The following is a 342194-nucleotide window of genomic DNA, read 5'->3' as shown; positions in this document are numbered from 1 at the left end:
GCGGGTATGCGTACCTCAGCCCAGAAAGTGGATGGGGGCTGGAAGATCAACGGGGCCAAGGTATTTATTACCAATGGCATCCTCGCAGACATGGTCATCGTCTGTGCCAAGACCGATCCGGGCGCCGGGGCTCGTGGTGTGTCGCTGTTTCTGGTCGACACCACCTTGCCGGGTTTTGCCCGTGGCAAGTCGATCCGCAAGATTGGCCAGCATGCCAGCGATACCGCTGAGCTTTTCTTCGATGACCTGGTCGTTCCTGACGATGCCCTGCTGGGTGAGGCAGGCAAAGGGTTTGGTTACCTGATGCAGGAGTTGCCCCGTGAACGTCTGGGCGTCGCAGCCCAGGCCCTGGGAGCCATCGAGGGTGCGCTGAAACTGACCCTGGACTACGTGCAGGACCGCCGGGCGTTTGGCCAGCGTATTGCGGATTTCCAGAATACCCGGTTTACCCTTGCCCAGGTGCGGGCGGACCTGGATATGGGGCGCGGGTATTACAACCAGTGCCTGCAACGCTATCTGGCGGGTGAAATGACAGCGGTGGACGCGGCTGTCATCAAGCTGCAGCTCACCGAGATGCAGTGTAGCTGTATTGATCGCTGTATGCAGCTGTTTGGCGGTTACGGTTATACCCTCGAATATCCTATCTCCCGGTTCTATGTGGATTCCCGGGTGCAGACAGTCTATGCCGGTACTTCTGAAATCATGAAGGAAGTCATTGCCCGCGACATGCTGGGCCGTACGCAATAACCGGGGGTGATACCTATGGACTGGCAGGCATATATCGATACCGAAAAACTCGGCACATGGATGGCCGGACAGGGGCTTGGCGACGGCGAGGTCACCGGTGCGCACTTGCTCGGCGGCGGTACCCAGAACCTTCTCCTGCGTTTTGACTACAACGGGCGAAGTCTGGTGCTTCGGCGGCCGCCGCCTCATCTTCGCGCTAATTCCAATGAAACCATGCGCCGGGAAATGCGCATGCTCGAGGCGCTGGCGGAGTCTGACGTGCCCCATCCCCGCCTGGTTGCTGGCTGCCCTGACGAAACGGTGCTTGGAGCCGCTTTCTATCTGATGGAGCCAGTGGAGGGCTTTGCCCCGGTGAATGGCCTGCCTGCATTCCACGCCTCGGATGTCGCCGTTCGCCACCGCATGGGGCTGTCGCTGGTGGAAGGCATCACAGCCCTGGGGGCGGTGGATTACGAAGCTGTCGGCCTTGCCGGATTCGGCAAGCCGGAAAACTACCTTGAGCGCCAGGTGAATCGGTGGCGCCAGCAGCTCAAGGGTTACGGGGACTTCCCCGGCTGGTCCGGTCCGCAGGCAATTCCCGGTGTGGAGACGGTCGCTGGCTGGCTGGAACGTCACCGGCCTTCGTCGTTTGAGCCGGGTATCATCCACGGCGACTATCACCTTGGTAACGTCATGTACCGTCACGACAGCGGCGAACTGGCGGCCATTGTCGACTGGGAGCTGACCACCATCGGTGACCCGCTGCTGGACCTGGGCTGGCTGCTGGCCACCTGGCCCGGGGAGACACCGGCCGACGACACCATCGAAGGTTTCCGTGTGCAACCCTGGGAAGGATTCCCGGCGGCCGGGGAACTCGTGGAGCATTACCGCTCCCGGACCCATCGGGATACGTCCAGTATCGAGTGGTATGCGGTACTGGCCTGTTACAAGCTCGGCATTATCCTGGAGGGAACCCACGCCCGAGCCTGCGCAGGGAAGGCGCCGAAGGCCACCGGTGACCAGCTACATGCTAGCACCGTGGCGCTGTTTGAGCGGGCTCTTGGGTGGGTGCGCTGATCCGGGCGATGACCCGAAACCTGTAGCTTCAGGGTTATACCCCCCTCCTGGTACAGGTTCCGGTCACCCTGAGCTTGACGAAGGGTGTTTCCGCCAGGTACTGCCACCCTCCTCTCCCGCTCAGCCGTAGTCAGGCGCCCTTCGACAAGCTCCCTTTGACAAGCTCCCTTCGACAAGCTCAGGGTGAACGGGGCTTGGGAGTGCGAACCTCGCATTGCCCCCCGTTGTTCCAGGCGCAGGGCAAGCAGGGGCGGGTGTCCTGTAGCTGGTCGCTCCTGCATTACTCTGCTCGGTATCACCGGTATCGTTCACCCTGAGCTTGTCGAAGGGTGCTTCTCGCCAGCGCCGAGACCCTATCCCAGTCACCAGCGATCATTGCTTCTTTCTTTTTCCGGCTCCAGCCCTTTATCTGCCGTTCAGACGTCAAGGCCTCCGCCCGGGTAGGGAATGGCTGGCTGAACACCAACTTAACGGGCAGTCGGCTGGCGGTATAGCAGGTGGCGAAAGTGCGGCACTTGTGTTGCTCAATACGTTGATCGAGATTATCAGTGTGGCCAGTGTAGTAGCTGTTGTCTGCACACTGAAGAATGTAGACCCAGAACGTCACGAACTCCTCGTTGGTTTTCCTTGTTATAGGCCCTTCGACAGGCTCCCTTCGACAGGCTCCCTTCGACAGGCTCCCTTCGACAGGCTCAGGGCGAGCGAGGTTTGGTAGTACGAATCTCGTTTCGGCCCCCTTTGTTCCGGGCTCCGTTCACCCTGAGCTTGTTGAAGGGCGAACGGGAATCAAAGAGCCGGCTGGTGATCGGAAGAATAGGCTATATGCCCGGCGTCTGAAACGCCGCAAGATCACACATATTGCGCGGTGCCATTTTCCAGCTCTCTACACCAAGCCCTGAGGGCATGGCGGCACCCTTTCAGGTGGTTTTGTGAGAGGAAGGAATCGCGTAGGTCACTACTGCATGGGCGACGGGCTTTTCCAGGTGGCCTTCGGAGTAGATGTTCACCTCGGTAAGCACAGAGCGGCGGCCCAGATGGAGCAGGGTGCCCTTTGCCAGCAGGGCCTTGCCGGATTCCGGTTTGCGCAGGAAGTTGATGTTCAGGTTGCTGGTGACCGCAAGGGGCACGATGCCGATATGGGACAGTACCACCACGTAGGCGGCGGTATCCGCTGTTGCCATCATGGTGGGACCGGACACGGTGCCGCCGGGGCGCAGGTGGGATTCATCCACTGGCTGGCGCACCCAGGCTTCGCTTTCATCCACGCTTTCCACGGTGATGGTGGCCTGGGGAAATTCGCCGCTCATGAATGCCTGTAGCTCGTCAGCACTGGCCTGGATTGCCATCGGTTGATTCCTTGTTGATTGGTTGGTTACTTCGCCGGTCCGGTCTCGCCGGCCTGTTCCAGTGCCCGCTGCATGGCCAGTTCCAGGGCAGGTAGCTGTTGGGCGGCCTCGCTGACGGCCCGGATGTCCATTTGCTCTGCCCGGGCATGTTCCCCGAGAGCAGTCCATGCATCGGCGCTGCGCTGGCAGGCGTCTGCGGCGGTCGCGAAGTCAGGGTCGCCGGTGGCCTGCGCCACATCCCGGCAGAAGCTGGCTTGCAGCCGGCGGAAGAAGCCGCCACCAGTGCCGGCTTTTTCCACAAACACCGGTATGCTTCTCACGGCAGCGGTCAGTTCTTCGGGATCCAGGCGGTAGGGCCAGGTGATGATGTCATCGGCGAATGCCTGGACGCCCTCGACGCCGGATGCGACCAGGCTGCCCTCCGGCAGGGTCGATACATCGAACAACAGGGCGTCTTCGCCACCAAGTACCCGCGCAGCCGATGCCGCCGCCTCACGGGCGCAGGTCAGCAGGTCGGGTAATCGGGCCGGAAAACGCATGGGATAGGTCGCAAAGTGGTTGGGCCCCGGGAAGCCATTGGAGCCATGGGCGCTTCGGAAAGCGTCCATGGGGACTTCCTGCACGTCTTCCCGATCGTTGTCCACGATAAAGACTGTGTTTTGGTCGTCGTCATAACCGATGATGACCACATCATGGCGGGTATTGGAAAGCCTGACCCGCAGGTAGGGCAACTCAGCGATATCGCACCAGACCATGACCGGGTGGCCAGCGTCGATCTCCGCCTTTACCCAGTGCCACGCCTCATCCGGATCCTCGGTTTGCTGACGGCGGGTATCAATGTTCAGGCGCTGGCAGAAATCCAGCTCCATATCGGCGTTACGACCCACCAGGTACATGGGCGGCGTCAGGCCGGGATAGCGGGTGTACATGAACGACAGGCCGCCCCCCAGGCCGAAGACCAAACCTTCACCCGGCAACCGGCCAGGCAGCTCTTCCCAGCCGAGGTCAGCCCAGTGCAGCAGGTCCCGCAGGGCACCTGAGCCGCAGTGGCCACCAAGCTGGTGCGGGTAGGGGTCGATGATGACTCGGCTCATTTGGGTTCACTCCAATGCTGACGAAGGACTTTCTTGTCGAGTTTGCCATAGGCCGTTACCGGAAGGCTGTCCACCAGGTGAATGGCCTTGGGGACCTTGTATTTCGATAGGGTTGCCTTGCAGTGAGCCAGCAGCTCGGCTGTATCCGGTGATGCGCCGGGCTGGGGTACCACAAAGGCAGTTACCGCCTCACCCCAATCCGGATCTGGCAGTCCAACCACAGCCACCTGGGCGACACCCTCGCAGGGCTGTAGCGCGTTCTCCACTTCGGAGGTGTACACATTCATGCCGCCACTGATGATCATGTCATTTTTGCGGTCGAGCAGATAAAGATACCCATCGCCGTCCAGCCGTCCGATGTCCCCGGTATGCACCCAGCCGTCCACCAGCGTGGAAGCGGTTTTCTCCGGCAACCGATGATACCCCAGCATGTTATAGGGGGTGAGGGTTGTGACTTCGCCGCTTGCGCCCTCGGGAACGTCATTGCCCTGGTCATCAACGATCCGCACCCTCGACATGGTCGCCGGCTGGCCGCAGCTGAGCAGTCGTTCGGGGTTTCCGGGGTCGTGGTCTTCCCGGCGCAGCCGGGTGATGAAATTGGGCGCCTCCGTCTGGCCATAGAGTTGCATGAATACAGGGCCGAAGGTGGCCAGGCCCTGTTGCAGACGATCCACGGTTATTGGTGCGGCACCGTACAGCATGGTGCGCAGGGCTCTCAGGTCCGGTGCCGGTCCGGACTGCTCATCGAGCCAGTCCAGCAACCGGTAGATCATGGTGGGTACCATGAAGGTGAGGGTTACCCGGTCGTCGCTGATTCGCCGGATCACAGTGGCCGGGTCGAATCCAGGCTCGATAAAGTGGGTGGCGCCCTTGAGCAGGCCTGTGAGCAACAGCATGCCGGCAGCATGGGGCAGGGGAGAAGTCAGCAAGAGTCGCTCATCGTCCTGCAGGCCCAGCTCTGTCAGGTGAGAGAGCAGGTTCAGGTACACGTTCTGCTGACTGTGCATAACGCCCTTGGGTTTGCCGGTGGTGCCACCGGTATAGCCAATAAAGGCAAGCTGGTCCGGAGTGATGTCTACCTGGGTGTATTCCGGGCGTGCGCCGGCGAGGAAGCCTCGCCAGGGGACCATTCCATTCGGGCACGGTGCGCTGTCGCCGACGACAATAACGGTTTCCAGGTCTGGCAGTTGCGAGCGCCTTGCTTCCAGCAGCGACACCCGGCGTGCATCCACAATGGCTACCCGCACGCCGGCATCTGCCAATATGTAGAGGACCTCATCATCGCTGAGCATATCGTTCAGGGGAACCTTAATGGCTCCAGCCTGGATCACACCCTGATCGGCAACGGCAAATCCCAGGCAGTTGGCCATGGCAATGGCCACTGGTGTGCCGGGGCGAACGCCCAGGTCAATCAGGCCATTGCCAGCGCGAATGGATTGCTCCAGTAACTGCCGATAGGTCAGCTTAAATCCGTGCATGGTCAGGGCGCAGCGGTCGCCAAAACGGCCCAGGGCGCCGGTATAAAGGGATTTGAGCGTAAGCAGGTCTGAGGGCATGGAGGGAGGCATCATGGCGCGACAAGGGTCCTTTTATTGTTGTTGATTTTCACCTTAACGGGCGCCGTTTGCCCGAGCATCGTCGGATCGGACGATGCTCTGCCTCGAAACGCTGATTACCGTGGATCGTTATACCCACGACCCATCACGGCAGGAGAAAACAACAATGAACGATCTGGACTACACCGGGAAAACGGTACTGGTAGTGGGAGGCTCCAGTGGTATCGGTAATGGTATCGCCCAAGCCTTCCGTGCCCGGGGCGCCGAGGTGCATGTATGGGGCACGCGGGCGTCGGCAGGTGATTATGACGCTTCTGAGGGTTCGGATCTTGGCGGTCTGCACTATACCCAGGTGGATGTGGGTGATATCGATGCGATTGAGCGTGTCCAGCCTGCCTTCGACAAACTCGATGTGCTGATCCTGTGTCAGGGCGTGGTGGTCTACAAGCGCGGCGAGTTCGAGCGTGCCGGGTGGGACCATGTCATCAACGTAAACCTCAACAGCCTGCGGGCCTGTGCCATGAAGTTCCATGACCAGCTAGCCGAAAGCCAGGGTTCGCTGATCATTGTGAGTTCCACGGCGGCGTTCCACTCCACCAAGGGTAACCCGGCCTACAACGCCTCCAAGGCAGGGGCGGTGGCACTGGTGCGTACCCTTGGCGAGGCCTGGGCACCGGAGGGTATCGCGGTAAACGGCATTGCGCCCGGGTTTGTCGCCACCAAGATGACGAAAGTGACCACCGACAACCCGAAACGAAAGCAGATGGCCGAGGCAGCCATTCCGGTAGGGCGGATGGGCGAGCCCCACGAAATGGCGGGACCTGCCTTGTTCCTGGCCTCACCGCTGGCTTCCTACATGCGGGGGCAGACGCTGATTGTGGATGGGGGGCTCACACTTTCCTGACGAAGGTTTTTGCCACGGAATCCTTGGCCCTTCGACAGGCTCAGGGCGGACGGATAAATACAAAGAGGTTTTTAGCCACGAAAAACACGAAAAACACGAAAAAAAAGTGACGATCTAGACCTTATCAATCACTTAATTTTCGTGGATTTCTTGGCGAGGCAGCTTTCCCTTAATTGTCCCGTTCGCCCTGAGCCTGTCGAAGGGCGATAAACTCCGCAGCAAATTCAGGCATTACGAGCCATCAGGCCACCATCCACCGGAATCACTGCCCCTGTAAGGTATGAAGACGCGGGCAGGCAAAGGCTGACCGTAATGTGGGCGACTTCCTCCGGGGTGCCATAGCGTCTCAGCGCCGTGCGCCGTTTCGCGAAGATGACCTTGTGTTCCGGTGGCACGAATTCGGTCATTGCGGTGTCGATGGGCCCCGGGCAGATGCAGTTAACGGTAATGCCTTCCGGGCCCAGTTCCACGGCAAGGGCCCGGGTCAGTCCGGTAACACCGGCCTTGGCTGCTGCATAGGGGCTATTCTCTGCCGTGGCTCCCAGGGCCTCGGTGGATGCAATGTTTACGATACGTGGGTGGGATGACTGCCGCAGGGCGGGCAGGGCGGCCCGGACCAGTTGCTGCTGGGCGGTTAGCAGCACGGACAGGCAACGGCCCCAGACCGTGTCGTATTGGTCGTCGTCGATCGCTGCAAAACCCGAAATCCCGGCGTTGTTGACCAGGATATCGAGCCCGCCGAAAGTATCTGCTACGTCATTAACAACGCTGCGAATGGCTTCGGGGTCGCCGACATCCAGGTGCCAGGCCTGGGCCTGACAGCCGGCACTGGTTAGCTGCTCCGCCACCGACCGGGCGCCATCGGAGTCGTAATCCGTTACGGCTACCCGGGCACCCTCACTGGCAAAAACCGCCGCCGTCGCTCGTCCCATGCCGCTGGCCGCGCCGGTTACCAGTACGCGGCTGCCTTTGAGGGAGCGGCTCAGCTCAGTGATTCCGGTCATGGCTCACTCCTCTCCTTTCAGCCCGAATTTTTCCCGGGCGCGGCGGGTCTGTTCCGATTTCAGGTAATCCGGGAACGGACCCTTGGCCGGTTGTACTTCTTTGAGTACTTCCCGAGCGACCGTGACCTTGTGTACCTCGGTGGGACCATCGGCGAGGCCGACGTGGAAGGAGTTGATGATCCACTCCGCGAAGGGCATGTCGTGTGAAATGCCCAGAGAGCCATGGATCTGCAGGGCGCGGGCGGCAATGTCATTGAGGATGCGGGGCATGACGGTTTTGACCGCCGCGATGTTCTTGCGGGTGGCCTTGTAGTCATGTCCCTGGTCCAGCAGCCAGGCGGTTTCCAGGATCAGCAGGCGGAACTGACGCAGCTCCACCCAGGAATCGGCAATTTTCTCCTGTACCATCTGTTTCTTTGCCAGCTGCTCACCCTTGGTGAAGCGGGATACCGCCCGTTCACACATCATGTCGAAGGCCCGGGTGGCCTGGGCCAGTGTGCGCATGGCGTGGTGCATGCGGCCGCCACCCAGGCGAACCTGTGCCACGACAAAGGCGTCACCCTGTTCCCCCAGCATGTTCTCGGCCGGTACCCGCACATTGGTCCAGCGCAGGTGGGCGTGGGTGTCCTCCGGCTCGCCATAGAAACCGTAGTTGCGAACAATCTCGATGCCAGGGGTGTCCGCCGGCACGATGAACATGGACATGCGCCGGTAGGGCGATGCGTCCGGGTCGGTGACCGCCATGATGATGAAAAAGCTGGCGAAACGGGCATTGGAGGCAAACCACTTCTCGCCGTTGATCACCCATTCGTCGCCTTCCCGGACCGCCGAGGCTTCCAGCACCAGGGGATCCGCACCGCCCTGGGGCTCGGTCATGGTAAAGCAGGAAACAATCTCGTTATCCAGCAGCGGGTCGAGGAACCGTTTTTTCTGCTCCGGGGTGCCGTAATGGGCGAGGATTTCGGCGTTGCCGGTGTCGGGGGCCTGAGAGCCAAATACGATCGGACCGAAGCGGGATCGGCCGAATTTTTCGTTCATCAGGGCCAGTTTGAGCTGGCCGTAGCCCTTGCCGCCCAGCTCCGGTCCCAGGTGGCAGGCCCACAGGCCTCGCTCCTGCACCTGCTTCTGCAGCGGTCTTACCAGGCGCTGGAACTCCGGGTCATGGATGTTCCACTGGCTACCCAGTACATGGTCCAGGGGTTCCACTTCGTTACGGACGAACTGGTCGATCCAGTCCAGTTCCTGCTGGAAATCCGGGTCTGTCTCAAAGCTCCACATGGCGTGCCTCGCTCCGTGGCCCCGTCCGTTAAAGGTTTGCCGGATGGGGCTCGGTTATTGGGAAGGTAGACGGTGTCTGACCCAGGGGTCAGAATTTCGGATCCCGCTTCTCGAGGAAGGCGCGAACACCTTCCTGGAAGGTCGGGCTGTCGATCAGTTCCTGCTGGCGCTCTGCTTCATAGGACAATTGTTCGGCAAGGGTGGCCGTGTCAGCCCGGTCGAACGCTTCCCGCAGTTCCGGCGCCGCATGGTTTGGTCCGGCCGCCAGCCGGCGTGCGGTCGCAACCGCCTCACTTTGGAGGTCTTCATCCGCCACGCACTTCCAGATCAGACCCTCGCGGACTGCATCTTCGCCGTACATGCGTTCACCCAGCAGGCTGACGGCCATGGCCTTCGCTCGACCGATCAGCCGCGGCAGGATCCAGGTGGCACCGAGGTCCGGCAGGATGCCCAGCTTGGGAATGAAGGGGAACAGGAAGTAGGCAGACTTGCCCGCCAAAACCACATCCCCGGCCAGGGCAATGCTGGCACCGGCACCGGCTGCGGCGCCATTGACGGCGGAGACCACTGGGAAGGGCAGCTCCCGCAGTTTAAGGGCCATCGGATTGGACAGTTCTTCCATCAGGTTTTTCACCTGGGTGCCCAGGCTGGGTCCGTCCGAGTCCGGGCTCATGGAACCCAGGTCGGCGCCGGAGCAGAACGCCTTGCCGGTGCCGGTGATGACCAGGGCCTTGATGTCGGAATTCCCGGCAATCTCGTCCAGGGCGGCCATCACCTCCTGCTGCAGTGGCACTGACATGGCGTTCATGGTCTTGGGCTGGTCCAGGGTCAGGGTGGCAATGCCATCCTCAATGGCCAGGTGGATGCGTTCGTAGCTCATGGCCGGATCTCCTGTCAGTTACCCGCCGGGAATTCGTCGTAGAAGCTGCCACCGGTTTCGGCCAGCTTGCGGATGGTGGCCGTGGGCTCGTACTGGGTGCCCAGGTGACGGTATTGCTCACACTGTTCCAGGATGGCCTTTGCGCCCAGGCTGTCGGCGTAGCGGATGGCGCCGCCCTTGTCCCGGGGGAAGCCCACGCCCATCAGCAGGGCGGTGTCCAGCTCCTCGGCGGAGTTGACCACCTTGTCTTCCAGGCAGTGCACCGCTTCGGTGATCATCGCCAGCATCATGCGTTGCTGGATTTCCTCGACGCTGACGTCTTTCTGGCCATTGGGCTGGATCGCCTTCAGCAATTCATGGACCTCGGCGCTGGAATGCTTCTGGGGCCGGCCGCTGTCGTCCGGCGTGTATTCGTAGAACCCCTTGCCGTTCTTCTGGCCGAGGCGATCCTTTGACTTCATCAGGCGGAAAGCGTCGTTCTCGATGTGGGGCATGCGCTCGGGGTAGCCGGCGGAAATAACGTCAGAGACGTGGCTGCCGGTGTCGATGCCGATCACGTCTTCCAGGTAGGCCGGGCCCATGGGCCAGCCGAAGGCCTCCATGGATTTGTCCACGTGCTCGAAGTCGGCGCCTTCTTCAATCAGCTGCAGGAAGGCACGGGTGTAGGCGGTGAGGATACGGTTCACCAGGAAGCCAGGGCAGTCCTGTACCACGATCGGTGTCTTGCCCATTTTCAGGGCCCAGGTGACGGCGGTGGAGACGGACTCATCCGAGGTGCGTGTGCCCTGGATGATTTCCACCAGGGGCATGACGGGCACCGGGTTGAAGAAGTGCATGCCCACAAAGCGCTCCGGGTGCTTCATGTGCTGGCCAATATCATCGATGCGCAGGCTGGAGGTGTTGGTGGCAATCAGGGTGTCCTTACGAACCACCGCTTCCAGCTGGTCCAGTACCTTGTGCTTGAGGCCGAGGTTTTCCACCACCGCTTCGATGACGCCATCAACCTTGTCGAAGCCCTCGTACTCCAGGGTTGGCTCGATAGTGGCCAGCACCTGGTTGGCCTGTTCCTGCGTCATCTGCTCTTTCTTGACCAGCCGATTCACCTGGCTGGTGGCTGTCTTCATGCCCAGGTCCAGCTGCTCCTGGGCGATATCCTTCATGATCACCGGTACGCCGTGAGCGGCGCTGGTGATGGTGATACCACCACCCATGATGCCGGCGCCGAGTACCGCTGCCTGCTTCACCGGGCGAGCTTTGTCACCGTGTTCCTTGAAAACCTGTTTGAGTTCGGCGGAAAGTCCGGACATGTGTTTGCCTCCTGTTGTCTGAAGTCTATTGGAACAAATAACGTGGCGGGGCCCTGCTGTCGTCGTCCGAACCGACGAAGCAGGGGCGCTGCTGGACAGGGCTGTTGGCTCAGATACCCCGGAAGCTGGCGAAGTCTTCCAGGGCGGCACGGCGGGTGCGGAGCTCGTTGACCGGGTCTTCCTCATCCATGTAGCCGATGGACATACCGGTGAACAGCATGAGGTCGTCTGGGGGATTCAGGAAATCCTGTAACGACCTGTGATAGAGGCTCCAGCACTCCTGGGCGCAGGAGTCCAGGCCTTCCTCGCGAAGCAGTAGCATCACCGTCTGCAGGAACATGCCCAGGTCGGACCACTGGGGCGGGCCCATCTGCCGATCCACGTAGCAGAACAGGGCCAGAGGCGCGTTGAAGAACTGATAGTTCCTGGCAAACCAGCCCATACGGCCGGCCTTGTCATCCCGGGGAATGCCCAGCAAGCCGTACATGTCTTCCCCGACCTGGAAACGGTAATCCCGGTAAGGGGACTTGAGGCTCGGCGGATAGACACTGTATTCCGGGTCTTCCCCGGTAGGTGCCTCTTTTACCCGTGTGGCCATGATCTCCTTGAATGCCCTGAGGTCATCGCCACCAACGACATACAGTTGCCAGGGCTGCAGGTTGCCGCCCGAAGGTGAGCGCGCGGCCTTTTCCAGCACTCGCCGGATGACGGCGCCGTCCACCGGCTGGTCGGTGAAGCCGCGCACCGACATGCGTGTGTCGACGGCTTCGGAAACGGTACTGGCCTTGCTTCTCATGGGACATCTCCCTGCTGGTCTTGTTGTCTGGAAAACGGGTTATTGCCACTCATCTTGGCGTTCAGGTAAACCGCTGGCAATCGTCGCTTACGACGAAGTAGCTTGCGATGCCGGCGTGGAAAATGGATCCTAGAAGGTTCATCACTTGCAGGAAAATCGTCTCACCATGAATGCAGAATCCCCATCCGGCGCCGTCTTTCGCGGTGCCCTGACACCCCGCTACACCGACCAGGACACCTGGCGCCATGTGAATAACTCCCGCGCCTACCAGCTGCACATCGAGGCCCGGATGCAGGCCCTGGTTAACCGCTTTGGCCCCGACGCGTGGTTCTCCGACGCCGAGCGCCTGCGTCCATTGCGGGCCATCACCCAGTTCCGGGAAATGAGCTTTTACGGCAGCGATATCCATTTCGTGGTCACCCTCATGGGCGCCAGTCACGACCAGGTACAGCTGCGCACCGAGCTGCACCAGAATGACCAGCTCGTAGGCATTCAGGATGCCTGGCTGGGCGCTTTCCTGAACCATGAGCGGGTGGCTTTGCCGCAGGCTATGTTCAGCAGCTTCCGGAATGATGTGGATGCCGATCCGGCGGCCATGCCGGATGACGGCTACCGCCAGTTTGCCGAAGATTTCGCACACTTCCCGGTCCACCGGGAACTGACGCCCCGCTATGCCGACATGGACGCGGACAGCCAGCGCAGCGAGGCCGCCCTTGCGCGCTACATGGAGCAGGCGCGTTTCGGCACCCTGCAGAACGTGGATATCGGCAACCTGGGCCTGCTGATTGCTGCCATGGACATTACCTACCTCCATTTCCGTCCCAGTTCGACCCCCGTGGAACTGGTAACCGGTGTCAGTCATATCGGAAACACCTCCTTCCACCTGACCGGCGGTGCAAAGAGTCGCCACGGCGTCCATGCCATTGCCAACAGCGTTATGGTCGTTGTGGACCTGGACACCAACCGGCCTGCACCCATCACCGATAACATCCGGACACAGCTGGAAAAACTTCGCCTGTAACCACTCATCACCATCGTCGGACCCCAGCTGAAAACCACGAACAGTTCGTCGGTTTCGACGATGGTGACCCCCTGTGCGGCTACCTACACTGATCTCCACACTACGTTGCCCCGATATCGGTACAACAATAAAAAAGATCAGGAGATCCACATGTTTTCACGCAAATCCCTGCTTTCCCTCGGCGGCCTGTCCGCATCCGTTCTCACCGCTGCAATGCTCGCCGCGCCTGCCCAGGCCCGTACCCTGTCCTACGCGTCGGTCTATCCGGCCGGGTCGGAAGCTGACAAGGCTGTCCACGAGTGGGCAGACAAACTGGAGGAATACTCCGGTGGTGACCTCAAGGCCAAGGTGTTCGCCATGTCACTGCTGAGCGCCTCCGAAGTATCCGCGGGTGTGCGGGATGGTATGGCGGATGTGGGCTACCTGCTGACCGTGTACTTCCCGGCCCAGTTCCCCCATATCAACCTGCTTAATGAGTCCGCCATGCAGGTCAACCTGATAGACCGTGACCGGCTCAACGGGCTGGGCACCTACGCGTTTGAAGGCGCCATCACCGAGTTCATTTTCTTCAAGTGCCCGGAGTGTCTGCAGGAACTGGCGGAACAGAACCATGTGTATACCGGCAACGTAGCCAGTAGTGGCTATGGCATGATCTGTAATGAACCGGTGGTTAACCCGGAAGATATGGAAGGCCTGCGGATGCGGGTTGCAGGGTCGCACTGGTCCCGCTGGGTATCGGAGTTTGACGGTTCCTCGGTGTCCATGACTATCAGCGAAATTCGTGAGGGTCTCAGCCAGGGCGTACTGGATTGCACCATCTCCTCGCTGCCGGAAATCACCAACCTGAACCTGACCGAAGTCGTTACAGATGTCACCGTAGATCTGCCGGGCGGTATCTATGCCGGCTCCAGTGGCGCCAGTGTCAACAAGGACGTCTGGGCGTCACTGTCCGAGGACCAGCGCAGTGCCATGCTCAAGGCCGGTGCCTATCTGACCGCCATCACGCCATGGCGTTATGAGCAGACCCAGGATGAGGCCCTCGAGGCTGTGCGCCAGAACGGTGGCAACATCCACAACGCGTCGAAGGAGTTCCACGAGGCGACAGAAGCCTTCGTCAAGAAGGATCTCGAGACGATCGTCGAGTATTACAAGGAGCGTCACGGTGTAGAGCGTGGCGGCGAGATGCTGGATGAGTTCGCGGTCCTGCTGGACAAGTGGGTTGACCTGGTTCAGGGCGTCGAAAGCGCTGATGAACTGGCCGAGATCTACTACGACGAAATCTTCGCCAAGGTGGATGTGTCAAAGCACGGGCTCTGAGCAATACCCGACATCCGTTATCAACCGGGTCGCCACGCGACCCGGGTTATTGAATACCCAATGTGATCCGGGGGAACAATGGCAGGTCCACTGACAGGTAAACGCGTTATAGAAATGGTCGGGTTGGGCCCGGCTCCCTTCTGCGGAATGATGCTGGCGGACATGGGAGCGGAGGTGATCCGCATTGACCGTCCCGGTGCTGGCAAGGATGGTGCCTGGAAATACGACATCCTCTCCCGCAACCGCACCACCATCTGCATTGACCTTAAAAAGCAGGAAGGCGTAGAGGCCGTCCTGAAGCTGGTGGAGAAGGCGGATGCGCTCATCGAGGGCTTCCGGCCCGGCGTGATGGAGAAGATCGGGCTGGGCCCTGACCAATGCCTGGCACGCAACCCGGCGCTGGTTTTCGGTCGGATGACCGGCTGGGGGCAACACGGTCCGCTGTCCCATGCCGCTGGCCACGATATGAATTACATCGCCATCAGCGGCGCCTTGCACGCTATCGGCCGCGCGGATGAGCCACCGGTGGTTCCCCTGAACCTGGTGGGTGATTTTGGCGGGGGCGGTATGCTGCTGACGGTAGGGGTCCTTGCGGCCATGCTGGAAGCCGCCGGTTCCGGCAAGGGCCAGGTAATCGATGCTGCCATGACCGATGGTGCCGCGCTGCTGTCTTCCATGATGTACGGCTTCAAGGCCGCCGGGCAGTGGAGCAATAACCGGGGTGAGAACCTACTCGATGGTGGCGCCCACTTCTACGATGTCTACACCTGCGCCGACGGTAAGTACGTGGCGGTCGGGGCGATCGAGCCGAAGTTCTATGCTGAACTGCTCGAACGCTGCGGTCTGGAACAGCAGGCCTTCGAGCCCCAGATGGACCCTCGTCGCTGGCCCATGCTCAAACTCAAGCTGGCGGATGTGTTCCGGACCCGTACCAGGGATGAATGGTGCGAGATCCTGGAGGGCACCGACGCCTGCTTTGCGCCGGTACTGGACTGGGACGAAGCGCCCCTGCACCCCCACAACAAGGCCAGGAATACCTTCGTGGAGTCCGGAGGCTACACCCAGCCGGCGCCCGCGCCCCGTTTCAGCAGAACACCTTCGGATACGCCTGCCGCACCCACTGCGCCGGTGGAGAATCCCGCGGATGTGCTTTCCAGTTGGGGCCTTCCGGATGACCTGATCCGCGCCCTTTAAACCGATTGATGAACCGAGGACTGAATTATGTCGATTGATCTGACGCCGAGCTGGCAAGACGAAGAGCTGTCCATGTTCCGTGACAGCGTGAGTCGCTTCCTGGAAGCCGAAGTGGCGCCCCATGATGCAGAGGCCCGCAAACAGGGTAACGTGGGCCACGGGCTGTGGCGTAAGGCCGGTGAGATGGGCCTGCTGTGTACGGACATTCCCGAAGAGTTCGGCGGTGCCGGCGGCGACTTCCGTCACGAGGCGGTTGTGGCCGAGGAAATGGGCAAGCGCGCCCTGACCGGTCTCAACCATTCGGTTCACAGCATTGTGGCCCACTATTTCCTCAACCACGGTACCGACGAGCAGAAAGAAAAGTACCTGCCCCGCATGGCCCGTGGCGAGCTGGTGGGCGCCATCGCCATGACTGAGCCGGGCACCGGGTCGGACTTGCAGGGTGTGCGCACCCACGCCAAGAAGGACGGCGATCACTATGTGATCAACGGATCAAAGACCTTTATTTCCAACGGTTTCCTGGCCGGCGTGGTACTGGTTGTGGTCAAGACGGACACCAGCCAGGGCGCCAAGGGCATGTCCATCATGATCGTGGAGACCGAGAACCAGCCGGGCTACAAGGTGGGTCGCGTACTGGACAAGATTGGTCTGAAGGCTCAGGACACCTCCGAGCTGTTCTTCGAGGACGTCCGTGTCCACGAAAGCCAGTTGCTCGGCGGCGTAGAAGGCCGTGGTTTCTTCCAGCTGATGGGTGACCTGCCCTATGAGCGTCTGTTCATCGGCGTTGGTGCTCAAGCTGCGATGGAAGGTGCCTACCACGCCACCCTGGACTATGTGCGTGAGCGTACCGCTTTCGGTCAGCCCATCGCTGAGTTCCAGAATACCAAGTTCAAGCTGGCGGAGATTGCCACCACCATTAAGGTGGGGCGTGCGTTTGTGGATGAGTGTGTGCGGGACATGCTGGAAGGCAAGCTGGACACCACCAAGGCGTCCATGGCCAAGCTCTGGGGCAGTGAGAACCAGTGCCGGGTGATTGATGAGTGCCTGCAGCTGTTTGGTGGCTACGGCTACATGAATGAGTACATGATCGGTCGGATGTATACCGATGCCCGTATTCAGCGGATTTACGGTGGTACCAACGAAATCATGAAAGAGGTGATTTCCCGGTCTCTCTGAAGCTTGCTTTGCTGGGTTCAGCTCCCAGACTGGAAAGCTTGGGGGCTGGCTCCGGGGTGGTGGTCCTTTCGCCGCTGCAATTCACGGCCCATCCATGGGCCGACCTTGCACCGCGCCATCCCTGGCGCTGCTCTGCAAGGACCACCACCCCGGATCCGTCAGACTGAGTTGCTGATCGCATTATTGATTGGGCTCGTGTCTGTAAGGGACGAAACTACCGAGGGAAGTCTGGTTTTGTTTAAGCGTTTTCCCGCCAAGGTCTGACGGAGGTGTGGTGGGGGGTGTTTCCGCAGCAGCGCCAGGGATGGCGCGGTGCAAGGTCGGTCCAGGACGGACCGTGAATTGCAGCGGAGGAAACACCCCCCCCCACCATGCCTCCAGCCCCCGGGGCCCAAACAAACCGCCACCCCAGAAATTCGATAGAAATACGCCCTTAGTGCGAAACCTCAGACAATACCGAGACGCCGCGCAATAGCCACAGCCTGGGTCCGGCTACTGGCATTCAGCTTGGAGTTAATATTCCTCAGATGGGTCCGCACAGTACTGTCAGAGACAAAAAGCTTCTCCGCCATGGCACTGTTGGAATACCCCTCCGACAATAACTGCAGAACCCGGATTTCCTTGCGGGTGAGGGGGTCCAGCAGAGTGTTTTCAGGCTCGGAGGAAGGGGCCTGCTCCTGGATTTCCGGGCCGAAGGCATCCAGCAGTGACTGGATATAGCCAGCCAGGATCGGATCTGTGCGTTCCCCCTGTTCCTTCAGGCTCTGCGAATAGAGCAGCACGAGTGTACCCGCTGCCGCCCCCTCATCGACGATCAGTCGCAGGTAGCCCTCCGAAGACGCCACGTGCAGGACGTCCGCCATAACCTCCAGTGCGTCTCGCAAGCGGGCGCACCGGTGCAGTGCGATGGCCTTGAGCAGTTTCAGTTTCAGGGCCCGGCGAAAGCGCTGTTCGTCATTGGCGTAGGTCAGTTCCCGCTCCAGTTCGGCCAGTGCCTTGTCCGGATCACCATTGGCGATTTCCATCCGGATCTCGGCCAGCTCCCGGTACTCCAGGTCATTAGCCGGTAGCCGCAGGGTCTGGACCCGTTGCCAGAGATCCTTGTCTCCGGCCCGCTCCAGCTCCTGGCGGGCCGCGTCATAACGCTGTTGCAGTAGAAGTAGGCGGGAGCGTTCAAGCCGTGTTGTTGCGACTACGCGGCTCAGGTTGCGAATGTGGCCCAGGTGTTCCAGTTCGGTCAGGATGCGGAATGCCTGGTCAATTTCACCCTTGGAGAAGGCGATTCGTGCCAGCATGATATCGCTCAGCAGCATATGGTCCGGCAGGCCCACGTCCCGGGCCAGGGGGCCGTAGACGTGCAGCAGGCGGGCGGCCAGGTCCAGCTGGTTCTGTTCGTATATGGCACCGGCATGGAGCACGCCAGCCCAGGCGTTGCCGTTGGCCTGGCTGAAGGATGAGGCCTGGCGGGTGGCGCCTACGGCCAGGCGGAAGCGGGCGGCAGCCTGGCGCTGGCGCCCTTCCTGCATATCGATGATGCCTTCCACGGTTTCCGAATACATCACATTGAACGAGCTGGCATAGGTGCCCTGGGCATCCCGGGCACCGTCCAGAAGCTGCCTGGCCTTGTTGTAAAGGCCCATGACCGAGTAGCTGCTTGCCATGGAGTTGATCAGCGCCATGTCGGCAAAGGGCTGACAGGTCGGCAACTCTGGCAGGCCGCGCTCACCGATTTCGATGGCCTCTTCCTGGCGGTCCATCATGGACAGGGTCAGCGGCCTTATCGCCAGGACATGGGGGCGGATATGCGGGTTGGTGGACTGCTCCAGCCCGGTTTCCTCAAGCATCTCCAGGGCTTCCGTCGGGCCGCGCGTAAAGCACAGGGCCCATACCCAGGTCATCTGAAGTTCTTCATCCTGTTTCAGCTGTTCTGGCGGAATGGTGCTGAACCACTTTGACAGCAGCCGCATGCGACCCTGGGATAGCAGGTTTGACGCATGGATTCGCAACAGACCCAGGGCCCGGTCGTAATCGCCGCCTTCCAGGGCATGGTCAATCGCTGGTACCGGCCGGTTCTCGTTCTCGTACCACTGGGATGCAGCGCGATGCAGGGTGGGAATCTCTTCCGGGTGCTCGGCATTCAGCTGGGCCTTGAGGAATTCCGCAAACAGGCTGTGGTATCGATAGGTGTTTTCTTCGTTATCCAGTGGCGTCAGGAAGGTATGGCTGCTTGCCAGGTGTGACAGCATGGCCTCGGCGTCGGTCTCCGGCAGCAGGGCCTGGCAGATGGATGCGTTCAGGTGGCGCAGTATGCTGGTTCGCAGCAGGAAGTCTCGCACTGCCGGCGGTTGCAGGGCCAGTACGTCATAGGCCAGGTAGTCAGAGATGGTCTGGTCGGCGCCGGAGAAGCGTTCTATGAACGCCTCGGGGGAGTCGTGGCTCTCAAGCGCCAGAGAGGCCAGCCACAGGGCGGTCACCCAGCCTTCAGTGCGGTCATGGATGCGGATCAGGTCTTCCTGGGTCAGTGCCAGGTGCCTGCGGGAAATCAGGAAATCGGTGGTTTCCTCCACAGTGAACCGCAACTGGCGGGCGTCGATCTCCAGGAGTTGGCCCCGGGCCCGCAACCGTCCAAGGCCCAGCTCCGGTAAATTGCGGGTACCGATGACGAACTGGCCACGTCTGGGTAGGTGTTCAACGATCTCCCGTATCAGGCCCAGAACCGCGGTATCCTGCACCCGTTCAAAGTCATCCAGAAAGAGCGCGAAAGCGGACTGGTGTTCTGACAGTCGCGCCACGATATCCAGCGCAGCATCACCGGTAGAGGTAAAGGTGCGGTCTTCGGGAGACCCGGTGTCCTTGCCATCTTCGGTCAGTCTCGAGACGGCGGCATTGAGGTACCACAGGAAACGGGATACGTCGTTGTCGGCATCATCAAGGGTCAGCCAGGCCGTGACCATGCCCTGCTCTTCCATGCGATTCATGCACTGGCTCATGACGGTGGTCTTGCCAAATCCGGCGGGCGCACGAACGAGTACCAGGCGTGCAGCGGAGGCGCCCAGTATCTTGTCCACCACATCGGTACGGGGCACCTGTACTGCCCGTGATGTTGGCGGGTTGAGTTTGCTGGTCATCAGGACCCGATTGGGGGAAGCGGCTGCCATCGGCTATTTGTCCTTATTCTGGGTCGTGGTCGCACTCTGTTGTTGGGAGAATGATATGCGTACCACAGGTCCGACAGTCTATGCCGACTGGCGAGTGCCCCGCAAGTGCTGAGCAAGGTCAATAATTGCTTGTAAATCAATCCTGTGCAAATGGCATCTTTTTGTGCCCCCGGGTTTCCTCCGGCAATTCGTCGGATACGACGATGCTGGCTCCGGGGGGAGTACCTAATCTGTGCCCAAGGTTCGCGCCCTGCCTCCGGGGCAAAACCAGTGTGTATTCCCTCACATAGCTGAACAAACCAGATATCAGGATAAAAAGGAAACGCTATGAAGCTCGACTCTTCTATCAGTGCGGTGGTAACCGGCGGTGCATCCGGTATTGGTGAGGCCGTGGCCCGCCGGCTGGCGGCATCCGGCGTCAAGGTGGCGATTTTTGACTTCAATGAGGAGCGCGGTGAAGCCATCGCTGCCGAGCTGGGCGGCGTGTTCTGCAAGGTGGATGTGACCTCTGAAGAAGCGGTTGACGCAGGCCTGGAGAAGGCCCGCGCTGCCATCGGCCAGGAGCGTATCCTGGTTAACTGTGCCGGTACCGGTAATGCCCACAAGACAGCCAGCCGCGCCAAGCAGACTGGTGAAATCAAGCACTTTCCCTTGTCTGAGTTCGAGAAGATCATCCAGATCAACCTGATTGGCAGTTTCCGCTGTGCCGCCAAGAGTGCCGCCGGGATGCTGAGCCTTGAGGGAATGGAAGACGGTGAGCGTGGTGTTATCGTCAATATCTCGTCCGTCGCCGCCCAGGATGGCCAGATTGGCCAGGCCGCCTATTCCGCCTCCAAGGCCGGTGTGGTAGGCATGACCCTGCCCATGGCCCGGGATCTGATGAATGAAGGCGTGCGGGTCAACACCATCATGCCGGGACTGATCAACACGCCGCTGATGAACGGCCTGCCGGACAATGTGAAAGAAGCGCTGGCCGCTTCCGTGCCATTCCCCAAGCGGCTGGGTGAACCGGACGAGATCGCCTCCGTTGTAGAGCTGATGGTCACCAACGGCTACTTCAACGGTGAAAGCGTTCGCCTGGACGGCGCCATCCGTATGGCGCCCCGTTAAGACAGTCAGGCTCGCATTTCGTCGCTTTCGACGACGCCGGGGCAGTGTGTGAACGCAAGAATGGCGCCACACGTTCCGGCACAATCCGGCCCAGAGCTGGCCGGACCGTAGCTGAATCAAATGCGCCGCAGGGCGGCCAAAACGAGGATAGTAAAATGGCAGAAGCATATATTGTAGCCGCATCACGTACCGCTGGCGGCCGCCGTGGTGGCCGTCTTTCAGGCTGGCATTCCACCGACCTGGCCGGTCTTGTGCTGAATGACCTGGTGGACCGTGTCGATGCAGACCCCAAGCTGATCGACGACGTTATCATGGGCTGTGTCATGCAGGTTGGCGAGCAGTCCACCAATATTGCCCGTAACGCGGTGCTGGCTTCCAAGTTGCCGGAATCTGTACCTGGCACCTCTGTTGACCGTCAGTGTGGCAGCTCACAGCAGGCCCTTCACTTTGCGGCTCAGGCCGTAATGTCCGGCAGCCAGGACGTTGTGATCGCAGCTGGTGTGGAAAGCATGACCCGTACCCCCATGGGTTCCGCCCTGTTCCTGGCCCAGAAAGCCAACATGGCAGACCATTACATGGGCCCGGCGATCCGCGAGCGTTACCCGGACGTGCCTGAGTTCAGCCAGTTCATGGGCGCCGAAATGATGGCCAAGAAATATGGTTTCAGCCGGGAAGACCTTCACAAGTTCTCCCTGGAAAGCCACAAGCGCGCCATTGCAGCCACTGAAGCCGGAAAGTTCAAGAACGAGATCCTGCCGGTGCAGGTCAATACCGCTGAAGGTGGACTGCAGAATGAAATGCACCTGGTGGACGAGGGCATCCGCTTCGACGCGACCCTGGAAGGCATTGCGTCAGTGAAGCCCATTCAGGAGGGCGGCTTTATCAGTGCTTCCGTGGCCAGCCAGATCTGTGATGGCGCCACCGGCGTCATGGTGGTCAGTGAGAAAGGCCTGAAAGCACTGGGCGTTGAGCCGTTGGCCCGTATCCATCATATGAGCGTGATTGGTCATGACCCCGTAATCATGCTGGAAGCCCCGGTACCTGCTACCCAGGCTGCACTGAAAAAGACAGGCCTGAGCATCAATGACATTGACCTGTTTGAGGTCAACGAGGCCTTTGCTCCTGTGCCCATGGCCTGGCTTCAGGTAACCGGCGCGGATCCGGAGCGTCTTAACGTGAATGGTGGCGCTATCGCGCTGGGTCATCCGCTGGGTGCATCCGGCACCAAGCTGATGACTACACTGGTCAACGCCCTGCACGACCGAGGCGGTCGCTATGGTCTGCAGACCATGTGTGAAGGTGGCGGCATGGCCAACGTGACCATCATCGAGCGGCTCTGACGGTCTGAGGGTGGCTGCTTCGGGCCACCCTCATTTCCTCCGCCCGCAGCCATACAATAACAATCAGCCCCCATGGGCAAGGAGGTTGCACTATGTTTGCAATCGGTCGGTTCCTGTCGAAGATAACCAACGTGATATCCATTATCGGCGGTCTGGCGATCGCACTGATGATGTTCCACATCACCGCTGATGTGGTCGGGCGTTACTTCTTCAACGCGCCCATCCCGGGCACCATCACCATCGTTTCCTACTACTACATGTCCATCGCGGCCTTTATTCCGCTGGCGTTTGCGGAGCAAAAGGATGCGCACATCTCTGTTGAGGTGATTACCGAACACATGCCGGCCTGGTTACGCCACAACCTGGAGCGCTTCGCCATGCTGTGTTCGCTGGTGGTGTTCAGCTTCCTGGCGGTCCGTACCTTTGGCGAGGCCCAGAAAAAGTACTCCATGGGTGCTTCCATCGTTCAGGGCAACTCGGATATTTCCATCTGGGTGACCTATTACATGTTACCCCTGGGCGCCGGTCTGATGACGCTGGTGGTGCTGTATAAGCTGATCAACAGCTTCCTGCCCCATGAGAGCGGCCTGGACACGGAACGTGCTGAAGCCGACGAACTCGACCCGGACTGACGAGAGATAACAACAATGAGTGACGTACAGATTGGCCTCACCGGTCTTGGCCTGATTATCTTCCTGATTGCGCTGCGCATTCCTATTGGTGTCACGCTGATTGGCGTGTCCTTCGGTGGCCTGTGGTATCTGATGGGCTTCAATGTGGCCTGGGGCTCCATTGGCATCATTCCCTACCAGTTTGCCGCCAACTGGGTGCTCAGCTCGGTGCCCATGTTCCTCTTGCTGGGCTTTATCTGCTATCACACCCAGCTCACCCAGGGCATGTTCCGGGCAGCGCGGATGTGGCTGTCCGGTATCCCCGGGGGGCTGGCGATTGCGGCTATTTTCGGTTCCGCCGGCTTTGCGGCGGTGTCCGGTTCCTCGGTGGCCTGCTCGGCGGCCATGGGCCGGATCGCAGTGCCGGAGATGGTGAAGTATCGCTATAACCCGGAACTGGCCACCGGTACCGTGGCGGTAGCGGGTACGATCGGGGCGTTGATTCCGCCGTCCATCATCATGATCCTGTACGGCATCATCGCCCAGGAGTCCATCACCGGGCTGTTCCTTGGTGGTATCTCCGCCGGTATCCTCACCGCCATCGGCTATATCGCCGTGGTACTGATACGGGTGAAACTGAACCCGGAACTGGCGCCGGACACCAACGAACATATTCCGTTCGCAGACAAGGTCTGGGCCCTGAAGGACACCTGGCCGGTGATCCTGATCATGATCGGTATCTTCGGGGGCCTGTTTGGCGGTATCTTCACGCCGACCGAGGCCGGTGCCGTCGGCGCCTTCCTGTCGCTGGTGGTGGCTGCCATCAAACGCAGCCTGACCTGGCAGCGGTTCCGGGATGCCATCCTGGAGACCCTGCTGACCACCAGTGCGCTGATCATCATCGCGGTGGGTGCCAGCCTGCTGACCCGCTTCCTGGCGCTCTCCGGTGCCGGTGACTTCCTGTCTGACTGGATCATCGGCCTGGACGCTTCCACCGTGGTCATCCTGCTGGCCATCGTGCTGATCTACGTACTGCTGGGGATGTTCCTGGAGCCCATCGGCGCCATGCTGCTGACCCTGCCCATTGTGTTGCCGATCATCGACAACCTGGGCCTGAGCCTGCTGTGGTTCGGTGTGGTGCTGACCAAGCTGCTGGAGATCGGCATGATCACGCCACCGATTGGCATGAACGTGTTCGTCATCAAGAGTGTGGTGGGCAAGCTGGTCACCACGGCGCAGGTGTTCCGGGGGATCTTCTGGTTCCTCATCATGGACCTGTTCGTGCTGTTCCTGCTGATGACCTTCCCGGATATCATTCTGTTCCTGCCGGGACTTGGGTAGTCGCTGATTAGCTAGCCCTGTAATGTGAAAAACGAAGGCCAGGCCGGGATATCCGGTCTGGCTTTTTTGCTTTGGCGCAAGAGGCCCGTCTGCAGAGTTCGGGCTCCGGGGTGGGGGTGGTCTTTCAGAGCAGGGGCAGGGAAGCCCCGGAAGCGTTGGGGTGGCAGGACGCCCCTCCGACGCGGCGGCGAAAGACCACCCCCGGCGCGGAGCTTCATCCCAAGCCTGAGGGCCTGGTGTTATCGACCAACAAATTCGCTAATCAAATTGTAGGTATCCGAACAGGTCTCAGGCACAAGGTCTTCAAGGTTAAGGTAGGCATGGATCATGTCGGCGTAGTCTTTTAGCTGACACGCCACACCGGCACCCTCGAGCTTGCGGGCATAGGCCACACCTTCATCGTGCAGGGGGCAGTAGCCGGCGGTGATGACCAGTGTGGCAGGCATGCCGTCAGGTACCGGCATATGCAGCGGCGAGGCCGCCCTGCGGTCTTCGCCATCGGCAAAGTAATGGTCGAAGTACCAGCGAATACGGGGTTCCTCCAGCAGGTAACCGTCACCATGCCCGGTAATGGATGGGTGGTCCATGGTGTAGTCCAGGCTCGGATAGATGAGTACCTGATGGGAGAGGTTCAGCTCCGTGTTGCCTGCCAGTTGCCGGCTGACGGTGGCCGCATAGGTGGCCCCACCGGAATCGCCGGCAAGTACCAGCCGCCGCTCGAAGGGAACTTGCGCCTGTTCCAGGAACGCCCATACCTGACGGGTAACATTGAGGCAGTCAGTAAGTCCGCCCGGATAAGGCGTTTCCGGCGCGAGCCGGTAATCCACCGAAAGCACCAGCATGCCCGTGGCCTCGGCCAGCTTCCGGGCTATGGGGTCGTAGACAGCGACGCTGCCTGCCATATGGCCGCCACCATGGAAGAACACCATAACGGGCCTGGCGGTATCCGGTTGGGGGTGATAGAGCCGCACCGGTACTGGACCGTCCGGGGTTTCTGCCAGCAGGTCCCGGACCAGAGGCAGTTCTGGTGCCCTGGTGACAAAGGTGGTCGTCAGACCGGCCAGGCTGTCCCGGACCATCTGGGGGGTGGCTTCCACGCCGCGGGCTTTTTGTTCGGCGACCATGGGGTTGAGCTGGTCAAGCCAGGCGCGCAGGTTGGGATGTACGTCGGTCATCAGGTTGCTCCGGTGCGGGCGGGGTCAGTGCTGGAACAGGACCAGCGCTTCGCCGTCACAGATCAGGCGGCCATCGCGGCCGGTACAGACGGTTGTCAGGTTCACCAGCGCTTTGTCCCGCCGCAGGCGGCTGATAGTCACGCTGGCCTGCAGGGCTTCACTGGTGTCGGCGGCGGTGTGAAAGGTCATGGCCTGTTTCAGGTAATTGGTGCCGTGGCCAGGCAGGTCTTCTCCAAGCAGGCAGGAGAACAGGCCGGCGATCAGCGGTTCGGGAACCCCCGGCCAGTCCTGGTCAAGCTGGCAAAGCTCGCACCATTCGCGGACATCTTCTGCGGTGAAGGTCCGGTTCAGCTTGGCTGACTGTCCTTCTTTCAGGGCATCAAAGCGGTCCAGGTTCATGATGCCTCCTTTTCAGGCACAGTCAGTTCGCACTCGCCGGTCAGGCAGGTTTCTCCGTCCGGTCGGGTGATGGTGGTTTTCAGAACCAGGCGGTCTCCTTCCGCTTTTTGTTGCTCCACCACCAACGCCAGGGTGTCGCCGGCGTAGGCAGGGGAGGGGAACATCAGGCTCTGGCGGTTGAGTGTCGACCCCGGCCATGTCTGGGCCAGCAGGCTGCGAACCACGCTGAATAGCAACATGCCGTGGGATACCGTGCGGCCGAAGCTGGTGCGGGCGGAGAACTCCGGGTCTACATGGATCGGATTGTGGTCGCCGCTGAGCCTGGCGAACCGGTCAAAGTCTTCCTGGGTAAGCATGAAATTCTGCTCACAGGGGATATTGGCATCACTCATTGTTCAGTCCTGTCTGAGTACCTGCTTGGTAACCTTGCCCAGCGCATTGCGCGGCAGTTCATCCACCACCTGGAAATATTTGGGCACCTTGTAACCGGCCAGGCGTTCCCGGCACCAGGCGTTGAGGGTGGCAGGATCCGGCTCCTGGCTGTGGGGTCTGAGGCACAGGAAAGCCTTGCCTACCTCGCCCCATTTTTCGTCCGGAACGCCCACCACAGCCACTTCGCTGACCTCCGGGTGCTCCACCAGGACCCGCTCTACCTCGGCGGGATAGACGTTCTCGCCGCCGGAAATGAACATGTCCTTCCAGCGGTCAACGATGTAGTAGCAGCCGTCTTCATCGCAGCGGGCCACGTCACCGCTGTGGAGCCAGCCGCCCGGTTCGATGGCATCGGCGGTGGCGTCCGGGCGGTTCCAGTAGCCGGGGGTGACGTTGGGTCCGCGAATCAGCAATTCGCCGGATTCTCCGGGGCCTGCGTCCCTGCCGTCAGTGCCGACGATGCGTACTTCGGTGAGCAGTTGCGGGCGGCCCACCGAGCCGATCTTGTCCAGCACATCCGACTCGTCCAGCAGGAAGACGGTGGGGCCGGTTTCGGTCATCCCCATGCCGGTACGTACGCGGATGCCCTGTTCGACGAACCGGCGGGCTACCGGCAAGGCCAGCGGCGCGCCGCCGCAGCCCCAGGAACGAACGTTGCGTAACCGGTCTCCGCTGAATGCGGGGTGTTCCAGGATGGCCTGGTATACCGCCGGTACCCCGAAGAAGATGGTGGCGCGGTTCTCCAGCACGTCCATGGCCTGGTCGGGTTCGAAGGCCCGAGCCACCAGCACCGTGCCTCCGGCAAGGAATACGGCGGACGAGTAAAGGTTGATGCCGGCGGTATGGAACAGGGGCAGTACATTGAGCAGCGTGTCCTGGCCCGTCAGGTCCACCGCCAGGCCAATGTTCAGGTAGTTGCTCATCATCATGCGGAAGGTCTGGATCACCCCCTTGGGGCGGCCAGTGGTTCCGGAGGTGTACAGCAGGTACCAGGGTGTGTCCGGGTCCCGGTCGGAGTGTGGCGTGAGCTCCGGGGTGGTGTCCGCAAGGTCCGCGTCGTAATGGCGGCAAGCTTCCGCATTGCCATCAAGGTCTACCAGTGTCTCGACGTGGCCGGAGGTCCTGAGTTTCTGAGCGGCGTCAGTGAATTCCTCGCCAAAGACCAGCGCTTTCGGCGTACAGTCCTCCATCAGCTGCTCAAGCTCAGGCTGGGCCAGGCGCCAGTTCAGGGGTACCAGGACAAGGCCGGCCTTGGCACACCCAAAGAGCATCACAAAGAACTCTGCCCGGCTGTGGCCCAGGAAGGCAATGCGGTCGCCTTCACCCAGGCCCCAGGTGCCACGGGCGGCCGCCGCAAACCGCGCAGCCTGTTCGTTGAGCTGCCGGTAGTTATACGAGGATCCTGACGCCAGGTCTTCCAGGGCCAGGCGGTCGGGGGTCACGCGGGCCCGGTGGCCCGCCAGGTCAAACCAGTTCATGCACTCCTCCCGAGAAAGGCGGCCATACCGCGATCGGCCTCATCGGTTGTGATCTGTTCCAGGAATTCCTGTCGCTCCCGCTCCAGTGCGACAGCTGTATGTTGCGGATCGGGCCGGTTCAGCCGCAGGGTGCGGGCAATGCTTCCTGTCTTATGACCGCTCAGGGTGGTTGCGAGAGATAGCGCCGTGGCCAGTTGTTCCCCGGCTGCGGTCCCGTATTGGGCCAGCCCCCAGCTCAGGGCATCGTCTCGGGTAATGGTGCGGTTGGTGAGTTGCACGTCCAGGGCGCGACCCCGGCCTATACGTTCCGGGAGCAGGGCGGTCCAGCCGCCGTCCGGACTGTACCCTACGACGGTGTACCAGGGTGCGAAGCTGGCTTTAGGCCCGGCCACCACGATGTCACTGGCCAGCACCAGCCCGATGGAGCCCCCGGTGACCATGCCGTGCACTGCGGTGATGGTAGGAACTGGCAGCTCCAGCAGCTGGCAGATCACCTTGTTAAGGGTGCCTACCACGGTACTGGCGTAGGTGTGCCGCTCCGCTCTCGGCGTGTCGTAGAAACCGGCCACGTCGCCACCGGTGGAGAAGGATTTGCCGGCCGCATCAATCACCAGCACATCCGGCAAATCCTGTCGGCACTGGTTGAGCGCGCGTTCAAGGTCTTCGAGCAGTTCAGGTACCAGGGCGTTGTGCCGTTCAGGACGGTTCAGGGTCAGCCTGCCAATACCGTTTTCTACCCGGTAGATAACGTGGCGGTAGCGATTCTCACTCATCCCTTGTCCCTCCCGTTCAGCGCCAGGCCGTTACGGAACAGGTCCGAGATGGTTTCCACGATGGGGTCGAAGGCGCCGTCACCCTGTTTCGCGCGCTGATCCCACAGGGCGTACTTCAGCCCGAGGAAATGGGACAGGCCCATCAGGGCCCAGGCCCGGTGCTGGTTGTTGCCTGCGCGGATCTCGCCCTTGCGGGCGGCAGCATTGAGCATGTCGGTGTAACCCCGGGCAAAGGTTTCGTAGTACTCCTGGTAGATGGCTTCGTCTACGAACTGGGCCTCCTGCAGAACCCGGTAGAGGGAAGGGTGGTCAGCCAGGTACTGTAGGAAGGCTCGCAGTCCCTGTTCTTCCGCTTCCAGCCGGTCACCGGAGCTGATTACCTGGGCCGCCAGGTGCGCGCGCAGCTTGTGGCCCAGGTCCATCACCAGCTCCCGCAGGATTTCTTCCTTGCTGGTGAAGTAGGTGTAGAAGGTGCCCTGGGCGACCCCGGCGGCCCTGGTGATGTCAGTGACCCCGGCGCGGTGATAGCCAAGGCTGCCGAATGTCTCTTCCGCGGCTACCAGTATCTTTGCCCGGGTGCGCGCGCCCCGGGCGGTTTTTGGTGCGCCCGGAGACTGCGGGGCTTGTGTTGTTGTACTCATCAGCCTGTTCCTTTCGCGTCGGTGGCAGGGCGGAATAGTGTCCGCTCCCCGGGTAGAGGGGGTGACTTTTCTGATGATTTATCATCACGAAACATGAATCGGTCGTCAACTAATTTAGAAAGGTGCGGTAAGCCTGTCAAGGCGGATAGTCCCATTATTAGTGGTCTTACAGGCTAATTGCTAGTTAATTTCTATCGATAGTTGAGTGATTGATAGGCAAAAACCTGCACTTTTTTCTTGATAAAACCTGAATCAGTTGTCATATTTTATCCCGAACAACGACAAAAGGTGTGGTGTCCGACAGGTTCACCGCTCGCCTAACAGTAACGCCCGACAACAAGAACAGGGGATAGTGTTATGAAGCGCATCATGCTTGCAGCCGCCATTTCCATGGGGGCGGTTTCCGTCCAGGCAGCCGACTCCATCCGCATTGCCCATGTCACCGGTTTTACCGGCCCGCTGGCGCCCTACGCCGAGCAGCTGGATATTGGTCTGAACATGGGTTTTGAGTACGCCACCGACGGCACCATGAAAATCGAGGGCCGTCAGATCGAGATCTCCCGCAAGGACACCCAGCTGGACCCGGCCCGGGCCCGCGCGCTGGTAGAGGAAGCCTATGCAGAGGATGACGCGCACATCGTGGTGGGACCGGTGTCTTCCGGTGTCGCCCTGGCGACCTTGCCGCTGGCCCAGGACTACGAGCGCATCATCATGCCGGAAGGGGTGGCGGATGCCATCACCGGTGCCGAGTGGAACCGCTACGTGTTCCGGGTAGGCCGTAACTCCTCACAGGATGCCGTCTCCAATGCGGTTGCCCTGGGTGAGCCGGGTGTATGCGTATCCACCATTGCCCAGGACTACGCCTTTGGCCGTGACGGTGTCGCCGCCTATAAGGAAGCGATGGAAGCCCAGGGCGGCAAGATTGTCCACGAGGAATACCTGCCCACCGATGCTACCGACTTTACCGCCGCGGCACAGCGCCTGTTTGACTCCCTGAAGGATCGCAGTGACTGTGAGAAAGGCAAGTACATCTTTGCTATCTGGGCAGGCTCCTCCAACCCGCTGGGCCGTATCCAGGACCTGGACCCGAGCCGTTTCGGCATAAAGCTGGCTACCGGGGGTAATATCCTGGCAGCACTGGTTGGATACTCGGACTTCCCGGGCATGCAGGGTGCCGGCTTCTATTATTTCGAATCGCCGGATAACGAGATCAACGACTGGCTTGTGGAGCAGCACTTTGATCGCCACAACGCGGCCCCGGATTTCTTCACCGCCCAGGGCTTTGCCCAGGCGATGGCGATTACTGAAGCCATTCGCAAGGCCGGTGGCTCCACAGACACCGAGGATCTGATCGCCGCCTTTGAGGGCCTCACCTTCCAGACCCCGAAAGGTGAAATGGAGATCCGTGCCGAGGACCACCAGGCCATGCAGGACATGTATCACTTCGAGATTGAAGTGGAAGAGCGTGATGACTGGTTTGCAGGTCGCACTGTCGAAGCGGGCGTGCCCAAGCTGATCCGTATTATTGATCGCAGTGAAATGGACATCCCGGTCCGTAACTGAACGATTCCCTCCTGGAAGGCCCCCGGATCCCCGGGGGCCACACAATGAAGAGCAGACAGCCGGAGTTGTTCATGTCATCCGAACAAGCGGTGCTTGAAACCCGTGATCTCACCATCAATTTTGGTGGGCACGTGGCGGTCAACCGGGTCTCCTGCCAGTTCCACAAGGGGACCCTGACCTCCATTGTCGGCCCCAATGGTGCCGGCAAGACCACCTGGTTCAACCTGATTTCCGGGCAGTTGAAGGCCACCGCAGGCCAGGTCCTTCTCAATGGCGAGGACCTGACCGGGCTGACGGCAGCACGTCGGGCCGACAAGGGCCTGGGGCGCGCGTTTCAGCTGACCAACCTGTTTCCCAACCTGACGGCGCTGGAAAATGTGCGCCTGGCCGTCGCCGCCCGTCACCATATCGGTCATGTGTTCTGGCAGATGGCCAGCCACCGCCGGGACCTGACGGACCGGGCCATGGAGTACCTGACCCGGGTCAACCTGGCTAACCGTGCAGGCTACCTGGTATCGGGCCTGCCCCACGGTGATCAGCGCAAGCTGGAAGTAGCCCTGATGCTCGCCCTGGAGCCGGAAGTGTTCATGTTCGACGAACCAACAGCGGGTATGAGCGTCGACGAAGTGCCGGTCATTCTCGACCTGATCGCCGATATCAAGAAACAGCAGGACAAGGTCATCCTGCTGGTAGAACACAAAATGGACGTGGTGCGGTCGCTCTCCGATCGCATCGTTGTCCTGCATAACGGTGAGTTGGTCGCCGATGGCGAGCCGGCGGAGGTGATTGCCTCTCCCGTCGTGCAGGAAGCCTACCTCGGTGCCTCACCGGATCAGCAGCCGGAGGTGGCCCATGGCTGAACCCATACTGAAACTGTCCGGCGTGAAGGCGGACATTGACCAGTACCATATTCTCCACGGTGTCGACCTGGTGGTGCCAAAAGGTGAGCTCACGGTTCTGTTGGGCCGCAATGGCGCCGGCAAGAGCACCACTTTGCGGACCATTATGGGTCTGACCACCCTGACCGGTGGCACCGTGACCTACCAGGGCCAGGACATCAGCCGCTGGCCAACCCCGAAAATTGCTCGGGCGGGTATCGCTTTCGTGCCGGAGAGCATGGGCATTTTCGGCCTGCTGACCGTGCGGGAGAACCTGGTTCTTGCTGCCGTCAGCGGCCCCATGGATGAGGCACGGCTGCAATGGATATTCGACCTGTTCCCGCCCTTGAAGAAGTTCTGGGACAAGCCGGCCGGTACCCTTTCCGGCGGCCAGAAGCAGATGCTGGCCATCGCCCGGGCGGTGATCGAACCGCGGGACCTGTTGCTGGTGGACGAGCCCACCAAGGGCTTGGCGCCGGCGATTATCAATGACCTGGCGGATGCCTTTGATCAGCTCAAAGAGCAGCAGGTGAGCATCCTGCTGGTGGAGCAGAATTTCAACTTCTCTCGCCGCCTGGGCCAGACCGTGGCCGTGATGAACGATGGTGCGGTGGTGCATGCCGGCACCATGGCCGAGCTGGCGGAGAATGAAGAGCTCCAGCAGGACCTGCTGGGCCTTGGACTGGGAGCACACCAATGACTGAGGAGACCACTGCCATGCCGCTGTCCGAAACCGGTTCCGGTAGCGAGCGGGAACGCCGCAGTCCCATTGAGTGGCTGAGGGACCAGCGAGAGCACCGGGCCCACCTGTTCCTGCTGGCCATCATGTTGCTCGCATCGATAGCCGTTATCGACTTTCGCACCTGGCTGGTGCTGACCATCAGCGGTGTAGCCATGGGTGCCGTGCTGTTCCTGATGGCGTCTGGTATGACCCTGACGTTTGGCCTGATGAGCGTACTGAACCTTGCCCACGGTGCCTTTATATCGCTTGGCGCCTTCGCCGGCGGCACCGTGCTGGCCTTCTGGCTGGATGGATTCGCCAGTTCGCCCTCGTTCCTCACCAACCTGGTGGCAATAATACCCGCGCTCCTCTTTGCCGCGTTCATTGCCGGTGTGGTGGGCCTGGTGTTTGAGAAGCTGGTCATCAAACCGGTCTACGGTGACCACCTGAAACAGATCCTCGTGACGGTTGGCGGCTCCATCATCCTGATGCAGCTGATCGAGGTGATCTGGGGGCCCAACGAGATCCCGGTTACCCGCCCGGAAGCCCTGCAGGGCGCGTTCCTTGTGCCAGAGGCCCTGCCGCTGATTGGCGGTATTGTGCTGGAGAAATATCGCCTGGTGGCCGTGGTACTGGGGCTGGCGATTTACGCCGGCATGTTGTGGATTATCGACCGCACTCGTATCGGCATCCTGATCCGGGCTGGCGTGGAAAGCCGGGAGATGGTGGAAATCCAGGGCTACCGGATTCACCTGCTGTTCCTGGGTGTGTTTATTGCGGGTTCGGCGCTGGCGGGACTCGGCGGCGTCATGTGGGGTATGTACAAGGAGCTGCTCACGCCCCATATGGGGGATGAAATGATGATCTCGGTGATTGTGGTGATCATCCTCGGCGGTCTCGGTTCCATCCGTGGCTGTTTCTATGGCGCCCTGCTGGTGGGGCTGATCAACCTCTACATCGGCTTTGTCGAGCCCCGGCTGGCGGCCGTGGCCACGGTGGGGCTGATGGTAGGCGTACTTATGTGGCGGCCCCAGGGGCTGATCCCGGTGATCAAGGTTTAGGGAGAAGCAAAGATGTTAAGTCGAATTCTGTCGGAAGACTTCCCCCGCAGCAAAACCCTGACGGCGCTGCTGCTGGTCATCGTGGTGAGCCTGGCGCTCGGGCCCTTCCTGTTTGACGGTATCCGGGCGTTTACCACCCTGGGTATGATCTGCGTGTTCATCATGGTGGTGGCGGCCTATGACCTGATGCTGGGATACACCCACATCGTATCTTTTGCGCACACCATGTTCTTTGGCATCGGTGCCTATGGTGTCGCCATGGCGGTAGACGGCATGGGTAATTCGTTCGGGGCTGTACTGGTGGGCATTATTGGCGCCCTGGCGGTCAGCTTTGTGCTGTCTCTGTTGCTGGGGCTGTTGTCCCTACGGGTAAAGGCCATCTTCTTTGCCCTGGTGACGCTGGCGGTGGCCTTTGCCTTCCTCAGCCTGGTTACCCAGTTGTATAACATCACCGGCGGTGAGGATGGTATGCGGGTACGGGTGCCCCGTGAGCTGGGCCCTGCGTTCCGGCCCTTTGAGAATTCGTTGCCAGGTATCGATGTTCCCACCTTGCTGAAGGGACTGCTGACCCAGCCCTGGAATATCGGGCAGGTGTGGCAGGAAGCCACGTTCGAGGTGCGCTTTAATGGTCGCAACGTGATGTACTACGTGCTGGTGGCCATGGCAACCGGGGTGTTCCTGTTCCTGCTGCGGCTGGTGAATTCGCCGTTTGGCCGGGTATTGCAGGCGATCCGGGAGAACGAGTTCCGGGCGGAGGCGCTGGGCTATCGTACGGTGGTTTATCGTACCGCGGTGGTTATCCTGTCTGCCCTGGTGGCGACGCTGGCGGGTGCGGGGTTTGCGCTGATCAACCGGTATGTGAACCCGGAGAACACCCTGAACTTCGAGCTGATGGTGTTCATCCTGCTGATGTGCGTTATCGGGGGCATGGGTACGCTGTATGGCGCCATTGTGGGGAGCACGCTGTTCATCCTGGCCCAGAACTACCTGCAGGACCTGCTGGGCTGGGTCGGTCAGTACACCGCCGGGATTCCGCTGGTGGAGAACCTGCTGGGTGAGGACCACTGGCTGCTCTGGTTCGGCGTGCTCTTTGTGCTCAGTGTGTACTTCTTCCCCGCCGGGGTGGTGGGGCAGTTGCGGATCTGGGCTTTGCAGCGGCGTAACCGGAAGTCGCCACCGCCGTCCGGGCCGGAGGCGGAGCCTGTGGCTCAGACCTAAGTGACAAACGGCCTGGCGTCTTGCCTGGGTGCAAGACGTCCCGGCGCTGGGGAGGTCTTTCGCCGCCGCGTTGGAGGGGCGTCCTGCCACCCCAACGCTTCCGGGGCGTCCCTGCCCCTGCTCTGAAAGACCTCCCCAACACCGTGACGCCCCGGACCTCCGGGGCAGTCTCGACTTTTTTCGTTCTCGAACTGAGTGGGGCCAGATTCGTCGTAACGGACGATGTCCGGATAGTGCATAGGGCGCAAACTGTTATCACATACAAGAACAACAGGATGCTCCCATGACCGAGAAGCGTCAGAACCAGCGTTGGGTGCTGCGCAAGCGCCCGGAAGCGGACATTACCGCTGAGCATCTGGAACTGGTTACCCAACCGGTTCCGGATCTTGAGGACGGCCAGGTCCTTATTCGTAATATCTATCTGTCACTGGATCCCACCCACCGACTGTGGATGAGCGACCGCGAGCAATACCTGCCGCCGGTCCAGGTGGGTGACGTTATGCGCGGCGGTACCCTGGGCGTGGTGGAGGAATCCCGTTCCGACCGCTTCAAGGCCGGGGATATCGTCAAACCCGTCGTTGGAGGCTGGGAAGCTTTCACTGTTGCCGATGGCAAGATGGTGCGGCCGGTGGACCGGCATCCGGATATTCCCCTGTCGGCCTATATGTCGGTGCTGGGTTCGACCGGGATCACCGCCTATTTTGGCCTGCTGGATATCGGTAATCCCCAGCCGGGTGACACCCTGGTGGTGTCCGCCGCTGCCGGTGCCGTGGGCTCCATTGTTGGTCAGATTGGCAAGCTGAAAGGTTGTCGGGTCGTCGGTATTGCCGGTGGTCCTGAAAAATGCCGCTGGCTGACCGACGAGCTGGGTTTTGACGGTGCCATTGATTATCGCAATGACGACGTGCCGGCGTCGCTGGACCGCCTGTGTCCGGACGGTGTGGATATCCAGTTCGAGAATGTGGGCGGCGACATCATGGACGCCATCTACAATCGCCTGAATCTCAATGGCCGGCTGTCCCTGTGTGGCATGATTTCCCGCTATAACGATGAGGGCGTGATGCCCGGTCCGAAGGACTTTGGCCGCGTGCTGATGAAGCGCCTGACGGTGAAGGGCTTTATCGTGATCGACTATCAGAAGCGGTTCCCCGAGGCCCTGGAGGCACTGACCGAGTGGGTCAGCAAGGATCAGCTGAAGTGGAAGAACCATGTGGTCGAGGGCCTGGACAATGCCCTGGATGGTCTTTCACTGCTGTTCACCGGCGGTAACGACGGCAAGCTGATGGTCAGGGTGTCAGAAGAGCCATAAGTTACATGCCATGAGTCTTCTCCTGTAAAGCGAGCGAACCTCGAGCGGAGGCGATAGACAGCCACCATACTGTCACCGGAGACCTTTAGTGGGTACTCCGGTTTTTTTGCTTAGGGAGTTGGCATGATCTGTCGGGAGGTTAGCTCTGGAAGCACACCCAGGGTCTGGGGCGATCCGGGGTGGGGAGGTCTTTCAGAGCAGGGGCATGGATGCCCCGGAAGCGTTGGGGTGGCAGGACGCCCCTCCGACGCGGCGGCGAAAGACCTCCCCGCCTCGGAGCGGCTTGCACCGGAGTCCAATCACCGAAACTCCGGCTCCCCCTGCCAGTCAAAAAACGCCGGCATGTCGGTGGACACCTTGTTGGGATATTCCGCTGGCCGCTTCTCCAGGAACGACGCCACACCCTCCTTGGCATCCGCTGACGCACCACGGGCCTGGACCGCGCGGCTATCCAGCTGGTGGGCTTCCATGGGATGGCTGGCGCCGGCCATGCGCCACAGCATCTGGCGGGTCATGGCGACGGACACCGGGGCGGTGTTGTCGGCGATTTCACGGGCGATGGCGACGGCGGCGGGGTAGAGGTCTTCCGGCGCATGGACGGATTCCACCAGGCCGCGTCTTTCCAGCTCATCGGCGTTGATCAGTCGTCCGCTCATGCACCAGTTCAGCGCAGTGGACAGCCCGACGGCCCGGGAGATAAACCAGGACGAAGCTGCTTCCGGTACGATACCCCGGCGAGCGAAGACGAAGCCATAGCGGGCCTTTTCGGAGGCCAGGCGAATGTCCATGGCCAGGGACATGGTGGCCCCCACACCGACGGCAGCGCCGTTAATGGCTCCAATCACCGGTTTCAGGCTACGGAAAATGCGCAGCGACACCATGCCGCCGCCGTCGCGATTGACGCCGTTGGCCAGCGGGTCCGGTGCATTACCTTTCTGCTCCTCGTAGTTGAAGGTGTCGGCGCCACCAGACAGGTCCGCCCCGGCGCAGAACGCCTTGCCGGCACCGGTGACGATTACCGCACGCACGTTGTCGTCGGCATCGGTCTGGTCGAAGGCCGCAATGAGCTCATCCATCATCTGCAGGGTGAAGGCGTTCATCCGGTCCGGCCGGTTGAGGGTGATGGTGGCAATGCCGTCCTCGACGCCAAGGGTAATGGTTTCAAACTGACTCATGGAAACTCCTTATCCGGCGATCATGGCGGAACAGCCGCCGTCGATGTAGAGAACCTGGCCGGTGGTGTGCTTGCCGGCGTCGGAGGCGAACATGACGGTGGCGCCCTTGAGGGCCTCGTCGTCGCCGGTCTGGCGAAGGGGGACGTTGCGGATCAGGCCTTCGTCGCCGTGCTGGTCCTTCAGGCCCTTCGACATCTTGCTGGGGAAATAGCCCGGGCCGATGGCGTTGACGGTAATGCCGTGAATGCCCCATTCCGCGGCCAGCGCACGGGTGAAGGTCACTACCGCACCCTTGCTGGTGTTGTAGCCGATGGCGGTCATCAGGTCCCGGTTGCCGCCAATGGCGGCGTTGGACGCGATATTGATGACGCGGCCATACTTGCGGGGAATCATGCTCTTTTTCGCCACTTCACGGGTCAGCAGGAACAGGTTGCGCACGTTAAGGGTCATCACCTTGTCCCAGCCGTCCATGGGGTAGTCTTCGGCGGGCGCGCCCCAGGTGGCTCCGGCGTTGTTCACCAGTACATCTATATGGCCCAGGGTGGCAATGGCCTGGTCGGCCAGGGCGATAACATCGTCCTCGTTGGCCAGGTTGGCGACGATGGGAGTGACATCGTGGCCGGCGGCCCGCAGTTCCTCAGCGGCTTCCTTGAGGTCGGCTTCCTTGCGGGAGCTGATCACCAGTTTTGCACCGGCCTCACCCAGGGCATGGGCCATCTGCAGGCCAAGCCCGCGGGAGCCGCCGGTCACCAGTGCGGTGCGGCCTTTCAGGTCGAACAGTTGCTGCACGTTACGTGCGGGGGAATCGCTCATGATGCCAATCCTCTTGTGGTTTTTGTGATCGTGCCACCGTGACGCAGCCAGCGCCCGGAGACATCGTCCTTTGCGACGAAAACACTCCCACCCGACCGGATTCGTCGGTTCAGACGATGCTCCGAAAGCGCTTCGGGCCGAGGATGGAGAAAAACAAGGAGAATGCCCCATGAGCAACTACACCGCCGTCGAATACCAGGCCCGTGATGCCGTCGCCTGGATTCACATGAATCGCCCGGACTCCCTCAATGCCTTTAACGAAGATCTGCGCCGTGACCTGGCTGCTGCCCTGCGTCAGGCCGCCGATGACGACGCCATCAAGGTAGTGGTACTGGCCGCCAATGGTCGTGCTTTCTGCGCCGGTGCTGACCTGCTGGAGGACAACTCTCCGGACAAGTCCGATGTCACCCAGCAGTTGCTGGAGTCTTACAAACCCATCCTGGATACCATCCAGAACATGCCCAAGCCGGTGATCGGCGTGGCCCCGGGCGTTGCTGCCGGCGTTGGCGCCTCAGTGCTGATGAGCTGCGACCAGGTGGTCATGGCGGAAGAGTCGCGCATCTACATGGCCTTCAGCCATATCGGGCTAGTGCCGGATGGCGGCGCCACCTGGCTACTGTTCCAGACGCTGGGTTACCACCGCGCCTTTGCCCTGATTACCGAGGGTGGCAGCATCAGTGCCCAGGAATGCCTGGCGCTGGGCCTGGCCCGAACCGTGGTGCCCCAGGACCAGACCGAGCAGGCTGCCGCGGACATTGCCGCGACCCTGTGCGAGCGCTCAGCCATCGCGACGGCCGAAGCGAAGGCGCTACTGCGCCAGGCGGCCACCGCATCCTACGATGAGATCTTCCAGGCGGAAGCGATCGTGCAGAAACGTTGCCTGCAGAGCGACGAATCCCGTGAGGCTATTGCCCGCTTCAAGAACAAGGGTAAGTGACCGGTTACCGGATCCGACGACCTGTTTACCATCGTAACCACGGGGAGTAACCAAGCCATGGCCGAACCCGCACATGATCTGCAAGGCCCCGCCAACGGGGAGGATATGGCTCAGAAGCTGACCCGGGTGGTGCAACGCCTGCACCCTGGTGCCCGCGTCGAGAACCTGAGTCGTCTCACCGGTGGTGCCAATCAGCAGATGTGGTCCTTCGATGTGGTAACGGATACGGATCGGTTGTCCATGATCCTGCGCCAGGCGAGTAGCTGGAACCAGGATGCTGAAAACGTCATGCAGCTGGACGACGAGGCGCGCCTGGTCATACGGGCCGGGGAGGGTGGTGTGCCGGTGCCCCGGGTCCACGAGATACTGCAGCCAGGTGACAGGCTGGGCAGTGGCTACCTGATGGCCCGGGTGGAGGGTGAAACCCTGCCGCCGAAGATTCTTAAAGGCGAACAGTACGCAGCAGCCCGGGACATACTGGCGCGCCAGTGCGGCGAGGTCCTGGCCGAGATCCATCGCTTGCCGGTGGATGACTTCATCTTCCTCAACTCCCTGACTCCCGGAGACATGGTGGAAAGCCTTTATCGGGAATATCAGGGGTACGGTGAGTCACGGCCGATCTTCGAACTGGCCTTTCGCTGGCTGAGGGACAACCTGCCTGAAACACCGAAGGCACTGACCCTGGTTCATGGCGATTTCCGCCACGGCAACCTGATGGTGGATGAGCGCGGCCTGGCCTCTGTGCTGGACTGGGAGCTGGCCTTCCTTGGCGACCCCATGGCCGACCTTGGCTGGCTGTGTGTGAACTCCTGGCGTTTCGGCAACATCGATCAGCCGGTCGGTGGCTTCGGCACCCGCGAGCAACTGTTTGATGGCTACGAAGCCGCCAGTGGGCAGCGGCCTGATCCGCAGCGTGTTCGTTTCTGGGAAATCCTGGGAACCCTGCGCTGGGGCATCATGTGCCAGAGCATGGCTGCGTCGTTCGTGGCCGGCCATGACACTTCCCCGGAGCGGGGTGCCATCGGACGCCGGGCGTCAGAAACCGAGGTGGACCTGCTCCGTGAACTGGTACCCCTGAATTCCTGATCCCCTGACCCCTGAACGGCCTGAACCCCTGACAGGCCTGAACCCTGGAAAGAGTGAACCCATGCAGGATCTACCGGACAACACCGCCTTGCTGGCCTCCGTGGAGGCCTTCCTGAAAGACGAAGTCATGCCACAACTGGACGCTGCCGGGGCCTTTCGTGCACGGGTATCCACCAATGTGCTGGGCATGGTCCGTCGGCACCTGGAACAGGCCGGCAGGGATGGCGTTCACGATGAACGTGAACTGCTAACCCAACTGATCGGCAAGAAGGGCACCCTGGCTGGCCAGACGGCCGAGCTGTGTCAGCTGATTGCCTCAGGCAACCTGACGCCGGACGACCCCCGCCTTCGGGATTACCTGTGGCTCACTACCCTGGCAAAGGTGGGAGTAGACCAGCCGAAATATTCCGGATACCGGCGTGCCCGCGAGGAATGGGCCGCGTTCCGGGCGGCGACACCCGCACAGCACCCTCATTTGTAAAAGCTTTTTCTAACATTCCTGGAGAGCTCTGATGGATTTTAACCTGCCAAAAGAACTGACTGACTACCTGGCGGAACTGGACCAGTTTATCGAACAGAAGATCAAGCCACTGGAACAGAAAGACGACAATATCCGTTTCTTCGATCACCGTCGTGAATGGGCCCGTACCGATTTCGAGGGCGGTGGCCTGCCTCGTAAAGAATGGGAGGACCTGCTCAAGGAAGCGCGGCGCGTGGCAGACGAAGCGGGTCACCTGCGCTTCCCGCTGCCATCGGATTTCGGGGGCAAGGACGGTTCCAACCTGGCAATGACGGTGATCCGAGAGCACCTCGCCGCAAAGGGTCTCGGCCTGCATAACGACCTGCAGAACGAGCACTCCATCGTGGCCAATAACCCCTTCGTTCTGCTATTCCGCGATTTTGGTACAAAGGAGCAGTACGCCGAGTTCGTCGACAAGATGCTTAATGAAGAGTATCAGCTGGCCTTCGGCCTCACCGAACCGGAGCATGGTTCGGACGCCACCCATATGGAAACCCGCGCGGTACCCGAAAAGCGGGACGGGGTTGATGGCTGGCTGATCAACGGCGAAAAAATGTGGACCACCGGCATGCACACCGCCACCCACTGTGTCACCTTCGTGCGCACCAGTGGCAAGGATGGCGATGCGAAGGGGATCACCGCCCTGATCGTGCCGTCTGATGCCGACGGGGTAAAGGTGGAAGAGTATCTGTGGACTTTCAATATGCCCACCGACCATCCCCGGGTCAGCTTTACCAACGTCTGGGTGCCGGAAGCCGCCGTGTTCGGCCCCATGGACGGTGGCCTGGCCATTGCCCAGCACTTTGTCCATGAGAACCGTATCCGCCAGGCAGCCTCCAGCCTTGGCGCGGCGGACTATTGCATCCGCGAGAGCGTGAAATACGCTCGCGAACGTAAACCTTTCGGCCAGGAGCTTGCCCGCAACCAGGGTATCCAGTTCCCCATGGTGGAACTGGCCACCCAGGTGGAGATGCTCCGTCTGCTGATCCGCAAGACTGCCTGGGAAATGGATCAGATGTCCAAGCCGGAAGTGGCCAAGCAGATCTCAGACAAGGTGGCCATGTGTAACTTCTGGTCCAACCGACTGTGCTGCCAGGCAGCCGACCAGGCCATGCAGGTCCATGGTGGCATTGGCTATTCCCGCCACAAGCCGTTCGAGCACATCTACCGGCACCACCGCCGTTACCGCATTACCGAAGGCTCTGAGGAAATCCAGAAGCGCAAGGTGGGGGCCTTCCTGTTTGGTTACCTGGGGCCGAACAAGCACTAGTACCCATCCGAAGTCGGGTAATGAAAACGATGCCGGTTCGCCGGCATCGTTTTTTTTATCTGTTCAATAATTCGTCGTATCCGACGGGGGATGGTTCAGGATGTCAGTAATAAGCTGAAGCAGGCTGTTCGAAAAACAACAAACAGGCGCCGTAACCAAAACGCGCCGAAGATGAACCCGGAGGTTCCCATGACATTACGCAAGGCCATTCAGCAATTCGCAGCGCCACTGGCGCTTGGCAGCATGATGCTTACCGCTGGTGCCAACGCCACCACCATCTCCCACGCAACGGGCTATCCCCCCAACTCTATTGGTGCCAACTCTGCCGAGGTCTACGCCAAGGCCCTGGAAGAAATTTCCGGTGGTGACCTGAAAGCGAAGGTCTACGCCGGCTCGCTGCTCAGCTTCCTGGAAACTTCGCCAGGTATCCGGGATGGCATGGCGGATTCCGGGTTTATCCTGCTGTCCTATTATCCAAGCGAGTTCCCGGTTACCAACCTCGTTGGTGAGCTGAGCATGCTGACCGAACTGGTGGACGTGGCGCCCAGTCACGCCGGCCTTGCCTATGTAGGGGCCATGTCTGAATTCATCATGAACGACTGTCCGGAATGCATCGAGGAATTTGCTGCCCAGAACCAGGTATTTACCGGTGGCTCGGCCAGTACGGCCTATTTCCTGCTGTGCAACCAGCCGGTAACCAACATGGAGCAGGTCAAGGGCAAGCGTTTCCGTACGGCTGGCGCCCACTGGGCGAGGTGGGCGGGAAAGGTCGGCGCCACACCGGTTTCCATGTCCATTGCCGAAACCTACGAAGCCCTCAACCAGGGTGTGCTTGACTGCACCCTGAGCTCCCCGACGGAGCTGGACATCTTCAAGCTGAAGGAAGTGACTTCCGACATTACCGTGAAGGTTCCTGGTGGTGTCTACGGGGCAACCGCGGTCAACAATGTCAGCCAGGATGTGTGGAACAGCCTGACGGAAGAGCAGCGTCGCCATGTCCTCAAGGCCACGGCGGTTCTGGGGGCCGACATCAGCTGGGAATATCAGCTCAGTGCCACCCGTGAGATGGAAAATGCGGGTGACAGCGGCATTACCGTACATCAGCCCTCCGAAGAGCTGGTTCAGGTGACAGAGGAGTTCATCCGCAATGACCTGGACACGATCGTAGAGCGCTATGAAGAGCGGTACGGCGTTGTGGGCGCAGACCTGGTTATCGACAGTTTCCGCTCCCTGCTGACCAAGTGGGCAGGCCTGGTGGAAGGCATCGATAACGCCGATGACCTGGCGGACCTGTACTGGAACGAGATTTATTCGAAAGTGGATGTGAGTCAGTACAGCCAGTAATACCGGCCCCATCGCGTTTGCTTCCCCTTCTCTGGCAGAAGGGGAAGCCTCACTCTCCAACCTCTTTTGCCTGCCCTTCCCTTATTTCCGGTCCAATTTCGTCTGTACCGACGACGCCGATTTGCGTTCCCCCTTGGCACTATCACTCCCAACCGTTCCAGCACTTTACAAAAACAGCAAGAGACCTCACCCATGTACCTGACGCAATTTCTCCATAAGGCCGTTCGTGAATACCCCAATGACGAGGCGGTGGTATTCGGAAACCGCCGCCAGACCTGGGCCCAGCTCACCGACCGCGTTGCTCGCCTCGCGGGTGTGTTGCAGAAGCTCGGCATGGGCGAGGGTGACCGGGTAGGTATCCTTGGCCTGAATTCAGACCGCTATATGGAGACGGTTTTCGCCTCACTCTGGGGTGGCGGCGTGTTCAATACCGTCAACATCCGCTGGAGCGCCCCGGAGATTGCCTACTCCCTGGATGACTGCGACACGCAGATTCTGTTCGTGGATGACGAGTTCGCGCCGTTAATCGAGACGGTAAAGGCGAAATCCTCTGCCCTCAAGACCGTAGTCTATATGGGAGAGGGCACAGCGCCGGAGGGTTGTGAAGACCTGGAAAGCCTGATGGCTGGTGCCAGCCCGGTGCCGGATGCCGGTCGTCGTGACAAGGACCTGGCCGGCATCCTCTATACCGGTGGCACCACGGGCAAGCCCAAGGGTGTCATGCTCAGCCACGGCAATCTTTACCTGAGCGCCCTGAGCACGGTCATCCCCGCCTGCCGCCGTGACCGCATTGTGGGGCTGCAAGCAGCACCTTTCTTCCATGTGGCAGGCATAGGCCTTATCGTTCAGCTTTCCATTCGTGGTGGCACCCACGTTATCCTGCCTCGCTTCGAGCCGCTTCCGGTGATCGAGGCTATCGAACGGGAAACGGTAGTGGAGACCTTCCTGGTGCCCACCATGCTGCGGGCGGTGCTGGACCATCCGGACTTTGACAAGCACGACACCAGTTCCCTGCGCTGCCTGATCTACGGCGCCTCGCCCATGGACAGCGCCCTGCTCAAGCGAGCCATGGCCAAGCTGCCCAATGCGGATTTCCTGCAGATGTACGGCATGACCGAGCTTTCGCCCACGGTCACCATGCTGCTTCCGGAAGTGCACGCCGACCCGGCCCAGCACGACAAGCTGATGTCTGCCGGTAACCCCACTCACATCGCCGAGATTCGCATTGTCGATCCAATGGATAATGAGGTGGAGCGGGGACAGGTTGGTGAAATCTGCGCCCGCGGGCCCATGGTCATGCAGGGCTACTGGAACAAGGAAGAGCAGACCCGTGACGCGATCCGCGACGGCTGGATGCACACCGGCGATGCCGGGTACATGAGTGATGACGGCTACCTGTTCCTGGTGGACCGGATCAAGGACATGATTGTTACCGGTGGCGAGAACGTCTATTCCGTGGAAGTGGAAGATGTCCTGCTGCAACACCCTGCCGTATCCCAGTGCGCCGTCATCGGCGTGCCCGACGAGAAGTGGGGTGAACGGGTGCATGCGGCCATTGTCCTGCGGGACGGTCACGAGCTGGATGAGGCTGATGTTATTGCCTTCTGCAAGGAACACATTGCCGGCTACAAGTGCCCCCGCAGCTTTGAGGTACGGACCGAGATGCCCATGTCCGGCGCCGGCAAGCTGCTGAAATTCAAGATCAAGGAAGAGCACTGGAAAGGCAAGGGCCGAAATATTGGCTGACCAGCCAGCATGGGTAGCCAAATCGTCCTTAAAGACGATGGTTCCTTTCGGTCATCGTTCTACATTGCCCCCCACAATCCTATCCACAAGAACTTTACCGGTGGCGCGCCGCAGCGGTCGCGCCCCGGTTCGGAGATAAGCACCATGAAAACACTGATCAAAACCGGTCTCACGTCCGTCGCGGCTGCAGGCATCCTGGTGGCCGGTACGGCCACCGCAGAGACCATTTCCCACGCGACCGGATATCCGCCCAATTCCATTGGCGCCGACGCAGCAAACAGTTTTGCCGAAGCCCTGAAGGAAATCTCCGGTGGCGACATGACGGCCAAGGTCTATGCAGGCTCGTTGCTGAGCTTCTCGGAGACCTCGCCGGGTATCCGGGATGGCATGGCCGATTCAGGTTTTGTACTGCTGTCCTACTACCCCAGTGAATTTCCTGCGGCCAACCTGGCCGGTGAGCTGAGTATGCTGGTGGATCTTGAGGATGTTCCGCCCAGTCATTCGGGCCTGGCCTATGTGGGCGCCCTGGCGGAGTTTGTTTTCAACCATTGCGATACCTGCGTCGATGAATTTGCCGGCCAGAACCAGGTCTTCACCGGCGCATCGGCCAGCTCTGACTATATGCTGCTGTGCAATAAAGAGGTATCCACCCTCGATCAGCTGCAGGGCAAGCGCATCCGCAGTGCCGGCCCCCAGTGGGCTCGCTGGGCAGAGTCCCTGGGTGCCACGCCGGTTACCCTTTCGGTCAGTGACTCCTATGAGGCCCTGAACCAGGGTGTGCTGGACTGCAGCATCAGTTCCAGTGTTGACCTCGACATCTTCAAGTTGAAGGAAGTGGTGACAGACATCACTCCCGAGGTCCCCGGGGGTGTCTATGGCGGTACCGCGGTCAACAACGTCAACCGGGATGTCTGGGCCGGTCTGAGTGAACAGCAGCGCCGCGACGTGCTCAAGGCGACCGCTGTTCTGGGCGCTGTGATCAGCTGGGATTACCAGGTAGGTGCGGCCAAAGAACTCGAGGCTGCCGAAGGTAATGGCATCACTGTGCATGAAGCTTCCGAAGAGCTGCAGCAGGCTTCCAGTGAATTTGTCCGCAGCGATATCGGAAAGATTGCCGCTAACTACGAGGAGCGTCACGGCATTGAAAACGCTGAAGAACTGGCTGCCACCTTCCGTGAATTGCTGGGCAAGTGGGTAGAGCTGACCCGCGACATCGACAATGTGGATGACCTTGCCGATCTGTACTGGGATGAGCTTTACTCCAAAGTGGATGTGAGCAGCTACGCTCTATAACCCAAAGCTCTCGGTGAGCTACTCCCCTCTCCCCTATGCGGGAGAGGGGCCGGGGGTGAGGGGAAGCTCCAACTCCGCAGTTCGCCGCCGTTCACCCTCACCCTGACCCTCTCCCATCAACGGAGAGGGAATTAATGTCTCTCAGGTTGTGCAATTGCGCGACCGCCTTAGATGGACCCCGAGGCCGCCATGAACACCGAACTCAACACCTTCCGTCACCAGATCCGCGAGTTCATCGAACAGCACGCGGATGATGAGATCCTGGAAGCTGGCCGCAAGACCACCAGCTTTTTCCCGCCCTTCGACCAGGTGATGAAGTGGCACCGTATCCTCCATAGTCAGGGCTGGTCCGCCATCCGCTGGCCAGAGGAATACGGCGGTACTGGCTGGGATGTGCCGCGGCAGCTGATCTTCGAGGAAGAGTGCCGGCGTGCTGGCGTGCCCCTGCTGTTGCCCCAGAGCATTTCCATGGTGGGCCCTGCCATCATCCATTACGGCACCGATGAGCAGAAACGCAAGCACTTGCCGGGCATCCTTTCCGGTGAGAATTTCTGGGCCCAGGGGTACTCCGAACCCAATGCCGGTTCCGACCTGGCGTCCCTGAAATGCCGGGCTGAGCGGGACGGGGATCACTACGTGATCAATGGTTCCAAGACCTGGACAACCTACGCCCACCACGCCAATCGCCTGTTCCTGCTGGTGCGTACCGGTGGTGCTGGCAAACCGCAGCAGGGCATCAGCTTTTTCCTGATCGAGGACCTGACCGACCCGGGCATCGAGATCCGGCCCATCATCGGCCTTGATGGTGTACCGGAGCAGTGCGACGTGTTCTTTACCAACGTCCGGGTTCCGGTGGATTGCTGTCTCGGGGAGGAGAATGACGGCTGGTCCGTGGCCAAGTACCTGCTGGAGCACGAACGGGGTGGGGGAACCTCCTTCGCCACCACCTTCCGCCATGAACTGGCCACCATCCGTCGGCTGGCTGGCCGCACCGGTGACGGCTTCGGTGGCTTCCTGGCGGATGACCCGGTATTCCAGGACCGCTACGTCCGGTTGCACCTGGAGGTGGACACCCTGGAGGCCACCGAAGAAGTGTTTGCAGCCATGGAGAAAGGCTCGCCGGAATCCGGCCCCATGAGCTCCATGATCAAGATTACCTCCATGGAGACCATCCAGCGCATCACCGAGCTGGCCATCGATGTGGCGGGAACCCCGTCACTGGCACTGCAACTGGCCGCCCTGACCGTGGCCAGTGGCGTGGAACCCATCGGTGACGACGATGCTGTAACCCTGATGCCCAAGTACCTGAACAACCGTGCCGCCTCTATCTTTGGTGGCAGTAACGAAATTCAGCGCAATATCATCGCCAAGACCCTGTTGCGGTAAGGAGACGGACCATGAGTACCCTCAGCCAGGAAACCCGCTCCATGCTGGAGGACAGCGTTAACCGGTTCGTACAGGGCGAGTACACCTTCGACGACCGCAAACGCAATCTGAAGGAGCATCAGGGGCAATCCCCGAGTCATTGGCAGACCTTTGCCGAGATGGGATGGCTGGCTATTCCGTTTGCTGAAGAACAGGGTGGCCTGGGCGGCGACAACACCGACACCCTGGGTGTGATGAAAGGCTTTGGCAGAGGCCTGGTGACTGAACCCTACCTGGGCGTGCTGGCGGCGGCACGCCTGCTGGCGCTTGCTGAAGCGAAAGGTGAGGGTGCTGAGTTATTGGCAGGCATTATCTCTGGCGCCCGCCAGGCAGTGTTCGCCTGCGAAGAACCTCAGAGCCGGGGCAACCCCCTGGCAGTGGCAACCCGTGCCGAACCTGATGGTAGCGGTTATCGCCTCAGCGGTGAAAAAATCGCCGTCATGCACAGTCTGACAGCCAGCCATGTGCTCGTGTCCGCCCGCAGCGAAGGCGATTATACCGACCATGGGGGTATCGACCTGTTCCTGGTGGAGCTGGACTCGCCGGGTGTGGACGTCACCGGGTATCCGATGATCGATGGCCATCAGGGTGCCAACATGCGATTTGACGGGGTGGCGGTCAGTGCTGCCCAGCGCCTGACCGACGAGGGCGAAGCTGCCACCATTATCCTGCAGGTGCACAGTGAAAGCCTGCTGATGCTGGCGGCGGAAGCGGTGGGCATCATGGAAACCCTGGTGAAGAAAACCGTCGCCTACACCCGCACCCGCAAACAGTTTGGCGTCGCCCTGGCGGAGTTCCAGGTGCTGCAGCACCGTATGGCCGAGATGTACATCGAAACCACCAGCCTCGCCAACCTGCTGACCCAGACCGCCCATCGCTGGACAGGGGCCGACGTCCACCAGCAGGCCATCCTCGCCTCAAAACTCAAGGCCCGCCTGGGCCAGGCCGCCCGCTATGTGGGCCAGCAGGCCATTCAGCTACATGGCGGTATCGGTATGACCGACGAGCTGGATATCGGTCACTATTTCAAGCGACTGACGTCTATAGAGCTGCAACTGGGTAATGCCGAGTGGCACCGGAAGCGGTTGTGGCGGGAGCATGCGGCCTGAGCAGAACGCAATCTTGTCGTCTGGCGAGGTCTGTCCCCTTGTTATGAAAGTCCGGGCCGGATATCCCCTTCCGAACCAGTCAGAGAACAGGGTTCTCGTTTCGGAAGGGGATATCCGGCCCGGGCGTTTGCAGCAAACAGGACAATAAGTCCGGATCAATCTTCGATAAGAATCAGGTCATGCTCCGGTGTCGGGTACCAGGGCGGTCAGGTCAAAGTGGTCACATTAATCCTTCAAAAGTCTCCTTAAGAGCTTTCCGGCACCCGTAGCCGGCAGGGAGTCCCGAAACTCGATGATGCGAGGGTACTTGTAGGCCGCCATATTCTCCCGGGCCCAGTCGATTAACTCCTGTTCGGTCACCTGTCCCTTATGGTCGGGATGGAGCACCGCAACGAGCTTTACCGTTTCTCCTCGCTTTTCATCAGGGACCCCAATGGCTGCGCATTGGGTGACCGTGGGGTGACGAAGCATCAGTGCCTCGACATCTTCCGGGAACACGCTATACCCGGAACATTTGATCATTTCCTTGATTCGGCCCGTGAAGAACAGGTAGCCGTCTTCGTCAAAATAGCCAACGTCCCCGGTATGGACCCAGCCATCGCGCAGCGTTTCGGCCGTCGCATCCGGTCGTTTCCAATAGCCTTTGAAAACACCTTTGTTACGAATTACGATCTGACCGCTCTGTCCCTTGGGTAAAGGCTCTTCCGACTCGAGGTCCAGGATACGGATCTCGTTCTCTGGCATCGGTATACCGCAACTGCCCCACTTGATTCTTTCTTTTGGCATGAAAGTGTCAGATGTATGGGTTTCGCTCAGACCAAAGGCAGCTTCATGGATCTGGGCACCGGTTAGTGCTTTCCATTCTTCGGCCAACTTCTCTGTTACCGGAATGCCAAAGCTTGTTGCCGGGTTATTGCGGATGCATCGCAGGTTCCGTTGTTCGATACCGGGCATATCGAGAATTGCACGCAGCATTGGGGCAATGCTGTACCACATGTCGCAACGGTAAACCTCAAACGCCCGCACCACCGTTTCCGGATCGAACCGGGGCAGAATAACCGTTGTCCTGCGTGTGTAGACCGGCATGTAAACGCCGGAATTCATGCCAGCAATGTGACAGAACGGCGCCACGGCTAACGAGCACCCGTCAGGTTCGACCTTGTTTGCCATCATGGAGGCGGCGGTCTTGTAGAGAGCGCTTCCGAAACTCAGCATGGCACCTTTTGGCCGGCCGGTTGTGCCGGATGTAAATGTCATCAGAGAAATGTCATTCCAAAGGTCGACTGGCTCCGGTTCTTCCAGAGGTTGGTACTCGGCCAGTATCTGCGATAGATCGACCGCGCCATTAGCGACCGAGGGTCGCTCTTTCAGAAAAGCGGGCACGTCCAGGGTCGGGCTCTCTGGAAGGTAGTCCGCATAGGCTGTACATACGACGACTTCAAGGCTGGGCACACTTGACTGAACCCGCTGGACGGTGGCAAGCAAGTCAGCGCCAGCGATGACAGCACGGGCTTCAGCATTGCCAAGCTGATACTCGACTTCCGCATCCTTGTATTGGGGGTTCAGTGGGGAAACGATGGAACCGATCATCTGAATCGCATAGTGCGCAATGGGATACTGGGGGCAGTTCTGCATATACAGGCCGACCCGGTCTCCTTTGCTAACCCCTTTTTCCTTGAGGAAAGCTGCCAGTTTTCGCGTTGACTGACCTAACTCTTTCCAGGTCACCGCCCTGCCGTAAAAGATATACGCTGGTCTATCCGGAATATCCCGCTCGTTATCGAACAGATATTCATGAATGGGCTTCTCGCCATTGAGATAGGAAACCTCCCGGGGAAGCCCGGGGGGCCAGTAATCCGTGTTCTTGGTGTTCATAGCGGGTCCTTTATTCATCTTTAAGCAGACGTCGCAGCACCTTACCGGCACCTGTGGCGGGCAGAGAATCACGGAATTCGACGTATCTGGGGTATTTGTAGGCTGCCATGTTGTCTTTGGCCCAATCGATGATGTCGTGCTCCGAGACCTTGCCGTCATAGTCGGGCTTGAGGACCACGAAGAGCTTCACGGTTTCACCCCGGTTCTCATCAGGCACTCCGATCGCGGCAGACTGGGCAATGGCCGGGTGGTTCAACATCAGGGCTTCAACGTCTTCCGGAAAAACGCTGTACCCGGAGCATTTGATCATCTCCTTGATCCGACCGGTGAAGAACAGGTAACCGTTTTGATCGAAGTGACCCACATCGCCGGTGAAGACCCATCCGTTTTTCAGGGTTTCATTGGTCGCATCGGGGCGCTGCCAATAGCCCTTGAATACGTAGGGGTTGCCGACTGCAATTTCGCCAGACTGGCCTGGTGGCTGTTCTTTTCCGGTTTCAATGTCGACAATGCGGATGTCATTTCCCGGCATAGGCCGACCACAGCTACCCCAGACGATAGCGTCACGGGGCATGTAGGTGTCCATGGTGTGAGTTTCGCTCAAACCGTATGACGCTTCGTGCATCTGGCAACCGGTGAGTGCTTTCCATTCCTCGGCGAGGCTTTCGGTAACGGGAATGCCGAAGCTCGTGGCCGGGTTAAATCGCAGGGAGCTCAGATCGCGGGACTGAACGTTCGGCAAGCTGAGGATCGCCCGGTTCATCGGGGCGATGCTGTACCACATATCGACTTTATACTTCTCGAGGGCCTGGACGGTGGTCTCCGGATCGAATCTTGGCAAGATAATGGTTGTCCAGCGGCCATAGACGCCCGCATAGACACCTAGACACATACCGGCTATGTGGCAGAAAGGGGCGATTGCGAGAGAAGTGCTACCCTGCTCCAGCCCATTGGACTGGAATAGCGCAGCTGTTTTGAACGTCGCGGCACCAACCGGCAACATGGCGCCTTTAGGGCGGCCGGTGGTGCCAGAGGTAAACGTCATCAGGGCAATGTCATTGTCGAAATCGACAGGTTCGGGCTCATTGATCGGCTGAGTTTCATCAATGGCGGACACCAGGTCAAATGTGTTCTCAGGGGTCGCAGGCGCCTGTGTCAGGTCATCAGGAACCGAAAGAGTCGGCAAGCCGGGCAGGTAATCTGCATAGCGGGTAGTGATGACCAGTTTCAGCTGAGACAGCTTGTCTCTGACAGCCTCAACCATGGGATACAGGTCAGTTCCGCAAATAACAGCCTTGGCCTCGGCGTTATCAAGCTGGTATTCGACTTCGGCAGTTTTGTACTGGGGATTAAGGGGTGTAATGACCGCCCCCAGCATCTGAATGGCGTAATGAGCGATCACGTATTGTGGACAGTTCTGGAGATAGAGTCCGACATGATCTCCCTTGCCAATGCCCTTCTCTCGCAGGAATCCGGCAAGCCTCCTGGTTGAGTCTGCCAATTCCCTCCAGGGGACTTCGCGGCCATAGAAAATATACGCGGCCTGGTCTGGTGCCTCTTTCGCATTCAGAAGCAGGTAATCGTGCATCGGCCGGGCACCGTTGCGATAGGTAATTTCATTGGCAGCGTCGGCAAAGTGGGCGTTCGGGAGACTCATCGTTTTTGCTCCTTGTTATTGTGGGATTTATTCAGGATCAAAGGCCTTTCATGGTTGGATCGAGTGCTACCCTCAGGGATTCTCCCAGCGTATTGAAGGTCAGCGCGGTGATCATGATCATCAAGCCCGGGGCGTACATCTGTTCAGGCGTGATTTCCATATACATATAGGCGCGGGCAAGCATCTGGCCCCAGCTTGGATCGGGGGGCTGGACACCGAGGCCCAGGAAGCTGAGGCTGGCTTCGGCGAGAAGGGCGACCGCCAGGAGTAGCGTGCACTGAACAATCACCGGCTGAATGGCGTTTGGCGTCACATGTTTGACCAATAGACGGGTGGTCGACGCACCAAAGCATCTGGCTGCATCTACATACAGTTCTTCACGGATGACCAGTGTCCTCGCCCTTATCAGTCGGGCCAGGTGAGGTGAGAATACGATGCCCACCGAGATCATCGCGTTCGTCAGGCCTATACCCATGGCCCCGGTGACAGCCACAGCCAAGACAATAGCCGGGAACGAAAGCAAGGTATCGATGACACGGCTGATACCGACATCGACCCAGCCGCCGAGAAAGCCGGCCAGCAGGCCAATAGGTACGCCAATCAGCAAGGCTACCCCCACGGCCAGAAACGCGGCATACACTGATTTGGATGTGCCATGGATAAGACGGCTGAGTACGTCACGCCCCAGATCATCAGTGCCAAGCCAATGCTCTGCGCTGGGCGCCATCAGCATTTTGCTGAAGTCCTGCTCTGTCGGGGAGTACGGAGCAATCCAGGGTGCGAAGATTGCGATCCCAATGATGATCGTCAGTACCAGCAGGCTAACCACTCCCCGCTTGTCCCGCCGGCACCACTGGCCAAACTTGCTGAACAGAGAATCTTCTCTGATTGACATTTCAAGGGCTTGTGTCGTCATACCTGTTGAATCCTTGGGTCCAGAACCGTGTAGAGCAGGTCAGTCACGAGGTTTACCAGGATGACGGTGATGACCATGGCCAGCACCGCACCCTGAACCACAGGGAAGTCGCCTTCCAGCACCGCTTTTACGATGGTGTTTCCCATTCCGGGAATGGCAAATACGGTTTCAACGACCACTGTCGCTGCCAGGGCTTTGTTAAATAGCAGGCTGATAACGGTCAGCAGGTTTACGCTGACGTTCTTGAGACCGTGTTTCCAGAGAATGGCGCCAGGCGATAAGCCCTTGGCGTGTAACGTACGGACATGCTGCGAGCTATGAATCTCAACCAGGGAGCTCCGCAGTTGGCGGGCAACTTCGGCAATACCGTTGGTGCAAAGTGCGATAGCAGGCAAGGTGGCAAACCAGATGGCGGAGGTAAAACTCTCGCCTGGGCTTGTAAAACCTGTTGCGGGGAACCAGTTCCAGGTCAGCGCGAACAGGGAAACCAGGACCATACCCAGCCAGAAGTTGGGGACGGCCACACCAAGGGAAGACGCGCCCATAATGGCGCCATCCAGCTTCGAGTTCGGACGACTTGACGCCATAATGCCAAGGGGTACACCAATAACAACTGAGAGAAGTACGGCATAAGCCACTATGAACAGTGTGTTGGGAAATACCCGCGATATGGTTTCGAGCACGGGTTCGCCGCTAAGCAGCGACTCACCGAAATCGCCTTGTACTGCGTTAACCAACCAGTTTCCATATTGGACAAGAAACGGCTGATTCAGGCCGTAAAGCTCACGAATTTCCTGAATTCGCTTCTCACTGGCATTTTCGCCAGCGATGGTGATCGCAACGTCACCTGGTACCAGTTGCAATAACGAAAACACCAGGAAGGTGGCGAGAATCATGATGGGAATCGCCTGTACCAAGCGATTCAGCAGCATAAGCTGTTTGGTCCGAGACATCATAATCAGTCCGACGTGAAAAAGAGTAGATAGCGGTCAGAGTAAGGGGGGCAATGCCGCTTACCCTGACCGATCACACTTGTTAGCTTTCCAGATAAACGTGTTCGAACTTGGGCTTACCAAGCAAATTGGTCTGCAGGTTATTGACCTTGTCCGTGTGCGCCATGATGTCCTGGCGGAAGGCGAGGGGAACAACCAGCGCGTTCTCCATGACGATGCGCTGTACGGTAGAGAAGGCTTTCTTCCGTTCCTCAATATCATTGGTGCTGCGGGAGGCACGGATAGCATCCATCAACCCTTCTGGCGGTTCTACCTTGCCAGCATTGAAGTACGAATCACCGGCATACAGCAGCGCATAGGTCAATGAGGGGTCCGGACGACCGGTCCAGGCGGAGACCAGGAAGTCACCTTCACCCCGGGCAAAGTACGCGGCAGACATATCCGAGATAGTTCCGGTCTTGAAGCGGCCTCGGATTCCCACGTCCTTGAGCATGGCCATAAGGATTTCCTGTCGTTGAACCGATCCCTGATCGTTGTAACCGCGCATATCCAGGTCGATTCCGTCGGGGTACCCGGCCTCAGTCAGCAACTGGCGGGCTTTATCGGGATCGTAGGGATAGAGTTTCGCCACGTCGGCATCATAGGCCCAATGCGAAGATGGCAGGTTCATATAAGCTGGCTCGCCTGCACCATGCATTGAGGCCCTGACCAGGGCTTCTCGGTCAATAGCGTAGTTGAGCGCCTGGCGTACCTTCACGTTGCTCAGCGGACCTTTGGAATGGTTCAGGTAGATCTGGAAACAATAAACCGTCGAGCCTGATACGCCTTCGACGGATCCGCCACGCTCAATCAATGGCTTTTGGCGCCCCTCAAGCTGGTACGCCAGGTCGTTTTGCCCGGACATGACCGATCGCAGGCGCGTAGAGCTGTCTGTGATGATCCGGAAAGTAATGCCGTCTACCAGGGGGCGCTCGTTTTTCCAGTAATCAGGGTTGCGCTCAAGGGTAATGCTGTCCCCATCGTTCCATTCGACGAATTTCATCGGACCGGCACCGACAGGGTTGCGATCAGAGTCTTCGCCAAATTTCTTAATGGCGCTCGGTGAGACCATCATTCCGGCCCGGTCCGAAAGAACCAGCGGCAGTGAGGTGTCGGGTGCCTTGAGGTTCAGTTTGACCTGGTAAGGCGCACTGACTTCGACACTTTCTACGGAGGCCAGGTCTGCGCGAATATTGGAACGGGGATCGGTGCGGTTGCGATCAAGGTTGAACTTCACCGCTTCGGCGTCGAGGGTTGTACCGTCATGGAAGGTGACCCCCTCGCGGATGTTCAGGACGAGCGTTTGTGGGTCCGGATACTCCCAGCTTTTTGCGAGGCCGGGAATCGCCTTGAGAGTGTCGTACTCCCAATCGACCAGCGTGGCAAAGACCGGGAACAAAAAGACGTGATCGGACCCGGACCCGCCGGTAGCGGGATCCATGCTGGAAGGATTGGCCGCGGCGCCGACACGGAGCGTCCCCCCATTGTCTTTAACTTTCGCGAGCAAGGCCGAGGGGCCCGCCATGCTGGCAACGGCAGCGGTTCCCGCCATCAGCCCCAGGAATTCCCGGCGCCCAAGTGTAAAACCATTACCTTTTGCAACTACGGATTTGTCTTTACTTCGCATAGGGGTACTCCCTTTTTGTGATTGTTCTGTGGGTTCTGTGAACTGCTTTCGTTGTCACACTTCTTGCTCAAGGCCTTCCAGTTTGGCGTAGTGGCACGCGACCCAATGTTCGGGAGCGATTTCACGCCATTCAGGAACGTCTGTCTGGCACCTGTCGGTGGCGAACGGACAACGGGTACGGAAGCGGCAGCCGCTGGGTGGGGAGACCGGGCTTGGTATTTCTCCCTGCAAATGGATGCGCCTGTCTTCTCGCATATCGCTGGGTACCGGGCGGGGCTCAGCCGACAACAATGCCTGGGTGTAAGGGTGTAGCGGCTTTTCGATGACGGTGTCAGTGGGCCCCAGCTCCATCATGTTGCCAAGGTACATGACTCCCACCCGTTGGCTGACATGGGCGACCACTGAGATGTCGTGGGTAATAAACGCGTAGGTCAGGCCCAGCTCTTCTTGCAGATCCGCAAAAAGGTTTAGTATCGAGCCGCGTACTGACACGTCCAACGCTGCCACTACTTCGTCACAAACGATGAACTGGGGGTGGACGGTCAGCGCTCGCGCAATATTAATGCGTTGCTTTTGTCCCCCGGACAGCTCGTGGGGATAACGAAGGGCTATTTCAGGAGCCAGGCCCGCCCGCTCAAGTGAGGCCAGCGCCGTTTTGCGCCGGGATTCACGGGTGCCTTCGTTCTGGATCTCCATGGGCTCAACCAGGCTCTGCAGAATGGTCATGCGGGGGTTCAGAGCTGCATGGGGGTCCTGGAAGATGATCTGGTAGTTTTTGCGAAGTCGCTTGTACTCGTTGGCCGATAACTCGGAAATATCGGTCTCCCCATAGCGTAGGGTGCCGTCTGTGGGCTTCAAAAGACCAACGAGCGCTCGACCCACCGTGGATTTTCCCGAACCGGACTCTCCGATAATCCCCAGCGTTTCACCGGAGCGTATCTGGAAGCTCACTCCATCCACCGCTTTAACGGTTTGTCCGCCCTTGAGCGGAAAATGAATCTTCAGGTTGTCGACCGTCACGATATTGTCGGTGTTCGGCCCCGTGGACTGACTGACAGTGACACCCATTAGACCGCCCCCTCGAGTTTCAGCTGCGTTGCCTTGTGACATCGGGCGTGTCGTTGCCGATCGATTTCCGTCATGGTCTGGTATCGCTCACAACCCTCACTGGCGTGCGGGCATCGAGCCTGAAAGCGGCACCCCTCAGGCATGGCGTTCGGTGAGGGGACCCGACCGGGGATGAACGGAAGTCTTCCGCCACGGTCGCTGAGCCGGGGGAGTGAACGCAAGAGGCCGGACGTGTAAGGGTGGCCCGGGCGCCGGAGTACGTCGTCCACGGGGGAGGTCTCGACGACCTCGCCGGCATACATGGTGATCATCCGGCTGCAGGTTTCAGCCACAACACCGAGGTCGTGTGTAATGAACAGCAAGGCGGCGCCGGTGTTTTCGCTCAGTTCCGTCAGCAGATCGATGATCTGCGCCTGTACCGTAACGTCCAGCGCCGTGGTGGGCTCATCCGCGATAATCAGTTTTGGCTTGCAGATCAGCGCCATCGCGATCATGACTCGCTGGCGCATCCCGCCGGAGAACTGGTGGGGGTACTCGTCCACCCGGGTTTCGGGCGAAGGTATCCCGACATCCTTCAGTGCCTGGATGGCACGCTCCCTGGCTTCTGCCGGGGGTACCGGGTAGTGCGTGCGAAGCGTCTCGACAAGTTGCTGCCCAACAGTGAATACAGGATCCAGCGCAGTCATCGGCTCCTGGAATATCATGCTGATGTCGCGACCCCGGATGGCACGGACTTCTTTGGGGCGCATGGACATAAGGTCACGGCCATCAAACCGGATTTCTCCGTCGATGATCGCTGTGCGCTCGGGTAACAGGCGGAGTAGGGAAAGGCCGGTAACCGACTTGCCGCAGCCGCTCTCTCCGACGACGCCGACCCGCTCGCCGGGGGCGACAGTAAAGGAGACGTCGCGGGTCACATGGGTGATTCCGTCACGGCCCCGGAAAGAAATGCTCAAACCACGCACATCGAGAATGGGCGTCACACTAGCATTGGTGGATTGCCCGGCCTCCGCCGGCGATCCCGCAGGCCGGGCATCGAAGCCCGAAGCCTGCTCGTTCGATGCAACTAACATGTTTCCTCCACGCACCCGAATCCAGTCCGGGCTGTTTGTTCTTGTTTCGTAGAGTAGTGTCGAGTGAGCGGTCAGATCACTCAGGCACCGTAGGCAGCCTTTATCGTTCTCTTCGTCGCTGCGTAGTGGTTTTTCAGTCTTTTGATTCCCGAGAACTGGGTAATCGGTGAACCGAAATACCATAGTGGGGTAATCATCAGAACCACATCCTTTACCGGGGTGTCGGTTCGGTACTCGCCGGCACCAATGGCAATCTTTACGCCGTGTGTCACGCATTCTTCAAAGAAGCGGGACATTTCACCGATACCTTCAACCACTTCCGTGTCCACCGAGCTGAAATCAAATCGAGCACGGGAGGAAAGGCTCCAGGGAGTTCGTTCGTCACCTGGTTGATTGAACTCGTGAAACCGATCCCGGGCGTCTTCGAATAAAAGGTCAATCCGGTCCTCCAGTGAGAGCCCGGGCTTCAGCCAAATGCCTTCGAGCTTTTGGCGTACTTCCTCAAAGGTGTCTGCAAATACCTCCTTGACCAGTTCGGCCTTATTGCCGAAGTGGTAATGCAGGTTTGCGCGGGTTGAACCGACTTCCTTTGCAATATCGCCGTAACTGACTGCATCGACCCCCCGGGTGATGAACAGGCGCCTGGCGACCTCCAGGATGCGTGCCCGGGTGTCGCTCGCTTTAGCGCGTGATGGTGCAGGGGACGTGACAGTTGCTGGCATGAATTCTCCGTTAGCGGTTCTCGGCATCCCTTATCATTGCCAATTACTGACTTGCTTGCAAGTCAGTTTTTTTTGGATAAAACTGACTGACGTGTAAGTAAGTGAGAGTGGTAGCTGTTCCGCTGGGCGTCAAGTGAATCACCTCAATAATACCAGCGAAGCGGGGAGAGGCGCCTGGTTTGCCTGGCCTTGGCTGCCGATCTGATAACAAAGCCAATAATCGGAAGAGGTCATCCTGTGAAGTTCAAAAAACTGCTGATTGCCAATCGTGGTGAAATTGCTATCCGAATTGCCCGGGCCGCCTCTGAGATGGGGCTGGAAACCGTGGCCATCTATTCCGAGGATGACCGGGATTCCCTCCACCTTGCCCATGCGGACTACACAGTATGCTTGCCCGGAAAAGGCGCTCGCGCTTATCTGGATATCGACGCGATTATTCAGGCCGCGAGGGAGATATCGGCGGATGCCCTGCACCCGGGTTATGGCTTCCTCAGTGAGAATGCCGAACTGGCAAGACAGTGTGGCCGACACAACATCACCTTTATTGGACCTGATCCCGCTACGCTGGAAGAGCTGGGTGACAAGGCGGCTGCGCGAGCGCTTGCAGAGCACTGTGACGTGCCCGTCGTCCCTGGTACCAAGGGCCGTACTTCATTAAACGATACTCGCGAGTTTGCAGCGAGCCTTGGCAGTGATGTGGCGGTGGTTATCAAGGCCATTTCCGGTGGTGGCGGTCGTGGTATGCGGATTGTGTTGCCAGGCGAAAACCTGGAAGAGGCCTACCGGGCATGTGCCCGCGAAGCCAAAGCTGCATTCGGGAACGAGGGGCTTTACGTTGAGCGCCTGGTCCGAACGGCCAGGCATATTGAAGTTCAGGTACTCGGAGATGGACGCGGTAACGCGGTTCACCTGTGGGAAAGGGAGTGCAGCCTGCAGCGTCGTAACCAGAAACTCGTCGAAGTCGCCCCAAGCCCGACGTTGGCAGCTGCAACCCGAGACAGGCTGTTGGATGCGGCACTGCGAATGGCGCGACATGTTAACTATGCCGGATTGGGTACCTTTGAATTCCTGGTGGACGAAAATGGCCGGGATTTTTTCTTTATAGAAGCGAATCCCCGGCTTCAGGTGGAGCATACGGTCACCGAAGAAATTACTGGTGTTGACCTTGTCCAGTCACAGATCGCGGTCCTGGGTGGTGCAAGCCTGGCAGGACTTAATCTTTCGCAGACTGAGATACCTGATCCGAAAGGCTACGCGATTCAGTGCCGGGTAAACATGGAATCCATGGACGCTGATGGCTCCACCCACCCCAGTGGAGGCACCCTTGAGACGTTCGAGCCGCCTTCCGGGCCAGGTATTCGTGTCGACACCTTCGGGTACCGGGGGTACACCACCAGCCCGCACTTTGACTCACTGTTAGCAAAGCTGATCGTTCACACGGGAGCACGGCAATACGGGCAAGCCGTTCGTAAGGCCTACCGGGCCCTTTGTCAGTTCCGGGTTGAGGGCGTCAAGACGAATGCCTCTTTTCTGCAGGCGCTCCTGAGTCGCGAGGACGTTGCTGAAAACCGTATATATACACGGTTCGTTGATGATCATATGGCGGACCTTGTCGCCGAGGCAGGGCAGAGCCATCCACAGTTGTTCCGTACTTCCGATGTCGCCAAAGACACGAACAAACCCGCTGTTCAACAACAAGCTCCGGAAGGGAGCGAACCTGCCTCCGCTCCCATGCAGGGCCAGCTGGTAACCACGTTGGTGGCTGAAGGTGATCTCGTGGCCAAAGGGCAGACCCTGGCGATCCTTGAAGCAATGAAGATGGAGCATGAAATAAAGTCGCCGACAGCAGGCCTTATCCGGCGGCTGCCCTTGGGTGAGGGTGACTACGTCAATGAAGGGCAGGCCATCGCCTTTATTGAGCCTGGCGAAACGGACGTGGACGAAGAGAAAACTGAGCAGAAAATCGACCTTGATTACATTCGTCCGGATCTGGCTGAAGCCATGGAGCGTCACGACCTGACACTGGACAAGGCGCGACCGGATGCGGTTGCCAAGCGTCACAAGCTGGGCATGCTCACGGCGCGCGAAAACATCGGCAATATCTGCGACCCAGGCAGCTTCATGGAGTACGGGGCCCTGACCTTTGCTGCTCAGCGGCGCCGGCGCTCCGTCGAGGACCTGGTTCGCTCGACCCCGGCTGACGGCCTGGTGGCCGGTGTGGGTGCAGTGAATGGTGAAATGTTCGATGAAGACCAGGCCCGGTGTGCTGTATTGGCCTACGATTACACCGTGCTGGCTGGCACTCAGGGGACCATGAACCACAAGAAAACGGACCGTGTGTTACAGGTGGCCGAAGAGCAGCAGCTGCCGGTCATATTTTTTGCCGAAGGGGGTGGCGGGCGACCAGGCGATACGGATAACGGCACCAAGGTGGCTGGCCTCGATCAGCCCAGCTTCCTTCAGTACGCAAGGTTAACCGCACTGGCACCTCGTATCGGGATTGTTTCTGGTCGTTGTTTCGCAGGGAACGCGGTGTTTGCTGGCTCCAGTGACCTGTTGATCGCCACCAGGAACGCCAGCCTGGGGATGGCCGGTCCGGCCATGATCGAGGGCGGCGGGCTCGGCGTCTATTCGGCAGAAGAGGTCGGCCCCATGTCGGTACAGGTTGCCAATGGCGTCGTGGATTGCCTGGTCGAGGACGAGCGGGAAGCCGCTCAGGTCGCCCGCCAGATCATGTCTTACTTCCAGGGCAAGCTGCCGGAGTGGACCTGTGCAGATCAGAGGCTGCTTCGATCCAGTATTCCGGAGAACAGGTTGCGCTCCTATGACATTCGGTCATTGATTCGTACGTTGGTCGATACCGACAGCTACCTTGAACTCCGGCCGGAGTTTACACCAGGTATGGTAACGGCCTTCGCTCGTATCGAGGGGCGCCCGGTTGGTTTGATTGCCAACGATCCGCGCCATCTGGGCGGAGCAATTTGTGCGAATGGAGCTGATAAGGCGTCCCGCTTCATGCAGCTTTGTGATGCCTATGATGTGCCGCTGGTCAGTCTGTGTGATACACCGGGGTTCATGGTCGGTCCCGAGGCTGAGAAAACCGGCCTGGTTCGTCATACCACCCGGATGTTCGTAACCGCTGCCAGCCTACAGGTTCCCGTGCTTTCCATTGTTCTTCGCAAAGGTTATGGCCTGGGTGCCATGGGCATGACGGCAGGTTCTTTCCATGCGCCGTTCTTCAACGTGGCCTGGCCCACTGGTGAATTTGGCGGAATGGGGCTCGAAGGTGCCGTTCGCCTTGGCTATCGCAATGAAATTGCCAATGCCGGTGATGAGGCCGCGCAGAAAGCCATGTTCGAGAAGCTGGTGGCGGAACAGTACGAGAAGGGGAAGGCCCTGAGTATGGCGGTCTCCCTGGAGATTGATGCGGTTATTGATCCGGCCGAGACCCGTAACTGGATCCTTCGTGGCCTCAAATCGGTCAGGAAACCTGGTCCACGCATTGGACGCCGACGCCCGATGGTAGACACCTGGTAACGTCTTCAGAAACGCTGAGAGTAACAAAAACAAAAGGAAGACCAGCATGAAACAGCCACAAGAAATCTTTGATCAGATGGTATCGGAAGGGGATGTGCCGCTCTATCAGTTGAAACGGCATGCCTCTGAAAACGGCGACAAGGTATTTATCCACTACGGGGAAACGGGCGAAAAGCTGACGTTCAGGGAGATGCATGACCGGAGCGAGGAGATCGCCCGTGGACTGGCTTCCCTGGGCATCGGACGGGGTCAGCCGGTAAGTGTACTCACCAGTAATTCATTACTCGCCGCGATTTCAATGTTTGCCTGTTGGCAGGTCGGGGCCATCTATGCGCCGATCAACTTCAACCTCAGGGGCAAGCTGCTCAGCTATCAGATAAATGATACCGCGGCTCCTGTTCTGATTACTGACCCGTCCTTTGGGCCGGAACTGGACAAAATCGGTCCAGACATTACGCCAGACCATGTCGTAATCGGTCCGGACACCTCCGGTGAGACCAGTGAGTCTGGCGTTGAGTTGCCAAAGTCGACGGTACATCGGCTTGATACCCTGACGACGTCCGGCATCTCACTGGCTGATCCTGAGCTTGGTCCGTTTGACCCGGCGACCATTATCTATACCTCCGGAACGACCGGGCCCGCCAAGGGCGTTTTGCTGCCTTTCCGCTGGATCAATCAGTACGCCTTTGCGGGACGCAGCCAATGGACATCGGAGGATGTGGTGTATTGCGATTTACCGATGTATCACGTTGGTGGCGCCTACGCGCTTCTGGTAAAAGCGGTCTGGAAGGGTAACACCGTGGGCCTGTGGAACCGGTTCAGTCCCTCCGAGTTCTGGTCCCGGATCCGCGAGTGCGGTGCAAGCGCCGGAATTCTCCTGGATGTCATGATCCCATGGCTCATGTCCGCACCGCCCTCGGAAGGTGATCGTAACAACACCCTTAATAAGGTGCACATGCAGCCGCTCCCGGCGAACCACCACGAGGTCGCCAAACGGTTCGGGTTTGACTTTGTTACCTGTGGGTTCGGTCAGACTGAGTCGGGGGCCGGCTTTATGGCCATTATCGACCAGTTTGGTGACCAGACAGGTACACCACCTGAACTGTATAAAGGCTTGTCGAAGGCCGAGCTCAGGGCGTCTGCCGAAGCATCAGGACGTCTGGTTGTCAGCGGTAAAACCGCCCTGCCGCCCGGCTTTATGGGCAGGCCGTCGCCGCTGGTGGATGTCGCCATTCTGGATGAGGATGACAATCGCCTCCCTCCTGGCCAGGTTGGCCAGTTGGCGTTCCGACCAAGATTCCCCGGGCTGCTGCTTCAACAGTATCTGAACAAACCTGAGGCCACCCTCAAAGCCTGGCGAAATCTCTGGTTTCACACCGGCGATGCAGTAGTCGAAGAGGGCGACGGCACCTTCCGGTTTGTCGACCGGATGGGGGGCTATTTCCGGGTGCGAGGTGAAAATGTTTCTTCCTATGAGGTGGAGTCCCTGCTTGTGGATCATCCGGACGTTCGGGCCGTAGCGGCCGTTCCGATACCGGCCCAGGAGGGTAATGAAGATGATATAGCGGTGTTCATTGAGCTCAAGGAGGCCGGCACCTGTACAGAGAGCGATATTGCTGCATTTGCCACTGAGAATATGCCGAAATATATGAGACCTCGCCACGTCCGGATTGTGGATGCGCTACCAGTGACGCCTACGAACAAAATAGAGAAGTACAAGCTGAAGCAGATGCTTACTGAATCTCAGGCTCGTTGAGAACCGGGCCAGCTCAGCCGGCTGCCGGGAGACCGATAACAAGATTAAGGTGAACCAAGTAATGGAGAAGATCCTCATCGCCAATCGTGGCGAGATCGCTATCCGGATCATTCGGGCGGCTCGTCAGTTGGGATTTCAGACACTCGCAGTGTATGCGCCTGATGATTCCGAAGCCCTGCATGTCAGCTACGCTGATGATGCCTGCGAACTGCCCGGGGAGGGCGCGGCTGCTTATCTCGATATCGGGGCCATGGTTTCTGCTGCCCGGGATAATGAATGCTGGGCCATCCATCCTGGTTATGGGTTCCTCAGTGAGAACGGTGACTTTGCCAGACGTTGTGAGGATGGTGGCATCCGCTTCATTGGTCCGCGGCCAGAAACCCTGGATCTGTTCGGCAGTAAGGTGCAGGCGCTGAAGCTGGCCTCTGAGCTGGGAGTTCCGGTTATGCCGGGCACTTCAGAGCCGACTTCTCTGGAGCAGGCCAGGGCGTTTGCCCGGGAAAATGGTGGCGCAGTAATGCTGAAAGCGCTGGCTGGGGGTGGTGGCCGGGGCATGAGAGTCGTGAGGTCAGTGGATGATCTCGATGAGGCCTACCAGCGTTGTCGGTCCGAGGCAGAGCAAGCCTTTGGTAATGGTGAGCTCTATGTTGAAAGGCTGCTCCATAACGCACGCCATATAGAGGTGCAGATTGTCGGTGACGGGTCTGGAAAGGTTACCCACCTCTGGGAGCGAGACTGTACGGTGCAAAGGCGTCACCAGAAATTGTTGGAAATCGCGCCAAGCCCGGTGCTGCCTCAATCGATGCGCGAACAGATACTGGACGCCGCACAGACAATGGCGTCGCATGCGCGTTACGAAAACATCGGCACCTTTGAATTTTTGGTGTCCGACGAAGGCTTCTGGTTTATGGAGGCAAACCCCCGTCTGCAGGTTGAGCATACAGTGACGGAGGAGATCACCGGGGTCGACCTGGTTCAGACGCAAATCAGAATTGCTACTGGGAGGTCCCTTTCAGACCTTGATTTGGTATCGGCGCCGCAAGCCAAGGGCTTTGCCATCCAGGCCCGGGTCAACCTGGAAGAGTTCATGGAAGATGGAACAAGTCTGCCCAGGTCCGGGTTGATTACCGGGTTTATTCCGCCGTCAGGGCCGGGTGTACGTGTCGACACTTTTGGTTATTCGGGTTACAACACCAGTCACCGATATGATTCGTTGATCGCTAAGGTGATTGCGCGTGGCGAGAGCTTCCTATCTGCTACCGGAACCCTCACCGGTGCCCTGCGCGAATTCCACATCACTGGCTTGCCTACGAATATTCCGCTTCTCGGGGCAATTCTGGGTCATCCAACGTTTCTTCAGGGTGAGTACAACACATCCTTTATTGAAACCCATCAGTCGGACATACAGGCAGCAATTGGTACCTTTTCACCGCTAGCACCCCCTGCAGCAGAAGACGCGGGTTACGACAAGTCCCATAGTAGTCCGCCGCCCTCATCCCTCCCGATGGGGTACGATCCTGATGAAGCGCTCCATGCCCCTATGGAGGGTATGGTCGTAACAGTCGATGTGGAGGTCGGTGACCTTGTCCAACAGGGACAGCCGCTCGTGGTGATCGAGGCCATGAAGATGGAGCAGTCTGTTCGGGCGGATTACAGCGGCCGGGTTAATGCAGTAACGGCCAAGGTTGGTGATGTCATCAAGGAAAACGACATACTCGCCATTATTGAGCCCGATGACGCCGACTCATCAACTGGCGACAGAATTAAAACTGCCGCTTTACCATTTGGCGAAAAAGACGCAGGCTGGGGTGTCGAAGTTGAAGAAATCCAGCAGCGCCTCACCATGGCGCAACAGATGGGCGGCAAGGACAAAGTCAGTAAGCAAAAAGCTAAAGGCAAGCTCACCGCCCGTGAACGAGTACAGGCATTGGTCGACGAGGGCTCATTTTCGGAGGTCGGTGCACTGACAGGGTTTGCTGAATACGATGAGCAGGGCAATCTGATCAACGTACAACCCGCTAACTTTATCGGTGGCACAGCTCGCCTTGACGGAAGAAAGGTAACCCTCGGAATTGATGACTTCACCTTGCGGGCGAGTTCAGGGGATGCAGCGATTCATGGCAAGCAGATATTCCTGGAAAACTATGCCAGGGATATGCGTCTGCCAGTTGTCCGTTTGCTTGATGGCGCCTCCGGCGGTGGCAGCGTCAAGATGGCGCTGAAGCATGGCTTTCACTACGTTCCCATCAACCCTGGCTGGGATGCCGTAGTCGACAACCTTTCCCTGGTACCAGTGGTTGCTGCAGCCGTCGGACCAACCGTGGGGCTTGGCGCCGCCAGGCTTGCCATGTCGCACCTTGCTGTGATGGTGCGGGGCATCGGCCAGGCGTTTACTGCAGGTCCACCCGTAGTAAAAGGTAGCACTGGTGAAGACCTCTCCCTGGAAGAGCTTGGTGGGGTTGGAATCCATGCTGAGAGCGGAGTGGTTGAACGTCTTGTACAAACAGAGCAGGAAGCCTTCGACGTTATTCGGAAGTTTCTCTCCTACCTGCCACGCAACGTGGACGAACTGCCCCCCAGGCAGGCGTGCAGTGATCCGATAGGGCGGCGCGAAGAGCAGCTGCTCAACGCCATACCCCGGAATTCCAGAAAGCCCTATGACATCCATGGGATTATGGAAGCCATCTTCGATCAGGGATCTGTATTCACCTACTCGGAATATGGAGGCTCGACGGTTACCGCTCTGGCCCGGCTGAACGGTTATCCGGTGGGTGTGCTGGCAACGAACCCGCTCAAGGGTGTCACGATGACCGTAGAGGGGGCTCAGGCTGTTACTCGCCTGGTGGATCTCTGTGACACGTTCCACTTGCCTATTGTCAGCCTGACGGATCAGGGTGGCGTTTCCATCGGTTCTGCGGCGGAGCGCAGAGGCACGATACGCCACGGAGTGAGGGCTATATCTGCCATCTACCAGGCTCGCGTGCCCCAGGCAGAACTGATTCTGCGCAGAATATTCGGTGTGGGCGGTGCGGGTATGGTAAACCGCCATCGGGCCTCGCCCAGTTGGTCCTGGCCGTCGGGCACCTGGGGTTCATTGCCGTCACGGGGCGGTATTGAAGCAGCCTTCAGTGCACAGTTGAATCAGGCGGAGAATCGAGAGCAGGAACTGGAGCGCATCAGTCAGGAAATGGAAAAGATTGCCTCGCCGTTCCGTACAGCCGAGAGCTTTGGCGTGCAGAATATGATCGATCCCAGGGAGAGTCGCACACTGCTCTGCGAGTGGGTCGAGGACGCTTATCGCACGTTACCAAAACAGCTGGGGAAGCCAGCATTCGGGTTGCGTCCTTAAAACGAAGTGCGCACCAGATCTCTGGTTTGAGGTTTTGAAGGCACCCGGGCAATGAGTTAATTGCCCGTGTGCCTTCAGTTGATCCGATGTCAGGCTCTAAAGAACGAGCTCGGTGGGGTTATTTGTCGATTAAAACCAGATCATGCTCTGGAGTTGGCCGCTGGCCTGCTACGGGTACCAGGGCGGCCAGGTCGCTGCCAAACAGTTCTCCGATACGTACCGTTCCTACACGCTCGCCTGCACGCCAGGTAATGGGCTGTCCGTTAGGGGCGCGAACCAGGGTGCCTGGCTCGTGAATGGCCAGTTCGTCACCGGCTTCGAGGCCATTGGCGCGACCGGCCGAGAGGTAAAGGCGGCCATCATCCGCACGGAAGGCTTTCATGGCCCAGGGCGCGATATCAGCGCGCTGGGAGACCAGTTCCAGCAGTTCTTCACCCTGCTTGCCAGAGGTCAGCTCTGTGGCGCTCCAGCGGGCATTGCTGGCGGCGTCGGTAATGGTGACCGCGTTGCCCCCTTCAATGGTGACCACCAGGCGAGCACCCGGGTAAGCGGCCAGGGCTTCGGCGCAGGCCTCAGAGGTGGTGTCTTCGCAGGCCGGGGTGTGGGTCAAGGCGTCGCTCAGTTCTGAGCGAGGAATCAGGCGATAGCCATAGTCGGCAGCCATATTGTCCAGCTCACGATAAAGCGAGTCAGGTGCGCCAATGATGGCGAGATTAGTAGCCAGAGAAGATGGAAACTCAATAATTCGACCGGGCTTTCTACTGTTATCAACGCTCTGGTTCCGCTGTTTGGCGTTGCTTTGATTCTCGTTTCCGCCCTCGGTCCACCGCTCCCAGAATGGCGTGCTCCACTCGGGTTCTTCGTGTCCAAGTGCCTCACTGGCGATTTCTACCTGTTCCTGGGACTGTTGCTGTGAAGCGCAAGCTGAGAGCAATAGAGCGGAGGACAGAGCGGCCAATTTTTTGAGCGAAAAGTGATAAAACATGTTAACTGGGGTCCTTGAAAAACAAAAAGGGCAGCATGGAATTTACCATGCTGCCCGAGTGTCGCTAAAACCAGGTTAACTCGCCAGGTTAGAAGTTAACTGCGAGGTTTGCAGTAACGGCCATGGCGTCATTCTCATCCCAGTCGCCAGCGATGTTGGCCAGAGAGTTGCCAGACAGACCGCCGACTTCATTGTCGGACAGCATACCAGCGGTCAGCCAAGTCTTCACGGCATCGTTCACCTGGTAATGGGCTTGCAGGTCGTAAACCATGGAGCTGTCGTCATCATCACCGTTATCCACGGTCAGGTGGCCAACAGAAGCCTGCAGCTTGAACTGAGGGGTCAGGTTCAGGCCAACACGACCTACGATGAACTGCTCATCATAGTCTTCCAGACCAAGTGTTCCGCCCATCCGGTAGAGGCTAGCGGCGCTTGCGGTAGACTCAGGGTTGGTGTTTACGACACTGGCATAGCTGTCAAAGCCTGAGGAGATCAGGCCGCCATCCTGAGAGCCGATGTACTGGAAATCCAAGTCTGCCATACCGACAGAAGTGCCGAGACGAACATACTGAGACAGGCTGTTATCGGTGAAATACTGGCCATTTTCAGTCGCTGCGGCATCAACACCACCATTTGTAGTGTAGTTAAAGCCAGCTGCGAAGGTTACTGCGTCACCGAGGTTACCGCTTACGTAAGGTGAAAACAGGTGTACATCTTGCAGTGCATAGCTTGCACCACCATAAGGAGTGCCCGCGCCCTCGATTGCCGGAGTGGCAATATTGCCTTCATAATTCTTGAGCCAGTGAACCCAGAGCAAGCCGATGTTCATGTCGGCAGCCTTGGTAATAAGGCCAGCAGCAACCATGTCACCATCATCTTCGTTTTGCAGAGGATTCGTGTCCTGACGACGGTCGTAAAGGGCGACGACAGTACCGACCTGGGTCGGGAAGATGCCGCTGATACGGTCACGGCGGTCGTCACAAACCAGGAAGCAGTTGTTCCAGTTAGCTGCCTGACGACCTACGCGGAGCAGGTTGCCACCCATGGGAATCTGAACGTAACCGAGGTCGAGTCGTACGTTGTCACCCTTGTTGCCGGTGTTGAAGGCGCCGTTGTTGTTGTTACCAACTGGGGTGTTACGGCCGCCGTCACCTGTCCAGCGGTCGCCAGCGAGTTCAATGCTGGTTACCAGTGACACGCCAGATTCGTGCTTGAAGTTACCCTTCAAGCGGATCAGATGGGCGAAACCATCATCAGTGTCACTCTGGTTCGCCAAGGGGTTCTCAGCTTCGTTCTCAACGGCAAATGCAGTTGCCTTGTACTCGACGCCAAAATCAGTTTCGAGAGCATTCGCCATATTGGCGCCGGCGATTGCCATGCCCAGGATGGAAGCGGTTCCCAGTGCCTTGGTCAGCGGGCGGGAAGTGATCTTGCTTTGTTGTGCCATGGTTTTAAACCCTTTTTTTATGTCTAATCGACTCGATTGTTGGACTCAGTGACGCTATTACTGCTTGTTTTTGCTTGTGATTATTCCTTGCTGCCTGATCAAACCTCCGGTTGTTATCCCTGTGGCCAGTTGATGCCAGGCCGTATAAAGCCTGCAGTTATTCTGGTCGACTGCCACCCTGGCTGAATGCATTTTGCAATTCTATCAAGGCGGTTATGGGCGAATGATCAAGTACAGTCTTAGCAGAGAATCCAACAAAGGCAAGGGCCTTGATGGGACAGGATCACACTTTTTGTCGTGTGTCTGATGAGAATCACACTTCCATGGTGCTTTTTTTGTTCTCTGCTCCGACCGCAGCCTGTCACCAGCCACTCAGTCAGGACGCCTTCCATTTAGCAGTCTCCCGGATAGTAGGAATAAATTTTTTGTCATGCAATAGCCTCGGTGACTTTTTTACAGGATTTGTAATGATTTTGTGCTGCACAGTGAAATGGCTGGATTGCCGTGCGTTGCCGTGCGTTGCCGGCAATGGCTCCGGGCTGGAGTCGCCAATCGGTGCGTGGTTCCCCTTCATGTCTGGTGATGGCGGGGTCCTCATGGGAGGGTCGGTGCCAGGCCAGGTCAATTCTGGTTGGCAACTTGTTACGGAATTGACTAAGCTGTTCCGCAAAGCAGAACTCTATACCGAAAAAATATTTTTCTTGTGGGCGGCGTTCCGCATCTGGTCATTATTGGCAGGGTGATGGCACTGGTTTCGCAACGCCGTTCCGGTTTGGCAGGTTTTTTGAAACAAATTCGGAACAGGCCATGGTCGGGACGAAAACGCACAAGTAAAATGCGCGGGTTTCTGACTTTTTCATCTATTTCTGAGTTGCCCTGTGGGCATTGCCACAACCCGGTGCGTGCCGGTGGCTGTCACGGGGCTTTTTGAGGCACCGGAAACTATGACCTTAAGCACTAAAACAAAAGCAGATCTGGTCGAAGCGTCCGCGGATTCCCCGGACAAGCCCGAGAAAGACCGCAAGTTTGTCGAAGCCCTGTCCCGGGGCCTGGATGTACTGCGGGCTTTCAGTCAGGGTTCCGTGATTCTGGGCAACCAGGACATCGCACGGCTGACCGGGCTCCCCAAGCCCACCGTCTCCCGTATGACCTATACCCTCACCAAGCTTGGCTATCTGAGCTACAACCCGGTGCTGGAGAAGTACCAGCTCAGCTCCGGCGTGCTGGCCCTGGGCTATGCCTACGTCTCCAACCTCAAGGTGCGACAGCTGGCCAAGCCTTATATGGACGAGTTCGCGCGCCGCAATAATATGTCCGTGGGACTGACCTGCCGTGACCGTCTACACATGATCTATGTCGAGAACCGCATGCCCCCGGAGGCGTCCCTGCTGCGCATGGAAATCGGTCTGAAGCTGCCCATGGCGACGACCGCCGCGGGGCGGGCCTACTGTTCCTCATTGACCGAAGACGGCCGCAAGATCCTGATGGAAGCCCTGGCCGAGAAGTACGGCCCGGAGGGCTGGCCGGAAAAGAAGAAGGGCCTTGACCAGGCGCTGGAGGACTACCGGGAGCATGGCTTCTGCCTGTCCCTCGGCGAGTGGGACCGCAACATCAATGCCGCCGGTGTGCCCGTGCGCCTGCAGGATGGCACCACCATGGCCCTGACCTGTGCGGCGCCGTCTTACCTGGTGTCCGGTGACAAGCTGCGCAGTTCCATTGCCCATCAGCTCGCAATGCTGGCGAGTGATATCGAGTCGCTCGGGGTTTAATTGTCCTCTGTATAAGCTGACTTCTCCCTGTGGCCGGTCTGGGTTCCCTCTCCCTTGATGGGAGAGGGACAGGGAGAGGGTGGGGGGCGACCCCAGCATTTTGGTTGGCACCCTTCGGGTGCGCCCCCTCTCCCCGGCCCTCTCCCGCGAGGGGAGAGGGTGAAGGTGGCCTGCCCTTGGTCTGGCCTGCGAATAGTCGGCTTTCTGCGAATTTTCCCCTCCCGCTCCATCAGGCGTACAATCGTTGTCCCCAAACACCAACTGGTCGATGTTCAGCCAGCCCAAGGTTGAAACATTCCGCAAATTTGTATTAAATCACCGGTCTGTTTCGCTGAATAAAACTCCATTCCATGTTTTGCGCAAGGAGGATCTATGTCCGACGTCGTAACCTATAACCGGGAAGGCGCCATCGGCGTTATCACCGTCAACTACCCGCCGGTGAACGCCCTGGGGCACGCGGTTCGCTCCGGTATTCAGAACGCCGTACAACAGGGTCAGGATGATGCGGACGCCAAGGCTCTCCTGATCATGGCCGAAGGTCGTACCTTCATGGCCGGCGCTGATATCCGCGAATTCGGCAAGCCCATGCAGGAGCCCGGGCTGCCGGAAGTGGTCAACTTTATTGAAGCCTCTGACAAGCCGGTTGTTGCCGCCATTCATGGCACTGCCCTGGGCGGTGGCCTGGAAGTAGCCCTGGGCTGTCATTACCGCGTAGCGGTACCGAGTGCCAAGGTGGGTCTGCCGGAAGTGAAGCTGGGCCTGCTGCCTGGTGCCGGTGGTACCCAGCGCCTGCCGCGCCTGACTGGTGCCCAGAAGGCCCTTGAAATGATCACCACCGGTGACTTCGTCGCGGCGAAAGATGCCCAGGCGGCCGGTATTATTGATGAAGTGGCCGGCAGCGAGGACGTGAAGGCCGCTGGCCTGGCATTTGCCCAGAAAGTGATTGATGAAGGCAAGCCGGTACGTCGCGTGAGCGAGCTGACCGACAAGCTGGAAGCGGAGAAGGGCAGCGATGTCTTCGACAAGTTCCGTGAAGGCCTGAAGAAGAAGGCCCGTGGCCTGCTGGCACCGTTCAAGTGCACCGACGCGGTTGAAGCAGCGTTTACTTCCTCCTCTTTCGAGGAAGGCATGAAGCGCGAACGTGAACTGTTCGGTGAGCTGATGGAATCCGACCAGCGCGCCGGGCTGATCCACGCCTTCTTTGCCGAGCGTGAAGTTTCCAAGGTTCCGGGCCTGCCGAAAGACACCCCGATCCGTGACATCAAGAAGGTCGGTGTTATCGGTGCTGGCACCATGGGCGGTGGTATCGCCATGAACTTCGCCAACGTCGGCATTCCCGTCACCATCGCGGAAGTGAAGCAGGAAGCCCTGGACAAGGGCCTGGCCATCATCCGCAAGAACTATGAGAACACCGCCAAGAAAGGCCGCCTGACCATGGAACAGGTGGAAGAGCGCATGAGCCTGATCAACGGCACCCTCACCTATGACAACTTTGCAGACGTCGACCTGGTGATCGAAGCCGTGTTCGAGCGCATGGATATCAAGAAGAGCATCTTCAGTCAGCTGGATGAGAAGTGTAAGCCGGGCGCTATCCTGGCCTCTAACACCTCTACCCTGGACATTGACGAGATTGCCTCTGCCACCAAGCGTCCGGAAGACGTGATCGGCCTGCACTTCTTCAGCCCGGCCAACGTTATGAAGCTGTTGGAAATCGTCCGTGGTGAGAAAACCGCTGACGACGTCAAGGCCACGGCCATGAACCTGGCCAAGCGCATCAAGAAGGTGGGCGTACTGGTTGGCAACTGCCACGGCTTCGTGGGCAACCGCATGCTGCACAAGCGTGGTGCCGAAGCCATGGCCCTGGTGAACGATGGTGCCACCCCGCAGCAGGTGGACAAGGTACTGACTGACCTTGGCTTCCCCATGGGTCAGTTTGCCATGGGTGACCTGGCCGGTATCGACATCGGCTACAGCATCCGTGAAGAGCGTCGCAAGGCTGGCGAGGATGTCCCGCCGAGCTGGATGGACAAGCTGGCCGAGCAGGGCCGTCTGGGCCAGAAGACCGGCGCCGGTACCTACAAGTACGAAGAAGGCAACCGCAAGCCGATTCCGGATCCGGAAACCGACAAGCTCATCGCCGAGTTCCGCAAGGAACAGGGCATCACGCCCCGTGAGGTGTCTGACCAGGAAATCCTGGAGCGCTGCATGTATGTGATGATCAACGAAGGCGCCAAGATCCTGGACGAGGGCATTGCCGATCGCTCCCTGGATATCGACATTACCTGGATCTACGGCTACGGCTTCCCGGCCTACCGTGGTGGCCCCATGTTCTGGGCTGACCAGATCGGCCTGGACAAGATCCTGGATGCCATCAAGAAGTACCAAAAGGAAGTTGGCGGCAAGCAGTGGGAGCCGTCTCCGCTTCTGGAAAAGCTGGTTGCTGAAGGCAAGAAGTTCGGCGACCTGTAAACCTTTATCGCTCCGCTGCGGCGTTACCTCCCCTCTCCCCTGGCGGGAGAGGGGTTGGGGGTGAGGGGAAGCAGGCAAACGCCTGGACTTGAATTCCGGCACCCTTCGGGTGCTCCCCCTCACCCTGGCCCTCTCCCTCGTTGGGGAGAGGGAATGCAGGGCGCTGGATCTGGTATTCGCCCTCCAGCTCCCGTGAAGAGCCTCGTCCGCAGCCAACTCAAGTTCAAGAGGACACTCGAATGTCTGATGCAGTTATCGTCTCCACCGCCCGTACCGGTCTGGGCAAGTCCTACCGGGGCGCCCTGAACAACACCCACAGCGTTGATATCGCTGGTCACGTGATCAAGCACGCCGTCGAGCGCGCGGGTATTGATCCGAACATCGTTGAGGACGTGATCCTCGGCGCCACCTTCCACGAAGGTGCCCAGGGCAAGAACATGGCCCGCCTGGCAGCTATCCGTGCCGGCCTGCCGGTGACCACCGCTGGCCTGTCCATCAACCGCTTCTGCTCCTCCGGCCTGCAGTCCATCGCCATTGCTTCCCAGCGCGTTGTGTCCGAGAAGGTTCCGGCGATCGTCGCGGGTGGTGTGGAGTCCATCTCCCTGGTGCAGAACGACAAGTTGAACCAGTTCCACGCCACCAACGAGTGGCTGATGAAGAACAAGCCGGAGCTGTACCTGTCCATGATCGAGACCGCTGACATCGTAGCCCAGCGCTACAACGTCAGCCGTGAAGCCCAGGACGAGTACTCCCTGATCTCCCAGCAGCGCACCGCTGCGGGTCAGGAAGCCGGCAAGTTTGCTGACGAGATCGTTCCCTACGACGCCACCATGCTGGTGAAAAACAAGGAAACCGGAGAGGTCAGCGAAAAGCAGGTCACCCTGGACAAGGACGAGTGCAACCGTCCGAACACGACCATTGAAGGTCTGCAGGGCCTGGACCCGGTACGTGGTGAAGGCAACTTCGTCACCGCCGGCAACGCCTCCCAGCTGTCTGACGGCGCCTCTGTGTGCACCGTGATGAACAGCACCTACGCCGAGAAGAACAACATCGAACCGATGGGCATCTTCCGTGGCTTCGCCGTTGCCGGTTGCGAGCCTGACGAGATGGGTATCGGCCCGGTCTTCGCCATCCCGCGCCTGCTGGAGCGTAACGGCCTGACCATGGACGACATCGACCTGTGGGAACTGAACGAAGCCTTCGCCTCCCAGGTTGTGTACTGTCGCGACCGTCTGGGCATCCCCATGGAGAAGCTCAACGTGAACGGCGGCTCCATCGCCGTGGGTCACCCCTACGGTGTGACCGGCTCACGCCTGACCGGCCATGCCCTCATTGAGGGTAAGCGCCGTGGCGCCAAGTACGTGGTGGTCACCATGTGCATCGGCGGCGGCCAGGGCGCAGCCGGCCTGTTTGAAGTGGTATAAACAGGCGGAATCAGGAGGGGGCGGGCGAGAGTTCGCCCCCTTTTTGGTTTTAGCCACGGAATCCACGGCCCTTCGACAAGCACCCTTCGACGGGCACCCTTCGACAGGCTCAGGGTGAACGGGAAACGGCCGGTAACGCATTTTCTTTCAGTGCTCTTCCGTTCGCCCTGAGCTTGTCGAAGGGCAGTAGGCTCTGTGTTATATCAGGTATTTCAGAAAGGCATACCAGCGTGCAACAAAACATCATCAACATCCGCGATCTCGAATTCCAGCTCTTTGAACTCCACCGGGTCGACGACTTCCTCAAATACGACCGCTACGCTGACCACAACCGCGAAACCCTGCAGGCGGCGTTGGATCTCGCCCTGAAGGTGGCGGAGGAGGAGTTTGCCCCCCACACGCGACTGGTGGACGAGGAAGAGCCCATTTTCGAGAACGGGCGGGTGGTGATGCGTCCGGAAGTGAAGAAAGCCCTGGACGTACTGCGGGAAACCGGCCTGCTGGCGGCGAGCCAGGATTATGAGCGGGGTGGCATGCAACTGCCCAGCGCTGTGGGCCAGATGTGTGTGGGCTTGCTCAAGGGCGCCAATGTGGGCACCCAGGCCTACGCGGGCCTGACCATCGCGGCCGCCAACCTGATCCTGACGCAGGGCAGTGAGGAGCAGAAGACCCGCTACGCCGAACCCATGCTCAGCGGACGCTTTTTTGGCACCATGTGCCTGACCGAGCCCCATTCCGGCTCCTCCCTGGGGGATTTGCGCACCCGGGCCGAGCCGGCCGGTGATGGCAGCTATCGCCTCAAGGGCAACAAGATCTTTATTTCCGCCGGTGACCATGAGCTGAGCGATAACATTGTTCATATGGTACTGGCACGTCTGCCAGATGCGCCCCCGGGCGTAAAAGGTATCTCCCTGTTTATCGTGCCGAAGTTCCTGGTGAACGACGACGGCTCCCTGGGCGAGCGCAACGACGTGGCCCTGGCCGGCCTGATTCACAAGATGGGTTACCGGGGCACCACCTCCACCATGCTCAACTTTGGTGAGAAAGAGGGTGCGGTTGGCTACCTGGTGGGCGAGCCCCATAACGGCCTGGCCGCCATGTTCCACATGATGAACGAGGCCCGCATTGGCGTTGGCCTGGGCTCAGTCATGCTGGGCTACACCGGTTACCTCCACGCCCTGGAATACGCAAGGGAACGTCGCCAGGGCCGCCCGGTGGGCAACAAGGACCCGCAGTCACCCCAGGTGCCACTGATTGAGCACGCGGACATCCGCCGCATGCTGCTGACCATGAAGGCCTACGTGGAAGGCGGCCTGTCCCTGGCCCTGCAGGGCGCCCGCCTGGTGGACGAAAAGAAGGTGGCGCAGACTGGCGAAGAACAGGAAATGGCCGCAGGGTTGCTCGACCTGCTGACGCCGCTGATCAAGTCCTGGCCGTCCCAGTTCTGCCTGGAAGCCAACAGTCTCGCCATCCAGGTGCACGGTGGCTACGGCTATACCCGTGAGTATCCGGTGGAGCAGTTCTATCGTGACAACCGCCTGAACCCCATTCACGAGGGTACCCACGGCATCCAGGGTATGGACTTGCTGGGGCGCAAGGTTTCCATGGCCGGCGGCCGATATTATCAGGAGTTGCTGCGTCGTATCGCCGCAACGGTGGATGAAGCAAGTAGTGATCCGAAGCTGGCGGACAACGCCCGTCGCCTGGCAGCCACCGTGGAATCCCTGAAAGAGGCCACCGACTGTATCCAGGCGGTAAAGCAGGAAGGTCAGGTAGAGCGTGCGCTGGCCAATGCCTCGTTGTATCTTGAGGCCTTCGGGCACACCGTAGTGGGCTGGCTGTGGCTCCGCCAGGCGCTGGCGGCGACAAAGGGCCTCGACGAGGGCGGCCCCCAGCCCGCTGCTTTCTACGAGGGCAAGCTGAAAGCCTGTGACTTCTTCAGCCGCTATGAACTGCCCCGGGTACAGGGGCTGACGCAATTACTCAGGGAGGTCGACGCCACCGCCCTGGAGATGGAAGCCGAGGGCTTCTGATAAACCGCTCGAGACCGAAACTACACAACAATCGATACCAGGAGAGATACACCATGAGCCGTCAGGCAAAAGCAGTGGTCTGCCGTGAATGGGGCAAACCTGTTCAGGTGGAAACCATCACCGTAGATGGCCCCAAGCGGGGCGAAGTCACCATCAAGGTTGCAGCCTGTGGCGTCTGCCACAGTGACCATTCCGCCACCACCGGCAAGATCCAGTACCCGCCACCCCTGGTGGTCGGTCATGAAGGTGCGGGCGTTGTCGTTGAAGTTGGCGAGGGCGTAACCGGTCTCAAGGAAGGTGACTACGTGGTGACCACCTTCATCACCATGTGCGGCAAGTGCCGCAACTGTGTGCGCGGCCGCCCGGTGCTTTGTGAGAATGCGAAGAAGTCCATGGTGACCCTGCCGGACGGTACGGTTCGCACCCATGGCAAGGACGGCGAAGACCTGTATGTGTTCGGCGCCTGCGGCGTGATGGCGGAATACGCCACCCTGCACGAGGACAACTGCGTCAAGATCGACGAAGGTGTGCCCCTGCCCAGTGCTGCGCTGGTGGGCTGCGCCGTCATTACCGGCGTGGGTTCGGTGTTCAATACCGCCCAACTGGAGCCAGGCTCCCGTGCTGCGGTATTCGGTATTGGTGGTGTCGGTCTGAATGCCATTCAGGGCTGTGTGACTGCCGGTGCTGAAATGGTCATCGCCGTGGACACCAACGAGGCCAAGCTGGAGATGGCGAAGGAATTCGGCGCGACGCACACCATCAACATCAACGAAGTGGAAGACGTCAGCAAGGCCATCAAGAAAATGACCGCCGGTGGCGTAGACTATGCCTTCGAGTGCGTCGGCAACGGCAAGGTGGTCGAGCAGGCCTACAAGGCTCTGGGCCGGGCCGGTACCGTGGTAGTGGTCGGTGTTGCCGATATGAAGGACAAGACGTCCATCAGCACCTTTGCCCTGCCGGCGGATGAGCGCACACTCAAGGGCAGCTGGCTGGGTTCCGCACGGCCCCAGTACGACTTCCCGAAGATCCTGAACCTGTACAAGGCCAATCGCCTGAAGCTGGATGAGCTGATCACCCAGACCTACAGCATTGACGAGGCGCCGCAGGCCTTCGAAGACATGATTGCCGGCAAGAACGCCCGTGGCGTGATCGTTTTCGAATAATGTCTGAGGCCAGGGAATCCAACAAATCGACTCCCGAAAGGAGCATTACCATGAACAATCTGAGCAAGAACTACATCAACGGACAATGGGTTGACTGGTCCGGCGACACCATCGACGTACACGAAGGTACCAACGGCGACGTTATTGCCAAGGTGCCTTCTTCCGATCGTGCCGCCATGGAGCAGGCCATCGACGCCGCCGACGCCGCCTTCGACAGCTGGAGTGAAACCCCGCTGGAGAAGCGCATTGACGTCATCAAACAGCTGCATGCCGGCCTGAAAGAACGTGCCCCGGAAATTGCCCAGGTCGTAGCCCGGGAAGTGGGCATGCCCATCAAGCTGGCTGGCATCATCCAGGCTGGTATGCCCATCAAGGTCACCGAGACCTACCTGGACATGCTGCCGGACTACCCGTTAACCGAGCAGTCCGGTAACTCCGAGGTTCAGTACGCGCCGGTGGGCGTGGTGGGCTGCATCACCCCGTGGAACTATCCGCTGCACCAGGTCATCCTGAAAGTGGTCCCGGCCCTGGCCGCTGGCTGCACCATCGTACTCAAGCCCAGTGAAGTGTCCCCGCAAAGTGCCTTTATCCTGGCGGAAATCCTGGACGGTACCGACCTGCCCAAGGGCGTGTTCAACATGGTCTGTGGCCTGGGCCAGGAAGTGGGCGATACCCTGATCAAGCACCCGAAAGTGCGCATGGTGTCCTTCACCGGCTCGACCCGCACGGGTCACCTGATCGCCCACGCGGCGGCGGACGACTTCAAGCGCATCGCCCTGGAAATGGGTGGCAAGTCCGCATCCATCGTCCTGCCGGATGCCGACCTGGAGGCTTCCGTGAAGGGCTCCTTCATGAACTGCCTGCAGAACAGCGGCCAGACCTGTACCGCGCTGACCCGCCTGCTGGTGCACAAGGATCAGCACGACCAGGCCTGTGAAATCGCTGGTGCCATTGCCAACGGCGTCAAGCTGGGTGATCCCCTGGACGAGAATACCCGCCTCGGCCCGCTGGCCTCCGCGGATCAGCGTGACAAGGTGCGTGGGTACATCAAGCTGGGTATCGAAGAAGGCGCCACCCTGGTGGCCGGCGGTGCCGAGGCCCCTGAAGGGCTGGAGAACGGCTACTTCGTCAAGCCAACCGTGTTCGGCAATGTGGATCCGAACAGCCGCATCGCCCAGGAAGAAATCTTCGGGCCGGTACTGTGTGTGATCCCCTACGAGACCGAGGAAGAAGCCATCCGCATCGCCAATGGCACAGCCTATGGTCTGTCCGGTGCGGTCTTCTCCGGCGACCAGGAAAAGGCGAAGAAAGTCGCCGGCAAGATGCGCACCGGCCAGGTGTTTGTTAACGGCGGTGCTTTCAACCCGCTGGCGCCCTTCGGCGGCTTCGGTCACTCCGGCATCGGCCGCGAGTTTGGCAAGTGGGGCCTGGAAGAGTTCCTCGAGGTTCGCGCATTGCAGTTGTAATGGCTGATACCGATAAGGTAAATATAGAAGGCTAACGAAAGCGGGCATATCCCACAGGGAATGCCCGCTTTTGGTTTACAGGACTGAAGAGGAACCATTCGTGAGCAGTATCTGGACAATTACCCCAACCATCGAAGGCATGCAGGAGCGGGTAAAGAACACCGCTGTGGACAACATGGGTATCGAGTTCACCGGGGTGGGTGACGACTACATCAGCGCCCGGATGCCGGTGGACACCCGCACTGTGCAGCCCTATGGCATCCTGCATGGTGGCGCTTCGGTGGTACTGGCCGAAACCCTGGGCAGCGTCGCCACCAACCACTGCCTGAAGAAAGAGGGCACCGCCGGTGTCGGCCTGGAAATCAACGCCAACCACATCCGCTCGGTAAAGTCGGGCTGGGTTCACGGCACCGCGCGGCCACTGCACACCGGCGGATCCACCCAGGTGTGGGAAATCCGTATCGAGACCGAGGATGGTAAGCTGGTGTGTGTATCCCGCATCACCATGGCGGTTATTAATCTTTAAGGGTTAGCCACGGCCCTTCGACAGGCTCAGGGCGAGCGGGGGGCACGGAAAGAAAAGATGAAAAGATTTTCAGCCACGAAATCCACGAAACCCACGAAAGAAGACGGAAAGAGAAGATAACTTAGTCACTAAGCCATAGAAAAAAAGGAAAAATGGTTACTGGAGAGACTGTCTTTGGCTTTAAGTTTCGTGGTTTTCGTGGTTTTCGTGGCCAATAGTGTCTTTATCTTTTGTTTTGTCCGTGTTTTTGCGTTCGCCCTGAGCCTGTCGAAGGGCCGTGGATTCCGTGGCAAATAAATACAATAAAGGAGCTATCCCCATGCAACTTGGACTGAAAGGCAAAAACGCCGTCGTAACCGGCGGCAGCAAAGGTATCGGCCGCTCTATCGCCCTGGCGCTGGCTGCCGAGGGCGTCAACGTGGCCATCTGCGCCCGCAGTGAGGGACCGCTGGATGAAACCCTGAAGGAAATCCAGGCGCTGGGCGTAAAAGGCTATCGCGAAGCCTGCGATGTGGGTGACAAGGCCAGTCTTGACGGGTTCCTGGATAATGCCCGCCAAGCGTTGGGCAGCGTGGATATCCTGGTCAGCAACGTCTCCGCGCTTGGCGCCGGTAACGACCTGAAAGCCTGGGACGCGAACGTGACCCTGGACCTGATGTCCACCGTACGCGCCGTGGACAAGGTGCTGCCCTGGATGAAAGAAGCCGGCAGCGGCAACATCATCATCCTCTCCTCCATCTCCGGCATCGAAGTGGGTACCACCCAGCCCTACGCTGCCACCAAGGCCGCGCTGATCAGCTATGCCAAGTCCCTGGCGGTAGACCACGGCCCGGACGGCATCCGCGTCAACAGCATTGCCCCCGGTTCCATCAAGTTTCCCGGCGGCGTCTGGGACAAGGCCGAGAAAGCCAATTCACCCCGCTACCAAAGCACCCTGGATCGTATCCCCTGGGGCCGTTTCGGCAAACCGGAAGAAGTGGCCAATGTCGCTGTCTTCCTGGCCTCTGACGCGGCCAGCTGGGTGACCGGCGCGTGTATCCCCGTGGATGGTGCTCAACACCGGTCAAATATGTGATGGCTCAATAGCCAGTTATCCAGACACCCGGCGTTGACTCATAACTCTTCAATGCACTCCGGGTCGACAGCCCTTCGACAGGCTCAGGGCGAACGGTAAAGTTCTTCTTTTCGTTTTCTTCCGTTTGCTCTGAGCCCGGGAGATTTGGCACGGTATTGAAGAAATCGAGCATCACTGAAAGGTTGGGGCACCCGTGGGCCGAGATGGCTTTCCGGGACCTTCAAAAACAGGGACGTTTTTGAAGAGCCTACATGGATGTATCCACGGCGTGTCCCGGAAAGCCATCTCGGCCTGCGGGTGCATGCTCCCAAAGCCAGTAGGCCCGGCATTGAGAGGGTATCTCGGATATTCCGGAACGTCACATTAAGTCGGGCTGGCCAAGGCTGCAGAGTCTGGAAAGAGATTATCGAAGAGAGCGCTTCAGCGGCGTTGTCCAGGGCAAGTCTAGGGCTTACCCCCAAGCAAAATCTTAACCGCCAGGCACGCCTCCTCCACCTCCTCGATGTTGGGCTCCCGCCCGATAATCACATCGGAATACAGGCAGGACTCCGCCAACCGCACCATAAAGTACGACAGACTCTCCACCCGCATAGGCGGCTTCTTCAGGTATCCCTTGTCAATCTGGTCCTGGATCATCAACGTGTTCGCCTCCACCACCCGGCTGTGCATGGTAGAGGCGGAAGAGGTCAGCACCCGCAACGCATGCTCCGGGTCCTGCTTGATAAAGTCCCGCAGAGGCTTGGCACTCACTAGTTCGATGGTAATCCGCCGGTACACCTCAACAACGAAATCCACCCCGGTGCCGGGGGTAGATGCCACCACCGAAGCCCTGATCGGGGCATACAGGGACCAGAGAATATCCCCCAGTAACAGATCCTTGTTGCCTACCCAGCGAAAGAGGGTGGCTCGCCCGATCCCGAGATCCTCTGCCAGGTCAGCCAGGTGCAGGCGATCGCCCTTCAGCCAGATGCGGCGGGCGCGACTGAAAGCGTCAGCAGGCGTTGCCCCGGAGGAGCGTTTACGGGTTTTCTGCAGTTCACGCTGCAATGGAGAATGGGTAACTGCCACAGGGGTCTCACTTCTGGAACTAAAAAGGTACTAAAAGCATCCTTGTCGCTACCTTTTTTGACATTGTTTTTGTTTCATAGACTACGTGAGTCTGTTGGAATAGAGCCAGCGCTCTATAAATGGACGATACCTTCCCCGGTAACGTCTCGGGAATGGGTACGACTTTCCAACATATTGGCGATAAAAACAATAACCAATTTAGCAAACTGAAATCCGGAGCCCGTTGATGCTGTTTATTGCGGCGCTGTTCGTCTCCTGCCTGGTCACGCTTTTGCTTGCTCGCTACGCCTGGGTACGGCGGGATGCGCCGACGGCCAGGGCTGTTGCGGTGATGATGGCAGGCGTCAGTTGGTGGACCCTGTGCTATGCCCTGGAACTGCTCCATTCTTCCGCCCCCGGGCTAGCTCCGGAGCCGGGCGCCTTGCCACTGTTCTGGTTTCGTCTGATGTTTATCGGCGTTGTGCTCTTGCCGGCATCTTTCCTGGTGTTCGTATTGCTGTACACCGGCGTAAAAGAGCGTATCAGTGCCAAGCTGATAACCTTGCTCGCAGTGGAACCTGTTCTGGTCGTCCTGGTTGCCCTGACGGACGGCACCTTCCATGACTGGTTCCTGGCAGGCTTTACCTCAGACAGCGGTCAGCCCTTCAGGGGTGGGCCGGCTTTCTGGTTGCATGCCCTCTATTCCTACGTGGTCACCCTTGCAGCCTATGTGCTGCTGATCCGCTTTATCATCCAGTCCCGGTCATACCGTAAACAGGCCGCGTTGTTGCTGTTCGGGGGGATGGTTTCTTCCCTCGCCAATATCCTGACCATATTGCGCGCCCTTCCCGAGCCTCTGCAGGGGCTGGATATCAGCCCCTTCGGGTTCCTGGTGACGGCGGTGTTGATGCTGCTGAACATCCGCAAGCAGGGCTTCCTGGATGTCATGCCCATTGCTCGCTCGCTGGTGTTTGAACATATGGCCGATGGTGTGCTGGTTGCTGATGCCCGCGGCCGCCTGGTGGACCGAAACCCCGCTGCCCGGCAGTTCTTTGAGTCAGATGGCCGCCGGCTGCTCAGGGGCGAGATGGTCGGTGAGCTGGTTCCCGGTTTACTGCAGGGGCATCAGTTCACCCCCGAACTTGAGGCCAACGGCCGCATCCTCAGCGTCCAGCGCAACCTTTTTCGCACTGGAACCGGAAAGCTGCGGGGTATTGTCTATGTCTTCCGGGACGTAACCGAACTCAAGCGGACCGAAGCCGATCTGCGGGAAAAACTTGAACGCATCGAGGAGTTGCGTAGCGCTCTCAAAGAAGAGTCCATCCGCGATCCGCTGACAGGGCTCTACAACCGACGCTGGCTGGATGAGGTGCTGGAGCGCGAAATTCCCCGGGCCTTACGGGAGCAGCGACCACTCACTTTCTGCATCATGGACCTGGACCACTTCAAGCGGGTGAACGATGACTGGGGGCACGATGTGGGCGATCGCATCCTCGTGGCCCTGGCGAAGTTGCTGCAGGACGGAAGCCGCAAGCAGGATGTAGCGGCCCGTTTCGGTGGTGAGGAATTTGTGCTCGTATTGCCGGGGATCGATCCGCAAAGTGCCCTGGAGGTGGTAGGGCGCCTCAGGAGTGCGTTCTCGGACATGGACTTCAGTCCGGGAGGGCCAGTGCGGCTGACATTCTCCGCAGGACTCGCCTGCGTCCCGGACCACGCGTCAGACCGGGAAACCCTGTTCAGGATGGCCGACCGGGCACTCTACCAGGCCAAGGAGCAAGGTCGGGACCGGGTCGTTATTGCAACTGCGGACGACGGCAACCTGGAGAGCGGGGAGTCTGCCTGAGTGCTTGCCGCGCAGACTCCCCACAGTACCGGTTAAAAAGCCGGGAACCTATACCCTGAACTGAGAGACCAGCTCCCTTAACCGCTCGCCCAGGCGTGCCAGCTCCTGGCTGGCTTCGTTGGTCTGGGTAACACCGGTGTCGCTGTTCTGGGCTGCTTCCACTATGCGTACCACGTTCTGGTTGATCTCTTCGGCCACCTGGCTTTGCTGCTCGGCGGCCGTGGCGATCTGGGTTACCTGGTCGTGGATATGTTCCACGGATTGCTCGATGGTATTGAGGGCCGAGCTGGCATGGTTGATCCGCTCTACGGTCTCCTCGGACAGTCCCTGGGATGAACGCATCCGCTCTACCGCGCTGCGGGATTCGTTAATGAAGCCCTCAATCATCTCGCGGATCTGGCCTGCGGACTCACCGCTGCGCTTGGCCAGCTGGCGCACCTCGTCGGCCACCACCGCAAAGCCACGGCCATGCTCACCGGCGCGGGCAGCTTCGATAGCGGCGTTCAGGGCCAGCAGGTTGGTCTGGTCGGTGACCTCGTGGATCACGTCCAGTACCTTCTGGATTTCATCGCTGCGGGAGGCCAGTGCTTCGATGGCTTCGGCGCTTTGCAGGATGTTCCGTGACAGCTCGTTGACCGACTGCTGGGAGCCAGCCATGGTCTGGCCACCGTCCTTCGCCAGCCGGTCTGCGTCTGCCCCGGCACTCTGGACCTCGTTAGCGTTCCTGGAGATCTGGTGGATGGTGGCTGCCATTTCGTTGATGGCCGAGGCTATCTGGTCGGTCTCGGAGCCCTGTGTCTGCACCGAGGCGCGGGTTTCTTCCGCCACCCGGCTCAGCTCTTCCGCCGCTGAGGCCACCTGGTCGGTGGTGTCTCCCACCTCGCGAATGGTGGTATGAATCTTGGCGACAAAGGCATTGAACTGGCTCCCCAGGTCGGCCAGCTCATCGTTGCCCTCGGCCGGAAGTCGGCGGGTGAGGTCACCTTCGCCCCTGGCAATATCTTCCATGGTGCGAGTGACACGATTGAGTGGAACGGTGACGCTGCGGCCCATGAATACCCCGAAAGTTACCGCCAGAATGACAATAACCAGGGTGATGGCAAAAATGCTCAGCAAAGCCCTGTCGATCTGTGCTTCGATTTCGGCGTGGGCGGCAGCAATGGTCTGGTCGACACTGGTTACATAGATGCCCGAGCCGATGACCCAGTTCCATTTCTCAAGGTGAACCGAGTAGGAAAGCTTCGGCTCAACATTGCCGCTTGCGGGATTCTTCCATTCGTAGGCATGAAAACCATCTCCGGACTTGCCGGCATCAAAGAGGTTGCGCAGCAGGGCCTTGGTTTCCGGTGTACTGTCTTTTACGTACCCCTCCGCCGACGGCTTGGGCCTGAAGGCCAGGTTGAAGGAGTCGTGGGTGTAGGCAAAGATGTAGTTGTTGTTGCCGTAGCCTATGGAACGGATGGTGTTCCGGACGCGCGTCTTGGCTTCCTCTTCACTCAGGGACGGGTTGGAGTAATCTGCTTCAATAGCGTTCCTGGCGGCCTGCACGATGTGTTTGAGGCCTTCCTTGTGGGCTTCGATCAGGTTTTCCCTGAGTCGTTCCACCTCCTGTTCGCCACTCTGTTTAAGCTGGCTCGCGGTAATCCAGGCGATCACGCCGGCGGTAACCAGCACCGGTACCAGCACCGCAATCAGCAGACGTGAACGGATGCGCAGTCGCTCCATCAGTTTCATGGTAAAACTCCAGACAATCGGAAAAGACATCGGGTCAAGACAGGTTGGTTGCGAATTATCCGGATGTGCGGAAGGAATGCCGTTCCGAAATGTAACCGGGCTTTCGTCATGCCCTTATTAACGGCTGCTGTGGTCACAGCTTGAGGGCACCGTCGGGGAGCGCCTGGTACCTGAAGCAGAAATGTAAAAAACCGTTAAATCAGTGTGACCTTTCACCAAAGATTGAGTGGCCATTCACGACCTGCCGGTCCCGGGGTGGCAAGCTCCCGGTAAATAGTAAAGAATGAGACGAAATTCCATAATGCCCAGAAGATCCACGCGGCAGGCATTCCGACTTCCGGAGTCTTGCCAGGCAGTCAAAACAATAAGATGGTCGGCCCCGATGTACGAGACTATGCAAAAAAAACTGATCCCCGCCCTGTGTATTTCACTGCTGGTCCTCACCAGTGCGTCATTCACCCAGGCTGCCGTATCCCAGGCCGAGGCGAACCGGCTGGGCAATAGCCTGACGCCGTTCGGTGCAGTTCGTTCCGGTAACTCGGCAGGTACCATTCCTCGCTGGACGGGTGGCGACACCACCAGGCCGGATGGTTACGAGGGCACGGGGGACCACCACGTTAACCCTTATCCTGACGATAAGCCCCGGTACGAAGTGACCGCCGGAAATATGGCTGAATATCGTGACGTGCTGGCGGATGGTGTCGTGGCAATGATGAAAGCCTATCCGGAAACTTTCCGGCTCAGGGTCTTCCCCACCCGGCGTACCCATACAGCGCCGGACCACATCGCAGAAAACACCCGCAAGAACGCCGTGAGAGCAAGCCTGATCGATGGCGGTAACGGCGTGCAGAATGCCTTTGGCGGACATCCATTCCCGATACTTCACGGTACCAGCGAAGAGAAGGCCATGCAGGCCATGTGGAATCACCTTACCCGTTGGCGGGGGCGCTGGGCCGAGCGTGAGTACACCGAAGTCGTCGTGGTGAACGGTCAGTACCGTGGCGTCACCATGCGCCAGGAGGTCTTCTTCAACTGGAACATGGAAGGCGGCTCTCCGGAAGACCTGGACAACATCGTCAACTACTACCTGTCCACGGTTATTGCACCCGAGCAGTATGCCGGCGGCGGTATCCTGGTGCATGAGACGCTCGACCAGGTAAAAGAACCCCGTAAGGCCTGGGGATTCAGCGCTGGTGAAGTCCGCCGTGCCCCCAGCCTTGGTTACGATGCCCCCATCGCCTCCGCGGGCAATCTGCGCACGGTGGATGACACGGATACCTTCAATGGCGCCCTCGACCGGTATAACTGGGAATACAAGGGGCTGCAGGAAATGCTGATCCCCTACAACAATTTCGAGATCACCAGCGACAAGTACACCTACGATGATGTGCTGGACAAGCAACACCTTAACTCTGACCTGATGCGTTGGGAGTTGCACCGTGTTCACGTGGTGGAAGCAAATCTGCGGGAGGATGCCCGCCACCTATACCACAAGCGGGTGTTCTACATTGACGAGGACAGCTGGAACATAGCGTTGGTTGACCAGTACGACGATCAGGGCAACCTGTATCGGGTTACCATGGCGATGCTTAAGAACTTCTATGATATGCCGGGCGTGTGGGCAGACCTTGAGGTTTACCATGACCTGTCGAAAGGCATCTACCATGCCACTGGCCTGATCAATGAGTCGGAAGGTACCCGTACCTTCAAGAACGAATTCCCCGGCAAACGCTACTTCTCACCCTTTACCCTGCGACGTCGTCTTTCCGACTACTGAGACGATTCGTGAAAGTGTGTCACATGGAAGTGACACGACACACCTTTCTTTGCCATAGTTCTTCCCCGGGGCGCCAGACAGGTATCCCCAGCTGCCCTTAATCTGTGTACAGGTTTTCGACGGGTTGGTCCTTGGACCTGCCTTGCCGAAAACGCCTCTGGCGTCCCGCTATGAAGCCCGCCGGATAACGACAACAACAGACAAGGCAGAACAACCATGAATGTCCTTCCGCATCACCACTTCTGGCGCATGTCGATGACAACCGTGCTGGCGGCCACCCTGCTGGCTGGCTGTGGCGGCTCGTCCTCGGACTCTGACGATGATGCCAGCGCTGAATTGCCGTCCAATCTGCGCCAGACCCAGCTGGGCCAGGTAGAGGGCACTGAGCTGGACGGCGTGCTTGCATTCAGGGGTATCCCTTACGCGAAACCACCGGTAGGAGAGCTGCGATTTGCACCACCCAGGCCAGCCGAGGGCTGGGAAGGGGTGCTTGATGCCAGTGAGTTCGGTAACAGTTGCCCCCAGGGCGGCAGCGTATTTAATGGTTTTACCGACAGCCTGGAAGAGGACTGTCTCTTCCTGAACGTGTACACACCCACCGAGGGAGAGGATCATCCGGTCATGGTCTGGATCCATGGTGGTGCCTTTATCACCGGCTCCGGAGGAGCATCCTATGAACCGTCCCGGCTGGTGGAGCAGGGTGTCGTCGTGGTAACCATGAACTACCGGCTGGGTGTGCTGGGTTTCCTGCCGGCGGCGGGGTTGCCGGAAGGTAACGGCCAGTTCGGCTTGCTGGATCAGCAGCTGGCATTAAAGTGGGTTCAGGATAATGTTGATGCCTTCGGTGGTGATGCCGGTAACGTCACCATCTTCGGTGAGTCAGCCGGTGGTCACAGCGTGTTGTCACAACTGGTTTCAGCAGGGGCTGGTACTGGTTCTGAAGGACTGTTTCACAAGGCCATTGTGCAAAGTGGGGCCTACCAGCCTACCCAGATCCCTCAGGAGTATGGCGAGGCCTTCATCGGTGCGCCGGTCGTTGCAGTGCTGGGCTGCACTGATGCCGCCGACGTCGCCGCGTGTCTGCGTGACGAATCAGTGACCACTGCCGGGATCCTCGAAGTGCAGGGGGACATGTGGTTCAACCCAACCTGGGGGCAGGGGATGCTGCCTTACTCCATTCAGTCAGCATTGAGCCAGGTCGGGGGCGCGTCCTTCCCGCAAGGCGTCCCCGTAATGACCGGAAACAACCTCAATGAGGGACGGTTGTTCCTGGCGCTGGACGAAATTTCAGCGGTACTGGCGGGCGCACCGGACCCGGTGGATACACCGGAAGAGTACGAGGCTGAAGTCGGCATTCTGCTCGCGTCTGATCCCAGGGAAATCGATGCTGGCCAGGTTGCGGCTGACTACCTGGTTGCCGATGGCAGTGGGCCTCTCAGCACACCGGTAGTCACTGATCCCGATGATCCCGACCGGTTCAGCCTGGCGCTGGCGTCCATCCAGACATCCTGGCGCTTTGCCTGCAATCAGTTGGACCAGGCCGAAAGCCTGGCGGACCAGGACGTTCCAACCTATGGCTACTGGTTCACCGATCAAGAGGCACCCAGCCTGTTTGGTCCTGAACTAACGCCGATGCTGAGCTTTGACCTGGGCGCCGCCCATGCGCTGGAAATCCAGTATGTGCTCAACAGTGAAGCGACAATGCAAGCCCGTGGCGCCAACGATCAGCAGCTTGCGCTGTCGGAGCGGATGATCGACCACTGGGTGCAGTTTGCTCGCTATGGCGACCCCAGCTCTGCGGATGGCACCGCAGCCTGGCCGGACTTCGGCACCGGAAAACAGCTCATGGAGCTGTCGCCAAATACGCCGGCATCGGAAGCCCTGATAGCTGTAGACGTGGCGGCGGATGTCCACAACTGTGCCTATTGGGCGGATCCTCCTCTGGCAACGGACGGGACCTGATAACAGGTCAGCCAGGGGTGTGGCAGGGTGGCGTCTCATGGGTTCCTGCACTGAATCGCCACCGCCTTTGTAAATCCCTTTTCCCTGATGAATAATGGAACGCCATTTCGATAAACAACACTGATATTCATCAGGGGAGTTCCATGAAGACAAGAATCACTGAACTGTTTGGTATCGAGCACCCGATCATCCAGGGTGGTATGCACTGGGTTGGTTATGCAGAGCTGGCAGCCGCCGTTTCCAACGCGGGCGGCCTGGGCATTATCACTGCGCTGACCCAGCCCACCCCGGAAGACCTGGCGAAGGAAATCGCCCGCTGCAAGGAGATGACCGACAAGCCCTTCGGCGTGAACCTAACCTTCCTGCCGTCGTTCCAGGAACCCCCCTATCCCGAGTACATCCAGGCGATTATCGACGGTGGTGTAAAGGTCGTTGAAACCGCCGGTCGCAGCCCGGAGAAGTACATGCCGGCCCTCAAGGAAGCCGGTATCAAGGTGATTCACAAGTGCACCTCGGTGCGCCATGCCCTCAAGGCCCAGAAGATCGGTTGCGACGCTGTCAGCGTCGATGGCTTTGAATGTGGCGGTCACCCGGGTGAGGATGACGTTCCCAACTTCATCCTGCTGCCCCGGGCGGCCGAGGAGCTGGATATCCCGTTTGTGGCATCCGGTGGTATGGCTGACGGACGTAGCCTGGTGGCGGCCATGGCCCTGGGCGCGGACGGCATGAATATGGGTACCCGCTTCCTGGCTACCAAGGATGCCCCGGTCCATGACACGGTAAAGCAGACCATCGTGGAAGCCGACGAGCTCCAGACCCGGCTGGTGATGCGCCCGCTGCGCAATACCGAACGGGTGATGAAGAACGCCGCGGTGGATGAGATCCTGCGGATCGAGAAAGAGAAGGGCGCAGACACCCAGATCGACGACATCCGTCACCTGGTCACCGGTGCCAAGGGCAAGATGGTGCTGCACGAGGGCAAGATGGACGAGGCCGCCTGGAGTTGCGGCATGGTGGCCGGACTGATCCACGATGTGCCATCCTGTGAAGAGCTGATCAACCGCATCATGGGCGAGGCGGAAAGCATCATTCGTGATCGCCTGATGGGCGCTCTCTGAGGAGACACAACCATGGCAGAACTGAACCTTCTTACTGATGGTGGCAGTTTCTTCGAAGGCCCCCGCTGGCGAGATGACCGCTGGTGGGTGTCCGACTTCTACCGCCACGGTGTTTACACGGTTACCACCGACGGCCTGGTGGAAAAGGTACTGGATGCGCCGGAGCAGTCATCCGGTCTGGGTTGGTTGCCGGACGGTTCCCTGGTCTACGTGTCGATGGTGGATCGCAAGGTCATGCGTCGTTCACCCGAGGGTGAGACCAGCGTGTATGCTGACCTGTCAGGCTACGCAACAGGGCATGTAAATGACCTGGTGGCAGCCAATGACGGCAATGTCTGGGTGGGCAATTTCGGCTTCGACCTGATGGAAGGGGCCGACCTGCAGCCGGCCAAGCTCATGCGTATTGACCCGGAAGGCAAGCTCAGTGTCGCGGCGGAAGACCTGTACTTCCCCAACGGCATGGTGATTACACCGGACCAGAAAACCCTGGTGGTGGGCGAAACCTTCGGCAACCGCATGACCGCTTTCACCATCGCGGACGACGGCGAACTCTATGACCGCCGGGACTGGGCCGAGTTCGGCCCGAGGCCAGCGCCCGGCCCCCGTGCCGATATGCTGAAACAGCTCAGCATCGGCCCCGACGGCTGCTGTCTGGACGCTGAAGGGCAGATCTGGATTGCCGATGCCTTCAACCAGCGCTGTATCCGCGTGGCTGAAGGCGGCGAGATCACCGACGAGATCAAGGCCCCGGAAGGCCAGGGCGTGTTCGCCTGCATGCTGGGTGATACCGATGGCCGCACCTTGCTGATGTGCTGTGCGCCGGACTCCTCCGCGAAACGTCGCAAACAGGCCAACGAGGCCACCCTGTACACCGCCCGGGTGGCGGTTCCTCACGCTGGAAACCCCTGACCTGTCATTCAGGTGCCAGGTTCCCGGGCTGCAACGGCCCGGGAGCCGGTTTTCGGCCTTCCCCTATGCACTATCCAGTGCGCTCGTTCGTATACCTTCCCAGACTTCTCCACGCCAGCCGGCGTGGCATTCACTCGAGGGGAACCCATTGGGCCGTTACCCCTCAAAGCCTGAAAGGCCGCTTGAATCCCCTGGTGCTGCCAGGGCACGGCGGTTTGTTGACCGATGTGGCAAAGGGGATAGTGTTTTGAAAAAACGAACAGGATGGATGGCGCTGTTAATCACAGGTGCGTTGGGCCTGTGGGCAGTGGCCGTCGCCCAGAATGAGCCCGAGCAGTCCGCCTACGCACCGGAAAACCCGGGTCTCGCCGTAGCGACCTTTGCCGGCGGCTGCTTCTGGTGTGTGGAAGCAGGGTTCGAAAAGATTCCAGGTGTGGTCGAAGCTGTCTCCGGGTACGCCGGGGGGGATGAGCCTTCACCCACCTATGAGCAGGTGTCCTCAGGCCGTACCGGTCATACCGAGGCAGTCCAGGTGTATTACGATCCGGAAGAGATCACCTACGAGGGCCTGGTGGAAGGTTTCTGGCGCTTTATGGATCCAACGGATGCCAACGGCCAGTTCGTGGACCGGGGGCAGCAGTACCGCCCGGCGATTTTCTATCATGACGACGCGCAAAGGGAAATCGCCGAAGCCTCAAGGCAGGCGCTGGCGGATTCCGGCCGCTACGACGGCCCGGTTGTGATCGAAATCGTGCCCCTGGACAAGTTCTGGGACGCCGAGGGATACCACCAGGACTACTACGAGAAGAACCCCATCCGCTACAAGGTCTACACCTTCAACAGCGGCCGTTTCCAGTTTATTGACAAGGTCTGGGGTGAAGACCAGGAGCTGGATTTCTCACAGTTCCGGCCGGATCGCCAGGGCCAGGCGGCTGGCACCACCAGTTCGGTGACTGACCGCATCGTGGCTGGCCCCGGCTTCGATCCGGAGAGTTTCCGGATGCCGGATGAGGCGACGCTGCGGGCTGAACTCACCGACCTCCAGTACGAGGTGGCCCGGGAAGACGGTACCGAAAGGGCGTTCAATAATGAGTACTGGGATAACAAGGAGCCAGGTCTCTATGTGGATATCGTCTCGGGTGAGCCCCTGTTTTCGTCACGGGATATGTACAAATCAGGCACCGGCTGGCCCAGCTTTACCCGTCCCATCAACCCGGAGGCGGTGGTGGAGCGGGAAGACAACAAGCTGTGGATGACCCGCACCGAGATTCGCAGCCGCTATGCCGACTCGCACCTGGGGCACGTATTCAACGATGGTCCGGAGCCCACGGGCCTGCGCTACTGCATGAATTCGGCGGCCATGGCGTTTATCCCCCTGGACCAGATGGAAGCAGCCGGCTACGGGGATTACATTGAAAAGGTCCGGGAGGACTGATTTACAGCCAGAGATCCCGAATCGGCGTATCCGGGCCAAAATGATGGCGAATCTGTGCCTGCAGCAGCTCCGCCGTGCCGATGGCATCAATCAGCGCATTATGGCCCGGGTAGTGGGGCAGGTTATAGCGCAGCCGGCTGTCCGCCAGGCGGATGGACACCGGCTTCTTGCCCCATAACCGCTGCCAGCGGGTGGGGTTACGGTCCGGGTGAAGGTGGGCTTCGATGGCCATGGTGTCGATCACCGGGAAGTCTATCCCTTCCTTCAGACGCCACCGCAATGCCACATCAAGGAACGGCCGCTCTATGGCCCGGTAGTGAACGACCGGAATACGGCCGGCCAGGGCCGGCAATAACTCATCCAGGATATCCCCCAAATCTGGTGCCTCCTGGATATCGGTATGGGTGATGCCATGGATGGTGACCGACGTCTGGTGCAGTGGCAACTGCGGACGCACTACCCAATGACGGGCCTCGGCCAGGCGAATTCGTCGGAACGTGAAGGGCACCAGGCCGATACTGACGATGGAGTGCTGGTTCGGGTCCAGCCCGGTGGTTTCGAAGTCCATGGCGACCATCGGGACCTCTTCCACGGTGGTGTCGGGCGTGATGGAGAAGGCCTCATAGAAGGTCCTCAGGCGCGGGTCACTGGTTTCCCTTGCCAGTGACGACATTCTATCTGGCCAGTCGCCGGTTGGCCGATGGCCGTAACCGGATGCTCTACGTCTGGTGCTCATGGCTCTCCTGTGTACAACGTTGTTATCACGGGGACTACCGGGGAATCTGGGCGTTGTAACGATAGCGCAGGAACTTCTGGGCCTGGCTGACGACCTGGAAGGCGTCTTTCAGGTGGCTGCGCTCGAAGGGGGACAGATCTTCCGGGCGCACGTTGTTGTCCGGTTCGCGCCCGTCTTCCATGGCCAGGGCCTGGTGGCGGATACGGACGATAGCGATAAACTCCATGGCATCCCTCAGGTTGCCCACGCCGTCTTCCGGCAGTAAGCGGGTCTTGCCAATGTCCCGCAGCCGGTCAAAGGAATTCTGGGCCCGGGATCCACAGGCCAATGCATGCACCCGAATCAGGTCGGATACCGGCGCCGTACCCCGACGCTTCAGGTTGAAGGTTTTCTGCTGTTTGCCATCTTCCTCCATCACAAACTGGCGGAAGAAGCCCAGGGGTGGCGTTCGATTGAGGGCATTGCGGGCCAGCATGGCCAGGAATCGCTGACTGTTCTGTGCTTTTTCTGCGATCAGCTCCTTGAGGGCTTCGGCGTAGCGCTCCTCACCGTACACCCCGTCCAGGTCAAAGAAGATATTACTGTTGAGCAGGGCTTCCGCCTTGGGATTATCGATCCAGTCGGTGAAATAGTCCTTCCAGACTTTCAGGGGCTGCCGCCACTTGGGGTTGGTCGCCATGATATCGCCGGTGCAGTAGGCATAGCCGCATTCGGCCAGGCCATCGCTGACGAACTTTGCCAGGGCGAGGAAGTAGGCGTCGTGCTCAGCCGGGTCGAAACTGTCATCCAGTACCATGGCGTTATCCTGGTCGGTGACAATAAGCTGCTCATCCCGGGCCATGGACCCCAGGGCGAGGAAACAGTAGGGCACCGGTGGCGGGCCAAGTTTCTCCTCTCCAAGCTCCAGAAGTCGCTGGGTAAAGCTGCGGCCGATACCGGCCATGGCACTGCCGATCATGTGGGAATTGGCGTCTTCGTTTACCATCCGGATAAAGCTGTTGCGGACTTCCTGGCTGATGGCCTTGAGGCCTTTCACATCGGGCTGGCGGTGAATGTTGCTGACCACGTACAGGCTGTTCTGGGATTCATACTTGACGATATCGGACAGGGCCACCACACCCCGGGGCTTGCCCTTTTCGATGACCGGCAGGTGATGCACATTGTTGTGCAGCATTTGCAACATGGCTTCGAACACCAGCGCATCGGGACGGATGGTGATCAGATCCGGTGACATGATATCGGCCACCGGGGTTTCCGACGGCAGGGCGTCGGCCACGGCCCGGGTGCGCAGATCACGATCGGTGATGATACCCACCAGGTTGCCCTCGTCGTCCCCGCTGCCCTCAACCAGCAGCAGGGACGATACCCGATTCTCGGTCATGATGCGGGCGGCCTCCTGCAGGCGCACGGTGGAGGGGGCGGTTACCGGTTGGCGAGAGATCAGCCGGGAGACCTTCGCCGTCATCGAGTCGTTGACCTGGTCCGATCGGGTGACGGCCTGGCGCAGGCGGCTCTTGTCCTCTACCTCCACGAAGTCGGCAAAGACATCATGGTTATCGAACAGGTCCTGAAACACCGGGTACGGGATCAGGTAGATGAGGGTGTCCTCCAGGGCTGTGGCAGGAAAGCGCACCTGGCGACCCATCAACAGACCGATCTGGCCGAAGATTTCGCCCTCGCCGAGCCGGTTGTACAGCTCCCCGGAGCGTCGGTAGAGTTCTGCCGCACCGCTGCGGATATAATGCAGGTCGGTATTCTTCTGGCCCAGCTCCAGGATTTTTTCCCCGCCCTGGAAATAGGCAATCTCGATACTGCCGGCCACCCGGTCCAGCGCCTCATCCGGCAGTTCATCGAAGGGTGCGTGCTGCTGTAAGTGGTTACGGATGTCGATCAGTTCCGCTTGCATGGGCCGCCCTGTTGCTATGGTGTCATTGAGGGTAACCACTGCAATATAGCAGGGCAGCAAGGCGGTTCGCGAACGGGTGGCCTGCAACACTTGATGAATTACATTGACCACCACAAGGGGTGTTGCTAGCCTTGCGCCCTGTTTTCAGGTGTCCTGCTGCCAGTATGGCGCGGGATGAAACGGGAAGTCGGTGCGCCTTCGGGCCAGTCCGACGCTGCCCCCGCAACGGTAATTGAGATAAGGGTAACCAATCCGCCACTGCGCATTGTCGTGGGAAGGCGGTTGCCCGTAACCGCACCGCGGTTCGCTCAAAAGCCCGGAGACCGGCCTGGGAACACACCCGGAGTTGCGGAGGGCGGCTCGGGTAGGCGACTCCCGGCATCTTTCCGCTCTCCGTCCTGCCTGCCCCGCTGACTACTCCGTAATGCATGTCTTGAACCCGTGCGGGTGCGCGCGGTTTGTGGAGTAGTATGATGCTCAAGGTTCCCGTTTTCGTAGCAGGCGCGTCCCTGCTCGCCCCTTCCCTGAATGCCTTTGCCCAGTCAGAGACCGATACCGAGCCAATGGACCCTATCGTGGTGACCGCCACCCTGGGTCCGAAAACGGTTGGTGAAAGTCTTTCGTCCGTTACCACGATCGAAGAAGCCGAAATACGCCAGCAGCAACCTAAAGACTTCCAGGATGTCATTGTTTCGCGCCCCGGCATAGCCATCTCTGCAAACGGCTCTCTCGGCAAAAATGCGACGGTACTTATTCGTGGGCACGAGTCTGACGGGACGGTTTTGCTGGTTAACGGTATTCGTATTCGTTCAGTAACATCTGGCTCGCCAGCCTGGCACTACCTGCCACCTCAACTGATCAACCGGGTGGAAATCGTCAGGGGTAGTCGGAGCAGTCTTTACGGTGCAGATGCAATGGGTGGGGTAGTTCAGGCATATACCGCACCAGAGGGTGAGGGTTCCAAAGGGTGGGTTGAGGTCGGCGCCGGGAACCTGGACACCCAGAACTACACCCTTGGACTCTCCTCCGTCGAGGAAAACAGTTCTCTTGGTGTCGGTATTAACCGGTTCCGGACAGATGGCGCCCCGGTGGTGGAGAATGGAGACGACAAGTCCTACGACAATACCTCCGGTAGCTTCAATGCAAGTCACGAGTTTTCCAATGGCGTTCGCGCTTATATGACCTATCTTGGCGCCGAAGGTCGCTCAGAGTATGAAGGAGGGTACAACGATTATTTGTTCCAGGTGGCAGGCGTGGGCGTCGACTTTCCGCTTACCGACCACTGGCGGGCAAGCCTGCAGTTCTCTGATGCGAGGGATGAACTGGATGATGTGAGTGCCTTCCCGGGTGAATACAATACCAACACCCGTACATCTCGCCTGGAAAACTGGTTTACGGTTGGCACGCATGAGTTTGTGCTTGGCGCAGAAACCATGACCGATCAGCTGGATTCGACCCAGTCTTTCACCGAAGACAAACGCGGCAACGATGCCTATTTTGGTCAGGCCCTGTTCAATTTCGGCCCATCAGAGCTTCATCTGAGTGCTCGCAGTGACGACAATGATGCGTTTGGCACCCATGAGACATGGGGCGCATCCTACGGCTACCGGATTGATTCCAGCCATCGGCTACGGGCCAGTGTTGGCACAGCTTTCAAGGTACCAACCTTTCTGGATCTGTACGCTCCACCAGCCTGGGGCGGTAATCCGGACCTGGAGCCAGAAGAGTCAACCAGCTACGAAATCGGTATGGAAGGTAACTATGGAAACTGGTTCTGGGATGTCGCCCTTTACCAGAGTGATGTAGATCAGCTTATCATCTTCGACAATACCCAGTTTCGTTCTCTGAATGTCAAGGAGGCGCGGCTTCGGGGTATTGAAGTTTCAGCGGGCTGGCAGAATAGCGATTGGACTGTGCGCGCTGGTGCCAGTGCTGGAGATTATGAAGACAGGGAAGACGGCAGCACACTGATCCGGCGACCGGAGCAGACCGTCAGGCTTGATGTCGACCGTCATTTCGACGATTGGTACGTCGGCACGACCCTTCGGGCGGAGAGTCACCGGTACAGTTACGAGCGTAAGCGTATCCCGGGGTATGGCAACTGGGATCTTCGTACTGGAGTCAATCTGGCAGATCAATGGTCGGTCAAGTTGACCGTGGATAATGTACTCGATGAGGAGCATCGTCTGGCACAGTATAGTGGTGATCAATATTTCATCAGCGCCGGCAGGACCGCAATGCTGTCAGTACGTTATGATTTCCTTCAGTAAGTCCCGGTCCAGACAGGTGACCCGGTAATGCTATCGTGGCGCTTAAGCTCGATAGTTGGTTTTCTGTTACTGCTCATGCTGGCCGCAGGCAGCAAGGCGGGTGGACTATGTGCGGTTGATGCCCTTGGACGGGAGGTCTGCCTGTCGGAGCGGGCCGTCCGGATTGTATCCCTGTCGCCCGGCGCCACCGAACTGGTCTACTCGGCTGGCGCTGGCAACCAACTGGTGGGTGCCGGCGCCTGGAGCGACTATCCGCCTGAAGCGAGGGAGCTGCCCCGGGTAGGCGACAGTAACCGGGTAGACCTGGAAGCCATCCTGACCCTCGAGCCAGATCTGGTGATTGGCTGGACCGACGGAAACTCCAGGGTTCAGCTGGACCGCCTGGCAGAGCTGGGTATCCCCGTGTTCTGGCTGGCGCCCAGAACGTTCGAGGATATCGCCGCCACTGTGAAGGCGCTGAGTCTGCTTACCGGCCACCAGCCGCTGGCAGAACAGCGTGCCGGGGAATTTCTGGCAGGTATCAGGGCCATCGAATCGCAGTATGAAACGGCCAGGCCCGTGCGGGTGTTCTACCAGGTGTGGGACCAGCCGCTGATGACCATTAATGGCGATGAACTGATCAGCAGGGCCATACAGCTTTGTGGTGGCACCAACGTGTTCGGTGACCTGCCCCGCCTCGTCCCCCGCATATCGGTGGAGACGCTGCTGATGGTGGACCCGGAAGTAATCGTTACCGCCGGCCGTGGCGATACCGAACAGGGCTGGCTACAACGCTGGCGGGACTATCCCTCGCTGACGGCAGTGGCCAGTGACAATCTCTTCCAGGTTTCCCCGGACCTGCTGCAGCGAGCCACCTTCCGCATGCTGGATGGCACCCGTGAGTTGTGCGACCTGTTGGAGCAGGCCCGTGCCCGCCTTTGACGCCTTTCGCCCCCTGGCACTGCTGGCCCTGGCAGGGCTGGGCGCCATGGTGTTATCGGTCAGCGTGGGCAGCGCCGGCCTGTCGCTGGCGGATACCCTGGCGGCTCTCACGGGTAGCGGCAGCGAACTGAATCGGACGCTGGTACTGGAACTGCGCCTGCCCCGAACCCTTGCCGCCTTCGCTACCGGCGGCCTGCTTGCGGTTGCCGGCGCGCTGATGCAGGTATTGCTGCGTAACCCGCTGGCAGATCCCTATGTGCTGGGGCTGTCCGGCGGCGCAGCGGTGGGTGCCTTGCTGAGTATGCTCGCGGGGGTGGCCGGCGTTATTGTCACCGCTTCCGCCTTTGGTGGCGCCCTGTTGTCAACGCTAATGGTTTTCGGCCTGGCCCACGGTACCGGAAGCTGGACGCCCACCCGGCTGTTACTGACCGGCGTGGTTGTGGCGGCGGGCTGGGGCGCAATTATTACCCTGTTGCTGGCGCTCGCTCCGACCCGTGAGCTGCCGGGCATGCTCTACTGGCTGATGGGAGACGTGGCTTATGCGGGGTCCCCCTGGCCGGCCTTTGTGCTTCTGGTACTCGCCTGCCTTCTGGTTATACCTGCGGGCCGCAGTCTGAATGTGCTCGCCCGGGGGCCTTTGCAGGCCGCTGCCCTGGGGGTAAACGTGCGCCCCATGGAATGGACCATCTACATTGGCGCCAGCCTGCTGACCGCTACTGCGGTTACCACCGCTGGCAGCATCGGCTTCGTCGGGCTGGTGGTGCCCCATATGCTCCGATTGGTGCTGGGCAATGATCAGCGCATTATCCTGCCTGCCTGCGCCCTGGGCGGCGGCGCCCTGCTGGTACTGGCAGATACCCTGGCCCGGGTGGTGATTTCCCCCGAACAACTGCCAGTCGGTGTCATTACGGCGTTGCTGGGCGTGCCCACGTTCCTCTATCTGCTGTACCGGAGTCGCTGATGGACACCTTGCAGGCTCGTCAGCTGGTGATCGACATTCCGGGGCGGACGGGTGGTTCCCCGCTGAACCTGACGGTTGAAGCGGGCCAGGTGTGGGGTGTGCTGGGGCCGAATGGTGCCGGCAAAACCACCTTGCTGCATACGCTGGCGGGCCTGCGGCTGCCGCGGGAGGGTGAGGTTCGCCTGGGTGAGTACCCGCTTACGGAGGTGCGTCGGCGCAGCGTGGCCCAACAGCTGGGCCTGGTGTTCCAGGACCGGCAGGATGGCTTTCCGGCCACCGTACTGGAAACCGCCCTGATCGGACGCCATCCGTGGCTGTCCCTCTGGCAGATGGAAAGCGGCGATGACCTGAACCGCGCTGAGGCAGCGCTAAAGGCCCTGGATGTGGTTCACCTGAAGGATCGGCTGGTCAGCACGCTTTCAGGAGGTGAGCGCCAGCGGGTAGCCATCGCCACGGTACTGACCCAGAACCCGGATACCTGGTTGCTGGATGAACCCACCAACCACCTGGATCTTCACCACCAGGTTGCCGTCATGCAGTTGCTGAAGCAGCAGGCCGAGGCCGGCCGGGCCATTTTCATGTGCCTGCATGACCTGAACCTGGCCGCCCGCTGGTGCGACCACCTTCTGTTACTCTTTCCGAATGGTGAGGCCTGCTGGGGCCATGCCAGCCAGATGCTGGTCCCGTCTGCCCTGGAGAGCCTGTATAACCAGAAACTGATCACCGTGGAAGCCGACGGTGCGCCGGTTTTTGTGCCGGCAAAGGGGTAGTTCAGGGAGGCAACCCACAGTCCCCAGGCACCCATGTGGGGTGTGCCCCCCATTGAGTTGTCTCCATACGCTATAATGCCCGCCCCTTGAAGTGTTGGGTACTGAGTGGCCAGGCGTCTAGTGTCCCGTCTGTCTCATCCAGCGCTTGTGACCTTCCACAGAGCGAGGCTTATCGTGAGCACTTTACCGAGTTGTCCTGAATGCCAGTCCGAATTCACCTATGAAGATGGTGAGTTCCTTGTCTGCCCGGAGTGTGGGCATGAATGGAAAGCCGGTGGCGAGCCGTCCGAAGTATCTGGCGGGCTTTCCGTCAGCGACGCCAACGGCAACCCACTGGCGGATGGTGATACGGTGACCGTTATCAAGGACCTGAAGGTGAAGGGTTCCTCGCTGGTGGTCAAGGTTGGTACCAAGGTCAAGAACATCCGCCTGGTAGACGGCGACCATGATATCGATTGCAAGATCGACGGCATCGGCCCGATGAAGCTGAAGTCCGAGTTCGTCAAGAAGGCCTGATATCAGGCCATTGTGGCAATACTCTTGCGGAAACGCCGCAACGACAGGGCAAAGAACACCCCGCCGATCACCAACAGGGCAAGCAGGGATGGCCAGATGATGGCCAGCCCCGCCCCCCGGAAGAGGATGGCCTGGGCCAGGCTGATGAAGTGGGTGGTGGGTGCCAGCTGCATGATGACCTGGATGAAGGCAGGCATGTTTTCGAAAGGCGTCGCGCCGCCGGAAAGCAGTTGCAGGGGGATCAGCACCAGAATGATCAGCATCCCCAGCTGTGGCATGGACCGGGCCACCGTTGCCAGGAAGATTCCCATGGAGGTGGTGGCAAACAGATGCAGGGCCGCCACCAGAACGAAGAGCAGTGTTGACCCCTCAACAGGCACCTGCATCCATCCTTTTACCACCAGTGCCAGGGAGGTACTGGAAGCGAGCAGTACCACCAGCCCCATAGCCACCACCTTGGCTACCATGATCTCCACCGGCCGCAGCGGCATCACCAGCAGGTGTTCGATGGTGCCGTGTTCCCGTTCCCGGATCAGGGCCGCGCCGGTGAGGATGATCGACAACATGGTGATGTTGTCGATCAGTTCGATCACCGCACCAAACCAGCTCTGGCTAAGGGCCGGGTTGAAGCGGTTGCGGATCTCCAGTTCCACGGGAGACGTGACGCTGCGGTCTCCCTGTACAAACGCCCGGGTTTCATCAGAGAGAATCGCCTGGATATAGCCTGCTCCGAGAAATGCCTGGGTCAGCTTGGTGGCATCCACGTTGAGTTGCACAGTGGGCTGGTTGCCGGCGAGCAGATCCCGCTGCATGCCGGGAGGGATATCCAGTACAAACGTATAGTCGCCGGCGTCCATCAACGGATCGATCTGGCGCTGCTCGATACTGGCCGGGGGAAGGAACCAGGGTGGGTAGAAAGCCCCCGTCATGCGAATCGACAGGGGGGAGCGGTCCTCATCGACGATGGCAATCGGTGCCATGTGCAGGGTTTCGGGGATGCTGGCACTGCTGATGTAGATGTTGACGCTGAAAGCGAACAGGATCAGCGCGAGCATGATCCGGTCCCGGCCCAGGCTGCGCCATTCCTTGATGGTCAGGTGAAAGATGTTGCCCAGTTGTTCCACGGTCAGTGCTCCTGCTTCTTCAGGGCTATCAGGCTGAGACCCAGGATGACGGGAACGGACAACGCCAGCGGCCAGAACGAGCCGGACAGGTCGGCAAACCCCAGCGCCTTGGAAAAAGTGCCACTGCTGATGGTCAGGAAGTGGGAGGTGGGATAGATCTCACCAATTACCCGGGGAATACCCTCCAGCGCCGATACAGGTGTCGTCATACCGGAAAAGGTCACAGCAGGTATCAGGGTGATTATGGTGGTGCCGAAGATGGCTGCCGTCTGACTGCGCATAAAGCTGGACACCAGCAGCCCCAGGCCGGTGGCGGCCATTACATAGAGCAGGGCGGCGGTTACATAGGCGAGGTAACTGCCCTTGAAGGGAACGCCAAAGGCGAAAACCGCCAGTGCGGTGAGCAGCAGGAAGTTCGCCATGGCCAGTGCGATGTAGGGGATCTGCTTGCCCAACAGGAACTCCAGCTGCGTCACCGGTGTAACGTAGAAGTTGATAATGGAGCCCAGCTCTTTTTCCCGTACTACGCTCAGGGCCGTCAGCATGGCGGGAATCATCATCAGCAACAGCGGGATGACCGTGGGCACGATGGCCACCAGGCTGGCGACGTCAGGGTTGTAGCGGTAACGGGTTTCGACATTGATGGAGAGAGACTGACTGACGGGTGTGGACTGGAAACGCATTTGCTCCTGCAACCAGCCGCCATGCAGCGCCTGCAGATAGCCGGCTACGGTTTCTGCCCGGCTGGGCATGGCGCCGTCCACCCAGGCACCCATGGCAACCGGGCGGCCATGTTGCAGGTCACGGGCGAATCCCGGCGGTATCTCCAGAGCGAGTTCCAGTTCACCGCTGCGCATGCGCCGGTCCAGTTCACCGTAGTCGGTAATCGGGGGGCGCTCGATAAAGTAGTTTGAGCCACTGAGGTTCAGCAGGTACTGGCGACTGGTGCTGGTCTGGTCCCGGTCCAGCACGGCAAAGCGGATGTCTTCCACATCCATGCTGATGCCGTAACCCATGATCACCAACAGGATTACCGATCCCAGTAAGGCCAGGGTTGCGCGGATCGGATCACGCTGCAGTTCCAGGCTTTCCCGGCGGCTGTAGCTGAACAGGCGCAGCAGGCTGAAGCGTCCGGGTGTCCTGCCGTTTTCATTGCCCCTGGCCACTGGCGGAGCCACGCTTTCATCAGCCTTGCCGGCGGCCTCTTCCAGCCAGGCAACGAAGGCATCGTTGAGGGTTTCTGCGCCCCTGGTTTCCCTGAGGGCGGTGGGTGTGTCGCTGGCCAGGACCTGGCCGGCATGCATCAGCGAGACCCGGTCACAGCGCTCCGCTTCGTTCATGAAATGGGTGGAGATAAAGATGGTTACCCTGTCTTCCCGGGACAGGTCGATCAGCAGTTGCCAGAACTGGTCGCGGGCGATGGGGTCCACCCCGGAGGTGGGTTCATCCAGTATCAGCAGCTCGGGGCGATGGATCACTGCCACCGCCAGGGACAGCCTCTGCCGGACCCCCAGGGGCAGGGCGGAGGGAAGTTCGTCCTCTACAGCCTCGAGGCCAAAACGCTCCAGCATTTCCGCAACACGTGGGGGAATGCTGTGTGGTGGCAGGTGAAACAGCCTGGCGTGTAACTCCAGGTTCTGGCGTACGGTCAGCTCCGAGTACAGGGAAAAGGACTGGGACATATAGCCCACCCGGCGGCGGGTATCCAGGTCCGTGGCATCCACCGGGTGCCCGAACAGTCGGGCATTGCCTTCCGACGCTGGCAACAGGCCCGTCAGCATTTTCATGGTGGTGGTCTTGCCGCAACCGTTGGAGCCCAGGAAGCCGAAGATCTCGCCCCGCTCCACCCGCAGGTTAACGCCCTGCACCGCCACAAAGTCGCCAAATCGCATGGTCAGCCCTTCGGCCTCGATGGCGATATCGGGTTGTCCGTCCGCTCCATTGGTGCGTGGCGGGATGGTGACTGCCTGGTGTTTGCGGCTTTTCTCTTCCGGCAGCAGGCGGATAAATGCCGCTTCCAGCGTGTCTGTATCGGTGCGCTCCCGCAGTGCCTCTGCGGTCCCTGTGGCCAGTACCCGGCCTTCGTCCATGGCGACCAGCCAGTCAAAGCGCTCGGCCTCTTCCATGTAGGCAGTGGCAATGACCACGCTCATGCCCGGGCGGCGGCTTCGCACCCGTTCCACCAGTGCCCAGAACTGGGAGCGGGAGAGCGGGTCGACCCCGGTGGTGGGCTCGTCCAGTATCAGAAGGTCCGGGTCATGGATCAATGCACAGCACAGCCCCAGCTTCTGCTTCATGCCGCCGGACAGCTTGCCGGCGGGCCGGTCACGGAATTCCAGCAGGCCGGTGGCAGCAAGGAGTTCATTGACGCGCTGGTCGCGCTCCTGCCGCTCATGGCCGAACAACCGGGCAAAGAAATCCAGGTTCTCCTGAACCGACAGGGTGGCGTAGAGGTTTTTGCCAAGCCCCTGGGGCATGTAGGCGATCCGCGGACCCGTGAGCCTGCGGTGGCGGGCGTCCGCCATCTCACCGCCAAGCACATGGATCGAGCCCTGCTGGATCGCGCGGGCGCCGGCAATCAGGGACAGCAGACTGGACTTTCCGACACCATCCGGCCCGATCAGCCCCACCATGCAGCCGCCTGGGACCTCAAGGGTGATGTCCTGCAGGGCAGGGTGCTTGCGGTAGTGGAGGGTGACTCCGTCAAGCCGGATCACTGGAGCGGGTCGGGCGTCCGTGCGGCCATTCATGGGGCTCACCGGTTATTGCACTTGTGGCATCTGGAGCTCCGCTGGCCAGTCCCGGGACTCATCCAGCCGCAGGTAAGCCATGCCGGGCAGCCCGGTCTTCACCTGACGGGCGTATTTTTTGAGAAGTGCCGGATCAATGCTGGCCTTCACCCGGAACATCAACTTGAGCCGCTCGCTCTGGGTCTCGACAGTCTTTGGTGTGAATTGGGCCTCGCTCGCCACAAAGGAAATCCTGGCCGGTACGATGACATCCTGTGCGGCATCCAGTACCAGCCGCACCTCTGTGCCCAGGGCCACCCGCCCGACAGCGGTGGTCGGCAGGTAGAAGGTCATGAACACCTCGCTGATGTCGATCATGTTCAGCACGCGGCCCCCGGGGGCCAGCACCTCACCGGGTTCCGCAACCCGGTACTGTACGCGGCCGGCACGGGGTGCCTTGAGGTCCGCGTCGTCGATCTCTACCTGCAGTCTTTCCACGGTCGCTTCGGTTGCCCTGATCAGGGACTGCGCCTGGACTACCTGTGCCTTGGCTGCGGCGATCGCGGCATCCATGGAGGAGACCTGGGCCTTTGCCGCATTCAGGGCGGCTGTAGCGCCGGCTACGGCGGCCTGGTCATCCTCCAGCTGTTGGGTGGAGATGGAGCCGCGGTCAGCGAGGGCTTGGGAGCGCTTCAGGCGATTGCGGGCGGAGTTCAGCTCAGTCTGGCGCTGCGCCACCACGGACAGGCTGGCCGCTTTTTCACTTTCCCTTTGTGACACCAGGGCTTCGGCGGCCATTTCGGAATGCCGGGCTTGCTGGACCTGGGCCTGCGCTTCCGCCAGTGAGGCCTGCAGGCTTTCGGTATCGACTCGCGCAAGTAACTGTCCGGCATCAACAAAGTCACCTTCCCGGACCATCACCTCCAGCAATCGTCCACCGGACCGGGTGGCAATGTCGATTTCCGTAGCTTCAATGCGGCCATTGCCACTGACGACGTAGTCCGGCAATTCGCCGGGACGGTATTGGTTCCAGGCCCAGGTTGCGGCAATTGCCAGTAATGCCACCAGGATCCAGGGGAGCCATTTCTTTGCCGACATAACGCAGTCCGTGTGTGATTGGTCGAGGGTTCGAAAACCATTATGCCAAGCTTAAGGGCGCTATACCCTGTAATGCCAGCGGAACCCGCCAGGTTTCTGTCCGGGATCATTTGTTTACCGGCGCAACTATCGCCGCTGGCCTGCGACGTTCTGCCTCATTCCCGGGGCCGGCGAAGGTTATATACTGACCCGGTAATGGCGGTTGTCCGTATCCACAGAGCGGGCATAACCGATTCAGCCCTGCGCGGATTTTCCGTTCAGGGCTTTTTTTATGATGCGGGTCAAGGTGCCCCTGTCCTCCATTAAAGCCCGCTGACCTATACTGTGCAGTTCGTAATAGGCACCGGGTACCTGTCTCCTGGTGCAATCGCTTTTCCAACGAGTGCCTGTCCATGATCAGACGCCTGATCCCCCTGTTTATCATCATTGCCGGTATCGCCATTTTCCAGTTGCTCAAGCTGACTCGTCCGGAGCCTGAGCCCGCGGGTCAGACCGAACGCTCCTGGCCTGTGCAGGTGATGGAAGCCGAATTTGGCGCCTGGCAGCCGGCGCTACCGGTCTATGGCGAGGTGGTGGCGCCCGACCTGATGACCGTTACTGCACCGGTTTCGGGCCGGATAGCGGAACGACCGGTCAGTGAGGGAAGCCGTGTTGCCAGTGGCGACCTGCTTGTGGCCCTGGATCCCGCCGACGTGCAGCCCGCATTGCAACAGGCGGAGGCCGAAGTAGCTGACCTGCGGGCCCAGATACGCAGTGAGCAGATCCGGGTGGAAACCGACCGCAAGGCGCTGGCCCGGGAACAGGCCATTCGTGAAAACGCCCGCCGGCAACTTGAACGTACTCGGTCGCTGCAGGGTAGCAACCTGGCTTCCCAGCGGGATTTGGACACTGCCCGGGACGCCATGGAGCAAGCAGAGCTGGCGGTTACCCTGCGGGAGCAGAACCTGGCAGAGCACCCGGCCCGGCTGGACAGCCTGGAAGCCAGGTTGCAACGTGCCGAGGCAGCCCTGACAGCGGCCCGGCGGGATGCTGAGCGGGCCACCGCAACGGCCCTTTTCGATGGCGTGGTAGCACGGGTTGAAGTGGCTGTGGGTGACCGGGTGACCGCCAATTCGTCGCTGTTGTCCCTCTACCAACCCCGGGCCCTGGAAGTGCGTGCCCGTATACCTGCCCGGTTTGCGCAGGCGCTGGAGAAAGCATTGGAGGACGATCAGCCAGTGCAGGCAACGTCAGAAGATCAGCGGTTCCGGTTGACACTGACCGGCTTTGCGGGTGAGAGCGATACCCGGGGGCCGTTGGGTCTTTTCCGGCTCCGGGAAGACCAGGCTGGCCTTCGACCTGGCGACATGGTGCCCCTGGTGGTGCTTCGTCCGGCGGTGGATTCGGTGGTGGCTGTGCCCTACAGCGCCCTGTACGGGAGCGACAGTCTGTATGTGATGACCGAAGAGGGGCGGATGCACCGGGTGCCGGTCGAGCAGGTGGGGGAAGTTCTCAGGGAAGGTGGCTATTACGACGCCCTGGTGCGTAGCGAGCGGTTGCAGCAGGGTGACCTCATCATCACCACCCACCTGCCCAATGCCATTGAAGGCCTGAAAGTCGCCGTGGCGGAAGCATCGGGAGCAGAGACTGAATGAGCCGTCGCCGCAAGGGAATTATCGGCTTCTTTGTGCACCACCGGGTTGCCGCCAACCTGGTGATGATCCTCATGCTGCTGGCCGGTGCCCTGGGCCTGATGCGCATGAACATCCAGTTCTTTCCCACCTTTGCCCTGGATATCGTCAATGTCCAGGTGGTCTGGAGCGGGGCTGCGGCGGAAGACATAGAGCAGGGCATTACTGATCCACTGGAGCAGCGCTTCCGGAGTATCAATGGCCTGAAAAAAATGACGTCTACCTCTGCCCAGGGGGTGGCCAGTATCACCCTGGAGTTCGAGGAAGGCACCGAGCCCATCCAGGCAGTGGATGATGTACGCCAGCAGGTAGAGGAGTTCAGTAACCTGCCGGCAGATGCCGAGACACCCCGGGTCAGCCGGGTTGGCCGCTATGAGCCGGTGGCCCGTCTGCTGATGCATGGCGACCTGGCGCCGGAAGAACTCCGTCGCCTGGCCTATCGCTATGAGGACGAGCTGTTACGGGCCGGTATTGACCGTATCGAAATCACCGGGCTGCCGGAAGTGCAGATGAGCATCGATGTGCCGGTGGAGCGGTTGCAGGCCCTGGGGTTGTCGCTGGATGACATTGCCGACCGGGTCCAGGCCCAGTCACGGGACCTGCCCGCCGGGCTGATGGGGCAGCAGGATGCCACCCGGGAGCTGCGGGCTACCAGCCAGGGGCGTTCCCCGGAGGACTTTGCCGACCTTTCGGTCATTGCAGACAACCGGGAACGGATCCGCCTGGGGGATATTGCCATTATCCGGCAGGAGGCCCGGGACCAACAGGTTACTTTAACCCAGGATGGCAAACCCGCCGTGGAGCTGCGCCTGTTGAGGGCCGAGCAGGGGCATTCCCTGCGTGCGGCTGAGATACTGGAAAAGTGGATGGACGAAACCCGGCCACAGCTGCCCTCGACGGTGTCGCTGGAAGTCTATGACCAGACCTGGGAGCTGATTGATCAGCGGATCTCGCTGCTGACCAGTAACGGCCTGGGCGGGTTGGTATTGGTGCTGATATTACTGTACCTGTTCCTGCCGGGGCGGGTTGCCCTGTGGGTGGCAGTGGGTATTCCCACGGCTTTCATGGCCGCACTGGGTGCGCTCTGGCTGTACGGCGGTTCCATCAATATGATGTCGCTATTCGCCCTGATCATGGCCCTGGGTGTCATCGTCGATGACGCCATCGTGGTGGGGGAAGATGCCGATGCCCATGCCCGGATGGGGGAGCAGTCCGCCTATGCGTCCGAGGGGGCTGCCAAGCGCATGGTGTGGCCGGTGCTGGCCTCTTCACTGACCACCGTGGCGGCGTTCATGCCGTTACTGGTGGTCAGCGGCGTCATCGGTAACATCCTGGGGGATATCCCCGTTGTCATGATTTGTGTACTGGTAGCCTCGCTGCTTGAGTGCTTTATCGTGTTGCCGGCCCACCTCCGCCATGCCTTTACCCCGGGTAAACCAGGTGCCCGCGTTGGCCGGCTGGAACGAATTCGACAGGGCTTCGACCGGCGTTTTGAGGCGTTCCGCCAGGGGCCCTGCCGGAGGCTTTCCCGCTGGACACTGGCGCACCGTTCCATCGTGTTGGCGAGCCTGTTCACACTGACCGCAGGCACCTTCGGCCTGTGGGCGGGTGACCGTATCGGCTTCAGTTTCTTTCCGACGCCCGAACCAAGCGTGCTCTATGCCAATGCCAATTTTGTCGCCGGTACCGACCGGGAGACCGTGGACCGCTTCCTGGTACACCTGGAAGAAACCCTCAATGAAACCGAGGAAGCCCTGGGGGGTAACCTGATCCTCCACGCAGTCACCACCCACGGCAGCGCCCAGTCCGGTGACGGTTCGGCTCGTTCCGGTGATGATGTGGGTTCCATGATGCTGGAGCTTGTCGATCCTGACGATCGCACCGTGCGCAATGCCCGGTTTGTGCGGGCATGGCGAGAGCGGATCCAGCTGCCCCCGGGCATGGAGAACCTGACGATTACGGAACGGCAAGCGGGTCCGCCGGGCCGGGATGTGAATGTCCGCCTTACCGGGGCAGATACCATTAGTCTGAAGCGGGCCGCAGAGTCTCTCTCCGCAGCGATGCGCTCCCTGCCGGGTGTGCTTGATTCCGAGGATGACCTGCCCTGGGGGCGGCAGCAGCTGATCTACGAAGTCTCGCCCCGGGGTGAGAGTCTCGGGCTGACCACCCTGGATGTTGGGCGACAGTTGCGGGCGGCCTTTGATGGCCGGGTGGTGCAGATCTACCAGGATGACCGGGACGAGATCGAGGTCCGGGTCCAGTTACCCCGGGAGCAGCGCGAGCGGGTCAGCACCCTGTCACGGCTGACCATCCGCCTCCCTGATGGTCGCTTCGTGCCGCTGGAACAGGTGATCACCCTCAGCCCCCGCCAGGGCTTTGATGCGCTGCGCCATGCCGACGGCCAGCTGGCGGTGGAAGTGACGGCCCAACTGGACCCGGCGGAAACCACCGCCGGCCAGGTGTTGGAGTCCCTGCGTACCCACACCTTGCCGGAACTGGCGGACACCTGGGGCGTCCGGTACAGCTTTGAGGGGCGCTCGGCGGACCAGCGACAGACCCTGAATGACATGAAAGTTGGCGCTATTGCAGGCCTGGCGCTGATGTACGTGGTGCTGGTGTGGGTATTCGCCTCCTGGACCACGCCGCTGATTGTCATGGCGATTATTCCCTTTGCCCTGATTGGTGCAATGCTGGGGCACTGGCTGATGGGGCTGAAGCTGACGGTGCTGTCCCTGTTCGGCCTGTTCGGCCTGTCCGGTATCGTGGTGAACAATGCCATTATCCTGGTGTCTTTCTACCAGGCAGAGCGACGGAAGGGGCTTGCGGTTAATGAAGCACTGAACGAAGCGGTGGTACAAAGGGTAAGGGCCGTTATACTGACCTCTCTTACTACCATCGGCGGTCTGTTGCCGCTGATGTTCGAGACGTCCCTGCAGGCCCAGTTCCTGATACCCATGGCGGCGTCGATCACCTTCGGTCTCGCATTGGCAACCGTGCTGGTGCTGGTTGTTATTCCCGCCCTTCTGTCACTGCTGGAGCAGTTTCACGAGTGGCGAGCCCCAACCAGGCAGGTCGAAGGGCCAGAAACCTGAACGGACGAGGCTCGGTCAGTGAAGATCATTGCGTTTCATAATCTCAAGGGTGGTGTCGGTAAAACAGCCGCTGCCTCCAACATTGCCGCCCTGGCTGCGGAGTCCGGAATTCCCACCCTGCTCTGGGACCTGGACCCCCAGGGAGCGGTCAGCTGGTATTTCGGTAACACCGGTGACGGCGACGCCCGTGTGCCCAAGGCGGGCAAGCTGGTGAAGGGCAAGACGCCGATCGGCAAGACCATTGTGCCGACCGGGATTGATAACCTGGACCTGATCCCCGCGGACGTCAGTTTCCGCAATATTGACCTGCAACTGGAAAAGCACGGCGACCGCAACACCCTGGCGGACTGGCTGGAGCCCCTGGGGGAGGATTACGGCCTGGTCGTCCTGGACTGCCCGCCTTCCCTGTCGCGGCTGGCGGAACAGGTATTCCGGGTCTCGGACCGGGTGCTGGTTCCACTGGTGCCCACCTGGCTGTCACTCAACAGCTGGCACCAGATGCAGGCTTTCATTGCCGACAAGAAGGTCGATCGACGCAAGTTCTATCCGTTCTGGACCATGGTCGACCGCCGTAAAAGGCTTCACCGGCAACTGCTGGAGCAGCCCCCCAAAGAACTGGAACAACTGATGCCGGGTTACATTCCCTATGCCAGTGACGTGGAACGCATGGGTGAACTGCGCCAGCCCGTCCACTGGTTTGCGCCCCGCTCACCGGCGGCGCTGGCGTACCGGCTCCTGTGGCGTAGTTTCAGCAAGGGAAAACGGTCCCTCAACCTTTGAGCCGGTATTTGCACGGCACCGTCTACCATGCGAGATGCTACTATCGGGTAGGCCAGTACCGCTGCATTTCCATGTAGAGGAAAGAGGCGCTCCAGGTGATTAGTACCAGCCCGGCCAATGCTTCGATCCCGGTGAGATACCTCAGTGCCCCCAGCGGCTCGATGTCGCCAAAGCCCAACGTGGTAAAGGTGGTGTAGGAGAAGTACACGGCATCGATAAATGCTCCGGAGAAGTTTCCGGCAAGTTCGCCCCATCCCTTTGCGTGGTGCATGAAGTAGTACACACTCGCGAACAGCCAGACCTGGACCGTGTGGGCAATCAGTATTCCGAACACCGCCACTATGAGCCGGAAGTGTCGTGTGCGGGTGTGGTGAAGGCTTTCCAGTATCCCGCTGAGCCGGACCAGGCTCTCATGATGAATAAGCACTACGGCGACCACAATCAAGCTGTTTAACAGCGTCACGTTGATCAGGCTGGCGTGGTCAGCAAGCTCCATCCGCAGGCACTATCTCTGTTTATGAATTGAGGGCAATACCAATAGGGGTAATGTTAGCTGGTCACGGTGCTGGTGTCTGCCTGTCCGGGTGGATTGTCGGCACCAACCGAGGCCTTCCGGTCAGCGATCAGACTGAGATGATGCTGCTGCCCGGCTGGTCACTGGTGGGGGCACTACCCGGTTACGCCCCTGTTCCTTGGCCTGGTAAAGGCGGCTGTCGCCAACCGCCAGCAGGTCCTGGAGAGTTTCACCATCCACCCCCAGTTCGGCAACGCCGACGCTCAGTGATAAGGGTATGGCTTCACCGGAGTGTTCGATATTGGCTGTGGCCAGGGCCTGCCGAAGTTCTTCTGCCACCTGGCTGGCCGTGACCGTGGCGGTGTTAACCAGGATGACGCCAAACTCCTCACCGCCCAGCCGGCCTGCCAGGTCGGTGGTCCGCAGGCGACGGCGAAGCAGGTCGGCAAAGAAGATCAGGGCGCGGTCACCCGCCTCATGGCCATGGTGGTCATTCACCTGCTTGAAGTGGTCCAGGTCGATGACCAGCAGTGACAATGGCTGCCCCTCACGCACCGCACGGCTTTTTTCCCGTTCGAAGAACATCTTGATACGGGACCGGTTGGGCAACCCGGTGAGGAAGTCGGTCTGCGCCATATGCAGCAACTGGGTCTCACTGCGCTCACGGCTGACTTCGTAAACATGCGAAAACACCGTGATGCAGGCCGTCAGGACAATCATGTTGGCAACCGAGCGAGCATCCATGACGGCCGTGTCATCCATGAACCTCCACAGGAAGATAATGGCGGCGACGACGATAAACAGCAGGGAGATGGCCAGGCCTGCACGGCGACCCAGCAGAAGGTGACTCACCAGCGGGATCAGTAGTACCCAGCCGAATATGGTCACGCTGGCCGTTGGTGTGGCGAGGGCGATCATCATGGCAGTGAAGAAGGGGAAGATATACGCCAGTATCCACCGCTCCAGGTGCCGGGTCCGGTGGGCGTAGTACAGCAGGACAGCTGAGTAGAGACCCATACCCCATTCCACGCCGGCCAGGGCCCAGGTGCCTTTCATGGCATTGAGGAAGCCGAAAAGAATGCCCCCGCTGATGGTGATCCAGAGCAGGGCGACCAGTACTGCCTTGCGGTGGGGGCGGGCCAGCTGTGTGAGAGTATCCGGGTGGGCGTCCATGGGCTCTGCGATCCGGTAATTTTTGTGCATGAATTTGATCACATATTACCTGTCGTTAGAATACTCTCACCGGTTATTTTCCGAGCAACTCCCCCAGCCCCTGCAGATTCTTCACATGGTCGCACAGTGTCTTGGTCATCATCAGGATCGGCGTGGCCAGAATCAGCCCCACGGGGCCCCACAGCCAGCCCCAGAACAGAAGGCCGATGAAGATGACTACGGCGTTGAGACTGGATACCTGGCTGGTGAGCCATGGCGTCAGCAGGTAGCCCTGGATACTGGTAATCACCAGTGATGCCCCTGACACGGCAATCGCCATATCCATGGAACCGAACTGGATAAAGGCTGCTGCACCGGAACCGATAAAGACCAGAAACGGACCCAGATAGGGGATGGCACTGGCAATACCTGCCAGGACACCCCACAGAAGGGACTGTTCAACGCCAATGAACATGAATGCCAGCCAGGTGAGAACACCAACGAACACCGCGCCCAGGAACATGACGAAGATGAACCGGCGCATCTGGTAGTGGAACTCATTGAGCATGCGAGCAACCTTGCGCATGCTGTGAAAATCCGGACCGGACATGCGTACGATCTTGCGCTTGTAGAGCTTGCCGATAGCGAGTACGAAGTAGACGAGGAACAGCACGGAGAACAGCTGGGTAACCATCATGGTTCCGCCCGCCGCGCGCTCCATAAGGTAGTCCCTGAGGTTAAAGGGCTCTTCAACGACACGCACGGCTGTCGCCTGTACACGGCTGCGTTGCTCCTCCCTGGATTTGGACGCTGATTCCTCGATCTCCTTGGCTGCCTCCTGGGCTTTCTCCATCAACCCTTCAGATTTGGGCTGGCGGCTGCTCTCCCGCTCGAATTGCTGAACGGCGGCCGGGATGCGCTCCAGCATTTTCATGGCTTCGCTCTGCAAGGGCATGGCCGCCAGGGCGAGGATCGCCAGCAGGCTACTGAGTACCAGTGCGGCGCTGATCGGGCGGGGAATACGCAGACGGTCCAGTGACGAGACCACCGGGTCCAGGGCATAGCTGATCATGATGCCTGCTACCAGTGGCAACAGTACGTCCTGCGCCCAGTCGAGGAAAACGATCAAGCCCATGCCGGCAATAAGCACGGGGGCGATGTGGGCGAAGTTGATGGCATTGGCCGCAACGGACCTGCCTTTCTGATCGTCGCCGGATGGCGGGGTGTTTCCTGGATGACTCTGCATTCCATCCCTGCTCTGGTGGGTGATCCGTCCCTACATGATGGCAACGGGTTGCCCGGGGGTACAGAAAAGAGCGGAGGGATTAATGGTTTCGTAAGGTTGATGGGGAGGATTCCGGCCACGAGAGCGTGGCCGGAATGGTTTACAGCGGGTTGACCACGTGGCCGCCATCCACTGTGACCACAGAGCCAGTCATGAACTGACCGGCATCACTGGCGAGCAACAGCATGGCGCCGTTAAGCTCGTCGAGCTGGCCGAGACGGCGCATGGGTACGCCTTTCTGAATAAACTCCTGACCCTGGTCGGTGTCGAAGAAGTCTTCGTTGATCTCGGTGCGGAAGTAACCCGGTGCGATAGCATTGACCCGGATTTTGTAGCGGGCCAGTTCCATACCGAGAGACTTGGTGAGCTGCACCACGGCCGCCTTGGAGGTGGCATAGTGGCTCAGCCCCTTGCCCACACGGAGGCCAAGAATCGACGCGATATTGACGATGCTGCCGGACTTGCCGGCCTTCGCCATGCGCTGGCCGGCGCACTGTGCGACACGCCAGACGCCATCCAGGTTGGTGCCCAGCATGAAACGCCAGTCCTCTTCGCTGATTTCCAGCGCCCGGGCGGCACCGCCGACACCGGCGTTGTTGAGTACCACGTCCACCACGCCGAAGGCTTCCTCGGCGGCGTCGAAGGCGGCTTCGACGCTGTCGCGGGAGGTAACATCCATGGCAACGGCGAGGACATCGCCACCATTGCCACGAATGTCGTCAGCGAGCTGATTGAGTTTTTCTACCCTGCGAGCGCCGATGACAACACGGGCGCCTACCTGGCTGCAGATACGGGCAAAGTGTGCGCCAAGGCCACTGGAAGCACCAGTGACCATGACGGTTTTGCCCTTGAGCGAGAATGCATCAAGGGGATGGCTCATTACAGCACCTCGAACAGACCAGCTGCGCCCATACCGCCGCCGACACACATGGTAACGACCACGTATTTGACGCCACGACGCTTACCTTCCAGCAGCGCGTGACCTACCATCCGGGCACCACTCATGCCGTAGGGATGACCGATGGAGATGGCGCCACCGTTGACGTTCAGGCGCTCATCGGGGATACCCAGCTTGTCGCGGCAGTACAGCACCTGTACGGCGAAGGCTTCGTTCAGCTCCCACAGGCCGATATCGTCCACTTTCAGGCCATGTTGCTTGAGCAGCTTGGGTACGGCGTAGACCGGGCCGATACCCATTTCTTCGGGCTTGAGGCCCGCGACGGCCATGCCACGGTAGGCACCCAGGGGCTGCAGGCCACGCTGTTCGGCCAGCTTGGAGTCCATCAGCACGCAGGCGCTGGCGCCATCGGAGAGCTGGCTGGCGTTGCCGGCAGTGATGCAGCCGCCTTCGATGACCGGGTTGAGGCCTGCCAGGCCTTCCAGCTGTGTGGACGGACGGTTGCCTTCGTCCTTGTCGAGGGTGGCTTCTTCGTAGGTGACTTCCTTGGTTTCCTTGTTCATCACCGCCTTTGTGGTGGTGACCGGTACAATTTCGTCATCGTACAGGCCCTTTTCCTGGGCGACAGCGGTGCGCTGCTGGGACTGAAGCGCATATTCGTCCTGGGCCTCACGGCTGATGCCGTAGACCTTGGCCACGTTCTCCGCGGTTTCCAGCATTGGCATGTAGGCGTGAGCCGCATGTTTGATGACGGTCTCGTCACGCTCGCTGGCCATCCACTCGAAGTTCTTCTGCTGAACCAGGGAAATGTTCTCGTGTCCGGCGCCAATGGCGACGTCCTGGCCGTCATACATGATCTGCTTGGCGGCGGTCGCGATTGCCATCAGGCCAGAGGCGCACTGACGATCGATGGTCATGCCGCTGACGGTCAGGGGCAGCCCTGAGGCCAATGCTGCCAGGCGTCCCAGGTTCATACCGGCAGTGCCGCCTTGCATGGCGGTACCCATCACCAGGTCTTCGATTTCTGCCGGATCGACCTTGGCGCGCTCAACGGCAGCCTTGATGGCGAAGGAGGCCATGGTGGGCGATTTGGTGTTGTTGAACAGACCCCGGAAGGCTTTGCCAATGGGGGTACGTGCGGTGGATACGATGACTGCTTCTCTCATGATCTCTTCCTCTTGGTGTTTATCAGGTATCACGCCCGGACGACATTAAACCGGGTTGAATTTGTTAGCGTTCACGGAGCAAGCCCGGGTCCTGCACGGAGTCGATCGACCGGCGGGACAGGCTTTCGCAGCAGCGCCATGGATGGCGCGGAGCAAGGCGGGTGCCATGGATGGCCCCTGAATTGCGGCGGAGAAAGCATGTCCCGGCGGGCGAGCGACGGTTTAGCTGGTTACTCCTTTAATCAGGTCTACCCGCGTGCCTTTGAGCTGTTCCGCAGGCCGATGCCCCAGCCTGTTAATTGCGGTGCCTGGCCTCCCGGTGGGGGTACTTCCTCCGCTGCAATTCACGGCCCGTCCTGGACCGACCTTGCACCGGGCTGGTCCGGCCCACCATCACAGATGGCGGTCGTTCGCCTGCGCATGAAGCTGCGCTTCATAAACGCTTGTCTCACCCATGGCCCTGCTGCGGAAGTACCCCCACCGGAAGTCCGTGTGAACTCCGTGCTGTCCGCCTTTAAAACTTTTTTGGTTACCCTGCCAGATCGTTTTTCAGCTTCAGACTTTTTCGATCTTTGTCTTGCCTTCCGCAACCAGCTTTTCCAACAGCGGCGCCGGCTCAAACCACATTGTGCCGTAATCACCCAGGGTATCGCGATAGTGACGGATGGTATCGAGGATCTTCTCCAACCCGATCTGCTCGGCGTAATGCATGGGACCACCCAGCCAGGCCGGAAAGCCGTAACCGTTGATCCACACCAGGTCGATATCACCACTGCGCAGGGCAATGCCCTCGTCCAGAATCTGGATACCCTCGTTGATCAGCATGTACAGACAGCGATCATGGATTTCCTCGTTGCTGATTTCCCGGCGCTCGATGCCCAGGTCAGTGGCGATCTTCTGGGCCAGCTCGAGGACCTCGGGATCTTCTTTCTTTTCCCGGTCTTCATAGATATAGAACCCGCGACCGGTCTTCTGACCGTAACGGCCCAGGTGATAGAGCTCGTCCGCCAGTTTGCAGTAGCCCGGGTCCTGGCTGATTTCATCCCGGCGGGATTCCCGTACCAGGTAGCCCACGTCGATACCGGCCAGGTCGTACATGGACAGTACACCCATGGCCAGGCCGGTGGAGGTCATCACGCCGTCCACCTGGGCCGGGGTGGCGCCTTCCAGTATCAGGCGGTGGGCTTCACGGGCGTAAGGCTCGAGCATGCGGTTGCCGATAAAGCCGAAGCATACCCCGGAAACCACCGCTACCTTTTTGATGGTCTTTGCCATATCCAGGCAGGTGGCCAGCACATCGTCAGCGGTTTTCTCGCCCCGAACGATTTCCAGCAACCGCATCACGTTAGCCGGGCTGAAGAAGTGCAGGCCGATCACGTCCTGGGGGCGGTTGGTGGATGCGGCGATCTCGTCCACGTCCAGGGTGGAGGTGTTGGAGGCCAGGATGGCGCCGGGCTTGCACACCTTGTCGAGGGTGCCGAACACCTGTTTCTTGACGTTCATGCTCTCGAAGACGGCTTCGATCACCAGGTCGACATCACCCAGGTCGTCGTAGCTGAGGGTGCCGGAGAGCAGGGCCATGCGCTGGTCCATTTCCTCTTGGCTCAGTTTGCCCTTACTGACGGTGCGCTGGTAGTTCTTGCGGATGATGTCCAGGCCCTTGTCCAGGGCTTCCTGCTTGAGCTCCAGCATTACTACCGGGATGCCGGCATTGGCATAGTTCATGGCAATGCCGCCGCCCATGGTACCGGCGCCGATAACGGCCACTTTCCTGATGGGGCGCAACTGGATATCCGGGCTGATGCCGGGGATGTCGCTCGCGACTTTCTCGGCCTGTTTTACATGGTCCAGGGCTTGCTGTTGTTCCGGGGTGTAGTGGTCTTGGGGGCTTGTCATTGCTTACTGCTCCAGTGGCGTAGTTTGGAGTTTGAATATCGGGATTTCGGGGAAGGCAAGCCGGCGGGCATGGCTTTCCGGGACACGCCGTGAATACATCCATGTAGGCTCTTCAAAAACGTCCATGTTTTTGAAGGTCCCGGAAAGCCACACCCGCCACCTTGCTTCAGGCTTTCGGGTAACCGCCTTGGGGCATGATCAGGCTCCGGAAGGCAAACTCAAAACCTGGCGAACATCAGAACCAGTCGTTCTGCATATCCAGGTTGTCGCGGTTACCGTTAGCCAGTAGCCGGGCGTAGCCGTCGAGCGGAGCCAGTTCCCAGTTCATGAAATAGCGGGCCGCATGGACCTTGCCCTGGTAGAACTGCTCCTCCGAACCGGATGCGCCGGCAGCGAGGGCCTTCTCGGCCGCCATGGCCTGCTTGAGCCAGATCCAGCCCACCAGTACCTTGCCAAACATGTCCAGGTACATGGTGGCGTTGGACAGGCCGTGGTCCGGGTCGGCCGCCAGTTGCTTCTGAAGGTCAGAGGTTACCGATTTCAGGGTGTCCAGTGCTTGTGTCAGCTGGCTGGCCAGTGGCCCGCAGGTGTCCAGGTTGGCGGCTTCATCCAGCGTTGCCTGGATGCGACGCTGGAATTCGGCGTAGCCGTCACCGCCCTTCGGTCCCAGTTTGCGACCCAGCAGGTCGATGCCCTGGATGCCTTCCGTACCCTCGTGGATGGGGTTCAGGCGGTTGTCCCGGTAAAGCTGCTCAAGCGGGTATTCCCGGGTATAGCCGGCGCCACCGAGAACCTGGATGCCGAGGTCCGAGGCGATGACTCCGTACTTGGACGGCCAGGTCTTGACCATGGGGGTGATCAGGTCAAGCAGTTCAGCGGCAGCTTTGCGTTCGCTTTCATCTTTTGCGGTGTGGGCGTCTTCCACCAGTGTGCTGGCGTAGAGGCAAAGGGCCAGGCTGCCTTCGGCGTAGGCCTTCTGCATCAGCAGCATGCGGCGCACGTCCGCGTGTTCGACGATCTTGACCTGGGGTGCGTCCGGGTTCTTGTTGCCGGGCAGGCGGCCCTGTGGACGGTCGCGGGCGTAGTCCAGGGCTTCCAGGTAGCTCTGGTAACCCATGGCGGCAGCGCCCAGCCCGACACCAATGCGGGCTTCGTTCATCATCTGGAACATGTAGCCCAGGCCCTTGTTGGGCTCGCCCACCAGGTAGCCGACGGCACCGTCTTTCTCGCCAAAGTTCAGTACGGTGGACGTGGTGTTCCGGTAGCCCATCTTGTGCAGCAGGCCAGCAAGTGCGACATCGTTGCGGTCGCCCCGGGTGCCGTCGTCGTTGACGTGGAACTTGGGTACCAGGAACAGGGAGATGCCGCGAACACCGGCTGGTGCGCCCTCGATGCGGGCCAGCACCATGTGGACGATGTTGTCGGTCAGCTCATGGTCGCCACCGGAGATGTACATCTTGTTGCCGAACAGTCGATAGCTGCCGTCATCGGCCGGCTTCGCCATGGTTCGCAGATCGCCGAGGGCAGAGCCCTGGCCTGGCTCGGTCAGTGCCATGGTGCCGCTGTAACGGCCATCGAGCATGGACGGCAGGTACTTGCCTTTCAGCTCGTCGCTGCCAAAGCTCTTGAGCAGGTTGGCGGCGCCGATGGTGAGAAACGAATAGGCGGTGCTGGAGACGTTGGCGGCGTTGAAATAGGCCATGCTGGCCCGCAGCACCACTTCCGGCAGCTGTGAGCCGCCGTCGTCGAAGTCGTGGTGGGATGCCAGGAAACCGGCTTCGGCGAAGGCATTCCAGGCCGGCTGGGTTTCCGGAATCAGGGTAACCTTTTCGCCGTCGAACGTGGGTTCGTTGGCATCACCCTTTTGATTGTGGGGCGCGAAATACTCGGCAGCGATATCCCGTGCGGTGTTGAGCGTGGCATCGAAAATGGCACGGTCATGCTCCGCGTAGCGGGGCCGTTGCAGCAGGGATTCGGTGTCGAGGACTTCGTAGAGTTGGAATTCGAGATCGCGATCGTTAAGCAGTTTTGCCATTGACAGTTTCCGGGGCGGCCCACCCGGGGCAAGTTGCTCCGGGTGGGCTGCTTCCTAGACCTCCAGCCATTCTTTGCGGATTTCGGGGTTGTTTTTCAGCTCTTCAGGTGTGCCTTCGTAGACAATATTCCCGTCACCCATGATGTAGATGCGGTCAGCGATGTCCAGGGCGATGGAGAGCTTCTGCTCTACCAGAAGTACCGCCAGGCCATCTTCTGCCATCTGTTTGAGGATGGCAGCTACATCGGCGACGACCTTGGGTGCGAGGCCCTCGGTGGGTTCGTCCACAAGTATGCACTGGGGGTCGCCCATCAGGGCGCGGAACATGCTGAGCATCTGCTGCTCACCACCGGACAGCACCTCTGCCGGGGTATGCTCGCGCTCCTTCAGGCGGGGGAACCACTCGTAGACCTTGTCGAGGGTCCACTTCTCACCGGTCTGGCCCTTTTTCTTCATGCCAAGTTCGAGGTTCTGTACCACCGAGAGGCCCGGGAAAATCGCCCGGTCTTCGGGGACATAGCCAATGCCGGCGTGGGCAATCTCATGGGATTGCTTGCCACTGATGGTCTTGCCATCGAACTCGATATGTCCCACCGGCGGTACCAGGCCCATAACGGCCTTGCACAGGGTTGAGCGCCCGACCCCGTTACGGCCCAGCAGGCTGACAATTTCCCCACGGTTAACGGTCATGTTGGCGCCACGAAGCACGTGGCTCTTGCCATAGTAGGCGTGTAAATCCTGGATCTTGAGCATCAGTGGACCTCCGTACCGAGATAGGCTTCCTGAACGGCCGCGTTGTTGCGGATTTCTTCCGGGGTGCCGGTGGCGATGATTTCGCCATACACCAGTACGGAAATGCGGTCTGCCAGTTCGAAGACCACGCTCAGGTCGTGCTCTACCACCACCAGGGTGTTTTCGCCGGTCATACGCTGGATCAGCTGAATGACGTCGTTGGCTTCGGTACGGCTCATGCCCGCCGTGGGCTCGTCCAGCAGGATCACCTTGGCACCAGAAGCAACGGTACAGCCGATCTCCAGTGACCGTTGCTGGGCGTAGGTGAGCAGGGACGCCGGAATCTCGGCCTGCTCGGTCAGGTTCAGGCGCTCGGCCAGTTCGTAGGCCCGATCCGTCACCGCCTGCTGGCCCATGACGCTCTTCCAGAAGGCGTATTTATGACCTTCCGACCAGAGCAGCGAGCAACGCAGGTTCTCCATAACCGTCATGTTCTGGAACAGGTTGGTTACCTGGAAGCTGCGGCTCAGGCCCATGCGGTTGACCTTGTGGGCCGGCAGGTTGTGAATATCGTTACCGAACAGCTTGATAGAGCCGTCGGAAACCTTCATCCGTCCACTGATCAGGTTGAACATGGTGGACTTGCCGGCACCATTGGGGCCGATGATCACGTGGCGTTCGTGTTCATGAACCTCGAGGTTCAGACCGCGGATGATCTCGGCGCGCCCGAAGTTCTTCTTTACGCCCTTGAGTTCGAGTGCGTTACGGGTAGTCATGCCTTACCTCCGTCTGACTTGGCGCCGAGTTTACGCTTGAGCATCGGGTTGCCGTGGAACAGCATCAGCCCGAAACCGATGATGGCGATACCAAAGGACACCAGCCAGGGCAGGGCGTTGGTTGCATCAACGGTGACACCCATCAGGGCGAAGGGAGCGCTCGGATCCCAGCTACGGAAGTAGTGGTAGGCCAGCTCGATCACGCAGACCAGTCCAAATATGCCTACCAGGCCGGTCAGCAGGATATACAGCCGGGCACCGGTGTTGCCTTTCCAGCCGCCCGCTTTCCAGTTGAGGTACTGGGTATGGACGATACCCACAAGGCCCATGGGGGCAAACATGACGATGGCGATGAACATCAGGCCGAAATACAGCACCCAGGCCTCGGTGTAGGCGGAGAGGGAGCTCTCAAGGAAAGTCACCAGCGTTCCACCCACGATCGGGCCGATGAAGTAGCCGATGCCACCGATATAGGTGCCCAGCAATACAGCACCTGACGTGAGTGCGTTCACAGCTTCGTCGTTGACGATCTCGTCGGTGATCACGAAAAGGCCACCGGCAAGGCCGGCAAACATCGCTGACAAGGCAAACTGGATGAAGCGCACGATGGTGGGGTCATAACCCACGAACTGGGCCCGTTCCGGGTTATCCCGGACGGCGTTCGCCATCCAGCCCAGCGGCGTCTTCTTGAGCAGGTAGATCAGGATGGCTGCAATCATTGCCCAGGCCACCACCAGGAAGTACACGTTACGGCTGGGGGCGTAGTCCACGCCAAACAGCGACGGCGCTTCGTCCCGGTAGCCGAACAGGCCTGCCTCGCCACCGAAGAAATCGGTGAACATCAGCGAGCTGGAGTGCACCAGGGCGCCCAGGCCCAGGGTGATCATCGCAAAGACGACGCCGGCCCGGCGAACCGAGAAGGTGCCGAAGATAATGCCGAAAAACAGGCCGGCACCGGCGCCCACCAGGGGAAGCAGTTCAATGGGCAGGCCTTCGCCGCCGGCATCATTGATGCTGCGTAGCAGGTGCATGGCCACGTAGGCGCCGAGGCCATAGTAGACCGCGTGCCCGAAGGACAGCAGGCCGGTATTGCCCAGCAGCATGTTATAGGACAGGGCAAAGATAATCGCCACGCCCATATGGCTGAGCAGGTTGATGGCATGACCCGAATCAAAGAGGAAGGGCAGCACGATCGCCACAAGCGGTACGACCACCCAGGGCCATAACTTCAGCAGGTTAGTGCTTCCTGCTGCGGTATTGGTAGCCATAGATTTGGTTTCCTGTTGCGTTGTTGTTGTGGTTGTCATGCTTCACGCTTCCCGAACAGGCCACGGGGTCTGAAGATCAGGGTCAGTACCAGCAGCAGGAACGGAAGTACGGGGGCAATACGGGTAGCTTCCATATGCCAGAGCACACCGAAGAAGCCGGAATTCTCGATGCCCAGCGTGCCAATGCTGTCGGCCAGGGAGAAGTTCACTGACAGGAAGAAGGTCTGCAGGATGCCGATGATCAGGGAGGCGACCAGTGCCCCGGGAACCGAGCCCAGGCCCCCAAGCACCACCACAACGAAGACAATCGGGCCCATCATGAACGCCATGCCGGGGTCGGTGACAAAGTGAATGCCGCCGACGACGCCGCCAAGGCCAGCCAGGGCACAGCCAAAGGCGAATACGAGGGTAAAGACCATGGGTACGTTATGACCCAGTGCGCCAACCATATCCGGACGGGACAGGGCGCCCTGGATAATCAGGCCGGCACGGGTTTTCTTGATCAGGGCCCAGAGCCCGACAAACATGGCGACGGCAACCAGCAGGATAAAGACCTTGAACCAGGAATAATCCAGGCCGAACATGGTGAATGCGGTGGTGTTCAGGGCGGCAGGGGCCTTGTAGGCAACCGGCACGGTACCCCAGAACAGGGCAACCAGTTCCTCGATCACATAGGCCAGGCCAAAGGTGAAGAGCAGTTCCGGTACATGACCATACTGGTGAACCCGGCGCAGGCCATAGCGTTCAACCAGGGCGCCCATGGCGCCGACGGCAATCGGGGCGAGGAACAGTGCCACCCAGAAGCCGGTTCCCAGGCCAAAGGTATAGGCGAAATAGGCACCCAGCATATAGAAGCTGGCATGAGCAAAGTTCAAGACACCCATCATCCCGAAGATCAGGGTCAGGCCGCTGGACATCATGAACAGCAGCGTACCGTAGAGCACGCCATTGAAAATCGAATAAGCGATGGTTTCGAGCATGGTGAGACGAATCCTGGTTTATTTTTCTGAAAAGCTCCGGTGGCATTGCGCCACCGGAGTATGGCTGGGGCTTACGGACGTCTCATGTCGCAGGTGGTATCAACCGTAGCCTGTTCAACAGGGATGTTGGCCACGGTACGGAAGCCGACACCAGAGTTGTCAGCATCGTACTTGGCGTTGGTGTCCATCACGGACATGTACATGGGCTGCAGGATCTGGTGATCCTGGGCACGCATGGTGATGGTGCCAGTCTGGGACTCGAATTCCATGCCTTCCAGCGCCCGGGCGATGGCGTCGATATCCTCGGCGTTGCCCACTTCCTCGATGGCTGCTTTCAGCATGTGCATCTGATTGTAGATGCGGTGATAGTACCAGTCGATTTCCGGGTAGCGTTCCTTGAACTCCTGGAACCACTTCTCGTACTCGGTGAGGCCCTCGTCGACGTTCACGTCTGCATGCCATTCGGTGATCTGGTAAAGGATACCTTCACCACGGGGGCCAACGGCTGCCGGAGTACCCAGGCCACCGCCATAGTATGTGTAGATGTTCACGTCCAGGCCGGCGCTGTCGATGGCGCGTACCAGCAGGGACAGATCGTTACCCCAGTTGCCGGATACCACGGTATCGGCACCGGATTGCTGGATGCGGGAGATGTACGGGGAGAAGTCCCGAACCTGGGCGATCGGGTGCAGTACGTCGCCGACGATTTCAGCCTCGATGCCCTTCTCGTCCACCAGCTCCTTCATGCGCTTGGAGATGAACTGCCCGTGAGAGTAGTCCTGGTTGATCAGGAAGATCTTGTCGATTTCATCATCGCGAGACTTCATGTAGTTGGACAGTGCTTCGAGCTTGATGTCGGAAGCGGCATCAAAACGGAAGTGGTAGAAGCTGCAGCGCTCATTGGTGAGGGCCGGGTCCACTGCGGCGTAGTTCAGGTAAAGTACCTTGTTGTCTTCGTTACGGCGGTTGTTGCGATCCACCGCCTCGACCATGGCGCCGGCCACGTTGGAGCCGTTGCCCTGGGTGACAAAGTTGATGCCTTCATCGATGGAGCGTTGAACCAGCTGTACTGACTCAGAGGGGCTCTGCTTGTTGTCCATGGCGACGATTTCGATATCGCGGCCGAGGATGCCACCCTGCTCGTTCATTTTTTCAGCGGCAAAGCGGAAATGCTTGAGGCCGGCGTCACCCACGTTGGCGAAGGGGCCGGAGAGCGGTTCAATGTAGGAGATCCGGATCGGACCTTCCTGGGCGTAGGTGATGGATGAAATGGCCATGGAAAGGCCGATCATGGTGCCGGTGAACAGTCCGGTCTTCTTGTTTCGTAGCATGATTTTCTCCTGATATTCGCTGCCAACACGGCAGCTGTCTTCTTGTATTTGTTTCTGAGTGGTTCAGACTGTATAGCGAGCGCTTGTTCTATTCAATCTGGACTTTCATTATTTTTTACTATGAAAATACCTCCTGAAATTGGTGAACGATTCAGGCAGTTGCGTTTTGCCCCTCGAATCAAAGGTATAGTTGATTTACTCAATCAGTTCAACCGGTAAATTCGCGTTTACCGGATTTTTACTGTAGCCGGCGACGCCAGAAAATCACAGTGAGATGAAAGCAACCTGTGCCCCGGGCAAGCTCACGATAACCAACAACAATGGAGATAGCCATGACAGACCAGACCCCCGAATGCCTCTGGCAACCCGACCAGGCCCGTATCGAACGTAGCCGCATGCATGATTTTATGCAGTGGCTGACGGACAACAAGGGCCTGACCTTCGATAACTATAATTCGCTCTGGCAGTGGTCAGTGGATCACCTGGAAGAGTTCTGGGCTGCCTTCTGGGACTATTTCGATATCCGCCATTCCGCGCCCTACTCCAGCGTGCTCAGCGACTACAGGATGCCGGGCGCTACCTGGTTTGACGGCGCACGAATGAACATGATCGAGCAGGCCTTCCGTTACCATGAAGATGAACCCGGGCGCCCCGCGATCATTTCCCGCTCCGAGATCCGTGAGCTGCAGGAGCTATCCTGGGGTGATCTCAAGAAACAGGTCGCTTCCTTCGCCCATGCCCTGCGCCAGATGGGTGTAAAGTCCGGCGATCGCGTGGTGGCCTATCTGCCGAATATTCCTGAAACGGTTGTCGCCTTCTATGCGTGTGCCAGCATCGGTGCCATCTGGTCGAGCTGCTCGCCGGATATGGGCACCCGTAGCGTGATTGACCGGTTCCGTCAGATCGATCCCAAGGTCATGATTGCGGTAGACGGCTATCGCTATGGCGGCAAGGATTTCAGTCGCATGGATGTTGTGAAGCAGCTGCGGGAGGAATTGCCCACCCTGGAGCAGGTGGTGCTGTTGCCTTACCTGGACGCCGGGGCGGCCCTGGAAAACAGTGTGGCCTGGTCAGATATGCTGGCCCATGACGAGCCCATGAGCTTCGAGCAGCTGCCCTTTGACCATCCCCTGTGGGTGGTTTATTCCTCCGGCACCACCGGCATGCCCAAGCCCATTGTGCACAGCCATGGCGGCGCCCTGCTGGAAGGGCTGCAGGGCCAGGGCCTGCACATGGACCTGCAGCCGGATGACCGGTACCTGTGGTTCACCACGACGGGCTGGATCATGTGGAATGCCCAGATCGGCGGCTTGCTGCTGGGATCCACCATCTGCATCTACGACGGCAATCCCGGCTATCCGGATCTGGGTACCCTGTGGCGATTTGCCGGGGAGGCGGGCGTAACCTTCTTCGGCGCCGGTGCTGCGTACTTCCTCAACTGCAAGAAGGCAGAGATTCACCCGCGGGAGTATGCGGATCTCAGTGGAATTCACTCTGTCGGCTCCACCGGCTCGCCGCTGCCGGATGAAGGTTACAAGTGGATCATGAACGAGATCGGTAACAACGTGCTGGTGGCACCCATCAGCGGTGGTACCGACGTCGCCGCTTTCTATGTCGGCTGTAACCCCATCATGCCGGTGTACGCCGGTGAGATGCAGTGTCGCACCCTGGGTACAGCCGTGTATGCCTTTGATGAAGACGGTAAGCCGCTGGAAGACGAGGTGGGTGAGCTGGTTGTCACCAAGCCCATGCCTTCCATGCCCCTCTACTTCTGGGGTGATGAAGGTGGCCATCGCTATCATGACAGCTACTTCGATACCTATCCGGGGATCTGGCGTCACGGTGACTGGATTCGCATTACGCCACGGGGTGGCGCCATCATCTATGGCCGTTCGGACACCACCATCAACCGCCAGGGCGTGCGTATGGGCACCGGTGAAATCTACCGGGTGGTGGAAGAGATTCCGGAAGTGATGGATTCGCTGATTGTTGACCTGGAATACCTGGGTCGGGAGTCCTACATGCCACTGTTTGTGGTGTTACGTGAAGGTGTCACCCTGGACGATGACCTGAAAGGGCGAATCCGCGCGGCCATCCGGGACAACCTGTCAGCCCGTCACGTGCCCAATGAGATCATCCCGACAGCGGAGATTCCCTACACGCTGACCGGCAAGAAAATGGAGCTGCCCATCCGCAAGCTGTTGCTCGGCAAGCCCCTGTCCCAGGTGGCGAGTCCGGATGCCATGGCTAACCCGGGCAGCCTGGATTTCTACATCCGCTTTGCCGAGGAAAGGGGAACAGCGCCAGCAGAGTGAGGCTGACTGGCAGCGATCCCCTGACAGGGCATCAGAGGCTCAGCGGAGGTTGTAGTAAGCCGCCGTTGAGCCCCGGTGCTCCTTGGCCTTCTCGATTTCAGCCCGGGCCACGGTACGCAGGTGCACCTCATCCGGGCCGTCGAGGAAGCGCAGGGCCCTTCCCCAGGTCCACAGGTAGGCGAGGGGAGTGTCTGGTGTCAGGCCCATGGCACCGAACACCTGCATCGCCCGGTCCACGACACGGGTCTGAAGGCGCGCGGCCACCAGTTTGATGGCGGATACGTCCACTCTCGCTGCCTGGTTGCCGTACTGATCCATCTTCCAGGCCGCCTGTAACACCAGCAGGCGGGCCTGGTCGATTTCCAGTCGTGACTCCGCAATCCAGTCCCGCACGTTTTCGAACTCACTGAGGAACTTGCCGAAGGTGCGGCGCTCCAGCGCTCGCTCAGTCATCATTTCCAGTGCCAGTTCACACTGCCCGATGGTACGCATGCAGTGATGCACCCGGCCGGGTCCCAGGCGTGCCTGGGCCATGGCAAAGCCTTCGCCGGGTTTGCCCAGCAGGTTCTTCGCCGGGACCCGCACGTTGCGGAAGGCGATCTCGCAATGTCCCTCTGGGGAGTGGTGCTGCATGATGGGAATGTTGCGGACAACCTCAAGGCCGGGGGCGTCCATGGGCACGATGACCATGGAGTGCTCGTGGTGGCGGCTGTCACCGGGGCCGTCATCGCAACGGCCCAGTACGATTGCAAAGCGGCAGTTGGGGTGATTGGCGCCGGTAATGAACCATTTACGGCCATCCACCACATACTCGTCACCGTCGCGCCGGATGGTCGTGCTGATATTGGTGGCGTCGGAGGAGGCCGTGTCCGGCTCGCTCATGGCGAAACAGGAGCGAATGGTGCCGTCAAGCTGGGGTTTCAGCCAGGTCTCGTACTGCTCATCGGTCGCGAACCGATGCAGCAGTTCCATATTGCCGGTGTCCGGGGCGCTGCAGTTGAATAGTTCGGCGGCCCATGGCAGCCGGCCCATGATTTCGGCCAGTGGGGCGTAGTCGAGGTTGGACATGGGGGTGCCCGGTTCGTGTTCTTTCAGCTCTGGCAGAAACAGGTTCCAGAGGCCGTCTTCCCGGGCCTGGGCCTTGATGGGCTCGATAATATCCAGCGGATAGACGCCGTCCTCGGCGCTGCGCAACCAGTCGCTGTTGCGGGGCAGTACGTGTTTTTTCATGAATCGCCGCATCAGGTCCTGGACCTGGCGGGCGTCTTCCGAATAATCAAAATCCATGGCGGGCCCTGATAATTGTTGGACGATGGCTGACACTGATGTGCGTTCACCCTACGCCATGGCGCCGGTCAGGACGTTGATGCACATCAAACCGGCTTTCAGGCGCGGGCAGCCGCCTCGGCGTCCAACTCCTTCCAGGCAGCGTAGCGGTGCAGGTCCGATTCCACCATTTTCAGGCACAGGGCCACCACGCCGGCATCGTCCAGCAGCCCAAAGCCGATCAGCACATCGGGAATCAGGTCAAGGGGGTTCAGTACATAGAGCAGGGCGCCGGCTATGGCCGCCACGCTTTTCCAGGGAATCTGTCTGTACCGGCCGTTCCAGTAATCCCGTAGCAGCGAAAACATCAGGCGGATATCCGTGGAAAACCGCTCAAGCTTGCCCCCGGCCTGCACCTTGGCCTCGATCTTTTTCTGCCGTTCCAGCAGGGCTTCGATGTCGTCCCGGTTTACCTTGCTGCTTTCCCGGTCAAGTTCCTCCCGGGCGCGCTCCTGGCTGATGGCTGCCATGGCATCCTCGTGTTTGCTGGAATTCATGTCGGTTGCCCCCCACCGCTCAGCCTTGCTGGTCGGTCAGGGGGCTGTCCGATGATTCTAGCACCTGGCTGCCACAGGGGAATACGACCGCTGGCCCCGTCAGTGACGGGCGCGCAGCAGATAGCTCAGGGGATGGAACACCAACAGGGCAAAAATGGCGACGCCGATAATCGCGGCGATCATCACGACCCAGTCAAAGGTCGTGGCAACGTAGGCCAGTTGCGAGTGGGTAAATGCGGGTATCCAGGCCAGACCTGACAGGCCGGCAACGAGGGCGAGCCCGTTGGCGACGGCACTTTTGTGTCGAAGGTAACGATAGCCGCCCAGACGGGCGATCAGCTGGGCCCCCAGCAGTACCACAGCGGCCAGGACGATCAGCCACAGGTAGGGGGCAAGGGCATACTGAACAATGGTGAGAATGCTGGCAATGGTCATGATGTCACTCCTCAGGCCTGGCCTTCCAGAACGGCGTAGTAGGCCGGCTGCAGCATTTTGTCCTTGAAGGTCCAGGTCACCCAGGACTCTTCCTTCGGGTCAATGAAGGGAAACGACGGCAGGAACTCCAGGTCGTAGCCGAACTCCACCAACATGGCCTTGCCGATACTGGTGATCAGCGGGCACGAGGTGTAGCCATTGTGCTTGCGGGGCAGGGGTTTGCCCTGCATGGCCGCTAACAGGTTCTCGGTCACGATGGGTGCCTGGGCCTTCACGCTGGCGGCCGTCTTGTTGAGCGGGGCGCCAATAACATCGCCGATGCCGAACACTTCCGGGTAACGGTTGTGCTGGAGCGTGTAGATATCAACGTCGAGCCAGTTGCCGGTGAACTTGCCCTCCTTGGCAATCAGGTCACTGTTGCGCACTGCATCCGGCGCGCTCATGGGCGGCACCACATGGATGAAGTCGTAATCCCGGGTGATGCTGCTGCCATCCTGCTGGGTGAATGTGGCCTGCTGATCCTGCGGGCTGATAGCGGTCAGGGTATGGAAGTGATGCCGCTGGACGCCCTGCTCATCAAAGCGCTGCTTGACGAAATCGTTGACCCACGGCTGGCTGAACAGGCCGCCACCTGGAGCAAAGAAGTCCACGTCGAAGCTGTCCCGCTTACCGGAGGCTTCCAGTCGCGACAGGGTGGTGAAGGTCATTTTCAGGGGGGCGCCGGCGCACTTCACCGGGGTCGGGGCGTGGGTGAAAATGCCCTGGCCGCCGCCGGTGGCGATCCACTGGTCAATCACATCGCGGGTGCGGGTGGCCCCCTCCAGGCTGGCATAGACACTACCGATACCGTGTTGCCCCACCAGGTCGGCGGACATGCCCTCGATCTGTTCGTAGTTAAGCTGGATGCCAGTGGCCACCACCAGGTAGTCGTAGCTGAGCCGGTCACCATTGGCCAGGTCGACGGTGCGGTTATCCGGGTCGAAGGCGGCTGCGCTGGAGCGAATCCAGTCAACGTTGGGCGGCATGAACTGGCTGTTGGGGCGGGTGGTCTTGTCCGGGCTCCATACCCCGGATGCCACCAGGGTCCAGCCGGGCTGATAGTGGTGGACCTCACGGGCTTCCACCACGGTAATCCTGCCACCGCGCAGACGGTCAGACAGACGGTTGGCGACGGCCATACCACCGGCACCGGCGCCGATGATCACCACATGGGCGCGGGTATTGACGGTTTGCCCTTGCAGGCCGGTAGACGTCAGCAGGGCTGCAGTGCCAGCGCCGGCACCAAGTTGGAGGAAGCGGCGTCGGCTGAGGTCGTGGGATGAATCCTGGTTTCGGGACATGGCAAGTCCTCCTTAGGGGAGATTCTTTTGTAATTTTTAGTTATATGCTTATAAGTTTAATTTTATGGGTATGACCTCCTTGCGTACAGGCTTATCCTGCCCTGTGCGACACTATGCCGCGGGCTGGTGTGCTGATTTTCGGGATTGTCATGTGGGCTACGGACGGTTTCCCGCCGGCACTGGTATGATGGCGTTTTCGAAAGGGCGGCCCGGGCCGCAGACTCAGGAGGGATAGCAAACATGAAAGGAATGAGCGTAGCTGGCCGGATTATCGTGCTCGGTTGCCTGGCGGTGCTGGCTGCCTGTGCTTCCGGACCCGGATCACAGCAGGGCGGGCCAGTGCCTACAGCGCCCCTGACCAATACCTACTGGAAGCTTGTGGAGCTTCGGGGCAACGCGGTGAACGTCCCGCAGGGGCAACAGGGCGAGCCCCACATGATTTTCCGGGATGATGGCAGGGTTAACGGCTTCAGCGGCTGCAACCGTTTTGTGGGTGAGTACACAGTAACCGGTGCCAACCTGCTGTTCGATTCCATGGCCAGCACCCGCATGGCTTGCCCGGATGATAACTATGAGTCTGTTCTGTACGACGTATTTGCCGATACAGCCGGGGTGTTCCTGGAAGGCAAGGTGCTCAAGTTGCTGGATGAGCAGGGCCATGGGCTGGCCCGTTTCGAGGCGGTTGCGTTGCCTTGAGGGCTGTGGGCGTTACCACCGCGCCTTGTCCCACATTTCCGGATTGGCCCAGTATTTCGGGTTGTTCCAGTCCCGCTTGTGGTTGTAGGTGTCGATATTGTAGGTGTACAGGCTATGACTGCTTCGCCCATCGCCACCAGCCTGGCGGGTAAAACCCAGGGCAACGAGATCGGTCAATCTCCATTCGCTGGTATTCGACACAAGCACAGCAATCTGACGGTTACCCAGGTTGCGTAGCTGGCCCAGTAACTGCGTTCCCGTAGTCCGGTCCATGGACTCCAGCGTATCGGCTACCAGGGCGAGGTCGTGGGGTTCTGCACCGGGGCCGGCCAACTCACCCTGGCCCGTGTCCAGAACATGAATTCGCACGTCGCTGGCCGACGACTGCCATCCCCTGGCAGCCGCTTCAGCGGCACCGCCAGTGACCAGCAGCGTCGAGGGCCGGGCGTCCCGGATGACAGACTCGAAGATGGCCTGTGTATTCATGTCAGTGTCCTCCCCGGTGGCTGTGATCTGTCATCATACGCCCCCGGACCGGGTTCAGCCTCCCCTGGGCCAGGCGCCCCGGTCATCATTGAATCCCGTTATAGCCTGAGTCCAACCGCCAGGGGGCTCCAGTACCCGCTTGAAGGAGTGGATTGTGAAGGCGATTGAGGTAACAGATCTCCACAAGTCGTACCGGACAGCTGCAGGCCGGGTGCCGGTTTTCGAGGGACTGACTTTTACCGTGGAGCAGGGTGGTTCGCTTGCCCTGACCGGTCCGTCGGGTTCAGGCAAGAGCACCCTGCTGAACATCCTGTGCGGGCTCGATTCAGCGGATGCTGGGCAGCTTGCATTGCTGGGTGAGCCCGCCGGCCTCCTAGGCCCGGATGACTGGGCGGACCTGCGCCGGAGCAGGATCGGAGTGGTGTTCCAGGACAGCAACCTGATGCCGGCCCTTACCCTGGAAGAGAATGTACGCCTGCGTGCCGACCTGGCCGGCCAGTCCTTTGGTCCGGTACGCGACTGGCTGGAGCGACTGGGGCTGCAAGGGCTGGGGCAGCGGTATCCGGACCAGGTCTCCGGTGGGCAGCGGCAACGCGCGGCGCTGGCGATGGTGTTTGCCATGGCGCCGGACCTGATCCTGGCAGATGAGCCCACAGGAAGCCTGGACCGTCATACAGCCAGTGCCGTGGCCGATGAGTTGTTCCGGTGGCAGCGGCACAGCGGCTGCACCCTGGTGCTTGCCACCCATGACCTCTCGCTGGCAGCGTGCTGTGACCAGCACCTGGACCTGGCGAGCGGGGCCTGAGCCATGTTGCTGCGGGCCATGCTCAGTCATTACCGTCGCCATCCCCTGCAGTTATTGGCGTTGTTGGCGATTCTCACCCTTGCCACAGCCCTTTGGTCTGGCGTCTGGACGCTGACAAGCCAGGCTCGGGACAGCATGGCAGCGGGAGATCGCCAGCTGGCCGGGCAGCAAGTGCTGGTGCGGCAGGATGGTAAAGCCGTATCGGTACAGGACTTCGCCGACTTGCGCCGGAACGGCCTCTGCGTGGTGCCCTGGCTCGAAGTCGCCTCCGATAGTGGTGGTGCCCGCGTGATAGGGTTGGATCCGCTGGCCATGAGCTGCGCTGAAGCTGCCCCATCAGGGTCCGGTCCTGTGCTGGACGGTAAACCCTTCGTGGATATCTCAGAGGCTGCCCGACTGGCAAAGGACCGTCCTTCGGTATTGCGGCTGTACCTGGCCACAGAGATCGGTCACCTCCCCGAAGGCTGGCAGCGTCAGGTCGATCCTGCAGCACTGGATACGGGTGAACTGGCGGACAGCTTCCTGCTGAACCTGAACGCCCTGGCGGTGCTGGTCGTACTGGTTTCGGCATTGTTGATTCGCAGTGTCTACACGCTGGGCCTCGACCAGCGCCGGCACGGTTTGCAGCTGCTGGAGCGATACGGTGTGCAGCGCCGCCGGTTGCGTCGTTACCTGTTACTGGAGCTCAGTATCCTCGCCGTACTGGGGGCGGTGCCCGGTTACGGACTGGGGCTGTTGCTGGCCGAGGTCCTGGGTTCCGGGTTTGGTTCCGCCATGGCCAACCTTTTCGATACCGCACTGTTGGCAACCCCCCACTCAGTGACCGGCTTTCTGGTTACGGTGGCGGTGATGGCCCTGGTGGTGTTCTGGTGCGGTCTTGACCTGTTCAAGGGAGGGCGTGGCCAGACCGGCATGGTCCGTTTTCAGGTGCCCCTGGCGCTTGGTGCACTGATCGCCGGCGCCGTCACAGTACTGGTGGCCGGCTCCCTGGTGTCAGCGTTTTTGGCCACGGCATTGTTGTTGCTCGGGGCGGGGCTGGTCACTCCCCGGTTGTTGCAACGACTGGCGGCTCCGCATCGTGACATGGCCCCCCTGCGCCTCTGGCGGCGCCGTGAACTGGGTGTGCTCATCCGGCGCCTGGCGCTGCCGCTGGTCGCATTACAGCTGGCTGCCGGCACTGTGATTGCCGTTCATGCCCTGGTGCATACGTTCGAGGGCACCTTCAACCAGTGGCTTGACCAGCGCCTGTCCGGGGATCTGTTTGTGGAAGTCCCCGACGGCAAAGCGATCGTGGACGTTGTCCCGGTATTGTCGCAACGGGAGCTGGCCGCAAACTGGCATCCTGTCCTACGCGGGCAGGTGATCCTGGCCGGAGCTGATACGAGCAGCAGCCTTGACCTGATGGCCACTGACAGTCGTTCCTCACTCGTGCAGAACTGGTCCCTGATTGAGGGCGTGAACTCGCCCTGGCTGGCAGTAGGCAGGGGAGCTGTACTGGTGAACGAGCAACTCGCCCGGCGCAAGGGCCTCACACCTGGCAGCCGGCTGATCCTGGGGTTCGGCGAACAAACCCGGGAGGTCAGCGTGGCCGGGATCTACGCCGATTATGGTCGCCCGGCGGGTGAGGTAATGATGGATGTGGAGCACCTTCCGCAGGACTTCGCGCCCGCCTTCCGATCACTCACGGTGACCCTTCCAGAAGGAAGCGCCAACAGCCGTCGGGAGGAACTGCTGGCCTCGCTGCAACATGCCTGGCAGGTGGACACCCTGCAGGTGCGTGACAATGAAACCGTACATCAGCTCGCCAACCGGATCTTCCGCCAGACCTTTGCCTTAACCCGTGCCATCAGTTACCTGACCCTCGGGCTTGCGGCGGTGGCCCTGCTGCTGACCGGCTGGGTGGTGCTGGGGTCACGGCAATGGTATTACCAGTTGCTTGTTGTCTGGGGACTGGCTGGCAAATCGTGGTTCCGGGTAATCCTGACCCTGGCTGCCGAGCTTATGGTTTCGATCTGGGCCGCCGCCGTCCCGGTGGGTATCGCGCTGACCTGGGTGTTGGTACAGCGCATTAACCCGTTGGCGTTTGGCTGGTCGTTGCCCATGGCGATTTATCCCGGTTTCTGGCTGGAGTTGATGGCTTTGCTGGCGCTGGCTGCGTTGATGATTGCAGGTGCATTCTGGCTTCGGCGGCCGGCGACCGGTATTGCACCAGCCCTGGGCAACGGGGAGGAGCGATGAAAGCCGTCCATCTGTTTATTGGTTTATTGGCCTTGCTGGCCATTGCCGGCTGTTCTGATGAACCGTCTGACGCCGGTTTCGCCGGCCTGGCGGATGAAGGGCAGGAACACGGGTTCCGTCAGCCCGCCCCGGGGGGCCACATTAGCCTGCCGGAAGACTGGGGTGCTCACCCCGACTACCGCATTGAATGGTGGTACCTGACCGCCAACCTGGAAACCGCCGAGGGCCAGCCGCTGGGACTGCAGTGGACCCAGTTCCGGCAAGGCCTGGAACCCCGCCCGCCAGGCGCACCAGCCCCCGATGCCACGCTTTGGCCGCTGCAGTCAGCCTGGATGGCCCACGGTGCCGTTTCATTTGATGGACAACACTGGTTTGATGAGCGGTTTGCACGTGGCGACATTGGCCAGGCAGGCGCCACGACGGCGCCCCTGCAGGTCTGGCTGGACCATTGGCAGCTGAGCGAAATGGCAGCAGGGAGATGGCAACTATCCGCTTCGGGTGACGGTTGGTCCTATGACCTTGTCTTGATCCCGGGGCAGCAGGTCGTGCGCCATGGTGAACAGGGCTTCAGTGCCAAGACCCCGGACGGTCAGGGCTCCATGTACTTCAGCCTGACGGATATCGCCATCCAGGGTGAAGTGGTCCTGGATGGGCACAGTTACAAAGTCGCCGGTCTGGGCTGGCTGGACCGGGAGTGGAGCAGTCAGTTCCTGCGGTCAGACCAGCGGGGCTGGGACTGGTTTGCCCTGCGCCTGGACGACGGCAGCCGACTGATGGTGTTCCAGGTGGGTGACGGTGACGGCGCCTTCCGCTCTGGTACCTGGGTCGATCCACAGGGAGAGGCTCACTCCCTGGGCACGGATGAGATCGAGCTCGCTGCACTGGATTACCGGGATATAAAACCGGGCCGCGTGCCCGTGGCCTGGCAGCTGGATATCCCGGCCATGGGCTTATCCCTCAGGGTAAGCGCACCCCCGGGGACCTATTGGAACGACGGCCTGTACCCATACTGGGAGAGCCCGGTATCGGTTTCAGGCTCCGTTGACGGCAGTGGCTACATGGAACTGACCGGCTATGGCGAGTCGGCAGAATGACTGCATTGATGGATGAAACCGGGATGGTGAGGTAGGATTCCTGTATAGCAAGACCAAAAGTTGCTGATCTCATAAAAAGGGAAGCCTATGGAAATCAAGACGTTTGAAGACCTGGTCGACTGGGTTCGTGATATGCACAGTTTTCTCTCCCGCAGCCTGCGGGAGAGTGCTGCCGGTAATGCCAATGATCAGGCAAGCGCGCTGCTGACCTACCTGGCCGACCACGAGCAGGAGCTTGTGCGGATTACTGAAGAATTTGAACGTCAGGCAGACCCCAAGGCCCTGAAAACCCGTTTATACGATTACATGAAACATAAGCCGGTCAAGGTAACGGATCCGGCCGATACCCACTTTGCTTCCCTGTCTTTCGATGAAATTGCCCGTGAAATCTTCGCGTTCCATGACCAGGTGATCGACCTGTATGACAGCCTGGCGGGCAAGGCGGAAATCGCAGAAGCCAAGGAACTGATGGATTCCCTCAAGGAGATGGAAGAGCACGAGGCCATGCGCCTGGCCCGCCAGGTTTCCAACAGCCAGGATATCTGAGGGCCGGCCAGGCGGGGTGGCGGTACGTGTTTGCTTTGCATATTGTCCGGGCAACAACCTTTTGCCTGCTGGTTCTGCTGATTACCCTGATCGGCATTGGCCCCATGCTGGTCATGGGTCTGATCAAGGCCCTGCTGCCTTTAAAGCCGCTGCAGCGGGTTTGTTCCCTGGGGGTGATGTGGATTGCAGAAACCTGGGCGGAAGGACTGAAATGGCTGTTCCGCCTGCTGACGCCGACCGTCTGGGATATTCGCAGTGATGTAGCCCTGGGCCGGGATCAGCCCTACCTGGTGATCTGCAATCACCAGTCGTGGGTGGATATACCGGCACTGGTAGAGGCATTCAACCGCCAGACACCTTTTTTCAAGTTTTTCCTCAAGAAGGAACTGATCTGGGTTCCGCTGATCGGACTGGCTTTCTGGGCCCTGGATTACCCCTTCATGAAGCGCTACAGCAAGGCGCACCTGGCACGGCACCCGGAGGATCGGGGCAAGGACCTGGAAATCACCCGCCAGGCCTGCGAGAAATTCCATAACCTGCCGGTTACGGTAGTGAACTTCCTGGAAGGCACCCGGTTCACCCCCGCCAAGCACAAACAACAGGGATCACCTTACCGGCACCTGCTCAAGCCAAAATCCGGCGGCGTCGCTTTCGTGATGGCTGCACTGGGGGACCAGATGCACGCCCTTCTTGACGTCACCATCATGTATCCGGAGGGGCGCATCCCCGGTTTCTGGCATCTGATCAGTGGCCAGGTATCGCGGGTGGTGGTGGATATCCGGCGACGTACTGTACCCGCCGACCTGTTTGTCGGCGACTACGCCAATGACCCGGCCTTCCGGGAGACCTTCCAGGCCTGGGTCAGCCAGCTCTGGGCCGAGAAAGACGAGCGTATCGAGCAGCTGCGCCGGGAAGAAACCACCCGCTGACACCATTAGCCGAGGTTCAGGTTGATCAGTCCCCGTATAATCGCGGCCAGTCCGGCAATGGCCGCGACGCCCAGGATAATGGGCCGCAGGGCCTCGAAGGGCAGTCGGTTAACCAGGCCAGCGGACAGCCAGAAGCCGATGAAAACGCCCGGCATGGTGGCCACGAACAGCCACAACTCAGTCATCCCCAGGTAGCCGGAAACGATCAGGGTGGCCAGCACAAACACATTGGCAAACAGGAAGAAGGCGGACAGGTTGGCCCGCACCATCGGTCCCTTCTCGTTCTGGTAGATCATCGCGATCGGTGGCCCGCCTACGGCGGTGATGGTGCCCATATAGGTGGAAGCCAGGCCGGCAATAATGCTGTTGCGGGGATTAAGCCGGGGTTTCAGCCCGGCTACGCTGAGAACCACGGCCAGCAGGATCAGGGTGCCAAAAATCAGTTCAAAGCCCTGGGCGGTGATCACCAGCAGGGTGCCACCGGCCAGTGCTGCGCCGGCCAGGCCGCCGCCGATGGCGTAGCGCACCTCCCGCAATTGCAGGGCGGTGCGGTTGCGCATCAGCATCAGGATCGTGAGTATGCCGGCATTGAGCGTCAGTGGTGCGGGTATGAAGGCCGGCGAAATCAGGAACAGCAGTGGTGCCGCCAGTGTGCCGATACCGTACCCGGCCACTCCTTGCAGACAGGAACCGGCCAGGATCACCAGGTTGGCCAGGAGGATATGGTAGATCGTGATATCGGCTGGCACGGCAGGGCCTGTCCTTGCGACGGTTAGCATGAGAAAGCAGGCAGTTATAACACACGGCAAAATAGGTAGCTATTGGCCCATCACGACAACCGTCAGCGGATAGGCCTGTGACCGGAGGAAGAGGAGCTCTTTATGCCTGAGACGCCAGAATGCCCCTGTGGTAGCGGCCGCCCCTATCGGGACTGCTGCCGGCGATACCATCAGGGCGAAGCGGCTCCCACGCCGGAGGCGCTGATGCGCTCCCGTTATAGCGCCTTCGTCCTGAAGCTCACGAACTATCTGCTGACCACCTGGCATCCGGATACCCGGCCCGCGTCTTTGCCGCTGGACGATTCGCCGGACTGGACAAGCCTCCAGGTCTTGTCCTCCGGTGAGCAGCGGGACAGCGGGCAGGTGCATTTCCGGGCGGTCTACCGGCTACCGGATGGTTTCGGATATCTGGAGGAAGCGTCAGACTTTGTTCGCGAGGATGGCCGTTGGCTTTACGTCAGCGGTGAGACCCGTGAGGGTCGCCTCGACCCCGGCCGCAATGACCGCTGCCCCTGTGGCAGTGGTCGCAAGTTCAAGGCCTGTTGTCTGAACAGGTAAGGTTGCCTGACAGCCTGTGGTGACAGACCAGAGCGCATCTGGGAGGGGGCTTTGATGAAACAGCCGATTACCGGTTATCACTGTGATGAGGAGGGGCACTGGGTGGCCCAGCTGGCTTGCGGCCACAATCAGCATGTGCGCCATCAACCCCCCTGGGTGAACCGGCCCTGGGTGGTCACCGAGGAAGGGCGACGGGGGATGCTGGGGTTCAGGCTGAACTGCGTGAAGTGCGAGGAGGGCGCGCCAGCGGACGAGCGCCCCCCTGCAGAAAGCCCGTCAGACTGATCAGTCTGCCAGGGCCTGGAGTACGGCCTTGGCCGCGCCCTCGGAGGAGGCCGGGTTCTGGCCGGTGATCAGGTTGCCATCCACTACGATATGGGGCGTCCAGTCGTCACCGCGGCTGTAGTGGCCGCCCTTTTCCTTGAGCATGTCTTCTACGAGGAAGGGCACCACACTGGTCAGACCAACGGCGTCCTCTTCGCTGTTGCTGAAGCCGGTCACGCCCCGCCCACGGACAAACCAGTCGCCGTTGGGGGATTCCGGGTGCCGGAAGATGGCCGGCGCATGGCATACCGCGCCGATGACCTTGCCGGCCTTGTTGGCTTCTTCCAGCAGGCGGATGGAGTTACCATCTTCAGCCAGGTCCCACAGTGGGCCGTGGCCGCCCGGGTAGAATACGGCGTCAAATTCATGCACGTTGACGTCGCTGAGCTTTTTGGTGCTTGCCAGGGCCTGGCGCCCCTGTTCGTCCTCGCTGAACCGGCGGGTGCTGTCAGTGAGTGCGTCTTCTGCCTCGCTGTTGGGGTCCACCGGGGGCTGTCCTCCCTTGGGTGAGGCGAGGGTGATGTCGGCCCCGGCGTCACGGAACACATAGTAGGGCGCGGTGAATTCCTCCAGCCAGAAGCCGGTCTTGTGCCCGGTGTCTCCCATTGCGCTGTGGGATGTTAATACCATCAGAACCTTCATGTGCTTGCCTCCCGTGTGAGAGTGAAATGTGGTGACGCTCCGGTTTTCCTGGCGTCGCCGTCATCCGTTACTGCGTCTTATTAAGGGTTGGTATGCCGGTGCCGGATTACAACCCCGGTTGCTCCGTTGTAACCGTCTCGGTCGTCGTGTCGTTGCAGCGGTCGCAGGCATACCGTTGTTCATAGCGTCTGTCTGCCCACCGCTCATAGAGGCGCCGGGCCAGGGGACGGATCAGGGGCCAGGCCAGCGGGCGGAAGAGCCAGCCTACGGGAGTGTGGGACCAGGCCCGCACGGTCGCGTCCAGCCCGGTGAACCACTGGCCCTGGCTGCTTACCAGATGCAGGCGTCGAAGCAGCGCCTCTTTTCCGGGGGCCAGGGGGCCATCATCCGGTTGGTGGTGGATGTCGACAAAACCCAGGCCACCCTGCTCCAGTCGCTTCAGGGTTTCAATTTCCTTTCGGCATAACGGGCATTGGCCGTCGTAGAACAGGATATCCATGGTGGCGGTTTGCCCTCGTTCGGATGTGCGGTGTAATGGATGTCTTCTGCAGAAACCTACGCTCGCTGTGGCCGTCAGATCACCTTGCTGTGCGCTGGTTCCTTGCCAGCCGTTGGTGCCGGCACGCGCATACCGGTAAGCTGTCGAGCCAGTCTTGATAGCCGGTTTTCAGGGAGAGCTTTATGAAGCATAAGGAAAAGGAGTGCACCTGGGCACCAGGTATGCAGGATACGGATGTCACCTTTGCCGGTGACCATACATGGGCGACGATCTTGCGGGCCCGCAGTAATGAAGGTGACGACAGCCCGGGGAGGGGCCCCTGGTTGCTGTTGGCTGCCGGGCTGGTTGCCTTCGGGGCTATGCTCTGGTGGTATCTGGCGTGAGCCGCGCTGGCGGCGTTCAGGCCAGCTTCAGTTCTGGCGGGTGGGCAAGGATGGTTGCCCGGGTATCCTGCTTGTCCAGGTCCAGCTCTGCCGCCATTTCTGCCAGCGCCGGCGGCAGCTGATGGCCCTTGCGATTGTCAGCGAGGTTGTCTAACAGGCTTAGCTGGACATGGCGATCCTGGAATCGCCCGTAGAGTTTCTGTTGCTCCCTGAGCTCGTCAAGCAGGCTCCGGTAGCTCTGTGTATCCAGTTCTGCCAGGTACCGAAGCCGTTTCAGGGCCTTGCGTAGCTCGTGGAAGGGTTCGTCCGGCGATTCAGGGGCCAGGCGGGCGAATAGCTGGTGGCAGAGTGCGGCCCGTTCACTGACTGTGTCGTGAATGGCCCTGGTTGTCAGTTTTTTCAGTGGGCGTGACAGAGTCTTTCCGTTAATAGCCGTTTCCCAGGCTGCGAGTGCTTTGCGCCAGTCCTTTCCCTCGAGCTGCTCGCAAAGTTGCCGCTGACATTCGGCTTGCCACTGCCTGAAAAAAGCCCCTGCGCCGGATGCCCGCAGGGACTGGCGTAATCGCCGATCTCCCTTGGAGCGTACTTCAAGCTCCATCAGGAACACGTCCAGGTCCCGCAAGGTGCTGGTCTGGCGGGCCATGCTCTTTAAAGGATGCAGCGCTTTTTCCAGGTGTTCATCACCGGTGATGGTGCAGAGCGCTTCGGTGATCGCCCGGCTTCTTCGCAGGGCGATACGGAACTGGTGCAGGAACTCCGGGTCGACGCCTGTCACAACTCCCGGTTGCGTAGCCCGCAATCGCTCCAGTAAATGGTGCAACATTGCGGGTATCTGCTTTCGCAGATCCCGGCCCTTGTCCGGGGGTGGCGAGGCCTTGCGCTGGAACAGCTCATAGCTGGCCAGTTTCGGAGGCAGGTAGGCCACAACCCTGGACTGCCCTTTCCCGACCTTTGCCCAGCTGTCAATGGGCAGCTCCAGGTGCAGGACGGACCCGGTGGCCATATCCGGTGCCTGGTGCCCCGTGAGTCGGGTTGCCAGGTCTGAAAGGGCCGGGTTGTGTCCGATGATGGCCAGGTTTTCCGGGTCTCCGGGCAGGTGCCGGATCCATCGTAATAGCCGTTTATAGCGAAAAGTGTAGAGATCCGGGTCAAAGTGGATCCGGCCAACCAGTTGCGGCTCGGCCAACAGGTCCAGCAGGCCCTCGATGGTCTGTCGGGCCCGACAGGCCTGGCTGACATACACTTCCCCGTCCAGCGCACCCATGGCCCTGAGGGGGCGTGCCATGGCAGTCAGCTGGCGCTGGCCCCGTTTATTGAGTGGGCGATCCAGGTCGCTGAGCGATGCATCGCTCCAGCTGGATTTGCCATGTCGGATCAGGAACAGCTGTTTCATGGACATCCTCCATGTGCATTGAACGGCCCGGGAGGCTATCATTATCCGGTCATACTGGTCTGCCATGGCTTTTGGCCATCGGACCGGTAGCTCAATCAACCTATAATAAAATCACTGCTGGAAGTAACTATTATGACATTACGCTCCAAGCTGACGGCAGCAGCGCTGCTTCTGGGCCTCTCCTTTGCTGGAAGCCAGGCTGTCGCCGAAGAAACCTATACGCTCAAACTGGCGGAAACCTGGGGACCCAACTATCCGATTCTGGGGGATACCAACCGTAGCCTGAAGGCCATGGTTGAAAAGATGTCCGAGGGTCGCATCAAGATCCGCATCGATTCCTCCAACAAGCACAAGGCGCCTTTTGGTATCTTCGACATGGTGAAGGCGGGTCAATACGACATCGGCCACACCGCGTCCTACTACTACAAGGGCAAGATTCCCAACAGCATGTTCTTCACCACCGTACCCTTCGGCATGACCGCACCGGAACAGTACGCCTGGTTCTACTACGGTGAAGGTTTCGACCTGGCCCAGGAAGTCTACGGCCAGCACAATATGCTGTCCTTCCCCGGCGGTAATACCGGTGTCCAGATGGGCGGCTGGTTCCGTGAAGAGATCAAGTCCCTGGAGGACCTGCAGGGCCTGAAAATGCGCACACCTGGCTTTGCCGGTGAAGTCATGTCCGATATCGGCGTTGCCGTCACCAACATCCCGCCGGGTGAGCTGTTCACCGCCCTGGAGCGTGGCACCATCGACGCGCTGGAGTGGGTCGGCCCGGCACTGGACCTGCCCATGGGCTTCCACCAGATTGCTGACTACTATTACGGTGGCTGGCAGGAGCCGTCTGCAGAACTGCAGTGGCTCATCAACAAGGACACCTGGAACAAGCTGCCGGAAGACCTGCAGGAAGTGCTCCGGGTCGCCATGCGCACCGCCGCCTATGACATGTACATCCAGACCATGCACGAAAGCGGCAAGGCCTGGAGCAGCATCCAGGAAGAGTACCCGAACGTGAAGTTCCGTACCTTCCCGGATGAAGTCATGGAAGCGCTGCGTGCGTCTACCAAGAAGCTGCTGGCCGAAATGGCCGAGAAAGACCCGCTCACCAAGAAGATCGTTGATTCCCAGCGTGAGTACCTGGAGCAGATTCGCCCCTGGACCAACATCTCTGACCGGGCGTACCTGAACAACTCGGACGTCGAGTAAGTCTGGGTGACTTTCGGGGAGCCGGCCAGCTGACCGGTTCCCTGAAACAACAAACCCCGCCTTGAGCGGGGTTTGTTGTTTCTACAGGTTGCTAATGCGGATCAGGCAGCCTTGCTGCGCTGACGGGCAAACCTCAGGCCGATCAGGCCAAGTCCGAGAAGGGCCAGTGAGCCGGGCTCGGGTACAGGTACCTCTGCCATTCTCACGAACAATGAAAGGTGTGAAAGGTCCGGAGTCTGTCCACCATTGTTGGTGAAGTTGATGTCAAAGCTGCCGCTACCCGAAGTGTCAGCATTGGAAAAGGTAATGCCCTCGAAAAGATATGAGGCGTATCTGTCCGAGCCCTTGAGGATGGCAACAAAATCCAGCGTGATCGGCAGTCCCGGTGAGCCAACTTCTGTCCAGCTAAGACCCCAGTTGCCTGAATCGGTGTTGAGGTCTGCGTCAAGCGTGAACTGTACTCCGCCCACAGTACCTGTCGTATTCCCACCGTCCTTAACCAGATAGTCGAAAATGCCCCAGTCATTCGAGAATATTGCGCCGGCGTTGTAGTCAGGGTTTCCGGAAACGACTCCATAGCAATCACTGGCGGTTCCGCCCTCCCAAGTCATATCACTGGTGGACAGTCCGTCGGGGTTTGGATCAGAGGCAGAACAATACGTTGGCGCAGCGCTGGCCGCTCCCACGAAAGACATACCTGCTAGCACCGCTGAAGCGAGAAACGATGTTGTTAACAGTATTCTATTCATTGAATTTGCACTCCCTTGAGCATTAACACCGCTCAGCATGGGACCCATTATGTGACGAGTCAGGGCTGGGCGTTATGAGCCATTGTTGTAAACAAACACTACTCGCTGACGGTACAACAAAGGTTCCTTTTTTGGGTTTAAGCAAATATAGGGCCAATGTTTTGTTTGTTGATTAATGTCTTAAAAAACAGTTGCATGACGGCCTGTCAAAATGCCGCCCTAATGTTATGTGTAAATATTTCCGACGGTACAATGGTCTGTCGACCGGCTGTTGTGATGCGGTGCTCTGAGGTGTTCCGTCGGAGGAATAAAACCGGCTGACGGCGGCGGTTCAGCGGTGTTTTCTTGGTGGGACGCGGGTTATGCTGCCCAACCAACAAACACAATCATCAGGAGAACAGGTATGAGTAAAAGATTGGACGATAAAGTCGCTATCATCACCGGTGGTACCAGCGGTATCGGAGAGGCGACGGCCCGCCGATTTGTGGAAGAGGGTGCACGGGTTGTGATTGCGGGTCGCAGCGTTGAGAAAGGTGAGAAACTGGCCGATGCGCTGGGCGGAAACGCGGTTTTTATGAAAGCTGACGTCATGATTGAGGGCGATATCGAGGCGCTGGTTGACGGTACCGTAAAGCAGTTCGGTCGGCTGGATTGCCTGTTCAACAATGCCGGCGCCGGTGATCGGACAACACTGGACTCAGTCACCGAGGATGAGTTCAGCCATAGCATGCGCCTTCTCACTGGCAGCGTGGTTTTCGGCATCAAACATGCCGCCCGGGTGATGCGGGGGCAGGGCTCCGGCTGCATTATCAACAACTCCAGTATTGCAGCCCATCGTCTCGGTCAGGGTGGCTACCTGTACTCCGGCGCCAAGGCGGCGGTCAGTCACCTGACGCGGCTGGCTGGCGTAGAGTTGGGGCCTGAAGGCATCCGGGTGAACGCGATTTCTCCCGGCGCGGTGGCAACGCCGATCTTCTGGGGCGGTTCGGAAAGGGCTAACACGCTGAGTGACGAGGAAAACCAGGCCAAGATGGAAAAGCTTGAAAAGAACCTGGCGAAGGCAACGCCGCTGCCCCGGGCGGGGCTGGCGCTGGATATTGCCAATGCCGCGGTATTCCTGGCCAGCGACGAGGGCTCGTTTATTAACAGCCACGACCTGGTGGTAGACGGCGGCCGGATTTCCATGTTCAACGAAAAATCCGGCTGACCGTTTCTGGCATCGTAAGGGAGGGACGGAGCCCTCCTGAAGAGAGTGTAAAGAAAGCCGACACGACTGCGCGGGGCAAGGTCAGGAAGTCGTCAGCCAGATTCCGTAATTGGAAACAGGCAATACCTCCTGGTGCCAGCTCGTTTCGACCTCCCGATCAGTCCCGGTTTTCCAGGTTCGCCCGCATCCTCAGGGTGACCAGCACGGTATTCAGGTGAGGCACCGGTATGCCGTGGCGCTCTGCAATGGCCACTACGTTGCCCAGCACCGCATCCCGTTCGATGGGGCGGCCGTTGAGGTAGTCCAGGGCCATGCTGTTCTTGTAGGGTGGCATCTTACGGGTGCCTTCGATGTTCTGTTCGATCACGCTGTCATCCATGGGGTAGCCTTCGGCTTCGGCGACAGTCATGACTTCCCGGATCATGTTTCGGATCAGCTGTTCGCCACCCTCGGTGTCCAGGATGGTCCGGGTATCCGCACCGTTGGCGATGACGGAGAGCGGGTTGAAGGGGGTGTTCCACAGGCATTTGCGCCAGCGTTCTCCCACCACCTGCTCGGTCAGGTCGATGTTGATACCGCCGTCGGTAAACAACTGGGACAGCTCGCGGCAGTTTTCGTCGATGCCTTCCGGGTAGCGGCCCATCACCAGCTTGCCATAGGCCTTGTGCTCGACCACCCCGGGCTCGGTGCGGCTGGCGGCGATAAACGCCAGGCAGCTGATAATGGGGCTGTCCGGGTAGGCGTCCGCCAGTTCCCGCTCGATATCCAGGCCGTTTTCGATCAGTACCAGGCGGGTATTGGCGCCCATCCAGGGACGGACCAGCGCCGCGCGATCCACACCGGGCAGCACCTTCACACAGAGAATCAGGTAATCGGGAGTTTCTTCCGGCCTGTCGCCGTCACGATAAACGTGATCCGGCCGGTAGGACAGGTCCCCCAGGGGGCTGGAGATGCGGATGCCGTTGGCCTTCACGGCGTCGTATTCCGACCGCAGGACCGTGCTGACCTTGCAGCCGGCCTTCTTGAGGATGGCACCGTAAAAACTGCCAATAGCGCCGGCGCCAACGATCAGGATGCTGGGTTTGTCACTCATGGAATTGCTTGCTCCCTGGTTTTATCGACGGACCGGGGCTGCACCCAGGTGCGCGCCGCCGTCGATCAGAATGGTTTCGCCTGTGGTCAGGTCACCGCCGATGATCAGACCCAGGCAGACGTCCGCCACGGTTTCCGGTGAGGCGGCGTCGTGCAGGGGCGCGGCGCCCTTTGTTTTCTCCAGCAGGGCGTTGTATTTATCCTCGCCAAGACCCTTTTTCAGCCACTCACCCTGAACAAAGCCCGGGCATACGGCGTTTACCCTGACTTCCGGTCCCATCACCCGGGCCAGGGAACGGGTCATGGTGACCAGCGCGCCCTTGGAAGCAGCGTAGGCAATGGAGCTGCCGATGCCTGCCAGGCCGGCGATGGAAGCCATGTTGATGATGTGGCCGGAACCATTGGCGCGCAGCGCTTTTTCCGCGGCCCGGGTCATCTGATAGGCGCCCACGGTGTTAACAGCGTAAAGATCGAGGAAGTCCTGCTTGTCCAGGCCGTCCAGGTTGTTGTGGTCGCAGAACTTGGTGGTGCCGGCGTTGTTGATGAGGATATCCACCCGGCCGAACTTCTCCAGGGTGGCATCCACCAGGGTCCTGCAATCGGCATCTTCGGCCACATTGGCCTTGCAGACGAGGGTTTGTACGCCGTGCTGTTCACAGTCAGAGGCAACGGCACGGGCGCCGTCCTCGTTATTGCTGTAGTTGATCACCACATGGCAGCCGTGCTCCGCAAACAGGCGGGCAATGGCAGCGCCGATGCCGGACGATGAGCCGGTTACGATGGCGACGGAATCTTTGAGTTTCATGGCATGTCCCTTTTTGTGTTTGTTGGTTTGAATAGAGGGGCAGCAGGGTTCATCCGTGAATGCTGAAAACGGTATCTTCTCTCGTTCTGCGGAACACATCAATCATTGCGAAGGTTGGATAGGGTTGCAGGCAAAAAAAAGGGGCCGGCATGTGCCGACCCCTTGAACGCACATTGATCAGTATCCGGAGGTCGCGCTCAGCCCGAACCATTCGGGCAACACCAACAGCGTAATGACCACTGCGATCTGGATCAGGATGAACGGCACCACGCCCCGGTAGATCTGGGTAGTGGCTACCCCTGGTGGTGCCACGCCCTTCAGGTAGAACAGGCTGAACCCGAACGGAGGCGTCAGGAAGCTGGTCTGCAGGTTCATGGCGATCAGGATGGCGAACCACAGCATGTTGATGCCAAGCAGTTCCGCAATCGGCGCCAGGATAGGCACCACGATAAACGAGATTTCCACGAAGTCGATGAAGAAGCCCAGGAACAGGATGATCAGCATCGACAGGATCAGGAAGCCCCATTTTTCGCCGGGGAGCGCCAGCATCCATTCTTCCAGCAGGTAGTCGCCGCCGGTGTAGCTGAACACCATGGAGAAGGCCGTGGCGCCCACCAGGATGGCGAACACCATGGCGGTGACCTTGACCGTATCCTTCGCCGAATCCCAGATAATCTGCCAGGAGAACTGGCGGTACAGCAGTGCCAGGATAACCGCACCCACGCCCCCAAGGGCAGAAGATTCGGTTGGCGTGGCCACCCCGGCAAAGATGGAGCCCAGTACCACGATGATCAGGGCCAGGGGCGGGATAACCGCCAGCAGAGCTTTACGCACCTCCTGGGCCCTGGACTGGTTTTCATCCCGGGGCATGGCCGGGGCGATTTCCGGTTTGAGGAAGGACATGATCAGAATGTAGGCCACGTAGAGACCGATCAGTATCAGCCCGGGCACCACGGCGGCCTTGAACAGGTCGCCTACCGGCAGCCCCATCACATCCCCGAGGATAATCAGGATGATTGAGGGGGGGATAATCTGTCCCAGGGTGCCGGAGGCGCAGATGGTGCCGGTGGCCAGCTCGGTCTTGTAGCCGTGGTGAAGCATGACCGGCAGGGAGATCAGCCCCATGGCTACCACGCTCGCGCCGACCACGCCGGTAGAGGCGGCAAGCAATGCACCGACCAGGATGGTTGAAATGGCAAGGCCGCCGCGTACACCGCCAAACAACTTGCCCATGGACTCCAGCAACTGCTCTGCCAGCTTGGTCCGTTGCAGCACCAGGCCCATGAAGATAAACAGGGGGACCGCCATGAGCGTGGTGTTGGTCATGATGCTCATGATGCGGTAGGGCATGAACGCGAACAGGCTGGGGCCCTCGGCGATCAGGCCAAACAGCAGTGCTACACCGCCAAAGGTGAACGCTACCGGGAAACCCCACAGCAGCATCAGCAAGCACACGCCGAACATAATAATACCGATCATGCGAGACCTCCGGCGCTGTGTTCGCTGTTCTCATAGTGGGCATCGCGTTTCAGCACGCGAATGGCGTAGGTCACCATGTTGATACCCGCGATGGCGGTAAAGAAGGATGAAAAGGAAATCAGGCTCTTGATGATCCATCGGTGGGGCAGGCCTCCGGGATCACCACTGCTTTCGCCCAGGTTGTAGGACTCGACGGCGAAGTCGATACCCAGCCAGGCTATAAAGGCCGCGAAAGGGATGACCAGCAGGAGCGCGCCCACCAGGTTGACCCAGGCCTTGAAGGTTTCGCTCCACTTGGTGTACAGCACATCCACGCGGACGTGGCCGTCGGTGCGCAGGGCATAGGGAATACCCATCAGAAATACCACCGAATACAGGTGCCATTCCATCTCCTGCATACCAATGGAGACATTGTTGAAGGCGTAGCGCGCGACCACGTCGTAGAAAACGTTCAATGTCAGCAGAATGAACGCCACACTGGCAATCCAGCCACACATGTAAGCTATGCGTCCTAGCCCGTTATCAATCAGTCTGAGCCATCGCATGATGAATCCTCGTGCTCCGGGAATACGGCCACCCGGCTTCAGGTTCCGGTTTTGGGGCAGGCCTGTGGAAAAAACGCCGGTAGTTTACGCGAACGCGGTGTCTTTTTCACAAACTTCCCCCACAGATAACAACGCCGGAGTCTCGCTGGGAGACTCCGGCGTCGGGCATGACAACCTGTGCCTGCCTTATCGGTCTGTTTACTCGACTTCAGCCATGTTGTTCAGGTAGGCACGGTCGGCGATGTCGATGTAGGCGCGGGCGTCCTTCAGATACTTCTCCTGGGACTCGATGATTTTCGCGGCCAGCTCGTCACCCTCTGCGGCTTCGCGCAGGAGCTTCTTGTTGGCTTCGACCATGGCCTGGAACACCTCATCCGGGAAGTTCTTCACCTTCACGTTCGGGTGTTCCTCCTGGATAGAGGCCCAGGCCTTGGCATTTTCGTGCACGGACTGAATCATCATGTCGTAGGCCGCGGTGCGCATGGCCACCCGGAGAATCTGCTGGAGGTCTTTGGGCAGTTTTTCCCAGACGTCCTTGTTGACCAGGAACTGCAGCTCGGTGGCTGGTTCATGCCAGCCGGTGTAGTAGTAGTCAGCAATTTGCTGGAACCCGAGACGCAGGTCCAGGGCCGGTCCGACCCACTCCACCGCGTCGATGGTGCCACGTTCCAGGGCGGTGTACAGCTCGCCCGGCGGAATGTTGGTGGGGTTGACGCCCACTTCCGCGAACACTTCACCCGCAAAGCCGGGAATGCGCATTTTCAGGCCTTCCAGGTCTTCCAGGGAGTTGATCTCGTTACGGAACCAGCCACCCATCTGGATGCCGGTGTTACCGCCGGGGAAGGACAGCATATTGTGGGGCTCGTAGACTTCCTGCATCAGCTCCATGCCGTCACCGTAGTAGAACCAGGCGTACTGTTCCTGGGCGGTCATGCCGAAGGGCATGCTGGTGAAGAACAGGGTATTGGGTACCTTGCCTTTCCAGTAGTAGGAGGCAGAGTGGCCCATGTCGTACTGGCCGGCCTTGACCATATCAAAGACGCCCAGCGGGGCCTTGTGCTTGTTGGCGGAATCGATACGGATCCGCAGGCGCCCGTCTGACATTTCCTCGGCCATCTTGGCCATACTCTTGGTGGCTTCACCGAAGATGGGAAAGTTCGGGCCCCAGGTTTCAGCGAGGCGGAGGGTGAATTTTTCCTGGGCGCTGGCCAGCGGAGAGGCCATGAGAGCAGACAGCGCTACCGCCGCGGCGGCGCGTTTGAACAATGAACGACGTTTCATGATGCGCGTTCCTCTGTTTGTTGTTGTTCAGGATGGCGAACGTTTGGTCCCGGCGACAGGGTCGGGACCTGCATTCTTACGCGGTAAACGTAGCATGGATTAGGTGAAGGGTGAATTAATTCAATATGCTACCTAGACTTTGGTCGTAGACGTGGACGTTCTGAATTGCTTGGCTGACCACACGGCAACCCCCTGGGTATTGAGGGTGATATCCATGCCCAGGGCCTGCTCGAGTCCCTCGTCATCAAGGTTGCAGCCGTGTTCGGCCAGCCTGCGGGCAAACAGTGCCTTGAGGTCGGCGCGGATGCCCTGGATGTCCGGCTCCTCGGCCCGGTACTTGCGTCCGATGGCCGCATAGGCATCCAGATCGCCATGGAGCTGGGCGGCCAGGTCGTCAATGGCAGTCACCTCACTGAAGTGGGTGAGGTAAATGGCACGGGGTTTGAGGGCACACAGCCGGTCCACGGATTCGTGGGCCTTGTCCGGGTCGAACTGCACCGGCGTGGCCGCCGGAAACATGAAGGGACCTTTGTCTGTATCCAGTGACCGGTAGGAGATGCCGAAGGTATCCCCGGAAAACACGGCGCCGGCTTCACTGTCGTGGATGCAGTAGTGATGCAGGGCATGGCCCGGGGTGTCGAGGAAGGTCAGGGTGCGCTGGCCCAGTGGCAGGGTGTCGCCGTCGTGGACTTCCAGGATGCGCTCAGCAGGAACCGGTATCAGTTCACCGTAGTGTTTTTTCATGGTTTCGGTGCCATAGACCTGGCGCGCCCCTTCGTACAGGGCGCTGGGATCAATCATGTGCCTGGCACCCCGGGGATGGACCACCAGGGTGGCCCCCGGCAGGTCCCGCATGATTTGCCCGGCACCGCCGGCATGGTCCAGGTGGACGTGGGTAATACAGACGTAGCGCACCTGGTTCCGGGCAATATTCAGTTTGTCGAGGGCGGCCAGCAGGATGGGAATGGAAAAGTTGCTGCCCACGTCCACAAACGCGGCTTCGCCGCTGTCGACGATCAGATGACTGGCATCCATCATCTGGCTGCCGGCAAATTCGGTATCAATGGCGTAGATGCCATGGCTAAAGGGGATAATCGTAGGGGCTTCAGCGCTCATGGGAATCCGCTTCTTGTTCTTTATTATTGAACCCCGGCCTTTTGGTGGCCGGGGTGGTGTCGTTACGGTTTAATCGATCTCCACCTGTTCCGCAACCTGCTCTCGCAGGGATTTCTTCAGGATCTTGCCAACACCGTTGCGGGGCATGGCCTCCATGAAGACCACCTTGCGGGGCGTTTTGTACTTGGCCAGTCGCTCCTGGCAGAAGGCGAGCAGTTCCTCCTCGGTGATGTCGGTGTCCGGATTGCGAACGACTACGGCCACGACTTCCTCACCCATACGCTCCGACGGAACACCTACGACTGCCACTTCGGCCACGGCGGGATGACGGGAAATCAGCTCTTCCAGGTCCCGGGGGTAGATGTTGAAACCGCCCCGAAGAATCAGGTCCTTCTTGCGATCGACAATGTAAAGGTAGCCGTCTTCGTCCAGCCGGGCTACGTCACCGGTATGCAGCCAGCCATCTTTCAGGGCAGCCCGGGTGGCTTCCTCGTTGTTGTAATAGCCGGGGGTAATATTCTCGCCCCGCACCAGCAGTTCACCCACTTCACCGACGGCCAGCGGGTTGCCCAGTTCGTCAGCAATGCGCAGTTCCACACCGGGGAAGGCGCGGCCGACCGAGCCGGCCTTGACGGGCTCGCCCTTGCGGTGGGCGGAAACGGTGGGCGCGGCTTCGGACAGGCCATAGCCTTCATAGATCTCGGCGTTAAAGCGCTTGCGGAATGCTTCGATCAGCGACACCGGCAGGGGCGCGGACCCGGAACCGACCGATTCCAGCGAGGTGAGGTCGTATTCCTCGGCTTCCGGAGCGGTTGTCAGGGCGTAGATCATGGCCGGAACCGCACTGAATGCCGTTACCTTGTGTTTCTGGACAGCCTCGAACACTTCCCGCACGTCGAATTTGGGCAGGATAACCACGCTGCTACCACGCAGGAACAGGGTGTTGGCCATGGTAAAACCATAGATGTGCGCCAGTGGCAGCACGCCAATGGTGGTACCGGGTTCGTCGCCGGCTTCCTCTGCCAGTTGCACGGCGGAAGCTGCATTGCTGTAGAGGTTACGGTGGGTGAGCATCACCCCCTTGGGCTGCCCGGTAGTGCCGGAGGTAAACAGGATAACGGCGACGTCGTCTTCCTTGATCGGCGGTAGCTCGATTTCCGGGTCGGCAGCGGCCATCAGTGAGCACAGGCTGTTACAGGGTATGCCGGCGTTGGGACTCGGTTGGTTCTGGGCGATGCCCGCCACCACCAGTTTCGGTGGTGTCTCCATGCCGGAAGTTGCCTGCTCGATAGACGGCAGAATGGCCTGGCTGGTGATCACGGCGCTGGCGCCGGAGGCCTGCAGGATAAAGCCGATCTCCCGCGGATGAAGCACAAACATCACTGGCAGTACGATGGCGCCAGCGCGGAGTACTGCCTGGTAGGCGATGAAGACCTCCGGGCTGTTGGGCATGCACACCACCACCCGGTCACCGGGTTTGACGCCCAGGTTATGCAGGCCATTGGCCAGCCGGTTGGCACTGTCCTGGAGTTCCAGGTTGGTGACTTCCCGCTCGCCGGCGTACAGCATGGTGTATTCGCCAAAGCGTTCGAGGCTCTGTTCCGGCAAATCAGTGAGGATCATTATTATTGTTCCTTCGTTATTGATGAGACGAATTGTCGAGGCGTTTCTCTTGGAGCGTAGGGTCACCTTACAACAAAGTCTCACGGGGACGGAACCTTTCCTGACATCTGTCAGGCAGGTTGCGGCCGTTTGCGGTCCTCTGCCGGTGGTGATTGCATCCGGGCCATGGGGTAGAGCCCGATCAGATAGAGCAGCGCCATGAGGGCGAAGGCATCCTGGTAGCCGGGGAAGGCTTCGGGTACGCCGAGCGAAGCCGTCCACAGCGTATTTTCCTGCAGCAGTATGGCGGACAGGCTGACCCCCAGTGAGCCGCCGAACTGACGGGCAAAGCTGATCAGGCCGGTGGCCTGGTTGATCATGTTCTGGGGCACGATGCTCACCGCACCGATCACCACCGGGGGCATGGTCATGGCCAGCCCGACCCGGCCCAGTGCGGCCATCATCGCAATCAGTACCAGTGACATATCGGCCCGTGCCTCGCTCAGCACGATGCTGGACAGGGCAAACAGCACCAGGCCGACTGCCACCAGCAGCTTGGGCAGTACCCGGTCAGTGAGCCGGCCAATAATCGGAAAGGAGAAAGCCATCGCCAGGCCGGCGGGCATCAGCAACATGCCAGCCGCTGAGGCGGACTCCCCCATAGCCGTCTGCACCAGCATGGGCAGCAGATACACCGAGCCAAAGAGGCCGGCACCGGTCAGCATGGCGACCAGGAAGGCGGGCGTAAAGCCAGTATGACGGAAGATGCGCAGGGCCAGCAGGGGTGACCGGCTGCGTAACTGGTGCAGCGTGAACCCTGCAAACAGGGCAGCGGCAGCAAGCAATCCCAGGGTGACCGGCAGGCTGCCCCAGCCCAGGTGAGGGCCTTCCGACAGTCCCCACAACAGCGCTACCATCCAACCGGTGAGCAACAGCAGACCAACGCCGTCAAGGCGACGGTGCACCGGGGGGGCACTGGACGGCCGCGACAGGAAGGTGCTGCCAAGCCAGAAGGCGGCGATACAGAAGGGCAGTACCACCAGGAATACCGCACGCCAGGACCACCAGTCCACCAGCACGCCACCCACCACCGGGCCGACGGTGGGCCCGAGTACCACGCCCATGGCATACAGCCCCATGGCCTGGCCCCGCTGGTTAACGGGGAATACCGCATAGAGCATCAACATAGCCAGGGGCTGTACCATACCGGCGATAAGGCCCTGCAGTACCCTCACCACGACCAACATGCCGAAATTCATGGCCAGGCCGCCAGCTATGGCGGCTACCACGAACACGACCAGTGCGCCCATATAGGTGGTACGGGGACCAAACCGGTCCACCATCCACACATTGAGCAGCATGCCAATGGCCATGCTGGCAAGGAAGGCAGTGACCAGCCACTGCCCCATCGTGTGGCTGACCGAGAAGGTTGCCATGATGTCCGGCAAGGCTACGTTTACGATGGTAGATGACAACGACATGGTCATGGTGCCGGTCATGACCGTGATCATCACCCACCATTTATAGCGCTGTCCGTAGCGCTCCTGAAGCTGTTCCATAGAGGTCGGCATGGGCCACGTTACCCCTTGCGGGCGCGGCCACGTTCCATCACAGCCAGGCGGCGACGTTCGATATCGTCCGGGGTGACCTTGTCGTTCTCGATGGAGGAGAACAGGGTTTCGTAGTTAAGGGCGTCGTCCATGGACAGGTTGGCACCATGTTCAATCAGGTGGCGGTACTTGGCCAGGAAAGGCGGCTCTACTACGGTAATGTCATCCGCCAGCGCCAGGGCCTCATCCATCAGCTTGTCCGCCGCGACCACCCGGTTCACCAGGCCCCATTGGCAGGCCGTCTCAGCATTCAGGAAACGTCCGGTGAAAGACAGTTCCTTGGCCCGGGACTGGCCGATGATGCGTTGCAGTTTCTGGGACAGTCCCCAGCCCGGCATGATGCCGACCAGGGCGTGGGTGTCGGCAAAGCGGGCGTTTTCAGAGGCGATCAGGATGTCGCAGGCCAGGGCAACCTCGAAGCCCCCGGTGATGGCAACGCCGTTGATGGCGCCGACCACCGGCTTGCCGCAGCTGCGGATGGCGGTCACCGGGTTGGATCGGGGGTTCTGGTCGGTAGCCGCGTTCATGCCACTGGTGTCAGAGCCCAGCTCTTTCAGGTCGAGTCCGGCGGTAAAGGCTCTCTGCCCGGCGCCGGTGAGCACTACGGCGCGGATGCTGTCGTCGCCCCGTACTTCCTGCATGACATCGTACAGGCGCTCGCGCAGCTCTCCGGACAGGGCGTTCATGGCATCCGGACGGTTGAGGGTCACCACGGCGACGCCGTTATCGTGTTTTTCCAGAAGCACGGAATTACTCATCGTGTCGTTCCTTGTGTGGTTTGTTATTGGGTTGTTGCGTATTCGTTACGATGCTAAGCGGATCAGTTTGCCACTTGTGGGGCCGTTCGCAAAGTCAGGAATGCGACTGCGGAACGGTTTCCCGGTTTACGGCGCCCCCGGGAAGTAATGTCGTAATTCGTGACCTGTATCCGTGATTACCCGGTTTAACCCGCCCGGGACTCTGATAAATTGAGACACTCAGTGAAAAGGTCCCGAAATAACGACAAGTGCAGTAAGGGGGCAGTATGCAGGAACGTCGGAGCCGGCAGCGTTTACCATCGATCCGGGTCAGCGCCCGGGTGGGCATCAAGCGAGGGCTATTTGGCCGTGACTGGCTGACGGTACGGGTGCTGGACGTCACTGAGCGGGGCGTTGCTTTTACCGGTGATGTGCCGCTGGCCCAGGGAGAAAGTTTCCAGATGAGCCTGCGACTGACCACCGAAACCGGTGACTTTGTCGTGGAAAAGGCCTCTGCCTCTGTGGCCAATGTGCGTGACCTCTCGGAACGACGTATCTACGGTGCCCGCTTCAGCGACGACAACCCGGATGCCACCCGCCGAAGCCTTGATCAGATTGAAGGCATCGTAAAGCGCTACAAGGAGCTGAGTACCCGCATCTTCCGCCACCGTGAGGATCGCAGGGCAGTGTGACGGGCGCAGGCCCTTTCCCGCACCCGGCAGTGAACGGTCAGTGCCAGATGTTGCTGTCGATCTTCTCGTGCAGTTCCGGGTAATCCCTTGACTTGAAATGTGGGACTTCTCCGGCTTTGCGCTGGGCGAGGTAATCCTTCGTCAACTTCACCACCGTGCCCGACAGCAACACGATGGCAACCAGGTTTATGGCGGCCATCAGCCCCATGGAGGCGTCGGCGGTGTTGAATACCGTCACCACAGCCTCGTAACCACCCCAAACCACCATGGCCAGTGCTGCTATCCTCAACAGGCCGATACCCAGGTTGTTTCCTCCCCCAAGGTAAACCACTGCGTTTTCTGCATAGGTATAGTTGGCCACGATGGAGGTGAAGGCGAAGAACAGGATGGCGATGGCGATGAAGTAACCCCCGGCTTCGCCGATGTGAGCTTCCATGGCGGCCTGGGTGAGCCGGGTTCCGGTCAGCTCCGAATCTGGCCCCATGACACCTGACAGCAGGATCATCACCGCCGTCGCGGTACAAATCACAATGGTATCGATGAACACGCCAAAGGCCTGTACCAGTCCCTGGGATGAGGGATGATGCGGGGCGGGTGTGGCAGTTGCCGCGATATTGGGAGCGCTGCCCATACCTGCCTCGTTAGAGAAAAGGCCCCGTTTTATGCCGTTGAGCATGGCTGCGGTAATGGAGCCGGTCGCACCACCGACGGCCTCTTCAAGGCCGAAGGCGCTTTTTACGATGGCCACCAGGACGCCCGGCACTTCGGTGATATTCCAGGCCATGATGCCCAGGGCGACCAGAACATAGGCCCCGGCCATGAAGGGCACCACGAATTCGGCAAACCGGACAATGGACCGAAGCCCGCCAAAAATGACAATGCCTGCGAAGATGGCCACTGCAATACCCATCCACAGTTTCGGGATACCAAAGGCGCCCTGCATGGCGTCTGCGATGGAATTGGCCTGCACGGCGTTGAATACAAGCCCGAAAGACAGGATCAGGCAGATGGCAAAGATAACCGCTGCCCAGGGTGCGTTCAGGCCCTTACTGATATACACGGAAGGTCCACCACGGTACTGCCCCTTGCCGTCCCGGACCTTGTAGAGTTGGGCAAGGGTGCTTTCCGCATAACCGGTGGCCATACCCACCAGCGCCACCATCCACATCCAGAAGATGGCACCGGCGCCCCCCAGGTAGAGGGCCACCGCCACACCGGCGAGGTTGCCGGTGCCCACCCGGGAGGCCAGGCTGGTGCACAGTGCCTGGAAGGGTGAAATGCCGTGCACATCGCTTTCCCGGGAGCCCCGGATCGCCCGGATCATCTCGTTGAAGTTGATGAACTGCAGAAAGCCCAGGCGAATGGTATAGAACACGCCTACAGCCAGCAGGCCGTAGACCAGAACGTAGCCCCAGAGGATGTTGTTCAGGAAGTCCACAATGGCGGTCATAGCGCGGATGCTCCGGAAAGAAAACAGTGAGTCGGGAGCAAGTGTAGCAGCTGTTATCGGGCTGGTGCCCGATACCACTGAACCACAAATGTGACGTTCAGGACAGGTTGGGCAAGGCGATGGGGCAATAGAGTGACTGCCCCGGCGCAGGTGCTGATGCCGGGGCAGTGAGGTCCGTTGTGGTAAGGAAATGCCGGGTTCTTCAGACCCGGAAGCGGCCCACCTGGTCTGTCAATTGGCGGGCGTAGCCGGCCATGGACTCACTGAGTGAATTAAGGTCCGCTGAGCGGGTATCACTCTCATTGGCCAGGTCATTGATGTCGGTGATGTTCCGGTTGATCTCGTCAATGACCTGGGTCTGCTCCTCGGTGGCAGAGGCCACGCTGGAGTTGACGTCGGTAATATCGCTCATGGCCTGGAGGATCGAGGCCAGCTCGGTTTCGGCGTCGGCGGCCAGCTTTTCAGTAGCTTGCGCCTGGTCACTGCCGGTTTCCATCACCGAGACGATGTCGGATACCCCTGACTGGAGAGCCGTGATCATACCCTGGATGTTTTCAGTGGACTGCTGCGTGCGCTGGGCCAGGGTCCTCACTTCGTCGGCAACCACCGCAAAACCGCGCCCCTGCTCGCCGGCCCTGGCCGCTTCGATGGCCGCGTTCAGCGCCAACAGGTTGGTCTGTTCCGCAATACCCCGGATCACGTCCAGTACCGATGTGATGTTATCGGAATCCGCCGACAGCTTGCGAATGACCTCCACCGCTTTACTGATTTGCTGGGCAAGCCGGCGAACCTGCTGAGCCGACTGCTCAACAATTTCACCACCCTTGCTTGCGTTGCCCTGAGCGGTACGGGTGACTTCGGCCGCACGGGAGGCGTTACCAGCTACCTCTTCGACCGCACTCTGCATTTCATTGATGGCAGTGGCCACCATATTGATCGACTCGGTCTGCCGGGAGACGCCATCCCGGTTATCCGCCGCTGATTGCTCAAGCTGGTTGGCGCCACTGGAGAGTTGCTCTGACAGCTGCTGGATATTGCTGACCATGCCTTGCAGATTGGCCAGCACGGCATTGAAGGATTCCGCCAGCTGGCCCAGGTCATCGTTGTTTTCCACCGGCACCCGCTGGGTCAGGTCGCCTTCGCCCTGGGCGATATTGTCCAGTTGTGCACGCAGGGTGCGGATGGAGGCAATAATCAGTTTCATGACTGCGAGGAAAACCACTACGGCAATTATCAGCGCTGCCAGGGTGACAACGATGGTGATGACAACCGCCTGGTTCGCCTCTCCAGAGGCTTCAGCGGCGCGCGTCTTGGCCAGCTCGTCGGCCAGTTGGCCGGTGCGGTCGAAGTAACCCCGGACCGCTTCGAACAGTTCACCAGTTTCTTCGCGGATCAGCTCGCGTCCACCGTAGGTATCGCCGATCCTTGCGCGCTCGAGGGCGGTTTCCGCTGAGGTTCGCCATTGCTCGAAGGTAGCGTCAAAACCTTCCATTTCGGCATCGATTCCCGTGCCTGTAAGCCGTTCCTGGGCAGCATGGATACGATCCCGTGCCTGATCGGCATTTTCATGGAACGCTGCCAGCAGGTCTTCAGCGGCCGCGTTGCTTTCCCGGGCGCGGATATAGCCATTCTGGGCCACCAGGGCCTGGTACAGGTCCCGGTCGCCGTTAAGGACCTCACTGGACGCGGGTAGCAGGTTCTCCGCCAGGAAATCGGTATCCGATACCAGGTTGCGGGCGGTGATAACACTGAGAACGCCGAGAACAATGACGGCGATGGCAGTTATGACAAAGGGGAGGGCAATCTTGGTACGAAAACCCAGTGCGTTACCGATAGCCATTGGCTTACTCCGGTTCTGTATATTTTTTAATAATTGTTCGAGAAGTATAACCGGAAGAGTTGTTTTGGAAACTGTTCAGGGGTTGATCTATGTCTGTTTTTGTATCAGAAGGTTAAGGGACGTTGCCCGAAGGTTTCCGATCACTGTGCCCGAGTGAGCGTTCCGGGGAGACCTGGTCTCGTACCAGTTGTTTAAGCCGGGTAATTTCGGGGAAGCCGCCCATTTCTTTACGGGACCAGATGCGGGCGTCGTCCACCCATACCTCGAAGATACCACCGGAGCCCGGGTGAAGGGTCAGTTCGTTGATCTCATCCTCGAAGGTGGTCAGCAGTTCCTGGGCCATCCACGCGGAGCGCAGCAGCCAGCGGCAGCCGGTGCAGTAGTGGATATCGACGCGATGACGGCTTTCTTCTGACATGGTTTCACCCCCGGTGGTCAGAAACGAACGGGTTGGTCTCGCGCTCGTGGCCGAAGGTGGACATGGGGCCGTGCCCGGGGACAAATTTCACCTCATCTCCAAGGGGAAACAGCTTGTCCCGGATCGAATGGATCAACTGCTGGTAATCCCCTTTCGGGAAGTCGGTGCGGCCGATGGAACCGTTGAACAGTACGTCTCCTACCTGGGCAAAGCCGGTAGGCCGGTGGAAGAAAACCACGTGGCCGGGTGTGTGTCCAGGGCAGTGCAGCACTTCCAGCTCCTGGTCGCCAAAGGTGACCCGGTCGCCGTCCTCCAGCCAGCGGGTCGGCGTAAAGCGGTCGGCGTGGGCGAAGCCAAAGCGCTGGCTCTGCATGGGCAGGCCTTCAATCCAGAACTCGTCATCCCTGTGGGGGCCTTCAACCGGCAAGCCGGTCTGTGCCATCAAAGCCGCCACGCCGCCGGCATGGTCGATATGGCCATGGGTGACCAGGATTTTCTCAAGCCCGATGCCTTCCTCGTTAACCACCGCCATGATCTGGTCCATGTCGCCACCTGGATCAATGACCACACCCTTGCCGGAATCTTCACACCAGAGCAGGGTGCAGTTTTGCTGGAAGGGAGTAACGGGAATAACGCGGACTTTCATGGGCTGGCCCCGGATCAGATTTGACGAGTGTGGCTTGGTTGGCAGGAGTATATCGGCTTGTGGAAGGGTGGTAAAAGCTCGCTCTCAGCAGCGGCTGTCGACACGGTTCCGGCCGGCTTCCTTGGCCCTGAAAAGTGCTTTGTCTGCTTGCCGGAGCAGGTCATCAAGGGTGATTTCCCGGGCCGTGGAGGCCGCAATTCCGAAACTCGCCGTGCAGCGGACCGTGCCGTCAGCGACAGGGAAAATCTGGCTGCTGAACGCCTGTTGCAGACGCTGGGCCAGGTAGCGTGCCTTGGGCAGGTCCGTGGCGGGTAACAGAATGGCAAACTCCTCACCACCGAGCCTGGCCAGGATGTCCGAGTCCCGCACTGTCCGTTGGGCAGTGGCTGCCATGCCACGAAGGACGGTGTCACCAGCAGCATGGCCCCAGCGATCATTCACTTGCTTGAAGTGGTCCAGGTCAAACATGATGACAGCGACCGGCTCCCCCGTTCGCAGTGCCTGGCTTATGACCTGGTTGCTCAGGTTGAAGAAGGCCCGGCGGTTGTTCAGGCCGGTAAGCTCGTCGGTATCCGCGAGCTTTTCCGCCTCTGCCTTGGCTGCCTTCAGGGCCTGCTCCATTTCCTTGCGGTCAGTAATGTCGGTGGCGATTTCCATGCGGACCAGGCGCCCGTCGATCCATCGAATGGCCTGGTCCCGGCACTGATACCAGTGTTTGTTGGCGGTGTTCTGGAACTCCCAGACCAGCGGTCCGGTCGGGTTGCCATCGTCGTCTACCAGCTGCGGGTTAGTGCAGAAACTGCAAGGCCCGGTCTGACCTTTCTGCAGTACCTGCCAACACTTCCTGCCCCCCGGAGCACCCCAGTAGTTCCTGCCGTAGTCATTAAAGAAAATCAGGTCATGGGTTTGCATGTCCGCCACGTACACGAGGGCGTCGAGACTGTTGAGCACAGTGGCTATGGCCTGGTAGCTGATATCTTCGGGGCGCGCTGCATCAGCAGGGTCTGGTGTTGGCAGGGTCATGGCAAAGGATTCGTCGGTAATATTGATAGTGCGGGACGAAGTGTACCATTTTTGATCAGGCCGATATGTATGTTTTATGTCTATAACAGGGTTTTTCAGCGGGGCGCCTGGATCAGCCTGCCGCTATCGGGAGGCGGGCAGGCCCAACCTGGCCGGACAGTTGAAACAGGCGCTCCATGACCAGTAAGCCGACCAGGTCCTCAATACCCCGGTCCCTGAAGCGGGCCACGTGTCGCTGGGCGTTGGCAATGATGGCCTCGGCCTCGTCCGGGTGGCGATAATAGTAATCGATCTTGTCCGGGAGGTCGGAGTGATCGTCACGGAGTTCCACATAGTGATAGCCGGGGACCAGGGTGCCCTCCATGAACCAGGTTTCGTAGCGTGGCCGGCGCATCAGACACAGGGAGTTGGATGCCATGATCCACTTGAGGTTGGTTGCGACATCAATGCCTTCCACGCTGACGATAAACTGGTAACCCAGTTGCTCGGGTATCGACATGAACGGCTTGTGCCAGGGTTGGGGCGCGGGCTCCTTGTGTCGCGTGCAGCCTATGTTGCATCGGGGGTGATCCATGAACCGCCGGGCAAAGTCGATGCGGTGCTCCCGGTTGGACTTGCCACGCCAGACTGCCCTGGGTTGCTTGTCCCGGAAGGCGATCGGGTCCTTACAGAAACGATAGTGGCGGACAGAATTCAGCTTCAGCAGCAGACTGTTTTCGTTGAGCCTGGGTGAGGTCACCGGCCGGCTTTTGACCAGGGTGGGTTCTTGCTGAAACTCGGTGATATCACCAAACCGGTAGTTGACCAGGAGGTGGCCAGGGAAGTGGCGTATCAGGTGCTGAAAGTCGGCACAGTAGGCGCTGCTCTTGTTCCTGCTGCTGAAGCGGTTGATTGCTTCCCACTGGCCTGACGGGAAGACCGGGCGCTCAAGGCGATTGTAATAGCTGACACGTGCGTCAATGTCGGCCCGTTTTTGCGGGTCCATACGGCTGTACCAGGCAAGCAATGCCCGGCGACGTGCCTGCCAGATTTCCCGTGGTACCAGCGATCGAAGCTGGTTGCGGCTATAAAAGCTGGCCTTGTGGAGCTGCTTTGACAGTTTGCTGAACATCGTCGTGTCCCATGGGTTGCCCCGATAGGTGCCTATTGCACACGACGAACGTTACAGGCCTGTGTCTCAGCTGACTGTCATCAAAAGTTCAGGAAAGACCCAACAGGTGCGACTGCTCAACCTTACTCGCTAACCACTGCTGAATGACTGGCGCCGCGCAACATGGCGTGCAGCAGCTCTTCCGCATCAAACTTGGTGAGTGCTTCATTGGCGCCGACCTGCTGCGCGTAGCTGACGCTCATCTCACTGTTCAGTGATGTGTGAAGGATGATGTAGGGCTGATGCATGGAGCGGTCATCACGCAGGTGGAAGGTGAGTTCATAGCCGTCCATGCCCGGCATCTCGATATCGCTGACCAGGATGGTGACCGGGTTCTGGTCCCGGTTGCCCTCGGTGATTCGGTCCAGAGCGGTCTGGCCGTTACCGGTGACTTCGTAGGGGATGTTTTCCCGGTCCAGGGCGTCGGCGAGCTGGCGCCGTGCCACCTGGGAATCGTCCACCACCAGGATGCGCTGCTCCCGGAGGGTTTCCCGTTCCAGGTCGGTGAGCTGGGTGGGGTTGGCGCGCATGGATTCCGGGTATACCCGGGCCAGCAGCAACTCCACGTCCATCAGCTGTACCAGGTCGTTGTCGATCTGCAGCAGGCCGGTGATAAACGCCTGGTCGCCCAGGGCCCGCGGTGGCGCCTGAACCTGCTTCCAGTTGGCCTCGACAATGCGGTCCACGCTGCGCACCAGGAAGCCGATTTCCTGGCGCTGGATATCGGTGACGATGATCGAGGCGGTCTTGCGGGCCTCGGCATCCAGGGCCGGGTAGCCCACGGCAGCGGCCATGTCGATCACCGGCACCGCGGAACCCCGGAAGTTCATGGTGCCCATAACCGCCGGATGACTGTGGGGGATCTGGGTCAGCCGCTGGATCGGCATGATCTCCCGGATCTTCAGGGTGCCAAGGGCCGACAGGCGGTTACCGGCGAGTCGGAACAGCAGGAGTTTCTGGGGTACGGCGCTGGCTTCAGTCATGGCACTTCCGGTGGTTTCAGCCATCTTTTGGACGTAACAGGGTAGCTGATTGCGGTGTAACACTGCAGGCTACCTTTGTTTCCGTTTGTACGTCCTCAGGTTGTCGGTCCCGGACCGGGAATCTTTAGCCGGTACCGAAAATATCCTGGTGGTAGCGGCCGTTCTGCATCAGGTCCTGCAGCCACCGGGAGGCTTCCTCCCGGGATCGGCTGCCGCAGGCTTCGGCAATACGGATCAGGCAGTCCCGAACCGCAGGCGCCATTCGGGCGCCGTCGCCGCAGACATACACCGGGGCGCCGCTTTCCAGCAATTGCCAGACTTCTTCCCGTTGCGCCCAGAGGGCGTCCTGCACGTGGCGGTGCGGGTAGTTCGCGAGCGCCGAGTATGCCGGGTAGATTGTGACGACCCCCTGATCCTGCCAGTGGTCCATTTCGTCGGCATACAGGCGGTCGTGGTCCGGGTGGCGGCAGCCCGGAAACAGGCGGTTGCTGGCCACGCCCTGTCCCTGTTGACGTTGCAGGTTCCGTTCCTCAAGGAAGGCCCGGAAGGGGGCAAGACCGGTGCCGGCGCCGACCAGGATCATGGGTTGCGCCGGATCGGCCACCGGAGAGAAGGGCGGGGTTGGCGTGCGGATCTCCGCCAGAACCTCATCGCCGGGGTCCAGGTCTTTCAGCAGGCTGGTGGCCACGCCCCGGTATTCTCCGCGGCCGGACCAGGCTGGCGCGGCGACGGTGCCTACCGTCAGGCGTATTTGCCCCGGGTGGGTCAGGGCGCTGGAAGAAATGGAATAGAGTCGGGGCCGCAGCGGCGGGCACAGGGCGGCGAAGACCTCCAGCGGCAGCTCCACCGCCGGATAGTGTTCCAGCAGGTCCAGAACCGACTGGCGCTGGTCATGGATCTGCTGGTGATAGCGATCGTTGTTCTCGGCCAATTGCGTCAGTGATTCCCGGGTATGGGGGCAGGGGCTGTGAGCGGCCAGCACCCGAAGATCCCTGCGGCTGGCGGGCTCCTGCAGCTCCAGGAACTGGCCGAGTAATTGGCCGACGCTCAGGGTGGTGCCTGTGGGCAGGTGAGCGGGGCAGTGCTGGTTGTCGGTCTGGACCAGCTCCGAGGGCGTTACGTGGAGGCGTCGGCAGGCCCGGTTGACCAGGTCCTCCCGGTTGGTGGGGTAGACAGCGAGGTGGTCCCCGGTCTGGTAGTCCATGCCCTCCGGCAGCTCCAGCAGGATGTCCCTGGTCGAAGCCCGGGTCCGGGTGCCGGTGAAGTCCGGGAGTGCATCCGCGTCTTTTACCAGTTCACGGTTATGGATGACAGTCAGCCATTGCGCCCGCGCGGGTAGCACTTGAGCACGGGTATTGCGGCTGTCCACCAAGGTGATGGGCCGGGCAATGCTGGCCGGATCGCGCTGTGACGACTCTCCCAGTGTCTGCCAGAAGTCGCCGAGCCAGTCCTCGACCGCCCCGTCAAAGTCGCCGTTACCGTCAGCAGCACCCCGTTCCAGCAGGCGGGTGGCGCCCGTGGTTGCCAGGGCATCATCCACCCGACGGGGGAAGGCCTGGTAGTTGACCCACTGGGTGTTACCACAACCCAGGACCGCAAAGCGCAGCCCCGGGCGTTTTATCCCGGAAAGGCCCTTTTCATCCAGCAGGGCCTCGAAGGCCCTGGCACTGTCCGGTGCATACCCGTTGTAGGTGGCGGTGACCACCACCAGTATTCCGCTTTCTGGGAGGTTCTCCGACAGCTCGTCCAGGGGCACGCTGCGGGCGTCGAAGTCCAGGTCACCGGCCCGGTTGGCCAGCTCCTCGGCGATGTCCCGGGCGGTGCCCAGGGCGGAACCCCAGGCAACGGTGAAGGGCTCGCCTTCGCCGCTGACCCCGTGGTGTTCCGGTGTAGTGGCTTCGCTCACTGCGAAACTGGCGGTATGGGTCACCAGCCGGTCATGTTCCTTGCGGCGGCGCAACCGCAGATAGAAGTGATCGGGCTTGAGGGTCAGGGTTTCCTTGATATCCAGCCGGTAATCGTGGGGATCATAGAGGGCAAAGCGCTGCAGGATCATGGCCAGGGCCAGCTTGGCCTCGGTCAGGGCAAACTGCCGCCCGATGCAGGCCCGCTGGCCATTGCCGAAGGGCTTGTAGCCGTGGGGGTGGATCTTCGCCTCGTTTTCCGGCAGGAAGCGGTCGATATCGAACACATCCGGGTTGTCCCACACCTTCGGGTCCCGGTGCAGGGACGGCAGGTGAATGGAGATGCCCTGGTTGCGGGGCAGCCGGTATCGGCCGCCGATCACTTCATCCTCGTAGGACGCCACCATGAAGGCCGGCGCGGTGGGCCACATGCGCAGGGACTCTTTGAGCACCCGTTCAATCACGTCCAGTTGTGCCAGGTGGCGGTACTCCGGAGCCGTGTCGCCGGGCAGTACCCGGTCCACTTCGGCATAGGCCCGGGCCAGCACATGGGGGTTGCGCAGCAGGAAGTAGAGCGTAAAGGTCAGCAGCCCGCTGGTGGTTTCATGGCCGGCGACCAGGAAGGTGAGCACCTGGTGGCGGATGTTCAGGTCGTCCAGGGGCTCGCCGGTCTCCGGGTCTTCCGCCGTCAGCATCAGGTTGAGCAGGTCATTGCTGTCGGTGGGGTTTTCACGGCGCTGGCGGATCACCTCGTCCACCAGTTCGTTCATGGTATCGATATCGGCCAGGTAGTCCGGCGGGTCCTTGCGGAAGCGCTCGAGCATCGGCAAACGGGTCAGCTTGGCCATATTGGCGGCGAGTACCCGCACCATGGACCCCAGGAACGGATGCAGGTCCCGGGACTGGAAGGAGTCGAAGCGATAGTTGAAGCCAGCCAGGGAGATGGTATCCAGGGTCAGCCGGGTCATATCATCCGCCACCAGCAGGTCTTCGCCCTCATGGGCCTGCCAGTGATTGCACAGTTGCTCGGCCACTTCCCGCATGGCCTCGAAATAGCCCTTCATGGACCGCTGGCTGAAGGCCGGCATCAGGATGCGATGGGCCTTGCCCCAGGCGGCCTCGTCACTTTTGGCGGTGAACAGGCCATCGCCAACGATATCCCGTAGCAGTGACAGTGGCGGGCGGATCACCTTGCGGAAGCGGGTCTCGTCGCAGAGTTCCTCAACCAGGTCCGCCGAGAAGGCGAAGGGAATTTTGGTGCCGGCAAAATCCATCTCGAAAATGCCATCGAAATCCCGGGAGACCTCCAGGAAGTACTGGGCCATATGGTCTTTGGGGATCTGCAGCAGGTTACCCAGCAACGGCAGTCGTGGCGGGTGGGGGAAAGGCTGCAGGTTCTGTTCTGGCTGGGTCTGGCTGGAGGCGCCCGGGTTATGGCTCATGGTCGTTATTGTTGCCTTACAGTGTAGGGTTGATAAAAATCTACCCTACACTGTAAGGCTGGTCAATCACCGACGATCCGGGCATCATTGAACCGATCAATATGTAGCAAGGAAACCTGTGATGCCACGCACCAGCCCCCGGCAACGACGACAACCCCTGAGCCCGGAGCGAATCTATCGCGCAGCCCTGGCGCTGATTGAGGAAAACGGCGCCGATGACCTGAGCATGCGCAAGCTGGCTGGGGCGCTGGGGGTGGACGCCATGTCTCTCTATCATCACGTGGAGAACAAGCAGGCGCTGTTGCAGGGGGTGTTCCAGACGGTCCAGGAAGAACTGGTTTTGCCGGAGCCGATGCCGGCGGACTGGAAGGAAGCCTTGCGGCAGTTGGGGCAGGGATTTCATCAGCTGGCCCAGCGCTATCCACGGGTGTTTCCACCCATGATCACCAGCCCCTGGGGGACCGAACGGGAGCGGGAGATTTTTCACTATATCCAGCGGGCACTGCACAAGGCCGGCGTGGCGGAACAGGATATGCCTCGAGCTACCAGCGCGCTCTATACGTTCGGTATTGGTATGGCCAATGTGGCGGCCAATGGCCTGCGGTTACGCCCCCTGTACGGTGAACCGGAACCCGTAAACGAAGCGTCGGCCCATGGCACGAGTGACACGGATGCACAGTTCAGTATCGAGATGATGCTGGCGGGGATTGAAAGCCTGGTTTCGGAAGGACGCCACTGACCAGGAATCCCTGATCAGTAACGTGTGTGGTCAGCCTTTCTGCTGGCTGGCAATCAGGTTGCTGATCTCCTGCTGGCCCTGGGCGCTGCCCATGCCAGGCACCTGGTCGCCGGTGCGGTCAGAGATTTGCGCGAAGTGGGCCGCGATCTGATCGGCGGCATCCTCATCGTCACCAATGTAGACACCCTTGGTCAGGGTGATATGGGCGGTCTCGAAGGAGCCGGCCCCAGCGGCCAGGATAGTGCGGCTGGGGGCGTCCTCGGAGCACAGGAAGACCACGCCCGGAGAGACGGTCTCCGGCTTCAGCTTTTCCAGCACTTCCGCAGGCATCAGACCTTCGGTCATCTGGGTAGCCGCTGTGGGTGCCAGGGAGTTCACCCGGATGTTGTACTTGTGGCCTTCCAGGCTCAGGGTCTGCATCAGGCCCACCAGCGCCAGCTTGGCGGCACCATAGTTGGACTGGCCAAAGTTGCCGAACAGTCCGGAAGACGACGTAGTCATTACAATACGGCCGTACTGCTGGTTACGCATGATTTCCCACACCGCCTTGGTGCAGTTCACCGACCCCATCAGGTGGACGTCCAGCACCGTTGTGAAATCGTCCAGTTCCATCTTGGCGAAAGTCTTGTCCCGCAGGATGCCGGCGTTGTTCACCAGGATGTCCACCCGGCCCCACTGGTCCATGACCTTGCTGACCATGGCTTCCACCGCATCGTAATCGGACACGGAACAGGCGTGGCTGACGGCTTCGCCCCCGGCCGCCCGGATTTCTTCGGCAACCGCCTCGGCCGGCTCGGCACCGAGGTCGTTAACAACAACCTTCGCACCACGGGCTGCCAGCGCCAGCGCATGGCAACGGCCCAGCCCGCCGCCGGCACCGGTAACAATGGCAACCTGGTCGTTCAGTCGGATGGTCATATCGGAGTCTCCTGCATCTTTATAGGGTTCGGGTTCTCGAGAGAGCAGTGAGTATACAGGGGTTGTTTCGTTGCTGCCCTTTTCCGTGATGCCCGTGGCAATGGAACAAAATGGTGCACTTTTACAGGGCGGTGCCAATTTGCGCCATAAAGGTGCGTATGGCGAGGTAAAGGCATGCATTGTGTTGCGCTCTGGCCCCCGCTGCAGTGGCGTTCCCGGGGCAGCACCGGGAATGGCGCACTTCCTGCTTAGCAACCTGACGGTTAAGGAAGTACCGACCAGGGATGGCTAAACCTTCGTCGATTGGTAGTGGTCGGTGACCTTGCCGTCATGGATCAGCACCGACGGCTAAAGAGAAAAACATGAGTGAGAAGTCCCTGTTTGATGTGCTCTGGCTGGTGGTATGCGCTGCCCTGGTGTTCAACATGCAGCTGGGTTTCCTGTGCCTGGAATCCGGACTGATCCGCAGCAAGAACGCCATCAATGTTGCCATGAAGAACATGACCGACTTTGCCCTGGCCGTCATGCTGTACTGGTTGTTTGGGTTCGGTGTCATGTTCGGGCTCAGCCACGGCGGCTGGGCCGGTACCACCCACTTTCTGCCTCCCGTGGGCCAGCAAGAGGCCTGGCTGTCCGCGTTTTTCCTGTTCCAGGCCATGTTCTGTGCTACCGCAGTCACCGTCATCTCTGGTGCTACCGCCGAGCGTTTGCGGTTTGCGGCCTATGTGATGGTGGGGGCGCTTGTGGCAGGGCTGATTTATCCGGTATTTGGTCACTGGGCCTGGGCAGGCGTCCTGGGAACGGGTGCCGGTTGGCTGGCCGGGCAGGGGTTTGTGGATTTCGCCGGTGCCACGGTGGTGCACAGTGTGGGGGGCTGGGTTGCGCTTGCGGTGCTGTTGCTGATCGGACCACGCATCGGGCGCTTCGAGGGGACAGGAAAATATGGCCATGCCATTCCCGGCTCCAACCTGCCACTGGCCATGTTGGGTGCACTGCTGCTGTTCTTTGGCTGGTTCGGCTTTAACGGTGGTAGCACCCTTGGCGCAGACGACACCGTTCCGGGCATTGTCGTTAATACGTTGCTGGGAGGCATCTCAGGCGTTTTGGCGGTGCTGCTGGTGAGCTGGGCGCTGCGGGGCAACACGGACGTGGTCCTGCCAATGAACGGATTGTTGGCGGGGTTGGTGGCGGTAACGGCATCGGCCCACGTCATTTCCGCCCTGGACGCTCTGGTCATCGGCGCTGTGGGCGGAGTGGTAATGCTGTTGGCGGGAGACCTGTTACTAAGGTTGCGGATTGATGATGCCGTGGCCGCGATCCCGGTTCACCTGGCGGCCGGAATATGGGGCACGCTGGCGGTCGCGCTGTTTGGTGATCCCGGGCGGTTGGGTACCGGCCTGGGTTTTGGTGAGCAATTGCTGGTTCAGGTCGAAGGCGTTGTGGTCTGTGGCCTCTGGAGTTTTGGCGTTGCCTGGGTTTTCCTGCGGCTCATTAACCGGTGGTGGCCACTGCGGGTAGAGGCTGAGGCAGAGCGACTGGGCCTGAATATCTCCGAGCATGGCACCCGTACCGAGCTGATCGAATTGCTGGAAGCCATGGAGGGGGATGTTCAGGCTGGCGGGTTCAAGGGTGAGGTGCCGGTGGAGCCTTTTACCGAGGTGGGCCAGATCGCCAGCCAGTACAACCGAGTGATCCGCGCCCTGGGGGCGGCGGTCGAAAAGACCCAATCCATCGTGCGGGAGATCCGTGACGGTATTGTGACCTTTGACGGACAGGGGCTGCTGACCAGTTATAACCCCGGTTCACAGCGCCTGTTTGCCCTGCCGTCGGAGTCGGCCCCGGTGCATTTTTCCCGCCTGCTGGACCCGGGTCACTGGGACCCGGCGGCCATGCTGCCTGTGCCTGGTGGTGAGGTCCGTCGAGAGGTGGTGTGTCGACGCTGGGACGGCTCCCATTTCCTGGCGGAACTGACGGTCAGCCGCGACGCCGAGGAGGCCCGGGTGCTCTACACAGGGATGATCCGGGATATTACCGAGCGTAAGCGGGTGGAAGAGCAACTGCATCGGGAGAAGACTCTGGCCCAGGTCACCCTTGCGTCCATTGGCGATGGCGTCATTACCACTGACCGTACCGGTCTGGTGACCTATATGAACCCGGTAGCCCAGCAATTGACCGGTCTCTCGGTGTCCGAGGGCGTGGGGCACCCGGTCAGCGATGTTTTCCGGCTGGAGGATGAAGCCAGCGGGGAGCGTTTGCCAGACCCGGTTCGCGCGGTGTTACGCAAACCCTGGCGTCAGCCGTCCAGTGCCGGTGCCCGCCATCGGGCCCTGCGTCGTGCGGATGGGGTGCTGGTGCCCGTTCAGGAATCGGCGGCGCCGATCCGTGATGAGGAGGGGGTACTGATGGGGGTGGTGCTGACCTTTATCGATATCTCGGTCACCCGGGAGCTGGCCCGCGAACTCCAGCACCAGGCGGCCCACGATGCCCTAACCGGCCTGATCAACCGGGCCGAGTTCGAGCGGCGTCTCTCCAACTCCCTGCGGGATACGGACGAGCACGGCAGTTGCCATGTTCTTTGTTACCTCGATCTCGACCAGTTCAAGGTGGTCAATGATACCTGCGGGCATATCGCCGGCGATGAACTTTTGCGACAGTTGGCGGCCCTGTTTCGGGTCCGGGTTCGTGATACCGATGTGCTGGCCCGGCTGGGCGGTGACGAGTTCGGCATTATCTTGATGAACTGCGGTATCCAGGAAGCCCAGGCCATGGCGGACAGTGTGCGGGAACTGGTGGAAAACTTCCGGTTTTCTTGGGAAGACCGTACCTTCGCCGTGGGTGTCAGTATCGGTCTGGTGCCTATTGATGGCCAGGGCTACGGTCTTACCGAATTGCTCAGGGCGTCAGACGCTGCCTGCTATGCCGCCAAGGAGAGCGGCCGCAATCGGGTGCATGTCTTCCAGACCGATGATAAGGCGCTTCTGGAACGCCAGGGTGAGATGCAGTGGGTTAACCGCATAAGGCAGGCCCTGGACGATGACCGGTTACGTTTGTTCGTACAGCCCATCCAGTCACTGAACTCGCCACCGGAAAGCCAGAAACGATTCGAGGTGCTGGTGAGGATGCTCGATGAACAGGGTCGGATCGTGCCCCCGGGGGCCTTCATGCCGGCAGCCGAACGCTACAACGTGGCCTGTGCCATCGACCGGTGGGTGGTCGCCAATACCCTTGCCTGGATCGGTGACCATGCCCGCCGGTGTGGTGGCAATCCCGGCCACTACAGCATCAATTTAACCGCCGATTCGCTAACCGACGAGGATTTTCTGGGATTCGTCCACGAACGGATAAAACGGGAGCGGGTGCCGCCTCAGTCTTTGTGTTTCGAGATTACCGAAACCAACGCTATCGCCATCTCAGCCGGGCGCTTGAGTTTATGCGCAGCCTCAAGGCCATTGGGTGTGCCTTTGCTCTGGATGATTTCGGCTCAGGCGTCTCCTCCTTCGGCTACCTGAAAAATCTGCCGGTGGATTATGTAAAGGTGGACGGCAGCTTTGTCCGCGATATCTGCGTCGATTCCACCGCCCGGGTCATGGTGGCATCGATTAACAACATTGCCCAGGAAATGGGCCTGAAAACCGTGGCGGAGTTCGTCGAAAACCAGGCCATCGTCGACGAGCTCAGGCAGCTGGGAGTGGACTACGCCCAGGGCTTCCACCTTGGTAAGCCCAGACCCCTTAGCGAGCAGGTTGAAGTGCGCATGATGCCCCGGTAGGCAGCTATGGGCCCGGGAAGTCAAAGTATTGATGCGGTTAGGACCGCTGGTATGGTTCTCACAGTTATCCTCTGCAGGGGATAAAGCCGCGTTTACCCCCTGCAGAGGGTAAAGCCGTCCAGTTCAGCACCACAGTCTCTCCGCCAGCCCCGAAGCCCGCACCACCTGTTGCGCCACACTCTCCAGCAGCACCGTTTCGTCTCCGGCGATCAGACTGAACCAGTTGCGGGCGCGGGTGATGCCGGTGTAGACCAGCTCCCGGGTCATTACCGGGCTGAGGCGGTCTGGCAGGATCAGGCACGTGTGGTTGAACTCCGAGCCCTGTGACTTGTGGACGGTCATGGCAAACACGGTTTCCAGGTGCTGAAGACGGCTGGGGGAGATCCAGCGGATGTCGTTACTGCCATCGCTGGCAGGGAAGGCGACCCGGAGTGTCTCGCAGGGCTGACCGTTTTCGTGCTGGCCCCAGGGCAGGCTGAAGGTGATGCCGATGTCGCCGTTCATCAGGCCCAGGTTGTAGTCGTTGCCGGTCACCAACACAGGTCGTCCCCGGTACCAGCCCTCGGCTTTCGGAATCAGGCCGCGTGCGGTCAGTTCGCGGGCGATCAGGTCATTCAGGCCTTCCACACCCCAGGGGCCCTGACGCAGGGCGCAGAGCACCTGGAAGTCGCCGAAAGCCGACAGTACCTGCCGGGCGAGCTGGTCCCAGTCCTCCCGGAGGCTGTCGGCGTCCAGGTCGTGGTCCTGCATCAGGTTGAGATAGTGCTGGTAGCCCACTGGCGGTGGCAGTGCCTGACCGTTCAGGGTGCGACCGAGTCCCTGGTTGCTGAAGGCTTCCGGGCTACCGGTGAGCGCGTGCCGGCAGATCAGTGCCCGGGTATCTTCCGGGGTCGGGCCGCAGGGCAGCATGGTCACGTCGTTGAATTCACCCCGACCCAGGCCGGCCAGGGTGTTTCTGTGCAGTGTGTTGGAGTTGACCGCCTGGGCCAGTTGGCGGATGCCGCTGTCCTCGGTGAACCGGTAGCTCTTGCGGAGCATGGCCACGGCCTGGTCCATGGGCTGGCCGGCATTGTCCACCAGCGTTTCCGGTACGCGGTCGCCGGTCAGGGCGGCCAACCATTCCGCCGTCTCAGGGGTGTAGTGAGCGGCCAGGGCGCGTCGGCAGAGTTCCCCCAGAACCGCACCGGCGTCTACTGACGCCAGTTGATCCTTGTCCCCCAGCAGGATGAGATGGGCGCTGGCGGGCAGGGCATCCATCACCGAGGCCATCAGGTCCACATCTACCATGGAGGCTTCGTCTATGACCAGTATATCCACCAGTAGCGGATTGTCCCGGTGATGGCGGAACTGCCGGGAGTCCGGGCGGCTGCCCAGCAGCCGGTGCAGGGTGGTGACCCGGGTGGGAATATCGGCCTGTTGCACATTGCCTGGTAACGCTGCCAGCGGCAGGCGACTGACCGCACCGCCGATGGATTCGTTCAGTCGTGCAGCGGCCTTGCCGGTGGGTGCGGCGAGGCGTATACGGTATTTTCGGGCCTGACGCTGTGGGCTGGTGCCGGCGACAGCTTGCAGTGCGGCCAGCAGGTTCACCACGGTGGTGGTCTTGCCTGTGCCCGGTCCGCCGGTGATGACCGCAAAGCGGTTGCGGGCGGCCAGGGCGCAGGCCAGCTTCTGGTAGTCCACTTCGGGCTGGGGCCGGAACAGTTCGCCCAGAGCCTGGCGAAGCGTCTCGCCCTGCGGTAAGGCGGGGTCGTCCAGGTCTGACGGCTGCTCCAGGCGTTGGCGGATGCTTTCGGCAATACGTTGTTCATAGCGCCAGAACCGACGCAGGTAGAGGCGGCCGCTGTCCAGCACCAGCGGCGTGGACTGGCTGCCGTCGCTGACGGCAAGGGAGTTCTCCAGTACCTGGTAACAATCCTCTGGGGCAAAACGGGCCATCAGGTCCGCGGGGGTGGGCAAGGGCGTTGGCTCTGGCCCGGTGCCGGCGGCCTCCTCCGGGGGCAGGGCCAGGGTGCGGGCGGGCTCTTCCAGCAGGGTGTTCAGATGGACACACACATGGCCGCGGCCCACCTGGTGTGACGCAAGGGCCGCCAGCAGGATCAGCAAGGGTTCCGGCTGCTCCCCCTGCTCCTGGCAAAGGGTGCGAATCAGCCTGGCGAATTCCCGGTCCAGGGGGCGGACCCAGCCGGCTTCCTGCCACTGTGTCAGCAGCTCTTCCATCTGAGCGAGCCCCGAGAAGGGCGTTGCCGCATCCACTGGTGCCGGCGACACATCAGCGGCTCGCGAAGCCTGTTGTACTTCGCTGGCAGGCGCTTCGTTCAGGTCCAGCGAGAACTGCTGGTCGTGGTTCTGTTTGCGGCTCATGCTGCTACCTCCCGGCTGAGGTCGCCGTCGAACAGGGCGTCCAGGGTCTCGACCAGGTCCTTCGGTGGCTTGTCGGCGAAGGCACCGCTGGCGGGGCCGTCGATACCCCGCAGAAACAGGTAGACCGCGCCGCCCATATGGATGTCATAGTCGTAGCCCGGCAGCCGGGCCTTGAGCAGTCGGTGCAGGGCCAGCAGGTAGAGCACATATTGCAGGTCGTAGCGCTTCTCCAGGATGGCTTCCCCCATGGCCTGGCGGGTGTAGGCCAGGTCGTCGTCACCCAGGGTGTTGGACTTGTAGTCCAGCACGTAATAGCGCCCCTGATGCTCGAATACCAGGTCAATAAAACCCTTGATCATGCCATTGAACTGTTGCTTCTCCACCCGGGGGCGATCAGCGCCGTTCAGGGTCTGGTTGGTGACCAGGTCATCCAGTCGGCCGGTCGGGACGTTGCGGCTCTCGAACCAGAACTCCAGCTCAGGGCGAGGATTTGTGAGTTCGGCGAGGGTGGCGGTCTGCTCGCCATCACGGTCCAGGGGGAGGGGCGTCGTCAGCACCTTCACCAGCCAGTCGGTGAGCGGCTCCACCCAGTCACCCCAGCCCCTCACCCGGCAGCGGCGGGCAAGCTGGTCCCGTAGCCGGTCCGGGTTGGCGGCAACGGTAGCCATACCCTGGCCGGTGCACCACTCCAGAACCTCGTGCAGGAAGGTGCCGGGCCCGGCGCCCCTGGGGAACTGGTGGGGCCCGGTGGCGGCCGGGCGATAGGTGTCTTCGCCTTCCTGCTGGCGACTTTCTTCCATCAGGTTCTGGGCCTCGGCGTCCTCCGCCTCGTCCACAAAGGCGATACCCGTGCCGGAGAGCGCGGTGTACTCGATGGAGGAGTAACTGGCGATCCACCAGTCCTCCCGGGCCTGCCGGTGGGAGACCAGTGCCGGGCCCAGGCTTTCCGGTGCCGGTTCCTGGTATTCCAGGGCCTCGGCTGCCGGGAGTGGAGTGACGGTGATAGCGGCTTCGTCCCCGGCCAGGGCCTGCAGGCAGCGGGTCAGTTCGCCGTCGGCTTCGCCCACACCGTCAAGCAGGTATCCCAGCCCGCTCTTGTGCCAGTCCGGAATGGCCGCAGCACCCACCCAGGTGGCGTGGCGGGCGCGGGTCAGGGCCACGTAAAGCTTGCGGATATCCTCTCCCAGCCGTTCCCGGTCAGCCCGGGCGACATCCTCTGGCTCCGGATCGAAGATGGTGACCAGGCGCCCCTGATTGTCGTGGTAGCGTACGAAGGCCTGTTTCTCGTTCTCGGCCCGGAAGGCGGTGCCGAAAGGCAGGAACACCAGTGGGTATTCCAGACCCTTGGACTTGTGCACGGTGATCACCTTCACCAGCCCCGCATCGCTTTCCAGGCGCAGTGTGCGGTGTTCGTCCTCCTCATCGGCGGCCCGCAGGACCTGGGTGTAGTGGTGCACCAGGGCGTGCTCGCCATCCAGTTGCAGGCTGTCCTGCTGCAGCAGCTCGGCAATGTGCAGGATATCGGTGAGGCGTCGCTCCCCGTCGGGCCGTTGCAGCAGCCGGCCAGGCACCTCGAAATCCATCAGGAAGCGGCGCAGGGTGGGCAGTATGCCCTGGCTTTGCCACTGCTGGTGATAGCCAATAAAGCGGTCGATTTCCCGCTCAAGGGCAATCTCGTCGGTCAGTAGCTGGTCGAGGTAGTGCCAGGGCAGGGCCAGGGTTGGCGTCGACAGGGCCGTGCGGGCCAGGGGCAGTTGCCGGGGTTCGGCAAAGGCCTTGAGCCAGCACAGGATTTCCGCCGCTTCCGGGGAAGTGAGTACCGAGTCCCGGTCCGACAGGTACACGCTGCGGATCCGGCGTTGGCGCAGGGCATCCCGTACGGCGGCGGCCTCGTTGCGATTGTTCACCAGGATGGCGATGTCTCCCGGCTGCACCGGCTGCACGTCCGCCGGGTCTTCCACTTTGGCGAACCCGGCCTGGCCCTGCTGACCGGCCGTCAGCAGTTTTGCCACCTCGCTGGCGCAGGTGTCGGCCACCTGTTCGGTGGCGCGGCCCTTGGCGAGGGTGATCGCCTCACCCTGTTTGTTTTCTTCGTCGCTCTCCAGGGTCCAGAGGGTGAGACTGGGCCGAGCCTGACCGTTAACCGTCCACTGGCGTTTGGTGCCGTTGGCCGCCACCGGCTGGAAGGGCAGTGGCGTGTTGTCACCCTTGCCGAACAGGAAGGCACCGTCCCGGGCCTGCTGGTCGCCGTGCTGGAACACCCGGTTCACCGCCGCCACCATGGCGTCGGAGGAGCGAAAGTTGCGGCCCAGGGTCCAGGTGCGGTCCTGAACGCCCTGGCGGGCCTCCAGGTAGGTGTAGATATCCGCCCCCCGGAAGCCATAGATGGCCTGCTTGGGGTCACCGATCATCAGCAGGCAGGTGGCCGGGTCGTTGTCGGCAACCCGGTAGATACGGTCGAAGATGCGGTACTGCACCGGGTCTGTGTCCTGGAATTCGTCGATCAGCGCGACCGGGAACTGGCGACGGATGGTGGCCGCCAGTTGCGGACCACGGGGGCCGTTGAGCGCCTCATCCAGGCGGGTCAGCAGATCATCGAAGCCCATCTCGGCCCGTTGCTGTTTTTCCGCTTCCAGTCGGGTACCGATCCAGCCGCTGGCGTGGCGCAGGATGTCAGCTCGGGCATTGGGCAGGTTGGTGCTGAAGTCCATCAGTTCGGCAATGGCGTCAAAGGCCGGGTGGTGGGGTACCTCGCCTTTTACCTTGCTGGCAAGGCCCTCCGGAGTCTGGTTCTGAAACCCCGCCTTCTCCAGTCCTTCCGGCAGCAGGGTGTCGTCCCCGGCCCATTGCAGCAGGTTAGGCCAGGCCCTGAGCATGGCGTTGCGGCTGTTGCCATTGAGGTTCTTGCCCAGACCCTTGAGCAGGTCTTCCACTTCGGTTTGCCACTGGCTCCATGGCAGGGACTTGAGGGCGTCCGCTCCCTCCTTCCGTTCGCGGACGGCGGCGTCGATGGCATTATGGATGTTGCCGGAGGGCGCGGGTGGTTTTTCAGACAGCAGGTTGCGCACGGCCTTGCGGAGGTCCGACGGGGTCTTCCAGTGATCCAGCAGTTCCTCCATCAGCTCTGCAGGGAGCGGATAGGCGAAGGTTCGCCAGTAGTCCCGTACCACCTCATCCAGCAGTTCGCTCTGATCCGTCTCCAGGCTGATCCGGAACAGGCTGCCGCTGTCGAAGGCATGCTCGCTGAGCATGCGGTTACACCAGCCGTGGATGGTGGACACGGCGGCCTCGTCCATCCATTCCGCCGCCAGCAACAGACGCTTGCGGCATTCAGGCCAGGTGGCCGGATCCGGGTAATCCTGGTCCCGCAATTGGTAGATCAGGGCGGTCTCGGCGGGCGGGTTGGGGTCATCCGGGTTGTCGGAAAACACCTCTGCCGCCTGGGTCAGCCGCGCACGGATCCGGTCCCGCAATTCCTTGGTGGCGGCCTCGGTGAAGGTGACCACCAGCAGGTTGGGGGGATCAATCCCCTTGCCGAGGGGGCTGCCCTCCGGCTGACCATGGCCCAGCACCAGGCGCACATAGAGAATGGCAATGGTAAAGGTCTTGCCGGTGCCGGCGCTGGCCTCGATCAGGGTGCTGCCGTTCAGGGGCAGGGCAAGGGGGTTAAGGGTGGCGCTACGGGTCATGACTGGCCCTCGATCTGTTCACTGGCGGACTTGCCCTGCTCGGCTTCCCACAGGGGCAGGTAGAGCTGGTGCAGCAGGCCTTCAAAGGCCTCGTTGACCAGTGCTTCCGGGGCGTCAAAGGCCCGGCGAAGATAACCCGGGTCCCGTCCGAGGGCGGTGTCGAAAGCGGTACTGGCGTCTTCGATGGCCTTGTCGTGGTCGCCCCGGTATTTCTTGCTCTGGTAGAAGCTGTAGATCCAGGCGAAGGCCGCTTCGCAATGCAGCGGCAGCGCGCGGGTGGTGGCCTGCATCCAGCCGGCAAGGATAGCGTCCAGGTGCTGGCGGGCCTGTTCCGCGGGCAGGGGTGCGAAGGTAAAGCCTCGGCCTTCCTCCTTGCCCAGTATCAGGGTCTGGAAGGGTTGGTCCGTGAGCTGGCCGGCCAGGTGGACCACCCAGTCCGCCATCAGGTTGGCGTAGCGGACTTTCTTCTGGCTACCGGAACCGGATAGCAGGCTGGAACGGGAGACCACCAGCCGGCATAGCTGGCCTTCCGGGTTGCGGCGCAAACCGTCGATCAGATCGAGCACTTCCACCGAGCCCGTGGCATTGCTGAAACCGTGCTGGAAGGTGACCGGCTCCGGCAGCGCTTCCGGCCATTCCAGCAAGGCGTGCTGGTAGCGCTGGTGGAGGTCCGGCAGTCGTTCTGCCAGGTCTTCCCGCAAGCGGTGTTCGGTCAGCCCCATGCCCAGGTCGCCACGACGGGCCATGCGGTCCAGGGTGGTTTGGATGCGCTGGTGCAGTTCCTGCTCATCGCCGGACTTGAGGACGGCCTCGCTGATCAGTTCCTGGTCCAGACGCCAGCGATCCAGGCCGTCCAGGTCGAAATTCTCGTTGTCGGTATCGTCGTCTTCGACGCCTTCAAAGCGCACCTGCAACCGGCGCTGGAAGAAGGTTTCCACCGGCCGCTTGAGGAAGTTGGCCAGTTCCGCGAAGGTCAGGGGTTCCTCCGGTGGCTGCCAGGACAGGGCGCTGTCATCCGTAGTGTCGGTGGCTTCGATGCCATGGGCGCTGCGCCACTCCTGCTCGTAGGTGAACAGGTTCCGCTCCCGCAGGATCTCGGCCAGCGGGCGGGGCGGGCTGTCCGGTTCCGGTTGCTGGCCGTTGGCCTGTGGGAAATAGGACCGGCTGAATGGCTGTAGCGGATGGCAGGTGGTGAGGGCAGCCGTCACTGGTTTGTCCAGCTTACCTTCGACCCGCCAGAGACTGTCCAGGTGGTCCTGCAGCTGGCTGACAAGTACCGATGGTGGCCGCTCGGAGTCGTCCCGGATACTGCGGCCCACCCAGCTGATGTAGAGTTGCTCCCGGGCGGACAGCAGGGCCTCCAGGAACAGGTAGCGGTCGTCTTCCCGCCGGGAGCGATCCCCCGGGCGGTAGTCGTTGGCCATCAGGTCGAAATCCACCGGAGGCCGGGAACGGGGGTAGTCACCGTCGTTCATGCCCAGCAGGCACACCACCCGGAAGGGAATGGCCCGCATGGGCATCAGGGTGGCAAAGTTGACCTTGCCAGCCAGGAAACGCTGGTTCAGGCCACTTTCGTCAAGGCCTTCCAGCAGCACGTCCTTGACGATATTGAGGGGTAGCTGTGTCTCGGCGAGGCCGGCGGCCAGGGCGTCGTCCAGCCACTGTTCCAGGTGCCGCCGGAAGCGGTTGAGCAACAACAGGTCGTGGCCTTCGAGGTCCTGGAAGAAATGTCCCAGCATATCGGAGAACAGGGCTTCCCACTGTTCCGGGGTGCGGGGCGTCAGCAGTTCCTGCCAGAGATTCTCCAGCTGCCCCACAAAGTCGGACAGCCGCCCGGCCAGGTCTGCCTGAAGGCCGCCGACCTCGGCGTAGGGCTCCACACCGGACCAGGGTTCGTCGTCCCCCATGCCGTAACCCAGCAGCATGGCGCGAAGCCCGGACTGCCAGGTGTTGCGGGCCAGGTCTCCGGGCAGCTCCAGGCTTTCACGCTGCTGGCGATGCAGGCCCCAGCGGATGTTGGCGCCTTCCACCCAGCGCCGGGCCAGGGGGATGTCCTCTTCGGTGATGCCAAAGCGCTGGCGGATGCCGGGCACTTCCAGCAGGCTGAGGATCTCGCTGACGGCAAAGCGGCTGCGGGGCAGTCCCATCAGCGTTTCCAGGGCAATCAGCACCGGCTCATGGTGACGCTGGCCCTGGTCGGAAATGGTAAAGGGAATGTGCCGGGTGTTGCCGGGGGCATGGCGGCCAAACACCGCCTGGATATGGGGCGCGTAGACGTTGATGTCCGGCACCATCACGATCACGTCGCGGGGGCGCAGGGACGTATCGGCGTTGAAGGCGGCCAGCAGCTGGTCGTGGAGGATCTCCACCTCCCGCTGGGGGCTGTGGGCATCGTGGAAGGCCAGGGAGCGGTCCGTGGCCGGGTTCAGGGTCCGCTGCTGTGCACGGATTTCCTGCAGCGGTGTCAGGTTGTAGATGTCGTTCTGCAACTGATGCAGTAGTTGAGGAGCTTCCGGGGCGCCGTGGTCGGAGAAGATGTCGATCCGGTTATCCGGGGTGCGGAAGCGCTCGCCATACTCCTCCGGGTTATCGAACTCGTCCAGCAGCCGGATATAGTCCCGGCCCTGCTTTCCCCAGGCGGCCAGCAACGGGTTGGCGTGCTGATGCAACTGGTCCGGGTCGGCCGCGGACAGGGTGGGGTGCAGGCGGCCCCGGCGGCGCTGGGCGTTGAGCAGGTCGCGGTCGCTGATAATGTCCGCCCAGTAGTACTGGCTGGGGTTGTGAACACACAGCACCACCTGGCTGAAGCGGCTGAGCACATGGAGCGCTTCCAGCGCCTGGCGGGGCAGGGATGAGACCCCGAACACCACGATGCGCTTCGGTAGACGATGCGGATTCGACAGCTCGGACGACTGCTGGCCCAGATCCATAAAGCGGGTGTGAATACGGGAGCGGCTGGTGTGGGACAGCGCGTCCACATCCTGCACCAGGGCCTGCCAGAGTCGTGGCTGCCATAGGGTTTCCGCATCCAGCGGCTTTTCTTCTCCGCGGGCGGTGATCATGATTTCCCGGCCCTGCTCCCAGGCGCTGAGCCAGTCGGCCCGGAATACCTGGTACTGGTCGAACAGATCCGCCACCTTCTCCGCCAGCTGGAACGCCCGCAGGTCCGGGTCGCTGCCTTCCAGGAACCGGCCCAGGGGCAGGAAGGCGTCATCGTCGCTGACCAGTTCCGGCAGCAGCCGGTAGAGGCGCCAGACCAGCCGGCGCTTGTCGAAGGGCGAGGTTTCCGGTACCTCGCCCTCCGGCAACACGGCCCGGTAGGCCTGCCAGATAAAACGGGCCGGGAACAGGAAGTCCATGCCGGCCGCAATGCCGAGGCCGCCGTCGGTGCCGTCCTTGGTGGCCTTCTCCGCCAGTGCCAGCTTCAGCCACTGGGCGATGCCGTTACTCTGGACCAGGAAGGTTTCGTTCTCCAGCGGCGGCATGGGAGTCTGCCGACACAGGTAAACCACGGCCCGGCGCAGGTCTTCCAGGTGGTTGGCGTGAATGGCATGGAAGCCTGGCTGGATGCTGGCGTGATCGGTCATGGTACTCCCAGGCGGGTGGTTCGGAATGCTGCCACAAAGGTTACCGCAACTGGCAGCGGATTGCCGATGTGATTGTCCATGGCCCGCGCGACAACCCCGGTCGCATACGACGGTAAGTTCCGGTCTATAATTGGTCAAAAAGTGTTCATTCTTGCCATCCGGTCAGGGGCACTGCGCGTACATCCGTAAACGATCCAAAGCGGAGGGTCACCTGATGGACAAACGACAGCGCGCGCGGGTTGGACTGCCAGTCCTGTTGGTGTTGACCGGGCTACTGGCGGTGATCTCCGTGTCACCCCTGGCCGATGAAGCGGACGATGCCATCCAGGATGTGATCCTCACCCAGATCGAAGCCTTTGCCAACGATGATGAGCTTGCCGCCTGGGAACAGGCATCTGAGGGCATACAGCGCCGCTTCCGCTCGCCGGAAACCTTCCTGCGGATGGTGCGGCTGGTCTACCCCCCGGTCCACCGTGCGACCGCGATCCGCTTTCGGCAGCGGGTGCCCCATGATCACTTCGATATCCAGGTCGTTCGCCTGCAGGGCCCCGAGGGTCGCCTTTGGGACGCCTATTACCGGATGGTGCCTGTGGAACAAGGCTGGAAAGTGGGCGGTGTCCGGCTGCTGCCGGTCGATATGGGTATCTGAAGTATTACAGGCCCGGTGTTCAGCTTGAGGCGGGCCTCCGTCCGTCGTAGAGTTGTTGATTGATGCCATTCCCTACAGGTCGTTCCCGTCATCGATGAGCCCCTCTGAATCTCCCGGTCAGCGCCTGCGGGCAGCGGACCTGGATAATCCCCTGTACTACCTGGAAAACATGGAAACCGTGGTGAACTGGGTACGCCATCACCATGGCGACCTGCTGACCGCTGAAGAACGCGGGCGCCTGGACGGATTCGGCCGGCTTTCGGTGTCGGCCCGGGCCTTGCTGACCCGCATGGTGATGCGTACGGGCGAGCTTTTCCGGGCTGGCAAATTGCGTTATCCCGAGCTGCCGGAACCGGAGTCGGTGGGCCTGGCCGAGCTGCTGTCAACGGGCTGGGTGAAATCAGTAGAGTGGGTCACCATCGATGAGTTGTTTCGCCTGTTCACCCTGGCGGAGTTGCGCCCGGCCCTGGCAGACCGGCTGACGGATCTCGGCCATTCCCCTGCCATGCCCAAGGGGCGTATGAAGGCGTTACTGGCGGACCACCTGGACGAGATTGACCTCGCCGACTGGCTGCCGGAGCAGGGCAACGACCTGGTGCGGCTGGGGCATATGGCCCTGTTTGACCGCATCCGCCTGATGTTCTTTGGCAACCTGCGTCAGAGCTGGTCGGACTTTGTACTGGTTGAGTTGGGCTACCAGCAATACGAAGAGGTGCCCTTCACACCGGAATCCCGGGCATTCCAGCGGCGGGAAGACGTGGATTGCTACCTCACCATGCATCACTGCCGTGAGTGGCTGGATGAGGGCCGGGCCGCTGAGGATGTGTGGCTGCAGGTGCCTGCAGCCACGGAAAACTCCTGGCTCACCAGTCGCCGGGACCGGCTGTTGCTGGAGCTTGGCCGCCAGGCGGAGCGCCAGGGCAACCGGGAGCTGGCCCTGGCAGCGCTGACACAAAGCGGTCACCGGGAAGCCCGGCTCAAGCAGTTACGTCTGCTGGAGCGAATGAAACGGTTTGAGGAAGCCTGGACCATCGCTGACCAGTGGCAAACCGGGGAACTCAGCGACGCCGAAGTCCAGGGCCTGGCGCGAATCCTGAAACGGCTGGCCCGCAAGGTGGGCGAGCCGATGCCAACCATGGCGCAAGCGCCGGCCCCTGACGAGTTCCTTATAACAGTACCCTTCACCGGCGCCCCGGTAGAGCTGGCCGTACAGCAGCATCTTTGGCAGGATCACCAGCCGGTATTCTATGTAGAAAATACCCTGATCAATGCCCTGTTCGGGTTGCTGTGCTGGGATGTGATCTTCGCGCCGGTGCCCGGAGCCTTCTTTCACCCTTTCCATGTGGGGCCGGCGGACCTGACCCGGGAGGATTTCGTGCCCCGGCGCCGGGAGTTGCTTGATACGGCCCTGGCAAACCTTGAGGGCGATGGCTACAGGCGGATGATTGTCGATACCTACCAACGCAAGCAGGGCCTGGCCAATCCCTTCGTGAACTGGCACGTGGTGACCGGCGACCTGCTGGAACTGGCCCTTGACTGCATGCCGGCCCGTCATCTGCAAGCGCTGTTCCGCCGCCTTCTGAATAACCTGAAGGAACATCGCAGTGGCTTCCCGGACCTGATCCGCTTTATGCCGCACGAGAAAGACCCTGGTCAGCGCTACGAGATGATTGAAGTTAAAGGTCCCGGCGACCGGCTACAGGATCATCAGCGCCGGTGGCTGGCCTTCTTCGCGCAGCAGGGCATTGCCGCACGGGTTTGCTACGTGCGCTGGCAGGACGCCTCTGAGTCTGTCCTCGATCCCTCCCTATGAAAGTCGCCGTACGTACTCTTTGTGAATTTGCGGCCCGCAAGGGCGACCTGGATTTCCGCTATACACCGGCCCCCACGGCGGAGGAGGGTATCGCCGGTCATCAGTCAGTGCAGGCCCGGCGAGGGTATGGCTACGAGAGTGAGTACCTGCTGACCGGTGAGTGCCAGGGTTTGCAACTCTCCGGTCGCGCGGACCTCTACAACCTGCACAAGGGGTTGCTGGAGGAGATCAAGACCCACCGGGGTGACCTGTCGCGCATTCGGGAGCACCAGCGTGCCCTTCACCGGGCGCAGTTGCGGGCTTATGGGGCGTTACTTTGTCGCCAGGAGGGCCGCCAAAAGCTCGAGCTGTCACTGGTCTATTACGATACGGTCCGGGACAAGGAGTCGGCAGTTACGGAAACCGCCACGGCAGAGGAACTCTGGCAGGAGCTGGAAGCCCTGTGCAACGCCTTCAGGGACTGGGCCGAGCAGGAGGAGCGTCACCGCGAGCAACGGGACGAGCACCTGGCCAGCCTGCGCTTTCCCTTCCCGGATTTCCGCGCCGGGCAGCGGCAGCTGGCGGAGACCGTCTACCGCAATGCCGTGCAATCCCGTCGCCTGTTGCTGGAAGCACCCACCGGACTGGGCAAGACCCTGGGGACCCTGTTCCCGGCGCTGATGGCCCTGCCAACGGCAAAGCAGGACCGGCTGTTCTACCTCACCTGTCGCAATACCGCCCGGCAGCTGGCGGTGTCCGCCGTGAAAGCCTTGCGGGCGGCCCAGCAGGAACCGGGTCACTGGCCCCTGCGTACCCTGGAGCTCGTCTCGAAAGACGATGCCTGCGAACACCCGGACAAGGCCTGCCACGGCGATTCCTGCCCCCTGGCAAGGGGCTTTTTCGACCGTCTGCCGGAGGCCCGTGCAGAGGCAGTACAGGTGCGCGAACCCCTGACCCGGGAACGACTGGCCACCATCGCGGCTGGCCATGATATCTGCCCGTATTTCCTGGCCCAGGAAATGGCCCGCTGGTGCGATGTGGTTGTTGCCGACGTTAACCGGATGTTTGACCAGTCAGCCCTGCTCCATGCCCTGGTGCAGCAGAATCAGTGGCGGGCCAGCCTGCTGGTGGATGAGGCCCATAACCTGGTGGACCGGGCCCGGGGCATGTATTCGGTGCGGCTGGACCAGCAGCGGCTGTTACGGGTGAAGCGAGGGGCCCCGAAGGTTCTGAAAGGTCCGCTGAACCGCGTCGCCCGGGCCTGGCAGGAGCTGGTGCGGGAGCAGGAGGGTGCCGGTGCCCAGCCGGTTTTCCTGGAGCAGTTACCGATCCGTCTTCTCCCGGCCCTGCAGGGCTTGATATCGGGGCTTACCGACTACCTGGCGGACAACCCACCGGACCTGTCGCTGCAGGAACTGTTGTTTGAAAGCGTGGCCTTCCTGAAACTGGCGGAGCAGTTTGGCGACCACTCCCTGTGCGAATTCCACCGGTCGGGCAGGGGGCGCGCCAGTGTCACCATCCAGAACCTGGTGCCGGCAGATTACCTCGCCCCGCGGTTTGCCAGCCTGGCGTCCGTGCTGCTGTTCTCCGCCACCCTCACGCCGGGTGTCTACCATCGGGACCTGCTGGGCCTGCCGGAGGATACCCGTTTCACGTCCCTGCCAAGTCCGTTCCGGGCGGATCAGTTACAGGTGCAATTCACGCCCCATATCAGCACCCGCAAGCCGGACCGGCAGGCATCCCTTTCCCCCATTGCAGCGCTGATTGCCCGGCAGTTCCGCGAGCGTCCTGGACACTACCTGGCGTTCTTCAGCAGCTTTGATTACCTCAAGCAGGTGGCGGATGCCCTGGCCACCGAGGCGCCAGACGTGCCCCAGCGCCGGCAGTTGCCCGGAATGGACCAGCATGCGCGGCAGGACTTCCTGGCGGGTTTCCAGTCGCCCCGGCCAGCGGTCGCCTTTGCGGTACTCGGTGGGGTGTTCAGCGAGGGCATCGACCTGCCCGGGGATCAGTTGATCGGCGCTTTCGTGGCGACCCTGGGGCTGCCACCGTTCGATCCGTGGCACGACATCCTGAAGGACCGGCTGGAGCAGCGCTTCGGCGCCGGGTACGACTACACCTATCGCATCCCGGGCTTGCAGAAGGTGGCCCAGGCGGCGGGGCGGGTAATACGCACACCGGAGGACCAGGGTGTGATCTGGCTGATCGATGACCGCTTCCTGCAGCCGGCCAACCGGGCCATGCTTCCGGGTTGGTGGTTTGAAACCTGATACAGAATGCGTTCGGTAAGGTGACGACTGGCGAACACGTCCGTAGAATGCCCGCCAGGATGAGGGCTGCCCTCCGCTAGCCCTCCGAATTACCTGTTGTATCTGGGAACTCCATGGTTTCAGTTCGTTGTCGAAGCCTGGTGGCGGTATTCCTGTTGGGGCTGATCCCGGCAGCGGATGCAGTCGCCACCATCAAGCAGTCCTCCTCGGGCCTGTGTCATCCCCCACACAGCCCGTGGTACGAACGCACCAGGGACTTCACCCCATACCCGGATGTCGACGCCTGCCTGGCGGCGGGTGGCCGTTTGCCCGATGGCATCAGCCGGTCGGGGAACGAGCCGGTCAGCAAGGGTTACCAGCGCAGTGAGTTCGGCCATGGCTGGGACGACCGGGACGGCGACTGCCAGGACAGCCGGGCCGAGGCGTTGATTGCCACCTCCGCCACCCGGGTGCGGTTTGCTGACGAACGCCGTTGCCGGGTGGTCACCGGCCGCTGGATTTCACCGTTCACCGGTAATGTGCTGCAGAACGCGGGTGACGTGGATATCGATCACGTGGTGCCGCTGGCCTGGGCCTGGGAGCGGGGTGCCAGTGACTGGTCCCGGGATCGCCGTGAAGCCTTTGCCAATGATCCGGTGAACCTGATGCCGGTGGAGGCCAGCCTCAATCGCAGCAAGGGCGCCCGGGGCCCGGACCAGTGGGTGCCACCTGCGGGCCGCTGCCAGTACGTGGCCAGGTTCCTGCGGATCGTAAAGGTTTACAAGCTTGCGCCGTCCAGCCGCGAAATGGATAACCTGCGTCGTCAGGTTGCGCAGTGTGGAATCCGGGCCTCACGCTGAGGCCCGATTCGAAAGAGTCCTATCCTTCCTCAATACAGATCTCGCGCCGTGCCACTGCCATGCCGGTGCGATACAGCAGTACCGCGATCAGCAGCGACAGCAACCCAAGCAGAACCATGGCCAGGCCGCGGAAGAATGGCAGCTGCAGCTGCGCATACATCAGCAGTGTGGCGATGGTGATAGCGGCCATAGGGAACGAATAGGCCCACCAGGACAGGAAGAATTCCAGCTTCAGGAACCGTTGTACCTGGGTCAGCAGCATCAGCGTCAGGAAGGCCGCGGTGTAGTAGAGAATCCTTGCGAAGCTGTCCAGGGCCCCGGTGAGCTGGACCCAGGAAATGAAACCCACCGCCGGCGGTGCGATCAGGATAAACAGTGTTGGCAGCAGCTTTCCGGGCAGCGGGTTATGGAAAAACATCCGATAGAAGATGATGGTCAGTAACACCAGCCAGAACACCAGGCCGATACTGAAGAAGAACCAGGAGATCTCCGGCGAGGCATGGTGTACTCCCGCAATGGGCACCAGGATGTTGCCTACGATGGGAATGAACCACGCCGGGTTCATATGGTTGATTTCAAAATGGGTGTGGTGAACCCAGGCCGACAGCACATAGAGGGTGAATGCCAGGTGCAGGACGGTGCCCAGGGCCCAGACCATCAGCGATACCGACGCGTTGTAGGGCAACAGCGCGATACTGACCAGGATCAGCCCGATGGAAATGGTGGGGAAGAAGTTCAGCTTGATGGGGTGGCCGAACTCGCCCCGGACCTGCGGCCAGTAGCGCAACGCCTTGGCCAGGTAGCAAAGACCCAGCAGGGCGAAGATCCCGATGGTGACGACCAGCAGCACAGGGCTGATTCCCCAGGGCAGTTCCAGGCTGGTTTCGGCCCGGTGCCAGGCGATGGTGAAACCACTGAGGCCCATCACCATGGCAAACCACGAGATGGGAAAGTTCTGTAACCTGGATGGGTGCACCTGTTCCATACGACGCTTACCTCTGTTCGAAATGTTTACCTTCCTCAAAGATAGCCGCTCTGGTACGGGCACACAGTGACAAAGTCACCTTGCCAGCCTGGATGTTGGCCAAAAGTTCATCAATGGCTGAGAAAATCAATTATCCGGGTTGCCTCCATCCAATCCACCGCTATATCGTATCCGTACCGATAACAACAGCCCGTAATAACATTCACCCTCAGAGCACAAGAATAAAGGAGAAAAGCCATGCACGGCTTGATGATGAATCGCCCCCTGCTCATTTCCCAGATCCTGGAGTTTGCTGCCGGTAACTACCCGGACCAGGAAATTGTTTCCCGTACCACCGAGGGAGGCATCCATCGCTACACCTATCCGGAGATGGCCCAGCGCACCCGCCAGCTGGCCAACGCCCTCAAAAAGCTGGGTGCCAGCGAGGAAGACCGGATTGGCACCATCGCCTGGAACAACTACCGGCACCTGGAGGTGTATTACGCCAGCTCCGGTATGGGCGCCATTTGCCACACCATGAACCCGCGCCTGCCGGCAGACCAGCTGATCTACATCGTCAACCACGCGAAAGACAAGTTCATCTTCGTGGACCTGACCTTCCTGCCGCTGCTGGAAAAGCTCTACGAGCACTTCCCGGATGTGGAGGGCTTTGTGGTGATGACCGATGAAGCCAACATGCCGGAAACCAGCCTGCCGCGGGTTTACTGCTACGAGACCCTGATCAAGGGCGAGTCCGATCAGTTCGAGTGGCCGGAGTTTGACGAGAACACCGCCTCGTCCCTGTGCTACACCTCCGGCACCACAGGCAACCCCAAAGGCGTACTCTACAGCCATCGCTCCAACGTGCTCCACGCCCTTTTTGTGCTGAGCATTTCCGGGGTGCCCATCGACGAGAACTCCACCATCCTGCCGGTGGTACCGATGTTCCACGTCAACGCCTGGGGCACACCCTACTTTGGCCTGATCGCCGGCGTGAAGCTGGTGTTCCCGGGGCCGGCACTGGACGGTGAGAACCTGTCCAACCTGATCGAGGACGAGAAGGTCACTGACGCCTGGGGCGTACCCACCGTATGGCTGGGGCTGCTGGCCCACAAGCGCCAGAAGGGCGAGACCTTCAGCACCCTTAAACGCACCCTGATCGGTGGTTCGGCCCTGCCCAAGGCCATGATCCAGGAGTTCAAGGAGAAGCATAACGTCGAGGCTATCCAGGGCTGGGGCATGACCGAGATGAGTCCGCTGGGCACCGTGGCCACGCCGCGGCCGAGCCAGCGTGGTGGCGACTGGGAGAAGGAACTGAAACTCCGTGGTACCCAGGGCCGTCTGATGTTCGGTGTGGAAATGAAGATTGTTGACGCCGAAGGCAACGACCTGCCCCATGACGGCGAGTCCCAGGGTGAGCTGCTGGTTCGCGGTAACGCCGTGATCAGTGGTTACTACGAAAACGAGGAAGCCACGAAGAAGGCCATCGATGCGGACGGCTGGTTCCATACCGGCGACGTGTCGGTTATCTCGCCGGATGGCTTTATGGAAATCGTGGATCGGGTGAAAGATGTGATCAAGTCCGGTGGCGAGTGGATCAGCTCCATCGACTTGGAAAACGAAGCCATCGCCCATCCCAAGCTGGCAGAGGCGGCTGTGATCGGTATCCGCCACGAGAAGTGGCAGGAGCGCCCGCTGCTGGTGGCAGTGAAAGAACCCGACGCGGAAGTCACCAAGGAAGAGGTGCTCCAGTTCCTCGAGGAACGGGTGGCCAAGTGGTGGTTGCCGGACGACGTGGTGTTCGTGGACGAACTGCCCCACGGTGCCACCGGCAAGCTGCAGAAGGCCAAGCTGCGGGAGAACTTCAAGGACTATAAACTGCCCACCGAGTAAGGCGGGATGGCGGGGCCCGAGGTCTCGCCAGGGCCTTGAACACAAAAAGAGCCGTCGGGTCACCCCGGCGGCTCTTTTTTGTTGGCGGTGAACGCCGGCTTACTTCAGTTCAAAGCCCCGCTTGACCAGGAATTCCCGCATGTGTGGGCGCAGCTTGGCATTGAACAACGGGCTCAGTTGCTCGGACCAGTTGGTGTCCTTGGTGCCGCCGGTGCGTGCGCCATAGTAGGTGCGCATCACATCATCGAAACCGTCCACCGAGGCGGCGTCTTCACGGTATTCGTCTTCCATCAGGATACTTTCCACCGGCAGCCGGGGTTTCACCTCCGGGTCCTGGTCCGGGTAGCCCAGGCACAGACCGAACACCGGGTAGACGTGCTCAGGCAGTTTCAGCAGATCGCTGATTTCGGCGGGGTTGTTACGGATGCCGCCAATGTAGCAGATGCCCAGGCCTTCGGATTCTGCGGCCACTACGACATTCTGGGCCATCAGGGCGGTATCCACACTGGCCACCAGGAACTGCTCGGTCATGCCGCGGATGACCTCGGCGCCGGCCCGCTCGGCGGAGTCCGTGGGGCGCTTCATATCGGCGCAGAACACCAGGAAGTGGGAACAGGTTTCCACGTATTTCTGGCCGCCGGCCAGCTCGGCAATCTTCGCCCGCTTCTCCGGACTGGTCACGTGGATGATGGAATAGGCCTGCACGTGGTTGGACGTGGCTGCACTCTGACCGGCACGGATCAGCTCCAGGAACGTCTCCTGCGGAATCTTCTGCTCGGTGAACTTGCGGATCGAGCGGTGTGATTTCAGTAAATCGATAACCTCGTTCATGGTATCTCTCTGGTTTCAGATCGTGAGTGTACGGGTGTACGTCCTGTCACCGAAAAGAGAGCATTCTACACAATTTTCCCGGTCAGGATTCCGGGAACGCGGTCCAGCCCTCCAGCCAACTGCCGGGGTTCTTCGGGTTGATGGCGCCAGAGAAGGTGGCCGACTCATCGAAGAACTCGCTCTTGGGCGGTGCAGTGGCGGGCATGTCCCGGCTGGGAATACGGGGCCGGAAGTCCGGTGCGGTCAGGTGCCGAGCCGCCGGATGCAGGGCGCTGCTGATGCTGAGGTGGTTGCGGTTCTCCGGGCTCCTGAGCCAGGCCTCTTCGTCAAAGCCGTAATCATCGTCGTCTGCTCCCTGTTCCGCTTGACGGCTGCCCATAGTGCCGGTGGCGGCAATGATGTTATCGCTGAAAACGAGCTGTTTTCCGGCGGCAAGGGCGCGGACTTCATCCCGGGTGTCCACGGCTTCCATGGCATAGCTGTCGATGATCATGTTGTGGAAGTGGCCGCCGGTGCCTTCCCGCAGCACCATGCCGCGATGGGCTTTCGCACCATGTCCGGTACCGGCAAGGGTGACGTTGTAGAATACCGGTTCTGAACGGGGCGTGGTCTCGTGCTGGTCGCCGTTATTGTCCCCTTCAAAGGCGTTGTCGCCCACATCGGCGTGCTGCTGGATAACCGCGAACTGCACCCGGCCCCGCCAGCCCCAGTCCCAGTCAATGCTGTCGTCTGCAGCGCCGGACACCAGGATGTGCTTCAGGTCCACGGTGCCGCCAAACATCTCGATACCGTCATCCAGCGCACGGTGAACCTGCACATGGCGCACGATGGTATTGCTGCCGCAGCCACCCAGGGTCAGGCCGTTGAGTTCATTGTTCTGGTAGACCTCGAAGCCTGCGAACTCGATGCGGGTGTATTCCACCACCCCGCAGCTATCGGTTGCGTCGGGACCACCGAAACTTCCCCGCTGATCGCTGGCGGGTATACCCTCGATCTGGGCGGAGGGCTGGTTGACCGGGGCATTACCCAGCAGAACCACGCCGCCCCAGTCACCGCGGCTACGTGCACCTTCTGGCCGGGCACTGGTGAACACCACTGGCTGGCCTGGCCGGCCCCGGGAAAACAGCTGGCTGTCCCGGGTTACGATCAGCGCGGAGCCGTTTTCACCCAGGATGGTGGCGCCGGCTTCGATGGTCAGGGTGGTGTTATCCACGAACACTATGTCTTCGAGTACGTAGGTCTTGCCGCCTTCCCAGGTGGCCGGGGCGGTGATGTTTTCGCTGATCCGGATGGTTTGTGGTTCCAGTGCGGTAAACCCGACCGATACCGCAGCACCAGCAGCCACCAGCGGCGCCAGCCATATCAGGTGACGGCGTTTGCGTGGTGTTGACTTGACCGCCTCCGGTATGTACTGCGGGCCGGTATTGGCCATCAGGGGCATCCCGGAGTCCTGGTCGCGGATGGATCCGACCAGTTTACGGACTTTCTCGGAGCCGGAGGCCTCCGCCCGGCGCAGCACGTCGGCGCGATAGTTGGGTTCCCGCAACAGGTTGTTCAGGTGAACAAACTGAATGTCGGCGCACTCGCCCCGGTCCACCAGGCGTTTGAGTTGCCAGAGTTGTTCAACAAGCAGGGAAGCGTTGGCGGACATTACTGCATCTCCGGAGAAATAAATGTGGCCGCATTTATAACTCCGGGCGATTACAGCTTGATGACAAGCCCGGACGACCGCCTTCCGTAATTATCCGTTTTTATAATGACTTGCGAAGGTTTACCAGCACCGGGGTGCCGTCCGCCGGGTCCTGCAGGATGTCGCAGTGGACCCCATACAGGTGGTGGATCAGGGCCGGGTCGAGGATGTCAGAGGGCGCACCCCGGGCCAGGATTTGACCATCGGCCATGGCCACCAGGTGATCGGCGTAGCGACAGGCGCTCACCAGGTCGTGGACCACCATGGCAATGGTCTTGCCCTGGCCGGCGAGTTGGCGGATCAGTTCGAAAACTTCGATCTGGTGGCCCAGGTCCAGGGCGGAGGTGGGTTCGTCCAGCAACAGCAACGGTGTTTGCTGGGCGATACTCATGGCAATCCAGGCTCGCTGGCGCTGCCCGCCGGAGAGGGTATCCAGCGGACGGTCGGCCAGGTCGTCCAGATCTGCTGCAGCCAGTGCCTGGTCAAGGATCGCCTGGTCCTGTTCCGTCCATCGCCTGAGAAAGCCCTGGTGGGGCTGGCGGCCGAAGCGGATCAGGTCAGTAACAGTGAGGCCCTCCGGCGCGGTATTGTCCTGGGGTAACAGGGCCAGTTGGCGCGCCACCTCCCGGCTGGGCAGGGTGTGGATATCCCTGCCATCCAGCAGCACCGCACCCCCGGCGGGAGCGTGCACCCGGGCGAGGCCGTTGAGCAGGGTGGACTTGCCGCAACCGTTGGGGCCGACGATGGCGGTGACCTTTCCCGGTGGCAGTTCCAGGTCCAGGGCATCGATCACCGGGTGGCGTCCGTGGGCAAGGGATAGCGCCTGTACTGCCAGGCCTGGCTGCTCGGAATGGTCGTTAGCCGGGAGGGCATGGGGCTGGCTCATGTCAGGCTCCGTGAGGACGGTTTTACAAGTATCCAGATCAGGTAGGGTGCGCCCACGATAGCGGTAATCAGGCCTACAGGCAGTTCCAGGGGCGCCAGCAGCAACCTGCCGGCCAGGTCAGCGGTGACCATGAAACCGGCACCGGCCAGGGCCGAGGCGGTCAGCGGCACCCTGCCGGGACGGGACAGGGCCCGGGCCAGCTCCGGTGCCAGCAGGGCTATCATACCCACCGGGCCGGCTACGGCCACTGCCAGCCCGGTGAGCAGCACCGCACAGGCCAGGCTCAGGGTGCGCACCCGCTTCAGTTGCGTGCCCAGGTTAATGGCTACCGGGTCAGAGAACTGTAGGGTATTCAGCGACGGGCCCAGCAACAGGGCCGCAATCCAGCCCGTTACCAGGCCAACAGCGAGCACAGATACCGCTGTCGCCGATCGGGCGTTCAGGCTACCCACGGTCCAGGGGAAGGCGGCGTTGGCCGCATCAATGGCCACCCGGCTGAGCATCACCTGGGTAGTGGCGCCCGCAATGGCGCCGATACCAAGACCGGCGATAATAAACCGATAACCCCGGGTGCCGTTGGCCCCCGCCAGGCCAAAGGCCAGTGCGGTAGCGGTTGCTGCCCCGCCAAGGGCCATGGCGGAAGGGGCGAGGCTGATACCGGTGCCCACCACGGAAGCAACGGCGAATGCAGTGGCGGCGTTATCAATGCCGATAATGCCGGGGGTGGCCAGCCGGTTGCGGGCCACGGTCTGCATCAGGCAGCCGGCCAGGGCAAACGCGGCGCCGGTCAGGGCACCGGCAAGCACCCGTGGCAGGCGCAGTTCCTGAACCACGAACCGGTGCATGGCGTTGCCTTGTCCGAGCAATGCATCCCACAGACCGTCCAGGGGAACGCTGACCGTTCCCAGCGCCAGGGCCATGGCCATGGCCAGTGAAAGAGTGGCGGCCAGGACCAGGTTGGCAGCAATGTTCCGGTGCTGTATCAGCAGTTCTGACATAACAGCCTCACAGGGTGGGTATGCGCCCGGAGCGCACGATGATCAGCAGTACCGGGGCGCCCAGCATGGCGGTAATGACCCCGAGGGGGAGCTCCGCCGGCGCACCGATGACCCGGGCCAGGGTATCGGCCACCAGGATCATGCCCGGGCCAATGGGCAGGCACAGCCTCAGGGTTTTGCGAATATCCGGCCCGGCCAAGGCGCGGGCAATGAACGGTACCACCAGCCCGGCAAAGACCAGCGGTCCTGCCAGGGCGGTGGCCCCTCCCACCAGTAATGCCACTGAAACGACGACCAGCGCGCGGATCCGCCCGGGGCGGTGCCCCAGCCCCATGGCGGCACGCTCGCCCAGTGACAGGGCCGCCAGCGGCGATGCCACGATCACGACGAGAACACCCGCTAGCGCCATGGACGGCAGAACGGCAACCAGGTCGGCTAACGAGGTGCCGGCGATACTGCCGGTAATCCAGAAGCGGATTTCGTCGGCGGCCCGCTGGTCGGCCAGCATCATCACTGAGGTCAGTGATAACAGCAGGCCGGTTACCGTGGCCCCGGCCAGCACCAGGCGCACCGGGTCAGCTGCCAGCCCGCGGGACCGGGTAGCCAGCATCACCAGGGAGCACCCGGCCAGGGCGCCGGCCTGGGCAACAAGGGTGGTCATGGTGGCGGAACTGGCCCCTAGCAAAATGGCGAGGGTGACCGCAAAGGCGCTTCCGCCACTGACCCCAAGCAGCCCTGGCTCAGCCAGCGGATTCCGGGTCAGGGCCTGTAGCAGGGCGCCGGCCACTGCCAGGGCCAGGCCGGTTGCCATCGCCGTGGCCATCCTGGGCAGTCGGAGTTCCATGACCACGAAGCGGGCTTCGTCACCGCCGCTCCCCGTGAGTACCTGCCAGGCTTCCAGCGGGCCAACTGGGCCGGCGCCCCACAACAGGCTGGCCATTGCCGCGGCAAGAGCGAAAAAAACCGCCACAGGCAGTGGCGGCACAAGGGCACGGGATTCAGGCGTGCGCTGACAGGCGTAATCGGTCATCAGGGTTGCTGCGACAGCGCGTTCTCTATGTCATCAAGAATGGCCAGGGCGGCCAGCGGGCCGGACGCACTGGTCCATAGGTGGCCGTCCACCGGTACCACCCGGTCATCGCTGTGGGCCTTCAGGCGCTTGAAGGCGGGTGACTGGCGGGCGGCGTCCAGGGCTTCGCGACCGTCGTCATTAATGGTGGCCAGGAAGATCCACTCCTGGTCCATGAGCGACAGGTTTTCCTGGCTCAGGGGCTGGCTGTGGGGGCGACCTTCCTTGACGATATCACCATCCTCGACCTCGAACCCTGCCGAGGCCAGCACGGTGGCGGAGAAGAGGTTTTCTGACATCACCAGCGGACCCTGGGGCATCCAGCGGACCAGGGCGGTATCGCGCTGTTGCTCCGGTATGCTGCCGGTCACCTTTTTGCGGACTTCTTTCGCACGTTGCCCAACCCGGGCAATGACGTCGTTAGCCTGGCCCTCCCGGCCAAGGGCTCGGGCGAAGCCGGCCAATTCCTGCTTCCAGGTGTCCTGCCGGAACATTGGCACATCCAGCACGATGGTGGGTGCCATCTGCGACAGCAGTTCGTACTGGTCCCTGCTGGTCTGTCGGGTGGCCAGGATCAGGTCCGGCTGCAAGGCCAGGACGGCTTCCAGGTTGGTCTCCCCCGGTGCACCCACGATTGCGATATCGCCGGCCGCTTCCCGGATATAGCCCGCCACATGCTGGCCGCCCCGGGTAATGATGGCACCCACGGGCTGCACGCCAACGGCAATGGCCGAGTCCAGCGCGCCTTCGTAGAGGGTTACCACGCGCTCCGGCTGGCCTTCAACAATGACGTCTCCGTAGAGGGTTTCGATGGTGCGGGTCTCGGCCAGGGCGTTCTGGCTGATCGCCAGCATGGCCAGGCCAGCCGCCAGCCCCTGACGGACGCGATGAATAAGGGATGTCTGCATGGTTTCTCCGTAGTGGCCACGACGGGTGGCCTGCGATGCGCTCAAGAGTATATAGCAAGCAACTCTTTTAATGATAATGATTCACATTAAATATTGAAAGGTGCTAGATTGGCACGACCTGTTGCACAAAATGGAACGATTGCGAAATGTACGACCTCAGGGAACTGGAGGCTTTCGCCTCTGTTGTCCGCACCGGCAGCCTGACCGCCAGTTGTCGGGAGCTTGACCTGCCCAAGTCGACGCTCAGTCGCCGCATCCGCCAGCTCGAGGAAGCGGTCGGTCAGCCGCTGCTGCTTCGCCAGTCCCGGCGAATCTACCCCAATGACGCCGGCCGGCTGTTCTACCGGTACAGCCACGAGATCCTGGCACTGGTATCCCAGGGGCATGAGGCGCTGGACGAGCTGAGGGAAGGGGTGACCGGCGTGCTGGAGCTACGCTGCCATGAAGCCTTCGTGCGGGGATGGTTCGCCGGGGTTGTGGACAGGTTTATGGGAGAGCATGAGGGCCTGGAGGTCAGTATCCGGACCCAGCAGCAACCACCGGAGGCGATGACGGACGCTGTGTGTGTCTGGCTGGGTTCGGTACCGGAAGGTAATTTCCGCTGTGACGTGCTCGGGCACCTGACGCAGGGTGTCTATGGGAGTCCGTCTTACTTCACCAGCCGGGGTTGCCCTCAATCGCCGTCCGAGCTGGACCAGCACACCTGGATTGATATGTTGGGGGGCGATGAGCAGGGCGTCGAGTTGAATCATCCGGTCAATGGTCCCTGGACAATACGTTGCCGGACAGGTCGGTTCAGCGTGGACCAGTATTGTGTGCAGGGCGATGCCATTGCTGCAGGCAGAGGCGTCGGGCTGATGCCCCACTGGCTTGCGGATCGTCGGCTGGACGCGCACCCGCGTCAGTTCGAACTGTGCATGCCCGAATGGCATGGGCCGGTCCTGCCGGTATCATTGCTTTACCCCCACGGCATCCTGCCCCGCCGTAGCCGGATGTTTATCCAGCACCTGAGGGCGTCGGTTCCACCGGAATGGCGCCTGGCCAGCGGAACCTCCCGGATCGTTCCGGAATCCGGAACATATCATTCCGCGCAATAAATATTGCCTTTGTGTTAATGTCCGTCGCAAATGATATTTATTCGCATTAAATGCGAGTTTTTTGCTGCACTCTTGAACACAAAGGAGAATTACATGCGTCGTCCCGTGACCCTCCTGGCGTCCTCAGTTGCCCTGGCAACCTGGGGTTCGCCGTTGCTGGCCCAGTCCTCACCCCTGGAACTTGGGGAAATCGTTGTTACTGCTTCTGGCTTTGAGCAGAACATTTCCGACGCGCCGGCCAGTATCTCGGTGATTCCCGGTGAGGAGCTGCGTAAGCGGTCATACTCGGATATCACCGATGCGGTAAAGAACATTCCAGGTGTTTTCGTGAACGGTGGTGGCAATGCGCAGGATATAACCATCCGGGGCATGACCGAGGGCTACACACTCTACCTGGTGGACGGTCGCCCGGTTTCTGCAGGCCGCAACATCAACACCAATGGCCAGGACGGGGGGAAGCAGATCGCGTTGCCACCGGTATCCGCTATCGAGCGCATTGAGGTGATTCGTGGCCCCATGTCGTCCCTCTACGGATCAGAGGCCATGGGCGGTGTCATCAACATCATCACCAAAAAGGCGACGGACGATTGGAGTGGGTCTATCACTACCGAATACACCAAGTCCCTGAATGATATAAACGAGGATGCCCGGCAGGTCAGCCTGTACAGCAGCGGCGGATTGATTCCGGGATTGCTCGGACTCCAGGTGAATGGCTCCTGGCAGGGAACCGATGAAAGTCACTACATCGGTGGTGACGACAACGCAGAAAGTACGCCGGACAGCGACCGGCGCCAGGGCGGCGCCACGCTGATTTTCACGCCGGATGACAACAACGAAATCGAGCTGGGCTATAACCGGGCGGAACTGGAGTTCACCCATAACCCGGGCGTGAGTATCGCAGAGGCGGATAGCAGCGGTAACCCCAACGAGGCCAGTACCTATGAATACCAGAAGGAGGTGTATGTGCTGGGTCACCGTGGAACCTACGGTAACCTGACCCTGGACAGTTACCTGCAGAGGGATGAGTCCGAGCGTGTGCAGGATCTGGAGAAAAAGGAGGAAATCACCACGCTCAACAGCCAGGGTACCTGGCTGATGGGCCGCCACATCGTCACCTTTGGCGGCCAGTACAAATACGAAGACCTGACCGATGAAACCAACGGTCTGCTGGGAACGGGTATTCCAACCGCCACCCGCAGCGTTGACCGCTGGATTGCCGCCCTGTTCGCCGAGGTGGAGTGGGGTGTGCTGGATGACCTGAGCATTACCACCGGCGTTCGCTATAACGACGACGAGCTCTTTGGTGGGCACTGGACGCCCCGGGTCTACGCGAACTATCGGCTGACACCGGAGTGGACCTTCAAGGGCGGCGTTTCCACAGGCTACAAGCAGCCCAGCCTGCCGGAGGCTACGGAAGGCTTTGGGCGGGGTACCGGGGGCGGTGGTTCACCCGCGCCGCACCCCCGGGCACTGATTATTGGCAACGAGGACCTGGAGCCGGAAACCAGCGTCAGCTATGAAGCCGGCTTTGTGTTTAACAGCCTGGCGACTGACCTTGATGCCAGCGCCATGGTGTTCTACACCGAGTTCGACGACAAGATTGCGGAGGACCGTTTCTGTAATCCCGGCGGGGATCGCGATGACCCATCCACCTGGCAGTGCGCCTACGAGGGTAACAACTATCTTTTCCTGAGCACCCGGGACAATATCGACGAAGCGTCCATGCAGGGGATCGAGCTATCCCTGGACTACGGCATTACACCAACCCTGACGTTCAGTTCCAGCTATACCTACACAGACTCAGAGCAGAAGTCGGGTGACTTCGAGGGTGAGCCCCTTAACAAGATTCCCAAACACATGGCGAACGCCGGACTGGACTGGCAGACGACTGAGCGCCTGAACCTCTGGCTGGATGGGAACTACCGGGGCGAAACCACGGATTACCTGAGCCGGACCAGCATGGCCGACGGCACCCCCGACTACACCTTCGTCGATGTGGGCATGGTCTACGCCCTTAACGACTGCGCCCGGGTAAAGGCTGGCCTGTACAACGTGGTGGACAAGGGAGTGACCAATGACACCTACGGCGTCGTACTGGACGGCCGTCGCCTTAATGTCGGCCTGACCGTCGACTTCTGACTGGGAAGTATGGATTGGAGAGCATGGATATGACAATGAAATCGTTGGTTACGGCTGCCCTGGGCATCGCCATTCTCACGGGCTGCGCCTCATTGAGCCAGGAACCCGCCGGGCCGGACGTGATCAGCTTTGACCACGGCGCCACGGATACCCTGGTGGCCCTGGGGCTCGGCCAGAAAATCGTGGCGATTCCGAAAACCGGGTTGCCCGAGTACCTGAGCGGCCTTTCGGTCGGTCGACCGGATGCGGGTAACCTCAAAACGCCGGACCTGGCTGTGGTCCGTGAGTTGGCCCCGGATATGGTACTGGTCACCGGCCGTCAGGCGGAGAGCCTGGAGGAGTTGCAGGCCGTTACCCAGGTACAGGACGTCTCCCTGTTGGGGGATGACTACCGCGAAGCGGTGCAGATCCGGGTGCTGGGGCTGGCGACCCTCTATGGCCAACTGGATGAAGCCGGTGAGAAGCTGGATCAGTTGTGGCGGTTCGTGGAGGAACAGCGGGATGGGCTGGCCGGTAGTGACCCCGTCGCTGTTGTAACCCACAACCAGGGCAAGTTCTCCTTGCGGGACGAGCCGGTGGTGTTCCAGTTGCTGAACCTGGAAGCTCCCCGGGTTCCCGAAGGCGTGGAAAGTGTGACCCGGGGTACGCGGGTGTTCACACCGCTCACGCCGGCAGACATTGCCGCCATGGCGCCCTCTCATCTGTTGGTGGTCGACCGCAGTGCGGCTATTGGGGACCCGCCGCTGGATGTCGACCAGCTGCGCGGGGACCTGGGCGCTGCCGGTGGTGGGGCGATTGACGTGACTGTGCTGTCACCGGAACTGTGGTACCTCTCCGGTGGCGGGCTGCAGAGTGTGCGTCTGCAGGTCGAGGAAGTCGTCGACGCGCTCCGTTAGCATCTGTGGCTGGCCGGCAAGGTAACGCCCGGGCAGTCAATCCGCTTTCCTTTTACTACATGGCCCTGGCAAAAAGCCGGAACGGCATGGCCTTTAGCAGGTAGCTCAACGGTGTCCATGGCCACCAGGGCACGTACGCCCGGCGTTTCTCGCTGTCGATAGCCTTCACCAGTGCCCGCACACCAGTCTCCAGGTCCACCCGGAAGGGGGCGTTCTTCACCTCCCGGTTGATATCGGTAAGGATGTACCCGGGCAAGATGCAGGTGACGTTGATGGGTGTACCCTCGGTATCCAGCTGCAACCCTTCCGCCAGTGACGCCACGGCAGCCTTGGTGGCCGCATAGACATTGAACGGCCCACGGAAACCCCGCACGCCACTGACCGAGGACATCAGCACCAGGTGTCCGCTGTTCTGTTCACGGAAGATTTCCATGGCGGCTTCGCACTGGGCGATGGCGGCAACGAAGTTGGTCTCCGCCGCCTGCCGGTTGGAGGCGAAATCACCATGGCCGATGGCGGCTTTGCTGCCCATACCTGCGTTCACGATTACCCGGTCCAGGGTGCCCAGCTCGTCCCGAAAGTCTCTGAAAACCTCGAATACCCGGTCGTAATCGCAGACATCCAGTGGGCGCACGGTTACCTGTATGCCCGGGTGCTTTTCCAGTAACTCGGCCTGCAACTGCTCCAGCCTGTCTGTCCGGCGGGCGCACAGGGCCAGGTTGCAGCCCTGTGCCGCCCAGGCCCTCGCCATGCCCTCACCCAGGCCGGTGCTGGCGCCGGTAATCAGAATGTTCTTGCGCATTGAAACCTTCCTTTATCAAAGACCTGTCACGTGAATGACATGCAGCTTGCGTAGTCTTGCCACTCGGCGTCAATGTTCCAACGCCGGAACGGGATTATGGCCATTGGAGGGTGTGTTGTGTTTTCTCCAGCCTGGTTTTCAGTGAGACAAGAGTCATGGCCCCAATCCAGCCGCCGCCTACGAACCATGTTCGCTACGCTACCATTCTTCTGGGTGTCCTGATTGTCGGCTTTATCTGGTCGTCGTTCCTTTATCAGGTGCTCAGTCTTCGCCAGGACCCTGCCTACATTGAGCTGACTACCCGTGATATACCGGGAATCGTTGCACCGTTGCAGGCGTTGCAGTTCCGTCAGCTGATTCTCAATTTGCTTATGACCCTGCTGGTCACCGCCATCACCTTCTGGCTCAAGCGATCCCTGAGCAGTCAACAGGCGGCGTTCCAGGCCCTGCAGGCCTCCCAGAAAGCCAATGCGGAACTGATCGAACGGCTGGAAACCGAGCATGCCCGCAGCAGCCGGGCAGCGGCCATCGACCACCTCAGCGGCCTGCTTAACCGGCGCCAGTTTATCGATCTGGCGAACAGCCTGCTGACGGAGCAACGGCGTCAACGGAGGCTGAGTGCACTGATCTTTATCGACCTGGACCGTTTCAAGGCTATCAACGACTCACTGGGTCACCAGGTCGGGGACCAGTTGCTGCAGGCCGTGGCCGGCAGGATACAGCGGTCACTGGGCAAGGAAGACCTGGCCGCCCGGTTCGGCGGCGACGAGTTCGTGGTCATGCTGGCGGGGGATCAGACGGAGGGTTCCATAGAAAGCTGGGTCGTCGGCCTCAGCCAGAAGCTGTCCTCCACCTACGAGCTGGATGGCGTGGAGATCAACAACAGTCCCAGTATTGGTATCGCAATCTGTCCGAGGGATGGCCAGTCCCTGGAAGACCTGATCCAGGGCGCTGACGCAGCCATGTATTCGGCCAAGCAGGCCGGACGGGGCCAATACCGTTTCTTTGATCAGTCCCTGAACCGCAAGGACGTGGAAAGCTTTCTGTTGGAGCAGTCCTTTGCTGACGGACTCGGCAACCGGGAGTTCGTTCTCCACTACCAGCCCCAGGTGGACCTGGAAACCATGCGGGTGACCAGCGTGGAAGCCCTGGTCCGGTGGCAGCACCCGGAGTTTGGCCTGCTGTATCCGGACCGGTTTATTGGCCTGGCGGAAAGCAGCGGGTTTGTGATACCGCTGGGGCTGGAGGTGATTCGCCTGGCTTGCGAACAAGTGGGCCAGTGGCGGAAAGCAGGCCTGGAGCCGGTGCCAGTGGCTGTGAATGTATCGCCCCATCAGCTGGCCCGGCCGGAATTCCCGGGGCAGGTCGCGGAGATCCTGGAAGCCTGCCAGGTCTCGCCCGGTATGCTGGAGATGGAAATCACCGAAACCGCCATGCTGGACAAACAAGCGGTCGTCCATCTGCACGAGCTCAGCAAGGCCGGTATTCGCCTGGCGCTGGACGATTTCGGTACCGGATACGCGGGGTTTGCCCACCTGGAAGCCGTACCGGTGGACAAGCTGAAGATTGACCGCAGCCTGATCTCCACGATCTGCAACAGCCACGACGACAGCCCGATCGTGTCATCCACCATTATCCTGGCCAAGCGCATGGCGCTGAAAGTGGTGGCGGAGGGTGTGGAGACGCGGGACCAGGTGGTGCATCTCAAGGTTGCGGGATGCGACATGGTACAGGGTTACCACCTTGGTCGCCCCATGCCTGCGGAAGATCTGCCGGGGTTCCTTGAACATTTCCACCGGCTGGAGTCGGTTGCCTGAGCGGCGCGGGTCTCGGGTTCTTCTAATCGCCATATCAGGGTTTTGACAGAGACCAGTAATCAACGCATGGTTAACGGATCCCGGAATCTGCAGGAGTCAGGCCATGTCCCAGGAACGCATTCCCTTTGATGAACTGGTGTCCTTGCTGACCCAGGTCTTTCGCCGACACGGCACCTCTGAAACCGCTGCCGATGTGCTTGCCCGAAATTGCGCCAGCGCCCAGCGGGACGGCTCAGACAGCCACGGTGTTTTCCGGATGCCGGGCTATCTGTCGACACTGGCTAGCGGTTGGGTGGATGGCAATGCACAGCCGGTTGTCGAGGATTGCGCGCCGGGGTTTGTCGCGGTGGACGCTGGCAATGGCTTTGCCCAGCCCGCCCTTGAGGCGGGACGGGAGCTGTTGCTGGAAAAGGTGCGGCAAAACGGCATCGCGCTGATGGCGATCCGTAACTCCCACCATTTTGCGGCGCTCTGGCCCGATGTGGAACCCTTCGCCCGACAGGGCCTGGTGGCGCTGGCACTGGTCAACAGCATGGCCTGTGTGGTGCCTGCCGGTGGCCGCAAGCCGTTGTTCGGCACCAACCCCATCAGCTTCGCCGCCCCCCGCACCGGCCATGACCCGCTGGTGTTCGACCTGGCTACCTGTGCCATTGCCCACGGCGATGTGCAGATTGCGGCGAAGGAGGGTAAGACCCTGCCTGAAGGCTACGGGGTGGACGCCGACGGTCAGCCTACCTGCGACCCCGAAAAGATCCTTGATGGGGGCGCCCTGCTACCGTTCGGTGGCTACAAGGGCTCAGCCCTGTCCATGATGGTGGAACTGATGGCAGCCGCGCTCACCGGGGGCAACTTTTCCTTTGAGTTCGACTGGTCTGGCCACCCGGGTGCCAAAACCCCCTGGACAGGGGAGTTGCTGATCGTTATTGATCCGGCCCGTGGTGCAGGCAGCAACTTCGCCGACAGGACGGAGACCCTGGTACAGGCAATGGTAGGTGTCGGTCAGACGCGCCAGCCCGGAGACCGGCGTTACCGGCAGCGGGCCGAGTCACAACGACTGGGTGTGGCCATCACCGCTGCTGACCTGGCGTACCTGAAAGGGTTGCTCGACTGAGGAGGAGGCTCCTCAGTCATTGTCAGCGGAAGCCCGGGCTGCCTTGCGTTGCTCCACAAAATGGTGGATCTCACCAATAATGCCCCTGCGGAACACCAGCACCACCACCACGAAAATGGTCCCCAGTATCACCTGGACCCATGAGCCGAAGGAGCCCAGCTCATGGGTGAGGGTAGCGACGGTGATGGCGCCAAGCACCGGTCCGAATACCGTGCCCATGCCGCCTACCAGGGTCATCAGAACCACCTCGCCGGAGGTCTGCCAATGGGCCGACGTCAGCGAGGCAAACTGGAACACCAGTGCCTTGGTGGAACCTGCCAGGCCTGCCATGGTGGCCGACAGCACGAAGGCCAGCAGCTTGAAGCGGTCCACGTCGTAGCCCAGGGAGAGGGCGCGGGACTCGTTCTCCCGGATGGCCTGCAGTACCTCACCGAAGGGCGAATGGATGGCCCGATAGATAATGCCGAAACCGACCAGGAAGATGGCGAACACCAGGTAATACATGGTTATCTCGTTCCCCAGGTCGATAAACCCGAGCAGCTCGCCCCGGGGAATGCCCTGCAGTCCGTTCTCGCCACCCGTGAAGGGCAGCTGCAGGCACAGGAAGTAGATGATCTGGGCGAGGGCCAGGGTGACCATGGCGAAGTAGATGCCCTGGCGGCGGATCGCCAGGAAGCCGAAAACGGTTCCGATCAGGAAGGCAAAGCCGGTACCGGCGAGAATACCCAGCAAGGGCGGGAATCCCCATACCTTCAGGGCATGACCGGCAATATAGGCAGCACCACCGAAGAAGGCCGCATGTCCGAACGACAGCAGCCCGGCATAGCCCAGCAGCAGGTTAAAGGCGCAGGCGAACAGGGCGAAGCACAGCAGGTCCATGACGAACACCGGGTAGGCCAGGAAGGGCGCAACCAGGCCCGCGACCAGCATGATGGCAAACAGGACTTTATTCATCATGGGGTTACTTCTCCTTGCCAAACAGACCGGCCGGGCGGAACAGCAGCACCAGCACCATCAGGAAGAAAATCACGGTGTTGGCCGCCGGCGGGTAGAACACCTTGGTCAGGCCCTCCACCAGCCCCAGGGCCAGGCCGGAGAGTATGGCCCCCATAATCGAGCCCATCCCGCCGATCACCACCACCGCGAACACCACGATGATCAGGTCAGCGCCCATCAGTGGGCTGACCGAGTAGATGGGTGCCGCCAGCACCCCTGCCAGCCCTGCCAGGGCGGCGCCAAAGCCAAACGTCAGCGTTACCATCAGAGGCACGTTGAGGCCGAAGGCCTGGGTCAGTTGTGGGTTTTCCACGCCGGCCCGCAGTCTCGACCCCAGGCGGGTGTGTTCAATCACATACCAGGTGGCAAAGCACACCACCAGGGAAAAGACGATGGCGAACATGCGGTAGGTGGGGAAGAACATGAACCCCAGGTTGAGCACGCCGCCCAGCACTTCCGGCTGGCCCGGATAGGGGGTGCCGGAAACATTGAAATAATTCGCGAAAAGCCCTTGCAGAATCAGGGTGATACCAAAGGTCAGCAGCAGCCCGTAGATATGGTCAAGGTCGGCCAGGCGTTTGAGCATGGTGCGCTCGATGATAATGCCCAGCAGGCCGACCACCAGGGGCGCCACGATCAGCGACCCCCAGAAGCCGATCTGCAGGCTGATGCCGAACCATTGTTCCAGGTAGGAATAACCGATCAGTGCGATGAACGCCCCCAGCATGTACATGGCGCCGTGGGCGAAGTTGATGATATTCAGCAGCCCGAATATCACCGCCAGGCCAAGGCTCAGCATGGCGTAGAACACACCTACGTTCAGCCCAAGCAGTGCCTGGGCCAGGATGACCTGCATCGACACGTCGGTTATCCCCTTTTCTTGTTATTGGCGAATGATGCGTATGGTTATTTGTTAACCAGGCTGCACTTGGTGTCTTCCATGGAAATGTAGGCCTGGTCTGCCGGAATGCGGGAAACCACGTTCAGCAAGTCCCATTCGCTTTCGGACTCGTCCGGTGACTTCACCTCCACCAGGTACATGTCGTGCAGCATGGAGCCGTTGGGTGCAATCTTGCCGCCCTTTACGAAGAAGTCGTTCAGTTCCATCTCACCCAGTTTCGCCCGCACTGCGTCACTGTCGTCGGAGCCGACCTCATCCACGGCTTTCAGGTAGTTGCTGACGGCGGAGTAGACCCCGGCCTGCACCATGGTGGGCATGGCGCCGTGGCGCTCGTAGAAGCGGTTGGACCATTCCAGGGCCTCTTCGTCCTGGTTCCATACGAAGGCGGTGGTGAACTGCAGGCCCTGGGCAATGTCCAGGCCCATGCTGTGCACGTCGGTGATAAACACCAGCATGCCGGCCAGCTTCTGCCCGCCCTGTACGATCTGGAACTGGTTGGCCTGCTTGATGGCATTGACGGTGTCCTGGCCGGCGTTGGCCAGGCCAATCACCTGGGCGCCGGACGACTGTGCCTGTAACAGGTAGGACGAGAAGTCATTGGTGGACAGTGGGTGCTGGATGCTGCCGACGACTTCGCCGCCCAGGTTCTCCACCACGGCGCCGGTGTTGTCCCGCAGGGAATGGCCGAAGGCATAGTCGGCGGTAAGGAAGAACCATTTCTCACCGCCGTTCTTGACCATGGCGGTGGCCGTGCCCACCGGCAGGGCGTGGGTGTCATAGACATAGTGGATGCCGTAGGGTGTGCACTGTTCCTCGGTGAGGGCAGTGGTGCCGGCGCCGGTGTTCAGGGTGATCACCTTGCGCTCGGCCGCCAGGCCCTGTACCGCCAGGGCGACGGAGGAGTTATCCAGTGCGGTGAGCATGTCCACGTTGTCGGCATCAATCCACTCGCGGGCCGTGCTGGCTGCAATGTCTGCCTTGTTCTGGTGGTCCGCGGAGACAATCTCGATGGGTTTGCCCATGATGGAGCCGCCGAAATCCTCGACAGCCATTTCCGCCGCGATGACCGCGCCGGGACCTTCCAGTGTCTTGTAGACACCGGACATGTCACTGAGGACGCCGATCTTCAGCACATCGTCGGACAGCTCCGCGCTGGCGGCCATGGGTAGTGAAACCGCAGCGGCAGCCGCTACGGTGGTGATACCTGTCTTCCAGTTCTTGAGCATGTTGTTTCCCCTTCTTGTTGTATTTGGTGGGGAGGTGTCCCGGGCGGGACACCGGTCCTCACCCTTGATCAGACACTCAGGTGCCTGTTCAACTGGTCCTGTTTGGCTTCCAGCTCCTCGGCGGCGATCTGCTCGACCACGCGACCGTGCTCGATGACGTAGTGGCGGTCCGCCAGGGGCGCGGCAAAGCGGAAATTCTGCTCCACCAGGATGATGGTAAAACCCTTGGCCCGCAGCTTGCGGATGACATCGTCCAGGGCCTTCAGGATGACCGGCGCCAGCCCCTCGGTGATCTCGTCCAGTAATAGCAGGGTGGCCCCGGTGCGCAGGATGCGGGCGATAGCCAGCATCTGCTGTTCGCCCCCGGAGAGCTTGGAGCCCTGGCTTTTACGACGTTCCTCCAGGTTGGGGAACATCTGGTAGATCTCGTCGACGGACAGGCCGCCCTCGGCAATCACCGGTGGCAGAACAAGGTTTTCGTCCACGTTGAGGGAGGCATAGATACCCCGCTCCTCGGGGCAGTAACCGAGTTTGCCCACCCGGGCAATCTGGTGGGTGGGCAGGTTGATCAGTTCTGTACCATTGACCCGGATAGAGCCGGTGCGCTTGCCCACCAGCCCGAGAATGGCCTTGAGGGTGGTGCTGCGGCCGGAGCCGTTGCGTCCCAGTAGCGTGATGACTTCACCCTCGTGCACGGTGAGGTCCAGGCCGTGGAGGATGTGGGACTCGCCATACCAGGCGTGGAGGTTCTCGATCTTCAGCAGTTCGCGGGCGTTCTCAGGCGGCATCGGTGGTCCCCATATAGGCTTCCATCACGGCAGGGTTGGTGGAGACGGTGTCGTAATCCCCTTCGGCCAGCACCCGGCCCCGGTTGAGCACGGTGATACGGTCCGCCAGGGTAGAGACCACGTTGAGGTTGTGCTCGACCATCACGATGGTGCGGTCCTTGACCACCTCCCGGATCAGGTCGGTAACGGTGTGTACATCCTCTGCGCTCATGCCCTGGGTAGGCTCGTCCAGCAGCATTAGTCGGGGCTTCAGGGCGATGGTGGTGGCGATCTCCAGCGCCCGTTTACGTCCATAGGCCAGCTCCACGGCCTTGGTGTCGCCGAACGCTCCAAGGTCCACCTGCTCGAGCAGGTGCTGCGCTTCCTCGTTAAGTTGGTCAAGCACCCTGATAGAGCGCCAGAACTGGTAGGAGATGCCCAGCTTGCGCTGGAGGGCGATGCGGACGTTCTCCCGGGCAGACAGGTGCGGGAACACTGCCGAGATCTGGAACGAGCGGATAAGGCCATGCTGGGCAATATCCGCCGGGCGATGGTTGGTAATGTCATCGCCGTCGTAGAGGATCTTGCCCGAGGTCGGCTTGAGGAACTTGGTCAGCAGATTGAAGAACGTCGTCTTGCCCGCACCATTGGGACCGATCAGGGCATGGATGTGCCCGGTCTGCACCTTGACATTGACGTCCTCGATCGCCTTGAAACCCCTGAAGTCCTTGGTCAGGCCCCGGGTTTCCAGAATCACGGATGAGGTAGGCTGGTTTTCGCTCACGGATCGTCACCCTGTCTCGCCCGCCGGTGTGACGACGGGTTCTTGTTATTATCTGGCCACTGCTTTGAATCACTGCAGTTTGTGACGGCCGGCTTTGAACCTGTTCTAGTAAAGATGGAACCTGACTGGGTTGTCAAGTTGATGACCTGAAGTTTTCATTCAGCGGAAAAGTGTCTTTTAAGGTGTCAGCGGGGCAGGACGTGCAGGGTGCGGGGGCCACCGCCGGGGGCTGGCCCTGGCGGCGGACGTGTTCCGGAGACTTACTTGTAGGCGCGATTGAGCTTCTTCATGCCGCCGATCCAGCGGTCATAGTTCTCCGCCTTGTTGCGGAAGTAGTTCAGTACCTGCGGGTGGGGCAGTACCAGGAAGGTCTCCTCCTCGATAGCCTTGAGGCAGGCGTCGGCCACCGGTTCCGGTTCCAGCATGCCATCAATGCTGGCAACGCCTTCCTCGTGCCCCTTGGTCATGGCAGACCGGACCGCCTGGGGGCAGAGTACCGATACCTTGATGCCATCGTCGCCGTAGGTAAAGGCCAGCCATTCGGCCAGTGCCACGGCGGCGTGCTTGGTTACCGCATAGGGCGCGGAACCCACCTGGGAAAGCAGACCGGCGGCGGAGGCAGTGTTCAGGAAGTAGCCGAAACCACGCTGTTTCATGCGGGGTGCCAGGTGGCGGGCGGCAAAGACGTGGGACATCACGTTCACATCCCAGATCTTCTGCCAGTCTTCATTCGAGGCTTCCGGGCCACCCGGTACCATGATGCCGGCATTGGAGCAGAACAGGTCAATGGGGCCGTGCTCCGTTTCCACCTCATCGATCAGGGCTTTGATCTCCTCTTCCGAGGCGACATTGACCTTCCGGGCCACGCCGTTGATCTCTGCGGCTGTGGCTTCCGCGCCTTGCTGGTCCAGGTCGGCACAGACGACGGTCTTTGCGCCGGCCTTCGCGAAACGAAGGGCGAGGGCCTTGCCAATGCCGCCGGCGGCGCCGGTAACGACCACGATGCGATTCTGAATATCCATAGTGCTCTCCTTTTATTGTGATAAGCGTTCTTGTCCGGGAGGTGCCCCCGTGTTTATTGACTGCACGCCGTTATGAACAGCGGTCGATGTTACCACCTGGCGGCTGGAATCGTCCTGTTCTCTGTTTACCTGGAGAGCCTGGTTGCCACAAATTGACTCGATTTTGGGGCTTTGCAAAAACGATGATGGAGGTGATGAATGGGTTGCCGGAGTGGAGAAGTGGGTTCATCAACCGGGGGTGCTTCCCGATTTCTGGCATCAGGGGTGACTGAATGGCAAATAATAGTCGCCGGCTATCTCCTCGTAGCGACCCTGCCCGTGCAGTCGGCGCAGCTTTTCCGAGATGGTTCTGATCGCGGTGCGGTTTTGTTCGGTGTTGTGGCAGTTCAGTCGGTCGAAGTCCTCCAGAAGCGGCTGGTCTGCGGCGTAGGCCAGCCGATTGGTAAAGGGCTGCATATCCGGCAGGGCGGCCACGATGACTTCCAGCCGGCCAAGTTCGAGCATTTCGACGAGTTGCGCCTCTGTGCGCACCCAATCTATGACCATTCCCTGTTCCATGAAGGGTTTCAGGTAAACGTCGTGGCCTATAATACCGCCGGTCGTCTTACCGAATGTGTCGGGAATAGAGGTCATGATGGCCGCGCCAGGCTCCGTGAAGAGATAAAAACGGAACGTCCCCAAGGGGTAGGTGTAAATGACCTTATCTACGCCAAGCCTGCTTTGCAGGACACCGGTGAAGGAATAAATGCAGTCAACCTTGCCCTGCTCGAACTCTCGCAGCGCCCTTCGGTATGGCAGAAATTTCTGGTCCAGCGCGATTCCTGAACCCTCTAACGCCAGCGCCATGACTTGCTGGTAGATACCGGAATTGTCGGCGGTCAGCAAATGCTGGATTCTGGGTACCGCGACACTCAGGGTCTGGGCAAGCGCCTGCGAAGGCGTCCATGCGCCCAAGGCAATAATGATCAGCCAGATCCTGAGTTTCGACAACGATGTGGCCTCCCGGAAAATACAGCATTCAGCTTAGGGACATTAACACTTTATTACCATAGATTATGCAGGGTCTTTCCGGAGGCGTCAGGACGGGTCAATACTGAACTGATCGTTGCCGGAGTCCAGGCCGCCCTGTTCGAGGCGGATCCTGACCTCCAGGTTATGGCGGGAGTCCGCGTTGGCGAGGGCTTCCTCGCGGCTAATCCGGCCCTGGCGGTAGAGTTCCAGGATGGCGTGGTCGAACGTTTGCATGCCCTGTTCCGGGCTCTTCTCCATGATTTCGCCGATGCCCTCCAGTTCACCCTTGTTGATCAGTTCCCGGATGTAGGGGCTGGCAAGCATCACTTCCACTGCCGCGGCCCGTTTGCCGTCAGGGGTCTTGAGCAGACGCTGCGATACGACGGCTTGCAGGTGCATGCTCAGGTCCATCAGCAGCTCCCGGTGGGCGTGCTCCGGGAAGAAATTGACGATGCGACGCATGGTCTGGTTGACGTTACTGGCGTGCAGTGTAGCCAGGCACAGGTGGCCAGTTTCGGCGTAGGTGAGGGCGTGCTTCATGGTTTCCCGGTCACGGATCTCGCCGATCATGATCACGTCCGGTGCTTCCCGCATGGCTCGGCGCAGGGCTTCACCGTAGGACAGGGTGTCGGTGCCGACTTCCCGCTGGTTCACCACGCTTTGCTTATGGTGATGGGTGTACTCGATCGGGTCCTCGATGGTCAGGATGTGCCCTGAGCGGTGGGTGTTACGGTAGTCGATCATCGATGCCAGGGTCGTGGACTTGCCTGAACCCGTGGCGCCCACGACCAGTATCAGCCCACGAGGTTGCATGATCAGCTGCTCCAGCACCCGGGGCAGCCCCAGGGATTCGATGGACGGGATATTCGTCTTCAGGTGGCGCACGACCATCGCTACCTCACCCCGCTGCCAGAAGACGTTGAGCCGAAAGCGGCCCACCTGGCTGATACCGACAGCCATATCCAGCTCCAGGTTCTTTTCGAATTCCGCCCGCTGGCGGTCACTCATAACCGAGTAGGCCAGCTCCTTGACGGAACCGGCAGGCAGGGGCTTCTGGGTGACGGGGCCGGTTTTGCCTTCGATCTTCATCATCACCGGGGCACCGGTGGACAGGTAAAGGTCCGAGGCGCCCTTGTCGGCCATGACTTTCAGGTAGGCTGGTAATTCCATACAAATGTCCGTGCTCACTTTTCTCTGGTGAAACGTTTCGCCCATGCCATTGCTTCATCCGCTGGCATCGGCCTGGCCCAGAAATACCCCTGGGCCACGTGGCAGCCCATTTCCAGCAGGCGATCGCGGGTGTCTGCATCTTCAATCCCTTCAGCCACCACCCGCCGGTGAAAGTTTTCTGACAGGTCAATGATGGCCCCCACGACCATCTGGTCCTCTTCATCGCTGAGCATGTCCGTGACAAAGGACCGGTCGATCTTGATTTCCTGAACCGGCAGGCGGCGGAAGTAGTCGAGGGAGGAGTAACCGGTGCCAAAATCATCCAGGGCCAGGTCTACCCCTATGGAGCGGCACGCCTGCAGTCGTTTGATGACGGTGTCCGAATCGTCCAGCGCCGTGGTTTCCAGCAGTTCGAGAATCAGCTTGCTCCGGATCGTTTCGTCGCAGCCATCCAGTGCCTCCGCAAGGTCTTCCTCGAACCCTGAACTGAGGAAATGGGACGGGCTCAGGTTGATGCTGATGGACCAGGGCAGGCCAGCCTGGTGCCACTGCCGGAGCTTGTTGATCGCGTCCGTCATGACGAAGCGCCCGATGGCATCGGCATACTCGGTGTATTCCAGGTAGGGCAGGAATTCGATCGGCCCAAGCAGGCCCTGTGTTGGATGCTGCCAGCGAATCAGCGCTTCAAAGCCCGCCACGGTGTTACTCTGCAAGTCCATCCTGGGTTGCAGGAAGAGCTCAAGCTGGCTGTCCTCCAGTGCCTGGGGAACCTGGTCCAGGATTCTCAGCTTCTCCTTGCGCGACACATGGGTATCCAGGTCAAACCGGCGATACTGATTCTTGCCGGACTCCTTGGCAGCGTACATGGCCTGGTCAGCGTGCCGCAGCAACAGGTCCGGGTCGGCGTTGTCTTCCGGGTAGACGGTAACGCCCATGCTACAGGACAGCTGCAGGTTATGCTGGCGATGACTGACAGGCTGGCGCACCGATTCGAGGATGCGGTGGTAAACCTTGTCCTCATTGACATCCCGAAGAATTGCCACGAACTCGTCACCACCGAGCCGGGCGATGATGTCGTGCTCACGCACGGACTCCTGCAGTCGTTCGGCAACGACCCTGAGGACCATGTCGCCCACCGCATGGCCGAATTCATCGTTGATTTCCTTGAAGCCATCGAGGTCGATAAAACAGACCGAGACCAGCCCGTTGCGTCGATCGGCCTCCACCAGCTCTTCCTCAAAGATTTCAGTCAGTCGGCGCCGGTTTGGCAGTCCTGTCAGGGCATCGTAGTTGGCGGCACGTTCCAGGCTTTGCTTGTGCTCAAGTTTCTCCCGGTAAAGCTGTTTCCGCTCGATCAGCTGACCGACTGTCTGCAGCAGGGGGTCGAGCTCGTCTGCCAGCGCTTCGGAATAGCCGCCAGCGCGATTGGCCAGTCCAACCAGGCCAATGAGGCTGTGACCGGCAAAGATGGGGATACCCAGATAGGTGGTGATTTGCGGGTGCCCCTCCGGCAATCCGCCTCGCCGGGGATCACTGGTAAAGTCGTTGGAGAGCACCATCTGTTCGCTTTCCAGCGAGGCACCGATCAGGTTATGGGGGTTGTCAAACACCATGCCCCGGCGCTTTACCTCCTGGTAGAGGGCCTCCGTTTCGGCGCTCCAGGCAATGTTTGTGATAGCGCCAATCTTGAGGAAGCGATCGCCATTGTCCCGTTGCAAGACCTCACCGATAAAACCGAACTGGCTGCCGGTCAGGGCCAGCAGGTCGCTGAGCATCAGCTCGAAGGCAGCGGTTTCGTCGTCGTGGGTAAGGAATATATTCTGGGCCCGGTGGATGGCCCGGGTCAGTTGTGACAGGGACACATACTCCTCCCTGTGCACCGACAGGTAGGCCCGCTCGATTTCGTCTTCGATCAGGCTGGCCAGGCTGCGCAGCACGTCCAGTTCAAACTCGGGCACCTTGCGGGGCTCGGTATCGATAATGCAGAGGGTGCCTATCTTGTACCCGCTGGGTTCCCGCACTGGCATGCCGGCATAGAAGCGGACGTGGTCTTCACCCGTAACCAGGGGGTTATGGCGGAATCTGGGATCTTTGGTCGCATCCTCCACGATGAATACTGTATCGCGTTTGATGGCGTGGTCGCAGAAGGCTATGGAGCGTGGTGTCTCATCGACTTCCAGGCCTTGCCTGGACTTGAACCATTGGCGCTCCTCGTCCACCACGGTGAACAAGGCGGTGGGGACACGATAGAAACGCTGGGCAATACGGGTCAGACGCTCGAAGCGCTCTTCTGGGGGCGTATCCAGAATGCCCAGGCGCCTTATGGCTTCCAGGCGGCGTTGTTCAGTCCTCGATAACTTCACGATTACTCCTGGGTCGGGCCGGCATCAGAGTGCGAACCCGGGTCAGACTGAATCCGATGCCTGCCTTCATTATTGACGGCTGATCGCCAAATGCCAGTCAACCCGGAAGTTTTTGTTGGCATTACATTGATTTGCGATCTTCCTTCGAGGGGGAGTCTGGCCTGCCAGGCTTCAGCCAGACACACTGGGCATCCGGTTTCCGGCAAACTCTCACCGGCAATCGCGGATGCAAGGCTCAGTAAGCCCCCCGGATCAGCTCTATGCCAGGATGAAGCACTTCCCGCCATTGGGCATCCAGGTCACGGTCGTATTCAGGATCGTGCTTGTTGACTGCCTTCATCAGGGCATTCAGCCATAGCGTGTACCACGCAGGATTGATGTTGAAGTTATGACGGTTATGGCTTTCTCCCAGGGCGCGCAGTTTTCGGTCCGACATACCACGGGCCACCAGGATAAGCTGCATGATGCCGTTACGAAGCAGGTGGCGCTGGGCGGCCATGTCGGTGTTCACGAAGCGCTGGCGAATCTCGTCAGAGCTGTCCATGAAAAAACTGTAAAAATCCTTGAAAAACTGTTCGTTACGGCAACACCGGCCATAGCTCTGAAACACTGAGTCTGTCGCGTTCATATTGGGTCCGCAGGTCGAATAATGAGGGCGCGCATTATAACCATACAAAGTATGGGGAAGTGTAGGTGAGATCCGAAAGTTCAGTGGGCAGGCAGATATGTGAGCGCTGACCGACCTGGGGGCTTCCGCAAAGTCGGTCAGCAACCCTTAGTGTCCCATAGCGGCACGGGCTCAGAAGCTGAAGGTACGCATCTTCGGGTTCAGCATCTGATCCGCCATTTGCGGTGGCGTGGCTACGCCAACGCCGTCGATCAGGTCATCCTTCGTGTACTCGCTGTTGGGCAGATACAGCGCACAGACGTTGGCTGTGCCACCCTGCTTCAGGAGTCCGCGCAGCATTCCCTTGCTTCTCGGGTTTATCGAACTTCCACAATTACTATAGGAGCCGGAAGGATTATTTCTCTGTGATAAAGTCACGCTCAAGAGGAGCTTTCACCGCCGGGAGGCCCGGGTGCGTCAAATCGTTACGGAATCTGAACTGAATGAGCTGATTGCGGCGCAATCCGCCGTTATGGTGCTGTTTGGCGGCAGCCACTGTGGCGTATGCCAGGCCATCAAACCACGATTGATGGAGATGGCCAGGGCTGACTTTCCACACCTTGCCATGGTCTGGATTGACTGTGAGGCGGCAGGCCCGCTATGTGCTGCTCAGCGGGTATTTTCATTGCCGGTGGTGCAGTTGTGGTTCGAGGGACAGCCATTTGACAGGTTTGTCCGGGCTTTTTCCCTGGCGGCCGTGCGCCAGGCCATTGAGCGGCCCTATGAAATGCTCTTCTCGGCCGAAGGTTGACCGGGGTATCAGCCGATGTCCACGTGCGCGCCCGCCGCGACCTGATTCTTGCCACTGCGCCTGGCCTGGTAAAGCAGGCTGTCCACAATGGTCGGGTGTCAACAGGCACCACTGATACAGAACGTCGGGGATGGTGATGAATCTGATTTGCCGCAAAGGAAGTAAATTCAGCGGTGTTATCATTCTAGAAAGCCGCTCAAAGGGTAGTTCATGGTTTTCCGGCTATTTGTTTCCGCTATTCTGGCACTCTCTTTCGCCGTTGCTGGCTGCAGCGAATCCGCTACGGAAGTAACGCACAAATCGGAGGCGTTGGCCTCACCGTTTGATACTGGCGTATTGAATGTCGCCACACGTAACGGCTCTACCACTTACTACCTGGACCGACATGAAAACCCCGTCGGTCCTGAGTTCACGCTTGTCAGTGAGTACGCCCAAGCTCGCGGCTGGCAGGTCGAGTGGACGATGCTTGAGTCCACCAGTGCTGTGCTGGATGCCTTGGAGGCAGGCACAACCCACCTGGCCGCTGCCGGCCTGACGCATCTGCCTGAGCGAAACGGGCGGTACACTCGCGGCCCTGCCCATACGGAAATCACCGAACAACTGGTCTGTCATCGCGATGACCGGCCCTTGCCGCGCAAGCCGGCCGATATTCCGGGTTGGGAGATCACCGTGACTGCCGATGCCAGCTATGTTGCCACGCTTGAGAAGCTGGCAGCACAGCATCCGGGTATCGAATTCCGCGAAGACCGTGAGCGAACCACGGAAATCCTGCTGTCCGAAGTAGCCGAAAAGGACCTCTCCTGCACGGTGGCTGACTCCAACATCGTCCAGGTCATGCGTCGCCACTTTCCGCACCTGGAAGTGGCCATGAACCTCACGCAGGGTCGTAATCTGGGCTGGTACTTGCCTGCCGAGGCCGGTGAGCTGGCCTCTGATGCCCGGGAATGGATGAACAGCCGTGAAGGCGACGAAGCCATGGGTCTGATGGAAAACCGGTACTACGCCTACATCGGTGAGTTCGACTTTGTTGATCTCAGGGCGCTGAATCGTCGCATTGAGAACCGGCTGCCGAGTTATATCGACTTGTTCCGGGAAGCCGAGATCACCACTGGCATGCCGGCGGATCTGCTGGCGGCCCTGGCCTACCAGGAGTCCCACTGGGATCCCCAGGCGCGGTCACCGACCGGTGTTCGCGGCATCATGATGCTGACGGGACGCACGGCGGAGTCCCTTGGTGTATCAAACCGGCTCGACCCGGCCCAGGCCATCGACGGTGGTGCCCGTTACCTGGCCGATCGTCACCGCCGCCTGCCGGAAACCATTCCCGAACCGGACCGGACGTTCCTGGCCCTGGCCAGCTATAACATCGGCCGTGGCCACCTGCTGGATGCGCGGCAGCTGGCAAGGGATCTGGGCAAGAACCCGGACTCCTGGCAGGACATGGAGCAAGTGCTGCCGCTCAAGGCGGACAAACGCTATTACCCGAGCACCCGTTATGGCTACGCCCGTGGCTATGAGCCAGTGCACTACGTACAGCGGATTCGTAACTATAGGGACGTGATTCGCCGGGCGTTTCGTTCTTTGCCAGAGGAGTAGCGGGGCCTGATACCGGGCTCTACATCGGATCCCGACGTTTTCTCATTGAGCGCCGGGCAGCCTTTGTAGCATCATGTAACAAATGTATACGTATTGTTGTCTGTATAGCAACGAGATGGCCGTATGACAGGCAGTACAAAGCTTTTGCGAATGGTAATCCTGTCATGGTCGCTTGCCTGCCAGGTTGCCATGGCGTCCGACGCTCACACCAACGAAAAACGGCTGGCCTACCTGGTATCGGACGTCGACATACCCTTCTGGGGCATTATGGCGGAAGGGATAAGGCACCAGGCCCGTCAGTTGGGCTACGGCGTGACGGTATACAGTGCCGGGAACCAGGCAAGGGAAGAGCTGAGGCTCACCGTGGAGGCTATCCGTGCCGGAGTGCACGGAATCATACTGTCTCCCACCAATTCGTCGGCGGCGGTGACTGTGTTGAAGTTGGCAGGCGACGCTGGTGTACCAGTCGTAATCTCTGACATCGGTGCCGGTGCTGACAGCTACGTCAGTTACATCGAATCAGACAATCATCAGGGCGCCTACGACGTGGGCCACCTGCTCGTTGATGCCATGGTGGAAGCGGACTGGGAAAGTGGCTCTGTGGGTATTGTTGCCATTCCCCAGAAACGGGCCAACGGCAAGGCCCGTACTGAGGGCTTCCTGCAGGCACTGACTGAAAGGGGCGTCCGGACCGCTGGGATCCTCCAGCAGTCCGATTTTTCCTACCGTGAAACCTACGACCACACCCGTACCCTGATCGATCGGCACCCGGAGCTGCGGGCTATTTGGCTGCAGGGGTCCAACCGTTACCGTGGTGCGCTGGACGCGATCGCCGATGCCGGCATGACTGGCGAGATCCTGCTGGTGTGCTTTGATGCGGAACCGGAATTCATCGGGATGATTGCGTCGGGACAGCTGGTAGGGGCCGGTATGCAGCAGCCGTTCCTGATGGGGGAAAAGGCGGTGGAAACCATGGATCTTCATTTGCAGGGGGCTGAGGTCGACAAGATACAACGCCTGGCCGTGCTGCCGGTTTCCCGCCAAAACCTCGACCGCCTGCTGCCGTTGATCGAGCGCAATGTGCTCGGACTGGAGGCTGCCCGTTGACCGATCGCCCCGATTCCCGTAGCCCCGCGGCACCTTCTTTGCTGGTGCGCATCACACTGTCGATGATCGCTGTGATCCTGGTGGTGTTTGCGTTCCACGCGCTTTACGTTTACTCCACCCAGCGCACCGAGATTGTTAACGCCATGCACAGTGACGTCAACGAGAGCCTGGAGCGACTGAGCCGCAACATTGCCCCCTTCATCGAGGCTTACGCTGTCAATGAATACGAACAGTTGGTAGCTACGGAAACGGCACTGACGCAGCACTTTGCAGTGGTGGTAGAAGACTACGAAATGGCTGAGATTACCGGTACCAGCTATGTCTCCGGCCGCGTCAGTGACGGGCAGGGCAGCTACCTCCCGTATAGAGAGGAGGATCCCGGGTTGAATGAGCGGCTGCAGCAGGCCTTTTACTCGGACCGCCGTCCCATCCTGGCGGCAGACGGGGAGGTGCTGGGGCAAGTCTCGGTCTATGCGTCCGATGAGCGGCTGGTGCAGAAGCTTGACCAGGTGCTGTTGGAAGAATTATTGACCATCCTGGTTCTGGGGCTGGCGCTGTCAGGGGCACTGATCGTGGTGCTTCGCCGTTACCTATTGCGTTCCATAAATTATATCGACACGGCCATCCGTAACCGCGAAAGCGACGGAATTCCCCGCCAGCGGATGCCGAAAATCCGGTATCGGGAGATTGCAGTTCTCAGCGATACCATCAACACCATGCTGGACGCGATCCGGGAGGCGAAGGAAAGGCGCAAGATTGAGCGGCTACGGCTTGAAAACGCCATCACCGGAACCCGGGCCGCCACCTGGGAATGGAACGTCCACAGCGGGGAAACAGTTTTTAATGAACGCTGGGCCGAAATCATCGGCTACTCCCTCAGTGAACTGGAGCCGGTCTCCATTGAGACCTGGATGAAGTTTACCCATCCCGATGACCTGCAACACAGCACGGACCTGCTTGAAAAACATTTCCGTGGTGAACTGCCGTACTATGAGTGTGAGGCCCGTATGAAGCACAAGTCGGGCCACTGGGTCTGGGTTCTTGACCGGGGACGGGTGGCTTCCTGGACAGATGAGGGGGAGCCATTGATGATGTATGGCACCCACCAGGACATAACCCCCCGCAAGGAAGCAGAAGAGAAGCTTTCCATGGCGGCCGGGGTCTTCCGGTACGCGCGGGAAGGCATTGTGCTGACCAGTGCTGACGGTATTGTGCTGGACGTGAATGCGGCCTTTACCAAACTCACCGGATACTCCCGTAACGAGGTGGTTGACCGCAGTTACACCTCGCTCACTTCCGGCCTTGAGAGTGAGGGCTTCTGGGTCGATATTTCGGGGACCCTGCAGTCCGAGGGCGTCTGGAGTGGCGAATGGTGGGTTCCCCGACGGGACGGATCCAGGTTTCCGGCACTGATGACCATTGCCGATGTCCGCAGTGAGTCCGGTGAGATGACCCACTTCGTTACCCTGCTGGCTGATATCTCCCACCTCAAAAAGAATGAGGAAAAGCTGCGGCAGATCGCCCATTACGATGGGCTCACCGGACTGCCAAACCGAATCCTGCTGACGGACCGGCTCAGACAGGCTATTACCCTTGCACGGCGTCGAAAAGAGGTTCTGGCGGTGGTTTTCCTGGACCTGGATGGCTTCAAGCTGGTCAATGACACCCTGGGCCACGCCGCTGGAGATGAGCTTCTTGTAGCGCTGGCGGAGCGCATGAGAGGGGTCCTGCGGGAGTGCGATACAGTGGCCCGCCTTGGCGGAGACGAATTCGTTGCACTGCTGCCGGGCCTGGTCCAGGGGCCGGAGGATGCCCGGCCGATTCTGGACCGGCTACTGGCAGCACTGTCTACTGGCGTTCGAGTTGGCGGGGAATGGGTTCATGTTTCCGCGAGTATGGGCGTAGCCCTCTATCCCCAGGACCCGGATGTGGATGCGGATATTCTGCTGCGCCAGGCGGACATGGCCATGTATCAGGCCAAGCAGCAGGGCAAGAACCACTATCGCTTTTACCACGATGTCCACGAAGGGACGGATGAAACGAGCCGCTCCCTGATCCTCTCCGACAACAATGTCGCGATCCCTGCTGACAGCGATGAGGGCTGACGTGCAAGCCGGGGGCTCGTCGGCCGGATCCTCGAAGGTCCGGCCGGCTCCTCACGCCCTGTTCTCAGACTCCATGACGCCCTGCTCATCAAACCCCAGAAAACGGGCGGTATTGCTGATCGGCCGGCGCCGTGAAACCACCGAGTTAGCGACGAACTCATCGTCCGGCCAGCCCAGGGCGACGCAGGTCAGGATAACCTGGTCCTCGGGAATGTTGGCCACTTCCCTCACAACCGGGCTTTGCATGATGCCCTGGCCATTGATCACCGCTCCGAGGCCACGGCTCCAGGCGGCCAGCACCAGGCCGTAGGTCATGGCACCGGTGTCGAAGTGGGCGATGGTGTTATCCAGCAACTCCCGGTCGAAGCAGACGACAATGGATACCGGGGCATCGAACTGACGAAACCCCCTCATTACCCAGTCCTGCCTGCGCTCCTTGTCATGCCGCTCGATTCCCATGGCTTCAAACAGCTGGACCGCGATTTCAACCTGACGCTCGCGGTGGACACCCTGGTAGGCACCGTGGTCGTGGATCTCGCGGCTGGGCGGTATGCCAGCGAGCATCCGCTCTGTGTTGCCCTGGCGGACTCGCGCCAGGGGCTCGCCGGTGAGGACATGCAAATGCCAGGGCTGGGTGTTCATGGAGGACGGGGCCCGATTGGCCAGTTCGATGATTTCCTCAAGAAGCTCTTTCGGTATGGGCTTATCCTTGAAGCCACGTATGGATCGCCGTTCCTGGATTGCCTGATCGAGTTTCATCAATAACCTTTTTGTTTAATTGGATAGGCGCACAGGCTGGCAGGATCGAACAGGAACTCTGTCGGGAGTTCCCCGTTGACAGACCCCGGAAAATGCCAGTCTGAAGTTATCGCCCAAGAATGGCTTGGAACAGGGGATGAGTAAAGTGTTGGTGGTCAAACTCGATACCAAGGCGGGTATGCTGCTGGCTCACTTCTGCACGAACCACGGAGCCGGTAAGGTTGTCCATCCGGTGCCCACCCTGCAATAGGTCAAGCGAAACCCTGTCCCCGGAAGAAATACGGTCGCTGTCACACAGCACGGCAATGCCATGCTCGCTCAGATCCACGCAATGGCAGTCTTTGGGCTGGACCTGCTTGTTTGGCAGGGAGGGGGCAGTGGCAGTCAGCCTTGCGCTGATACTTCCTGGCACAACACGTACGGATCGGCGGAGGTCTGGTCGTTCCTCGACCTGGATGAGATCCGGACGGAGGTAATGTTTTCGCTTTTGCATCGATCAATTCCCTTCGGATGCTTACGATTTCAATGAAAAGCATGTCACAATTATCGACGGATGCAATGCAGTAATACCCCCGAATAGTAAAAGAATGTTAAATGACCGCTGAGGTGGCGGATCTGTTGTTGTACTTGCACGCCGCAGGGGAATCGTGAACTATTCCTGCCTTGTTTCCGCTTCCTGCCAGTGAACAAAGTGAGATCCTGCTGTGGCAAATGCCTCTTCCGGTACTTATGAACGATTGATGAACCCTGTCCTGGTCGCAGGTTGCATTATTATCCTGGTGAGTTTTGCGGTTCGCGCGTCGTTCGGGCTGTTCCAGTTGCCCATTGCCACCGAGTTTGCCTGGCCAAGGGAGTCCTTCTCACTGGCCATTGCCATCCAGAACCTGGCGTGGGGAATCGGGCAACCCATATTCGGTGCCTTCGCTGAACGCTACGGCGATCGTAAGGCGGTCCTGGGCGGCGGAGCCTTCTACGTCACCGGCCTGGTACTCTCGGCTTATGCCATTACTCCGGGCCAGCACCAGTTGCTGGAGATGCTGGTGGGTTTCGGTATAGCCGGAACCGGGTTTGGTGTGATCCTGGCGGTGGTGGGGCGCGCCACTTCTGACAAGCATCGCTCCATGGCGCTGGGTATCGCTACTGCTGCGGGGTCCGCCGGTCAGATCGTGGGGCCACCGGTAGCCCAGTCGTTGCTGAGCCAGATGCCCTGGCAGTCGGTGTTTGTGGTGTTCGCCGGGTTTATCATGGTGTCAATGCTGGCACTTTTGATGATGCGTGCGCCTAAGCCGCAGAAGCCGGCTGCTGACGAGGAGCCGATGGGCAGCGTTATCCGTCGTGCGGTGAAAGACCCGTCGTTTATCCTTATCTTTATCGGCTTCTTTTCGTGCGGTTACCAGCTGGCGTTTATCACCGCGCACTTTCCCGCCTTTATCACCGAAATGTGTGGCCCGGTTGATCCGGGAAGCCTGCTCTTCACGCTGGGTATCACCTCCGCCGCCGGACTGGGGGCCATCTCCATCGCACTGATCGGGCTGTTCAACATCGGTGGCACCCTGCTGGCGGGTTGGCTGGGTAACCACTATTCACGGAAATACCTGCTGGCCACCATCTACCTGCTGCGTACCCTGGTCGCTGGCGCATTTATCATGTCGCCCATTACGCCAGAGAGTGTGGTGCTGTTCTCCGTGGCAATGGGCTCACTGTGGCTGGCCACGGTTCCGCTGACCTCCGGTCTGGTGGCCCATATCTATGGTCTCAAATACATGGGCACCCTCTACGGCCTGGTATTCTTCTCCCACCAGCTGGGCGGCTTCCTCGGAGTATGGCTTGGCGGGGCGCTGTACGATATCTACAACAACTACACCCTGGTGTGGTGGGTGGGTGTCGGTGTGGGAGCACTGTCCGCGGTGGTTCACCTTCCCGTGAAGGAATATCCCTGGTCGCAGCGTGGCAAGGTGAGCCTGGTGACCTGAATGGTGTTCAGGCCCGGGCTGCGCCGGCAATAAAGAGAGGGCTGACATTACCGGCGCCTGTCGGATCAAACCTTACTGATAGTCATTGGTCGTCTGGACCGTCGCATAGGCGAATGCCAGCGCGGCCATGGCGGCCGCGTGGACCTGTGCGGCGGGCACATTTATTCCATTGAACTCCAGGTCCATCGTGGCGCAGGCATCTTCCAGCACGGTGACCTGGTAACCAAAGTCTGCTGCCGCCCGACTGGTGGCCTCTATGCACATATGGCTCATCGCACCGATGACGACCACTTCCTCAATACCCTTGGCGTCCAGCATGTCTTTGAGCGGTGTTTCCCGGAAGGCGTTTGGGTAGTTCTTGAGAATGACAGGCTCTTCTCCCTGGGGTTTTACCGATTCGTGAATGTTTACGCCCCCGGTTCCGGGGGTGAATACCGGCGCGTCAGGGCTCCGGGATTCGTGGTGGATGTGGACCAGCAGGTCTCCGTTGCTTCTGGCTTTCTTGATTACACCGGCTGCTTTGGTGGCCGCTTTTTCAATATTGTTTAGCGGCAGCTTACCGCCAGCAAAGTATTCGCATTGCAGGTCTACTACCAGGACGGCTCGTTTGCTCATCATCTGCTCCTGTTCATCGGTCTGTTGTATCTCTGGTGATTGTGCGCGGAGAAGTCCACAATCGTCAGTGGCAATTTCGACAGATTACAGGGTGAAAACGACATAATGGGGCAACCCTCAGAACTGGGAATCCTGCGCTATCCGGGCGCGCAGCAAGCTGCGGTTCTGGGCCTGACCGACCTCCTGGTCATGGCATCGACGTCCGCGAAGCAGGAAGGCGCCAGCGAGGGCCTGCGGATCAGTCATTGGGAACAGGCGCATGGGTCGGGTGAGCTGGTGCGGGTATTCGATACTTCACCGGGTGCTGGCAGTGCGCTCTCGGTTCTGATCCTGCCGCCGTGCCTGGAACAGCCACCAACCGCAGAGCAGGCGGCCGTCTATGCTGATTGGCTTCGTGAGCAGCACCAGGGCGGTGTGGTGCTCAGCTCGGTCTGTGCCGGGGCGTTTGTGCTGGGTGAAACCGGACTCCTGAACGGCAGGACAGCCACCACCCACTGGGTCTACCGGGACAGGTTTCGTTCGCGATTCCCCGCTGCCAGGGTCGATACGGACCGGTTGCTTATCGATGATGGCGATATCATCACCGCCGGAGGGGTGATGTCCTGGACGGACCTGGGCCTCAGGCTGGTGGAGCGCTTTCTCGGCGCCGATGTCATGCTCCGCACTGCGCGCATGTTGCTGATTGACCCACCGGGTCGGGAGCAGCGTTACTATAGCGTGTTCACCCCCAACTTCCGCCACCCGGACAGGGCAGTACTGAAGGTTCAGCACTGGTTGCAGGCTACGGGCGCCAGGGAAGCCTCTCTGGAAAGCATGGCCAGGCAAGCCGGGCTGGAGCAACGTACCCTGCTACGGCGGTTTCAGAAAGCGACCGGTATGACGACCGGCGAGTATTGTCAGCGACTGAGGATCAGCAAGGCGCAGGAGCTGTTGCAGTCCAGCGGGTTACCTGTGGAAAGTGTCGCGTGGGAAGTTGGGTATGCTGACCCCGGGGCCTTTCGCAAGGTGTTTTCCCGGATCGTGGGGCTCAAGCCGGGTGACTACCGGCGGAGGTTTGGGGGTACTGGTTGAACGACTGGTCACTTTCAGCGTGAGGTTTACGGTCAGATAGGGCTTCGTCCCTGAAGCCAGGGCGGGATCAATCGCTGGTCAGGTAGTCGGTTGTCGGTGCAGACAAGGCCTGAATGCCGGTGAGGGGGCGGCAGACGAGTGCACTTGGTGCCAGTTTGTTGCGGGTCTGATCCAGGGAGCAGCGTCAGCCTGTGCACCGATGCCCACAGCCTTTCAGTAAGTTGTGTTGCCTATAGGACCCTGTCGTTCAACGAATTAATCCAGCGAGTGACCAGTTTTCCTGCTCTGTTCGTAAATTGATCAACGGCTGCCGTCCGGGGGCCTGTCTGGTCAATATCTGCTGACCTGTTGCGTGGCGCCGGGGTGCGGTAGCACGGGAAAACCCTCCCGATATTCCCTGCAAATGGGGTATCAGGTTAAGAACAAGAGATTCACTGGAGGAACGGAATCATGCTGTTGCATCATGTCTTTGGCCTGTTTACCCACCCGGACGCCGAGTGGGCTCAAATCCGCCGTGAACACGAAAAGCCGTTGCGCCTGTATGTGGCCTACGTGCTGATCCTTGCCGCAATCGGCCCGGTGTGCGCCTACATTTCAACGGCCCATTTCGGCTGGACGATCGGGGCTGGTCAGCAGGTCATCCGTCTGGCGCCGGACAGCGCGCTGCAACTAAGCGTTCTGACCTACCTGGCGATGTTGGTGGGTGTCTTTGCCTTGGGGTATGCCATTAACTGGATGGCGCGCACCTACGGTGCGCTTGAGGAGGACGACGCTGCCAACGGGGTGGCGCTGGCGGCCTATTCCTGCACCCCGCTGTTCCTGGCCGGGTTTGCCCTGCTGTACCCGGAACCCTGGTTCAATGCGCTGGTGTTCCTGGCGGCGGCCGGTTACGGTGCCTACTTGATGTACGATGGTCTGCCCATCGTCATGGATATTCCCCGTGAACGCGCCATCATGTACGCCGGTGCATTGCTGACGGTGGCGCTGGTCATTCTGGTGTCCACCCGGGTGGGCTCGGTGATTCTGTGGAACTATGGCTTCGGACCAGTTTTTGTCAGCTAGGCCCGAGACCGAAGGCCAGCGCCGCCTGGACGCTGGCCTTCGGATAACTGATCAGACCCGGCAACGGCCTGCCTGTTCTCTCTGGCGACTGGCGTAAGATGACTGGGCACTGCCAGGGCACCATTTGGGCACAGGCGAAAAAATAGCGAAAAACTCGCTCTTTCGAATCAGTCGTACAAAAATCAGGGGTTAGTGCGTAGAACTTTTGAGCGCTCAGGTGCGGATGACATCGACGAGAAGGGGGGCTGGTAACTGATCGATTTGCCAAATTAATGGCCCGCCCGAGAGGATTCGAACCTCTGACCTCTGCCTCCGGAGGGCAGCGCTCTATCCAGCTGAGCTACGGGCGGATTCAAGCTCACCGGTTGCCGGTGATTTCGAGTGCGCAATCTTACGTGGGCCGACGAGATCTGTCCAGCCCTCCCTGACCCGCTCTTTTGATCTTTTGATGTCAGTTGCCGGTCTTTGCCTATACTTGATAAAAGGCAATTTGGCGTTCGTTTGTGAGTGAGTTTCCGATGATCGAGCGACTGGCAGACAACGACGGTATTCGATACCGGCTGACCCCCAACCGGTCCATCAGCTGGCCTGGCCTGGTTCGGGTCTGGCTTGGGTTGGCGGTGGTCACGGGGTGCGTGGTAATCGGCTGGACCCTGGCAGGCGTCTGGCTGGTGATTCCCTTTGCCGGGCTGGAGCTGACAGCTGTGGGGGCAGGGCTGTGGTATACCGCCCGCAAATGTGCACGACAGGAAGTGATCACGTTTGGCGCCACGGAAGTGGTCCTGGAGAAAGGCCATCAGCGCCGTGAGCAGCAGTGGCAATGGCCGCGAACGTCGGTGACGATCCTGCTCGATCCTGAGCCACACCCCTGGATGCGGGAGCAGGTCTGGCTATGCTCCAGGGGCGAGGAGATTCCACTGGCGGACTTTCTGAACCCCCGGGAGTCCCGGGAACTGGTCACGGTTCTCCAGAGTCAGGGGTTGCACGTCACCCGACGAGCCCGGGAATTTGTAGGCATCTGGTTCTGACCGGCACTAAAGGCGGGTCTCAGGCGTCAGGCTGACCACCGTCTTGCCGTTCCCCACCGTCACTTCGCCATCCTGGATGTTGATCTGCAGGTTCATGGTGCGGTCTGCGAGCCCGGCCAGTGCCGCAGTATCATCCTGCGCCAGCGCGATGACCGACAGGTTGTTATGGCGTTCAAGGCGGTTGTGCAGCTTGTCCCACCATACCGGCAGCGCCCGGCCACCATAACCGTAGATGGTCACCCTGTCCGCCCGGTTGCAGGCCTTGCGAATCCGGTCCTCATCGGGAAGCCCGGTTTCGATCCAGTATTCTATGTGGCCAGTGAGGTCCTTCTGCCAGAGATCAGGCTCGTCGTCGGTGCTCAGGCCACGGGTGAATTCCAGAGCATCGTTGGCGTTCAGGGCAAAGGCCAGCAGCCGTACCATCATGCGCTCGTCGGTCTCGGAGGGATGGCGGGCGATGGTGACGTGATGGTCGGCGTAGTAATGGCGGTCCATGTCGGCGATGTTGAGGGTCGCCTTGAACACGGTGGCTTTCAGGGCCATGGCTGCTCCGTGGTTTTTTCTGGGAAGATGGCAAGTGTAGCGGATTTTGCGGATCTGCTGTCGTGTGATTTTTTGTACAAAACCCGCCAAACGGGTTGCAATCACGCCTGCGAATAACAATAATTATCACTAAGTTTGATTGGGCCGAGAGATTCCTCTATGTACGTCTGCCTCTGCACTGGTGTTACCGACCGCGAAATCCGTGAAGCTGCTGAAAACGGTGTCAGCTCTATGCGCCAGCTTGGTAAGGAGCTGGGTGTTGGTCGCCAGTGTGGCCGTTGTGCCTGCACGGCCCGGGAAATCCTCCGCGAGTCCCGTTCCTCTGATTACCTGGCCCTGGCAAACCTGCTGGCCCAGCCTGCCTGAGCGGAGCGCCACCCTGGCCAGCGCCACTGTCAATGACGTCTGTCAAACGTAAACCATTCTCTGGCGAGATTTTTTCTTGGCGGATTACCGTCTATCCTTGTTGAATCTGCTGAGACAAGTCAGCGGTTCCATCGACAAACGGCGTCCGGTCAGACGGTCGTCAGTCTGAATGAGCGAAAGAGAGGAGGCCCTGGCCGTGAAAGGTGACAAGAAGGTTATCCAGTTTCTGAACAAGGTGCTGGCCAATGAGCTGACCGCCATTAACCAGTATTTCCTGCATTCACGGATGTACAAGGACTGGGGCATCACCAAGCTGGCGGACAAGGAATACGAAGAGTCCATTGACGAGATGAAGCATGCTGACCAGCTGATCGAGCGTATCCTGTTCCTGGAAGGCCTGCCCAACCTTCAGGACCTCAACAAACTGCTGATCGGTGAAAACGTCCAGGAGATGATCGAGTGTGACCTCAAGCTGGAAATGACGGCGCATTCTGACCTCAAAGAGGCGATTCTGTACTGTGAGGAAGTGCAGGACTTCACCAGCCGGGAACTGTTCCGCAGCATCCTGGACAGCGAGGAAGAACACATCGACTGGCTCGAAACCCAGCTGGAGATGATTGGTCAGATGGGCATCCAGAATTACATCCAGCTGCAGTCCGGCGCTGCCGAGTAAGCTGCATGCTGCACTGAAGTCGGGCGTAACCGCCTGGCGATGCCCCGTTTCGGAACCCGGCCTGGTTAAGGTCGGGTTTCTTTTTGGTCATTTTTCCGCTCTGGCCTGCAGTTGTCACCGTCAAGTCGCTAGAATGGGCCCGGTTGTTGCCTGATACCGGGTGTCCCCCAGGGGCGCCCAGCACCTGATACCGCAGACCAACCAGGAGATTCCCTGTCATGGACCTGTCCTGCTTTAAAGCCTACGACCTGCGTGGCCGTGTGCCTGACCAGCTTAATCCGAACCTGGCCGAGCGTATCGGTCGTGCCTATGTTGAAACCACCGGCGCCCGCAAGGTGATTGTCGGTTACGACATTCGCCTGTCCAGTCCTGAAATCGCAGACGCACTAAGCTCCGGGCTGATGGCCGCCGGCGCGGACGTTTATGATATAGGGCTCTGCGGTACCGAGCATGTCTACTTCGCTACCAGCCACTTCGGCATGGACGGTGGCATTATGGTCACCGCCAGCCATAACCCCCGGGACCACAACGGCATGAAGATGGTGGGGCCGGAATCCCGACCCATCAGTTCTGACAATGGTCTCAACGATATCCGCGACCGGGTGCCGGAACCCTTCGAAGATGCTCCGAGGCAGGGCAAATATGAAACCCTGGAGGTGATGGCCCCCTATGTGGATCACCTGCTGGGTTACATCGATGCGGGCTCTCTCAAACCCCTGAAAATCGTGGTGAACGCCGGTAACGGCGGGGCCGGTCTGGTGATCGATGCCCTTGAGCAACACCTTCCCTTCGAGTTCATCAAGGTGCACCACGAGCCCGATGGGCACTTCCCCAACGGTGTGCCCAACCCGATCCTGCCAGAGAACCGCGCAGCCACCGCAGAGGCGGTGCTTGAACACAAGGCCGCTATGGGCATTGCGTGGGATGGTGACTTCGACCGGTGCTTTTTCTTTGACGAAACCGGTCGCTTCATTGAGGGCTACTACATTGTTGGCCTGCTGGCGGACCAGTTCCTGCGCAAGACCGGCGGTGGCAAGGTGATCCATGACCCGCGCCTGACCTGGAATACCCTGGACCTGGTGAAGGCTGCCGGCGGCGAGCCGGTGGAAAGCAAGACTGGTCATGCCTTTATCAAGCAACGGATGCGTGACGAAGACGCTGTATATGGTGGCGAGATGAGCGCCCACCATTACTTCCGGGACTTTGCCTACTGCGATAGCGGTATGATCCCCTGGCTGCTGGTGGCCGAGCGTCTGTGCCAGTCCGGTCAGCCCCTGTCCTCACTGATTGACGCGCGTATCGAGGCCTACCCGGCCAGCGGTGAGATCAACCGTACCATCGACAACCCGCCGAAAGTGATTCAGGCCATCGAGGAAATATACGGCGCCGGGGCGAAAGCCATTAACCATGTGGATGGCCTGAGCGTGGAATTTGATGACTGGCGCTTTAACCTGCGCATGTCCAACACTGAGCCCGTGGTGCGGCTGAATGTGGAGTCCCGGGCTGATCAGGCGTTGATGGAAGAGAAGACTGCCGAGTTGCTGAACGAGATGGACCGGCTCAACAGGGCCTGATGGCCAGGCAGGACTTATCCTGAAAGGGCGACCACCTGGTCGCCCTTTGCTTCGGATGGCTACAATACCCGGCCTTACAGCCAGTCGTTCAGCATAATGCCGATACCGATACGGTGCATGCGCTCGTTGTAGTCAATCAGGCTCTCACCGTAACCGTTATAGTATTGAACAAACCCCTTGAGCCGCTCTCCCATCGGAAAGCTGTATCCCAGTTCGACCGACGTGCGGTTGTCGTCTGAGCGCAGGTTGTTCATCAGTGTCGTGGAAATGACATGATCATCGTCCCACTTGTAGACGGCAATGTACTCCGCATACCCCAAATACTCGTGTATATCATCGTTATCATTGTCGCTGTCTTGTTCCGGCAGCCGGTACCAGGGGTTGACCATGAATAGCCACCGGTTGTAGGTGTAGGCAATACTCCCCTTGATCCGGTTCCAGCTTCGGGAGCGGGGTTCGGACTGACCGTTGGACTGGTGGTTAAAGCCGATAGCAACAGCGTTCAGTTCACCCGGACCCAGGTCCCACCCGAGCCGGTGACGCACAAAGAGTTCCGGTTCGTAATTGGTCTCGCGGAAGGGCGCGGACTCATCGGTATTGTATACCTGCCAGAAGGACTTCTGGGTATAACCGAACCAGAGGGTAGTACGGTCGTCCAGCATGCCGGTCAGCAAAGGGACTTTGAAGCTGATCTGGTACTTTGCCTCTTCGTCCTGGAGGTTGGTGTCGTAGTCACCCTCGCCCAGTCTGGGGCTGACGGGGTTCTGATTGGGGCTGTCCACATACGTGTAGGGAAGTATGTAGGTGGGGCGATAAGGAACGAAGCCGCCAATCAGGGTGCCGATCAGGCGCTCCTTGGCTTCGTACTCCTCGATTTCCTGCTCCATGGCCTGCTCGTCCGACTGCTGTGCGCCGGACTGTTCAACTTCCTCGCCAACCTCTTCAGCGAGCGCTTCCACTTCCTCCCGGGTAATCTCGTCGTCCGCCCCGCCATGTGCCTGTGCGGCACCCTGCAGGGGTATCAAAAGGCCAGCGCAAGCGATCAGGGTCAGTCGGTTCCATGGTCTCATAGACGGTCCTTTGATGGTGAACAGGGCATGATGGACGAATTGGTGTGACAACATCATTGCAGGGGCATTAACCGCTCCTCATCCCGGCAGGCTGTGCCAGGTCTGGGCAATGGCGTAGGCCCAGACACCCAGCAGGGTCAGCGCCAGCAGACCGAAAAGAACCCTTTGCCGACGGCTCTGGCCGGCCCCCGCAGCGGCGATCCACCGCAGATACATCAGCCCCAGGAAAGACAGGAATACAACCAGGCTGGCTGCGGCGGGAATCAGCAGCCAGGCAGCGTTAAGCTCATTCCCATCGCTGACCTGGCCAAGCATCGCCATGGACCCGACCAGCACGGCCAGCGCAATGAATTCAGCCGCCAGCAGCGGCTTGCGCCAGGGGTGGGGGTTCTGTGAAGGCTTTCCGGTCATCGCTTCCTCGGCCGGTTGGTGAAACAGGATCTGCCCTATCTTAGCGGTTTGTTGGTTTTTTTGCCCGGCTCCACCCGCTATAATGCGCCCACATACAATTGGGGAGCCTGCCGATCCGTCACCACCCCTGGCTCCCGGAATGCTCTGATGAGAGGTGCATTGTGAAAATGATGAAAGTCCTGGCGGCCGCACTGGTTGCATTCGGTCTGACGGCGGCAAGCGCTGTTGCAAGTGTTGAAGATCAGATCCGTGAGCGTATTGCCCCGGTTGGCAAGGTCTGCCTGCAGGGTGAGGACTGCGGTTCGGCTGCGGCAGCTCCGGCGACAGCGTCCAGTGACGGCCCTCGCGCAGGCGACGAGGTTTATAATGCCGCCTGTACCGCGTGCCATGCTACCGGCGCGGCGGGTGCTCCGATCGTGGGTGATGCGGGTGCCTGGGGCCCCCGCATTGACAAGGGCATGGAGACCCTGATCGACCACGCGATTAACGGCTTCCAGGGCATGCCGCCGAAAGGTGGGTGTGGCAGCTGCTCCGATGAGGAAATCCAGGCCGCCGTCCAACATATGGTCGACGCTTCTCAGTGATGCGTCCGGGCCGGTCCGCTGATTGCGGGCTGGCCCTGGCTTTATATCCGCGTCTACGCGCCCTCAGCTCCCCAGGTCTCCCAGTAGTGCGCTGAGGGTGGCCTTGCCCTTCTGCTGATTGGCTTCCTGGTCCAGGTCCCCGGTTCCCTCCCACTTCACATCGCCCTCAGGCAATTCGTCCAGGAATCGGCTGGGTATGGTCTCCAGCTTCTCACCATACTGCCGGCGTTGCGCTGCAAAGGTCAGGGTCAGGGTTTCCCGGGCCCGGGTTATGCCCACGTACATCAGTCGCCGCTCTTCCTCGATATTACCTTCTTCTATGCTGGAGCGGTGCGGCAGGATTTCTTCCTCCAGGCCCATGATGAACACGTGCGGGAACTCCAGGCCCTTTGACGCATGCAGGGTCAGCAGCTGCACCTTGTCGCTGTCGTCCTCTTCTTCCTGCTGTTCCATCAGGTCCCTGAGGATGAGGCGGCTGATGGCGTCCTCGATGCTGGTCTCGTTGGCGGTGCCCTTGTCGTCATCGAGCATGCGCTGAATGGAGTCGATCAGGTACCAGATGTTCTCCATGCGCCGCTCCGCCTGCTTGGGGCTGCTGGCGTGCTGGTGCAGCCACTCCTCATATTCGATGTCGGTGAACAGCTGCTTGAGTACCGGCACCGGATCTTCCTCGTAGAGGCGCCGGCATGTGCCTTCCACCCAGTGACGGAAACGGCGTAGCCGGTCCAGGCCCTTTTCGGTGACATGGGCTTCCACCCCCATTTCGTCCAGGGCCCGGTGCATGCTGATGTCCCGGGCGCGGGAGTAGTGACTTAACTGTTCCAGCGTACGGGGGCCAATTTCGCGCCGGGGCACGTTGACCACACGCAGAAAGGCCGCATCGTCATCCGGGTTGATCAGCAGGCGCAGGTAGGCCATTGCATCCCGTATCTCGTTTTTCGAGAAAAACGACTGGCCACCGGAGATGCGGTAGGGAATCTGGAAGGCCTGCAGTTTCATTTCCAGTAGCCGGGCCTGGTGGTTCCCCCGGTAGAGCACGGCAAAGTCCCGGAACTGCAGGCCCTTCTTGAGCTTCTGGTCAATGATCTCTGATGCTATCCGGTGGGACTCGGCATCCTCGTTGCGGCAACGCACAATGCGTAGCTCATCACCGATGGTGTGGTCGCTCCACAGGGCCTTCTCGAACACGTGGGGATTGTTGGCGATCACTTCATTGGCACAGCGCAGGATGCGCGCGGTGGACCGGTAGTTCTGTTCCAGCTTGACGATCTTCAGGCTCGGGAAATCCTCTTTCAGCTGCACCAGGTTCTCTGGTCGGGCGCCCCGCCAGGCATAGATCGACTGGTCATCATCCCCCACCACGGTAAACGCTGCCCGTTCCGCCACCAGCAGTTTGACCAGTTCGTACTGGCAGAGGTTGGTGTCCTGGTATTCGTCCACCAGCATGTAGCGGATTTTGCGGCGCCACTTGGCAAGGGCTTCCGGTACGGTCCGGAATAACTGCACCGGCAGCAGGATCAGGTCATCAAAGTCCACGGCATTGTAGGCCTTGAGGTACTGCTGGTAGCGCTTGTAGATCAGCGCAATACGCTGCTCCCGCTCGTCGACGGCCCGGCTCCAGGCGTCCTCCGGACCCTTCATGTCATTCTTCCAGGCGGATATGGTGTGCTGGATATCCGACAATTCGTCACCGGCGTCGGCGCTCGCTTCCCGCAGCATCAGGTCCTGCAGCAGGGCCTTGGCGTCTTCTGCGTCGAAGATGGAGAAGCCGGGATGGTAGCCCAGGTGCGCCAGCTCCTCACGGATGATATGCATGCCCAGGTTGTGGAAGGTGGAGACCGTCAGGCCCCGGGTCAGCTTGCGATCCACCAGCTTGCCGACGCGTTCCTTCATCTCCCGGGCGGCCTTGTTGGTAAAGGTCACTGCCGCAATATGTCGCCCCGGGATTCCCGCCTGCTCAATCAGGTAGGCGATCTTGCGGGTGATCACGCTGGTTTTGCCGCTACCAGCCCCCGCGAGCACCAGCAGGGGGCCGTCGATGTAATGCACGGCTTCGCGTTGACGGGGGTTAAGTTGTGACACAGTTCACCTGACGCAGGATTCAGCGAAAAGGAGCATTCTACCTGAGACCAAATTCTGTATCTTCTTTGGCTATCAGCTATCTTGTAGGGTGATCACTTGAATCCGTCGCAAGCTCAGGGTGTCACCGTCGCAAGGTGACATTCCTTCCGGGCGTCTCACAGGCGGGGTCACCTTCCGGCAGTAATACTGCCCGGCCTGTTATGGCCGGGATAAAAAGGGCATCTGAACCAAAATGCAGTCCGACAACCTGCGTATCCTGGTCCTTACCGGGGAACAAACTGATTTTCTGCGTTACGGAGCCATGCTCCATGGCCACGGTGACTTTGTTTCCGAGCTGACCTGGTGCCCTGATCCCGACGACGTCGGTGACTTGCTGATTCACGCTCACTTTGACGTCCTGTTATGGGAGCCGACTTTCCATGCCGGCTCAGAAGGTGGTTTCCTGCAATACCTGGCGGTGGCCGGTAACGAAAAGCCGGTGATTGCCATCGGTGGCGGGCTGGAGGACGAGGTTACAGAGGGCCTGCTCGCCGGTGGCGCGGCAGACTACCTTTGCAAAGGTCGCCTGGATCGCTGGTCAATGGCCAGGGCCGTTCGTTGTGTCTGGTTCCGCCAGCAACTGGAAGACAGCGCCGGCGGTCAATTGGGCCGGGAGGTGGCCAGTGGCTTTATCAACCGCAACCTGTTCTTTGATCGCCTGCAGCAGGCGATTCTGCGGGCCGAGCGGGGCGACCATCGGCTGGCCCTGATTCACATCAACCTGGATGACTTTCGGACGGTTAACGAGTCGCTGGGTTACCGTCAGGGGGACGAACTGGTACTCCGCCTGGCCGAGCGCCTGCGCCAGGTGATGCGCCGGGTGGACTCGCTGATGCGCATCGGTGGGGACGAACTGGCCGTCATTGCCGAGAACGTGGACGACTCCCTGGACCTGTCCCAGATCGTCCGCAAGCTGGTTACCGCCCTGAACGACCCGGTTACGGTGGCTGGTAACCGGGTGGGTATCACGGCCAGTCTCGGTGTGGCCACGTTCCCGGAAGCCGGTGATACCCCGGAAACCCTGTTGCGCCGTGCCAACCGGGCCATGTTCGAAGCCAAGCGGGACTCCGGCACCAGCTATCGCTTCTACAACCGTCAGTTGCACATTTCCGCCGGTCACCAGCTCAAGCTGGAAGGGGACCTGCGCAATGCGCTGCGTTCCGGCGAGCTGGAACTCTATTACCAGCCCCGTATCGACCTGATTACCGGCGAGGTGAGGGGCGTGGAATGCCTGATTCGCTGGAACCATCCCACCCGGGGGCTGGTCATGCCCGATGAATTCATACCCGCTGCTGAACGCAGTGGCCTGATCGTGCCCATTGGTTACTGGGTGATCGAGCAGGCCTGTGCCCGGCTGCAGGAGTCGGCCGACCTGGGTTTTCCGGGCCTGGTGTTTGCCGTCAATCTGTCGTTCCGGCAGTTCCATGATCGCAAGATGACGGAAACCATCTTCCGCATCATCTTCAATGCCAACGTTGATACCAGCCTGCTGGAACTGGAGCTCACCGAAACGGCCATGATGCACGACCCGGACTACGCCCAGCGCTGCCTGCGGGAGCTGAGTCAGCTGGGTATCAGCTTTGCCCTGGATGACTTTGGCACCGGGTATTCCTCCCTGACCAACCTGCAACACCTGCCTATCTCGCTGGTCAAAATCGACAAATCCTTCGTCCAGGCCCTGGGTGAAAGCGGTGACTCGGAGCATATTATCCGCGCCATTATCAGCCTGGCTCACAGCCTGCAGATGAGCGTGGTGGCAGAAGGCGTGGAAACCGAGGGCCAGCTCGCGTTCCTGCGTGACCAGCATTGTGACGAGGTCCAGGGTTACTACTACGCACGCCCCATGCCCTGGCCCGCACTGCTGGATTTCCTGCAGGACCGTAATCGCCTGGCTTGCCTGCCGGAGTAAGGCCCTGTACCTTTTGCGGTCTGATTTAACGGTCTGACCAAATACAGTGACGAATGGTCCGCTATCGTGCGGGCAGGATTCTCCCCTCTCAGGTAACACAGCATGATCAGTATTCCCGGCCGCATTGCCGAAGAACTCGGTGTACGCGAACAACAGGTCAACGCCACCATTGCCCTGCTTGATGAAGGCGCTACCGTGCCCTTCATCGCCCGCTACCGGAAAGAAGTCACCGGTGCCCTGGACGACAGCCAGTTGCGGACCCTGGAAGAGCGGCTGCGCTACCTGCGGGAGCTGGAAGAGCGGCGTGAGACCATCCTCAAGAGTATCGAGGAGCAGGGCAAGCTGACGGACGAACTCCGCGCCGCCGTCGACGAGGCCGACACCAAGAACCGCCTGGAAGACCTGTACCTCCCCTACAAGCCCAAGCGCCGCACCAAGGCCCAGATTGCCCGCGAGGCCGGACTTGAGCCGCTGGCTGACAGCCTGTATGACAACCCGGGCCAGGATCCTGAAGCCCTCGCCGCCGGCTACCTCAACTCCGAAGCGGGTGTTGAAGACGTTAAAGCTGCCCTTGAAGGTGCGCGAAATATCCTGATGGAACGCTTTGCCGAGGATGCGGAGCTGTTGGGTCGCCTGCGGGACTACCTGTGGAGCGAGGGGCAGTTGAAGGTTACGGTCATTGAAGGAAAAGAGAACGAGGGCGCCAAGTTCCGGGACTACTTCGATCACCAGGAGCCCCTGAAAAAGATGCCCTCCCACCGGGCGCTGGCGATACTGCGGGGTCGCAACGAAGGCATTCTCACATACGCCATTACGGTGGAGGGTGAGAGTGAAGACCGTCGTGTGCCGCACCCGGCAGAAGCGAAGATTGCCGCCCACTGGAACATTCGTGACCAGGGCCGCCCCGCGGATCGCTGGCTGGCGGACGTGGTGCGGTGGACCTGGCGGGTCAAGCTGTCTACCCAGCTGGAGACCGACCTCATGGCACAGGTGCGTGAAGCGGCCGAAGCGGAGGCGATTCAGGTATTTGCCAATAATCTCAAGGACCTGCTCCTGCTGGCTCCGGCCGGTCCCCGGCCGACCCTCGGCCTGGACCCGGGCCTGCGCACCGGGGTGAAAGTCGCCATTATTGACGGAACCGGTGAGGTGGCCGGGTATGGCGCCATCTATCCCCACGCCCCGAAAAATCAGTGGGACCAGTCCATAGAACAGCTGGCGAAGTGGTGCCGGGAGCACAGGATCGAACTGGTGGCTATCGGCAACGGCACCGCGTCCCGGGAGACCGAGAAGCTGGTAGCGGAGCTGTGCAAGCGGTACCCCGAGTTCAAGCTTAACCGCATTGTTGTGAGCGAGTCCGGTGCGTCCATTTACTCAGCGTCTGAGTTCGCCTCGCGGGAACTGCCGGACCTGGACGTTACCATCCGTGGTGCCGTTTCTATCGCCCGCCGCCTGCAGGATCCGCTGGCCGAGCTGGTCAAGATCGAGCCCAAGTCCATCGGTGTTGGCCAGTATCAGCACGATGTCTCCCAGGTGCAGCTTGCCCGTAGCCTGGATGCGGTAGTTGAGGACTGTGTAAACGGCGTTGGCGTCGACCTCAACACCGCTTCGGCTCCCCTGTTGGCGCGGGTGTCTGGTCTTAACCCCGGAACCGCCGAGAACATTATTGAATTCCGCAGCCGCAATGGTGGTTTCCGCAGCCGCCGGCAGTTGCTGGAAGTGCCGAGGCTGGGGCCGAAGACCTTTGAACAGGCCGCTGGCTTCCTGCGGATCAGTCAGGGAGAGAACCCCCTGGACCGTTCCGCCGTACATCCCGAGGCCTACGGTGTGGTGGAAGCCATCGCGAAGAAAAGCGGTCGCAAGGTGGCGGACCTGATTGGTGATGTCAGTTTCCTGCGGAGCCTGAACCCGGAAGAGTATGTGACCGATCAGTTCGGGGTTCCCACCATCCGGGATATCATTGCCGAGCTGGAAAAACCGGGGCGGGACCCCCGGCCAGAGTTCCGTTTCGCCAGCTTCCAGGAAGGGGTGGAAACACTCAATGACCTGAAGCCGGGGATGACCCTGGAAGGGACGGTGACCAACGTCACCAACTTCGGGGCGTTCGTGGATATCGGTGTGCACCAGGATGGCCTGGTTCATATCTCTGCCCTGTCCCATGAGTTCGTCAAGGACCCCCGTGAGGTGGTCAAGGCCGGCGATATCGTCAAGGTCAAGGTCATGGAAGTGGACATTCCCCGCAAGCGTATTGGCCTGTCCATGCGACTGGATGACAAGCCCGGTGAGGGCAATCGGCCGGAACGGGGGCAGGGCGATCGCCACAAGTCCGCCAAGGCTCGCCAGGCTTCCGGTGCTGGGCGGCGTGGTAGTAGCCAGCCGCAACAACCCCAGGGCGCCATGGCCGGTGCCCTGGCCGAGGCACTGGCCTCAGCCCGCAAGGGCAAGCGTTAATCCAATGGTGGTGGGCGGCGTCGTAGTGGCCTGCCCATGCTAAAGTTGTCCGCAGCGGCAAGGTTTCCGCTCGCCGGGTGATCATAGGAGTCAAACATGGGTGCATCGCGCCACGGGTTGTTCTCACAGCTCAATGCCAGCGACTGGGACGGGTTCCTCAAAGGGGCCGAGAAAGAGGGGCTGCGGGTTGACCGCAACGGGTTCATCGCGCAGACCCCGCATCCGAAGGCATTGGGCTCGGCGCTGACCCATCCGCGCATTACCACCGATTACTCGGAATCCCTGCTGGAGCTGATCACCCCGGTATGCCGCAGCACCGAGGAAATGCTGGCCTCCCTGCGGGATATCCACTGGTTCGTGCACCAGCACCTGGAAGACGAGGTGCTCTGGTCCGCCAGCATGCCCTGTGAGCTGGATGGAGACCCGAGCATTCCGATTGCGGAATACGGCAGTTCGCACATTGGTCAGCTCAAGCATGTGTACCGTCAGGGCTTGGCCGTGCGCTATGGCCGCATGATGCAGAGCATCGCCGGCGCCCATTACAACCTGTCGCTGCCGGACAGTTTCTGGCAGAAATGGCAGCAGTTGCTGGGCGACGGGCAGTCGCTGCAGGATTTCAAATCCGACCAGTATTTCTGGCTGATCCGTAACTTCCGCCGTCGTAGCTGGCTGCTGATGCTGCTGTTCGGCGCCTCGCCCGCGCTGGATGCCAGCTTTGTTCGTGGCGTCAATCATCAGCTTGCCCCCTTCAGTGACGACACCTTCTATGGTCGCAATGCCACCTCCCTGCGCATGGGGGATCTGGGCTATCACAACAACGCCCAGTCGTCCCTGAACATCTGCTTCAACGAGCTGAAGACCTACACGGAAACCCTCGACCGGGCGATTCATACGACCTGGCCTCCCTATGAGGAAATCGGCACCCGTCGTGGTGACCAGTTCATCCAGATCAATACCAGCATCCTCCAGATCGAGAACGAGTATTACAGTGCGGTGCGGCCGAAGCGGACCACCGAGCGGGGCGAGAAGCCCATCCAGGCGCTGGATCGTCGCGGCGTGGAGTACATCGAGGTGCGCTGCCTGGACCTGGACCCATTCTCCCCGCTGGGCCTGAATGCACCGCAGGTGGATTTCCTGGACCTGTTCCTGCTGGGTTGCCTGCTGCAGGACAGTCCGCGGATCGGCGATGCCGAGTGTGACCGTTTGGATGACAACTACAAGGATGTTGTGAACGAGGGGCGTGATCCCCGGCTCCAGCTGACCCGGTGCGATCGCACCGTTGCCCTCAGCGATGCCTCCCGGGAAGCCCTGGATGAGCTGGATGGCCTGGCGGAACAGCTGGACCAGTGGCAGGGCGGTAACCGCTACCGGGAGGCCCTGGCTGTACAGCGGCAGAAACTGGACGACCCCTCATTGCTGCCCTCAGCCCGGGTACTCGCCGCCATGAAAGAAACCGGCCGCGGTCACCGGGAGTGGACGCTTGAGTTGTCGCGAGAGCATCAGCTCAGCCTGCAGGAGGCGGTGCCTGATGAGCAGGTCCGTGCCGACTTCGAGCGCATGACACGGGAGTCACTTGACGAGCAGGCGGCTATGGAAAAGGCCGACAGCGGCACGTTTGGAGAATTCCTCGAGAACTATCTGGCCAGCTGAGGGTCACAGGCCGGCAAGTACCCCTGGTCCCGGTCAGCCGGCCCGATTGGCTGGCCGGGACTTACCGTTGTATGACGAAACTGCTGAACAGCACATCGACGATCTGTTCACCGGTCTGTTGATCCTCCAGAACCTGGTTCAGGCGGGCAAGGGCGTGCTCCCGGACAGCCTGCTGGCCTTCCACGGAGGACAGGGTTTCCAGATCCGTCTGTTCGCCAAAAAGCATGACCAGTTCATGGCGGAGGCGGGGCATGTGCGTTTCAATGGCGGCCCGGGCAGTTTCTGAATTGACCCGCAGGGAAACATCGGCCTTCAGATACTTGAGGCGCTCTGATGGCTCCCCTACATGGGTGACGAAAGAGGGCTTCATCTCCACGTACTCGGTAAAGGTCGGGGTGTCGTCACTGGCTTCTTCGGTCTCCGGCTCGTCCTGCGCCGCTGTGACAAGGGGCAGGCTAACGGCCAGAACGAGGCTGAGCCAGAAGGCAAGGTATCGATTCATCATCGGTTTTCTTGGTTCACATTAGGGAATGGTCTGGTTCGCAGAATAGCAGGACCCGGTGGCGGATGCAGCCATTGCGGGCCAGGTGCCGCCAGGCCACAAAAGAAGGTTTTTCGACAGATGCGCAGACTGGTTTTTCTCTTTGCTTTCCTGGTGCCTGCTGGTTTGCTGGCAGTGGCATTCTATATGGAATATGTCATGGGGCTGGAGCCCTGTCCCCTGTGCTGGCTGCAGCGGTTTGCCTTTATGGGAGTGGCTGCGGTCGGCCTGCTGGCCGTGTTACATAACCCGGGCAACATTGGTGGCCGCATCTACGGCTTCCTGCTGGCATTGACTGCCGGTATCGGGGTAGGCCTGGCTGGCCGCCAGTTGTGGTTGCAGAGCTTGCCGGAGGACCAGGTGCCGGCCTGCGGCACCTCCGTTGACTATATGCTGGAAGTATTCCCGCTGATGGAAGTGCTGGCCATGGCGGTCAAGGGCACTGGTGATTGTGCCAAGGTGGTGTGGACCTTCCTGGGCCTGAGCATTCCTGGCTGGACTGCGGTGTTCTTCACGCTGATTATACTGGCGGGGCTGGCGGTTCTGACCGGCCTGGTCCGTTCCCCTGCGCGCCGCTCCCTGAGCTGAGTTTCCCCGGCCGCCTTGCGGCCCCGGGAATGCGGTAGCTTTGGTGCTTGCCGGCCCGCTCGCAATTAGGGTAACTTGGTCCTCAACGCTGTCTGCGACAAACCTGATCCGCCCGGGAGGGACCATGTTAGAGAATTGCCGTACCGCGAAGGAACGCTGGGGAGGCGTGCACCAGCTCATAGATCGTTGGTTGAAGGAGCGCCAGGAATTGCTGGTGCACTATTGCGACCTTTCGGATACCGCCCGGGACACCGCGTCAGAGAACCTTGGCAAGAAGCTGGAGCGGTTGTGCCAGATTCTGGTCGATTACACGTCAGCCGGCCATTTTGAAATCTACGAGCAGCTGATCCAGGAGGCCCGAGAGTTCGATGACGGCGGTATTGAACTGGCCGGGCGCATCTACCCGCGCATCAGCGAAACGACCGAAGTGGTACTGGACTTCAACGAGCGCATTGACGGCAAGCGGCCGGCGGAGTCAGAGATGGACGACCTGATGGCAGAGCTGTCGCGCCTGGGCGAGGCCCTGGAGACCCGGTTCGAGCTGGAGGACTTCCTGATCGAGCATCTGCACAACGTGCATGCGGACAAGGTGCCATCATCAGCGTAAATCACGACCAGTGAAAACAGAGAGGGCGGCTCCGCGGAGCCGCCCTCTCTGTTTTCAGGTGCTGACCGACGGATTAATCTTCCGGGTTCACTTCCAGCAGTTCCACATCGAACACCAGGGTCTCGTTGGGGCCGATGCTCATGTTGCCACCGGGGCCGTAGGCCAGGTCGGACGGAATGTAGAGCTTGAACCGGCTGCCCTCGTTCATCAGTTGCAGGCCTTCGGTCCAGCCATCAATGACCTGGTTCAGACGGAAGGTTACGGGCTCGCCCCTTTCACGGGAGCTGTCAAAAACCTCGCCAGAGAGCAGTTCGCCGGTGTAGTGGACCTTCACTTCATCTTCCGGCCCTGGTTTCTCGCCGTCACCTTCTTCCAGTACTTCGTACTGCAGTCCGGATTCGGTGGTGGTTACCTCGTCACGCTCGGCATTTTCTGCCAGGAACTGTTCGCCAGCTTCCCGGTTTTCGGTGGCAGCCTGTTCCATTTCCTGCTGCTGCCGGGCCTGCATCTCCTGCTGGTAGGCCAGCATGGCATCCTGGATTTCCTGCCGACTGAGGCGGGCAGAGTCATCATCGGCGTGGCCGTGGCGGAACCCTTCAATAAACTGTTCCAGTTCCAGCTCCGGCAGGTCGTTTTTCATGCGTTCGGCAAACACCATACCCATGCCATAACTGACTTTTTCGCTGTTGGTTTCCAGCGGCGCCTGGGTGACTTCCGGCGTCTGGGTGCCGGCGGTGCAACCGGCGAGTACGCCGGCAACGGAAAGGGCAATCAGCGTTTTCTTCATGGTCATTCCTGTCACGATAATGTGTTGTTAGCGGTTAAAGGCCAACGGTAACTGCTTTGACGGCCTGATACCACTGACAGAGTCGTAATTCCTGCAGCCGGGCTTAGCTACCGGTTTGGGGGAATCGGGGTTCCAGTGCGAAGGGAGCAGAGTAGGGAGCCTCAAGGTCCTCCCCCATGGGCCCCGGATTCATCGGTTCCCGGGTCGGGGTGGCTTGCCCGGGCTCAATGGCCAGGGTATTCCAGTTGCCGGTTTCAGGGGGTTGGTCGGCATAATGCCAGCTGCCGTCAGCGTCCTGCCACTTGAATACAATTTCGGGGCCGGGTGGGGTTACCGGCGCCGGTACCAGGGCCTCGAAGGAAGGTATGGTTGTGGACTCCGGTGTTTGTTCGGGGTCACTGGTGGGGTTATCCGGTGCTTTAACGCCAAAAATCAGCAGCGCTACCAGTAAGCCAAGGGCAGGGAAGGCCAGGCGGATCAGCCAGCGGGTCATGGCGCAACGGCTCCGTTGGCGCGACGACCACCGGAAGCTGACGGCGCGGAAATCCGGTTGATGAGCTGTGCCAGATGTCTGATCATAGGCTCCGTTTTTGCGTTGAGGCTGCTGCCAGTGTCAGGCGCTGCGCGACGGAGGTTCTGCTCCGCCAGTCTGGTTGTTGCTGGCATGGGGCCGGCGGTGGCCGATTTGCCAAGGGCAAGCCAGGCCCGGTACAGCTCGATGCGTTCGGCCTCCAGTTCGGCCTTCGCCAGGGTTTCCCGAAGTGGCGCAAGCAGGTTATCGGATTTATCCAGGGATTTCTTAAGGGATCGTACGGATTCCGTCACCGTGCCCCGCCATTGCAGGAGGTCCTCAGGTTCGTCGCCAGCATAGTCACGACCTTCGCTGGCAAGCCAGCCGGCGCACAGCAGCCGGGTGACCGACCAGCCCTGCTGCTGAAGGCCCAGGCACAGTTCACTTGCCTCTGGCTGTTGCCAGAGGGCGAGTGAAAAACGCCATAGCGGCGTGTTCGTATCGGGCGTTTGGCCTGGTTCCTGCTCTTGCATCCGTCGTCCGTTACCGGTACCCGGCTCATTCACGAATTTTACCCCGGGAGCGTTATAATCCCGCAATGATTACGATAACCAATCTCAGTTTACAACGGGGTGGCGTCTGGTTGCTAGATTCCACCAGCGTGACCATCCAGCCAGGTCAACGGGTGGCCATTGTCGGTGCCAACGGCGCGGGCAAGTCCAGCCTGTTCCAGCTGCTGCTGGGCCAGCTGTCCGCGGAACAGGGCACTGTCAGCCTGCCCGGTGGCTGTCGCATTGCCCATATGGCACAGGAAGTAGAAGCGTCGGGGCGCAGCGCCCGGGAGTTTGTACTTGATGGTGATACTCGCCTGCGGGAGCTGGAAGCGGCGCTGGCAAAGGCAGAGGCCGACGGCGACGACCACGCCATGGCTCATATCCATGGCGAACTGGATGTCCATGAGGCCTGGTCTGCTCCTCGCAGGGCAGAGGCGCTGATCCGTGGGCTGGGATTTGCTGAAGGTGATGCGGACCGGCCGGTATCCTCCTTCTCCGGTGGTTGGCGTATCCGGCTGAACCTGGCCCAGGCCCTGATGAAGCCTTCGGACCTGTTGCTGCTGGACGAACCCACCAACCACCTGGACCTGGATGCCTGCCTGTGGCTGGAGAACTGGCTCTCGCGCTACCCGGGTACGTTACTGTTCATCTCCCACGATCGGGATTTCATGGACCGGGTTGCCACTCATATCATTCATTTCGACCGCAAGAAACTGGTGCAGTACACCGGCAACTACTCAGCGTTCGAGCATCAGCGAAGCGAGCGGCTGGCCCAGCAGCAAGCCAACTACGAGAAGCAGCAGGCCCGGGTTGCCGAGATCCAGCGCTTTATCGACCGCTTCAAGGCCAAGGCCACCAAGGCCCGCCAGGCTCAGAGCCGGGTCAAGGCGCTGGAGCGTATGGAGCAGATTGCGCCGGCCCATATTGATTCACCGTTCAGCTTCATCTTCCCGGTAGCGGACAAGGTATCCAACCCGCTGCTGTCGATCCGCAACGGCAAGGCCGGTCATGGCGACACCGTAGTCTTGTCAGGGCTGAACGTCACACTGCTGCCGGGTAGTCGCATCGGCCTGCTGGGCCCAAATGGTGCTGGTAAATCGACGCTGATGGATGCCCTGCGGGGTGAAGCCACCTTGCTGGCGGGAGAGCGCACCACCGGTGAGCACCTCGCCATTGGTTATTTCGCCCAGCATCAGCTGGAATCCCTGGACCTGGATGCCAGCCCATTCCTGCACCTTCAGCGGCTGTCACCGAAGGCTTCGGAACAAAGCATCCGCAACTTCCTGGGAGGCTTCGATTTCCATGGTGATGAAGCCCTCTCGCCCATCCGTTCGTTCTCTGGAGGCGAAAAGGCCCGGGTAGCACTGGCAGTGATTGCCTGGCAGAAGCCCAACCTGCTGCTGCTAGACGAGCCCACCAACCACCTGGACCTGGAGATGCGCCAGGCCCTGACCATGGCCCTGCAGAACTTTGACGGCGCCATGGTGGTGGTTTCCCACGACCGGCACCTGTTGCGCAATACCGTCGATGAATTCTGGCTGGTCAGCGACGGCGCAGTCGCGCCCTACGAGGGCGACCTGGAGGATTACGAACGCTGGCTGGCGGATCGGCGCAGGGATGACGAGGAACCTCCGCGCCGGGATAGCCAGGCCACCGTTGCCAGCCAGGCCACGGGACTGACGGCAGAACAGCGCAAGGCACAGAAACGGGAGCAGGCAGAACTGCGCAAACAGCTGAGCCCCTGGAAGAAGCAGCTGGCCCAGGCCGAGAAAGCCATGGAAGCGGCCCAGGCGAAACTGGCAGAGCTGGAAGAAGCACTCTCGGATGCGTCCCTTTACGAGGCTGCCAACAAGGACCGTCTCAAGGCCCTGCTGGCAGACCAGGCCAGCGTACGTGCCACCCTGGAAGAAGCGGAAGCGACCTGGCTGGAGACCGGTGAGAAGCTGGAAGAGCTGGAGGCGCAGCTGGAAACCTGAGCCTCCCTCGCTGCCCGGTCCGCAAGGGCACGGAGGTAGATTGCTAGCGGGTCTGGATCTCCAGCGAGAAATCCTGTCTCGCCAGGAACTCCTTTTCGTTCTCCAGGTCTGCCAGGGTCAGCGGCCGCTGGCTGAGCCAGTCTTCGTCAAACGTCAGTTGCAGGCGCCGGTTGGAGGCCCTGGCCGTGAGTGTTGGCGGTGACTCGTAATTGCGGGCATGTTGCAGCAGCACACCCAGCCTCAGCAGCACGCAAAGGCGCTTGAGGCGCTGGGCGTCGGCAGGCTCGAACCCTTCAAAGATGGACGGCGTAAACTTGCGTCGATGGCCCCGTACCAGCGTGGCCAGTTCCTGCTGGAACTGCTGGGTAAAACCCGGCAGGTCTGAATAGCGCAGCAGGTAGGCGCCGTGCTTGTGGTACTGGCTGTGGGCAATGGTCAGGCCGATCTCGTGCAGCCGGCTGGCCCACCGCAACAGCTCCTCATCGCCAAGCGTATTGATGTTCCAGTCCCTGCAGACGCACCGCCACAGGGCGATGGAGGAGGCTTCCACCGCCTCGCCATGGCGCTGGTCCAGGTGATAGCGTTCCTGTAGTGCCGTAATGGTGCGCTCGCGGACATCCTCGTGCTGGATGCGTCCCAGAATGTCATACAGCAGCCCCTCCCGCAGGGCACCATCGGCGTAAGTCATCTGTTCAATGCCGAGGGATTCGAAGGCCGCCAGCAGAATGGCAAAGCCGGCCGGGAAAATGCTCTGGCGGTCGGTACGCACCCCCAGGTCTGCCAGGCGCCGTACATTGCCCATATCGATCAGGCGGCGGCGCAGCTCCCGCATACTTCTGAGGTCAATGGAGCCATCGGTGATGCGCAGGCTGGCCAGTACATTGGCCACGGCCTTGATGGAGCCGGACGATCCCACCGCACTGTGCCAGCCCAGCTCCCGGTAACGGGAACGGATATTGAGCAGTTCCTGGGAGGCGTGGGTGACGGCCTGGTCCATCAACCGTCGGCTGATCTTGCCATCAGGGAAATAACGATTCCGGAATGACACGCAACCCATGTGCAGACTTTCCAGTGCCTGGGTCTCGAAACGTTCGCCAATGATGAACTCGGTGCTGCCACCACCAATATCCACCACCAGGCGTCGACCGGTGTCGTCCGACAGGGTATGGGAGACGCCAAGGTAGATCAGGCGGGCCTCTTCCCGGCCGGCAATGATCTCTACGGGGTAGCCAAGCACTTCCTCGGCGCGGGCGATGAACTCCTGGGTGTTGCGAGCGACACGCAGGGCATTGGTGCCCACAATCTGGACGGCTTCCGGGGGCATACCGCTGATGCGCTGGGCAAAGCGGCTGAGGCAGGCAAGGGCCCGTTGCTGGGCTTCTTCGGTGAGCTTGTTGTCCGCGTCCAGGCCAGCCCCCAGTTGAACTTTCTCCCCCATCTTCTCCAGGGTCCGGATTTCCCCGTGAACCTGGCGGGCCACTACCATGTGAAAGCTGTTGGAGCCCATATCAATGGCCGCAAGTAACTCGGGCGGGTTGGCATTATCTGAAGCCGTCACGTGTCTTGAAATCCTCTTGCCAGCCTTTATAGTGAGGCGCCTGCGCCGCTGCCGGTACTATAAGCGAATTGGACAAAGCCTGTCAGTACCGGATACACCTCGCAATAGCGGAGACTACTGCCTGCCGGGCGCTTCACAGGTGGAAGCCAAATCGCGTAAAGTAACGTATAGTCGCTTTGTCAAAAGCCACCCCATTTTGTTCGCGGCGGTGATCACACCGTCAAAGATCCAGCTCACCGGACGCCAGCTCCCGCAAGGGTTTTCGGCCTCCCGTGACAGAAGCAGGAAACAGCAATGAGCGGAAATATCGTAAACGTAACCGACGATTCCTTTGAGCAGGACGTACTGAACTCTGACACCCCTGTACTGGTGGATTACTGGGCAGAGTGGTGCGGACCGTGCAAGATGATTGCCCCGGTCCTGGAGGAAATTGCCGAGGAATACGAAGGCAAGCTCAAGGTCTGCAAGCTGAACATCGACGAAAACGAACAGACCCCGCCCAAGTTCAACATCCGCGGCATTCCCACCCTGATGCTGTTCAAGAACGGCAACGTGGATGCCACCAAGGTGGGCGCGCTGTCCAAGTCGCAGCTGGCTGCCTTCCTGGACAGCAACCTCTAAGCGGTTAATGTCCAAAGCCGCCCCTGAACCTGGTCAGCAAACACAAGCCAGGGTCACGGGCGGTTTTTTATTGCCATGACCAGCGACCGGCCTCCCGTTATCATCGGCCTGCTTCTCGCAGGCGGCAAAGGCACCCGCATGGGCGGCCAGGATAAAGGCATGCTCAACTGGCAGGGGCAGCCGATGGCAAGGTGGGTCTACAAGGCCCTGAGTGCCGTTGCGCCCGAAGTATTCATCAGCGCCAACCGCTCCCTGAACGACTACAAACAGCTGGCCCCTGGCCACGTTCTCCCGGATCCTGAAAACTTCCATTATCAGGGCCCCCTGGCCGGCCTGCTGACCGGCCTTAAAGCCGCTGCTCGTGAAGGCGCCAGCGCAGTCCTCGTCTGCCCCTGTGACACCCCCGGTATCACCCCGGCCACCCTCGACGCCCTGGTAACCGCCTGGGAGGCGCAGCCTGAACGCCCGGTAATCGCCGAAAGTGAGGGCAGGACACACCCCCTGCATGGGGTCTATCCCGTCAGCCTTATGGTTTCTCTCCAGCAGTGGCTGGAATCCGGTAACCGACGGGTCATGGGATTTGCAGAATCGGTTGGTGCAGTGGTCGTGGCCTGTCCGGAAGCAGGCGAGGTTTTCAGTAACCGGAATAAACCAGCTGATCTGCTGTAGTTTTTTTGATGCCGAAAAACGGAGTTTGAATCGGTATCTGGGTGGGGGAGTCTTTCTGCAGGAAAAAGGTGTCTGAGCGAAGCGAGTTCTTTTTCCGGAAGAAAGACTCCCCCGCCCGGGTACCAGCCACCTCACAACCAAGCCACCCGACGATCCAGGCCCCAGGCTATGAGGTCACTCCTCCCAGCGCCCACCAACCGCTAGATCCGAATCTTTCTGCTCCACCCAATGCTCCCCGGTCTCCGTCAGCTCCTTCTTCCAGAAAGGCGCACTGGTCTTGAGCACGTCCATCAGAAACTGGCAGGCCGCAAAGGCATCCCCCCGATGGGCACTGGCCACCCCGACAAACACGATCTGGTCTGAAAGCCGCAAGGTACCCACCCGATGAATCACCGTCACCCGGCGAATATCCCACCGCTCCCGGGCCTGCCGTATCAGGTCACGGATCACTTGCTCCGTCATGCCGGGGTAATGCTCCAGGTACAACCCGGTAACACCCTGCAGGTCACCACTGTCTCGCACCAGCCCGGTAAAGGTGGCAATGGCCCCGGTACCGGAGCCACTGTTCCTCAGGCTGTTGTACTCGATAGCGGGATCGAAATCAGCTTCCTGGATGCGCACCTCTTCCATAACTAGCCCCCGGTCACCGGCGGGAAAAAGGCCACTTCATCCCCGGGGTTTACCGGAGTGGCAGGCCTGGCCATAGCCTGGTTGACTGCAATCATCACCGGCTGGTCGCCGGTCAGTTGCGCCCAGGGACCGCCCCGGTTCGATAGCTGCGCCAACACGTCGCCGGCGGTCTGACCGGTCTCGCACGGCAGGGTTTCCTGGTCCGTACCCAGTTCTTCCCGCAGACGGGCGAAAAAACGAACGGTCAGGGTCTGGTTACTCATGGTCGTTATCCAAGCAATTCACTGAAAGCGTAGTAGAGAACACGGTCGCCTGCCGCCAGGGTTGTATCCTCCGGCACCACCGCCAGGCCGTCCCCCCAGCAGGCGGAACTCAGCACGCCGGAGCTCTGGTTCGGGTAGGCGGCAATTTCGATCAGGTCACCGTTGGCCTGCTTGCGGGCCCGCAGGAACTCCCGCCGGACTGAAGGCTTGTCCACCGAAAACGCCGCGGGCAGGTATTCGCCCAGCACATGATAGCGGCGGTTGCCCTGACAGTGACGGATATAGGGCAGGCCGGCCACCAGGAAAGTGACTAACACTGCAGCCGGGTTGCCGGGCAGGCCCAGAACCGGGGTGCCGTCCAGGAAACCGAAGGCCAGCGGTTTGCCGGGTTTGATGGCCAGTCGCCAGAGGGAAAGCTCACCACTTTCTTCCAGCACGACCCGTACATGGTCTTCCTCGCCGACGGAGACGCCACCGCTGGTAATGATGAGATCCGCCTCGGCTGCCGCGCCAAGAAGTGCCGATCGGGTATTCTCCCGGTTGTCCCTGAGGGTTTCGCAGCGAACAATATCGCAACCCACTGCCTGCAGCAGCCCCGTCAGGGTATAACGGTTGGTGTTGTAGATCTGGCCGGCCTGCAACGGCTGGCCAGGGTCCACCAGCTCGTCGCCGGTGGAAAAGACGGCCACCCGCAGCGGCTGCAACACCTCGACAGAACCAATGCCCATAGAGCCGAGCAGGCCCATTTCCTGGGGCCGAATGGGTGTGCCCGCTGAAAGGGCAATCGCTCCGCTGCGCAGGTCCTGCCCCTGGCGCCGGATGTTCTGGCCTTCCTCAACCGCTGCCATGATGGCGATGCCACCATCCCGCGGTTCGGTTCGCTCCTGCATCACCACCGCATCGGCCCCGGCCGGAATCTCTGAACCGGTGAAAATACGTACGGCAGTGCCAGGCTCCAGGGTACCCGGCGCCTGTCCGGCCGCAACCCTGGCCGACACGGGCAGGGGTGCCCCGGAAGCGGTATCCGCCATCCGCACGGCGTAGCCATCCACGGCGCTGTTGTCTGCGGGTGGTACGTCTGCCGGTACCCGGATATCCTCTGCCAGGATGCGACCGAGGGTCCGCTCCAGGGGGAGGGTTTCTGTTCGATCAATCACCTGCGCCCCGGACAGCAGGTGTTCCAGGGCATCGTCCAGTGAGGTCAGGTTCTGTCCGCCCATCACGCCTGCGCCTTGTCGCCGACCACTTCGTCCAGCCGATGCACCGGACGGTCCGGTTTGCGTTGCACCAGCGCGGCGAAGTTACAGGGGCCATGGCGGCTGTCCAACTGGGTGCTGAGAATGCCCTCCCAGCCGGTACGGCAGGCGCCGGTAGAGCCGGGCAGGCAGAAGATCACGGTATGGTTGGCAAGCCCGCCAAACGCCCGGGACTGGATAGTGGAGGTGCCGATGTCCAGCTGCGACAGCCGGCGGAACTCTTCGCCAAAGCCATCGATGATCTTGTCCAGGAGCGGGCCGACGGCTTCCGGTGTGCTGTCCCGCTCGTGGAAGCCGGTTCCGCCGGTGATGATAATGCCGTGGATTGCCGGGTCAGCAATCCAGCGAGACATCAATGCCCGCACCAGGTATACGTCATCGGGCAGGATGCGGCGGGCAGCCAGCTGATGGCCGGTGGCCAGCAACTGGTCTTCAAGGTATTGCCCGGAGGTGTCCTGATCCGGCCCGCGGGTGTCAGAAACGGTCAACAGGGCGATGTTCAGCGGCACCAGTTCACCGGTGGGTTTGCTGCTCATGTCAATCTCCGCAGTGGTCATCAGATGTATGGGGTCCAGTATCCGCATTGGCCACGGTCATTGGAAGGGAATACCCCAACCGGTATAGGTACTGTCCCGGCCAAAGGGAGGCAGGGCGCAAAAACCGGTGCAAAATTGGGCAGTAACACTTGACAGAGGCGCAGTGGGTAGTCGATTATCCTGTTTGCCTGGCGAACGGTTGTTCTCCCTGTCCCTGGCCTCTGTACTTTTCCGGACTCCATCACTACCGGTTGCTCCATCTGGCCAGCACCAATTTTTTACTGTTTATCTGATCAACCTGTTCAGGGGCATCCCTGTCATATCAACGATCGCTTACTTCCATTCCTGATAATCCAACAAACTATGAATCTTACTGAACTCAAGCAGAAGTCTGTGCCCGAATTGCTCGACATCGCGCAGGAAATGGGCCTGGAAAACCTCGCCCGTTCGCGCAAGCAGGATGTCATCTTCACCATTCTGAAGAAGCACGCCAAGAGCGGCGAAGACATCTACGGTGATGGCGTACTGGAGATTCTGCAGGACGGCTTCGGCTTCCTCCGTTCCGCCGACGCCTCCTACCTGGCCGGGCCTGATGATATCTATGTCTCTCCCAGCCAGATCCGTCGTTTCAACCTGCGTACCGGCGACACGGTCTCCGGCAAGATCCGGCCACCAAAGGACGGTGAGCGCTATTTTGCGCTGCTCAAGGTCAACGAGATCAACTTTGACAAGCCGGACAACGCCCGCAACAAGATTCTGTTTGAGAACCTGACGCCGCTGTTCCCGAACGAGCGCCTGGTGCTCGAGACTGGTAACGGCAGTACAGAGGATCTGTCTTCCCGGGTGCTGGACCTGGTGGCGCCCATTGGCAAGGGCCAGCGCGGCCTCATCGTCTCCCCGCCCAAGGCTGGTAAGACCCTGTTGATGCAGGGCATCGCCCAGGCAATCACCCGTAACAACCCCGAGTGCCATGTGATGGTGCTGCTCATCGATGAGCGTCCGGAGGAAGTGACGGAGATGCAGCGCACCGTGCGTGGCGAAGTCATCGCGTCCACCTTTGACGAGCCGCCGGCCCGTCACGTCCAGGTGGCGGAGATGGTGATCGAGAAGGCCAAGCGCCTGGTGGAGCACAAGAAGGATGTGGTCATCCTGCTGGACTCCATTACCCGGCTGGCACGGGCCTACAACACGGTTATCCCGTCGTCAGGCAAGGTTCTCACCGGTGGTGTGGACGCCCACGCCCTGGAAAAACCCAAGCGTTTCTTCGGTGCGGCCCGTAATGTGGAAGAGGGCGGCAGCCTGACCATCCTGGCAACGGCCCTGGTGGATACCGGCTCCAAGATGGACGAGGTTATCTACGAGGAGTTCAAGGGTACCGGTAACATGGAGATACACCTGGACCGCAAGATTGCGGAAAAGCGTGTCTATCCGGCCATGAATATCCGGCGCTCCGGTACTCGCCGCGAGGACCTGCTGATGACTGAGGCGGACATCCAGCGGGTCTGGATTCTGCGCAAGTTGCTGCACTCCATGGACGATGATACCGCGGCCATCGAATTCCTGCTGGACAAGCTCAGGGATACGAAGACCAACGACGAGTTCTTCCAGTCCATGAAGCGTCGTTGATCGGACTAAACCAGCTGGCCCTCAGGCGCGTAAACCTGTGTCTGAGGCCAGCATCGAGGGACCCCTTCCCGGACGCGCCATGAATACCTCCCTGTAGGCTCGTGTTGCCGTCCCTGGCAACACTTAACGGTCCGGGAAGGGGCCCCTCGACACTGTCCCCCAACACTTTGCGCGCACCGGTGCTTGTGCTTCCCGGAACCAGGTTTTAACCAATGCTCGCGTTGGTTGATAAGGTCTTCTGTTACCTGTTCCAGTTAACGCGGAGTTTAAAGAACGGGGCGGGGAGGGTCTTTGCCAGACCGTTAAATGTTGCCAGGGATGGCAACATGAGCCTACAAGGATGTATTCATGGCGCGTCTGGTAAAGACCCTCCCCGCCCCGTTCCTGGCACAACTGCCGCAGGCAAGGAATTAAAGTCTGCCGATTACCCCAGGTGTGACTGAGGCGAGCAAAACAACGGAGACCGGCATGAAATACAACGACCTGCGAGACTTCCTCGCCCAGCTGGAAAAAATGGGTGAGCTCAAGCGCGTCTCGGTTGAAGTGGATCCCCACCTGGAAATGACCGAAATCTGCGATCGCACCCTGCGGGCGGGTGGGCCGGCGTTGCTGTTCGAGAACCCGAAAGGTTACGACATGCCGGTACTGGGCAATCTGTTCGGAACACCAAAACGGGTCGCCATGGGCATGGGGCAGGACAATGTCACCGCCCTGCGGGACATCGGCAAGCTGCTCGCCTACCTGAAGGAACCGGATCCCCCCAAGGGCTTCCGGGATGCCATCGAAAAGCTACCCCTGTTCAGACAGGTCATGCGCATGAGCCCGAAAGTGCTGCGCTCGGCCCCCTGCCAGGAAGTAGTGCTTGAGAAGGACGATGTGGACCTGGGCAAGATACCCGTTCAGCATTGCTGGCCGGGGGATGCCGGGCCGCTGGTGACCTGGCCGCTGGTGATTACCCGGGGCCCCCACAAGGAACGCCAGAATCTGGGTATCTATCGCCAGCAGGTGATTGGCAGGAACCGCCTGATCATGCGTTGGCTGAGCCACCGCGGAGGTGCGCTGGATTTCCAGGAGTGGCAGCGGGCCAATCCTGGCAAGCCCTTTCCCGTCGCCGTTGCCCTGGGCGCCGACCCGGCCACCATTCTTGGCGCGGTAACACCGGTGCCGGATACCCTCTCAGAGTATGCCTTCGCCGGGTTGCTCAGGGGCGGTCGTACCGAACTGGTCAAGGCCGGGCTCAGTGACCTGCAGGTGCCTGCCAGCGCCGAGATTGTGCTGGAAGGGTTTATCTACCCGGACGATACCGCGCCGGAAGGGCCCTTTGGTGACCACACCGGTTACTATAATGAGGTGGATCAGTTCCCGGTATTTACAGTGGAGCGGATTACTCACCGCAAAGACCCCATTTACCATAGCACCTACACCGGCCGGCCACCGGATGAGCCGGCCATTCTCGGTGTGGCCCTCAACGAGGTGTTCATCCCGATCCTGCAGAAGCAGTTTCCGGAGATTGTTGACTTCTACCTGCCGCCGGAAGGCTGTTCCTACCGCCTGGCGGTAGTGACCATGAAGAAGCAGTATCCCGGGCACGCCAAGCGGGTCATGATGGGGGTCTGGTCGTTTCTGCGCCAGTTCATGTACACCAAGTTCGTCATCGTGACTGACGATGATGTGAACGCCCGGGACTGGAACGATGTCATCTGGGCCATGACCACGCGCATGGACCCGGCCCGTGATACCACGATGGTGGAGAACACCCCCATCGACTACCTGGACTTTGCCTCACCAGTGTCCGGGCTGGGTTCCAAGATGGGCCTGGACGCCACCAGCAAGTGGCCGGGTGAAACCGACCGGGAGTGGGGTACACCGATCACCATGGACGACGACATCAAGCGTCGTGTCGACGAGAAATGGGACAGCCTGGGCATTGAAACCCCGGCTTCCCGCCCCGAGTAATATGGCCACCGATTACCGGGTCGTCCGGTTGCGGCCGTCCGGGCTGGACTACACTGTGGCTTCCGGCAACGACCTGCTGACGGCCGCCGCAGCAGCCGGCATTGCCGTACCGTCGGCATGCCGCAACGGTGTCTGCGAGATCTGTGAGGCCCGCCTGCTGACAGGGGAGGCCATCAATACCCGGAATCAACAAACGATCACGATGGGTGGGCGACTGATGCTGTGTCGCACTGAAGCGCTCACCGATCTGGAACTGGAGATAACCGCCGTTATGGGCGCTGGAGAGAATCCACCGAAACTGTTTCAGGCGATGGTCGCGGAAGTGCGATCCATCAGCCACGATGTTTACCGGGTCGAGCTGAAAGTGAACCGGCGGCGGGAGTTGTCGTTCCACGCCGGCCAGTACCTTTCGGTTAACCTGCCGGATGCCGAGCCCTGCTATTTCTCCATTGCCAGCAGCCCGTCCGCCGACAACATCGAGCTTCATATCCAGGCAACGCCGGAATGGGTATCCGCCCAGAAAGTGATTGATGCGCTTATGTCAGGCGGTGAAGTAACCCTCGAGATGCCCCATGGTAAAGCCTGTCTCGCGGCAGCACCGCGCAAGCCCCTGCTGATGGTGGCTGCCGGCACTGGCTTTGCCCAGATGAAAAGCATGGTGGATTATCTGCGTGAAACCGGGTTTGACCAGCCGGTCACCCTCTATTGGGGGGTCCGGCGCCCGGAAGATATGTATCTCCGGTCCCTGGCTGAGACTTGGGACGCGGAATGGCCGCCATTCCGCTTTGCGCCGGTGGTTGGGGATGATGAAGATAACGACTGGAGTGGTCACCACGACCAGCTGGTAGACGCGGTACTGGCGTCCGGTTTTGACTGGGGCAACGTGCAGGTTATGGCCAGTGGCTCACCGGTCATGGTGTATACGCTGATGGATGCGTTGGTGGAAGCCGGCCTGCCGGAAAGCGACTTTTATTCCGATGTGCTGGAGTATGCGCCACGGACTTGATCGGTTTGTAAGCACGGAATCAGCGGCCCTTCGACAGGCTCAGGGCGATCGAATAACGGGAATTGAGCCCCAAACAAGCGAAAACCGATAACTTGGTGACGGTATCTGAATGTCATGGCTAACGATATCTTTGGTGCGTTCCGTTCGCCCTGAGCTTGTCGAAGGGCTTCTTTCGAAGGGGCCGTGGGTGGGAAAAGGTATCAATCCCCGGGTCGGCTGAAGATAGCCACCTGCGTTGGCGGCCCGAACTCCCGGTCTTCCTCACCGATACCGCTGAAGCGCACCTGATAGCCGGATTGCCTTGCCGTTGAGCTACACCACTTACGGAACTTGTCGCGATTCCATTCAAACCTGTGGTCCGGGTCGCGCAGCTCCCCGGGGCGCAGCCCGAATAACGGATTGTACTCGGCGTTGGGCGTGGTCAGAATCAGCCAACCCGGATGGTAGTGCTCGAACACGGCCCGCTGCACCTCCGAGAGTCGCCCGGGGCTCACATGCTCGATGGTCTCCACCATGGCCGCGGCGTCAAAACCCGTGAGGTTGAGGCCCGGGTCCATGTAGCTGCCCTGGAGCAGAGAAACCCGCGACTCAGCGGCGGCCACTTCCGCCAGCATCGCCCGCGCCTGGCGCAGGGAGAGTCCTGACTGTTCCAGCCCGGTAATGGCGGTGTAGGCCGGCTCCCTGACCAGGCGGCGCAGCAGTGAGCCGCTACCGCAACCAAGGTCCAGGACACTGCGTGCACCGGAGGCACGGATCAGCGTCGCCACCCGATCCAGTCGCTCCTCGTGGAGGGAGCTGGACTGGGTATCCATCAGGCCGCTGACCCGGGCACCGGGTGGCGCTGGTCGTTCAGGTGGCTGGCCAGCGCTACGCCGGTTTCACTCATGGTAAGGAAGGCATCGTCGGCACCCGCATCCCGGATCTTCTCAGCTTCATCGGCATAGCCGGTATGGGCGATGACGTATCCGGTAAAGCCTTTCTTGCGCAACATGCGGGCGGCAATGACCTTGCCTTCAATGTCGTTCATCGCGAGGATGACGGCTTCCAGGTGCGGCATGTGCAGTCCCTCCCAGAAAGTGGTGTCTTCTGCGTCGGCGAAAACCACGTTACGGCCCTCATCCGAGTGCTTCTGGGCCTTGGCAGGATCCGAGTCCAGTCCCATCAGCCTGGGTTCATCTTCACGTAGCCGGTCGTAGGCCGCTGTGCCGGTTCGCCCCATCCCCATGACCAGTACCCGGGTGTCCCCAAGCGAAATCGGCTGTTCGTCCGGATGGTGATTGCGGCTCTCCAGCGGCGCCAGCCGACTCGCCAGGCGCTCATAGATCGGGTGCGCCAGACGGTTCAGGGGTGCAGAGAGCAGGAATGACAGGGAGACCGCGATTGCCAGCGGGATCAGCCATTCTGGCAAGGCGACGCTGGCTACGATCAGGCCGAACTCGCTGTAGTTGGTCAGTGAGAGGCTGGACAGGAAGCTGCTGCGGGCGCGAAGCCGGAACAGCAGCAACAGGAAGAAGAACAGGATCCCCTTCAATGGCAGGATCAAGGCGGTAACCAGTGCGAAGATGAGGGCGTTGGTATCCGGCAGGCCGCCAATACCAATCTGCAGGAAAAAACCGACCAGGAAGATTTCTTTCACGCTCCACAGCGACTTGGACAACTCCTGGGAGCGGGGATGGTTGGCCAGCATGGCGCCGAAGATCAGGGCGCCCAGCTCCGAGCTCAGGCCCACTGCCTCGAACCCAAGGCCACCGATCACCAGGGCCAGCAACAGGCCCAGCAGCACCAGCAGTTCATCATGGCCACTGGCGTCCAGCAGACGGTAAAGAAAGGGTCTCAGCAGGGGCAGGCCGAAGATCAGCAGTGCCCACTCAGACGGCGTCTTACCGGCGGCCAGGCTCATTACAACCAGTGCGATCAGGTCCTGCATGATCAGGATGCCGATGGCCACCCGACCATGGAATGCCCGTAGCTCGCGCTTGCCTTCCAGTACCTTGGCCGCGAGCACGGTACTGGAGAAGGACAGGGCAACGGCCAGCAGCAGGGCAGTGGTCCAGTCGAGTCCGGCCAGGTAGTGGATGCCGGGGGTAAATACCAGGCAGGTGATACCGAAGTGCAGCAGACTGCCGCCGATCACCTCCGGGCTGACCACGGATTTGAGCTTCAGTTTCAGGCCAACGGTGAACAGAAGCAGAAGCACGCCCAGGTGGGCAATGTGGGACAGGACATCGGTGTCCTCCACCACCAGGGGGGTGAAGCCGGACAATCCACTCAGGACGAAGCCCGCTGCCAGGTAGCCCACCAAAGGCGGAAGGCCTACTCCCTTGACCAGCAGGCCCAGGGTAAAGGCAAAGGTGATCCAGATGGCTTCGGACATGGGGCGGATTCCTTGTGGACAGCAGGGGGCCGATTGTAACGCAAAAAAAAGCCCGGTAGCTCGCTTGCGACCGGGCTTTCAGGCCAATTAGGCAGGATCAGTCGTTTTCACGGGCGATGGCCCGCCAGGCAATGTCCTTGCGATAGAAAGCACCGTTCCAGGTAATGCTGCCCGCCAGTTGGTAAGCGCGCTGCTGGGCTTCGGTCACCGTGTTACCCAGGGCAGTGACGCATAGGACTCGGCCACCATTGGTGAGCACCTGTTCGCCCTGCAGCCGGGTGCCGGCGTGGAAAACTTTCTCGCCCTCGGTTTCCCCTTCCGGGAGGCCCTCAATAACGTCGCCCTTGCCATAGTTGCCCGGGTAGCCGCCAGCGGCCAGTACGATGCCGACGGACGCGCGGTCATCCCAGCGGGATTCGCACTGGTCGAGCTTGCCGTCGATGGCCGCGTCGCACAGCTCTACCAGGTCCGACTGCATGCGCAGCATAATGGGCTGGGTTTCCGGGTCGCCAAACCGGCAGTTGAATTCAATGACCTTCGGTGCGCCGTCGTTATCGATCATCAGGCCGGCGTAGAGGAAGCCCTTGTAGGGGTGACCCTCGGCAGCCATGCCACGAACGGTCGGATAGATCACCTCATCCATGATTCTCTGGTACACAGAATCGGTCACCACGGGGGCCGGGGAGTAGGCGCCCATGCCACCGGTATTGGGCCCGGTATCGCCGTCGCCCACCCGCTTGTGGTCCTGGGAGGTCGCCATGGGCAGGACATGCTCGCCATCCACCATCACGATAAAACTGGCTTCCTCGCCGTCCAGGAATTCCTCGACCACCACCCGGCTACCGGCATCACCGAAGGCATTGCCGGCCAGCATATCGCGGATGGCGGCTTCGGCTTCTTCCAGGGTCATGGCAACGATCACACCCTTGCCGGCGGCAAGGCCATCGGCCTTCACCACGATCGGCGCGCCCTGACTGCGCACATAGGCCAGCGCTTCGTTCACATCGGTGAAGTTGGCGTAGGCGGCGGTCGGGATGTTGTGCCGCGCCAGGAAGTCCTTGGTAAAGGCCTTTGAGCCCTCCAGCTGGGCCGCGCCCTGACTGGGGCCAAACACCCGCAGATTGCGGGATTCGAACTTGTCGACAATGCCGGCTACCAGTGGTGCTTCCGGGCCCACAATGGTCAGGCCCACGTCGTGGGTAGCGGCAAAGTCAGCCAGGGCATCAAGGTCCATCACGTCGATGGAGACATTCTCCAGGCGTGGTTCCAGTGCCGTGCCGGCATTGCCCGGGGCCACAAAGACCCGGTCGGCCAGGGGTGAGCGAGCCGCCTTCCAGGCCAGGGCGTGCTCGCGGCCGCCGCTACCGATAATCAGGATATTCATATTATTTTTCTCCTCAGTGGCGGAAATGGCGCATGCCGGTGAAGACCATGGCGATACCATGCTCGTTGGCGGCGTCGATCACCTCCTGGTCGCGCATGGAGCCGCCCGGCTGGATAACAGCGGTTATCCCCGCTTCGGCGGCAGCGTCGATGCCATCCCGGAACGGGAAGAAGGCGTCGGAGGCCATCACCGACCCCTTCACTTCCAGCTTCTCGTCGGCCGCCTTGATGCCGGCGATCTTTGCGCTGTATACCCGGCTCATCTGGCCGGCGCCAATGCCGATGGTGCGTCCGGCTCGGGCGTACACGATGGCGTTGGATTTGACGTACTTGGCCACTTCCCAGGCGAACAGCATATCGTTGAGCTCGTCCTCGGTGGGCTGGCGCTCTGTGACGACCTTGACCTCATCCATGGAGACCATCCCCAGGTCCCGGTCCTGCACCAGCAGGCCTCCGGTGACCCGCTTGTAGTCCAGGGCCTTCGCACGCTCGCCATCGAATTCACCACAGGCCAGCAGGCGCACGTTTTTCTTTGCGGCCACCAGCTCGATCGCTTCGGGGCTAATGGTCGGTGCAATGATCACTTCCACGAACTGGCGATCGATGATGGCCTGCGCCGTTTCGCCGTCGAGCTCACGGTTGAAGGCAATGATGCCACCGAACGCAGAGGTAGGGTCGGTAGCGAAGGCCAGGTCATAGGCCTGGCGGATATCCGCACCAATGGCCACACCACAGGGGTTGGCGTGTTTGACGATCACGCAGGCCGGGTCGGCAAAGGGCTTGACGCATTCCAGGGCGGCATCGGTATCGGCCACGTTGTTGTAGCTCAGTTCCTTGCCCTGCAACTGCTTTGCGGTGGCAACGCAGGCTTCCTTCGGGTTGCGCTCAGCATAGAAGGCAGCCCGCTGGTGAGGGTTCTCGCCGTAACGCATATCCTGGACCTTCACATATTGGGCGTTGAAGGTGCGGGGGAAGTCGGCGTTGTCGTTATCCGGGGTGCGGCCACCCAGGTAGTTGGCAATGGCACCGTCGTAGCCGGCGGTATGCTCGAAGGCCTTGACTGCGAGGTCGAAGCGGGTGCTGTAGCAGAGCTCGCCATCGTTCTCTTCCAGCTCTTTCAGAACCCTGTGGTAATCCGAGGCGTTGACCACGATAGCCACATCGTTGTGGTTCTTGGCGGCGGCGCGGACCATGGTGGGGCCGCCGATATCGATGTTCTCGATGGCGGTGGCCAGGTCGCAGTCCGGGTTCGCCACGGTTTCTTCAAAGGGATAGAGGTTAACGACCACCATGTCGATGGGTGCGATACCGTGCTCTGCCATCACCTGGTCGTCGGTGCCACGACGCCCGAGGATGCCGCCATGGATTTTCGGGTGCAGGGTCTTGACCCTGCCATCCATCATTTCCGGGAAGCCGGTGTGATCGCTCACTTCAGTCACCGGAACCTGGTTTTCCTTCAGCAGGCGGAAGGTGCCGCCGGTAGACAGCAGTTCAATGCCGCGCTCGGTCAGCCTGCGGCCGAACTCAACGATGCCGGTCTTGTCGGACACACTGATCAGGGCCCGACGAACGGGGGTGTTTGATGGAGTTGCCATTTTCAATGCCTTCTTGAAACAGGAAAGGCCTCGCGAAACAACTCCGGGAGGCCTTGGGAGAATCCGATGATTATAGCAGACCGTACTGCTTGAGTTTCTTGCGCAGCGTGCCGCGGTTCAGCCCCAGCATGGTTGAGGCCCTGGTCTGGTTGTTGCGGGTGTACTTCATGACCTGTTCCAGCAGGGGGGCTTCCACTTCCGACAACACCAGCTGGTAGACGTCGGTGACCGGAGCACCGTCCAGCTGGGCCAGGTAGTTCTTCAGGGCCACTTCAACGCTGTCGCGCAGGGTTACCGAGTTACCGGTGTTGCTGACGGTCTGAAGGGTGGGCTGGTCGTCGTTTGCGGAACGGGCCATGGAATCGTGTGCCAGTGTTTCAGCGGTCATGCTGCGAATACCTCTCCATTTCGTAAGGCTGCAAAATACTGTTGGATACTGTCGGACTGCGCCTTGGCGCACTCCAGCGTATTGAAACGCTTGCGGAACTGTTTGCCGGCGTCGTGGGCCTGCAGGTACCAGCCCACGTGCTTGCGAGCGATGCGAACCCCCATGGGATCGCCGTAGAAACAGTGAAGCGCCTGCAGGTGATCCAGCAGGATGGCTTCTACCTCTTCCAGCGGGGGCGGTGCCATGACTTCCCCGGTTTCCAGGAAATGCTTTATTTCCCGGAAGATCCAGGGCCTGCCCTGGGCGCCCCGGCCAACCAGCAGGCCGTCGGCGGCGGTGTGCCGGAGCACCGCCTGCGCCTGCTGGGGCGTGGTGATATCGCCGTTGGCGAACACCGGGATGGTGACGGCCTCTTTCACCTGGGCGATGGTGTCGTATTCCGCCGCGCCCCGATAGGCGTCGGCCCGGGTGCGCCCGTGTACGGCCAGTGCCTGGATGCCGGCATCTTCCGCCATGCGGGCGATAGTGACGGCATTGCGGTTGTCCCGGTCCCAGCCGGTGCGCATTTTCAGGGTGACGGGCACGTCCACCGCCTGAACCACGGCATGGAGTATGTCCTTTACCAGGGCCTCATCCTTCATCAACGCCGAGCCGGCCGCCTTGTTACAGACTTTCTTGGCCGGGCAGCCCATGTTGATATCGATAATCTGGGCGCCCTGCTCAGCGTTCATGCGGGCGGCGTTGGCCAGCATGTCCGGGTCACCGCCAGCGATTTGCACCGAGCGGGGCTCAGGTTCGCCCTTGTGATCCAGCCGCAGGCGTGATTTTCGGGTATGCCAGAGGGACGGGTCGGCAATCACCATTTCAGACACAGCCAGGCCCGCACCCATGCGCCGGCAGAGTTGCCGGAAAGGGCGGTCGGTCACGCCGGCCATGGGCGCGACCACCAGGGAATTGGGCAAGGTATAGGGCCCTATCTTCACCGTGGGCAGCATACGTCTGAGTCCGTCGTCGGTTACCAGAACTGTCTCTGAATCTACCATACCCGATCATCTGGCTCCCGTATGGGACGCCAGTCAGAAAAGGATGCCGGATTCAGGGGGCGACAATGATACCGCCGGGGGTGAGGGTATTGAAGGCCGGAACAGGGGAAAAAGTTGATTATTTTTCACCCTGTCTGGTTGACTTTTATTCGACCTGGTGTCCACCAATGGTTGATACGGGAGGGGGTCAGGAGTCGTTGCTGCGGTTAACGAATCGCAGGTTGTAGTTGACTGCGTCACGGCCGGGATCGCGGATACTGATAGCGATGCGTACCGGAGTACCTGATGGCATGGCCTCCAGGTCGGCGCCCTCACCGGCGAGGTAATCCTCGGGTGGGAAGATGCTCTGGGCCACCACGTCGCCATTCAGGTTGGAAAAGGTAAGTGCAATGGCGGGGAATGGCTGCTCGAATTCGGCCTGGTTGATAATTACAGCGTCCACCAGCAGGGCGGAACGGTTATCGGGGTCTGTGCGGACGACCAGCTTGCGGCTCTGGATGCGATCCATGGCAACCAGTGGTGCCAGTTCGCAACCGGCGTATTCACAGGCCTTTTCATACCAGGGGCGGAGTTCGGGAATGGCCGATAGCCGGTCGAACTGGAACCATGCGACCTGGGAAATCACCCCTCCCAGCAGGGCCAGCACGACCAGGGTCCAGAGCCAGCCTCGCAGGCTGCCACCGGAGCGGGAGCCGACGGACACCGGTTCGCTGGACAGACGGTCGTAGGGGGAGACGTCATCCAGTGAAGGGAAGGTGCCACCGGTGATACCGTCACGGGGGCGTTCGACGTCCGCAGGCCCGGCGTGGGGCTCTGCCTCGGCCACCATTCCGACGATCTCCAGGTCGTCGGTGGAAGCCGGGTAGCCCGATTCTCCGGTAGCCGGGTCATGCTGGCGCCAGGCCGCAGATTCGGCCGACTCCTCGGCGGGAGCCTGCCGGTGGGCCGGAGATTCAGGGTCAGCATGGCCGGTAGGCGCGGGGGATGCGTGTCGGTGCTGATTCGGGGTGTTGTCCGGCAACTCCTCCTGAAGCATGGCTTCCGCCCAGCTCTCGTCCACGTCATCGACATCGTCATCGTGGAGGTCGCCGTGATGCTCAGCGCCGGCGTCAACGCCACGGAAACTGTCGCTGAGTTCGTCATCGGCAAAATGGGAGTCCTGCCCGGCATAGGGGCCTTCGGCGGCGTCTTCTACCGGGTTGTCCTGGAAGATCAGGTCTTCATCGGGATCGGTGGCACCGAAGTGCTCCCGGTTTGCCTCCCCGGGTTGGCTGGCCGCCGGGGAGTCTGCATGGCTGCGAGCGTCGAATACTTCCATGCAATGCCCGCAGCGCACCTTGCCATCAGCGACGGTCAGTTGTTCACTGGTTACCCGGAAACGGGTATCGCAGTGGGGGCAGCGGGTCAGCAGGCTGGAAGTATCGGCCATCCTAAAATCCTGTAAGGTCAAAGGCTCTCAGCAGTTTAGCGACAGTCTTGCGTGTCGTCATCCACCAATGCGGCGACCTGTGAGGCGTATCCATTCTTCGCGTTGTTCGGGCTCGTCCATGACGAACCAGGGTTCGTAGGCGGTCATCACTTCACGGGCCTGTTGTGCAAGGATGCCGGACAGAACCAGGTGGCCTCCGGGCCGGACTTTCCCGGCGAGGGTGGGAGCCAGTTCAACCAGTGGGCCCGCCAGGATGTTTGCCAACAGTATGTCAGCCTGGGTGTCCGGTTCATTACCTGGCAAGTAGAGGTCAAACCGCTCATCGCTGACGTCGTTGCGGCGGGCGTTGTCACGACTGGCTTCCAGGGCCTGTGGATCGGTATCGACGCCGATCGCGTGGCCAGCACCCAGCAGCAGGGCCGCCAGTGCCAGGATGCCGGAGCCGCAACCGTAATCTATGACCTGGCAGCCTTCCACTTCCGTGGCATCCAGCCAATCGAGGCAAAGGGCTGTGGTGGGGTGGGTGCCGGTACCAAAGGCAAGGCCAGGGTCCAGCAGCAGGTTGGCGGCTTCGGGGTCCGGTGCGGCGTGCCAGCTGGGTACGATCCACAGGCGGTGCCCGAACTTGAGGGGCTGGAAGTCATCCATCCAGGCCCGCTCCCAGTCCTTGTCTTCAACCAGGGTGACCTCGATGTCCGGCAATTCCTGCTGGGTCTGCTGGTGCCAGGCATCGCGGATGGCAGAGCAGATCTGCTCAATATCCTGGTCGGCATCGAACAGTCCCGTCACCCGGGTATCACCCCACAAGGGGGTGGTACCAGGATCCGGTTCAAAGATGGGCTGGTCGGCGGCGTCTTCCATGGTGACAGCGTCGGCACCCATCTCCATGAGAAGGTCTTCCAGCTGATCCGCCGTGTCAGGATCAGCCGGAATCTGCAGTTGGATCCAGGGCATATCAGTCCCGTATCAACTTTTCGAGGTAGTGGATGGTGAAATCCACGCTCTTGAAGCCGCCGTCCCTCACCAGGTTTCGATGCAGGGGCTGGTTGGTCTTGATGCCGTCCACCACCAGTTCGTCCAGGGCGTTCTTCATTCGACGGCGGGCGATTTCCCGGTCGTCGCCCCAGGTGATCAGCTTGGCCACCAGCGAGTCGTAGTAGGGCGGCACTGTGTAGCCACTGTACAGGTGAGAGTCCACGCGGATGCCGTTCCCGCCGGGTGCATGGAAGTGATTCACCTTGCCGGGGCTGGGAACAAAGGTTTTCGGGTCCTCGGCATTGATCCTGCACTCCATGGCATGGCCAGAAATGGTGATGTCGTCCTGGCTGTACTGCAGTGGCATGCCGCTGGCGATACGCAGCTGCTCACGCACGATATCGACACCAGTGACCATTTCGGAGACCGGGTGTTCAACCTGGACCCGGGTGTTCATCTCGATGAAGTAGAAGGCACCGTCCTGGTACAGGAACTCGAAGGTACCTGCGCCCACGTAGCCAATCTCCTTGCAGGCATCGACACAGGCCTTGAGGGTCTTCTGGCGGGCCTCTTCATCGATGTTCGGCGCCGGCGCTTCCTCGATAACCTTCTGGTGGCGACGCTGCATGGAGCAGTCCCGGTCACCCAGGTGAATGACGTTACCGTGGGTATCGGCCAGCACCTGGACTTCCACGTGGCGAGGCCGCTCGAGGTATTTTTCCAGGTAGACGGTGGGGTCGCCAAAGGCGTTCTTGGCCTCACTCTGGGTGACCTGGATGCCCTTGAGCAGGGCCGCCTCCGAATGAACCACCTGCATGCCCCGGCCTCCACCGCCGGAAGCGGCCTTGATGATTACCGGATAGCCGATTTCCCGGGCGATGCGCAGGGTGCGCTCGTCATCATTGTTAATGGGGCCGTTGGAGCCAGGCACGGTGGGGACGCCCGCCTTCACCATGGCTTCGATGGCGGATACCTTGTTGCCCATCAGACGGATGGTTTCGGCCCGGGGGCCGATAAAGGTAAACCCGCTCTTTTCCACCTGTTCGGCAAAGTCGGCGTTTTCTGCCAGGAAACCATAGCCCGGGTGGATGCCCACGCTGTCGGTAACCTCGGCCGCACTGATGATGGCAGGGATATTGAGGTAGCTTTCAGTGGCGCTGTTGGGACCAATGCAGACGGACTCGTCCGCCAGGCGGACGTGCATCAGGTCGCGGTCTACCTGGGAGTGTACAGCGACGGTACGAATGCCCAGTTCCTTGCAGGCCCTGAGCACCCGCAGTGCGATCTCGCCGCGATTGGCGATCAGAACTTTATCAATCATGGCCATGATCTTTAGTCACCTGTTGCTCAGGAAATGATAACCAGCGGCTGGTCGAACTCTACCGGCTGTCCGTTCTCCACCAGGATCTCGGTTACCGTACCGCTCTTGTCGGCTTCGATCTGGTTCATCATCTTCATGGCTTCAACGATACAGATGACGTCGCCGGCCTTGACCGTCTGGCCCACTTCCACAAAGGATGCTGCGGTGGGTGACGGCGCCCGATAGAAAGTGCCGACCATGGGCGACTTCACGGCATGGCCGGAAGGCGCCTGCGGTTCCGGGGCGGCCGGTTCGGCGGCAGGAGCCGGGGCAGCAGCCTGCGGTTGGGGCGCATGCATGGGCTGGGGTGCATAGGTGACGCTGGCGTGCTCGCGTCGCCGGGAGATGCGAACCGAGTCGTCTCCCTCCTGGATCTCCAGTTCCTCGACGTCGGATTCCTCAAGGAGTTCGATCAGCTTCTTGATTTTGCGAATATCCATGGTAGTTCAGTCCCGTATTATCGGTGTCAGTTGGAATGGATTCTTTGCAGGGCGGCCTGGAGGGCCAGGTCATAGCCCTGACTGCCAAGGCCGCAGATAACGCCATCGGCGATATCGGAGAAATAGGAGTGATGGCGGAAAGCTTCCCGGGCATGCACGTTGGACAGGTGCACCTCTATAAACGGGACGCCGGACGCCAGCACCGCATCCCTCAGAGCCACACTGGTGTGGGTGAAGGCCGCGGGGTTGAAAATCAGGTAATCGATACCTTCGGCACGGGCATCATGCAGTCGTTCGATCAGTTCGTATTCGGCATTGGACTGCAGGTGCAGCAGGTGGTGTCCGTGATCGGCAGCGGCGGCATGGAGGCGCTCGTTGATATCCTGAAGGGTTTCATGGCCATAGACGTCCGGTTCGCGGACGCCGAGCATGTTCAGGTTCGGTCCGTGGAGGACTAGGATGGTGGCCATGACGAATCGTGCCTTACTGGGATTTGGTGAAAATAGCGTATTTTAACGAATTTTGCGCCCATGATGCGGGTTGAAAGTTGCCGGTTCAACAGTTTTTAACAAACGACCGTATGAATTCGTGGTGCATGTCTGAATTCATTGCATCTGGCTCGCCATTTTCGACGTTTGCGGCAGTTCCGTCCATAAGACCATGGTTTCATGGACGGAATGCCGGAGTTTGGGTTTTTTGCGCCACCCTCGTCCGTTTGTGTCAGCCAGGGTGTTCCTCGCTGCCAATCACGCAGTTGCGTCCGGCATTCTTGGCCTGGTAAAGCGCCTGGTCAGCCCGTTCGCAGAGGGATGAGGCTGCCTCGCCCTCCCAGCGCGCAACGCCACAGCTGAACGTGACGTGGAATTCCCGGTCGCCTGCTGTCTGGGTCAGCTCCGCAAAGCGCTCGCGGATATCGTTGAGCACAGCCCGTGCGTCACTCTCCCGGGTGTCGGGCATGATCACAGCAAATTCTTCACCGCCGTAGCGTCCGATATGATCCGTCTTGCGCAAACGCTGTTTCAGGAACATGGAGAGTGCGCGGAGGATGCGGTCGCCAATGGGGTGCCCGAAGGTGTCGTTCACCTTCTTGAAATAGTCCACGTCGATCATGGCGAAACACAGGGACTGACCTTTCTGGCTGGCGCGGACCATCTCCTGCTCCAGCAGGTAGAGGGTATGGGTGTGATTGAACAACCCGGTCAGGCTGTCCCGGATCATCAATGCCAACAGTGAGCGGGCGCGCCGGCCCCGGTTATGGATGGTGGCGACCAGGTGCTTCGGGTCAATGGGCTTGGTAAGGAAGTCATCACCACCCAGGCTCATGGCGTGCAACTGTTTCTGGACATCGTCCTCGGCGGACAGGTAGATAATGGGCACACTGTGGAACCGGTCCTGCTGGCGAATCACCCGCGCGATTTCCATGCCCGTACAGCCTGGCATGTACATGTCCAGAATGATGATCTCGGGGTTGAACTCCTCCAGGGCGACGATGATGTTCATCGGGTCGGTAATAATGTGGGCTTTCATGCCGGCTTTGTTGAGCACGGTTTCCATGAACTTGGCCTGGGCCCGGGAGTCGTCCAGTACCAGCACCCGGTAAGGTTCTATCGCGTTGTTGTGGGTGTAGGTTTCGATTTTCTCGATCAGTTGGCCAGGATCCACCGCGGGGTGGAAGAACTCCTCACCGCCGCAGCGGGATGCGCGCAGTCGGGTTTCAATGGTGCCATCCTCTTCGCTGACAAAGATGATGGGTATGGGAGTGTCGTGTCGTTGTTGCAGCGTTTCCACGGTCGCCAGCCCCGTATCCGACCCACCGCCAAAGCGGATATCCATCAGGATGGTTTCCGGTTTATGCAGGGCGCAGGCATCCATCAGGTCATCCGGGGACGCGAAGGCTTCTGCGCGGAATCCGAAAAATTCCAGTTGTCTCACCAGCCTTGTGGCCAGTTCGTGACTGGCCAGGGCGATATAGACCGGGGTTTTGCGGTAAACCCTCGGAGGTTCCGAGTTCTGGCGATCAGACCTGCGCTGGGTGCTTTGCTCCAGGTACATGACCGCTTCCCGCAAGGCTTCCACGGCTGCCTGGCCGGGCGCTTCGCCCGGGGTCCAGTGAGGGAGGGCGGACAGGATGCCCTTGCCGGCTTCCACGTAGGCGGTCATCTCGAACCGGCTGGCATAACGGGCGAGCTTGTCGGCTGAGGCTTCCAGGTCTCCGCGGAAGGGGGCGGCTGCCTGTGGGTCAGCGTGGATCTTCTGCCAGGTGTCCAGGACGACCCGGGCCTGGTTGGTGACGCGGCGGGCAAAATGCTGGCGCAGCTTTTCTTTCTGGGACTCGTCAGTCATGTTTCCGGTAGGTCCTGTCCTGTTCTTGTCAGCGCATCGGAAAGCGGTTCTGGCGCCCCGGTTGAAGCCAGGGTGGTGTCCCGGTACGCCTTTCATTATCGATTGCAGGATGACTCTGTGGCTGCAGTCTATAGTGTTTGTAACAGAAGGCGCAGGCGACGAACTGTAAATCTTTGTGAACCTGAGACATGGGCACGTTCTTTAACGCTGCGCGGGCTGAAATCTTCCCCAAAAGGTAGGGCACGGATGCGGCAGAGATGGCAAATACCCGGTACCACCCGGGTAATTACACTGCGGACCCTGTTGTTGATCTTTACCGGCGCGCTGGTGTTGTTGCTGCTGGTTGCCAGCATGCTGATCAGTTTCGACCGTTTTCGTAGCTACGTTGCGGAAGAGCTGGAGGGGCGCACCCGTGATGCTGCTACCGCTGTCGGCCTGTCATTGTCCAATGCTATTGATGCCAGTGACCGGGTTGCGGTGGCGTCATTGATCGACTCCATGTTCGACAGTGGTGACTACCTGGTGATCGAGTTTATTGATCACGACGATCGGGTGGTGGCCGGGCGTGCCCGGTCCCTGTCCGGCCTGGGCGTACCCGGGTGGTTCGTGGCCATGGTGGAGCTGCCCAGGCCGGAGGGCACGGCCTCGGTGATGAAAGGCTGGCGCTGGCTGGGCCAGGTGCGCGTGGTGGGGCACCCGGGCAACGCTTATCAGGATCTCTGGTGGGTCACTGTCTGGCTCATCGTGGCTTCCGTATTGATCGGTGTGGTCGCCATTGCTGCACTGTATCTGTTGCTTGGCCGGCTTCTTCGGCCACTGCGGGCACTGGAGCAGCAAGCGGAAGCAATCGGTCGCCGGGACTTCCGGCGTCGTACTGGCGTTCGCTCTACCCGGGAGCTGAACCAGGTAACCCGGGCCATGAACCAGATGACCGATGACCTGGAGCAGCTGTTCTCCGGGCAGGCCGCTCTGATCGCCCATCTACGCAAGCTCAATAATGAAGACGCACTCACCGGCCTGGGCAGTCGCAATGCCTTCGACCAGCGACTGGCAGTGGAAGTAGTCAGCGAAGAAGGTCGTCGCCCCGGGTCGCTGATCCTGCTCCAGGTGGGCGGTTTCGCGGACTTCAATCAGTATGCCGGTCGGCTGGAGGCTGACGCTTTGCTGATTCGCCTGGCAGGTGAGTTGCGGGCGTTTGTGAACCGGCATGCGGGGAGTTTTGCAGGGCGTCGCAGCGGGGCTGAATTTGCAGTGTTTGTTCCCGGTGGCGCCCCTGCTGACGCTCAGATCTGGGGGCGGGAGTTGGTCAACGACCTGCAGTCCATCTGTGGCGATTTTTCAGGTGAGGGGGCCGATGAAGGTGGTGGAACGATGACTGCTATGGTGGTTCATGCGGGTGTCGCCGGAGTCGCGGATGGTCTGTCGGTACGGAGCCTGTTCGAGGCGGCGGACGGAGCCCTGCGCCGTGCCCAGCTTGAAGGAATCAGTAACTGTGAGCTGGCGGACAGTGGCGCCGATGTCCACCACGGGGCCGAGGACTGGCGGGGACTTCTTGAGCAGGCACTCGACCAGGAAAACCTCTGGCTCTGGGAGCAACCGGTGGTGGCCGCTGACGATACCACGGTGCTTTACCACCAGGTGTTCTCCCGCCTGCTGATTGAGCGTAACTGGGTGCGGGGTCATGTATACGCTCCCCTGGCTGAGCGGTTCGGGCTGATGGCGCAGCTTGACCTGATGGTGCTGGAGCGTACCCTGCAACGGTTGCGGGATGAGCCTCTGGTTACCCTTGGTATCTCGCTGGGCGCGTCGTCGGCCGTGTCGCCTGGCTTTGCCGAACAGGCCCTGGCGTTGGCCCGTGATGCCGGCATTGATATGGAGCGGTTATGGATAGGGTTCCCCGAGCAGGCGCTGCACTACCATCGACGCGAAATCCAGTCACTGGTTGTGCAGTTACGTCGTACCGGGGCCAGGCTGCTGGTGGACCGCTTTGGTGTGGGTGGTATCCCCTTCAGTTACCTGAGGCATCTGTCTATCCAGGCACTTCGTATTGACTCCAGCTTCGTGCATGGCATTGACCGGCAGGACGATAACCGGTTCTACCTGGAGTCCATGATTACCATCGCCCATGGCCGCGGCGTGAAGGTACTGGCTTCCGGGGTGGAAACGGAAGCGGAATGGCGTACCCTGAAATCGGCCGGTGTTGACGCCGCCACCGGTTACCATCTGGGGCGGCCCGGCCCGGTGGGTGAGCCGCCGGTGGGCGGAGGCGATGCCAGTGCTTGATTCCGGGTAGGGGTGAGCATGGCTAACTCACTGCCGGCATTGCAAAAACCTGATAAATCATTCATCTTTGAGCCCGGACTTCTGGTTCATCGGCACAGGACAGTGACTATGTTTAACCGACTCAAATCCCTCTTCTCTGGCAGTGGATCGGGTTATCAGGGCTCCTCCGCAACGGCGGGTAAAGGGCGTTCCATCGGCAAGATTGTTGTCGTGGTCGTGGTGCTCTATCTGCTGGTTACCATCATTCTGGGAATGATCTGGAGCAGTGAGCCGGACACCTTCTCGGTGAGGGAGCATACCCGAACCCTGGCCAATGACATGGGACGCGAGCCGGTGACCGGTTTTGCCACCACGGCCACCATGATCCGTGTTGCCGAAACCCTTCTGGACAAGCCGGGCGGTTATATATCCAACGATATCTTTCCGCCGGGGCTGTGGATGGACAATACGCCTGCCTGGGAGTACGGCGTACTGGTGCAGCTGCGGGATCTTTCCAGGGCCATGCGCCAGACCATCAGCCGTTCCCAGAGCCAGTCGGCCGAAGATCCGGACCTGACCGTCGCCGAACCCCAGTTCCACTTTGACAGTGAAAGCTGGGCGCTGCCGTCAACCGAGGGAGAGTACCGCCGGGGTATCCGGGCGCTGGAAAGCTACCTGAACCGGCTTTCCGACCCGCAGCGGCCGGAGGCCCAGTTCTATGCCCGGGCGGATAATCTCAACAGCTGGCTGGCGGACCTGGAAACCCGCCTTGGCAGCCTGTCCAGGACGCTGAGCGAAAGTGTTGGCAAACCGGAGGTTACCGAAGCGCTGGCCGGCATTCAGAACGTTGACCCGCTGGTGGATGAGGAACCCACCAGCGACGTGAAAACGCCCTGGCTCGAGATCGATGACGTATTCTATGAGGCCAGGGGCACTTCCTGGGCCCTGTTGCATATCTTCCGGGCCATTGAGGTGGACTTCCGCAAGGTGCTGGCCGACAAGAACGCCCAGGCCAGCGTCCGGCAGATCATTATCGAGCTGGAGGAATCCCAGGCCCAGATGTGGAGCCCTGTGATCCTTAACGGTAGTGGCTTTGGTATCCTCGCCAACCACTCCCTGACCATGGCGGCCTACCTCGCCCGTGCCAACTCGGCGATTACTGACCTGCGGGAATTGCTCTCCCAGGGGTGAGCGCCATCTTCCAGACACAAAAAAACCGGGCCGTTGAGCCCGGTTTTTTTGTCACAGGGCGGAATTACTTGCCCTGGTAGTTGGCCACGGACTCCTCGATGGCCTTGCGGGCGGCTTCCGCGTTGTCCCAATTCTGAACCTTGACCCACTTGCCGGGCTCAAGAGTCTTGTAGTTCTCGAAGAAGTGCTGGATCTGATCCCGCAGCAACTGGGGCACGTCGTTGATGTCCTTGACGTCGGTATAAGCCTTGGTGAGCTTGTCGTGGGGGACGGCTACCAGCTTGGCGTCACCGCCGGCTTCGTCTTCCATGTTAAGCACACCAACCGGGCGGCAGCGGATGATCGAACCGGGCTGAACCGGATAGGGGGTGATGACCAGCACATCCAGGGGGTCGCCATCGTCCGCCAGGGTGTGGGGGATAAAGCCGTAGTTGGCCGGGTAGAACATGGGGGCGGTCATGAAGCGGTCCACCATGACGGCGCCCATGTCCTTGTCGATCTCGTATTTCACCGGTGAGCTGTTGGCCGGGATTTCGATGGCCACGTAGATATCTTCGGGCGGATTCTTGCCGGCGGGGATGTGATCAAAGTTCATGTCGGGTCCTTCTCTGAAAGAATGAATCAAGAAACTGCGGTGAAAAAGTGCGCGACATTATACGGACATCGTGGCGCAACCGAAACTCAACGAAGGTCGGCAGGGCGCGATATCAGATGTCATCACGTTTGATGGTCCTGACCCCGTCGGCAGTCCCCAGTAAAAGGACATCCGCCGGGCGCCGGGCGAACAGGCCATTGGTGACAACGCCGACAATCTGGTTCAGTCGTTCTTCAGCATCGACAGGACGGGAAAGGTCCATGTTGTGAATGTCGATGATAATGTTGCCGTTGTCGGTGACCACGCCTTCCCGGTACACCGGGTCACCGCCGAGCTTGACGATCTGGCGGCCCACATGGCTCCGGGCCATGGGGATAACCTCCACCGGAAGCGGAAAGGCGCCCAGTATGTCCACGCGCTTGGACTCGTCTGCAATGCAGACAAAGGTCTTCGCCACAGCGGCAACGATTTTCTCCCGGGTCAGGGCCGCACCGCCGCCCTTGATCAGCTCCAGCCTGTCATTGGTTTCATCCGCACCGTCAACATAAAATTCCAGCTCGCTGACGGTGTTGAGGTCGTAGACCGGAATCCCGTGTTGCTTCAGTCGCTCGGCGGTGGCCTCGGAGCTGGCAACAGCACCGTCGAAGTCGTTGCGCACTTCCGCCAGGTAATCGATAAAGAAATTGGCGGTGCTACCGGTGCCGACACCGATCACGCTGTCCCGGTCCAGCCGTGGTGCAACGTAGTCCAGTGCGGCCCTGGCGACGGCTTGCTTGAGTTCGTCCTGTGTCATGCTGGCCTCCGGATGGGTGGCGAATGTCTGAGTGGGTGCAGCGCCTGGGCGGCGCGGGGTGGTTATTATAGCCTTGCCTGGCTGCCCGGTTATAGACGCGGGTGGTGCAAACTTCCTACACTGTATGTTTGCCCCGGCCCCGGGGCAGCTCAATCAACGCCTTACCAACCCTGACCGGACAGTACGCACCATGCCGCAACGCTACATCAAAAAGATTCTTGATGCGCGGGTTTACGATGTGGCCATCGAATCCCCGTTGACCGAAGCCCGCAGTCTCAGCAAACGCCTGGGAAACCAGATCTTTCTCAAGCGTGAAGACCTGCAACCGGTATTCTCTTTCAAGATTCGTGGTGCCTATAACCGAATTGCCCAGTTGTCGGATGCCCAGAAAGCCAATGGCGTCATCTGTGCATCGGCGGGCAACCACGCCCAGGGTGTCGCGCTGGCAGCGAAGAAGCTTGGCATCAAGGCGGTGATCGTGATGCCCCAGACCACTCCGGACATCAAGGTGAGGTCGGTGCGTGACCGGGGGGCGAAGGTGGTGCTAAAGGGCGATGCCTTTGACGAGGCCGCCGCCCACGCCCAGGAGTTGATTGCCAAGCACGGTTACACCTACATCCCCCCATACGATGATCCGGACGTCATCGCGGGTCAGGGTACGGTCGCCATGGAGATGATGTGGCAGTTCTCCCATAACCTGCACGCCGTGTTCATCCCGGTAGGTGGTGGCGGTCTTATCGCAGGCATGGCTGCGTACATCAAGTATCTGCGCCCCGAAATCAAGGTAATCGGCGTGGAGCCGGAGGATTCCAACTGTCTGCAGGCCGCCATGGCTGCCGGCGAGCGGGTGGTATTGGATGAGGTAGGCATCTTCGCTGATGGAGTGGCGGTGAAGCAGATCGGCGAGGCACCCTGGGAAATCTGCAAGGACAACGTCGATGAGGTGATCACCGTATCCACCGACGAGATCTGCGCGGCCATCAAGGATATCTTCGAGGACACCCGCTCCATCAGCGAGCCCGCCGGCGCCCTGTCTGTGGCGGGTATCAAGAAGTATGTGGAGCGGGAGCAGCTGGAGGGCGAGAACCTGGCCGGTATTCTCAGTGGTGCAAATATGAACTTTGACCGCCTGCGGTACATTTCCGAACGGACGGAAGTGGGCGAGAAGCGCGAGGCCATCCTGGCGGTGACCATTCCTGAAAGGCCCGGTGCCTTCAAGACGTTCATCAATGCGCTGCACAAGCGCAGCATCACTGAGTTCAACTACCGCTATTCCGATAACGAGGTGGCACGGATCTTTGTCGGGATCCAGGTCCAGGCAGGCGGGCACGGCCGTGAGGAACTGGTTCAGAGTTTGCGGGAAGACGGCTACCAGGTGGTTGACCTGACCGACAGTGACCTGGCCAAGCAGCATATCCGCCACATGGTGGGCGGCCATGCGCCGTCCGTTGCCAACGAGAAAGTATTCCAGTTCGAATTCCCGGAGCGCCCTGGCGCCCTGTTGAAGTTCCTGATGTCTCTGGGGACCCGTTGGAATATCTCCATGTTTCATTACCGCAACCATGGTGCAGCCTACAGTCGCGTGCTTATGGGTGCCCAGGTTCAGGAGGGTGAGCTGGCAGATTTCGAAGCCATGCTGGATCGTGTCGGCTTCCGTTATACCAATGAAACCGATAATGAAGCCTATCGCCTGTTCCTGGGTGCAGGTAACGGCGTCTGAGTCCCGAGATCCGGTCTTGGTGTTGCGGTGGGATACAGGCAAATTACCGGCTGCAATAAACTGTGCTATAGGATTTACAAATTGTAATTTTTAAAAATTGTAAATTCCCGGATAAGTGTTACGCTTTCGTCAATTCTTGGAGTTGTCGGCAGGCGCCTGTTTTATTGGAAAAAGCGGGCGTTTAAAACAACGATAACGGTCGCTGGGTTGAGCGGTCAGCTCATTCGTGGAGGAGAGGCAATGAGGCGCAAGCCGGACATGATTCGTACGGTGGTTCTGTTATTCGTAATAGGGCTGGCGGCGACCGGGCTGACGTCTTTCGGGGTTTCTGAGGACGAACCCCGGGTCATTCCTGCTGAAATCAGCGCCCAGGGGCAGTGGCTGAGCGGTCAGCGCAGCGAAGGCTGAGTAGCCCCCTTGCTTTAGTCCGTCCTGTAGATCCTGTGGTCGGTCACGACCGCATCCAGCGGTATATCCCAGGGTTCCACCGGTAATTTCTGTACTTTCTGCAGTTCATGGGCCAGCCCGATCAGGGTGGGTCGAAGCCTTGGACGTATCCGGGTAAACGCAAAGCTGCGGTCGTAGAAACCTCCCCCCATTCCCAGGCGGCCGCCTTCTTCATCAAATCCCACCAGTGGCATCAGCACCACATCCAGCGACCAGGCCGGTCGAATGCGGCGGCTGTGGAAAACCGGCTCAGGTATGCCAAAGCGATTGGGGGCCATTGGGGTGGTGGCGTCGTAACGACAGAATGCCAGCTGGCCGGAATGAATGGGGTGCAGTACCGGCAGGTAGAAGTGCATGCCTCGCCGCTGGCTCTGGGCCATGAACAGGCCGGGGTCAATCTCGCCGTCGTTGGGCAGGTACAGGCCTATATGCCGGGCACCCATCACTCTGGGGTGCTTTCGCAGCGTGTTGGCAAGGCCAATGGCAGCGTCTTGTTGTTGCTGGGGGTTGAGCTCCCGGCGCGCCTGGCGCAAGTGCCGGCGCAGGGCCTTGCGGTCCCGGGCGGTGTCTGGCTCGAAATCTGAAAGATTCTGGAAAGTGTGCGTCACGTCAACGGCAGGGTTAAATGAAATAAGCTTCCCGGGCTGCCGTTATCGGATGTGGCCCTTGAACCCAGGGTTCAAGGTGGTGGCCGCTGTGACATATCAGGCTTTCCCCTTCGCGGGGGACTTGCTCACAATGCCCTGAAGTAGCCACCTGGGTGTTGCGCATCGGCTCGAGGACGTATCCGACCAGCGAACAGCCCAGGAAGTTGAATCCATTATACGGGTACAGGCCGGGGCGGATGCAACCGTTAACGGCTTAATTTCTGTTATCTCGGCTATTGCCAGAATCTGTTGCAGGCTGGTTGCCGCCGAGGGCGCTGTCCAGCTTTTCGTCCATGGACCTGAGCAGGTCATCAGCGGCGCCGGACATGCTGGAGTCCTCGAGCAGCTCATGGGTAATGTTCAGGGCGGCCATAACGGCGATGCGCTCCGTGCCCAGCACCTTGCCCGTTGTGCGGATTTCCCGCATCTTGCTGTCCAAGTGGCGGGCTGCCCGGCGCAGGGCATCCTGCTGGTCTACAGGACAGGCGACCAGGTAATCCTTGTCGAGGATGCTGACTTCGACCGTAGTGGGGGACTTCGACATCAGTGGTGCTCCAGGGCCCGAAGGCGGCCAATCATGGCTTCTATGCGGTTCTTGGCCAGGTCGTTGCGCTGGATGAGTTGCGCCCGCTCCCGGTTCCATTCGTCCTGAAGCTCGCGCATGGCAGCGTTATCCTGCTCCAGCTTGCGACAGCGCTCAATCAGGCGGTCCAGCTTCTCCGCCATGGCCTGCAAATCTGACTGTTCCATAGACATTCCGCTACGTGACGGGGCATTTGGTCACCAGTGGCCCCTTTCGGTCTGGCACTTCATTCACTGGCGCTTTCACACCATACTCGACCAACTATAAGTGGGCTATCGAAACGGGTCAATTTGCCAGTCTGTCATCTTGGTGTGACTCGCGTCCCATCCCGGGCGACGGTATTCCCCGGCGAGGTTATTCTGCCGCCCAACCGGACGGCCGGTTGCCCAGGCGCCAGGCCTTGATGGCCGGTATGGCACCGACCACCAGTCCAGCCAGGGGTACCGAGAGCAGGAGCAGGCTCTCCACCCCGGTGAGTGGCCTCAGGTTAATGGCCAGGCCAAAGGTATCCAGCAGCCAGGGTGCGACGGCCAGCAGCGCCAGGTACCAGAGTCCGGTGGCCAGCGCCGTTGCTGTGACAGCAAGCCCGGTACATTCCAGCAGGTAGAGGCTGGCGATCAGGGAGGGCGATGCACCATTGGCTCTCAGTACGGCGATTTCCTGGTGCCGATGGGTTTGCAGGGTCAGTAACACCGTCACCAGGCCCGTCAGGCTGATCACAACCACGAAAGCTGTAATGCCCATCAGAAGCAGTTCGAACTGCCCGAGCACCTGCCACAGCTGGGCCAGCGCAACGCCCGGAAGAATGGCGGACAATGGCTCCCCGGCATACTGGTTAATGTCCCGCTGCACCTGGAAGGTGAGTATCGGTCGCTTGATTCCGGCCAGGGCGGCGGTAATGGTGTCCGGCGTCAGTTCCCGGATGCGTGCGGCGTCCGCCGAAAGCGTGCGACCGGGAGCGGGTACACCGGCTTCCCAGCCGATATGAATGGCCTCCAGCCCCTCCAGGCTCACATAGACACCCCGGTCCACCGGCGTTCCGGTAGCAGCAAGGACACCGCTCACCCGGAACGGGTGCTGGTCATGTTTCACGAAGCTGGTGCGTCCTCCTCCATGGGACAGTACGATCTCGTCGCCCGTCCGATGACCGAGGGTGCGCGCCACCTGGGCGCCCAGCACGACTTCGAATACGTCGCTGAACCACTGGCCTTTGACCAGTTGCAGCGGCTGGTCGTCTCCGTATTGATAGTAATCCAGGAAGCGCCTGTCCGTGCCCACCACGCGATGGCCCCGGTAACTGTCCCCCAGGGACAGGGGGATTAACCAGTCGATACGGTCATCCCCAGCCAGTTCCTGGAATGAGTTCCAGCCCAGGTTGTTGGTGGCGTGGCCGATATGGAACACGCTATACAGCAGCAGGTTCAGTTCGCCACTGCGGGCACCGATAATCAGGTCGGTGCCGGACACCGCACTGTTGAAAGACTGGCGAACCTCCGTGCGCAGGTACTGGACGCCGAGAAGCAGGGAAACGCTGAGGGTCAGGGTCAGGGTGACCAGCAGCAGTATGCGACGGCGATGCCAGAGGCTGGCTGTGGCCAGGGAAAGGGCCAGGGATGGCTTCATGGGTTCGCCTCCGTCTCGGTCTCGGTCAGCAATTCCAGGTGGTTGCCGAAATGGCTGGCCAGGGCGGGGTCGTGACTGACGAACACAACACTGGATCCGGTACGGGCTGCCTGCTCCAGCAACAGCGCCACAAACCGGTCACGGTTTACCACGTCCAGGGCCGAGGTGGGTTCATCGGCCAGGATCAGTGGTGGCGCACCGATCAGGGCCCGGGCTGCGGCTACCCGCTGTTGCTGACCGGTGCTCAGTTCCGGTGCCTTGCGGGTGAAGGTTTCCATAGGGAGCCCGAGCGCGGTCATCAACTGGCGGGCTGCATCTGCGGGATCACCGGCCTGTTGTCGGCGATGCCTGGACAACCGGCACGGCAGGGTGACGTTGTCCAGGGCTGACAGGTAGGGCACCAGGTTAAACTGCTGGAAGATGACACCGGTGCGGTCCGCTCTCAGGCGGTCCCTGGCACTACCGGACAGGCGGGCCAGGTCCTGGCCATGAACCCGGATGCTGCCCAGGGTGGCCCGGTTCAGGCCGCTGAGCAGACTCAGCAGGGTGGTCTTGCCGCTGCCGCTGGGCCCATGGATAAACAGGTGCTCGCCGGCCGGCAACGAGATATCCGGAAAGCGGAGCCGGGCGGTTTGTCGCGGCCATTGCCAGCAAAGGTTGGTGGTTTTGATGATCATCGGCGTCGGGAACCTGATTTCCGTTCAATGGTCATGGGAAGCATCGTGTCGCCGTGGCATGATACCCCGGCCTGCCGGCTGTTGAGGTTGTCCGGCCCCTTTTTTCGATTGCAGGAGACTTTTCATGGCGATATTCCCCCGAGCTGTGTTGCTGTTCCGGTTCGCGGTGCTGGTGCTCCTGTTGTTTGCGGGCAGCGCCCATGGCCAATGGCGAGAGCTGGACTGGCTCGAGCTTATGCCTGAGGAGGACCTTCGGCTGCTGGAAAGTCTGCCGCAGATCGAGCACGAGGGTGATGGTCCGGTAGAGCTCCCGGACGAGATCATGACCGGTCGGGTGGTGCCTGAGATGGACGGCGTTGAAGTCCGCATCCCCGGTTTTGTGGTGCCGCTGAAAACGATTGGAAGCGACCAGCGTATTGTGGAGTTCTTCCTGGTGCCCTACTACGGTGCCTGTATCCATGTGCCACCTCCGCCGCCGAACCAGATTATCCATGTTACCTACAAGCCCGGTTTTACCCTTGGCGCGCTCTATGAGCCTGTCTGGGTGCAGGGCACCCTGAAAACCGAGCCTGTGGAAAATGATATTGCCGCCGCATCCTACACGTTGGTCAGCGAAGAGGTAGAACTGTACGAAATGGACGACGCTGACAGCATGTTATAAGCCGGCCCTGTTGTGTTCAGGCCGGCTCCTGTGACTGGTGGGGCTTTATCGTGACAGGGTGAGAGCGGTTTCCCCCGCTTTCAGTTCGCTGTGACCCTGACCGGTGGCTGTGATCCAGTCCACTGACAGACTTTCAATGCCGGGGAAGCGTTCCATCAGCGGCACTGACAAGGTTCCCGACAACGCACTGTCGCAGCTGAGCCGTTGAGTGACCTCGACATCGCTGTGTCCGCTTTCTTTCGGGCCATCGCCGTTGCCGTGATCATGGTCGTGCCCGTGGTCATGGCCCACTCCCCCGATCTGGTGAATGCTGGCGGCACTGACCGCGCAGTCATTGGCTGGCGTCTGGATCAGCGCATTGATTTCCAGCCATTGAAGGGCGTCCTTACGAACCTTCTCCTGCCCAGACCCCCGGGGTGCGTGTTCGAATCCAACCAGGTTGGCAGCCGGTGTGCGCAGGATCAGCTCGGCGGAGCTGTCTTCAATGGCCACCTGCAGCTGCGCTGCCCCGTGGACATGTGCCCTCTGGCCATCCTGCCCATAGACGGTAACCGGTAGCAACAGGGACGACAGCGTGAAGGTGAGGGCGAGGTTTCTGACGGTGGACATGGCCATGGAATCTGTCCCAAAGTGAAATGTTATAACATAATTTACTGATGCATCGATCCAGGTCAAGGAATTTTGCCCGGATGTGCCGCAGTCCTGGCGGAAATGGTAGGATTGGAAACCCACTCAGCGAACAGGTAAAGCGCTTTAATGACTGATAACGCAGCCCCGGGTTCCCGTACCGACGATTTCGAAGGCTGGGCGAATCTTTTCACCCGTTGTCGGGCGTTCAGCCATCCCTCTGAACTTCATGGCGGCCTCTGCGGCCGGCTGGCAGCAGGTGCCCGCCTTAGTGAGCAACAATGGCTCGAGGTAGTGTGTGAACACGTTGGTATCGCCCCGGGTGCACTGACCAGCGACGATGACCTGCCGCCGGAGTTGCCGGCCTTTATGGACGAGGCCTATCACCAGACCCTCGACCGGTTGCGCGCTACTGACATGGCGTTCCAGCCGCTGCTGCCGGAAGATGACTACGCGTTTGACCAGCGCCTGCAGGCCCTTTCCGCGTGGGTGCGGGGTTTTCTTGAGGGTATGGCCCTCGCTGCCGGTCAGCGCCTGGGAGAAGCCCCTGACGAGATCCGTGAACTGATCGAGGACCTGGTGGCTATCAGTCAGGTAGAAGAGGCCGACGATGGTGACGAGGCCTCGGAAGTCCAGCTCAACGACATCACCGAGTACGTCCGCCTGGGGGTGATTTCCGTATTTACCGAATTCAATCCCCCGGAGCAGACACCGCCTTCCGCAGGCCAGACCCTGCACTGACAGCCCGTACCAGGAGACCCTATGAGTCCGTGGATTCCGATGAATGAACACGCCGAGCGCCGGCGCCGGCTGATGGAGCTGATGGCGAAGGACAGCATTGCCATCCTGCCAGCGGCCCCGGAGTGTACCCGCAACCGGGACGTGCTCTTCCCGTTCCGCCAGGACAGTGATTTCCAGTATCTGACCGGCTTCGGTGAACCCGAGGCTGTGGTGGTGCTGATTCCGGGGCGTGAACATGGTGAGTCGGTGCTTTTCTGTCGGGAGCGTAATCCGGAGAAGGAGCAGTGGGACGGTTCCATCACCGGTCCCGACGGCGCTATTGAACAATACGGCCTGGACGATGCCTTCCCGATTGCCGATATCGACGACATCCTGCCGGGCATGATCGAAGGCCGCAGCCGGGTCTATTACCCCCTGGGGCGGGACCAGGCATTCGATGCCCGGGTCATGGACTGGATCAAGCTGATCCGCAGCAAGGTGCGGGCAGGGGCCCAGCCCCCCGGTGAGTTTGTGGCGCTGGAGCACCTGCTCCACGATCTGCGCCTCTACAAAAGCGCCAACGAGATCAAGGTTATGGCCAAGGCCGGCCAGATCAGTGCAGAAGCCCACTGCAGGGCCATGAAGCGCGCCCGCAAGGGCGGTTATGAATATCAGCTGGAAGCTGAGCTGATCCATACCTTTATGGAACACGGCGCCCGCAACACCGCCTATCCGTCCATTGTCGGCTCCGGTGCCAATGGTTGTGTACTTCACTACATCGAGAACAGCGCCCCGCTGAAAGAGGGCGACCTGGTGCTGATCGATGCCGGTTGCGAGTTGGATTGCTATGCCTCGGATATCACCCGCACCTTCCCGGTGAGCGGCACCTTCAGCGAGCCCCAGCGGGCGCTCTATGAAGTGGTGCTGGAAGCCCAGTATGCGGCCATTGATGCGGTTCGCCCGGGCAATCACTGGAACATGCCACACGAGGCTGCCCTTGAGGTACTGACCCAGGGCCTTATCGACCTGGGGCTGATCCAGGGTTCCCTGGCGGAGGCACTGGAAAAAGAGGCGTACCGGCCTTTCTTCATGCACCGTACCGGCCACTGGCTGGGTATGGACGTGCATGATGTGGGTGACTACAAGGTCGGGGACGCCTGGCGTGTACTGGAACCGGGCATGGTACTTACCGTGGAACCCGGACTGTATGTCGCCCCGGACAATATGGATGTAGACCCCCGGTGGCGTGGCATCGGTATCCGTATCGAAGACGACGTGGCTGTCACCAGGGATGGCTGCCGGGTGCTCACGGATGCGGTGCCCAAGAATATCGCCGAAGTGGAAGCCCTGATGGCAGAGGCCTGATAGCGTCGCTTTACTAGCAGAGTAACAGGAGCCGGTCCGGAACCCCATGCAGACCTTTGAGACGGACATACTGATTGCCGGTGGCGGGCTGGCCGGTGCCACCCTGGCGCTGGCAATTGCCCGCCTGATTCCGGATTACCGGGTGACGGTGGTGGAAGCGTTTCCGCTGTCAGAGCAACCGGCCCCGACGGATTACCAGCCCAGTTACGACGCCCGCTCCACGGCACTTTCCTGGGGCTCCCGCCAGATCTTTGAACATCTCGGTCTGTGGTCAGCTATCGAGCAACAGGCAGCAGCCATTCGTCATATCCACGTGTCCGAGCGTGGGCGCCTGGGGGTAACCCGGCTGGCGGCCGAGGATCATCACCAGCCTGCGCTGGGCTATGTGGCGGACAACCGCTGGCTGGGCCTTTGCCTGATGGATGCCCTGCGTGCAGAGTCAGCGATCCGATGGCTGGCGCCGGCCCGGGCCACCTCGGTGACTACCCGGGAAGGCGGTGTCCAGGTCACGGTCAGAGAGGGCAGCGAAGGCGACGAAGGGCAGGAGGAAGTCCTCAACGCCCGCTGCCTGGTGGTCGCCGATGGCGGCCGCTCGGGCCTGCGTGAAGCCCTGGGTATTGAAGTGACCCGGGAAGACTACGACCAGTATGCGCTGATCGCCAATGTCAGTACCGAGCTCCCCCACCAGGGCACCGCCTGGGAGCGCTTTACCGACCGGGGGCCCATGGCACTCTTGCCCCAGGTGGGCGGCCCTGAGCCCGGCCACCGTTCCGCGCTGGTGTGGACGCTGTCACCGGTGGAGCTGGAAGAAATTCTCGCGCTGGACGACGCCACACGCTGCCAGCGCCTGCAGGCGGCCTTCGGCTGGCGGCTGGGGCGTTTTACCCGCTTTGGCGAGCCTCACCATTACCCCCTGTCGCTGACCCTGGCCCGCGAAACCATTCGCCCCGGTGTGGCGCTTGTGGGTAACGCCGCCCATTCCCTGCACCCGGTGGCCGGCCAGGGCTTCAACCTGGCATTGCGGGGGCTGATGGCCCTGGTGGAGGCTTTCCGCCTGGCCAGTCAGGCCGGCCGTTCCCCCGGCGATCTGCAGGTCCTGGCCCGTTACCAGCAAGCTCACCAAGCCGACCAGCGTCAGACAGTGGGCTTCTCGGACACCCTGGTGCGCCTGTTCGGTGGCCAGTATCCGGCACCTGGTATTGCCCGCAGTGCCGGCCTGGCCGGGCTGGATATCGTGCCCGGCGCCAAGCGCTGGTTTGCCCGCCAGGCCATGGGGCTGGGCACCGGTGGCCTGGCTGCGGATCGCAGGGAGGAGCACTGGCAATGAGCCATTTCGACATCGCCGTTGTCGGCGGCGGCATGACCGGTAGCGCACTGGCACTCGGTGCAGCGACCCAGGGCTGGCGGGTGGCACTGGTGGAAACCGCACCACTGTCATCCCTGACCGCGACACCGGCTGAAGCCGCCGGCGTGGATGACTTTGAGCCCCGGGTCAGCGCTATCTCCCTGGCCAGTCAGCGCCTGCTGGAACAGCTGGGCGCGTGGCAAAGGGCCACCGAAACTCGCCATTGTCCCTACACCGCCATGGATGTCTGGGATGGGGAGGCCATTGGCCGTATCCGTTTCGAGGCAGATGAACTGGGCGCTCCGTCACTGGGCACCATTATCGAGAATCGTAACCTGGTCCGGGGGCTGTTCCTGCAGGTGGAAGCATCTGAGCTAAACTGTTTTGACGGCCAGTCGGTGACTGGTATGGCAAGCTGTGAGCAGGGATGGCGGCTGGAGCTGTCCGGCGGTGAGCAACTGACCGCTGCCCTGGTCGTGGGTGCTGACGGCGCGCATTCCCGGATCCGCCAATGGGCCGGGCTGCCCACCCGGGAGTGGGACTACGACCAGGAAGCCATCGTCTGTACCGTGCGGACCGAACGCACCCATGAGAACACTGCCTGGCAGCGCTTCACCGCTACTGGTCCACTGGCGTTCCTGCCCCTGCGAAGCGATGACGCTAACGATAGCGGTCACTTCTGCTCCATCGTCTGGTCCCAGGATACGGACCGCGCCCGGGAACTGCTGTCCCTGGAGGGCGAACCCTTCTGCACCGTATTGGGCAGGGCTCTCGAGGGGCGGCTGGGTGCGGTGGAAGCGGTTTCAAAGCGCCATGCCTTTCCCCTGCGCCAGCGCCACAGCAAGCAGTATGTGCAACCCGGGCTTGCCCTGATCGGTGACGCTGCCCACACCATCCACCCGCTGGCGGGGCAGGGCGCGAACCTTGGCTATGGTGACGTGATCGCCTTGCTGGCCGAACTGCAACGGGCCATGGAGCGGCAGGAATCGCCGGGCGACCTGATGCTGCTGCAGCGCTATCAGCGTCGCCGCAAGGGCGAGAACCTGGCGATGATGGCGGCGATGGAGGGTTTCAAGCAACTCTTTGCCCGCGATGAACTGCCCCTGCGCTGGTTGCGCAGCACCGGTATGCGCTGGCTGGACAGGGCAGCGCCGTTGAAAAACCAGGTTGCAGCCCGTGCTATGGGATTATGACGATCAAACGGATCGCACGGGATGGAGTTGTCCTGGTCGATTCACTGACATGCCTGCCCTGTCCGTCACCGGATTTGGAACGCTTGAAAGGAGATCACTGCCATGGCCGGCGCCAGCCTGCTTACCCTGCTTGATGATGTAGCCACCCTCCTCGACGACGTCAGCGTTATGACCAAGGTCGCCGCCAAGAAGACCGCTGGCGTACTGGGGGATGACCTGGCCCTGAACGCCCAGCAGGTGACCGGTGTCAGGCCTGCCCGGGAGTTGCCGGTGGTCTGGGCCGTGGCAAAGGGTTCGGCCATCAACAAGGTCATCCTGGTTCCCCTGGCCCTGGCCATCAGTTTCTTCCTGCCCTGGCTGATTACGCCGTTACTGATGCTCGGTGGTGCGTTCCTCTGTTATGAAGGCTTCGAAAAGCTGGTCCACAAGTGGTTGCACAGCAAGGAAGAGGCCGAACACCGGGAGGCGTTACGTGAGGCCGTCGCCGATCCGGGTAAGGATCTCAAGGCCCTCGAGAAGGACAGAATCAAGGGCGCGATCCGCACGGACTTTATCCTGTCGGCCGAAATTATCGCCATTACCCTGGGTACCGTGAGTGACCAGCCCATAACCATGCAGCTTACGGTACTGGTGGTCATTGCGGCGGCGGTCACGGTAGGTGTCTATGGTCTGGTGGCGGGCATCGTCAAGCTGGATGACCTTGGTGTGCACCTGTCCGGAAAAACCTCCTCCACGGCACAGGCTATCGGGTCAGGTATTCTGACCGCCGCACCCTGGCTGATGAAAGGCCTCTCAGTGGTAGGCACCGCCGCCATGTTCCTGGTAGGCGGTGGTATCCTGGTCCACGGTATACATCCGCTTTACGCCTGGATCCGAGAGCAGACAGCAGGGCTCGGTTCCTTCATGGGCACCCTCGGTCCGGTACTGGCGGATGGTGCCGTCGGAGTGCTGGCCGGCGCGGTGCTGGTCGCCGTCATCAGCGGAATCGGCCGTTTACGCTCAGGCAGCTGAGTGAGGTTGCTGGCGGTCACCGCAGAGGGTACGAATCGCTTTGCAGGCCTCGTCAATGGCGGGTGGCCGGCCAACGATCAGATCGCTGTAGGTGAAGGATTCGGTCAGGCGGATAATGACCAGTGCCAGGCTGTCGATTTCCAGGCCTGGATCGATCGTGCCCTTCTCAATCTCTTCCGTCAGCAGCTGCTTCATGGCGTTCAGCCGTCGCTCCTGGAGCAGGCGCGTCGAGGTGAGTATCTGCAGGGCGAACTGTGGATCATCACTGATAAACTGCCGCAGGGGCCGTGAGTTGATGACCGCTGTCATGGTGAAACGGCAGATATTGGCGATGTACTCTGCCCCCGAGCCACAGGCCTGTTTGCGGGCCTCTTGCAGGGTTGGCTCGTAGAGCGACCACATGATTTCGGCCATCAGCAATTCCTTGGTGCCCACCCAGCGGAACAGGGTGGTGCGGCCGATGCCGACGGTCTCGGCCAGCTCGTTGAGGCTGATGCGTTCTCCCCGCAGCCACCGGCGACGGGCTTCCTTCAGTACATCGAGCGGTGTGGCCCGCTGGCTGGGGTGCTCGACGAACTGGCTTAGTGGTGTTATTGGCTGGTCTGTCATGGATCCTCCCTGACAACATCCGGATAAACCCTGGTGGAATAAGGCCCGGGTGTCACCTCCTGTGGCACCCGGGGGGCGGATCAGTAGCCCATTTCTTCCTTGAGTTCCTCGTCGATCCAGATACGGGCATAGATGGGGGCGGGACGCACCGCACCCACCCGGAGTTCACCGTGGTAGTTTTTCACCCAGGGCCACCAGGCGATATAGAACTCCTGGGTCGGCAACCATACCTGGGGCACCGCTTCCTCGATGATGTACTCGTTCATTTCCCGCAGCATCTCGTTCTGCTTTTCCACGTCTGTCTCGTGGAGCGCCGTGTTCCACATCTTGTCGAAGGTTTCATCGGCGTAGAACGACGGATTCCAGGTCTGGTCAGTCAGGTAACTTTTGCGCAGCACCGAGAACGGGTTGCCCTCACCGTTATCCATCAGGTAACCATCGGCCTGGTTCTCATCCCGCATCTGGGAACGGAAGGCGCCGTATTCCAGGGTCTTGATGTTCATGGTGATGCCAGCCATCTGGTAATAGGCCTGCAGCATGGCCACCATGTCCACGTGGTAGGGGTCACAGGAGCAGACCTGCAGGTCAAACTCGAGCCCGTCGGGGTAACCGGCTTCCGCGAGCAGCGCCTTGGCCTTTTCCGGATCGTGCCCGAACATGGCCTGGGCTTCTTCTGACAGTTCCTCAAGCGGGGTATACAGTGACTCCCAGCGCTGGGAGAACGGGTAGTTCAGCAGCGCACCCTCGCCGTTGAGCAGGGATTGTTGGATGGCACGCTGATCCACCGCCAGGTTCATGGCGCGGCGCACCCTCACGTCATTGAAGGGTTCCTTGTCTGTGCGCAGGGCGATGTAGGTGCCTTCTGTTCGCAGTGCACTCTTGAACTTGAGATCCGGCGCGGTCTTCTTCAGTTCATCCACAAACTGCCAGCGTACGGACTCATGGATGTCGACCTGGCCACTGCGCAGGGCAGCGATAGAGCTGGCTTCGTCCTTGATGATGTTGTAGACCACACCGTCGTTCAGCGGAAGGTCATAGGTTTTGCCGTCAATGGTGGTGGTGTCCCAGTAGTCCTCGTTGGCCTTGTAGACCTGTTCACGACCGCGGTTCACCTCGGTCAGCATGTACGGGCCGGTGCCAGTGGCATTGCGCCAGTCGGCCCGCTGCTCGCCACTGAGGTTATGCCATTCGGGGGGCATGATGCCGTCGTAGTAGCCCCAGCCGATCCGGTAACCCCAGTTGCCGTTGAACTCGTTGAGGTAGGCCACGACCTTGCGGTCACCCTCGGCTTTCCACTCATCAATGAAGTCCCAGTAGGTGGGGATGTAGCGGTCGCTGGCCTTCATGGTCTCGAAGTGGTTGATGATATCCTCGGCGACTACCTCGCGGCGCTCCATGACGCCCTCTTTCGCCTGCCAGTAGACCCCTTCACGCAGAGTAAACTCGATACGCAGCGGGTCCTTTTTCACCTCCCAGCTCTCGGCCAGATCGCCGGTGTAGTGCTGTTCCGGAATGAAGGCCTGGGCAATGAAGTCATTCTCGTTGCTGCCCCGGGGACCGTATTGCAGGTCGCCCATGATCAGGTGGTCCATGAACAGCATGTCGTGGTTGGCTTTCCAGTTCCACTTGGAAGTGTCCCAGGTGACCGCGTCCAGTGTGAAGTAGATGTTGGCCACATTGATCATGCCGCCGGGGTCATCCGGCGGTGCCTCCGCCAGGGCGCCCAGGGGAAGGGTAGCTGCGATAGCAGCCGTCAGGAGGTGCTTTCTTGTTGTTTTCATCGGGTGCATAGGTCTCACCTTTTCCTCGTTGTGTGAGAAGTGCAGGCGCACTCCACATTGCGTTCAGGCGCTAGCTACGCCATGGAAGCAACTCTTGTGCTGGGTTCGGCCTCGGATTGTGGCTCATACAGGTGGCAGGAAACCCCATGGCCGTCTTCCGTATCCTGCAGGGTTGGTGCTACTTGCTTGCAGACGTCGGTCGCGTGTTTACAGCGGGGATGGAAAGGGCAGCCACTGGGGGGATTCACCGGGCTGGGTACTTCGCCCTCGATGGACGGGTCTACCTCCCGCCGGGATTCGGCCCTGGGATCGGGTATGGGAATGGCGGACAGCAACGCCTGGGTGTAGGGGTGTTGGGGGTTGGTATAGAGGGTTTCGCTGTCTGCTACCTCAACCACATGCCCAAGGTACATCACCATAACCCGGTCGCAGATATGCCGGACCACCGCCAGGTCATGGGCGACGAACAGGTAGGTCAGTCCCAGCTCCTCCTGCAGGTCCTTGAGCAGGTTGATGATCTGGGCCTGGATGGACACATCCAGTGCCGAGACGGGTTCGTCACAGATGATTACATCCGGTTGCGCCGCCAGCGCCCGGGCAATACCGATACGCTGGCGCTGGCCACCGGAAAACTCATGGGGGTAGCGTTCGCACATGTCTGGCAGCAAGCCTACCAGGTCCATCAGGCGCAGCACCTCCTGGCGGTAGGCTTTTCGGCCAGTAACCAGTTTGTGGACTTTCAGGGGTTCACCGATGATGTCCAGCACCCGCATTCGTGGGTCCAGGGCGCCAAACGGATCCTGGTAGATCATCTGCATGCGCCTGCGCAGTGGCCGCAATGCCCGACCGTTGAGGTGAGTGATGTCCTCCCCTTCCAGGTGAATCTCTCCGCCACTGACCGGCGTCATCCGCAGCACCGCCATACCTGTGGTGGACTTGCCGCAGCCGCTTTCACCCACCAGCCCCAGGGTCTCGCCCCGGTTAAGGTGAAAGCTCACGCCGTCGACGGCCTTCACCGAGCCCCCGGATTTCGGGCGCAGCAGGGTTCCGGGCAGCTTGAAATGAACCTTGAGGTTGCGGACTTCCAGTAACGGTGTATCACTCATCGACATTCACCCAGCAAGCTTTCAGGTGTTGGCCCTGGTATGGCTCCAGGGGCGGGTCCTCCCGGCGGCACTGGTCCACCGCAAATGGGCAGCGTGGACTGAACGGGCATCCCGGCGGCAGGTTGCCCAGATCCGGTGGCTGGCCCTCGATGGGGATCAGCCGTGCCTTCTCCGATGCGTCCAGCCGGGGCATGGAATTGATCAGGCCAAGGGTGTAGGGGTGGCGGGGCTGCTCGAAGATTTCCAGGGCGGTACCGGACTCAACCACCCGTCCGGCATACATGACATTGATACGGTCGGCGTAGCGGGCGACCACACCCAGATCGTGGGTGATCAGGATCATTGACGACCCGTGCTGGCGGGTGAGGTCTTTCAGTAGTTCCAGGATCTGGGCCTGTACCGTCACATCGAGCGCGGTGGTGGGCTCGTCGGCGATCAGTAACCGTGGCTCGCAGGCCAGCGCCATGGCGATCATGACCCGCTGTCGCATGCCGCCGGAGAACTGGTGCGGGTAGGCGTCCAGCCGGGTTTCCGGGTCCGGGATGCGTACCTGGCGCAAGAGGTCGAGGCAACGGGCTTCGATATCCTCTTCCTTTACCTTGTGGTGCACGCGCATGGGCTCTGCCAGCTGCTGGCGGACCGTCAGTACCGGGTTCAGGGAGGTCATGGGCTCCTGGAAGATCATGGCGATTTCATTGCCCCGGATATCCCGCAGTTCATCCTCGGTCATGTCCAGCAAGTTGCGTCCGTCAAAGAACACATCTCCGTCGATGATCTCCCCCGGAGGGCTGGGTATCAGGCGCAGCAGGGACATGGCGGTGACACTCTTGCCGGAGCCACTTTCACCGACAATGGCCAGGGTTTCGCCCCGGGCGACGGAGAAAGAAACACCATCCACGGCCTTTACCTCTCTACGACCCTGGCGAAACACGGTGCGCAGACTGTCGACCTGCAACAGCGAACTGGTGGTTCCAGGCGCGCTCGCGTTGCCCAGGGGTTGGTTGGCGATGGCTTCGCTCATTGGGCCTTACCTCCGGCGGGTCTCATGGATGAGGGACGGTCACGCCGGACTGCAGCCACGTACCGACCTGAACCGGCGCCTTTCATGCGTGGATCGAGTATGTCCCGCAGGGCATCACCGAACATATTGATGCCGAAGACGGCAATGGTTAGAGCAACCCCCGGGACGATGGCGAGCCAGGGCGCCTGGAACATATAGCTGCGACCGTCGAGACTCAGCATGCCACCCCAACTCGGCGCGGGTGGGGGAATGCCCAGACCCAGGAAGCTCAGGCCGGATTCCGCCAGGATCACTGCCGCCAGCCGGGTGGTAAACAGGACAATGATGGGGGCCATGACGTTGGGCAGGATATGCATCACCAGGATGCGCAGGGTAGACGCCCCCATGGACTGGGCTGCATGGATGTAGATGTTCTGTTTTACGCTGAGTACCGAGCTGCGCACGATCCGGGACCCGGAAATGCCGAACAGCAGCCCCAGTATCAGAATGACCTGCCAGGTGCCGGGTCCCAGTACCGACACGGCGACAATCAGGATGATCAGGTCCGGAAAGCACATCCAGCCGTCCACGACCCGCTGGCTGGCCATGTCGAAGCGCCCGCCGAAATAGCCACTGGTGATGCCGATGACAGCCGAGATCACGATGGACAGGGTGGTGGCCGCAAAGGCAACGATCACTGACAGCTGGGCGCCATGGACGATACGGGCAAAGAGGTCGCGGCCCAGCTGGTCAGTGCCCAGCCAGTATTCCGCCGAGGGCGGCTTGAGACGGTCAATGGGGTTGATGTGGTTGTAGCCCTCGGGGGCGATTACATTGGCGAAGATGCCGGTCAGCAGTAACAGGATACAGATGGCTGCGCCAAAGGCTCCCATGGGCCGCTGTTTGATCAGTCGTCCGATAAAACCCAGCACCTTGTTGTCGCCCAGGCGCTCCCGCAGAGGGGGCGTCGTGGTGGCGCGGGTGGTTACGGCGGCGGGAGTGGTTTCAGTCGTCATAGCGCACCTTAGGGTCCAGCAGTCCGTAACAGAGGTCCACCAGCAGGTTGACCAGCATCACCATCACCCCGGAAATCAGGAAAATGCCGGTGATGATGGGGTAATCCCGGTTGCTCACTGAATCCAGCAGCAGCTGGCCGATGCCGGGCAGGCGGAAAATCTGCTCGATGATGACCGTGCCGCCAAACAGGATGGGCACCAGGATGCCCACCAATGTGATAACCGGGATCATGGCGTTCTTGACCGCATGGCGGAGCACCACCTTGCGCTCCCGCAGACCCTTGGCCCAGGCGGTGCGGATGTAGTCCTGGCGCAGCACCTCCAGCATCATGGTGCGGGTCATCCGCATCACCACAGCGGAGAGGGAAGCCCCCAGGATCAGGCTGGGCACCAGGAACACCTTCAGATTCTCGATGGGATCACTGAAGAAGGGTTCGATTGTGTTGGGTGGCGACCACCCCCACCACATGGCCGGCAGGATCACCACCATGGTGCCAAGCCAGAAGTTCGGCACCGCCAGGGCAATGATCGAGAAGCTTCGCCCCAGATGATCCCCCAGTGCCTCCTGGCGTATCGCTGAGTACACCCCCACCGGTATAGCAATGGACAACGCGATCAGCAGGGAAAGCACCCCCAGTTCAATGGTCACCGGCAGTCGTTCGGCAATCTCCGTGTTCACCGACGTGTTGCGCCACAGGGATTCACCGAGATCACCGCGCAGCACGATGTCACTGATCCAGTCGAAATATTGAATGTAGATGGGGTCATCCAGGCCCAGGGCCCTTTCCAGGTCGGCCCGGGTGTCGTGGCTGCTGGCAGAGTAATCGTTCTCGCTGAGCATCAGGTCGAGAACATTACCGGGTACCAGGCGAACCACACTGAACACCAGGATGCTGGCAATCAGCAGGGTAGGAATCAGCGCCAGCAGGCGCCGAAGCAGATAGGTTCCCATAGGCTGTCTTTGTCTTGTTGTTATCGTTTTTGCCGGATCCCGAATAACCGGGCCGGTCCGGGTGCCTTTTTGTTTTGAGTAGGGGCGGCACCTGTCAGGAACATTGACTCTTTCAGGTATAGCAGCCGAACTTTTCCTTGAAAAGTTCCATCAGGGAAAAAAATCCACAAATGTTTCAGGGAGGGGCGTCGATACTCCTGAGGAACCTGCGCCAGTATTGAGTGCGGGGCGCGATGAAAGTCAGTTGTTCGTTGTCATGGAAGTGGGCTTGCCAATAATTTATAAATGCAGTTTAAAATAAGAATAATTCGCATTAGACTATGCGGGATTTCAACGTTGACCCGACCATGACGGAGACATTTGATGTATCGAAATCCCCAGCCCAGCTTTCGCCGAAAAACCCTTGTTACTGCAATGATGTGCGCAGCCTTGCCCGGAGTGGCAGTTGCCCAGGAAGACGAGCCAACGGCACTGGAAGCCCTGGAAATTACCGCAAACCGTGGTCAGGAGGCTTCGGAAGCGACGGAGAGTTACATTAGCGGGTCCAGCACGACCTCCATGAAAATGGAGCTTTCCCACCGGGAGGTGCCCCAGGCAGTGACCGTGATAACCCGCGAACAAATGGATGACTTCGCCCAGAACGACATCAATGATGTACTGGAAGGTACCACCGGTGTCACCGTAGAGTCGGTAGAAACAGACCGCACCTACTACACCTCACGGGGTTTCGACATTAATAACTTCCAGTACGACGGCGTTGGTATGCCGGCGGTTTATGACAACGTGCAGGGTGAGCTGGACACAGCCTTCTTTGATCGCGTGGAAGTTGTTAGGGGGGCCAATGGCCTGATGACCGGTTCCGGCAGCCCGGCCGCCACAGTCAACTTCATCCGTAAGCGCCCGACCGCGGATACAAACGCTTCTGTGACGCTGACCGGCGGATCCTGGGACAAGAAACGCATCGTTGGTGATGTATCCGGTGCCGTGTCTGAATCCGGAGCTGTGCGCGGTCGGGTTGTGGCCGGCTACGAGGACAAGAACTCGTATATTGACCGCTACAGCAACGAAAAGCAGATGTTCTACGGCGTGCTTGAGGCCGACCTCACGGACACCACATTGCTGACCCTGGGCCATGCCGTCCAGACGTCTGATACGGACAGCCCGTTGTGGGGGGCGCTGCCTCTGTTCTACACCGACGGCTCCGCTACGGATTTCGCACGCTCCACCAGCACCGCTTCTGACTGGTCCTATTGGGACAACACCCAGCACAACAGTTTTGTGGAACTCCAGCAGGAGCTTGCCGGTGGCTGGCGTGCCAAGGGTACGGTATTCCGGCTGGAGAATGAGAGTGACTCAGAGCTCTTTTACCAGTATGGCACCCCGGATCGCGAAACCGGGGACGGGCTGCTGGCTTACCCCAGTCAGTACGACCTTGACGTTGAGCAGTGGGTCGTCGATACCTATGCGACCGGCCCTTTCCAGCTTGCAAATCGCGTCCATGAACTGGTGCTGGGTGCCTCCTGGTCTCGCTCAGAGACGGTGGATGAGTCCCGTTATGGTCAGGGCATCGGGAGTCCGTTGCCGCCGCTGAACGAATGGGATGGCAACTACCCAAAACCATCGTTTGATAATGGCGTTGGCGGATCAGACTGGACCGACCGCGAAACGGCCACCTACGCTGCCGCCCGCTGGTCGCTCACCGATCAACTGACGGCAATCACCGGCCTTCGCCTGACCTGGCTGGATAACAAGGGCGAAAGCTACGGTAACACGAAGGAAAGCAGCTACGATGCCGTGGAGACGCCCTACGCCGGACTGATCTACGACATCAACGACGACCACTCCGTCTATGCCAGTTACACCGAGATCTTCACGCCCCAGACAGAGGTGGATATTAACCGCGACCGCCTGGATCCAATCGATGGCGTGAACTATGAAGTTGGCCTGAAAAGCGAGTTTCAGGACGACCGCGTAAACACCACACTTGCCCTGTTTCAGACCGAGCAGCAGAATGTGGCAGAGGTTGCTGGTACCTTCGCGGGCAGTGCCGACTCCTACTATACCGCCGTGGATGGCCTCACCAGCCGTGGCGTGGAGGCTGAAGTGGTGGGCGATCTCACCGACCGTATCCAGCTGTTCGCCGGGTATACCTACGTGGACATCGAGGACAAGGATGGCAGTGGCGCCAGGTCGTTCGTGCCCGAGCACCTGGCCCAACTGCGGGCTACCTGGGAGGTGCCTGCGGTCGACGGGCTGAAGCTGGGCAGCAAAATTCGCTGGCAGTCCGAAATCACCCAGGAGCAGGGTGTCGCGACAGGCGGACCGAACGCAGGCGAAACGATCGTTACCAAGCAGGATAGCTACGCGGTTCTGGACCTGATGGCAAGTTATGACTTTGCCAGGAACTGGAATGCGACACTGAACGTGAACAACGTGACAGACGAGAAATACATCGAGAGCCTGAAGAAATTCGGTGCCTCGGCCCAGGGCTTCTACGGTGAGCCGGCCAATGCCAGCATGACCGTCTCCTGGACGTACTAGGCAACTCTCGGGGCAGCCAGAATCGCTGGCTGCCCCGATACTCTCATCCCAACCGCTCTTTGCGATAGATGCCGCAGGTGCCGCAATAACTACCTTCCGGCAGAAGGTATTTAAGGCAGCAGCCTCTGCGCTGTGGAATGGCGCAGCGCTGGTGGCTGAATTGCGCCGGAATCCAGTCGATATACCGGTTCGCCTCGCATTCGAACCGGGTCAGCCAGGCACTGGCCTGCTGGCACAGCTCATCCACATTGACCTGGTTCCACACCAGCGAATAGGGCGCACCCAGGGCCAGCCCGACACTGCTCCAGTAAGACCCCGGACTGACACCAAATTGCTGTCGGAATAGGGGGTACCAATGCTGCATCTGTTTACCCAGAACCCTGATGAACTCATCGGACTCCAGCCGTTCCTGGTCACTGGCAGAATAATGCCAGCGGGAGAGCTCTTCAGAAGAAGAATCTTTCCGGCACAGGAAGATCCGCTCCGGGTTCAGGTCAATACTGGAACCATCCCGGAACAGCCGTATGACCAGTGGCCCGATAATCTGCAGCGCCAGGTTCTGGTGCAGTACAGAGACCCGTGCCCTGTGCAGGCGGGGCTGCTCAGCGTCGGGATAATCTTCCAGTACCTGCTTTTCCAGGCGCGAAGGAGTGTCCAGTAGCTGGGCAAGGGAAAACAGTGCCGGCTGCTGGCGGTTGGCGGGCACCGGTGCGCTCGTCAGCAGTGAGTTACGATCCAGGCCGTGACGGGCCAGGAGGTTGTGGTAATCCGCCAGCGAGTCTGTGCCTGCTTCAGCCCCGGCCATGACGACTTAACCCCCATAGAAAGTACAGTCCACCCACCAGGGCCGCCAGAAGCCCGGCCGGCAACTGATTGGGATAGACAAGAATCCTGGCCAGGTAATCGGCCAGCGAGAGCAGGAGCCCGCCCGCCAGGGCTGCCACCATCAGTTGCCGTCCCACGGTCTGTTGTCCCAGTACGCGGGCCAGGTGTGGGGCGATCAGCCCGACGAAACTCAGTGGCCCGATGACTACCGTCGAAGCCGCTGTCAGCACGGCTGCCAGTACCAGCAGCAGAAGCCTTGCACGGGCTACCGGCAAGCCCAGGGAAGAGGCCGGGGTGTCGCCCAGTGGCAACAAGGTGAGTGGCCGTAAAGTCAGCAACAGCAGGGTCCCGAGCCCGACCACCAGTGCCAGTAATGCAAAGGCTTCGGATTCCGGGATCAGCCAGGTAGAACCGTACATCCAGTTCAGCAGGCGTGACGCGACAGTCCCGCCGGACGCCATAACCAGTCTCAGGCCGGCATCCATGAAGACGTACAACGCCAGCCCGCCAAGCAACAACTGGTTACCTGCGAAGTGGTGTTTCCGGGCCAGCAGCAATAACAGGCCAAGGGCGCCGGCGGCACCGGCTGTGGCAGCTGCCAATTGACCAGGGCGGCCAATGTCCAGTCCGGTCAGCACCAGCACTACCATGACTAACCCGGCGCCACCGCTGATACCCAGCAACTCCGGGCTGCCCATGGGGTTGCCGGTCATCCGCTGGATCAACGTTCCGGCCATGCCCAGTGCCATCCCGGCCAGGATGGCGGCCATCAGCCGGGGGCCTCGCCATACCCAGGCCTCCGTCCACTGGACCAGCGGCGTCCAGTTCCAGCCCTCAAGACCCGGGGACCAGCCCATCGAAAGAGTGATCGTGACGGCCAGCAGCGAGCACAAAACCCCGGCGACGGCTACCGGGCTTCGGCGGCGGGGCAGAAAAGCCGCCGGGCTGGCCTCCTGACCGGGCATATGGTGAGTATTACGGAAGCCTTGCAGCGCGAGCAGTATGATCGGCCCGCCAATCAAGGCCGTTGTGGTGCCGGTGGGCACCAGCGAGCCTCCATCCCAGGTGGTTGCCCAGTGAGCCAGCGTGTCTGCCAGCAGCAGCAGGCCTCCGCCGGCCAGCGTGCTCCAGAGTAGTCGTTCGGTCAGTGTCCGGGCGCCAAGGAGGCGTGCCAGTACTGGTGCGGCCAGCCCCACAAACGCCACAACGCCCACCCGGCTGACAACTACCGAACTCATGATGACCACCAGGAAAAGCGCTGCGGCACGAAGCAGCGACACTTTCGCGCCCAGGGAGTTTGCTGATGCCTGACCGAGCTGAAGCAGTTGCAATGGCCGTAACAGGGCCAGTAAGAGTGCGGCGATAACAACCACCCGGGGCAACAGGTCAAAAAACGGCGTCCAGTTGTTCTGGATCAGTGAGCCTGCGCCCCAGATAAACAGGTTCCCGAGCCATTCCCCCTTTAACAGCAGGAACGCCATGTTGATGGCGCCCAGGAAGAACGTGACAACCAGTCCGGCCAGGATCACGCTGACCGGCGAGAACCCCAGCCGCCAGGTGAGCAGGACCACCAGCCCGATGGCGAGCAGGCCACCGGCCACCGCCGCAAGGTCGGGGCTGAAGGCCAGCAACCCCGGCGCAAACAGGGTGGCAAGGGTAACGCCGAACTGGCCGCCAGCCTCCACGCCCAGGGTGGTGGGTGAGGCCAGGGGATTGCCGAGCACCTGCTGGGTGACGGCGCCGGCGAGACCCAGCGCGCAGCCGATAAGCACCGCCATGGAAACCCGTGGTGCCCAGCTGAAATGGGCCAGAACCGAGGCGTATTGATCGCCATCAAAGCTCCAGAACGCCGACACAAGCTGCGAGGGAAGTAGCTGATCCAGCCAGGGCAGGGCGCTGGCGGTGATGGCGGCCAGCCAGAGCAGTGCGACCGCTATTGGCAAACGGGGTGAGGTCTCCGGCTGACCGGGAGCTGGCAGGGTGGCATCAACGGACATTGTCACTGCCCCCGTCGATCAGGGCGTCCGCCAGGGCCACTGCCAGTCGTTTGACCGGATACACACCGCCAAAGGGCCAGGCTGCGGGCACCTGATAAATCTCGTGGTTCTGCACCGGTGGAAGGTACGTCCAGAAGGGGCTGTTGGCCAGGCTGTCGGCGAGGCCGGGCACTAATGGCTCTATTGCGATGATTCGGCTGTCCGGGACCTCTGCGATGGACTCAAGGCCAGTGACGGAAAATCCCCAGTAGTTGCCCGTGTCTTGCCAGGCGTTGGTGAGCCCGAGATTGTCCAGGGCTGTCTGGAACAATCCGTTGGGGGTGTAGATGCGGACATGGCGATCATCCAGAAAGTTTACCAGGGCCACCGGCTTGCCGGTGACGCCGGCTTGCTCCAATCGTTCTCGCTGCTCTTCCAGGGTCTTTTCGATATCCGCCAGTACCAGCTCGGCCCGGTCTTTCCTGTCCGTCATTTCGCCCAGGGTCAACAGCATCTCCCGGGCCTTGTCGTAGGGTCGGGCGCCTTGTTTGTAAACGCTGATCACGTAAGTCGGGGCAATGCGTTCCAGCAATTCGGCCGCTGGTGCCATTTCGGTGCTGGTGACGATCAGATCCGGTTTCAGTTCGGCAATGGCCTCCAGGCTGGGGGCGACCCGGGTGCCGACATTGGCCACCTCTTCGGGAAGCTCGGGTTCCCGGACCCAAGTGCCATAGCCGGCCATATCGGCCACACCCACCGGTGTGATGCCCAGCAACAGCAGGCTTTCAGTGGCGGCCCAGTTCAGCGCGACAATGCGCTCAGGAGGCTTGTTGAGCGTCAGCTTGCCACCCTCGTGGGACCAGGTCTGTGTCAATCCCAGGATCGGTACCAATAGCAGAAGAGCTCCGACCACCAGGGCGCGGGGGCTAGTGGACATAGGAAATCCATTGCCCGGGCGCACGCTCCATGACGCCCATGGGTACGCTGTAGATGGATTCCAGAACCTGGCTGTCCATGATCTGGGCCGGTGCGCCATCGGCCACTACCTGACCGGCCTTCAGGGCCACCAGGCGGTCACAGAAGCGGGAAGCGAGATCGACATCATGCAGTACCACGATCACCGTCAGTTCACGCTGCTTCGCCAGGCGCTGGACCAGGCGCAGGGTTTCCACCTGGTGTTTTACATCCAGGGCAGAGATGGGTTCATCCAGCAGCAGGCAGCGGGTCTGCTGGGCGAGCAACATGGCAATCCAGGCGCGCTGGCGTTCCCCGCCGGACAGGGTGTCCACTGAACGGTATGCGAAGGGCTTGAGATTGGTGTCTGTAATGGCCTGGTCAACCAGCGCATGGTCCTCTTCGCTATAACGGCCCAGAGGACCGCGCCAGGGGTAGCGGCCCAGGGCTACGAGTTCCCGAACGGTCAGGCCATCGGTGCCAGGAGGGTGCTGGGGCAGATAGCCCACCACACGGGCAAAGGTGCGGGCGCCCAGGCCTTTGGCCACCTGACCTTCCAGCAGGACCTCGCCGGCGCTGGCGGGGATTTGCCTGGCAAGCGCTTTGAGTAAGGTAGATTTGCCCGAGCCATTGTGTCCAAGCAGAGCGGTTACCTGGCCTTCGTTAAAGGCCAGGTCGATCCCGTGGAGAATGGCGGTGTCACCGATACGGACCGCAAGGTTGCGGACATCAAAAAACGCAGGCATTCAGAATCCCCTGTTCGTGTGGCAGGCAGGATAATCTAAATGCGAATAACTATCAATTAAGATCGGAGGGTGAGGCAGCGCCTCCAGCCTGGCCGGTTTGCACCCGCCATTGGGCAGCATAGGGGCCGTTCTTATGGATTAGGCTGTTGTGGTCGCCTTCCTCGACAATCCGGCCGTTCTCGACCACGGCGATGGTATCGGCATCCACGATCGTTGAAAGCCGGTGGGCAATCATGATCACCGTGCGGTTATGCCCAATACGCCTGAGGGAGCGCTGGATGGCGGCCTCGGTTTCGTTATCCACGGCACTGGTTGCCTCGTCCAGAACCAGAACAGGCGGATTCTTCAGCAGCGCCCGGGCCAGGGATAACCGCTGGCGCTGGCCACCGGAGAGGCGAATGCCCCGTTCACCCACCGGTGTGTCCAGCCCTTCCGGCAGCGCCGAGATAAATGACCAGGCTTCCGCCGTCCGTGCCGCCTCGATGATTTCCCCTTCAGTGGCGTCGGGTTTGCCGTAGGCCAGGTTGTCGCGGATGCTGCCCTCAAACAGGTAGACATCCTGGCTGACCAGGCCAATGGCATCCCGCAGCGATTTCAGGCTCACTTCGTGGACCGGCTGGCCGTCGATGCGGATATCGCCACGGGACGGGTCGTAGAACCGCAGCAGGAGTTTGATCAGTGTGGACTTGCCGGACCCGGTCGCGCCCACCAGGGCCAGTGTGTTGCCGGCGGGAACCTGCAGGGTAATGTCTTCAACACCAGCACCACTGCCGGTGTAATGGAAACTCACCTGATTGAACGAGACCTCGCCACGCACAGGCTGTTTCAGTGAGGTTCCCGCGACGTCACGAATGTTCACCGGCTCTGCCAGCAAATCCAGAATCCGACGGGTGCTGGCCATGGCCCGCTCGAACAGGTCGATCACCTCTGCCAGACCGGTCAGAGGCCAGAGCAGGCGCTGGGTGAGGAATACCAGCACGCCATAGGCACCGACGTTCAGGTTGCCTTCCAGGGCCATCATGCCGCCGACCGTGAAAGTGGCCAGGAAGCCGGCCAGGATCGCCATGCGAATGACCGGAATAAACGCTGAACTGATGCGAATGGCGCGCCGGTTGGCATCCACGTAGGCTTCGCTGGCCTCTTTCAGGCGCCGGGCTTCCCGCTGTTCGGCGGTGAAGCTCTTGATGGTGGCGATGCCGCCCAGGTTATTGGCCAGGCGACTGGACAGGTCACCCACCTTCTCTCGCACATCGGTGTAGAGTGGGCCGGCTTTGCGCTGGAAATAGAAGGCGCCCCAGATAATCAGGGGAATCGGTGTGAAAGCCAGTAACGCAATGAGCGGTGACAGCACGAAGAACACGGCGCCCACCGCCACCACCGTCACACCCACCTGGATCATGGCGTTGGCACCGCCATCGAGGAAACGCTCCAGCTGGTTCACGTCATCGTTCATGGTAGCCACCAGCTGACCGGAGCTGTTGGCTTCAAAGAAGCTCATGTCCAGGCGCTGGGCGTGTTCGTAGGCGTCCTGACGGAGGTCCGACTGCAGGCGCTGGGCCAGGTTGCGCCAGAGAATCTGGAACAGGTACTCGAACAGCGATTCCCCGGCCCAGATAAAGAACGTCAGCACCGCAAGGATTGTGATCTGTTCCTGCGCCGTCTCAAAGCCCAACCCGGCAACGAAGCTCTCTTCCTGGTTCACCACCACATCAATGGCAACACCAATAAGGATCTCGGGGGCAATGTCGAAGAGCTTGTTGATGATGGAGCAGGTGGTGGCCGCAATGATCTGTCGGCGATAACCGCGGGCGTATCGAAGCAGGCGGCCGAGGGCGGCGAAGCTGCTGGTGTGCCGGGCGCTTGAAGTCATGGTCCGCTTCCTTTAGGCCGTCTGGTTTCGGGGTCGGGAAGGGTAACGGATTCTTTGGTTTATTAAAACAGAATGATTTTCAATTGCGTGCGTTTCTTCGCGGTCTCAGACGCGGCTGACGGGGCACAAGGCGGGCAGGGTCACTGGCAGGGATCGTACAGTCGGCTGACCAGCACCGGCACCGCCGTTTCCACCCGCAGGATTCGCGGACCCAGATGGATGTCCTGACACCCGGCTTCGACCAGTTTGGCCACTTCGTAGGGAATAAAACCGCCTTCCGGGCCGATGCACAAGGTGGCGGGCCGGTTCAGGTTGACGGGGCAGGGTGTGCTGGTCCCCGGATGGGCGACCAGTCCAGGGCGGTCGGCCAGCAGTGCGGGCAACTCGTCTTCCACAAAGGGTTTGAAGCGTTGGCGGATATGCACCCGGGGCATCGCGGTATCCATGGCCTGCTCCAGGCCCAGGACAAGGTTCTCCCGCAGGTACTCCGGCTGTAACCAGGGAGTCTGCCAGAAGCTCTTTTCCACCTTGTAGCTGTTGATCAGCCAGATGTCCTTTATGCCAAGGGAGGCTACGGTCTGCAGCACACGGCGGAACATCTTGGGCCGTGGCATGGCCATAACCAGGGTAAGGGGCAGGGGCGCTGGTGCAGACCGGTCGAGGGTCAGGGTGAGTTCGGCAGCCTCATCGGTGAGCCGGTTAATGGTACCGGTTCCCATGGGGCCGTCTTCCAGCCCCACGGGCAGGGTGTCGCCTTCGCTGGCCTTGAGGACTGTGACCAGGTGGTCACGGCGCCGCCCGGTCAGCCGCGCCGTGTTGTCACCGGTCAGGTCACCGGCGGACAGCAGGGCCAGGTTCATATGTCGTCAGGGTAGCCGTCATCCGGGCGATGACGAACGGCCAGGTAGCCAAAGAGTATGCCAATTTCGAACAGCAGCCACATGGGTACCGCCAGCAGTGTCTGGGAGATCAGGTCCGGTGGTGTCAGCAGCATGCCGATTACGAAGCAGCCTACCACCACATAGGGCCGCTTGGCCGCGAGGTCCTGTGGTGTCGTGGCACCGGAGAGAATCATGAGGATGGTGGCAATGGGAATCTCGAAGGCGACGCCAAAGGCGAAGAACATCTTGAGCACAAAGTTCAGGTAGCTGGTGATATCCGGCAGTTCCACGATGCCTTCCGGGCCGACGGCGGTAAAGAAGCCGAACACCAGCGGAAATACCACGTAATAGGCGAACACCGCCCCCAGATAGAACAGCAGGACCGACGAGAACAGGATGGGAAAGGCCAGCTTTTTCTCATGGGTATACAGGCCCGGTGCGATAAAGGCCCATAACTGGTAAAGAATGATCGGGATGGCCACGAAGACTGCCAGCACCAACGCCAGCTTCATGGGGGCAAAGAAGGTGGCCGTGATGTCGGTGGCAATCATGCTCTGACCCACCGGTAACAACTCCATCAGCGGGCCGGCGAGGATCAGGTAGAGCTCGTTACGGAACGGAAACAGCACCGCAAAGCAGACCAGCACCGCAAGCACCATCTTCAACAGACGGTTACGCAACTCCAGCAGGTGTTCGATCAGGGGCATTTCCTGCTGTTCTTCAGGTGGCAGCTGCCCCGGAGAGGCTGAACTCATGAATGGCGTTCCGGTTTGTCGTTCGGTGTTTCCCCGTTTCCGGCGTCAGCGCCGTCAGTGCTTCGGGAAGGTGAGGCAGGAGAGGACTGGTCTTTCCGGATCATGGCGTGGGGGTCGTGACCGGCCTCCGGTGGCTGCCAGTCCCGGGCCTGCTGGTGGCTGTCTGCGGGAGAGGCTTCCTGTTTCACGGCGCTGGCGTCGCTGGAATCTGCGGACTTGTCCGCTGACGGGGCAGCCGTGCCCTCGGTCTTTTTGCCCTTTGCCGGCTCAGTGCGGGATTTGCTCGTGTCCTTGTCCGAGAGAATCATGTTCTCGTATTCCTTTGCCTCGTCCAGGGCACTTCGCACGCTTTTCTCCACATCTTCCAGGCCAATATCACCGGCCTTGCGGAGCTCCTTGCGCAGTTCATCGGCCTTGAGCTGGCGGTCCAGTTCGGTGGTGAACTGGCTCACCATACGGCGGGCACTGCCAACCCACCGACCTGCAGTGCGGGCGGCCACGGGCAAACGCTCGGGCCCCAGTACCAGCAAGGCGATGATGGCGCAGATCACCAGCTCAATAAAGCCGATATCGAACATGCAGCGACGGCTCAGCTATGGGTTTTTTCGTCAGATTTCTCGGCGCTGGCGCTGTAGGCCTTGGACTCCTCACCTTTTTCAAGGGAGTCGGTCTTGTCTTTCTGGCCGTCGTCGTCATCGTTCATGGACTTCTTGAAGCCCCGGATGGCACCGCCAAGGTCAGTGCCGATGTTGCGCAGCTTCTTGGTTCCGAATAACAGAATCACAATGCCCAGAACAATCAGAAGTTGCCAGATACTAATACCCATCTCTCAGGACCCCTTTGGTTAACTTGCCTGACCTCAATTGTACGCCAATGGCGCAGGTATCCGAACACCCCCGAAGGAGTACTCCGGTTTTATGTTTCCCGGCTGGCTTTTTCTTCCAGTCCCGACAGATCGAAACGCCGACTCAATTCCGCAAGGATATCATCCGGTCCAAGTCCAAACCGTGACAGCATGACCAGTGTATGGAACCAGAGATCGGTGGTTTCGTAGACCAGGTCGTCGGTCTTGCCGGAGTGCTCGGCGTCCTTGGCGGCGATCAGGGTCTCGGTGCACTCCTCCCCCACCTTTTCCAGGATCTTGTTGAGCCCCTTGGCGTGGAGGCTGGCCACGTAGGAGCTGTCCGGGTCGGCAGCCTTGCGGGCTTCCAGTACCCGGCTGAGCTGTTCCAGTACGTCATTCATGGCTGTGGCCTCCTGTTCCGTAAATACTGTCCGGATCCTTTAGAACCGGGTCGGTGGCGACCCACTGGCCGTCTTCCAGCACCCGGTAGAAGCAGCTGCGGCGACCGGTATGACAGGCAATGCCGCCGCGTTGTTCCACTTTCAGCAGGATCACGTCCTCGTCGCAATCCAGGCGGATCTCCCGCACCCGCTGTTCATGGCCGGAGCTCTCGCCCTTGCGCCAGAGCTTGCCCCGCGAGCGGGACCAGTAGATGGCCTGTTGTTCCCGGGCGGTAAGTTCCAGTGACTCCCGGTTCATCCAGGCCATCATCAGGATATCGCCGGTGTCCGCATCCTGGGCAATCGCCGGCACCAGGCCGTCGTCGTTCCAGCGGATGGTATCAAGCCAGTCGGTGGCCGTTACGCTATTGGTTGAATCTTGCATTTTCATGACGTCTGTAAAAGTAAGTTTGCCGGTAACGGCTGCCTTCAGCGGCGGCCACCCCTGGCGACCAGCCAGGTTGCGCCTGCCACCATGACCCAGCCATACCAGGGCATGTCCTGTGCCATTGGCTCCAGTTGCCCGGTGGCGCCCAGCCAGGCACCGGCCACCAGCACGGCAGCGGCCATCAGCCGTCGCCAGCGTCGGTCATTGCGCCGTGCCCGGGCCTTCTCGGCGGCGCGGATTTCCTGGCGGATGGGCTGGCCGCTACCCGCGTTTCGCAGCTGTACCAGCGTGTCATGCACCAGTTGCGGCATCTCCGGTGACTGTTCCAGCCAGGAAGGCAGCCGTGACTGCAGGGTCTGGAACAGGCCGGTAGGGCCAATACGCTTGCGCATCCAGTTCTCGAGGAAGGGCTGCGCGGTACTCCACAGGTCCAGTTCCGGGTAGAGCTGGCGCCCCAGGCCCTCCACGTTCAGCAGGGTCTTCTGCAACAGTACCAGCTGTGGCTGAACCTCCATATTGAAGCGCCGGGCAGTCTGGAACAAGCGCAGCAGGAAGTGGCCGAAGGAAATGTCCTTCAATGGTCGCTCGAAAATGGGCTCGCACACGGTGCGGATGGCCGCTTCGAACTCGTTGACCCGGGTTTCCGGGGGCACCCAGCCGGACTGGATGTGCAGCTCTGCCACCTGGCGGTAGTCCCGGCGGAAGAAGGCAAGCAGGTTGCGGGCCAGGTAACTGAGGTCATCCGGCGCCAGGGTGCCGACAATACCGAAGTCGATGGCGATATAACGGGGGTCGGCGGGATTGCTGGCGTCTACGAAGATGTTGCCCGGGTGCATATCCGCGTGGAAGAAACTGTCCCTGAATACCTGGGTGAAAAAGATCTCCACACCTTTTTCAGCCAGTACTTTCATGTCTACCCCGGCGGCACGCAGGGCTTCCACGTCGGCAATGGGAATGCCGCTGATGCGTTCCATCACCAGGACCCGCTTGGTGGTGTGGTCCCAGTCGATGGTGGGAATGTAGATCAGCGGCGAACCCTCGAAGTTGCGGCGCAGCTGACTGGCGTTGGCGGCCTCCCGCTGCAGGTCCAGCTCGTCGTAGATGGTGGTCCTGTAATCCTCAACCACATCCACCGGGTGCAGGCGACGTCCTTCGGACCAGTACTTCTCAAGCAGCCGGGCCATCATGAACATCAGGGCCAGGTCCTGGTGGATCACCCGTTCGATACCGGGACGGATCACCTTGACCACTACCCGACGGCCGTCGGGCATGGTGGCAGCGTGGACCTGGGCGACCGAGGCCGAGGCCATGGGGTCGCGGGAAAACTCGGCGAACAGTACATCCACCGGTTGGCCCAGCGAGTCCTCGATGATGGCGCGGGCGGTGTCGCTGGAAAAGGGCGGTACGTTGTCCTGCAGTCGCCTCAGTGATTCCGCCATGTCGTCCGGCAGCAGGTCTCGGCGGGTGGAAAGAATCTGGCCAAACTTGACGAACACCGGTCCCAGTTCTTCCAGCGCCAGCCGCAGGCGGTCGCCCCGGTTGTGGCGGCCCTTCGGAAAGAGGTGCCAGGGCGCAAACAGGAAGAACAGTTTCAGTGGGCCGGGCAGTTCGGCGATGGGCAGGAAGGTGTCCAGCCGGTACTTGCAGAAAACCCAGGCGATGCGGAACAGGCGTTGCAGTCGGGTCACGGTGTCTCCGTTCCGGATGGATCAGGGTTGGGGTGGCGGGTCCCTTCTAGGCGCTGAATGCGGGCTTCCAGGCGCTCGGTGGCCAGGCTCAGCTGGTCGATGGCCTCGAAGGTGGGCTCCAGTTCCCGCCGGCCCGGCAGGGCGCCGGTTTCCTCGTGGATGTATTCCTCCACGCTGGCGCTGATCGAACCCATGGCCTGCCGGCTCCAGCGAACGCCGCTGCGAATCCGCTGGCCAATAAAGTGTGCCGGGATGTCGCCGGTGTAACCGGCCAGCGCGGCCTCCCAGTCCGGGTCCAGGTTCGCAAGTGCTTGCTGGAATTGCTGGGCAAGCCCGGTATCGCCCTCCACCGTCAGCCGGCCATCATGGATGGCTTCGTCATCACCCAGTGCGAGGGCGGCGAGCGCCAGCGGTCGGCCAGCAATGACCAGCGCCGGATCATCCGGCAGAAGGCCTGAGACCGTGACGCCACGGCTGGTACCCTGCAGGCAGAGGGCCATGTTCACCGGTTCACTGACCTGGAAACAGACCGGTCCGGCCAGCGCCCGGAGCAGGTCGCGGCGGCCCGCCGGATCCAGCTCCAGGGCCCGGTTCAGGGCCAGTTCCAGCGTGCCGGTGATGGCCGCGTGCAGGGTGGGAATCCGTGACATCAGGGCTTGGTTCCCACGTGCAGTGCCACGATGCCGCCGGTCATGTTGTAGTAGCGGCAATTGACCAGCCCGGCATCTTCCATCATGCCCTTGAGGGTCTCCTGGTCCGGGTGCATGCGGATGGACTCCGCAAGGTAACGGTAGCTCTCGGAATCGCCGGCAAACAGCTGGCCCATCAGCGGCAGGGCACTGAAGGAATAGGTGTCATAGGCCTTGCTGAGCAGTGGGTTGGTCGGTTTGGAGAACTCCAGTACCATCACCTTGCCGCCGGGTTTGAGTACCCGGGCCATGTCCCGCAGCGCCTGGTCCTTGTCGGTGACATTGCGCAGGCCGAAGGCGATGCTCACTACGTTGAAGGTGTTGTCCGGGAAGGGCAGGTGTTCAGCGTCCGCCTGGACGTACTCGATATTGGCGGCGTAGCCGCGGTCGGTGAGCCGGTCCCGGCCGACCTGGAGCATGGACGCGTTGATGTCTGCCAGCACCACCCTGCCGGAGGGACCCACCAGGTCGGAGAACTTCATGGTCAGGTCGCCGGTACCTCCGGCGATATCCAGCACCTGCTGGCCGGGCCGAACACCGCTGAGCTCAATGGTAAATCGCTTCCACAGCCGGTGGATGCCCATGGACATCAGGTCGTTCATCAGGTCGTACTTGCCCGCGACCGAGTGGAACACATCAGCCACCTGGCTGGCCTTCTGGCTCTTCGGCACCTGTCGGAAACCGAAATGGGTGGTCTCGTCCTGCGCGCCGTTATCCCGGGTGGGATTGTCCTGGGCGGGGGCTGACTGCTGTTCGCTCATGGGGGCATCCTGTGAAATCGGGCCGTTGGTAGCCTGCTCCCACGCCGCTGCCTGCGGCCGGGAGGGAGTCTTACGGGCCCCTATTCTAGGGAACCTCTGGGCAAGTCTAAAGTTTTTTGGCCGCCAATGGGCGAACCGGTACTGGCCTGCAGCCGCCGGGGGCCATAAACTTGGGCCAAATCAACTTCCGGAGGTTTTCCTGCCATGTCATCCATTGATGTTCGCCGTGCCCATTCCCTGGACCAGGCCCATGCCCGCGAAGCGGCAGAAACCCTGGCCCAGGACCTGTCCCGCAAGTTCGACGTAGACTACGAATGGGACGGAGACCTGATGCGCTTTCGCCGCTCCGGCGTCAAGGGACACCTGGATATCTCACCCAGCGAGCTGCATGTACACCTGGAGCTTGGCATGATGCTGCGACCGTTCAAGGGGCGTATCGAGGAGGAAATCCATAACCAGCTGGATACCATTATCGGTTGAGTCAGTTAGCGGAGAGGCTGGTGGTGCCGCTGCAAACCGGGTCACCCGGGGCCGGAATCAGTGAGCGGTCATCCAGGGTAATGAAGTGACTCGGGGACGACGTCTCCAGGATGGTCATGGTCTCGCAGGCCCGGGCGCTTGCCAGCATGGCGCCTTTGTCGAGGATGCGGTCGGTTCCCGGGATCAGGAAGCAGCCATGGCTCACGTGGCGGTAGATGTCCGTGGAGGTCTGTTCCATCCAGGCCATGACATCCTCCAGGTTGCGGACGATGGTGAGCTGGTCACGGGTGGCGGAGAACAGCTTGCCCAGCAGGGTTTTCTTGCGGGGGGTCATGCGCCCGAAGAAGGTCTGGCCGTAGACCGACGACGGCGCGCTGTTGATCAGCCGGATCAGCCAGGGCCACATGCCGTGGCTCACCGGTTCCAGCATCATGGTGACCATTGCATGGGGCCGGCCCTGGGGCAGCGCCGGTGCCTCCAGCAGCAATTCCACGTTCCTGAACAGCTCGGGCCGCCGGCTGGCTGCTTCCAGCACAACGGCGCCGCCCCGGGAGTGGCCGTGAACCCGAACATGCTGTGACGTCGGCAGGTTTTCCAGGGCCAGGATGAGCAGCTCGGCATCATAGGCAATGGTGCCTTCCAGTTCGTCGATTGCGCAGGGCCAGGGTGCTTCTTCCGGCGTCACCCCGTTGACGGGGATGTGGTAATTGCTGCAGGTCAGCAGGATCAGTTCGGTGGTCGGGGCGTCGTAGGCCTGGGTGAAATAGCAGTGGTTCTCCAGGTAGCCATGCACGCCGATCACCGTATGGGTGGTCTCGCCGCTGTGATTGCGCACAGAAACAGCACCCTTGCCGATCAGGTAGACCTTCCCCGAGAACATCTCGGAGTAGGCGATTTCGATGGGCTTGATCAGCTTACGAACATGGCTTGCCTTCATGGTAGTTACCTCCGGGGCATGGAAAGCGCCCCTTGACCGAGTATACGACCGGATGGCGGTCCGTGTGCAATGCCCGTGCGCCTTGTTAATGTCCGGAACGGGGAAAGCCTGTCTTTCCCGGCCTCCAACCTGTCGGTATGGTCACTGAGGCGCTTCGCTTGGAGAGTGGAGCAGATTTCCTGCCTCTGTCACAATGCCAGATGCCGAAATGTCAGATCTCCATCACACCGATCCAGACCGCCAGGGCCGAACACTTTGAGTGACGCTGCCAACGACAGGGAACCGCTGCGATTGCTGCCGATGGACGCGGCATGGCTGAACCTCGAGAGTCCCCAGAATCCGTTGACCATAACCGTGTTGATGCGGGTGCCCGGCCTGACCCAGTCTGGGCTCCGGGCCTTTTTGCAGCGCTACTGGCTACCCTGGGAACGTTTCCGCATGCGCCCGGTTCAGCACCGTTGCGGCTGGTGCTGGGAAAGGGACCGCCGCTTTGACCTGGCCAACCACCTGTTCCATGTGCCTGAGCCCATGGGAAAGGCGCGCCTGCAGGAGTGGGTGTCTGCCCGGCTCAACCAGCCCCTTGGCCGGGATCGCCCGCGCTGGGGCTTCTGGCTGGTGCCCAACGCCGAAGGCGGAGCGGCACTGCTGTTCCGCATTCATCATTGTTATGGCGACGGTATGTCGCTACTGGACGTATTCGACAGCATTTGTACCCGCTCACCGGAAGAGTACCCGCAAAGTTATGGTAACCGTGAGGGCTCCACCGCCCGTCGCTGGCCCGAAGTCATGCAGGCCTGCCGGGAGGCCTTTGCTGCTGGTTTGCAGGGAGGGCGATCACAGGAGGGAAGCGTGCCGCCGGGGCAGGCGCGTTCCGGAACTGGCTCGAAAGTGGATGAACCGGTCGGGGGCGTAACGCCGACGGATGACATTCCGGAGCACCAGCCAGGTACCCTGGAGCAGGGGCTGATGACCAGCCTGCGGGCCATCAACGAGATGACCGGCATGGTCACTGAACCGGAAGATACACCCTCGAATCTCAAACGTTCCCTGCTCGGGCGCCGCCATTGCCGCTGGTCGGGCCCGGTACCATTGCGCAGTTTCCTGAGCCTGGCCCGGCGTTCCGGCTGTAGCATCAATGATGTGCTGCTCAGCTGCGTGGCCGCTGCCATGCGTGATGCCATGGGTGTTTCCGGCAGTGCCCTTAATCAGTCGGTAGTGCACGCGGCGGTGCCGGTGGATATACGCCGGGCGTTGCCTGAGGCGCTGCGCCCGGTCAGGCACATGCCCGGTAATTTCTTTGGCACCATCTTCGTGCCCATGCCAGTAGACGGCGGCTTCGCCCTGGAGCGCCTCTGGCGGATCAAGCATGAAACCCGTCGCCTCAAGCGCAGCTGGCAACCGCTGATGGCCTGGGGCGTCAGTGGCTTGGCATCGTTGCTGCCAGCATCGTTGCGTCAGCCCATTTCCGACCTGTTCTTTCGTAAGGCCAGCGCCGTTGTTTCCAACGTGCCCGGTACCCGTGAGCCCCGTTACCTGGCCGGCCACCAGATCACCGAACAGATGTTCTGGGTGCCCCAGGCCGGTGACATCGGCCTGGGGGTGAGCATCGTCAGCTACGCCGGTAACGTGCAGTTTGGTGTGGTGGCCGATGAAGCCATCGTGCCCGATCCGGACCGCTTCCTGACCCGGTGCGTCAGGGAACTGGACGAGCTGGGGGATGCTCTGCTGTAATTCGAAGATACCCATAAGAACAAAACAGGCATTTCCATGCATGCCACCGCTTTCGCCAGGCCCCGCACCGACGGTGCGCCCGTGGTCACCGCCAGTACCTCTGCACGTGACCCGGTGATCGCCGTTGCCGAGCTGAAACAGGCCCTGCAGTCGCCCACGCTGGGGGCTGTCCTCTTTTTCTGTTCCGCAGAATATGACCTGAACCGACTGGCCGAAGCCATGGCCGATGGATTTCAGGGTATTACCCTGTCTGGCTGCACGTCCGCCGGTGAGATCACGCCCCGGGGATACGAGCGGGGATCCATCGCGGCGATCGGGTTTGACCGTCGCTGGTTCTCGGTGCAGGCCGCGCTGATTGAAGGGCTGGAAGACTTTGACCTGCCCCGTGCCCAGCACCTTGTGGATGACCTGCTCCATCGTTGCCGGCAGTCAGACCTGGCGCCGGTGCGGGATAACACCTTTGCGGTGACCTTGCTGGATGGCCTTTCCAGCCGGGAGGAGCTGGTACTCTCGTCCCTTAACGCGGCACTTGGGGCAATCCCCCAGTTCGGTGGTTCCGCCGGCGACGATGAGCGCCTCGCCAATACCCACGTGTTCCATGACGGTCGCTTCCATACCTCGGCCGCTACCGTGCTGCTGGTGAATACCCCGCTCAGCTTCCAGGTGTTCACCACTCATCACCTTGCCCCGACGGATCGCAAGCTGGTGGTGACGGCGGCGAACTGCCAGACCCGCACCGTGCATGAGCTGAACGCCGAGCCTGCGGCGGTCGCCTATGCCCGGGCCGTGGGTGTGTCACCGGACCAGCTGTGCCGGGAGGTATTCGCCCTCAAACCCATGGCAGTTCGCATCGGCGAACATTACTTCGCACGCTCGGTGCAACGGGTTAACGAAGACCAGAGCCTCACCTTCTATTGTGCGGTGGAAACCGGCATCGTGCTCACGCCCATGACGCCGGGCTCGCTGCGGGACGACCTGCGTCAGCGACTGGAAGAGGCCGAGGCGACGGTAGGCAAGCCCATGGTGACCATCGGCTGCGACTGTTTCCTGCGTCGACTCGAGGCAGAACAGGCCGGTGAGGTGGCCCGGATATCCGACTTCCTTGAGCAGCACAGGGTATTGGGTTTCAGCACCTACGGTGAGCAGTTTGATGGTGTACACCTGAATCAGACCTTCACCGGTGTGGTCATCGGTCAGCCATGATGCAGCCTGACGTTGCCCGCGATAGCCCCCATGATAACCGCATCCGCGAGCTGGAGGCGGAAAACGCCCGCCTGCGCAAGATTCGTGATTCGCTGATCGCTCATGTGGAATCCGGCACTGGCCGGACGCCGGACCCTTACGCCGTATTCGAGCATTCAGTGATGCTGGCAGAGCAGGTGCGGGAGCGTACCGAAGCCCTCAACCAGCTGATGGATGACCTGCGGGAAAGCAACAGCGCCCTGGAGCAGGCCCGGGCCGAGGCGGAGCAGGCGAACCATTCCAAGTCCCGCTTCCTGGCGGCTGTCAGCCATGACCTGCTGCAGCCGCTCAATGCCGCCCGCCTGTTCACCGGCGCCCTGGAGGAACAGGGCCTGGAAGGCACAGCGGCCAGCCTGGTGCGCTCGCTGGGGTCGTCGCTGGAAGCGGTGGATCACCTTCTGGGGACCCTGGTGGACATCTCCCGGCTCGATGCGGGGGTCATCGAGCCTGATCCGTCCAGCTTTGACCTTGCCGACCTGCTGGATGGCCTGGCCCAGGAGTTCAGCCAGCTGGCGGCGGACAAGGGGCTGGCCTTCCGTTATGTGGCCACGAAAGGCCGGGTGTGGACGGATTCCCGCTTGCTGGCCCGGGTACTGCGCAATTTTTTCAGCAATGCGCTGCGTTATACCGACGCTGGCGGCATCCTGATGGGGTGTCGGCGTCGGGACCGGCAGCTGGAAATACAGGTTTGGGATACCGGGCCGGGCATCGAGGCCCACCAGCTGGCGGACATTTTCCAGGAGTTTCGACGGGCCCGGCCCGGTGATGCCCCGCCGGATGCTGGCCTGGGTCTGGGGCTGGCCATTGTGGACCGTATCGCCACCCTGCTTGACCATCCGGTGACCGTGGCATCCCGTCCCGGAAAGGGCTCCCGCTTCGCCATCGCTGTGCCACTGGTATCGGCAGACTGAGCCGGCCCGGCGACTAATCGGTCCTCCGGGACTTGCGGTTCTCCAGCCACTCGCCGGCCGCCAGTATGGCCTGAACCCGGTTATTCACCCCCAGCTTGCCAAGAATCGCCGAGACATGGGTTTTTACCGTGGTTTCAGTGATGTTCAGGGCCCAGGCAATCTGCTTGTTGCTTTCGCCCATGGCCATCCGCTCCAGCACCCGCAGCTGCCGCTCCGTCAGGCGGTTCAGGGCCTCTTCGGAAATCTGCGGTGTATTGCGGGATGGGGAATCGCCTGACGAACTCCCACGGACAATGTCTGGAGGCAGGTAGATGTTGCCTTCGAGTACCTGTCTGAGGGCCTGTCGCATTCGCTCCCGCGGCGCAGACTTGGTAATAAAGCCCATGGCGCCGGCATTGATGGCCTGCAGGATCAGCTGCTTGTCTTCTTCGGCGGAGATGATCACGACCGGGGCGTCGGGCGCTGCGGCGCTCACCTCGGCCAGTCCTTCCAGTCCGTGCACACCGGGCAGGTTTAGGTCCAGCAGCACCAGGTCAGGCACCGGTCCCTCGGCAAGGCGCTGAAGGGCCATGGGCAGGGTGCTGGCCTCGCCCAGCTGTGCGCCGGGGAGTTCCGTGGTGATGACCAGTGCCATGGCCTCCCGGAACAGGGGATGGTCATCCACAATGAGGATGTTCGGTGACGGGTTCATCAAAGAGAGCCCTTTCCAGTCGTTTTTATCGTTATTGGCGCTGTCGGATCTCGGGCTTAACCGACCATTCACCGGAAGAATACCCTGAATCGCCGCGGGCTGGCAGTCCCGGGAGTGTCTGTACCAAGGATCTACGACCAAAGAAGGAGACCAGGCAAGGCGAAGGCACCATACACGGACGCCCGCGCACGGACTATGGTGATTGCTGGCATATCAAACCACAACAACAAGGTGACAGCCATGATCTACGCACAACCCGGCAAGGACGGCTCTGTCGTCTCTTACAAGCAGCAGTACGAAAACTACATTGGCGGTGAATGGGTCGCCCCGGTCAAGGGCCAGTACTTCGACAACATTACCCCCGTCACTGGTGAGGCCTTCTGCCGCATTCCCCGCTCAACCGCCGAAGATATCGACCTGGCGCTGGACGCTGCCCACAAGGCCGCCCCGGCCTGGGGCAAGACCTCGGTGCAGGAGCGCTCCAACATCCTGCTCAAAATTGCCGACCGCATGGAGCAGAACCTGGAAAAACTGGCCGTGGCCGAGACCTGGGATAACGGCAAGGCGGTGCGCGAAACCCTGAACGCCGATATTCCCCTGGCGGTGGACCACTTCCGGTATTTCGCCGGCTGCATCCGCGCCCAGGAAGGACACCTGGGTGAGATTGACGCCAACACCGTGGCCTATCACTTCCACGAACCCCTGGGTGTGGTGGGGCAGATTATCCCCTGGAACTTCCCCCTGCTGATGGCTACCTGGAAACTGGCACCCTGCCTGGCCGCCGGTAACTGTACGGTGCTCAAGCCCGCCGAGCAGACCCCGGCGTCTATCCTGGTGCTGATGGAGTTGATCGGCGACCTGCTGCCGCCTGGGGTGCTGAACGTCGTCAATGGCTATGGTGCCGAAGCTGGCCAGGCGCTGGCGTCCAGTCAGCGGATCGCCAAGATCGCCTTCACCGGCTCCACACCGGTGGGTGCCCACATCATGAAGTGCGCCGCAGAGAACATCATTCCCTCCACTGTTGAGCTGGGCGGCAAGTCCCCGAACATCTACTTCTCCGACATCATGCAGGCAGAGCCGGACTTTATCGACAAGGCGGCGGAAGGCCTGGTGCTGGCGTTCTTTAACCAGGGCGAGGTGTGCACCTGTCCCTCCCGGGCCCTGATCCAGGAAGATATCTACGATGAGTTTATCGCCCGTGTAATCGACCGCACCAAAACCATCAAACGCGGCAACCCCCTGGATACCGACGTACAGGTCGGGGCGCAGGCCAGCAAGGAGCAGTTCGACAAGATCATGTCCTACCTGGCCATCGGCCGGGAAGAGGGTGCCCAGGTGCTGATCGGCGGTGACAGGGAAGACCTGGGTGTGGAGTTCAACAGCGGCTTCTACATCCAGCCCACCCTGCTCAAGGGCGAGAACAGCATGCGGGTGTTCCAGGAGGAAATCTTCGGCCCAGTAGTCGGTGTCACCACCTTCAAGGACGAAGCAGAAGCCCTGGCCATTGCCAATGATACCGAGTTCGGTCTCGGCGCCGGCGTCTGGACCCGCGACACCAACCGCGCCTATCGCATGGGGCGCGGCATCCAGGCAGGCCGGGTGTGGATGAACTGCTACCACGCCTATCCCGCCCATGCCGCCTTCGGCGGCTACAAGAAATCCGGTGTCGGCCGTGAAACCCACAAGATGGTGCTTGAGCATTACCAGCAAACCAAGAACATGCTGGTGAGCTACGACATCAACCCGCTGGGCTTTTTCTGACCGCCTGACAATTTGACGAACCACCTCGGGCAGGGCGCGATGGCTTGCCCGGTGGTACTCCCTTGGCCGACTGACCACGGCGTGAACGCACAGTGGTTGGTATCGGCCTTTTTTGTTTACCGGGTTGTGGTTGCCCTGACTGATCCCAATGACTAAAAGTATCCGTATGGACGGACAGCACATCATTGGAGGAGGCAAGGTATGAGCGACACCAGGATCGAAAAAGACAGTCTGGGTGAGGTCAGGGTGCCCACCAACGCACTTTGGGGCGCCCAGACCCAGAGGGCCGTCGACAATTTTCCGGTGAGCGGCCAACCGATGCCCGCAGGTTTCATCGACGCCGTGGTGCTGGTAAAGAAGGCGGCAGCTGAAGCCAACCATCGCCTGAACCTGCTGGATGGTGACCGTTTCGCGGCGATCACTTCCGCCTGCGACCGCGTGCTTCAGGGGGGCCTGGAGGACCAGTTCCCGGTAGACCGCTACCAGACGGGCTCCGGCACCAGCACCAACATGAACGTGAACGAGGTGCTGGCGCGCCTGGCCAGCACCGAACAGCTGGAGGTTAATCCCAACGACCACGTCAACATGAGCCAGAGCTCCAACGACGTGATCCCCACGGCAATCCATGTAAGTGCGGTGACCTCGCTGCAGGCATCCGTGCTGCCGGCGCTGACTCATTTGCAGGGTATTATCTACGAGCGGGAGAACCTGCTGCTCGGTCAGGTGAAGACCGGTCGCACCCACCTGATGGACGCCATGCCGGTCACCCTTGGCCAGGAACTGCGAACCTGGCGCGAGCAGCTCGAGGGTGTCGGGCGGCGCCTGGAGCAGAGCAGCGAGGAACTGCTGGCCATTCCGCAGGGCGGTACCGCCGTGGGTACAGGGGTGAACGCCGATACCCGTTTTGCCGGCGAGTTTGCCAAGGCCATGTACCAGCTCACCGGGTTCCGATTCCGCGAAATGGAACACAAGTTTGTGGGCCAGAGCGCTGTCGATGGTCCCGTGAATCTCTCGGCCCAGTTCCGGGGTATGGCCATCGTACTGATGAAAATTGCCAACGACTTGCGCTGGATGAACAGCGGCCCCATCCACGGTCTGGCAGAAATCAGCCTGCCGGCGCTGCAGCCGGGCAGCTCCATTATGCCTGGCAAGGTGAACCCGGTGATTCCCGAGTCTGTGGCCATGGCCTCGGCACAGGTCATGGGGCTGGACAGCGCCGTCGCCATTGCCGGGCAGTCCGGTAACTTCCAGTTGAATGTCATGCTGCCGCTGGTGGGGGCCAATCTGCTGGATATGGGGAGCCTGCTCGCCAACAGCGCCCGTTTGCTGGGTGATAAGGCAATCGCAGGTTTCACCGTCAACGAAGCGACGCTGGATGAGGCGGTGGGCCGAAATCCGGTGCTGGTCACCGCCCTCAATCCGGAAATCGGTTATGCAAAAGCTGCGGAAATCGCCAAGGAGGCCTACGCCAGTGGCCGCTCCATCATCGACGTGGCCGAGGAAAAAAGCGGCCTGAGTCGTGAGCGGCTCCAGCAACTGCTGGACCCGATAGCGTTAACCCGGGGCGGCATCGGCAACTGATACCGGAGATCGACCGATCCATGATCACAGTCTGGCTGCTGTTATTGCTGGTCCTTGCCAACGGCGCTCCGGTGGTGGCAGCCAGGCTGTTGCAACACCGCTTTTCGGCCCCGGTGGATGGTGGGCTGCGTCTGTGGGACGGTCAGCCGCTGCTGGGGCGAAGCAAGACCTGGCGAGGCCTGGTGGCCGGGTTGCTGTCCTGTACGGTGTTCGCGCCGGTGATGGGGTTGAGTGTTTCATTCGGGGTTGTGTTCGCAGCCCTGGCCCTGGGGGGCGACCTGCTCAGCAGTTTTATCAAGCGCCGTATGGCGTTGGAGCCCAGTGCCCGGGCGTCGGGGCTTGACCAGTTGCCGGAGTCGGTACTGCCGGTGGCTTACGCCTGGTGGCAGCTGGACTTTCCCCTTTGGCAGGCTATCGGCGTAGTGCTGCTGTTCGTCACCGCCAACATGGTGTTTTCCCCGTTGCTATACCAGCTTGGGATCCGCAAACAGCCCCATTGAAGACGGATACCACAGCCCTAATCCGGCCCCCGGACCAGGGTATGAATGGTGACTTCCGGCGGACAGTTCAGTCGCACATTGACCACTGAGGTACCGGCACCCGGAGAGGTATAGCCCTGCATACCATTATGGCGCCAGTAGCCACGCCCAAGGGCCCGGGGGCAGTCAGCATCCAGGGTTACGGGCAGGCCGCCGGGCAGGCAGATCTGGCCGCCGTGGGTGTGCCCGCACAGGAACAGGTCGTAGCCGGCATGGGCCGCTTCCCGCCAGATTTCCGGGGTATGGCTCAACAGCAGCGATACGGCACCTTCCGGAATGTCATCGCCCGCCCGTTGAAGGTTGTGCACCTTGTAATAGTGGGCGTCGTCGACACCCGCGATATAAAGCGCCTGGTCGCCCCGCTCGATGGCCTGGTGTTCGTTCAGCAAGAGCCGGTAGCCCATTTCTTCCAGTGCCGGCACCATACGAATGCTGTCATGGTTGCCCAGAACCGCCAGGGCATCGCCCCTGATGGCTTCGCGAAGCTGTGCCATACCTTCGAGTGCTGCATCCACCGGGCCCCAGGTCAGCTTCCTGTAATCTCCGGTCAATACACACAGGTCATACTCCAGGGGCTGTATCTGGCGGATCACCGCTTCCAGGTTGGCCGGGTCCATGTCCACATGGAGGTCTGTCAGGTGAAGGATGCGGAATCCGTCAAAGGCCTCTGGCAGGGAAGTGATGGGAAAGCGTTGCTCAACCGTTTGCAGACGCCTGCTGTTGCTCTGCCCCCGCTTCAGCAGGCCGGAGAGTTTCAGGCAGGTACGGATAAAACCGTGGGCGCTGTAGAGGTTTTCCAGGTGAAAGGAGCGATGGTCACGGCCGGTCACCCGCTGTTCGGATTCCCTTTCAATGCTCAGGCGCTGCCGGGCATGGACAGCCCCCAGTCTGAGGCTGAGCCGGTAGCGTAGCCAGTCGTCATCGTTGGGTACAGGAGCCTGTGCGGTCATTTCTTGGATCCGGAGCCATTGTTGTCATGGGCTACAAAACAGTATGGTCCCTCAGGACCGACCCGTAAATACGACGTATCCTTACGTCTGTGTGATTCCACGTCCAGCCGGAGGTAATCCGTTGTGAGTGAAAAAGCCTCGTTCAGGGAGGTGTTTGCGATTTTCCTGCGTCTGGGCCTGACCTCCTTTGGTGGTCCGGCGGCCCACCTCGGCTATTTCCATGATGAGTTCGTTCGCCGGCGCGGCTGGCTCAGCGAGGGTGCCTACGGGGAAGTGGTGGCCCTCTGCCAGCTGCTGCCAGGGCCTGCCTCCAGCCAGACCGGGCTGGCCATCGGATTTCTGCGCGGCCACTACCGGGGAGCCTTGGCCGCATGGCTTGCGTTCACGCTGCCCTCTGCCATTCTGATGGCACTGTTCGCCTTTGGTCTGAGTCTCTGGCCGGATGCGGCCGAAGGGGGCTGGGTGAGCGGTCTGAAGCTCTTCGTGGTCGCCGTGGTGGGGCATGCAGTATGGCAGATGGGCCGCAACCTGTGTCCCGATGCCTTGCGTCAGGGCCTGGCACTGATGGTTGCGGTCATTCTGCTGCTGGCCGGTTCCGCGCTGATCCAGATGGCCGCCCTGACGCTGGCCGGATTCGTCGGGTTCATGAGGCGGGTGCCGCCGAGCAAGGCCGGCGAAGCACTGTCGTTACCGGTCCAGGGCCGGCGCCCGATGGTGTTCGCGGTGGCTTTCATGCTGCTGTTGCTGGCTTCATTCCTGCCAGCGGAGGCAGGGTCCATGCGGTGGCTGGCAGCCGAGATGTATCGCTCCGGCGCGCTGGTGTTTGGCGGTGGGCATGTGGTGTTGCCGTGGTTACAGGAAGGCTTCGTGGGCTCTGGCCAGGTGTCGGCGGATACCTTCCTGGCCGGGTATGGGGCGGCCCAGGCCGTTCCGGGCCCGCTGTTTACTTTTTCTGCCTTTCTGGGGGGTATTTCCGGTGGCGTGCCCGGCGCTGTACTGGCGTTGTTGGCGGTGTTCCTGCCGGGAGTACTGCTGGTGTTTGCCGGCCTGCCGTTGTGGCAATGGCTGCGTCGCCATGAGCGGGCCCGTTCAGCCCTTGCCGGTGTCAACGCCGGTGTCGTTGGGTTACTACTGGCAGCGCTCTATGATCCGGTATGGACGTCTGCCGTAAATTCCCCTGCAGGGCTCGCGTTTGTATTGGGTACCTGGTGGGCGCTTTCGGTCGCGAGGATGCCGGTTTGGGTGCTGGCCCCGGCTTGTGCCGCACTGGGCGCATTGTTGTTCTGAAACGTTCGCGGATGCTGGTCGGGGAACAAGGTTGTGGGTTGGGGCGCATGGCTCGTTGCTACCGGTTCACAACCCGGTTGGCGCAGTTGGAAATCAGCGTATAAAGTTTACACAATGGGCCTTGTGAATAATCAGCCGGCTTCTCCAGGGGGAACCTTCACCCTGACCGGTTGTCCACAATGCCTGAAAATGGAGGAAACAGGCGATGAGTATGACCTGCAGTGTTTCCGGGATGACCATTCCCCGGGACCGTTTCCCGGCCCCGCCCCATGACCTTGAGCCGGAAGGCAAGGGTCTGCAGAAGGCTGTGCTGGCTGGTGGTTGTTTCTGGTGTGTGGAAGCTGTGTTTCTTACCCTGAATGGTGTTCAGCGGGTGACCTCCGGCTATGCCGGGGGAGATGCGCAGACGGCCAACTACGATGCCGTATGCACCGGCCAGACAGGTCATGCCGAGGCCGTGGAGGTCGAGTACGACCCCGCCGTTATCAGTTATGGCGAGTTGCTCCGGGTGTTCTTCTCGGTGGCCCACGACCCGACCCAGCTGAACCGCCAGGGCAATGACCGGGGGCCGCAGTACCGCTCGACCGTTTTCTATGAAACGCCGGAGCAGCGTCGGGTCGCGGAAGACTATATCCGCCAGATTGACCAGGCCGGTATTTTTGCGGACCCTGTGGTCACCAGCCTCGAGCCGCTCCGGGATTTCTACGCGGCCGAGGAGTATCATCAGAACTTTGCCGGCAAGCATCCCCGGCAGCCCTACATCATGGCGGTCGCCGAGCCCAAGCTGAAAAAGGTCAGGGAAGTGTATCCGGACAGGCTGAAAACGGTCTGACCGGTCCTGGCTCGTCAGGCCCGGCCGCCGCCCCGTTCCGGAGGTTCGACCATGAGCACATCTGCCGCAGGCTATGACCTGTCCCCACTCTCGCCCGCCGAGGTTGACCGGCTGGCCGCCGACCTGAGCCAGGAAGAGCGCACGGTATTGCTGGACCATGGCACCGAGCGCCCATTCTGCGGCACCCTGCTGGATAACAAGCAGGACGGCGTCTACCACTGTCGCCTGTGCGACCTGCCACTGTTCAGTTCGGCGTCCAAGTTTGATTCCGGGACCGGATGGCCCAGCTTCTTCGAGCCATTTGACAAGGACCATATCCGTTACCTGGAAGACCACAGCCTCGGCATGACCCGTACCGAGATCCGCTGCCCCCGGTGCGACAGCCACCTGGGCCATGTCTTCCCTGATGGTCCGCCCCCCACAGGGCAGCGTTACTGCATGAACTCGGTTGCCCTGACCTTCCGGCAATCCTGAGTCCAGGCAGGTTATTGACCGGTCACGGTGGCCACGTACCGGGCCACCGCGGCAATCTGCTCACTGGTAAGGGTTTCATTGAAGGCCGGCATAATGCCGACGCCATTGGTCACGGCTGCGGCGACCTTGGCCTCGTCGGGTGCCAGTTCGTCGAGGTCCGGCCCAATGGCCCCGGTGGCACCCGCATCCGCCAGCGTATGACATATCGGGCACCCGGGTTGGGCGAGTTCGGTAAACACCTTGCGGCCCTCTTCCACGGAGGGCTCTTCCCCGGAGGGTCCGGCGAGGCCCGGAGATGAGAACAGCAGTCCCGCCGTCAGCGGGATAATCCAGCCTGGCCGCACGTCAGCTTACCTGCACCGTCACGCCATGGTCCTCCCAGCCGTTATGGCCGTAACCCCGCTCGTTATCCGTCCGACCCTTCGGTTGTGTTTCGCCGCTGGCCGACGTTGCGCGGCTCACAAGGCGCACTTCGCCCGGCGAAAGATCGGTCGCGAACACAAAGGGCCGCCAGGCGTACTGGCCAAGATCCGGTCCCACAAAGCGGGCTTCCTGCCAGGTTTCCCCGCCATCGGTGGAGACTTCAACGCTCTCCACGGCTACTGCGCCGCCCATCGCAACGCCGTAAATCAGGTTGCGGCCCTTATGGGTTTTCTCCAGGGGAGTGGTAATCCAGGATTTGACGTTCATTTCCCACATGGAAGGTTGTTCCGGTGCGCCGGATTTGCCCACGTCCCGGATACGGTAGCCGGAAGCCTGGATCTTGGCATCGGTTTCCTTGTCGGTGAACGCAACCCGTTTGACGTACTTGACGTTGTTGACCCCGTAATACCCCGGAACGACCATCCGCAGCGGACCGCCGTGAGACAGTGGCAAGGGCTCATCGTTCATGGCCCAGGCGAGAATGGCGGTTTCCAGTGCCCGCGCTGGCACCGAGCGCTCCACGATGACGGTTTTCGGGTCAAGCCCGGCGGGCAGCTCTTCGCCGCCGGTGTTCGTAATAAAGCTCATGCCATCCTCAACGCCGCCGAGTTCCTCGACCACATCCTTGAGGGGCACCCCGGTCCACACCACACATCCAGCTGCGCCGACCGACCACTGGGTTCCGCTGGCACCATGGGGGAAAAACGCGCGGCCGTTCCCGGAGCACTGAAGCACCGTGGTAACAGAGGTGACGTTCATGTTCTTGAGCTCGGCCAGGGTAAGGCTGCGGGGGTTCCTTACTCCTTCAATCGACACTTCCCAGGCATCGGCGTTCTCGACGACGTCCACGGGTGGCGTAGGCAGGTTGTTGCGAACGAACAGTCGGTCTGACGGGGTCACGACCCCTGCACCAATCGCGTCTCGGCGGGTTTCCATGGTATTGGTGCTGTGGACGATCAGCGCGTTGCGCTCTTTCCAGGCGGCATAGTCCGGCAGGCTTTTGGGTTCTTCCCCTCGCGCCAGGGGGGCGAGGCCCAGCAGAGGCACCGAGGCGAGTACGCCGGCGCTGCCAAGCAGAAAATGGCGGCGGGTGCTGCCGACCTGTTGTGAAAGTGCCGTGGCACGGGCGTGGAGATCAGGATTATTGTTCATGTCTTGCCCCCTGAGCGGATTCGGAATGACAGCTAACGGTAGCTGCAAATGCCCGTATTCGGACGACGTGTACTTATCAGATTTAGTCCGGCCGACCGGCCTGGTCAAATAATAAACAGTTCTGGCTTGGATACCGTTTGCTACAAAGCGCTATAATCGGCGGCTTTTCCCTACCACACCCATGGAGATCCGCCCTCGCATGATTCGCCTCAGAACCAACCCCCTTACCGAATCCGCGACGCTTTTGCGGCGTGTGGCCGTGATACTTGGCTCACTTGGCCTGACGGCAATCTACAGCCTTCTGGTGCTGGGCAGGGCCGCCGTGCGGCGGCTGGACCGGAACACAGTGGACGCCTACACCCGGGGCTGGTCCACCACCTTGCTGCGGATGGTTCGCGCCAACCTGACCGTAAGGGGCGAAGTGCCAGACTTTGGTGATGGCCGGCGGTATATCATAGTGAGCACGCACGCCAGCCATTACGATATTCCGATTACCTTCGTGTCCATGCCCGGGTCCATACGCATGCTGGCCAAGAAGGAACTGTTCAGGATTCCCCTGCTTGGGGGCGCCATGAAGGCGGCGGAATTCCCGTCCATTGACCGCCACAATCGCAATCGCGCGGTGCAGGACCTGGCCCGGGCAAGGGCAATGATGGAAAGTGGAATCGTGCTATGGGCAGCGCCGGAGGGTACCCGTTCCAGCGATGCCCGGCTGCAGCCGTTCAAGAAGGGCTGTTTTCACCTGGCGCTGGATACCGAGGCGGTGGTAGTGCCCATGGCCATTCGTGGCGTTCACCACGTGCTTCAGGCTCGCAGCTGGAAGATCAACCTGGGCCAGCCGGTAGAGGTGCAGGTGGGTAAGCCGATAGATACATCCGGCATGACCAGGGAACAGTTGCCGGAGCTGATGGCCCAGGTGAGAAGCCAGATGGAAGAACTGTTGGGCGACGGTGAGGCCCGATAGCGGGAAACTGCCTTCGGAAGCCGGGCGTCTGGCAGCTGACCCCCGGAGCCGCCAGTTATAGCGCCGGTACGCCACTGGCCCGAGCCGCACTGATGACGGTGCTTGCCAGGTACCCGGTGTAGCCGATGTAGACGGCCATCAGCACAGCCCCCTCCCAGCGCCGGATCAGCCGCTTGGCGCCAAACAGGCCGAAGGCCATCAGGAACAGGCCCAGGGTGACGGCCGCCATGACGGACCAGTCCCGGTAGAGAATGGTGCTTTCAGCCGCCATGGGCTCGATAGCCGCGGCCATACCCACGACCGCCAGGGTATTGAAGATGCCGGAGCCGATAATATTGCCCAGTATCAGGTCATGCTCGTTCTTGCGAACGGAGGCGATGCCGGCGGCAAGCTCCGGTAGCGACGTACCGATGGCGACGATGGTCAGGCCGATGATCAGGTCACTGACGCCCAGCGCCTGGGCCACGTAGACCGCGCCCCATACCAGCATGCGGGAGCTGACCAGCAATAGCACCAGGCCGACTACCAGCCACACCAGTGCCCGGTTCAGGGGCATGGGGTGTGCGGCGAGTTCCGACTCGGTTTCACCCCCGAGTGCATCACCTTTACCCCGGATACCCTGCACGATGGACCAGCCCATCACCACGGCAAACACTGCCAGCAGTATCCAGCCGTCCAGCCTGGACAGGTTGCCATCCAGCAGCTGCCAGCCGGCCAGCAGGGTGATGCCGATCAGGATGGGCAGTTCCTTGTGCAGGATCTGGGAGTGCACCTGGATAGGGCTGACCAGCGCCACCAGGCCAACAATCAGGGCAATGTTGGTGATATTGGAGCCGTAGGCGTTACCCAGCGCCAGGCCGGGGTTGCCATCGGTCGCCGCAATGGCAGACACCGCAAGCTCTGGCGCCGAGGTGCCAAAACCGATCACCACCATGCCTATCAAGAGGGGAGACATACCCAGGTGCGCGGCGGTGGCGGCAGCGCCATCCACGAAACGATCAGCACTCCAGACCAGCAGGACCAGGCCGGCAACAATGGCGAGCAGGGCAAGCAGCATCCCAATATCCCTCAGCAAGATGAAAGAACAGGTCAGTCACTGAACGGAGCGATACATCCGTTCGTATTCCTGTGGGCGTGGACGTTACCGTAAAACGGTTTCAAAGGTAAGCACCCGGTAATCCCCTATGGCAGGTGAAGGGTTTTTACCTCAACATCCGACTAAAGTTGCGGTGACTGCGTACGTGATAGTGCGCATCATGGTGCGCTAAATAACACCAGAATTCCCGAGAGTCTGCCTCTTTCAGGCGTGAATAGTTGGCATGCTCAGCATTTTATTATCCCCGCCAAAACCGGGATAATGTCACACTTTCCGGGCAGTGCTGCTGATCGTGGCGGGCCCGACAGGTTCAATAACTCGCTAAGGTGACTAGCAAATGGCTGTAAGAAAGGCAGACGTAGTGCTGGTCGGCGGTGGCGTCATGAGCGCCACTCTCGGCATGATGCTCAGGCAGCTGGATCCGTCCCTGGACATCGTCATGGTGGAGCGTCTTGATCACGTAGCCCATGAAAGCACTGACGGATGGAACAACGCCGGTACCGGCCACGCCGGCTACTGCGAACTCAACTACACCCCCGAAAACGACGATGGCGACGTGAGCATTGACCGCGCACTGACCATCAACTCTTCCTTCGAGATCTCCCTGCAGCTGTGGTCCTGGCTGGTCGAACAAGGCATGCTGCCGGAGCCGAAAAGCTTTATCAACCGCACGCCCCACATGAGCTTTGTCTGGGGTGACGATGGCGTGGCCTTCCTCAAGCGTCGTTATGAAAAGCTCAAGGCCCACCACCTGTTCCGGGAGATGGAATACACCGAGTCCCCGGAAACCCTGCAGGAGTGGATGCCTCTGGTGGTCAAGAACCGCGACCCCATGCAGCGAGTGGCAGCCACCCGTATTGGTCATGGCGCCGATGTGGATTTCGGCTCGCTGACCCGCAGCATGGTCAAGTACCTGGAAAGCACGCCCAACTTCGAACTGATGCTGAGTTCCCCGGTGCAGGATCTGTACCGCAAGGAAGGGAAGGGCGCCTGGACGGTCCGGGTCAAGAACCAGAAAACCGGCGCTACGCAGAAGATCAAGGCCGGCTTTGTGTTCCTGGGTGCCGGTGGTGGCGCCCTGCCCATGCTGCAGAAGTCCGACATTGATGAATCGAAGGGGTATGGCGGCTTCCCCGTCAGTGGCCAGTGGCTGGTCTGCCAGAAGCAGGATATCGTGACCCAGCACCACGCCAAGGTCTATGGCAAGGCGCCCATCGGTGCTCCGCCCATGTCTGTACCGCACCTGGATACGCGGATTATCAATGGTGAGCCGGCCCTGCTGTTCGGCCCCTTTGCCGGTTTTACCACCCGTTTCCTCAAGCAGGGTTCGGTGTTCGATCTGTTTGGTTCGGTGAAGCCCACCAACCTCAGGCCCATGCTGTCTGTCAGTCGCACCAACATGGACCTGACCCGCTATCTGATCGGCGAGGTGTTCCAGTCCCACAGTGACCGGGTGGCCTCTCTACGTAACTTCTTCCCGGACGCCCGGGAGGAGGACTGGAGACTGCAGAATGCCGGTCAGCGAGTGCAGATTATCAAGAAGACCAAGGAAGGCGGTGGCAAGCTGGAGTTCGGCACCGAAATCGTGGCGGCGAAGGACGGCTCCCTGGCTGCCCTGCTGGGTGCGTCACCGGGAGCATCCACCGCGGCCCATGCGATGCTTGATGTGATTCACCGTTGCTTCGGCGAACGTGCCAAGACCCCGGAATGGCAGGAACGTCTGCGGGAACTTATCCCGTCTTATGGCCAGTCCCTGGTGGATGATGAAGCATTGCTGAACCAGGTGCGTGAGCGCACCCTGTCCACGTTGGGCCTTAAGGAAGACGCCTGACAAACGATCTCCCGGGGCCTGTGTAACACGGATTACGCAGGCTCCGGGTTCTCTGCCCGCCCGGGCTATATTCGATCCTGATCTGAATGAGCAGCTCTAAGACTTAATCGATCTGATCCTGTTGCCTGTCGTTTATATCTTTAAAAAACAACGACTTGCCTGTCAAGGCGACCGGAATGGCGATGAGCTGTGAAAGTCGTTGATGAGTATACTCTTTAGAAATGTGAAATATCGCACACTCAAGGAGTAACCATGGCAAAGCGTGAGCGCAAGTTTAACCCCGACAAGGGCTATGTGGCGTTGCTGGGCTGGAGCCTCAACGCCGTGGAGGCCGCCGAATCCTTTGATCGCCAGTACGTGGTGGTCGCACCGGACTGGGCCGAGCCCTACTGTGAAGAACACGATATCCCCTACGTGCCCTGGAATTTCGAGCGCCTCAATGACCGCTCGGTAGAGATTGCCCAGACCCTGAAAGACATGGGTGTCAATGTGGCCATCCCCCTGTTCGAGGAAACCGTCGAATGGGCCGGCGCTATCAACTCGGTGCTGCTGGATAACCCCCGCCTGTTTGGCCAGGCCATGCTGTTGCGGGACAAGGCGTTGATGAAGCGTCGTGCCCAGCTTGGCGGCATCCGGGTGGGTATCTTCGAGGAAGCCCACGATCGGGAAGACGTCATTCGCTTTCTCAAGCGCGTGAACCAGACCCTGCTGAAACTGGATGGCGACCCCAACGACCCGATCCACCTGAAGGCCTTCGACAAGGCCGGCTGCCTTGGTCACCGTGTTATCCGGACACCGGACGAAGTGGATACCATCCCCGACGAGGAGTTCCCGGTGCTGATGGAGTCCCACCTGGACGGCTGGGAGTTCGCGGTAGAGGCGTGGATTCACAACGGCAAGATCCGCTTCCTGAACATCTCCGAGTACGTCACCCTGGGCTATTCCGTGTTCGTGCCTGCCACCCCCGACCTGGAAAAGTACCGGCAGCAGATCACGGCCGAGATCGAGAAATTGATCAAGACCTTCGATATCGACTTCGGTTTTGTGCACCCGGAGTATTTCGTGACCAGCGACGGCACCATGTACTTCGGTGAGGTGGCCTATCGCCCGCCGGGCTTCAAGGTGTTCGAGTTACTGGAGCGGGCCTATGGCTTTAACGCCTACCAGGGAATGATCCTTGCCTTTGATCCGAAGACCACGGATGAGGAGATTACTGCCTTCTTCCCGAAAGAGGTGGTGGATGCTAAAGGCTACGCAGGATGCTTTGGCGTCTATCCCCGTCGCCGGGTGGTCAGCCGGCTGGAGATGCCGGAAGAGACCGAGGACCACGAGTACTTCGAGTCCCACGAGCTGACACCGCCAATGGAAGAAACCGTCACCAAGCGGACTGCCTTTGGCACCCATTGGGGGCTCATCTACTTCTTCGGTGACGATCCCTATCGCATGCGGGACCTGCTGAAACATCAGGAAGACCTGGACTTCTATGTATAATCAACCTGAAGTATCCGTGTGGTGCATCAAGAAAAGGCGATGCACTACACCAGCTACGGGCTGCATGCCCTGAGGATTTCGGGTTTTGATCGAAAACAATGAACATGGGATGTCCACTGAGGCGGCGCAAAAGCTTGCCGTCCGGGTCAAACGTCTGGATGACGCCATTGAACTGGTGGCTGCAAGCCCTCCGTTCGCCAGGCTGTCAAAAATGCCCCGCCTGCTGGACAGTGCCCGCCAGGTATTGATGGTGGAGGGCGGCTGTGCCGAGGTGGAAACCCGTGCCGAGGCTATCGAGCAATGCGGGGTTTTTGAGGGCTCAGACTGGGCTCACCCGCAGATCCTGGTTCCGTCCCTGACCAGTCACTCCCTGCGCAGTCCGCAGATGGAAACCGTGGTTGTCGAGGCGCTCAGCGAGCTGAGATTGCTCGCTGTGGCAATGGAGCGCTACCTGCATCCCAATGTGTCGACGGAACAGGCCCACCATTACCTGGCCCAGGTTCTGGCCATCAACCTGGAGCTGCTTTTTGGCACCCCGTCTGAGGCGGAGCGGGAGCAGCAGGGGAAACTGGCGACCATCAGCCGCAACGTTATCCGCCACCTGGCCGAGCGTATCGGCTATGAGCACGTTATTGACCAGTTGATCGACGAGATCTGGCGAATGCTGAACCAGCGGCCCATCCAGGTAGGCGATGTCCGCCAGATGATCACCCAGATCGCTCTGTGCCGGGCCAACCCCGATATCGACCTGGGCGGCAGCGGGCAGGGTGCTGACCGACTGATCAGTAGTCTGTTTGGTCCGACCCAGGCGTGCCGCGAAGATCCGGGTGTGGAGATCTACCAGGAACGCCTGCGCACCATGGATTCGGTGGCCTTGCAAAGCGAGGCCACCGGTTGCGCCCGGGCCATGCACGATACCGGCGTGGTTTCACCGTATCACGCGGTACTCATACGTTACCTGCTGAACACCCACCCCAGCTTTCTGGGTGAAGCCCTTGGCCTGTCCAGCACCGGTCGGGACTGCCTGCTGTGCTACCAGGAGCTGGTCCACGCCCTGATTCACGAAGGCATTTTTCCGGAAACCTGCCAGGGCGTATATGGCCTGGCACTGATGCTTGAGCGAGGCATCCTGTACCAGCCACCCGTAGCCCCGGGGCTTTGGCGTCAGGTGTTGCTGCCGGTTTCGCCCTATTCCGAGGAGCGCTTGCGCATGGCCTTCGGGCCGGCGCCGGAACCCCGGGCCTGGCTGATCCAGGGTGTGTTGTCCATGCTGGGACAGCCGCTGGGCGTGGGGCAGGGGAATAATCCCACCTGCCAGTCCGCCCGGGCCCTGTCCATGTGGGCCTATAACGACCCGGATTACCTGCTGCAGATGGTCGCCTGGGCCGCCAGGGATGACGAAATTATCATGCACTTTGAGGGGCAGCCGGTGTCTTCCCGGCTCAGCGAATCCGGAGTGGCGGCAGCGGTCAGCCTCGACCTCGATCCGGTCTCCCTGCTGGTGGTGCCTCACCTCGATCGTATCTACGCGGAGATGGGGCGCATGTGCGCGGGCCGGGAAGGGGACCCCCATCGCTGGGTGAACCCGGAGTTCCATGGCTGGTGGTCCGGCCGCGGCTTCCGTATTAACGTGGACGTGGCGACGGGGCAACTGGAGGACCTGGATGGGTTCCTCCGTCACTTCTATGTCAGTTACCACCCCTATTACAACGGCAACCAGCCACTGATCCACCCCCAGCCGGCAGGCATCGCCGTCACCGACAGTGCGGCCCGGTTTATCGGCTGGCATGCCATTACCATACTGCGCGTTGGGTTGGATCAGCAGGACGAGATGCGGGTGTACTTTTTCAACCCCAATAACGACAGCGGGCAGAACTGGGGTGATGAGATCGTTGTGAGCACATCAGGCAACGGAGAGCGTTTCGGGGAGGCGTCATTGCCCTTCGAGGAGTTCGCCTCGCGGCTGTATATCTTCCATTTCGACCCGCTGGAGCGGGGGGATCCGGAAACCGTCCCTGCAGAAGACGTCCAGCGAATCAACGATATGGTCTATCGCAGTTGGGGAGCCGACCGGGTTCCCGGCGCTGCCCTGCAGGCGGACAGCGGGCCAGCCTGACCCGCGCCGCCACAGGGAGGGTTATTGCGTCAGACGTGCACCACTGAGCGAATGCTCTTGCCTTCGTGCATCAGGTCGAAGGCCTTGTTGATGTCTTCCAGCTGCATTTCGTGGGTGATAAACACGTCCAGCGGGATCTCCCCGGACTGAGCCTTGGCAACGTAGCCCGGCAGCTCGGTACGACCCTTCACGCCACCGAAGGCGGAACCACGCCAGACCCGGCCGGTGACCAGCTGGAACGGACGGGTACTGATTTCCTCACCGGCACCGGCCACACCGATAATGGTGCTCTCGCCCCAACCCTTGTGACAGGCTTCCAGTGCTGCCCGCATCAGCTTGACGTTACCGACGCATTCGAAGGTGTAGTCTGCACCGCCGTCGGTCATATCAATGATGACTTCCTGAAGCGGTTTGTCGTAGTCGTTAGGGTTGACCACATCAGTGGCGCCCAACTGCTTCGCGATATCGAACTTGGCCGGGTTGATGTCGATGGCAATAATACGGCCCGCCTTGGCCATGGTGGCGCCGATAATGGCGGCCAGGCCAATGCCGCCCAGACCGAAGATGGCCACGGTGGCGCCTTCCTCAACCTTGGCGGTGTTCAGCACCGCGCCAATCCCGGTGGTGACACCACAACCCAGCAGGCAGACTTTGTCCAGCGGGGCATCCTTGGGGATCTTGGCCAGGGAGATTTCCGGCAGTACGGTGTATTCGGAGAAGGTTGAGGTGCCCATGTAGTGATAGATGGGCTTGCCCTGATAGGAGAAACGGGAGGTACCATCCGGCATCACACCCTTGCCCTGGGTGGCCCTCACGGCTCCGCAAAGGTTGGTCTTGCCGGAGGTGCAGAACTTGCACTGACCGCATTCGGCGGTGTACAGCGGAATCACGTGGTCGCCCACCTCAAGCCCGGTCACACCAGGGCCCACCTGCTCGACGATACCACCACCCTCATGGCCGAGAATGGCCGGGAAGATGCCCTCCGGGTCGGCGCCGGAAAGGGTGTAGGCGTCGGTGTGGCAGACACCGGTGGCGACGATGCGCACCAGCACCTCGCCCTCTTTGGGCGGTTCCACGTCCACTTCCACGATTTCCAGGGGCTTGTTCGGTTCGAACGCTACGGCGGCTCGGGATTTGATCATGTCAGACTCCTCTTTCCGTCAGTTTGGGGATTACCCGCAAGGATAGAGGAGAAAGCCGTTTTTGTATCACCTGAAAGGGCAGTAATTTCCGTAAAAGCAGCGAAGGCCGCCGGGGCAAGGGCCCCCGGCGGCTGCAGGTTCAGGCCAGGCGGAAACCCGAAGACGCCTGGTTCAGGGACTCGGAACAGTCCCCCAGCGCCCGGGTATGGTCTTCCAGGTGGCCACGGATGGTGCGGGACTCCAGGGCGCTGCCGTGGATGTGCTCAACCTTCTGGGCGATCTCCTCCGTGGTGGTGGAGATACCCTCAACGGAGGACACCACTTGCTCCATGTCGCTGGCCAGCGACTGGATCGACTGGGTGATCTTCTCAATGACCACGACTGCCTCGCCGGCACTCTCCTCACCGGAGTTTGCCTGCTGCAGGCCCTGTTCCATCAAAGCGCCGATTTCACGGGTTTCCCGGTTAAGGGCGTCGACGATATCGGCGATGCCGGCGGTGGCAGAGACGGTTTTTTCCGCAAGGGAGCGTACTTCGTCTGCCACTACCGAGAAGCCCCGGCCAGCTTCGCCGGCACGGGCCGCCTCGATGGCAGCATTAAGGGCCAGCAGGTTGGTCTGTTCGGCCAGGCCATTGATGGTGTCGACGATGGTGTTTACCTTCTCGCCGGTCTTGCTCAGGCTCTTCACCTGCTCATGGGTCTGGCGGATCTTGCCCGACAGGTCCTGCATGATCTCGCCATTGCTGCGTACCACCGTGGCGCCATGGCTGGCGGCCTCACTGGCCTGCTGGGTGGACTGGTTAACGGTATTGGTCAGCTTGGCGATGTCTGAAGCTGTATGGGAAATTTCCTGCACCGCGGCGGCGGCCTGTTCGGTCTGGGCTTCCACCTGCTCGCTGTTGCTGCTCATCTGGCGGACCAGTTGCTGCAGTTCATCCTGCAGGCGGGCCAAGTCCCGGTTGCCGTCGAGCACCTCACGGATAACACCGGAGACATCGTCTACCATCTGGTTGGACGCACCACCAAGGGCATTGAACTCGTCATTGGGGTTGCGGCCGATCTGCAGGCGCTCACTGAGATCACCAGCAGCGACCCGTGACAGCAGCGTGGCGGCATCCTTGAGCCGCCCGACCAGGGTGCGGGACGCCTGGGTGAGGGTGACCACCAGTACCACCAGTACCACGCCGGATACGATAATAACCAGCCACGCCGAGGCGTCCCTGGCCTGTTCAGCACGGGCAGTGGTGCTGGCGACAAGTCCGGTTTCCAGCGACTGGTTCTGGCGTTCGATGACCGCTTCCAGCTCACTTCCCAGAGAGGCCAGCTGTTGCTCCGTCCCGATAATGGCGTTGATCTGGTCTTCCGCCCGCTCGAAGGCTCCGGCAAACGCTTTTACCGCCAGCCCCAGGTCATTGTCTCCCCAGTCCATGTTGGTGATGGTTTCCTCCATACCATCGATGGCCTGGTGAGTCTGCTCAGCGGATTCCGGAGTGAAGTTGTTCAGATAGTCCGAGTAGGTGGTCATGGCCAGCTCGATATCGTCGTTCATGATCGAGATACTGATCTGGCGTAGTCCTTCATCCATGGCCCTGGTCAGCTCGCCGTGGATGCCTGATGACGGATTCAGACCCAGAGCCTCGCGCTGCTCAAGCCACTGGCGGCGCAGCGTCACATAGGCAGACACCTGCTCGCGGATCTCGGCAGCGGTTGCCTGTATGCCCTCGTCGTAGATAGCCCCTGCCTGGGTCACCAGCTGCTCAGCCTGGTTCTCCAGTGCACTCAGCTGTTGCTGGTACCGCTCCACCGCATCCGCTTCCAGTCCGTTACTGAGCGTCTCCACGCGTAACCACTCGCCCCAGAGCGTGAGGGACGCGTTCTGATAGCGGTTGGCTGAGGAACGGTCCTCATAGGACTCCGACACCTGGTCGAGGCCGCGCAAGGCCGCCAGGGCCACCAGAACCAGCCCGACCAGGGTTGCTGCAATCAACAACCCGAATTTCTGTCGCCACGACAGGGAAAGCAAACGCTTCACAGGAGGTACTCCCCAGATACTGTTATTATCAATGATGGTCACTATATTGAAGCGTAACGGCGACGGGGATTATTTCTTGAAACAGTTTGGTTACGAAGTGTTTCTGGAGTGAACAGATGGTCTGGTGGCGGGATGGCATACCTGAGTGAACTGTGATCTCGAAATAGTCATGGCTCACTGACTGGGACTATAATGCCAGTCGCACAAGCCAGAATCATTCACTGTTACAGGGAGAACAACAGCTATGAACGGTATCGGATATCTGTCATTGATTCACCAAGTCCTGAAGCGGTTTGCCGATGCCGAGGAAACGTGCATTCTCAGCGAACAATCAAGCTGAACGGTATCCCTTTGGATGATGACGTTCATCATTCAGGCAACGATCAAGTAAAATCTCCATAGGGTTAATGGCTGTCCAACCGCGCGGGCGCTTGTTATGGCCATTGAGGCCGTAAAGCCGTTCTCAATGGCCATGACGAAGCACCTTTCAGCTGCTACGGGAGCGTACTGTCACAAGTCCTGCAAGGCCCAAAGTGAGTAGAGCGAGGGTTCCTGGCTCCGGAACGGCCGCAACGCCTACAGTGAAGCCATGCCAGAACTCTTCTGGATCGGCTTCCCAGCTCAGCGAATTGACGATCCCTTGAAACTGAATGGCACCATGGAATTCATTGCCGGTGAGGATGTCACCGCCTGATACCGTATACGTCCCGTTCCCCCAATATCCTTCACCCTCGCTGAGCACCGTGAAGGGCCTGTCGAAATCATAGCTTACCGGAAGACTATTCCGGCCCTGGCTGACTATAGCGAAAATCGGATTTACGACGGCGGAGGAGAAGGTGATTGTGTTTGTGATTCCGGAGCGGCTCATAGCGATCATTTCAGATGCTGTCGGCGCATTGTCGATAAAGCTACTGGCGGTATAGGGTGCCGGTGTGCCCTCCGTCCAATAATTCGTACCGGTGCCGAGCTGCGCAAAATTCACGTCACCCGAATATTCAACCGAGACACTTCCCATAGTGCCCGAAGCTGAGCCTGCTGCACCGTTCGTGGCGGATGTCCAGTCTGTCCAACTGATTAGAGCAGCGGATGCCGGTTGAGCGGAGATTGCTGCGGCAGCAATGCCTAAAAGTATTCGCTTCTTCATTTTTTGATACCTCAAATAGCTAACGTTTTGGGAAACAGAACCCCATGCCACATCAAATGATGCAGAGATAACTTTTTGGAGCGAGTCGTTCGCTCTATTGCAAATTTCAAGCCGGCCCGACTTATCAAGCTGAATTTATTGAAGGTTTCTTTTTATTGGCTATGCGCTGGAGTCAGATGTGTAAATATAACCGACGTAATTGAGGGGCTTTTAAGGTTGGCCTGCTAAGGGCCATTTTTATTTGTATGTCTGGGCGAACGTCAGTCGCTCCTGAGCAATGTAGGTTCCGCTTTGACCATTTGGCTTCTCTAAGTGGCTCTCTTGTCGCGATTTCGCCCTGGCTGGAATGCGGGGAACAGTGCGGGACACGCTGCAAAGCGAGGGTATGTCGGTCTCCGTTTGTTGTCTCCTCCCGCTCTGCAAAGATTGATGCTCTTCAGGGAAGTGTCGGGGTTCTTTACATAAGGGGGTCTGTCATTGATGTTTTTGTTTTTAATATCATGAAATGTAAAGGATATATTTTGTTGGCTGAAATTTTGCTTTCGGGTATGGCGAGTCAACCCCAAGAAGGAGTTTCATGATGATTCGTAAGATGACAGGGCTTGGTGCTGCGATTGCGATCCTTACGTCTGGGTCCGCAGCTGCCAGCTTCATAGATTTTGAGGATGCAAATGTTCGGGGCCTCGTTGATAACGATGCAGTAACTAATGAGTACCAAGGTACCAATAGCGTGGTGTTTTCTGGAGGCTTCATCGAGGCATCGGGTGGAGACGACGCCAACCCACAGGGTTTCATAACCGACCAGGTTTCATCGCCGGATGTAGATCTTTCGAATGGAACCCCCGGCCTTGGCAATTGGTTCGTTCGCACTGAGGGAGAAATTGGCCAGCGAGGCAGCGGGTCAATCTTCCTTTCCATTTTCTATGATGGGATCGTTACCGGCGCTTCCGGTGAGATTTGGGATATTGATGGCAATTCCGGCCAGGGAACCGAGAAGTGGAACGTGGTTGCGTTAAACAATGGTAGCGAGGTTCTGTCAGTAGCAAGTCCAGAAGGATTCAACAACGGAACTTTATCAATGGACGGTTTGCCCTGGTTTTTCGAGCTGAACGGTGCGGTCTTCGATCAGATCAATTTTGAATTTGCCGGTACCAAAGAGTTTGGTGTCGGCCTCGGCTTCGATAACTTCACGAGTTCAGTTCCAGAACCGGGAACTTTGGGGCTTCTAGGCCTTGGCCTCCTTGGTCTCGGCGCTGCCCGCCGCAGGTTCTCGGTCTAAATAAAGGATAGGTCTCCTTAGAAAGCACTTGGCTCAGGGAAGAGCGCCTTTGGGACCTGATGGTCGCGAGTAGCAGCTGACCGTTAGATAGGCTTTGCCTGAGGTGGGGTTATCAATGCTCCTCGCCTACGCCCAAAAAAGGTGGTGCAGGTTGTTTCAAGAATTCAGCTCTAAAAAACCAGATTCTCCCGAACCTTAAAATGACGAAAGCCTCGACTGGCGGGGCTTTCGTGGTGGTAGGTTCCGGGGAAGCCCGAAAACACTTTGTTTGGTGGAGGCGGCGGGAATTGAACCCGCGTCCGCCAGTACTCTGCCTTGAGCTCTACATGTTTAGTGTCCTTCTATTCGTTTAACCTGGTGCGACCCGAAGGCCAGGGTGCAAAAGGCGAGCTCTTTGAATCTTAGCCTTCAACCAGTGAGCTCTGGTTAAAGGAGCAGCCTGTTAGCTATGACGTCCTGAAATACCCGTTTACAGGCACCCGGGTCAGGACGACCAGCGGCTTACGCCGCCAGTGCGTAGTTGTCGTCGTTTGCGACTATTGCTTGCAGCTTTGGATTAACGAGATTGGCTGCCATCTCGACATGCACCCAAGGGTTCGCTACCGGCGTCGAAGCCATGTCGCCCCCTTGTATGATCAGTATATGGGGCCGCTTCCAGAGACTTCAAGCACTTTCCGCAAATGCCGGTCGGTAGTTACCCGTAACCCTGTCGCCCGCGATCTAGGTATGCTCTCGCATGATGCGCTGCTTCTGGCGATTCCAGTCGCGCTCTTTCTCGGTGGCGCGCTTGTCGTACAGCTTCTTGCCTTTTACCAGGGCAATTTCGCACTTCACCTTGTTCTTTTTCCAGTACAGGGCCAGTGGCACGCAGGTGTGGCCGGCCTGGTCCACCTTGCCCATCAGCCGCGCGATTTCCTTGGCGTGCAGCAACAGTTTGCGGGTGCGCGTCGGGTCGGCAATCACGTGTGTGGAAGCGGTGTTCAGTGGCGTAATCTGGGCGTTGAACAGAAACGCTTCACCGTCACGGAAAAGCACGTAGGCCTCGGTAATCTGGCCCTTGCCCTCCCGCAGGGATTTGACCTCCCAGCCCAGCAACTGCACGCCGGCCTCGAGGCGCTCCTCGATGTGGTATTCGTGCCGGGCCTTCTTGTTAAGGGCTATGGTGCCCCCGGAGTTTGCCGGTTTCTTCTTGCTCATGAAGTCTTTCCGTTGGATATTCGGTGTCTGACTTTGACTTCCTCCCCTACCTGCGTCGGTGGGGGATTCCATGCTCCGCTAGGCGGCGCCGGGTGCTAGTCCCTCACAGTTTCACACAGGTTCCTGCTTCACCGAGTCCGGTAACCCAGACTCTCCACAGGCTAATACGCGATGCCCTCGCGCTTTGATGTTGATCGCACCGACCACATCGGCATTTTGCTCAAAACTACACTGAACACAACGGAAGCAGGCCTGCGAGGTGCGATTGTCCGGACTGACGTGCTGGCATTTCGGGCAGGTCTGGCTGGTGTGGTGTGCTGGCACCGCCAGCACTTCACCACCCCGAAACGCCTGCTTGTAGGTCAGTTGTCGCCGGAATTCGTACCAACCCTGATCCAGAATGCTCCGGTTCAGACCGGACTTGGCTTTAACGTTCACGCCCGGGTTTTCTTGATCGCCTTTGGCCGAGCGCGACATATTCCCTACCTTTAAATCCTCGATCACGATCATTGCGTGGTTTTTGCTGAGTCGATCGGAGGCTTTGTGCAGATAGTCGCGCCGGATGTTGGCGATGCGGGTGTGCAGTCGGTTGATCTTGGCTTTCTGTATTTGCCAGTTAGCCGAGAATTTAACCTTGCGGGCAAGGGCGCGTTGCGCCCGAGCCAGCTTGAGCTGATTGGCCTTGAATGCACCCACCGGCTCGATAAACGTGCCGTCGGATAAGGTCAGAAAGCGGGCTACGCCCATATCCACGCCGATCATCGAGGTAGAGGTATGCGCCGGCTCAGGAATCTCCCGTTCGGTCTGGAAGCTGATAAACCAGTGTCCGCCCTCAAAGCCGACCGTGCAGTTTTTGATCGTGCCGACGATCTCACGGGATTTGCGAAACTTTATCCAGCCGAGGCTTGCCGGCAGTTTCACCCGCCGATTCTCGATCCGACAGTATTTCTGGAAGTTGACGAAGCGAACGCTGTCTCGCGATTGTCCCTTTTTCTTGAAGCGAGGACGCTGCGCGCCTTCGATCTTCTTATAGTACCGCTGCCAGGCTGCGTCCAAATCCTTCAACTTCTGTTGCAGGTTGTCGGTGTAGGCGTCTTTAAGCCATTCGGTTTCCGGGGCGCGCTTCCAGGCCGTGACCCATTTGGCCATCGTCTCGTATCGGGGCACGTACGCGCCCTTGGTATCCGCTGACTCATTGCATTTCTCCAGGGCCTGATTCCAGACATAGCGGGCATGACCGCACAACACCCGAAGGCGGGCGCTCTGCACATCACTGGCACCCAGTCGAAATTTAAAGCCCTGGCGAATAATCATATGGTCATCTTAACATAAGCTGTTCATCCGTGGCTTTTCACTTCTTTTATTGGGCAAATAGTGGGTAAGCCTTTATTTCCTTGCCGTTTTTGGCCAATGTTATCCCATTGGATTAACCGGTTGGGTGGTGATCGATATTGGATCAATAGACTCTCTATGAGCAGGTTCCTGGGCTCTCGGCGCCCTGGCTTGTCTCAGACGTTGAGCTTGATAAAAACCGGAGTGAAGTCTTAGTCCAGATAGACATAGACATAGTCAAAGGCACGGCGCTTGTCTGCCCTCAATATGGCCGTGCCTGTCCCGGTTACGATCCCCGGGAACGTCGTTGGCGTCACCTCGATAGCTATCAGTTCCGAACGCCGGTGGTTGTTCAGGTCCCTCGTGTACAGTGTCTGGAGCATGGCTGCCTGACGATCAATGTGCCTTGGGCTGATCAGAACAGTCGGTACACGTGCTGTTTGAAGCCTTCGTGATCAGTTTGCTCAGGGCAGCCTCGCTTGTTTTTACGTCAGCCTGAATAAGGCGCGCAGACAATCGGTCATTTCGATATCCATGGATATGAGGCCGGTGCATCAGCAAGCCACGTTTGCCCATATCGAGAACGCCTTCGATCATTTCCATGTTGCACAGGTGCTGACCCGTACGCTTGATGCCACCCGCAAGCTGATATGGTGGAGTCGGGTCACTCGATGCGCTAGTGTTCCGTCCGGGTATTTCCTAAGCGCATATATGCTATAATTCGAGCTATTATTCACGAGTTTGGAGACTCTGTTTTGGCCCGGAAACCAGCTCCCTTTAATCTTACGGTAAACGATCAACTGGAGTTGGAAAGCTGGTTGCGAACAAGCACGCTGAGTCAGAATCTCGTTCTGCGAGCGCGAATCGTTTTGGCCCTGAATGCCGGTGAATCACCCAAAGTCGTTGCTGAGCGACTGGGAACCACGACGGCCACGGTATTCAAGTGGCGTAATCGTTACACCGAACAGGGCCTGAGCGGTCTTCAGGATGCACCAAGACCCGGGCAACCCAGAAAGCT

290 protein-coding genes, 1 tRNA gene, 2 other RNA genes, 3 pseudogenes and 1 riboswitch are annotated in these 342194 nt (G+C 60.4%); of the genes and pseudogenes, 129 read left to right on the top strand and 167 right to left on the bottom strand.

All coding sequences use genetic code 11. From position 1 onward, the window contains the following. Both BM036_RS04180 and BM036_RS04175 read left to right on the top strand, forming a co-directional pair. Positions 1–747 (top strand): acyl-CoA dehydrogenase family protein (locus BM036_RS04180; protein WP_177185985.1); only part of this gene is annotated, 747 nt, incomplete at its 5' end. A 15-nt stretch (positions 748–762) separates the two neighbouring features. After that, positions 763–1803: a phosphotransferase family protein gene (locus BM036_RS04175; protein ID WP_091848968.1), complete on the top strand. Its 1041-nt coding sequence runs from the start codon at positions 763–765 to the stop codon at positions 1801–1803. Between the two features lie 295 nt (positions 1804–2098). Here BM036_RS04175 and BM036_RS20505 read toward each other — a convergent pair whose 3' ends face one another. From BM036_RS20505 to BM036_RS04155, 4 genes are all read right to left on the bottom strand, one after another. Beyond that, complete coding sequence (locus tag BM036_RS20505; RefSeq protein ID WP_091848967.1) at positions 2099–2410, bottom strand: GIY-YIG nuclease family protein; 312 nt, start codon at positions 2408–2410, stop codon at positions 2099–2101. A gap of 310 nt (positions 2411–2720) precedes the next feature. Further along, positions 2721–3149 carry a PaaI family thioesterase gene (locus tag BM036_RS04165; protein WP_091848966.1) on the bottom strand — a complete coding sequence of 143 codons (429 nt, stop codon included), beginning with the start codon at positions 3147–3149 and terminating at the stop codon, positions 2721–2723. Between the two features lie 26 nt (positions 3150–3175). Then, a complete protein-coding gene (locus BM036_RS04160; protein WP_091848965.1) occupies positions 3176–4243 on the bottom strand; it encodes a BtrH N-terminal domain-containing protein in 1068 nt (355 codons plus the stop codon). Continuing rightward, positions 4240–5814 (bottom strand): AMP-binding protein, encoded by a 1575-nt coding sequence (locus tag BM036_RS04155; RefSeq protein WP_218144767.1) that lies wholly within the window; start codon positions 5812–5814, stop codon positions 4240–4242. Before BM036_RS04155 ends, BM036_RS04160 begins: the two co-directional genes overlap by 4 nt. Positions 5815–5893: 79 nt before the next feature. On the opposite strand from BM036_RS04155, the gene BM036_RS04150 reads away from it, so the two are divergent. Further along, complete coding sequence (locus tag BM036_RS04150) at positions 5894–6703, top strand: SDR family NAD(P)-dependent oxidoreductase (RefSeq protein WP_218144766.1); 810 nt, start codon at positions 5894–5896, stop codon at positions 6701–6703. Between the two features lie 224 nt (positions 6704–6927). Here the strand turns inward: BM036_RS04150 and BM036_RS04145 are convergent, their stop codons facing one another. The 5 genes from BM036_RS04145 to BM036_RS04125 form a co-directional block, all read right to left on the bottom strand. Continuing rightward, a complete protein-coding gene (locus BM036_RS04145; protein ID WP_091848963.1) occupies positions 6928–7707 on the bottom strand; it encodes an SDR family NAD(P)-dependent oxidoreductase in 780 nt (259 codons plus the stop codon). 3 nt (positions 7708–7710) lie between these two features. After that, the gene (locus tag BM036_RS04140; protein ID WP_091848962.1) at positions 7711–8985 is read right to left on the bottom strand and encodes an acyl-CoA dehydrogenase family protein; all 1275 of its coding nucleotides are present in this window, start codon (positions 8983–8985) and stop codon (positions 7711–7713) included. A gap of 88 nt (positions 8986–9073) precedes the next feature. Further along, complete coding sequence (locus BM036_RS04135; protein WP_091848961.1) at positions 9074–9865, bottom strand: enoyl-CoA hydratase-related protein; 792 nt, start codon at positions 9863–9865, stop codon at positions 9074–9076. Positions 9866–9879: 14 nt separating this feature from the next. After that, on the bottom strand, positions 9880–11172 hold the full coding sequence (locus BM036_RS04130) for a 3-hydroxyacyl-CoA dehydrogenase NAD-binding domain-containing protein (RefSeq protein WP_177185984.1): 1293 nt from the start codon (positions 11170–11172) through the stop codon (positions 9880–9882). Positions 11173–11281: 109 nt separating this feature from the next. Then, positions 11282–11968, bottom strand: coding sequence for a nitroreductase (locus BM036_RS04125; protein WP_091848959.1), 687 nt, complete (start codon positions 11966–11968; stop codon positions 11282–11284). Between the two features lie 166 nt (positions 11969–12134). On the opposite strand from BM036_RS04125, the gene BM036_RS04120 reads away from it, so the two are divergent. The 4 genes from BM036_RS04120 to BM036_RS04105 all read left to right on the top strand — a co-directional run bounded on the left by BM036_RS04120 (position 12135) and on the right by BM036_RS04105 (position 16676). Beyond that, entirely contained in the window at positions 12135–12989 is an 855-nt protein-coding gene (locus BM036_RS04120; RefSeq protein ID WP_091848958.1) for an acyl-CoA thioesterase, read from the top strand. 150 nt (positions 12990–13139) lie between these two features. Further along, positions 13140–14306, top strand: a complete 1167-nt coding sequence (locus tag BM036_RS04115) for a C4-dicarboxylate TRAP transporter substrate-binding protein (protein WP_091848957.1) — start codon at positions 13140–13142, stop codon at positions 14304–14306. Between the two features lie 78 nt (positions 14307–14384). Continuing rightward, positions 14385–15500, top strand: a complete 1116-nt coding sequence (locus BM036_RS04110; protein ID WP_091848956.1) for a CaiB/BaiF CoA transferase family protein — start codon at positions 14385–14387, stop codon at positions 15498–15500. A gap of 27 nt (positions 15501–15527) precedes the next feature. Further along, on the top strand, positions 15528–16676 hold the full coding sequence (locus BM036_RS04105; protein ID WP_091848955.1) for an acyl-CoA dehydrogenase family protein: 1149 nt from the start codon (positions 15528–15530) through the stop codon (positions 16674–16676). A 446-nt stretch (positions 16677–17122) separates the two neighbouring features. On the opposite strand, the gene BM036_RS04100 is transcribed toward BM036_RS04105, so the two are convergent. Next, the gene (locus BM036_RS04100; RefSeq protein WP_091848954.1) at positions 17123–19834 is read right to left on the bottom strand and encodes a winged helix-turn-helix domain-containing protein; all 2712 of its coding nucleotides are present in this window, start codon (positions 19832–19834) and stop codon (positions 17123–17125) included. Between the two features lie 327 nt (positions 19835–20161). On the opposite strand from BM036_RS04100, the gene BM036_RS04095 reads away from it, so the two are divergent. The 4 genes from BM036_RS04095 to BM036_RS04080 all read left to right on the top strand — a co-directional run bounded on the left by BM036_RS04095 (position 20162) and on the right by BM036_RS04080 (position 24236). Further along, positions 20162–20944 (top strand): SDR family NAD(P)-dependent oxidoreductase, encoded by a 783-nt coding sequence (locus BM036_RS04095; protein WP_091848953.1) that lies wholly within the window; start codon positions 20162–20164, stop codon positions 20942–20944. 155 nt (positions 20945–21099) lie between these two features. Beyond that, positions 21100–22284 (top strand): acetyl-CoA C-acetyltransferase, encoded by a 1185-nt coding sequence (locus BM036_RS04090; RefSeq protein ID WP_091848952.1) that lies wholly within the window; start codon positions 21100–21102, stop codon positions 22282–22284. Between the two features lie 92 nt (positions 22285–22376). Beyond that, positions 22377–22916: a TRAP transporter small permease gene (locus BM036_RS04085; RefSeq protein WP_091848951.1), complete on the top strand. Its 540-nt coding sequence runs from the start codon at positions 22377–22379 to the stop codon at positions 22914–22916. Between the two features lie 15 nt (positions 22917–22931). Continuing rightward, positions 22932–24236: a TRAP transporter large permease gene (locus BM036_RS04080; RefSeq protein ID WP_091848950.1), complete on the top strand. Its 1305-nt coding sequence runs from the start codon at positions 22932–22934 to the stop codon at positions 24234–24236. A gap of 239 nt (positions 24237–24475) precedes the next feature. Here BM036_RS04080 and BM036_RS04075 read toward each other — a convergent pair whose 3' ends face one another. The 6 genes from BM036_RS04075 to BM036_RS04050 are packed head-to-tail and all read right to left on the bottom strand — an operon-like array spanning position 24476 to position 29134. Next, the gene (locus BM036_RS04075) at positions 24476–25411 is read right to left on the bottom strand and encodes an alpha/beta hydrolase (RefSeq protein ID WP_091848949.1); all 936 of its coding nucleotides are present in this window, start codon (positions 25409–25411) and stop codon (positions 24476–24478) included. Positions 25412–25435: 24 nt separating this feature from the next. Further along, on the bottom strand, positions 25436–25810 hold the full coding sequence (locus tag BM036_RS04070; protein ID WP_091848948.1) for a hotdog family protein: 375 nt from the start codon (positions 25808–25810) through the stop codon (positions 25436–25438). Next, on the bottom strand, positions 25807–26202 hold the full coding sequence (locus BM036_RS04065) for a MaoC family dehydratase (RefSeq protein WP_091848947.1): 396 nt from the start codon (positions 26200–26202) through the stop codon (positions 25807–25809). Before BM036_RS04065 ends, BM036_RS04070 begins: the two co-directional genes overlap by 4 nt. Before the next feature lie 3 nt (positions 26203–26205). Further along, positions 26206–27720, bottom strand: a complete 1515-nt coding sequence (locus tag BM036_RS04060) for an acyl-CoA synthetase (protein ID WP_091848946.1) — start codon at positions 27718–27720, stop codon at positions 26206–26208. After that, positions 27717–28493 (bottom strand): enoyl-CoA hydratase/isomerase family protein, encoded by a 777-nt coding sequence (locus BM036_RS04055; RefSeq protein ID WP_091848945.1) that lies wholly within the window; start codon positions 28491–28493, stop codon positions 27717–27719. The genes BM036_RS04060 and BM036_RS04055 overlap by 4 nt, the downstream gene beginning before the upstream one ends. Then, the gene (locus BM036_RS04050; RefSeq protein WP_091848944.1) at positions 28490–29134 is read right to left on the bottom strand and encodes a TetR/AcrR family transcriptional regulator; all 645 of its coding nucleotides are present in this window, start codon (positions 29132–29134) and stop codon (positions 28490–28492) included. The genes BM036_RS04055 and BM036_RS04050 overlap by 4 nt, the downstream gene beginning before the upstream one ends. A 357-nt stretch (positions 29135–29491) precedes the next feature. Between BM036_RS04050 and BM036_RS04045 the strand changes: the two genes are divergently transcribed. From BM036_RS04045 to BM036_RS04020, 6 genes are all read left to right on the top strand, one after another. Next, positions 29492–30697, top strand: coding sequence for a substrate-binding domain-containing protein (locus BM036_RS04045; RefSeq protein WP_091848943.1), 1206 nt, complete (start codon positions 29492–29494; stop codon positions 30695–30697). A gap of 71 nt (positions 30698–30768) precedes the next feature. Beyond that, complete coding sequence (locus tag BM036_RS04040) at positions 30769–31557, top strand: ABC transporter ATP-binding protein (protein WP_091848942.1); 789 nt, start codon at positions 30769–30771, stop codon at positions 31555–31557. Continuing rightward, positions 31550–32275 carry an ABC transporter ATP-binding protein gene (locus BM036_RS04035; protein ID WP_091848941.1) on the top strand — a complete coding sequence of 242 codons (726 nt, stop codon included), beginning with the start codon at positions 31550–31552 and terminating at the stop codon, positions 32273–32275. Before BM036_RS04040 ends, BM036_RS04035 begins: the two co-directional genes overlap by 8 nt. Beyond that, positions 32272–33357, top strand: coding sequence for a branched-chain amino acid ABC transporter permease (locus BM036_RS04030; protein WP_218144765.1), 1086 nt, complete (start codon positions 32272–32274; stop codon positions 33355–33357). The genes BM036_RS04035 and BM036_RS04030 overlap by 4 nt, the downstream gene beginning before the upstream one ends. A 12-nt stretch (positions 33358–33369) precedes the next feature. Next, the gene (locus tag BM036_RS04025; protein ID WP_091848940.1) at positions 33370–34575 is read left to right on the top strand and encodes a branched-chain amino acid ABC transporter permease; all 1206 of its coding nucleotides are present in this window, start codon (positions 33370–33372) and stop codon (positions 34573–34575) included. A gap of 283 nt (positions 34576–34858) precedes the next feature. Continuing rightward, positions 34859–35884 (top strand): NADP-dependent oxidoreductase, encoded by a 1026-nt coding sequence (locus BM036_RS04020; protein ID WP_091848939.1) that lies wholly within the window; start codon positions 34859–34861, stop codon positions 35882–35884. A 299-nt stretch (positions 35885–36183) separates the two neighbouring features. On the opposite strand, the gene BM036_RS04015 is transcribed toward BM036_RS04020, so the two are convergent. Beyond that, on the bottom strand, positions 36184–37059 hold the full coding sequence (locus BM036_RS04015) for a crotonase/enoyl-CoA hydratase family protein (RefSeq protein WP_091848938.1): 876 nt from the start codon (positions 37057–37059) through the stop codon (positions 36184–36186). Between the two features lie 9 nt (positions 37060–37068). Then, positions 37069–37872: an SDR family oxidoreductase gene (locus BM036_RS04010; protein WP_091848937.1), complete on the bottom strand. Its 804-nt coding sequence runs from the start codon at positions 37870–37872 to the stop codon at positions 37069–37071. 169 nt (positions 37873–38041) lie between these two features. Here BM036_RS04010 and BM036_RS04005 point away from each other — a divergent pair, with 169 nt between their 5' ends. From BM036_RS04005 to BM036_RS03965, 9 genes are all read left to right on the top strand, one after another. Then, complete coding sequence (locus tag BM036_RS04005; RefSeq protein ID WP_091848936.1) at positions 38042–38809, top strand: enoyl-CoA hydratase/isomerase family protein; 768 nt, start codon at positions 38042–38044, stop codon at positions 38807–38809. Positions 38810–38866: 57 nt separating this feature from the next. Then, positions 38867–39895, top strand: coding sequence for a phosphotransferase family protein (locus BM036_RS04000; protein WP_218144764.1), 1029 nt, complete (start codon positions 38867–38869; stop codon positions 39893–39895). 61 nt (positions 39896–39956) lie between these two features. Continuing rightward, positions 39957–40376 (top strand): DUF6285 domain-containing protein, encoded by a 420-nt coding sequence (locus BM036_RS03995; RefSeq protein WP_091848935.1) that lies wholly within the window; start codon positions 39957–39959, stop codon positions 40374–40376. Positions 40377–40407: 31 nt separating this feature from the next. Next, positions 40408–41685: an acyl-CoA dehydrogenase family protein gene (locus BM036_RS03990; RefSeq protein WP_091848934.1), complete on the top strand. Its 1278-nt coding sequence runs from the start codon at positions 40408–40410 to the stop codon at positions 41683–41685. Positions 41686–41874: 189 nt separating this feature from the next. Then, entirely contained in the window at positions 41875–43029 is a 1155-nt protein-coding gene (locus tag BM036_RS03985) for a C4-dicarboxylate TRAP transporter substrate-binding protein (protein ID WP_091848933.1), read from the top strand. A 192-nt stretch (positions 43030–43221) separates the two neighbouring features. Further along, a complete protein-coding gene (locus tag BM036_RS03980) occupies positions 43222–44775 on the top strand; it encodes a long-chain-fatty-acid--CoA ligase (RefSeq protein WP_091848932.1) in 1554 nt (517 codons plus the stop codon). A gap of 144 nt (positions 44776–44919) precedes the next feature. After that, positions 44920–46068, top strand: coding sequence for a C4-dicarboxylate TRAP transporter substrate-binding protein (locus BM036_RS03975; RefSeq protein WP_091848988.1), 1149 nt, complete (start codon positions 44920–44922; stop codon positions 46066–46068). A 189-nt stretch (positions 46069–46257) separates the two neighbouring features. Further along, complete coding sequence (locus BM036_RS03970) at positions 46258–47454, top strand: acyl-CoA dehydrogenase family protein (RefSeq protein WP_091848987.1); 1197 nt, start codon at positions 46258–46260, stop codon at positions 47452–47454. An 11-nt stretch (positions 47455–47465) separates the two neighbouring features. Further along, complete coding sequence (locus BM036_RS03965; RefSeq protein WP_091848931.1) at positions 47466–48602, top strand: acyl-CoA dehydrogenase family protein; 1137 nt, start codon at positions 47466–47468, stop codon at positions 48600–48602. A 225-nt stretch (positions 48603–48827) separates the two neighbouring features. On the opposite strand, the gene BM036_RS03960 is transcribed toward BM036_RS03965, so the two are convergent. The 8 genes from BM036_RS03960 to BM036_RS03925 all read right to left on the bottom strand — a co-directional run bounded on the left by BM036_RS03960 (position 48828) and on the right by BM036_RS03925 (position 58532). Then, complete coding sequence (locus tag BM036_RS03960) at positions 48828–50477, bottom strand: AMP-binding protein (RefSeq protein WP_091848930.1); 1650 nt, start codon at positions 50475–50477, stop codon at positions 48828–48830. Positions 50478–50487: 10 nt separating this feature from the next. Continuing rightward, positions 50488–52134, bottom strand: a complete 1647-nt coding sequence (locus BM036_RS03955) for an AMP-binding protein (protein WP_091848929.1) — start codon at positions 52132–52134, stop codon at positions 50488–50490. 37 nt (positions 52135–52171) lie between these two features. Further along, entirely contained in the window at positions 52172–53050 is an 879-nt protein-coding gene (locus BM036_RS03950; protein ID WP_091848928.1) for an ABC transporter permease, read from the bottom strand. Continuing rightward, positions 53047–53982, bottom strand: a complete 936-nt coding sequence (locus BM036_RS03945; RefSeq protein WP_218144763.1) for an ABC transporter permease — start codon at positions 53980–53982, stop codon at positions 53047–53049. Before BM036_RS03945 ends, BM036_RS03950 begins: the two co-directional genes overlap by 4 nt. Positions 53983–54085: 103 nt before the next feature. Next, positions 54086–55669 carry an ABC transporter substrate-binding protein gene (locus tag BM036_RS03940; RefSeq protein WP_091848926.1) on the bottom strand — a complete coding sequence of 528 codons (1584 nt, stop codon included), beginning with the start codon at positions 55667–55669 and terminating at the stop codon, positions 54086–54088. Positions 55670–55723: 54 nt separating this feature from the next. Continuing rightward, positions 55724–56737: an ABC transporter ATP-binding protein gene (locus tag BM036_RS03935; RefSeq protein WP_091848925.1), complete on the bottom strand. Its 1014-nt coding sequence runs from the start codon at positions 56735–56737 to the stop codon at positions 55724–55726. Then, complete coding sequence (locus tag BM036_RS03930; RefSeq protein ID WP_091848924.1) at positions 56737–57810, bottom strand: ABC transporter ATP-binding protein; 1074 nt, start codon at positions 57808–57810, stop codon at positions 56737–56739. The genes BM036_RS03935 and BM036_RS03930 overlap by 1 nt, the downstream gene beginning before the upstream one ends. Positions 57811–57890: 80 nt before the next feature. Next, positions 57891–58532 (bottom strand): TetR/AcrR family transcriptional regulator, encoded by a 642-nt coding sequence (locus BM036_RS03925; RefSeq protein WP_177185983.1) that lies wholly within the window; start codon positions 58530–58532, stop codon positions 57891–57893. A gap of 237 nt (positions 58533–58769) precedes the next feature. Here BM036_RS03925 and BM036_RS03920 point away from each other — a divergent pair, with 237 nt between their 5' ends. From BM036_RS03920 to BM036_RS03910, 3 genes are all read left to right on the top strand, one after another. Next, positions 58770–62069 (top strand): carboxyl transferase domain-containing protein, encoded by a 3300-nt coding sequence (locus BM036_RS03920; protein ID WP_091848922.1) that lies wholly within the window; start codon positions 58770–58772, stop codon positions 62067–62069. A 46-nt stretch (positions 62070–62115) separates the two neighbouring features. Further along, positions 62116–63825: an AMP-binding protein gene (locus tag BM036_RS03915; protein ID WP_091848921.1), complete on the top strand. Its 1710-nt coding sequence runs from the start codon at positions 62116–62118 to the stop codon at positions 63823–63825. Between the two features lie 61 nt (positions 63826–63886). Beyond that, the gene (locus BM036_RS03910) at positions 63887–67174 is read left to right on the top strand and encodes an acetyl-CoA carboxylase family protein (protein ID WP_091848920.1); all 3288 of its coding nucleotides are present in this window, start codon (positions 63887–63889) and stop codon (positions 67172–67174) included. Positions 67175–67292: 118 nt separating this feature from the next. Here BM036_RS03910 and BM036_RS19785 read toward each other — a convergent pair whose 3' ends face one another. Both BM036_RS19785 and BM036_RS03900 read right to left on the bottom strand, forming a co-directional pair. After that, positions 67293–68159: a hypothetical protein gene (locus BM036_RS19785; RefSeq protein WP_143066559.1), complete on the bottom strand. Its 867-nt coding sequence runs from the start codon at positions 68157–68159 to the stop codon at positions 67293–67295. Positions 68160–68247: 88 nt separating this feature from the next. Next, positions 68248–69606 (bottom strand): hypothetical protein, encoded by a 1359-nt coding sequence (locus tag BM036_RS03900; protein ID WP_091848918.1) that lies wholly within the window; start codon positions 69604–69606, stop codon positions 68248–68250. 299 nt (positions 69607–69905) lie between these two features. On the opposite strand from BM036_RS03900, the gene BM036_RS19780 reads away from it, so the two are divergent. From BM036_RS19780 to BM036_RS03855, 9 genes are all read left to right on the top strand, one after another. Then, entirely contained in the window at positions 69906–70349 is a 444-nt protein-coding gene (locus BM036_RS19780) for a hypothetical protein (RefSeq protein WP_177185982.1), read from the top strand. 201 nt (positions 70350–70550) lie between these two features. Continuing rightward, positions 70551–71375, top strand: a complete 825-nt coding sequence (locus BM036_RS03890) for an IclR family transcriptional regulator (protein WP_091848916.1) — start codon at positions 70551–70553, stop codon at positions 71373–71375. Between the two features lie 372 nt (positions 71376–71747). After that, positions 71748–73844, top strand: coding sequence for a 3-hydroxyacyl-CoA dehydrogenase NAD-binding domain-containing protein (locus BM036_RS03885; protein WP_091848915.1), 2097 nt, complete (start codon positions 71748–71750; stop codon positions 73842–73844). 239 nt (positions 73845–74083) lie between these two features. Continuing rightward, positions 74084–75268: an acetyl-CoA C-acyltransferase gene (locus tag BM036_RS03880; RefSeq protein WP_091848914.1), complete on the top strand. Its 1185-nt coding sequence runs from the start codon at positions 74084–74086 to the stop codon at positions 75266–75268. 230 nt (positions 75269–75498) lie between these two features. Then, positions 75499–77301, top strand: coding sequence for an acyl-CoA dehydrogenase (locus BM036_RS03875; protein WP_091848913.1), 1803 nt, complete (start codon positions 75499–75501; stop codon positions 77299–77301). Positions 77302–77354: 53 nt separating this feature from the next. Beyond that, positions 77355–78464, top strand: a complete 1110-nt coding sequence (locus tag BM036_RS03870) for a Zn-dependent alcohol dehydrogenase (protein ID WP_091848912.1) — start codon at positions 77355–77357, stop codon at positions 78462–78464. A gap of 50 nt (positions 78465–78514) precedes the next feature. Further along, on the top strand, positions 78515–79930 hold the full coding sequence (locus BM036_RS03865; RefSeq protein WP_091848911.1) for an aldehyde dehydrogenase family protein: 1416 nt from the start codon (positions 78515–78517) through the stop codon (positions 79928–79930). Between the two features lie 139 nt (positions 79931–80069). Further along, positions 80070–80456, top strand: coding sequence for a hotdog fold thioesterase (locus tag BM036_RS03860; RefSeq protein WP_091848986.1), 387 nt, complete (start codon positions 80070–80072; stop codon positions 80454–80456). A gap of 319 nt (positions 80457–80775) precedes the next feature. Then, positions 80776–81531, top strand: a complete 756-nt coding sequence (locus BM036_RS03855) for an SDR family NAD(P)-dependent oxidoreductase (protein ID WP_091848910.1) — start codon at positions 80776–80778, stop codon at positions 81529–81531. A gap of 444 nt (positions 81532–81975) precedes the next feature. On the opposite strand, the gene BM036_RS03850 is transcribed toward BM036_RS03855, so the two are convergent. Next, entirely contained in the window at positions 81976–82599 is a 624-nt protein-coding gene (locus BM036_RS03850; RefSeq protein WP_245742457.1) for a QsdR family transcriptional regulator, read from the bottom strand. Between the two features lie 226 nt (positions 82600–82825). Between BM036_RS03850 and BM036_RS03845 the strand changes: the two genes are divergently transcribed. Beyond that, positions 82826–84421, top strand: a complete 1596-nt coding sequence (locus BM036_RS03845) for a diguanylate cyclase (protein ID WP_091848909.1) — start codon at positions 82826–82828, stop codon at positions 84419–84421. Between the two features lie 48 nt (positions 84422–84469). Here BM036_RS03845 and BM036_RS03840 read toward each other — a convergent pair whose 3' ends face one another. Beyond that, the gene (locus tag BM036_RS03840) at positions 84470–86155 is read right to left on the bottom strand and encodes a methyl-accepting chemotaxis protein (RefSeq protein ID WP_091848908.1); all 1686 of its coding nucleotides are present in this window, start codon (positions 86153–86155) and stop codon (positions 84470–84472) included. Positions 86156–86549: 394 nt separating this feature from the next. Between BM036_RS03840 and BM036_RS03835 the strand changes: the two genes are divergently transcribed. From BM036_RS03835 to msrA (BM036_RS03815), 5 genes are all read left to right on the top strand, one after another. Continuing rightward, positions 86550–87932 (top strand): DUF1329 domain-containing protein, encoded by a 1383-nt coding sequence (locus BM036_RS03835; protein WP_091848984.1) that lies wholly within the window; start codon positions 86550–86552, stop codon positions 87930–87932. A gap of 216 nt (positions 87933–88148) precedes the next feature. Next, the gene (locus tag BM036_RS03830) at positions 88149–89894 is read left to right on the top strand and encodes a carboxylesterase/lipase family protein (protein ID WP_091848907.1); all 1746 of its coding nucleotides are present in this window, start codon (positions 88149–88151) and stop codon (positions 89892–89894) included. 143 nt (positions 89895–90037) lie between these two features. Next, positions 90038–91012, top strand: coding sequence for an NAD(P)H-dependent flavin oxidoreductase (locus BM036_RS03825; protein WP_091848906.1), 975 nt, complete (start codon positions 90038–90040; stop codon positions 91010–91012). Positions 91013–91024: 12 nt separating this feature from the next. After that, positions 91025–91921: an SMP-30/gluconolactonase/LRE family protein gene (locus BM036_RS03820; protein ID WP_091848905.1), complete on the top strand. Its 897-nt coding sequence runs from the start codon at positions 91025–91027 to the stop codon at positions 91919–91921. A 268-nt stretch (positions 91922–92189) separates the two neighbouring features. Further along, positions 92190–93356, top strand: a complete 1167-nt coding sequence (gene msrA, locus BM036_RS03815; protein ID WP_091848904.1) for a peptide-methionine (S)-S-oxide reductase MsrA — start codon at positions 92190–92192, stop codon at positions 93354–93356. A gap of 1 nt (position 93357) precedes the next feature. Here the strand turns inward: msrA (BM036_RS03815) and BM036_RS03810 are convergent, their stop codons facing one another. After that, entirely contained in the window at positions 93358–94092 is a 735-nt protein-coding gene (locus BM036_RS03810) for a 3'-5' exonuclease (RefSeq protein ID WP_091848903.1), read from the bottom strand. Between the two features lie 34 nt (positions 94093–94126). After that, entirely contained in the window at positions 94127–95998 is a 1872-nt protein-coding gene (locus BM036_RS03805; RefSeq protein WP_091848902.1) for a putative nucleotidyltransferase substrate binding domain-containing protein, read from the bottom strand. Between the two features lie 129 nt (positions 95999–96127). Continuing rightward, positions 96128–96344, top strand: a riboswitch (cobalamin riboswitch). Between the two features lie 127 nt (positions 96345–96471). On the opposite strand from BM036_RS03805, the gene BM036_RS03800 reads away from it, so the two are divergent. The 5 genes from BM036_RS03800 (at position 96472) to BM036_RS03780 (ending at position 101436) form a co-directional block, all read left to right on the top strand. Further along, positions 96472–98268 (top strand): TonB-dependent receptor plug domain-containing protein, encoded by a 1797-nt coding sequence (locus tag BM036_RS03800; protein ID WP_177185981.1) that lies wholly within the window; start codon positions 96472–96474, stop codon positions 98266–98268. Positions 98269–98295: 27 nt separating this feature from the next. Beyond that, positions 98296–99189 (top strand): cobalamin-binding protein, encoded by an 894-nt coding sequence (locus tag BM036_RS03795; protein WP_091848900.1) that lies wholly within the window; start codon positions 98296–98298, stop codon positions 99187–99189. A gap of 46 nt (positions 99190–99235) precedes the next feature. Continuing rightward, entirely contained in the window at positions 99236–100150 is a 915-nt protein-coding gene (locus tag BM036_RS03790; RefSeq protein WP_320108797.1) for a FecCD family ABC transporter permease, read from the top strand. Beyond that, entirely contained in the window at positions 100150–100920 is a 771-nt protein-coding gene (locus BM036_RS03785; protein ID WP_091848898.1) for an ABC transporter ATP-binding protein, read from the top strand. Before BM036_RS03790 ends, BM036_RS03785 begins: the two co-directional genes overlap by 1 nt. 174 nt (positions 100921–101094) lie before the next feature. Next, positions 101095–101436, top strand: coding sequence for a zinc ribbon domain-containing protein YjdM (locus tag BM036_RS03780; RefSeq protein ID WP_091848897.1), 342 nt, complete (start codon positions 101095–101097; stop codon positions 101434–101436). Positions 101437–101438: 2 nt separating this feature from the next. Here the strand turns inward: BM036_RS03780 and BM036_RS03775 are convergent, their stop codons facing one another. Genes BM036_RS03775 through BM036_RS03765 form a run of 3 tightly spaced genes read right to left on the bottom strand, consistent with a single transcriptional unit; the run spans position 101439 to position 106387 of the window. Continuing rightward, a complete protein-coding gene (locus tag BM036_RS03775; protein WP_091848896.1) occupies positions 101439–102560 on the bottom strand; it encodes an ABC transporter permease in 1122 nt (373 codons plus the stop codon). Positions 102561–102562: 2 nt separating this feature from the next. After that, entirely contained in the window at positions 102563–105310 is a 2748-nt protein-coding gene (gene rbbA, locus BM036_RS03770) for a ribosome-associated ATPase/putative transporter RbbA (protein WP_091848895.1), read from the bottom strand. A gap of 12 nt (positions 105311–105322) precedes the next feature. Further along, on the bottom strand, positions 105323–106387 hold the full coding sequence (locus BM036_RS03765) for an HlyD family secretion protein (protein ID WP_091848894.1): 1065 nt from the start codon (positions 106385–106387) through the stop codon (positions 105323–105325). Positions 106388–106779: 392 nt separating this feature from the next. Between BM036_RS03765 and BM036_RS03760 the strand changes: the two genes are divergently transcribed. The 3 genes from BM036_RS03760 to BM036_RS03750 are packed head-to-tail and all read left to right on the top strand — an operon-like array spanning position 106780 to position 111929. Beyond that, a complete protein-coding gene (locus BM036_RS03760; RefSeq protein ID WP_091848893.1) occupies positions 106780–108021 on the top strand; it encodes an efflux RND transporter periplasmic adaptor subunit in 1242 nt (413 codons plus the stop codon). Then, entirely contained in the window at positions 108018–111149 is a 3132-nt protein-coding gene (locus BM036_RS03755; RefSeq protein ID WP_091848892.1) for an efflux RND transporter permease subunit, read from the top strand. The genes BM036_RS03760 and BM036_RS03755 overlap by 4 nt, the downstream gene beginning before the upstream one ends. Before the next feature lie 18 nt (positions 111150–111167). Then, positions 111168–111929 carry a ParA family protein gene (locus tag BM036_RS03750; RefSeq protein WP_091848891.1) on the top strand — a complete coding sequence of 254 codons (762 nt, stop codon included), beginning with the start codon at positions 111168–111170 and terminating at the stop codon, positions 111927–111929. 40 nt (positions 111930–111969) lie between these two features. Here the strand turns inward: BM036_RS03750 and BM036_RS03745 are convergent, their stop codons facing one another. The 12 genes and pseudogenes from BM036_RS03745 to BM036_RS03690 form a co-directional block, all read right to left on the bottom strand. Further along, complete coding sequence (locus tag BM036_RS03745; RefSeq protein ID WP_091848890.1) at positions 111970–112425, bottom strand: potassium channel family protein; 456 nt, start codon at positions 112423–112425, stop codon at positions 111970–111972. 120 nt (positions 112426–112545) lie between these two features. After that, positions 112546–113646 carry a GGDEF domain-containing protein gene (locus BM036_RS03740; RefSeq protein WP_245742454.1) on the bottom strand — a complete coding sequence of 367 codons (1101 nt, stop codon included), beginning with the start codon at positions 113644–113646 and terminating at the stop codon, positions 112546–112548. Positions 113647–113689: 43 nt separating this feature from the next. Beyond that, positions 113690–114841, bottom strand: coding sequence for an AI-2E family transporter (locus BM036_RS03735; protein ID WP_091848889.1), 1152 nt, complete (start codon positions 114839–114841; stop codon positions 113690–113692). Positions 114842–114980: 139 nt separating this feature from the next. Beyond that, a complete protein-coding gene (locus tag BM036_RS03730; RefSeq protein ID WP_091848888.1) occupies positions 114981–115760 on the bottom strand; it encodes an SDR family NAD(P)-dependent oxidoreductase in 780 nt (259 codons plus the stop codon). Then, positions 115760–116944: an acetyl-CoA C-acyltransferase gene (locus BM036_RS03725; RefSeq protein WP_091848887.1), complete on the bottom strand. Its 1185-nt coding sequence runs from the start codon at positions 116942–116944 to the stop codon at positions 115760–115762. The genes BM036_RS03730 and BM036_RS03725 overlap by 1 nt, the downstream gene beginning before the upstream one ends. Before the next feature lie 555 nt (positions 116945–117499). Next, a pseudogene (locus BM036_RS03720) lies at positions 117500–118807 on the bottom strand (3-hydroxyacyl-CoA dehydrogenase); the annotation flags it as partial. Between the two features lie 268 nt (positions 118808–119075). Beyond that, entirely contained in the window at positions 119076–120875 is a 1800-nt protein-coding gene (locus BM036_RS03715; protein ID WP_091848885.1) for an acyl-CoA dehydrogenase, read from the bottom strand. A 54-nt stretch (positions 120876–120929) separates the two neighbouring features. After that, the gene (locus BM036_RS03710; protein ID WP_091848884.1) at positions 120930–121628 is read right to left on the bottom strand and encodes an ABC transporter ATP-binding protein; all 699 of its coding nucleotides are present in this window, start codon (positions 121626–121628) and stop codon (positions 120930–120932) included. After that, on the bottom strand, positions 121628–122383 hold the full coding sequence (locus BM036_RS03705) for an ABC transporter ATP-binding protein (RefSeq protein ID WP_091848883.1): 756 nt from the start codon (positions 122381–122383) through the stop codon (positions 121628–121630). Before BM036_RS03705 ends, BM036_RS03710 begins: the two co-directional genes overlap by 1 nt. After that, on the bottom strand, positions 122380–123651 hold the full coding sequence (locus tag BM036_RS03700) for a branched-chain amino acid ABC transporter permease (RefSeq protein WP_245742452.1): 1272 nt from the start codon (positions 123649–123651) through the stop codon (positions 122380–122382). Before BM036_RS03700 ends, BM036_RS03705 begins: the two co-directional genes overlap by 4 nt. A 35-nt stretch (positions 123652–123686) precedes the next feature. Then, positions 123687–124631: a branched-chain amino acid ABC transporter permease gene (locus BM036_RS03695; RefSeq protein WP_091848881.1), complete on the bottom strand. Its 945-nt coding sequence runs from the start codon at positions 124629–124631 to the stop codon at positions 123687–123689. Between the two features lie 71 nt (positions 124632–124702). Further along, the gene (locus BM036_RS03690) at positions 124703–125962 is read right to left on the bottom strand and encodes a branched-chain amino acid ABC transporter substrate-binding protein (protein WP_091848880.1); all 1260 of its coding nucleotides are present in this window, start codon (positions 125960–125962) and stop codon (positions 124703–124705) included. Positions 125963–126294: 332 nt separating this feature from the next. Here BM036_RS03690 and BM036_RS03685 point away from each other — a divergent pair, with 332 nt between their 5' ends. After that, positions 126295–128277: an acetoacetate--CoA ligase gene (locus tag BM036_RS03685; protein ID WP_091848879.1), complete on the top strand. Its 1983-nt coding sequence runs from the start codon at positions 126295–126297 to the stop codon at positions 128275–128277. A gap of 39 nt (positions 128278–128316) precedes the next feature. Here BM036_RS03685 and BM036_RS03680 read toward each other — a convergent pair whose 3' ends face one another. The 4 genes from BM036_RS03680 to BM036_RS03665 all read right to left on the bottom strand — a co-directional run bounded on the left by BM036_RS03680 (position 128317) and on the right by BM036_RS03665 (position 131875). Beyond that, a complete protein-coding gene (locus BM036_RS03680; RefSeq protein WP_091848878.1) occupies positions 128317–129564 on the bottom strand; it encodes an acyl-CoA dehydrogenase family protein in 1248 nt (415 codons plus the stop codon). A gap of 98 nt (positions 129565–129662) precedes the next feature. Further along, complete coding sequence (locus tag BM036_RS03675; RefSeq protein ID WP_091848982.1) at positions 129663–130073, bottom strand: YkvA family protein; 411 nt, start codon at positions 130071–130073, stop codon at positions 129663–129665. A gap of 126 nt (positions 130074–130199) precedes the next feature. Then, positions 130200–130535 carry a DUF5368 family protein gene (locus tag BM036_RS03670; protein WP_091848877.1) on the bottom strand — a complete coding sequence of 112 codons (336 nt, stop codon included), beginning with the start codon at positions 130533–130535 and terminating at the stop codon, positions 130200–130202. Positions 130536–130546: 11 nt separating this feature from the next. Then, positions 130547–131875 carry an FAD-dependent oxidoreductase gene (locus tag BM036_RS03665; protein WP_091848876.1) on the bottom strand — a complete coding sequence of 443 codons (1329 nt, stop codon included), beginning with the start codon at positions 131873–131875 and terminating at the stop codon, positions 130547–130549. Between the two features lie 240 nt (positions 131876–132115). On the opposite strand from BM036_RS03665, the gene BM036_RS03660 reads away from it, so the two are divergent. Continuing rightward, positions 132116–132571, top strand: coding sequence for an META domain-containing protein (locus BM036_RS03660; protein ID WP_091848875.1), 456 nt, complete (start codon positions 132116–132118; stop codon positions 132569–132571). 12 nt (positions 132572–132583) lie between these two features. Here BM036_RS03660 and BM036_RS03655 read toward each other — a convergent pair whose 3' ends face one another. Then, positions 132584–133057, bottom strand: coding sequence for a DUF6231 family protein (locus BM036_RS03655; RefSeq protein WP_091848874.1), 474 nt, complete (start codon positions 133055–133057; stop codon positions 132584–132586). A 154-nt stretch (positions 133058–133211) separates the two neighbouring features. Here BM036_RS03655 and BM036_RS03650 point away from each other — a divergent pair, with 154 nt between their 5' ends. The 5 genes from BM036_RS03650 (at position 133212) to BM036_RS03630 (ending at position 138669) form a co-directional block, all read left to right on the top strand. Then, positions 133212–133862: an ABC transporter ATP-binding protein gene (locus BM036_RS03650; RefSeq protein WP_413774388.1), complete on the top strand. Its 651-nt coding sequence runs from the start codon at positions 133212–133214 to the stop codon at positions 133860–133862. Between the two features lie 3 nt (positions 133863–133865). After that, the gene (locus tag BM036_RS03645) at positions 133866–136100 is read left to right on the top strand and encodes an FtsX-like permease family protein (protein ID WP_091848873.1); all 2235 of its coding nucleotides are present in this window, start codon (positions 133866–133868) and stop codon (positions 136098–136100) included. Further along, positions 136097–137194 carry a lipocalin-like domain-containing protein gene (locus BM036_RS03640; RefSeq protein WP_091848872.1) on the top strand — a complete coding sequence of 366 codons (1098 nt, stop codon included), beginning with the start codon at positions 136097–136099 and terminating at the stop codon, positions 137192–137194. The genes BM036_RS03645 and BM036_RS03640 overlap by 4 nt, the downstream gene beginning before the upstream one ends. A gap of 87 nt (positions 137195–137281) precedes the next feature. Next, on the top strand, positions 137282–137740 hold the full coding sequence (locus BM036_RS03635; RefSeq protein ID WP_091848871.1) for an ATPase: 459 nt from the start codon (positions 137282–137284) through the stop codon (positions 137738–137740). Between the two features lie 26 nt (positions 137741–137766). Next, positions 137767–138669 (top strand): acyltransferase, encoded by a 903-nt coding sequence (locus BM036_RS03630; RefSeq protein ID WP_218144762.1) that lies wholly within the window; start codon positions 137767–137769, stop codon positions 138667–138669. A gap of 5 nt (positions 138670–138674) precedes the next feature. Here BM036_RS03630 and BM036_RS03625 read toward each other — a convergent pair whose 3' ends face one another. Then, positions 138675–139418 carry a sulfite exporter TauE/SafE family protein gene (locus BM036_RS03625; RefSeq protein WP_245742450.1) on the bottom strand — a complete coding sequence of 248 codons (744 nt, stop codon included), beginning with the start codon at positions 139416–139418 and terminating at the stop codon, positions 138675–138677. 132 nt (positions 139419–139550) lie between these two features. Here BM036_RS03625 and BM036_RS03620 point away from each other — a divergent pair, with 132 nt between their 5' ends. Both BM036_RS03620 and BM036_RS03615 read left to right on the top strand, forming a co-directional pair. Then, a complete protein-coding gene (locus BM036_RS03620) occupies positions 139551–140006 on the top strand; it encodes a YchJ family protein (RefSeq protein WP_091848869.1) in 456 nt (151 codons plus the stop codon). A 54-nt stretch (positions 140007–140060) separates the two neighbouring features. After that, positions 140061–140291 (top strand): DUF3565 domain-containing protein, encoded by a 231-nt coding sequence (locus tag BM036_RS03615; RefSeq protein WP_091848868.1) that lies wholly within the window; start codon positions 140061–140063, stop codon positions 140289–140291. On the opposite strand, the gene BM036_RS03610 is transcribed toward BM036_RS03615, so the two are convergent. Both BM036_RS03610 and BM036_RS03605 read right to left on the bottom strand, forming a co-directional pair. Then, positions 140292–140972 (bottom strand): type 1 glutamine amidotransferase domain-containing protein, encoded by a 681-nt coding sequence (locus BM036_RS03610; protein WP_091848867.1) that lies wholly within the window; start codon positions 140970–140972, stop codon positions 140292–140294. It abuts the gene before it with no gap. A 106-nt stretch (positions 140973–141078) separates the two neighbouring features. After that, a complete protein-coding gene (locus BM036_RS03605; protein WP_091848866.1) occupies positions 141079–141471 on the bottom strand; it encodes a thiol-disulfide oxidoreductase DCC family protein in 393 nt (130 codons plus the stop codon). Between the two features lie 182 nt (positions 141472–141653). Here BM036_RS03605 and BM036_RS03600 point away from each other — a divergent pair, with 182 nt between their 5' ends. Further along, positions 141654–141854: a hypothetical protein gene (locus BM036_RS03600; RefSeq protein WP_091848865.1), complete on the top strand. Its 201-nt coding sequence runs from the start codon at positions 141654–141656 to the stop codon at positions 141852–141854. 16 nt (positions 141855–141870) lie between these two features. On the opposite strand, the gene BM036_RS03595 is transcribed toward BM036_RS03600, so the two are convergent. Next, positions 141871–143247: a CHAD domain-containing protein gene (locus BM036_RS03595; RefSeq protein WP_177185980.1), complete on the bottom strand. Its 1377-nt coding sequence runs from the start codon at positions 143245–143247 to the stop codon at positions 141871–141873. Between the two features lie 132 nt (positions 143248–143379). On the opposite strand from BM036_RS03595, the gene BM036_RS03590 reads away from it, so the two are divergent. Then, on the top strand, positions 143380–144453 hold the full coding sequence (locus BM036_RS03590; protein WP_091848863.1) for a TRAP transporter substrate-binding protein: 1074 nt from the start codon (positions 143380–143382) through the stop codon (positions 144451–144453). Positions 144454–144554: 101 nt separating this feature from the next. Here BM036_RS03590 and BM036_RS03585 read toward each other — a convergent pair whose 3' ends face one another. Continuing rightward, positions 144555–145202 carry a PEP-CTERM sorting domain-containing protein gene (locus BM036_RS03585; RefSeq protein WP_245742448.1) on the bottom strand — a complete coding sequence of 216 codons (648 nt, stop codon included), beginning with the start codon at positions 145200–145202 and terminating at the stop codon, positions 144555–144557. A gap of 403 nt (positions 145203–145605) precedes the next feature. Between BM036_RS03585 and BM036_RS03580 the strand changes: the two genes are divergently transcribed. Continuing rightward, positions 145606–146409 (top strand): SDR family NAD(P)-dependent oxidoreductase, encoded by an 804-nt coding sequence (locus BM036_RS03580; RefSeq protein WP_091848861.1) that lies wholly within the window; start codon positions 145606–145608, stop codon positions 146407–146409. Between the two features lie 157 nt (positions 146410–146566). Here BM036_RS03580 and BM036_RS03575 read toward each other — a convergent pair whose 3' ends face one another. From BM036_RS03575 to BM036_RS03535, 9 genes are all read right to left on the bottom strand, one after another. Further along, positions 146567–147502 (bottom strand): ketopantoate reductase family protein, encoded by a 936-nt coding sequence (locus BM036_RS03575; RefSeq protein ID WP_091848860.1) that lies wholly within the window; start codon positions 147500–147502, stop codon positions 146567–146569. Between the two features lie 21 nt (positions 147503–147523). Beyond that, complete coding sequence (locus BM036_RS03570) at positions 147524–148306, bottom strand: SDR family NAD(P)-dependent oxidoreductase (RefSeq protein ID WP_091848859.1); 783 nt, start codon at positions 148304–148306, stop codon at positions 147524–147526. Positions 148307–148483: 177 nt separating this feature from the next. Further along, complete coding sequence (locus BM036_RS03565) at positions 148484–149785, bottom strand: TRAP transporter large permease (protein ID WP_091848858.1); 1302 nt, start codon at positions 149783–149785, stop codon at positions 148484–148486. Continuing rightward, positions 149782–150330 (bottom strand): TRAP transporter small permease subunit, encoded by a 549-nt coding sequence (locus BM036_RS03560; RefSeq protein ID WP_091848857.1) that lies wholly within the window; start codon positions 150328–150330, stop codon positions 149782–149784. The genes BM036_RS03565 and BM036_RS03560 overlap by 4 nt, the downstream gene beginning before the upstream one ends. 198 nt (positions 150331–150528) lie before the next feature. Beyond that, positions 150529–151611, bottom strand: a complete 1083-nt coding sequence (locus BM036_RS03555; protein ID WP_091848856.1) for a TRAP transporter substrate-binding protein — start codon at positions 151609–151611, stop codon at positions 150529–150531. Positions 151612–151743: 132 nt separating this feature from the next. Further along, complete coding sequence (locus BM036_RS03550; protein WP_091848855.1) at positions 151744–152727, bottom strand: MBL fold metallo-hydrolase; 984 nt, start codon at positions 152725–152727, stop codon at positions 151744–151746. 69 nt (positions 152728–152796) lie between these two features. Continuing rightward, complete coding sequence (locus BM036_RS03545; protein ID WP_091848854.1) at positions 152797–154350, bottom strand: class I adenylate-forming enzyme family protein; 1554 nt, start codon at positions 154348–154350, stop codon at positions 152797–152799. Positions 154351–154460: 110 nt separating this feature from the next. Further along, positions 154461–155900, bottom strand: coding sequence for a DHA2 family efflux MFS transporter permease subunit (locus tag BM036_RS03540; RefSeq protein ID WP_091848853.1), 1440 nt, complete (start codon positions 155898–155900; stop codon positions 154461–154463). An 8-nt stretch (positions 155901–155908) separates the two neighbouring features. After that, positions 155909–156697, bottom strand: a complete 789-nt coding sequence (locus tag BM036_RS03535; RefSeq protein ID WP_091848852.1) for an enoyl-CoA hydratase — start codon at positions 156695–156697, stop codon at positions 155909–155911. 266 nt (positions 156698–156963) lie between these two features. Between BM036_RS03535 and BM036_RS03530 the strand changes: the two genes are divergently transcribed. After that, positions 156964–157368 carry a PilZ domain-containing protein gene (locus BM036_RS03530; protein ID WP_091848851.1) on the top strand — a complete coding sequence of 135 codons (405 nt, stop codon included), beginning with the start codon at positions 156964–156966 and terminating at the stop codon, positions 157366–157368. Between the two features lie 37 nt (positions 157369–157405). Here the strand turns inward: BM036_RS03530 and BM036_RS03525 are convergent, their stop codons facing one another. From BM036_RS03525 to BM036_RS03490, 8 genes are all read right to left on the bottom strand, one after another. Then, a complete protein-coding gene (locus BM036_RS03525; protein WP_091848850.1) occupies positions 157406–158818 on the bottom strand; it encodes an alanine/glycine:cation symporter family protein in 1413 nt (470 codons plus the stop codon). Positions 158819–159020: 202 nt separating this feature from the next. After that, a complete protein-coding gene (locus BM036_RS03520; protein ID WP_091848849.1) occupies positions 159021–160658 on the bottom strand; it encodes a methyl-accepting chemotaxis protein in 1638 nt (545 codons plus the stop codon). Positions 160659–160770: 112 nt separating this feature from the next. Next, a complete protein-coding gene (locus tag BM036_RS03515) occupies positions 160771–161076 on the bottom strand; it encodes an Rdx family protein (RefSeq protein ID WP_091848848.1) in 306 nt (101 codons plus the stop codon). 4 nt (positions 161077–161080) lie between these two features. After that, positions 161081–161722, bottom strand: a complete 642-nt coding sequence (locus BM036_RS03510; RefSeq protein WP_091848847.1) for an MBL fold metallo-hydrolase — start codon at positions 161720–161722, stop codon at positions 161081–161083. 84 nt (positions 161723–161806) lie between these two features. Further along, on the bottom strand, positions 161807–162745 hold the full coding sequence (locus BM036_RS03505; RefSeq protein ID WP_091848846.1) for a GGDEF domain-containing protein: 939 nt from the start codon (positions 162743–162745) through the stop codon (positions 161807–161809). Positions 162746–162857: 112 nt separating this feature from the next. Next, complete coding sequence (locus BM036_RS03500) at positions 162858–163856, bottom strand: glycosyl transferase family 90 (protein ID WP_091848845.1); 999 nt, start codon at positions 163854–163856, stop codon at positions 162858–162860. Between the two features lie 122 nt (positions 163857–163978). Then, a complete protein-coding gene (locus BM036_RS03495; RefSeq protein ID WP_091848844.1) occupies positions 163979–164878 on the bottom strand; it encodes a chemotaxis protein in 900 nt (299 codons plus the stop codon). A 124-nt stretch (positions 164879–165002) separates the two neighbouring features. Continuing rightward, positions 165003–168224, bottom strand: coding sequence for a bifunctional cytochrome P450/NADPH--P450 reductase (locus BM036_RS03490; RefSeq protein ID WP_091848843.1), 3222 nt, complete (start codon positions 168222–168224; stop codon positions 165003–165005). A gap of 121 nt (positions 168225–168345) precedes the next feature. Here BM036_RS03490 and BM036_RS03485 point away from each other — a divergent pair, with 121 nt between their 5' ends. Continuing rightward, a complete protein-coding gene (locus BM036_RS03485) occupies positions 168346–168963 on the top strand; it encodes a TetR/AcrR family transcriptional regulator (protein ID WP_091848842.1) in 618 nt (205 codons plus the stop codon). A gap of 30 nt (positions 168964–168993) precedes the next feature. Here the strand turns inward: BM036_RS03485 and BM036_RS03480 are convergent, their stop codons facing one another. Next, positions 168994–169881: an SDR family NAD(P)-dependent oxidoreductase gene (locus BM036_RS03480; RefSeq protein WP_091848841.1), complete on the bottom strand. Its 888-nt coding sequence runs from the start codon at positions 169879–169881 to the stop codon at positions 168994–168996. A gap of 362 nt (positions 169882–170243) precedes the next feature. Between BM036_RS03480 and amt the strand changes: the two are divergent. Beyond that, positions 170244–173650: pseudogene (gene amt, locus BM036_RS03475) on the top strand (ammonium transporter). Between the two features lie 123 nt (positions 173651–173773). On the opposite strand, the gene recD reads toward amt, so the two are convergent. From recD to recC, 3 genes are read right to left on the bottom strand one after another with little or no spacing between them, the layout of a single operon-like run. Continuing rightward, the gene (recD, locus tag BM036_RS03470; RefSeq protein ID WP_091848840.1) at positions 173774–176014 is read right to left on the bottom strand and encodes an exodeoxyribonuclease V subunit alpha; all 2241 of its coding nucleotides are present in this window, start codon (positions 176012–176014) and stop codon (positions 173774–173776) included. After that, positions 176011–179703, bottom strand: coding sequence for an exodeoxyribonuclease V subunit beta (gene recB, locus BM036_RS03465; RefSeq protein ID WP_091848839.1), 3693 nt, complete (start codon positions 179701–179703; stop codon positions 176011–176013). The genes recD and recB overlap by 4 nt, the downstream gene beginning before the upstream one ends. Then, a complete protein-coding gene (gene recC / locus BM036_RS03460) occupies positions 179700–183290 on the bottom strand; it encodes an exodeoxyribonuclease V subunit gamma (RefSeq protein ID WP_091848838.1) in 3591 nt (1196 codons plus the stop codon). The genes recB and recC overlap by 4 nt, the downstream gene beginning before the upstream one ends. A gap of 214 nt (positions 183291–183504) precedes the next feature. Between recC and BM036_RS03455 the strand changes: the two genes are divergently transcribed. The 4 genes from BM036_RS03455 to BM036_RS03440 all read left to right on the top strand — a co-directional run bounded on the left by BM036_RS03455 (position 183505) and on the right by BM036_RS03440 (position 188840). Next, positions 183505–183939, top strand: a complete 435-nt coding sequence (locus BM036_RS03455) for a DUF4864 domain-containing protein (protein ID WP_091848837.1) — start codon at positions 183505–183507, stop codon at positions 183937–183939. A gap of 94 nt (positions 183940–184033) precedes the next feature. Beyond that, positions 184034–185752 carry a VRR-NUC domain-containing protein gene (locus tag BM036_RS03450; RefSeq protein WP_091848836.1) on the top strand — a complete coding sequence of 573 codons (1719 nt, stop codon included), beginning with the start codon at positions 184034–184036 and terminating at the stop codon, positions 185750–185752. Further along, positions 185749–188001: an ATP-dependent DNA helicase gene (locus BM036_RS03445; protein WP_091848835.1), complete on the top strand. Its 2253-nt coding sequence runs from the start codon at positions 185749–185751 to the stop codon at positions 187999–188001. Before BM036_RS03450 ends, BM036_RS03445 begins: the two co-directional genes overlap by 4 nt. A 113-nt stretch (positions 188002–188114) precedes the next feature. After that, positions 188115–188840 (top strand): HNH endonuclease family protein, encoded by a 726-nt coding sequence (locus BM036_RS03440; protein ID WP_091848834.1) that lies wholly within the window; start codon positions 188115–188117, stop codon positions 188838–188840. A 19-nt stretch (positions 188841–188859) separates the two neighbouring features. On the opposite strand, the gene BM036_RS03435 is transcribed toward BM036_RS03440, so the two are convergent. Next, positions 188860–189825 carry an SLAC1 anion channel family protein gene (locus BM036_RS03435; RefSeq protein WP_091848833.1) on the bottom strand — a complete coding sequence of 322 codons (966 nt, stop codon included), beginning with the start codon at positions 189823–189825 and terminating at the stop codon, positions 188860–188862. A 237-nt stretch (positions 189826–190062) separates the two neighbouring features. Here BM036_RS03435 and BM036_RS03430 point away from each other — a divergent pair, with 237 nt between their 5' ends. Further along, positions 190063–191697: a long-chain-fatty-acid--CoA ligase gene (locus BM036_RS03430; RefSeq protein ID WP_091848832.1), complete on the top strand. Its 1635-nt coding sequence runs from the start codon at positions 190063–190065 to the stop codon at positions 191695–191697. Between the two features lie 99 nt (positions 191698–191796). On the opposite strand, the gene nfsA is transcribed toward BM036_RS03430, so the two are convergent. The 6 genes from nfsA to BM036_RS03400 all read right to left on the bottom strand — a co-directional run bounded on the left by nfsA (position 191797) and on the right by BM036_RS03400 (position 198079). Then, positions 191797–192528, bottom strand: a complete 732-nt coding sequence (gene nfsA, locus BM036_RS03425) for an oxygen-insensitive NADPH nitroreductase (RefSeq protein WP_091848831.1) — start codon at positions 192526–192528, stop codon at positions 191797–191799. Positions 192529–192610: 82 nt separating this feature from the next. Beyond that, positions 192611–194179: a hypothetical protein gene (locus BM036_RS03420; protein WP_091848830.1), complete on the bottom strand. Its 1569-nt coding sequence runs from the start codon at positions 194177–194179 to the stop codon at positions 192611–192613. A gap of 100 nt (positions 194180–194279) precedes the next feature. After that, on the bottom strand, positions 194280–195104 hold the full coding sequence (locus tag BM036_RS03415) for an ABC transporter ATP-binding protein (RefSeq protein WP_091848829.1): 825 nt from the start codon (positions 195102–195104) through the stop codon (positions 194280–194282). Further along, a complete protein-coding gene (locus tag BM036_RS03410; RefSeq protein ID WP_091848828.1) occupies positions 195101–196102 on the bottom strand; it encodes a FecCD family ABC transporter permease in 1002 nt (333 codons plus the stop codon). The genes BM036_RS03415 and BM036_RS03410 overlap by 4 nt, the downstream gene beginning before the upstream one ends. A 7-nt stretch (positions 196103–196109) precedes the next feature. Beyond that, positions 196110–197132 (bottom strand): FecCD family ABC transporter permease, encoded by a 1023-nt coding sequence (locus tag BM036_RS03405; protein ID WP_091848827.1) that lies wholly within the window; start codon positions 197130–197132, stop codon positions 196110–196112. Continuing rightward, positions 197132–198079, bottom strand: coding sequence for an ABC transporter substrate-binding protein (locus BM036_RS03400; RefSeq protein ID WP_091848826.1), 948 nt, complete (start codon positions 198077–198079; stop codon positions 197132–197134). Before BM036_RS03400 ends, BM036_RS03405 begins: the two co-directional genes overlap by 1 nt. A 146-nt stretch (positions 198080–198225) precedes the next feature. Between BM036_RS03400 and BM036_RS03395 the strand changes: the two genes are divergently transcribed. From BM036_RS03395 to BM036_RS03385, 3 genes are all read left to right on the top strand, one after another. Continuing rightward, the gene (locus BM036_RS03395; protein ID WP_091848825.1) at positions 198226–199176 is read left to right on the top strand and encodes a LysR family transcriptional regulator; all 951 of its coding nucleotides are present in this window, start codon (positions 198226–198228) and stop codon (positions 199174–199176) included. 93 nt (positions 199177–199269) lie between these two features. Beyond that, on the top strand, positions 199270–201315 hold the full coding sequence (locus BM036_RS03390) for a TonB-dependent receptor domain-containing protein (protein ID WP_091848824.1): 2046 nt from the start codon (positions 199270–199272) through the stop codon (positions 201313–201315). 29 nt (positions 201316–201344) lie between these two features. Beyond that, positions 201345–202211 (top strand): substrate-binding domain-containing protein, encoded by an 867-nt coding sequence (locus tag BM036_RS03385; RefSeq protein ID WP_091848979.1) that lies wholly within the window; start codon positions 201345–201347, stop codon positions 202209–202211. A gap of 55 nt (positions 202212–202266) precedes the next feature. Here the strand turns inward: BM036_RS03385 and BM036_RS03380 are convergent, their stop codons facing one another. Further along, positions 202267–203013, bottom strand: a complete 747-nt coding sequence (locus BM036_RS03380) for an SDR family oxidoreductase (protein WP_091848823.1) — start codon at positions 203011–203013, stop codon at positions 202267–202269. 317 nt (positions 203014–203330) lie between these two features. Here BM036_RS03380 and BM036_RS03375 point away from each other — a divergent pair. Together BM036_RS03375 and BM036_RS03370 are read left to right on the top strand one after the other, a co-directional pair. Beyond that, positions 203331–204830, top strand: a pseudogene (locus BM036_RS03375) (putative bifunctional diguanylate cyclase/phosphodiesterase); the annotation flags it as partial. Between the two features lie 103 nt (positions 204831–204933). Further along, entirely contained in the window at positions 204934–205941 is a 1008-nt protein-coding gene (locus BM036_RS03370) for an Ldh family oxidoreductase (protein ID WP_091848821.1), read from the top strand. A 12-nt stretch (positions 205942–205953) separates the two neighbouring features. Here the strand turns inward: BM036_RS03370 and BM036_RS03365 are convergent, their stop codons facing one another. The 11 genes from BM036_RS03365 to BM036_RS20060 form a co-directional block, all read right to left on the bottom strand. Then, on the bottom strand, positions 205954–206898 hold the full coding sequence (locus BM036_RS03365) for a branched-chain amino acid ABC transporter permease (protein WP_091848820.1): 945 nt from the start codon (positions 206896–206898) through the stop codon (positions 205954–205956). 4 nt (positions 206899–206902) lie between these two features. Next, entirely contained in the window at positions 206903–207793 is an 891-nt protein-coding gene (locus tag BM036_RS03360) for a branched-chain amino acid ABC transporter permease (protein ID WP_218144768.1), read from the bottom strand. Between the two features lie 50 nt (positions 207794–207843). After that, positions 207844–209064: an ABC transporter substrate-binding protein gene (locus tag BM036_RS03355; RefSeq protein ID WP_091848818.1), complete on the bottom strand. Its 1221-nt coding sequence runs from the start codon at positions 209062–209064 to the stop codon at positions 207844–207846. 68 nt (positions 209065–209132) lie between these two features. Beyond that, a complete protein-coding gene (locus BM036_RS03350) occupies positions 209133–209852 on the bottom strand; it encodes an ABC transporter ATP-binding protein (RefSeq protein WP_091848817.1) in 720 nt (239 codons plus the stop codon). Next, positions 209842–210615, bottom strand: coding sequence for an ABC transporter ATP-binding protein (locus BM036_RS03345; RefSeq protein WP_091848816.1), 774 nt, complete (start codon positions 210613–210615; stop codon positions 209842–209844). Before BM036_RS03345 ends, BM036_RS03350 begins: the two co-directional genes overlap by 11 nt. 260 nt (positions 210616–210875) lie before the next feature. After that, positions 210876–211637 (bottom strand): SDR family oxidoreductase, encoded by a 762-nt coding sequence (locus tag BM036_RS03340; protein WP_091848815.1) that lies wholly within the window; start codon positions 211635–211637, stop codon positions 210876–210878. A gap of 258 nt (positions 211638–211895) precedes the next feature. Then, a complete protein-coding gene (locus BM036_RS03335) occupies positions 211896–212627 on the bottom strand; it encodes a type 2 periplasmic-binding domain-containing protein (RefSeq protein WP_091848814.1) in 732 nt (243 codons plus the stop codon). Between the two features lie 87 nt (positions 212628–212714). Beyond that, positions 212715–213818: a PilT/PilU family type 4a pilus ATPase gene (locus BM036_RS03330; RefSeq protein WP_091848813.1), complete on the bottom strand. Its 1104-nt coding sequence runs from the start codon at positions 213816–213818 to the stop codon at positions 212715–212717. 14 nt (positions 213819–213832) lie between these two features. After that, on the bottom strand, positions 213833–216181 hold the full coding sequence (locus BM036_RS03325; RefSeq protein WP_091848812.1) for a sensor domain-containing phosphodiesterase: 2349 nt from the start codon (positions 216179–216181) through the stop codon (positions 213833–213835). A 235-nt stretch (positions 216182–216416) separates the two neighbouring features. Continuing rightward, positions 216417–216725, bottom strand: a complete 309-nt coding sequence (locus BM036_RS03320; RefSeq protein WP_425434068.1) for a globin family protein — start codon at positions 216723–216725, stop codon at positions 216417–216419. Positions 216726–216980: 255 nt separating this feature from the next. Beyond that, a complete protein-coding gene (locus BM036_RS20060) occupies positions 216981–217148 on the bottom strand; it encodes a hypothetical protein (RefSeq protein ID WP_245742442.1) in 168 nt (55 codons plus the stop codon). A gap of 112 nt (positions 217149–217260) precedes the next feature. Between BM036_RS20060 and BM036_RS03315 the strand changes: the two genes are divergently transcribed. The 4 genes from BM036_RS03315 (at position 217261) to BM036_RS03300 (ending at position 222407) form a co-directional block, all read left to right on the top strand. Beyond that, positions 217261–217599, top strand: a complete 339-nt coding sequence (locus tag BM036_RS03315) for a thioredoxin family protein (protein WP_091848810.1) — start codon at positions 217261–217263, stop codon at positions 217597–217599. Between the two features lie 210 nt (positions 217600–217809). Beyond that, positions 217810–219195, top strand: a complete 1386-nt coding sequence (mltF, locus tag BM036_RS03310; RefSeq protein WP_091848809.1) for a membrane-bound lytic murein transglycosylase MltF — start codon at positions 217810–217812, stop codon at positions 219193–219195. Positions 219196–219318: 123 nt separating this feature from the next. Continuing rightward, positions 219319–220302, top strand: coding sequence for a substrate-binding domain-containing protein (locus BM036_RS03305; protein WP_177185978.1), 984 nt, complete (start codon positions 219319–219321; stop codon positions 220300–220302). Beyond that, a complete protein-coding gene (locus BM036_RS03300) occupies positions 220299–222407 on the top strand; it encodes a sensor domain-containing diguanylate cyclase (RefSeq protein WP_091848807.1) in 2109 nt (702 codons plus the stop codon). The genes BM036_RS03305 and BM036_RS03300 overlap by 4 nt, the downstream gene beginning before the upstream one ends. A gap of 51 nt (positions 222408–222458) precedes the next feature. On the opposite strand, the gene BM036_RS03295 is transcribed toward BM036_RS03300, so the two are convergent. Further along, complete coding sequence (locus tag BM036_RS03295; RefSeq protein WP_091848806.1) at positions 222459–223166, bottom strand: nitroreductase; 708 nt, start codon at positions 223164–223166, stop codon at positions 222459–222461. Between the two features lie 106 nt (positions 223167–223272). After that, positions 223273–223659 carry a PilZ domain-containing protein gene (locus BM036_RS03290; protein WP_091848805.1) on the bottom strand — a complete coding sequence of 129 codons (387 nt, stop codon included), beginning with the start codon at positions 223657–223659 and terminating at the stop codon, positions 223273–223275. A 247-nt stretch (positions 223660–223906) separates the two neighbouring features. Here BM036_RS03290 and BM036_RS03285 point away from each other — a divergent pair, with 247 nt between their 5' ends. Further along, positions 223907–225139, top strand: coding sequence for an MFS transporter (locus tag BM036_RS03285; RefSeq protein WP_177185977.1), 1233 nt, complete (start codon positions 223907–223909; stop codon positions 225137–225139). A gap of 72 nt (positions 225140–225211) precedes the next feature. Here the strand turns inward: BM036_RS03285 and BM036_RS03280 are convergent, their stop codons facing one another. Further along, positions 225212–225754, bottom strand: coding sequence for a cysteine hydrolase family protein (locus BM036_RS03280; RefSeq protein WP_091848803.1), 543 nt, complete (start codon positions 225752–225754; stop codon positions 225212–225214). 105 nt (positions 225755–225859) lie between these two features. Between BM036_RS03280 and BM036_RS03275 the strand changes: the two genes are divergently transcribed. Both BM036_RS03275 and BM036_RS03270 read left to right on the top strand, forming a co-directional pair. After that, positions 225860–226825, top strand: coding sequence for a GlxA family transcriptional regulator (locus BM036_RS03275; protein ID WP_091848802.1), 966 nt, complete (start codon positions 225860–225862; stop codon positions 226823–226825). A gap of 450 nt (positions 226826–227275) precedes the next feature. Beyond that, positions 227276–227887: a Yip1 family protein gene (locus BM036_RS03270; protein WP_091848801.1), complete on the top strand. Its 612-nt coding sequence runs from the start codon at positions 227276–227278 to the stop codon at positions 227885–227887. Positions 227888–228160: 273 nt separating this feature from the next. Here the strand turns inward: BM036_RS03270 and BM036_RS03265 are convergent. Next, positions 228161–228237 (bottom strand) — tRNA-Arg (locus BM036_RS03265). Between the two features lie 153 nt (positions 228238–228390). Between BM036_RS03265 and BM036_RS03260 the strand changes: the two genes are divergently transcribed. Then, positions 228391–228915: a DUF2244 domain-containing protein gene (locus BM036_RS03260; protein ID WP_143066557.1), complete on the top strand. Its 525-nt coding sequence runs from the start codon at positions 228391–228393 to the stop codon at positions 228913–228915. Positions 228916–228921: 6 nt separating this feature from the next. Here BM036_RS03260 and BM036_RS03255 read toward each other — a convergent pair whose 3' ends face one another. Beyond that, complete coding sequence (locus BM036_RS03255) at positions 228922–229458, bottom strand: YaeQ family protein (RefSeq protein ID WP_091848799.1); 537 nt, start codon at positions 229456–229458, stop codon at positions 228922–228924. Between the two features lie 159 nt (positions 229459–229617). On the opposite strand from BM036_RS03255, the gene BM036_RS03250 reads away from it, so the two are divergent. The 3 genes from BM036_RS03250 to BM036_RS03240 all read left to right on the top strand — a co-directional run bounded on the left by BM036_RS03250 (position 229618) and on the right by BM036_RS03240 (position 232071). Then, positions 229618–229824, top strand: a complete 207-nt coding sequence (locus BM036_RS03250; protein ID WP_091848798.1) for a bacterioferritin-associated ferredoxin — start codon at positions 229618–229620, stop codon at positions 229822–229824. A 196-nt stretch (positions 229825–230020) separates the two neighbouring features. Next, positions 230021–230497: a bacterioferritin gene (bfr, locus tag BM036_RS03245; protein ID WP_091848978.1), complete on the top strand. Its 477-nt coding sequence runs from the start codon at positions 230021–230023 to the stop codon at positions 230495–230497. Between the two features lie 218 nt (positions 230498–230715). After that, a complete protein-coding gene (locus BM036_RS03240) occupies positions 230716–232071 on the top strand; it encodes a phosphohexomutase domain-containing protein (protein ID WP_091848797.1) in 1356 nt (451 codons plus the stop codon). Positions 232072–232145: 74 nt separating this feature from the next. Here the strand turns inward: BM036_RS03240 and BM036_RS03235 are convergent, their stop codons facing one another. After that, positions 232146–233141, bottom strand: a complete 996-nt coding sequence (locus BM036_RS03235) for a phospholipase A (RefSeq protein WP_245742441.1) — start codon at positions 233139–233141, stop codon at positions 232146–232148. A gap of 78 nt (positions 233142–233219) precedes the next feature. After that, on the bottom strand, positions 233220–233552 hold the full coding sequence (locus BM036_RS03230; RefSeq protein ID WP_091848795.1) for a hypothetical protein: 333 nt from the start codon (positions 233550–233552) through the stop codon (positions 233220–233222). A gap of 167 nt (positions 233553–233719) precedes the next feature. Between BM036_RS03230 and BM036_RS03225 the strand changes: the two genes are divergently transcribed. Then, on the top strand, positions 233720–234136 hold the full coding sequence (locus tag BM036_RS03225; RefSeq protein WP_091848794.1) for a c-type cytochrome: 417 nt from the start codon (positions 233720–233722) through the stop codon (positions 234134–234136). A 63-nt stretch (positions 234137–234199) separates the two neighbouring features. On the opposite strand, the gene rep is transcribed toward BM036_RS03225, so the two are convergent. Next, entirely contained in the window at positions 234200–236218 is a 2019-nt protein-coding gene (gene rep / locus BM036_RS03220; RefSeq protein ID WP_091848793.1) for a DNA helicase Rep, read from the bottom strand. A 232-nt stretch (positions 236219–236450) separates the two neighbouring features. Between rep and BM036_RS03215 the strand changes: the two genes are divergently transcribed. From BM036_RS03215 to gshA, 3 genes are all read left to right on the top strand, one after another. Further along, a complete protein-coding gene (locus tag BM036_RS03215) occupies positions 236451–238166 on the top strand; it encodes a putative bifunctional diguanylate cyclase/phosphodiesterase (RefSeq protein ID WP_091848792.1) in 1716 nt (571 codons plus the stop codon). A gap of 102 nt (positions 238167–238268) precedes the next feature. Beyond that, positions 238269–240614 (top strand): Tex family protein, encoded by a 2346-nt coding sequence (locus tag BM036_RS03210; protein ID WP_091848791.1) that lies wholly within the window; start codon positions 238269–238271, stop codon positions 240612–240614. A gap of 96 nt (positions 240615–240710) precedes the next feature. After that, complete coding sequence (gene gshA, locus BM036_RS03205; protein ID WP_091848790.1) at positions 240711–242264, top strand: glutamate--cysteine ligase; 1554 nt, start codon at positions 240711–240713, stop codon at positions 242262–242264. A 61-nt stretch (positions 242265–242325) separates the two neighbouring features. Here the strand turns inward: gshA and BM036_RS03200 are convergent, their stop codons facing one another. Next, on the bottom strand, positions 242326–242769 hold the full coding sequence (locus BM036_RS03200; RefSeq protein WP_091848789.1) for a flagellar basal body-associated FliL family protein: 444 nt from the start codon (positions 242767–242769) through the stop codon (positions 242326–242328). Positions 242770–242886: 117 nt separating this feature from the next. On the opposite strand from BM036_RS03200, the gene BM036_RS03195 reads away from it, so the two are divergent. Together BM036_RS03195 and rsd are read left to right on the top strand one after the other, a co-directional pair. Further along, positions 242887–243393, top strand: a complete 507-nt coding sequence (locus tag BM036_RS03195) for a disulfide bond formation protein B (protein ID WP_091848788.1) — start codon at positions 242887–242889, stop codon at positions 243391–243393. A 124-nt stretch (positions 243394–243517) separates the two neighbouring features. After that, positions 243518–244000: a sigma D regulator gene (gene rsd, locus BM036_RS03190; RefSeq protein ID WP_091848787.1), complete on the top strand. Its 483-nt coding sequence runs from the start codon at positions 243518–243520 to the stop codon at positions 243998–244000. Positions 244001–244073: 73 nt separating this feature from the next. On the opposite strand, the gene bamJ is transcribed toward rsd, so the two are convergent. The 3 genes from bamJ to BM036_RS03175 form a co-directional block, all read right to left on the bottom strand. Beyond that, positions 244074–244787, bottom strand: coding sequence for a BamJ family beta-barrel-assembly machinery protein (gene bamJ, locus BM036_RS03185; RefSeq protein WP_091848786.1), 714 nt, complete (start codon positions 244785–244787; stop codon positions 244074–244076). Between the two features lie 103 nt (positions 244788–244890). Next, on the bottom strand, positions 244891–245280 hold the full coding sequence (locus BM036_RS03180) for a DUF4124 domain-containing protein (protein ID WP_091848785.1): 390 nt from the start codon (positions 245278–245280) through the stop codon (positions 244891–244893). Further along, positions 245277–245831 (bottom strand): DUF2390 domain-containing protein, encoded by a 555-nt coding sequence (locus BM036_RS03175; protein ID WP_091848784.1) that lies wholly within the window; start codon positions 245829–245831, stop codon positions 245277–245279. The genes BM036_RS03180 and BM036_RS03175 overlap by 4 nt, the downstream gene beginning before the upstream one ends. A gap of 65 nt (positions 245832–245896) precedes the next feature. Between BM036_RS03175 and BM036_RS03170 the strand changes: the two genes are divergently transcribed. Beyond that, positions 245897–247828 carry an ATP-binding cassette domain-containing protein gene (locus BM036_RS03170; protein WP_091848783.1) on the top strand — a complete coding sequence of 644 codons (1932 nt, stop codon included), beginning with the start codon at positions 245897–245899 and terminating at the stop codon, positions 247826–247828. 43 nt (positions 247829–247871) lie between these two features. Here the strand turns inward: BM036_RS03170 and ppx are convergent, their stop codons facing one another. Continuing rightward, positions 247872–249386 (bottom strand): exopolyphosphatase, encoded by a 1515-nt coding sequence (gene ppx / locus BM036_RS03165; protein ID WP_281247005.1) that lies wholly within the window; start codon positions 249384–249386, stop codon positions 247872–247874. Positions 249387–249680: 294 nt separating this feature from the next. Here ppx and trxA point away from each other — a divergent pair, with 294 nt between their 5' ends. Next, positions 249681–250007 carry a thioredoxin TrxA gene (gene trxA / locus BM036_RS03160; RefSeq protein WP_091848782.1) on the top strand — a complete coding sequence of 109 codons (327 nt, stop codon included), beginning with the start codon at positions 249681–249683 and terminating at the stop codon, positions 250005–250007. A gap of 75 nt (positions 250008–250082) precedes the next feature. Further along, on the top strand, positions 250083–250676 hold the full coding sequence (gene mobA, locus BM036_RS03155; RefSeq protein WP_091848781.1) for a molybdenum cofactor guanylyltransferase MobA: 594 nt from the start codon (positions 250083–250085) through the stop codon (positions 250674–250676). 174 nt (positions 250677–250850) lie between these two features. On the opposite strand, the gene BM036_RS03150 is transcribed toward mobA, so the two are convergent. From BM036_RS03150 to moaB, 4 genes are read right to left on the bottom strand one after another with little or no spacing between them, the layout of a single operon-like run. Then, positions 250851–251306 (bottom strand): molybdenum cofactor biosynthesis protein MoaE, encoded by a 456-nt coding sequence (locus BM036_RS03150; RefSeq protein WP_091848780.1) that lies wholly within the window; start codon positions 251304–251306, stop codon positions 250851–250853. A gap of 2 nt (positions 251307–251308) precedes the next feature. After that, positions 251309–251569, bottom strand: a complete 261-nt coding sequence (gene moaD, locus BM036_RS03145; protein ID WP_091848779.1) for a molybdopterin converting factor subunit 1 — start codon at positions 251567–251569, stop codon at positions 251309–251311. A 5-nt stretch (positions 251570–251574) separates the two neighbouring features. Then, positions 251575–252789, bottom strand: a complete 1215-nt coding sequence (locus BM036_RS03140; protein ID WP_091848778.1) for a molybdopterin molybdotransferase MoeA — start codon at positions 252787–252789, stop codon at positions 251575–251577. After that, entirely contained in the window at positions 252789–253361 is a 573-nt protein-coding gene (gene moaB / locus BM036_RS03135; protein ID WP_091848976.1) for a molybdenum cofactor biosynthesis protein B, read from the bottom strand. Before moaB ends, BM036_RS03140 begins: the two co-directional genes overlap by 1 nt. 363 nt (positions 253362–253724) lie before the next feature. On the opposite strand from moaB, the gene rho reads away from it, so the two are divergent. From rho to BM036_RS03120, 3 genes are all read left to right on the top strand, one after another. Further along, a complete protein-coding gene (rho, locus tag BM036_RS03130) occupies positions 253725–254987 on the top strand; it encodes a transcription termination factor Rho (protein WP_091848777.1) in 1263 nt (420 codons plus the stop codon). Positions 254988–255455: 468 nt separating this feature from the next. Continuing rightward, positions 255456–256943, top strand: a complete 1488-nt coding sequence (ubiD, locus tag BM036_RS03125) for a 4-hydroxy-3-polyprenylbenzoate decarboxylase (protein WP_091848776.1) — start codon at positions 255456–255458, stop codon at positions 256941–256943. A 1-nt stretch (position 256944) separates the two neighbouring features. Beyond that, positions 256945–257949 carry a 2Fe-2S iron-sulfur cluster-binding protein gene (locus BM036_RS03120; RefSeq protein WP_091848775.1) on the top strand — a complete coding sequence of 335 codons (1005 nt, stop codon included), beginning with the start codon at positions 256945–256947 and terminating at the stop codon, positions 257947–257949. A 200-nt stretch (positions 257950–258149) separates the two neighbouring features. Here BM036_RS03120 and BM036_RS03115 read toward each other — a convergent pair whose 3' ends face one another. The 12 genes from BM036_RS03115 to BM036_RS03060 all read right to left on the bottom strand — a co-directional run bounded on the left by BM036_RS03115 (position 258150) and on the right by BM036_RS03060 (position 271279). After that, positions 258150–258761, bottom strand: a complete 612-nt coding sequence (locus tag BM036_RS03115) for a methyltransferase domain-containing protein (protein ID WP_091848774.1) — start codon at positions 258759–258761, stop codon at positions 258150–258152. Beyond that, complete coding sequence (locus BM036_RS03110) at positions 258761–260323, bottom strand: cation:proton antiporter family protein (RefSeq protein WP_091848773.1); 1563 nt, start codon at positions 260321–260323, stop codon at positions 258761–258763. Before BM036_RS03110 ends, BM036_RS03115 begins: the two co-directional genes overlap by 1 nt. A 97-nt stretch (positions 260324–260420) precedes the next feature. Beyond that, entirely contained in the window at positions 260421–261707 is a 1287-nt protein-coding gene (gene purD / locus BM036_RS03105; RefSeq protein ID WP_091848772.1) for a phosphoribosylamine--glycine ligase, read from the bottom strand. Positions 261708–261720: 13 nt separating this feature from the next. Next, positions 261721–263301, bottom strand: coding sequence for a bifunctional phosphoribosylaminoimidazolecarboxamide formyltransferase/IMP cyclohydrolase (purH, locus tag BM036_RS03100; RefSeq protein WP_091848771.1), 1581 nt, complete (start codon positions 263299–263301; stop codon positions 261721–261723). 70 nt (positions 263302–263371) lie between these two features. Continuing rightward, positions 263372–263689 (bottom strand): DNA-binding transcriptional regulator Fis, encoded by a 318-nt coding sequence (fis, locus tag BM036_RS03095; RefSeq protein WP_091848770.1) that lies wholly within the window; start codon positions 263687–263689, stop codon positions 263372–263374. Next, the gene (gene dusB / locus BM036_RS03090; protein ID WP_177185986.1) at positions 263686–264681 is read right to left on the bottom strand and encodes a tRNA dihydrouridine synthase DusB; all 996 of its coding nucleotides are present in this window, start codon (positions 264679–264681) and stop codon (positions 263686–263688) included. Before dusB ends, fis begins: the two co-directional genes overlap by 4 nt. A 238-nt stretch (positions 264682–264919) precedes the next feature. Continuing rightward, positions 264920–266161 carry a DUF3426 domain-containing protein gene (locus tag BM036_RS03085; RefSeq protein WP_091848768.1) on the bottom strand — a complete coding sequence of 414 codons (1242 nt, stop codon included), beginning with the start codon at positions 266159–266161 and terminating at the stop codon, positions 264920–264922. A 57-nt stretch (positions 266162–266218) separates the two neighbouring features. Then, a complete protein-coding gene (gene prmA / locus BM036_RS03080) occupies positions 266219–267115 on the bottom strand; it encodes a 50S ribosomal protein L11 methyltransferase (protein ID WP_091848767.1) in 897 nt (298 codons plus the stop codon). A gap of 1 nt (position 267116) precedes the next feature. Continuing rightward, entirely contained in the window at positions 267117–268463 is a 1347-nt protein-coding gene (gene accC, locus BM036_RS03075) for an acetyl-CoA carboxylase biotin carboxylase subunit (RefSeq protein WP_091848766.1), read from the bottom strand. 20 nt (positions 268464–268483) lie between these two features. Next, the gene (gene accB / locus BM036_RS03070) at positions 268484–268936 is read right to left on the bottom strand and encodes an acetyl-CoA carboxylase biotin carboxyl carrier protein (RefSeq protein WP_091848765.1); all 453 of its coding nucleotides are present in this window, start codon (positions 268934–268936) and stop codon (positions 268484–268486) included. A 26-nt stretch (positions 268937–268962) separates the two neighbouring features. After that, a complete protein-coding gene (gene aroQ, locus BM036_RS03065; RefSeq protein WP_091848764.1) occupies positions 268963–269406 on the bottom strand; it encodes a type II 3-dehydroquinate dehydratase in 444 nt (147 codons plus the stop codon). 250 nt (positions 269407–269656) lie between these two features. Beyond that, entirely contained in the window at positions 269657–271279 is a 1623-nt protein-coding gene (locus BM036_RS03060) for a diguanylate cyclase (RefSeq protein ID WP_091848763.1), read from the bottom strand. A 246-nt stretch (positions 271280–271525) separates the two neighbouring features. Between BM036_RS03060 and BM036_RS03055 the strand changes: the two genes are divergently transcribed. Together BM036_RS03055 and BM036_RS03050 are read left to right on the top strand one after the other, a co-directional pair. Then, on the top strand, positions 271526–273562 hold the full coding sequence (locus BM036_RS03055) for a bifunctional diguanylate cyclase/phosphodiesterase (protein WP_091848762.1): 2037 nt from the start codon (positions 271526–271528) through the stop codon (positions 273560–273562). A gap of 108 nt (positions 273563–273670) precedes the next feature. Continuing rightward, positions 273671–274732, top strand: coding sequence for a DUF2333 family protein (locus BM036_RS03050; protein WP_091848761.1), 1062 nt, complete (start codon positions 273671–273673; stop codon positions 274730–274732). 64 nt (positions 274733–274796) lie between these two features. Here BM036_RS03050 and ppa read toward each other — a convergent pair whose 3' ends face one another. Both ppa and rpiA read right to left on the bottom strand, forming a co-directional pair. Beyond that, entirely contained in the window at positions 274797–275327 is a 531-nt protein-coding gene (ppa, locus tag BM036_RS03045; protein WP_091848760.1) for an inorganic diphosphatase, read from the bottom strand. Positions 275328–275439: 112 nt separating this feature from the next. After that, entirely contained in the window at positions 275440–276120 is a 681-nt protein-coding gene (gene rpiA / locus BM036_RS03040; protein WP_091848759.1) for a ribose-5-phosphate isomerase RpiA, read from the bottom strand. 190 nt (positions 276121–276310) lie between these two features. On the opposite strand from rpiA, the gene ilvA reads away from it, so the two are divergent. Together ilvA and BM036_RS20055 are read left to right on the top strand one after the other, a co-directional pair. Further along, positions 276311–277840 carry a threonine ammonia-lyase, biosynthetic gene (ilvA, locus tag BM036_RS03035; protein WP_091848758.1) on the top strand — a complete coding sequence of 510 codons (1530 nt, stop codon included), beginning with the start codon at positions 276311–276313 and terminating at the stop codon, positions 277838–277840. A 240-nt stretch (positions 277841–278080) separates the two neighbouring features. Next, on the top strand, positions 278081–278248 hold the full coding sequence (locus tag BM036_RS20055) for a hypothetical protein (RefSeq protein WP_177185976.1): 168 nt from the start codon (positions 278081–278083) through the stop codon (positions 278246–278248). 14 nt (positions 278249–278262) lie between these two features. Here the strand turns inward: BM036_RS20055 and BM036_RS03030 are convergent, their stop codons facing one another. From BM036_RS03030 to BM036_RS03005, 6 genes are all read right to left on the bottom strand, one after another. Next, a complete protein-coding gene (locus tag BM036_RS03030; protein WP_091848975.1) occupies positions 278263–278895 on the bottom strand; it encodes a 5-formyltetrahydrofolate cyclo-ligase in 633 nt (210 codons plus the stop codon). A gap of 24 nt (positions 278896–278919) precedes the next feature. Further along, positions 278920–279100, bottom strand: a non-coding RNA gene (ssrS, locus tag BM036_RS03025) — 6S RNA. Between the two features lie 48 nt (positions 279101–279148). After that, the gene (locus tag BM036_RS03020; protein WP_091848757.1) at positions 279149–279478 is read right to left on the bottom strand and encodes a cell division protein ZapA; all 330 of its coding nucleotides are present in this window, start codon (positions 279476–279478) and stop codon (positions 279149–279151) included. Beyond that, positions 279478–279684, bottom strand: coding sequence for a TIGR02449 family protein (locus BM036_RS03015; protein WP_091848756.1), 207 nt, complete (start codon positions 279682–279684; stop codon positions 279478–279480). Before BM036_RS03015 ends, BM036_RS03020 begins: the two co-directional genes overlap by 1 nt. A 187-nt stretch (positions 279685–279871) precedes the next feature. Continuing rightward, a complete protein-coding gene (locus BM036_RS03010) occupies positions 279872–281140 on the bottom strand; it encodes an ABC transporter permease (RefSeq protein ID WP_091848755.1) in 1269 nt (422 codons plus the stop codon). Further along, a complete protein-coding gene (locus BM036_RS03005) occupies positions 281137–281817 on the bottom strand; it encodes an ATP-binding cassette domain-containing protein (protein WP_091848754.1) in 681 nt (226 codons plus the stop codon). The genes BM036_RS03010 and BM036_RS03005 overlap by 4 nt, the downstream gene beginning before the upstream one ends. Before the next feature lie 124 nt (positions 281818–281941). On the opposite strand from BM036_RS03005, the gene BM036_RS03000 reads away from it, so the two are divergent. Next, the gene (locus BM036_RS03000) at positions 281942–282478 is read left to right on the top strand and encodes a DUF3299 domain-containing protein (RefSeq protein ID WP_091848753.1); all 537 of its coding nucleotides are present in this window, start codon (positions 281942–281944) and stop codon (positions 282476–282478) included. A 45-nt stretch (positions 282479–282523) separates the two neighbouring features. On the opposite strand, the gene BM036_RS02995 is transcribed toward BM036_RS03000, so the two are convergent. Next, entirely contained in the window at positions 282524–283093 is a 570-nt protein-coding gene (locus BM036_RS02995) for a ZrgA family zinc uptake protein (RefSeq protein WP_091848752.1), read from the bottom strand. Positions 283094–283234: 141 nt separating this feature from the next. Here BM036_RS02995 and BM036_RS02990 point away from each other — a divergent pair, with 141 nt between their 5' ends. The 5 genes from BM036_RS02990 (at position 283235) to BM036_RS02970 (ending at position 288739) form a co-directional block, all read left to right on the top strand. Beyond that, complete coding sequence (locus BM036_RS02990; RefSeq protein WP_091848751.1) at positions 283235–283846, top strand: UPF0149 family protein; 612 nt, start codon at positions 283235–283237, stop codon at positions 283844–283846. 21 nt (positions 283847–283867) lie between these two features. Beyond that, positions 283868–285190, top strand: a complete 1323-nt coding sequence (gene pepP, locus BM036_RS02985; RefSeq protein WP_091848750.1) for a Xaa-Pro aminopeptidase — start codon at positions 283868–283870, stop codon at positions 285188–285190. A gap of 46 nt (positions 285191–285236) precedes the next feature. Continuing rightward, positions 285237–286517 carry a 2-octaprenyl-6-methoxyphenyl hydroxylase gene (gene ubiH / locus BM036_RS02980; protein WP_091848749.1) on the top strand — a complete coding sequence of 427 codons (1281 nt, stop codon included), beginning with the start codon at positions 285237–285239 and terminating at the stop codon, positions 286515–286517. Further along, on the top strand, positions 286514–287728 hold the full coding sequence (locus tag BM036_RS02975; RefSeq protein ID WP_091848748.1) for a UbiH/UbiF/VisC/COQ6 family ubiquinone biosynthesis hydroxylase: 1215 nt from the start codon (positions 286514–286516) through the stop codon (positions 287726–287728). The genes ubiH and BM036_RS02975 overlap by 4 nt, the downstream gene beginning before the upstream one ends. A gap of 102 nt (positions 287729–287830) precedes the next feature. Further along, on the top strand, positions 287831–288739 hold the full coding sequence (locus tag BM036_RS02970) for a DUF808 domain-containing protein (protein ID WP_091848747.1): 909 nt from the start codon (positions 287831–287833) through the stop codon (positions 288737–288739). Here BM036_RS02970 and BM036_RS02965 read toward each other — a convergent pair. The 6 genes from BM036_RS02965 to BM036_RS02940 all read right to left on the bottom strand — a co-directional run bounded on the left by BM036_RS02965 (position 288728) and on the right by BM036_RS02940 (position 295203). Continuing rightward, a complete protein-coding gene (locus BM036_RS02965) occupies positions 288728–289348 on the bottom strand; it encodes a QsdR family transcriptional regulator (RefSeq protein WP_091848746.1) in 621 nt (206 codons plus the stop codon). The two genes, BM036_RS02970 and BM036_RS02965, sit on opposite strands and share 12 nt — an antisense overlap. An 80-nt stretch (positions 289349–289428) precedes the next feature. Then, positions 289429–291129, bottom strand: coding sequence for an ABC transporter substrate-binding protein (locus tag BM036_RS02960; RefSeq protein WP_177185975.1), 1701 nt, complete (start codon positions 291127–291129; stop codon positions 289429–289431). A 74-nt stretch (positions 291130–291203) separates the two neighbouring features. Continuing rightward, entirely contained in the window at positions 291204–292235 is a 1032-nt protein-coding gene (locus tag BM036_RS02955) for an ABC transporter ATP-binding protein (RefSeq protein ID WP_218144760.1), read from the bottom strand. Then, the gene (locus BM036_RS02950) at positions 292228–293256 is read right to left on the bottom strand and encodes an ABC transporter ATP-binding protein (RefSeq protein WP_091848744.1); all 1029 of its coding nucleotides are present in this window, start codon (positions 293254–293256) and stop codon (positions 292228–292230) included. The genes BM036_RS02955 and BM036_RS02950 overlap by 8 nt, the downstream gene beginning before the upstream one ends. Further along, positions 293253–294251: an ABC transporter permease gene (locus BM036_RS02945; protein WP_091848743.1), complete on the bottom strand. Its 999-nt coding sequence runs from the start codon at positions 294249–294251 to the stop codon at positions 293253–293255. The genes BM036_RS02950 and BM036_RS02945 overlap by 4 nt, the downstream gene beginning before the upstream one ends. Continuing rightward, positions 294241–295203, bottom strand: coding sequence for an ABC transporter permease (locus BM036_RS02940; RefSeq protein ID WP_091848742.1), 963 nt, complete (start codon positions 295201–295203; stop codon positions 294241–294243). The genes BM036_RS02945 and BM036_RS02940 overlap by 11 nt, the downstream gene beginning before the upstream one ends. Before the next feature lie 363 nt (positions 295204–295566). Here BM036_RS02940 and BM036_RS02935 point away from each other — a divergent pair, with 363 nt between their 5' ends. After that, complete coding sequence (locus tag BM036_RS02935; protein ID WP_091848741.1) at positions 295567–297744, top strand: TonB-dependent siderophore receptor; 2178 nt, start codon at positions 295567–295569, stop codon at positions 297742–297744. A gap of 43 nt (positions 297745–297787) precedes the next feature. Here BM036_RS02935 and BM036_RS02930 read toward each other — a convergent pair whose 3' ends face one another. The 14 genes from BM036_RS02930 to ubiE all read right to left on the bottom strand — a co-directional run bounded on the left by BM036_RS02930 (position 297788) and on the right by ubiE (position 310561). After that, positions 297788–298549, bottom strand: a complete 762-nt coding sequence (locus BM036_RS02930) for a (2Fe-2S)-binding protein (RefSeq protein ID WP_091848740.1) — start codon at positions 298547–298549, stop codon at positions 297788–297790. Next, entirely contained in the window at positions 298536–300566 is a 2031-nt protein-coding gene (gene fhuB / locus BM036_RS02925) for a Fe(3+)-hydroxamate ABC transporter permease FhuB (RefSeq protein ID WP_091848739.1), read from the bottom strand. The genes BM036_RS02930 and fhuB overlap by 14 nt, the downstream gene beginning before the upstream one ends. Beyond that, positions 300556–301482 (bottom strand): ABC transporter substrate-binding protein, encoded by a 927-nt coding sequence (locus tag BM036_RS02920; protein WP_091848738.1) that lies wholly within the window; start codon positions 301480–301482, stop codon positions 300556–300558. The genes fhuB and BM036_RS02920 overlap by 11 nt, the downstream gene beginning before the upstream one ends. Then, complete coding sequence (locus BM036_RS02915; protein WP_091848737.1) at positions 301472–302245, bottom strand: ABC transporter ATP-binding protein; 774 nt, start codon at positions 302243–302245, stop codon at positions 301472–301474. Before BM036_RS02915 ends, BM036_RS02920 begins: the two co-directional genes overlap by 11 nt. A gap of 52 nt (positions 302246–302297) precedes the next feature. After that, positions 302298–304115 carry an ABC transporter ATP-binding protein gene (locus BM036_RS02910; protein WP_091848736.1) on the bottom strand — a complete coding sequence of 606 codons (1818 nt, stop codon included), beginning with the start codon at positions 304113–304115 and terminating at the stop codon, positions 302298–302300. Positions 304116–304255: 140 nt separating this feature from the next. Next, the gene (locus BM036_RS02905; RefSeq protein WP_091848735.1) at positions 304256–304975 is read right to left on the bottom strand and encodes a 16S rRNA (uracil(1498)-N(3))-methyltransferase; all 720 of its coding nucleotides are present in this window, start codon (positions 304973–304975) and stop codon (positions 304256–304258) included. Continuing rightward, positions 304972–305751: a twin-arginine translocase subunit TatC gene (gene tatC, locus BM036_RS02900; protein ID WP_091848734.1), complete on the bottom strand. Its 780-nt coding sequence runs from the start codon at positions 305749–305751 to the stop codon at positions 304972–304974. Before tatC ends, BM036_RS02905 begins: the two co-directional genes overlap by 4 nt. Next, positions 305748–306329 (bottom strand): Sec-independent protein translocase protein TatB, encoded by a 582-nt coding sequence (gene tatB / locus BM036_RS20500; RefSeq protein WP_245742439.1) that lies wholly within the window; start codon positions 306327–306329, stop codon positions 305748–305750. The genes tatC and tatB overlap by 4 nt, the downstream gene beginning before the upstream one ends. A gap of 11 nt (positions 306330–306340) precedes the next feature. Continuing rightward, complete coding sequence (gene tatA / locus BM036_RS02890; RefSeq protein WP_091848733.1) at positions 306341–306577, bottom strand: Sec-independent protein translocase subunit TatA; 237 nt, start codon at positions 306575–306577, stop codon at positions 306341–306343. 89 nt (positions 306578–306666) lie between these two features. Continuing rightward, positions 306667–306996, bottom strand: coding sequence for a phosphoribosyl-ATP diphosphatase (locus BM036_RS02885; protein WP_091848732.1), 330 nt, complete (start codon positions 306994–306996; stop codon positions 306667–306669). After that, positions 306989–307420 carry a phosphoribosyl-AMP cyclohydrolase gene (hisI, locus tag BM036_RS02880; protein WP_091848973.1) on the bottom strand — a complete coding sequence of 144 codons (432 nt, stop codon included), beginning with the start codon at positions 307418–307420 and terminating at the stop codon, positions 306989–306991. Before hisI ends, BM036_RS02885 begins: the two co-directional genes overlap by 8 nt. 44 nt (positions 307421–307464) lie before the next feature. Then, complete coding sequence (gene ubiB / locus BM036_RS02875) at positions 307465–309111, bottom strand: ubiquinone biosynthesis regulatory protein kinase UbiB (protein ID WP_091848731.1); 1647 nt, start codon at positions 309109–309111, stop codon at positions 307465–307467. Beyond that, positions 309108–309761: a ubiquinone biosynthesis accessory factor UbiJ gene (locus tag BM036_RS02870; RefSeq protein WP_091848730.1), complete on the bottom strand. Its 654-nt coding sequence runs from the start codon at positions 309759–309761 to the stop codon at positions 309108–309110. Before BM036_RS02870 ends, ubiB begins: the two co-directional genes overlap by 4 nt. Further along, the gene (gene ubiE, locus BM036_RS02865; protein ID WP_091848729.1) at positions 309761–310561 is read right to left on the bottom strand and encodes a bifunctional demethylmenaquinone methyltransferase/2-methoxy-6-polyprenyl-1,4-benzoquinol methylase UbiE; all 801 of its coding nucleotides are present in this window, start codon (positions 310559–310561) and stop codon (positions 309761–309763) included. The genes BM036_RS02870 and ubiE overlap by 1 nt, the downstream gene beginning before the upstream one ends. Positions 310562–310765: 204 nt before the next feature. Here ubiE and BM036_RS02860 point away from each other — a divergent pair, with 204 nt between their 5' ends. Further along, the gene (locus BM036_RS02860) at positions 310766–311041 is read left to right on the top strand and encodes a polyhydroxyalkanoic acid system family protein (RefSeq protein WP_091848728.1); all 276 of its coding nucleotides are present in this window, start codon (positions 310766–310768) and stop codon (positions 311039–311041) included. Between the two features lies 1 nt (position 311042). Here the strand turns inward: BM036_RS02860 and BM036_RS02855 are convergent, their stop codons facing one another. Next, positions 311043–311978 carry an alpha/beta fold hydrolase gene (locus tag BM036_RS02855; RefSeq protein WP_091848727.1) on the bottom strand — a complete coding sequence of 312 codons (936 nt, stop codon included), beginning with the start codon at positions 311976–311978 and terminating at the stop codon, positions 311043–311045. Between the two features lie 255 nt (positions 311979–312233). Here BM036_RS02855 and BM036_RS02850 point away from each other — a divergent pair, with 255 nt between their 5' ends. Genes BM036_RS02850 through BM036_RS02840 form a run of 3 tightly spaced genes read left to right on the top strand, consistent with a single transcriptional unit; the run spans position 312234 to position 315862 of the window. Next, positions 312234–313709: a WSD1 family O-acyltransferase gene (locus BM036_RS02850; RefSeq protein ID WP_245742438.1), complete on the top strand. Its 1476-nt coding sequence runs from the start codon at positions 312234–312236 to the stop codon at positions 313707–313709. A gap of 36 nt (positions 313710–313745) precedes the next feature. After that, positions 313746–314912 carry a nitric oxide-sensing protein NosP gene (gene nosP, locus BM036_RS02845; RefSeq protein WP_091848726.1) on the top strand — a complete coding sequence of 389 codons (1167 nt, stop codon included), beginning with the start codon at positions 313746–313748 and terminating at the stop codon, positions 314910–314912. Next, positions 314909–315862 (top strand): sensor histidine kinase, encoded by a 954-nt coding sequence (locus tag BM036_RS02840; protein WP_091848725.1) that lies wholly within the window; start codon positions 314909–314911, stop codon positions 315860–315862. Before nosP ends, BM036_RS02840 begins: the two co-directional genes overlap by 4 nt. Before the next feature lie 13 nt (positions 315863–315875). On the opposite strand, the gene BM036_RS02835 is transcribed toward BM036_RS02840, so the two are convergent. Further along, positions 315876–316553, bottom strand: a complete 678-nt coding sequence (locus tag BM036_RS02835) for a response regulator (protein ID WP_091848724.1) — start codon at positions 316551–316553, stop codon at positions 315876–315878. A gap of 240 nt (positions 316554–316793) precedes the next feature. Between BM036_RS02835 and exaC the strand changes: the two genes are divergently transcribed. From exaC to BM036_RS02820, 3 genes are all read left to right on the top strand, one after another. After that, positions 316794–318314, top strand: a complete 1521-nt coding sequence (exaC, locus tag BM036_RS02830; protein WP_091848971.1) for an acetaldehyde dehydrogenase ExaC — start codon at positions 316794–316796, stop codon at positions 318312–318314. 201 nt (positions 318315–318515) lie between these two features. After that, entirely contained in the window at positions 318516–319895 is a 1380-nt protein-coding gene (locus BM036_RS02825; protein ID WP_091848723.1) for a class II fumarate hydratase, read from the top strand. Between the two features lie 20 nt (positions 319896–319915). After that, on the top strand, positions 319916–320395 hold the full coding sequence (locus tag BM036_RS02820; protein ID WP_091848722.1) for a CDP-archaeol synthase: 480 nt from the start codon (positions 319916–319918) through the stop codon (positions 320393–320395). A 17-nt stretch (positions 320396–320412) separates the two neighbouring features. Here BM036_RS02820 and BM036_RS02815 read toward each other — a convergent pair whose 3' ends face one another. Continuing rightward, positions 320413–321384, bottom strand: coding sequence for a metallophosphoesterase (locus BM036_RS02815; protein WP_091848721.1), 972 nt, complete (start codon positions 321382–321384; stop codon positions 320413–320415). Between the two features lie 123 nt (positions 321385–321507). Between BM036_RS02815 and chrA the strand changes: the two genes are divergently transcribed. The 3 genes from chrA (at position 321508) to msrB (ending at position 323977) form a co-directional block, all read left to right on the top strand. Beyond that, a complete protein-coding gene (chrA, locus tag BM036_RS02810; protein ID WP_091848720.1) occupies positions 321508–322671 on the top strand; it encodes a chromate efflux transporter in 1164 nt (387 codons plus the stop codon). Between the two features lie 205 nt (positions 322672–322876). Beyond that, on the top strand, positions 322877–323503 hold the full coding sequence (gene msrA / locus BM036_RS02805; protein WP_091848719.1) for a peptide-methionine (S)-S-oxide reductase MsrA: 627 nt from the start codon (positions 322877–322879) through the stop codon (positions 323501–323503). Between the two features lie 51 nt (positions 323504–323554). After that, on the top strand, positions 323555–323977 hold the full coding sequence (gene msrB, locus BM036_RS02800) for a peptide-methionine (R)-S-oxide reductase MsrB (RefSeq protein ID WP_091848718.1): 423 nt from the start codon (positions 323555–323557) through the stop codon (positions 323975–323977). 11 nt (positions 323978–323988) lie between these two features. Here the strand turns inward: msrB and sorU are convergent, their stop codons facing one another. Then, the gene (gene sorU / locus BM036_RS02795; protein WP_245742437.1) at positions 323989–324321 is read right to left on the bottom strand and encodes a SorU family sulfite dehydrogenase c-type cytochrome subunit; all 333 of its coding nucleotides are present in this window, start codon (positions 324319–324321) and stop codon (positions 323989–323991) included. A 1-nt stretch (position 324322) separates the two neighbouring features. Continuing rightward, positions 324323–325552, bottom strand: a complete 1230-nt coding sequence (sorT, locus tag BM036_RS02790) for a SorT family sulfite dehydrogenase catalytic subunit (RefSeq protein ID WP_091848717.1) — start codon at positions 325550–325552, stop codon at positions 324323–324325. 199 nt (positions 325553–325751) lie between these two features. Between sorT and BM036_RS02785 the strand changes: the two genes are divergently transcribed. Continuing rightward, a complete protein-coding gene (locus BM036_RS02785) occupies positions 325752–326516 on the top strand; it encodes a lysophospholipid acyltransferase family protein (RefSeq protein WP_091848716.1) in 765 nt (254 codons plus the stop codon). A gap of 55 nt (positions 326517–326571) precedes the next feature. Here the strand turns inward: BM036_RS02785 and BM036_RS02780 are convergent, their stop codons facing one another. Beyond that, a complete protein-coding gene (locus tag BM036_RS02780) occupies positions 326572–327573 on the bottom strand; it encodes a calcium/sodium antiporter (RefSeq protein ID WP_091848715.1) in 1002 nt (333 codons plus the stop codon). 376 nt (positions 327574–327949) lie between these two features. Between BM036_RS02780 and mqo the strand changes: the two genes are divergently transcribed. From mqo to BM036_RS02765, 3 genes are all read left to right on the top strand, one after another. After that, entirely contained in the window at positions 327950–329443 is a 1494-nt protein-coding gene (mqo, locus tag BM036_RS02775) for a malate dehydrogenase (quinone) (RefSeq protein ID WP_091848714.1), read from the top strand. 252 nt (positions 329444–329695) lie between these two features. Further along, on the top strand, positions 329696–330934 hold the full coding sequence (locus tag BM036_RS02770; protein ID WP_091848713.1) for an ATP-grasp domain-containing protein: 1239 nt from the start codon (positions 329696–329698) through the stop codon (positions 330932–330934). Positions 330935–331043: 109 nt separating this feature from the next. Next, a complete protein-coding gene (locus BM036_RS02765; RefSeq protein ID WP_091848969.1) occupies positions 331044–333050 on the top strand; it encodes a hypothetical protein in 2007 nt (668 codons plus the stop codon). A 29-nt stretch (positions 333051–333079) separates the two neighbouring features. Here BM036_RS02765 and BM036_RS02760 read toward each other — a convergent pair whose 3' ends face one another. From BM036_RS02760 to BM036_RS02750, 3 genes are all read right to left on the bottom strand, one after another. Beyond that, positions 333080–334192: an S-(hydroxymethyl)glutathione dehydrogenase/class III alcohol dehydrogenase gene (locus BM036_RS02760; RefSeq protein ID WP_091848712.1), complete on the bottom strand. Its 1113-nt coding sequence runs from the start codon at positions 334190–334192 to the stop codon at positions 333080–333082. A gap of 139 nt (positions 334193–334331) precedes the next feature. Continuing rightward, a complete protein-coding gene (locus BM036_RS02755) occupies positions 334332–336224 on the bottom strand; it encodes a methyl-accepting chemotaxis protein (RefSeq protein WP_143066556.1) in 1893 nt (630 codons plus the stop codon). 487 nt (positions 336225–336711) lie between these two features. After that, positions 336712–337368 (bottom strand): PEP-CTERM sorting domain-containing protein, encoded by a 657-nt coding sequence (locus tag BM036_RS02750; RefSeq protein WP_091848710.1) that lies wholly within the window; start codon positions 337366–337368, stop codon positions 336712–336714. A 577-nt stretch (positions 337369–337945) separates the two neighbouring features. Between BM036_RS02750 and BM036_RS20240 the strand changes: the two genes are divergently transcribed. Further along, positions 337946–338647 carry a PEP-CTERM sorting domain-containing protein gene (locus BM036_RS20240; protein ID WP_091848709.1) on the top strand — a complete coding sequence of 234 codons (702 nt, stop codon included), beginning with the start codon at positions 337946–337948 and terminating at the stop codon, positions 338645–338647. 269 nt (positions 338648–338916) lie between these two features. Here the strand turns inward: BM036_RS20240 and ssrA are convergent. The 3 genes from ssrA to BM036_RS02730 form a co-directional block, all read right to left on the bottom strand. After that, positions 338917–339274, bottom strand: a transfer-messenger RNA (tmRNA) gene (gene ssrA / locus BM036_RS02740). 93 nt (positions 339275–339367) lie between these two features. After that, positions 339368–339844, bottom strand: coding sequence for an SsrA-binding protein SmpB (smpB, locus tag BM036_RS02735; RefSeq protein WP_091848708.1), 477 nt, complete (start codon positions 339842–339844; stop codon positions 339368–339370). Positions 339845–339955: 111 nt separating this feature from the next. Further along, a complete protein-coding gene (locus BM036_RS02730) occupies positions 339956–341158 on the bottom strand; it encodes an RNA-guided endonuclease InsQ/TnpB family protein (protein ID WP_091848707.1) in 1203 nt (400 codons plus the stop codon). Positions 341159–341397: 239 nt separating this feature from the next. On the opposite strand from BM036_RS02730, the gene BM036_RS20615 reads away from it, so the two are divergent. The 3 genes from BM036_RS20615 to BM036_RS20045 form a co-directional block, all read left to right on the top strand. Continuing rightward, positions 341398–341631 (top strand): transposase family protein, encoded by a 234-nt coding sequence (locus BM036_RS20615; protein WP_483869229.1) that lies wholly within the window; start codon positions 341398–341400, stop codon positions 341629–341631. 40 nt (positions 341632–341671) lie between these two features. Then, positions 341672–341896, top strand: coding sequence for a transposase (locus tag BM036_RS20495; RefSeq protein WP_091848706.1), 225 nt, complete (start codon positions 341672–341674; stop codon positions 341894–341896). Positions 341897–341994: 98 nt separating this feature from the next. Further along, on the top strand, positions 341995–342194 hold a 200-nt coding region (locus BM036_RS20045), incomplete at its 3' end, for a helix-turn-helix domain-containing protein (protein ID WP_177185973.1).

Source organism: Marinobacter segnicrescens (assembly GCF_900111555.1).
Taxonomy (GTDB): domain Bacteria; phylum Pseudomonadota; class Gammaproteobacteria; order Pseudomonadales; family Oleiphilaceae; genus Marinobacter; species Marinobacter segnicrescens.
The sequence above is the reverse complement of the archived record's forward strand: the minus strand, read 5'-3'. Positions and strand labels throughout refer to the sequence as shown.

Coding starts and splice junctions, on each gene's coding strand:
- BM036_RS04175 (WP_091848968.1), top strand. CDS start 763: ATGGACTGGCAGGCATATATCGATACCGAAAAACTCGGCACATGGATG.
- BM036_RS04165 (WP_091848966.1), bottom strand. CDS start 3,149: ATGGCAATCCAGGCCAGTGCTGACGAGCTACAGGCATTCATGAGCGGC.
- BM036_RS04160 (WP_091848965.1), bottom strand. CDS start 4,243: ATGAGCCGAGTCATCATCGACCCCTACCCGCACCAGCTTGGTGGCCAC.
- BM036_RS04155 (WP_218144767.1), bottom strand. CDS start 5,814: ATGATGCCTCCCTCCATGCCCTCAGACCTGCTTACGCTCAAATCCCTT.
- BM036_RS04150 (WP_218144766.1), top strand. CDS start 5,894: ATGCTCTGCCTCGAAACGCTGATTACCGTGGATCGTTATACCCACGAC.
- BM036_RS04145 (WP_091848963.1), bottom strand. CDS start 7,707: ATGACCGGAATCACTGAGCTGAGCCGCTCCCTCAAAGGCAGCCGCGTA.
- BM036_RS04140 (WP_091848962.1), bottom strand. CDS start 8,985: ATGTGGAGCTTTGAGACAGACCCGGATTTCCAGCAGGAACTGGACTGG.
- BM036_RS04135 (WP_091848961.1), bottom strand. CDS start 9,865: ATGAGCTACGAACGCATCCACCTGGCCATTGAGGATGGCATTGCCACC.
- BM036_RS04130 (WP_177185984.1), bottom strand. CDS start 11,172: ATGTCCGGACTTTCCGCCGAACTCAAACAGGTTTTCAAGGAACACGGT.
- BM036_RS04125 (WP_091848959.1), bottom strand. CDS start 11,968: ATGAGAAGCAAGGCCAGTACCGTTTCCGAAGCCGTCGACACACGCATG.
- BM036_RS04120 (WP_091848958.1), top strand. CDS start 12,135: ATGAATGCAGAATCCCCATCCGGCGCCGTCTTTCGCGGTGCCCTGACA.
- BM036_RS04115 (WP_091848957.1), top strand. CDS start 13,140: ATGTTTTCACGCAAATCCCTGCTTTCCCTCGGCGGCCTGTCCGCATCC.
- BM036_RS04110 (WP_091848956.1), top strand. CDS start 14,385: ATGGCAGGTCCACTGACAGGTAAACGCGTTATAGAAATGGTCGGGTTG.
- BM036_RS04105 (WP_091848955.1), top strand. CDS start 15,528: ATGTCGATTGATCTGACGCCGAGCTGGCAAGACGAAGAGCTGTCCATG.
- BM036_RS04100 (WP_091848954.1), bottom strand. CDS start 19,834: ATGGCAGCCGCTTCCCCCAATCGGGTCCTGATGACCAGCAAACTCAAC.
- BM036_RS04095 (WP_091848953.1), top strand. CDS start 20,162: ATGAAGCTCGACTCTTCTATCAGTGCGGTGGTAACCGGCGGTGCATCC.
- BM036_RS04090 (WP_091848952.1), top strand. CDS start 21,100: ATGGCAGAAGCATATATTGTAGCCGCATCACGTACCGCTGGCGGCCGC.
- BM036_RS04085 (WP_091848951.1), top strand. CDS start 22,377: ATGTTTGCAATCGGTCGGTTCCTGTCGAAGATAACCAACGTGATATCC.
- BM036_RS04080 (WP_091848950.1), top strand. CDS start 22,932: ATGAGTGACGTACAGATTGGCCTCACCGGTCTTGGCCTGATTATCTTC.
- BM036_RS04075 (WP_091848949.1), bottom strand. CDS start 25,411: ATGACCGACGTACATCCCAACCTGCGCGCCTGGCTTGACCAGCTCAAC.
- BM036_RS04070 (WP_091848948.1), bottom strand. CDS start 25,810: ATGAACCTGGACCGCTTTGATGCCCTGAAAGAAGGACAGTCAGCCAAG.
- BM036_RS04065 (WP_091848947.1), bottom strand. CDS start 26,202: ATGAGTGATGCCAATATCCCCTGTGAGCAGAATTTCATGCTTACCCAG.
- BM036_RS04060 (WP_091848946.1), bottom strand. CDS start 27,720: ATGAACTGGTTTGACCTGGCGGGCCACCGGGCCCGCGTGACCCCCGAC.
- BM036_RS04055 (WP_091848945.1), bottom strand. CDS start 28,493: ATGAGTGAGAATCGCTACCGCCACGTTATCTACCGGGTAGAAAACGGT.
- BM036_RS04050 (WP_091848944.1), bottom strand. CDS start 29,134: ATGAGTACAACAACACAAGCCCCGCAGTCTCCGGGCGCACCAAAAACC.
- BM036_RS04045 (WP_091848943.1), top strand. CDS start 29,492: ATGAAGCGCATCATGCTTGCAGCCGCCATTTCCATGGGGGCGGTTTCC.
- BM036_RS04040 (WP_091848942.1), top strand. CDS start 30,769: ATGTCATCCGAACAAGCGGTGCTTGAAACCCGTGATCTCACCATCAAT.
- BM036_RS04035 (WP_091848941.1), top strand. CDS start 31,550: ATGGCTGAACCCATACTGAAACTGTCCGGCGTGAAGGCGGACATTGAC.
- BM036_RS04030 (WP_218144765.1), top strand. CDS start 32,272: ATGACTGAGGAGACCACTGCCATGCCGCTGTCCGAAACCGGTTCCGGT.
- BM036_RS04025 (WP_091848940.1), top strand. CDS start 33,370: ATGTTAAGTCGAATTCTGTCGGAAGACTTCCCCCGCAGCAAAACCCTG.
- BM036_RS04020 (WP_091848939.1), top strand. CDS start 34,859: ATGACCGAGAAGCGTCAGAACCAGCGTTGGGTGCTGCGCAAGCGCCCG.
- BM036_RS04015 (WP_091848938.1), bottom strand. CDS start 37,059: ATGAGTCAGTTTGAAACCATTACCCTTGGCGTCGAGGACGGCATTGCC.
- BM036_RS04010 (WP_091848937.1), bottom strand. CDS start 37,872: ATGAGCGATTCCCCCGCACGTAACGTGCAGCAACTGTTCGACCTGAAA.
- BM036_RS04005 (WP_091848936.1), top strand. CDS start 38,042: ATGAGCAACTACACCGCCGTCGAATACCAGGCCCGTGATGCCGTCGCC.
- BM036_RS04000 (WP_218144764.1), top strand. CDS start 38,867: ATGGCCGAACCCGCACATGATCTGCAAGGCCCCGCCAACGGGGAGGAT.
- BM036_RS03995 (WP_091848935.1), top strand. CDS start 39,957: ATGCAGGATCTACCGGACAACACCGCCTTGCTGGCCTCCGTGGAGGCC.
- BM036_RS03990 (WP_091848934.1), top strand. CDS start 40,408: ATGGATTTTAACCTGCCAAAAGAACTGACTGACTACCTGGCGGAACTG.
- BM036_RS03985 (WP_091848933.1), top strand. CDS start 41,875: ATGACATTACGCAAGGCCATTCAGCAATTCGCAGCGCCACTGGCGCTT.
- BM036_RS03980 (WP_091848932.1), top strand. CDS start 43,222: ATGTACCTGACGCAATTTCTCCATAAGGCCGTTCGTGAATACCCCAAT.
- BM036_RS03975 (WP_091848988.1), top strand. CDS start 44,920: ATGAAAACACTGATCAAAACCGGTCTCACGTCCGTCGCGGCTGCAGGC.
- BM036_RS03970 (WP_091848987.1), top strand. CDS start 46,258: ATGAACACCGAACTCAACACCTTCCGTCACCAGATCCGCGAGTTCATC.
- BM036_RS03965 (WP_091848931.1), top strand. CDS start 47,466: ATGAGTACCCTCAGCCAGGAAACCCGCTCCATGCTGGAGGACAGCGTT.
- BM036_RS03960 (WP_091848930.1), bottom strand. CDS start 50,477: ATGAACACCAAGAACACGGATTACTGGCCCCCCGGGCTTCCCCGGGAG.
- BM036_RS03955 (WP_091848929.1), bottom strand. CDS start 52,134: ATGAGTCTCCCGAACGCCCACTTTGCCGACGCTGCCAATGAAATTACC.
- BM036_RS03950 (WP_091848928.1), bottom strand. CDS start 53,050: ATGACGACACAAGCCCTTGAAATGTCAATCAGAGAAGATTCTCTGTTC.
- BM036_RS03945 (WP_218144763.1), bottom strand. CDS start 53,982: ATGCTGCTGAATCGCTTGGTACAGGCGATTCCCATCATGATTCTCGCC.
- BM036_RS03940 (WP_091848926.1), bottom strand. CDS start 55,669: ATGCGAAGTAAAGACAAATCCGTAGTTGCAAAAGGTAATGGTTTTACA.
- BM036_RS03935 (WP_091848925.1), bottom strand. CDS start 56,737: ATGGGTGTCACTGTCAGTCAGTCCACGGGGCCGAACACCGACAATATC.
- BM036_RS03930 (WP_091848924.1), bottom strand. CDS start 57,810: ATGTTAGTTGCATCGAACGAGCAGGCTTCGGGCTTCGATGCCCGGCCT.
- BM036_RS03925 (WP_177185983.1), bottom strand. CDS start 58,532: ATGCCAGCAACTGTCACGTCCCCTGCACCATCACGCGCTAAAGCGAGC.
- BM036_RS03915 (WP_091848921.1), top strand. CDS start 62,116: ATGAAACAGCCACAAGAAATCTTTGATCAGATGGTATCGGAAGGGGAT.
- BM036_RS03910 (WP_091848920.1), top strand. CDS start 63,887: ATGGAGAAGATCCTCATCGCCAATCGTGGCGAGATCGCTATCCGGATC.
- BM036_RS19785 (WP_143066559.1), bottom strand. CDS start 68,159: ATGTTTTATCACTTTTCGCTCAAAAAATTGGCCGCTCTGTCCTCCGCT.
- BM036_RS03900 (WP_091848918.1), bottom strand. CDS start 69,606: ATGGCACAACAAAGCAAGATCACTTCCCGCCCGCTGACCAAGGCACTG.
- BM036_RS03890 (WP_091848916.1), top strand. CDS start 70,551: ATGACCTTAAGCACTAAAACAAAAGCAGATCTGGTCGAAGCGTCCGCG.
- BM036_RS03885 (WP_091848915.1), top strand. CDS start 71,748: ATGTCCGACGTCGTAACCTATAACCGGGAAGGCGCCATCGGCGTTATC.
- BM036_RS03880 (WP_091848914.1), top strand. CDS start 74,084: ATGTCTGATGCAGTTATCGTCTCCACCGCCCGTACCGGTCTGGGCAAG.
- BM036_RS03870 (WP_091848912.1), top strand. CDS start 77,355: ATGAGCCGTCAGGCAAAAGCAGTGGTCTGCCGTGAATGGGGCAAACCT.
- BM036_RS03865 (WP_091848911.1), top strand. CDS start 78,515: ATGAACAATCTGAGCAAGAACTACATCAACGGACAATGGGTTGACTGG.
- BM036_RS03860 (WP_091848986.1), top strand. CDS start 80,070: ATGCAGGAGCGGGTAAAGAACACCGCTGTGGACAACATGGGTATCGAG.
- BM036_RS03855 (WP_091848910.1), top strand. CDS start 80,776: ATGCAACTTGGACTGAAAGGCAAAAACGCCGTCGTAACCGGCGGCAGC.
- BM036_RS03845 (WP_091848909.1), top strand. CDS start 82,826: ATGCTGTTTATTGCGGCGCTGTTCGTCTCCTGCCTGGTCACGCTTTTG.
- BM036_RS03840 (WP_091848908.1), bottom strand. CDS start 86,155: ATGAAACTGATGGAGCGACTGCGCATCCGTTCACGTCTGCTGATTGCG.
- BM036_RS03835 (WP_091848984.1), top strand. CDS start 86,550: ATGCAAAAAAAACTGATCCCCGCCCTGTGTATTTCACTGCTGGTCCTC.
- BM036_RS03830 (WP_091848907.1), top strand. CDS start 88,149: ATGAATGTCCTTCCGCATCACCACTTCTGGCGCATGTCGATGACAACC.
- BM036_RS03825 (WP_091848906.1), top strand. CDS start 90,038: ATGAAGACAAGAATCACTGAACTGTTTGGTATCGAGCACCCGATCATC.
- BM036_RS03820 (WP_091848905.1), top strand. CDS start 91,025: ATGGCAGAACTGAACCTTCTTACTGATGGTGGCAGTTTCTTCGAAGGC.
- msrA (WP_091848904.1), top strand. CDS start 92,190: ATGGCGCTGTTAATCACAGGTGCGTTGGGCCTGTGGGCAGTGGCCGTC.
- BM036_RS03810 (WP_091848903.1), bottom strand. CDS start 94,092: ATGAGCACCAGACGTAGAGCATCCGGTTACGGCCATCGGCCAACCGGC.
- BM036_RS03805 (WP_091848902.1), bottom strand. CDS start 95,998: ATGCAAGCGGAACTGATCGACATCCGTAACCACTTACAGCAGCACGCA.
- BM036_RS03800 (WP_177185981.1), top strand. CDS start 96,472: ATGCTCAAGGTTCCCGTTTTCGTAGCAGGCGCGTCCCTGCTCGCCCCT.
- BM036_RS03795 (WP_091848900.1), top strand. CDS start 98,296: ATGCTATCGTGGCGCTTAAGCTCGATAGTTGGTTTTCTGTTACTGCTC.
- BM036_RS03790 (WP_320108797.1), top strand. CDS start 99,236: ATGGTGTTATCGGTCAGCGTGGGCAGCGCCGGCCTGTCGCTGGCGGAT.
- BM036_RS03785 (WP_091848898.1), top strand. CDS start 100,150: ATGGACACCTTGCAGGCTCGTCAGCTGGTGATCGACATTCCGGGGCGG.
- rbbA (WP_091848895.1), bottom strand. CDS start 105,310: ATGAATGGCCGCACGGACGCCCGACCCGCTCCAGTGATCCGGCTTGAC.
- BM036_RS03765 (WP_091848894.1), bottom strand. CDS start 106,387: ATGTCGGCAAAGAAATGGCTCCCCTGGATCCTGGTGGCATTACTGGCA.
- BM036_RS03760 (WP_091848893.1), top strand. CDS start 106,780: ATGATCAGACGCCTGATCCCCCTGTTTATCATCATTGCCGGTATCGCC.
- BM036_RS03755 (WP_091848892.1), top strand. CDS start 108,018: ATGAGCCGTCGCCGCAAGGGAATTATCGGCTTCTTTGTGCACCACCGG.
- BM036_RS03745 (WP_091848890.1), bottom strand. CDS start 112,425: ATGGAGCTTGCTGACCACGCCAGCCTGATCAACGTGACGCTGTTAAAC.
- BM036_RS03740 (WP_245742454.1), bottom strand. CDS start 113,646: ATGCACAAAAATTACCGGATCGCAGAGCCCATGGACGCCCACCCGGAT.
- BM036_RS03735 (WP_091848889.1), bottom strand. CDS start 114,841: ATGCAGAGTCATCCAGGAAACACCCCGCCATCCGGCGACGATCAGAAA.
- BM036_RS03730 (WP_091848888.1), bottom strand. CDS start 115,760: ATGAGCCATCCCCTTGATGCATTCTCGCTCAAGGGCAAAACCGTCATG.
- BM036_RS03725 (WP_091848887.1), bottom strand. CDS start 116,944: ATGAGAGAAGCAGTCATCGTATCCACCGCACGTACCCCCATTGGCAAA.
- BM036_RS03715 (WP_091848885.1), bottom strand. CDS start 120,875: ATGGCAAAACTGCTTAACGATCGCGATCTCGAATTCCAACTCTACGAA.
- BM036_RS03710 (WP_091848884.1), bottom strand. CDS start 121,628: ATGCTCAAGATCCAGGATTTACACGCCTACTATGGCAAGAGCCACGTG.
- BM036_RS03705 (WP_091848883.1), bottom strand. CDS start 122,383: ATGACTACCCGTAACGCACTCGAACTCAAGGGCGTAAAGAAGAACTTC.
- BM036_RS03700 (WP_245742452.1), bottom strand. CDS start 123,651: ATGGCTACCAATACCGCAGCAGGAAGCACTAACCTGCTGAAGTTATGG.
- BM036_RS03695 (WP_091848881.1), bottom strand. CDS start 124,631: ATGCTCGAAACCATCGCTTATTCGATTTTCAATGGCGTGCTCTACGGT.
- BM036_RS03690 (WP_091848880.1), bottom strand. CDS start 125,962: ATGCTACGAAACAAGAAGACCGGACTGTTCACCGGCACCATGATCGGC.
- BM036_RS03685 (WP_091848879.1), top strand. CDS start 126,295: ATGACAGACCAGACCCCCGAATGCCTCTGGCAACCCGACCAGGCCCGT.
- BM036_RS03680 (WP_091848878.1), bottom strand. CDS start 129,564: ATGGATTTTGATTATTCGGAAGACGCCCGCCAGGTCCAGGACCTGATG.
- BM036_RS03675 (WP_091848982.1), bottom strand. CDS start 130,073: ATGGCAGCCATCAGCCAGGAGCGCGCCCGGGAGGAACTTGACCGGGAA.
- BM036_RS03670 (WP_091848877.1), bottom strand. CDS start 130,535: ATGACCATTGCCAGCATTCTCACCATTGTTCAGTATGCCCTTGCCCCC.
- BM036_RS03665 (WP_091848876.1), bottom strand. CDS start 131,875: ATGTCCCGAAACCAGGATTCATCCCACGACCTCAGCCGACGCCGCTTC.
- BM036_RS03660 (WP_091848875.1), top strand. CDS start 132,116: ATGAAAGGAATGAGCGTAGCTGGCCGGATTATCGTGCTCGGTTGCCTG.
- BM036_RS03655 (WP_091848874.1), bottom strand. CDS start 133,057: ATGAATACACAGGCCATCTTCGAGTCTGTCATCCGGGACGCCCGGCCC.
- BM036_RS03645 (WP_091848873.1), top strand. CDS start 133,866: ATGTTGCTGCGGGCCATGCTCAGTCATTACCGTCGCCATCCCCTGCAG.
- BM036_RS03640 (WP_091848872.1), top strand. CDS start 136,097: ATGAAAGCCGTCCATCTGTTTATTGGTTTATTGGCCTTGCTGGCCATT.
- BM036_RS03635 (WP_091848871.1), top strand. CDS start 137,282: ATGGAAATCAAGACGTTTGAAGACCTGGTCGACTGGGTTCGTGATATG.
- BM036_RS03620 (WP_091848869.1), top strand. CDS start 139,551: ATGCCTGAGACGCCAGAATGCCCCTGTGGTAGCGGCCGCCCCTATCGG.
- BM036_RS03615 (WP_091848868.1), top strand. CDS start 140,061: ATGAAACAGCCGATTACCGGTTATCACTGTGATGAGGAGGGGCACTGG.
- BM036_RS03610 (WP_091848867.1), bottom strand. CDS start 140,972: ATGAAGGTTCTGATGGTATTAACATCCCACAGCGCAATGGGAGACACC.
- BM036_RS03605 (WP_091848866.1), bottom strand. CDS start 141,471: ATGGATATCCTGTTCTACGACGGCCAATGCCCGTTATGCCGAAAGGAA.
- BM036_RS03600 (WP_091848865.1), top strand. CDS start 141,654: ATGAAGCATAAGGAAAAGGAGTGCACCTGGGCACCAGGTATGCAGGAT.
- BM036_RS03595 (WP_177185980.1), bottom strand. CDS start 143,247: ATGAAACAGCTGTTCCTGATCCGACATGGCAAATCCAGCTGGAGCGAT.
- BM036_RS03590 (WP_091848863.1), top strand. CDS start 143,380: ATGACATTACGCTCCAAGCTGACGGCAGCAGCGCTGCTTCTGGGCCTC.
- BM036_RS03585 (WP_245742448.1), bottom strand. CDS start 145,202: ATGAATAGAATACTGTTAACAACATCGTTTCTCGCTTCAGCGGTGCTA.
- BM036_RS03580 (WP_091848861.1), top strand. CDS start 145,606: ATGAGTAAAAGATTGGACGATAAAGTCGCTATCATCACCGGTGGTACC.
- BM036_RS03575 (WP_091848860.1), bottom strand. CDS start 147,502: ATGAGTGACAAACCCAGCATCCTGATCGTTGGCGCCGGCGCTATTGGC.
- BM036_RS03570 (WP_091848859.1), bottom strand. CDS start 148,306: ATGAAACTCAAAGATTCCGTCGCCATCGTAACCGGCTCATCGTCCGGC.
- BM036_RS03565 (WP_091848858.1), bottom strand. CDS start 149,785: ATGATCGGTATTATTATGTTCGGCGTGTGCTTGCTGATGCTGCTGTGG.
- BM036_RS03560 (WP_091848857.1), bottom strand. CDS start 150,330: ATGCGATGGCTCAGACTGATTGATAACGGGCTAGGACGCATAGCTTAC.
- BM036_RS03555 (WP_091848856.1), bottom strand. CDS start 151,611: ATGAAACGTCGTTCATTGTTCAAACGCGCCGCCGCGGCGGTAGCGCTG.
- BM036_RS03550 (WP_091848855.1), bottom strand. CDS start 152,727: ATGAGCGCTGAAGCCCCTACGATTATCCCCTTTAGCCATGGCATCTAC.
- BM036_RS03545 (WP_091848854.1), bottom strand. CDS start 154,350: ATGATCCTCACTGATTTGCCGGAACAGAGCCTCGAACGCTTTGGCGAA.
- BM036_RS03540 (WP_091848853.1), bottom strand. CDS start 155,900: ATGCCGACCTCTATGGAACAGCTTCAGGAGCGCTACGGACAGCGCTAT.
- BM036_RS03535 (WP_091848852.1), bottom strand. CDS start 156,697: ATGAGTAATTCCGTGCTTCTGGAAAAACACGATAACGGCGTCGCCGTG.
- BM036_RS03530 (WP_091848851.1), top strand. CDS start 156,964: ATGCAGGAACGTCGGAGCCGGCAGCGTTTACCATCGATCCGGGTCAGC.
- BM036_RS03525 (WP_091848850.1), bottom strand. CDS start 158,818: ATGACCGCCATTGTGGACTTCCTGAACAACATCCTCTGGGGCTACGTT.
- BM036_RS03520 (WP_091848849.1), bottom strand. CDS start 160,658: ATGGCTATCGGTAACGCACTGGGTTTTCGTACCAAGATTGCCCTCCCC.
- BM036_RS03515 (WP_091848848.1), bottom strand. CDS start 161,076: ATGTCAGAAGAAAGCCGTCATCGCGTCGATATCCACTACTGCACCGGC.
- BM036_RS03510 (WP_091848847.1), bottom strand. CDS start 161,722: ATGAAAGTCCGCGTTATTCCCGTTACTCCCTTCCAGCAAAACTGCACC.
- BM036_RS03505 (WP_091848846.1), bottom strand. CDS start 162,745: ATGACCCTGCCAACACCAGACCCTGCTGATGCAGCGCGCCCCGAAGAT.
- BM036_RS03500 (WP_091848845.1), bottom strand. CDS start 163,856: ATGTTCAGCAAACTGTCAAAGCAGCTCCACAAGGCCAGCTTTTATAGC.
- BM036_RS03495 (WP_091848844.1), bottom strand. CDS start 164,878: ATGACTGAAGCCAGCGCCGTACCCCAGAAACTCCTGCTGTTCCGACTC.
- BM036_RS03490 (WP_091848843.1), bottom strand. CDS start 168,224: ATGAGCCATAACCCGGGCGCCTCCAGCCAGACCCAGCCAGAACAGAAC.
- BM036_RS03485 (WP_091848842.1), top strand. CDS start 168,346: ATGCCACGCACCAGCCCCCGGCAACGACGACAACCCCTGAGCCCGGAG.
- BM036_RS03480 (WP_091848841.1), bottom strand. CDS start 169,881: ATGACCATCCGACTGAACGACCAGGTTGCCATTGTTACCGGTGCCGGC.
- recD (WP_091848840.1), bottom strand. CDS start 176,014: ATGAGCCGCAAACAGAACCACGACCAGCAGTTCTCGCTGGACCTGAAC.
- recB (WP_091848839.1), bottom strand. CDS start 179,703: ATGACCCGTAGCGCCACCCTTAACCCCCTTGCCCTGCCCCTGAACGGC.
- recC (WP_091848838.1), bottom strand. CDS start 183,290: ATGACCGATCACGCCAGCATCCAGCCAGGCTTCCATGCCATTCACGCC.
- BM036_RS03455 (WP_091848837.1), top strand. CDS start 183,505: ATGGACAAACGACAGCGCGCGCGGGTTGGACTGCCAGTCCTGTTGGTG.
- BM036_RS03450 (WP_091848836.1), top strand. CDS start 184,034: ATGAGCCCCTCTGAATCTCCCGGTCAGCGCCTGCGGGCAGCGGACCTG.
- BM036_RS03445 (WP_091848835.1), top strand. CDS start 185,749: ATGAAAGTCGCCGTACGTACTCTTTGTGAATTTGCGGCCCGCAAGGGC.
- BM036_RS03440 (WP_091848834.1), top strand. CDS start 188,115: ATGGTTTCAGTTCGTTGTCGAAGCCTGGTGGCGGTATTCCTGTTGGGG.
- BM036_RS03435 (WP_091848833.1), bottom strand. CDS start 189,825: ATGGAACAGGTGCACCCATCCAGGTTACAGAACTTTCCCATCTCGTGG.
- BM036_RS03430 (WP_091848832.1), top strand. CDS start 190,063: ATGCACGGCTTGATGATGAATCGCCCCCTGCTCATTTCCCAGATCCTG.
- nfsA (WP_091848831.1), bottom strand. CDS start 192,528: ATGAACGAGGTTATCGATTTACTGAAATCACACCGCTCGATCCGCAAG.
- BM036_RS03420 (WP_091848830.1), bottom strand. CDS start 194,179: ATGTCCGCCAACGCTTCCCTGCTTGTTGAACAACTCTGGCAACTCAAA.
- BM036_RS03415 (WP_091848829.1), bottom strand. CDS start 195,104: ATGAGCCAGCCCCATGCCCTCCCGGCTAACGACCATTCCGAGCAGCCA.
- BM036_RS03410 (WP_091848828.1), bottom strand. CDS start 196,102: ATGTCAGAACTGCTGATACAGCACCGGAACATTGCTGCCAACCTGGTC.
- BM036_RS03405 (WP_091848827.1), bottom strand. CDS start 197,132: ATGACCGATTACGCCTGTCAGCGCACGCCTGAATCCCGTGCCCTTGTG.
- BM036_RS03400 (WP_091848826.1), bottom strand. CDS start 198,079: ATGCAGACATCCCTTATTCATCGCGTCCGTCAGGGGCTGGCGGCTGGC.
- BM036_RS03395 (WP_091848825.1), top strand. CDS start 198,226: ATGTACGACCTCAGGGAACTGGAGGCTTTCGCCTCTGTTGTCCGCACC.
- BM036_RS03390 (WP_091848824.1), top strand. CDS start 199,270: ATGCGTCGTCCCGTGACCCTCCTGGCGTCCTCAGTTGCCCTGGCAACC.
- BM036_RS03385 (WP_091848979.1), top strand. CDS start 201,345: ATGACAATGAAATCGTTGGTTACGGCTGCCCTGGGCATCGCCATTCTC.
- BM036_RS03380 (WP_091848823.1), bottom strand. CDS start 203,013: ATGCGCAAGAACATTCTGATTACCGGCGCCAGCACCGGCCTGGGTGAG.
- BM036_RS03370 (WP_091848821.1), top strand. CDS start 204,934: ATGTCCCAGGAACGCATTCCCTTTGATGAACTGGTGTCCTTGCTGACC.
- BM036_RS03365 (WP_091848820.1), bottom strand. CDS start 206,898: ATGATGAATAAAGTCCTGTTTGCCATCATGCTGGTCGCGGGCCTGGTT.
- BM036_RS03360 (WP_218144768.1), bottom strand. CDS start 207,793: ATGCAGGTCATCCTGGCCCAGGCACTGCTTGGGCTGAACGTAGGTGTG.
- BM036_RS03355 (WP_091848818.1), bottom strand. CDS start 209,064: ATGCTCAAGAACTGGAAGACAGGTATCACCACCGTAGCGGCTGCCGCT.
- BM036_RS03350 (WP_091848817.1), bottom strand. CDS start 209,852: ATGCCGCCTGAGAACGCCCGCGAACTGCTGAAGATCGAGAACCTCCAC.
- BM036_RS03340 (WP_091848815.1), bottom strand. CDS start 211,637: ATGGATATTCAGAATCGCATCGTGGTCGTTACCGGCGCCGCCGGCGGC.
- BM036_RS03330 (WP_091848813.1), bottom strand. CDS start 213,818: ATGGAATTACCAGCCTACCTGAAAGTCATGGCCGACAAGGGCGCCTCG.
- BM036_RS03320 (WP_425434068.1), bottom strand. CDS start 216,725: ATGGACAGCTCTGACGAGATTCGCCAGCGCTTCGTGAACACCGACATG.
- BM036_RS20060 (WP_245742442.1), bottom strand. CDS start 217,148: ATGCTGCGCGGACTCCTGAAGCAGGGTGGCACAGCCAACGTCTGTGCG.
- mltF (WP_091848809.1), top strand. CDS start 217,810: ATGGTTTTCCGGCTATTTGTTTCCGCTATTCTGGCACTCTCTTTCGCC.
- BM036_RS03305 (WP_177185978.1), top strand. CDS start 219,319: ATGACAGGCAGTACAAAGCTTTTGCGAATGGTAATCCTGTCATGGTCG.
- BM036_RS03295 (WP_091848806.1), bottom strand. CDS start 223,166: ATGAAACTCGATCAGGCAATCCAGGAACGGCGATCCATACGTGGCTTC.
- BM036_RS03290 (WP_091848805.1), bottom strand. CDS start 223,659: ATGCAAAAGCGAAAACATTACCTCCGTCCGGATCTCATCCAGGTCGAG.
- BM036_RS03285 (WP_177185977.1), top strand. CDS start 223,907: ATGAACCCTGTCCTGGTCGCAGGTTGCATTATTATCCTGGTGAGTTTT.
- BM036_RS03280 (WP_091848803.1), bottom strand. CDS start 225,754: ATGAGCAAACGAGCCGTCCTGGTAGTAGACCTGCAATGCGAATACTTT.
- BM036_RS03275 (WP_091848802.1), top strand. CDS start 225,860: ATGGGGCAACCCTCAGAACTGGGAATCCTGCGCTATCCGGGCGCGCAG.
- BM036_RS03270 (WP_091848801.1), top strand. CDS start 227,276: ATGCTGTTGCATCATGTCTTTGGCCTGTTTACCCACCCGGACGCCGAG.
- BM036_RS03255 (WP_091848799.1), bottom strand. CDS start 229,458: ATGGCCCTGAAAGCCACCGTGTTCAAGGCGACCCTCAACATCGCCGAC.
- BM036_RS03250 (WP_091848798.1), top strand. CDS start 229,618: ATGTACGTCTGCCTCTGCACTGGTGTTACCGACCGCGAAATCCGTGAA.
- BM036_RS03240 (WP_091848797.1), top strand. CDS start 230,716: ATGGACCTGTCCTGCTTTAAAGCCTACGACCTGCGTGGCCGTGTGCCT.
- BM036_RS03235 (WP_245742441.1), bottom strand. CDS start 233,141: ATGAGACCATGGAACCGACTGACCCTGATCGCTTGCGCTGGCCTTTTG.
- BM036_RS03230 (WP_091848795.1), bottom strand. CDS start 233,552: ATGACCGGAAAGCCTTCACAGAACCCCCACCCCTGGCGCAAGCCGCTG.
- BM036_RS03225 (WP_091848794.1), top strand. CDS start 233,720: ATGATGAAAGTCCTGGCGGCCGCACTGGTTGCATTCGGTCTGACGGCG.
- BM036_RS03215 (WP_091848792.1), top strand. CDS start 236,451: ATGCAGTCCGACAACCTGCGTATCCTGGTCCTTACCGGGGAACAAACT.
- BM036_RS03210 (WP_091848791.1), top strand. CDS start 238,269: ATGATCAGTATTCCCGGCCGCATTGCCGAAGAACTCGGTGTACGCGAA.
- gshA (WP_091848790.1), top strand. CDS start 240,711: ATGGGTGCATCGCGCCACGGGTTGTTCTCACAGCTCAATGCCAGCGAC.
- BM036_RS03200 (WP_091848789.1), bottom strand. CDS start 242,769: ATGATGAATCGATACCTTGCCTTCTGGCTCAGCCTCGTTCTGGCCGTT.
- BM036_RS03195 (WP_091848788.1), top strand. CDS start 242,887: ATGCGCAGACTGGTTTTTCTCTTTGCTTTCCTGGTGCCTGCTGGTTTG.
- rsd (WP_091848787.1), top strand. CDS start 243,518: ATGTTAGAGAATTGCCGTACCGCGAAGGAACGCTGGGGAGGCGTGCAC.
- bamJ (WP_091848786.1), bottom strand. CDS start 244,787: ATGAAGAAAACGCTGATTGCCCTTTCCGTTGCCGGCGTACTCGCCGGT.
- BM036_RS03180 (WP_091848785.1), bottom strand. CDS start 245,280: ATGACCCGCTGGCTGATCCGCCTGGCCTTCCCTGCCCTTGGCTTACTG.
- BM036_RS03175 (WP_091848784.1), bottom strand. CDS start 245,831: ATGCAAGAGCAGGAACCAGGCCAAACGCCCGATACGAACACGCCGCTA.
- BM036_RS03170 (WP_091848783.1), top strand. CDS start 245,897: ATGATTACGATAACCAATCTCAGTTTACAACGGGGTGGCGTCTGGTTG.
- trxA (WP_091848782.1), top strand. CDS start 249,681: ATGAGCGGAAATATCGTAAACGTAACCGACGATTCCTTTGAGCAGGAC.
- mobA (WP_091848781.1), top strand. CDS start 250,083: ATGACCAGCGACCGGCCTCCCGTTATCATCGGCCTGCTTCTCGCAGGC.
- BM036_RS03150 (WP_091848780.1), bottom strand. CDS start 251,306: ATGGAAGAGGTGCGCATCCAGGAAGCTGATTTCGATCCCGCTATCGAG.
- moaD (WP_091848779.1), bottom strand. CDS start 251,569: ATGAGTAACCAGACCCTGACCGTTCGTTTTTTCGCCCGTCTGCGGGAA.
- BM036_RS03140 (WP_091848778.1), bottom strand. CDS start 252,789: ATGGGCGGACAGAACCTGACCTCACTGGACGATGCCCTGGAACACCTG.
- moaB (WP_091848976.1), bottom strand. CDS start 253,361: ATGAGCAGCAAACCCACCGGTGAACTGGTGCCGCTGAACATCGCCCTG.
- rho (WP_091848777.1), top strand. CDS start 253,725: ATGAATCTTACTGAACTCAAGCAGAAGTCTGTGCCCGAATTGCTCGAC.
- ubiD (WP_091848776.1), top strand. CDS start 255,456: ATGAAATACAACGACCTGCGAGACTTCCTCGCCCAGCTGGAAAAAATG.
- BM036_RS03120 (WP_091848775.1), top strand. CDS start 256,945: ATGGCCACCGATTACCGGGTCGTCCGGTTGCGGCCGTCCGGGCTGGAC.
- BM036_RS03115 (WP_091848774.1), bottom strand. CDS start 258,761: ATGGATACCCAGTCCAGCTCCCTCCACGAGGAGCGACTGGATCGGGTG.
- BM036_RS03110 (WP_091848773.1), bottom strand. CDS start 260,323: ATGTCCGAAGCCATCTGGATCACCTTTGCCTTTACCCTGGGCCTGCTG.
- purD (WP_091848772.1), bottom strand. CDS start 261,707: ATGAATATCCTGATTATCGGTAGCGGCGGCCGCGAGCACGCCCTGGCC.
- purH (WP_091848771.1), bottom strand. CDS start 263,301: ATGGCAACTCCATCAAACACCCCCGTTCGTCGGGCCCTGATCAGTGTG.
- fis (WP_091848770.1), bottom strand. CDS start 263,689: ATGACCGCTGAAACACTGGCACACGATTCCATGGCCCGTTCCGCAAAC.
- BM036_RS03085 (WP_091848768.1), bottom strand. CDS start 266,161: ATGGCCGATACTTCCAGCCTGCTGACCCGCTGCCCCCACTGCGATACC.
- prmA (WP_091848767.1), bottom strand. CDS start 267,115: ATGCCCTGGATCCAACTGCAGATTCCGGCTGATCCTGACACGGCGGAT.
- accC (WP_091848766.1), bottom strand. CDS start 268,463: ATGGCCATGATTGATAAAGTTCTGATCGCCAATCGCGGCGAGATCGCA.
- accB (WP_091848765.1), bottom strand. CDS start 268,936: ATGGATATTCGCAAAATCAAGAAGCTGATCGAACTCCTTGAGGAATCC.
- aroQ (WP_091848764.1), bottom strand. CDS start 269,406: ATGGCCACCATCCTAGTCCTCCACGGACCGAACCTGAACATGCTCGGC.
- BM036_RS03060 (WP_091848763.1), bottom strand. CDS start 271,279: ATGACTGACGAGTCCCAGAAAGAAAAGCTGCGCCAGCATTTTGCCCGC.
- BM036_RS03055 (WP_091848762.1), top strand. CDS start 271,526: ATGCGGCAGAGATGGCAAATACCCGGTACCACCCGGGTAATTACACTG.
- BM036_RS03050 (WP_091848761.1), top strand. CDS start 273,671: ATGTTTAACCGACTCAAATCCCTCTTCTCTGGCAGTGGATCGGGTTAT.
- ppa (WP_091848760.1), bottom strand. CDS start 275,327: ATGAACTTTGATCACATCCCCGCCGGCAAGAATCCGCCCGAAGATATC.
- rpiA (WP_091848759.1), bottom strand. CDS start 276,120: ATGACACAGGACGAACTCAAGCAAGCCGTCGCCAGGGCCGCACTGGAC.
- ilvA (WP_091848758.1), top strand. CDS start 276,311: ATGCCGCAACGCTACATCAAAAAGATTCTTGATGCGCGGGTTTACGAT.
- BM036_RS20055 (WP_177185976.1), top strand. CDS start 278,081: ATGAGGCGCAAGCCGGACATGATTCGTACGGTGGTTCTGTTATTCGTA.
- BM036_RS03020 (WP_091848757.1), bottom strand. CDS start 279,478: ATGTCGAAGTCCCCCACTACGGTCGAAGTCAGCATCCTCGACAAGGAT.
- BM036_RS03015 (WP_091848756.1), bottom strand. CDS start 279,684: ATGGAACAGTCAGATTTGCAGGCCATGGCGGAGAAGCTGGACCGCCTG.
- BM036_RS03010 (WP_091848755.1), bottom strand. CDS start 281,140: ATGAAGCCATCCCTGGCCCTTTCCCTGGCCACAGCCAGCCTCTGGCAT.
- BM036_RS03005 (WP_091848754.1), bottom strand. CDS start 281,817: ATGATCATCAAAACCACCAACCTTTGCTGGCAATGGCCGCGACAAACC.
- BM036_RS03000 (WP_091848753.1), top strand. CDS start 281,942: ATGGCGATATTCCCCCGAGCTGTGTTGCTGTTCCGGTTCGCGGTGCTG.
- BM036_RS02995 (WP_091848752.1), bottom strand. CDS start 283,093: ATGGCCATGTCCACCGTCAGAAACCTCGCCCTCACCTTCACGCTGTCG.
- BM036_RS02990 (WP_091848751.1), top strand. CDS start 283,235: ATGACTGATAACGCAGCCCCGGGTTCCCGTACCGACGATTTCGAAGGC.
- pepP (WP_091848750.1), top strand. CDS start 283,868: ATGAGTCCGTGGATTCCGATGAATGAACACGCCGAGCGCCGGCGCCGG.
- ubiH (WP_091848749.1), top strand. CDS start 285,237: ATGCAGACCTTTGAGACGGACATACTGATTGCCGGTGGCGGGCTGGCC.
- BM036_RS02975 (WP_091848748.1), top strand. CDS start 286,514: ATGAGCCATTTCGACATCGCCGTTGTCGGCGGCGGCATGACCGGTAGC.
- BM036_RS02970 (WP_091848747.1), top strand. CDS start 287,831: ATGGCCGGCGCCAGCCTGCTTACCCTGCTTGATGATGTAGCCACCCTC.
- BM036_RS02965 (WP_091848746.1), bottom strand. CDS start 289,348: ATGACAGACCAGCCAATAACACCACTAAGCCAGTTCGTCGAGCACCCC.
- BM036_RS02960 (WP_177185975.1), bottom strand. CDS start 291,129: ATGAAAACAACAAGAAAGCACCTCCTGACGGCTGCTATCGCAGCTACC.
- BM036_RS02955 (WP_218144760.1), bottom strand. CDS start 292,235: ATGAGTGATACACCGTTACTGGAAGTCCGCAACCTCAAGGTTCATTTC.
- BM036_RS02950 (WP_091848744.1), bottom strand. CDS start 293,256: ATGAGCGAAGCCATCGCCAACCAACCCCTGGGCAACGCGAGCGCGCCT.
- BM036_RS02945 (WP_091848743.1), bottom strand. CDS start 294,251: ATGACGACTGAAACCACTCCCGCCGCCGTAACCACCCGCGCCACCACG.
- BM036_RS02940 (WP_091848742.1), bottom strand. CDS start 295,203: ATGGGAACCTATCTGCTTCGGCGCCTGCTGGCGCTGATTCCTACCCTG.
- BM036_RS02935 (WP_091848741.1), top strand. CDS start 295,567: ATGTATCGAAATCCCCAGCCCAGCTTTCGCCGAAAAACCCTTGTTACT.
- BM036_RS02930 (WP_091848740.1), bottom strand. CDS start 298,549: ATGGCCGGGGCTGAAGCAGGCACAGACTCGCTGGCGGATTACCACAAC.
- fhuB (WP_091848739.1), bottom strand. CDS start 300,566: ATGTCCGTTGATGCCACCCTGCCAGCTCCCGGTCAGCCGGAGACCTCA.
- BM036_RS02920 (WP_091848738.1), bottom strand. CDS start 301,482: ATGTCCACTAGCCCCCGCGCCCTGGTGGTCGGAGCTCTTCTGCTATTG.
- BM036_RS02915 (WP_091848737.1), bottom strand. CDS start 302,245: ATGCCTGCGTTTTTTGATGTCCGCAACCTTGCGGTCCGTATCGGTGAC.
- BM036_RS02910 (WP_091848736.1), bottom strand. CDS start 304,115: ATGACTTCAAGCGCCCGGCACACCAGCAGCTTCGCCGCCCTCGGCCGC.
- BM036_RS02905 (WP_091848735.1), bottom strand. CDS start 304,975: ATGAACCTGGCCCTGCTGTCCGCCGGTGACCTGACCGGTGACAACACG.
- tatC (WP_091848734.1), bottom strand. CDS start 305,751: ATGAGTTCAGCCTCTCCGGGGCAGCTGCCACCTGAAGAACAGCAGGAA.
- tatB (WP_245742439.1), bottom strand. CDS start 306,329: ATGTTCGATATCGGCTTTATTGAGCTGGTGATCTGCGCCATCATCGCC.
- tatA (WP_091848733.1), bottom strand. CDS start 306,577: ATGGGTATTAGTATCTGGCAACTTCTGATTGTTCTGGGCATTGTGATT.
- BM036_RS02885 (WP_091848732.1), bottom strand. CDS start 306,996: ATGAATGACGTACTGGAACAGCTCAGCCGGGTACTGGAAGCCCGCAAG.
- hisI (WP_091848973.1), bottom strand. CDS start 307,420: ATGCAAGATTCAACCAATAGCGTAACGGCCACCGACTGGCTTGATACC.
- BM036_RS02870 (WP_091848730.1), bottom strand. CDS start 309,761: ATGTCACGGATTCCCACCCTGCACGCGGCCATCACCGGCACGCTGGAA.
- ubiE (WP_091848729.1), bottom strand. CDS start 310,561: ATGAGCGAACAGCAGTCAGCCCCCGCCCAGGACAATCCCACCCGGGAT.
- BM036_RS02860 (WP_091848728.1), top strand. CDS start 310,766: ATGTCATCCATTGATGTTCGCCGTGCCCATTCCCTGGACCAGGCCCAT.
- BM036_RS02855 (WP_091848727.1), bottom strand. CDS start 311,978: ATGAAGGCAAGCCATGTTCGTAAGCTGATCAAGCCCATCGAAATCGCC.
- nosP (WP_091848726.1), top strand. CDS start 313,746: ATGCATGCCACCGCTTTCGCCAGGCCCCGCACCGACGGTGCGCCCGTG.
- BM036_RS02840 (WP_091848725.1), top strand. CDS start 314,909: ATGATGCAGCCTGACGTTGCCCGCGATAGCCCCCATGATAACCGCATC.
- BM036_RS02835 (WP_091848724.1), bottom strand. CDS start 316,553: ATGAACCCGTCACCGAACATCCTCATTGTGGATGACCATCCCCTGTTC.
- exaC (WP_091848971.1), top strand. CDS start 316,794: ATGATCTACGCACAACCCGGCAAGGACGGCTCTGTCGTCTCTTACAAG.
- BM036_RS02825 (WP_091848723.1), top strand. CDS start 318,516: ATGAGCGACACCAGGATCGAAAAAGACAGTCTGGGTGAGGTCAGGGTG.
- BM036_RS02820 (WP_091848722.1), top strand. CDS start 319,916: ATGATCACAGTCTGGCTGCTGTTATTGCTGGTCCTTGCCAACGGCGCT.
- BM036_RS02815 (WP_091848721.1), bottom strand. CDS start 321,384: ATGACCGCACAGGCTCCTGTACCCAACGATGACGACTGGCTACGCTAC.
- msrA (WP_091848719.1), top strand. CDS start 322,877: ATGAGTATGACCTGCAGTGTTTCCGGGATGACCATTCCCCGGGACCGT.
- msrB (WP_091848718.1), top strand. CDS start 323,555: ATGAGCACATCTGCCGCAGGCTATGACCTGTCCCCACTCTCGCCCGCC.
- sorT (WP_091848717.1), bottom strand. CDS start 325,552: ATGAACAATAATCCTGATCTCCACGCCCGTGCCACGGCACTTTCACAA.
- BM036_RS02785 (WP_091848716.1), top strand. CDS start 325,752: ATGATTCGCCTCAGAACCAACCCCCTTACCGAATCCGCGACGCTTTTG.
- BM036_RS02780 (WP_091848715.1), bottom strand. CDS start 327,573: ATGCTGCTTGCCCTGCTCGCCATTGTTGCCGGCCTGGTCCTGCTGGTC.
- mqo (WP_091848714.1), top strand. CDS start 327,950: ATGGCTGTAAGAAAGGCAGACGTAGTGCTGGTCGGCGGTGGCGTCATG.
- BM036_RS02770 (WP_091848713.1), top strand. CDS start 329,696: ATGGCAAAGCGTGAGCGCAAGTTTAACCCCGACAAGGGCTATGTGGCG.
- BM036_RS02765 (WP_091848969.1), top strand. CDS start 331,044: ATGTCCACTGAGGCGGCGCAAAAGCTTGCCGTCCGGGTCAAACGTCTG.
- BM036_RS02760 (WP_091848712.1), bottom strand. CDS start 334,192: ATGATCAAATCCCGAGCCGCCGTAGCGTTCGAACCGAACAAGCCCCTG.
- BM036_RS02750 (WP_091848710.1), bottom strand. CDS start 337,368: ATGAAGAAGCGAATACTTTTAGGCATTGCTGCCGCAGCAATCTCCGCT.
- BM036_RS20240 (WP_091848709.1), top strand. CDS start 337,946: ATGATGATTCGTAAGATGACAGGGCTTGGTGCTGCGATTGCGATCCTT.
- smpB (WP_091848708.1), bottom strand. CDS start 339,844: ATGAGCAAGAAGAAACCGGCAAACTCCGGGGGCACCATAGCCCTTAAC.
- BM036_RS02730 (WP_091848707.1), bottom strand. CDS start 341,158: ATGATTATTCGCCAGGGCTTTAAATTTCGACTGGGTGCCAGTGATGTG.